The organism is Nocardiopsis sp. CNZ308 (genome assembly GCF_004217075.1).
In genome coordinates, this window is record NZ_SHKJ01000001.1 from 5,342,744 (window position 1) to 5,804,116 (window position 461,373).

Sequence of the window (461,373 nt, forward strand, 5' to 3'; positions counted from 1 at the left end):
CGGTGTCCTCGCACAGCAGGGACACGAACCAGCGCCCGGCCGCATCCCGGGACACCGTCACCGTGGACGGCCTTGCTCCTTCAGGCAGGGGGCGCGACCACACGATGGCCAGGGGTTCGGCCATCTTGGCCAGGGTCAGGTGGCCGTCACGGTAGCGGAACGCGCTCGCGGTGTACTCCGCCGAGGCACGCGACGTCTTCTTGGACTTGAACCGCGGATACTTCGCGCGCCGGTCGAAGAAGTTGCGAAAGGCGGTGTGCAGGTGGCGCAGCGTCTGCTGAAGGGGGACGCAGGAGACCTCGGTGAGGAAGGACAGCTCGTCCGTCTTCTTCCAAGCGGTCAGCATGGCCGAGGTGTGGGAGTAGCCCACCCGTTCCCGGCGCTGGTGCCAGGCGGTGCTGCGTTCGGCCAGGGCGCGGTTGTAGACCAGGCGCACGCACCCGAACGTGCGCGACAGCTCAGCCGCCTGCGCATCACTCGGGTAGAAGCGGTACCGAAACGCCCGCTTCACGCTCTTGTTGGTCATGGCACACACCGTAGCGACCGCTGTGCGGTCGCGTGAGGCGAATCCGACAGAAAGTCACGAGAAGGGAGAGGGCGCGTCCTCCCCGCCCTGAAGGACGGGGTATCCACGCCCAACAAACAGATGACGACGTGGACGAGCGAGGAGCTCGCCAGGATCACGGACGCGGAGGAGCTGCGGCTCGCGCCCCTGCGCGTCGACGGCCGGCCGGACAGCCGCGGGCGCGTCTGGGTCGTGCGTGACGGCGACGACCTCTACGTCCGCTCGCTGAGCGGACGCGTCTCCGACTGGTACCGGAGCACCCGGGTGCGCCCCAAGGGCCGCGTCCGGGTCGGCCGGGTCGCCAGGAACGTGGTCTTCGTCGACGCCGACCCCGGCCTCAACGACCGGATCGACGCCGCCTACCGCGCCAAGTACGGCCACTACGCCACCAGCCGCCTCAGGGCCATCACCAGCCCCGAGGCGGCAGCCACGACCCTCCGTCTCGTGCCCTACCCCGACTGCCGCCGGTCCGGCTCCCGACGGCACGCGGGTTGCTGAGGGCCGCGTCCGGGTGCGGCGCCCCCGCCCTGTGCACAACCGGTCCGCCTCGGGCGCGGCGTGGGATGATGGCGTCCATGGCCGACAGGGACGCACAGGAACAGCGGTTGCGCGACATCGCCGCCATCCGCCGTGTCCGCGACAGGATCGACCGCGAGTACGCCCAGCCCCTCAACGTCGAGGCACTGGCCCGCGGGGCGCACATGTCGGCCGGACACCTGAGCAGGGAGTTCCGCCGCGTCTACGGTGAGTCGCCGTACTCGTACCTGATGACCCGGCGGATCGAGCGGGCGATGACGCTGCTGCGGCGCGGGGACCTCAGCGTCACCGAGGTCTGCTTCGCGGTGGGCTCGTCCTCGCTGGGCACGTTCAGCACGAGGTTCACCGAGCTGGTCGGCGTGCCGCCGAGCGTCTACCGCCGCGACCACTCGCGTGCGGCGGCGGGTATCCCGCCCTGCCTGGCCAAACAGGTGACCAGACCGGTCAGGAATCAAGAAGCGCGCTCCCCGTAGCCGGACCTAGCGTTGGGGGCATGGACATCACCATTCACCACGCCTTCCTGCCGCACACCGACGCCGAGGCCGCCCTGGGCTTCTACCGCGACCTCCTCGGGTTCGAGGTCCGCAACGACGTCGGCTACGAGGACATGCGCTGGATCACCGTCGGGCCGGTCGGACGGCCCGCGACCTCCATCGTGCTGCACCCGCCCGCCGTCGACCCCGGCGTCACCGAGGACGAGCGCCGCACCGTCCTGGAGCTGATGGCCAAGGGCACCTACACCGCGATCACCCTGGCCACCGACGACCTCGACGGCCTCTTCCAACGCCTGGAGGCCGCCGGGGCGGACGTGGTCCAGGAACCCATCGACCAGGACTACGGGGTCCGCGACTGCGCCTTCCGCGACCCGTCCGGCAACCTCGTGCGCGTCAACCAGACCGTCTGAACGGGGGTCTGGACGGGCCTCCGTACGACCCTGCGGCCCGACCTTCGGCCCGCCCACCGGTCGAGGCCGCTCCGATCGGGACCGGTCCCAATCGGAGCGGCCCCGGCCGGAGGTCAGTGCGACCGCTTCCGGGCCCGCCTCACCTCGCGGTCCACGGCCCAGGCGTCGGCGACCGGGCCGAGGTGGCCCAGTTTGTCGGGGTTGATCACCCCGCGCACGTTCTGGACCCGCCCGTCGAGCACATCCAGGACCAGCGCCTGGAGGACCCGGCCGTCCCGGTCGCGCAGGAGCGCGCCGGGCTGGCCGTTGACCTCGTGCGGCTCCAACGACACGCCGATCCCCAGCAGCTCGGGGAAGACCGTGCCCAGCAGACGGGCCACCCTCGCCGCGCCCGTGACGGCCCTGGCCAGCTGCGGGGCCCGGCCGCCGCCGTCCCCGACCAACTGCGCGTCGGCGGCCAGCAGGTCCCGCAGCCCGTCCACGTCACCGTTCTCCAGCGCGTCGAAGAAGCGCGTCGCCAGCTCCCGCTGCTCGCGACGGTCCGCCGCGAACCGAGGCCGCCCGGTCGCCATGTGCCGCCGCGCCCGCACGAGCAGCTGTCGGCACGCCGCCTCCGAACGCCCCACCGCCGCGGCGACCTCGTCGAACCCGAAGGCGAACACCTCCCGCAGCAGGAACACCGCCCGCTCCAGCGGGCTGAGCCGCTCCAACAGCAGCAGCGCCGCCATCGACACCGAGTCGGCCAGCTCCACCGACCGCGCCGGGTCCTGGTAGGGGTCGCTCAGCAGCGGCTCGGGGAACCACGGGCCGACGTACTCCTCCCGCCGCACGCGCGCCGAACGCAGCACGTCGATCGAGATCCGGGTCACCGCGGCCGACAGGAAGGCCTTGGTCGACGCGGGGCGGGTCGTCGAGCGGTCGAAGCGCAGCCACGTCTCCTGCACCGCGTCCTCGGCCTCGCTCACGCTGCCCAGGATCCGGTAGGAGATCGAGAACAGCAGCGGCCGCAGCTCCTCGAAGTCCTCCACCTTGCCCACGCCGACCCGCCCCTCTCCCAAGCCCTTCCGCCCGGCCGTACTCCCCGGTACGGTCGGCGCTGGGCCCGGGGCCGGAACCCGAAGTCCGCAGCCGCCGGGCCCCGTGCCAGAACCTAGTGGAACTGCCCGGGCTCGTAGCTTCCGGCGGGCTGCCGGGTGATGACGTTGAGCCGGTTCACGGCGTTCATGAACGCGACCAGCATGACCAGGGCGGTGAGCTGCTCCTGGTCGTGGTGCTCGGCGGCGCGCTCCCACACCTCGTCGCTGACCCCGCCCGCTGCGTCCGCGACCCGGGTGCCCTCCTCCGCCAGCTCCAGCGCGGCGCGCTCGGCGTCGGTGAAGACCGTGGCCTCCCGCCACGCCGCGACCAGGTTCAGCCGCACGCCGGTCTCACCGTCAGCGGCGGCGTCCTTGGTGTGCATGTCCAGGCAGGCGGCGCAGCCGTTGATCTGGCTCACGCGCAGCGCCACCAGTTCCCGCGTCGCGTCCGGCAGCGCCGAGTTCCTGAGCGCCCTGCCCACGGACATGAAGGGCTTGACGGCCTTGCCCGCGGTCGGGCTGGTGAAGTAGTCGAGTCTTGCGTCCATGGGGTACTCCTTCGCGTTCGTCGTCGGTTACACCCCCTGAGACGAGATGGCCCGTCGCCCTGTGACACGGTGGGTTGTGACACGGGTCTCCCGCTGTTTCGGGGTTTGGCCGACGTGCCCCCTGGGATGGGACGGCCCGTCGCCCCGTGACCCGGGCGGTCGTGGCCCGGGTCCCTTACCGCTCCGGGGTTTGGCCGACGTGACCCCCGGGGCGGGACGGCCCGTCACCCCGCCACCTGGACGCGCGTGACCCGGGCCCTCCCGCCCGGGAGCCGGACGATGTGCTTCCGGGCGGACCGCGCGACCGGTTCCGACCCCTCCCCCGCGGGGGCGGACGGTCAGCCGCCGTTGGACTGGCGGATCCCCTCGGCGAGCGCGTCGAAGGAGTAGACGAACCCGCCGTCGTCCCCGCTGACGGTCATGTAGGCGTCGGTCGTCCCCGGCGCGATGGCCACGTTGGTGGCCGAGTACAGCCCCTCGGCGGCGTCGTCGGGGACGCCGACCGTCGCCAGGTGCTCACCGAGCGGGCTGTACACGAAGATGCGCGGCTGGCCGTGGACGGCCTGGTAGAGGTTGCCGTCGGCGTCCACCGCGATGGAGTCGATCCGGCTCGTGCCGCCGTCGAAGTACAGGGCGGCGTGGGAGGTCTCCACCTCGGTGCCGTCCTCGTTCAGCGCGTAGTGGTCGACGCGGTTGGCGCCGTACTGGCCGACCCACAGCCCCGAGAAGTCCGCGGTGAACGAGATGCCGTTGGGCGCGGGCAGATCCTGGGCCAGGACGGTCGCCTCCGCGGTGTCGCGGTCGACGCGCACGACCCTGCCCCGGGCCTCCCACGCCGGGCCGTCGAACCCGGCCGAGTCGCTGACGTACATGTTCCCGGCCTCGTCGAAGGCCAGGTCGTCCGGGTTCATCGGCGCTCCGTCGACCTCCCCGGAGAAGAACGTGGTGTGGTCCTCGCCCTCGGGGGTGATGCTGTCGATCCTGCCTCCGGCGAAGTCGGTCAGGTAGAGCCGGTCGTCGTGCGGACTGAACTGCGCCGAGGTGTAGGCGCCGGTCTCGTCGGTGAACACCGGGGACACCTCCCGGGTCCCGGTGTCCACCCGGAGCACCTTGGGCTCCCCGGCGGGGGCGGTGACGTCCACGACGAGCAGGCGCCCGTCGGCGTCGAAGGTCGGACCTTCGAGCAGGGTCATCCCCGTCTCCTCGTGGACGGAGGTCACCTGGACCAGGAGGTCGGCGGTGCGCTCGGTTCCGCCGTCCTGGCCGTCCTCGCCGGTGGCGGCGGGGGAGGCGCATCCGGCCGCCGCACCGGTCAGGGCCAGTGCGGCGAGTGCGCGGGCGGCCACCGTTCGTCGCGGCCTGGGGCAGTGCTGTTCCATACGGTTCCCTCGGGGTCTGGGATCAGGTGTCTGGGGTCCGGGAGCGTGTTCGGCGCACGTCCGCCCCGCCGCGCGGCGAGGCGGACATGCGCCGAACACGCCCCGGAGGGTGGGCGCCCAGGAAGGGGCGCCCACGGAGGCGTCCCGGCCGGGGCGGCCGGGCCGGCTAGGACCGCGCGTCCAGGACCTCGTGCATGCGGCTCTCGCGCCAGTCGGCCAGCAGCCGGTGGAAGGCCACGGGGCCGGGGCTGTAGGAGAACCCGCCGTGCACGCCCGCGCCCTCGCGGTTGTAGTAGCCGGGCGTGCACTCGGCCTGGAACGCCGAGTTGTCGTGCGCGCTCTCCCGGACGGTCCGCCCCCACGCGTCGGCGGCCTCCTGGGAGGGCTCGACCACCGGGGCTCCGGTCTTGCGGGCCTCGGCGACGACGGCGGCGATGTGCTCGGCCTGCTCCAGCAGGATGTGCGCGAAGTTGACCGAGTTGGCGTTCTGGAGCGCGCCCAGGTGGAACAGGTTCGGGAACCCGTTGCTGTAGAAGCCGTGCAGCGTGCTGGGCCCGCGGCTCCAGGAGCCCAGCAGATCGCGCCCGCCGCGCCCGCGCACCGGCAGCGTTCCCGACATCACCCCGGACACGCCCACGTCGAACCCGGTGGCGAAGACGACGCAGTCCACGGGGTACTCGGCGTCCCCGACCACGATCGCGTCCTCGGTCATGCGGGTGACGCCGCCGTGGTCGGCGGTGTCCACCAGGGTGACGTCGGGCCGGTTGAAGGTCTGGAGGTAGTGGTCGCTGAAGCAGGGCCGCTTGCACATGTAGCGGTACCAGGGTTTGAGCAGCTCGGCCGTGGCCGGGTCGTCCACGACCTCGTCCACGCGCGCCCGGATCTGGTTCATCTTGCGGGCGTCCACGAGTTCGTCGATCCGCTCGCGCTCCTCGGCCGGGACGCTGGTGTCCAGTGCGCCGGAGATCATCTTGCGCTGGAGCCGGGCGGTGGAGGTCCAGCCGTCGCGGGTCAGGTCGGTCTCGACCCGCTCGCCGGAGACGATCGCCAGGAAGTTCTCCATGCGCTCGCGCTGCCAGCCGGGCTTGAGGGAGGCCGCCCACTCCGGGTCGGTGGGGCGGTTGTCGCGCACGTCCACCGAGGAGGGGGTGCGCTGGAACACGTACAGGTGCCGCGCGTCGCGGCCCAGGTGCGGGATGACCTGCACGCCGGTCGCGCCGGTGCCCACGACCGCGACCCTCTTGTCGGCGAGGCCGGTGAGGCCGCCGTTCTGGTCGCCGCCGGTGTAGCCGTAGTCCCAGCGACTCGTGTGGAAGGTGTGGCCCCTGAAGGTGTCGATCCCCGGGATGCCCGGCAGCTTGGGCTGGGTGAGCGTGCCTGAGGAGGTGATGACGAACCGCGCGCGCATCCGGTCACCGCGGTCGGTCTCCACCACCCACTCGTCAGCGTCCTCGTCCCAGGTCAGCGCGGTGGCGCGAGTGTGGAACAGCGCGTCGCGGTACAGCCCGAAGGTCTCGGCGATGGCCACGGCGTGGCGGCGGATCTCCTCGCCGGGGGCGTAGCGCCACTTCGGAACGTAGCCGACCTCCTCCAGCAGGGGCATGTAGGAGTAGGACTCGATGTCGCAGTGGATGCCCGGGTAGCGGTTCCAGTACCAGGTTCCGCCGAAGTCGCCCGCCTCGTCCATCATCCGGATCGACTCCACGCTCGCCTGGCGCAGCCTCGCGCCGGTGGTCAGACCGCCGAAGCCGCCGCCGATCACGAGCACCTCCACGGTGTCGGTCAGCGGTTCGCGTTCGGTCCAGGGGGTGTAGGGGTCCTTGGCGTAGTAGCCGAACTCGCCCGCGGCCGAGCGGTACTGGCCGGTGCCGTCGGGGCGGACGCGGCGGTCGCGCTCGCGGGCGTACCTGGCCCGCAGCGCGTCGAGGTCGATCTCCTCGGTGCGGTCGTCGGTGTCGGCGGTCGTGTCGGAGGCTGTGCCCATGTGCCGTCCTCACTTCGTTGCCGTCGCATCGCGACGCGGACGCGGCGCCGGGCTCGCGCGGGGGATGGCCGTGGTGCTCACGGGAGCGTGGAACGGGATCCGGGCGGCTGCCATCCCGATGCGGCGGCGGTGTCGTTGAACCGTGCGCCAAAAGCTTAGCATCAGGCTAAGTATTTGGGGCCGGGGGGCGCCCGTCGCGGCGCTCTATCATGGCGGCTATGCGGCAACAGGCGACCGAACAGGGCGAACACGAACGCGAACGCATCGTGCGCGAGATCCAGGCCCTGAACGGGATGATGGAGGAGACCGTGATGGCCGCCCTCCTGCAGAACCTGCTGTCGATGGACCTCACCATCCAGCAGCTCAGGGTGCTCATGGTCCTGGTCACCACCAAGGAGGGCGCGACGGGCAGGGGGCTGTCGGAGTCGTTCGGCGTCTCCATGGCGTCAATGTCGGGCGTGCTCGACCGGCTCGTGGCCCACGGCGTAGCCGAGCGCTCGGCCGACCCCGACGACCAGCGCGTCCGCCGCCTCCGCGCCACACCCCTGGGCGCCTCGGTCGTGCGGCGGCTGATGGTGGCGCGGCCCTTTCGCGACGACATCCTCATGGGCCTGCCCATGGAGGACCTGCGCGCCCTCGAACAGGGGTTTCGCGCGGTGAGCAAGGAGATCTCCCGGCTGGGCGCAACGGACTGACCCCGCCCGCCGGGTGAGCCGGTCACCGGGCGGCCCCATGTCCGGGGCGACTGGGGACAGGGGCGCGCCCCGCCCGTTCGGGGCGGGGCGGGAGGGTTACCGGCCCGACCGGGCGGACAGCCGTGGCGAGACCATGCGTCCGACCGCGCGCAGCAGGGCCCGGAACTCGGCCCCGTTCGGGCGCACGCCCAGACCGGCGTACATGAGCGCGTTCCCGTACTCGGCCATGAGGACGATCCGGCCGTCCTCGACGTCGAACCGCGTCACGTAGGTGTTGCGGTAGGGCCGGCCCGTGCGCGCGACGACCATGTCGCCGACGCCGTGGAAGAAGAGCTGGCGGCCGTCGGGCGAGACGCGCCACGCCTGGTCGCGCCACCGCAGCGGGGCGAACTTGTCGAACAGCGCGCCCGTGTAGGCCAGGACCTCGCTCCTGCCCTTGACGTCCGCGACGCACAGGCCCCGTGTGCGCCCCTCGATGATGTCCGTGACGCCCTCGGGGGTCGTGGCGCCCCGGGCGTGCATGAACAGCTGCCGCGCGTCCTCGGCCAGGGTCCGGGCCACGGCGTCGATGTCCTTGGCCTCGACGGCGCGGATGAACTCCCGGGCGACGGCGAGTCCGGCGTGGGTGGCGTGGGCGGCGGGGGTCAGCTTCTGGTCGTGCATGAGGGTCTCCGATCGTCGTGTTCCGCCGCGCGCTCCGGGCGGACCCGGCCCGCCCGGTGCGGTGTGCTCTCGATGATCCGGGGCGCCGGGCGGGGGAGGAAGACCGCGTCGAGGGTGGTACCGGCAGGACCAGGCTCGCCCGACGGCACGGGGCGCGGGGCGGGGACAATGGGGGGTATGTCGAGCAGCGATCGGACCGAGTTCGGGGAGTACCTGCGGCGGCGCAGGGCCGCGATGAGCCCTCCGGAGCCCCGGGGCGGTGTGCGGGTGTCCCGTCGGCGGGTTCCGGGGCTTCGCCGCCAGGAGGTCTCCGACATCGCGGGTATCTCGGTGGAGTACTACACGCGCCTGGAACAGGGCCGGGCGCCCCGCCCCTCACGTGAGATCCTCTCCTCGCTGGCCCGGGCGTTCGGGCTCTCGGACGCCGAACGCGACCACCTCTTCCGGCTGGGGGGCGAGCCCCCGCCCGAACCGGCCTCCCCCTCCTCGGTCATCCGCCCCGGGCTGCTGCGTCTGCTGCGCGGCCTGGACGAGACGATGCCGGTCACCGTGCACGACGGGCGGCTCGACCTCCTCGCCCGCAACAAGGCCGCGCAGGAGCTGCTGGGGTCCCTGACCGGCGGCGGTCCGTTCGAGCGCAACATCGCCTACCAGGCCTTCACGACCGACGTGCTCGCGCAGCTGCTCGGGGGCGAGGGCGCGGACCGGTTCCTGCGGGTGGCGGCCGCCGAACTCCGGACGGCGCTGAGCCGGTACCCCGGCGACGCCTACCTCCGCGCCCTGCTCGCCGAGCTCACCGCGACCAGCCAGAGCTTTCGCGACCACTGGGAGGAGGGGGAGGTCGGCGTTTCGAGGTCCGCGGTCAAACAGATGCGCCACCCGACCCAGGGGTGGTCCCGCTTCGAGATCGAGGTGCTCCACGACCCCGAGCGGGACCACTGGATCATGCTCTACACGCCTCACGGCGAGGAGTAGCCCTCCGCGCCGTGAGGGGCGTCAGTCCCTGGGCGCGACGGCGTGGTCGAACCCCAGTTCCCGGAGGGCGGTACGCAGCCGCTCGGCCGAGCGGTCGAGGACGCTGTGGTCCGTCTCGGTCTCGACGCCGCTGAGGTCGAAGTCGGACATGCCCCAGACGGGGGCCACGTGGACGTGCATGTGCGGCACCTCGAAGCCCGCGACGAGCAGCCCGGCGCGGGGCGCGTTCCAGGCGGCGCGAACGCCCTGGCCGACGGCCTGGGCCACTTCCATGCACCTGGTCAGAAGGGCGGGGTCGGCATCGGTCCAGTGGTCGACCTCCGTTCGGGGGACGACCAGGGTGTGGCCCGGCCGGAGCGGGGCGATGGACAGGAAGGCCACGACCTCGGGGTCCTTCCACACGAAGTGTCCGGGGAGGTCACCGGCGATGATCTTGGAGAAGAGGGTCGGCAAGGGTGGAAGGCCTTTCCAGCACGGGTGGGAACAGACGGTTCCTCACAGTGTGGGGGTCAGGACCCGGTGGGGCGTCCGGAGCCGGCGGGCGGTGCGGGGGCGGCCTGCCGCCACCGACCCCGGACAGCTCCACGGTTCCGACCCATCTGAACTGGCGTTTCCTCATCTCGGTGTCGGCGGTCAACCGGGCCGAAGATGCCGTGGACGCGTTGGGACCCGGCGGTTGGACCTCTCTACCGCGTGGTCCGATCACCGGCGTGTCGCGTACTCGCCTCCCGGGAGAGGGCCAGCGCGGCGACACCGGCTGCTGTGAGCATGAGCCCCGCGAGCAGCACGAGCACGGTTGTGTGGGAACGACTGCCCACAGCACCGACCAGGGATCCGATCCCGGTGACGCCGAGTGCCGAGCCGAGCTGAACGACGAGCAGGACGGCCGTGGTGCCGCTCCCGACCGTCGCTTCCGGGAGTACGCGGTAAACGCTGGCGAAAGTCGGGGCGGAAACCGCTCCGAACGACAGGCCGGTAAGGCACAGGAGGAGCGTGCACACCAACGCGGGGGAGGGCAGGAGTTGCGCGCAGGCCGCCAGGAGAGCCAGGGAACCCGCTGAACAGGCCGCTGCGGTGGTGACGATCCTTCGGGATCCGACGCGGTCCGAGAGCGCTCCGGCGACGCTCATCGACACCAGCATCCCCGTTCCGAAGGCCGCCAGCGGCACCGCCTGGGTGAGCCCGCTGAGACTCCATGACCGTGCGGCCAGCAGGGGCACGAGAGTGAGTATGGAGAACAGCAGCACGCCACCCATACCCATGATCGCGGCGGCTCCGGAGAAGCGACGGTCGGTGAAGAGCCGCGGGTCGATGATCGGCGCGGGTACGCGCAGAGAACGCCGGACGTAGGCGGTCAGCAGCAGTGCGCCCAGCACACCCGCGGTGAGCGTTGACCATGGCGTTCCAGCGGAGAGCCGACCGATGGCGAACAGGCTTGCGGTGAAGCCGAGACCGAGCAGGGCCAGGCCGGCAAGGTCGAACCGGTGGGCCTGAGCTGCCCCTGCGGCTGATGGGTCGGTGCCGGGGGACGTTCTCCGCTGACCCAGGGAAAGAGCCAGGAGTACGCCAGCCAGGAGTATGGGCGGTACGGCGAAGAGGAAGACGCTGCGCCAACCCGCGGCGGACAACAGGGCGGCGCCGATGACGGGTCCGACCGCCGGGGCGAGGTTGATCACCATGGACATCAGCCCCATGACCGCGCCGATGCGTCTGCGGTCGGTGATCTGCGAGATCAAGGCCAGGCAGGCGGGCTCCAGGACTCCGCCGCCGAGCCCCTGCACGGCGCGTGCCGCGATGAGCTGTTCGAACGTCACCGCCGATCCGCTTCCCAGCGCACCCGCCGCGAAAACCGCGAGGCCCACCAGCAGTACCGGGAGGCCGCCGAATCGGTCCACGGCCCACCCGGCGAAGGGGAGCGCCAGTCCTGCCGTCAACAAGAAGACCGTCGTGACCCACACGATCGAACTCATGGAGGTCCCGAGAGCCTCCGCCAGGGCGGTGAGCGCCATCGACGTGACCGAACTGACCAGTACCGAGACGAAGCCGATGACCGCCAGCGCGGCGACCGCCAGGGGGAGAAAACGCGCGGAGACGCTTGTCGGCATCATCGGTCCGTTCCGTGCCAGACGGCGACCAGCGCAGTGACCCCCGGGAGGGCGAGGAGGCAGAGCAGGGTCAGGCCCAACCACAGGGGAACGATCCGGTCGTATGCTCCACCTTCGGCCCCGGCGCTGAGGATGAGCACTCCCATGCCGACCGTGAACAGGGCCGTGACCACTCCGCGTTCCCACCATCCACGCCGAACCGCCGCCAGGGTGAAGAGCCATCCCAAGAGCCCTGTCGCGCCGACGATCACCAGGTAGAGGATGATCGCTGTCCGTTCGGCGGCTATCTCGGCGGCGTCCCACTGGGGGTAGGCGGCCAGTACGTGTCGCTCCACCGACCCGAGGAGCCACAGGTCCAGGACCGGCAGCAGGATGCACACCACCTGCAAACCGGCGCCGATCCGCAACGCCTGTGTGAGGTTCCCACCGCCCCCGTTGCGGGGGCCCTGCTTCTCGGCTGACATGGCGCATCACCTCTCTTACGGTGTATGAGACGGTTTGATGCTACTCTTACGGCGTAAGAGAGGTCAATCGAGGGATGGCATGAGCCGAACGCGCGTCCAGGGCAAGCACGCCGGTCTGAGCCGGCGCCAGGTACTGCGAACCGCCGTGGGACTGGTCGACGCCGAAGGAGTCGCCGCGCTGTCCATGCGGCGGCTGGCGCGTGAGCTCGGCGTGGAGGCGATGACCCTCTACCACCACGTGCGCAACAAGGAGGCGCTGGAAGACGCCATCGTCGAACACGTCCTCGCCGAGTCGATCCGTGAACCCGAGGCTTCAGACTCGTGGCAGGAGGCGATCACCGGTTATGCGCTCGATTTGCACCGAGGCCTGCTCGCCCATCCGGGGGTGGCCACCCTCTTCGCCACCCGCCCTGCCCTGACCAGCCGGAACCTTCGCGAACTCGAAGGCCTCCTGTGTATCCTCACCACGGCGGGTTTCTCCGCTGGGACCGCCCTGACCATCGTGCACGTGACGGCCTCGTCCGTGCTCGGACAACACCTGACCAAGCAGGACGAGAACTCCGGCGACCCTGTTCCCGGAAGTGCCGACCTGCCCTTGGTGAACAAGGCCCTCGAAGCAGGGTTGCCCGGTGTCGACGCCCGGATGAGGTTCACCCTGACCGCACTCGTCACCGGTTATGAGAGTCTTCTGTGAAAGTCGCGGGGTTCCCGGCGCATCGCACGTTGCCGTCCTCCACTCGCTGATCAGGTCCCGGAACGGGGCGCACCTCCGAACAGGGCGGGACGGGCGGATCCTGTGGTGGGTGTTCACCGGTTCGTGCGCGGGCTCCTGGTGCCGGTGTGACCTACGCGACTGGCCGCGCGGATACACCCGGGGGTATGGTGGGGGCACGGGCGGAAGGAGACCAGATGAAGCCTGAAATGGTGGGCGACGCCATCACGCGACTCAAGCGCGCGCAGGGCCAGCTCTCCGGTGTCATCTCGATGATGGAGGCGGGGGAGGACTGCGCCGCCGTCCTCCAGCAGCTGGCCGCGGTCTCCCGGGCCCTGGACCGGGCGGGGTTCAAGATCGTCGCGAGCGGCATGCGGCACTGCAACACCGCACGCGAGCGGGGCGAGGAGCCCGAGCTCACCGAGGAGGAGCTGGAGAAGCTGTTCCTGGCCCTGGCCTGAGGGTTCGTGGGCGCCGACCGGGTGTCGGGCGCTCGCGCGCCGCCTTTCGCGCGGAGTCCCCCTCCGGCCTCGACCGGAGCGTCTCCATGACTTCTGGATACTCCCCCCAGTATGTGGGGGCGATATCGGGTAGTCCGTGTTCCCGCGCGTCCGGAGTCCCGGTCCGTCCACTGGATACCCCCGGGTGTATCCAGATCCACTCCCACACCACCGAAGGAAGGAAACACATGAGTGACCACGGCATCGACGTGCGCGCCGTGCGCGTACTGCTCGAAACCGACCCCCGCGCCCTGATCGTCGACGTGCGCACCCCCGCCGAATACGAGGGCTCACACATCCCGGGGGCCGTCAACCTGCCGCTGGAGCAGGTGGACGCCCACCTGGAGCGCATCGTCGCCGGCGCGGGCGGCCGCCTCGTCCTGGTCTGCCGCTCCGGCAAGCGGGCCGGGCGGTGCCGGAACACGTTGGCGGGGGCGGGCCTGGGCGACACGGTCGTGCTGGAGGGCGGCATGAACGCCTGGGAGGCGCAGGGGGCGCCCCTGGAGCGCGGCCGCGAGAGATGGGCGCTGGAACGCCAGGTCCGACTGGTGGCAGGCGGCATCGTCCTGGGCTCGGTGCTCGCCTCCCTGATGTGGTTCCCGGCGGTGGCGGTCGCCGGTGTCGTCGGTGCGGGGCTGGTCTTCGCCGCCGTCACCGACACCTGCGCCATGGGCATGGCCCTGTCCCGCCTTCCCTACAACCGGCCGAGCGAGGAGGTCGACATCGAGGACTCCCTGGCCCGCATCGGCGCTGGTCGATGAGCGCACGTGAACAGGGCCGCCTTCTGCCCTCTGGATACTCCCCCCAGTATCTGACCAGGGCTGACACACCACACAGCACCCACCGGACAAGGAGCAGAACATGCTGCTGGAACGCCTCTACGACGACGACCTCGCCCAGGCCGGCTACTTCGTCGGCTGTCAGGCCAGCGGAGAGGCCGTCGTGGTCGACGCCCGCCGCGACATCGACGACTACCTCGGACTGGCCCGCGCACACGGCATACGCATCGTCGCCGTGACCGAGACCCACATCCACGCCGACTACCTCTCCGGCACCCGCGAACTCGCCGCGGCCACCGGCGCCACCGCGTACGTCTCCGGCGAGGGCGGCCGGGACTGGCAGTACGGGTTCGACGCCGAACGGCTGCTCGACGGTGACGCCATCACCGTCGGCAACATCACGGTCCGCGCGAGCCACACCCCCGGGCACACGCCCGAGCACCTCTCCTTCCTGGTGACGGACGGGGCGTTCAGCCGCGACCCCGGCTACCTGCTCTCGGGTGACTTCGTCTTCGCCGGCGACCTGGGCCGTCCCGACCTGCTCGACGAGGCCGCCGGGGGGAGCGGCACCCGGTTCGAGGGCGCCCGCCAGCTCTTCGAGAGCCTGCGCCGGGTGTTCCTGAACCTGCCGGACCACGTCCAGGTCCTTCCCGGACACGGGGCGGGCAGCGCCTGCGGCAAGGCCCTCGGCGCTCTTCCGGCCACCACGGTCGGATACGAGCGGCTCAACGCCTGGTGGGGTCCCTACCTGCGCGCCGACGACATGGAGGGCTTCGTCGCGGAACTGCTCGACGGACAGCCCGACGCCCACGCCTACTTCGCGCGGATGAAGCGCCAGAACAGGGAGGGGCCCCGGGTCCTGGGCCGCCTCGCCCCGCCGCCCGCGCTCTCCGACGAGGAGGTCGGCAGGTCCCTGCACGAGGGCGGGAGCGTCCTCGTCGACACCCGGCCCCACGTCGAGGTCCACCGGGGCACCGTGGCGGGGGCGCTGAACATCCCGGGCCCGGACAAGGCCGCGACCTTCGGGGCCTGGGCCCACGACCCCGAGTCCGAAACCCGCCCCCTGGTGCTGCTCGCCGAGGACGGGGACACCGCCCGCCGGGTGCGCGACCACCTGTTGCGGGTCGGCATCGACCGCGTGTCCGGTTACACGACCAGCACAGAGGGCCTGCCGAGGACCGTGCCGCCGCGCGTCACCCCCGAGGAACTCGAACAGGCCGGTGCCGCGCTCCTGCTGGACGTGCGCACCAGGGGCGAGCACGCCGAGGGGCACATCCCCGGTTCGCAGCAGCTCAGCGCGGGCCGTGTGCTGTGGAACCTCGACGCGCTGCCGACCGACGGCACCATCGTGAGCTACTGCCAGTCGGGCGCCCGCAGTTCCGTGGCGGCCTCGGCTCTGCGCCGAGCGGGATACGACGTCGTCGAACTCGATCGGGGTTACGGCGCCTGGGAGGACTGGAAGCGGGACCGGGACGCGCCGGTGCGCGCTGGTGCCGACTGAGGCACACGGCGGGGCCGCGCTCCCGCCGCCCCCCGCAGCGGAGCGCGCGTGGGCGGGAGCCGCCCCCGCGCCGTCCGGACGGCCCCCGCGTCGTCCGGACCGCCCCCGCCCCATCATCCCCGAGCCATCGGCCGCCCGCACCCGCGGCGGCGAGCCACGGAAGCGGAGTCAACATGGAGTTTCAGATCGTCCTCGCCCTGGGCCTCGCCGCGGTGGTGGGGCTCGCGCTCGGACTGCTCGGCGGAGGCGGTTCCATCCTGATGGTGCCGCTGCTGACCTACGTCGCGGGCATGGACCCCAAGGAGGCCATCGCCGCGTCCCTGTTCGTCGTGGGCGTCACCTCGCTCGTCGGCGCGCTCGCGCACGCACGTGCGGGAAACGTGCGCTGGCGTACCGGGCTGGTGTTCGGAGCCGCCGGGATGGCGGGGGCCTTCGTGGGCGGCGTGGTCGGGGCGCACGTCCCGGGCGCCCTGTTGATGACCGCCTTCGCCCTCATGATGGTCGCGACCGCCCTGGCCATGCTCCGGGGCGGGAGCGCGACCCCCGGCCGGGGGCCGGCCGCCGTGGCGCCGCCGCTGGGACGCGTCGTCCTGGACGGGGTGGTGATCGGCGCGGTCACCGGGCTGGTCGGCGCCGGAGGAGGGTTCCTCGTCGTGCCCGCCCTGGTGCTGCTGGGCGGACTGGCCATGCCGGCCGCCGTGGGCACCTCCCTGCTCGTGATCGGCATGAAGTCCTTCGCCGGACTCACCGGTTACCTGACCGCCGTGAGCCCGGACTGGGCCCTGCTCGGCGCGGTCAGCGCGCTCGCGGTGGCCGGTTCACTCGTCGGGGTGCGCCTGACCTCCCGCGTGCCCGAAGCCGCCCTGCGCAAGGGGTCCGGCGGCTTCGTGCTGCTCACGGGGGTGTTCGTGCTGATCCAGGGGCTCTTCGACCCCCTCGGCGCGGTCCTGGTCGCCGTGGCGGCGGGTCTGGCGGCCCTGGCCCTGGTGTGCCGCCTGGTCGGTGACCGCTGTCCTCTGGTCCCCCTCCTCCGGCCGCGCGCGGGATGACCGAGGCGGATACGCCCGGTTCGGTCCGGAGGAGGCCCTTTTCCGGCCGCGCGGGGCGACCCCGCCCTCCGCCGGAGGCGCGGTGGCACCGTGCGGAGGCGGACGGCCGCGCGGTTGGCGGCGGCCCCGGCGGGCGGGGCCCCGCTGCCCGCGAGGGCCGGTCCCGTCCGGGCGCGACGGGGTGTGCGACGACTCGGGCGTCGGCCCGCCGGAGCGGACCGGCGCCCGGGGCCGTCGGGTTCGGAGCCGGGGCGCCCGCGCGGGCGCGGTCGGCTCAGAAGCGGTCGACCAGGAGCTGTCCGTCGGCGGCGCGCTGGCCGCTCAGGCCGCTGCCGTAGTTGGCCTCCACCCGCGAGCGCTCGGAGGCGTTGGGGTAACGGCTGGTGCAGTTCACGCCGCCGGTGGAGCCCGACATCAGCGACGAGCACGGGCCGGGCTTGACGTCGGGCAGGCCCAGGCTGTGGCCGAGTTCGTGCGCGGCGATGCGCACCGCGTCGTAGCCCTGGGCGGTGCCCTGGCGGCCCATCCAGACGGTGACCTGTCCGCCCGGGCGCACCGGGCCCAGGTGGGCGCGGGGCCAGCCGTCGTCGGCGACGATCCGGATCTCGGCGCGCCGTCCGGCCGAGGCCGGTTCCAGGCGCACGTTGCTGACGCTGGAGTTCCACACGTTCACGGCCGAGGCGACGGCGGAGGTGTACTCCGCGGCCCGGCTGGCGTCGTAGTACAGGACGGTCTGGCGCAGCGGCTGGCTCTGCTCCGCGGGCGCGGCGGTGGCCGGCGCGGTGCCCACCAGTGTCAGCGCGAGGGCGCTCAGGGCGATCAGGACGGGCAAGAGGACGCGTCTCAGCATGGGGGTCTCCCGGGGGTGAGGGTGCTGATGTTGCTTGGTGACCCGGTGGGGTCGGGTCGATGCTATGTGTAGCGGTGTGCCGCCACAAGATGTGCGGAGCGCCTAATTGAGGCACCGCGTACCGGTCCGGGGCCCCTGGGCGAGAGGGCGCCGTTCTGTCGCAGACCTCCGATAAAACGGAGGAATCCGTACGCCACGACCACCGCGAGGTACCCCCTGATGGACCGTCCCGCCCTGCCCCTGCCGCCCGCCGACGACGCGTCGCACGTGCCCGGGATGCTGCTCCTGCGCACCGACCACGACGACGAGGCCTGGGAGGACGTGCTCTCCCGGATGGGCGAGCTGCCCGGTCTGGTGGCGCCCGCCCCCGGCCAGCAGGTCCCCGCGGCGTCGGAGGCCCCCGTTCCCCGGCGCCTGGTCGTGGTGGACGACCCCGCCTGGCGGGGCGCCACCCCCGAGGAGGTGGGTGAGGCCCTGGACCGGGACGGGGCGTGGGTCCCGGACGTGGTCCTGCTCGCCAACGACAGGACCGCGGCCAACGCCGGTCCGCGCCCGCTGCTGGCGTTCCGCGGCACCGGCGGGGAGGTGTTCCGGATCACGCCCCGCCAGGCGGCCCTGACCTACCTGGTGATGCACTGCCAGGACCTGGACACGGTCCTGGACGACTTCGAGGAGTGGGCCCCGGCCGAACCCGAGTGGGAGACCGAGGAGGACGAGACGGTGGAGGACTGGGAGGCCGGTCTCCCCGACCCCGTGGGCGCCCACCTGGAGGCCCTGGACGTCCCGCCCCGCTACGAGCCCCCGGCCCGGCCCCTGCCCCCGCTCACCCACGTCAACGACGGCCTGCTCGTGCGCACCGACTTCACCGACGAGGCCGCCTGGACCGCGCTCCTGGACACCGTGTACCGTCCGGGGCCGGGCTACGGGAATCCGATCGACGACTTCGGTGACTACGTCGGGGTCGTGGACGACCCGGTGTTCGAGGGCGCCACCCCCGAGCAGCTGATGTCGCTGGTACGCGCCGATCCGGAGGACTCCGAGGAGGGCGTCGCGGACGCCCTGCTGGTGGCGGACCGGGCCGCCATGAGCGATCCGGAGCACCGGCTCCTGGTCGTCCCGCTGGAGGAGCACGTGGGGCGCACCTTCCGGCTCGTCCCCGAGAAGGCCGGGATCATGCTGGTCAACCTGGCCATCGCCAACCAGGACGTCGAGGACTACATGGACGTGGAGGAGAGGGCCCGCATGCACGGGTGGTGGTGACCCGTGAAGGCGGGGCTCCGCCCGGCCGGGCACGGAAGGGCGGAGCCGGAGCGGCCGTGGTGCGCGCGGGCCGCCGCGCGGTAGTTTGCGGATATGGATGAGAGCGGGAACCACCGTGCCGACGAGGGCGACGCCGAGGTGCTGCGCGCCGTGGGCGCGCGGCTGCGGCGCCTGCGCAACCGCGCGCGGCTGACCCTCGCCGAGCTGTCGGAGCGCACCGGGGTCACCCCGAGCACGCTGTCGCGCCTGGAGACCGGGCGGGTGCAGCCGACCCTGGGCCAGCTGCTCCCGCTCTCGCGCGTGTACCGGGTGCCCATCGACGAACTGGTGGACGCGCCCAGGGTGGGCGATCCGCGGGTGCACCTGCACCCGGTACGCCGCTTCGGCCTGACGTTCGTCCCGCTCACCCGGCGCGCGGGCGGGGTCCAGGCGTACAAGGTCCTCTACCCGCCCGCGCGGACGCTGCCGCCGCCCGAGCCGCGCACACACGAAGGACACGAGTGGTTCTACGTGCTCTCGGGAACCATCCGGCTGGTCCTCGGCACCGAGCAGGACCTGCTGCTGGGCGCGGGGGAGGCGGCCGAGTTCGACACCCGGACCCCGCACTGGATCGGCAACCCCGCCGAGCACGAACCGGCGGAGACCATCGCGATCTTCGGCACCCAGGGCGAACGCGTCCACCTGCACGGGACCTGAGGGGGCGCTCGCGCGGAGCGGCCGGGCACCCGCTCGCGGCGGCTCCGCGACCGGCACGCCGGAGGCGCGGCCGCCGGGGGAGAGGACCGGGACCACCGGGGGCGCGCCGCGCGCACGTGCTTTTGCAGTTCTGCACGAGAGCTGGCCCGGCGGCCCCGGCGGCGCGAACACTGGCGTCCATGGAGACAGACAAGGACACCTCGCCCAGCCGGGAGTTCTGGGAACCCCACTACCGGGGTGAGGACCCCTCGACGCCGCCGCCCGGCCCCAACGCGGCCTTCGCCCGCCTCGCCGGGGAACTGGCCCTGGTGCCACCGCCGGAACCGGAGCGCGGGGCGGACGCGCGCCGCGCCCTCGAACTCGCCTGCGGCCGGGGCGGGGACGCCCTGTGGCTGGCGGGCCGGGGATGGGACGTCACGGCCGTCGACGTCGCGGAACACGCCCTGGCCGTGCTGGCCGAGCGGGCCCGCCGGGCCGGGGTGGAGGACCGCCTCACCACGCGGCGCCACGACCTGGCGCTGTCGGTGCCCGACGCCGGACCGTGGGACCTGGTCTACGCGAACTACTTCCACACGCCGGTGGACATCGACCGTGACGCCGTGCTGCGCCGGGTCTCGCGGTCGGTGGGCGGGGGCGGGCTGCTGGTCGTGATCGACCACGCGTCCAGTGCGCCCTGGTCCTGGGAACAGCGCGACGACTTCCCCGCCCCCGAGGAGCTGTGGCGGTCGCTGGACCTGGGCGCGGACTGGACCGGCCTCGTGTGCGAGCGGCGTTCGCGGCTGGCCCACGGCCCCGACGGCCGCAGCGCACGGGTGAGCGACAACGTGGTGGTGGCCCGGCGCCGCACGGGGGCGACGCCGAAGGGTTCCACGAGGACGGCCGAGACACCCTCGCGCCGACGCGACCAGCCCCCGCCCAGGACGGGGTCCGCGGAGAAGGAGGTCCTCACGGGGTTCCTGGCCTACCTGCGCGAGAGCGTCCTCACCAAGCTGGACGGCGCGCCGGAGCAGCACGTGCGCACTCCGGGCGTCGCGTCCGGCACGAACCTGCTCGGCCTGGTCAAGCACCTGGCCCACGTCGAGCGCGCCCTCTTCCTCGGCGAGGAGGTCAGCGACTGGCAGGCCACGTTCCACGCCGACACCGGCGAGACCACGGCGGGCGTTCTGGAGGGATACCGCGCGGCCGTGGCCGCCGCCGACCGTGCCATAGCCGACTGCGACGACCTCGGCGGGCCCGCGCACGCGGGGCGCCGGAACGGATCCGCCCCGTCGATGCGGTGGGCGCTCGTGCACATGATCGAGGAGACCGGCCGCCACGCCGGGCACCTGGACATCCTCCGTGAACTGGTGGACGGCAGGACCGGCCGCTGAACGCCGCCGCGACGTCCCCCGCGCCCCTCCCGCCGCCTCAAGGGCGGGCCGGGGCGGCGGGGGCGTCAGCGGTCCCCGGCCGCGGGGGAGGGGTCCGCGGTGACCGCGCCGGGGCGCCACAGGCCCGCCGCCGCCAGGGCGCACGCGCCCGTGAGCACCCCGGCGCCGCCCAGCACCAGGACCGGTTCCAGGCCCCCGGCCCACCCGGCCAGCGGGTAGGTGAGCAGGAAGCAGGCGTGGGAGAGCGAGAACTGGGCGGCGAATACCCCCGCCAGCGCGCCCTCGGGAGCGGCCTCGCGCAGCAGTCGCCCCGTGGGCGCGGACACCAGCGCGCACCCCGCGCCCAGCACCGCCCACCCCGCGCCGAGCACCAGCGGTCCCGGCGCCAGGGCCCAGCCCAGCGCCAGGGCCGCCGCTCCCGCCGTGAGGACGCCGGGACCGGTGAGCATGAGCGCGCGCGTGCCGAACCGCTCCACCAGAGCCCCCAGCGCCAGCGCCACCGCCATGGAACCGCCGCCGAAGCAGGCCAGCACCAGCGCCACGGCGGTGTCGCCGCCGCCCAGGTGGGAGCGGACGAGGACGACGGTGTCGACCAGGACCAGGGCGGTGACCACGGCCACCGCCGTGTTCAACGCCGTCAGCGCCAGCAGGCGCCGGTCGGTGCCGAAGGCCCGCCAGCTCGCCGCGGCCCGGCGCGGACTCCGCGACCCGGGGGTCGGGGCGGGCAGGGCGGTGGTGGCCACCAGGGCGGCGGAGACGGCGAAGCCGAGCGCGGTCAGCGCGAACAGGCCGTCGAAGGGCACCGCGAGCAGCACGAGAGCGGCCAGCAGCGGCGAGGCCAGCGCCTCCAGGTCGTAGGCCAGCCGGGACAGGGCCAGCGCCGAGGTGTAGCCGCGGTCGTCCACCAGTTCGGGTATGACCGCCTGGAAGGTGGGGGTGAAGGTCGCCGAGGCGCACTGGAGCACGGCGATGAGCGCGTACACCTGCCAGACCTGGTCCACGAACGGCAGACAGGCCACCGCCAGGGCGCGCACCGCGTCCGAGCCCACCAGCACCGCCTTGCGCGGGGTCCGGGCCAGGGCCGCGGTCAGCAACGGCCCCGCGCCCACGTAGGCGAGCATCTTGACGGTCAGGGCGGTGGCCACCACCTGCCCCGCCCGGCCCGGAGCCAGCTCGTAGGCCAGCAGCGCCAGGGCGACCGTGGCCAGCCCGGTGCCCGCCAGCGCCGCGACCTGGGCGTAGAACAACCTGCGGTAGGACGCGAAGTCCGTCAGCACCCGCCACACCACGACCACCACCCGGAGAAGGGAGAACACGACCAGGCGCACCATATGTGTGCGCAAGTACGCACATGATGTCATATGTCGCGGGGTCCTCCCTCCTCCGGGCCCTAGACTGCGCACATGCGCACCAGCGACGAGCAGGCCGTCCCCAGCCGCGTGCACCCGGCTCCGCCCGAACCCGAGCGGCTCGCCGTGGCCGCGAGCGTGTTCGCCCTGCTGGCCGACCCCACCCGACTGCACCTGCTGTGGACCCTGGCCGGGGGAGAGGCGGACGTGGGCCAGCTGACCGAGGCCTGCGGAGCGTCGCGCACCGCGGTCTCCCAGCACCTGGCCAAACTGCGCCTGGCCGGTCTGGTGGAATTCCGCAAGGAGTCCCGGCACGCCATCTACCAGCTGCGCGACGGCCATCTGCGCCGCCTGGTGCTGGAGGCGCTCAACCACGCCGACCACGTCGTCACGGGCGAACCCTTCCACGACTGACGCCGCGCCAGTCAGCGGACACCGCACGGCGCGCACGGCGCGAACGGGCCGCGCGCCCGCCCGGAGCGGGGCCGGAGGGCAGGGCCCGGCCCGGTGGGCCGCCCCGGGGCGGCCGCGCCGCCGCGGGGCCGAGACGGCCGCGAGGTCCGCGCGCCGACCCGGGGGAAGCCCGACGAGCGGTTCGCGCCTGTCGGAGTCCTGCTCGCAGGAGGCGCGTCCGGGCCAGGGGCCCGCCGTCAGGACCCGTGGCGGTCCCCCCTATCCCGTGGCCGCCGAAGGCCCCGGCGGCACCACCGCTACAGTTCCTGGCATGGACCGGCACACCTCCACGCGGCGACAGCGCACCCTCGCGGTGCCGCTGGTCGCGCTGGTGCTCATGTGCTTCATGTGCGCGCTGTGCCACAGCACGGGCCCGGTCGCCCAGGCCGTTCCCGCTGCCACGGCCGCCGCGTCCACCGCTGCCACGGCCGACTGTCCGGAGCGGTCCCGGGAGGCCGCCGCGGTCACCGACGCGGCCCCGGCCCCGGCCCCGCAGACCGCGCACGCGTGCGAGGTGACCGAGGGACACGGACTGCCCACCGCGCCGCCCCTGTTCCTCGTCGCGCTCGGCGTCGCCCTGGTCCTCGCGCTTCTGCTGGCCCCGCGGCCGGGACCGGCCCCGCGCCCCGTCAGCCGCCCGCCCCTGGCACCCCACGGGTACGGGCTGCTGACCCTGCTCTGCGTCCAACGGGTCTAGGACACGGTCACCCGCCCCCTCCCCGCGCCCCGCGCGAGGGGCCCCAGCCGCGCCCCGCGCGGCCCCTCCCCATGACCGTCTCCCCGGGCGCGCTCCGCCGCGCCCCGCACCCCAGGACACCCACATGAGCAAGAACCTCGGCATCACCCTCGGCCTGATCATGGTCGCCGTCATCGGACTGGGCCTCCTCATCGCCCTCGACGACCGGGGCGGCACCGCCCCCGCGGCCCCGGACGGCTCCGCCGACCCGCAGGCCGCACCCACCGCACCGGCCGGGCTCCTGGTCCGCGAGGACAGCCGCCACCTCGACCGGGTGGAGGAGGCACCGGTGACGGTCGTGGAGTTCCTCGACTTCGAGTGCGAGGCCTGCCGCGCCCAGTTCCCCGTCATGGAACGGATCCGCGAGGACTACGACGGGCGGATCAACACGGTCATCCGCTACTTCCCCATGCCCGGGCACACCAACGCCGAGCCCGCCGCCGCGGCCGTGGAGGCCGCCGCCCAGCAGGGCGCGCTGGAACAGATGTACGTCCGGATGTACGAGACCCAGGCCGAATGGGGCGAGTCCCGGGACACCAAGGCCGAGGTGTTCGTCGGCTTCGCCGAGGACCTGGGCCTGGACACGGAGGAGTTCGTCCGGGCCGTGGAGGACCCCGCCACGCTGGAGCGCGTGCGGTCCGACTTCCGGGACGGCGTCGCCCTGGGCGTGCGGGGCACCCCGACCATCTTCGTCAACGGCCGCCCCACCCCGAGCATGCCCAGCTACGAGACGCTCTCGGCGATGATCGACCGGGAGCTGGAGGGTTGAGCGCCCCGACCGCGCCCCGCCGCGCCGCGGCGTCCCCGCCCGGGGCCGCCACACCCGTCATCAGCCGGGCCCTGCCCTGGCTGCTCACCCTGGGCGGCGGCGCCGGGCTGCTCGCGGCCCTGGCCCTGCTGGTGGAGAAGATCCGGGTGCTGGCCGACCCCGGGCACGTGCCCGCGTGCAGCCTCGACCCGGTGCTCTCCTGCGGCACCGTCATGGCCGCCCCGCAGGCCGAGGTCCTCGGCGTGCCCAACCCGGTCATCGGCGTGGTCTGCTTCGCCGTGGTCACCACCGTCGGCGCGGCGCTGGCCGCCGGGGCGCGCCTGGACCGCTGGTTCTGGCTCGGGCTCCAGGCGGGCGTGGTGTTCGGCGCCGTCTTCGTGCACTGGCTGATCTTCCAGAGCCTGTACCGCATCGGCGCGCTGTGCCCGTACTGCGTGGTCGTGTGGGCGGTGACGGTCCCGCTCTTCTGGTACGTCACCCTGCACAACGTGCGCTCCGCGCACCTGCCCGCGCCGGCGTGGGCAGCCGGACCCCTGGACCTGCTGGCCCGCAACCACACCGTCGTGCTCACCGTGTGGGCGCTGGCGGTCGTCGGCGCCGTCGCCCAGGCGTTCTGGACCTACTGGTCCACGCTGCTGTGAACCCGTCCTCCCCTGCGGGCCGCCACGCGCGTCGGCGGATCGGCGCCGACGCGCGTGGCGCAACCCGTGACGGAGCGTGCGCGAAACGTAGGTTGGGTCCATGCGCGTACTGGTCACGGGTGGTGCCGGGTTCATCGGATCGAGGGTCGCGGAGGAACTCCGCCTGGCCGGGCACGAGGCGGTCACCCTCGACGCCTACCTGCCCCAGGCCCACACCGGGAGGGACACCGAGCACAGAACCGTGGACGTCGTGGGCGACGTCCGGGACGGCGAGATCGTCGAACGCGCCCTGCGGGGCGTGGACGCGGTCTGCCACCAGGCGGCGATGGTGGGGCTGGGCTCCGCGGACTTCCTGGACGCCCCCGACTACGTCCGCTGCAACGACCTGGGCACGGCGGTCCTGCTGGCCGCCATGGCCGGGACCGGCGTCCGCGACATCGTCATGGCCGGTTCGATGGTCGTCTACGGGGAGGGGCGCTACACGTGCCCCGAGCACGGCGACGTCCGTCCCGGCCCGAGGGCGGAGGCGGACCTGCGGGCGGGGGTGTTCGATCCGCCGTGCCCCCGGTGCGCGGCCCCGCTCGTGCCCGGTCTGGTGGGGGAGGACGCGCCGAGCGACCCGCGCAACGTCTACGCCACCACGAAGCTGGCGCAGGAGCACCTGTGCGCGGCGTGGGCCCGGTCCGTCGGCGGACGCGCGGTGTCGCTGCGCTACCACAACGTGTACGGGCCGGGGATGCCGCGCGACACCCCGTACGCGGGCGTGGCCTCCTTCTTCCGCTCGGCGCTGGCCCGGGGCGAGGCGCCCCGCGTGTTCGAGGACGGCCGCCAGCGGCGCGACTTCGTGCACGTGGGCGACGTGGCGCGGGCCAACGTGGCGGCCCTGGAGGCCGTCGCGGGCAGGGCCCCGGGTGAGCTGTCCGCCTTCAACACCGGCAGCGGGACCCCGCACACCATCGGCGAGATGGCCCGGGCGCTGGCGGACGCGCACGGCGGTCCCGAACCCGTGGTCACCGGCGAGTACCGGCTCGGCGACGTCCGGCACATCACCGCCTCCTCCGACCGGCTGAGGCGGGAGCTGTCCTGGCGGCCCAGGGTCGGCTTCGCCGAGGGGATGGCCGAGTTCGCCCGCGCCGAACTGCGAGGTTCGACCGGTTCGGCGGCGCCGGAGGCCGAGGCGTCCGCGTGTCGCGACCGCCTTTCCCGGCCTGTGTCCACCTGACTTCGTAGCGTAACCAGAGTGAGTACAGAACCACACGAGTACGGCCAGGACGAACCGGCGCAGGCGCCGCCCGACACGGCGGGCGGCGACCCGCCGCCACCGGTCGACGTGGTGCTGCCCTGTCTGGACGAGGCGTCCGCCCTGCCCTGGGTCGTCGAACGCGTCCCACCGGGGTGGCGGGCGATCGTCGTGGACAACGGGTCCACGGACGGCTCGGCGGGCATCGCCGCGGAGCTGGGGGCCCTCGTCGTCTCCGAACCGCGCAGGGGGTTCGGCGCGGCGTGCCACGCGGGCCTGTCCGCCGCGACCGCCGAGTTCGTCTGCTTCTGCGACTGCGACGCCTCCCTGGACCCCGCCCTGCTCCCGGAGATGGTCGAACGGGTGCGGGTCGGCGGGGCGGACCTGGTCCTGGGCAGGCGGCGCCCCGTCCGCCGGGGGGTCTGGCCGGCGCACGCCAGGATCGGCAACGCCGTCGTCGCGCGGATGCTGCGCTCGCGGACCGGGGTGCGGGTGCGCGACATCGGTCCGATGCGCGCCGCCCGCAGGGTGGACCTGCTCAAACTGGGGATGACCGACCGGCGCTCGGGCTACCCGCTGGAGACGGTCGTGCGCGCCGCCGACGCCGGGTGGCGGGTCGACGAGGTGGACGTCCCCTACCTGCCCAGGTCGGGGGCCTCCAAGGTGACGGGGACGTGGCGCGGCACGTGGACCGCCGTGCGCGACATGACGGCGGTGCTGCGCGAGCCGCCGGGCCCGGAGGGAGTGCGCGCGAGGGGAGGGCGGCCATGACCCGGGCCGGTGACCCCGACCTCCCCTCAGGGGGGACCACCCTGATGGTGATCGCCAAGGAACCCGTCCCCGGACGGGTCAAGACACGGCTGACCCCCGAGTACTCGCCGAGGGAGGCCGCCGCGGTCGCCGAGGCCGCCCTGGCCGACACCCTGCACACGGTGCGCTCCCTCCCCGCCAGCAGAAGGCTCCTGGTGCTGGCGGGGCGGCCCGGACCCTGGCTCCCGCCGGGGTTCGAGGTGGTCCCGCAGTCGGGCGGCGGGCTCGACGAACGGCTCGCGCACGCGTTCGCCCGGTGCTCGGGCCCCTCCCTGCTGATCGGTATGGACACCCCCCAGGTGAGCGGGGAACTCCTGGGGCCCGCCCTGGCCCCGGACGCCTGGGAGCGCGCCGACGCGTGGTTCGGCCCGAGCGAGGACGGGGGCTTCTGGGCGCTCGGCCTGGCCGACCCCGACCCCCGCCTGCTGCGCGGCGTCCCGATGTCCACGCGGCACACCGGGCGGTTCCAGCGAGCGCGACTGGTCGGGGCCGGGCTGCGCGTGCGCGACTTGGACGTGCTCACGGACGTGGACACGCCCCGCGACGCCGCGCTGGTGGCCTCGCTCGTCCCCGGCAGCCGCTTCGGCAGGGCGGTCGAACTCGCCAGAGCGGGGTGTCGGCGGTGAGCGCGACCGAGACCGGGATCGACACGAGGCCGGCCCCGTGGCTGTGCGACCCCTACTCGCGGGCGCTCGCCGACGGCCGCGGTCCCCTCTTCCTGCGACGGCCCGACGGGTGGATGCTGCGCCTGGACGTCGAACGCTGGTGCGGGGGGACCGACGCCGCGGACGAGAGCGTGCTGGAGCGCTGCGAGGGCGACACGCTGGACGCCGGGTGCGGCCCCGGGCGCATGGTGGTCGCGCTCGCCGCCCGGGGCCGCCGGGCGCTGGGCGTGGACATGAACCCCGTGGCCGTGTCGCGCGCGGTCGAGGCGGGCGGCCGGGCGGTGTGCGCCTCGGTGTTCGACCCCCTGCCCGGCGAGGGGGCCTGGCGTACCGCGCTGCTGGTGGACGGCAACATCGGTATCGGCGGAGCCCCCGGGGACCTGCTCGCCCGCATGCGGGAGGTCGTGCTGCCCGGCGGCCTGCTCATCGTCGAGACGGCAGCCCACGAGGTCCACGAGTGCGTGACGGTGCAGGTCACCGACGGCCGGGGTGAACCGGGCTCCCCGTTCCCGTGGGCGCGGATCGGGCCCCGCGCCCTGCGGTGGTGCGCGCGGGAGAGCGGGTGGGAGTGGTCGGAGGCCTGGCAGGTGCGGGGGCGCCGGTTCGCGGCGCTGCGCGCGCCGCGGGACAACCCGGCGCCGGGGCGCGCCCGCCCCGCGGTGACGGCGTGACGCGGCCCGGACTCCACCAGTGCGACGCCCGGGGCGCGGTCGGCGCCTCCCGGACGGGACTGCGCGCCGACCTGTCCGCGGCGGCCCTGGCCGCGCTCCTCTTCACGGCGGCCGCCGTCCTCGGCACCCGCATCGAGCGCGCCCACGGCGTCCTGCACGTGGACTGGCCGCCGCTGTACGCGTCCTGGTTCCCGCACACGGGGCCCGGTACGGTCCCCGCCCTGGCCCTGGCCGTTGTGGTGGCGGCCTGCGGTCCCGCGGCGGCGCGGGCCCTGCCCTGGCGCGCCCTGGTGTGGGCGGTCTGGGCCTCGTCCGTGCTCTGGACCACCGCGCTCGCGCTGGTCGACGGCTGGCGGCGCGGGATCGTCAGCCGCATGCTGTCGCCCCACGAGTACCTGTCCTCGGTGGACCGCTTCCAGGACGTGGGCGCGGCGCTGAGCACGTTCACCCGGCACATCCTCATCGGGCAGCCCGACAACTGGCCCACGCACGTGGCCGGACACCCCCCGGGCGCCGTCCTGACCTTCGTCGCGCTGGACCGGATCGGCCTGGGCGGCGGGGCGTGGGCCGGGATGTGGTGCGTCGTGGTCGGCGGCTCGGCCGCCGCCGCGGTCCTGGTCGCGATGCGCGCGCTCGGCGCGGAGTCGGCGGCGCGCCGGGCGGCCCCGTTCCTCGTGCTGCTGCCCGCCGCGGTGTGGGTGGGCACGTCGGCGGACGGGTACTTCGCGGCGGTCACCGCGTGGGGCCTGGCCCTGCTCGCCGTGGCCGCGGCGCCCGACGCGCGTGCGCCGCGCGCCACCGCGCTGGCGGCCGGTCTGCTCCTGGGGTGGTCGGTGTACCTGTCCTACGGGCTCGTCCTCATCGGAATCCCGGCCGTGGCGGTGCTCCTGTGCGCGCGGACCGCGCGCCCCCTGCCCTACGCGCTGCTGGGCGCCCTGGCCGTCGCCGCGGCCTTCACGGCGGCCGGTTTCCGGTGGTGGGAGGGCTACCACCTGCTCGTGGAGCGCTACTACCAGGGGTTCGCGTCGGTGCGGCCCTACGGCTACTGGGTCTGGGCGAACCTGGCCGTGGCGTGCCTGACGACCGGGCTCGCGACGGCGGCGGGCCTGCGCCGGGCCCTGGCGCGCCTGCCCGGGGCGGTGCGCGGCCTGCGCCGGGCGCCGTCCCGGGAGGACGCCACGACGGCCCTGCTGGTGGCCGCCGCCCTCGGCGCGGTCGTGGCCGCGACCCTGTCGGGGATGAGCAAGGGCGAGACCGAACGCATCTGGCTGCCGTTCGTGCTGTGGCTCGTCCCGGCCGCCGCCCTCCTGCCGGACCGCCACCACCGGGCCTGGCTGGCCGCCCAGGCGGCCACGGCGCTCGCGGTCAACCACCTGCTGCTCACCGGTTGGTGAACCGGGGCGCTCCGCGGGGCCGGTGCCCGAAGCCTCCGGCGTCCTCGCGGGCACCGGCGAAGGAATCCGTCCGTGGCGCGCCGGGGGAGTCCGCGGGCGGGGCCGGCCGTGGGTCGGCGCGCGGTGGGCGCGCGCCGGGTGCGACCGGACGTGGGGGACGCCGAGGGGCGGGACGGGCGGTGCCGTCCCGCCCCTGACGCTCAGGAGTGGCGACCGTCCCCGACCGTGTGCTCAGGCGGTGTCCTGGAGCCGGTCGAGGGTCTGGGTCCGCGACCGCTGGGTCTGGCCGTCGAGCCCCAGCCCGGAGGCCCCGGACGCCCCGCAGGAGACGTCCCGCTCCGGGAACTCGCCGTCGACCAGGTAGCTCGTGGCCACGTCCCAGGCACAGGGGTTGTCGCCGTAGACGTAGGCGCCGTGACCGCTGCCGTCGACGCTCACCAGGCGGGAGCGCTGACCGAACCTCTCGTCCAGCAGCACGCCGCCCAGGTGCGGCGTGGCCGGGTCACGCAGGTTCTGCATGACGAGGACGTTGGCCGGGCCCTCCCCGGTGATCTCCACGGCGGGCTCGGACGGGGCGTCGTTCCAGTAGGCGCAGGGCATGACGTTGGCGGTGGCCGCGCCGTACATCGGGTACCCCTCCCGGTCCTCGGCCACGCCCTGCTGGTACGCGGTCAGGTCCTCGGGCCACTCGACGTCGTTGCAGGTCGTCGCGAGGAACACCGACCAGGCGTTGTCGGAGGGCCACAGCTCGCCCGTCGCCGGCCCGGCGCCGCCGACCGGCGTGCCGCCGAGCCCGCTCTCCTCCATGTGCCGCCGCACCGCCTCCTCGTCCGCGAGGCGCACCGACTGCCACAGCTGCGCCGTCCGCCCGTAGCTGCGCTCGTTGTACAGCCCCACGAAGACGGCCAGCCGGAAGACGTGGCCGTTGACACCGGCCACCGGGCCCTCCTCGTCGAGCCGCTCGGCGGTCTCGAAGTAGGTCTCCCGCACCTGTTCGGGAGAGCCGCCCAGGCCGTAGCTGCCGTCGCGCTCCGCCGCCCACGCGGCGAAGTCGGGGAAGGTCTCCTCGAAGCCCAGGGCGAACCTGCGCATGCCGTCGTAGTCGAGGAAGGTGTCGCCGATGTTGCTGTCGAGCACGATCCGGTCTGTGCTCTCGGGGAACATCGAGGCGTAGGCCGCGCCCAGCGCCGACCCGTAGGACAGCCCGAAGAAGCTGGCCTCCTCCTCACCGAGCGCCGCCCGGATCCGGTCCAGGTCGCGGGCCGTGTTCGCCGTCGAGATGTGGCGCATCAGCCCGTTCTCGTCGCTGCGGGCGCACTGGTCGGCGACCCCCTCGGCGACCGCGGCCTGTTCGGTGACCGCCGCCTCGTCCACGGCGTAGGGCGGGATGTTGCCGAAGTACTCCTGGTCGGTGGTGAAGCCGCAGCTCACCGCCGAGGAGTGCCCGACCCCGCGGGTGTCCATGCCGATCAGGTCGTAGCTGTTCAGGACGCTGGCGGGCATGCCCAGGGAGGCCAGGTCCGCGGGCATCGACAGCCCGGACCCGCCCGGGCCGCCGGGGTTGAGCAGCAGCACGCCGCGCCTCTGGTCCGGGTCCGTGCTGGCCAGCCGCGACACCATGATCCCGATCTCGGCGCCCTCGGGGTCGTCGTAGTCCACGGGCACCGGCACGGTGGCGCACTCCAGCGGGTGCGTCCCGGCCGGGACGTCCTCGGGGCAGGCGCCCCACTCCAGTGCCGTCGTCGGCGCCCCGCCCCGTTCGTCGGCCGCGGCCGACACCGGGGCGACCAGCGAACCGGTCAGCGAACCGGCCAGCGAACCGGCCAGACATACCGCCACCATCGGGGGCAGGCTTCGGCCCGCGCTCCGCCTTCGTCCCATGTCCCCATCCTCCTGGATCTCGATTTCACCGGCGCTCCGGCGGGCACGGCGTTCCGCCGTCCGTCGCGGAAGGGCCGTGACCGCCGTCACCGGAGGCACGTCTCCAGCCTGCTGTCACTCCGACGAGTCCACCAGTGACACCGTGTCATGGGATGACGGTGAGAACCTCACGGGAAAACCGTGACAGGCACACGTCGTTCGCGGGTGGTGTCGGCGTGCGACGCGGATCCGGACGCCGCGCGGGGCACGGACCAGCGGAGGCCGTCGGTGCTGTCGGCGACCCGCGGTTCGAAGTCGGGCTGCTCGCCCGGACCCACCTCGTGGGGAACCGCCAGGAACCACATGCGGTGGCCGTACCCAGCGGGCTCAGCTGGTGACGTGCCGGTCGAGCCAGTCCATGAGGGGGCCGGTGGCCCGCCAGTCGGCGCGCACGGTGTCCAGGAGCTTCGCGGACAGCGGCACGTCCGACCGCTCCACGTTGTGCTCGGCCCCCAGTGAGCGGTGGCGCAGCAGGTGCACGCGCGGGTGGTCGCCGCTGTACCCGCGTGGGTGGGTCTTGAGGGTGTCGCCGACGATGTCGAAGCCCCGGGCCGTCAGCTCGTCGACGATCCGCGCCAGCCGAGGGCCCTGGCGCTCGTCGTCGACGCCGTCGCGGTAGCGCTCCACCTGCGCGCCCGACATCGCGTGGTAGCCCGCGCCCACCGAGAGCCCCTCCAGGCCGAGCTGGAGGTAGTAGCCGACCGGCCCCTGGGACTGGCTGACCAGGCCCACGTGGGTCTTGTACGGGCTCTTGTCGTGGGAGAAGCGCACGTCGCGGTTGGGGCGGCCCACCTTGATCGGGCCGAAGTCCTCCTCCAGCGCCTCGGCCAGGGCGCGCGCGGGCTCGCGCACCGCGCGCACGTACACCTCGTGGTGGCCGTGGAAGTAGTCCTTGGAGTTGTCCCGGGCCAGGCCGTCGAAGAACGCGAAGGTCTCCTCGGTGAAGCCGGTGAAGTCCATCCCTCTCCTCGTGCTGTGGCGGACGCGCGCCCGCCGTCCTACCCCGGCGGCGCCTCCCCGAACCCGGCCACCGCCCGCAGGGCCTGTCAGGGGCGGTCTCCGAGGCCGCCTGGAGCGGGTGTGGCGCGCGACGTTGTGCCGGGCTCGGAAGTGACGGCGAACGAGGGTGGGGAACAAGGGACGATGCGGAGCGAAAGCCCGCCTTCTGTATCGAAGCCGATGTCAGAGGGCCGGGGGAGAGGGAGGGCTGGCCGGGGCTTTACGGGGTCCCGAACGGTGGGACGCTGGACGCTGTCGGAAGAGCACTGTGTTCTGGAGGGAATCGATGAGATACGTCAAGGTCGCATGGATCCATGAGTCTTCCAGCGAGCCGGTGCTCTATTTTAGCGAGCTTGACGAGGACGGATACGAAACCCGCAAGGTTCAGGTCTATCGAGACGGGAGGGCCGAGTGGGCGGATGAAGATTCTGAGAACGCGGCCGTCGGACTTGCGGAAATACCGTTCCCCCCTGTCGAAGAGATTTCCATCAGGGGAGAACTCGCTGCCGAGGAGATCGATTCTGAGGAGTTTGGCCGCGCTTGGAGCGAAGCCCGTTCGATTTCTTGACGTTCAGCCGGATCCCGCGGGTCGGTGCGTGATGGCGGGTGAGTGATGGTGCTCTCGCCCGCCCTGCAGCTTGCCTGGTTTGCGCCTGCGGGGTCCGCGGTGGGGGAGGCTCGGAGGGATTCCCGCCACCCAGGGCCGTAATGCCTGGCTGTCGTCGGTGTGGACGCCCGAAACCGCCACGGGCAGGGGAAGACCCGCCCGGCAGGTGATCAGGTGGGTCTCCGACCCTTTCTGGCCTCGATCGACGGGATTGGGGCCCGTCAGGTCCCCCGTTGAGGGCCCGCATGTTCACCGAGTCGATCGCGCACCGCGACCAGCCCGGCTCGCCGCGAGCGCCGAACTCATCCGACATGAGCCGGTGGAGCTTGGCCCACACCCGCCCCGGGTCCAGTCGGTGAAACGCAGGTGCGTGGTGGGTTCCGAAGGAAGGCGAAGGCTCTATCGATCTTGCGACGCAGAGGCAAAGAAGCGGGTCGATTAAAATGAATTATCCTCTACCCTTTTGGGGCGCGATAACGTGAAGATCAGAGTCGACCAAGTCACCCACGCCCACGGGTGGTTCGGTGCTCCCGTATTCGAGCGCTTCAGCTTGGACATCCCCGAAGGCCGCACGGTCCTGCTCGGTCCGAACGGGGCAGGCAAGAGCACGCTCATGGCGCTGCTCGCCTCGGCCGCCCTCCCCCGCCGAGGGCGGATCCACATCGGAGACCACCGCACCGACCGTCGACGCGACCTCACCCCCTTGCGCCGTGCCGTGGGCTGGATGCCGCAGACCATCCTCACGGTGACCGGACTGACCGTACGCGAACAGGTCGCCTACCACGCCTGGGCCAAGGGTGAGAACCGCGCCGACGCCTGGGAATCGGCGCTGCGCGCCCTGCGTGCGGTGAACATGACCGAGCTCGCCGACAGGTCCGCCAGGAAGCTCTCCGGCGGACAGCTGCGCCGGGTGGGGCTGGCCCAGAGCATCGTGCACCGACCGAGCGTGCTGCTTTTGGACGAGCCCACCGCGGGACTCGACCCGGCCCAGCGCAACGCCTTCCGCCGCCTCCTCGCCGACCTGGACACCGGCGGGACCGTCCTGGTCTCGACCCACCAGACCGGGGATCTGTCCGACCTGTTCGCGTCGGTGATCGTTCTCGCCGACGGCCGGACCGGTTACCACGGGCCCACCAGCGACTTCCTGGCCCTGGCACCGCAGGAGGACAATCCGGAGCGCCGAGCCGAAGCCGCCTACAGCACCGTTCTGGAGCAGCGATGAGCAAGCGCAAGCTGTGGCTCACCAGCCCCGCGACCTGGCTGGCCCTCCCGCTGCTGGTGATGGTCGGGGTCCTCAACCTCGAGGACGGCCTGACCTTCGCGACCCGTGGCTACTGGGAGGCCGCCACCGCCAAGGCTTCCGAGCCGGTCGCCTACGTCGGCATCGTCGTCGCGCTCTCGGCCACCTGGGAGGCCTCACGTCTGCGTTCGGGCGGAGTGCTCGCCGTGGCCGCTCGACGTCCCCTCCCTGTCATCGCCTCCAGCCTGGTGCCCACCCTGGTCGTCGGGCTCGCGGCCACGCTGCTCTCCCACGGGATGCTCGCCACCCTGGCCGTGGGAGCTCCAGGAGGCCCCTCCTGGCACATCATCGCCGTGAACCTCCTCGCCCTGCTGGGCATCCTCGGTTGGGGCCTCTTCCTCGGGTTCGTGCTCCCACCCCGGTTCTCCCTGGCGGTGTGTCTGGCGAGCACCTACTTCTGGTACCTGCTCATCCCCGCCCACTGGGCCTTCCCGTTGTGGCTGCGCTACCTGTCAGGCGGAGTGCTGGGGGCTCCGTCGGTCTGGGAGGTCAGTGACCCCCGCGCCCATCTGGCCGCCGCTCTCACCGCGGTCGGCCTGTTCACCGTCGGAGCCGTCGCGGCCCTGGCCCGCGACCGGCGCAGAGTCCTGGTGGCCGCCGCACTGGTCCTGCCGCTCACACTGGCCGGGGCGAGCATGACCGTGCGCCCCCTGGACGCCTTCCCCGTGGTCGCCCGCCAGGGCATCACCTGCGATGACGAACCCGTGGACGGGCTCACCCTGTGTCTGTGGCCGGAGCTGGAAGAGGACCGCGCCGAACTCGTGCCCGTCATCGCGGACACGCACCGGACCTTCACCGAGGCCGGACTCGACCTGCCCGACACCGTCTCGGCCGGGCGCGGGCCCCCCGAGCATGCCCTCTGGTTGCCTCTGGAGCCGCGCGCCGACGCGCAGGAGACCGTCCCCCAGGCGTTCGTGACCACGCTCATGCCCTCCGCGCTGCCGGAGTCCTGCCCACCCAGACGTTCACCCGACCTGACCTTGGACACCGTCCACGCCTGGCTGCTGGTCACCAGTGGACTCGTCGACGCCCGCGAACTGCGCCCCTCGCTGAACACCGAGGTCGCCGCCCACCTGGACCGGCTCCTGGAACTGCCTGCGCCCGCGCAGGGAGAGTGGTACAAGGCCAACCGGCCGGTCCTGGAGACGTGTTCGGCCGATCCCGACACCCTCGATCCCACCGGCTTCACACCGCAGGAACAACGGTGATCTGGTGGTGCCGGGCCCGGTGGCTTCCGGCCGCTTTGACCCTGGTCGTGGTGGCCTGGATCGCGGCCCTGCTCTCCGCGGAGCAGATCGTGCCCTTCCCCACCCTGGTGGGTCCCCGTGCCCCCGTTCCGGCCCCCTACCTGATCTGCGCCATGGGACTGGTCGGGCTCGTCTACGGACTCGACCGTTCCCGTTCGGCGCTGGAGAGCACGGCAGCGCGCTCGATCGCTCTGCGCGACGCGGCGCTGGTGGGATCGGTGGCGCTCGCGTGCACGGTGACCGGGGGCGCCGCGGCCGCTCTGGGGGTGCCGGTCGCGGCCGGCTCCGCCCGGGTGATGGTCGCCGCGCTCGGCGCCTACCTGGTGGTGCGCGTGGTGGTGCGCCCGGATCTGGCCGCGTTGGCTCCCCTGGGCCTGCTCACCTGCACCATCGTGGTGTGGGACTCCTCGACCGGGCCGGGCCCCTGGCTGATGGCCGCACCCGAGGACTTCAGCGCGTGGGTACTGAGCGCGGTGCTCTTCATGGCGGGGGTGTTCCTGGTGCTGCGCCCCCCGCGCAGGCGCTTCGTCCGGCTCGGATATTGACGCTCCGGCATCCGTCCGTGCGGTGCCCAAGCGACATGGACGGACCCAGGCGCCATCGTGGGGCGGTGTGGTCGGAAACCGGCCCGGCGACGCCCGGACAGGTGGCCGGGAGGTCCTCGCGTCGGCGGGTCCGGCGCACCGGTCGCCTCCAGCGTTTGTCTTCGGCCAGGGCGTGTTCGGCGGTGACGCGCTCTGAGGAGTGTGCGTGGCGGTGACGCTTCCACCGTTCGTGGAACCCAGGCAGACCACGTTTGGAGGAAGGATCGTTCTCCCCGACTCGCGGGCGGGGGCGGCGGGCGTCCCTGCGCCTGGCCACGACCGTCCCGGCCCCGGAGGAGGGGCTGCACCTGCTGGAGTACCGTCCCGCGGGGTGAGGCTCTCCGCGCTCTCCCGGGGGTCAGGCGTCGGCCCTGGCGGGGGCGCGGCGGATCAGCGCGCTGAGCAGGAGACCGAACCCGGCGGCCGCAGCGGCGGTGGCCGGGACCAGGCCGGGGCTCATGGCGACCGCCGCGCCGCCGAGCACTCCGCCCAGGGCCGCCCCGACGTACACCGAACTGCTGTGCACCGCCATGGCCTGTGAGGCGGCGCGTGTACCCGCCCGGTCGAGCATGAGTGTCTGCAGGCTCGGTGGAACCGCCCACGCGGCGGCTGACCAGACCATGAGCAGGGGCACCACCGCCCACACGGGCACCGGGGCCGCCAGCCACAGCAGGGCCATGGCGGACATCGTCAGGCAGAAGAGCACGACGGCGCACAGGAAGGCGCGGAAGGGCCCGAGGCGGTCCACCAGGCGGCCCGACGCCTGTGTGCCGAGCAGGCCACCGACGCCGGAGCACACCAGCAGCACCGCCAGCAGGGCGGGGGTGACGCCGGAGAGTCCGGAGAGGACGACCGCGATGTAGGTCTGGAAGGCGAGGTTTCCGGCCACGGTCAGGACGGTGATCGCCAGGACGACGGCCACGGTCCGGTCGACCAGCGGGCGGACGAGGTCCGCCAGGGCTCGGGGTTCCTCGTCGGTACCGTCCGAACCGGCGGGCAGGGCGCGGGCGGCGAGGGCGAGGGAGGCCAGTCCCAGGAGCCCGCCGAACACGAAGGTCGCCTGCCAGCCCAGCAGGGCGCCGATCCACGTCCCGAGGGGGACGCCGATCAGGACGGCGCCGGTCAGGCCCGTCATGACGGTGGCCAGGTAGCGGCCCCTGTGCTCGGGCGGGGCCTGTGTGCTCGCGATCGCCAGGGAGGCGGGCAGGACCACCGCAGCGGCCAGCGCCGCCACGACCCGCAGGGCCACGAGCGGGAGGTAGCCGTCGACGAGGGGGACGGCGACGTTGGCGGCCGTGAACACGGCCAGGGCCCAGAACAGGGCCCGCCTGCGGGAGAGCCGGGCGAACACGACCGCCCACAGGGGTGCGGTGAGCGCGTAGACGAGGGAGTAGACGGTGACGAGCTGCCCGGCCGCGGCCTCCGACACGTCCACGTCGGAGGCGATCGACGGGAGCACGCCGATGATGATGAAGTCGTCCGTCTGGACCGCGAAGGCGGCCAGTGCCAGGGCGAGGAGCCACAGGGGAGGCCGTTGGAAACCACTCATGGGATAACGGTAACAAGTGTTTCCCTTATCCGTGTGCCACAGTGGCCTTCCGGAGGTGGGGCACCATGCCACGGATCGCGGACCCGCGCCGTCGCCGGGACGTCGTCGACGCGGTGATCGGCCAGCTCTCCCGCACGGGCATCGGCAACTTCTCGCTGCGTGCCCTGGCCGAGGGGCTCGGGCAGAGCACCCGTGTGCTCACCCACCACTTCGCGGACAAGGACGCGCTCGTCGCCGCCGTGCTGGACCGGCTGGACGAGCAGCAGCACGAGGCCCTGCGCGCCACCCCGGGCTGGGAGGACCCCTCCGTGCCGGTCGGCGCCATCGTCCGCTCCACGTGGGAGCGCAACCTCGGCTCCGGTGAGGTGGCCACGACCCGCCTGATCCGCGAGATCGAGGGCCTGGCCGCCAGCGGCAGGCTCCCGCGCCCGGTGCCGGGTTTCGCCCGCAGGCGCGCGGAGTTCGTCGCGGCGTGCCTGGCCGCGCGCGGCCTGGAGCCGAAGGCGGCCCTCGTGCACGCCACCGTGCTCAACGCCGCCTTCGCCGGACTGGAGACCGACTTCCTCATGACCGGTGACCGGGAGCGGACCGAGGCCGCCCTGGAGGACCTGTGCGCCTGGATCGACTCCCGCGTGGCCGGAGCACGACCCGGCGGGTGAGGCGGAGGGCCCGGCGCCCGGCGGATCACGGGGCGCCCCCGGCCCGCGCACCCCTCCCCGCGGCCAGGGGCCCGCCCGCGCCCTCCCGTGGCTCCCGGAGGGCCGGTCGGTCGAAACCAGAGCATACTGAGATCCTGTTCACATCCAGTGCGCGGCGCCCCCGTCTGGCCTGCGTGAAGCAGCAGCTGGTACGGTGGCAGCCGCTGTGATCAAGCAAGACGTGAGGGGAGGTGCCGTGATGTCCCGGACATCGGCCACGGTGCCCCTGCCGCGTCGTCACACGCCCGTCCTCCTGGAAGGCGCGCACTTCCGCGCCCTGGACGTCTACGCACGCGTCGGCCGTTCGCGCTTCGCCGAACGGCACAAGCTGCCCGTGCGTAACCCTCGCCCCCTGGGCACCAACGGCTACTCCACCGCGTGGGGTACCAACGCCCACGGCGAACTCAGCTCCTGCCCGCCCGGACGCAGCTGACTCCTCCGCCTCCGTCGAGGCGTTTCCTCTTTTCCGCATGACGGCCGCCCCATGTCCGCGCGCCGTCGGAGTCCGGCCTGCCCAAGGCACCGGTCTCTGACACCAAGCGCCCGCGGTCCTCTTCGGGTACCGGTCTGCCCAAGGCACCGGTATCCGACGACAGCGCCCGCGGTCCGTTCCGGGTCCCGTCCTGCGTGAGGCACCTTTCGCGTGCCCTCTTCCACCTTTTTTCGCTGAACGCCGACCGTGTCGCGCCCTGGTGCGCCACGGCCGTTCCCGGCGTGTGTCCGCATGCCCGGGGACCGGCGCGCAACCGTGAAAGGACAGCGGCGTGCTGCTGCTCCTCCTTGCCGTACTCACCGTCACCACCCTGCTCGTCCCGCTGATGGGACGCCCACTGGGACGCGCCGCGGGGTGGCCCATCGCCCTGGTGCTGGCCCTGGCGGCCCTGTGGGTCGGGGCCCAGGGGCCCTCCCTGTGGAACCACGACCGGGTCCTGGAGGCGTCCCTGCCCTGGATGCCCGCCCTCGGCGTGGGCCTGCACCTGCGCATGGACGGCCTGGCCTGGCTGTTCTGCGTACTCGTGCTCGGCGTGGGCGCGCTGGTCATGGCCTACTCCACCCGCTACTTCCCGCCCGGGCGCAGGACGGGCTTCTACGTCCTGATGAGCGCCTTCGCCCTGTCCATGACCGGTCTGGTCCTGGCCGACGACGTGGTCCTGCTCTTCGTCTTCTGGGAGCTGACCACGATCTGCTCCTTCTACCTGATCGGCCTGTCCGGACCGGGCGCCTCACGACCGGCCGTGCGCACGTTCCTGCTCACCGCCATGGGCGGCCTGGCACTGCTGACCGCGGTGGTGCTGCTGTGGGTGCGCACCGGCACCACCCGCCTCAGCGCGATCCTGGGCGACCCGTCCTGGACCCAGGACACCGCCTTCACCAGCACCGTGGCGGTGCTGGTCGTCATCGCGGTGTTCACCAAGTCGGCCCAGTTCCCCTTCCACTACTGGCTGCCCGACGCCATGGCCGCGAGCACCCCGGTGAGCGCCTACCTGCACGCGGCGGCGATGGTCAAGGCCGGCGTCTACCTGGCGATGCGCTTCTCCCCGGCCTTCACGGACACACCGCTGTGGGGCACCACCCTGGTCGTCGCCGGTCTGACCACCGCCGTGATCGGTGCCGTGATGGCCCTGCGACGGCACGACCTGAAGGAACTCACCGCCTACTCCACGGTCAGCCAACTCGGCTTCCTCGTCGCCGTCATCGGTGTGGGGACCCCGCAGGCGCTCGTCGCCGCCGTCGTGCACACCGCGGCCCACGCCCTGTTCAAGTCGGCGCTGTTCATGTCGGTGGGCGTGATCGACCACCAGACGGGAACCCGGGACCTGCGCGAACTCGGCGGTCTGCGCCGGACGATGCCCGTCACCGCTGCGGTGAGCGCGCTCGCCGCCCTGTCCATGGCCGGGGTCCCCCCTCTCCTGGGGTTCGTCAGCAAGGAGAACCTCTTCGAGGCGCTCCTCCAGACACCGGGGCCCGCCTGGGCCGGTCCGGTCGCCGGGGCCGTCGCGGTCGCCGCGGCGTCGTTGACCTTCGCCTACGCCTTCCGGTTCGTGTACCTGGCCTTCGGCGGGAGCGGCAGGCGCCATCCGGATCGGGAACCGCCCCGGGAGGCGGGCGCGCTCCTCCTGGCCGCCCCCGTGGTCACCGCGGCGGCGGGCCTGGTCCTGGGGCTGGGAGCCACGGCGCTGAACCCGGCCGTCTCCTGGGCCGCGGGGGACGCGGCCCTGGCTCCCGCGGACTCCCACCTGGCGCTGTGGCACGGACTCAACCCCGCCCTGGGGATGTCGGCCGCCGCCCTGCTCCTGGGCGCCCTCCTGACCTGGGCCTCCGGCTCCGGGGAGAAACTCGCCGGGCGCCGGTTCCTCCCCGTCCGGGGCACAGGCGTCTTCGAACGCGTGCACGCGGCGGTCATCGCCCTGGGAACGCGCGTGGGCGACCTGACCCGCACCGACGCGCCCACCCGTCACCTGGCCGTGCCGTTCGTCATGCTCATCGCGCTCGCCGCCGTGGTCTTCGCTCTCGGACTGGACTACGGGCCGCCGCCCGCTCCCACCTCACGCGCGCTGGACTGGCTCCTGGTGGCGTTGGTGGCGGTCGCGGTGCTCACCTCGGTGGTGACCCGCTCGCGGATGGCCGCCCTGGCCCTGGTCGGGGTCGCCGGGTTCGCCACCGCGCTGTGGTTCGTCTTCCTCGGCGCCGTCGACGTGGCGCTGACCCAGTTGCTGGTGGAGACCCTGACAGTGGTCGTGGCGGTACTGGTGCTGCGCCGGCTCCCCCGCGAGTTCCACCGGGTCCGCCGCTCACGCGCCGCCCTCACCGCGGCGATCGCCCTGGCCGCGGGAACCGTGGCGGGACTGGGCGCCTACCTGCTCACCGGCCGCAGGGAGCTCTCCGGGGTCAGCGACTACCTGCTCTCCCACGCGCGCGAGGACACCGGCGGCACCAACGTGGTCAACACGATCCTGGTCGACTACCGGGCCCTGGACACACTGGGCGAGCTCACCGTCCTGGGGGTGGCCGGTCTGATCATCATCGCCGTCCTGAGTTCGTCCGGTCTCACCGCGAACGGCGAGGCCTCCTCCCGCGTGTCCGGGACCAACCCGGTCTGGGACGCCGACGACAACACCGTGATCATGCGCACCGTGGCGCGCTGGCTGATCCCGCTGCTGGTGCTGTGGTCGCTCTACCTCCTGCTGCGGGGCCACAACGCCCCGGGCGGGGGCTTCATCGCCGGACTGGTCGGCGGTTCGGCCTTCGCCCTGGCCTACCTGACCGCGCCCAGCGCCTCGGCGGCCCGCATCCGCCTGGCCTATCCGGCCTTCATCGCCGCGGGCGTCCTCACCGCCGCGGTCACCGGTCTGCTCGGCTACGCCGACGGGTCCTTCCTGAGGCCCCTGCACGCCGACATCCCCCTGCCCTGGGGCGGTCACTACCACTTCACCAGCGCGCTCGTCTTCGACGTGGGCGTCTACCTGGCCGTGGTCGGCGTGCTGCTGACCGCGCTCAACCAGCTGGGGCTGCCCCGGAGCGGGCGCGAGAGCCCCCCGGAGCCCGACGAGCACCGCACACACGAGCCCGTCCAGCACGGTCCGGCCACCGGAGGTACCCGATGACCCTGGCCATCACGATCGGCGTCCTGACCGCCGGAGCCGTCTACCTGATCCTGCAACGCGGCATGGTCCGCGTCGTCCTGGGCTTCGTCCTGCTCAGCCACGGGGTCAACCTCCTGCTGATGTCGGCGGGCGGCGCCTTCCGCCGAGGAGAACCCCTGCTGGGACGGGACACCGGCGCGGCCATGGCCGACCCCCTGCCGCAGGCGTTCGTGCTCACGGCGATCGTCATCGCCTTCTCCATCACCATCTACATGCTCGCCCTCGCCGCGACCGGTGAGAGCGACGACACCGAGGACGCCTCATGATCCCCGTTCTCCTGCCCGTGCTGGTCGCGGTCCCCGTCCTGGGCGCCGCGCTGCTGGTCCTGCCCCTCGCACGCGGGGTGGTCCGCGCCCTGTTCCTGGGAACCAGCGCCTTCGCGCTCGCCGCCGGCGCCGTACTGCTCTGGTGCACGCGGGAGGGACAGGTACACGCCCACCAGGTGGGTCTGTGGCCCGCCGGGGTGTCCATCCCCTTCGTCGCCGACACCTTCAGCGCGCTGATGGTCACCACCACCGCCCTGCTGGTGCTGGTGTGCTCGGCCTTCGCCGTGGCCACCGGCGAGGCCGACCGGCGCTTCTTCCCGTCCCTGGTGCTGGTGCTGTCCGCCGGGGTGTACGGGGCGCTGCTCACGGGCGACCTGTTCAACCTCTTCGTGTTCGTCGAGGTGATGCTGCTGCCCTCCTACGGGCTGATGGCCATCGCCGGGACCCTGCGCGGTCTGCGGGGCGGACGGACCTACGTCGCGGTCAACCTGCTGACCTCGACCGTGTTCCTGGCCGGTGTCGCCCTGGTCTACGGCACCGCCGGAACCGTGCAGCTCGGCGAGCTCGCGGGCGCCGCCCAGGAGTCGCCCGCGGTCGCGGTCGCCATGGGCGTGGTGCTGCTGGCGATGTCGGTCAAGGCCGCCGTCGTGCCGGTGCACGGCTGGCTGGCGCGCACCTACACCGCGCCCTCCCCGGCGGTGACCGCCCTGTTCTCCGGCCTGCACACCAAGGTCGCCATCTACGCGATCTACCGCCTCTACGCGGTGGTCTTCGGCGGCGAGTCCTCGCTGCTGTGGGTGGGCCTGGTGCTGTTCGGCGCGACCATGCTGATCGGGGTCCTGGGCGCGGTGGGGGAGGGCACCACCCGCTCGATCCTGGTCTTCCACATGGTCAGCCAGATCGGCTACATCCTCCTCGGCGTCGCCCTGTTCACCGAACTGGGACTGATGGCGGGCATCTTCTACCTCATCCACCACATGGTGGTGAAGGCGTCCCTGTTCCTGTCCACCGGCGCGATCGAGCACGTCCACGGCACCGGCAGGCTCGACCGGCTGGGAGGCATGGCCCGCCGGGAACCGCTGCTGGCCCTGGCCTTCCTGGGCGCGGCCCTGTCCCTGGCCGGACTGCCGCCCTTCTCCGGGTTCGTCGCCAAGCTCACCCTGGTCGCCGCCGCCTTCGGCGACGGCCAGTGGGTGGTCGCCGCCGTCGCCGTCGCCGTCAGCCTCATCACCCTGATGTCGATGCTCAAGATCTGGGGCTCGGTGTTCTGGGGCCCCGACCCGGGCCCGGGCTCCGGTCCCGAACCCGGGGGCGGACGGTCGGCGGAGGGGGCCGGGACGGTCACCGCGCCCCCGGCCGCCACGAGGATCCGCGCGGGCCTGGTGCTGCCCGCGGTGGCGTTGACCGGCGTCACCCTGTGCGTCGGCCTGGGCGGCCAGGTCCTGCTCGACCTGAGCGCCCAGGCCGCGGCCCATCTGCTGGACACCTCCACCTACGTCGAGGCGGTGACGAACCGATGACCCCTCTCCTGCTCAGGGCCCTGCGGATCGCGTGGTTCCCGTTCTTCTACGGCTCCCGGGTGGTGACCTCCACGCTCCGGGTCGCCTGGGACATCCTCACCCCGGGCAGCGCGTCCGTGCCCGCCCTGATCGAGGTCCCGTTGCGCTGTCGTACCGATCTGGAGATCACGGCCGTCGCCAACATGGTCTCCCTGACCCCCGGAACGGTGACCGTGGCCACCCGCACCGACCCGCCCGCCCTGTGGGTGCACGGCATGTACACCGCTGACGAGCGGGCCTTCCTCGACGACATCCACCAGATGGAGGACTACCTGTTGGGTCTGACACGCGCCGGACGGACGAAGGCCGCGCCCCGCGGGGAGGAGACCCGATGAACCCCGTCGACATCGCGCTGCTGCTGCTCGGCGCGTCCATGGTCCTGGCCGCGTACCGGATCCTCTCGGGCCCCGACCGGGCGGACAGGGCCGCCGGGGCCGACGTGGTCCTCTTCGGCTTCGTCGGCCTCGTGGTCGTCCTCGGCCTTCGCGTCGACTCCGCCCTGGTGGTCGACATCGTGCTCGTGTGCGCCCTCGTGGGGTTCCTCTCCGCCCTGTCCCTGGCCCGACTGATCTCCGGAGGCAAACGATGACCCCGTTCGAGACGCTCGCCGTGGCCTGCGTGATCGCCGGCGCGTCCGTGTTCGCCGTGGGAGCCCTCGGCCTGGTGCGCCTGCGCGACTTCTACGCCCGCCTGCACGGGGTGTCGGTCTCGGCCGGGTTGGGGACGGCCCTGCTCCTGCTCGGTCTGCTGCTGTGGTTCCCCTCGGTGGAGAACGCGCTCAAGATCGGCCTGGCGCTGCTCGTGCAGCTGGCCACCGCGGCGGTCGGCGGCAACGCCCTGGCCCGGGCGGGCTACCTGGCGGGAACACCCCTTTCCCCCGCCACCCGGCACGACGCCCTCGCTGACGCGGACACGGACCGTTCGGAGGAGGGCTGACCCTGCTTCGTGCCGGTGGCCCGTCACCACGGCCACCGGCACGAGGAGGTGGTGACTATGGATGACATGTTCGTCGGTGGAGCGCGGACCGCGTTCCAGCTCCTGGCCCTGCTGGCCACCGTGCTCAGCGCCCTCCTGCTCGCCCGGGTGCTGCGCACGCGCGCACGGTCCACGAGGATGCGCCGCTCCCGGACGCCTCCGCTACGGGACCTGCCCAGCTCCGGCACCCCGGTCCTGGTCGACGGGAACGCCGTGCCGGGGTCCTCGGGACCACTGGTGGCCCCCTACTCCGGGACCAGGTGCGTGTGGTACCGGACCGAGGTGTGGGACCACCGCCCCGGCGAGGGCTCGCGCCACGATCGCCTTCGCGTGAGCCTGGTCCACGCGGAGCAGAGCGAGGCGCCCTTCCTGATCGAGGACAGGACGGGGAGCGCGTGGTGCCACCCCCGCGGAGCCGTCACGGACAAGGTCCCCCTCACCCATGACTCCTTCGTGGTCGACCCCTTGGCGGAGGGCGCTCTCGGCAGGGCGGAGACGAGGTGGGAACTCCGACCCGAGCACGCGCATTCGAGCACCGGCCGCTCCTACCGGGAGTGGGCCATCGCGCCGGGGACCCGTCTGCTGGTCAACGGGACCGCGTACGAGTGGAACGAGGAGACCCTCGTCGCGAGCTCCTCCGACGGATACCTGCTGCTCTCGACGCGCACCGCCCCGCAGGTGTACGACGCCCACCTGACGAGGCAGGTCCTGGCCGGAGCCGCCTTCCTCGGATCTCTCGCGGCCACCCTGTGGCTCCTGTGATCCGACGACCGCGGACGCGATCACGCCGAAACTCCTCCGCGGCCGGCGCCGCCGGACTGCGGACACCGCAGGGCCCGGTCTTCCCCGAGAACCGCGCCGGCCTCTCCCCGCACCACCGGATGGGCTTTCGCGCGGTGGGCGGGCGCGTACCGATCGCGGCCCCGCCGGGCGGTCGGACGGCGCCCCCTCAGCGGCCCCGCCACCGGGGAGGGCGTTTCTCGGTGAACGCCCGGGGCCCCTCCCGCGCGTCCTCGCTGCGCGCGCGCCGCTCCTCCCAGAAGAAGCGGCTGCCGAACGCCTGCTCCACGGACAGGTGGGACGAGCGGGCGACGGCCTCCTTGATGGCCCGCACCGACAGGGGCGCGCTGCGCAGGAGGTCGTCCACCCAGCCCCGGACACACGCGTCCAGCTCCTCGTGCGGGACGACGTCGTTCACCAGGCCCAGGTCCGCCGCGCGTCGCGCCGACATCCGCCGTCCCGTCAGCAGGTGGCCCATGGCGATCCGGGCGGGGATCTGCCTGGTGAGCCGGAAGACGCCGCCCGCCCCGGGGACCAGGCCCAGCCGTGCCTCCGGCAGGGCGAACGTCGAGCGCTCGGAGGCGACGATGACGTCACACGCCAGGGCCAGCTCGAACCCGCCCCCCAGGGCGTACCCGTCCACGCGGGCGATGACGGGCTTGGTGAACGCGTGGCGTTCGGTCAGCCGGGGCCAGCCCGGAGCCCCCCGGCTGCCGAAGGTGGTCCCCTCGGCGCCACCGGAGTCCAGCGCCGCCCGTTCCCTCAGGTCCTGGCCCACGGAGAACGCGCGGTCGCCGGCCCCGGTCAGGACCACCGCCCAGACGTCGTCGTCGGCCTCCACGTCGTCCCAGACCTCGGCGAGTTCCTCGTGGGTCCGCAGGTCCATGGCGTTCAGGACGTGGGGGCGGTCGATGGTCACGCGGGCGACACGGTCCTCCTTCACGTACCGGACCCGTGGCGGGGCGGTCTCCTGTTCCGCGGACATGCTCCTCCGTAGGCTGGCGGGCGGTCCGACCCGGCGCGGCGGGCCCTCCGGCCCTATCTCAGGCGCGCGCCGTGGTGAAGCGGCCGGTCTTGGTGATGACGTCCTCGCTGTACAGGCGCAGCGACTGCTGGAGCGCGAACTCGGACATGTAGGCGCGGAAGGGCTCCGACGGGTTCTCCGCCAGCTGGAGCATGCGCCTGTTCGTGACGACGGCCGGGCTGTCCATGCGTTCGGCCGCCTCCTCCACGGCGGCGTCCAGCAGGGCCGGGTCGACCACGTGGTCGAAGAGCGCGGCCGCCTGCGGCTCGGTGGCCCAGATCCGCCGGCCCCAGAGGATGACCTCCCGGGAGAGCCGGGTGCCGCCGACGCGTCCGAGCCGGAGGTTGGCCACACCGGGAACGATGCCCTCCTGCGCAGCCGGGAGGCTGAAGTAGGCGTCCTCACCGGCGATCACCCTGTCGAAGACCAGCAGCAGCTGGGCCCCGCCGCCGATGGCGAAGGCGTCGACCGCGGCCACCCACGGCTTGTGGACCGTCGGAGCCCGCCACGAGTCCGGTTCCTCGACGGCCAGGCCCCGGACGATCTTGTTGATGTAGCCGAGCTCCCGCCGGAGCAGGAAGTCCACGAGGGAGATCCGTCCGGCGTGCAGTTCCTTGAGGTTGATCCCCGCGCTGAACACGCGCCTGCCCCGGTGGCGAGGGTGCTCCATCGGGCCGCCCCGCAGTACGCCGACTCCCACGTCGGGGTCGAGCAGCACCAGGTCCACCGCGGTCTCCATGGAGTCCACCTGGTCGTTGTCCTCGGCGTTGAGCCGGTCCGCGCCGCACATGGTCACGTGCGCGGCGGAGCCGATCCTTTCGAGTCGGACGGAGCCGAGGTCCGCGACGCCGGTCCTGCGGTACTCGGGGTACAGGGCCCGCGCTCGGCCGGTGGGGCGGAGCATCGAGTCGACGAGGTGACGCCCCGACGCCTCGGAGCCCAGGACGGCCCGGAAGAAGATCCCCTGGTCGATCTCCAGGCCCTCCTTGCGGGCTTGGAGCCGGGCGGACTCGGCGGCCATCTGATCGGGGGTCGGGACCAGGCCGGGGAACCGGGTCGCGGCGTCCGTGACCAGTTCGCGCAGGCGCGGGCGCCGCCGGAGGCCGTCGGTGAGGTCCCGGTAGACGCTGTCCACGTGCGCGCCGAGGAACCGGGAGCGGACGGCACGGAGGGTGTCCTTGGCCCGGGAGACGACCTGGTGCTCCTCGGGCGTGCGCCGCGCGGGTTCGGCGGCCGCGGCGAGCACCTCGTCCAGACGCAGCGCGGCGTCGCCGAGGACGCCGGCCGCCGTCGGCAGGTCGTGGGGGAGCGCTGTGGCGTCGACCTTGGCCAGAGCGTCCGCCGCCGTGAGCAGGGCGTTCATCGTTGAGGGCTCCGAAGTGGGGGGAGGGGACCGGACGGTGCTCAGAGGCACCAGTTGATCTGGGCGGGAACATCCGGAAGCGGGGACGCCGTCTCCTTCGGGCCGGTTCCGGCCTCGGAGCACAGGCGGTACAGGCCGAGCTGGTGGGCCCTGAGGCCGGCCTTGAAGCGGGACGAGGCCCCGAGCGCGGACATGACGCCCGCCACGTGGCGGCGGTAGGTACGGACGGACACGCCCATGCAGCGGGCCGCGGACTCGTCCTTCATCCCGGAGCACAGGTAGTACATCGCCCGTGCCTGGTTGTCGTTGTCGAGGATGCCGAGGGCGTCCCGCAGGCTGGAGAAGCCCACCGCGCGGTCCCAGAGGGCGCACTGGTAGCGGATCATCCAGTCGATCATCCCCGGGGAGCGCACGACGCGCAGTTTGGTCGCGTCGTCGGCCCGGTCGGACTCGACGAAGCCGACACGCGAGCCGATCACCAGCATGGTGGGGAAACCGTCGGGGGCCACGCGGACGCGCACGCCCCGGTCGGAGAGGAGCGCGATCGCCCGCCGGTTCCCTCCTTCCAGGAGGTCCGAGTGGGTGGCCGTCATCTTGAGGTCGACCCTGCGGGAGGGGCCCGCGGATTCGGTGATCCTGGTGACGGCGGAGGCACCGAGGATCGAGGCCGAAACGGTCGTCATCCGAACCTCGGGGAGGGGGTCCCCGAGCAGTTCCACCTCTTCCCAGAAGCGGGCCGTGAGGTCGCGGGCGTCGACGTCCTCGTCCCCGCCGTCCAGGGCAGGAGCCAGGTTCATCCTCCAGTGGGCACCAGGGTTTTCGAGAGGGTCGTTCGGGGGACTGGGGGATTCGGCGCCCTCCTCGAGAGAAACGTCGATGCAGGGTTCCCGAATAGCCGGTTCATTCATTTTTGAAAGATGTCTCGCTGGGGGTTCGCGATATAGTGAAGTGAACATATTGATTGTTACAGTGCGGCCTGTTTCCATCAATGTCTTGGCCAGTTGTGGACATGGTGACAACGCCGACCGCTTTGCGGGCGGCCGCCGGGAGGCGGGTACCACGGGTCGCGTGCGCCGGTCTTCGCAAAGCCGCTGCGGGACCGGGACCGAAGCGGCGCGGCATGGTCACCCGTGACCTCCCCTTCCTCCGCCGCGCCGCTCCCGACCGGCGGGCCCTGGGCCCATCCCGCCCCCGCTCACCGCGCACGGCCGGCGGCGGGAAAACGGGCGAACAGCCCGGAGGAGACGCCCTGGCCCGCCGCCGAGGCGCTCGCCAGCCCGCGCGGAGCGCGGGCCCCGCCGCCCGGGTCGCCGAAAATGACTGGACGGCCGCCATCCGAATAGCCGCCAGCGCCGAATGGATGGAGTTTTGGGCGGATTTTCGTTCAACAATGCAGGACGTTTCGGTACCGCGTTCCGGAATTCGGCCGGGCGCCTTCCCCCGCGTGAGGGGCGCCCAGCCGGATGCGCGTCACACGCGTGCCGGTTCCTCCGACGGGGTCCGGTCCCGCAGACGCCTCAGCTCGCGGTCACAGGCCGACAGGTGGCGGCCCAGGGCGTCCTCGTAGGCCGTCGAGGACGCCTCCATCGCCAGGCGGCGACGGATCGCGAACTCCGGCCCGGACCGGGTGGCGACCGACGCCAACAGGGACTCCACCCCCGCGTCCGCCGGGTCGAGCACCTCGTCGACCAAACCCAGCCCACGGGCCTCCTCCGCCGGGAACGGAAGACCCAACAGCGCGCAACGGCGGGCCGCTCCGTGCCCGGCCTGCTGGCGCAGGCGGTACAGGACCATGCCGGGCCACGCGGTCTCCTCCGTTTGGGGGAAGCGCAGGCTCGACCCGGGCGCCATGATCCTGAGGTCGCTGGAGAGGAGGAGTTCGGCCGCGACCCCGCCGCAGTCCGCCTCGACGATCGCCACGGTGGCGATACCCACCCGCTCCAGACGGCGCAGTGCCCGCTCCCACTTGTTCACCGTGTGCACGGTGACCTCGTCGGACACGGGAAGGCCCGCGGGGACCCCCCGGAGGCGAAGCGTTCCGACGATCCCGGGGCCCGCGTCCTCACACGCGTCCGCGAACGCGTTCACCTCGGCCACGAGCGCGGCGGACAACGGAAGCGAGCCGTCGATCCGCAGGTTCGGCGCGTTGCCGTCGTTGGACGTACTGGTCACTGTGTCTCCTCTGTTCGAAGGGGTCGTCACCACTGGCACAGCGCTGCCTCGATCGTCGATCCGGGACCCATGGTCATGAGGACGCCGTGGTCGCCGGGGGAGGCGACGCCCTCCTCCAGGAGCTGCTGGTACGAGAACAGGAAGGAGCCGCTGGACAGGTTGCCGTAGTCGCGGAGCACGCTCGTCGTGTGCCGGACGTCGTACCTGGTCAGGCCGAGGTTGACCATGACCGAATCGATGACCTTCTTGCCGCCGGAGTGCACCGTCCAGTGCCGGATGTCGCTGCGGCGCAACCCGGTGCCGCCCAGCAGGCGGTCGATGATGATGTTGGCGTGGGCCCCCACGACGTAGGGCACCTCGGGGTCCAGGAAGAAACTGAACCGGCCCTGCTCGGAGTCCCAGTCGTAGCGCATGGCGGGAAGGGCGTCCACGATGATCTGGCTGGAGAACTTCAGCAGTCGCGGACCGGTGGGCTCCGGACGGTCCACGGTGTCGCCGGAGACCACGGCGATCGCGGCCGAACCGTCTCCGAAGAGGCTGTTCACCACGGACGTGCGCATCGTCCCGTCGAACACGTAGGCGGCGGAGCAGGCCTCGATGCACACCATGACGGCGAGCTTCCCGGGGTGGGCCCGCGCCCACCCGGCGACGGCGTTGAGCGCGTTCAGCCCCGCGTTGCAGCCCATCCCGACGACGTCCAGACGGCTGGCGCTGGAGGGGATGCCCAGCTCACGGATGAGCAGGGCGCTGAACCCCGGGGTGAGGAAGCCGGTCGTGGTGACACAGCACAGGTAGCCGATGTCGGACAGGTCGGCCCCCGCCCTCTTCAGGCACTCCTGGAGGGCGCGGGCGCCCATGTCGATACCCTGCCGCCTGTGCTTGTCCAGCAGCTCTCCCTGGACCTCCATGACCCGTCCGCCGTCCGGCCCCTCCGGGGGGAGGGTGAGGTGGCGCCGGTCGATGGCGCTGTTGCGGAAGACCGAGCGGATCCTCGGATCCCGGATGTCGAAGATCTCCAGGAGTTCGTCCTGGGAGTAGGAGGTGGGCGGGACCGCCGTTCCGACACCGACGATCGCCGCGGGGGTTCCGCCGCGGTCAGCGGCTGCGGGAGCCCGGCTCTCCGGAGCGGTTGCGAGATGTGCGTTCACACGGGAATCCATTTCTTGTGGATACGGACCTGGGCGTGATGGGCGGGTGGTCGTCAGCGGTTCGGGGTGCCGTCCAGCCGGTCCACCTCGGGAAGGAGAGAGGAGACGAGGGGGCCCACCGCCCCGGCGGACCGGGGCGAGAGCAGGGCGAAGTGGTCGACCGAGGTGGCACGGACACGCACGTCCGCACCGAGGAGGCCCGCCCAGCCGTGCGCGGCGGGGGGTTCGTCCCCCTCCTGGCGCGCCTCCACGAAGGCGGTCGGCACGTCCGTCCCCGCCGAACGGTGCGCGGCCATCGCCGCCACGTTGTGGCGCGCGATCTGGAAGAGGCGCTCCAGGACGGGGTCGTCCAGAATCGAGAGAGCGCTCCCCCTCGCTTCCAGGGCCGCGCGTACGTCCGGGATCCGCGGCCGGTCGTCCGCGGGACCGATCGGCACCACGAGGCCGTCGAACGCGGCCGAGCACACGTCCTCGGGGGAGGGGTCGGGGTCGGTCCGGTCGGCGCCGCCGACGTGGGCGTCCAGGAGGATCAGCTGGTCGGGGGCCTCCCCGGCCTCGGTCAGCTCGCGCGCCGCCTGCTGGGCCACGGTGCCGCCGAAGGACCAGCCCAGCAGCACGCGGTGACGGGAGGAGGAGAGTTCGCGGATCCGTTCCGCGTGGTGCGAGGCGAGTTCCGCCACCGTGAGGGGAAGGGCCTCGTCCGTCTCCAGGCGCGGGTCGTGGAGGATGTGGACGGGGCGATCCGAAGGCAGGTGCCCCAGCAGACTGGAGTAGCACCAGCCCAGGCCGTTGACGGGTGGGAAGAGGAAGAGCGGGGGCAGGCCGCCGTCGCCGTGGTAGGTCGTCACCCCACCGATGCCGTGGGGGCGGCCGTCGCGCTGGAAGAGGCCGTCCGGCAGCAGCCGTTCGGCCAGGCCGGCCACCGTGGGGGCCTCGAAGAGTGCTCGTACTCCCGCGTGCACGCCCAGGACCGAGCGGACCCGGCCCATCAACCGGGTCGCCGACAACGAATGCCCGCCCAGAGCGAAGAAATCGTCGTCGATCCCGACCCGCTCCACCCCGAGCACCTGGGCGAAGAGTCCGCACAGAACCTCCTCGCGCGGGTTGCGCGGAGTGCGGCCCGTTCCCGAGACCACCTCCGGGGCGGGGAGCGCGGTTCGGTCGACCTTGCCGTTGACGGTCAACGGCAGCGCGTCGAGTTCCACCACGGCCCAGGGCACCATGTACTCCGGCACCACCCGACCCAGATCACGACGCACCCGGTCGGAATCGATCGTCCTGCCCGGTTCGGGGACCACATAGGCCACCAAACGTTTGTCGCCGTCCGCGCTCTGATGCACCGACGCGACCGCGTCCGCCACCCCGTTCAGGGCCGTGGTGGCGGCCTCGATCTCACCGAGTTCGATACGAAAGCCCCGTACCTTGACCTGGTCGTCGGAGCGGCCCACGAACACCAGCTCGCCCTGAGGGGTCCAGCGGACCAGGTCCCCGGTGCGGTACATCCGCTCACCAGGGGCGAAGGGGCAGGCCACGAACCGCGAAGCGGTCACAGAGGGCTGGTTGACGTACCCCCGGGCCAGACCCGCACCACAGATGTAGAGCTCGCCCACCACCCCGGCCGGGACCAGGGACAACCCCTCATCCAGAACGAACACCTCGGTACTGGCGACCGGTCCACCGATGGTCACGGGACCGTCCTGCCCCAGCGGCCGCAGGGGGGCCGACACCGTCGCACACACGGTGCTCTCCGTCGGCCCGTAGGCGTTGTGCATGCTGCGACCCGGCGCCCACAGATCGACCAGGCGCTGAGGGCACGCCTCCCCGCCGACGACCAGTCGGCGCAGTGAGGGAAGGCCGTTCTCGGGCATCGTCGCGAGCACCGCGACGGGCACGGTCAGGGAGGTCACACGCTGCTCCGCGATGAACTCCGAGAGTTCGAACCCGGTCAGGCCCTCGTCGGGGATGACCAGAGTGGCGCCCTGGCAGAGCGGCGCGTAGATCTCCTGGACGGAGACGTCGAAGGCGGGCGAGATGCACAGGGCGACCCGGTCGCCCTCGCGCAGGGGGTTGCAGGAGATGAGCCGGTCGATTCCGGTGTGGGTGACGGCCACCCCCTTGGGCACACCGGTCGATCCCGAGGTGTGGATGACATAGGCGGTGTTGGCCAACCTCAACGCAGACACACGATCGCGGTCGCTCAAAGGCCCGCACGCATACCCGCCCAGGTCCAACTCCTGGAGGAGGACGGACTCGATCCCCTCGGGCGGCACGGCGGCGGTCCCATCGACCAGCGCCAGACGGGCCCCGGTCCCGGACACGATGTGCCGCTGACGCGCGGGCGGATAGTCCGGATCCACGGGTACGTACACACCACCCGCCTTCATCACCGCGAGCAGGCCCACCACCAGCCCCACACCCCGGCCCATCGACACCACCACGGGCACTTCCGGACCCACCCCGCGCGCCACCAACCACCGCGCCACACGATTGGACCGCGCGTCCAGTTCCGCGTACGTCAACCGCTGCGTACCGGACTCGACCGCGACCGCCTGGGGGGAGCGCGCCGCCTGGGAGCGGAAGGAGTCCGTGATGGTGTCCGGTGTGTGCGCGGTGGTCGGGCCCGTGCCCCAGGTGCGTAGCTGGTCGTGTTCGTCTGCTCCCAGGATGTGCAGGTCGCGGACCGCTACCCCTGGATCCGCGCACACCTGCTCCACCACCCGCACCAGGCGCTCAGCAAGAAGACGAGCGGTGGCCTGGTCGAACAGGTCACGGGCATAGACCACGCTCACCCGCAGCCCGCCCGCAGCGTCCACCCCGAACCCGAAGAACAGATCGAACTTGGCCGCCACCTCCGCGACCTGCACCGACACACCCTCCACCCCGGGCAGCTCCACACCCGAGTACCCGCCGTCCTCCTCCCAGGCCACCGACACCTGGAACAGGGGATGGCGGGACAGCGACCGCGAGGGGCGCAGCGCTTCCACCACCCGCTCGAAGGGAACCTGGGCGTGATCGAAGGCCGCCAGATCCGCCTCCCGCACCCGCCCCAGCAACTCCGTGAAAGACGGGTCGCCGCTCAGGTCGGTGCGTAGCGCCACGGTGTTGACGAAGAACCCGACCAGGTCCTCCAACGCCGGATCCTCACGCCCCTCCACCACCGTGCCCAACACCAGGTCGGTGCCCGCACCCAACCGGCTCAACACAGCGGCCACCGCCGCTTGGGCGACCATGAACACCGTGGCGCCGCTGGCCCGGGCGAGGGCGCGCACCCGCCCCGCCGCCCCTTGGGGGGCGGTCACGCTGACCTGTCCTCCCTGGTAGGAGGAGACGGCCGGGCGGGGCCGGTCGGTGGGCAGCACCAGCTCTTCCGGGGCTCCGGCCAGGTGCTGGCGCCAGAACTCGACCTGTTCCCGGGTCAGGTCGGTGGGTTCATCGTCGCCGCCCCACAACTCGTGCTGCCACAGCGCGTAGTCCACGTACTGCACCGGCAGCTCCTCCCACCGGGGGGTCTGCCCAGCACATCGGGCTTGGTAGGCCTGTCCCAGGTCCCGGGAGAGCGGACCCATCGAGGCGCCGTCTCCCGCGATGTGATGCACCACCAACACCAACACCCATTCCTGGTCAGCATTCGTCTCAGGTAGCACCCGCACCAGGTGGGCGTGCACGGGGATGTCGTGTTCCAGGTCGAACAGGTGAGCCGCGTGATCGGCCACCACCCCACCCACCTGATCAGGGGCGCACTCACTGACCCCCAACTCCACCTGCCCCCCGGTGTCGGCCTCCAGCACCCGCTGCACCGGCTCGCCCCCGACTTCGGCGAACACCGTCCGCAACACCTCGTGCCGACCCACCACGTCATTGAGCGCCGCACCCAACGCACCCACATCCACCGGCCCCCGCACACGCGTCACCACCGGAATGTTGTACGTGGCCGAAGCACCCTCCAACCGCGACAGGAACCACAACCGGCGCTGAGCAAACGACAACGGCACCACACCAGGCCGCCGCCCCACACGCGACAACCCCACCACCCCGCCTGAGCCCTCCACCCCCTCCAAGCGGGGCAACAACCCCGCCACCGTGGGAGCCTCGAAGAGTGCTCGTACTCCCGCGCGCACGCCCAGGACCGAGCGGACCCGACCCATCAACCGGGTCGCCGACAACGAATGCCCACCCAAAGCGAAGAAGTCATCATCGATCCCGACCCGCTCCACCCCCAACACCTGGGCGAAGAGCCCGCACAGGACCTCTTCGCGCGGGTTGCGCGGAGTACGCCCCTGGCCTGCGGTGATGTGGGGTGCGGGCAGCGCGGTTCGGTCGACCTTGCCGTTGACGGTCAACGGCAGTGCGTCGAGTTCCACCACGGCCCAGGGCACCATGTACTCCGGCACCACCCGACCCAGATCACGGCGCACCCGCTCGGAATCGATCGTCCTGCCCGGTTCGGGGACCACATAGGCCACCAGGCGCTTGTCACCATCCGCGCTCTGATGCACCGACGCGACCGCGTCAAGCACCCCGTCCAGGGCCGTGGTGGCGGCTTCGATCTCACCGAGTTCGATGCGAAAGCCCCGTACCTTGACCTGGTCGTCGGAGCGGCCCACGAACACCAGCTCGCCCTGAGGGGTCCAGCGGACCAGGTCCCCGGTGCGATACATCCGCTCACCGGGTGCGAAAGGGCAGGCCACGAACCGTGAAGCGGTCACAGAGGGCTGGTTGACGTACCCCCGGGCCAGACCCGCACCACAGATGTAGAGCTCACCCACCACACCAGCCGGGACCAGGGACAACCCCTCATCCAGAACGAACAGCCGAGTACCCGCAACCGGACCACCCATCGACGGGACGTCCCGCTCGGTGATCCGGGCGCTGGTCGCGTTGACGGTCGTCTCCGTCGGGCCGTAGTAGTTGTAGCCCGACGTCTCCGACCGGGCCAGCCTGTTCCACAGCGATTCGCCTATCGCTTCGCCACCGGTCGACACGATGGCGGGGCAGTGCCGGGGATCGTCCAACAGGCCCGCGTTCACCAGGTACTGGGCGAGCGTCGGCGTCGTGTTCAGGAAGTCGATGCGCTGCTCGACGACGTAGTCCTTGAGCAGGTCGGCGTCATGCCGGACCTCATCGCTGATCAGGTGCAGTTCGTGACCGGCGAGCATGCCCGCGATCTCGTCCCAGCAGGCGTCGAAGGAGAAGGGCGCGATGAGGGCCAGCCGCATCCGGCTCTTGCCCGCGGACCGGCACTCCGGTGCGAGGAGCCCGTCCCGGATCGATCCCAGGTGGGCCCGGAGGGATCGGTGCTCCACGATCACGCCCTTGGGAACTCCGGTCGAGCCGGACGTGTGGATCACGTAGGCCGGATGTTCTGGAGCGGGGCGGTACTCGGGCCCGGGGTCGTCGGTGGACTGGAGGTCGATCTCCGCGCGGACCTCCTGGCTGCCCAGGACGAGTCCGGGTACGCCGAGCTCCCGTCCTTGGTTCCAGGCACCGGTGGTCACGATCAGCGAGGGGCGGCTGTTCGCGAGGATGAGGGCGGTCCGGTCCGCTGGGGAGTCGGGTTCGACCGGAACGAAGGCGCCGCCCGCCTTGAGCACGGCCAGCATGGAGACCAGCAGGTCACAGGTGCGGGGTAGCGCCAGAACCACCCGGCTCTCAGCCCCCACGCCTCGCCGACGGAGCACGGCCGCGAGTCGGTTCGCGCGCGTGTTCAACGTCCTGAAGTCGAGTTCTCCGTCCTGCGCGACCAGGGCGATCTCGTCGGGGGCCGTCTCCACCTGGGTGCGGAAGACGTCGAGGACCGTCTCCAGGGGGGCCGCGGCGGCGGGCTCGGCCGTCCCCCAGGCCTGGAGAAGGGTCTTCCGCTCCCCCGGGGCCAGGGAATCGAACCGGCTCACCGCGGTATCCGGATTCGCGCACACCTGTTCCAGCATCCGCACCAGGCGCTCACCTAACAGCCGGGCCGTCTCCTGGTCGAAGAGGTCCTTCGTGTAGCCGACGTTCACGCTGAGCTGGAGCCCGCTCCCGTCGAGGGCCTCCGCCTCCTCGAAGCCGAATTCGAGGTCGAAGTGCACGGCATCGCTCTGTACACGGTGAGCTGTGCTCACGAGGCCGGGCAGCGACATCATGTCCGCGCCGCCACTGGTGTACGACACGAACGCCTGGAACAGGGGATGGCGGGACAGCGACCGCGAGGGGCGCAGGGCTTCCACCACCCGCTCGAAGGGAACCTGGGCGTGATCGAAGGCCGCCAGATCCGCCTCCCGCACCCGCCCCAGCAACTCCGTGAAAGACGGGTCGCCGCTCAGGTCGGTGCGTAGCGCCACGGTGTTGACGAAGAACCCGACCAGGTCCTCCAACGCCGGATCCTCACGCCCCTCCACCACCGTGCCCAACACCAGGTCGGTGCCCGCACCCAACCGGCTCAACACAGCGGCCACCGTGGCTTGGGCGACCATGAACACCGTCGCGCCGCTGGCCCGGGCAAGGGCGCGCACCCGCTCTGCCGCCCCTTCGGGGGCGGCCACGCTGACCTGTCCTCCCTGGTAGGAGGACACCGCCGGGCGGGGCCGGTCGGTGGGCAGCACCAGCTCTTCCGGGGCTCCGGCCAGGTGCTGGCGCCAGAACTCGACCTGTTCCCGGGTCAGGTCGGTGGGTTCATCGTCGCCGCCCCACAACTCGTGCTGCCACAACGCGTAGTCCACGTACTGCACCGGCAGCTCCTCCCACCGGGGGGTCTGCCCAGCACATCGGGCCTGGTAGGCCTGTCCCAGGTCCCGGGAGAGCGGACCCATCGAGGCCCCGTCCCCCGCGATGTGGTGCACCACCAACACCAACACCCACTCCTGAACAGCACCCGCCGCAGACCCCTGGTCAGAACCTGGACCGGCCTCCTGGTCAGCATTCGTCTCAGGTAGCACCCGCACCAGGTGGGCGTGCACGGGGATGTCGTGTTCCAGGTCGAACAGGTGAGCCGCGTGGTCGGCCACCACCCCACCCACCTGATCAGGGGCGCACTCGCTCACCCCCAACCCCACCCGGGCCGAGCCCGGCTCCAGCACCCGCTGCACCGGCTCGCCGTCCACCTCGGCGAACACCGTCCGCAACACCTCGTGCCGACCCACCACGTCATTGAGCGCCGCACCCAACGCACCCACATCCACCGGCCCCCGCACACGCGTCACCACCGGAATGTTGTACGTCGCCGAAGCGCCCTCCAACCGCGACAGGAACCACAACCGACGCTGGGCAAACGACAACGGGTACACGGATCGGCCTCTCTGAAAGGAGTGTGGGCGTGGGGAGACACGGAAAAGGTCAGAACTGCGGAGTGGGTCACGGACGCCCGCGGGTCATCTCCCCCGCCGTGTGCGGGCAGCGGGAATTCAGCCGCCGACGTGGTCGGTGACGAACGAGGCGAAACGTTCGACACCGAGCGCGATCCTGTCCTGGGTGAGATGGCTGAAGGAGAGCCTGATCTCGTTCCGTGGAATTCCGTCGCCGTGGAAGTGGTGCATGGGGGTCCACAGCACACCGTGTTTTCGCGCGCAGACGCCGAGGGCCTCGTCACTCGCGGGAAAGGGGACCTCCAGGGTCAGGAAGAACCCTCCCGACGGGGTGTTCCAACTGACGCCGTGGCCCTCCCCTTCGGGAAACCTCCGGGACATCTCCTGGAGGAGGCGGGACAGGTTGCCCTGGTAGACGTTCCTCTCCCGGCTGTTCGCCGAACGGAGGCTGAATCCGTTCATGATCAGCTTTCCCCCCATCACCGCCTGAGTGATCGGGGAGGTGTTGATGTTGAGCATTCCCTTGGCCTTGGCCAGGTGGTCGGCGAAAAGGGTGTCCGATGATTCGTGTGCCGACACGCGCTGGTCGGCGACGACGTATCCGACCCTCGCTCCCGGGATACCGGACTTGGCGAAGGAACCGAGATAGACCACGGACCGCGACGTGTCCAGGGACTTCAGGGTGGGGGCGCCGCTCTCCTCGGGGCCGAAGACGCCGTAGGGGTTGTCCTCGATGAGGAGGATCCCCTGTTCCTCGGCGCTCTCCAGCAGGCTCCGCCGGGCGGCCACCGACAGACTGCGCCCGGTGGGGTTGGCGAAGTCCGGGATCACGTAGCAGGCGCGGGGGTTGAGCCCTTCCCGGCGTGCCTCCTCCGCGGCTTCGGTGAGGCTCTCACCGTCGATCCCCGAAGCCGGTTCCCGGACCGGGCGGACCCCCATCTCCACCAGGCGCGCCGCCGCGTCGAGCCCCGAGTAGTTCGGCCGCACCGCGAGCACCACGTCCGACGGGTCCCCGCGCAGGGCGCGCAGCACCAGGAAGAGGGCCTCCTGGCAGCCGGAGGTGACGACGACGGCACGGGGGTCCACCCGCATGCCCTCGTCCGTCTCCAGGTTGCGGCAGATGAGGTCGTTGACGATCCCCCTGGCACTGCCGTACTGGAGCAGCGTGCGGCGGACCTGCTCCTCGCTCTGCCCCCGCTCCTCGGTGAGGTGGACGCGGAACGCGTCCAGGTAGTGGTGGACGGCGTCGAGGTCGAAGAAGCCCTCGAACGGCTGCCCCGCGGCGAACGAGATGGCGTCGGGGTAGACGTTCCCGATCTCGTTCAGGAAATTCATCGACTCCGTGGTCGGCGAGTCAAGTGATGCGTGCATGTCGGAGAGCGCCAGGTCCACTTCGTATCCCCACCGTTCGGTCTTTTCCTGTTCCAGGTGATGCTGCGTGGACCCGTTTTCTCAGTTCTTCTCGTCCGAGAGCATGGCGTCGACCAGGCTTTTGGGACGCATGTCGGTCCAGTTCTCCTCGATGTAGGAGAGGCATTCGGATCGCGGGGAGCTCGGGACCCGGACTTCCCACCCTTCGGGGACGTCGGCGAAGGCGGGCCAGAGGGAATGCTGGCCTTCTTCGTTGACGAGAACCAGGAAAGAGAGGTCCTCGTTGTCAAAGGGGTTGCCCATGGCGCTCTCCGGGGTGTGGTGGATGGTGAACGAGCCTTGCTTTGACGGCTTCGTGACGATTTGCCGGTGTCTAAGGAAGCGTAGGTAGACCCTCTCCGGAAGGACAAGGAGGGTATCGGGAAACTCCATGTCAGGAACCTGCCACGGCTTCCTCCGGGCTTCGATCAAGGTTTGACCTGCGAAAACGAAGGGGCGCTCGGAAAGAGCGCCGGGTTGTCCGGTTGATGACAGGGAAAAAGCGCACTCGTGGAATATGCTTCGGACTGGCAAGCGGGTGACCAGCTGTTTTTCCTATGGCGGGTGCCCCGGCGGGAGGCGATCGGGAGCAGGGGAACCGCGTGGAAGACGAAGGACGAAAGGGAGCCGGGGCGCCGACCGTGGACGTTCCGCTACGGCGGAACCGCAGGTTCCAGCTCCTGTGGGTGGGGTCGGCGTTCTCGTTCTTCGGACTGGAGGTCTCCGAACTCGTCTACCCGCTGGTCGTCCTGGCCCTGACCGGTTCCCCCGCCTGGGCGGGCGCCTTCGGCGGCGTGCAGATGGTCGCCACGCTCCTCGCGGCCCTGCCCGCGGGGGAGCTCTGCGACAGGTACGACCGGCGCGCGCTCCTGCTCCTGGCGGAGGGCACCCGGGCGGCCGCCACGCTGAGCGTGGTGGCGGCGCTCCTGTTCGCGACGCTCACCCTGCCCCACCTGCTGGTCGTCGCGGCACTCCTCGGCCTGGTCACACCGCTGGGCGGCTCGGCGCGCATGCTCCTGGTCCGCGCCGTGGTGCCTAGGGAACAGCTCACCTCGGCCCTCACCCAGGAGGAGGTGCGCAGCAACGGCGCGGCCATGGCGGGCCCCCCGCTGGGCGGATTCCTGTACGCGGTGAGCATGGCGACGCCCTTCGTGTTCACCACGATCACCTTCGCCCTCTCCGTCGTGTGCGTACTGTTCGTCCGCCCGGTCCCACCCCGGCCCGGGGGCTCCGAGGAGGACGCCGACGGATCGGCCTGGACCCGGATGCTGTCGGGCCTCAGGACGATGGCGGCCGCCACCGAGCTGCGCCGGGTCCTGCTCTTCACCGTCCTGATGAACGCGGTGAGCGCGCCCTTCCTCCTGATCTCGGTGGTGGTCCTGGAGGAACAGGGCGCGTCCTCCACGGTGATCGGTTTCGCCATGATGGGCCTGGCGGCGGGCGGCCTGGTCGGCGCCTTCCTGGTCAAGCCCCTGCACCGGCTGCTGCCCCCCGGCGGGGTCATGCTCGCGGTGGGCGGCAGCACCGTCCTCCTCATCGCGCTCTTCGCCGTCCCGTGGGGCCCCTGGTGGCTGGCCGCCCTCCTGTTCCTGCTCACCGTCGGCGTCCCGGCGATGCGGATCCTGGTCGACCTGCTGATCTTCCGTCAGGTGTCCGACGAGATCAGGGGAAGGGTGATCGCGGCGGCGATGACCCTCTACGGGGTGGGAGGCGCCGTCGGCATGGCCGGGGCCGGTCTGCTCCTGGAGTTCCTGCGGCCCGGCCACGCGGTCCTCACCCTGGCCGCCGTACTCGCCGTGTGCGTGCTCCTCGCCTTCGCCCACCGGGGCTTCCGGACCATGGCGTGGCCCGTGGAGTCCGCTGACGGCGACGGTTCCCCGGAGAGGTCCACCAGCGAGGCCGACCCCAACTGACCAGGACACCAGCGGAGAAACGATCGGGGACTCATGATGGCGACCAACAGTGCGGTGAGCGGCGCGGAGGCGGAGACCTTCCTCGCGGGCCTTCTCGAACGCCAGGCCAGGAACCAGCCGGACGCGACCGGCCTCGTGCATGCGGGCCGCGCCCACACCTACGCCGACCTCAACGCCAGGGCCAACCGGCTCGCGCGTGCGCTCATCGACGCCGGGGTGGGACCGGAGACGCGCGTGGCGGTGTCGATGCGGCGCTGTCCGGGCGCGATCGTCGCCCTCTTCGCCGTGCTCAAGGCGGGCGGCGTCTACCTTCCGATCGACGCCACCCACCCCCGCGAGCGCATCGGATACGTCCTGGCCGACAGCGCCCCGAAGGTCGCCGTCACCGATGACCGGGGCGCCGACGCCCTCGCCCGCCACGGTGCGCCGATGACGTTCCTGCGCCTGGGGGAGGACGGCGACACCGGCGGACACCCCGCCGACCACGACGTCCGCGACGAGGAGCGCCGGTCGCCGCTGCGCCCCGACAACCTCGCGTACATCATGTACACCTCCGGCTCCACGGGCAGACCCAAGGGCGTGCAGATCTCCCAGTCCAGCCTGGGTCTGTACAGCCGCCACTACAGCCGGTTCTTCGACGAGGCGGGCGCCGGACGGCGCCTGCGCATCGCCCACACCGCCGCGCTGACCTTCGACGTCGGCTGGAACTCCGTCATCGGACTGGCCGCGGGCCACGAGATGCACCTCTACGCGGAGGAGGACTACCGGGACGTCGACCGCTTCGTGCGGATCATGAGCCGACACCGACTCGACTGCGTCGTGTTCACCGCGTCCTACTGGGGGGCGCTGGTGCGGTCCGCGGAGTGGGGCAGGGGGGATCACGCGCCCCGGGTGCTGCTCTCCTGCGGGGAGGCGTTCCCGAACGCCCTCTGGCAGCGGCTCCGAGGGATCGAGGGAACCCGCGTGATGAACACCTACGGGCCGACCGAGGCCACCGTGGAGGCGGTGGCCACCGACACCGACGCCACCCCCCGCCCCACGCTGGGCGCACCGATCCCGGACACGGGCGTCCACGTCCTGGACGACGCGCTCGCGCCCGCGCCGGCCGGGTCTCCCGGCGAGCTCTACATCACCGGCGCCCGCCTCGCCCGCGGGTACCTCAACCGGCCAGGGCTGACCGCCGAGCGGTTCGTCGCCTCGCCGTTCGCCCCGGGAGAGCGCATGTACCGGACGGGTGACGTCGTCCGGCGGAACGACGACGGCGATCTGGAGTTCCTCGGGCGCGTCGACGACCAGGTGAAGATCCGCGGCTTCCGTGTCGAGCCGGGGGAGGTCGAGGCGGTGCTCGCCTCCCACCCCGCCGTCTCCCGGGCCGCGGTCGTGGTGCGGGAGGACCGGGACGGGGCGCGCGGTCTCGTCGGCTACTTCGTCGTGGACGGCGGCGGCGTGGACGAGGCCGAACTGCGCCGGCACCTGGGCAGGACACTGCCGGACTACATGGTGCCCTCCGCCCTGCTGAGGGTGGACGAGATGCCGCTCAACGCCAACGGCAAGCTCGACAGGGGAGCGCTCCCGGAGCCGACGAGGAGCGCGGAGCGCGCACCGGACCGGGCGGACACGGTCGAGGAGGTCCTCCTCCACATCCTTCGCGAGGTGCTGGAGGAACCCGGGCTCGGGCCCGGGGACCTCTTCACCGAACGCGGAGGCGACAGCATCCGGGCGTTCCGCGTGGTCACCCGGGCCCGGGACTCCGGAGTCGTGGTCTCCACGACCGACGTCCTCAGGCACCAGTCCGCGACGGCGATCGCCGGGGCGGCCACCGTGGACGCCGAGGCCGGGGCCGGGGCCGGGCCGACCAGGCGTGTCCCGGACCGCGAGGTCAGCGAACTCCAGAAGGAACTCGGCCTGTGAACCCGCACCCGCGGCCCTGACGAAGAGACCGTCCGTCCCAGCCGCCCGGACGCGGTGAGAAACCCACCCCCCACTCCCCACCCCCCACCCTGAGGTTGGTACCCATGGCCAAGCCCGCCGTCGAAGACATCGTCGCGCTCCTCCCGGCGCAGCAGGGGATCCTCTTCCACTCCCTCTACGACGAGGCCGACCGGTCGCAGTACACGCAGCAGGTGGCCGTAGACATGGACGGGCGCCTGGACGCGGAGCGGCTGCGCCGCGCGGCCCAGCGGCTCGTGGACCGGCACGCCGCCCTGCGCACGAGCTTCCACCAGAGGCGCGACGGGGAGACCGTCCAGGCCGTCAGGGAGACCGTCCCGGTCGCATGGGCCGAACACGTGGTGGAGGGGGAGGAATTCGACGAGGAGTGCCGGGAGACCGTCGAGAAGGACCGGCGCATCGCGTTCGACCTGGAGCAGGCACCGCTGGTCCGCTTCCTGCTCTTCTCCACCTCGGGGGGAGACGCCTGGCGCCTGGTCCTGAACCAGCACCACATCGTCGTCGACGGGTGGTCCACCGATGTGCTCCTCAACGACCTGTTCACCCTCTACCAGGAGGGCCCGGACGCGCCCTCGCTGTCACCGGCGGCCCGCTTCTCCGACTACGCGCGGTGGTTCTCCACGCAGGAGAGGGAGGAGAGCACCCGGCTGTGGCGTGAGGAACTCAGCGGGGTCGAGGGGCCCACGCACCTGGACCTTCCCGGGGGAGAGGGCGGGCCCGCGGCCTCCGACTCCGGACGGGTGAGGTTCGAGGTCGACGCGAAGGTGTCGGCCGCCGTCGAGTCCCTGTGCGCGGAGCACCGGGTGACGGTCAGTACGTTCGTCCACGCGGCGCTGTCCGTTCTGCTGGCCAGGCTCATGGGGAGGTCGCAGGTGGTCTTCGGCGCCACCAGCCATGGGCGCGACCCCCGCTTCGACGGTGTGGAGGGCATGGCGGGGCAGTTCGTGACGACGATGCCGGTCCGGGTGGACCTCACCGGCGCCACCACGTTCGGTGAGCTGCTCGGGGCCCTGCACCGCAGGCACCTGCGGCTGCTCGGCCACGAGGACCTCGGGCTCTTCGCCGCCCAGGAGGCGGCCGGGATCTCCGGTGAGCTGTTCAACGTGATGGTGACGTCCGAGCAGTACGCGGGGGCGTTCCGGGACGACGCGGTCGACGGGCTGAGCGTCACGCGGCCGGAGGTGACGAACGCTTCCCACTACCCGCTGGTCCTCGCCTACCGGACCGAACCGGCCTTCGGGTTCGACCTGAACTTCCGGACCGACTCCTTCGACGAGGGCACGGTGCGGCTGGTGGGTGAGCGTTTCCTGCGGGTGGTGGAGCAGGTGTGCGCCGATCCAGGATCGGCGGTCGGCGCGCTTGAGGTCCTGGTCCCGGGGGAGGGGGCCCGGTTGCGCACCTGGGGGGCGGGCCCGGCGACCCCGGTCGTCGAGGGCACGGTGGTGGACTCCTTCCGCTCCCAGGCGGAGCGTTCCCCGCAGGCGGTGGCGGTCGAGTCCGGTGCGCAGCGGTTGACGTACGCGGAGTTGGACGCGCGGTCGGATGTTTTCGCTGGTGTGTTGCGTGGGGCTGGTGTGGGTCGTGAGGTGTGTGTGCCGGTGGTGATGGGCCGGTCGGTGGATGTGGTGGTGGCTTTCCTGGGTGTGCTCAAGGCGGGTGGTGCGTATATGCCGTTGCACTCGGGGTTGCCGGTGGGCCGGGTGCGTGAGTTGGTGGGCGGGTCGGGGTCGCCGGTGGTGGTGGTCGATTCCGGGTTCGTTCGAGATGAAGCCTGGCCCTGGGGGGAGGGCGAGGGACCCCAGCTGGTGGTCTGCGACCACACGGGGTTGGCGGCTCCCGCGGTGACGGGTACGGACGTCGGTGGTGTGCGGCCTGGTCAGTTGGCGTATGTGATGTTCACGTCGGGGACCACGGGGGCTCCGAAGGGGATCGCGGTCACCCATCAGGGTGTGGTGGATCTGGCCATGGACACCTGTTGGGGTGTGGGCGCTTCCAGCAGGGTGTTGTTCCATGCTCCGCATGCTTTTGACGCGTCCACCTACGAGATCTGGGCCGCGTTGTTGTCGGGTGGGCGTGTGGTGGTGGCTCCCGCGGGTGAAGTCGACGCCGAAGCGCTCTCCCGGATCGTCCCCGCGCACGGGGTGACGCATCTGAGTCTGACCGCGGGCATGTTCCGGGTGGTGGCTGAGGAGTCGGTGGAGTCCTTGGCGGGGTTGGTGGAGGTCACCACCGGGGGTGATGTGGTCTCGGCGTCCGGTGTGGGGCGGGTGGTCGAGGCCTTCCCGGAGATGGTGGTGCGTACGACCTATGGTCCGACCGAGGTGACGTTGTGCGCCACGCAGGTGCCCTGGCGGGGTGGGGTGCGTCCGGGTGAGGTGGTCCCGTTGGGTGCGGGGTTGGACAACACGTCGGTGTTCGTTCTGGATGAGGGGTTGTCCCTGGTCCCGGCCGGGGTGGTGGGCGAGCTCTACATCTGTGGTGCGGGTCTGGCCCGGGGGTATGTCAACCAGCCCTCTGTGACCGCTTCACGGTTCGTGGCCTGTCCTTTCGCACCCGGTGAGCGGATGTATCGCACCGGGGACCTGGTCCGCTGGACCCCTCAGGGGGAGCTGGTGTTCGTGGGCCGCTCCGACGACCAGGTCAAGGTACGGGGCTTTCGCATCGAACTCGGTGAGATCGAGGCCGCCACCACGGCCCTGGACGGGGTGCTTGACGCTGTGGCGTCGGTGCATCAGAGCGCGGATGGTGACAAGCGCCTGGTGGCTTATGTGGTCCCCGAACCCGGGTGTGAGGTGGACCCTGAGCGGGTGCGTCGTGATCTGGGTCGGGTGGTGCCGGAGTACATGGTGCCCTGGGCCGTGGTGGCACTCGACGCACTGCCGTTGACGGTCAACGGCAAGGTCGATCGTTCCGCGCTGCCCGCACCCCACATCACCGCAGGCCAGGGGCGTACTCCGCGCAACCCGCGCGAGGAGGTCCTGTGCGGGCTCTTCGCCCAGGTGCTCGGGGTGGAGCGGGTCGGGATCGACGATGACTTCTTCGCTTTGGGTGGGCATTCGTTGTCGGCGACCCGGTTGATGGGTCGGGTCCGCTCGGTCCTGGGCGTGCGCGCGGGGGTGCGGGTGTTGTTTGAGGCTCCTACGGTGGCGGGGTTGTTGCCCCGGTTGGAGGAGTCCGGAGGTTCGGGTGGGTCGGGGGGTTCAGGTGGGTTGGTGGGGTTGTCGCGTGTGGGGCGGCGGCCTGGTGTGGTGCCGTTGTCGTTTGCTCAGCGTCGGTTGTGGTTCCTGTCGCGGTTGGAGGGTGCTTCGGCGACGTACAACATTCCGGTGGTGACGCGTGTGCGGGGGCCGGTGGATGTGGGTGCGTTGGGTGCGGCGCTCAATGACGTGGTGGGTCGGCACGAGGTGTTGCGGACGGTGTTCGCCGAAGTCGGGGGCGAGCCGGTGCAGCGGGTGCTGGAGGCCGACACCGGGGGGCAGGTGGAGTTGGGGGTCAGTGAGTGCGCCCCTGATCGGGTGGGTGGGGTGGTTGCCGATCACGCGGCTCACCTGTTCGACCTGGAACACGACATTCCCGTGCACGCCCATCTGGTGCGGGTGCTACCTGAGACGAATGCTGACCAGGAGACCGGTCCAGGTTCTGTTCAGGAGGCCGGTCCAGGTTCTGACCAGGGGTCTGCGGCGGGTGCTGTTCAGGAGTGGGTGTTGGTGTTGGTGGTGCACCACATCGCGGGAGACGGGGCTTCGATGGGTCCGCTCTCCCGGGATCTGGGACAGGCCTACCAGGCCCGGTGCGCTGGGCAGACCCCCCGGTGGGAGGAGCTGCCGGTGCAGTACGTGGACTACGCGTTGTGGCAGCACGAGTTGTGGGGCGGCGACGATGAGCCCACCGACCTGGCCCGGGAACAGGTCGGGTTCTGGCGTCAGCACCTGGCCGGGGCCCCGGAGGAGCTGGTGCTGCCCACCGACCGGCCCCGCCCGGCGGTCTCCTCCTACCAGGGAGGGCAGGTCAGCGTGGCCGCCCCCGAAGGGGCGGCGGGGCGGGTGCGCGCCCTTGCCCGGGCCAGCGGAGCGACGGTGTTCATGGTCGCCCAGGCGGCGGTGGCCGCTGTGTTGAGCCGGTTGGGTGCGGGCACCGACCTGGTGTTGGGCACGGTGGTGGAGGGGCGTGAGGATCCGGCGTTGGAGGACCTGGTGGGGTTCTTCGTCAACACGGTGGCGCTGCGCACCGATCTGAGCGGCGACCCGTCTTTTACGGAGTTGGTGGGGCGGGTGCGGGAGGCGGATCTGGCGGCTTTCGATCACGCCCAGGTTCCCTTCGAGCGGGTGGTGGAAGCCCTGCGCCCCTCGCGGTCGCTGTCCCGCCATCCCCTGTTCCAGGTGTCGGTGGCCTGGGAGGAGGACGGGGGGTACTCGGGTGTGGAGCTGCCCGGGGTGGAGGGTGTGTCGGTGCGGGTCGCGGAGGTGGCGGCCAAGTTCGATCTGTTCTTCGGGTTCGGGGTGGATGCTGCGGGCGGGTTGCGGGTGAGCGTGGTCTATGCCCGTGACCTGTTCGACCAGGCCAGCGCTCGTCTTTTGGGTGAGCGCCTGGTGCGGGTGGTGGAGCAGGTGTGCGCGGATCCGGGGGTAGCGGTCCGCGACCTGCACATCCTGGGAGCTGAAGAGAGACACCAGATCCTCGCCGAGTTCAACAACGCGCCGGGTATCGAGCCGCGAACCTTCCCCGCTCTCTTCGAGGAATGGGTCGCCCGCACTCCGCACGCTCCCGCGTTGGAAGGCGAGTCCCAGCGGTTGACGTATGCGGAACTGGACGCGCGGTCCAATCGTGTGGCGCGGTGGTTGGTGGCGCGTGGGGTGGGTCCGGAAGTGCCCGTGGTGGTGTCGATGGGCCGGGGTGTGGGGCTGGTGGTGGGCCTGCTCGCGGTGATGAAGGCGGGTGGTGTGTACGTACCCGTGGATCCGGACTATCCGCCCGCGCGTCAGCGGCACATCGTGTCTGGGACCGGGGCCCGTCTGGCGCTGGTCGATGGGACCGCCGCCGTGCCGCCCGAGGGGATCGAGTCCGTCCTCCTCCAGGAGTTGGACCTGGAGGGGTATGCGTGCGGGCCTTTGAGCGACCGCGATCGTGTGTCTGCGTTGAGGTTGGCCAACACCGCCTATGTCATCCACACCTCGGGATCGACCGGTGTGCCCAAGGGGGTGGCCGTCACCCACACCGGAATCGACCGGCTGGTCAAACGCCACTCGATCGATCTGTCGGCAGGGCCGGGGAGCCGGATCATGCAGACCGCGTCGATCGGGTTCGACGGGTCCGTGTGGGAGATCGCGATGGGGCTGCTCACCGGTGGCTGTGTGGTGGTCGGTCGGCCGGAAGACCTGCTGGACGCCAAGGGAGTGACGGGCGAGGCCGGGCGGATCACCCACCTGACGGTGACCCCCTCGATGCTCGCCGCGCTCCCCGACGACGGTCTGCCTCCGGGCGCGGTGGTGGTGACCGCGAGCGAAGCGGTCACCGAGCATGTCGTCCAGCGGTGGGCACGTGACCACAGGCTGATCAATTCCTACGGTCCGACAGAAACGACGGTTTGTGCGAGTGGTACGGAGCTGCGGCCGGGTGAGCCGGTGACTATTGGTGGTCCGGTTGCGGGTACTCGGCTGTTCGTTCTAGACGAGGGGTTGTCCCTGGTCCCGGCCGGGGTGGTGGGCGAGCTCTACATCTGTGGTGCGGGTCTGGCCCGGGGGTATGTCAACCAGCCCTCTGTGACCGCTTCACGGTTCGTGGCCTGTCCTTTCGCACCCGGTGAGCGGATGTATCGCACCGGGGACCTGGTCCGCTGGACCCCTCAGGGCGAGCTGGTGTTCGTGGGCCGCTCCGACGACCAGGTCAAGGTACGGGGCTTTCGTATCGAACTCGGTGAGATCGAGGCCGCCACCACGGCCCTGGACGGGGTGCTTGACGCTGTGGCGTCGGTGCACCAGAGCGCGGACGGCGACAAGCGTTTGGTGGTCTACGTGGTCCCCGAACCGGGCAGGACGATCGATTCCGACCGGGTGCGTCGTGATCTGGGTCGGGTGGTGCCGGAGTACATGGTGCCCTGGGCCGTGGTGGAACTCGACGCGCTGCCGTTGACGGTCAACGGCAAGGTCGACCGATCCGCGCTCCCCGCCCCGGAGGTGGTCTCGGGAACGGGCCGCGCTCCGCGCAACCCGCGCGAGGAGGTCCTGTGCGGACTCTTCGCCCAGGTGCTGGGTGTGGAGCGGGTCGGGATCGACGATGACTTCTTCGCTTTGGGTGGGCATTCGTTGTCGGCGACCCGGTTGATGGGTCGGGTCCGCTCGGTCCTGGGCGTGCGCGCGGGAGTACGAGCACTCTTCGAGGCTCCCACGGTGGCGGGGTTGCTGCCCCGGTTGGAGGGGGCGGAGGGCTCAGGTGGGGCGGTGGGGTTGTCGCGTGTGGGGCGGCGGCCTGGTGTGGTGCCGTTGTCGTTTGCTCAGCGCCGGTTGTGGTTCCTGTCGCGGTTGGAGGGCGCTTCGGCCACGTACAACATTCCGGTGGTGACGCGTGTGCGGGGGCCGGTGGATGTGGGTGCGTTGGGTGCGGCGCTCAATGACGTGGTGGGTCGGCACGAGGTGTTGCGGACGGTGTTCGCCGAGGTGGACGGCGAGCCGGTGCAGCGGGTGTTGGAGCCGGGCTCGGCCCGGGTGGGGTTGGGGGTGAGTGAGTGCGCCCCTGACCGGGTGGCTGCGGTGGTGGCCGATCACGCGGCTCACCTGTTCGACCTGGAACACGACATTCCCGTGCACGCCCATCTGGTGCATGTGGTTCCGGGCTCCGATGGGTGTGGGGAGGAGAACGCCGTCCACGGGGCAGACCCGGCCGGAGCCTTCGTGGATGCCGCGTCCTCTAAGGACACCGCGTCCTCTAGGGGTGCCGGGGTCGAGTGTGTGGCCGATGTCGGTGAGTGGGTGTTGGTGTTGGTGGTGCATCACATCGCGGGGGACGGGGCCTCGATGGGTCCGTTCTCCCGGGATCTGGGACAGGCCTACCAGGCCCGGTGTAGCGGTCAGGTCCCCCGGTGGGAGGAGCTGCCGGTGCAGTACGTGGACTACGCGCTGTGGCAGCACGAGTTGTGGGGCGGCGACGATGAACCCACCGACCTGGCCCGGGAACAGGTCGGGTTCTGGCGCCAGCACCTGGCCGGAGCCCCGGAAGAGCTGGTGCTGCCCACCGACCGGCCCCGCCCGGCCGTCTCCTCCTACCAGGGAGGGCAGGTCAGCGTGGCCGCCCCCGAAGGGGCGGCGGGGCGGGTGCGCGCCCTTGCCCGGGCCAGTGGCGCGACGGTGTTCATGGTCGCCCAGGCGGCGGTGGCCGCTGTGTTGAGCCGGTTGGGTGCGGGCACCGACCTGGTGTTGGGCACGGTGGTGGAGGGGCGTGAGGATCCGGCGTTGGAGGACCTGGTCGGGTTCTTCGTCAACACGGTGGCGCTGCGCACCGACCTGAGCGGTGATCCGTCTTTTACGGAGTTGGTGGGGCGGGTGCGGGAGGCGGATCTGGCGGCTTTCGATCACGCCCAGGTTCCCTTCGAGCGGGTGGTGGAAGCGCTGCGCCCCTCGCGGTCGCTGTCCCGCCATCCCCTGTTCCAGGTGTCGGTGGCCTGGGAGGAGGACGGCGGGTACTCGGGTGTGGAGCTGCCCGGGGTGGAGGGTGTGTCGGTGCAGGTCGCGGAGGTGGCGGCCAAGTTCGATCTGTTCTTCGGGTTCGGGGTGGATGCTGCGGGCGGGCTGCGGGTGAGCGTGGTCTATGCCCGTGACCTGTTCGACCAGGCCAGCGCTCGTCTTTTGGGTGAGCGCCTGGTGCGGGTGGTGGAGCAGGTGTGCGCGGATCCGGGGGTGGCGGTCCGCGACCTGCACATCCTGGGAGCAGACGAACACGACCAGCTACGCACCTGGGGCACGGGCCCGACCACCGCGCACACACCGGACACCATCATCGACTCCTTCCACTCCCAGGCGGCGCGATCCCCTCAGACGGTGGCGGTCGAGTCCGGTACGCAGCGGTTGACGTATGCGGAGTTGGACGCGCGGTCGGATGTTTTCGCTGGTGTGTTGCGTGGGGCTGGTGTGGGTCGTGAGGTGTGTGTGCCGGTGGTGATGGGCCGGTCGGTGGATGTGGTGGTGGCTTTCCTGGGTGTGCTCAAGGCGGGTGGTGCGTATATGCCGTTGCACTCGGGGTTGCCGGTGGGCCGGGTGCGTGAGTTGGTGGGCGGGTCGGGGTCGCCGGTGGTGGTGGTCGATTCCGGGTTCGTTCGAGATGAGGCCTGGCCCTGGGGGGAGGGCGAGGGACCCCAGCTGGTGGTCTGCGACCACACCGCACCTGTTCCGGAGGTGTTGAAGGCGGACTCTGGCCTCGGGGACGGAGACCGTGCCTTCCCCGATCAGTTGGCGTATGTGATGTTCACGTCGGGGACCACGGGGGCTCCGAAGGGGATCGCGGTCACCCATCAGGGTGTGGTGGATCTGGCCATGGACACCTGTTGGGGTGTGGGCGCTTCCAGCAGGGTGTTGTTCCATGCTCCGCATGCTTTTGACGCGTCCACCTACGAGATCTGGGCCGCGTTGTTGTCGGGTGGATGTGTGGTGGTGGCTCCCGCGGGTGAGGTGGACGCCGAGGCGCTCTCCCGGATCGTCCCCGTGCACGGGGTGACGCATCTGAGTCTGACCGCGGGCATGTTCCGGGTGGTGGCTGAGGAGTCGGTGGAGTCCTTGGCGGGGTTGGTGGAGGTCACCACCGGGGGTGATGTGGTCTCGGCGTCTGGTGTGGGGCGGGTGGTCGAGACTTTCCCGGAGATGGTGGTGCGTACGACCTATGGTCCGACCGAGGTGACGTTGTGCGCCACGCAGGTGCCCTGGCGGGGCGGGGTGCGCCCGGGTGAGGTGGTCCCGTTGGGTGCGGGGCTGGACAACACGTCGGTGTTCGTTGTGGACGAGGGGTTGTCCCTGGTCCCGGCCGGGGTGGTGGGTGAGCTCTACATCTGTGGTGCGGGTCTGGCTCGGGGGTATGTCAACCAGCCTTCTGTGACCGCTTCGCGGTTCGTGGCCTGCCCTTTCGCACCCGGTGAGCGGATGTATCGCACCGGGGACCTGGTCCGCTGGACCCCTCAGGGCGAGCTGGTGTTCGTGGGCCGCTCCGACGACCAGGTCAAGGTACGGGGCTTTCGCATCGAACTCGGTGAGATCGAAGCCGCCACCACGGCCCTGGACGGGGTGCTTGACGCGGTCGCGTCGGTGCATCAGAGCGCGGATGGTGACAAGCGCCTGGTGGCCTATGTGGTCCCCGAACCGGGCAGGACGATCGATTCCGAGCGGGTGCGCCGTGATCTGGGTCGGGTGGTGCCGGAGTACATGGTGCCCTGGGCCGTGGTGGAACTCGACGCACTGCCGTTGACCGTCAACGGCAAGGTCGATCGTTCCGCGCTGCCTGCACCCCACATCACCGCAGGCCAGGGGCGTACTCCGCGCAACCCGCGCGAGGAAGTTCTGTGCGGACTCTTCGCCCAGGTGCTCGGGGTGGAGCGGGTCGGGATCGACGACGATTTCTTCGCTTTGGGTGGGCATTCGTTGTCGGCGACCCGGTTGATGGGCCGGGTCCGCTCGGTCCTGGGCGTGCGCGCGGGAGTACGAGCACTCTTCGAGGCTCCCACGGTGGCGGGGTTGCTTCCCCTGCTGGACGAATCCGGGCCCGAGCAGCCCAGCCTGCTGAAGAAGCGCCGATAGGGAAAGGGCGATCCTCCTCCGGGAGAAGCGTTCTCGGAATGCCGTTTCTCTCCTGCTCATGTGTGAACGGCTGTGCATTTCACTGTATTTTCCATGGACAATGGGAGTGGAATTTGAAAACTCTGCCGACCCTGGTCAAGGGCGACGAGCTACTTCTCGACGATTCACTCGAAGATGTCTACGAGGCTTCTCGGGACATCTCGAAGTACCTGTTGATGCACTACGGATCCCTGGAGGACGTCTTCGGGGAGCGCGACCATCCCCTGGCCATGGCGCACGGGTACCCGCAGCGCCTGTCACGGGTGCTCCAGCTCGCCGCCTCGCGGACGGAGACGAGGGTCCTTCGAGCCCTGGACGTCGGATGCAGCGTGGGAGGGGTCTCCCACGCGCTGAGCGGCTGGGTCGAGGAAAAGGTGCTCGGACTCGACGTGAGCGCACGCTCGATCGGTGTGGCCTCCTCGTTGACCCTGCACGGCGGGGGGACCTTCGGCGTCATCCAACAGGGCCCGTTCAGCCAGGAGGTCACCTTCCGGGTCCGGGACGAATCGGAGCGCTGCGAGGTGGGTTTCCAGGTCGGCGACGCCTGCGACCTGGACGGCCTGGGCTCCTTCGACGTGGTGGTCCTGTCCAACGTCCTGGACCGGGTGCCGGACCCCGGCGGCTGCCTGGACCAGTTCCTCACCGAGGGAGGCCCGTTGAGCAGCGGCGGCCTGCTCGTGGTCGCCTGCCCCTGGTCCTGGTATCCGGAGTTCAGCAAGCCGGAGAAGTGGTTCGGATCCCCCGACGGCTCGATGTCCAGCGAGGACCACCTCAAGGAGAGGCTGAAGGCCGGGTTCTCCCTGGTGCACGAGGGGGACGAGCCCGCCGTGCTGCGCCAGAACCCCCGGGAGTACGACTACTTCAACGCGCACGTGACGGTCTGGAAGAAGTTCTGAACGGTGCCCCGACGTCGGACGGCACCCTGAACACGGGTCGTCGGGAACCGTTCCCGGCGGCCCGCGGGCGGCCCGCGGATTCCGTCGGTCGGCGGAATTCCACACCGTTGTGAAAAAACGGTGTGCGGAGCGGCCGCTCGCAGATCCGTCCGGTTTCCCGTCCGCGTCAGCCGTTGCCGTGCTGGTCTTTCGGGGGGAAGCGCCGGACCGCGGTGATCTGTTCGGCCATGCGGCGGAGGGCGAGCAGGAGGGGTTCGGCCAGCGCCGTGCCCAGCACCACGTACCGAACCGCCTCTTCGGGGTCGTCGACCGGAATGTCGGAGACCTCGGCCGCCGCGATGGTCTCCACGGCCCTGATGTACGCGGTCATGACGTTCGGGGAGATCTCGAACCCGGCCTGGCGCAGGGTGTCGAGGGACCTCGCGACGTCCTCAAGGGACTCGCGCTCGCACATCCCCGGCTGCCATCCGAGCCGTTCGGCCAGCCGCTCGGCGTCGGCGAGGTCGATCTCGCCCTCGCTCCGGGGTAGGACCGCGGCGTGTGCGGCACCGATCAGATCGGACACGTTCTCCGGCGGGTCGTCCAGGGTGGCGATGACCTTCCGTGCTCCGGCCACGCTCACTCCGGCGTCGATCAGCGCACGAACGACCCTGAGGCGGTGGAGGTGGACGCCCCCGTAGGCGGCCCGGGTCGCCGACGTTCGCACCCCCTCCGGTAGCAGGCCCTCTCGCAGGTAGTACTTGATCGTCGACACGGGCACACCGGACTTCGCCGACAGTTCCGCCATGAGCATCGTGGCACCCCCTTGCTTTGGAGAGTACCGCTATCTATGATTCGATAGTGTCACTATCTAGCAGGGGGAGCGGCAATGGCCAAGGTTGTCCCAGGACGGGTCACGCACCAGTACGCCGGGGAGCTGGTGGTGTTCCACATCGGCGCGACGTTCAACCACTGGTGGCGGCCGGACCTGTGGTTCTCCGTCGAGTCCGCCATGCGGCGGATGCTGCGCGAACTCTCCGAGGACCCGGACTCCGGCATGCTCGGCTACGACATGCTGTTCAACCACCGCGGGCCGTACATCGTGCAGTACTGGTCCTCGGTCGACAAGCTCTACGACTACGCCTCCGACCGGTCGTTGAGCCACCGGCCGGCGTGGACGGAGTTCAACGCCATGGTGAGGAGGAACCCCGACGCGATCGGGATCTGGCACGAGACCTTCGTCGTCGAGCGGGCCGAGAGCATGTACGTCGGGACCCCTCCCATGGGGCTGCCGGGGGCCACCGGGATCCGGCCCGTGGAGAAGCGGCACCACCGGGCCCGCGCGCGCTTGGCGGACGGGGCCACCGTGGCGGCGGAGAATCCGGTGGAATGACGCTCGGCCACCCGAGCCGGTCGGGAGCGGCGGCGGGGCTGAACCAGTCTGACGTCCCACCTCGAACCCGTGACCGGGTGACATCCCGGTCACGGGCTTCGTCGATCCCCTGGTCACGAACACCCGCCGACCCGACCCCGCAGCAGGTCCCCGAACCCGGCCACCGCCCGCAGGGCCTGGCGGGGGTTGAGCCGGGGGTCGCATGCCGAGCGGTACCGCCGGGGCCCCCGCGCGCGCAGGTCGGACAGCTCCGCGCACTCCAGCACGTCGTCGGGGGTGATCTCCAGGTGCAACCCCGCCGGGGGGACCCGGTGCGAGCGCAGCACGCGGACGAAGCCCTCGATCTCCGACAGGACGTTCTCGACCAGGCGCAGCTTGCGGCCGTCCGCCCAGCGCTGGGTGTTGGCGTGCAGCGGGTCGCACAGCCACAGGGCGGGCGCGCCCCGCCGCAGCGTCTCGGACACCAGGTCCGGCAGGTGCCGACGCACCCGCGACGCGCCCAGGCGCACGATGAAGGCCAGGTGGCCGGGGGCGCCCTCGGGGTTGAGCGCGCGGCTGAGCCGGACCGCGTCCTCGGGGGTGGCACCGGGGCCGAGCTTGACCCCGACGGGGTTGGCCAGGCGTGCGGCGAAGGCCACGTGCGGCCCGTCCGGGTCGCGGGTGCGGTCGCCGATCCAGAGGGTGTGCGCGGAGCAGGAGCGGCGTCCGCGGACCAGGGGCTCCTCGTAGTCCAGGAGCAGGGCCTCGTGCGAGGTGAACACCCGGGGCTCCCCGGCTGCGCGCACCGTCTCCAGCACCTGCCGGGAGTGGTGGAGGGCGCGCAGCATCCGGAGCGGATCGGCGGCGCGGGCCCGCGGGTCGGGGGCGTCGTCGTTGACGGCGTCGCCCCGGTAGCTGGGCAGCACGGTGCCGTCCGCCGCCTCCTCCCAGGGGGAGGAGCGGGGTTTGGCGTACTGGCCCGCGATGCGTCCGACGGTGACGACCTCGGCGCCGCCGCGTCGGCCCAGGAGAGCGGTGAGGTCGCGCAGCTGGGCCAACCGCTCCGCCGTGCGCGACGGCGTGGCCTCGGCGAAGCGCTCGGCGCACTCCCCGGCCTGGAGGACGACCGCGTCGCCGCGTGCGGCGCGGGCGTAGCGTTCGCCGAGGTCGCGGACCTCCTCCTCGGTGACCAGGGCGGGAGCCAGCGCGAGGGAGCGGCGCACACGGTCCAGGAGGCCGGGGTCGGTTCCGGCGGGGAAGGCCGGGTCCGCCACCCCGGCGCTCACCGGGCCCCCCGGTCCGCGGCGTCCGCCAGGCCGCGGCGCAGCCATTCCTTGTCCACCTTGCCGACCCTGGTCAGCGGAAGCTCCGTCACGTTCTCGATCCGGTCGGGGACCTTGAAGGCGGCCAGCCCCAGCGAGCGCAGGTGCCGGGAGACCTCCTCGGAGGAGGGCGGCGGCCCCGAGCAGACGAGGAAGGCGCAGGAGGCCTCGCCCAGGAGGGGGTCGGGCACGGCCACGACCGCGCAGGAGCGGACCGACGGAAGGGCGGTGAGGGCGTCCTCGACCTCGGCCGCGGCGATCTTGTCGCCCGCCCGGTTGATGACGTCCTTGGTCCTGCCCTCCACGACCAGGTGGCCGTAGCTGGTCAGGCGGGCCAGGTCGCCGGTGCGCAGGAAGCCGTCCGGGGTGAAGGCGGCGGCGTTGGCCTCCTCCGCCCGGTAGTAGCCCCGGATCGTGTAGGGGCCGCGGACCTGGAGGCGTCCGGTGGTGCACGCGGGCAGGGGGCGGTCGTCCTCGTCCACCACGCGCACCTCGTCGGCCGGTGACAGGGGGCGGCCCTGCGTGGTGGTGCGCATGCCGAAGGAGTCGTCGGGACCGGACTGGCTGAGGATGCCCTCGCCCATGCCGAAGGACTGCTGGACGCGGCACCCCAGGGCGAGTTCGGTCTCGGCGACGTCGTCGGCCGAGGCCCTGCTGCCGCCGACCTGGACCAGCCGCAGGGTGGAGAGGTCGCGGTGGGTGAGGTCCGCGGCCTCCGTCCACAGCGCGGCCAGGGAGGGCACCAGCGCGGTGACGGTGACGCCCTCCTCCTCGACCAGGGCGAAGGCGTCCTCGGCGTCCGCGCTGTCGCTGAGCACGACCGTGGCGCCGCGGGAGAGGGCGCCGAGCACCCCGGGACACCCGAGGGCGTAGTTGTGCGAGGCGGGCAGGACGCACAGGTAGACGTCGTCGGGGGTGAGCCCGGCGTTGTCGGAGGTGATGCGGACGTTGTAGGCGTAGTCGTCGTGGGTCCGCGGGATGAGCTTGGACCGGCCGGTGGTGCCGCCCGAGAGCAGGAAGAGGGCGACCTCCCCCGGGTCGGTCGCGGCCGCCGGAGCCGGCGGGCCGGTCACGTCGGCCAGGCGGGTGAAGGGGCCCGGGCCCCCGTCGACGACGACGTCCAGGCCGCCTCCGGAGTCCGCCCGCACCCGCGCGGCCTCCTCCCGGTGGTCGTGGCCGCGGTGCCGGTCCGGGACGAGGTGGGCGACCGCCTCCGAGACCCGGCACAGCTCCAGCAGTTCGGCGCGGCGGTGGGAGGTGAGCGCCAGGACGGGGATGGCGCCGATCCTCAGCAGCGCGCACAGCGCGGTCACGAACTCGGCGGTGTTGGGCAGCTGCACCAGGACCCGGTCGCCGCCGCCCAGTCCGCGCTCCCGCAGGCCCCCGGCCGTGCGGGCGACCCGCTCGTGCAGCTCCCGGTAGGTCCAGCGCCGGGAGCCGCAGACCAGCGCGGTGCGCTCCGGGTGCGCGGAGCACCAGGTGTCGAAGAGTTCGGCCAGGGACCGGCCGAGCCAGTACCCCTCCCGCCGGTACCGTCGGGCGAACTCCTCCGGCCAGGGGACGCATCCCTTGAGCACGGCGGTCTCCTTCCTCGGGGCCGGTGCGTCCGGCCCCGCCGGGTCGTCAGGGGGATATCCACTCGGTGGTCCAGGGGGCCCCGGCCCCCGGGCGCCGGTAGAGCACGCGGTCGTGGACCTCGTCGCTGCGGCCCTGCCAGAACTCGACGCTGTCAGGGACCAGGCGCAGTCCGCCCCAGAATTCGGGGCGCGGGACCTCCTGGCCCTCGAAGCGCCCGGCCACCTCGGTCAGGCGCTCGTGGACGGACCCGCGTCCGGCCCGGGGGCTGCGCTGGTCGGTGGACCAGGCGAGCACCTGCACCGGCCGGGGCAGGGAGGCGAACCGGTCGTCGGAGTCCAGGGGGGACAGGCGCTCCACCACTCCGCCGACGCGCACCTGCCTGGCCAGCTCCAGCCAGCCGAAGCACAGCTCCGCCCGGGGGTGGACGGCCAGGTCCGTGCTCTTGCGGCTGGTGTAGGAGGTGAAGAGGACGAAGCCGTGGTCCACGTGGGCGAGGTCGATCCAGCGGGCGGAGGGCCGGTGCCGGTCGTCGGTGGTGGCCAGGACCGCCGCCGCCGGGTCGTGGGGGTCCGTGGCGCGCCAGTCGTCGTGCCAGGCGGAGAACAGGTCCAGGGGCGAGTCGGGCAGCGCGTCGGCGTCCAGACCGGTCCGCCGCAGAGCAGCGCGCCGCTGGGCGATGGCCGTGTCCGTCATGGCTTCCTTTCCGGGGGCGCCGAACGGGTTTTTCGAGGCGGCCCGTTCCTACATGTCGCTTATATATGGACTTGTTCCACAGTAAAGCATATTATGGTGTGCGCCGGAAGTGTTCGACGGAAAAGGAGGAGCGCCATGCGCGGCCCCGGAAGAACGGTGGACCTGCTCAGGGAGAGGCACGCGGCCATTGAGGAACCCGTCGAATTCGAACTGCTCGGGCGCCGCTGGCACGCGCTCCCGGGGGTCTACGCGCCCCACCTGACCACCTCCGCGGCGCTGTACTCCGCCTGGGTCCCCTTCCCGGTCAACGGGGCGTTCTGCGAGGTCGGATGCGGTACGGGCTACCTCTCGGTGCTGGCCGCGCTCAGCGGGTGCGCCACCGTCACGGCCACGGACATCAGCCCGGAGGCCGCGGAGAACACCCGGATGAACGCACGCGAACACGGCGTGGAAAACAGGGTGCACGTCTACCGCGGCGACATGTTCGAATCCGTTCCCGAAGGCGTTCTCCACGACGTCGTCTTCTGGAACTCCAATTTCCTCAGCGCCGCCCCGGAGGGTGGTGTGAAAAACGGTTTCGACCGTTCCCTGTTCGATCCCGAATACGCCTCGCACCGCGCTTTCATGCAGAACGCGGAGAGGGTGCTGGCCCCCTCGGGCCGCCTCCTGCTGGGGTTCACCGACCTCGGTGACGCCGACCTGCTGGAGTCGGTGGCCGCCGACTGCGGCTGGCGCACGGTCCCGCTGCGGCGGCACCTGGGCCGTTACCCCGAGGGTTCGGTCCTCTTCGAGCTGCGCGAACTGGTCCGGCTCTGATCCGCCTCCTCACGTGTGGGCCCGGGCCGGTCAGGCCCGGTGTCGCAGGGACCTCAGGGCCAGGGGCACCAGCAGGGCCGTGGCCGCGGCGAACCACAGGGCGCTGACCAACAGGGGGGCGGCCACCGGCCCGCCCGCCGACAGCCCCATCAGGACCTCGTGGGTGCTCGACATCGGGTTGAGCCGGATGACCGGCTGGGCGGCCGGCGGGAACGCCTCCAGCGGGACCAGCCCCGACGACAGCAGGAGCAGCAGGGTGATGGGCGAGGTGAGCGCGCCCGACACCGCCTGCTCGCTCCGGGCGCGCAGCGCCACCACCAGCGCCAGCCACAGGAACATCCAGGCGAAGGCCATGACCACGCCGAAGAAGGCGAGCGCGGCCCAGAACCCGGCGGTGAGGCGGAACCCGAACAGGTACGCCGCGGCCACCGTCACCACCGCCACGGTCAGCAGCCGTGCCAGGTCGCCCAGAAGCCGCCCGACCAGCAGCGCCGGACGCGCCACCGGCATGGTGTACAGCCGGTCGAGGAACCCGGTGCGCACGTCGGCGTGGTACCCGACCCCGGTGCCGACACAGGCGTAGGCCGTGCCGAACAGCACGATGGCCGGAGCCAGCCGCGCGACGTAGGACTCTCCCGTGGCACCCGAGACGACCTCGCCGAAGATCACCAGGAGGGTGACGAGCAGGATGAGGGGGAACCCGAAGGCGTCCCCGAGCAGTTGCGGGCTGCGCAGGAACCTGCGCAGTCCCCGGCCCGCGAGCAGGGCGCTGTCGTAGAGCACGGTCACACCGCCTTCCGGAAGGAGCGGACGGCCGCCCACGAGAAGACGGCGCCCAGCACGGCCGTCCACACCAGGGCGGGCGCCACGGCCCCGGCCACGCCCTCGCCGGTGGCGAGCGCGCGCAGCGCGTCGATGACCACCGAGACCGGCGAGGCGGCGATGACCGGTTCGAGCCAGCCGGGGAAGGCCTCGGCCGGTACGAACGCCGTGGACAGCATCAGCAGGGGCAGGTAGACGAGGTTGAGGACGGCCGACACCGACTCGGGGTCGCGTGAGGCCAGCCCGACGGCGCTGGTCCCCGCGGTCAGCACCAGCCCGAACAGCACCGCGAGCGCGACGAAGCCGAGCGCGGCGGGCGCCCCGCCCCCGAACCGGAAACCGGCGACGAACCCGCACAGCAGGATGACCGCCACGGAGACCAGGGCCCAGACGGTGTCCGCCAGGAAGCGTCCGACCAGCAGGGCGCCCCGGTTGACCGGCATGGAGCGGTAGCGGGCGATGAGGCCGTCGCGCCGGTCGGCGGCGAGCATCGGCGCCGCGCTGTTGGCCACCGAGAACATCCACTGCACGATGATCGCGGGCGGCAGGAACTGGGCGTAGTCGACGCCCTGCTGCCCGAGCAGCCTGCCGAAGAGCAGCAGGAAGCCGAAGACGAAGACGGCCGGGAACACCCCCAGGGTCACCAGGGTGCCCGCGTCGGCCCGGGCGCGGATGTTGCGCCCGGCCGTGGCCGCCCCCTGGGCCAGGAGGTTGCCCAGTCCCCGCTCCGTCGCGGCCGAGGTCGGTGGAGCGCTCACCGCGATCCCTCCCCGGTTCCGCCGGCGGGCGCCTCCGCGTCCCGTGCCGAGCCGCCGGCGGACGCCCCCGCTCCCTCGGGCGGGTTCCCGGTCAGGTGGAGGAAGACCTCGTCCAGGGTGGGTCTGCGCAGGCTGAGCACCTCGGGTTCGATCCCCGCCCCGTCCAGGGCGCGGGCCAGGCGGGCCACCGTGCCCGCGTCCGGCGCCGGGACGATCAGCGCGCCGTCCGCCTCCTGGACCCCGGCCGCCTCCGAGCGCAGCAGCTCCCGGGCGCGCCCGCGGTCCTCCGGGGGGACCCGCACCTCGCACACCGATCCGCCGACCCGCGCCTTGAGCTGCTCCGGGGAGCCCTCGGCGACGAGTTCTCCCCGGTCCACGACCACGACGCGGTCGGCGAGCCGGTCCGCCTCCTCCAGGTACTGGGTGGTGAGCAGGACGGTGGTGCCCGCGTCGCGGCGCTCGCGCACCACGTTCCACAGGTCGCCGCGCGTGCGGGGGTCGAGGCCGGTGGTGGGCTCGTCCAGGACCAGGACCGGCCGTTCCACGATGAGGCTGGCGGCCAGGTCCAGGCGCCGCCGCATCCCGCCCGAGTAGGAGCCCACGGAGGCGTCCGCGGCGTCGGACAGGCCGAACCGGTCGAGCAGCTCCCCGACCCTGGCCTTGGCCCTGGCCCGGGGCAGCCGCAGCAGCCGGGCGAAGAGCATCAGGTTGGCCCGGCCGGTCAGGACCTCGTCGACCGCGGCGAACTGGCCGGTGAGGGCGAGGGAGGAGCGCACCCCGGCGGGGTCGGTGCGCACGTCGTGTCCGTCGACGACCGCCGTCCCGCGGTCCGGGACGAGCAGCGTGGAGAGGCAGTGGACGAGCGTGGTCTTTCCGGCGCCGTTGGGTCCGAGGAGCGCGGTCACCGTTCCGGGGGGCACGTCGAAGGTGACCCCGTCGAGTGCGGTCACCTTTCCGAACGTCTTTCCGAGTTCCTCGACCCGTATTCCCTGAACACCCACGCGGTGGTCGCCTCCTTGCGTTCTCTGGTGAACCCGTCACGCCCTTTTCCCCCGAGGCGGGGGCTGCCATGATGCCACAGCCGACGCCTCGCGAAGAAAGGACCGGGAAAGGCGGATCGCCGCCGGGACGGCGACCCGCCGCGGACGGCGCCGATCAGGACGAGACGGGCGTCTGCTGGTGGAACAGCAGCCGCCAGGCCCCGTCCCTGCGGGCGTAGACGCTGGTCATGTACAGGCGGTAGACCATGTCGCGGCCGGTGACCTCCGCGGTGGCCCGGTAGGTCAGGACCGCGCTGTCGTCGGTGATGCGCACCAATTTCGGATTTTCCAGGGTGAATCCGACGAACGGGCTGTCATTGGCCTCGATCTCCTCCACGAGGTCCTGTCCGGTTCCGACGCCGTCGTGTTCGACGACGACGGTGTCGTCGGTGACCATTTCTCGGTAGAAGTCCGCGTTCGCGCTGGAGATCGCCTCCCATCCGCGGTGCTCCAGGTCGAACAGTTCCTTGAGCAGGGCGTCGGCTGTGTTGTCGGACATCGTTCTCTCTTTCCTTTTCTCGGCGTTCTCGTCGCGGTCCTCAGGGCGTGGAGGGCCAGGGGTCGTCGGCCGGGGCCAGGCCCACCTGCGCGAGCAGCGCCCCGACGACGTCCCCCGGCCGGTCGATGAGGTAGAAGTGCCCGCCGGGGAACTCCGCCGAGCGGAACTCCCCGTGGGTGACCGAGGCCCAGTCCCGCGCCTCCTCCGCGGTCACCTCCGGGTCCTCGGTGCCCCGGACGGCCAGGACCGGCGTGGCCAGCGGCGGCCCGGGGCGCGGGCCGTACCCCTCGATGAGCGCGTAGTCGGCCCGGATGGAGGGCAGGACCAGGTCGCGCACCTGCTCGTCGCCGAACAGCGCCGGGTCGGTGCCGCCGAGCCTGCGCACGTCCTCCAGCACGGCGGCCTCCCCTCCGGCGGAGACGGCGGTGTCGCGCTGCGTCCGGGGCGAGGGACGGCCGGACACGACCAGGGACCCCAGCGCGCGACCGGTGCGCGCCTCCAGCGCACGCGCGACCTCGTAGGCGACGGCGGCCCCCATGCTGTGCCCGAAGAGCACCAGGTCGGGACCCGCGGCCGGGGCCAGCGCCTCGGCCAGCGGCCCTACCAGCCCGTCCATGTCGCGGGCCGGGGGATGGGCGATGCGGTCCTGGCGCCCGGGGTACTGCACGGCGTGCAGCACGGCCCGGTCCGGCACCAGCCTGGCCCAGGGGCGGAAGAAGCCGGCGGTCCCGCCGGCGTGCGGGAAGCACACCACCGAGACGGCGCCGGGCGCGGCCGGAGCGCTCAGACGGCGCAGACCGGCCGCGGTCGCCTCAGGTACGGACACGGCGGTGCTCCTCCTCGTCCTCGGACGGCACGCGTGCGCGCAGCTCCTCCAGGGAGAGCGGCACCGGTTCGGGTTCGTGCAGCGGCTCCGGCCGGCCCAAGGGGGCGGAGGCCTCCTGCCAGACCCGGGACAGGGTCAGGTGGTACTGCCCGCGGCGCAGGGCGTCCTCGGCGGTGTCGGCCGCCCGGCTCAGCTCCGCCAGCCCCAGCGCGGCGGCCCGCGGCCAGAGCCCGGTGAGGATCTCCCGGTACCCGGGCGCCGAGGCGGGTCCCCACGGCTGGACGCTGGGCAGGTCCAGGTGCGCGGCCTCGGCGTCGCCGTAGTCGGCCAGCTCCCGGCCGGAGCGGGGGAAGTGCGGCCGGGGGCTCCACAGGACCGGGCCGTGGGCGTTGGCGAGCAGCAGGTGGCCGCCGTCGGCCCCCGCGGTCACGCGCAGGAGGACGTGGGCGTGGTTGTCGGGGTCGGCGGGGTTGAGCTGGTTCTGCACCCGCAGGGTCACCGGGACCCCGCCGACCGCGCCCTCGACCGTGCGGAACGGCCCGCCCGCCCCGGTGGCGTCCGCGCCGGTCGCGGCGGCGAAGGACCAGGGCCGCCACCGGCCCACGGCCGCGCCGACGACGTCCAGGGCGTGGTAGAGCACCTGGAGGCCGCAGACGACCTCGACGTAGCGCAGCGGCTGGAGCGAACGCAGCGCGCGCACGCCGTCCAGGAAGCGGCGCACCGGGGCGACCCGGTCGTAGTGGGTGCTGACGCGGTAGGCCGCCCCGCCCTCGCGGGCCGCGCCCAGGGTGGCCGCGAGTTCGTCGTGGTGCAGCGGGCCCTCCTGGATCACGTGCACCCCCCGGCGCAGCAGGGCGCGGGCCAGCTCGCTGCCGGGTCCGCCGTTGACTCCGGCGTAGACGGCGACACAGGCGAAGCGCACGCTCGCGGGCAGGTCGTCGACGGAGGTGTACAGGGGGACCCCGGCCGCGCGGGCGCACTCCGCCGACCTCCGGCTCCCCCGGGCCAGGACCCCGGCCGGGCGCAGGTCGGGGTGGTCGCGCAGGGCGGCGAGGTAGACGCGGCCGAAGCCGGTCCCGCACACGACGGTCTCGCCGCGCCCGTCTTCGGTGCCCGTCACAGGACCCCCTCCTCGACTCCAGAGTGCGCGTCATCGTCGTCGGCGAGGCGCAGGAACGCGACGCCGGGCGCGTCCCGCAGGCCGTCGAGGACCCCGGCGGTCGGCAGCGCCTCGCCCGCCCAGTGCGTTCCGCCCGCCGCCCCGCCCCCGGCCGCGAACCGCACCGCCAGGGCCGCGGCCTCGGCGCTCAGGGCCGGACCCGCGCCGGTGAGCGCGAGGACCCGGGTGCGCTCACGGCCGTCGGTCCGGCCCCTGGCCCGCAGCACCAGCGCCTGGTACTGGGTGCGGCCGAACACCTCCAGGCCGGAGGCGCGCACGAGCAGGTCCGCCAGGGCGTCGGGGTCGGTGACGCCCCGGCCCCGCGTCCCGGCGAGCGCGTCGGTGGTGCGCGTCCCCTCGAAGACGTGCCACCAGTCCAGGCGCTCCAGGGACAGGGCGCGTGCCAGGCGCTCGGCCTCGGGGCTCAGGAAGGGGTGCAGGGACACGGGCCGGGGCAGGAAGGGCAGCCGCGCGTCCGCCTCGGGCCGCAGGGCGCCCGCGACACGGCGGCCGCCGCGCCAGGCCGCCAGCGAGCGGTCCGCGCCGGAGGCCAGCCCCGCGACGTAGTCGCGCGCGGCCGCCGGGGTGAAGCGCTCCAGACCGCCGGAGTGGACCGTCATGTCCGTCACCCGGTCGAAGCCTTCGGCCAGCACGCGGGGCAGCAGCGTGCTCAGCCCCGGCAGCAGGCCCGCCCCCAGCAGGGCGCAGCGGCCCGGTGCCGGGGCGGGGGCCCCCGGTCCCGCGGGGGAGAGGTGGTCGCGTCCGTCGTCCCCCACCGACACGTAGTGGGCGCCGGCCGCGGCCGCGGCCCGCAGGACCCGGTCCCCCAGGAGAGCGGAGGGGCCCGCGCAGTTGACCACCACGTCGTGGGAGGCGCAGAACTCCGCCAGCCCCGCGGGGTCCTCGGCGTCGACCACGCGCACGGCCGCCCCGGGGGGAGGGCCGGACAGGCGGCCGGGGTCGCGCACGCCCGCCGTCAGGCGCGTCCCGGTACCGGCCAGCCGCGCCAGCAGCGCGGAACCGACCGCCCCCGCGCCGCCGAGTACGCCCACGCGGGTCATCGCGGCCCCTTCCGTCCCGTGCCGTGCGGCGCGCGTCGGCCCGCCGCGAGGAGGAGCCGCGCGGTCGTGTCCACGTGCGGCTCGCGCAGACAGGAGAAGTGGTCCCCGGGCACGTCCTGCACCGTCAGCTCGCCCAGGCACAGGTCCCGCCAGAACCGCGTCATATCCTGGCGCAACCAGGGCAGGAACCTGGTGTCGGAGGCCTCCCGCAGGAACACGGCGTCGCCCGCGTAGGGCTGGGGCCGGTGCGCCGCCACCGCGGCCATGCTGTGGCGGTACACGGGGTACAGCGCCGCGACGTCCTCGCCCGCGAGCCCCGGACCCACCGCTTCGGCCATCGTCTGGAAACGGGCCCCGGCCCCCTTGTCCGCGAGGGCCCGGAACGCCCGCGCCGCGTCGGCCAGGCCCTCCTCCTCGGGGAGCCGGGCCAGCGCGCCCTCGGGCACCCGTCCCGGCGTTCGCGCCAGGACGGCGTCGAAGGCCCGGGCGAGCACCGCGTCGTCGGGGTAGCCCAGCTTGGCGGTGTCGGCGCCCAGGACGCGGGCGAAGACGAACTCCAGGACGAGCTCGTCGCGGACCTCGTGGGGCAGCCGGTAGCTGCTGATGATGCTCAGGCTGGCCACGTCGGCCCCGGCCTCGGTGAGGTTGCGCGCGACCTCGGTCGCCAGCAGCCCGCCCATGCAGTAGCCGACCACGTGGAAGCGGTCCCCCTCGCGGAGCAGGGACTCGGCGTAGTCGGCGGCCAACCGGTCGATGTGCCCCTCCGGCGGGTCGTCGCCGATCCGGCCGCCGTCCAGCGCGATCCCCAGGAGCGGGCCGTCCGCGGCCAGCAGGGGCGACAGCGACCGGTAGGGGTTGAGCGTGCCCGTGCCGTCGTGGACCAGGACGCGGGTGGCCTCCGCGTCGGATCCGCCCGTGCCCACCAGCGAGAACCCGGGGGAGCGGCGGCCGGACCCGGCGGGCGCGGCCGTCCCGGCGTCCTCCCCCAGGGCCGCGGCGAACCCGGAGACGGTGGGGTGGTTGAGCAGGGTCCGCAGGACGGTGTCGTAGTAGTGGGACCCCACCTCGGGGACGCTCTCGCGCATCCGCCCGGCGACCTGGGCGATGAGCAGGGAATCCCCGCCCAACTGGTAGAAGTCCTCGTTGCGGCCCACACGGGAGACCGGCAGCAGGTCGAGCCAGACCCGCGCGATCCGCTCCTCCAGGCCTTCGCGGGGCTCCTCGGCGGCGTCTCCGCCGCCGCCGGAGGCCCCGGGCAGAGCCCCCGCGAGGCGTTCGGCGTCGACCTTGCCGTTGGAGGTCAGCGGCAGGGAGTCCAGCACGGTCACGCTCGCGGGCACCATGTGGGCGGGCAGCGCGGCGGCCAGTCGCGCGCCCAGTTCGGCGGGGCGCGGGTGCGCCCGGTCGCTCTTGTACACGGCGGTGAAGACGTGCTGGCCCAGGGAGTCGGCGGGGTCGTCCGGACCGGGCAGCACCGCCGTGGCGTCCGCGCCCGACTCCGTGAGCAGCCCGCTCCACTGCGCGACGGACAGGAAGGTCTGGTCGGTGCCCCGGCGCTCGTCCCGGTAGTCCCACTCCCGAGGGTCGTCCTCGGGCATCATGAACTCCATCGAGGTCATGATCTGGAGGTTCTCCCGCGTGGTCTCGATGAACACGAGCCGACCCCCGGGAGCGAGCAGGCCCGCGAGGCGCTCCAGCACCTGTCCGGCGTCGCGCGAGTTGTGCAGCACGTTGGCGGCGACCACGACGTCGTGGCTGTTGGGCGCCAGGCCCTGCTCCTGCGGCTCCCGGTTGATGTCGAACAGTCCGTAGTCCACCCACGGCAGGTCGCCGTGGCGGGCCCTGGCCTCGTTGAGGAAGAACTGGGAGACGTCGGTGAAGGTGTACCTGACGTGGGCGTCGGCCAGGCGCGGGATCAGCTCGCTGCTGGTGCCGCCCACGCCCGCGCCGACCTCCAGCACCCGGCAGGGCCGGTCGGGGCCGAAGGCCGAGGCCGCGCCGACCACGCTCTCCACGGCGGCGGCGTTGACGTAGCGGCTGATGACGTTGTCGCGGTAGGCGGCGTGGGAGACGTCCACGCGTCCCTCGGGGAACAGCAGGGGCAGCGGGTCGGTGTCGTCGCGCAGCAGTTCGGGCAGCCGCAGCAGGCTCTGGCGGAAGTAGTCCAGGAGCAGCCGGGGGTAGGCGTCCTCGCGCTGGAGCCGCATCGCGTGCGCCCAGGCGCGGTCCCGCGCTCCGGGGTCGAACGGGAGGCTCGCGCTGAGCAGGTCGCCCTCCCTGCGCAGCAGCCCGTCCCGTTCGAGCGCCAGCAGCCAGCGGCGCAGCAGCCGGTGGTGGCGGGGCGCGGCGGCGGTGGCGTCCGCGATCTCGTCCAGCGTGTGCCCGCGCCCGGGGTCGGCGAGGACCCCCTGGGACGCCAGGGCGTGCAGCATGCCCTGGCGGCAGGCGTCGTCCAGCCGGGACATGAACGCGGCGGTCTCCTCCGGGTCGACGTCGCCGACGGCCGCGGAGGCGCGGGCGTGCGCCCGCGCGCGTTCGGCGCCGAGGTCGGGGCGGGCCGCGCCGGGCAGCGGGGCGGGCTGGACGAAGGCGGCGAGCCTGCGGGTCAGAGGGCTGTCCCCGACGGGGAGCACGACGGCCGCGCCGACCTCCGGCGCCTCCGTGAGGGCGGCCTCGACCTCCCCGGGCTCGATGCGGTGGCCGCGCACCTTCACCTGGCGGTCGCTCCTGCCCAGGAACTCGATCGTGCCGTCGCCGCGGTAGCGGCCCAGGTCGCCGGTGCGGTAGAGGCGCTCCCCGCTCCCGGGGCGGGTCACGAACCTGTCCGCGGTCCGTTCCGGGTCGCCCAGGTAGCCCGACGCCAGTCCCGCCCCGCCGATGTACAGTTCGCCCGGCACGTGGTCGGGGCGGTCGCGCAGGGCGTGGTCGAGGACGTGGAAGGTCTGATTGGCCAGCGGCGTCCCGTAGGGGATGGAGGCCCAGGCGGGGTCGACCTCGTCGACGGGGAAGGCGATGGACCACACGGCCGCCTCGGTGGCCCCGCCGAGGGAGACCACCCGCAGGCCGGGCGCCCGGCGGCGGATCCGGTCGGGCAGGGCGACGGGGATCCAGTCCCCGCTGAGCATCGCCAGCCGCAGGCTGCCGACGTCCCGGCCGCCTCCGGAGGCGAGGTGGTCCTCCAGCATCTGCATCTGGGCGGGCACGGAGTTCCAGACGGTGACACCGTGGCGCTCGACCAGCTCGGCCCAGTGGGAGGGGTCCCCCCGCCGGTCGGCGTCGGGCAGGACGAGGCAGGCCCCGGCACCGAGGAGCCCGAAGACGTCGAAGACCGACAGGTCGAAGCCGAGGGAGGCCAGGGCGATCCCGCGGTCGTCGGCCGTGACGCCGAAGCGCTCGCGCACGTCGTGCAGCGTGTTGAGGGCGGCCCGGTGCGAGACCATCACGCCCTTGGGCCTTCCGGTGGAGCCCGAGGTGTAGATGACGTAGGCCAGGTCGTCCGGGCCCGCGCCGGTCGGGTCCGGCACGTCCGGCGGCTCCGGGGCGGCGTCCGGACCGTCCTCGTCCACGGTCAGGACCCGGGCACCGGTACCGGCCGCGGCTCCGTCGGCCGTCCACGGCTGGGCCAGGACGAGGCCCGCCCCGGCGTCGCCCAGCAGGAGCCCGCGGCGGGCCGCGGGCTGCCGGGCGTCCACGGGAAGGTAGGCGCCTCCGGCCAGGAGGACGGCGAGGACGGCCACGACCTCTTCCCAGCCCTTGTCCATGACCACGGCGACGACGTCCCCGCGGCGCAGCCCCTCCCGCCGCAGCCGGTCGGCCAGGCGGACGGCCCGGGACAGGACCTCGCCGTGGGTGAGGACGCGTGTTCCGCACACCAGGGCCGGGCGTTCGGGGTGGGTCCGGGCGGCGGCGACGGCGTCCTCGTGCAGCAGCCCCTCGGGCAGGGGAGCGGCGGTGTCGTTGGCGGCGCGCCTGGTCCGGGCCTGGTCCGCGGGCAGCGCCACCGGCGCGGCCTCGTCCCAGGCCGCTCCCTCGGCCAGACGGCCCAGGAGACCGTCGAAGGCGGCGAACATGGCCTCCACGACACCTTCGCGCAGCACTCCCCGGCGCACGTCCCACCGCGCCGACAGGCGGCCCTCCTCGGCGACGGCCTGGGCGTCGATCCACACCTGGGGGGTCTGGCTGCGCCCGTAGGCCGGGGCACCGAGGGAGCCCGGTTCCCGCTGCTCCGCCTCCTCCATCCCGACGGTGCTGGTGAAGACGACCGGCATGAGGGAGGCGCCGGGCCCGCGCGTGCGGGCCGTCTCGCGGATGACCTCGACACCGCTGAAGGAGCGGTGTTCGAGGTCGGTCAGGAGCTGCTCCTGCGCGGCGCGGGCGCGCCCGGTGAAGGAACCGGCGGAGTCGGTGTGCAGCTCCAGCAGGTTCACGGAGGTGAAGTCGCCGACCAGGCGGTCCACGTCGGGGTGGTGGGCGTTGCGGTTGAGCAGGGTGAGGTTGAGGCAGAAGGCCGGTGCGGCGCTCCAGGCCCCGACGACCTCGGAGAACGCCGCGAGGACGGCGGTGGACGGGGTGATGCCGCGCGCCCGGGCCTGTTCCTGGAGGCCCCGCCAGGCGTCGGGGTCCAGCCCGGTCTCCCACCGGTCGAACCGGCCCGGCGCGCTGCGGGCGGCCCCGGGCAGCACGGGGAGCTCCGGCCCCGGGGGGAGGCTCTCCACGCGCCGCGCCCAGTAGGCGCGGTCGCGTTCGTACACGGGCCCCTCGCGCAGGCGGTGCTCGGCCAGCAGGTGGTCGCGGAAGGTGATGCCGAGCTCCGGCAGTTCGGCCTCCGGATCGCGGTGCAGGAGGTCGAGTTCGCGCACCAGGACGCGCACGCTGGCGTAGTCGGCGGTGAGGAAGTCGATGGAGACGTGCAGGAGGTCGCCGTCGTCGGCCCGGGTGACGCGCACGTCGAACATCGGCCACGTGCCCGGCTCGTAGACGCGGTGGTCCATCTGCTCCCGCACGCGCAGGCGGCGCGCGCGCACCTCCTGCGGAGGCTGCCCGCGCAGGTCCTCCACGGCCACGGTGTACTCGGGGACCTCGGGCCGCACCCGCTGGTGGCCTTCGGGGTCCACGACGGCCCTGAGCATGTCGTGGCGGCGCACCAGCGCGTTCCACGCCCATTGGAGGCGGTCGGGGCGAAGGTCGCGCACGGGCATCTCGGCGTAGACCTGGCAGGGGGAGCCGCCGTAGTCGAACGCCCCTCCCCGGCCCAGGAGGTAGGAGGACTGGACGTCGGTCAGCGGGAAGGGGTCGTGGCGGCCCTCCGCGTCGTGGCGGACCGCGGCCGAGGCCTCCTGGAGACGGGCGATCAGCCCTTCCCTCCGCGCGCTCAGGCGCTCGCGCAGAGCCGGGTCCAGGACCCCCCGGGGCGCGCGGAAGCGCAGCCGTCCGTCCTCCACCCACAGGTGGACCCCGAGGTCGTGGAGCTCGGCGAGGAGCTGTGCGTGGCCTCCGTTGTCGGAAGTCATAGGGTTCCTTCCTCGAACTCGTGGTCGGTGGCGGACGGGCCGCGGTCCAGCAGGGCGGCCAGCCCCCGGACCGTGGGCGCCTCGAAGACGCGGCGCAGGGGCAGTTCGGCGCCGAAGCGGCGGCGCAGGGCCTCGGTCATGCGGGTGGCGAGGAGGCTGTCCCCGCCGAGCGCGACGAAGTCGTCGTCGCGGTTGACGGTGTCCAGGCCGAGCAGGTCGGCCCAGATGTCGGCCACCGCCCGTTCGGTCGGGCCCTCGGGCGGTGCGCCCGCGGCGGCGTCGTTCCCGGCCTGCTGTCCGGCCAGGGCCGTCAGGGCGGCCCGGTCGACCTTGCCGTTGGCGTTGAGCGGCATTCGGGGCACCGTCACCACGTGGGCGGGGACGGCGTGCTCGGGCAGCCGGTCGGCGAGGAAGTCCCGCAGCGAGTCCGGAGCCTCCTGGCCCTCCACGGCGGTCACGAACGCGACCAGGCGGGGTGAGGGCGCGGGGGAGACCACCACCGCGGCCGTGCCCACTCCCGGGTGGGCGCGCGCGGCGGCTTCGACCTCTCCGAGTTCGAGCCGGTGGCCCCGGATCTTGATCTGGTGGTCGTCGCGGCCCAGGAACTCCAGGCGGCCGTCGGGCCGGTACCGCCCCTGGTCGCCGGTGCGGTACCAGCGTGTGCCGTGTTCGTCGGTGACGAACCGGGCGGCCGTCGTCGCGGGGTCGCCCCGGTAGCCGAGGGCCACGCCCGCGCCGCCGATCCACAGCTCTCCGGGCACCCAGTCGGGGCGGTCCCGGCCGTCGGGCCCCACGACCCGGAAGCACTGGCCGGACAGGGGGCGGCCGTAGGGGATCGAGGGCCAGTCCGGGTCGGGTTCGGTGACCTCTTCGTAGTTGGACCAGATGGCGGCCTCGGTGGCCCCGCCCATCGCCACGAAACGACAGTCCGGGGCCGCCCGCGTGACCTGTCCGGGCAGGTCCAGGGGCACCCAGTCACCGGAGACCATGACCACGCGCAGTCCCGACAGGGACTCCGGTGCGCCGGTGGCCGCTTCCACGAGCATCTGGGCGAGCACGGGGACGGTGTTCCACACCGTCACGCCGTGTCGGCTGACGGCCCCGCACCAGGCGGCGGCGTCCCGGCGCTGTTCCTCGGTGGGCAGGACGATCGCGCCGCCGGCGCCGAGCAGGCCGAACACGTCGAAGACCGACAGGTCGAAGTCCAGTGCCGACACGGCGAGGACACGGTCCTCGGGGCCGATATCGAAGCGTGCGCACACGTCGGCCACGGTGTTCACCGCCGCCCGGTGGGCCACCTCCACCCCCTTCGGTTCGCCCGTCGAACCGGAGGTGAAGATCACGTAGGCGGACGTGTCCGCCCCGACCCGGGCCGGTCGTTTCCAGGGTTCCGCCGCCAGGGCGGGTTCCAGGTCGTCCAGGACCAGTGTGCAGTCGGCGCGGCGGAGCATGCGTTCGCGGCGCAGGGCGGGTTGGTCCACTCCCACGGGTACGTAGGCGCAGCCTGCGGCGAGGACGCCCAGGACCGCCGCGACCTGGTCGGGGCCCTTGGGCAGGCTCACCGCGACGGTGTCGCCGGGGCGGGCGCCCCGCTCGCTCAGGTGGGCGGCGGTGCGCAGGGCGCGTTCGGCGAGCTCAGCGTAGGTCCACCGGCCCCCGTCCCAGACCACGGCGACGCGGTCGGGTTCGCGTTCGGCCCAGGCGAAGAAACCGCCGTGCAACAGGTCCGAAGCCGGACGCACCGGGGTGTCGGCCGCGATCCGGTTCACCCGCTCACGCGTGAGGAGCTGCTCCGGCGGGGGAGTGTGCACCGGCCGCCGCGTCCAGTCGCCGTCCAGCAGCTGGCGCAGCACGCGGCCGTAGGCGTCGAACATCGCGTCCAGCACGCCCTCGGGGAACAGGCCCGACACCGCGTCCCACACCAGGGCCAGACCGCCGTCGCGCTCCACCACCTGGTGGTCCAGCCACACCTGCGGCGTCTGCGACACGCCCCAGACCGGTTCGGCGAAGGAGGGGCGTACGGCCGCGTCGCCCGTTCCGGTCGCGCCTATCGTGCTGGTGAAGACCACGGGCATCGACACGTCCAGGGAGCCCCGGTGGCGGGCCAGCTCGGAGAGGACCCACCGGGCGGTGACCTCGCTGTGGTCCAGGTCCTGGCCCATCCGGCGGTGCAGGCGCGTGACGCGCTCGGCCCAGCTGTCCCCCGGTTCGGGCTGGTAGCCCGCCAGGAGCAGGGAGGTGAAGTCGCCGACCAGGGACCCGACGTCGGGGTGGGCGTCGCGGCGGTCGAACAGGGTGAGGTTGATCGTCAGGTGCGGGTTCGCGCTCCAGGCGCCGAGCGTCTCGCAGAACGCCGTGGCCAGCACGGCCGAGGCGGTGACCCCGTGGGCCCGGGCCGCGGCGAGCAGGGCCTCCCGTTCGCGGGTGTCCAGCCACTGCTCGCGCCGCTCGAAGCGCGGGGCCCGCACGAGCGAGGGGTCGGTCGCCAGCGGCAGCTCCGGCGGACCGGGCAGGGCGCGGACCCGGGCGGCCCAGTGGCGTTCGGCGCGTTCCCGCCGCTCCGGGGACGGGTGCACGCCCAGCACGTAGTCGCGGAAGGTGAGCCCGAGCGGTGCCAGCCGGGCGTTCGGGTCGGCGTAGAGGCGGTCCAGTTCGCCCAGGAGGATCATCGCGCTGAGCGCGTCCACGGTGAGCGCGTCGATGCTCAGGCCCAGCCGGACCCTTCCACCGCCGTAGCGCACCGCGCGCAGGTCGAACAGCGGCCAGGTCAGCGGGTCGATGAGCTGGTGGGACATGGCCGCGCGCAGGTCCGCCAGGGCCTGACCGGCGTCCTCGTCGGAGGCGTCGGTGACCGGGACGGTGAACCGGGGCACCTCGGGGAGGACGCGTTGGCGTCCGTCCGGGGTGAGCACGGCCCGCAGCATGTCGTGACGCAGGACGAGCAGGTTCCAGGCCTCCTCCAGCCGTGCGAGGTCGATGTCGGCACCGTCGTACTCGGTGTAGAAGTGGCAGTCGACCCCGCCGAGCGCGAAGTCGTCTCCGCGGCCGATCCGGTACGCCTGCTGCACCGAGGTCAACGGGAACGGTTCGTGGCGCTCCTCGGGGCGTGCGACCGGAGCGCTGAAGCCCGCTTCACCGGTCCCGTCCCGCAGCCCCCGGGCGAACTCCCGCAGCGAACCGGCGGAGAACAGCAGGCCCAGGTCCGCTCCGCGCAGTCCCCGGTCGTTGAGGCGGACGATCATGCGGGTGGCGAGGAGGCTGTCCCCGCCGAGCGTGAAGAAGTTGTCGTCGCGGTTGACGGTGTCCAGGCCGAGCAGGTCGGCCCAGATGTCGGCCACCGCCCGTTCGGTCGGGCCCTCGGGCGGTGCGCCCGCGGCGGTTCGTCCGACCTGTTCTCCGGCCAGGGCCGTCAGGGCGGCCCGGTCGACCTTGCCGTTGGCGTTGAGCGGGATCCGGGGCACGGTCACCACGTGGGCGGGGACGGCGTGCTCGGGCAGCCGGTCGGCGAGGAAGTCCCGCAGAGCCTCCGGTGCCGTGCTTCCTGCGGCCACCGTCACGAACGCGACCAGACGGGGTGAGGGCGCGGGGGAGACCACCACCGCGGCCGAGGTGACGTGGGGATGGGCGCGCGCGGCGGCTTCGACCTCGCCCAACTCCAGCCGGTGGCCCCGGATCTTGATCTGGTGGTCGTCGCGGCCCAGGAACTCCAGGCGGCCGTCGGGCCGGTACCGCCCCTGGTCGCCGGTGCGGTACCAGCGCACTCCTCGCTCGTCGGTGACGAACCGGGCGGCCGTCGTCGCGGGGTCGCCCCGGTAGCCGAGGGCCACGCCCGCGCCGCCGATCCACAGCTCTCCGGGCACCCAGTCGGGGCGGTCCCGGCCGTCGGGCCCCACGACCCGGAAGCACTGGCCGGACAGGGGGCGGCCGTAGGGGATCGAGGGCCAGTCCGGGTCGGGTTCGGTGACCTCTTCGTAGTTGGACCAGATGGCGGCCTCGGTGGCCCCGCCCATCGCCACGAAACGGCAACCGGGGGCCAGGTCTTCGACGCTCCGGGGCAGGTCCAGGGGCACCCAGTCACCGGAGACCATGACCACGCGCAGTCCCGACAAGGACTCCGGGACACCGGTCGCCGCCTCCGTCAGCATCTGGGCGAGCACGGGGACGGTGTTCCACACCGTCACGCCGTGTCGGCTGACGGCCCCGCACCAGGCGGCGGCGTCCCGGCGCTGTTCCTCTTCGGGTACGACCACCGCGCCGCCGACGCCGAGCAGACCGAACACGTCGAAGACCGACAGGTCGAAGTCCAGTGCGGAGACCGCGAGGACACGGTCGTCGGGACCGATGCCGAAGCGGGCGCACACGTCGGCCACGGTGTTCACCGCCGCCCGGTGGGCCACCTCCACACCCTTGGGCTCACCCGTGGACCCCGAAGTGAAGATCACGTACGCCGACGCCTCCGGGGAGACCTCGGTCGGGCCGTCCCACGGCCGCGTCTTCGACACCGGTTCCAGGTCGTCCAGGACCAGTGCGCAGTCGGCGCGGCGGAGCATGCGTTCGCGGCGCAGGGCGGGCTGGTCCACTCCCACGGGTACGTAGGCGCAGCCTGCGGCGAGGACGCCCAGGACCGCCGCGACCTGGTCGGGGCCCTTGGGCAGGCTCACCGCGACGGTGGCGCCGGGGCGGGCGCCCCGCTCGCTCAGGTGGGCGGCGGTGCGCAGGGCGCGTTCGGCCAGTTCGGCATAGGTCCACCGGCCCCCGTCCCAGACCACGGCGACGCGGTCGGGTTCGCGTTCGGCCCAGGCGAAGAAACCGCCGTGCAACAGGCCCGCACCGGCGGCGACACCGTCCGTCAGCGGAGAGGCGGCCATGGCGGCCTCGTTGACCCGTCTCCTCGCCGCCAGGTGGTCCCGTGCCGGTACGGCGACCACCGGTGTCGACCAGTCGCCCGCCAGGACCTGTTCGAGTACGCGGCCGTAGGCGTCGAACATCGCGTCCAGCACGCCCTCGGGGAACAGGCCCGACACCGCGTCCCACACCAGGGCCAGACCGCCGTCGCGCTCCACCACCTGGTGGTCCAGCCACACCTGCGGCGTCTGGGAGATCATCCACCCCGTCTCGCCCAGAACCTCGCGGACCTGCGGTTCGATCAGCTCGCCCATGCCGACGGCGCTGGTGAACACCACGGGAGCGGGGGCGGGCGGCCCGCCCCGCCGGGTCAGGTCGCGCAGCACCTCCACACCGCTGTAGTCGGAGTGGGCGACGTGCTCGCGCAGACACGCCTGGGCGTCGGCCACCCGGTCGGCGAAGGAGGCGGTGCCGGTGAGGTCGAACGCCACCAGGACGAGGTTGGTGAAGTCGGCCACGATCCCCTCGACACCGGCCCCCGTCCCGTCCAGGGTCTCGCGGTCGAACAGGGGCAGGTTGAGCAGGAAGCGGGGTGCGGCGCTCCACGCGCCGACCACCTCGGCGAACGCGGCGGCCAGGACCATCGGCACCGTGGCCCCGTGCGCCCGGGCGAGTCCGGCCAGTCGTTCCCGGCGCTCGGGGCCGAGCCAGTGCTCGCGCCGCTCGAAACGCGGAACACCCGCCCGGGCGGGATCGGCCGCCAGCGGCAGCTGCGGCGGACCGGGCAGTTCGGGGACCCGCGACGCCCAGTAGTCGCGGTGCGCGTCACGGGAGGGGGCCCGGCGCCTCTCCCGCGCCGCGAGGTAGCTCGCGAAGTCCGTGCCGAGCGGGGGCAGCTCGTCCCGGGGGCTGCGGTAGAGCTCGGCGAGTTCGACGAGGGCGATGCGGATGCTCTGGACGTCGGTGGCCAGCAGTTCGAAGTTCAGGTGCAGCCGGTGCCCGCCGTCCGGCAGCAGGGAGAGGCATGCGGCGAGCACCTGCCCCGAGGCGATGTCCAGGAGGCGGTGGGAGAGGCGCTCCCTGCGCTCCTCCAAGCGCCGGTCGGCCTCCGCCTGGTCGAGGTGGCGCAGGTCGTCGGTCTCCAGCGGCTCCACGCCGGGCTCGGGGAGGACCCGTTGCCGGCCGTCGCCGGTGTAGGCCGTGCGCAGTGCGGGGTGCCGCTGGATCAGCGCGCGCAACGCCCTCTCCAGGCGCCGGGGGCGCAGCCCGCGGCCGTCGAGTTCGACGTAGAAGTGGCAGGCGACGCCGCCGAGGACCTGGTCGTCGCGGCGTCCGATCCAGTAGGCGTGCTGCACGGGCGTCAGGGGGAAGGGTTCCCCCTCGTCCGCGGCCGGTCCGGCTCCGTCCGGGGAGCCCGTGCCGGGCGAGAGCGCGAGCAGTTCGGCCCACGCGCGCACGGTGGGACGGGCGAAGAGGTCGGGGAACCGTACGCCGAACCCCTTCGCCCTCTGGTCGTTGGCGAACTGCATCGTGCGCAGGGAGTCGATGCCCAGACCGATGAGGTCGTCCTCGGGCCCGACCTCGGAGAGGGGGCGGCCCAGCAGCGCGGCCACCGTCTCGCGCACCTCCTCGACGTCCACCGCGCGGGAGGGAACGGGCGGCGCCGGCGCGCGGGCCCCGGGGGCGGGCGCGCCGGTCGCGGCGACCGGCAGGAAGTCCGCGTGGAGGGCCCTGTCCAGCGCGGAGTGCAGTATCCGCGCGGGCACCGGCGCCTCCGCGTCGTCGCGGTCCGCGACCGCGCCGCGGGGCAGCACGACCACACCGTCGGGGACGAACCCGTGGGCGTCGGCGGTGGCCGCGCGCACCCGGCGGGCGGCCGACCGGTGGTCGCCGCCGTGCCCGTCGTCCTCCACGAGGACGTACACGGGGCCGCCGTGGAAGGGCTGCAGGACACGGACCCGAGAGGGCGACAGGGAAATGCTTCTGCCGATCCCGGCCTCGATACTTCCAATTCCGTGCCGTTTACCCTGGACGAGGACACAAAGCGTGTCCGCGTCTCGTTCGCTGTTTAACACATCGCCAATCGTGCCAAGTGCGGAGTGGGGCTTCAACCCCCTAATCCGGTTACCCGGCGACCCCGAGAGAAAACACCGCCGTGCTTGGCCCTAACCATTCAGGGGCCTCGCGCCGGCCGCCCGTGCCTCCTGCCGGACGGGCTCCGGCCTGTGCCGACCGGCGGAGGAGCGCCCCTGCTCAGGGGGCTTTCAGCCGACACGGAGAACCCTTTTCCGTGTGCTTGGCCGGGGCGGCGCACACGGGCGCGGGACCGGCCGCGGATGTTTCCGTGCGCCGGTCCGCCCCGCGTGGGCCCCGCCGACCCCGGGCCGGGGTGGCCGTGAGCGGGTCAGCCCCTTCGCGCCGGTCCGTCATTGCGGACCGAATCCCTTGCGGAACAGGGAACCGTGGTGACGGCGCCGGGGTCCGCGTGCTGAGCCGCCGGAGCCGCGGCGGGCGCGTCCGCGGGTGCGATGACCTGCGCGGCGCCCCTGGGGGCGGGCGCCCGGCGGCGGTGCCGCGATTGGCCGGGCCGTTCCGACGGGGTGGGAGAAACCGCTTTCCTTTTCGTCACTCAGAGTAGGGAAAGCGGCCCAAAGAAGTGAAACGGAAGGGACAATCCCATAGTTCCGGACAAACGGCGGGCGAGAACCAAGGGAAGGCATGCCTAATTTATGCAAACCTTGGTAGCCATATGGGCACTTGCGCCTGAACAGAGTCTTCATATATTGAATTATGGTCGACCCAGAGTGCGCCAGGGAGGTGCCTGCGATCATTTCCTCATATAGAGAAAAACCTCCGGTCCCAGAGCCCGGTGAGATCGGGGGGCCCGAGGAGGCATTCGCGCTCGGAGACGAATACGTCGAGTGCCTCGGAAAGATCATCAACAGCCACGTGCGCAACGAGAGGGCCGGAGCGGCCGCGTTCGACGAACCCTCCATCGCGCACGCGCCCACCGCCAAGGACAAGTGGCTGGCCTGCCGGATGGCGATGGAGGAGTACGGCCACCACCTGCAGTTCAACAAGCTGGCCGCCGCGCTCTCCCTGGAGGACCCCTACACGCGTCCGCCTCTGACGGTGTTCGAGGAGGAGCTGTCCAGCTGGCCGGAGTACGTCCTGTCCAAGGCGCTGATCGACCTCGCCGAGATCGTCCTGATGGAGGACCTGTGCTCCTGCTCCTACCGGCCGCTGCGCGACCTGTGCGTCTCCCTGATGCCCGAGGAGCGGTTCCACGTGCGCTTCGGGCGGGACGGCTCGCGCAGGCTGGCCCGTGACCCCGCCCGACGCGGGGAGATGCAGCGCGTCGTGGACGGCATGGTCCCGGTCACGATGACCTTCTTCGGGCGCAGCGACTCGCCCAACAACGCACGGTTCCGCCGCTGGGGGATCAAGCGGCTGACCAACGACGAGTGCCGGCGGATCTTCTCCGAGCGCGCCCGGTCCATCGTCGAGGACGATCTGAACCTGGTCTTTCCCGAGGTGAAGCAGACATGGAACGGCTCTATGAACTGAACCGTCCCCCCGAGGACACCGAAGCCCTGCTGGGCGCGGGCGGCCCCCGGGTCGGTGCGCTGCTCCGCGGCCTGTGCGGGGGCGGGTCGGACCCCGTCGCCGGGAGGGCCCGGGCGGTCGGCCTGGCGGAGGCGCTGAGCCTGGCGGACCGGGTCGACCCCGCGTGGGTCGCCGGTGTGGAGGGACGCAGCGACCGCGCCCGGGACCGTCTGCTCGACGCCGGACGCGGCGCCGACCTGGAACTGGCCCTGCACATGACCATGCTCCTGTGCACGCCCTGCCTGGACCCCGCGGACGACGAGGACGTGGACGCCCACGCCGTCTCCGGAGCCCTGCTCTGGCTCGCCTGCCGACTGGTGGGGCCCGCCCTGTGCGGCGACCCCGACAGGGAGGGCCTGGAGTCCCTGTTGGCGGGCGGTTGGTGGCCGCTGGGCCGTGTGGACGGCGCGCTCGTGGCCACCGCCTACCGCGGCCCCGGGACGCGTGCGCTGTTCGCCGCGCCCGGGACCGGGGCCGCGCACACCCGGGCGCGCACGTGTTGAACCTCGCCCACGACCTGTCCCGCCTGTGCGGGGAGCGCGGATGGCGTGACCGCCCCGCCTGCCTGGAGGACGGCGCGGTCTGGACGCACGGCCAGGTGCACGCGACCGCCGCCCGCTGCGCCGCGGTCCTGGCCGGGCGCGGGGTCGGACCGGGCGACCACGTGCTGCTGGCCCTGCCGGACGGTGCGGCGTGGGTGGTGTCCTTCCTCGCCTGCGCGCGGATCGGGGCCGTGGCGGTCACGGTCAACCCCGACCTGTCCGGGCGCGAACACCGCTACATGGCCTCGGACTGCGCGCCCGTGCTCGTCCTGGCCGAGGAACACCTGCACGAGCGGTTCCCGGACGTGCCCGCGCTCACCGGCGCCGCCCTCCTGGCGGAGGGCGCGACCCGAGCCCCCGCCCCGCCCGCGCCGACGGGCCCGGACGCCCCGCTGTACGTGCAGTACACCTCCGGGACCACCGGACAGCCCAAGGGGGTGGTGCACCGGTGCGCCGACCCCGCCTCGTACATGGAACTGGTGGGGCGTCCCGTGGCGGACGTGGGGCCGGCGGACGTGACCCTGTCGGTGTCGAAGATGTTCTTCGCCTACGGCTTCGGCAACGCCTTCGTCTTCCCGCTGCTGTCGGGCTCGGTCGCGGTGTACACCGCGGGGCGGCCCGGGGCCGCCGAGGTCGCCGACCTGGTGTCGCGGCACGGTGTCACCCTGCTCTACGGGGTGCCCTCCTTCTACGCCAACCTGGTGCGCGAGGCCTCGCCCGCCGACCTCGCCAGCCTGCGCCTGGCCGTGTCGGCGGGGGAGCGGCTGGCACCCGACCTGGGGGAGCGGGCGCGCGGCCTGCTCGGAGTGCCCCTCCTGGAACAGCTGGGCTCGACCGAGGCCGGGCACGGCTTCTGCTCCAACACCGTCTCGCGCGACGTGCCCGGCACCGTGGGCCGCGTCCTGCCCGGGTTCCGCGTCCGGGTGCTGGACCGCGACGGCGCCCCCGTGGCCCCGGGCGGCACCGGTGAACTCCACGTCACGGGGCCCACCCTGATGAAGGGCTACCTCAACCTCCCCGAGGACACGCGGCGGACCCTGCCCGAGGACGGCTGGCTGCGCACCGGCGACCTGGTGACCGCGCTCCCGTCCGGGGACCTGGTGCACCGGGGCCGGACCGACGACCTGGAGATGGTCGGCGGCATCACCTTCTCTCCCGTGGAGGTGGAGGACCTGCTGCGGTCCGACCCCCGGGTGCGGGAGGCGGCGGTGACCAGCCTGCCCGACGAGCGGGGGGCCACCCGCCTGCACGCCTTCGTGGTCCCGGCCTCCTCAGCGGACTCCGCCGAGACGCTGGAGAGCGAACTCATCGACGGTCTGCGCGGACGGGTCGCCCCCTACAAGGTGCCCCGGAGCGTGCGCCTGGTGCCCGACCTGCCGAGGACGCCCACGGGCAAACTCCGCCGCTTCCAGCTCCGGGCCTCCCTGGCGGCCGCCTCCCGGCACGACCCCGCGCGGAGCGCCCCCGGCTCGCCGCCGGCGGGCCCCGCCCCACTCCCGTAAGCAGTGAGAACGGCTCGGAGAGCCATGCACACGTTGCTCATCGACAACTACGACTCCTACACCTACAACCTCTTCCAGCTGATAGCGGCCACGACCGGGGTCGAACCCGAGGTGTGCCGCAACGACGACCCGCGGCTCCTGGGCCCGGGGCCCGACACCGACGCCGTGGTGGTCTCACCCGGCCCGGGGCGCCCGGACCGGCCCTCCGACCTCGGGCACGCCGCCGCGTTCCTGTCCCGCACCCGCGCGCCCGTGCTCGGCGTGTGCCTGGGCCACCAGGCCCTCGGCTGGCTGGCGGGCAGCCCCGTCGTCCCCTCGCCCAGGCCCAGGCACGGCGCGGTCGAGCGCGTCCTGCACAACGGCCGCAACCTGTTCACCGGCCTCCCCCAGGGGTTCCCGGCGGTGCGCTACCACTCCCTGTGCCTGCCGGACGGGGTGAAGGAGCACCTCGACGTGGACGCCCGGACCGAGGACGGCGTCGTCATGGGCGTCAGCGACCCCCGGCGCGCGTGGTGGGGGGTGCAGTTCCACCCGGAGTCGGTCGCCACCGAGCACGGCGCCCGGCTGCTGGGGAACTTCTTCTCGCTGGCCCGCCCCACGGCGCGCGGCGGATCGGCGCTCGGGAAGGGGAGGACCGCCGACTCCGCGGTGCGCCGCGCGCCCTCCCCGGCGCCCCGCCCCCGGACGCCCTGGCTGCTGCGGTGGCGGCGGCTGGAGCGAGCGCCGGAGGCCGAGTACCTCTTCCGCCTCCTGTTCGCGGACCTGCCGTACGCCTACTGGCTCGACAGCAGCCGCCCGGTCGAGGGGTTCTCCCGCTTCTCCTTCCTCGGGGCGCCGTCGGGACCGGACGCGGAGGTCCTGACCTACGACGCCGGTGCGGGCCGCCTGCGCGTCGGCGACGGGGAGGGCGCCCCGAGGCGCACCGAGGAGGGGTCGGTCTTCGACCTGCTGGAGGCGCGCCTGTCCGCCGCGCGCGCCCCCTCCCCACGCGAGCTGCCCTTCGACTTCAACGGCGGTTACGTGGGCTACATGGGCTACGAGGCCAAGGCGGACTGCGGGTCCCCCAACCGCCACACCGCGCGCACCCCGGACGCGCTGTGGATGTCGGCCACCAGGACCGTGGCCGTCGACCACCGGGACGGCGCCACCTGGCTGCTGGCCTCCTGCCGCGACCTGCCCGCCTCGGTGGAGGCGGCCGACCAGTGGCTGGACAGCGTCCAGGCGCTGGCGGGGGGAGGCGTGCGGCGCTCCCGGTCCGCCCCCGCGGCCCCGGACCCGGTGGAGCCGACGCCGTTCCTGAGGCGTCGGCGCGCGGGGTACGTGGCGGACGTGCACTCCTGCCTGGAGGAGCTCAGGGCGGGGGAGAGCTACGAGATCTGCCTGACCAACGAGGTCAGCCTCCCCTGCTCGGGCGACCCGCTGGAGACCTACCTGCGGATGCGCCGGGCCAATCCGGCCCCCTACGGGGCCTTCCTCCGCGCGGGGCCCGCGAGCGTGCTGTGCTCGTCACCGGAGCGCTTCCTGCGGGTGGGCGAGGACGGCACCGCCGAGTCCAAGCCGATGAAGGGGACCGCGCCGCGCCACCCCGATCCGGCCGCCGACGCCCGGCTGCGCGCGTCCCTGGCGCGGGACCCCAAGACGCGCGCTGAGAACCTCATGATCGTGGACCTGGTCCGCAACGACCTGGGACGCGTGTGCGAGGTGGGCGGGGTGAGCGTCCCCCGCTACATGCAGGTCGAGTCCTACACCTCCGTGCACCAGCTCGTCAGCACGGTCGAGGGCAGGCTCAGGCCGGGGGTGGGGGCCGTCGGGGCGGCACGCGCCTGCTTCCCCGGCGGATCGATGACCGGCGCCCCCAAACTCCGCACGATGGAGATCATCGAACGCCTGGAGGGACGGGCCCGCGGAGTTTACTCGGGCTCGCTGGGGTACTTCGCCCTGAGCGGGGCGGCCGACCTGAACATCGTCATCCGCACGGCGGTGGTCGCCGACGGCCGGATGACGGTGGGAGCGGGGGGCGCCATCGTCCTGGACTCCGATCCCGAAGCCGAGTTCCAGGAGATGGTCCTCAAGGCCCGGGCCGGACTGTGCGGAACCCGGGCGGACGAGACCGGACCGGCCGGCTCCGACCCCGGGCCCTCCCCGCGGCCGTCGCGCGCGAGCCGCGACACCGCGCGGTGACGGCCAGCGTTCCCGCCCCCGCTCTCCCATCCGACCGGCCAAGCACGAGGAGCCGTTATGACCTCCACCCATGAGCACGTCGACCAGCTTCCCGTTCCCTGCGCCCCGGAGAACGGCCCGCCCCTGATCCCCCTGTGCGACCGCCAGCACGAGACCATGGTGGTCGGGCCCGACTCACCCGGTACCGAGGCCACCCTGCGCGCGCTGCGCTCCATGGACTGCACCGCGGGCGTCCTGGCCCACTTCGACTGTCCCGCCGAGGCCATCGCGCACCTGGGCCAGCGCGGATGGGACTTCGTCTTCCACGTCCGCCGGTCCGGCGCCGAGGACACGGCGGCCCTGCGCGAGGCCGCCCGGGGGGCACGGGGCAAACACCTGTCCGTGCTGTCGGCGTCCGACCGTTCGCCGGGGTGCCCGCTCAACGAGACCGGCACGGACGCCCTGGTCTCGGTGGACGAGCTGACCCCGGCCGACCTGCACTTCGCCTTCTGGCAGCTCGAACGGGGCCGCGTCTACCTTTCCCCCGGTCTGGTCGACCGGGCCGCCGCCCACGGGCGGCGCCTGCACGGCGTGCCGGGCCCGGCCACCCGCCTGACCGAACGCGAACGCCAGACGCTGGCCCTCATGGCGCGCGGGCTGGAGAACAAGGAGATCGCCGCCCAGCTGCGGATCTCCCTGCACGGGGCCAAACGCAACGTCGCGCAGGTCCTGACCAAGCTCGACTGCACCAACCGGACCATGGCCGTGGTCAAGGCGATGAGCGGGACGGCGTGCGGGCTCGACCACCTGGCGCGGGGGAACTGAGGCGACCCCGGGTCCCGTACCGGCACCGCCGCGGGCCCGGCCCGTCGAGGCGCGGCGGCACGGGCGGTACCGTCCCGGTCGCGGCCCGCCCCGGCGGCGTGCCCTTCCGGCACCGGCCGCCCCGGCCGTCAGTCGCCGTCCTGTTCGAGGTCGAAGCGCTCGCGCGCCCGCTCGATCTCGGGCGTGTGCGCCGAGATCCAGTCGAGCAGCACGTCCACCGGGTGCCGGAGCGTCTTGCCCAGCGGGGTGATCCGGTACTCGACGGCGACCGGCCGCGAGCCGACCACCGCGCGGTGCACGATGCCGTTGCGTTCGAGGCGGCGCAGGGTCGCGGTGAGCGACTTCTGGGTCACCGAGGGGATCGCGCGGCGCAGTTCGTTGAAGCGCGAGGGGCGCTCGCAGAGCACGTTGAGCACCTCCATCGACCACTTGTCCAGGATCTGGTTGAGGAGCTCGCGGTGCGGCGCGGTGACGCCGATGTCGTCGTGGGCTGCCTGCCCGGTATCCGTCATGACACCTGGTTTCGTTGAAGTTTCCTTTTGATACCAGGTATCAACATTAGGCCAAGTTGGTACCAGTCGTGAGGACACAGGCAATGGCCGTTCAGCGTTTCACCCCCGAGGGCATGATGCAGCCCACCCCGTACCACCACGTCGCGGTCGGCACCGGTACGCGCCACGTGCACGTCAGCGGACAGGTCGCCCGCCGCGCCGACGCGACCCCGGTGGCCCCGGGCGACCTCGCCGGGCAGGTGGCCCAGGCGCTGCGCAACACCGCCGCGGGCCTGACCGGGGCGGGGGCGACGTTCGACGACGTCCTGCGGCTGACCTTCTACGTCACGGCGTGGGAGCCCGGCAAGATCGACGCCTTCATGGCGGGGGTCGCCGAGGTGGCCGAGGAGATCGGTCTGCCGACACCGCTGCCGCCCTCGTCGCTCATCGGCGTGGACTACCTCTTCGAACCCGACGTGCTCGTCGAGGTCGAGGCGACGGCCCTCCTCGACTGACGGCCGTCACCGGGCGCGGCGGGCGGAGGACGTGACGTCCTCCGCCCGCCGGGTAGGAAGGGGGCGGACGCCGGTTCGCGGGCGCGGGGGAGGCGGGCCGCGAACGCGGCGGCCCCGCGCGCACGCGCCCTGTCGGGTCCGGTGGGGCGCTCCGACATGGATATTTGTCGTGCGACAACAAAAATTTGCCCTGCGGAGTTTGTTGTCGTTCGTGAGGGAACGCTAGTGGTTGCACCAGCGCCGCCCGCCGGGCCGCGGCACCCGAACCGCGGCCGCGAGCGGGTCAGCGCACCGGTGTCTGCCACGGCAGACAGACAGGAGCACACAGGACCAGAGCACCGGGGGTTTCCTCTTGTCCACCACGCTGAACAAGGACACCGTGTCGCAGGCCGACACCGACCACACGACCCTCGTCCCCAGGACGCGCACGTCCTCGCCGGGTAAGGAGATCCCGGCCGAGGAACTGCTCGCCGAACTCCACGGCCTGGACGACGACGACCCGCGCGCGGTCAGGCTGCGCGAGGAGGTCGTGGTCCGCTACCAGCCGCTGGTCAACAAGCTCGCCCGCCGCTACAACGGCCGCGGCGAACCGCTGGAGGACCTCAAGCAGACCGCCATGGTCGGGCTGGTCAAGGCCATCCGCGGCTACCGGCCCGACCGGGGCAAGCCCTTCATCTCCTACCTGATGCCCACGGTCACCGGTGAGATCAAGCGGCACTTCCGCGACCACACCTGGGCCATCCGCGTCCCCAGGCGCCACCAGGAGAACCGGATCAAGCTGCGCCAGGTCCTCAACACCTTCCAGCAGACCCACGCGCGCGTCCCCACCAACGCCGAGATCGCCAAGGAGATGGGGCTGGACGAGGAGGAGGTCGTCGAGCTCGTCCAGGCCTCGGAGTCCTACCGCTCCCTCTCGCTGGACGCCCCCGACTCCTCCGACTCCGACGGCCAGGAGGGCTCCCGCCTGGAGGACCACCTGGGCAGTGAGGACGAGGGCCTGGAGCGGGTCGTGCAGCGCGAGTCGCTCAAGCCCGCCCTGGCCCGCCTGCCCGAGCGCGAGCGCGAGATCCTCAAGCTGCGCTTCTTCGGCGACCACACCCAGACCGAGATCGCCGACCGCATGGGCTACTCCCAGATGCACGTCTCCCGGCTGCTGAAGAACACCCTGGAGCAGCTGCGCGAGGACGTGGGCGAGCGCGGCCCCGCCCGGGGCTGAAGAACCCCGCCCGCTGTCCGGAGGGCGCCACGGGGGCCGCCCTCCGGACAGCGGAACGACCCCGATCCGCCTCCTGGCCGGTGCGGCGCCGTGGAGGGCCGCCCTCAGCGGTCGCGGGCCCGAGGCGCTCAGCCCGTCGGCCGCGCCGCCCCGGCGTCCTGCTCGGCCGCCTCGTCCTCCGCCCCGGTCCGCCCGCCGCCGAACACCTCCTCGACGAGCCTGCGCGTCGTCTCCTGGAACGTCTGCGCCAGGGACAGCCCAGCGTCGTCCACATAGGTCAGCGAGGCGGTCAGGGTCCTGCCTCCGTCGGCCGTGGCGTACATCAGCGCCGCCGAGCCCGCGATGCCGCCGTTGTGGTGGAAGAGGGTGCCGCCGTCCGTCTCCTGGACGAACACCCCCAGGCCGTAGCCGACCTTCGCCTCCGGGGTGCGCATCTCGGCCAACAGCCCGGTCGGCAGGAGCCTGCCGCCCATCAGCGCGGAGAAGTACGTCCGCAGGTCCCGGGTGGTCGAGATCATGTCACCGCCGCTGGAGATCCAGGAGGGGTTCTGGCGGGTGACGTCCACCGTCCTCTCCCGGCCGTCCTCCTCGTAGCGGTAGTAGGCGTGGGCGTGCGGCTCGGGGACCTCCGTCTCGGTGGTCGGCACCACGGTGCCGGTCATTCCCAGCGGCCCCAGGAACAGCCGGTGCATCTCCTCGGCGAGCGAGCGGCCGGTGACCCGTTCGATCAGCAGCCTGGCCAGTACGTAGTTGGTGTTGGCGTAGCTCCAGTCCGTCCCCGGCTCGAACCGGGAGGGCTTGGACAGCGCCAGCCCCACCAGCTCCTGCGGCGGGTAGGTCCGGAACCGGTCCTCCACCCACTCCCGGCCCGCCCAGGCGACCCCCGGCTCGAACGTCCCGTCCTCGTAGAGCTCGCCGGTGTGGTTGAAGACCCCGCTGGTGTGCTGGAGCAGCATCCGTACCGTGATCCGCCCGTCCAGCCCGAACCCGGACAGGTGGTCGGCCACCCGGTCCTCCAGCCCGACCCTGCCCTCGGCCACCAGCATGAGCACCGTGGTCGCGACGAGGTTCTTGGTGGCGCTGCCGATCCGGAAGTGCCCGTCGACCGGCGGCGGCTCCGGCTCGCCCAGCCTGCGCGCCCCGGCGCTGCCGACCCACTCGCCGTGCTCGTCGTGCACGCGCAGCTGCATCCCGACGAAACCGGAGTCGACGATCTCCCGCATGGTCCTGTGCAGTTCCGGGCGGTCCTGCTCGGTGGAGGGGAGGGACATGGTGGTGTGCTCCTTCGAAGCGGTGACGCGGTGGGGGTGGGGAGGGGGTCGCCGTGGGAGGCGGCGGCGCGGATGCCGGGTTCGGCGGTGCCATCGTCCCTGAAAGCGGTTCGGTGCTCTTCCCTCCGGTGCGGCGCTGGTGCGGCTCGCTGTTTCTGACAATGGAAAAGCTACGTTGCGTTCAGGGTTATGGCAACGGAGAATTTGAGGGAAATCCACGGATACGCAGGTAGATGCGGGGAAATTATTGCAATGGTTCTGAAGCTAACGCAACGAAACTCGCCCCAGGTGTTGCAATGGATGGAAAACGAACGCTACGGCCGCCCGTCCCCGGCGATCACGCCCGAGGCGGTGCGCGACGGGCCCGATGCGTCGCGGCGGAGCGGTCCCGGACCCGCGGTGGCCGCCCCTTGCCGTCGGCGCGGGACGGCCGGGCCGGTGGGCGCGGTCAGAACCCGAGGCGCCGGGAGGGCGTGCGCCAGGAGCCGGTGAAGAACGCCGGCGACGTCTCCGGGTCCTCGAAGTTCCCGATGCGCTGCCCCTGGAGGAGCTGGAGCGCGGGGAACCTACCCTTCTCGAACAGGAGGATGTTCAGCGAACCGCCGTACTTGAACCACCCGATCTCCTCCCCCTTTTCCACGTCGACAGGGTCCTCACGAGTCACTTTGGCGAATTTCTGCCTGAACTCGACGGAGGCGATCGAGTTGAGGCCGACGGGGACCATTCCGACGAGACCGTCGCCGTTCCCACCCGTGGCGATGACGAGATAGCCCCGGCGGAAGTGCTCGAACATGCTGTAGTCGTACCCGTATCCGATGTTGCCCTTGTTGAGCATCTCGGGGAAATTGCGCATTCCGTAGTAGACGCCGCCGACGTCGTCGCGCGATTCCACCACGCGCCCCGCGACGGGGGAGTGGTACCGGTGGTACGACTTGGGCAGCAGCACGCAGGACACCGCCGTGCCGCCGACGAACCTGCTGGCGTAGTCGGACCCGTCGAGCAGCTGCCTGACGTTCATGGTGACCGTCTTGACCGGGATCCGCGTCTCCTCGGTCAGTTCGTCGACGATCATGTTGATGACGCAGTCGGCCGGAGCGACCACCACGGACTCGTCACCGGGCGCGTCGACCGGCCGTTTCCCCTGTTTGACCTCGCGGACGAAGAACTCGTTGAAGTTCCTGTAGCCGCCGGCCGGGACGACGTAGTCGTCCATCCTCGGCCCGAGTTCCCTCATCCACTCGTCCACCAGGCCGAGGGATGCCTCGGAGTCCATGTAGCGCCCCTGCAACTCCGTGAAGAGCGCGGTCATCCGGCACCCGGGGCCGGAGGTGACGAAGACCATGCCGTAGTCGTTCTCGTAGCTGATCCAGCTGAACTTCTCGATGTAGTCCAACCCGTTGGCGACACCCGGACGCCACCTCTCCCACTCGCGGAAGAAGTCGCACAGGTCGTTGACCGTCCTCCCGCGCCAGTCGTGGCGGACCTCCTCCGGCGCGTCTTCGGGGACCGGCCTCACGTGCCTGATCGCGGCGTCGTACATGGTGGCGAAGCCCTCGAAATCCTCCCTGTACCAATTCTCGATCAGTTCGACGAATTCGTCGATGTCCTGGATCTGGTCCTGCGGCAATGTTCCCCCTCTGTCGCGTCTGCCGGGCTTGCTCGGCTTCGGCGCGATGGTCGGCGATCAACCGTCGGGCGCGTTTCCGCCGGATGTGGAAAGCGGTCGAGCGGGAACGGTTCCCGTTCGAAGGACCGACCCTCGCCCGCGATGCGGTGCGTATGCGCGACATCGAGGATTCCCGGGGTTCGCGGGGCCGTAACCCCGGGGTGTCTTCCCGCCTTTCCCACGACGGGTTTGGTGATCGCTCTTCCTTTTTGCGGAGGCGAGGCGAGGGGTTTGTCTGTGTGCTTTCGGCTGGGCTCCGTCCGGGTTTCCCGCATGTCCGCGCAGGGGGTCTCCGCGCCGGGTGACGCGGTGCGCGGCGCCGCCGACCTGCTCGCCGGGCTGCGCGCCGCGCCCCCGCCACGGTGACCACGGCGGAGAGCGGGGAAGCCGGGCGCCCCGAGCCCGGGGGCGGTGGCCTCACACTCCGTCGCGCGCGGCCCGCGGGGCCGCGCCGCCGCGGGAGCGGGCGTGGTACGCCGCCGCGAGGCAGGCCGCGACCAGCAGGAGCGCGAAGCTGCCGACGAGGGCGGCCCGCAGGCCGAGGAGGGCGAGCAGGCCGCTCACGGCGATGACGCCGAGCGAGCTCGCCGTGCGCAGGAGCGCGAACATCTCCGCGCGGCGGTCGGGCGGCGCGAGTTCGTCCAGGGCGAGCGAGTAGAACGTGCCCAGCATCGGCAGGAAGAGGCCGATGACGGCCGCGCCGGTGAGCGTCAGGGAGAGGTGGCCGCCGACCAGGACCAGCCCCGAGCCAGCGGTGGTCGCCGCGAGGAAGGCGATGACCTGCCAGGGGGCGGGCGTGCGGTTGCGCACGCTGACCCAGACCCCGCCCGCGACCGAGCCCGCGCACAGCACGAGGGCGAACAGGAAGGCCCAACCCGGTTCGAGTCCGAAGGCCAGCGCGAAGGAGACCGCTCCGACCTCGACGGCCGCGACCGCCCCCGAGCTCGCGGTCGCGCAGAGCAGCCAGAGGAGCGCCGCGCGGGGTACCGGCGTCCGTACGCGGGGCGCCCCGCCCACCTGGGGCCCGCGGGCCCCGGGGACACGCGGCATCAGGAGCAGCGGGCCCACGCCCAGCGCGGTGACCGCCGCCATGGCCCAGACCGGCGAGACGGCGCCGAGCACCGAGGCGAGCACGGGCGACAGCGCGAAGCCGACCTCGTTCAGCGTCGCGGCCACGCCCAGGGCGCGGGGGAGTCCGGACGGTTCAACGAGGTGGTTGAGCAGGAGCCGCTGGTAGCCGTACGCGGCGCCGTTGACGGCTCCCGCGGCGGTGACCGCGGCGAGCAGGAACCCGAAGGGGGCCTGCACCGCCGCCAGCACGGTGACGGCGACGAGCGCGAGCGTCCGGACGGCGATGAGCGCGCGCAGGTAGCGGGCGCCGTTGAACCGGCGGCCCAGGCGTGACACGGGGACGGCGCCGAGCACCTGCGCGGCCGTCATGGCGAAGACCAGCCCCGCGCCGGACTCGGCCGTGCCCGTGATCGGGAGGGCCACCAGGGCGAAGGCGATGGGGGCGGCGGCCTGGGGTACGCCGAACATCCCGTACCCGACCTGCCAGCGCACGACGTCGAGCCGGGAGCGCGACGCGCCGGTGTCCCGCCCGGGCGGCCTCGCCTGGGTCCGTGCCATCATGGCCTCGCATCCTCGCGCCCGAGCGCGCTGGGGGTCGGCTCCGGGGCCGAACAACGCAGACGATGGGCATTATAGTGCTCACCGATGTGACCGTCGATGGAACTGCTGAGCGAGGACGTGTGGCCGAGCGGATACGACCGGAGGTGGTCGTCCTCGTGGGCAGGCGCATCCGCTCACTGCGGACGGACGCGGGGCTGAGCGTCGCGGGGCTCGCCGAGCTCAGCGGGGTCAGCCGGCGCATGCTCACCCAGATCGAACTCGGTCAGGCCAACCCCAGCCTCGCGACGGTGGACCGGATCGCCTCCGCGCTCGGGACGACGTTCCCGGCACTCGTCGGACTGCTCCCGGACCCCTCGCCCGACGGGGTCGAGGTCTGGTCGACCCCGAACGGGAGCTGGGCCTACCTTCTCAAGGCGACCGAGACGCCCCAGGTGTCGGTCGAGCTGTGGAAGTGGCACATCACCGGGGACGACGGCTACCGGGCGGCCCCGGCGGCGGACGCCTCCGACTCCATGGCGCACGTGCTGCGGGGCCGCCTCCGCGTCCGGTCGGGTTCGGCCGACCTGAGTGTGGGGGAGGCCGAGTCGGCGCGGATCGCGGGCGGCTCCGGGCACACGTTCGAGGCCGCCTCGGACGCGGTCGACTTCCTGTGGGTGGTGACGGTCCCCCGCACCGGCGGCTGACGGGCGGTGCCGCGGGAGCGGTCCGTGGGCCGACCGGGCGGTCCCGGCCCCCACCGCGACGGCGGGGGCCGGGACCGTCGACTCACAGGCCCTCGCCGAGGGCGGCGACGACCTCGCGGGGGTAACCGGCTGCGGCCAGGGGGGCGACCACGTCGCGGTCCAGGTCGGGCAGGTAGCCGAACAGCACGTCGGCCGGGCCCGCGATCTCCACCCCGCCCAACGCGGCGGGCAGCAGCAGCGTCCGGGCCCGGCCCAGCTCACCGCGCCAGCCGCCCGAACGCACCCGGACGGGCGCCCCGACGTTGGTGAGGACCTGCGCGGTGGCGAACGTGTGGCGCAGGGGCTCGGCGGTGCCCGCGTGCCAGCGTTCGAGCGCGAAGTGCGGTCCGGCGCAGCAGAACACCCGCTCCACGCCGTCGCCGACCCCGATCCTCAGCCCCGGGTGGAAGTCGGGCCTGTGCTCCGGCCGGACCTGGGCCATCAGCGCCTCCAGGTTCGCGCGCCACCGCTCGTCCGGGACCGGTGAGCCGTCCTCCATCTCCCAGCGCATCGCGTGCTGCTGGACGTCGGAGGTCTGCTCGATCTCGTAGACCAGGGTCCGGGGGCCGAAGCTGTGCACGGTGCCGCCCGGGACGTAGACCGTCTCGCCGGGCCGCACCGGCAGGCGGCGCAGCACGGCGTCGAAGTCCTGGTCGAGCAGTGCCCGGTGGAGCCGCTCCCCGGACACCCCGCTCCTGACCCCGCACAGCGCGGTGGCGCCGGGAGGCGCGTCGAGGATGTGCCAGGCCTCGGTCTTGCCGTTGGGCTGCCCCTCCAGCCGCCGGGCGGTGGCGTCGTCGGCGTGCAGGTGCACCGGCAGCGTCCCGGAGGCGTCGATGAACTTGGTCAGCACCGGGAAGACCTCCCCGGACCAGCCCTCGCCCATCAACCCCTCCGGCCACCGCGCGACGAGCTCGCGCAGGGACCGGCCCGCGAGGGGCCCGTCGAGTACCGTGCTGCCGTTCCCGTCGACGTCGCTGACCTCCCAGGTCTCCGCGACCGCCCAGTCGGGCAGCCCCTCCCGGCCCAGGCGGCGGGCGATGGCGTGGCCGCCGAACACCAGATGCCGGGCCGGAGCGCTCACCCTCAGCGGGTACCAGTCCACGGCCGTCCCCGTCACAGGACCGGCTTGCCGCCGGTGACCGCGACGCGGGCGCCGGAGACGTAACTGGACTCGTCCGACGCCAGCATCACGTACACCGGAGCCAGCTCCGACGGCTGTCCGGCGCGGCCCATCGGTACCTGGGAGCCGAAGCCCTCGACCTGCTCTGGCGGCATGGTCGAGGGGATCAGCGGGGTCCAGATCGGCCCCGGCGCCACGGAGTTGGCCCGGATGCCCCGGGGCGCCAGCATCTGGGCCAGCGTGGCGGCCATGTTGGCGATGCCCGCCTTGGTGGCGTTGTAGGGCAGCAGGGTGGGCGGCGGGGCGTCGGAGTTGACCGACGTGCTCGCGATGATCGAGGAGCCGGGCCGCATGTGCGGCACGGCGGCCTTGGCGAGGTGGAAGAACGCGCTGAGGTTGGTGGCCAGGGTGTGGTCCCACTCCTCGTCGGGGATCTCCTCCAGCGTCTCGTGGGTCATCTGGAAGGCGGCGTTGCTGACCAGGACGTCCACCCGGCCGAACTCCTCCACCGCCTTCGCGACGAGGGCGCGGCACTGGGCCGGGTCCGCCAGGTCCCCGGGGGCCAGGACGGCTTTGCGGCCCGCCTCGCGCACCCAGCGCTCGGTCTCCCGCGCGTCGTCGTGCTCGTCCAGGTAGCCGATGAGCACGTCGGCGCCCTCACGGGCGAAGGCGATGGCCACCGCCCGCCCGATGCCGCTGTCGGCGCCGGTGATGACGGCCGCCTTCCCGTCGAGCCGCCCCGACCCCCGGTAGGACTCCTCGCCGTGGTCGGGCCTGGGGTCCATGGCGTCGGTGCGGCCGGGCGGGGTCTGCTGCTGTGACGGCTGGGGCACGAGTTCCTCCCGTAGACGAAGTGACCACAAGGCTACGTTCCGTGCGCGCCGGTGGCGGGGAGGGGCGCGGCGTGGCCGCGCGTCCCGGGGGCGGCCCTCGGGAGAGTGGTCGGGCCCTCCGGGGGAGGGGTTTCCCCGGCGTCCTATCCTAGTACTAGAATGCGGAGTGTGGAGCTGACACCCGCCGAACTCACCGTCCTGGGCCTGGTCATCGAGCGCCCCCGGCACGGCTACGACCTGGAACAGGCCATCGAGCTGCGCGGCGTCCGCCAGTGGACGGACATCGGCTTCTCCTCGATCTACTACCTGCTCGCCAAACTGGAGAAGCGGGGCCTGGTCCGTGTCCCGCAGGCACCCGCCGCCGCGAAGTCGCGCCGGGTGTTCCACGCCACCGACGCCGGAAGGCGGGCGGCGCGCGACGGCGCGCTCGACCTCATCCGACAGCCGCGGCCGGTGGCGCACCCGCTGCTGGCGGGCGTCGCCAACCTGCCCCTGCTCTCCGAACGCGAGTACGCCGAGGCGCTGCGCGACCGGCTGGCCGGGGTGCGCGAGCGCATCGCCGCGGTCCGGGAGGCCGAGCGGGCGCAGGCGCCCTCCGCGCTCGCGGCGCGCGAGGTGTTCTCGTACTCACTGAGCCTCCTGGAGGCGGAAAGGTCGTGGCTCGCCAGCCGAGTCCAGGTGCCCGATGACGGACAAGACCGACTTCAAGAGAACCCTTGACGCCTACCGGGCGCGACGGGACCGGTTCCGGATCACCCGGGTGCCGGACCTGCGCTACCTCATGATCGACGGCCACGGTGACCCCAACACCTCACCGGCCTTCACCGAGGCGGTCGAGGCGCTCTACCCGGTGGCCTACAAGCTCAAGTTCGCCAGTAAGCGCGAACTCGGGCGCGACTACGTGGTCATGCCCCTGGAGGGCCTGTGGTGGGCCGAGGACATGGACGCCTTCACGGCGGCGCGCGACAAGTCGCGATGGGCCTGGACGATGATGATCATGGTCCCGGACTGGACCGACCAGGACATGTTCTCCGCCGCCGTGGAGCGTGTCGCGGCCGGGAAGAGGCCCGCGCGCCTGGACGACGTCCGCCTGGAGACGCTGTCCGAGGGCCTCTGCGTGCAGACGCTGCACGTCGGCTCCTTCGACGACGAGGCGGACGTGCTCCGGCGGATGCACCACGAGTTCGTCCCCGACAACGGGCTGCGCTTGGCCGGCAGGCACCACGAGGTCTACCTCAGCGACTTCCGCAGGGCCGCGCCGGACAAGCTGCGCACCATCCTGCGGCAACCGGTCGTCGCCGTCCCCGGGAGCGGGGCCGGGACCGCCGCCGCGGACGGGTGAGCGGCGCCGCCCGCCCCCGGTCCCCGGGTCGGCTCGCCGCCGCGCCCCGCGGTCCTCCTCCCGGACAGGGCGGATCCCGTGCGCCTCCCGGTGTCCTCGGCGGCCGGTAGGGTCCCGCCATGAGTTACGCGCTGACGACCTACGTGGTCGACCTCGACGTCCTGCACGGCTCCGTCGGGTCGAAGGACGACAAGTTGCGCCGCATGATCGGCGGCCGGTTCAGGCAGCACCTGGCCCACTTCGACTCCCAGTTCGACCACGTCGTCGACGCGGGCGGTCCCGCCATCCGCGACGCGATCCGCGCGGTCATCGAGGGAGGGCCCTTCGACGACCGGCACGGCACCATGTACGGCTACGCCTACAAGTGGATCTGCGAGTTCCACGGCCGCGCCCTGTTCAACAACGACTTCTCCCCGATGAGGTACGGGTGGCTGGAGACGGTCGACGCGGGCCTGAAGGCACTGGGCGTGACCGCGGTCGGCGTCGAGGAGTTCAGCTTCGGCGGCTTCCCCTCGCCGATCCCGGCGCCCGAAGACCTGCCGGGCTACGGCGAGTGGAGCCTCACCGAGTGTCAGAAGGCCCTCGAACAGTGGGAGGCCACCACCGACGAGGGCCGGGCCGCGCTCGACCCCGCCGTCCTGAGCGCCGCCGAGTCCTGCGTGGACTGGTGCCGGACCGCCGTCGCGGCGGGGAGGGGCGTGGCCGGTTTCTTCAGCTGACCGGCGGCCGGGCCCGCCCCCGCCGGGGGGTTCCCACGGGGCCGCGCCCCACACCGGGACCGGCCCCGTCGGCGCGGGGACGGTACGGGCCCGGGGAGTCCGGAGGCGCATGGCGCCCGGCTTCAGCGGAGCCCGCTCGGGTGCTCCCGCGCCTGGTCGCGCCCGGTCCCGTCGTCCTCCGAGGGGTCCGCGCGCTGGTCGGGGGCCGTGGGCAGGGGTTCGGGCCGGTCCGGGTCGGCTGGCCTGCCCCGCCCGGGCAGGAAGGCGGCGACGGCGAAGGCGGTGAGCGCGGCGAGGGCGCCCAGGCCCAGGAGCAGGGTGAAGGCCTCCCGGGCGGGGAGGACCTCCGCGCCCGCGGTCATGGTCACGTTGGCGATGACCACGCCCGCGACGGCGCTGGCCACCGAGGTGCCGATGGAGCGCATCAGGGTGTTGAGGCTGTTGGCCGCCGCGGTCTCGGTCCGGGGCACGGCCGCCATGACCAGGGCGGGCATGGCCCCGTAGGCCAGGCCCACGCCCGCGCCGATGACGGTGGAGGCGATCACGAGCTGCCAGACGGCGGACATGAACACCAGGCTCAGGCCGTAGCCGAGCGCGACCAGCAGGGCGCCGACCATCAGGGTCGTCTTGGGGCCCCTCGCCCGGGAGATACGCGCCGAGACCGGGGACATCGCCATCATCACCAGCCCGTTGGGCGCCATCACCAGACCCGCGACCAGGATCGTCTGTCCGAAGCCGTAGCCGGTGACCTCGGGCATCTGGAGCAGCTGCGGGACGACCAGGGACATGGCGAACATGGAGAAGCCGAACACCAGGGACGCGGTGTTGGTCAGCAGCACCTGGCGCCGCACGCTGACGCGCAGGTCGACCAGCGGGTGCGGCGTACGCAGCTCCCACCAGCCCCACACCAGGAGCACCGCGACCGCGACGGCGATCATGGCGGCGGGCACACCGCTGCCCCAGCCCCAGTCCGAGCCCTTGGAGACCGCGAGCAGCAGCAGGAGCAGCGCCACGGACAGGCCCACCGACCCGGGCAGGTCGAACCTGCCGCCCGCGCGCACCCCGGACGCGGGGACCAGGGTGCGCACCAGCACAGCGGCCCCGGCCGCGAGCCCGGCGGCGACCCAGAACAGCACGTGCCAGTCCGCCTCCTGCACCACGAGCGCGGCGGCGGGCAGCCCGAGCGCGCCGCCCACTCCGAGCGAGGCGCTCATCAGCGCGGTCGCCCCGCCGAGCCGTTCGGGGGGCAGCACGTCGCGCATGATGCTGATGCCCAGGGGGATGACCCCGGCCGCCAGGCCCTGGAGGGCGCGGCCGACGACCATCGGCACCAGGCTGTGGGCCAGGGCGCACAGCACCGATCCGGCCACCAGGACGGCGAGGCTGAACAGCAGCATGCGGCGCTTGCCGTACATGTCGCCCAGGCGGCCGACCGTCGGGGTGGCGACCGCGGCCGCGAGCAGCGTGGCGGTGATCGCCCACGCGGTGTCCCCGGGGGTGGCGCCCAGCAGGTCGGGCAGGAGGGGCACGAGCGGGATGACCAGGGTCTGCATGAGCGAGACGACGATCCCGCCGAAGGCCAGGACGGCGACGATCACGTTCGGCCGTAGGGGAGGGGCGGCGTCAGCGGGCGCTGCCGCTTCGCCAGGGGCATGGGTCATGGAGTGGTTCCCCGTTTCCGGACGTACGAAAGCGCCCACTTTTAAGTCAGGCGCATGACTTACGCTAACAGTACGTACCCCGACAGCGCCCCGCTGTCGGGCGCGGAGGTGAGGAGGGCCACAGTGGGCGGATCGTTCGGCGGCGGCGTCCGCGTTCCGGCCGGGAGCGCCCGTGCCGGACGCGCACGGTGCCGGAACCCGGAGCGGCCGGAGCCGGTGGGCGGCCGGAACCCGGGATCGGTACGGTGGTCCCTGTGAATGGCAGGGTGACGAGGTCGGACCGGGTCGCCGCGACGCGGGAGACGATCCTGGCGGCGGCGGAGCGGCTCTTCGCCGAGCACGGACTGGCCGGTGTCTCCAACCGGCAGATCAGCCAGGAGGCGGGGCAGGGGAACAACACCGCGGTCAGCTACCACTTCGGCTCCAGGGACGGCCTGGTGCGCGCGATCGTGCGCAGGCACAACGAGCAGATCGAGAAGCTGCGCCTGCGCATGGTGCTGAGGTTCGACGGGTCCGACCGGGTGAGGGACTGGATCGCCTGCATGGTGGAACCCCTGGCCCAGCACCTCGCCGACCTGGGCACACCCAGCTGGTACGGGAGGTTCAGCGCCCAGGCCGTCAGCGACCCCGCCTACCGTGGGACCGTGGCCGCCGAAGCCCTCAACTCCCCCTCCCTGGTCCGGGTGGGGGAGGAACTGCGCAGGTGCCTTCCCGACCTGCCGGCCGAGGTCCGCAGGGAACGCCAGGACATGGCGCGCCATCTCATGGTGTACATGATCGCCGAGCGCGAGCGCGCCCTGGCCGAGGGGGCCGACACCCCCAGGGACTCCTGGCACCGGGCCGCCGTCGGACTGACCGACGCCCTCACCGGCCTCTGGCTCGCCCCCGTCACCGGGTCCGGGGCGCGGGCCGTCGAGTAGACGCGTCCGCCCGACGCGGGGGACCGGGCGGAGCGCGGGCGGCGGGAGCCCTGGCGGCCCGTGGACGCCGCTTCCTGCCCGAGCTGGTGGACCTCATCATGACCTGCCGGATCCACCCGGGGGCCGTCTTCGACCTGACCCTTCCGCTCGGGGAGGTGGCCGAGGGGTGCAAGGCGATGGACGAGCGCCGCGCGGCCAAGGTGCTGCTCACCCTCTGACCCGTGCGCTCCCCACCGGTGCACGGCGGCGGAGCACCGCGGAGGTCCACCGGTGGGACACGCTCCCCGTCCCGGGCGCCGTGCCCCGCCCCGCGCGGGGGCCCGCCCCGGGGCGGGGAGCCCCGTCGTGGGGCGGGCGCTCCGGATGAGGTCGGGGTCTCCCATTGACCCAACATATCAACGAGCGTTAGTTTGTTGGTATGTCCTCCGACTCCTGTGAACTCCTCTGCCTCGACCTTCCCCAGGCCGAGGCGGTCCGCGCCCGCGTGCCCGCCGACGATGACGTCCGGCTCGCCGCCGATCGGGCCCGGGCCCTGGCCGACCCCACCCGGCTGCGCGTCGCCCGCGCGCTGGCGGTCGGCGACGAACTGTGCGTGTGCGATCTGGCCTGGGTCTGCTCCGCCTCGCAGAACCTCGTCTCCCACCACGTGCGCCAACTGCGCACCGCCGGGCTGGCCGCCTCCCGGCGCGAGGGCAAGCTCGTCATGTACCGCCTCACCGACGCGGGACACGCCCTGCTGGCACTGCTGCTGCCCGACTCCGCACCCGCCGTGAGAGAGGGCTGAACCGTGTCCGACCTGTGCTGCGGCGGCGACGGGGCGTCCGAGCCCCGCCGGGACCGCCCGACGCCGAACCTGACAGCCGCGCCCGCGTCCCGGGCCCCCGACTCGGTCACCTGCTCCTGCTGCTCGGGCGGCGACGCCCGCGGGCGCCCCCGCCCGGTCACCGCCGACGGTGTTCCCAACGACGGTCACGCCGGCGCCGGGGCGGCGTCCGACGCCGACGGCTGCGGCGACCCCACCTGCGGCGCCGGCGCCCCGGAGCCGGAGGAGACACCGGGCGCGTGGTGGGACTCGGCCACCGTCCGGTGGGCGGGCCTGGCCGGTGCCCTGTGGCTGTCCGGACTGGTCGGCGAGTGGCTCGCGCCGGTGCCGGTCCTGGCCACCGTGCTGTTCGCGGGAGCGATCGCGGCGGGCGGGCGGACCTTCGTCCCCGGCAGCCTGCGCGCCCTGCTCCGCGGCAGGCTGGGCGTGGGCACGCTGATGACCGTGGCCATGGCCGGAGCCGTCCTGCTCGGCGAGGTGGGCGAGGCCGCGATGCTCGCCTTCCTGTTCTCCCTGGCCGAGGCCCTGGAGGACCACGCCGTGGCCCGCACCCGCCACGGCCTGCGCGCCCTGCTCGACCTGGTCCCTCCCCGGGCCACCGTGCTGCGCGAGGGCCGCGAGACCACCGTGGACCCCGCCGACCTCGACGTCGGGGACCTGCTCCTGGTCCGGCCCGGCGAGCGCGTCGCCACCGACGGCGTCGTCCGCGCGGGCCGCTCCACCGTGGACACCTCCACCGTCACCGGCGAATCCGTCCCCGTCGAGGCCGTCGAGGGGACCGAGGTGTTCGCCGGGACCGTCAACGGGGGCGGAGCCCTGGAGGTCGAGGCCACCGCGCGGGTGGCCGACAACTCCCTGTCCCGGATCGTGCACGTCGTCGAACGCGAGCAGGCTCGCAAGGGCGCCGCCCAGCGCCTGGCCGCCCGGATCGCCCGGCCCCTGGTGCCCGGCATCCTCGTCGCCGCGGCCCTGATCGCTCTGGTCGGCTCCCTGTTCGGCGATCCTGGAGTGTGGATCGAGCGCGCCCTGGTGGTGCTGGTGGCCGCATCCCCGTGCGCCTTCGCCATCTCCGTGCCCGTCACCGTGGTCGCCGCCATCGGCGCCGCGAGCCGGTCGGGCGTGCTGGTCAAGGGCGGGGCCGCCCTGGAGGCGTTCGGAACGGTGCGGGTGGTCGCCCTGGACAAGACCGGAACCCTCACCCGCAACGCGCCCGCCGTGGTGGCCGTCGCGCCCGCGCACGGGCGCACCCGCGAGGAGGTCCTGGCCCTGGCCGCCGCGCTGGAGGCGCGCAGCGAACACCCGCTGGCCGCCGCGATCCTGGCCGCCCACCCCGACCCCGCACCCGCCCGGGACGTGGCGGCGGTGGCCGGAAACGGCCTGACCGGCACCTCGGCCGACGGCACGCCCCTGCGGCTCGGCCGCCCCGGCTACATCGACCCCGGGCCGCTGGCGCCGGAGGTGGCCCGACTCCAGGAGCAGGGCGCCACCACCGTCCTGGTCGAGGCCGACGGCCGCCTGGTCGGCGCCGTCGCGATCCGCGACGAGCTGCGTGGCGAGGCCGCCGAGGCGGTCGCCGCCCTGCACCGCATGGGCGTGCGCACCGTGATGCTCACCGGCGACAACGAGCGCACCGCCCGCGCCCTGGCGGCGCGGGTCGGCGTCGGCGAGGTCCACGCCGACCTGCGCCCCGAGGACAAGTCGGCCCTGGTCAGCGCTCTGCGCCGCCACGGGCCGGTGGCGATGGTGGGCGACGGCGTCAACGACGCCCCCGCCCTGGCCACCGCCGACACCGGGGTGGCCATGGGAGCCATGGGCACCGACGTGGCGATCGAGACCGCCGACATCGCCCTCATGGGCGAGGACCTGCGGGCGCTGCCCCGGGCCCTGGCCCACGCCCGCCGGGCCCGGCGGATCATGCTCCAGAGCCTGCTGCTGTCGGGGGCGATCCTGCTGGTCCTCATCCCGCTGTCCGCGTTCGGGGTGCTGGGTCTGGCGGCGGTCATCCTCATCCACGAGCTGGCCGAGGTCCTGGTCATCGCCAACGGGGTGCGCGCCGGGCGCCGCGCTCCGGTCACTGTCTCCCCTTCCGCCTCCTCGGACGCGGACGCCGCGCGGACACCGGAACACACGTGAGCGCCGCCGCCGCACCGGTTTCCCGCCGCCACCCTCCTGGCGGTGCTGCTGCCCGTCGCGCCCTACACGGTGTCGCTGTCGGCGGCGGCCGCGGTGCGCCTGGCCTGCCTGGGAGCGGTCGCGTCCGGGGTCCGCGCCGTGGGCCGCGACGCCGCCGCCACCGGCTCACCGGTCCGGGAACGGGAACCGGCGGGCCGGTCCTGGACGCGGGCCCCGCACCCGCCGTACCCGCTCAGGCGGACCGGCGCGTACGGGCCTGACCGGCAAGGCGGGCCGAGCCCCGGGTCCGGGTGGACCGGCGCCCGCGCCCCGCCCCGAAATCACGGTCTTCCCCGGCCTTCCTCGGTACGGTCGAACCCTCACGCCGAGCGCATCCGGAGGTCACGTGCAGCCCTTGTCCCTCGCCCAGATCGCCGCCGCCACCGGCGGACGGGTCACCGACGCCGATCCCGCGACCCAGGCGACCGGGGTCGCCTTCGACTCGCGCGGGGTCCGCCCCGGGGACCTGTTCGTCGCGCTGCCAGGGGAGGGCCGGGACGGGCACGACTTCGCCCCGGCCGCCGTCGGGGCCGGGGCGGTCGCGGTGCTCGCCGCCCGCCCGCTCGACCTGCCCGCCGTGGTGGTGGACGACCCGCTGACCGCCTTGGGGAGCTGGGCCCGCGCCCATGTCGAGGCGCTGGCGGATCTGGACGTGATCGCGCTGACCGGCTCCTCGGGGAAGACCTCCACCAAGGACCTCATCGCCCAAGTGCTCCAGCGCGCCGGAGCCACCGTCTTCACGCGGGGGTCGTTCAACAACGAGATCGGCCTCCCGCTCACCGCCCTGGAGGCCACCGCCGACACCCGCCACCTCGTGGTGGAGATGGGCGCACGCGGACAGGGGCACATCACCTACCTCACCGGCATCACCCCGCCACGGATCGGGGCGGTGCTCAACGTCGGCACCGCGCACGCCGGGGAGTTCGGCGGCCCGGACATGACCGCGAAGGCCAAGGGCGAGCTGGTCGAGGCGCTGCCCGCCGCGGCCGAGGGCGGGGTGGCGGTGCTCAACGCCGACGATCCGCGGGTGGCCGCGATGTCCGCGCGCACCAAGGCCGAGGTGGTCACCTTCGGCGTGGAGCACAGCGCTGACGTGTACGCCACCGATGTCACCCTCGACGGGCGGGGCAGGGCGTCGTTCACCCTGCACACCCCGACCGGGGCCGCCCCGGTGCGCCTCCAGGTGGTGGGGGAGCACCAGGTGCCCAACGCGCTCGCCGCCGCCGCCATCGCCGGTGCGGCGGGCATGGACGTCGACCAGATCGGTAGGGCGCTCACCGAGGCGGAGTCGTTGTCGGAGGGGCGGATGCGCGTCACCGAACGCCCCGACGGGGTGACGGTGGTCAACGACGCCTACAACGCCAACACCGACTCCACGAGCGCGGCGCTGCGCGCGCTGGCGCACCTGGGCCGGGGGAGCGGGGGACGCACGATCGCCCTGCTGGGGGAGATGCGCGAACTCGGGGACGGCTCGGAGCGGGAGCACCGCAGGGTCGGCGCGCTCGCCGCGTCGCTGGGCGTCGACGTGCTGGTCGCGGTGGGCCGGGCGGAGGCGCACGCGCTCGCGGACGAGTACGGGCCCGGCGGCCAGGTGGTCGCGGACAGGGCCGCGGCCGGGGAATGGCTGGAGCGGTACGACCTCCGGGCCGGGGACGTGGTGCTCGTCAAGGGTGCCAACGCCCTGAAGCTGGGGGAGCTCGCGGACGCGCTCGCGGCCCGGTAGGCGGGGGCCGCCGCGGGCGCCCCGCCCGGCGGGGCGCCCGCAGCCGTCGCCGCCCCGTCGGCGGAGCAGCGGTGACGCGACCCCGACGGAGGATGCGCCACAATCTCCGGATGACCGACGACCGCTTCATGCTGATCCACGACCCGGAACTCCAGGCCAGGGGCGAACGCGTCCTGGGCGCGGAGTTCCGGGCGATGAGCGAGAGGGTGCTGCGCGCCACGGAGCTGACCTCCCGCCTCAACGTCCTCCCGTTCGACGACGAGGAGGGGAAGGCGGCGCTGTTCGAGCAGATCCTGGGCCGTCCCCTCCCCGCACGGGTGACGATCTATCCGCCCTTCTACACCGACCACGGCCTGCGCCTGGACCTGGCCGAGCGCGTCTTCGTCAACCAGGGCTGCACGTTCCTCGACTACGCGGGCATCCGGTTGGGCGAGGGCGTGATGGTCGGCCCGAAGGCCACGTTCATCACGGTCGGCCACCCGGTGGACCCCGGCGAGCGGCGCCGGTTCCTCAGCGGTGCGCCCATCGACGTGGCGGAGAACGTGTGGATCGGCGCCGGTGCGACGATCCTGCCCGGCGTCAGCATCGGCCGCGACGCCGTCGTGGCCGCCGGGACGGTCGTGGCCGACGACGTTCCGGCCGCGAGCCTGGTCGCCGGGCCCAAGGGCACGGTGCGCCGACGCTGGTAGCGCCGGACCGCCGGGGCCCGAACCGGGTACTCGTCCGGACGGCCCCTCAGCCCGGACGCACGTTGCCCAGGAACCGCTCGACGGTGATCTCGATGACCACCCGGTCCGGGTTCTCCCGCGGCGTCTTGTAGCGCTCGCCGTAGCGGCGCACCGCCTCCGCGACCCGCTCGGGGTCGTCGGAGACCGTCGCGCGGCCCTCCACCGTGCACCAGGAGCGCCCCTCCACCTGCGACACCGACACCCGGGCGCCGGGATGGGCCGCGAGGTTGCGCGCCTTGTAGCTGCCGCCCGAGGAGATCACCCGCACCAGGCGCGCCTCGGCGTCGTAGGTCGCCCCCACCGGGACCTGGTGGATGGACCCGTCCGGGCGCGGTGAGGCCAGCGTGCACAGCCGCCGCTGCGCCCAGAACCGTGTGAACTCGTCCTCGTCCATCCCGCCCCCCTGGTCCGGTCGTCCCCAGCATCCCACCGCCCCGCCCCGGCCCTCCACCGGGGCGGGGACACCGGTGTGACCCGTGTGGCGTTGACGGTCGGCGCCCGGTGGCCGAAACCCGGGGACGGGCACCGAACCCGTCCCTGACGGGCGCCTGCTCCCCTCGTGCCGGTGGCCGACGAGCCGACACACCGCGGCCCGGGCGCCACCTGCGCGGAGACCGGAAAGCCTGGCAGCGCGGGCGTTTTCACGCCACAATCGGCGCCATGACACGTACGCGGTGGGTCCGGGCGGGTGTCGCGGCGACCCTGTTCCTGGGCGCGGCGGCCGTCCTCCTGTGGCTCGCCGACGGCCCCGACCCGCTCCGGGCGCGGGCCGCCGCCGGTGTCGGCGCCGGCGCCGTGCTGGCACTCGCCGTGACCGCGCTCGCCCGGACGGGGCGGGCCGCGCCGCGCCCGACGGCACCGGCGACCGGCGACGGCGCGGCCAACACCCTCACCGGGGGCGTGAGCGGCGGCACCGTGATCCAGGGGCGCACCCTCACCGTGCACCAGCCGAGGCACCACACGGTCATCGACACGCAGATCGTCCACGCGCCGGCCGCCGAACCCGACTGGCCCGTCGTCGTCGGGGTCCTGCCCAACGAGGCCGACCACTTCCAGGAGCGGGACCTGACCGGTCGGATGGACCACGCGGCCCGGGGCCGCCCCGGGGCCGTGCCGGGCCTGGTCCTGACGGGGATGGGCGGGGCGGGCAAGACCCAGCTGGCCGCCCACCACGCCCGCGCCCTCCTGGCGAAGGGGCGGGTCGACCTGGTGGTGTGGGTTCCCGCGGCCGAACGGTCCGCCATCACGCAGACCTACGCCGACGCCGCCCGCCGGGTCGTCTCCGGCCACGTGGACGAGGACCCCGAACGGGCGGCCCACCAGTTCCTCGCCTGGCTCCAGACCACCGACCGGCGCTGGCTGGTCGTGCTGGACAACCTCGACGTCCCCCGGCACGCGAGCGGTCTGTGGCCGCCCAGCGCCACCCCCGCCACTCCCGCCGCCGACGGACCGGGACCGCAGGGCCGCCTCGTGGTCACCACCCGCCGCACCGACACCGCACTGGCCGGTCGGGGCCGCACGTTCGTCGGCGTCGGCACCTACGCGCCGCCGGAGTCCCTCGCCTACCTGGCCACCGCGCTCCGCGACCTGCCCCGGACCCCCGGCGAAGCGGAGCTGAGGGCCCTGGCCGACGAACTGGGCCACCTGCCGCTCGCCCTGTCCCACGCAGCCGCCTACGTCCGCGACCGCAGGAGCGGCATGACCTGCGACTCCTACCGCGTCCTGCTCCGGGACCGGCGCCGCACCCTGGCGAGGGTGTTCCCGGAGAGGGAGAGCCTGCCCGACGACGGATCCCGGACGGTGGCCACCACCTGGGCGGTCTCCGTCGAGCACGCCGACACCCTGGCCCCCCAAGGGCTGGCGCGGCCGATGATGCGGCTGGTCAGCGTGCTGGACCCCACCGGCATCCCCGCCGCGGTCCTGACCTCGGAGCCCGTTCTGGACCACCTCCACCGCGCACGTCCCGAGGGTCCGCGGCCCACGGGCCAGGACGCCGACGACGCCCTGTCCGCGCTGGCCAGACTGCACCTGGTCACCCGCACGGGGTTCGGGCACGACGCCGTGGTGGGCGCGCACCGCCTCGTGCAGCGCGCCACCCGGGACCATCCCGCGACCGGAGCCGACCGCGACACCGTGCACACGGCCGCCGAGGCGCTCCTGTCGGTCTGGCCCGTGCGCGTGCACGCCAGTTCCCTGGGGCAGCGGCTGCGCGCCAACGCCGCCGCGCTGGACGAGCACGGCGGCGAGTGGCTGTGGGGGGACGGCGCGCACCGGGTGCTGTTCGCGCTCGGGCGCAGCTTCGGCCGCTCCGGCGCGCTCTCCCAGGCCGCGGCCCGGTTCGAGTCCCTGGTGGAGGCCGCCGACCTCCGGCTGGGCCCCGGGCACCCGGACTCGCTGGCGGCCCGCCACGAACTCGTCCTGTGGCGCGGCATGGCGGGTGAGGCCACCGACGCCGCCCGGGCCTTCCGGGACCTGGTCGAGGACATGACGCGGGTCCTGGGCGCCGACCACCCCCAGACCCTGGTCACCCGGGTCCAGGCGGCGCGGTGGCGCGGACGGGCGGGTGACTCCCGAGGCGCGTGCGAGGCGCTGGAGGACCTTCTGCCGGGCCTGCTGCGCCGCCTGGGCCCCGACCACCCCGAGGCGCTGGCCGCGCGCGGCCATCTGGCCTCCTCGAAGGGGCGGGCGGGTGACGTCGACGGCGCCATCGCGGACTTCGAGGCCCTTCTGCCCGACCAGCTGAGGATCCTGGGGCCCGGCCACCCCGACACCCTCAGCACCCGCGGCCAGATCTCCGCCTGGCGGGGCGCCAGGGGAGACCACGCGGGCGCGCTGGACGGGCTCGGCGAACTCCTGGCGGACCAGGTCCGGTATCTGGGCGCCGACCACCCCCACGTCCTCACCACCCGCCACATCCTGGCCCGTTTCCGCGGTGAGTCGGGCGATCCCCTGCGGGCGGCCGAGGCGATGGAGGCCCTTCTGCCCGACCAGCTGCGGATCCTGGGGCCCGACCACCCCAAGACCCGGGAGATCGGTGCCGATCTGGAGCTGTGGCGCCGGAGGGCACGGGTCGGCGGGGGAGGGTGACGCACTCAGTCGACGGCGCCGACAGCCGCGCGGCTCAGGCCTTGATCTCGCGGAACCGGGGGACGCCCGTGAGGAGTACGACCGCCTCCCACAGGCGCAGGGACTCCTCCCGGCCCGGCGGTTCGGCGAGGACGGGGCCGAAGACCGCCCGCGACGCCCCGTCGGCGCCGGCCAGGGCCAGGATGGGCGTTCCGACCTCACCGTGCACACGGCGCACGGCGTCGTGGTGGGAGGCGCGCAGGAAGGCGTCGTGCTCCTCGGAGAGACCGGCCCCGGCCAGGTCCTCGGGCAGCCCCGCCCGGCGCAGGGCGTCGGCGAGGCCGCCGGTCCACTCGCCCTCCGCGGCCTCCTCCCCGGTCCACGAAGCCTCGTGGAACCGGCCGAGCGCCTCGTGCCCGTGGCCGCTCTGCACCGCCGCGCACACGCGGGCGGGGATCCACAGGTAGCCCTCCGTGTCGCCCTCGGGGTCCTCGTCCCTGCCCTCGTTGAGCACCGACAGGCTCATCACCCGCCACCGGACCGTGACCGGGCGCTCCTGGGAGACCCCGCGCAGCCAGCGCGCGGTGACCCAGCTCAGCGGGCAGGACGGGTCGAACCAGAAGTCGACCGTCCAGGGCTCGTGGGTCATGGCGGGGCCTCCTCGTCGCGGCGTCACGGCCGCCCGAGCGTACTCTCCCTGGGCACCAGAGCGAACCCCGGGCGCACGCGGCGCGACTCGGCCGCGCCCTCCGCGCCGCCCTCCAGCCGGGCCAGCAGCGCGTCCACCGCGGCCCGCGCGATGGCCTGCTTGTGCGGCGCGATGGTGGTGAGGGCCGCCGTGCAGTAGCGGCCCTCCTCTATGTCGTCGAAGCCCACGACCGCGACGTCCTCGGGCACCCGCAGGCCGCGTTCGGTCAGCGTGCGCATGGCGCCGATCGCGATGAGGTCGTTGTAGCAGAAGACGGCGTCGGGCGCGGTCCCCGAGTCCAGGAGGCGGGCCATCGCCTGGGCGCCGTCCCGGCGCGTGTAGCCGTCGGTGCTGGCCACCAGGGCGTCGTCCGCCGCCGCCCCCGCCGCGCTGACGGTCTCGCGCCATCCGCGCAGGCGCAGGTGGGCGGGCTGGCGCGAGCGGCCGTGGCGGGCGCCGATGAAGGCGATGCGGCGGCGGCCCAGGTCGAGCAGGTGCTGGGTGGCGGTGCGGGCGGCGGCCACGTTGTCGATGGCGATGTGGTCGTAGGGCGCCTCGTACTCGCGCTCGCCCAACAGCACCAGGGGGGCGTCGTGCCCGCGCGCGAGCAGGTCCTCGTTCTCCAGCTCGATCGGGCTCAGGATCAGCCCGTCGATCAGCCGGGCGTGGAAGCCCTGCGCGAACAGCACCTCCTGGTCCCTGCGGCCGTAGGTGTGGTCGAGCAGGACGATGCGGTCGAGCCCGGCGGCGTAGTTGATCACGGCGTCGGCGAGTTCGGCGAAGTAGGGGTTGCCCAGCTCGGGCAGGGCCAGCGCGATGATGCCGGTGCGGCCCTTGCGCAGGTGGCGCGCGGTCAGGTTGGGCCGGTAGCCGAGTTCGTCGATGACCTGCTGCACGCGCTGGCGGGTGGCGGGTGTGACGTGGCGGTAGCCGTTGACCACGTTGGACACCGTCTTGACCGAGACGCCCGCATGTTCCGCGACGTCCTTCAGGCTGATGGCCACAGCGCCTCCTCCGCACACGGCGCACACGTGCACGACCGTGCGCGTCCCCGCCGACCCGGCGGCGTTCCCGCGCCGTGCGGCCCGCGTGGCCCGTCGGCCTGCCGCCGTCCCCGACCCGCCGACCGTCCGCCCACACGTGGCCCCGTGCGTTCTCCGGCGATTTTTCTATCGTTATACAGCACGCGGCGGCTGCCCGTGCGAGGCTCCCGTCCAGGAGGTCCGCCGTTCGTGTGCTCCGGAACCGCCCTGGTCAGGGTTTTTCCGAGCGGGTTTCCGGGTCCGCGCGGGCCGGTGTGACCGTGCTCTCATCATGGGGAACCGTTTTTCCCACGTTGCAAAGATCGCGGCACCGCCGCACACGGTCCCTCGCCCCGGGTCGCGGACTACGGGTCCAGTACCGCGTCCGCGGCCGTCCAGCGGGACGTCCAGCGGCGCGTCGAGTCCGCCCTCCCATCCTCACGGTGACGGCCGCATCCGTGCGGAATCTGCTGGAAGGGAGCTTCGGATGGGGAACTCGGAATGGGCCCGCGCGCCGATCGGGATGGACGCGGGGCGGTGGACCACCTGGGGCGGGTGCCGCCGGGTGCTGGCCGTGGCGTGCACGGTCGCCGACGCGCAGCGTTTGATGGACCCGGTGGCGACCGTGGCCTCCGACCCGCGCGTACAGGTGGTCTTCACGGTCGCGCCCGACCAGGTGTTCGGGGCCGGGCTCGCCGCCTGGCTGGCGCGGGCCGGGGTCGTGGTGGTGCCCTGGCAGCAGGCGGTCAACACCCGCTTCGACCTCGCCCTCGCGGCCAGCACCAGCCGTGTCCTGGACCGGATCCACGCGCCCGTGGTGCTGTTCGCGCACGGCGTCGGCTTCAACAAGCTCACCCCCGCCCACCTGGGCGGACAGGGCGCGCTCGCCCGCGCCACCTACGGCCTGGGACGCGAGGGCCTGGTCCGGGACGGCCGCCTGGTCGCGGAGCGGATCGCGCTCGCCCACGACGACGAGGCCCTGCGCCTGGCCTCCGCGTGCCCCGAGGCGGTCGGCGGCGCCCGCGTCGTGGGGGACGCCGCCGCGGACCGGATCCTGGCCTCGTTGGAGCGGCGCCCGTGGTGCCGGTCCCAGCTCGGGCTGGGCCCCGACGACGTGTGGGTGGTGGCGGCCTCCACCTGGGGGCCCTCGTCGCTGCTGGGGTCCCGGCGAACCCTGCTCGGACGCCTGGTCGTGGACGCGGTGTCCGCGTCCTGCCGGATCGGTCTGCTCGTGCACCCGAACGTGTGGGCCGCCCACGGCGACTGGCAGGTGCACCAGTGGCTGGGCCCGCTCATCGCCCAGGGGCTGGAGGTGGTGCCGGTGGACGCCGAATGGGCCAGCGCCCTGGCCGCCGCCGACGCGGTGGTGGGGGACCACGGCTCCACCACCGTCTACGCCACCCTGACCGGACGGCCCGTGCTGGTGGCCGACGACGGGCGGGCGGACGTGGACGCCGCCTCGCCCATGGGACAGGTCCTGCGCACCCTTCCGGCCGTGCGCGGGGACGCCCCGCTCGCGGGCCGGGCCCCGCGCTCCGTTGAGGCGGCCGAGCGGGAGGCGCTGCGCGCCGTGGCCGCGCGGATCACCTCCCACCCCGGCCGCTTCGCCCAGCGCACGCGCGCGGTGCTCTACGAGGTCCTGGGGTTGGACGAACCCGACATCCTGCCCGCCGCGCGCCCGCTCCGTCCGCTGGGCTGGGACATGCGCGGGTGGGCGGCGTGACCCCGGAGGCCTCCCCGGTACGGGCCCGGCACACAGCGGCCGCCGATCCCGGGGAGCACGCGTTCACCGCCGACCCGTCCCGGGGGCGCCTTCCCGTGCGCACGAGGACTTCCGCTCCGTCCCGGGAGCACGTCCTTGTGGTGCCGGGTGCCCCCGACCCGCTCTGGGGGGACCTCCCCGCCGGGTCGGACGCCCCTTGCGTCGCCGACCCGTGCAGCCCTTTCGGTCGACCGGACATCGCCGACGTCCTCCTGTGCCGCTGCGGGCACGCGTCCCCCTCGCCGAGGGAGGCGGGGCTCGCACTGCTGCGAGCCCACCCGGGCTGCCTGGTGGCAGCGGTGCACGGCCCCGACGGACGGGGAGTCCTGGCCACCCCGTGGGGGCTCGTCCTCGTCACACCGGTCACCTCCGCCGGAGGCGCCGCGCGCGGCGCGGACCGGTGGGGGACGGTCGCGGCCGCGGCCCTCGTGTACGCGTGGCTGGTCAGCGGTCGCGACCTGACAGCGCTCCCCGACACCGTGCTCAGGTCCGCACGGAACCCGTCCGTCCCCTCACCACCCGACACCGGCGCGGGCGGCGGCCCCGCTCCGGAGCCCGCCCCCCTCCGGGGAGGGCCGCCCGTCCACGAGGTGTACGTGCGCGCCGAACCCCGGTGAGGGGGTCATCCCAACGCCTCCAGGCGTCCCTCCACACGCAGTCTGACCGGGTCCGCGGGCGGCAGCAGCTCCACCGCCCCCTCGTAGGCCTCGCGGGCCCGGCCGGGCTCCCCTCGGCGTTCGGCGAGTTCTCCGATCGCCTCCAGGGCCTTGCCCTGGCCGGAGGCCGAGCCGCGCTCGCGCATCACCTCCAGCGCCCGTTCCAGTTCCCCGGAGGCGGACGCGAACTCCTCCATGGCGGCGAGGACGGTGCCCAGGACGATCCTGGTCCGGGCCTGGTTGTAGGCGTCCCCGTCCAGGAGGGGGAGGGCGCGCTCCAGGGCCAGGCGGGCCGGGCCGAGGTCCCCGAGGGCGTGGCGGGCCCGGCCGAGCATGAACAGGCTGATGGCCAGGTTGTGGGTGACCCCGGTCCGCTCGTCCGTCGCCACCGCCAGGGCGAGGTGGTCGGCGGCCTGCCCGGGGAGGTGGTTCTGGAAGGCCACGATGCCCCGGCGCTGCTGGGTCTGGGCCAGGCGTTCCAGGTCCTGATGGCGCCGCCAGACCCGTTCGGCGGCGTCCAGGTCGGCCATCGCCTCGTCGACACCGGCGAGGTGACTGTGCACCAGCGCGCGGTTGTTCAGCAGCCGCGCGACCGTCGTCTCCTCCAGGTCGGCCGAGGGCTCCCCGAGAACGGGCGCGGCGGCACGCAGCCACAACCGCGCCTGGCCGTGGTGCAGGAACAGCGACCACAGGCCGTCCAGCAGGCGCGGCACGTGCTCGTGCGCTCCCAGCCGCGGCGCCAGTTCGGCCAGGGCGGCGAGGTTGTCGCGCTCCCGGTTGAGCCAGGCCGTGGCCTGCGCGGCGTCGGTGAAGGGTGAGCCCGCCACCGCCCGGTTGCCCGCGTAGGGCCGCAGCACGGCGTCGGCCGAGACCGCCAGGTCGGCGAACCCGGACACCAGACGCGTCAGCGACCGGTGGCGGGCGCCGGACTCCTCCTCGGCCTCGGCCTTCTCCGCGGCGTGCAGGCGCAGCAGGTCGTGGAAGGAGAAGCGCTCGGCGCTGTGCTCGGTCAGCAGGTGGTGGCGGGCGAGGGCGGCCAGCCCCGCCTCGCACTCGGCCGCCGGGCGGCCGGTGAGGTGGGCGGCCAGTTCACCGGTGACGTCGGGGCCCGGGTGCCAGGCCAGTCGCCGGTAGAGCAGGGCGGGAAAGACCGGCAGGGAGGCGTAGGACAGGTCGAAGGCGTTGCGCACGGACACGTCCATACCCATTTCCCTGCTCGCGGTGTCCAGGTGGTCGAGCCGACGGGGAGCGGAGCGCAGGCGCCGCTCGGTGTCCCGCCAGGTCCGGCTGCGGGTGCCGTGGTCGACGGCGACCGTGCACACGGCCACCGGCAGCGCCGAACACAGGGAGACGACGCCGTGCATGGCCTTCCGGTCGGCCTCCCCGTCGGGGGAGCGGCCGCTGAGTTCGGAGAGCAGGGCCACCCCCTCGGCCCCCGTCATCGGCGGCAGGTCCACGAACTGCCCGCCGTCCAGGCGCAGTCCGGCCAGCCGCAGACGCGTGGTGACCACCACCGTGCCGAGGTCGCCCCCGGGCAGCAGGGCGCGGACCTGGGCGGCGGAGAGGGCGTCGTCCAACAGCAGCGACACGGGCGCGTGCGCGGTGGCCGACCTCCACCAGGCCGCGCGTGTGGCGAGGTCCGCCGGTGCCGTCCCGATCTGCACGCCCACGGCTCGGAGCAGCACGTCCAGCACGTCGTGGGGGTCGGCGGGCGGGCCGGGGGAGAAGCCGTGCAGGTCCACGAACAGCTGCCCGCCGCCGCCCAGTTCCGGGTGCGCGCGCAGGAACTCCGTCGCCAGCGCGGACTTGCCCACCCCCGCCGAGCCCGTGATCACCACCAGCGCGTGGCGGCCGCGGGCGTGGGCGCGCGACACGGCCGCCTCCATCGCCCGCATCGGGTGGGGCCGTTCCACGAAGACGGCGGGCGCGGCGGGGAGTTGGCGGGGGACGAGGTCGGACGCGGGGGCCAGGCGCAGGTTCACGTCCCCGTGGAGCGAGCCGACCTGGACGGCGGTTCCGCTGATGTCGCCGCGCACGGTGTTGGTCCGGGTGCCTGGGTCGGTGGTCGGGGAGGTGTGACCGGGGGAGTCCACGTGGTCTCCTAAAACACCTGTGACAAATGGTGTGTAAGGGGCTCCTGGTGAGCCGGGTTTCAGTCCTCTCCAACCAGTGTTGAATTTCTTTCTTCGAAGGGCAACTTGCTGATCGTTCGGGTTGGCTCTAGGAGAGGTTTGTGTCTTGCATATGCACGTGCTAATGCGTTCGCTTATGCAAGAATGCGAGGTCATGGCCAGTCGGGACACGGTTTGATGCAGTATGAGAGGCCCGCCGCTTTGGGCGGCGGGCCTCATATCTGATGTGGCTGGAAGGTTAGGTGGGCGTCGCCGCAGAGATGAGGGGGGCGCTCCAAATCACCACCCAGGTCGCCGCAGCCCAGATCGAAGCTTTGAGTACAGTAGGAGACATCATCGGGCGTTTTCCTTCTTGCTCTTGTATTGCTTCAGTCGCAATTGCTGAGAGCTGGTAGAGGGTCCGGTGAAAGGCGGGGCGTTTCAGTCCTAGCTGGACGCCCCGCCGCTTGCCGTGCTGCAAGCGCACAGAATGGTGAACAGCACCAAGCTGGCGCCAAGCGGGTCAAATCCTACTCATGACGGCAGGCCCGCGCGCAGAGAAAACCGTTCTGTTACCCGTTGCCCAGGTTTTCGAGCAGTGTTCGGGAGACCTGGGATTCGGAGGCCTGCAACGTATCGAAGATCGCCATAGCCTGCTGGAGGCACGTGCGAGCTTCGGGTGTATCGCCACGTGAGCTGAGATGCTGGCCCAGAGCGAGCAGGGCCGTGGCGTGTTCCTTGCGCAGACCGTGCTGTTGCGCCGTTGATGAGGCCTTCCGCAGACGGGTTTCCACCTCGGTGTGCCGCCCGGCAGCCTCTTCGATCCGAGCCAGCCCCAGCAGCGCCTCGGTCCTCGCCTGAGGAGTCACGAACCCGTCCATCGCAAGGCTACGTCGAAAGCAAAGATACGCCTGGTAGGGATGGCCTGCTGCGGCGTGTGCCGTGCCCAGGTTCGTCAGAACCGTGCTCTTGGTCCAGGGGTCTCCGAAAGACTCCAGGATGCCCAACGCCTCATGAAGACACGACGCGGCCTGCTCCGGTTGGCCGCGGTACAGTGAAAGTTCGCCCATGTTCGCCAAGGCGACGGCCGCTTTGCGTCTGTCACCGCGTTGGCGGGCCATGGTGAGGACAGCCTCGCACAGCTCCCAGGCCTGGTGCCGGTATCCCAGTTGCTCGAAGGCGCCCGCCAGATTGAGTTGGACGCTCATGAGCGACCCCGGGTCCGTCGAACGCTCCAGGACGGTGGAAGCGTCGCTGAAGTCGGCGATCGCCTCATGGGAAGCGCTCACCGCCAAGTGGAACAGCCCTCGCATCGAAAGGCAGAACACGATGCCGGGGCGATGTTGGAGCGCTTTGAAGTCCTCCAGCGCGTGTTGGAGGTCTGCCACACTTCCGTGGTAATCATTGCGCGCGTAGGTGACCAGCCCCTGTTGGGCCACAGCCCAGGCCTGCCCCACGGGGTCTGCGGCAGCCGACCACCGTTCATAGGCCATCCAGTTGTGCTCTGCGGCCTGGTCCACCTCTCCCACACGCAGAAGGACGCGTGCCAGGTCGAAGTGGGCCCTGGCCCGTTCGCGGTCCTCCCCGTGATCGCGCGCCCACTCCACCATGGCGGTGTGCAGGGTGACAGCTTCGTGCCAGGGGCCGTACACGTCCATGTAGCCACACACCACTCGCGCCAGTTGCAGAGCCGTATGGCCCACGCCGTGCCGGTCCGCCTCCGACAGCATGGTGAGCACGGTCGCCAGTTCGCGCCGGAACCAGGCCATGGCCCTCTCCTCCGGCCACGGTTCCCCGGTTGGGGGCGGCTCGTGGCCGTCGCGTCCGGGCCGGTGCGGGTGCAGGGCGTGGTCGGCTCGGCTGGTCAGCGACAGGTAGACCGCGTACATCCTCTGCTTCGCCGCGTGGGCCTGCTCCGGGGACAGGCCGTCATGCCCGCAATGGCGGGCGTGAACCTGGAGCAGGGAGTGCATTTCGAAGCGGTCAGGTTCCGGCTCGTTCAGCAGGTGGGCGCTCACCAGATCCATGAGGGCTTGGCGCGAGGCGCGCTCGTTGGGACCGACCAGTGCCGCCGCCACCCGCCCGTCCATGCTGCGGGTGGGATGCAGGCCGAGCAGGAGGAAAGCTTCCCTGGCCCTCGGATTTACGGAGCGCAAGGACACGTCGAAGATACGCGAGGGGTCTCGCCTCCCTACCCGGAAGGCGCTCAGTCCCGGGGAGGAAGGTGAGGGCAGCCGGTGCAGCAAGTCGCGTGGTGACCAGGACGGATGGAGCTGGGCCAGGTTCGCCACCAGCCCGACGGCCATCGGCAGCCTGCCGCACCGGTCGATGATCTCGGTGATGGTTTTGACCTCCTCCCCGTTCCATGGCCGGTCGAGGGCGGCGGTGAACATCTCGGCGCACTCCTCGTCGGAGGGAAGCCCGAGCGGCAGGTGGTCGGCGCCGTCGATCTCTGGCAGGTGGAAGCGGCTGGTGATCATGACCGCGCACCGGGTCCCGCTGGGGAGCAGCGGGAGGACCTGTTCGGCGCTGGCGGCGTCTTCGAGGCGCAGCAGCAGGCGCATCGACCGTGTGTGCTCGCGCCACAGAGCGACGCGTTCGGCCAGGCTCAGCACGGTGGGCGGCACCGGCACGCGCAGCAGGCGCATGAGTTCGGTGAGGGCCTCCTCCGCGCTCAGCGGAGCGGCCCGCTCGTCGTGCCCGCGCAGGTCCACCGACAGCCGGGCGTCGGGGTAGAGGTCCTTGACGCGGTGGGCCACGTGCAGGCTCAGCTGGCTCTTGCCCACCCCCGCCATCCCGCAGACGACCCACAGGTGCGCGAAACCGGACTCGGTCTCCCGCAGCCGTGAGCAGAGCAGGCGCGTCTGCGCGGTGCGCCCCCGGAAGTGCCGGGGCTCGCGCGCCAGGTTGTCGACGACCGTGCGGGGCTTCCCGGTCGCGGGTGGCGGGGTCTGCGGCCCACCGTCCCCATCCGGACCGGCGGTGGCCCGCAGCAGCAGTTCGAACCGCCGCCGCAGCGCCGGGGAGGGGTCCACGCCCAGCTCCTCCGACAGCCGCTCCCGCAACCGCTGGTAGGCCGCGAGGGCGTCGGCCGTCCGTCCCAGGGCGTGCAGCCCGTGCAGGAGGTGGCCGTGCAGGGACTCGTTGACGGGGTAGGCGACCAGAGCCGAGCCCAGGACCTCCACCGCCTCCGCGTGGTCGCCCTCGGCGATGGCCAGCGAGGCCCACACCGCCAGTGCGTCCTGGTGGGAGCGTTCCATGGACACGCGCAGCTGTTCGACCCAGCGGCCGCCCACACCGGGCAGCGCGGGCCCCTTCCACAGCGCCAGCGCCTCCTCCAGGGCCGCGCGCGCCTCGGCGGAACGGCCCGCCTGGTGCAGGGCGCGGGCGCGTGAGCGCAGGCTCCGGAAGCGCTCCCAGTCCAGCGCCTGGGCGGGGAGGCGCAGCAGGTAGCCCTCGGCGGTGTGGGTCAGGATGCCGCGGTCCAGCCCGGCCGCCTCGATCTTGCCCCGCAGGCGCGTGACGTAGGTGTGCAGTGTGCTGCGGTAGCCCTCCGGGGGAGAGCCGTTCCAGAGCCGGTCGGCCAGATCCCGAAGGGGCAGACGCCCCGGTCCCGTCAGTGCCAGGGCGGCGAGGAGCGCGCGCTCCTTGCCCGTGGTCGGGGTGACGTGGCGTCCGTCGCTGCTCAGATGGATGGAGCCCAGAACACAGAGTCTCACCGGCGGATCCTTGGGAAGTGCCCCCGTTTATTGCTCTTGCCTATATGTGTGCCCCGCTGGGATTGTTGAAACTTCTTTCTGTCCCTTTATAATGGTGCTCGATATTCTGCACGTGCATTTTCTGGTGAAAGTTCTTCGCGGCAATATCGAATGTTGTCGGAGGTGGCCTGTGGGGTTTCTGTGTGCCCGGATGGCGGTGGGTGTCCCTGTCTTCTTCTCGGGTAAGCGTGCTGGTGAGGGGGCTGGCGTGCGTCGCGGAATTGCTTCGCGAAGCCCGTTTTCGGGGGCCCGCAGGGGTGGCGGCGCCGCGAACCGGGGGATGACCGGACGTGTACCTCCGGTGCGCGCTTGGCTGAACCACCGCCCGCCCGCGGGGCTCCCCGGCCCCACCCTTCCCGTGCGGCGCTCCGGTGCCGCACCGCTGTTTCCGGGAACGCTGATTCCACGGCCGGACACGCTCCGTGCCCTCCCCGAACTCCCCCTCCCCGCGGGTGCCGTTCTCCGTGCGGCGGACAGAACGCCGGAGCGGTGGGCGGACCACGGCCGCGTCCCGTCCGCGCGGGTGCCGGTGTGGCCGTCCCCACCCCGGCTGGAGCGGGGGGCGTACCGGGACGGGTCCGGCGGCGGCTACGGTGCTGTTGGGCACAGGACGAGCGCCGCGCCGCTCCGTGTGGCCCTTTTCTTTGTCGGTAGCTTCTTGCGGCCCCGCTCCGGGGCATCCTCCGGGAGGAACTGGTGAACAGCGGCAACCCCCCTGCACGGGACATGCGCCTGATCGTGACCGGAGGAGGAACAGGCGGGCACACCTATCCGGCCCTCACCGCCGTCCGCGCGCTGCGTGACCGGCTGGCGGCGGCCGGGGTCGCCCTGAGCGTGCTGTGGGTGGGCACGGCGGACAGCCTGGAGTCCCGGGTCGCCGCCGCCAACGGAATCCCCTTCGAGTCGGTCGCGACCGGCAAGATCCGGCGCTCGAAGAACCCCCTCAAACTCGCCTCCCGGGCCAACATCAAGGACATGAGCAACGTCCCCCGGGGCGTCGCGCAGGCCCGCGCGCTGGTCTCGGACTTCGCCCCGGACGTGGTGCTGGCCACCGGCGGCTACGTGGCCGTGCCCGTGGGCCTGGCCGCGAAGATGTGCCGCCGCCCCCTCGTGGTGCACGAGCAGACGGTCCGGCTGGGCCTGGCCAACAAGGTCCTCGCCCGCGTCGCGGCCCGTGTGGCGGTGTCCTCACCGTCCACGACCGAGCTGCTCCCCGACTCCGCGCGCGACAGCGCGGTCATCACCGGCAACCCGGTGCGCCCCGAGGTGCTGACCGGGCAGGCCGACCGGGCGCCCAAGGCGCTCGGGTTCACCGGCTACGACTCCTCGCTGCCCACCGTCTACGTCACGGGCGGGGCGCAGGGCGCCGTGCAGATCAACGGCATGATCCGCGACATCCTGCCCTGGCTGCTCGCGCGCGCCAACGTCGTGCACCAGTGCGGACCGGCGAACCTGGAGGAGGCGCGCCGCAGCGCGGCCCAGCTCCCGCCCGGCCTCGCCGAGCGGTACCACCTGACGGACTTCGTCGGCCCCGAACTCCCCGACGTGCTGGCGCTGGCCGACGTGGTGGTCTCCCGCAGCGGCGCGGGGACGATCGCGGAGCTGACCGCGCTGGGCAAGGCCGCCGTGTTCGTTCCGCTGGCCTCGTCGGCGGGCGACGAGCAGCGCCACAACGCCCGCCACCTCCAGGAGTCGGGCGCGGCGGTGGCCCTGCTGGACCAGGTCGACGCCCAGGGGCTCCAGGCGGCGGTGGAACCGCTGCTGGCCGACCCGCGGCGGCGCGCGCAGATCGCGGAGCGGGCCCGCGAGCACGGGCGTCCCGACGCCGCCGACCGGCTGGTGGACGTCCTGCTGGCCGCGGCCCGGGGATAGCGGGCGCCGCCGGGACGGCGGGCGCCGACTCCGCTCCCGCCGGGGCCCGGACACGGTTCGCGGCGGTCCCGGTCCCGGCCGCCGGACCGTCGCCGCGCCCTGGGAGGACCGCGGTGAACGGCACCGGCCCCGTTCAGATCCAGCCGTGTTCGGCGGCGATGTGCGCGGCCTCGTGCCGGTTGGCGGCGTCGAGCTTGGCGACGGCGGCCGCGAGGTAGTTGCGCACCGTCCCCCGCGAGAGCGAGACGCGCCGGGCGATCTCCTCCACGGGCGCGCCGTCGCGGGCCAGGGCCAGCACGTCGGCCTCGCGCGGGCTGAGCGGGGAGTCGCCCGCGCTGATCGCCTCGGCCGCGAGTTCGGGATCGACGTAGCGGCCTCCGGCCGCGACCTTGCGCACGACCTCGGCGAAGGTGCGCGAGGACACGGTCTTGGGCAGGAAGCCGCTCACACCCGCCGCGAGCGCCGACTTCAGGTAGCCGGGGCGGCCGTGGGAGGTGACGATGACGCACCGGCATCCGGGCAGCTCGGTGGCGAGTCTGCGGGCGATCTCGATGCCGTCGGGGCCGGGCAGTTGCAGGTCGAGCAGGGCCACGTCCGGGCGGAGTTTGAGGGCCATGGCCAGCGCCTCGTCGCCGGAGGCCGCCTGGGCGACGACCTCGAAGTCCTCCTCCAGGCCGAGCAGTCCGGCGATGGCGTCGCGGATGAGGTGTTCGTCGTCGGCGACGAGGATGCGTGTCATCTGGGGGCGTCCTTCGGAAGCGGGAGCACGGCGTCGAGCAGGAACCAGTCTCCGTCACGGCGCGCCGTGACGTGCCCGCCGAGCGCGTGCAGGCGCTCGGACAGCGCGCGCAGCCCGGTGCCCTCGCCGTCCCGCGCGGACCGCGGGGGACCGGCTCCGTCGTTGGCGACGGTCAGGTGCACCTCCCCGTCCTCGTTCGCGGTCGCGAGGGTGACCTGGGTGGCCGAGGCGTGGCGCAGCAGGTTGGTGACGCCCTCGCGCACGACCCACGCCAGGGGCTCCGCGCACCGCTCGGGGACGGGATCCCCGGTCACCGTGCAGCGGATACCGGCGGACCTGAGCAGCGAACGGGCGCCCGAGACCTCGTCCTCCCAGGTCGTGCGCAGCTCGCCGCGCACGACGCGGCGGACCTCGGTGCCCGCCTCCTCGGCCAGTCCGCGGATCGCGGAGATCTCCGCCGCGGCCCGTTCGCCGTGGCCGCGCCGGACGAGTTCGGAGGCCAGTGAGCTCTTGACCGCGATCGCGGCCAGCGTGCGGCCGAACACGTCGTGCAGGTCGCGGGAGATGCGCAGGCGTTCGTTGGCCAGGGCGAGCGCGGCGCGGTCCTCGTGGGCCGCCTGGAGTTCGAGCAGCACCCGCAGCATCCACGCGCTGGACCAGCACAGCCACAGGACGGCGCTGATCATCAGCGCCCCGACCAGCAGGACCACGACGTCCCCGACCCCCACGAGCGCGGTGTTCAGCACCAGCGCCGCCGCGTGGAGCAGCAGCGCCCGGCGGGCGCGGAGGGCCGGTGCGAGGCTCGCGGCCGCCGAGGCGATCGCCGCCGCGACCGTCATGTCCATCGCGGGAAGGGGAAGCATCAGGGACACGGCGACGAACGCCGCCAGGACCAGCGCCCACCCGACGGCGGCGGTGACGGGGAACCCCCGCGCGTGCCCGACGACGGTGTCGATGCCCCACTTGGTGACGAGGACGTTCCCGCCGACCAGGAGCAGGCACAGCACGGCCGCCGCGACCAGAGCGGTCAGGGGCGCTCCGGTGAGCCGGTCGGCCTCCACCGCGCTCCGGAGGAGGGTTCCGACCGGAGTCGCGACGGCCAGGTAGACGGACCAGCGCACGTAGGTCTCGAACCTGCGCGCGCCGACCAGCGGCGGATTGCTCATGGACGTGATTCTCCCGTCACACCCGCGCCGGTCGCTGTCCGGACGGGGTCAGGGCCGGTCCCGTCCCGCGCGTGCGCCACCACACCACCGCCGCGACGGCCGCGACGCCGACGCAGAGCACGGCCACGGCGGCGGACCCGGTGCCCGCCGAACGGTCGAGCGCGGGGTTCGGATCGGCGTGCAGGACCGTGAGGACCAGGGCGGCGAGTGTGTTGTGCAGGGCGTGGACCGCGACCGCGATCTCGATGCCGCCGGTGCGCCAGGTGACGACGGCCAGGCTGACGGAGAGCGTGAGGCACCAGAGGTTGAACCACGGATCGGTCGAGATGTGGACGGCGGTGAACGCCAGACTGGAGACGAGGACGCCGAGGAACAGCGCCGTACGCGGGCCGCGCCCCCAGCTCCCGGCGACGCGGAACACGAGCCCGCGGAAACCGTACTCCTCGCCCGCCGCCTGGAGGGGCGTCAACAGGAGGTTGACGGCGAAGACCGTGAGGAGTGTGGCGGTGGACCAGTGGACCTCGCGCAGGGGCATGACGGCGGGGCCGATGAGGGAGAGGAACAGCCAGAGGGGGCCGATGAACAGGAGCGCCCGGCCCAGCAGGTCGAAGCGGAAGCTCGACAGCACCGAGTGCAGCGAAGGGCCGCGCACCCCGTAGAGCCACCGTTGGAGCATCATGCTCCACGGGATGAGCAGGGCGATCGACACGAGGTTCGCGGCGAGGAAGAGCGGCGTGTAGTCGGTGCCGCCGAAGGTCGGGTTGGTCCTGCCCATCAGGCTGTCGGCGAAGGCGGCGGCCACGGCCAGAACGATGTTGGAGGCGAACAGCCCGGCGACCAGGAGCGCGATCGCGAGGACGCCCCGGCCGATCCGGCGCCTGTCCCCGGCGAGTACGCGGTGGTACTCCACGCCCGGCGGGGCGGGCCGCGGACCGCGGCGGCGCGGGTGCGGCGCGGCCGGGCCGGAGGGCGTGCGAGCGGGCGCCTGCGCCCCGCCCTCATTCGTGGGTGCGGGGAAGAGGGCCTCCGTCTGCGGGAGGGGAGACCGGGGAGAGCGGCCGTCGTTGCTGTGCATGGTTCGACGCTAGTACGGAGTGTGATCGCCGCAGGGTGCCGCGGGTCACGAGTTCCCTCTGCGTTCCGCACGGGCCGGGCATGACATCTGTCATGCCCCGGACGCGGCGGGTTCGGCGCGGGCGCGCACCGGCCGTATGTCGGCGGGGGCGTCTAGCATCGGCGCCATGACCACTCCGTCCCAGCTGCGCAAGGCCGCGCTCGCCCTCCCGGAGGCCGAGGAGGGCACCCGCTCCGGCATGGTCGCGTTCTCGGTGCGCGGCAGGGTCTTCGCCTCGGTGACCGGGGACGGCCGGGTGCTGCTGCGCCTCCCGGACGCCGAGACCGAGGCCGCGGTGGCCGCGCACCCGACCGGGGAGCGGTGGGTGCGGGCGGGCACGCCCGTCGGTTTCGGCGTGCCCCTGGCCGACGTCAACGGCCAGGACCTCAACGCCCTGGTCCGGCGGGCCTGGTTGTCCCGCGCGCCCCGGCGGTTGGCCGCGTCGGCCGAGGCCGCCGCGTCCGCGGTCCCGGGTCAGGTGGGGGACCTGCCCCGGGCCATCGGCGCACCGGCGACCCGGGCGCTCGCGGGGGCCGGACTGACCACCCTGGAACAGGTCGCCGCGCTCACCGAGGCCGAGCTGGGCGCGCTGCACGGGGTCGGGCCCAAGGCGGTGCGGATCCTGCGCGAGGCCGTGGCCGAACGCGGGCCGTCCCCGCGCTGAGCGGCCCCGCGCCCTCGGGCGCGGGCGGGAGGGCGCGAGCCCCCGACACGGGTGGTGTTCCGGCGAACCGGAACGCCATGGGTCAGGCCGTTCCCCCGGACCGGTCCGGCAGCCCGGCGGCGCGCCGCAGGCGCGCGAACTCCCCGATGAGCGGCCCCAGCTGCCAGTGCGCGTTGCGGCCGCTGGGGTTGGGCAGCACCCACACCCGGGCGCCGCCGATCTCCGCGTCCTGGGGGCCCACCGCCGCGCGGCGTTCGGCGAAGGCCTCCCGGTAGGCGGTCACGCCCAGGACGGCCAGCCACCGGGGCCGCCACCGCAGGACCTTCTCCCGCAGTCTGCGCCCGCCCTCCACGTATTCCTCCCGGCTCAGCTCGTCCGCCTGGGCCGTGGTCCGCTCGACGACGTTGGTGATGCCCAGGCCCAGGGACAGGAGTTCGTCCTCCTCGTCGGGCCTGAACTGGCGCGGGGTGAAGCCGGACCCGTGCAGGGAGGGCCAGAAGCGCGTGCCCGGCTTGGCGAAGTGGTGCCCGACCGCTCCCGAGGTCAGACCGGGGTTGATCCCGCAGAAGAGCACGCGCAGGTCCTCGGCGATCACGTCCGGGACCAGCCTGTCCCGGGCCGCCTCCAGTTCCGCCTTGCTCGGGCCGGGCCGGCGCGGTGCGGAGCGTGCGCGCGCACGCGCGGCCCCGGCCTTCGCCCCGCCCTCGTCCGACGGGCCCTCGGCTCGTCCACTCCCGGAGTCCATGTGCCACCCTTCCGTGTGCGCTGTCGGTGACGCGGGCGACCGCGCCGCTGTCGCGGTCACCTTCCCGGGACCACTGTGCCCCAAGCACCGGAAGGGGTGAACGCGCTCCCCGGAAACGGTGCTAGGCCTCCACCGCGGGCAGCAGGCGCAGCACCAGCGGGGCCGAACGCGGTTCGGGCAGTTCGGCGCCGTCGAGGACGACCAGACCGGCCCCAGGCGGCACGGGAACCTCCGCCCCCTCCCCGGGAGGAACCCGGCGGAACCTGAACTCGGGTTCGCCGACCTCCTCGCGCATCGCCGCCTCGTCCTCGGGGCCGGGCTGCCGCGCCGTCGACCGGCTGGTCCGCCCCACCGCTTCCGGGGAGCCCGGGGCGGCGGCGCCACTCCCTTGCGGCCTGGGCAGCGGCGTCCCGGGCACCAGCCACAGCGTCTCGCCGGGCGTGCACAGCCCGGCGAGTAGGCCGGGCAGGGTGTCGCCGGTGCCGGTGAGCCGCAGCGACGCGCTGTGGCCGCCGACCAGCCGTTCCAGGGCGGCGGTCTGCCCGTCCGAGAGCGCGACCGCCTCCAGCAGTTCCGCGGCCTCCTCCACCGGCGTCGCCGCCGAGGTGCCGCGCCGCAGCGGCCACCGGGGGAAGACCGGCCGGGGCCAGACGTAGGGCAGGCCGCCGGGCGTGCCGGGGAACAGCGGTGCGTAGTGCGCCGGGTCCTTGTACACCAGTGCCGAGCGGTGCGACAGGTGCAGCTCGCCGTCCCCCAGCCACGGCGGGAGCATGTCGCGCTCCCACAGCTCCTCCTCCTCGGGGACGCGGCCCCCGGTGAAGGCCAGCAGCGAGGGCAGCACCGAGTCGGCGTACCCTCGGCGGCGCCACTCGCGGCACACCGCCACCCCGTAACCCACCAGCGCGGGCACGAAACCGCGCCACATCGCCACGGCGGGGTGGCGCTTCCACCCGTACTCGGGCCACACCAGGGCCCGCAGCACCTGCATGGTCTCCACCCGCTGCTTGCCCAGCCTGCGGTCGTCCAGCGCCCGCGCGCACTCGGCGAACCCGGGGTGGGGCAGGAAGGTCTGCATCGTCCCCCCGTCCGGCCCGCGGCGTTCTCGCCGGTCAGGCCTGTCGTGCGGTCCGCTACCCGTCCGCCGCCGGTGTTACCCCTGCCGCCGGTTCACCCCTCTTCGGTCGGTGCCCGTCCACAGCCTGTCCGCCGACGGTGCCGCTCTCCCACCGGTCTGGTCGCGACCGCCGGTCCGGCCGCGCCCCCGGGGCGTAGTCCCCCGGGGGCGCGGGAGGGGTCAGACCCCGAACGCGGCGGGGTAGCCGATGGTGCCGGTCGGGACGGGGCGGTCACCGTCCAGGGCCATGGCCATCATGGCCTCGTCGGGAACCTCGAAGGGCGCCCGGATACCGAAGCGGGAGGCCGGGGTGAAGCCGAACCGCGGGTAGTAGTCGGCGTGGCCCAGGACGAGGACGAGGTTCTCCCCCATGGCCCGGGCGGCGCCCAGGGCCGCGCGGATCGCGGCCGAACCGGCCCCGGTGCGCTGGGCGGAGGGCGCCACCGCGCACGGGGCCAGGGCGAGGGCGGGTTCGCCGTCGACGTGGCAGCGGCTGAGCAGCGCGTAGCCGACCGGAGCGCCCTCGGAGGTCGTGGCGACCATCGACAGGCCCTCGATCCACGCCCGGGGGTCGGCGCGCAGGGCGTCGACGATGTCGGCCTCGGCGCCGGTGGGGAAGGCCGCCAGGAGGATGTCGCGGATGGCGGGGACGTCGTCGGTGGTCTCGGGGCGGGTGGTCCAGGTGGTCATGGTTCCGTTCTCGGTGTCGTCGTCGGCGTTCTGGCGGGTGTTGTCGGTGTCCCTCACCGCTGGCGCCCCCGGAACCGGTAGGTGGCGCGCAGGTGCCGGGTGATGTCCTTCCTCGCGGCCTCGCGGTCGGCGCGCAGCCTCGCGTCGGTGCGGGAGGCGGCGTAGGCGTTCTCCCGGAGCAGCTGGTGGTAGCTGTCCAGCCTGCGGTGGGGGATCTCTCCCGCCTCGACGGCGGCCAGCACCGCGCAGCCCGGTTCGCCCGTGTGGGAGCAGTCGGTGAACCGGCACTCCTGTGCGAGGTGCTCGATCTCGGCGAAGGTCTGTTCCAGGCCGCCCCGGGCGTCGTGCAGGCCGATCGCCCGCAGGCCGGGAGTGTCCAGCAGCACGCCCCCGCCGGGCAGCGGGAGCAGCTCCCGCCAGGAAGTGGTGTGCCGTCCCTTGCCGTCCGCCTCGCGCACGGCGCCGGTGGCCAGCAGGTCCTGGCCCAGCAGCCGGTTGCCCAGGGTGGACTTGCCCGCCCCGGAGGGGCCGAGCAGCACGACGGTGCCGTTGAGGGCGGCGGTCAGGACGTCCAGGCCCTGTCCTGTCTCGGCGCTGGTGACGAGCACGTCCACACCGGCGGCCGCCTGTGACACCTGTTCCCGCGCCGAGGGCAGGTCCGCGCACGCGTCGGCCTTGGTCAGGACCACGACCGGTTGGGCGCCGCTCTCCCACGCCAGGGCGAGCATGCGTTCGGTGCGGCCGTGCTTGAGCGGTGCGGCCAGGGAGACCGTCACCACGACGGTGTCGACGTTGGCGGCCAGGAGCTGGCCGTGCGAGTTCCGTGAGGCCGAGGCGCGCACCAGGGTGGTGCGTCGCTCCAGGACCTCGTGCAGGAGCGGTGCGGCGCCGGTGAGGGGGCGCAGGGCCGCCCAGTCGCCGGTGCACGGTGCCGTCAGCGGATCGCTCCGGTCCGCGGCACCGGGGATGTCCGCGCGGACGGTTCCGGTGCCGGTGACGGCCTCGCACGAGCCGCGGTCGGCCCGGACGACGCGGGCCGGGATCAGTCCGTCGGCGCGATGGGGGGCGAAGGCGCGTTCGCGCGCCTGGTCCCAGCCGTAGTCCGCCAGGGAGTACGGCTGAGCATGATGCGAGAAGGATTGAGACAACGTAGAGACCCTAGGAAAGGGGCCCCGATGAGCACGGAGTGCCGCCTCCTATGAGCCGTCAGGGCTCCGACAGGGGGATCAGCGTCAGGTCAGACCGGGGCCCGGGACGTGAGGATGGTCCGACGGGCGCCGCGCAGGGCGGCGGCCTTCACCGCAGACATCAACTCACCTCCCACTTCTGGTCCCGCAGCCGACCGGGTTGTCTCTGCGCCGACGATGGTAGCACGGAGGCGGGAAGCCCTCGACCCCGTCTCGTCCCGGGTGTGGTCGCCGCGTTCGACCTCCGACGCCCACCGTTCGGCCGCGTGGCCGGGGCGCGGGCGGGGTCCGCAACCGGTGACCGCCGTGCCGGTCACGGGGAACGGTTGACGCACCGCGACGCGCGGTATACCGCTGGTAGGCGTTCGAGACCGGGAGGGTTGGTCGCATGGGTGGTGTCCACGGGTTTCCCGCAGGTCGGGTCCGCGCGACCCGGCCGGGGGGTGCGCCTCCGCCCGCGTTCGGTCCCGGGTCTGCCGTCTGCGGACCGCCCGCACCCGCGGCGGGGCCCATGCCCCCCGGGCCCGGGGCCGTCACCGGACCGCCCGCGTCCACGCCTCCCGGGCCCGCACCCCTCGTAGCCGAGGCTCGACCTGACACGCCCACCTGGGCCCGGGCGGGCGCCGCGTGATCGTCGTCGGCCTGTCCTCGGGAACCTCGGCCGACGGCATCGACGTCGCCGCCGCCCGCTTCGCCCTGGACGGGGACCTCGTCCTCCTGACCCCGCTGGGGCACCGCACCGAGCCCTACCCGGGCGACCTGCGGGAGGCGATCCGCGCCGCGCTCCCCCCTGCCCACACGACCATGGAGGCCGTCTGCCGGCTCGACACCCGCATCGGCCGGGCGTTCGCCGACGCGGCGCTGCGCGCGGTCGGCGAACTCGCCGGGGGACGGGCCGACCTGGTGGCCTCGCACGGCCAGACCCTGTTCCACTGGGCCGACGGCGCCACGGTCCACGGCACCCTCCAACTGGGCCAGCCCGCCTGGATCGCCGAGGCCACCGGCCTGCCCGTGGTCTCGGACCCGCGCACGGCCGACGTGGCCGCGGGCGGGCAGGGCGCGCCGCTGGCCAGCCTGCTCGACGCCCTCCTGCTCGGCGCGCGCCCCGAACCCACCGCCGCCCTCAACCTCGGCGGCATCGCCAACGCCACCGTCCTGCGGGGCGGGGAGGCGCCGCTGGCCTTCGACACCGGCCCCGGCAACGCCCTGCTCGACGCCGCCGCGCGCCGGGTGAGCGGCGGCCGCGCCGACTTCGACGCCGACGGGACCCTCGCCCGCTCCGGCCGTCCCGACCCCGCCCTGCTCGAGCACCTGCTCGCCGAGCCCTACTACCGTCTACCCCCGCCCAGGACCACCGGGCTGGAGCTGTTCGGCCCCGGCTACCTCGACGCGGCGCTGCGCGCCACCGGCACGCCCGACGACGGGGACCTGATGGCCACCCTGGTCGAACTCACCGCCGCCACCGTCGCCGACGCGCTGCGCCCCCACGGGGTGGTCGAGGTGCTCGCCTCGGGCGGCGGCACCCGCAACCCGGTCCTCATGGAACGCCTCGCCGACCGGCTCCGACCGGCGCGGCTGGCCGCGTTCGACGCCCTGGGGCTGGACAGCGACGCCAAGGAGGCCTACCTGTTCGCGCTGATCGGCTTCCTCACCTGGCACGGGCTCCCCGGTTCCCTGCCCTCCTGCACCGGCGCCCGCCGCGCGCCGGTGGCCGGACGCCTCACGCCGGGCGCCTCACCGCTCCGGCTCCCCGAACCCGCGGCCACCGTCCCCGCGCGCCTGCGCGTGGAGGCACGGGACCGGCGAACCCCCGCCCCCCACCACCCGGAGTAGCGCAGTGCAGACAATCGACCTCGTGGTCATCGCGGTGTACCTGCTGGGATCGGCCTGGCTCGGCCTCAGGCTCTCCGGCCGACAGCGCGACGTCAAGGACTACTTCATCGGCAACCGGCGGCTGCCCTGGTGGGCGGTGTGCCTGTCGGTGGTGGCCACCGAGACCAGCGCCCTGACCGTGATCAGCATCCCCGGCGTGGCCTACCTGGGCAACGTCACGTTCCTCCAGGTGGCGGTCGGCTACCTGATCGGGCGGGTGGTCGTGGCCTTCGTGCTGCTGCCCCGCTACTACCGGGGCGAGATGACCACGGCCTACGCCTACCTCGGCATCCGTTTCGGCCGCGGCATGCAGGGCACGGCCTCGGTCGCGTTCCTGTTCACGCGGCTGCTCGCGGACGGGGTGCGGCTGTTCGCGGCGGCCATCCCCGTCAAGATCATCCTGGACTCCTACGGGGTGGACCTGTCCTACTTCGCGATCATCGCGATGCTGGGCGTGGTCACGGTCCTGTACACCTTCGTCGGCGGCATCCGGGCCGTGGTCTGGGTGGACGTCCTCCAGATGGTGGTGTACGCGGTCGGCGGCGTCGCCGCCCTGGCGGTCATCGCGGGCAGCCTCGACGTGAACTTCCTGGCGGTGGCCGCCGACGCGGGCAAGACCCAGTTCCTCGACTTCACCTCGAACCCGGTCTCGGCCCCCTACGCGACGGTCACCGCGGTCCTGGGCGGTGCCCTGCTCTCCACCGCCTCCCACGGCGCCGACCAGATCATCGTGCAGCGGCTGCTGGGCTGCCGCAGCCTGCGCGACGCCCAGAAGGCCGTGATCGGCAGCGCCGTCGTGGTCTTCTTCCAGTTCGCCCTGTTCCTGACCGTGGGCCTGGCGCTGTACTCCCACTTCGAGGGCGCCTCGGTGGAGGAGATGGGCCTGGCCAACTCCGACGAGCTCTTCCCGACGTTCATCGTGGAGGGGCTGCCGGCCGGCCTGTCGGGCCTGCTGCTGGCGGGGATCCTGGCCGCGGCGATGAGCACCCTGTCGTCCTCGCTGTCGGCGCTGTCCTCCTCGACCATGGCCGACCTGTACGAGCGGTTCAGCAGGCGCACGCTCACCGACGCCCAGGGCCTGCGGCTGGGCAGGCTGTTCACCCTCGGCTGGGGGCTGGTCTTCATCGGGGCGGCGGCGATGTTCACCGGCACCGACAACCCGGTCGTGGAACTGGGCCTGTCCGTGGCCAGCCTGACCTACGGCGGTCTGCTGGGGGCGTTCTTCCTGGGACTGTGGGTGCGCAGGGCCCGCCAGATCGACGCGATCGTCTCCTTCGCTGTCGCGGTGGCGACCATGGTCTGGCTGTTCCTCTTCCAGCCCGACCTGGTCGGCTTCACCTGGTACACGGCGATCGGCACGACCATCGTGCTGGGCCTGGGCTACCTGCTGTCGCTGCGCCACCGCGACGCGGCGCCGCGGCCCGAGGAGGCGCCCGAGGGCTCCGGCGCCGCGACCGGCCGGACTCCCCGCGCGGAAGGGGAGCCCTCCCCGGCGGACGAGGGGGAGCGGTCCTGACCCGCGGTCCGGCTCCGGCCCGTGCCGAGGTCCCACCACACCGCCGGTCGGTGCGCCCGCCTCCGCGCACACGGAGGGGGCCGGTCCGGGACGATGCCCGGACCGGCCCCCGCGCACGCGACGCTCACCCGGCGTCGACGGTCTCCTCGCGCCGCGCCCCGCGCGAACGCGCGCGGGCGCGGACCCGCAGGAAGGCGACCAGGGCCACGGCGGCCACGAGGACCGCGTAGATCCCGATCGTGATCGGCCCCGCGAAGAGCACCCCCACGTCACCCTGGCCGATGGCCAGGGCCCGGCGCAGCTCGGTCTCGGCCAGCGGACCGAGGATGACCGCGATGAGCACCGGCGCCACCGGGATCTCGTACCGCCGCATCATGAACCCGAGCAGCCCCAGGGCGATGAGCAGCCACAGGTCGGTGATGGAGTAGGACGCGGCGTACACGCCCAGCGCCGCGAAACCGGTGATGCCCGCGTACAGGTAGCGCCTCGGGATCAGCAGCAGCTTGGCCCACAGCGGCGCGAAGGGCAGGTTGAGGATGAGCAGCATGACGCTGCCGACGAACAGGCTGGCCAGCAGGGCCCACACCAGGTCGGCGTTGCGCTCGAACAGCAGCGGACCGGGCTGCATCCCGTACTGCTGGAAGGCGGCCAGCATGATCGCGGCCGTGGCCGAGGTCGGCAGGCCCAGGCCCAGCAGCGCGCCCATGGCGGTTCCGGCGGTGGCGCTGGCGGCCGACTCGGGCGCGGCCACGCCCTCGATGGCGCCGTCGCCGAACTCGTCGGGCCGCTTGCCCCGGCGTGCCCGGAGCTGGGAGAGCTTGCGCTCGGTGCCGTAGGCCAGGAAGGTCGGGATCTCCGATCCGCCCGCCGGGATCGCGCCGAAGGGCAGGCCGAAACCCAGCCCGCGGATCCACGCCGGGACGGCGCGGCGCAGGTCACGACGGCTCAGCCAGGGGGTGCCGGTGCCGGTGATGAGCTTGTTGCCCGCGCCCCCCTCCCGGTGCACGCGTGAGACCACGTGCAGCACCTCGCCCAGCGCGAGCAGGCCCACGGTCACCGTGACCACGCTGATCCCCTCGAACAGCGAGGGGACGCCCAGGGTGAAGCGGGCCGCGCCGCTCTGGGCGTCGATGCCCACCATCGCGATGGCCAGGCCGATGGAGAGCGCGATGAGCCCGCGCACCATGGACTGGGCCACCACCGCCGAGGTGGCGACGAAGGCCAGGATCGCCAGCGCCAGGTACTCGGCCGGGCCGAAGCGCAGGGCCACGTCGATGATGACCTTCGAGAAGAAGGCGACCACCGTCGTGGCCACCACCGCGCCGGTGAACGCGCCGATGGCCGACGTGGCCAGGGCCTGGGAGGCCCGGCCCTTGAGCGCCATCTTGTGCCCCTCGATCGCGGTGGCGATCGCGGAGCTGTTGCCGGGCGTGTTCATCAGGATCGACGTGGTCGAGTCGCCGAACAGGCCGCCGTAGTACACGGCGGTGAACATGATGAAGGCCCCGGTGGGGTCCAGCTTGAACGTGACGGGCAGCAGCAGGGCCACGGCCATGGCCGAGCCCAGGCCGGGCAGCACGCCCACGGCGGTGCCCAGCAGGACGCCCACGAACGCCCACAGCAGGTTCTCGGGGGAGAGCGCGGCGGCGAACCCGCCGCCGAGCAGACTGAGTGTCTCCACTTACAGCACCCCTCCCAGGATTCCGGCGGGCAGGTTGAGGCCGAGCCCGCCGACGAAGGCGAGCTGGACCACGGACGAGTAGGCCAGCGCGACGGCGGCCTCGAACAGCGGGCGCCTGCCGCCGAAGGCCCAGGTCACGCCGAAGAACAGCAGCGCGCCGGACAGCAGCCAGCCCACCGGCTGCAACAGCAGGGCGAAGAGCACCACCGCGCCGAGCACGGTGCCCACGGCGCGCCAGTCGCTGTGGGCGGCGGGGGCGCCCGCGGCCGGGCCGCGCCCCTCGACCAGGTCGCCGACCACGCCCGCGTCGCCGCCGGCGTGGTCGGTGCCCTCCGGTTCGGGCGCCGCGGGGCGCAGTGCCACCTGGACGACCAGGGCCGCGCCCAGGACGAGCATCAGCACCGCGACGATCGCGGGGAAGAGCTGGGGGCCGGGGGAGGCCGAGTTGTCGGGCACGTGCATGGTGAGCGTCTGCACGCCCACGAACACGCCGATGCCGATGGTGAGCAGGCCGACGAAGATCTCGCTGCGCCCCCTCCACCAGGTGGGCCGATCCTCCCGCGCGCCGGGCCCGCCCGGGGCGGTGGGTGTTGTGCTGTGCTGGCTCATCTGTTTGTTGGACGTGGACACCTCGTCCTTCAGGACGGGGAGGAAACGCCCTCTCCTTTCTGTCACTTTCTGTTGGATTTCCCTCACCCGATCGCAGGGCGGTCGTTACGGTGTGTGCCATGACCAGCAAGAGCGTGAAGCGGGCGTTTCGGTACCGCTTCTATCCCACCGACGTGCAGGCGGCCGAGTTGTCGCGCACGTTCGGGTGCGTGCGCCTGGTCTACAACCGCGCCCTGGCCGAACGCACTGCCGCCTGGAACACCGAACAGCGGCGGCTCTCCTACACCGACTCCTCCGCTGCGCTGACCGCCTGGAAGAGGACCGAGGAGCTGTCCTTCCTCACCGAGGTCTCCTGCGTCCCGCTCCAGCAGACGCTGCGCCACCTGCACACCGCCTTTCGCAACTTCTTCGACAAGCGTGCGCGGTACCCGCGGTTCAAGTCCAAGAAGACGTCCCGGGCCTCGGCGGAGTACACCGCGAGCGCGTTCCGCTACCGCGACGGCCACCTGACCCTGGCCAAGATGGCCGAATCCCTGAACATCGTGTGGTCGCGGCCCCTGCCCGAAGGGGCACGGCCGTCCACGGTCACGGTCTCGCGTGACGCGGTCGGGCGCTGGTTCGTCTCGCTCCTGTGCGAGGACATCGTCGAGCAGGGTCCGGCTGGTCACGACGCAGTTGGCGTGGACATGGGCCTGACGTCGTTGGTGGTGTTGTCGACGGGGGAGAAGGTGGCCAACCCCCGCCACGAGCAACGCGACCGGACCAGGTTGGCCCGGGCACAGCGGGCCTTGTCGCGCAAACGACCGGGTTCGGCCAACCGGGACAGGGCCCGCCGCAAGGTGGCGCGGGTGCACGCCCGCATCACCGACCGGCGTCGGGATTTCCTGCACAAGCTCTCCACTCGACTGGTCCGCGAGAACCAAGTGGTCGTGATCGAGGACGTGACGGTGCGCAACCTGGTCAAGAACAGGAGGCTGTCCCGGGCGATCTCGGACGCGTCCTGGCGCGAGCTGCGCACCATGCTGGAGTACAAGTGCGCCTGGTACGGACGCGATCTGGTCGTGGTGGACCGGTTCTTTCCTTCCTCTAAGGCGTGCTCGACACCCGGATGCGGGTACCTCAATGCGTCGTTGCCGCTGCGTGTACGGACGTGGACGTGCCCCAGCTGTGGGGTGGTTCATGATCGGGATGTGAACGCGGCGCTCAATCTCGAAGCCGCCGGGCTGGCGGTCGTTGCCTGTGGAGCTGGTGTGAGACCTCAACGGGAGTCCTCCCGGACGGGGCGACCGGCGGTGAAGCAGGAAGGCCACGGGGCGACCCGTGACGAGGCGTTGGCCTCGAACCACCGGTAGGTGGTTCCGGATTCTCCTGCCTTCAGGCAGGAGAGGAAGTCAAGAGAGTCCCAGGTCCTCGGTGACGTCGGTGATGCGTTCGATCTCGGCCGCGAGGAACTCCTCGAACTCGGGGCCGCTCTGGAAGGTGTCGTCCCAGCGGTTGCGCTGGAGGGTGTCGCGCCACTCGTCGGTGCGCACCATCTCCTCCACGATCGCGGTGAGCTCCGCCCGCTCGGCCTCGGTGATGCCGGGCGGGGCCATGAACCCGCGCCAGTTGGGCAGCACCGCGTCCACGCCCTGCTCGGGCAGGGTCGGGGCGTCGATGCCCTCGACGCGCTCGTGGGCCGAGACCCCCAGGACGCGGATGTTGCCCGCCTCCACCTGGTCGCTGAACTCGTTGTAGCCCGAGACGCCGACGTCGAGGCTGCCCGAGAGCAGCGAGGTGAGCGCCTGCGCGCCGCCCGCGAAGGGGATGTAGTTGACGGCCTGGGGTTCGACGCCCTGCGACTGGGCGGCCAGCCCCGCCAGGAGGTGGTCGGTGCCGCCCAGGGAGCCGCCGCCGACCGCGACCGCGCCCGGGTCCTCCTGCCAGGCCTCGATGAGGTCGCCCATGCCCTCCATCGGGGAGTCGGCGGGGACCACGAAGACCTCGTAGTCGTCGGCGACGCGGGCGATGGGCACCACGTCCTCCAGGGTCTGGGCCGAGTCGTTGACGATGATGCCGCCGATCATGACGGTGCCCGTGGTCATCAGGGTCGTGGCGCTGCCCTCGCGGCGCACCGTCTGTGCCAGGCCGATGGTCCCTCCCGCGCCGGGGAGGTTGAGGACCTGGGTGTTGTCGACGATGTCGTTCACGCGCAGGGAGTGCTGCGTCTCGCGCGCCACCAGGTCCCAGCCGCCGCCGGGATCGGCGGGGACGACGATGTCGATCCTGGCGCGGGCCTCCGACGCGTTCGTGTCGGACAGCGCGGCGTTCGTCGCGGCGGCGCCCACCAGGAGCGCGGTGGCCACGGCCCCCGACGCGCGGAGGATCCGCTGTCTGTTCATCCTTCACTCCCTTTCGGCCCGCTGGTCCATCAGGTGGTCCAGCGGGACCGTTTCGTGGTCTGGGAAATCATGCGAGCCCTTGTGACCACTGTCAATGCCGATCCGAAACCTTTTGTTAACGAGTGTGTTGCGACGCACAGTCTCGGTGGGGCTTCTCTTTCGCCCAGGCCAGACCGCGTAACGGCGGTACGAGGGTTCTTCGGGGAGGGGCTGGCCCCGTGTCGAAGGGGTGCGCTACGCTGACGGCGCGATTCCACTTGATGGTCTTGACGAACCACCTAGTGGACCAAACGGAAGGGGGAGGGATGCCTGACGGCGACTCCGGCGGCACCGTGCGCAGCGTCGCGCGCGCCCTGGACCTGCTCGACCTGTTCGACGAGAGGAACCAGCGCTACTCCACACGGGAACTGGTGGAGCGCACCGGCCTGGCCAAGACCACGGTCCTGCGGCTGGTCGCGACCCTGGAGCAGCGCGGACTGCTGTGGACGGCGCCCGACGGCAAGGTCGGTGTCGGCCCCAGCCTCCTGCGCTGGTCGCGCCTGGCCCACGCCGTCTGGCAGGTGCCCGAGGCCGTCCGGTCCGTCATGCGCGAACTCGTCGCCGACACCGCCGAGACCGTCAACCTCTACGTCCGCGCCGACGCCACCCGCGTGTGCGTGGCCAAGGAGGAGGGCCCCCAACGGCTGCGCCACGTCGTCAACGTCGGCGACGAGATGGTCCTGTGGGGCGGGGGCGCCAGCAAGGTGCTGCTCATCGGCGCGGGGGAGTCCCTGCTGCTGCGCGTGGCCGCCGCCTCCCCGCACGGCCCCGGGCACGTCAGCCGCCTGCGCGAGGAGGTGGAGCTGGCCCGCGTCCGGGGGTTCGCCGTCAGCCACGGCGAACGCGAGCGGGGCGCCTCCGGCGTGGCCGCGCCCGTCTACGGCCCCACCGGCGGGGCGCCGGTCGCCGCGCTGGCCGTGGGCGGACCCACCGCCCGCTTCACCGACGCCGCCGTGGAGGGCTTCACCTCCGCGGTGGTCGAGGCCGCCCGCCGCATCACCGACATCGGGCTCGACCCCTCGGGAGGGACCGTGGGACCCGGAACACAGGAGAGACGTTGACCGACACCGACACCGACACAGGCTCCGGCTCCGAGACCGGGGAGGGGACCCTGCCGCTCGCGGGGGTGCGCGTCCTGGACATGACCAACGTCCTGGCCGGACCCTACGCCGGATACCAGCTGGCGCTCATGGGCGCCGACGTGGTCAAGGTCGAGGTCCCCGGATCCGGGGACCTGGCACGCCAGCTCGGCGCCTCGGCGGAGCTGAACGGACGCGGACTGGGCGCGTCGTTCCTGGCGCAGAACGCGGGCAAGCGCTCCCTGACCCTGGACCTGAAGACCCCCGGCGGCCGGGAGGCCATGACCCGCCTGGTGCGCCGCTCCGACGTGCTGCTGGAGAACTTCCGGCCGGGCGTGCTGGAGCGCCTGGGCTTCGGCTGGAAGGACCTGAGCGCGATCAACCCCCGCCTGGTCTACTGCGCGGTGTCCGGGTTCGGCTCCGACGGCCCCCTGAGCGGGCGCCCGGCCTACGACCAGATCATCCAGGGCCTGTCGGGGATGATGAGCACCACCGGCACGCCCGGCACCGGCCCCCTGCGCGCGGGCTTCCCCATCGCCGACGTCCTGGGCGGCCTCGCCGCCGCCTTCGCGATCAGCACCGCCCTGGTCGGGAGGGAGCGCACCGGCCGGGGGAGCAGCGTGGACGTGTCCATGCTGGAGACCGCGATCACCGCCATGGGCTGGGGGGTGTCCAACTACCTGTCCGCGGGTGTGGAGCCGGTCCCCATCGGCAACGAGAACGCCACGGCGGCCCCCTCGGGCACCTTCGCCACCGCCGACGGCGCGCTCAACATCGCCGCCAACAAGCAGGAGCAGTTCGAGGCGCTGTGCGCGGTCGTGGGCGCGCCCGAACTGGCGCGCGACCCCCGCTTCGCCCAGCGCGAGGACCGCAAGACCCACCGCGAGGCCCTGCGCGAGGCCCTGGAGGAACACCTGGGCACCCGGTCCGCCCTGGAGTGGGAGCGCGAGCTGGCCCGGGTCGGGGTCCCCGCCGCCCGCGTGCTGACCGTGGCCCAGGCGCTGGAACTGGACCAGGTGGCCCACCGGGGACTGGTGCACACGCTGCCCTTCCCCGGCGGGGAGGACCGCGAGCTGCGCGTGCTCGGCAGCGGCGTCCGCGTGGACGGCGCGCCCCTGGGCCCGCGCACGGCGCCGCCCCTGCTGGGCGAGCACACCGAGCAGGTGCTGCGCGAGGCGGGGTTCAGCGACCGGGAGATCGACGCACTGCGTGAGGAGAGGGCCGTTTGACTTCCTCTCCTGCCTGAAGGCAGGAGGATCCGCAACTGCCTACCGGTGGTTCGAGGCCAGGGCCTCGTCACGGGTCGCCCCGCGGCCTTCCTGTTCCATCGCCGGTCGCCCCGTCCGGGAGGACTCCCGTTGAGGTCTCACACCAGCTCCGCAGGCCAACACCGCCAGCCCGGCGGCTTGGGGATTGAGCGCCGCGTCCAGCGGTTCGGTCATCTTGGCCGGGGTCAGGCGGCCGTCGCGGTAGCCAGAGGCGGACCGGGTGTACTCCGCCGAGGCGCGGGACGCCTTCTTGGACGTGAACCGCGGGTACCGCGCACGCTTGCCGAAGAAGTTGCGAAAGGCGGTGTGCAGGTGGCGCAGTGTCTGCTGGAGCGGGACACAGGAGACCTCGGTGAGGAAGGACAGCTCCTGGGTCCTCTTCCAGGCGGTGAGCATGGCCGAGGCGCGGGAGTAGCCCATCCGCTCCCGGCGCTGGTGCCAGGCGGCGGTGCGTTCGGCCGGGGCGCGGTTGCGGACCAGGCGCACGCACCCGAACGCGCGCGGCAGCTCGGCCGCCCGCGCGTCGTTCGGAGAGAAGCGGTACCGGAACGCCCGCTTCACGCTCTCGCCGGTCACGGCACACCGCGTAGCGACCGCTCTGCGATCGCGTGAGGCGAATCCAACAGGAAGCGACAGGAAGGAGAGGGCGTGTCCTCCCCGCTCCGAAGGACGGAGTATCCACGCCCGACAAACAGATGAGCACGACCGACACACCGTCCATGACCCACGAGGAGATCGGCCGCTGGTGGCGGACCGGGCTGATCCGCATAGCCCCCGGCGAGATCGAACCGGGCGGCTACCCGGTGCAGGAGCTGATCGGGCGGGTCTCCTTCGTGGACACGGTCTGGCTCATGCTGCGCGGCGAGCTGCCCGACCCGCGCCGCTCCCGCCTGCTGGAGGCCGCCCTGGTCGCCGCCGTGGACCACGGCCCCCAGGCGCCCTCCATCGCCGCCGCCCGGATGGCGGCCAGCTGCGGGGTGGGCCTGAACAACGCCGTCGCCACCGGCGTCAACCTGCTCGGGGACGTGCACGGCGGCGCGGGACAGCAGTGCGTCGCCCTGCTGGAGGAGATGGCCGGGCGCGTCGCCGACGGGACCCCGGTGGCGCGGGTGGCCGAGGAGGTGGTCGCCGAGTACCGGGGGCGCGGCGCGTACGTGCCCGGCTTCGGCCACCGCTTCCACCCGCGCGACCCGCGCCGCGACCCGCTCCTGGGCCTGGTGCGCGAGGCGGTCGAGGAGGGGCTCGTTCCCGCCGGTCCGCTGGAGGCCGCCCTGGCGCTGGAGGAGGCGCTGGCCAAGGGGCGCGGACGCCCCGTGCCGATGAACATCGACGCCGCCACCGCGGTCGTCTACGCCTCGCTGGGCTTCCCCTCGGAGCTGGCCCGGGGGCTGTTCGTCCTCTCCCGCTCCGTGGGCATCCTCGCCCACGCCTGGGAGGAGCACCAGAGCGGGTCGCGCATCAAGGGGCCCCTGCCCAGGGCGGTGCTGGCGGGCTACGACGGACCCGCGACCCGCCACCTCGCCGCCGACGACCCGCGGCTCTCCCCGGACTCCGGCCGGGACTGACCGGCGGGTCCGCCCCCGAACGGCGGGCACCGGCTACCTCCGTCCGGTCCGGTGCCCGCTCCCACCCCGGCTCTCGCCACCGCTGGTTCGCCCCGGCCCCGCTGCCGTCACGGCGTTCCACCGGCGTGGACCACCATGACGGGGCAGGGGGAGCGGTGCAGTACCCCGTGGGCCGCCGAACCGAGGGCCAGGCGGGTCAGTCCGTGCTGGCCGCCCGCCCCGACCACGAGCAGCCGCGCCGCTCGCGCCGCTTCCGTCAGCGCCGTGACGGGACGGCCCTCCACCACCTCGGTGCGCACCTCCACCCCCGGGTGCCGGGCCCGCAGGGGCTCGACCGCGCGTTCCAGTGCGAGCTCATCGTCCGGACCGCTCCTCCGTGTCCGGGGCGAGGACGTGAGCATGGGGGGAAGGAACGGCGGCGGCGACTCCCGGACCCGTACGACGCGCAGCGGTCCGCCCCCGGCGGAGGCGGCCTCGAACGCCTCCGCCACGGCCCGCTCCGCGCCCGCCGACCCGTCGCTCCCCACCACCACCTCGGTGCTGTCGTCGGCCACGGCGTGCGGCCCCACCACGACCACGGGCACCGACGCCTGCGCGGCCACGCGGTAGGCCACCGACCCCACCCCCAGTCCCGAGAACCCGCCGCGCCCCCTGTGCCCGACGACCACCATGGCTGTTCCGGCCTCTCCCGCGCACGCCAGAAGCGCCCGGCCGGGGGAGTCCATCGCCACCTCCCGGTCCACGGCCACACCGGGGGCCGCGGCCGACGCGCGTTCCTCGGCCAGATCCAGGACGGTGCGCGCGCCCGCGCGGATCTCCTCCTCGGGCCAGACGAAGGCCGCGTCCGGCGACGGCGCGGGGAAGGCTGTGAGCGTCCGCAGGCGGCGGTGCCGCCGGGCGGCCTCCGCCGCGGCCCACTCCACCGCCCGCATGCTCGCCTCGGAACCATCCACCCCGACGAGGACCGACCGCTCCATGACAACCTCCACTGGTCTCGTAACCACCGCGTCACCCACCATCATCACCAGGGGGAGGCCCCGGAGCGGCCGCTCCCGGTTTCCGGGCGCGTCCCCCGGTCCGCCCCGGACCATCCCCGGGGGCGGGGCGGGTGTGCCGCGCACGACCGCGGGGCGGGCCCCTTGGAGGCCCGCCCCGCGGTGTCATGCCGTGGCGTCACGCTGTGTTCTCCGAAACCGTCGTCCTCCGCGCCCGGGTCAGATGCGGGGCCTGCGCCTCCGGGTCAGGGAGTTGATCCAGCGCAGGGCCTGCCCGCCGGGGCTCCGCCGGCCCGGGGTCGTCCGGCGCGCCGGACCCCGTAGCGGATCCGGGCCGCCGCGCCCCAGCGGACTTCCGCCGCGTCCCATGGGGCTGCCGCCCCGGGACCGGGACGCGGAGCGGGCGAACCGCTGGGCCATCGCCAGGGGGTCGCTGCCGCGTCCACCCGTGCGCCCACCCGCACGCGGGCGCCTGCCCGCTGCCGGGCGGGCCAGTCCGGTGCGCCGCATCAGCTGGTTCTTCGCCGTCCTCAGGGGGTTCCTCATGGCGGTTTCCTCCTCGTCTGTCGGTCCCGTGTCCCGGTCGGCCACCCCGCCGTCGGGCGGATGATGACGAACGGAGCACGTTCCTCGTTCCTGTCTGTTGCGCTACCCCGGAGTGTGATATTGATGCGTCTTTCCTCGATCGGGCTGGCGGAGTGACCCCGGCGGGGAAGCCCGTCGGCGTGTCTCCCGGGAGGGTCAGTACAGGTCAAAGGGGTTCTTGAACCTTCGGAGGGCTCACGCGCCCCCGGACGGATCCCGTCGCGTTTCGCGCGGCAGCACCGGTGTCAGGGCGGCCGCCACGAGCTGCACGGCCGCGAGCAGGCCGAAGACCGGGCCGTACGCCTCCCCTTCGGGCGCGTGTCCCGAGGCGGCCGTCGTCGTCAGCCAGGCCAGGCCCAGGGCGCCGCCCGTCTGCTTGGCCGCGTTCATCAGGCCCGAGACGGCCCCCGCGTCCCCGGGGGCGGCGCCCGAGGTCACGACGGCGGTCAGCGGAGTGGTGAACAGGCCGCCGCCCACGGACATGAGGACCGCGGGCCCCAGCACCGCCGCGGCGTAGGTCTGCTCGGTCACCGCCGCCGCCTGCCAGGCGAAGCCCGCCGCGGCGGTGAGGCAGCCGACCCCGATCAGCGTTCGCGCCCGCACGAACCCCATCAGCCACGGGGTGACCAGCCAGCCCACGGCCATGGTGACCAGGGTGTGCGGCAGGAAGCCCAGGCCGGTCAGCAGCGGACCGAAGCCCAGTTCGTCCTGCATGTAGAAGGTGAGGAAGTACCACATGGGCACCTGGAAGCAGGCTCCGGCCAGGAAGACCATGGCGTTGCCCGCCCAGACGGCGCGGCGGCGAAGGAGCCCCGGCGGCAGCAGGGGAGCGGGCGCCCGGGACTCCGCCGCGGCGAACAGCGCCAGGGAGAGGACGCCCGCGGCCAGCACCGCCGCCGCGGCCGGGTCCCCCCAGCCGTGCTCGGCCGTGCGGGTGAGGCCGTAGGTGAGCGCGACCGTCCCGCCGGTCGCGGTCACCGCCCCGGGCAGGTCGATCCGTCCGCCGCGGCCCTCTCCCGGGCTCCGGCCGCGCGGGTTCCGGCCAGGTGGCCCCGTGCTGCGCGGGTCGCGGTCGCGGCGCTCCCGGCCCAGGAGGCAGGGGGCCATGACCAGCGCCGCGATGCCGACGGGCACGTTGACCAGCAGGATCGCCCGCCAGGACAGCGCCTCGGTCAGCGCGCCGCCGAGGAGGTTGCCGACCGCTCCGCCCGCCACGCTCACCGCGGTCCAGGCGGCCAGCGCCCGCACGCGGGCCCGCCCCTCGGGGAAGGAGGCGGTCAGGATGGTCAGGGTCGCGGGGGCCAGTACCGCCGCGCCCACTCCCTGGAGCGCGCGGGCGGCGATCAGCAGGCCGGGGGAGGGGGCCGCCCCGCCCAGCAGGCTGGCCGCGCAGAACAGCGCGAGCCCGGCGGCGAACACCCGCCGGTGCCCGTACAGGTCGGCCAGCCGCCCGCCCAGCAGCAGGAGGCCGCCGAAGGCCAGGGTGTAGGCGTGGGCGACCCAGGGCAGCCCCGCCGCGGAGAACCCCAGGGAGGAGCGGATGGAGGGCAGGGCGACGTTGACCACCGACACGTCGAGCACCACCATGAGCTGCGCGGCGCACACCAGGGCGAGCAGCAGGCGTGCGGTCGTCTCCTCGGCCCGGGTTCGGGGCACGGGACCACCTCGTTCCAGCAAAGCAATGTGGTTACATTGGTTTGAACGGTAGTGCCGACAGGGTCACAAATCAATGTGTGTACATCGAAAAGGGGGTCGGATGAACGCACCGACGCGAGGACCGGGAGCCGAGCACGAACAGCGCCGCCGCCAGATCGCCGAAGCGGTCCTCGCCGTGGCGGCCGAACACGGCATGGCGGCCGTGTCCCAGACCAGCGTGGCGGCCCGCGCAGGGGTCTCACCCGGCCGCGTCCAGCACTACTTCCCCGCCAAGCACCAGATGATCGAGGCCGCCTTCGACCGGGGCAACGCCCTGAGCTCCGCGCGCATCGCCGCCAAGGCGGGCCCAGACGACGACCCGCGCCGTCTCTTGACGACCGTGCTCACCGAGCTGATCCCCTACGACGACGCCACACGCGCCCACATGCGCGTCCGCCAGGCCTTCACCGCGCTCGCCCTGTCCGACGAGGCCATCGCCCGGCGCATGCGCGAGGAGTACGCGCGCTTCCACGGCCAGGTCGCGGACCTGCTGCGCCGCGGTCAGGACGGGGGAGCGGTGCCCCGCGCACTGGACCCCGCGGAGCGTGCGGTCGCGCTCGTCGCCCTGGCCGAAGGGCTGGCCTACTACGTGCTCGTGGACGTCCACCCGGCCGGGGCGGCCCGGGAGCGGGTGCTCGCCGAGATCGCCGCCCTCCACACGCCCGGCCCCGGCGCGGAGGGCTGACCAACCCCCGGCCCCGCCGTCCCGGCCGCGAGCGCGAACACGGGTTCCGGCACTGCCGGGTGGTCGGGAAGGAGGCCGGACCTCGCGGCCGGGTCGAGGACGGGGTCCCGCGGCACACCGCGCCCCGGGCGGCTGACCTCATCGTGGTGATGGACGGTGGCCGGGTCGTGGAGACCGGTACCCACGACACGCTGAGCCGGGCCGACGGGCTCTACGCCGAGCTGTTCCGCCTCCAGGCCCGGTACTTCGTCTGACCGGATGCGCCGGACCCGGACCGACGTGTTCCCCCTCCTGGAGGAGAAGCGAAAATCGGTGGCCTTCGGCATGGAGATCAGGAAGACTGGGGCGCATGGTCTCGGTGTTGCAGAATGTGGCGATTGACTGTGCGGATGCCTACGAGCTGGCTCGGTTCTGGAGCAGCGTGACCGGCCGTCCGCTGCATCCGGAGGACGGGCCGGGTGAACGGGAGACCCAGGTGCTGCTGGCGGAGGGCCCGCTGCTGCACTTCAACCAGGTACCCGAGACCAAGATGAGCAAGAACCGGGTCCATCTGTGTCTGCGCCCTGAGACCTCGCGCGACCAGGAGGTGGACCGGCTGCTGGGTCTGGGCGCCACCTTCGTCGCAGACCACCGTAATCCCGACGGCTCAGGCTGGGTGATCCTCGCTGATCCCGAAGGCAACGCATTCTGCGTGCTGCGCAGTGATGCCGACCGGGCCGCCATGCATTCCTGACGCTCACGCGCTGACCTGGCCCGTTTCCCATGACAGCTGGTCGCATCCACCCGTTGACAGCTGCGACGAGAACGGTCGCGAGTCAAGGCCCACCTTCGATACGCGCCCCAGGCGTACTGGCCTGAGAGGTCGGTGCCACGCACGGGAGACGGCACCACTGACAACCTGTCCTTCATGGAACCCGCCGTGACAACGATCGCCGACTACGACCCGCGCTGGCCCGACATGGCGTCCACCGCCATCACGGAACTCCGGGACACGATTCCCGGACTGTTCACGCAGATCGAGCACATCGGGTCCACGTCCGTCCCGGGGCTCGCCGCGAAACCCGTCATCGACCTGATGGCGGCCACCGATTCCCTGCGGGAGGTCCGCGACCACGAGCCCGCCTTGGCCCGTCTCGGTTTCACCCCGCACGCGAACGGGATGAACGACCGGCTGCTCTATGTGCGCATACCCGGCGGGGTGCGCACGCACATCCTGCATGTCGTCACCCGGGCAAGCTGGTCGACCCGCAATCAGAGGATTCTCCGCGACTACCTGCGCTCCCACCCGCGGGAGGCAGCACGCTACGCGGAACTGAAGCGAAGGCTCGCCGCCACCACCGCTGCCCCGGGCGACTACACCGAAGCCAAGACCGCGTTCATCCAGGAAGTGACCGACCGCGCGCGGAGGGAGCGCGGTCTGCCGCCCGAACCCGTGTGGGAGAAGTGACGCCGTGGTGATCCGCGGTCGTCGCCGGTGACAGAGAGCTTGTGTCTCCACATGAGCGACGGGCTGTCCCCTCATCACGGGGTCAGCGTCGGAACCCGGAGATGGGAGCGGTGCGAGCACCACGATGCCCGGGGGCGACGGGGCGCCGAACTGTCGGAGGCTCGGGCCATAATCCCGGCGTCCGCCCACCACCGTGGGGGCGAGGCGAGAACCCGCCCCGAGGAGAGCCCGATGACGTCACCGACACCCCGCCCGCGCCACGGAACCCGCCGGTGAGCGGCCGCGCGGACCTGTGGCCGCTGATCCACCGGGAGCGGGCGGCGCTGGCCGACGACCTGTCGGAGCTGACCGAGGAGCAGTGGGCGACGCCGTCGCTGTGCGCGGGTCTGACCGTGCGCGAGGTGCTCGCGCACCTGACGTCGTCGGCGAGCCTCAATGGGCTGCGGTGGCTGGCCGGGGTCATCCGCTGCCGGTTCGACTTCGACGCCCAGGTCGCGATGCGCCTGGCGGAGCAGCTGGGGACCTCCGGCGCCGACACCCTCGCGCGCTTCCGGGGGATCGTGGAGAGCACGACCTCACCGCCCCTGCCCAAGCCCGCCCTCCTGGGGGAGGTGATCGTGCACGGCGAGGACGTCAGGCGGCCCCTGGGCATCGTCAGCGCCCGTCCGATCGCCGCGCTGACCCTCGTGGCGGACTACTACCGGGGCTCGGACCAGGTCGTCGTCGCCAAGAGCCGGATCCAGGGCTTGAACCTCCAGGCCACCGACGGCCCGTTCGCCTGCGGCGCCGGGCCGCTCGTCCGCGGGAGCACGCTCGCCCTGATCATGGCGATGACCGGCCGCTCCGCGCACCTGGACGAGCTCACCGGCGACGGTGTGGACATCCTGCGTGAACGCGCGGAGGGCTGACCCGCCGCGTCCGGGGAACGGGGGACCGAGGTCGCGCCGACCGGGCGTTCGCACGGCGAACGTCCGCGGTCTCCTCCAGGCGGACCGGACCGGCCATGAGGTGAGGGAGGTCCCGGCGTCTGTCCCGCGAACGCCACCGCCGTGCGGGCCGCTCCGGGACACGGCGTGTCCCGACTCGACATGCAAGTGAATACTTGCCTATCATGGTGGGCGTGGCAGACGACCTCTTCAAAGCCCTGGCCGACCCCACCCGACGCACCATCCTGGACGAGCTCACGGAGAAGTCCGGCCAGACACTGTTCGAGATCTGCTCGCGGCTGGCCATGAAGCACCAGCTCGGCATCTCGCGCCAGGCGGTCTCCCAGCACCTCGCCGTGCTGGAGGCCGCCGGGCTCGTCGAGACCAGGCGCGAGGGCCGCTACAAGTTCCACGACCTCAACACGGCCCCGCTGCGGCGGATCGCCGAGCGATGGCTTGCGCCAGACACGTCCGGACCGGAGGAGAGCAACCCGTGAAGATCCACCTGACCAGCATCTTCGTCAACGACCAGGCCGAGGCCGAGCGCTTCTACACCGAGGTCCTCGGCTTCGTGAAGAAGCACGACGTCCCGCTGGGGGAGAAGGACCGGTGGCTGACCGTCGTCTCGCCCGACGAGCCCGAGGGCACCGAACTGCTCCTGGAGCCCGCCGGCCACCCGGCGGTCGGCGCCTACCGCGACGCCCTGGTCAAGGACGGCATCCCGCTCGCCCAGTTCGCCGTCGCCGACGTGCACGCGGAGTACCAGCGCCTGCGCGGCCTCGGCGTCCGCTTCACCCAGGAACCCCTGGAGATGGGCCCGGTCACCACCGCCGTCCTCGACGACACCTGCGGCAACCTGATCCAGATCGCGTCCGAGCCGCGCTAGGCGGTCACCCGGGTCCGGACGCGGGGTCCGGCCGCACCCGGCGGCCGGACCCCTCCCGGACACACGGGCGGCGCGCCGGTCCGGGCTGCCCGGGCCGGACCGGGCCGCGCCCGGGCGCACGCGCGGGCGGATTCACCCCCTGGCGGCACGGGTAGGGGACCGGCGCACAACCGCTACTTCGTCCCGGGGGACACTCATGGCACACCTGACCGAACTGCACGGAACCGCGATGGGGGAGTTCGACCGGCGGGTCCGCGAGGTCAAGCTGACGGACTGGGCGCTGCCCACGCCGTGCGCCGACTGGGACGTGCACGACCTGGTCAACCACCTGACCACCGAGCAGCTGTGGGCGCCGCTCCTGCTGGGCGGAGCCCGGGTCGAGGAGGTCGGCGACCGCCTCGACGGCGACAACCTGGGCGAGGAGCCCATCACCACCTGGGAGGTCGCCTCCCGTGAGGCCCGCACCGCCTGGCTGGCGCCGTCCTCCCTGGAGGGCACGGTGCACCTGTCCTTCGGCGACGCGCCCGCCGAGCTCTACCTGTGGCAGATGACCTTCGACCTGACGGTGCACGCCTGGGACCTGGCGCGCGCCCTGGGCACCGACGACCGCCTCGACCCCGACCTGGTCAAGGAGGTCCACGCCTGGCTCAGCGACCAGGACCTGGGCCCGGGGCCGATGTTCGGCGCCCCCGTCGAGGTCGGACCCGACGCCAGCACACAGGACCGCCTGATCGCCCGCACCGGCAGGACCCCCTGACCCTCCGCGCGGCCCCGGACGGGCTCCGAGCCCGGTCGGGGCCGCTCCGCGCGTACACACCCCGCACCTGCTGCGCGACCTGACCGCCGTCAGGGACGGCCGTCCCGCCCCGCGCGCGGGTGCCGGGACGTTGGCGGTGCCGGCGCCCGCCCCGCACGCGCGGGCGCCGGGTGTTTATCCCCTCCCCCGCGGGTTACGCGCCAGAGTGGCGGCTCCCCGGACGCCCGCTTCCCGGCCCCCCGCGCCGTGTCGGCTTCCGGGAGCCCCACGACTGTCACAGACTGTGACGAGTCCCTGGCGCGGTGCGCCCGGCGGGCCGCGTGGACGGCGGCGCGCGGGACACCGACCCACACACGAGGAAGGGCACTGCCGGTGGAGGCCACGATCACACTGCACGTCGACGGGGAGAAACGCGAACTCACCGTCGACACACGCACCACCCTGCTGGACGCGCTGCGCGACCGGCTGGGCGTCACCTCGCCCAAGAAGGGCTGCGACCACGGCCAGTGCGGGGCCTGCACGGTCCTGCTGGAGGGCCGCCGCGTCGTGTCCTGCCTGACCTTCGCGGTCGCGCACGACGGCGCCAGCGTCACCACCGCCGCCGGACTCGCCGGGGAGGGGCGGCTGCACCCCGTCGCCCGCGCCTTCGTCGAGAACGACGGCTTCCAGTGCGGCTACTGCACGCCCGGCCAGGTCTGCTCGGCCGTGGGCATGCTGGAGGAGGCCGACGCCGACTGGCCCAGCCACGTCACCGAGGACATCCAAGCGCCGGTCAGCCTCGACGACGACGAGATCCGCGAGCGCATGAGCGGCAACCTGTGCCGCTGCGGCGCCTACGTCAACATCGTCGCCGCGATCCGGGAGGCCGCACGGTGAAACCCTTCCACTACACCCGCCCCGCCGGGGCCGCCGAGGCCGTCACCGCGGTCGCGGGCGACCCCGGGGCCTCCTACATCGGCGGGGGCACCAACCTGGTCGACCACATGAAGCTCGGCATCGCCGAGCCCACCTCCCTCGTGGACGTGCGCGACCTGCTCAGCCACCGGATCGAGGAACTGCCCGACGGCGGCCTGCGCGTGGGCGCCGCCGTGCCCAACAGCGACCTGGCCGCCCACCCCGGCGTCCGCCGCGCCTACCCCGTGCTCTCCCAGGCCCTGCTGGCGGGCGCCTCCGGCCAGCTGCGCAACGCCGCCACCACGGGCGGCAACCTCCTCCAGCGCACCCGGTGCGTGTACTTCCAGAACACCGCCATGCCCTGCAACAAGCGCGAACCCGGCACGGGCTGCTCGGCGATCGAGGGCTACGGCCGCTACAACGCCGTCCTGGGCGCCTCCGAGCACTGCGTGGCCACCCACCCCTCCGACATGGCGGTCGCCCTGACCGCCCTGGGCGCCCGGGTCCACGTGCTGGGCCCCGCCGGGGAGCGCACCGTGGACATGCCCGGCCTGCACCGCCTCCCGGGGGACCAACCCCGACGCGACACCGTCCTGGAACACGGCGACCTCATCACCGCCGTCGATCTGCCCCACCTGCCCCTGGCCGCCCGCTCGGCCTACCGCAAGGTCCGCGACCGCGCCTCCTACGCCTTCGCCCTGGTGTCGGTGGCCGCGGCGCTGCGCGTGGTGGACGGCACCGTCGAGGACGTGCGCGTGGCCTTCGGCGGCCTGGCGCACGCGCCCTGGCGCGCCAGCCGCGCCGAGGAGGCGCTGCGCGGGGGACCGGCCACCGAGGAGGCCTTCCGCGAGGCCGCCCGGGCCGAACTCGCCGACGCCGCCACCGGTCCGGACAACGCCTTCAAGGTCCCCATGGCCGTCAACACCCTGGCCGCGACCCTGCGCGGCCTGACCGCCGAGGAGGCACGATGACCGGGACGCTGGACGCGCGGGCCATGGGCCAGCCGCTGACCCGCCTGGAGGGCGCCGACAAGGTCACCGGACGGGCGCCCTACGCCTACGAGCACCCGCTCACCGACCCCCTGTACCTGCACCCGGTGCTGTCCACCGTCGCGCGCGGGCGCGTCACCGCGGTCGACGCCTCCGCCGCCGAGGCCCTGGCCGGGGTGCGCGCCGTCCTGACCCCGGACAACGCCGAACGCCTCGCCGACACCGAGGACCGCGAGTTCGCGGTGCTCCAGTCCCACGAGGTGTCCTTCCACGGCCAGTTCGTCGCCGCGGTCGTGGCCGACACCCCCGAGACCGCCCGCCAGGCGGCCGGACTCGTGGAGGTGGACTACGAGCGCTCCGCGCACGACGTGGTGCTCACCGCCGACCACCGGGACCTCTACCGGCCCGTGGGCGAGGACGACGAGGGCCCCGCCTCCGACACCGAACAGGGCGACCCCGACGCGGCCCTGGCCGCCGCCGAGGTCGTGGTCGACCAGACCTACAGCACGCCCACCGAGCACAACAACCCCATGGAGCCGCACACCACCACGGCCCTGTGGGAGGAGGCCACCGGCGACCTCACCCTCTACGACTCCACCCAGGGCGTGCACGTGGTCCGCGCGTCCGTGGCCGGGGTGTTCGGGCTCGACCCCGAACGGGTCCGGGTGGTCGCGCCCCACGTGGGCGGCGGCTTCGGCTCCAAGGGGGAGGCGCACGCGCACGACGTCCTGGCCGCGATGGCCGCCCGCGCCCTGCCCGGGCGGCCGGTCAAGTTCGCGCTGACCCGCCAGCAGATGTTCTGCCTGGTGGGCTACCGCACGCCCACCATCCAGCGGGTGCGCCTGGGCGCCGACCGCGACGGGCGCCTGTCCGCGGTCGTCCACGACTCCGTGGAGCAGACCGCCAGGATCAAGGAGTTCACCGAGAACAGCGCGATGTGCTCGCGGTGGATGTACGCCGCGCCCCACCGCCGCACCACCCACCGGATCGCGCCCCTGGACGTGCCGGTCAACTTTTGGATGCGCGCCCCCGGCGAGGCGCCGGGGATGTACGCGGCCGAGGCCGCCATGGACGAACTCGCCCAGGCCTGCGGCGTCGACCCCATCGAGCTGCGCGTGCGCAACGAGCCCGAGACCGACCCCCAGAGCGGTTCCCCGTGGTCGGACCGGCGCCTGGTGCGGTGCCTGCGCGAGGGCGCCGAGCGCTTCGGCTGGCACGGGCGCGACCCCCGGCCCGGGGTCCGCCGGGAGGGGGACTGGCTGGTGGGCACCGGCGTGGCCTCGGCGAGCTACCCGCACCTGTTCAACCCCGGTTCGGTGGCCCACGTCCGCTACGGCCGGGACGGCCGTTACGAGGTGTCCATCGGCGCGGTGGACATCGGCACCGGGGCCTGGACCGCGCTCACCCAGATCGCCGCCGACGCGCTGGGCCTGCCCGCCTCCGACATCCGGCTGCGCATCGGCGACACCGCCTTCCCGTCGGCGTCGGTCGCGGGCGGCTCCAGCGGGACCAGCTCCTGGGGGACGGCCGTCGTGGCCGCCGCCCGGGCCTTCCGCGACCGGCACGGGGACTCCCCGGCCCCGGGCGCGGAGGCCAGCGCCAGCGGGGCGGAGGACACCGTGGACGAGTCCTACTCGGTCTACTCCTTCGGGGCGCACTTCGCCGAGGCGCGGGTGAACGCGGACACGGGCGAGGTCCGGGTGCCGCGCATGTACGGCCTGTTCTCCATCGGCCGGGTGGTCAACCCGCGCACGGCGCGCTCGCAGTTCCTCGGCGGGATGGTCATGGGCCTGTCGATGGCGCTGCACGAGGAGAGCTTCCGGGACCCGCGGTACGGCCACATCGCCAACGGCGACTTCGCCGAGTACCACGTCCCCACCAACGCCGACGTGGGCGACCTGCGGGCGGAGTGGCTGGACGAGGAGGACCCCCGCGCCACCCCCATGGGGTCCCGGGGCGCGGGCGAGATCGGCATCGTCGGGTCCGCCGCGGCGGTGGCCAACGCCGTCCACCACGCCACGGGAATCAGGGTGCGGGACCTGCCGGTCACGGCGGACAAGCTCCTGCGGTGACGGCCGGTCGTGGTGCGCCCGCGCGGGCGCACCACGACCGGCCGCGCCCCGGCGGGGCCGCCAGGGGGGAGGCGCGTCTCACCGGGGTGGTCCGTCCGCGCTGTCCTCCCACGGCGGGCGGGCGCGACGGGTAGCGGACCACACGGCGGGCGCGGAACGCTACGGCAGGAGCGGCCCCGGCCGGGGAGCGGGCAGCGGCGAGGGGCGCACGCCGGTGTCCACACCGGGCGACCACAGCACCGACACCGGTTCGGGGTCGTCCACGCGCACACCCGCCCTCCGGAGCAGGTCGCCCTCGTAGGCCCAGTCGTGCGCGTGGAACAGCGGCCAGCGCGGGTGGGCCACCCGGATCCACCACGTGCGCCCCGCGCGCCGGGTGTGCAGGCCCCAGCGGGCGGTCACGAAGCGTTCCAGCGGTGACTCGTGCTCCACCGGCCCGCCCACGGTCGCCCGCCACCGCCCCCGGGCCCCGCCGGGCGGGAGGCGGCGGCGCACCGCGCCCGCGCGCACGCCGCCGCCCGCGTACAGGGACACGTCCGACCACATGTACGGCACGCCCACCAGGGCTCGGGCGGCCAGGACGTTGTGCGCGGAGCTGGCGTCCATGGACAGGAAGACCACGCCCCGGCGGCCGTACCCGTCCACCGAGTACAGGCGCACGTTGACCTCGCCGAACCCGCCCACGGGGATTCCGGCGGCCGTGGTGAAGGGCACGCGGAAGGCCACGAGCCCGACGTAGGTGGTCCCGTCCAGGACGTCGGGCCGGATGCGCTCGGGCAGCAGCGGCGCCACGCGTTCGGGAGGGACGGCCCAGTGCGCGAAGAGGACGTCGTACCAGCCCTGGTACAGCGGCGCGGACCCCGGCAGGGGCGGAGGATCCGGGTCCAGGGGCGGCAGCCGCCGCCGGTCCGCGCGCGCTGGCTCGTCCCGCACCGGGCCTCCCGCTCCGCAGGGGCGCCGACCGCGCCCGTGTCGTGGCAGAGCCTACGCCCGCCCCGCGTGGAGCGGGACGGGCGTGGCGGTTCCGGTTATTCGAGGGTGTCCTTGAGCTTGTCCACGAAGCCCTCGCCCTTGGTGGCCTTGGACGGGCCCTTGACCGAGCCCTCGCCGCTGGGACCGCCGTCGGTCCCGTACAGCGCGGGGTCCGGGGGCGGCGCGGAGGCCGGGCCGCCGAGCGGCTGGGGCTGGTCGAGGTAGCGCAGCTCGTGGCGGCCGTCCGGCGCGGGCCGGTGCGACCAGCCGCCGTTGGCGGCCGCCGTGCCGTCCGACAGGCCCCAGATCGTGTTGGCGTGCTCCTGGTTCTCCTCGTCGAAGAGCGCGTTGGGCGCGATCTCGCCCTCCATGCCGTCCTCCTGGAGTTCCTCGATCGCGGCCAGCCACATGTTCTGGTGGACGGTGTCGCGTGCCAGGTTGAACTGGAGCATGGCCTTGACGCCGGGGTCGTCGGTCATGTTGTACAGGCGCGCGGTCTGGAGCCTGCCCTGGGCCTCGGCCGCGGCGTTGGCGCGGAAGTCGGCCAGCAGGTTGCCGCTGGCCACGATGTACTTGCCGTTCCAGGGGGTGCCGCCGGAGTCGGCCGGTACGGCGCCGCCACCGGCGACGATGGCCTGCTGCGGGTTCATCCCGCCCACGACCGCGGCCACGGCCGGGTCCTTGACGGCCTTGGCCACGGTGGTGGCCGGGGCGCCCTCCAGCAGACGCGCCACCATCGTGGCGAGCATCTCGACGTGGCCGATCTCCTCGGTGGCCACGTCCATGATCAGGTCCTTGTACTTGCCCTCGACGCGGCAGTTCCATCCCTGGAACAGGTACTGCATGGTGACGGTCATCTCGCCGTAGGCGCCGCCGATGAGCTCCTGGAGCTTGGCCGCGTAGAGCGCGTCGGGGGCCTCGGGCTTGGCCTCGAACTGAAGGTGCTTGGTGTGCCGGAACATGTCCACCTCGTCACTGGGGGATGTGGCCGTCGCACTGCGTGCTTCCGACTCCGGCTACCCGGGGCCTCCGGCCGGTAACGGTGATTGGAGGGGATTTGGCCTTTCCGTGTATCCGCGCCTGCTCTCCGCGGCCGTCCGCGGCCGTCCGACCGGCGCCCCTTCCGGCGGCGGCTCGCCCGCGCCCGCCCGGGTTTGCCGTACAGGGAGGGGGTAGATGCCGGTCCGGAAAGCACAGCAGAAGAAAGAGGTGGGCATGCTGGAGGCGTTATCTCCCCCCTGGCCGTTGGGTTGGAGCGTCGCGGTCTTCGTCCTGGTCGCCGTGGTGACCGTGGTGGCCAGTGTTCGGATGACCTCCCTCGGCGACGTCCTGGCCGACCGCACCGGCTGGGGAGAGGCGGTCTTCGGCGCGGTCTTCTTCGGACTGGCCACGTCCCTGTCGGGGATCGTGATGACCGCGGTCAGCGCGGTCGGGGACCAGCCCGGACTGGCCTACAGCAACGCGGTCGGGGGCATCGCCGCGCAGACGCTGGCGCTGGCGGTGGCCGACTTCTTCTACCGGCGCGCCAACCTGGAGCACGCCGCCGCCTCCTCGGCGAACCTGCTCTTCTGCTGTCTGCTCATCGGCCTGCTGTCCGTGGTCGTGCTCACCGCGCTGGGCCCGGACGTGACGCTCCTGGGGGTGCACCCGGCCTCGGTCGGGATGATCGCCTTCTACGCGGGCGGGCTCTGGCTGATCAGGCAGGAGAACGAGCAGCCCATGTGGCAGGCCGTGCGCACCCGGGAGACCGTGGTGGACGTCCCCGACGATGACGGCACCGACGAGGAGGACGGCACCGGCACGGGCGTGCTGTGGGTGCGCTTCCTCGTGGTGGGCGCCGTGGTGGCCGTGGGCGGGTGGGCGCTCGCCGAGGCGGCGGGCGTGATCGTGGAGTCCACCGGGCTCAGCGCGGGACTGGTCGGCGCGGTGGCCATGGGCGCGGTGAACGCCATCCCCGAGACGGTCGCGGCGGTCGCCGCGGTCAGGCGGGGCGCGATGACCCTGGCGGTGTCCGCCATCATCGGCGGCAACAGCCTGGACGCGCTCAACGTGGCCGTGGGCGACGTCTTCTACCGCGGGGGTTCGCTGTACCACGCCGCCAGCGCCGACGAACTCTTCCTCAGCGTCGGCGCGCTGCTGATGACCGTGGTCCTGCTCGCCGGGCTCATCATCCGCCAGACGAAGGGCTGGGGCCGGATCGGCTTCGAGGGCGTGCTGCTGATCGTGCTCTACCTGGGAATCCTCGGCGTGCTCACGTTCTGACTCCGTCCGCGCCCCCCTGCGCGGGCTCCGGGCTCCGCTCTGAGCGGGGTCTTCCCCGAGGCGGGACCCCTGTCTGGAGGGGGCGGCTCCCGCGAGGCGGGGCGCGGTGCCCCCAGCGGATCCGCTCCCCCCGCGCGGGCCGCGGGCCTCCCCCTTCAGCCCACCCGGTGCAGCCGGACCCCGTCCAGGCGTCCGTCCTCGGCCACCAGCGTCATGTACGTGTGGTGGGGCTGCCTGCGCCGGTCGGTGGGGGAACCCGGGTTGAGCAGGCGCGGACCGGAGGGGGCCGTGGTGTCCCAGGGGATGTGGGAGTGCCCGAACACCAGCACGTCGCAGTCGGGGAAGCGCTCCTGGCAGCGCTTCTCGCGCCCGCGCGCGTCGCCGGTCTCGTGCACGACCGCGAAGCGCACCCCGCCGAGCGTGGCGCGGGCGACCTCGGGCAGCCGCTCGCGCAGGTCGGCGCCGTCGTTGTTGCCGTGGACGCCGACCAGGAGTTCGGCCCGCGCGTCGAGGCGTTCCAGGCTGGCCAGGTCGCACCAGTCCCCGGCGTGGACCACCGCGTCGGCCCGGTCGACCTCGCGCCACACCTGGTCGGGCAGGTCGCGGGCGCGGCGCGGGATGTGGGTGTCGGACACGATCAGTACGCGCATGCGCGCAAGCGTAGGCGACGCGGGCGTCGTCCGCGCGTCCGCGCGCGGGTCACTCGTCGGCGCCGAGGGAGTTGTACCCCTCGGCCCGCTCCTGGCCCGACAGCGCGTGGATGGAGTCCATGATCCGGTCGGTGATCTCCCGGCGCGCCTTGCCCGGGGCGAGGTGGTCGTAGCCGGTGGAGAAGTCCAGCGGTTCGCCGAAGCGGATGCTGTAGGGGCGCGGGCGCGGCATGGAGGCGCCGACCGGCTGCACGTCCTGGGTGCCCGCCACAGCCACCGGCACGACCGGGGCCTTGGACTCCATCGCCAGCAGGGCCACGCCGGTGCGGCCCCGGTACAGGCGCCCGTCCCGGGAGCGGGTGCCCTCGGGGTAGATCACGCAGGCCTCGCCCTCGTTCAGGCGCTCCAGCATCATCTCCAGGGACAGCATGGCCCCGCGCGCGTCGCGGCGCTGCACCGGCATGGCGCCCAGCGAGGAGAACACGGTCTTGGTCACGCGCCCCTTGATGCCGGTCCCCTCGAAGTAGTCGGACTTGGCCAGGAAGCGCACCCGGCGCTGGGTGACCGACAGCGGGATGATCACGCTGTCGATGAAGGACAGGTGGTTGCTGGCCAGCAGGACCGCTCCGTCGGCGGGGACGTTCTCACGGCCCTCGACGGTCGGACGGCACAGGGTACGGGCGAGTACCGATACCGTCTGCCGCAAAGCACCGTAGAACACGTGTTCTCCCTCACCAATGGTCGGATGACGGAGTCCAATGTAAGGCCGACCCGTGGGTAACAACGGGTCGGCCACGAGGAGAGTGTTCCAGGTCACCACGCCGGGAGGGCGGGCGGAACAGGCCCGTGACGTGCGGGTTCCCGCGGGTTCAGTCGGCGCGGCGCCACTCGGCGTTGGCCCCGCACACCACCAGGCACGGCCGCTCGCCGGGGACGCGCCCCGCCAGCCAGGCGGCGAAGGGCACGGCCGCGGCCGGTTCGGTGGCGATGCGGAACTCCTCCCAGAGCCGGTCCTGGGCGCGCAGGATCTCGGCGTCGCTCACCAGGGCCCGGGTCACCGGGTGGGCGCTCAGCACCTCGAAGGGGACCCGCCCCAGGGTGGCCGCGCCCAGCGCGGAGGAGGCCACCGAGTCCACGGGGGTCTGCACGGGGTGCCCGGCGGCCATCGCGGCGTGCATGCTCGCGCAGCCCTCGGGTTCGGCGCCCACGACCTCGCGCCCCTCCGCGCCCAGGCGCACCCCGGCCACCAGCCCGCCGCCGCCCACCGCGACGACGATGGTGTCGCACTCGGGCGCGTCGGCGGCGATCTCCAGCCCGATCGTGCCCTGGCCGGCCACGACGAGGGCGTCGTCGAAGGCGTGCAGGTAGCGCACGCCCTCGGCCTCGGCGCGGGTGCGGGCCGCCTCGGCGGCCACCGCGTAGTGCTCTCCCACCCTGACGACCTCGGCGCCGGTGGCGGTCAGCGGCGCCGCCTTGGCCTCGGGGATCGACTCGGGGACGTAGACCGTCGCGCGCACGCCCAGCAGGCGGGCCGCGGTGGCCACCCCCAGGCCGTGGTTGCCGCCGGAGGCGGTGATCACCCGGTCGGTGGCCTCCCCGCCCAGCAGGGCGTTGAGGGCGCCGCGCAGCTTGAACGCTCCGGTGCGCTGGAGGTGCTCCAGCTTGAGCGTCAGCGGACGCCCGTCCACCTCGGCGTGCATGACCGGGGTGCGGCGGGCATAGGGGGCGATGCGTTCGGCGGCGGCACGGACGTCGGTGGCCGTGGGCGCGGCGTGCGCGGTCGTGGTGCTCATACAGCCCACTGTGCCCCTACCGGCCATTAACTTAAAGTTGGGTCTGCTAAAGATCGTTAAGCGAAACTTTGTACCTGGCTTTGTGTGGAAGGAGGGCCGCCGTGCTGGACGCCAACCGGGTGCGGGTGCTCGTGGAGATCGCGCACGCGGGCTCGATCGCCGCGGCCGCCGAGCGCCTGTCCTTCACCCCGCCCGCCCTGTCCCAGCAGCTCACCAAACTGGAGCGCGAGGTCGGCTGCACCCTGGTCGAACGCGGCCGCACCGGGGCCACCCTCACCGAGGCGGGCCGGGTCCTGCTCGAACACGGCGAACGGGTGCTGGGGGAGCTGCGCGACGCCGAGGCCGCCGTGCGCGCCGTGGCGGGCGAGCCCCCCGACCGCCTGTCCCTGGGGGCCTTCGCCAGCGCGGGCAAGGTCCTGCTGCCCGCCACCCTGGCCGCCTTCGGGCGCCAGCACCCCCAGGTGAGGCTGTCGCTGTCCGACATCGAGCCCCCCGGCGGGTACGGCCTGGTCGCCTCCGGTGACCTGGACCTGCTCCTGACCCACCGCTACCCGGGCGTGCCCCTGCCGCGCTCCGGGGGCCTGCACCGCGAACGCGTCCTGGTGGACCCGCTGCTGGCGGTCGTGCCCGAGGGCCACGCCCTGGCCGACCGCGACGTGGCGCTGGCCGACCTGGCGGGTGAGGAGTGGATCTGCGGGGCCCCGGGCATCTACAACCGGATCAGCCTGGACACCGCCGCCGCTGCCGCCGGGGTGCGCCTGACCGTGGCCTACGAGACCCGCGACTACGAGGTGGCCCTGGCCCTGGTCGAGGCCGGGGTGGGGGTGGCACTGGTCCCGTTGAGCATCCTGCGCTCGGACCGCCGGGGCGGCTGGGTCAGCCGTCCGCTGCGCGGCACCCGCCTGGCCCGCGAGATCTACGCCGTGCACCGGCGCCGCCCGCCCGAGCCGGTCCCGGCGATGGTCGGACTCCTGCGCGGCGTCGCCTCCCGGGCGCTGGGCGGAGCAGGGGAGACGGGCGGGCCGGACGCGGGCGGGGCCCGTGGCGTCGGGGGCGCGGCCGGGACGGGCTCCGGCGGCTCTGGCATGGGCGGGGGAACGGGAGGCGGGGGTTCCGGCGGGTCTCACAGCGGCGGGGAACCCGGCGGGCTGGGCGCGTTCCAGCGGTAGAGCAGTGCCAGCAGCCGCACGGCGAAGCACAGCACCGCCCCCACCACGGCGATCCAGCCCCAGGTCAGGCCCGCCCAGTACGCGACGGCGACCAGGCCCGCGCCCAGCAGGGCGGGGACGGCGTACAGGCGGGAGTTGGCGCTCAGCACGGTCGGCACCCGGTTCAGCAGGACGTCGCGGATGGTGCCGCCGCCCACCCCGGTGACGACGCCGAGCAGGGTGGCCTGGAGGGGCCCGAAACCCAGCTCCAGGGCCTTGGTCGCCCCGATCACCGCGAACAGGCTCAGCCCTGCCGCGTCGAAGACGAGGATGGGCCGGTTCAGGTGGGTGAGCTGCCTGCTGAGGAAGAACGCGGCGGTCGCGCCGAGCAGCGCCGTGCAGATGTAGCGCCAGTCCTGGAAGGTCGCCGGGGTCACGCCGAGCAGCAGGTCGCGGATGACGCCGCCGCCCAGGGCGGTCACCACGCCCAGGGCCAGGACGCCGACGATGTCCAGGCGCGCGGTGCGGATGCCGGTCAGCGCCCCGTCGACGGCGAAGGCGAGGATGCCGACGAGGTCCAGGGCGAGGATCAGGGTCTGCGTGGACATGCGCGTGCGCCGGGGACGGCGGTTCCTTTCGGACGGGGCGGCGGCAGGGATGCCGATCGGCCATTCCACCACGTCCGGGACGCATGTGCCGCGCGTGGGTGCTGTGACGCGCCGCACCGGGCCGTTCCGCCGCCTCGGGCGGCCCGGACTGCGGCGCGCGCGGCCGCGACCGGGGCACCGTCCCTCCCGGCCCGGATCCGGCCGCGCGAACCCGGAGGATGACGGCGTGTCGGGACTTCCCCGGGGCACGGGCAGGCGACACCATCGGGGGTGACCGGGACCCGGGCGGAACGAGGACACATGCAACACATGGACGCGATCGTCATCGGAATGGGGCCGGGCGGTGAGACCGTCGCGAGTCGGCTGCTCGCCGCAGGCAAGCGCGTGGCGGTGGTCGAGCGCGAACTCATCGGCGGCGAGTGCGGCTACTGGGCCTGCATCCCCACCAAGGTGCTGCTGCGCCCGCCGGAGGTGCGCCAGGAGGCCGACGGCGCCGCCGGTGTCTCCCGCCCGGACCTGCGCTGGCCCGAACTGCGCGACTACCGGGACCAGATGATCCGCCACCTGGACGACTCCGCGCAGGTCCAGGGGTACCGGGACCAGGGAGCCCTGGTGCTGCGCGGCGAGGGGCGCGTCACCGGCCGCGACCCGTGGCGGGTGGCGGTGGGCGACACCGAACTCACCGCCGACCACGTCGTCGTGGCCACCGGTTCGGAGGCGGTGCGCCCGCCGATCGAGGGGCTGGACGACCTGGACCCCTCCGTGGTGTGGACCAACCGGGAGGCCACCACCCTCACCGACGTCCCCGGCCGGGCCGTCGTGGTCGGCGGCAGCGCCGTGGGGGTGGAGCTGGGCCAGTTCCTGGCCCGGATGGGCACGCGGGTCACCCTGGTCCAGCGCGGCCCGCGCCTGGTGGACCGCGAGGAACCCCGTCTGTGCGAGCTGATCAGCGACCAGTTCGACCGCGACGGCGTCACCGTGCACCTGAACACCCAGGTCTCCGCGGTGGCCCGGGACGGGGACGGGGTCCGCGCGTCCCTGGACAACGGCGAGCACGTGGAGGCGGACGTGATCGTGCTCGCCACCGGCCGCCGCCCCCGCGGCGGCGGCCTGGGACTGGAGGAGGTCGGGGTGGAGCTGGACCGCGCCAGCCTGCGCGTGGACGAGCGCTGCCGAGCCGCGCCGGGGCTGTGGGGGGTCGGCGACGCCACCGGCCGGGCCCTGTTCACGCACGTGGCCAAGTACCAGGGGCGCGTGGTCGCCGACAACATCCTGGGCAAGGGCCGGGCCGCCGACTACACCGGCGTGCCGCGCGTGATCTTCTCCTACCCCGAGATCGCCGGGGTGGGGCTCACCGAGGCCCAGGCGCGGGAACAGGGGATCGACACGGCCACCGCCGAGGCCGACCTGCCCCAGACCCTGGCCCGGCCCTGGACCTACGACACCGACCCGCGCGGCACCCTGGGCCTGGTCGCCGACCGCCGCCGCGGGGTGCTGGTGGGCGCGTGGGCGTTCTCCCCGATGGCCTCGGAGTGGATCCACACCGCGGCGCTGGCGATCCGCACCGGCCTGCCGGTCGCGGCGCTGCTGGACTCGATCCCGCAGTTCCCCACGTACAACGAGGCCTACCTCATCGCCCTGGAGAACCTGAAGATCTGAGACGGCGGTAGCGGCGCACCCGCCAGCGGTACCGGCGCGTACGGCGGCGGTACCGCTGCGTCCGGCGGAGAAGGTCAGGCCCTCCCCGCCAGGGCGGCCTCCTCCTCGGCCTCCACACCGCGGTTCCACTCGGCCTTGCTCGACTGCCAGCCGTCCTCGTCGCGGCCCAGGCGCCAGTAGCCCGACACCGACAGCTGCTCCTTGGGCAGGCCGTGCTCGACGCGCAGCAGGCGGCGCAGGTCGCGGACGAAGGCGGCCTCGCCGTGCACGAACGCGTGGACACGGCCCGCGGGGAAGTCGAGGGCGCGCACGGCGGGGACCAGGACCGAGCCCACGGCCTCGTCCCCCCGGTGCAGCCAGTGCACGCGGACGTTCGGGCCGCCCTCCAGCTTCAGCTCGTCCTCGGGGCCGCCGACCTCGACGAACACGTGGGCGGTGGCGTCCGGGGCCAGCGCCTCCACGGCGGTGGCGATGGCGGGCAGGGCGCTCTCGTCCCCGGCCAGCAGGTGCCAGTCGGCCCCGGGGTCGGGGGAGTAGGCGCCGCCGGGGCCCATCAGGCGCAGCCGGTCGCCCGGCCTGGCGCCCGCCGCCCACACCCCGGCCAGTCCGGTGCCGCCGTGGTGGACGAAGTCGAGGGTGAGCCGCCGGGCTTCGACATCCCAGTCGCGCACGGTGTAGGTGCGGGTGACCGGCCACTCCTCGCGGGGGCGCTCGGCGCGCACGCGCTCCAGGTCGAAGGGCTCGGGGTCGCCGGGCGCGGGCGGCGGGAAGAGCAGCTTGACGTAGCTGTCGGTGTGCCCGTCGGTGGAGAACGCGTCCAGGCCCTCCCCGCCCAGGACGACCCTGACCATGTGCGGGGTGATCTGCTCGACCGCCTCGACCCTTCCGGTGTGGACGGTCCTGGCCCGTCCCTGCCGCTGTGCCACGGCGCCCTCTTTCTTCCGGGGTGAGTTAGGTAAACCTAAGTAGGACTTACCGTAAGGCACAGTGACGCACCAGGGCAAAACCTGAGCCCCGGCGGCATCGGAACCGGGGCCGGAAGCGGACTTCCGGGAGTCCTCCGCGGTGGCCCGTGGGGACGGCTTGTGCGTCCCCTCCGCCGGGGTGCGCCTGGTTCGCTCCTTTCCAAGCGCCACACCAGGGGGCCGGTGCCAGGACCCGCCTCCGGGGCCGTCAACGGACCCGCTCCCGTGGAGGAACGGGCGCCCGCCTCGGGACGCCCCTGCCCGGCCACCGCCCTCAGGCGGCGTCGGGGCGGTCCTTCCCGGGGGCGCGGCCGACCACGGTGAACGCCGCGTGCAGCCGCCGGTCGTCCTCCGGCGCCCCCGCCCGCAGGGCCGCCAGCCAGGCCGCCGCGCCCGCCGTGCACCCGGCCGTGGCGACCTCAGCCCCCGACGCGCACAGCGCCAGCTTGCGGGTGAGCGCCGAGCGCACGGGCTCGGACCGCGAGAGCACCCCGCCCGCCAGCACCACCGGCAGCCTCTCCCCGGGCGAGCGCACCTGGTGCACCGAGTGCGCCAGGTGTCCCGCGGCGGCCTCCACGATCACCTCGGCCGCCGGATCGCCCTGCGCGTGGGCCTCGCTGACCAGGGGCGCCAGCGCGGCCAGCGTGACCGGGGCGGCCGTGGTCAGGACCCTGGCGAAGTTGCGGGCGTGCTCCTCGGGCAGGTGGTCCTCCCCCCGCGAGGGGCGCTGGCCCGGGATGACCTGCTTGGCCACCGCGCGCGCCAGCGGACTCAGCTCCCCACCCCGGGACAGCTGCCGCGCCGTCTCCCGGGCCGCCTGGTGCCCGATCCAGAACCCCGATCCCTCGTCGCCGATGAGCCACCCCATGCCGTCCGCCGAACGGGTCCGCCTGCGCTCCTCGACCCGGGTGGCGATCGCCCCGGTCCCCGCGATCAGCACCGTGCCGTCGGGCCCCGGGGTGCCCGAGGCGAAGGCCACCTCGTCGTCGCCGGTGAACGCCGTGTTCTCCGGCGCCAGTCCCGCCCCGGCCAGGGCCCGCTCCAGGCACGCGCGCACCTCGTCGTCGCGCAGCGCGGACACCCCCGCCAGGCCGACCACGCCGAAGGCCACGGCCCCGCGCGCCCGCGGCCCGGCCGCGTCGAGTGCTCCCGCCACCGCCTCGGCCAGCCGCTCGGCGGCCCGGTCCGCGCCGTGGGAGTTGGGGTTGGCGCCTTCGGCCCGGGCCTCGCCCAGCCGCTCTCCGGAGAGGGTGGCCACCAGCGCCCGGGTGGCGGTGCCCCCGGCGTCCACCCCCAGGACGAGTCTGCGCCGGTCGCCCGGCTGGTCGGATCGGGCCCGGGAAGAAGAAGAGGAGATCGTACGCGTCACAGGGGAGAGGTGCCCCGTGGCACCGCGTGTTACTCGTCCCGGCGGCCCGGTCCGCGCCGCGGACGCGGAGGAGGCGGTCCGCCGCAGCGGTCGGGCCCGGGGGAGCAGGCGTCCGCGCCGGGCACGCGCGGGAGGTGCGCGGCGCCGGGAAACCCACTGGCGCGTTCCCCGTGGCGGCTGAGAGGGTCGGTGCCATGACAGGCGCGCCACAGCACGACCCGAACGACCCCTCCCGCCGCGACGACGCCCCCGCGTGGACCGTGCGCGAGGGCACGGAGAAGGACCACCCCGAGGCCGTCAGGGTCTTCTGCGAGGCCCTCAACCTCCCCGCCCGGGAGATCCTGGACAACGAACGCGACCACCCCACCACCGAGCACGACCGCACCCTGCTCGCCGTGGACGGCGACCGCGTCGTCGGCACCGCCCTGTCCCACGGCTTCGAGATGACCATGCCCGGCGGGCCCCGCCGCGTCGCGGGCGTGAGCGGCGTGGGCGTGTGGCCCACGTACCGCCGCCGCGGCGTGCTCAGCGCGCTCATGCGCCGCCAGCTCGCCGAGGTCCGGGACCGGGACGAGAACCTCGCCGCGCTGTGGGCCTCCGAGGGCGGAATCTACGCCCGCTTCGGCTACGGCCTGGCCTTCCGCGAGACCAACGCGACCCTCCAGCGCGCCCACGCCCGCCTGCGCCCCGACGCGCCCCGCGACCCCTCCCTCACCCTCGAACTGGCCGAACCCGCCGAGGTCCGCCAGGAACTGGAGCGGGTGTACCGCGAGGCGCTGCCCCAGCGCGTGGGCCAGCTCGCCCGCAGCGCCCACTGGTGGAGCCTGATGCTCCAGGACAAGGAGGCCGACGGCTCCGGGCGGCTGCGCGCGGCCCTGGTGCGCGGCCCCGACGGGCCCCGCGGGTACGCGCTGTACCGCATCGTCAACCGCTGGGAGGACGGTCTTCCCTCGGCGCGGGTGGTGGTGCGCGAGCTGGCCTCCGTCTCCATCACCGCCCGGGTCGCCCTCTACGAACACCTCCTGGACCGCGACCTGACCAGCGAGGCGGTCTTCGAGAAACTGCCCGGGGACGACCCCCTCACCGTCCTGCTGGCCGACCCCCGGCGCCTGGTCCGGCGGGACTTCGACGCCCTGTGGGTGCGCCTGGTGGACCTGCCCGGCGCCCTGTCCGACCGCCCCTACGCCGCCCCGGTGGACACGGTGCTGGAGGTCGCCGACCGGTACGCCCCCTGGAACACCGGGCGCTGGCGCCTGGAGGCGGACACCGGCGGCGCCCGCGTGAGCCCGACCGACGCCGCCCCCGACCTCGGCCTGGACGCCTCCCACCTGGGCGCGGCCTACCTGGGCGGACGCGCGCTGAGCGCCTTCGCGGACGCGGGTCTGCTCACCGAGCACGTCCCCGGCGCGGCGGCCCGCCTGGACACCGCCCTGTACGCGCCGCGCGCGCCCTTCTGCGGTACCGACTTCTGAGGACCCGGCCCCGCGTACCGGCCCCGCGTACCGGTCACGGTGCGCGGGGCACGCGGTCCCGTACGTCCGCCATCGCGCGGGCAACGGTCGGCTCCATACGGCGGATACCCCCCGGGACCCCCAGTGGCACCAGACACCCCCGGGGGCTTTCAGCGGGCACCAGGTACCCCCGTGCCCCCAGGGACCCCAGTGCGGCACCAGGCCCCCCGGGAGCACCGGGACCCCCTGGTAGCATGACGGCCATGGAGCTCATCGAGGTCGACAGACTCTAGCCGCCGAACCGCCGGTGGCCTTCACCCGCGAGGGCGCGTACCGCGCCCCGGTGAACGACCTCGACCTCGTCGGGGGCGGTCCTTGCGCGTACGCCCCGCGGCGTCGCTGACCCGCTCCCTGATCTGGTCCCTTCCGGCACGTTCGTGACGCCGACCACCCATCGCGCCCCCGTGCGCGTGGTGACGTCCGCCCCGCCTTCGGGAGCGGAGACGATCGGCACCCCGTCCGCGTGCGCGCGGCGACGGCCAAGGAGCCGTCGACGCGTTGACGACTCCCGTCTCGTCCGCGTGCGCACGGCGACGCCGATCCGCCCGCCTCCTCGGCCCGCCACGGGTCGAACACGCACCCGCCCGGCACCGTCCCGTCGGCGTTCGCGTGTTCGCCCGCCATCGACCCCGCCCCGAGGCCCGACCACGGAGTCGCCCGCCGCCGGGGACAAGGAGAGCTCCACGCATGTCCACCAAGTCCGCCGTCACACTCACCGACCTCACCTTCGCCTGGCCGGACGGCACGGTCGCGATCGACCACGTGAGCGGCACCCTCACGACCGGGCGCACCGGGCTCGTCGGCCGCAACGGCGCGGGCAAGTCCACCCTGCTGCGCCTGATCGCCGGTCACCTGCGCCCCACCTCCGGACGCGTCGACGCGGTCGGCGACGTCGGCTACCTCCCGCAGACCCTGACCCTGGGCACGGAGGCGACGGTCGCCGAACTGCTCGGCATCGACGCCACCCTCGCCGCGCTCCGCGCGATCGAGGCGGGCGACGCCGACGAACGCCACTTCGACGCGGTCGGCGACGACTGGGACATCGAGGCGCGCGCCGACGAGGCCCTGCACGAGATCGGGTTCACCGCCGCCGACCTCGACCGCCGCGTCGCGCAGGTCTCCGGCGGTGAGGCGGTACTCATCGCCGTCACCGGCATGCGCCTGAGGCGCACCCCGATCACCCTGCTCGACGAGCCCACCAACAACCTCGACCGGCCCACGCGGGCCAGGCTCGCCGCGTTCGTCGACACCTGGCCCGGCACCCTCGTCGTCGTCAGCCACGACCTCGAACTGCTCGAACACATGGACAGCACCGCCGAACTCCACGCCGGGAGCCTCGACGTGTTCGGCGGCCCCTACAGCGCCTGGAAGGAGCACCTCGAACAGGAGCAGGCCGCCGCCGTCCAGGCGGCCCGGTCCGCGCAGCAGGCCCTCAAGGTCGAGAAGCGCCAGCGCGTGGAGGCCGAGACCAAGCTCGCCCGCCGCGAGCGCACGGCCAGGAAGACGCAGAAGGACGGTGGCATCCCCAAGATCCTCGCGGGCAACCGGGCCAGCAAGGCGCAGGCCTCGGCCGGGGCGATGCGCTCGACCCTCGACGACAAGGTCCAGGCCGCGCAGGCCGCGGTCGACGCCGCCGACGCGCGCGTACGCGAGGACGAGCACATCCGCCTCACGCTGCCCGATCCGGACGTGCCGCGCGGCCGCCGCCTGGCGGAGTTCCATGCCGAGGGGCGCACCGTCGTCGTCCAGGGGCCCGAACGCGTCGCCCTGGTCGGCCCCAACGGCGCAGGGAAGTCGACCCTGCTCCAACAGCTCATCCACGGCGGCGATCCGGTTCCGGGCCGCGCGCACGGCACGCTCCTCACCGACCGCGTGGGGTACCTGCCCCAGCGCCTGGACGGCCTGGACGACGCCGCGAGCGCGCTGGAGAACGTGCGGGCGGTCGCCCCCGGCACGCCGCCGGGCGAGGTCCGCAACCAGCTCGCCCGCCTGCTGCTGCGCGGGGACGGTGTGGACCGCCCCGTCGCCACGCTCTCCGGCGGCGAGCGGTTCCGCGTCTGCCTCGCCACGCTGCTCCTGGCGGAGCCGCCCGCGCAGCTGCTCGTCCTGGACGAGCCGACGAACAACCTCGACACCTCCAGCGTCGAGCAGCTCGCCGAGGCCCTCGACGCCTACCGCGGCGCGCTCCTGGTCGTCAGCCACGACCACGGGTTCCTGCGCAGGATCGGGATCGACACCGTCCTGGAGATCGACCGGGAGGGCGGCCTGCGCCAGCGCGCCGAACTGGGGGACTGACTCCCGCCGGTGCCCGCCGGTGAGGGGACCGGCGGGCACCGGCGGCGCTCCGGCCGTCTCCGCTGCGGACTACCCGTCGTCGCGGGTCCACCGCCCCATGGCGGGCCACTCCCTGTCGGGATCGTGCACGGGGGTGAACCCGCACCGGAGGAAGAACTCCACCCTGCCCTCGGCGCCCTCGCCCTCCTCGGGCAGCAGGAACACCCACTCGACCCCGGCCGCGCGGGCCCGGTCCACGAACCCCTCCAGCAGGCCCCTGCCGACCCCGCGCCGTCTCCACCCCGGGTCCACCACCACCGCCAGCACGTACCCGTGCGGCGGCGCGACCGGGCTCCCCGGCCCCTCGTAGACGCCGTCCAGCACACCCTCCACCCACCCCACCACCGCGCCGTCCGCGTCCGCGACGAGCACCACCATGTCCTCGGGCAGTAGCGAGGACGGGTAGCCCTTCTTGTCGAGGTGCGGCGCGGCGCGACCGATCAGGGCGGCGACACCCGGGCCGTCCCCGGGACGAGCGGAACGCAAAATCATGCCAGCACCGTAGCCCCCGGCCGCGATCGGCCACCAGTACGCACACCGGAGCTTCGGGCATCCGCCCGGACGTGACCGCTCCCGCCCCGCGCCGAAAAGGGGTGGCACGCCTCCCGGTGGAGTCCGTACGTTGTGGCTCTGGCCCTCCGGGCCCCGCGCCCGCGTGGCCGGGGCGTGCCGCCTGGGCCCCGTGTCCGGAACGTGCAAGTATCACCCTGAATATCCAGTATCGCCCTGAACATGAAATGGCCCCCGGGCTCGTCTCGCCTACGCCGCGATACGCCGATCCCCGGTTCGAAGAGTGGAGGACCGCACACTTGACTTCCTCCCCCTCCTGAGGGGAGGGGGATTCCGATACGCGCTGACGCGCGCATGGGCTTTACGGCCCGACCCTCGCAGGCCCGGTTTCCTGCTTCGTAGCCGACCGCGGAAGGGAGGCCCCTTGCCGTCTGACATCAGCTCCGCAGGCATCACCCAAGACCGCGTCTTGGGCTGCGACTCGACCAGCCGCAAGGGTGTTCTTGGCCGCGTTGACGTCCCGATCATGTCGGGTGCGGCAGGCAGGACACGCCCAAAACCGGGTGCCCAACGAAAGCGTGGCCAGCAGGTACCCGCACTCCGAACAGGTCTTGGAGGAGGGAAACCACCGGTCCGCCACGACCACGGTGCGTCCCGCACGCGCGGCCTTGTACTCCAACTGGCGGCGAAACTCGCCCAGCCCAGCGTCCAACACCGCCCGGTTGAGCCCGGCCTTTTGCCGTACCCGCCTGCCCGGGACCTGGACGGTACCGCGTGCGGAGGAAGTCATCCCTCGCACGTTGAGGTCCTCGATCGCGATCACATCGTGCTCGCGCACCAAACGCGTGGTGGTCTTGTGCAGGAAGTCCTGGCGGGCGTGGCGGACCTTGCGGTGCGCCGCAGCGACCTTGGCCCTGGCCTTGCGCCGGTTGGCCGACCCGAGCTGCTTGCGGGCCATCCGCCGCTGGTACCGGGCCAGATTCTTGGCTTTGCGTTCCAGGTGGCGGGGGTTGGCGATCTTCTCACCCGTGGACAGGGTGGCGAAGTCCTTCACCCCCAGGTCGACACCGACCTCGGAGGCGGCCTCAGGCGGGGGCGCGGGATCGTCGATGTCCACGGCGAAAGTCACATACCAGCGCCCGTCCGCCTCACGGGAGACGATGACCGTCGTGGGGTTGAGCGTGGACAGGTCGACGTCGTCGAACGACCACGCCAGGCGCAGGGGTGCGGTCTGCTTGGCCAGCGTCAGGTGCCCGTCACGCATCCGAAACGCCGACCGGGTGTAGTGGGCCGACTGTTTGGAGTCGCGGGACTTGAACCGGGGGTACTTGGCTCGACCCGCGAAGAAGTTCGCGAACGCGGTGTGCTGGTGGCGCAGCGTCTGCTGCAGGGGGACCGAGGACACCTCGGACAAAAATCCCAACTCCTGGGTTTTCTTCCACCCGGTGAGCGCGGCGTCGGTGGCCTTGTAGGAGGTCTTCTCGCCGCGCTGGTGGTAGGCGGTGTGGCGGTCGGCGAGGGTTGTGTTCCACACCAGGCGCACGCATCCGAACGTGCGGCCCAGTTGGGCCGCTTGTTCGGGGTCCGGGTAGGCCCGGCATTTGTACGCCGTCCGCATGCACGCAAGGTTACAGGAGGTAACTCTATGAGTAAGCCATGTTCCAGATTCCTCCCCGGTGTGAACGCCGGGGCATCCTCCGGGAGGGTCTGGTGAACGCCGGAGGGGACGCCACCCCGACCGAATGGATCGTACGGGGAACCGACCGCGACGAGTACTCCGAGGTGATGCGCGTCGTCGGCGAGGCGCTGCTGTCCTCGGACCCGCCCGAGGACCGCGAACCCTTCCTGCGCCCCCTCCTGGACGCCGAGGGCTACGACCGCGTCCTGGTCGCCGTGGACGGGGACGAGATCGTGGGCGCGGTCAACGACTTCGCCTTCGAGATGGCCCTGCCCGGCGGCCCGCGCCCGGTGGCCGGGGTGACCGGCGTGGGCGTGTGGCCCACGTACCGCCGCCGCGGCGTGCTCAGCGCGCTCATGCGCCGCCAGCTCGCCGACATCCACGCGCGCGGGGAGCGCTACGCCGCTCTGTGGGCCTCCGAGGGCGCCATCTACGGCCGGTTCGGCTACGGCCCGGCGGTCACCGAGATGGAGACCGCCGTCCGCCAGCCCCACGCCCGCCTGCGCGCCGACGCGCCCCGCGACCCCGCTCTGCGGGTCCGCCTGGCCGACCCCGGGCAGGTGCGCCCGGACCTGGAACGGGTCCACCGCGAGGTCGCCGCCGTGCAGGTCGGCCAGTTCCAGCGCGCCGCCCACTGGTGGGACCGGGTCCTGCGCGACCAGGCCCAGTTCCGCGAAGGCCGCGGCCCGCTGCGGGCCGCGGTGGTCAGCGGCCCCGACGGGCCGCTGGGCTACGCGCTCTACCGCACCCGCAACAGGTGGGAGCGCGACGGCTCGCGCGGAGAGGTGTACGTCAAGGAGATCACCGCCACGACCCCGGCCGCCTGGACCGCCCTGTACGACCACCTGTTCAACCGCGACCTGGTCACCGAGATCACCTTCGACTTCCTGGCCGTGGACGACCCGCTGCGCCACCTGCTCGTGGACAGCGGCCGGGCGGCGCCCACGCTCTACACCTCCCTGTGGGTGCGGCTGGTGGACGTGTCCGGGGCCCTGTCCGAACGTTCCTACGCCGCGCCGGTGGAGGCGGTCCTTGAGGTCGCCGACCGGTTCGCCCCCTGGAACGCCGGACGCTGGCACGTCAAGGCCGACACCGGAGGCGCCCGCGTGGAGGCCACGGACGCGGCCCCCGACGTCAGCCTGGACGTGTCGCACCTGGGCGCCGCCCACCTGGGCCAGACCACCCTGGACGGCTACCTGCGCGCCGGCCTGATCACCGAGCACACCCCGGGAACGGTGGAGCGCCTGGACGCGGCCCTGCGCCGCTCCCGCGCGCCCTTCTGCGGTCTGATCTTCTGATCCCCGGGGTTCAGCGGTCCGGCCCCGCCCACCGGCGGGGCCGGTCCCGTGCCCTCAGCCCTTCAGCGCCTTGACCAGCCGGTCCACGTCGGACTCGTCGTTGTACAGGTGGAAGGCCGCGCGCATCCGCCCGTTGCGGGCCGCCGTGACGATCCCCGCCCCGGCCACCCGCTCCACCGCGCCCTCGGGCACCGGGACCGACACGATCGCCGACCCGGCGGGCTCCATGTCCATGGCCTCGCGGAAGCGGTCGCCCAGGGCGGCATCGTGCTCGCGGATGACCTCCACGCCCACCTCCTCCACCAGGGACAGGGTCTCCTCCAGCCCGACCCACGCCCCCCACACCGGCGCCAGGTCCAGGCGCCGCGCTCCCTCGGCCAGCCGCAGCGGGCCGCCGTAGAGCGACTTCCAGGGCTCGTGCGCCCCGTACCAGTTCGCGGCCAGCGGGGAGAGTTCGGCCAGCGCCTCCTCGGTCCCGGTGAGCAGGGCCGAACCGCGCGGGCCCAGCAGCCACTTGTACGCGGCGCACACCGTGTAGTCGATCCGGTCCACGGGCAGCGGCAGCCACCCGGCGGCCTGGGTGGTGTCCAGCAGCAGCCGCGCCCCGTGGTCGGCGCAGGCCGTGATCAGGTCCTCCACCGGGGCGATCGCGCCGTCAGCGGACTGCACGGCCGAGACGGCCACCAGGTCGGTGTCCGGGCCCACCCGCGACGCCAGGTCGGCCAGGGGCACCTCGCGCACGCTGACCCCCGCGTCCGCCCTGGCCATGAAGGGGTGGACGACCGAGCTGAACTCGTCGGCCGCCGTCAGCACCCGCGCGCCCGGGGCCAGGCCGGCGGCGACCGTGCCCACGAACTGGGAGGCGTGGCTGCCGATGGCCACGCGGGCGGCGGGCACCCCGGTCAGGCGCGCGTAGGCGGAGCGGGCGCGCTCGATGCCCGCGTCCGCCTCGCCCGGCTGGAACCGGCCCGCGGCCACGTCGCGGTTGTGCTGCTCCAGGGCCCGCAGCGCCCGCCGGGGCGTCAGGCCGTGCGTGGCGGTGTTGAGGTAGGTGTTCTCGGCAGCGAACTCCTGCTGCGCGGCCCGCAGGCGGGCCCGTCCGGCTTCGTCCATGCCCCCGATGCTCACAGCGCGGCGGGGGCCGCTCAAGGTCCATTCCGGCCGCGAACGGACTGTCTTTGGCGGCGGGGGACCGCGCCGACGGGCACGGGGCGCTTGCTGTGTCCGACGGCGCCCGGAGCGGTCGGGGCGGACCGTGCGGCCCCTCTTCCAGCCCCCGGCGCCCTCAGATGCGGAACTTGGCCTCGGCCTCGGTGGAGCCCGCCATGAGCTTGTTGAGCAGGCGCACGAGTTCCTGGCGTTCGTCGGGTTCCAGGGCCTCGGCCCAGGCGCTCTCGCGCCGGTTGTGCGCCCGGAAACCGCCGAGGATCGCCCGGTACCCGGCCTCGGTGAGGCTGAGCTGGAGGGCGCGCCGGTCGTGGGCTGCGCGCTCGCGCACGATGAGCCCGTCCCGTTCGAGGGTGTTGAGCAGCGCGGACAGCGCGGCCCGGCTCATCCCCGAGATCTCGGCGGTGGTCTTGGCCTCCATGGGCCCGGCCAGCCACAGCGCGAAGATCACCCGGAACCCGGGCCAGGTGAGCCCGCGCGGGCGGTGCACGGACGACTCCAAGTCGTAGACGACCATGCTCGTCGCCCGGCTCAGGGTCAGGACCATCCGCATGGCGTCGGCGTTCACGGAGGGCAGTTCCTGCTCGGCCTTCCGCACCGCGTAGTCCACGAAGGACCAGAAGGTGAGTTCGGGGGCGGTGTCGTGGGTCACGTCGGTCAGCCTAGTGCCTGATCTCCCGCCGGGACCGGTCGCGGCCGGTCCCGCGCGTCCGTGCCGGTCGGGGAGCGCCCGCCTCCGCTCCCGGCACACGGCGGGCGGCCCGGCGCACGCGTCGGCACCGGTCGGAGCCGCCGCGCAGCTGAGTCCGCCCCGCCCGGGCCGCGCTCGCGAACCGCCAGGTGGGAGGTCGGCGGACACACCCGCCCCCGTCGTATCATGTGATCTGTATCACTCAGTAGCGGGCTCTGGGCCTCTTGGTCCTGTGGCGCGGAGCACGTTATGGTCAGGATCATCAAACCTTTGATCAATTGGGCGGCGGCAGCCGTCCGGAGCGAGTGAAGGGCCCCGACCATGGCAGCCAAGCCGTTCGCCTCATCCGCCGACACCGAGGCCAAGGAGCAGACCCTGGAGGTCCTGGCCGACGGCGTCTACGCCCTCACCGCCGAGGGCGACCCGAACGTGGGCGCCATCGAGGGCGAGGACTTCCTCGTGGCCTTCGAGGCCCTGGCCACGCCCGCCGCCGCGGGGGAGTGGCTCGCCAAGCTGCGCGAGCACACCGACAAGCCGATCCGCTACCTGGTGCTCTCGCACTACCACGCGGTCCGCGTCCTGGGCGCCAGCGCCTTCGACGCCGAGATCATCCTGACCCACGAGAAGACCCACGAACTCATCCGCGAGCGCGGCAAGGAGGACTGGGCCAGCGAGTTCGCCCGCATGCCGCGCCTGGCCAAGGACGCCGACTCCGTGCCCGGGCTGACCTGGCCCACCCAGACCTTCGCCGACCGCACCACCATCGACCTGGGCGGCGACCGGGGCGAGCTGGTCCTCCAGTACTTCGGCCGCGGCCACACCGAGGGCGACATCGTCGCCTGGCTGCCCAAGCAGAGGATCCTCTTCGCCGGGGACCTCGTCGAGGCCCAGGCCGCCCTCTACACCGGCGACGCCTTCCACCACGACTGGGCCGGGGCCACCCTGGACGGCGTCAAGGCCCTGGAGGCCGAGATGCTCGTCGGCGGGCGCGGCGCGGTCAGCCGCGGCCGCGAGGAGGTCGACGCCGCCATCGAGCAGACCCGCGGGTTCCTCGACGTCATGATCCGCGAGGTCGGCGCCGTCCACGGACGCGGCGGCACCCTCAAGGAGGCCTTCGAGGCCACCCACGCCGCCCTCGTCGGCGACTACGGCCACTGGCCCATCTTCGAGCACTGCCTGCCCTTCGACGTCTCCCGCCTGTGGGACGAGTTCTCCGGCATCGAGCGCCCGGTCATCTGGACCGCCGAGCGCGACCGCGAGGTCTGGGACCAGCTCCAGGGCTGACCCGCCGCCCCGCCCACCGATTCCCGACCCCTTCCACGCCCGTACGGGGCGTCCACGTCGAACGGAGCCACCAGATGCGACCCCCCGCTCCACGCACTCCCGCGGACACCGCCGCCGATCCCGTCCTGGTGCTCGGCGCGGGCCCGGTCGGCCAGACCGCGGCCCTGCTGCTGGCCCGGCGGGGCGTCCCCGTACTGCTCATGGACGCACGGCCCGAACGCGACGCCGTCGGCTCCAAGGCCATCTGCCAGCAGCGCGACGTGCTCGACGTCTGGGACTGGCTGGGCGCCGGACAGGTCGCGGAGGAGGGGCTGACCTGGGACACCGCCCGCACCTTCTACCGCGACAGCGAGCTGTTCAGCGTCCGCCTCCCCGACCCCGGCGCCTCGCCCCTGCCGCCGTTCGTCAACATCTCCCAGTCCCGCACCGAACAGGTCCTCGACGAGCGCCTGGCCGCCGCCGGGGTGCGCACCCTGTGGAACCACCGGGTCACCGGCCTCTCCCAGGACGAGCGCGGCGTCACCGTCGAGTGCCGCACCCCGGGCGGCCCCGTCCGCCTGCGCGGCTCCCACGCCCTGTCCTGCCTCGGCGCCCACGGCGGGGTGGTCCGCGAGGCCCTGGGCCTGTCCTTCGACGGCACCACCTTCGACGACCGCTTCCTCATCTGCGACATCCGCGCCGACCTGGCCGGATGGGAGCGCGAACGCCGCTTCTACTTCGACCCCGAGTGGAACCCCGGCCGCCAGGTGCTCATCCACCCCTGCCCCGACTCGGTGTACCGCATCGACTGGCAGGTGCCCTCCGACTTCGACCTCGACGCCGAGGAGGCCAGCGGCCGACTGGAGGCCCGCATCCGCCAGATCATCGGCGAGCGGCCCTACGAGATCGTCTGGCACTCGGTCTACCGGTTCCACACCCGCGTGGCCGAACGCATGCGCGCGGGCCGCGTCCTGCTGCTCGGAGACAACGCCCACCTGGTCGCCCCCTTCGGCGCCCGCGGCCTCAACTCCGGGGTCCAGGACGCCGAGAACGCCGCCTGGAAGCTCGCCTACGTCCTGGCCGGATGGGCGGGCGAGGAACTCCTGGAGAGCTACCACGCCGAGCGCCACGCCGCCGCCCTGGAGAACGCCGACGTCACCAGCGCCACCATGCGCTTCCTCGTCCCCCAGGACGAGGAGGAGCACCGCACCCGCCTGGCCGTGCTCGAAGCGGCCCTCACCGAGGAGGCGGCCCGCGCCCGGGTCGACTCCGGTCGCCTGGCCGAACCCTTCTGGTACACCGACTCGTCCCTGACCACCCCCTGCCCCGAACGGCCCTTCGGCGGCAGGCCCCCGCGCGGCCAGGCGCCCGCCCCCTGCCCCGGGGTGGTCCTGCCCGACGCCCCCGTGGACCTGCCCGGCGACGGCGCCCCCGCGCGCCTGCGCCCCCTGCTGCGCGAGGGCCTGACCCTGCTGGTGGGCGCCGCCCCCGAGGGCGCCGACCCCGACGCGTTCCTGGAGGGCGTGCGCGCCGCCGCGCGCGGGGCCACCCCGGCGCCCGTCACCGCCCTGTACCTGGACCGGATCGACACCACCGGCGCGCTGACCAGGGCGCTGGTACCCGAGCCGGGGCAGGTGTGGCTGGTGCGCCCCGACGCCCACGTCGCCGCCGTCGTCGCGGGCGCCGACCCCGAGGCCGTGCTCGCGGCCGTGCGCACCGCGCTGGGGTTCGCCCCGGTCCCGACGGTGCCCGCCCCGACGGACGGCGCGTCCGACACGAACGCGCCGAGCGGGGCGGACGCGCGATCCGACGCGAACGCGCCGCGCGGCGCGAGCGGCGAGCCCATCGCGGCCACCGCGACCGACCGGCCCGCCACCGCGACCGACCGGCCCGCCGCCGCGGACCGCCCCGGAGGCGCCGCCCCCGACCCGCGCGGCGACGAACCCGCCCCGACAGCCTGACCCGGACCCACTCCACACGGAAGGGACAACACCGCCATGGCCTACTACCGCCAGGTCGGCGAGGTGCCCCGCACCCGCCACACCCAGCACCGCACCCCCGAGGGCGGGCTGTACTACGAGGAGCTGATGGGGGAGGAGGGCTTCTCCGCCGACTCCTCGCTGCTCTACCACCGCGCCATCCCCTCGGCCATCGTCGACGCCGCCGAGTGGGAGGTCCCCGACCAGTCCCGCACACGCAACGCCCCGATGGTGCCGCGCCACCTCAAGCTGCACGAGCTGTTCTCCGACCAGGAGTGGAAGGCCGCCGACGTCGTCGAGTCGCGCCGCCTGGTCCTGGGCAACGACGACGTGCGCATCTCCTACGTGGTCGCCGGAGCGCCCTCGCAGCTGTACCGCAACGGCATCGGCGACGAGTGCGTGTACGTGGAGTCGGGCACTGCCCGCGTGGAGACCGTCTTCGGCCTGCTGGAGGTCGGCCAGGGCGACTACGTCGTCCTGCCGCGCGCCACCACCCACCGCTGGGTGCCCACCGGCGACCAGCCCCTGCGCGCCTACGTGGTGGAGGCCAACAGCCACATCGCCCCGCCCAAGCGCTACCTGTCCCGCTACGGGCAGTTCCTGGAGCACGCCCCCTACTGCGAACGCGACCTGCGCGGGCCCTCCGAGCCGCTGCTGGCCGAGGGCGAGAACGTCGACGTGCTCATCAAGCACCGCGGCGACGGCCCCGGGGGCATCTCCGGCACCCGCTACACCTACCCCACCCACCCCTTCGACGTCGTGGGCTGGGACGGGTGCCTGTACCCCTACGTCTTCAACGTCGCCGACTTCCAGCCCATCACCGGCCGCGTGCACCAGCCGCCGCCCGTGCACCAGGTGTTCGAGGGCCACAACTTCGTCATCTGCAACTTCGTGCCGCGCAAGGTGGACTACCACCCCGGCGCCATCCCGGTGCCCTACTACCACTCCAACGTCGACTCCGACGAGGTCATGTTCTACTGCGGGGGCGACTACGAGGCCCGCAAGGGCTCGGGGATCGGCCAGGGCTCCATCTCCCTGCACCCCGGCGGCCACTCCCACGGCCCCCAGCCCGGCGCCTACGAGCGCAGCATCGGCGCCGAGGCCTTCGACGAACTCGCCGTCATGGTCGACACCTTCCGCCCGCTCGACCTGGGAGAGGGCGGCCTGGCCAGCGACGACGGAACCTACGCCTGGACCTGGGCCGGGGGACGGAGGGAGCGCCGGTGAGCGCCGAGCTGTACCGCGGCCTGTTCGACGACGCCGCGCTCTTCCCGCCCGGCAACGCCCCCATGGGCGGGGCGCTGCCCGCCCACCGCGCCCACCGGGCCGGGCCGCGCGCCGAGTACGTCGGCCCGTTCCTGGTCTCCGACGCCCGCGTGGGCGAACTGCGCGCCGTCCTGGCGCGTGAGGAGCCGGGCCACGGCCCGCTCGCGGTCGTGGTCACCGTCCCCGGCGGCGCCGAGGGCGTCGGCCCCGCCGTGGCGGCCGCGACCGCCGACCCGGCGCTGCGCCTGGCCGGGGTGGAGGCCGCCGCCGCGCCCGGGACGGCCGCCGAGGTCGCCGCGCGGCTGACCGAGCACCTGCCCGAGGGGGCCGAGGGGTTCGTGGAGGTCTCCCGCCAGGGGGACGTGCCCGCCGAACTGCGGTCCCTGACGGGCACCGGCCACAGCGCCAAGTTCCGCACCGGGGGACTCACCGCCGAGGCCCATCCGAGCGAGGAGGAACTGGCCGAGTTCCTGCACGCGGCCGTGGAACTGGACCTGCCCTTCAAGTGCACGGCCGGACTCCACCACGCCGTCCGCCACACCACCGCCGAGGGCTTCGAACAGCACGGCTTCCTCAACGTGCTGCTGGCCACGGCCGCCCTGCTCGACGGAGCCTCCGAACGCGAGGTCGCCCTCGTGCTGGCCGACCGCGACGGCCCGCGCCTGGCGGCCCTGGCCGCCAAGCTCACCGACGAGGAGGCGCGGGAGGTGCGCGGCCGGTTCCGCTCCTTCGGGACGTGCAGCGTCACCGAACCCCTGGAGGACCTGGTCGTGCTCGGGGCGCTGCCCGCCTCCCGCGCACGCTGACCCGCCCGGTCCAGGGGCCTGCTCGCTCCAGGGGCCGGTCCGCCCCGAGGGCCCGTCCGCTTCGGGAGCCCGCCCGCTCCGAGGCCCGGCCGCTCGGAGAACCCGTCCATGTGAAGAGCCCCCCGCTTCGAGAAACCGTCCACTCCAAGAAAGCGAACGCCATGCCCGACAGCTGGCTCGACCTCGCCCCGGACGCGCAGTTCGGCCTGGCCACCCTGCCCTACGGCGTGTTCGGCACCGCCGACGACCCCGCGCCCCGCACGGGCGTGGCCATCGGTGACCACGTCCTGGACCTGGGGGCCGCGGCCCGCGCCCTGGACGCGCCCTTCGCCGACACCGTCGATCGACCCAGCCTGGACGCCCTGCTGGCCGCCGGACGGCCGGTGTGGGACCAGGTGCGCGCCGCGCTCACCGACTGGTTCACCGACCCCGCGCGTGCCGAGGCCGTGCGCCCGCACCTGGTGGACCGGGCCTCGGTGCGCATGCTGAGCCTGCCCTTCACCGTCGCCGACTACGTGGACTTCTACGCCTCCGAGCACCACGCCAGCAACGTCGGCCGCATGTTCCGGCCCGACCAGGAGCCCCTCACACCCAACTGGAAGCACCTGCCCATCGGCTACCACGGGCGTTCGGGCACCATCGTGGTCTCGGGGACCGACATCGTGCGCCCCACCGGCCAGCGCAAGCCGCCGAACGAGCCTGCGCCCGTCTTCGGGCCCTCCACGCGCCTGGACATCGAGGCCGAGGTGGGCTTCGTCGTCGGGACCGGAACCGAGATGGGCGAGCGCGTGGCGGTGGACGACTTCGCCGACCACGTCTTCGGGGTGTTCCTGCTCAACGACTGGTCCTCCCGCGACCTCCAGGCCTGGGAGTACGTTCCGCTGGGGCCGTTCCTGGGCAAGTCGTTCGCCACGTCCGTCTCGCCGTGGATCGTGCCGCTGGCCGCGCTGGAGTCCGCGCGCGTGGAGCAGCCCGCCCAGGACCCCGAGCCGCTGCCCTACCTCCAGGGGAGTGGACCCGGTGGCCTGGACCTGCGGCTGGAGGTGCGGCTCAACGGGCACCTGGTCTCCACGCCGCCGTTCTCGCAGATGTACTGGACGGCGGCGCAGCAGCTCGCGCACATGACCGTCAACGGGGCGTCCCTGCGCACCGGGGACGTGTACGCCTCCGGCACGGTCAGCGGACCCGAGCGCGGGCAGCGGGGCTGCCTGCTGGAGCTGACCTGGAGCGGGAAGGAGCCGCTGACCCTGCCGGACGGTACCGAGCGCACCTTCCTGGAGGACGGCGACGAGGTGACCATCACCGCCACCGCCCCGGGCCCGAATGGGTCTGTCGTCCACTTCGGTGAGGTGACCGGCAGGATCCTCCCCGCCCGCTGAGGTCTCGGAACGGCCCCGCGCACCCTCCCCGAGGGCGCGCGGAGCCGTTCCGCGCACGGACATCAGGCACCCAAGGCCTGTCGAACCGTAGGTTCCCAACGCTCTTGTCCTCAAGAGGCATCGCGACCCGGCGAGATGCGCTGGTGTCTCAACGAGGAGACTCTCCATCCGCCTCCTTGTTCTGTCCGGTGCTTCGTCCGCTGGAACTCCGGCTTTGTCTCACCCGGGCAGCACGTCGGCCGCGCCCCGCGACAGGCGAACCCACCTTCGCTTGCACTGTGGCGTCCTTGGCCGATCCGCCGAACGGGGGTGGGCAGGCAGGCCATCCCCGGCAAGGTCATGAGCGCCGACAAACGCGGGTTCAAGGTGTGCCCGGCCTACCTGCGCTCCGATGACACACTGGTCGTTCCACCCTGCTCCGGCTGACCCGATCCCTGAGACCTCATCACGCTGATCGGCGACCTGAGTCGAATCGGAATCGGTTTCCGTTCCCTGCACGAGGTGCTGGGCGTCAACACCCAGACGGGGCGTCTGGCCTTCTACGTCTCCGCCGCCTCGGCCGAGTCCATCCGCGGTCTCACCACGGAGGGCACCCGCGAAGGACTCGACACCACCCCCAGATGACCGGAAACGCCTGGGTCGATCCCCAGCGACGGGGGGCGTCATACCCACGCGTTGCTGGCACAGCCAGAGGACACGGTGTTCTCGATCGCCAACCCTCTCGGCGCGTCGAGGTCGGCGCTGTACGAACACGTCCCTGAACTGGACGGCAGTGTGGGACGACGGCCTGACGCCTACGAGGTTCGATACAGCAACAGCGCAATATTCTGAAGGCCATGAGCAGGTCGCCTACGGGGTCGGAGTCGAAATCGACCCCGCAGAGGCAGCTTCCTCGGACGTGCCGACCAGTAGTAATTTCGGCGTGGAAACCGAAGGAATGACGGAGGAAGGCGATGCATGCGTTCGCATCGAATTTACTCCTGACTATGCCACGGAGCCCGGAACGCGTGAAAACCACGTTCTCGTGAGTTGCTACGAAAAATACCGCGCCCTCGAAATCGAGACCCCGGATGCGCGTGACTGGGCCTACTACCGGTATGGGAATTTCACGACCGCTGAGCCGAGGTTCCCGGAGGTCGTGCCAGAGCCTCGGATCGTTGACTTTTCACTGCGGACGCAGCCCTGGGAAGGGAATGCGGACGAAGACGTGCGCAGGATGACTGGATTCGCGCCACAGACTCCGTCGAATGACTGCAACGTGGGAAACCAGCTCCAACTCACCGTGGGTCCGGCCTCGCTGACGTTCCCAACGCTTCAGTGTGATAACCTTCGCGTCGATATCAAGCCTAATGCTGGCGCATATGGTTTGATCTTCGATGGAAGCGAAACCGTGCAGATCGCAAACAGCTACGCGATGGCACTCGAGGCCACTGCTGCTGGACGTGAAGTGGTCATGAGTGACTATGCCTGGGCCGAGGTCAACTACGGTGGTGGAAGCGGTCCCATCTGGGAAGACGCCTACATCTGGACCGACGGCGGGTGGACTCCCTGGAATGACCTCTAAATTCCTGTGATTTAAAGCATGAAAACAGGGGCGCGGGATTCTGTTCCGCGCCCCTGCTTATCGCCCTCGGATAACGTTTACTGCGGCAGCTACAATCCCACACACGGCAAGGAAAAAGCCGACTCTTCCTTCTCTGATGACTATATGGACGGGGTGGCCCAGGTTGGGGCTGTAGGATAGTCTGAAAATGCCGACGTCATAATGCCCGCCGTAGCCGCTGTGTACTGAGATCCAGGCGAGGGCAAACCCGACGTTCAGCAAAACCAAACCCGCTAAGAGGCCAAATAGAAACCCGTAGATCAACCTTCTGCCGCCGAAATTGCTCACGCTATCACCTCACGGGGGTGCCGAGTTTATTCTAGGGTCATCATACATTGCAGCTCTTCAATTGTCACCTTCGCTCTAAACCACAGGTAACAGACTTGCAGTGCTCGCGGTGAAGAACCTTCATGATGCCTGGTTCCACTACTGAAGCGCACTCATCGGCGTCCAGTTCCTGGAGGGCTGTGTGGAGGGGGCGAACGTTTTCCTGGGCTGTGCATAAATTGATCAGTGCGAGGATATTCGCCTTGGTGGCGGCATCTCCCGGCTCGTCGCCGAGTTCCCCCCAACCCCGCGGACACCGATCTGTATGTGGGCATGGCGGTCATATTCTCCGTAACGGTGCTTCGAGTTGGCGCCCTTGCCTCCTGGTGTAGAAGGTCCCGCTACCTTTTGAGCTTCAGGTGGACTGTGAACTCCTCGGCCGGGGAGCGCCCGTGGCCGACGGCGGTGTCGAGCAGCGTCCTGCGGCCCTCCAGGACCTCGGCCCCGGCCAGGGTGAGGCGGCGTCGGCGCACGTACTCCGACAGCGGCATCCCCGCCAGCGCGGCGAACATCCGGCGCAGGTGCTGCTCGCAGGTCAGCGCGGTGTGCGCTGTCGCCGCTACGTCGACCGGGCGGCCGGGGTCCTCCTCGACGTGCTCCAGGGCCCTGTTCAGCCGGTCCCGCATCGCTTCCCCCTTCGTTCACCGGCGACGTTAACGAGCGCGAACGGTGCGGTTCCCGACAGTCGCCGTGTGCCTGCGATCAAGCCGGGACCCACCGACCCGGGGCCCGGGCGGTGTGACGCCCGGGCCCCGCACACGACGGGAGTGTCAGCGCCTCATGAGGGCGAAGACCCCCCAGCCGAGGTACTCACGTGTGCCGCGCGCGTAGCGGACGGGCTCGATGGAGAGCTCCTCCCGCACCTCGGCGGCCAGTTCGTCGTCCGGGTTCCGGTCGAGCCAGCGGCGCATGCTGAGCCATTGCGCCGCGGCGTACCGGTCCCAGCTGTCCTGGTCGGACAGCGTCATCTCCACGACGTCGTACCCCAGCTCCTGGAACCGCCCGATCAGGTCCGCAAGCTCCAGGAAGTCGGCGATGGCGGTGGCGTTGCAGTCCCGGGCGGTCTCCTCGTCCGGAGGAGTGGCCCGCCAGTACGGCTCGCCGACCAGCATCATGCCTCCGGGGCGGAGACTGCGTTCGAGCAGCTCGATCGTCCCGGCGACACCGCCGCCGATCCAGGTGGCGCCGACACAGGCGGCCAGATCGACCGGTTCGTCCGCGACATGGCCGGCGGCGTCACCGTGGACGAACTCGACCCGGTCCGCGACGCCCAGTTCGGCGGCGCGGGCCCGGGCCTGCTCGGTGAAGAGGGTGCTGATGTCCACCCCGGTGCCCGTGAAGCCCAGGTCGCGCGCCCAGGTGCACAGCATCTCGCCCGAGCCGCTGGCCAGGTCGAGCACCCGTGTGCCGGGGTCGAGGCGGAGCGATTCGCCCAGGGCGGCGAACTTGTCCGCGGTCAGCGGGTTGTGGATCCGGTGGCCGCTCTCGCGGATGGTGAAGATGCGGGGAAGGTCCATGACCAGATTCCTTTCCGTCATGCCTTGAAGTTCGGGGACTGCTCGATGGCGCGGCGCAGGCGTGCGCCCTGCCTGCCCTGCCGCTTCGTCTCGGCGCGCAGCCGCGCGTCGGTGCGGGCGGCCGCGTGGGCGTTCTCGCGTCGCAGCCGGTGGTAGCTCTCCAGGCGCCGCCGGGGAAGTCGGCCGTCCTCGACGGCGGACAGCGCGGCGCACCCCGGCTCACCGGTGTGGGCGCAGTCCGCGAAGCGGCAGTCCCGCGCCAGTGCGGAGATCTCGGCGAAGGCCTGGTCCAGGCCCTCGTCGGCGGCGGGCAGGCTCACGCCGCGCAGGCTCGGGGTGTCCAGCAGGATCCCGCCGTGGGGCAGCGCCAGCAGCTCGCGCCAGGCGGTGGTGCGCCGACCCCTGCCGCCGTCGCCGGTGCAGGGTCTCGGCCCGTCACCGGCGACCGTCGGGGAGACGATCACCGTGCGGAGGGCTCCGGCCTCGGTGACGACGTCGCACAGGCCGCGCTCGGCCCGCACCACGCGGCCCGGAACCAGCCCGTCAGCCCGTGAAGGCGCGAAGGAGCGCTCACGCTCCGCGTCCCAGCCGTAGTCGGCAGGAGTCAGGGCGCGTGTGGGAGGAGGGAGAGCAGGTGAATGTGAAGCGGATTGGCGAAACAATGTGGAGACCCTTGAAAGGGGGCCCCGCCGGACGGCAGGCGTGCCGGTGCTACTCCCGCAGGGGAGGACGGCAGGCGAAGGTCAGGACGAGGCCCGGGAAGTGAGGATGGTCCGGGCACCGCGCACAGCGGTGGTCTCCACAGCGACCATGCAACTCACCTCCTTGGATCTCCGCGCGAACTCGTTTTCGCTGGCCGAACACTACACCCGCAGTGGAATCGACGCAAAGCGGGCGGTACGTCGGAGACCGGTCCGTCGTGCTCACCGGCCTTACGTACCGCCGCACCCGCCCCGCACCGGCTCAGGGGGAGGTCGGGGGGTCGGGCTGGTTGAGGAGGGTGGCGATGTGTTCTTTGGGGTAGCGGCGTGCTCCGCCGGGGGTGCGGAAGGGTTTGAGGACGGTGTCCCATTGGCCTCGGTGGAGGCTGCGGGGGCGGATGTTGAAGAGGGCGGCGACTTCGCTGGGGGTGAGGACGTCGGGGCGTCCGTCGAGGAGGTAGCTGTAGTCGGGCATGAGGGCTTTCCGTGTCCGGTGTTGTGTGAGTGGTCGTTCGGGTGGCCCCGCCTCCCCGGGGAAGGAGGAGGCGGGGCTTCGGGCTGGTGTGCAGGGCACCGGCCCGTCCGCACCGGCCCGGGGGACAGGTGGGTGGTGCGGGGTCTGGAAGGGCTCGCCCGCCGGGGGAGCGGGTTACCAGGGGAAGACGGCGCGGACGGTGATCGCGCCGCAGGAGTGCTGTTTCCAGTCCCAGTAGGAGCACAGGGCTTCGACCAGGCGCAGTCCGTTGCCGCTGGGGCGCAGGGGTTCTGAGGTGGGTACGGCCGGGAAGGTGGGTTGTGCGCCGGGGCGGGGGCCGTTGTCGGTGACCCGGAGTTCAATGTGGCGCGGGGTGCGTTCGATCTCCACGCGGATGCTGCCGCCGGGAAGCCCGGACGCCGAGTGACGCAGGGTGTTGGTGACCAGTTCGGAGACGGCGATGCCGACGGGTTCGGCCAGGCTGGGGCGGGAGCGGGTGGCTTGGGTGGCCCAGCGGCGGGCGACCCTGACATGGCCGGGTTCGGGGCCGAGCAGAATGCCTGAGTTGGTGGCGGTTCCGCACAGTCGGTGTGGAAGTGGGAAGGGCGGAGCGGTAGACTTCATTCGTCTCACCTCGTGTCTTTGCGTGACAGGTGGGGCATTTGCCTCGGAGGTCGTTAGTGGCGACCTTCGGGGCTTTTTGTGTCTAGGCCTTGTCTTCGCGAGGCGGTCTCGTGCGTGGCTGCCCAGCGAAGGAAGGAGTCGGTAGGTTCCCGAGGCCTCAGCGATCCTCACCTGGGGGCCAGGTGCGTTGGTGTCGGCCTTTGGAAGCCACAGACTTACTTTCGTGAAGACACCCTGCCTGACCAGCGAAGAAGTCCTCTAGGGACGGGTCTGAATTGCATCCCTAATCATTCTTCTCGTGGGCGTCCGTGGTCGGTTGTGGTTACCTGTGGCTATGCCTCCCAAGATCACTGCTTCTCAGCAGGCCGCAATGAACCAGTTCGGCGCGACACTGCGGCAAATGAGAGAATTGGCTGATTTGTCCCAAGAGAAACTAGGTGTTCTCACTCGAACCTCAAAGCAGCAGGTGGGGGCTATCGAGCGCGGGGAACGGAGACCATCCAAGGAGTTCGCGAAGCTTGCAGATGCTGCCTTGGAAGGCCACGGTTCACTGCTCGGTCTGTGGCCAGGGGCGAGGCGTGCGCAGCCCTGGTGGCTCCAGGAGTTCGTGGTCATTGAGGAGAAAGCCCAGGTCATCCAGGAGTTTCAACCTCAGGCTGTGCCCGGGCTGCTTCAGACTGAGGACTACGCACGCCAGGTAGTGAGTGCAGCGTTCCCTCCGCTGGGGGCTGAGGAAAGCGAACAACTCTTGCAGTCGAGGATGGAGCGGCAGGCGATCCTTGACAGGCCGAAGCCACCCCTCGCCATGTTTGTCATCGAGGAAGGGGCACTGCGCCGCACGGTCGGTTCCCCGAGTCTCATGCAAGCACAGAGGGAAGTCCTTCTCCGCAGGGCTAGGCAGCCTCACATCGAGGTGCAGGTGGCTCCGTACCATCGCGGTGCGCATGGTGCCATGGACGGGGCGTTCATGGTGATGCGGATGTCGTTCGCGGAGTACCTGGTGTACGCAGAAGTTCCAGGCAAGGGCCAGATCATCACGGACGCCGAGGTCGTGGCAGACTGCCAACAGCGGTTCGGAGCGCTTCGTAGTCTGGCGCTCTCGCCCGCTGAAAGCATCGACTTCATCGCGTCGCTTTGAGGAGCAGGTAGTGAAGGAATGGCACAAGTCCAGCTACAGCGGGAATCAGGGGGCATGTGTGGAGGTGGCTGAAGGCGACAAGGTTCTGGTGAGGGACACGGAGAACCGTAACCTTGGGCACATCGAACTTACGCCGGACGCATGGGCCGCGTTGGTGAAGGCCCTCTAGAGCGCATCGCAGAGACGGCTCCCTGCCATCCCATCTGGCAGGGAGCTGTTTTTATGCTTGGTGACAGCGTTCTGGTTAATGAGGATTCTGTTCATGGAGTGGCTGAAGAGTGTGGAAGGCGTCCGGACTCCTGGAACGGAAGATCCGGTGAAGCGACACCAGCCCACGGGACGTCCGTCACGCCGAACACTCTGAGCATCGCAGTCAAAGACCCGTGAGAAGGGTGAACGTGCGCTCGGCTCTGGTTCCCCTCGTCATCTCAGGCCGTTACCGAGCACGCGAGCGCTGCGGAAGGTGCCGAGGATCCCCATCTGTGACGGGTCGTAGGGATGGGCCAGGTGGCCCGCCCGCGTAGCCGAGATCTCGGCCTCCGCTGCGGCGGACGCGCTCTCCTCCTTAGCGGCCAGACGCAACTGCAGTTGGGCGCGGGTGTGCTCGAACTTCGACCTGCGCGGGTCGTCGGGGTGGGCCACCGCCAGCGCGCGCTCGGTCAGGGCCAAGGCCTCGGTGATCCCGTCCGGGCCCTCAGCGCCTTGACCGAGGAACTCCGCCACCTGCACCAGCCGAACCGGCAGGTGCGGACTGTGGGCGTCGGTCATCTCCAGGGCCTCGCGGGCCAGGCCCAGGGCCCCGGCCAGTTCCGTGGGATCGGTGTCCGGATCCCGCGCGAACGCGGTCGCCCACCGGGCGCCCAGGGTCCCGGCGAGTTGCTGGCGGAACATCGCGGCGTCGGGGTCCCCGCTCCCGCCCAGGCGGATCGCCTCCTCCAGGTGGTGGCGGCTGCCCTCCGCGTCGGCCGGGTCGCCGCCGTCCATGTAACGCATACCCAGAGCCAGTCCCAGGACGTAGTGCGGCCAGGGGTCTGCCTCCTGGGCCTGTTCCAGGGCACGGGCCCTGTCCACCACCTCACCGAGGCCCCCGCGGGAGACGTTGGGCAGGAGAATCTCGTCGAGGATTTCGGCGCGAACACGATCGGGGTTGGACATCCTGTCCCCAGGGGGTCGTCGGGCACAAAGCGGCCATACTACCGGGTGACGAGGGTCACCCGGTATAGGGTGTTCCCGGCCCATCGGTGCGCGGAATGGAGACGGTGTGTCCACCCCCTCACAGCAACTCCCCCTCCTCAACCAGGCCGTGGCGACCTGGTTTCGCATGGAGGCCCTGATCGGCACACCCCTCGGGGAGCAGGCGTGGCGGGAACACTGGGAACTGGTGCTGCGGCTGCGCAGGTCCTACGTCCTCTTCTGCCTGGGTACCGGGCTGTTCAGCGCGGGAATCGCCGTCGTGTCGGTGACCCTGTTGGGCCTGGTGTGGCAGCAGGACGGAGATTTTCCCCTGTCTGTCCTGCCCTTCGTGTTCACCCCGGTGATCCTGGGGCCGATGTGGAAGCGCAGGACGGCAGCGACGGTCGCCCCGTTCCTGGGCCAACGCCGACACGTGTGGGCCCGCTGGCTGTTCGCACTGGTCTTCCCCGTCGTCCTCATCCTCGGAGTGTTCGTGCCCTGGAGCCCCGTGTGGGCGGTCCTGGCGGGGCTCCTGTGCGCCGCGCCCTGGTGGCTGAGCGCGACCCTGGAACAGCGGCGGCCCGCCCCGTCCTACCCGACCGCGTGGCTCGGACCCTGAGGCCGGACCCGAGCCAGACGTGGTTTCCGCGCCCCCGGCTCAGGGCACGTGGTGCCCTATGGCTGACAGCGACCCCCTCCAATCGCCGGTCCCCTCCCCCCGCAACCCGCGTCTGCGTGACCGCGTCCTCTCCGTGACACCGGTGCTGGTGGTGTTCGTCCTGGTCGCGGCCCTGGGGGTACGGTTCACCCAACCCGACATGGAGCAGTACCCCGACTATTCGGAACGGGTCCGGGCGGAGGTCGCCCACGTGCGGGTGATACCCGGATCCGGCCAAGCGGGGATGGGGGCGCAGGACACCTTGGTGCCGGAGGTCGTCTACTCGGTCCAGGGTGTGACCCACACCGCCGAAGTGTCCGGGAGGCTGCCCGAGGAACCGTCCGAGGGGGACGTGCTGACCATCGCCTACGACCCCAGTTCCCCTGGGGAGCCGGTGTCCCTGATCCTCGCGGCGGATCCCGCGCACAAGCGGCCACGGCTGTTCATCGCCTTGTTCCTCGGCTGGATCCTCTCGGTCGGTCTGGTGGCCCTCGGCGTCGTCGTCTGGCGCAACCCCTATGAGTGGATCACCGTTCCGGGACGGGGCGGGGGTTGAGCGCGGATCTGTTGGGTTTCGTGCCGGAGGGCTCCACACCGTCGGGTGTGGGGCCTCGGTCTTGGACTGCCGGAGTCGCGTCAGTTCGCACTCCCCGGCAGCGAACATGTGTGAGGCCCACGGGAACGAGCAATCGCACGACGCCCCGCACGCGCTGTGGTTGCGTGCCTCCCTGCCCAAGGAGGAGCCCGAGGCGGTCGTGGAGGTCACGGGGTCCGGCGACGGCTTCCGCGCGGTGCGTGACGGCAATTGTGCTCATCGACATCGTCGCGCCAGCGCGTGCGCTACAGCTGACGCCGACCGAGACGGAGCACCTGCTCGACCTGGCCAGACCCTCGCCACTGCGCCCCGCGCCCAGGATCCGGCCCGAGCGGCCCCGTCCCCGGGCGCTGGCGATGCTGGAGGCCATGTCCGACCAACCCGCGGTGCTCCTCGGGCGTGCCACCCCGTTCCACGGGACCAGGCAGGCGGGAGGCCTCCCGCGACGCCGTCGCCGCGGGAGGCCCTCACCTGTCGCGGACCCGGATCAGGGCTGGTCGCCGGTGTAGCGGTAGATGTTGTTGTTGGCGTTGACGCCCCAGACGGTGCCGTCGGCTGCGGCGCTGATGTCGGTCAGTCCTCCCGGGATGTTGATCCAGGGGTTGGCGTCGTCGTTGGTGTAGCGGTAGATGGCTCCGCTGGCGTTGACGCCCCAGACGTTGGTGCGGGATCCGGCTGAGATCCTGGTGAGTCCTCCGGAGATCTGTTTCCAGTGGGAGGTTCCCTGGTCGCCGGTGTAGCGGTAGATGTTGTTGTTGGCGTTGACGCCCCAGACGGTGCCGTCGGCTGCGGCGCTGATGTCGGTCAGTCCGCCGGGGATCCTGATCCAGGGGTTGGCGTCGTCGTTGGTGTAGCGGTAGATGGCTCCGCTGGCGTTGACGCCCCAGACGTTGGTGCGGGATCCGGCTGAGATCCTGGTGAGTCCTCCGGAGATCTGTTTCCAGTGGGAGGTTCCCTGGTCGCCGGTGTAGCGGTAGATGTTGTTGTTGGCGTTGACGCCCCAGACGGTGCCGTCGGCCGCCGCACTGATCTCGACCAGTCCGCCGGGGATGTTGTCCCAGGGGTTGGCGTCGTCGTTGGTGTAGCGGTAGATGGCTCCGCTGGCGTTGACGCCCCACACGTTGGTGCGGGAGCCCGTCGAGATCCTGGTCAGTCCTCCGGAGATCTGCTTCCAGTGCGCCATGTCAATCGTCTCCGTCCATTCGGGGTATTGCGCTGAACAATCAGGAAAACCTGTGGCACGGCCGGTCCAGGGGTGACCGGTGTACCCGTGGGGCGACGGTGGACGCGAAGAACTTCGACGGCTCGAACATCGGCCGCTCTCCCTTTCCTCTTCCAGAAAGGAATTCTCTGAACGGGGCTGGCGCGACGATGTTCCGCGACTTCTCAGTGGAGCCGTGGAATTCTCGCCTTCCTTGACCTCGCGCGTCGCTTCCGGTGAGATGCCCGAGGGTGAGGGGGTGCAACCCCTTTGGACCCGTTTCGGCCAATGTTCAGAAAATTATTCACACACAAAAAGATCCGTGATAAGGAGATGGCAAATGCACTATAGGTGAAAAAGTATAAGATTCCCGAAATGTGTTTCGGTGTGCCTGCGGGCGATCCGGGGGTGTGGAGTGGTCAGGGGCGGGTCGCAGGTCAGCCGACGTCGTTGCCCGTGTGGCCTGTCCCGGCAACGGCCTGAGCACTCATCGCGAAGCGGTTCCGATCAGGGTTCCCACATGGTCAGCCTCGGGAGCCGACTCCTCCCACACATGCACCTCACGGAACCCGTGGCCAACCAGAATCTCCTCCCACACCGCGGGTTCGTAGGCCCACCGGTACACCCACATCCGGCGGCCGTTGAACCCGCCTCCGTACATGCCCTGTATCCCGTATGACCCGGGGACCGCAGGAGCGTGGGAGAACACGAACCGGCCACCGGGTTCCAGGCGCTCGTGCACCAGCGGGAACAGCACGTCGGGATCGGTGAACCAGGCCGCGCCCCACACCGAGTAGACGGCGTTCCACCGCTGGCCGGTGCCCGCCAGGAACTCGACCACGTCCGCATGATGGAACTCCGCGCCCAGGTGTTCCCACTGATGGCGGGCGTGCTCCACCGCCACCGGTGACACGTCCACCCCTGCGGCCCTCACCCTCCGGGAGGCCAGCGCGGTGACGGTGTTGCCCCGCCCGGCCCCCAGCTCCAACGCGGAGGCGGGTTCCCCCAGCAGTTCGAGCCCGGGCCCGTGCCCCGGGTACCGGGTCCATCCCAGGGCGGTGGCCAACGCCTCCTCCGGATCCTCCGGTGTGACGCCCTGGGCGTAGCGGTCCCAGTAGCTCGGGACGTCCGTGGTCGGGTTGGCCATGGTCGTGGTCCTCGTGGCGCGGCGTGCAGGAACCGGACCAAGGTAGCCACGTCGCGGCCGGGCCAGCAGGGAAACGGCGAAAGAGACCGCCACCCGCGCAGGTGTCTACCTCGCCCGGGTTCGGAGCGGAACAGGCAGCGGCAGCCCGACTCGCAAGTACACGGGGCGCCCTGGAAGGCGAAGCCGCTGGGTGCCCGGGTCGGGGTTCGCGAAGTCGGGTGTTTCCGGCCGTTTCTGCGTCTTTCCGAGGCGATCCCATGCCATGATTTTTGGGGTTCGCTGATGGGAACCGCCGACTACTGATGGGGAAGACACGTGGCTGAGCGCCAGACCGGCACGGTGAAGTGGTTCAACGACGAGAAGGGGTACGGCTTCATCACCCCGGAGTCCGGGCCCGACCTTTTCGTTCATTTCAGGGCGATCGAGGGCACCGGCTTCAAGTCGTTGCAGGAAGGCCAGACGGTCAGCTTCGAAGCTGTCCAGGGCCAGAAGGGGATGCAGGCGGACAAGGTCCAGGTGGAAGGGTAAACAAGGCCCGCCTGAACTGAAGCGCGCGAAGCCCTCGCACCCGGTCTCCCGGGACGGGGGCTTCGTCGTGTGCGGCATGTGAAGCGCGGCCCAGGCGGCCCGCCGGTGCCGGTGGCGCGTCCGAGTGGCCCACCCGGCCGAGTCCGGAGCACGGCACCGGCCGGGGCGGGGCGACTGTCGGACCCGCGCGTCCAACGCTGGTGCTTTTCCAGGCCAATCGGAGAAAGCAGAGCAAAACCGCACTATGTGAATTAAGGCGCAAGGCAGACAGTTCAGGCTTCTGGCATGTGCGGCCTTGGGGGAAAATTACGCGAACTCGTGTTCGCTGCGCTAGCGTGTTCCCCGAAAAGGAAAATCCCGGTCGGTGCGCCAAACACCGAGCCGGGATTTGGCCGACGCCTGAGTAAACAAGTGTTCGGCCGTGCCACCTGCCTGCTTACACCAGGAAGGCGACTCGTCGCCCTCCTCAACCAAGAAACGAAGGCGACTCGTCGTGGAGTCTACCGCCCTCGCTCCCTGTGCCACCACCGAACGCCGTGATTCGGCCCGGTTTTTCGGACCGCGGCAACGCCCCCGCAGGGCAATGCACGGAATTGGTTTCATACCGGACATCTGGATCAATGAAGCCCGCGAAGCCGGACTCTTCCCCACATCCCGCGCTTTCATCGCCGCCACGGTCATCGCCCGCGCCGCCGACCTCGACGGCCGCTGGTGCTTCCTCTGCCTGGACACCCTGGTCAGTCGGTCCGGCCACCTGCTCAGCCTCTCCGTGGCCAAGCGCGCCATCGCGGACCTCATCGCCGCCGGGCTGGTCCGCAAACTCGACCCCAGCCAGACACGCGCCTTCTTCGCCGAGGATCTGAAACAGCGAACCCGCTCACCCGACCGTCTTCCCCTCGTCCTCGAACTGCTGATCCCCGCCGAGGACTTCCCCGACCGGGTGCGCGAGGAGATCAACGCGGTCCGCGCGACCCTGGGGGAGGAGCCCTTGGACGAGGCCACCCGCCCCCGGATCAGGAAGGCCGCGACGGTTCGGATCGACCTCGGCGACGGGTCGAATCGACCCGCACACCTGTATCCCATTCACCTCTCCTCCGACGAGCGCCCCGATTCCGTCCGGAGGAGCCCAACCACAGCAGGACAGCCCGAACCCGCGCGGCCGAGCACACACGGACGTCCCCCGCGCACACACCTTCCGCACGCCCAGCCTCAACAGGCCCAGCCCCAGCACGCACATCGTTCGCCCGGACATCCCCTGCTCCGGCGCGTCCCCGACGCCGCTCTGAACGCCCCGGCCACCGACCGGGCCGCCCTGACCCGCGCCCTGCTGCGCCTGCGCGACGCGGGCCTGACCGAACAGGAACTCACCGCCCTCCTGCGGGGCGCGGAGAGGCTGCGCCGCCCCTTCCCGGCCCTGATGCTGCGCCTGCGCGGCCCAGCCGAGGCCCGCGCCTTCCTCGCGGGCGTCCTGGGCCGGGGGATCACGCCCGCGACGCCCTGGCAGACGGGGATCCCCGCGCCCCGAAGGCCCGCCGACGGGCGCGGCCCCGACGACGGCGACCCCTTCGCCCGTCCGCCGGGGTTCGACGTGGACGCCCGGGGCACGGCGGTGCGCACCTGTCCCGAGCACCCCGGCGTTCGCAACGTTCCCGGCGGAGTCTGTCGTGCGTGCGGCGGCCCCTGCCGGTCGGTGCCGGGCGAACTCCCGCACCCACCGGCCCCGCCCGAGCCCGAGCCGCCTGGGCCGCACGGGCCGAATGGGGCGGGGGAGGCGATCCCCGGACTCGAACCGGCCCTCACCGAACGCATCCTGGCCTCGCTCATGACCGGTAGGCCGTCCGCCGCCGACGTCGGTCGGGGGAGGGAGCCGGGACCCGCGCGGCGGACAGAACCCGCCCACCCGCCCGCGCGTCAGGCCATCATCGACCGGATCCGCCGACAGCTCGCCGCCTGAGGCCCCAGCGGCGGGCACGGCCCAGCGGCGGACGCGCGGTCTGTCACCGGGTCCGGAGCGAGGCGAGGAACTCGTCGGTCCTCTGCACCTCGTCGCGGTCGTAGGTGCTGACGTTGGCGAGCACCTCGGAACCGCCGGTGCGGTGGAGGAGGTCGGTGAGCGCGTCCGCCACCTGCTCGGGAGTGCCCGCGATCGCGGAGTCCATCCAGCCGTGCACCTCCCTGCGCTTCCTCTCGCGGCTCGTCTCGCCCAGCAGCCGACGCACCTCCTCGACGGGTCGGAGCGCGCGGAACTCCCCGACCTCCCGCGAGTCCGCATACGCCCAGGCCTCGGGCAGCAGCAGGTCGCGAGCGCGCTCCTCGGTCTCCGCGACGGCGACGTCCACGTTGACGACCAGGTAGGGGGCGGGCGCGGTCGGGCTCGGACGGAAGTCCTCGAAGTACGCGGCGATCCTGTCCGGGTCACGAAGCACCGGCCCTCCGACCACCGCCGGAAGTCCCAGCTTTGCGGCGAGTGCCAGCCCGTCGCGGACGGCGAGCAGGAAGACCGGCGGAGGCGCGACGCCGGGCCTGGCGGTGATCTCGGCCCGCCCGTCCAGGTACTCGCGGACCCTTTCGACGTCGGCCGGGTACTCGCCCTCGCCCAGGGCGGTGCGCCCGAGCGCACGCCGGATCGGAGCGGTGAAGCCGAGCGAGCCACCCAGCCCCAGGTCGATCCTGCCGGGGAAGAGCGCCTCCAGGAGCAGCGCCTGCTCGGCGATCACCAGCGGGCTGTGGTTGGGGACCATGACCCCGCCCGTGCCCAGGCGGATGTCGCGCGTGCGGGCGCCGATGGCCGCGAGCAGCACGGTGGGGGCCGAACTGGCGATACCGGGTACCGCGTGGTGCTCGGCGGTCCAGAACCGGTGGAAGCCGAGTTCCTCCGCCCGCACGGCCCTCTCGACGGTCGTCGCGATCGTCTGCGCGTCGGACTCGCCGCCGCGCGTCCGTGAGCGGTCAAGCAGGGAGACCCGCATCGGTCCTCGCCTCCGTCCGTGTGGTGGGGCAGCGCATCTTCCTCCGCCCGGAGCGTACTCCCCGCGGGCGCGGGTGCGGCCCCGGGCGACGAACCGTCACCCGGGGCCGCACGTGCCAGCTGACGTCAGCCGGTGCCAGCCGTTGTCAGACCCGGGTCATGGTGGAGTCGTAGCCGCCCCCGCCGGGGTAGACCCATGCGCCGGTGACAGTGTCGCCGTCGGTGCTGAAGGTGCCCTCGTAGTAGGCGGGGCCGCCCTTCGCGCCGCCCCAGATGGTCAGCCTGTCGCCGACCAGCTCGTACGCGTAGTCCAGCGTGTTGCCGACCGAGTCGTAGAAGCGCGAGACCACGTCCGCGCCGACCGGTTCCCCGAAGGGGCGCAGGTTCCCGATCACCTCCATGCCGGTGACGGCCTGGCCGAACTGCGAGAGCTCGACGTGCTGGAGCAGGAAGAAACCGCCGGGCATCCACTCGTAGCGCACGGTTCCCTCGGCTCCGCCGGTGACCGCCCAGGTGCCGACCAGGCGGTCCAGGGCCCTGAGGTCGGCGCTCGGCTCGTAGGTCTGCGGCGTCCCGTGGTTCTCCGACGTCTCGTGGGTCTCGGTCATCTCGGACATCCCGTTCTCCTTGTGGGTCGTGGTGGGTGTTCGCCGTTACCTCGGAGGCGCGGGCCGGTCCTCGACATGCCTTTTGTGTGACTCAGCTCACTTCGCGATCGTGTCGAGAACCCGGAATCCGCCACGAGGTAGCGGCAGGAACCCACCAAGGAGGAACCCATGGCCACCACCGCCACCACCGCCGCGACCACCACCACTGCCCCCGCGGCCCGCCGCACGACCGCGCCCCTGCTCCTCGCCGGAGCCCTGGCCGGACCGGTCTTCTTCGCCTCCGCGACCGCGCAGACGCTCACCCGCGAGGGCTTCGACATCACCCGGCACCCGATCAGCCAGCTCTCCACCGGCGACCTCGGCTGGATCCAGATCGCCACGTTCGTGCTCGCCGGTCTGGGCGGTCTGGCGCTGGCCGTCGGCGTCGGGCGCACCCTCACCGAGGGGACCGGGCGCCGGGCGCTGCCCGTCCTCATCGGGGTCTTCGGCGCCGGGATGATCGCCGCCGGAGTGTTCACCATGGACCCCCAGTACGGCTTCCCCGCAGGGACCCCCGACGGCCCGGCCGCCCAGATGTCCTGGCACGGGATCGCCCACTCGGCCGCGGCGGCCGTCTCCTTCACCGCGCTGGCCGTCGCCGCCGTCGTCCTGGCCGTGCGGTGTGTCCGCCGCCGGGCCGTGCTGCCCGCCGTCGGCAACGGCGCCGCCGCGCTCGTCCTGCTGCTGCCCATGTCGCCGGAGCACATGAGTGTCCAGATCGCCGTCAACGGCCTGGTCGCCTTCACCTGGACGACCGTTCTGTCCCTGTCCCTGCGCCGCGCCGCCTGACCGACCCGTACTCTTTTGCCCGCACGTTCGACAGAAGGAACCGCCGTGAAGTACCTCCTGCTCAGCTACACCCCGGCCGCCGCCTGGGACGCCGCGACCGCCGACACCCCGTCCGAGGAGGCGTTGGCGGCGTTCGCCGCCTACCAGGAGTTCGAGCGGGAGCTGATCGAGACAGGCGAGTTCGTCAGCAGCGAGGGCCTCGGGCACCCGGCGGTCAGCACCACGGTCCGCAGGGCCGACGGCGGTGTGGTGGCGACCGACGGGCCCTTCGCGGAGCTGAAGGAGGTCCTGGCCAGCTTCGCCGTGATCGACGTGGCCAGCCAGGAACGGGCCGTGGAGATCGGTTCGCGCATCGTCGAGGCGCTGGGTGAGCCGATCGAGATCCGGCCGATCATGGGCGAGGACTTCACGGCGTGAACGACCGCGGCCGTGCGGAGCGGCGCCCGCCGGTGGCGGACGGCCGGTGTGACGGCGGGGAGCACATCCCCGGCGTGGACGCGGACATCGAGCACCTGCTGCGCACCGAGGCGCCGCAGGTGCTCGGCGCCCTGGTGCGGCGTTTCGGCCGCTTCGACGCCGCCGAGGACGCGGTGCAGGAGGCGCTGCTCGCCGCGAGCCGGGCCTGGCCCGCCGACGGCGTGCCGGAGAACCCGCGCAGCTGGCTGATCCGCGTCGGCTACCGGCGCCTGGTCGACCTCCTCCGCGCCGAACAGGCCAGACACCGGCGCGAACGGGAGGTCGGCGCCGCCGAACTGGCCATGCGGGAGCCGGACCGGCGGGCGGGCGCCGTGCGGGAGAGCGACGACAGCCTGGCCCTGTTCCTGCTGTGCTGCCACCCCGCGCTGAGCGCCGCCTCCCAGGTGGCGCTCACGCTGCGCGCCGTGGGCGGCCTGACCACCGCCGAGATCGCCCACGCCCACGGGACCTCGGAGAACACCATGGGCACGCGGATCAGCCGTGCCAAGCAGCGGCTGGCCCGCGCCGGAGCCCGCTTCACCCCGCCGACCGACGCCGACCGCGACAGCCGGATCACGGCGGTGGCGAAGGTGCTCTACCTGGTCTTCAACGAGGGCTACACGACCTCCGAGGGCGACCAGCTCGCCCGCGTCGATCTGACCGGCGAGGCCATCCGGCTGACGCGCATGCTCTACGACTCTCTGCCCGACGACGCGGAGGTCACCGGCCTGCTCGCGCTCATGCTGCTCACCGAGGCGCGCCGTCCCGCGCGCACCGGCGGCCGCGACGAGCTGGTGCCCCTGGACGAACAGGACCGGTCTCTGTGGGACGCCGACCTCGTCCGCGAAGGCACGGCGCTGATCGACGGCGTGTGGAACCGCGGTGAGGTCGGCCCCTACCAGTTGCAGGCGGCGGTCGCGGCCGTGCACGCGGCGGCCCCGGCGCCGGAGCGGACCGACTGGGTGCAGATCGCGGTGCTCTACCTGTGGCTCGAACGGCTCAGCCCCACCGCTCCCGTGCGGTTGAGCCGGGTGGTGGCGGTGGCCAAGGCGTACGGCCCGGCGCGGGGGCTGGCCCTGCTGGACGACCTCGACCGGCGCTTCGGGCTCGGCCGGGACCCCCTGACCCGGCAGCGCGAACGCGCGGTGCGCGCGCACCTGCTGGAGACGACCGGGGAGGGGGAGTGGGCGGCGGCGCTGTACCGGGAGGCGGCCTCCCTGACCGGCAACCGGGTGGAGCGGCGGTTCCTGCTGGACCGCGCCGACCGCCTCGGCTGAGGGGCGGGACCGCGACGCCGGTCGGCTCGGCTGGCCGCTGACGCTCCCGCCGGAGGGATCTCCAACCCCGGGGCGCGGCCCCAGCCCTGTGCTCACAGATGTTCCGCGCTCACGGGCAAGGTTTCGATCTACGTCGTAAAGGCGGTGGTTTGCGACATCCTTCCCAAACCCGACCCTTCGCAGCGCACAGCAAGAGATACGGGCGCGGCCACTGACGACGTGCTCCGGTGACAGCCCTCAGCCGGAGGGGTGCGGGCCCCGGCCGCGCCGGCGGCCGGGGCCCGCTTCCACGGCACCCTCAGGGGTTGGAGTACATCTGCACGACGACGCGGTCGAAGCGGCGCGCCTCCAGGTCCTGACGGGCGATGGTCCAGTACAGGATCCCCATCGGCACCCCGACCCACTGCGCGAGCAGGACCCAGTCCTCAGGGCTGGACCACTGTTCGCCCCCCTCCGGGAACGCCGAGGCGCGGGCCGGGTCCCCGTAGCCGTCGAAGTCCGCGGCGTAGCCGCCGATCTGCCACTCGCCGCCCCCGTCGGACTGCTCGGACCAGACCCTCTGCAACGTCTCCGCGCGGGGGTGCAGGGCGAGGGTCTCCTCCTCGACGGGGCAGGAGGGCAGTCCCACGCCGGGAACCAGCCGCAGGTCACCGGTGCGCCGCAGCTCCTCGTCCAGGTCCTCGGGGGAGTCGTACCCGTAGGGCTCGTAGCCCGGTGAGGACTCCCGCTCCTCCACCGGCGTCCCCGCAGGCACGTACACAGCCCCGCCCGGGATGACGAACTCGTCCAACTCGACGTTCGCGAACAGGAGCAGGTGGCCGTCGGGCGGCAGCGGGACGCCGGTGGCCTCCGGCGGGATCGCGGCCAGGTCGAGCGTCGCGATGAGCTGGTGGTCGTCGCGGTTGTCGGGGTCGTCGGCGTCCCACACCGTTCCCGGGGTGGGCGCGTCCGGCGGGAGCATCAGCGGAGTGCCGAGCCTGCCCACGACCGGGCCGCCGCCGTCGCGCGCCGTCCGCAGCTTCGGGCGGGCCAGCCCGAGCCACCGGTCCACGTCGTCCGCCGGAACCCCCTTGTCGAGCGCCTGCTCCCGGAACCTGTCCAGCCACCACAGCGCCGACGCGGGCAGGACCCTCACCGACGGGTGCAGCACCCCCACGCCGAACTCCCAGCCGGGCTCCGGCGCCACCACGCCCGGCTCGCCCAGCCCCGCGAGCCACTCCGCTGCGGACGACCGTGCCTCGGCGTCGGCGTCCGACAGCGCGGCCGCCGCTGCCGCCAGGGCGTCCGGGTGGTCACCGAGCACACGCCGGGCCGCCAGGCGGTGGCGGTTCGCGCCGAGCGCGAGCGAGGTCAGGCGCGGGACCAGGGCCTCAGGGGCGGTGGGGAAGCGTTCGAGGACGGTCAGGATCATCGTCGTCGTGTCCACGGCGGGCTGGTCCGGGTGCCGCCTCCCGTCACCGCCGTCGAGGTACTCGTCCGCGAGGTCCAGACGTTCGGCGAACAGGGGCCACCAGCGCTCGGCGTCCTCCGGGGTGAGGAAGGCGCCGATCTTGCGTCCGCGGGAGTCCGTGCGGGTGACCAGGAGCGAGGCGGTCCGCCGGTCCGCGTCGGACATCCCGGCGGCGCGGAACGCGTCCCGCAGGGCGCGGACGTCGGGCATCAGCGCCAGCCGCCCCTCGACGCCGTGCCAGGAGCGGTCCCCGTGGGCCCCGCCCCCGGCCCCCAGCGTCCGCAGTTCCTCCGCCAGGTCCGCGTCCTGCGGTGCGGCGACGGCGGGCACGGGGACGGCGGCCTCCGCGGTTCTCAGCGCCCGCACCCGGGAGGCGGCCCGGCGCAGCAGCCGCTCGCGCTCCGGGTTCCGCGGCCCGTCGCCGCCGTCGGCCAGGGCCTCCTCGATCGCCGCGACGCCGCCGTCCAGGTCGGCCAGACGGGCCAGGACGTCCGGCAGACGGTCCAGCGGCGCGGTCCGCAGGTGCCGTCGCAGCAGGTCCACCTGCCGGGGGCCGTCGATCCGGGCCAGGGCGGACAGCGCCTGCGCGCGGACGCCCGCGTCGGTGTCGACCGCCAGGTCGGCGGCGAGTTCCGCGTGCGCCTCCGGCCTGTGCGCGCACCGGTCCGCCACGTATCTGCGAGTGTTCGGACCGGACCCGGTGACGAGGTCCGCGAGCTCGTCGGCGTGCCGGGCGAGGAACGCGACGCCCGCGTCGCCCTCCAGGAGCCGGTGCCGGAGAAACGGCCAGTGGCGGGAGTCCGAGTACAGCAGCGCCGACAGGACGGCGTGCACGGGAGTGCGGCCGGGTGCGCCGCCCACCCGGGCGACCTCGGCGAGGGTGTGGGCGTCCCACCGCCGCTGGACGTCCTCGGCGTCGGCGCCCTTGGCAGCGCCGAGGACACGGAGCACGTCGTCGGCCAGCACGAGGAGCCACGACGGCTCCCCGGACGCCGGGGCGTCGCCCGAGGCCGCGTGCAGCACCTGTCCGAACCGGGCGAGCACGTCGGTCGGCGCGAGCCGGTAGAGCACCAGCCGTGCGGCCTCGGCGTCCCGGAGCGACCAGCCGGGATGCGCGTCGGCGACGGCCGCCAGCCGGTCGGCCGACCTGACCGCGTCCGGTTTGGCGACCATGTCGGCGCCGGTCGGCCGCTCCCGCAACGCCGCCAGGGCCTCCGGGCGGGTACCGCGCAGCACGTGCTCGACGACCGGTTCGTGGGCCTCCGACACCCGCAGCGGCGCGAGGCAGTTCCGCACCGCTTCCGCCACCCGGGCCGAGGTGTCCGTGCCGCCGCCCGGGACGGCCGTTCCTGATTCAGATTCGTACATGCCGGGAGACTAGGGGCAGGGGCCGACACACGCCTTCGCCGCCGCTCCTTCGGCCGGACGGTCCTCTCCGGCGCAGCCGCTCGGGGGCATCGCCGTCCCGCGCGCACCGGTGGTCACGACGGGCTGGTGCTTTCGGAGAAGGGTGCCGGTCGCTGTGGGGCGCCGACCCCGTCCGCCGATTCAGGCTCGGCCGGAACCCCCTCGAAGGGGCCAGGCGTCGATCACATACCTCTCCGTGCCGTCCACCTCCCGTACGGACCCGCCCCGCCCGCGGACTTCCCTGACCCGCTGCCTCACCGTGTCGCGTCCCCGGGATCTCACACTGACGTGCAGCTCACCGGAGACGGGGAGGCGCCATACGTCCGCGATGCCTCTCGTCCACTGGTCCACGCGGATCGTTCCCGAAGGGCATGAGAGCTCTGCTTCTTCGGGCTCCGACCATCCCCGGTGGACATTCTCACCAGGGGCGCCGTCCCAGACACGCATGCTGACGAGAATGCGGGCGAGGTCCTCCACGCAGTTGATGTAGACGTGTCCCCGGTCCACGCCGAGAAAGGTCAGTCCGGGAAGCCGCAGCGAAGGAGTGTATTCTATTTCGCGGTCGCCGTCGCGGAGGTCAATGATTTTGTGGTCGGTCGTGGCCAGAGTGGAGAAACGTGCCAACAACATCGCCATGACCTCCTGGAATCGGGAAACCGGGCCACCGGGTCCGGTAGGACTCTTCCAGGGTCCGTCATGGTGCGGACAGTCCGGTCGGAGAACGGTTCGGGCCCGCCGTGCCGACGGGCACGGGCTTCACGGGCGCTGAGACGCCCCCGACCGAGCGACCCCGAAGGCCTCCTGTGTCCGCCCTGTCACCATTTCCGTCCCCCGATCCCCTGCTTTCGATGGTGATGCTCGGCCTTTGACCTGTTCGCCCGTACCCGCGTCGTCCCGTCCGACACCGAGGTCGGTGATGACCGGTGATTTCATCCGCTCCGTTCCCCCGACCAGGCACGGGCGCCGTGAATGCGGATCGGCGCCCGTCGACCGCGCGAAGTGATCCGCCCCAAAACCGGGATTGCCGAAAGAAAGGCTGGTGCACAGGGTGCCCACCCCCGCGGCAGACGAAAAGGCGCGCCCTGGAAAGAGCACTCCGATGTCCTTGATCAGGGACCGGAGGGAATGGGTCTTCTTCGCCACCCTGTGGCGGTCACACCCGTGGCTCACCGCGACCTGGTGGGCGCTGATCCTGTTCCAGGGCGTTCTTCCGGCCGGTTTCGTCGTGGCGGTCGGCATGCTCGTCGGCGCCGTCGCCGACGGAGACCCCCTCCGGACACCGCTGCTCCTGGTCGGTGTCGTCTTCGTCCTCATGCAGCTCCTGACACCCCTGCACAACCAGATCGGCTCGCTCCTGGGAGAGCACGTCTCCGACCGTCTGCACGATCGCCTGCTCGTGGCCGCGCTCTCCCCCGAGGGCGTCGCGCACCTGGAGGACCGCGCGCACATGGACGAGCTGACCGCCGCCCGGGACTTCGACCTCGGGATGACCGGCCCGCCCCTGCACCTGTCCATGGGCATCATCGCGGGCGGTCTGGTCGAGGCGGTCGCGGGCCTGGCGCAGGCGGTGGTCCTGGCCGCCTACGCGTGGTGGGCGCCGCTCCTGGTGGGAGGGGCCTGGCTCTCCACCCACTGGCTGCTGCGCGAGAGCTCCCAGTGGGACCGCGACACGGGGGAGGTCCTGGACGCCCAGCGCCGTGCCGAGTACTCCTACCGGCTGGCGGTGGACTCTCCCGCCGCCAAGGAGATCCGGCTCTTCGGCCTGGCGAGCTGGCTGACCGACCGCTTCGCCTCGGACCGGCGGACCCTGGTCGAACTGCGCTGGCACGCCACCCGGCTGCGGCAGAAACCGATGCGCTGGGCAGTGGTGGTCCTCGCCGTCACCGGAGGGCTGTTCTTCTGGTCCCTGGGCCGCGACGCCGCCTCGGGCGCCGTCGACCCGGGCCAGGTGAGCACCTTCGCCTATGCGGCCGTCGGCGCGAGCGCACTGGCCTTCGGCGGCCTGAACTGGGCCCTGTCCCTGGCCGCCGACGGGGTCGCGTCGGTGATGCGCGTGGAGGCGGCGATGGCCACCACGGCCGCGTCCCGCTCGGTGGTGTCCGGACGCACCCCGGCGGAGGGCATGCCCGCCTCCGCGATCCGGTTCCGCGACGTGGTCTTCACCTATCCGGGCATGTCCACGCCCGTCCTGGACGGACTGGACCTCACCGTCGCGGCCGGGGAGTCGCTGGCCGTGGTCGGGGTCAACGGGGCGGGCAAGTCGACCCTGGTCAAGCTCCTGTGCCGCCTCTACGACCCGGTCTCGGGAACGATCGAGATCGACGGCACGGACCTGAGGGAGCTGGACCTGGAATCCTGGCGCCGCCGCCTCAGCGCGATCTTCCAGGACTTCATCCGCTACGAGCTCTCCCTCAAGGACAACGTGGCCTCCCCGGGAGCCACGCCGGAAGAGGTCCTCCAGGCCCTGACCACCGCGGGCGCCGCCGACCTGCGCGACCTCGACCAGATCCTCTCGCCGGGATACGAGAACGGCACCGACCTGTCCGGAGGCCAGTGGCAGCGCGTCGCCCTCGCCCGGGTCCTGTGCTCGGTGAGCCGGGGAGCCGGGGTGGTCGTCCTGGACGAACCCACCGCCCAGCTGGACGTGCGCGGCGAGGCCGAGGTCTTCGACCGCGTCCTGGAGGCCACCCGGGGGTGCACCACCATCCTCATCTCCCACCGCTTCTCCACGGTCCGCCGCGCCGACCGGATCTGCGTCCTCGATCAAGGCAGGGTCGTGGAACTCGGGAGCCACGACGAACTCATGGCCCTCGGGGGCACCTACAAACGACTCTTCGAACTCCAGGCCACCCGGTTCAACGAGGAGCCAACCGACGACCAGGACGGAGCCGACCGTGCCCGCTGACGACCACCCTCTGCCCTCGTCCTGGCGGGGCCTGGGCCGCACGCTCCGGTTGGGCTGGACGGCGTCCCCCGGGCTCATCGCCGTCGCGTTCGCCACGACGGTCGGCGCCGCCCTGCCCGACGTCCTGATCGCCGCGTCCCTGGCGCTGCTCGCGGACGCGGTGCTCTCCGGGAACCAGGCCGGGGTGATCACCGCCGCCGTGCTCCTGGGCGCGCTGGCGGTCATGAGCTGGCTGCTGCGCGTACTGAGCGAGAGGGCCAACCGCCGCTTCGCCGACCGCACCGCCGTGTTCATGGAAGCGCACGTGGTCCGGCTCCAGAGCCAGATCCCCTCCCTGGAACACCACGAACGCCCTTCCTACGTCAACCGCGTCCAGCTCCTCCGCGACCACGCCGACACCCTGAGCGAGGTCTACCAGTACCTGTTCCAGGCGGTCGGCGCCGTCCTACGCCTGATCCTGACCATCTCCCTGCTGATGACCGTCCACCCCCTGTTGGGCCTGCTGGGCCTGTTCGCCGTGCCCATCGCCCTGGTCTCCCACTGGCGGGGCGGTGCGGAGCACAAGCTGGAGGAGGAACTCGGACACCATGAACGCCTGGCCCGGCACTTCTTCCTGCTGGGCACCAACGCCTCCCCGGGACGTGAACTGCGTGCGGCCCGAGGCAGGGACCGGGTCCGCCGGGGACGCCACCGGGCGTGGGCCGCACGCCACCGTGCCATGTCCCGGGCCCGCTGGACGACCACCGCGTGGCAATCGGTCGCGCTCACCGTCTTCAGCGGCGCGTTCGTCTGCGCCGTCGCCGCGGTGGCGCTGAACGGCGGCTCGGCCGCACAGGTCGTCCTCCTGCTCACCGCCGGAAGCCGCCTGGCCCAGTACCTCGGCGAGACGCTCAGCCAGGTCCACTTCCTGCGCACCATCTGGCTGGAGGGAGGGCGCCGCCTGCTGTGGCTGGAGGAACTGTCCTCCACGGCGGCCCGACGGAGTCCGGCCCCCGCGCCGGAGCGGATGCGCACCGGCATCACCCTGGACCGGGTCTCCTTCGCCTACCCCGGGACCGAGCGGAAGGTGCTGGACGGGGTCACGCTCCACCTTCCGGCGGGGGCCGTGGTGGCCGTCGTCGGCGAGAACGGGGCGGGCAAGTCCACCCTGGTCAAGCTCCTGGCGAAGATGTACGAACCCGACTCCGGGAGGATCCTGGTCGACGGCGTCCCCCTGGCCGACGTGTCGGCCGACGCCTGGCGCCAGAGGCTCTCCGGCGCCTTCCAGGACTTCGCGCGCCTGGAGTACCCGCTGCGCCTGTCCATCGGCCTGGGCGACCTGCCCCGGGCCGGGGACGGACAGGCCGTGGACCGGGCGGTCGAACGCGCCGACGCCCGCGCCCTGGTCGAACGGCTCGACCGGGGACTGGACACCCAGCTCGGCAACACCTGGGCCGAGGGAGCCGAACTGTCCGAGGGGCAGTGGCAAAGGGTCGCGCTCGCCCGGGGCTACATGCGCGACCACCCCCTGCTGCTGCTCCTGGACGAGCCCGCCTCCGCCCTGGACGCCGAGACCGAGCACCTGCTGTTCGAGCGGTACGCCGAGCGCGCCCGAGCCCTCAGGGACCGCGACCGCGTCACCCTCCTGGTCTCGCACCGCTTCTCCACCGTGCGCATGGCCGACCTCATCGTCGTCATGGACGGGGCACGGGTCGTCGAGCAGGGCACCCACACCGAACTCATGGCGCTCGGCGGACGCTACGCCGAGCTGTACGGGATCCAGGCCCGCGCCTACCGGATCGAGAGGTGACCACCGCGGCACACGGCGGCGGGCGCGGGGCCCGGCGCGTCAGAGCAGCCCCTTGAGGTAGGGGCCCGTGCGGCTGTCCGGGGCCGCCGCGACCTGCGCGGGCGTGCCCCGCGCGACGATCCGGCCCCCCTGCGACCCGCCGCCCGGGCCCAGGTCGATGACGTGGTCGGCGGTGGCCACGACCCGCATGTCGTGCTCGGCCGCCACCACGGTGGCGCCCGCGCCGACCAGGTCGCGCAGGCGGCCGACGAGGACGTCGGTGTCGTGGGGGTGGAGACCGGTGGTGGGCTCGTCGAGCAGGTAGACCGTGCCGGTGACCCGGCGGCGCTGGAGTTCGGTGGCGAGTTTGATCCGCTGGGCCTCGCCGCCGGACAGCTCCGTCGCGGGCTGGCCCAAACGCAGGTAACCCAGGCCGACGACCCCGGCGGAGGTTCGTGTCGGTAGAGTTGCTGTTCCTGCCCACCACCTACACCCCCGTCCGACCTGCGGCGGCTCGCGCTACAACGACGACACCCTCCGGGTGGAGTAGCAGGGGTGCACGGTCGCGGACGTGCTCGCGATGTCGGTCGAGGCGGCGGCGGAATTCTTCACCGAGGAGCCGTCGGTGCGGCGCTCCCTGGAGACCGTTCCTGAACAGTGTCCAGGAGTGGGTCTTGGACCCATACCTGTGCCACTGGCGCGTCCCCAACGGTGTTGGACGCGCTGGTTCTCCGCGTTCTCGCTGTCCCCGTCCGGCGGCGTGCATCGTGTGCACGCGCCGTGACGGGTCGGCGGAGTTCCTCACGTCCAGAGCTATCCGGTGTGGCCTGGATGGTCCGATGCCCCACACCATCACCCTGGTGGTGTGGGGGCGGTGCCGTCCGTCGCCGGACCGGGTGGCCCTGGGCGCGCCTGCCGACCGCGATGCTGGCCGCATCGTGCCGGGAGACCTTCCTACGTTTGGTGGACAGGGGTTGTTGCCAGTGCTGGGCGCCCCACCGGGAGGTATAAGCCGGATCCACGGCGATCACCACCACCCCCAGGGTGTGGGCCATCGACACCAGCCGGGACCGCAGCCGAGCGGTGGGGAAACCACTGATCAGCTGCCGGAACTTCTTACGGCGCCCGTGCCTTTCCCGGGATTTCTCGCGGGTGAAGTCCAGGTCCTCCACGGCGATGGCTCGCACGCCGCTCGCGGTGGCCCAGCGCAGCAGCCGGGACAGGGCATGACGCACTTGTGCGTCCCGGTGGGAGGCGCTGCCGGACAACTCGAAGGCGAACCGGCGCGGGTTTCCGATCGGGTTGCCGTGGGTGTCCAACTGCCAGGCGGCGAGGTGGTCGGCGTTGGCGTCCACCCCTACCACCCCGCGGGCCAACGCCGCCTCCCAAGGCACCTGCGGGACAGGGGCGGGGGTCCAGGACGCGCTCACATACCACCGGCCCCGATCCGCATCCAGGTGGAGGCGGTAGGCCACCGCCCCGTCGGCCTCGACCCGGTCGGCCCACTCGGCACCCCGGTGGGCGAAGGCCACCCGGCAGGAGAGCACGTACCGACCGTGCGGGGCGTTGGCCAGGTCCGCCAGCGGGGCGGGCAACCTGATCGAGACCTGCCCGCCAGGGGTGATGCGGATCGTTTCGTTGCCGTAGCGCTTGCCGGACTCACCATCAGCGGACAGGAAGAAGCGGGCGGCCTCCCACCGGGACCGCCACTGGGCCCGGGTGAGCCCCGCCCGGTCCAGGTGGCGGCGGGTGTTCAGCAACCGTTTACCGCCACGCACCACATGCACCCGTCCGGCCTCCCAGTCGGCCACCGCCGCCGCGTACCGGTTCTCCAGAGCGGCCAGGCGTCGGGACTTGGCGTGCCACTCCTGGCGACAGGCGTATCCGCCCGGGACACCCTTGGTGCCCTTGGTTCCCAGGGGCTGTGAGAGCCGGTGGCGCAGGGTGTCGATCCCCGTTTGGAGGCGGTGTAGGTGGGCGAGTTGGCTGCGGCGGGCCAGCGCCCACTGCTCGTTGGAGGCCCTGGACAGGGCTCCGGCCCACCGCGACGAGGACTCAGGGGTCAGCTCCCGTTTGCGAGCGGCCCAGGAGTCCTTGCCGTGGCTGGTGCCGTCCGTGTATCGTGTGGCCAGGTCTGTGGAGGCGAGCGATCCCAGATGGACGCCCACGGCCCGCAGCACCGCCTCGTCCTCAGGAGTGAGGCCCTTGAGCCGGTCACGCACGCTCACCCCGGTCGGCGCGGAAGCCAGGAACGGGTCGGCGATTGATCGCAACCGCCGCGTGCCGGTACCCGCCATCTCGCCTCCTGACCCTGCCGGTTCCGTCGCTGTGTTCGATACGACCGTAGCCAGGACCGGGGGCGCTTGTCCGGAGAATCAGCGAACTCCTCGGACAGACTTTCTCCGGTGGTTCATTCACAGGGGTGGGGGCACACAGCCACACACCGCCTTCCGATAGCAACACGTGATCATTCCTGTGCCCTCGTGCGCGTTGGAATGGCTTCCCGATCCAACAGCTAACAACCTCTCGCCCTCGCAGTCCGGGCAGCGTCCCCCCACCACGTTGAAGGAGAACCGGCCGGTCCCGTAACCGAGCGAGCGGGCCTCCTCGGTGGCCGCGAACAGCTTGCGCACCGTGTCGAAGAGCCCGGTGTAGGTCGCCAGGTTGGAGCGCGGTGTCCGCCCGATGGGCTGCTGGCTGACCCACACCACCCGGCCGTGTCCGGCGGCCCTGCGCCGCCGGGCCTCACTGGCGGAGGAGGCGTACGCCTTGAGCACCAGCCTGCGCGCGCTGCTGTACCTGCCCTGGTAGGGCCGGTGGACACGCCCCGCCTCGCGGACCGGGTGGACGGTCACCACGGGCTGCTCCTCGGTGAACAGGATCCAGTCGCGCTCGTCCTGGGGCAGCTCCCGCCAGGGCCGGTGGATGTCGTATCCGAGGGTGTCGAGGATGTCGCGCAGGTTCTTGCCCTGCCAGGCCCCGGGCCAGGAGGCGACGGCCCCGTCGGCGATGCTCAGCCCGGGGTCGGGTACCAGCGACGCCTCGGTGACCTCGTGCTCGACCCCCTCTCCGTGGCACACGGGGCAGGCCCCGGCCGCGGTGTTGGGGGAGAAGGAGTCGGAGTCCAGGCGCGGCGCCCCGGGCGGGTAGACACCAGACCGGGAGAAGAGCATGCGCAGTGTGTTGGACAGCGTGGTGAGGGTGCCCACGGTGGAGCGGACCGAGGGCGCCGAGCGCGGCTGGGCGAGCGCCACGGCCGGCGGCATCCCGGTGATGTCGTCCACCTCCGGGGCCGGGAGCTGCTGGAGCAGGCGCCTGGCGTACGGCGCCACCGACTCCAGGTACCGGTGCTGGGACTCGGCGTAGAGGGTGCCGAAGGCCAGGGAGGACTTTCCCGAGCCGGAGACGCCGGTGAAGGCGACCAGGGCGTCGCGGGGCAGCTCCGTGTCCACGTTCCGGAGGTTGTGGATGCGGGCGCCGCGCACCCGGATGCGGTCGTCGTGGTTGTCCATGGGACAAGGATTACCCGGTCACGGGACCGGAGCGGACCCGCGGACCGCCCTGGCACGGCGGACCCCGGCGCGTACCGGCCCTCCTGCCGGGGGAGGGCCGGTACGGGGGCCCAGACCGCAACCGGCGGGTTCCCCGTCCGCCCGCCGTGGAAAGGGCGTTCCGCCGCGCGGGCGGCCGAGCCGTCCCGCCCCGCGTGAGGGCCGGAGCGGCTCGGGACCGGGGTCAGCGGCGTGCGGCCCACACGGTGCGTTCGGTGCGCACGGCCAGGTCGTCGCGGCGCAGGACGCTGTGCGGGCCGTCGGCGTCCAGGAGCCGGTCGAGCGCGGCGAGGTCCTCGGGGGAGAGCTCTCCGGCGACGGCGGTGCGGACGCGCCGCAGGACGCTGAGCGCGTAGCGGCCGATCGCCTCGCGGTGGGAGTCCCCGGTGTCCACGGAGATCGTGCGCTCGCCCTCGACCGTGAAACCGGCGGCGGTCAGCATCGGACCCCAGTCGGCGCCGCGGTGGGGCATGTGCTCGGCGTGGAAGCGGTCGGTCGCGGCGTGGACGCGCGCCTCCAGGCCGGGCCGGTCCTCGGGGGCGTCCTCGGGTAGGAAGCGGGGGAACCCGGCCAGCTCGACGACGGCGAAGAGGCCGCCGGGCGCGAGCGCGTCGTGGACGCTGCGCAGCGCGCGGTCGGGGCGGGCCATGTGGTGCATCGAGGCCGACGCCCACACCAGGTCCGGTGAGCCCAGGTCGGGCCAGTCGGGGGAGTCGAGGTCGGCCCGCACGGTGCGCACGCGCTCCTCGACGCCGCGGGCGCGCGCCTTGGCGTCCAGCCGCTGGAGGTGTCCGGCGGAGGTGTCGACGGCCGTGACGCGCGCGTCGGGGAAGCGGTCGAGGAGGGCGAAGGTGCCCGCGCCCGTGCCGCAGCCCAGGTCCACGATGTGACGCGGGTCCGTCCTCAACGGCAGCCACGCGGTGATGGAGGCGGTGTGCTCGGCGAGGACCTCGGCGTCCAGGTCGAGGACCTCCGCCTGGACGTCGGCGTCGTACTCCTGGTGGTCGTGTTCCCGGTGGTGGTCGTGCTGGGCGCCGTGGCCGTGGTCGTGGTCGTGCGGGTGCGTCTGGTTCATGGTCTCCACGGTAGGACGCCCATGCGCCCCGAGCATGAAGGTTCCCGGTTTGCGCAAGACAATGGCCGGATGTGCTGCCCGACGCGCAAGACGCGGTCCTCGCACGGTCGCCGCGGCCGCTCCTCAGGTGTCCTGGGCGCCTGGGCCGTCCTCCTCCCGCTGGTGGCCGCGGCGGGCGTCGCGGTCGAAGATGCCCAGGATCTCGCACGGTCCGCCCTCGGCGCCGATGGCGTGCGGCGTCATCGTGGGGAACTCGGCGGCCTGGTTGGTCTCGACGCGAAAGCGCCGGTGGCCGAGCATGAGCGTCGCGGTGCCGGACAGGACGACGAGCCATTCGCGTCCGGGGTGGGCGCGCATGCGGGCCGGGTTGTTGGGCGGCGGTTCGGTGATGCGCTGGCGCACCACGCTCATGCCGGGGTCGCCCTTGACGGGCCAGCGCATCCGGCCGCGGGCGCCGTCGATCATCGGGCTGATGACGACGTCGTCGTCGGCCGTCTCCACGAGCTGGTCCAGTGTGGTGTCCAGCGCTCGGGCGAGGGTGACCAGCTGGTCCAGGGCGAGGCGGCGCCGACCGTTCTCGATGCGGCTCAGCGAGGACTGGCTGAGGTGGGCGCGTCTGGCCAGTTCCTCCAGGGACCAGCCCTGCGCCACCCGCAGGGCGCGGATGCGCCTGCGCACGAGGCCGTCCAGCTCTCCGTCTTCTTGCGTCATGGGCATCATGGTATGCCTTTGGTGCAAAACCGAAGGCGGTGGCCGGTCCAGGAGCCGCTCCCGGAGGGGCGGTCGGGTCCTTCTCCCAGGCCCCTTCACCGTCATCGGCGACCCCGTGTGTAGCCCGTCGACCGGGCGGGGCCGTGGACCACTGGCCCCACGCTCTCTTCGCGCTGGCGCTGGGACATCCGGTCGAAGGGTTCGATCAGCCCGGGAGCCGCGCCCGAACCCGGGCGAGGCCCTTCTCAGCGAAGAAGGTCCGCGCGATGCCCGGAGTGGCGGGCCCGGCAGGACGCGCACCCGCGACCGTCGGACGGGGCGGGGGCGGCTTTCGGCACGCCGCCCCGCCCGGCCCGGTCCTGCTGGTGTCCGGCCCGGTCAGGGTGCCGGAACCGACCGCACGGTGCGGACCGCCCGTCTCTCCATGGCCCGCAGGAGGGCCGAGTTCGAGGAGACGACCCTCAGGCCCCGCGACCGGCGCAGCCGTTGCGCGGCGGTGAGACTGGCGAAGCCGCCGCCGGGAACGAGCACGGTCTCGATCCCCGGTTCCAGTCGCCGCAGCACCTGGTCCTCCAGCTCGGTCTGGTCCACGGCGAAGCGCGCCCCCCGGTCGAAGAGGTCGGGGCGTTCGATGCCGTTCCACTCGGATGGCAGCTCGAAACGGATGACCTGCCGCACCCGCACCGGCACGTAGGCGCGCACGGCCTCCACCGTGCGGTCACTGAACCACGGCGGGGCCACCACGGCGATTCCCTCACCACCGACCCCGGACAGCTCCTCCCGGATGGCCTGGCCCGCCGTGACGGTGGGAATCCCGCCGGACAGCCCCTCGACGTGTTCGGTGAAGGCGGCGTCGAAGGCCGTCCCCCCGAACACGCTGCTGCTGGTGAAGCAGTAGCCCAGCGCGTGCACGCCCAGGTCGCCCAGTTGGCGCACGGCGGTGTCCAGGCCGGTTCCGGAGAAGAGCTCCTCCAGCTCCAGGCCGGTGAACTCGGTGCCGAAGGGGCGCGGGGTCCAGAACCGCGCGGTGTGCACACTCGTGTCGGGCTCGGCCGAACGCCAGATCTCCGACTCGGGAACGGGGTCGTTGTGGATGACGAGTATGCCGAGCCTCGTCCTCATCGGCGGGCCTCCGCTGCTCGTTTCCCCTCCGGACGGCGCAGGAGCAGCGGGGAGATGAGCATGCCCGCGACGGCGAAGACGGCGGTGAGGACGAACGCCCACCGGAACTCCGTGGCCGTCGGGTCGGTGCCCAGGATGATCGTCAGCAGGGCCACCGTGACCGCCGCCGACAGGTACTGGGACGTGGTCATGAGCGCTCCGGCGGTGCTCTGGTGCCGGTCGGGCACGTCACGGGTGCCGATGACGAACATGGAGGTGTAGATGACGCCGTGGCCGAACCCGCTCAGCAGCAGACCGGGCACCAGGTGGGTGGCGTACGTGCCCGATCCCAGCATGGCGGCCAGCAGCGCCAGGCCGATGAAGCTGATCAGGAAGCCCGCCGTCATCGTCGTTCCCGCGCCGACGCGCTCCACCGCGCGGCCCGCGGCCATGTTCCCCAGGGTCACCATGACGGCCAGCGGCAGGAAGCCCAGCCCCGCCTGTAGCGGCGTGAAGCCCTCCAGCTCCTGGAGGAGCAGCGTGACCAGGTAGAACTCCGATCCCACACTGGCCATGTACAGATAGGTGGCCACCACGCCGGCTCCGAGGGACCGGGTACGGCGCAGCGACCGGTCCACCATCACGTTGTCGGACTTCATCTCGTTGGCGATGAAGGCCAGGCCCAGGACCACCGCCACCAGGCACGCGCCCCCGACGTACAGGCCCGAGGCCTCCGTGTCCGCCACCAGGGTCAGGCCGACGACCAGTGCCAGGAGCGCGCCGGTGCCCATCATCGAGGCGGAGAGGGGAACCCGGGCGCCCCTCTCCCTCTGGGAGGACGCGGCCAGCCACAGCAGCCCGCCCAGCGCGGCCAGCAGGGTCAGGGGGATGTTGATGAGGAACGTCCAGCGCCAGGAGACCTCGGTGAGGACCCCGCCCAGGATGGCGCCGACGGCGAGGCCCGAGGCGCCGATCGCGCCCCAGACCGACAGGGCCCGGGACCGGGCCGGACCGGCCGCGAAGGTCGCGCTGATGAGGCCGATGGTCGCCGGTTGCAGGAAGGCGGCTGACAGCCCCTGCACACCTCGGCTGACCAGGAGCGCGACGCCCTCCTGGGCGAACCCGCCCAGGGCGCTGGCCGCGCCGAAGACGACGACCGAGACGAGGAAGACGCGCTTGGCCCCGACACGGTCGCAGACGCGTCCTCCCACCAGCAGGAGGCCGGCGAACAGGAGGGCGTAGGCGCTGACGATCCACTGGAGGACGGATGACGACAGGCCCAGGTCGACGCCGACACTGGGCATGGCGACGTAGATGATCGAGTAGTCCAGCGCGATGAGGAACTGCGCCAGGCAGAGGACGGCGAGCGCGCCGATCGCCTGGGGACTCCCTGTGGATCTGAGAACCGTGTTCATCGAGTCACTTTCCTGGCAGTTTCCATGACCGGACCGTGCAGGCGCCCGGCGAGTTCGGTGACGGTGGTGGCGACGGAGTCGGCACCCGCCGAGAGTAGGGCTTCGGCGTCGGAGACCCCCCAGCCGACCCCGACCACCGCCATGCCGGCGCCGACCGCCATGGCGACGTCGTCGGGGGAGTCGCCCACGACCACACACTCCTGGGGCGCCAGCCCGAGGGCCTCCGCGGCCAACAGAGCCGGGTCCGGGGCGGGCTTCCCCCTGGGGGTCTGATCGTGCCCGACCACCACGTCCGGGTAGCCGTCCAGCCCGGTGGCCGCCAGCAGCTCGTGGGCGCTCCGGGTGATCTTGCTGGTGACCACCGCGATCCCGACCCCCTCCGCGGACAGCTCCGCCAACAGGTCCCGGATCCCCGGGAACACCAGGGACGAGGCGGCGGTCCGGCTGCGACGGGCGAAGGACTCCCGGAAGAGCGCCTTGGCCTCCTCCCACACCGCCTCGTCTCCCCCCGGGATGAGCCGGGGCAGGATCGCGTCGAGCGGTTTGCCGATCAGCGCGCGGGCGTCGGCGGGCAGCGGCACCGCGCCGTAGGGGGCGCACGCGTCGTGGAAGGCGGACAGGATCACCGAGGGCGAGTCCGCCAGGGTGCCGTCCAGGTCCAGGAGCACACCGCGTACGCGGCTCATGACCGCACCGCCGGACCCGCGGGTTCGGCGGAGCGGGTGGCGGCCTCCGCGACCGCGAGCCCGGCGGCCAGACGGGTCGTGGACTCCAGGACCGCGCGGTTGACCAGGGAGCTGCGTCCGTCGGTCGCCCTGGTGATGGCCGACAGGACGAACGGGGTGAGCGCGGGACCCGTCGCTCCGGCCGTGCGGGCCTCGTCCAGCGCGTCCTCCACCATCGTGTTGAGCAGGTCGGCGTCGATGCTCCACTCCTCCTCGATGGGGTGGGTGACCAGTACGGAGGAGTCGGAGACCGTCCCCCAGTGACGGTGCATGACCGCGGCCAGGTGCCCCAGGTCGTCGATCCGGCAGGGGACGGGCTGTCCCGTGCTGCGCGTGTAGTAGCCGGGGAAGTCGTCGGACCGGTACCCGATGACGGGAACACCCGCGGTTTCCAGGTACTCCAGGGTCAGGGCGGGGTCGAGCAGGGACTTCGCCCCCGCGCAGACGACCGCCACGGGCGAGCGCGCGAACTCGGTGAGGTCGGCGGAGACGTCGAAGGAGACCTCGGCGCCCCGGTGTACGCCTCCGATCCCCGCGACCGCGAACACCCTGATCCCCGCGGCGACCGTGCCGATGAGGCTGGAGGAGACCGTGGTGCCGCCGGTGCGGCCGCCGTGCAGGGCCACGGCCAGGTCGCGGGTACTGATCTTCTGGTCGTCCGGGGCCTTGGCCAGGCGCTCCAGCTCCGTGTCCGAGACCCCGACGCGCAGAACGCCGTCGATCACCGCGACACGGGCGGGGACGGCCCCCTCCTCACGCGCGCACCGGTCCACCGCCAGCGCGGTCTCCAGGTTGTTCGGGTAGGAGCCGCCGGCGACCACGGAGGTCTCCATGGCGACGACCGGTCCGCCGTCCTCGATCGCGGTACGCACCTCGTCGGAGACGACGACGCCCGACTGTCCGGTTCCGTTCACGTCCACTCCTCTCACTCTCCGCGCTCACGGCGGGCGTCGTCGGTCAGCGACCCTTCGGCGGTCACCAGGTCCGGTCCGACGAGCTTGGGATGGTTGGCGGCGATACCGCCGACCACGGTGTCATAGGGGAAGTCGTCGTACTCGCCGCGCCATCGGACGAACTCCATGTGGCGTCGGCCCCGGGTGTCGAAGGGGTGGTAGTAGCTGTCGTCGCGGCCGTTGAACTCCAGCGGCCGGATGCCGTAGAGGCGGCACAGCAGGGTGTTGAAGACGGGGGTCGCACGGATCCAGCTGCCGTCGATGCGCACCGACACCAGGGCGTGGAAGGTGAAGAGGTCGTCGCCCATGAGGTCCAGGAGGCGGGCGGAGGCCAGGTGGTTGCGCACGTCCCCGTAGACCAGACGCGTGGGGATGCCCACCGAGCGGGCGGCGGCCGCGTAGACGATGGACTTGTGGACGCAGAACCCCTGCCCGCGTCTGAGCACGCTGGACGCACGGACGCCCTCCCGGGTGAGGTCGGCGTCGTAGACCTCGTAGCGGACACCGTCGCGTACGGCGTCGTGCAGGCGTACGGCCATCTCCCGTGGGGAGGCGTCACGGTCCGGCAGCGCCCGGTCGACGAACTCCCGCACCTCGGGGCTCTGGTGGTCGAGGAAGTAGGTCGGTTCGGTCAGTGTGTGGGTCTCGGTCACGGCGGTCCTCCTGTCACAGGCCCAGGGCCTTGGCGATCTTCTGCCGTTGCACGGCGTTGGAGCCGGAGTAGATGGGGCCGCTGAGGGCGTCGCGGACCCCGATCTCCAATCCGGTGTCGGTGAGCACGCCCTCGCCGCCGAACAGTTCGACCGCCGCCTGGGCGGTACGGATGTTGGCCTCGCTCGTGAGGATCTTCGCCACCGCCGTCTCCGCGGTCGCCCTGTGTCCGGCGGAGACCGCCGCGCCCGCGGAGTACAGGGCCTGGCGGGCGCTCTGGACGGCTATGTGCATCTCCACGACGGTGTTGCGCACCCCCTGGAAGTCGGCCAGCGGCCGACCGAACTGGCGCCGGGTGCCGACCCGTTCCACGACCCGGTCCAGACGGTGGCGCATCTCGCCCACGTTGATGACGAACGCGATGAGGATCTCCCAGGTCATCACGCGGTCCAGGATCAGGAAGCCGGTACCCACGCCACCGATGACGTTGGCCCTGGGGACACGGCACCCCGTCAGGCGCAGTCGTCCGAAGGGGGACGTCCGCAGGGTCGTCTTGTCCAGCGGCGGACCGAAGTCCGCGCCGGGCGTCCCCCTCGGGACGAGTACGGCGCTCAGGCCGAGCGGACCGGGGGTGTCGGAGGTGCGGACGTAGACGACCGCCAGGTCGGCGACCGGGCCGTTGGTGACGTAGGTCTTCAGACCGTCCAGTTCGACGTGGTCGCCGTCGACGCGACCGGTGGCGGACATGGCCAGCACGTCCGACCCGGTCTCGGGCTCGGTGATGGCGTGGCAGCCGACGGAGGTCCCGGCGGCGACCGAAGGCAGGTGGCGAAGGCGCAGTTCGGGACTGGCGAAGGCGCTGAGCGCGAACCCGGTACTGGCGAGGTGGGTGGCCGCGCTGAAGTTCAGTCCGGAGTCGCGGACGGTGTAACCGAGGACCTCGACCGTGCGCATGAGGTCGGTGAGGGAGCAGGCGTGTCCGCCGACGTCCTCGGGCAGGCACGAACCGAACAGGCCCGTGCCCGCCAGCTCCTTCCACCCCTCCCGGGAGAAGACCGCGCCGCGGTCCCGTTCGAGGTGGCCCCGGTTGACGGCGGGCGCGGCGCGTTCGACGCGTTCGCGTATGCGGGCGCCCGCGGTGTCCCCGCCCTGCGGCGGTGCCTCTGTGGTGATCACCATGCTGTCCACATCCGGTCAGTAGGAGGAGAACTCGAGTGCGTCGAGGTCGTGCCGCTCATCGCCGCGGAGCGGGGGGTTGAACACGCTGACGAGTTCCAGGTCCTCGTGTTCGCTGGCGATGAGCAGGTGCGGGTCGTGCTGGTCCAGTGCGTAGAGGACCCCCGGGGAGAGGTCGATGCGCACACCGCCGTCCGCGCTCTCGACCAGCCCGCTGCCCGCGATGCAGTAGCAGGCCTCCAGGTGGTTCGCGTACTGGAGTCTGGAGACGGTCCCCGCCCGCACCACGGTGTGCGCGACGGTGAACCCCAGGTTGTCGTCCTCCACCAGCAGCCGGTCGCTGGTTCCGTTGCCCCAGTCGACGGTCTCGGTCTTCTCACGGGAGCGCTTGAGCATGTCGTTTCCTCTTTCCTGGTCTGCTGGAAGGCCCGCGGTGCGTGTCAGACCCGCTGGCTGGTGTGGGACCCGACGAAGTCCGCGATCGCGTCGATGGTGCGAAAGTCCGAGGGGGAGATCTCGATGTCGGTGACGGGGATGCCGAAGGAGGACTGGATCCACTCCACGAGTTCGAGGAGGGAGAGGCTGTCGACGACACCGTTGGCGAGGAGGTCGTAGTCGCCGGGGATGCCCTCTCCCGCCAGGTCCGGGGCGTGGGCGGTCACGATGCGGTCCTGGATCCGGTCCCGGATGTCGATGGTCATGTCGGCTGCCCTTCGAGGAGTCTTCGGATGGTGCTGTTCCGGTCGGTCTTTCCCGTGCCGGTGACGGGGAAGGGTTCCGTGGTGAGGAACGTCCGGCTGGGTACCGCTGTCGGGCTCAGGGCCGAGGAGACGGCCGAGCGCAGGGCGAGGTTGGTCACGGCGGCCCCCGGCTCGACGAGCACGGCCGCGAGGAGTTCCCTGTCCCCGGAGCCCTTGCCCCGTGCCGTGACCACGGCGTCGGCCACACCGTTCTGGTGGCGCAGCACGGCTTCGACCGCGTCCAGGGACAGGCGCACACCGCGCACCTTGACCTGGCGGTCGCTCCGTCCGGTCAGACGCAGTGTGCCGTCGGCGTCCGTGGTGACCAGGTCGCCCGTGCGGAACTCGCGCCGCCCCTCGACGGTGCGCCAGGCGTCGTTCGGGGCGTTGACGTACCCCAGCGCCTGGAAGGGCGTGGACACGACCAGTTCACCGGTGCCGTCCCCGTCGATGTCGTAGCGGACTCCGTCGAGGGGCTCGCCCAGCTCCCCGGCCGTCGCCCGGCGCAGGTCCACCATGAAGCTGTCGTTGGTCTCGGTGCTGCCGTAGACGCTCCACAGCTCGGCGCCGGGGAAGGCCGACTCCAGGTCGGACAGGGTCTCCAGGGGATAGAAGTCACCGGTGGAGACCACCGTGCGGACCCCCGGCGCGGGGACGCCGGCACGGGCGATGAGGGTGAGGACGACCGGCACGGCCTGGAGGAGGCTGACACCGTGCCTTCGGGCCGCCGCGGCCAGGGCCGCGCCGTTGGTGAGGTCCTCCTGGGGGGCGAAGACGACCTGCCCGCCCGCGGCCAGGACCGCCCACACGTCCAGGGTGGCGATGTCGAAGTTGATCGGCGAGAGGCTGAGGGAGACCGTGTCGGCCCCCAGGGCGAAGCGGGAGCGCGCCCAGCGGACGAAGCGGTCGATGCCGCCGGGGTCGTGGGCGACGATCTTGGGCCTGCCCGTCGAGCCGGAGGTGGTGGTCCACAGTCCGTGGGCGTCGCGCGACCGCAGGGGGCCGTCGGCGAAGGCGCGCAGGTCCTGGCCGATCCGGGCGGTGTACTCGGCACCCGCGTCGTGCGGGACCAGGAGCGCGGGACGCGGGAGGGTCTGGGCGGCCAGGGCCTCGACCACGGCCCGTCCGTCACGGCCGGCCCGCACGACGTGGACGTCGTCGGGGGAGAGCCCGGGCACGGCCGCGTTCACCGACGCGACCAGTTCCTCGTAGGTCGTGCTGCCATCGGCGAACCTCAACGCCACGGATTCGGGCCGATGGCGGGCGTGGTCTTGGATTGATGCCCATACGGCAGGAGTAGCCATGGTTTTCGGCTCCTCAATTGCGGGTCCAGGGGATGTGCGTCCACAAATGCACAGGACGCGTGGAACGGCCTGTTCAGGCCGGTCCGGGGTGGGGGTTCTGCCTGATTCGGGTGGCTGACACGAAGATTTCTCGGTCGTCCAGAGCAGAACATAGGCAACGCCGCCGAGGCTTGGCAATGCTCTTCAGAGAAAATCCCCGGCGCCCGGACCAGCGCACGGATAACCGCGGACCCCGGACAGGGGGTTTCTCATTTCCCGGGACCGTTGTTCGACCGTGCGTGGACGGGGGCTCGAGCGGTCCTCGAACGCGGTTCCGGCTCCCGCCCCGCACCCGGAGGCAGTCGCGGCGCTGCTCCTGGCGCGGCGGGCCGGGACGCCGGGGCCCCGCCGCGACCGCTCCGCGCGGCGCGGCCCGGGGCGGGGCGGTCCCGCGGCCGGGAGCGGCGCCTTCCAGCGCCGGGCGCGTAGCCCCGGAAGCGGGCGGGGGCCACGGGCGCAAGCGCGGCTCTGGCAGCTTTGTGCCATTGCAGGAGCATGCCAGTAGATCGTGCTGACATTCCCCGGCCGAGTGCCGATCATGGAACTCGGGCAGGCGGGACGGGAACGCTGATTTCCCGGTCCGCCTGGTCGCGGAGCGAATTCCATAAGTCATACAGATCACTGTCGTTGCTGTGGAAACACCCGGCACAGAGAAAAGGGAAGTGACCTTCATGGACAGGACCACGCGTTTCCTCTGGGCGGTCGGCGTCGCGATCGTCATCGCACTCGCCGGCGGCGGTTCCGCCCTCGCCCAGGACACCGCGGATCCCGTGGACGGCCCCGGGGGCGCCTCCAGCGGGAACGGCGCCGGCTGGCAGTGAACCCGGGCGGACGAGGGGGCGCCATCGCGGGGGGACCCCGGCTCCCGTTGTCGGAACATCGGTCGTAGGGAGAGATGACATGGCGGACTTCACGGTTCTCGGCGGGCTGGAGATCCTGAGGGAGGACCGGGCGTGCACGCCCAAGGCGCCGAAGGTGCTGCAGGTCCTGGCGCTGCTGCTGGTGCGGGCGAACCGTCCGCTGCCCATGGGCGCCCTGATCAGGGAACTGTGGCGGGACCACCCGCCCAAGAGCGCGGTGACGACCGTGCAGACGTACATCTACCAGCTCCGCAAGGTCATCGAGCGGGCGCAGCCCCCCGCTCACGAACCCGAGGTCCTCCTCACCCGCTCCTCCGGGTACCTGTTACGAGTCGACCCCGAGCGGTTGGACGCGATGGTGTTCCAGCGGCTGCTCGGCGAGGGGCGCCGCCTCCTGGAGGAGGGCCGACCCGACGAGGCCTCCAAGCGCCTGGGCGAGGCACTGGACCTGTGGTCCGGGCCGTGCCTGTCCCACGTCCCCCGCGGACCGCTGGTCGGCCCCTACGCGGTCCGGTTGGAGGAGCAGCGGCTGCACGCGCAGGAACTGCGCGTGCGGGCCGACGTCCTGCTGGGCCGTGACCGGGAGTCGATCGGTGAACTGCGGTCCCTGGTGATGGAGTATCCGCTGAACGAGTGGTTCCACAGCCAGCTCATCCGCGCCTTGAGCCGGGCCGGACGCCGCGACGAGGCGCTGACGGCCTACCGCTGGCTGCGGCTGGCCCTCGCCGAGGAACTCGGCCTGGAGCCCTCCCACGAACTGCAGAGCCTGCACCAGGAGGTGCTCGGCGCGAGTCCGGCGCCCCTGGCCCGTCGGCGGCGGCCGCACGCCCGGCGGGACGCGCCCGTCCCCCTCGCGGTGAAGTGAACCCCGTCGCCGGGCGGGCCGCTGCTCAGCCCACCTTCTCCCCTTCCGCGGCCCCGTCGAGGGAGGAGGTGTCGACCCAGCCCAGCGCGGTCGCCAGGACACCGGCCTGGAAACGGCTCCGGGCGCCCAGCCGTCGGCTGAGGTCCGCGGTGATCCGGCGTGCCGTGCGCACCGACACCCCGAGCCTGCGGGCGATGGTCTCGTCGGTGTTGCCCTCCGCCAGCAGGTTCACCACCGCCTGCTCCTGGGTGTTCAGACCGTGACGGCCGCGCGGGGCGCTGGAGCCCAGGGGGCTGGCCGCGTCCCATACGTACTCGTACAGGGCCAGCAGGGCCGTGACGGCGCCCGAACCGCGCAGGACCAGGGCACTGGCGGAGGAGTCGTCGGGATCGGCGGGGATCAGCGCGGTGGTGCGGTCGAAGAGGATCATCCTGGTGGGCAGGGTGGGTACCGTGCGTATCCGGGCGCCGAGCTCGGACAGCTGGGAGATGTGCCGGACCGTCCTGGGATCGTTCATCACGCTGTCGAGGTAGACGTCCCGGAGTTCGACCCCCCGTTCGAGCAGCATCCGGTCCAGGGGCAGGCTCGCCTCCAGGTTGTCCCGCGTCTGCGCGCCCCCGTCCGCGAACGTCCAGAACGAGTGGCGGCATTCGTGCGCGAACTCCTCGATCCGCAGCCGGATCGCGTCGATCCCGTGGAGCTGCTCGATGTCCGTGGCCGCGCGGATGCGGTGGCTCTCCTCGAACTCGGAGACCAGCTGGGTGATGGCCGAGCGGGTGGCGGCCAGCTGCTGCTGGCGTTCCAGCAGGTCGGCCTCCTGCTGCCACAGCAGCGATTGCAGGCCGAACTCGGGCCGTACCAGGACCAGTTTCTCGGACTGCTCCCACGAGCGCCGGACCAGGGACAGCCGGGCCAGTTCGTCGAGCGCCGACCGCACGCGTTCCACCGGCCAGTCCAGGAGGCGCCCGAGGTCGCTCACTCCGGCCCGGGGTTCGGCGAACATGGCGCGATAGACACTCACCGCGTCTTGACCGATTCCGATCGACCTGAACACGACCCTCCTCCAGCCGTTACCCGTCTGCCGGGCTCCTGGACCACACGGCACGACGAGCACACCGACGTATCGGAGCGAAGACGCGGTCCTCACGGGACTTCCGTGAAAATTATGGAGCCCGTGGGGCGTGCCCGCAAGAGTACTTCAGGGTCGTTTCGAAAAAGGGCCGAACCCTTGCGCGTTCCGGGTGTGCTAACGGTGCCCCAATGAACAGGCGGCGAATAACATGAGAATCATGTGCCTGCGGTTGGCTGTCCGGGATCCGTTTCCACTCCGGGGGATCCAGGAGGCGGTGTACGCCTGCTCCGGGCCCGATGACATGTTGGAACACCTCTATGTCGAAATGCGTGCCGACCAGGCGGAACTCGTCTTTTTCCTGCACGAGGACATCGGGGACCGCGCGACGGAGACCGTCCTGCGGCTGTGGAAGAACGCCGTGCGCGGTATCCCCTCGCTGGAGGCGTGGACAGTGCTGGAGACCGGCCCCGTCCACCCCTTCGACCCCGGTCTGTCCTGACCCGTTCCCACCGGGAACACGGCGCGGCGCCCCCGGTGCCCAGTCGCGGGCCGGGTTCGTCCGGAAGGACCGCGCACAGGTTTTCCCATGGGGGAACAGGGTCATCCGCTGAAGGGACCCATCACGTGGACGCGGCGGGCCGCAACGCCTGCGGGAACCCGTCGCCCGGTGCGCCCGGTTCCCGCCAACCGCGGGACTTCGTGCGAAGGAAACCGGGAAAAGAGAACCGCTGTGCCGCGCCCGAATCCAAAAGAACGGGAAAAGCTGGGCGAATCAGGGGGCGGCGGCACCAGCACTTCGCCGACTGGGCCGTCTTCCGCGCTCAGAGCAGCCCCCTGGAATTTCTCGGACCTCCTGGAACCGCGGGCGAGTTCGGCCCCGAGCGCAGGGGAGTCCGGTATTTCTCACGGGCCCCACGGTTTTCCGTTTCGTCCTCGCAACCGGCCGTTCCCGGCCGGCCGGGAGGAAAGCGAGGCCGCGTGGGGCCGGGAACCGCCGGCCCGGTCCCTCCGGGCGGACCCTACCCCGGGTGACCGGTCGTCGGGAGGGCGTTCTCGACCAGGTCGCGCAGTTGGGAGCGGGCGGTGACGCCCAACTTGGGGAAGCTGCGGTAGAGGTGCGAGCCGACCGTGCGCGGAGAGAGGAAGAGCTTCTCGCTGATCTCCCGGTTGGTCAGCCCGCGGGCGGCGAGCCTGATGATCTGCTGCTGTTGCGGGGAGAGCCGCGAGAGCGCGTCGGGGGCCGCGTCCGTGACGTCGAGGCCGGCGGCGCGCGACTCGGACCGGGCGCGCTCGATCCACGGGCGCGCGCCCAGGCGCCGGAAGGTCCGCAGAGCCTCGGTGAGCGGCCCCCGCGCCTCGGTGACGCGTCGACGGCGCCGCAACCATTCGGCCAGGTCCAGCAGGGTCTGGGCGCGCTCGAAGGGCCAGTACTCCAGCCGCGGATCGGCCAGGGCCGCCCGGAAGTGCGCCTCGGCGTCCTCGGGGTCCGCCAGGAGGGCACGGGCCCGGCTGATCAGCGCGCGCAGGCGGGGCGAGGCGCCGTCCGCGAGCGCGCGTGCGGAACGCTCGACGATCGCGGCGGCCTCCGCGCGCCGACCGCTGCGCGCGGCGGCGGCCGCCAGGTCCGCGAGGGCCGGGTAGGAGGCGTGGTAGTGCACCGGGGCGCCGTCCGCGGTGAAGACCGTGCGGAGTTGGTCGTACGCGTCCTCGTACCCGCCTTCCGCGACCGCCGCGGCACCGAGCGCGCGACGGGCGTAGACGGACACGGAGCGGCTCTCCACCGGATCGATCAGGGCGAACACGTCCGCGACCCGGGCCCGGGCCGCCGCCGTGTCCCCCTGGTAGGCCAGCACGACGGCCTCCACCGAGGCCGCGCACGCCACGGCGTGGTCGAGACCGGCCGTCGAACCGACGGCGGCGATGCGGGCGCAGACCTCGCGGGCCTGCCCCCACCGCCCCCGTTCCACGTAGCTCCAGGCGGCCGCGCCGCCCAGGCCCTCCGGCAGCGGCCCCTGCGACTTCCAGCGGTCGAACGCCTCGTCGAAGGCGCGGACGGCCTGCGGGGTCTCGTCCAGGAGCCACGCCATGACCGCGAGAGCGGTGAGCCGGTCGGGCTGACGCTCCGCCTCGCAGACCAACCGCGGAAGCAGGGAGAGGAGTTCGGCCCTGCCCTCGAAGGGGTCCGACACGGCCCTCACCCAGGCGCGCAGCCACGCGTGTGACGCGTCTTCGGGGAGCCGCTCCAGGACGGCCCGGATCCGGCGGCGTTGGGTGTCCTCTCCGGAGTAGAAGCGGACCACGGCGGCGTCGGCCAGCAGGCCCAGCGCGGTGGCGGGCCGCGAGGCCGCCGCCTGCCCGGCGGAACGGACCAGTCGGGAGAAGACCACGGTGTGGCGGACGGTCAGCACCGCCAGCCGTCCGACCTGCACGGTGAGGGAGGCCAGGAGCGATGGGTCTTCGGTGTGCGCGCGTGCCTCGGCGGCCAGTTCCTCGACCCAGGAGAGGTCGCCGGTGAACACGGCCGCCGTGGCCGCTTCGACCAGCAGCCTGGCCCTGTCCTCGCGCCGCGGCGCGAGTTCGGCGGCGCGTCGCAGGGCACTGGCCGCCGCCGCGTGGCCGCCGCGACGGCGGGCCCGGTCGGCGGTCCGCTCCAACTCCGCCGACACGGCCGCGTCGGGGCCCCGGCAGGCGGCGGCGAGGTGCCAGGCACGCCGATCCGGTGCGTCCCGCAGTATCCCGGCGAGTGCGAGGTGGGCCTCGCGCTGCGCGGCGGGGGACGCGGCGTGGTACGTGGCGGACCGGGCCAGAGGGTGGCGGAACCGGACGTCCCGACCGGTCCGCCGGACCAGCCCGGCCCGTTCGGCGGGCAGCCACGCGTCGTTCTCGGCGTGCGGCAGCCCGGCGGAGGCGACGATCGCGGAGTCGGCGCTGTCCATGGCGGCCAGGAGCAGCAGGGCCTGCCCGCTGGAGGCGGGAAGGTCGTGCAGACGGGCCGCGAAGACCCCCTCCAGGTGGTCGGTGAGCGGGAGCGGACCCGGGGAGGGCGGCGCGTCGTGCGCGGCGGACGCCCTCGTCAGTTCGGTCAGCGCCAGCGGGTTGCCGCCCGCCTGGTCGAGGATCCGCGCTCTGACCCGGCCGCTGGGGCTCCTCGCCTGCAGGTCCAGCAGCCGGTTGGCGGCGTCGTCGTCGAGCGCTCCCAGGGCGAGCGTCGGCAGGCGGCGGTCGAACCCCGGCAGGCGGTCGCCGGAGCGGACCCCGAACAGCATCGTCACCGGTTCGCCCTCCAGCCGTCTGGCGGCGAAGGACAGCACGTCCAGGGAAGCACGGTCGAACCACTGCGCGTCGTCGAGCACCACGAGCACGGGACGCCGGTCGCCCAGGGCCGAGAACAGGCTCAGGACGGCGACCCCGATGAGCATGGGGTCGGGATCCGCTGTGGTCGATCCCGCGCCGAAGGCGTCGCGCACCGCCGTGCGCTGCCTCTCCGGCAGCGCGTCCACCCGGGCCGAGACCGGCCTCAGCAACTGGTGCAGCGCGGAGAACGCCAGGCCCGACTCCGACTCGCTCCCCTCGGCGCGCAGGACGCGGGCGCCGCCCGCTTCGGCTCGGCGCGCCGCGGAGCCCAGCAGCGTGCTCTTGCCCGTGCCCGGGTCGCCGACCAGTACTAGGACCCGGTCGGTCGACGTCGGGTCCACCGCGCGGAAGAGGCGCGCCAACTCCGTGTCCCGGCCGACGATCGGTTCCGCCGGATCCGGGTCCGGCCCCGTGACCGCACCGGGGCCGCCTGTGTGCTCACCCACGGGGTCTCCAGGAGTCGTGGCTCCCCGGTCGGAGCCGCTTTGCCTTGGCCCACCCAGGCTACAAGCGGCGGAGCCGGTGCCGGGGCGAGCGCGCAGGTGCAGTCACGTGACGGATACCGCGTGCGCCGAGGCCGCCCGTAGGGTCCAAGAAAGCATCCGAATTACCGAGGAACCCTCATGGAACAAATGCAACTCGGCAATGTCACGATCACCCGGGTATGGGAGTACTACGGTTCCGTGGAAATGACGCCCGACACCTTCTTCCCGGAGGTGTCCAAGGAGGTCTGGGACGACGGCGCCCCCTTGCTGAGCCCGTATTTCGTGGATTTCGAGACCAACACGGTGAACTCGGCCATCCAGACCTGGGTGCTGCGCAGCGAGGGAAAGACCATTCTCGTCGACACCGGTGTGGGCAATCACAAGGAACGCCCGTACGCGCCCGTCTGGAGCCGTCTCGAAACCGACTTCCTGGCCAATCTCGCCCGCGCCGGAGTCGCGCCAGAGGACGTGGACATCGTGGTCAACACACACCTGCACATCGACCATGTGGGCTGGAACACCTACCTGGACGGCCGGAACTGGGTTCCCACCTTCCCCAACGCCACGTACCTGATGCCCAAGGACGACTTCGACTTCTGGAACCCCGCGAACGGCCACGAGCCGCGGTTGGGCCGCGGCAACCAGAACGTCTTCGAGGACAGCGTGGCCCCCGTGCACGAGGCCGGTCAGACGCTGCTGTGGGAGACCGGCCACCAGATCGACGCCGACCTGCGCCTGGACGCGGCTCCCGGGCACACCCCCGGCTCCTCCGTGCTGACCCTGGCCTCGGGAACGGACCGGGCCGTGTTCGTCGGCGACCTGCTGCACAACCCGGTGCAGATCCTCGAACCGGACGCCAACAGCTGCTTCTGCGAGGACCCCGCGGGCGCCCGCGCCACCCGCCGCGAGGTCCTGGGCAGGGCGGCCGACGACAACGCGCTCGTGATCCCCGCGCACCTGGGCGGCCACGGCGCCGCCGAAGTGGTGCGCGACGGGAGCACGTTCGCCATCAAGGGCTGGGCGCCCTTCGCCCCGTACACCCAGCAGGGCTGAGGCCAGCGGAAAGGCATGCCTGTGAACCACCACCCCGACCCCGTCGTCACCACCGCGCGGGGAGCGGTCCGCGGCCGACGCCGGAACGGCGTCACCGCCTTCCTGAACATCCCGTACGCCGCCGCTCCCCGCGGCGCCGACCGGTTCGCGCCGCCGCGGCCGCACGAGCCCTGGGACGGCGTACGGGACGCCACCGTGCCCGGCCCCAACGCGCCGCAGTCCGAACGCGCGCTCGGCGGCGTGGACATGTCCCCCTACTTCGGCGACGGTTGGAGCCGCGGAGACGACTACCTCACCGTCAACGTCTGGGCGCCCGAGACAGCGGACGGAGGCCTGCCCGTCATGGTGTTCGTCCACGGCGGGGGATTCGTCGCCGGCTCCACACGTTCCGCGATGTACGACGGCAGCGGCTTCGCCCGTGACGGCGTCGTCCTCGTCACCCTGAACTACCGGCTCGGTATCGCCGGGTTCCTCGACCTCCCCGGAGCGCCCGCCAACCGCGGCCTGCTCGATGTCGTCGCCGCGCTGCGCTGGGTCCGCGACAACGCCGCCGCCTTCGGCGGTGACCCGCGCCGGGTCACCCTCTTCGGCCAGTCGGCCGGAGCGACCATCGTCGGCGCCGTCCTCGCCGCCCCCGAGGCCGCGGGCCTCTTCCGGCGGGCCATCGTCCAGAGCGGCAGCGGACTGGGGGCGTTCACGACCGAGCAGGCCGCCCGCGTCACCGGCGCCGCGGCCGAAGTCCTGGGCGTGCGGCCCCATGTCGACGCCTTCGCGCGGATCTCCGACGTCCGCCTGGTCGAGGCCGCCTCCCGGCTCCCCGGCATCGACCTGCGGACCGGGACGCACCACGACCCGCTGATCGGACTCAGCCCCTTCAGCCTGGTCCTCGACACGCAGCCCGCCGCGTCCGTCGCCGCCGGGCTCGGCGCGGACGTCGACCTGCTCATCGGGACCAACACCGAGGAGGGGAACCTCTACCTGGCCCCCGTGGGCGCCTACTCCACCTCGACCGCGTCCGACGTCGACGCGGCCGCGGCGCGCTCGCACCCGGATCCGGCGCGGCTCGTCCAGACGTACCGGAGGGCACGCCCCCAGGCGTCCTTCGGTGAGCTGCGGTCCGCCGTCATGGGCGACGCGCTGTTCGGCGCGGGCAGCTGGGCCCTGGCCGGCGCCCATGCCTCCCACACCGCGTCCGCCACCTTCGCCTACGAGTTCGCGTGGCGTTCCGACGCCCTGGACGGAGAACTCGGCGCGGCCCACGCGGTCGAGCTGCCCTTCGTCTTCGACCTCGCGCACCTGCCGCGTTTGCGCGGACCGGCCGGTCTGCTGGGGCGCGGCGAGCCCCCCGCGGACCTGGCCGCCCGCGTCCACGGGACCTGGATCCGGTTCGCCGGGACCGGCGATCCCGGCTGGGACCCCTACGACCACGAGCGCCGGGCCACGATGCGCATCGACACCGAGTGGACCCGGGTCGAGGACCCCAGGGGCCGGGAACGGCGGGCCTGGGGGACGTCGTGACACTCCGGCCGGAAGGAGGACGGCCGACCCCTTCGCCGAGCGGGTCCGCCGGGGTGTCCGTTCGGGCGCGCGGACGGGGCGGGCGGTGCTGACGGGGCCGGTCCCGTCGTCGGCCGGGGCGGACCGGAGCGGGGCGGCGCCGTGGGCCCTCGCCCCGCTACGGGCGCGGTGAGGGCTCGGGGGCCGCGAGGCGCAGCTGGAGACGGGTGAGCTTGTCGTGGTCGAGGGTGCCCGGCTCCGCGCTGAGCATGACCACGCGCAGGTCGGTGCCCGGCACGGCCAGGGTCTGGCAGTCCAGGTCGAGCACGCCGAGTTCACCGTGGTCCACCCGCTTGCGCAGCGTCGCACGCGGCCGCACGTCGTGCCGCCGCCACTGCTCCGCGAACCCGGGGTCGCGCTCGGCGAACTCGTCCACCAGCCGCCGCAGCGCGGAGTCGTGCGGGCGGCGGGCCAGCGCCTCGCGCGCCTGGGCCGCCGCCTGCGCCGCGAACCCGCCCGCCGACTCCGCGGGAGCCGAGCACACCGTTCCGCCCAGGCGCATGGACAGCCGCAGCACGTTGCGCTCGGCCGGGGCCAGCGCGCCGAAGTCCGTGATCAGTGCGGACGCCAGGCCGTTCCAGGCCAGGACGTCGTGGCGGGCGTCGCAGACGTAGGCGGCGACCGGGCCGAGCCGCTCCAGCAGGGCGAGCACCCCCGAGGGGACCTGTCCGTCGGGGCCGGGCCGTGCGGGCGGCGCGTGCCCCGCGAGCCGGGACAGGTGCGCCCGCTCCGCCTCCGACAACTCCAGGGCCCGCCCGATCGCGTCGATGACCTGCGGTGACGGACGCGGCGCCCGGGCCTGCTCCAGCCGCTCGTAGTAGTTCACCGAGACCCCGGCCAGGTCGGCGACCTCCTCGCGCCGCAGTCCCGGCGTGCGCCGCGCGCGCCCGCCCACGGCTTCGGGGAGGCCGACGTCGGCCGGGCGCAGGGCTTCGCGGCGGGCGCGCAGGAATCCGCCGAGTTCTCGTCTGTCCACGCCCCCAGCCTGCCACGCGCGCGGTCGGCCAACCACGGACCACCGGTCCGGGGACGACGCGGCCGTTCCCCCGCGCGGCGCGCCCCGCCAGTGTTGCGGACGACGGACCGGACGACGCGGAGCGGACAGAGCGGGCGCGGACGGGCCGAACACCCGAAGGGACCGAAGACATGAGCATCCTCGTCACCGGCGGCACGGGCAACACCGGCCGCCCCCTCACCGAGACGCTGCGGGCCCGAGGCGCGCACGTGCGCGTTGCCAGCCGCAGGCCGGGCCCCGACGGCGTGCCCTTCGACTGGGCGGACCCCGAAACGCACGCCCGGGCACTCGACGGCGCGCGGGCCCTGTACCTGGTGCCGCCGCCGATGACCCTGGACCCCATGCCGGCGGCCGGGCCGTTCCTGGCGGCGGCCCGGACCGCCGGGGTGCGGCGCGTGGTGCTGCTCGGTTCGCTGGCGCGACTGCCCGGGACCCCGGGCGTCGTGGAGCTGGCCGAGGCCGTGCGGTCGTTCCCGGAGTGGGCGGTGCTGCGGCCGTCGGGGTTCATGCAGAACTTCACCGGGGCGCACCCGGTGGCCGCGGGTATCCGCGAGCGCGGTGAGATCCGCTCGGCGACCGGTGAGGGAAAGCTGGGGTGGATCGACGCCGCCGACATCGCGGCCGTCGCCGCGGAGGTGCTCCTGGCGCCGGGGCCGGTGGCCGATGAGCACGTGCTCACCGGCCCGGAGTCGTTCGGATACACGCGGGCGGCGGCGGTCATCGCCGCGGCCACCGGTCGGCCGGTGCGCCACACGCACGCCCCGGCGGACGAACTGGTCCGGCGCAACCTGGACGCGGGCATGCCCGAGCCCTTCGCCTCGGCGCTGGTCCGGGTGGACGCCGACGTCGCCGGGGGCAGCGAGGACCGCGTCACGGACACGGTCCACCGTCTGACCGGCCGCCCGCCCCGCGCCTTCGCCGACTTCGTCCGCGCCCGCCCGCGGGAGTGGTCCGCCACGTGATCGGCCGGGCGGTCCCGCCCGCTGGTCGGCGGTGCGGGGCCGTCGCCCGTTCCCGGCTCCGTCCCGGCCCTGTCCCGGCACGCGGACCGGCGCCCCGGGCTCCCCCTCGTCCGCCGGGGTGAGGCAAGGCCATCGCGCACGGGCGCCCTGGTGTACGTTGTCCGAGGTGGCCGTGGCCGGTGCGGGAGCTGCTCCGCACGTCGCACGGACACGTGAGTTTCCGGCCTGTCGGCCCTTCGCGAGCGTAGCGGACACGCACCGGGTGTGCCCGACTCCCGGTCGGGGCGTGTGTGAGCGGGCCCGCGAGACAAGGAGCCGTTGTGGGCGATGGTTCTGGTACTTACAGCGATTCGGCCGGTGTGTCAGGACGACACCGGCTCCTCTCGGAGGCGCTGGACCGCCTGAGCGCGGGCGTGTACGCCGTCGACGAGAGGGAGCGGATCGTCGCGGTCAACGCCACCGCCCTGCGTCTGCTGGACCGTTCGGCGGACGAGGTGCTCGGCCAGGACGTCCAGTCGTTGCACCGGGACGCCCGGGGGCAGGCGGTCGTCAAGGAGGCAAGCGACGCCTCCCACGGGAGGCTTTCCGGTCCCTCCTCCCGGGCGGGAGAGTCCTGGTTCCAGCGCGGCGACGGCACGCTCCTCCCCGTGTCGTGGTCCGCCGTCCCCTGTGGGCCCGACGGTTCCCAGGTCACGGAGCTGGTCTTCTTCCAGGCCGTCGAGCGGGACGAGGAGGACCCCGCGCGGCCCGTCCTCCCCCGCCGGACACTGTCGGAGACGGAGCGGCTGGCCCTGCTGGCCGACACCACCGCACACCTGATCAACAACGTCGACGTGGAGAAGTCCCTGCTCCGGGTGGTGGAGTTGATGCTTCCACGACTCGCGGACTGGGCGATCATCGACCTGATCACCGAAGGCGACGAGGTGTCCCGCTCCCTGGTGGTCCAGGCGGACCAGGGCAGGACCACGGTGCGCGAGGACCTCCAGGGGCCGATGCCTCCGGTGCCCGAAACCTCCAGCATGCCCCTGTCCAAGGCCCTGCGAGGCGCCGCCTCCACGCTCGTCAACCGTGAGATCTACTCCGGTCCGCCCGACACGGGTATCGCGGTGGAGCAGCGCAGGCTGTTCGAGGCGACGGGCATCAACACCGCGGCCATCGCTCCCATCCGCGGGCCCCGGGAGGTGCTGGGCGCCCTGACCCTGGGGCGCACGGGCTCGCAACACCCCTTCACCCGGAACGACCTCGCCCTTCTGGAGGACATCGCACGACGCATCGGCCTGGCCCTGGAGAACGCGCGCCACCACCAGCGCCAGCGTCAGGTCGCCGAGACCATGCAGCGCTACCTGCTACCCCAGCTCCCCCAGCTGAAGGGGGTGGAGATGACCGCCCGGTACCTGCCCGCCCCGGACGTGTCGCACGTGGGCGGTGACTGGTACGACGCCTTCCCCCTGCCCCGCGGCGACACGGCCCTGGTCATCGGCGACGTCGTCGGCCACGACCTGGAGGCGGCGGCCGGCATGGCCCAGCTCCGCAACATGCTCCGGGCCTACACCTGGGCCCAGGAGCAGTCCCCCCACCGCACGCTCGAACGCATGGACCAGGCCCTGGAGCACATCAGCGACGTCTACATGGCGACCCTCGTCCTGGCCCATCTGACGGTCGACGAGGCCGGACGGTGGGAACTGCTGTGGGCGAGCGCCGGCCACCCCCCGCCCCTGCTCATCCACCATGACGGCATCACCCACTACCTGGAGGAGGGGAGCGGGGTCCTGCTCGGCACGGGGATGGCGCGGCCGCGCGCCGACGCGCGCGTCGCCCTGCCGCCCGGGTCCACGCTCGTGTTCTACACGGACGGCCTGATCGAAGCCCGGGGGCAGTCACTGGACACGGGCCTGGCACGCATGCGCCAGCACGCGGCCTCCCTCGCGCACCGACCCCTGAACTCCTTCGCCGACCAGCTGCTGGAGCGCGCACGGCCGAGCGCCAACGACGACGACGCCGCCCTGCTCGTCATCCGTATTCCGGAGGACGCGACCGGCGGGTGAGGCCGACGGCCGCCCGCGGGCTCCCTTCCTCCAGGCGGTGACGCCGGAGCCCGTCCGGGGGTGCGCGTCCGCGGCCCGTAAGCGCCCGGCCCGCCGGAGAGGTCCGCCACCGGTGATAGGTAGACTGGTCTACCTAGTCCGATACCGGAGGTGCGTCATGGCGAACGCCGAGGAGGCCCGGCCGCGTGCGGGGTCAGCCCGGGAGAGGTTGCTCGGCGCGGCGGCGCGGCTGTTCTACGCCCACGGCATGACCGCCACCGGCATCGACGCGGTCACCGCCGAGGCCGGTGTGGCCAAGATGAGCCTGTACAACAACTTCTCCTCCAAGGAGGAGCTGACGCTGGCCTACCTCCAGGAGCGGCACCGGGAGTGGCTCGACCTGTACCGGCGCCGCCTGGAGGAGGCCCGCACCCCCCGGGAGGGGGTCCTGGCGGTGTTCGACGCCTACGTCGACCACGCCTCGGCCGCCTACGAGCACGGCTTCCGCGGCTGCGGGCTGCTCAACGCCGCGGCCGAGCTCCCCGCGGGCGCGCCGGGCAGGGCGCGGGTGCGCGAGCACAAGGAGCAGGTCGAGGCGCTCGTGGCCGGACACCTGGAGCAGATCACCGACCCCGACACGGCGGCGCGTACCGCCCGGCACTGCTCGTTCCTGCTGGAGGGCTCCATGGCCCGGGCCGGACTGGAGGGCGCGCCGGACCGGCTCCTGGAGGCACGCGCGATCGCCGCGGCCCTGGTGGACGCGCTGTGAACCGCCACAGGACGCTGGGCATCGCGGCCATCACGGTCACCTCCGTCCTGTGGGGCACGACCGGCACCGCCGCCACCTTCGCCCCGCAGGCCGGGCCCCTGGCCATCGGCTCGGCCGCACTGGGGATCGGCGGCCTGCTCCAGGCGCTGATCGCCCTGCCCGCGCTGGCGGCGGCCCGCTCCCGGCTGCGGGACAACCTGCCCCTGGTGGCGGTGGGAGCCCTGGCCGTGGGCGTCTACCCCCTGGCGTTCTACGGCTCGATGCACCTGGCGGGGGTGGCGGTGGGCACGGTGGTGTCCCTGGCGTCGGCACCGCTGGCCTCCGGCCTGTTGGAGCTGGCGGTCCAGCGCACACCGCTGAGCCGGTGGTGGATGCTGGCCGCGGCGGTGGGCACCGTCGGCGGCGTGCTGCTGTGCGTGTCGAAGATGGCCGGACCCGCCGCCTCGCCCGGCGGGACCGCGGCCGGTGTCGCGCTCGGACTGGTGGCGGGCCTCACCTACGCCGCGTTCTCCTGGGCGGCGCACACCCTCATGGGGCGCGGCATCGACCGTGCGGCGTCCATGGGGGCGGTCTTCGGTTGCGGCGGCGTGCTATTGATGCCGGTGCTCGTGCTCACCGGCGCCCCCCTCGTGGCCTCCGCGCAGGCCTTCACGGTGGCCGCCTACATGGCGCTGGTGCCCATGTTCCTGGGCTACCTCTTCTTCGGCTTCGGCCTGACCCGGGTCTCGGCGAGCACGGCCACGACGGTCACGTTGAGCGAACCCGCGGTCGCGGCGCTCCTGGCGGTCCTGGTCGTCGGGGAGACGCTGACCGGCACGGGGTGGTTCGGGCTGGGGCTCATCGCCCTGGTCCCGGTCATGCTCGCCCTGGCACCGGCCTCCAGCACGGGAACGCCGCCCGTGGAACCGGCCCGTGCGGCGGGCACACCCGTGGACGCGGACCGCGAACCGGCCTGAGCGCCGGGCCGCGGGGCCTCACGGCGCCAGGGAGGCGATACCGCCGGTCTCCAGGGCGACCCAGACCGTTCCGTCCGCGGTGACCGTGACGCCATGGGGCTCGCGGGAGGGCGTGGGCAGGTCGAACAGGTCGATGTCGCCCTCCTCGGTGATGTGCCCGACGCGGTTCGCTCCCCACTCGGTGAACCAGCAGCCGCCTTCGGGGTCCGCGGTGATGGCGTGGGGGCGTGAGTCGCGCCGGGGGAGGGGGAACTCCCGGATGCGTCCGTCCGTGGTGAGGCGGCCGATCTGACCCGCGGCGATCTCCACGAACCACAGGGCGCCGTCCGGACCCGCGGTGATACCGACAGGACCCGCCTGGCCGGTCGGGAGGGGGAGGAGGGTGACGTCCCCGCCGACGGTGACGCGGCCGACGGCGTTGGCCTGGTTGAGGGTGAAGTACAGGGCTTCGTCGGGCCCGCAGGCGATGAACGACGGGAACCCTCCCCGCGTCGGCACGGAGAACTCGGTGACCTCCCCGTCGGTGGTGATGCGGCCGACACGGTTGGCGTTCATCTGTTTGTTGGGCGTGGATACCCCGTCCTTCAGGGCGGGGAGGACACGCCCTCTCCTTTCCGTGACTTTGTGTTGGATTCTGCTCACCCGATCGCAGGGTGGTCGCTACGGTGTGTGGCATGACCAGGAAGAGCGTGAAGCGGGCGTTTCGGTACCGCTTCTACCCGAGCGATGCGCAGGCGGCTGAGCTGTCGCGCACGTTCGGGTGCGTGCGCCTGGTCTACAACCGCGCCCTGGCCGAACGCAGCATCGCCTGGCACCAGCGCCGCGAACGGATGGGCTACTCCCACACCTCGGCCATGCTCACCGCCTGGAAGAGGACCGAGGAGCTGTCCTTCCTCACCGAGGTCTCTTCCGTTCCGCTCCAGCAGACGCTGCGCCACCTGCACACCGCCTTTGGGAACTTCTTCGACCGCCGCGCGAAGTATCCGCGGTTCAAGTCGAAGAAGACGTCGCGGGTCTCGGCGGAGTACACCCAGTCGGCCTTTCGCTACTGCGACGGACAGTTGTCCCTGGCCAAGATGGCCGAACCCCTGGACGTGGTGTGGTCGCGGCCCCTGCCAAAAGGGGCTCGACCGTCCACGGTGACGGTGTTGCGGGACGCGGCCGGGCGCTGGTTCGTCTCGCTGCTGTGCGAGGACACCATCACGTCGGCCCCGGCCACTCGCGACGCGGTCGGCGTCGACGTCGGGATCACCTCGGTGGTGACCTTGTCGACCGGGGAGAAGGTGGCCAACCCCCGCCACGAGCGACGCGACCGGGCCAGGCTGGCCAAGGCGCAGCGGGCGCTGGCCCGTAAGGCCAAGGGCAGCGTGAACCGGGACCGGGCGCGTCGCAGGGTGGCGCGGGCGTGCGCCCGTATCACCGACCGGCGTCGGGATTTCCTGCACAAGCTCTCCACTCGACTCGTCCGCGAGAACCAAGTGGTCGTGATCGAGGACCTGGCCGTGCGCAACCTGGTCAGGAACCGCAGACTCGCCCGGGCGATCTCGGATGTGGCTTGGCGTGAGCTGCGCACCATGTTGGAGTACAAGTGCGCCTGGTACGGGCGGGATCTGGTCGTGGTGGACCGGTTCTTCCCCTCCTCCAGGGCGTGCTCGACCCCCGGATGCGGGCACATCCAGGCGTCGTTGCCGCTGCGTGTACGGGAGTGGACGTGCCCCCGGTGCGGGGTGGCCCATGACCGTGATGTGAACGCGGCGCTCAATCTCGAAGCCGCCGGGCTGGCGGTTGTTGCCTGTGGAGCTGGTGTGAGACCTCAACGGGAGTCCTCCCGGACGGGGCGACCGGCGGTGAAGCAGGAAGGCCACGGGGCGACCCGTGACGAGGCGTTGGCCTCGAACCACCGGTAGGTGGTTCCGGATTCTCCTGCCTTCAGGCAGGAGAGGAAGTCAACTCGGTGAACCACAGCGCCCCGTCGGGCCCGGTCGTGATGCCGAAGGGCTGGGCGCCAGGGGTCGGCAGCGCGAAGGAGTCGGCCCTCCCGTCGGCGGTGATGCGGCCGATCCTGTCGTCCTTGGCACGGGTGAACCAGAGCGCGCGGTCGGGGCCCGTGGTGATGAGGGAGGGCGCGCACGCGGTGGAGTCCAGCGGGTACACGGTCGCGGAGCCGTCCGGTGTCATACGGGCGATCCGGCCGTGGTGGACGAGCGTGGCCCACAGCGAACCGTCGGCCCCGGCGGTGATGCCGTACGGGCCGGAGCCCTGCGCGGCCACGGGATACTCGCGTACGGAACGCTGCTGGAAGCGGTGTGTCACGGGTCTTCTCCGGTTATGCGGTGGATCGGGCACGCACGACGTCCCAGATGACGCGGGCGAGTTCCTCCGGGCGGGCCATGGGCACGTTGTGGTGTGCGCGCATCTCCACGAGTGCGCGTTCCGGGCGTGCGGCGACGACGGCCCGCACCTCGTCGCGGCGCGCGGCGTAGAAGCCCCGGTCGGGAAGCACGACCGTGAGCGGGCAGGTGAGGCGGTCGTAGACGTCCACGCTGGGGTAGACGGCCGCGTCCGGCGCGGGGGCGCTGACCACCGCGATCTGCTCGGGGGTCGGGCGCCGCAGCCAGGCGTGCCGTTGCTCGGTGAAGGAGCGCTCCAGCACGCCGCGCACCAGGCCGGGGCGGCAGCCCCTGTTCAGCTCGTCCCCGGGGGCCTCCCGCACACCGCGCTCGATGTACTCGCGCGCCTGTTCCGGGGTGGCGGACCACCCGTAGCCGAACCGGGCGCGCAACCGCTCCCTCGCCTCGGGCGTGGTCCACCGTTCCTGGTTCGCCACGGCCTCCTCCCGGGTGTCCAGGACGAGCCCGTCGACGACGCACACCGCGGCGGGGCGGACCAGCCCGCTGGCGGCCACGGCGGTGACGGCGTAACCGCCCAGCGAGTGCCCGACCAGGACGGGGCTCTCCCAGCCGAGGGCCCGAACGGCACCGGCGAGGTCGCGCCAGTACTGTTCCGCGTCGTGGGAGTCGGCCCCGGTCCGGCCGTGTCCGCGCAGGTCGACGGCGACGACGCGGCAGCGGTCGGTCAGATGGGCCGCCACGTCCGTCCAGGCGGCCGCGTTGTGCCCGCTGCCGTGAACGAGGAGGACCGGGGCGCCCGCGCCGCCGAAGTCCAGCGCGGCCAGGGCCTCGTGGCCGAGGTCGAGTGTGGTCTCTCGGGTCTGCACCGGATCATCCTGGGCCTGGTGCGTCCCCGCCGCAACCGTATTTCCCGTGTCGCGGTGCGAACGGCTGGCTGCGGGGCGCTGGCGGGCGGGCGAGAGCGCCTCCAGCGGAGCCGCCGAGACTACGGGCGGGCGGAACGCACTGTTATGTTGTCGATCGCGAATCCGACTTTCCTCCCCTCCCGGGCCCTGGAGTCGGGCACGAGTGCGGTGAGGAACGAGGGCTGCAGGTGAAGAACGAGTCTCGGGTCACCAGCCGAATCCGTCCGGAGACGGTGAGCTGGGTCGGTTTGGGGCTGGTCAGCGGCGGAATCCTGCTCGCGGCCGTCGACATGGTGCGATTTCCTCTCATGGAAGAGGAGTTGACGACTCCCGACGGCGGCCTCTGGTGGTTGGCGGCCGTGCTCCTCGGTGCGATCGTGCTCTGCGTCGTGTTGCGACGCGACACATGGGAACACCAAGCCGGACCAGCCACACGCCTCGACCGGACCCGCACGGTGCTCCTTCTGGCCGTGAGCGTGTCGTTGCTGTACGTGTCCTACGCCGCCTTCTCGCCGACGGCGTTCTCATGGACAGCGGAGAACCCGCGGTTCTACTCTCCCGATGCGGCCGGAGTCTCCCTGTGGACGGCGACCCTGACGATCACCCTCGGCGCGATGCTGATGGCGGCCACAGCCCACCAGCCGAGGCTTCGGCCCCTGCCCGGTTCCGTGCCGCCCATGGCCGGAGGACTGGTCCTGGTGCTGCTGTTGGAGTTCGGGCTGGGTGCCGCGACCCTGTACCAGCCGACGGAGCACACGGTCGCCGACGCCTTCCCGGACACACCCGCCCCGGTGCCGGGCGACGTCAGCGAGGTCGGCTGGGAGTGGGAGGTACCGCAGGACGTGTCCGTGCGGGGCGTGGAGCCCGGACCGTTCGGCCCGCTCCTGACGCTCGGGGACGGTGTCGTCGCCCTGGACGGCTCCTCCGGCGAGGTGCTGTGGAGCTACCGGCACCCCTACGACAGTCGGGTGCGCGTTGTGGTCTCCGACGGTGGAACGCGGGCGCTCGTCACCCGACAGCCTGCCGCGGACCGATCGGGTGATCATCACGTCACCGAGATCGACACCGTCACCGGAGGGATCCTTCGCGAGTTCACCGTGCCTCCGCTGCTTGAGGAAGGCGAGGGCGCGGACGAGGAGACCCGCGTCGACTTCCTCGCGGGCACGTCCGAGGTGAGCCTGTACTCCTGGCAGGACACCGATGAGGGACCGAGGGTCCGTGTGCACGCGGTGGACTCCAACGAAGAGCTGTGGTTCCCCACCGTTCCGGAGTCGCGGGACCGCACCTGCGTGAACTTCGGAGGCTGGCAGAGCGGCGAGAACCTCCTGCTGCACGAGGACCAGGTCCTCATCACGTACTCGTGCGCGGACGAGGACCGGCTCGACGAGGACACCACGCTTCGGGATCTGACCTTCGACAACCGTGAACCGCTGACCGGTGTCGTCGCCGCCTTCGACGCCCGTACGGGTGAGGAGAACTGGGTCCGTGAATGGGACGACACGAACACGGAACTCAGTATCTCCGTGGACCGGTTCGTCCCGGGCACGGACTCCCACCCCGTGGTCGTGGCGCAGGGCCGCTACCGGACCGACGTCCCCCGGGCGCTGGATCCGCGTGACGGTTCGGACGCCCTGGGGCTTCCTCCGGAATTGATGGACTCGGAGACCGTCATGAGCGACGACTTCGAGCAACTCGTGCGAGTCGGCTCCGAGAGCGCGGTCCTCCTCTCCCTCGGCCCCGCGGACCAGGGGAACGGTGACGAACACGAGCCCTTTCTGTTCCACCGTGTCTCCGCTTCCGGCGAGATCACCGCCACGGCCGAGATGCCGTTCAGTACGGTCTTCCTCGATCAACTGCCCGAAGCCATCGCTCTGGGGGAGGCCGTGATCATTCCGCGCCTGGAGTACGAGGAGACGGGCACGCAGGAGACCATCCCCGCCGTGGTCGTCATCCCCTACGACGCCGGACCGGACGCCGTACGCACCATCCGGTTCGACGAACCGGAGTTCGCCTCGGAACCCGGCACGCACGGCGCCCGTACCGGTGACCACCGGGCGATCCCCGTCCCCGGGGCGGTCGTGGCCTACGTCCAGGGCACCGAGACCACGATCGTCCGCGGGCTGGTGGGCTGAAGCGGACAGCTGCCACCCTCGGGATGACCGCGTCCCCGGACTGCCCGGGTCAGCAGTGCTCATCTCGACAGCCATCAGCACGCTCAGCCGGATGCTCGCAGCAGATCAGGACGCGGGCGGCCACACGCTCTCGTGGGCGGACGTCCCCACAGGCGCCGTTCAGGCCAGGCCCAGCTGTCCGACCACACGGGCCACCCGCCCCCGTTCGGCGGCGGGCAGCCCCAGGATCGGGCGGGGCAGGCAGCGCGGGGCCACCAGCCCCAGGTGTTCGGCGATCGCGGCGACCACGCGCAGGCTGCCGTGGGAGGCGAACAGCTCCCACAGCGGACGCAGCCGTTCCGACTCCGCCACGGCCCCCTCGGCGTCACCGCTCAGGGCGGCGCGGACCAGGGGCAGGGCGGCGGTCGGCAGGGTTCCGCCCACCACGGAGAACCAGGCCCGGCAGCCCGCGTTGAGCCCCGTCGCGGCGACGCCGTCACCGGAGACCCCGATGGTCACGTGGTCGGGCACGGCCGCGCGGACCGCCGCCACACGTTCGCGGGCGGCCACCGGGTCCGCGGGCACCGGCGGGATCTTGACCGCGGCCACGGCGGGCAGCGCGGCGACGCGCGCGTACAGTTCGGTCGAGAAGGTGAAGCGCGTCGTGCCGGGGTTGTCGTAGACCACCAGGGGCACCGACAGCTCGGCGGTGACCTCCTCGTAGAGCGCGAACACGTCCTCGTCGGTGAGCGGCTGGTAGCTCACCGGAGCCAACAGCACGGCGGACGCGCCGGCCTGCTGGGCGTCCTGGGCCAGGGCCCGCACGTGGGAGGTGCGCAGCGCGCCGATACCGACGACCACCGGTGTGCCGTCCGCGTGCCGTACCGCCGTCCGGGCCGCGCGGCGGCGCTCCTCCCGGTCCAGGTAGGCGTAGGAGCCGGTCGATCCCAGCGCGCCGATGGAGTCCACGCCCGCCTCCGCCAGGCGGGTGACCAGCCCCGCGTAGGCCCGCTCGTCGAAGCGGTCGTCGTCCAACGGGGTCAGCGGAAAGGCGCTCAGGCCGGTGAACATGCTTTCTCCCTCATGTGTGCGGCGCCCGGACAGGGCACGGGGCCCTCGGCCCGCCCCGGTGCCTCGCCCCGCCCCTGCTGTTCGCAGAGGGCTCGGCGTCGGCGAACGCCACCCGTACGGTCGCGCTACCGGGACCGCTGCTGCGCCTTCCACGCCCGGTGGAGTCCACGCCGGCGCTCGTACTCCCTCTTCGCGCGGTGCTGCGGATCGGTCTCCGGGGTCAGGGACGCCGGGCCCATGACGTGCAGGAGCGCGTAGTTGATACGGAACCCCGTCCTGTACAGCAGCGAGAACGAGTCCTTCCCGCGCGGCTTGTCCATGGCCCTCCACCTCACTGTTTCCGGGGATCGCGGACGCGCGCCGCGAGAGAGCGGGGGAGTCCATCGCGGTGGAATCCGCGGCCTTCCCCGCTCAGCAGCGTATCCGCCCGGTTTCCACCGCTGCGTCCGGCCCGTCCCGTACGGGCACGGCCCCGAACGGCTTCGCGGCACCCGAACCGCGGTCCGGGTCGCGCGGAGGCGGTCGTCCCGCTCTCGTCGCCTGTGGGGTGGGCCCCTGACCAGGGCTGGCGCACATCGGCCGAGGTCAACCTCTGTTGACCGGTGGTGGCGGCCGTCATACCGTGGGAGCGCGCGGTCGGCCGAACCGGCGCCGCCCCCTTCTGTGAAAGGCACCCACATGGCCACCATCCTGGTCACCGGCGCGTCGGACGGACTCGGCCGAGCCCTGGCCGAGGACCTCGCGGGGGCAGGGCACCGGCTCCTGCTCCACGGCCGCGACACCGGACGGCTCGCACAGGTCGCCGCGGACACCGGCGGCGAGGTCTACCGCGCCGACCTCTCCTCCCTCGCCGGGGCCAAGCGGCTCGCCGCCGAGGTCGCCGCCCGCCACGACCGGCTCGACGTGCTCGTCAACAACGCCGCGGTGGGCTTCCGGATCGACGGCGCCGAGCGCACGACCTCGGCCGACGGCCACGAGTTGCGCCTGGCGGTCAACTACCTGGCGCCGGTGCTGCTCACGAGGGAGCTGTTGCCGCTGTTGCGCCGGTCCGCTCCCTCACGGGTGGTCAACATCGCCTCCCGGGGACAGCAGGAGTTGGACCTGGAGGATCCGCAGTTCGAACGCGGCTTCACCGAACCCGCTGCCTACCGCCGGTCCAAGCTGGCCCTCATCAGCCACACCCTGGACCTGGCCGAGGAACTGGTCGGCAGCGGGGTCACGGTCAACTCCCTGCACCCGGGGACCTACATGGAGACCTCCCTGACCAGGGCCGCGGGCGTGGAGTTCCACGACCCCCTAGAGAAGGGGGTGGCCGCCACCCGCCGTCTGGTGGAGGCGCCCGAGTTGGAGCGGGTCAGCGGACGCCACTTCGACGACGGTGTGGAGACGCCGCCCTCCGTCCCCGCCGCCCTCGACCCCGGGTACCGTCGTCGTCTCGCCGAACTGACGAACGGACTGCTGGAGAAGTCCGGCGTCTGACCGGCGGGGCGGGGCGGGCCGGCCCCCGCCGTCGGCTGAACGGGGCACTCGGCCCCGCAGAGCCCGGCCTTCTCCGTGGTGAGGGTCCGCGGGTCTCAGGCGCGGCCGACGCGGTACGTCAGATGCGTCGCGTAGGGCGTGACGACGGCGTCCTGCTGTGTGAGCGGGGGCCTGCTCCGTGACATGGTCGAACAGTCGCGTACCCGCTCCCACGAGGACGGGTGGCAGGTGGACTCGGAGTTCGTGGAACGCCCCCATGGCCAGCGCCTGCCCCGCGACGTCGGCTCCTTCCATGATGACGACCTCCTTGTTCCCAGCAGCCTTCGACGCCTGGGAGACGGCGGAAGCGGTGCCGTCGGTCACGAAGGTGAAGCCGACGGTGTGGCGTCTCCGGCGCGGAGCCCGATGGGCGACGGCGGAGTCGGGCGGCGTCTGGGACCGGTCCTGTTCGTAGCCGTATCCGCGATCGCCCTTTCATCCGTGGGAGCCGTCGACGAAGTCGAAGGTCCTGCGTCCCCTGGTCACCGTCACCACCGGGCACCCCACTCGGGGACGAGGCGTCGTACTGCGCGGGTGCTGGACGTGTGCTCGCGGTGTGTGGTCGGGTGGGCGACCGGCGACCGGCGACCGGCGACCGGCGACCGGCGACCGGCGACCGGGGGACGGTGCCCACCTTCCTACTGGTCGGTACAGCCCGTGAATACCGTGGAACTGTCCGCGCTGCCCGTCCGTTATCCTCGTGCTCTCCCCCGTGTCCCGGGCGAGGACGCCCCTCGGTCAGCGCCTCGGCCGGCCGTAGACGATCAGGGCGCCGACCGAGCCCGGGACCCCGGAAGCGTTCGCAAACTCATGAGGACGATGAGGGACGATGCCCGCACATCACCCGTTTCCCCTTGGATCGCCTTGGACACAGCACGTGCGAGGCGGTGTGGCTCCGACCGGCTCCCGGCCCGGCGAACCCGCAGCGCGACCGGACCTCGACAGGGGGCCCGCACCGTCACCCGGTACGGAGGAGCGCGACCCCGTACTCCCCGTCGGCAGGGGCGGTAGCGGTGCGCTCCGGGGAAACGGCGAACGGGTGCTCCTGGTAGGCCGCTCCGAAGACGTGGAGGAGGTCCTGCGTCCAACGCTCGCCTTGGCGGGTTATGAGGTGGAGACCGCTGGCACGGGGGCCGCGGCCGTGGACCGCATGGACCACGGCCGCCACCATCTGGCCATAGTCGACACCGCGATGCCCGAGCTGCGGCGCATTCCGCGCAGACGGTTGAGGAACGGCCGCACCCCGGTCCTCTTCCTGGCCACCGGCGAGTTCCTGGCGATGCTGCTGCCCGAGGTCGGCCGGAGCGGAGAGGACTACCTCACCCGCCCCTTCCAGATCACCGACCTCCTGGCCCGGGTACGTCTGCTGCTCAGTGGACAGAGCGTGGGCTGCTCTGATCCGACACTGCGCTACGGCGACCTGGTCCTGGACGACGACACCTGCCATGCCCGGCTCGCCGACAGCGAACTCGACCTCACCCCAGCCGAGTACCGGCTGCTGCGTTACATGGTGGTCAACGCCGGCAGGGTGCTCTCCAAAGAACGCATCGCCGACCACGTGTGGGGGGAGATCCGGGGGGACAACGCGATCGAGCGGCTCGTCTCACGCCTGCGGCGCAAGGTGGAGTGCCGGAGCCCGGGGCTGATCAGGACCCAGCGGGGGTTCGGATACGTGCTCGAAACCCCCGCCGGTGAAGGTCCCACCGGCACCGGAAGGACGAACGGGGACAGCGGTTCGCCTATGACGTGAGTCACGTCAGGTTCCCGTCAGGTCGGTGTCCGTAACGCGTCAGCAAGCGCTGGTTGCATCCAGGCAGTCGTTCCCCGAACGACGCCCACCGGATACACCAGACGAAGGAGACGCATGGCTGACACCGCCGCCCCGCAGGGCAGCGATTCCACGCGACCGGTACCGGAGTACCCGCAATCCCGTGACGGACGGTGCCCGTTCCACCCGGCCGACACGATCCGGAAGCTGACTGTCGAGGACCCCGTGTCCAAGGTCAGGATCTGGGACGGGAGCACGCCCTGGCTCGTCACCCGGCACGCTGACCAGCGAGCCCTGCTCACGGACCCTCGCCTGAGCATCAACGAGAAGCTGCCCAACTACCCGCACATGACCCAGGGCCGTGCCGAGGTCGCCCCGTATCTGCCGGACTTGATCACCAACACCGACGCCCCGGAGCACACCAGGCTGCGCCGCACGGTCAACGCGCCCTTCACCGTCAAACGGGTCGAGGCGATGCGCCCCGCCATCCAGAAGCTCGTCGACGACCTCATCGACCGTATGCTCGCCGGGCCCAAGCCCGCGGACCTGGTGACCCGGCTCGGCCTTCCGGTCCCGACACTGGTGATCAGCGAAATGCTCGGGGTTCCCTACTCCGATCACGACTTCTTCCAGCGCTGCAGCAACATCGCGGTCAGCCACACCGCGACCCCCGAGGAGACCAGGGAGGCCAACGGGGCGCTCGCCGAATACCTGGGCGAACTGATCGACCGCAAGACCGCGGATCCGGCCGAGGACGTGCTGTCGGAGATGGCGGGCCGGGTGACGGCCGGGGAGATGACGCGTCAGGAGGCCGTGATCATGGGATCGGCCATCCTCATCGCCGGGCACGAGACGAGCGCCAGCATGATCTCCCTGGGCACGCTCGCGCTCCTCCAGAATCCGGAGCAACTCCGGCTGCTCCAGACCACCGAGGACCCCAAGGTCGTCGCCAAGGCGGTCGAGGAACTGCTCCGGTACCTGACGATCGTGCACACCGGGGTCCGCCGCATCGCGGTGGAGGACATCGAGGTGGGGGACCAGGTCATCCGGGCGGGCGACGGGGTGATCTTCGACGTCGCCGCGGCCAACTGGGACGCCGAGGAGTTCCCCGAGCCGGAGAAGCTCGACCTGGGCAGGGCCGCACGCCAGCACCACGCCTTCGGCTACGGCGCCCACCAGTGCCTGGGGCAGACCCTCGCCCGCGTCGAACTCCAGGTCGTCTTCAGCACCCTGTACCGGCGGATTCCCACCCTGCGGCTGGCCGTGCCGTTCGAGGAGGTCGAGTTCGCCTTCGAGGGAGTGGCCTACGGCCTGCGCTCCCTCCCCGTCACCTGGTGACATCCCAGAACATCCCGGAACAAGAAGGCAGGTCTTCCATGCGAGTGGAACTGGACGAACCCAAGTGCGTGGCCTCGGGGCAGTGCGTGGTCGCGGCTCCCGACGTCTTCGACCAGAGGGACGAGGACGGGGTGGCGATCGTGTTGGACCAGACCCCTCCCAAGGAACTCTACGACGAGGTCAGCGAAGCCGTGGCGATCTGCCCGGCGGCGGCCCTGCGGTTGGTGGAGGAGTGAACCGCGTCGTCGTGGTCGGTGCCTGCGCCGCGGGTCTGGCGGCGGCGGAGACCCTGCGCCGAGAGGGCTTTTCCGGAGCGGTCACGCTGATCGGCGACGAACCCTACGCCCCCTACGACCGGCCGCCCCTGTCGAAGCAGATCCTGTCCCGGCAATGGCAGCCCGACCGCCTGCGCCTGCGTTCGGACCAGGACCTGGCCGGCCTCGACGCCGACCTGAGGCTCGACAAGGCGGCGGTCGGACTCGACCCGACCGGGCGCACCGTCGAGCTGGCGACCGGCGAGTCGGTTCCCTACGACGGGCTGGTCATCGCCACAGGGGTGCGCCCCCGACACCTGCCGGGAAACGGCGCCCACGTACTGCGGACCCTGGATGACGCCCTGGCACTCAGGTCCCGGCTGACCCCGGGGCGCCGCCTGGCCGTGGTCGGCGCCGGTTTTCTCGGCGCCGAGGTGGCGGCGGTGGCCCGAAGGCTCGGCTGCGAGGTCACCCTTGTGGAACCGGCACCGGTCCCACTGGCCCACGCCGTCGGTGAGGCGGTGGGGAGCGTACTCTCCTCCGCCCACGTGGAGCAGGGGGTGAACCTGCGCACCGGGGTCGGTGTGGAAAAGATCGTGGACGGGGGTGTGCGCCTGGTCGGCGGCGAGGTGGTCGAGGCCGACGAGGTCCTCACCGCCGTCGGCTCGGTGCCCAACACGGAGTGGCTGGAGGGAAGCGGCCTGGCTCTGGACGACGGCGTGCTCTGCGACGAGTACTGCTCCGCCGCACCAGGGGTGTACGCGGCGGGGGACGTCGCCCGGTGGCACAACCCCCTCTTCGGGACCTCCATGCGGGTGGAGCACCGCACCCACGCGGCCGAGCAGGGCATGGCCGCCGCCAGGAACCTGCTGCGCGGCGCGCAGGGGCGCCCCTTCGCCCCGGTGCCCTATTTCTGGTCCGACCAGTACGACATGAAGATCCAGGCCTACGGCTACCTGCGCGGACACGACGAGGTCCGGGTCGTCGAAGGGGACCTGGAACGGCGTCGCTTCATCGCCGCCTACCGCACCGGGGACCGCCTCGCTGGGGTTCTCGCGGTCGGGACCACACCCAAGGCACTGCGCCCCTGGCGGCAGGCGATCGCCAAGGGGGTTTCCTGGAACGAGGCGGTGGCCGCCTCACCTACCGAACCGAAGGATGAGCAGGTGTTCGATGTCGCGAACCGATGACGGACACGAGGTCGTGGTGGTGACCGGGGCCGGCGGCATGGGCGAAGCCGTCGCGCGCCGCCTGGGCAACGGCAGGAAGCTGCTGATCGCCGACCACTCCGAGGAACAGCTCGATCGCGTGGCCGACGCACTGCAGGCCGCCGGCTACGACGTGGGCGCGGTGCCCACCGACGTGTCGGACCGCTCCTCGGTGGACGCCCTGGCGCGGACGGCGGCCGAGAGCGGCAGGATCGTCTCGGTCGTCCACACCGCGGGAGTCTCCCCGGCCACCTCCACGGCCCGCAGGATCCTGGAGGTCGACCTGCTGGGCACCGCCCACGTGATCGACGCGTTCGCGCCGGTGGCGTCGCGGGGAACGTCTCTGGTGTGCGTGTCCAGCATGGCCGGGCACTACGCGTCACTGAGCCGGGATGACGAGCGGGAACTGGCGACGGCCGCCACCGAGGAGCTGCTCGGACTCAAGGCCCTCTCCCAGGTGGGCGAGGACGCGACGGCCGCCTACATCGTGTCCAAACGCGCCAACCACGTCCGGGTCCAGGCGGCGGCCCCGGCCTGGAACCGGCGCGGCGCCAGGGTGAACACGGTGAGTCCGGGCGTCATCGCCACCCCGATGTCGAAGTCGGAGGGCGAATCCGCCTCCGGAGACCACATGAGGGAGATGCTGCGGGCGTGCGGCATCGACCGGAAGGGCACCCCGGGAGAGATCGCCGAGGCGGTGGCGTTCCTGGCCGGGCCCGACTCCCGCTACGTCACGGGGACGGACCTCCTCGTGGACGGCGGGCAGGCGGCCTGGATCCGCTGGCACAGGCCCGCGGACTGACCGTCTCGTCCGTTTCCTGCCGCGACCGGTGGTGGGCGCCCCGGCCCGGGGCGCCCACCACCGACGACGCGGGTCGGTGCCGCGGGCCTAGGAGGTGGTCGGCGAGGCCTCGCCGGTGTCCGCGTCGTAGCCGTCGGCCCACTCCCCGGTCTCGAAGTCGAAGCCGACCGGCTCACCCTCCTCGTTGGTGCGCTGGTACCACTCCGTGTAGCTCTCGTCGGTGGAGTCGATACCCGCCCCGGCTCCGTCCCCGGGCCGTGATTCCACGACCTTCAGGGAGAAGTCGTCGCCGTAGCGGTCCACCCCCTCGGTCACGGCGTTGTCCATCGCCGTGTCGATGTAGTGCATGCGCAGGGTGAGGGGATCGGTGCGCAGTTCCCTGAACCACGCGACGACGGCGAGGACCAGCACGAGCGCGAAGGGCACCGCCGTGACGATCACCAGCTGTTGCAGGCCCGTCAACGCCGTCGCGTCGCCCAGGAGCAGCATCACGATCGCGATCCCCGACATGACCAGGCCCCAGAAGACGACCACCCACAGCCGCGGGTTCTGGTCCCCCCGCGTGGTGAGCATGCCCATCACGACCGACGCGGAGTCGGCGGCGGTGATGAAGAAGATCGCGAGCACCACGATCACGACGAAGGGCAGCCATTCGACGTACGGCAGGTTGTCGATGAGGGCGAAGAGCACCTCGGGCGCGGGCATGCCCTCGGTGAGGCCGGGTGCGCCCTCCCGGTACATCCAGATGGAGGTGCCGCCCATCACCCCGTAGGCGACGAAGAGCAGCGAGGACGGGATGATGATCGTGCCGAGGGTGAACTGGCGGATGGTGCGTCCCCGGGAGATGCGTGCGAGGAAGATGCCCACGAAGGGCGACCAGGAGATCCACCACGCCCAGTAGTAGACGGTCCACAGCGACTGGAACTCCTGTGTCTCAGGACCCCACGAGAGCGATCGGCCCATCATGTCGAACAGGGAGCCGAAGTACTCCATGACCGCCGAGGGGAGCAGGTTCAGGAGGAACAGTGTGGGGCCGAGGAAGAGGAAGACCGCGACGATGCCGATCGTGAGCACGATGTTCACGTTCGACAGGAGCCGGATGCCCCGAGCGACGCCCGAGACGGCCGAGATGACGAAGCCGACGGTCAGGACCGCGATGATGACGACCAGGGTGTTGTTCGTGAGGTCCCCGGCGCCCGACACGATGCTGACGCCGGAGCCGATCTGCATCGCCGCGATACCGAGGGCGGCGGCGGTGCCGAAGAGCGTGGCGATGATCGCGAAGATGTCGACGAGCTTTCCGGCGAAACCCTCGGTGAGCCGTCGGCCGAACAGGGCGCGGAAGATCGAGGACATGAGCAGGGGGCGGCCGCGGCGGTACGCGGCGTAGGCGACGGCCCCGCCGACCAGCGCGTAGACGGCCCACGCGTGGAAGCCCCAGTGGTAGTACATCTGGGCGAGCGCCGTGTGCATGGCCTCGACCGACTCCGGCTCGTTGGTCAGCGGAGGCGGTGAGATGAAGTAGCCGAGCGGCTCCGACGGCCCCCAGAACAGGACCGCCACACCCAGCCCGGCGGCGAAAAGCATCGCCGTCCAGGAGAACGTGCTGAACTCGGGCCGCTCGCCGTCCTTGCCCAGCGGGATCCTCCCGTAGGGCGAGAACGCTATGCCCACGGTGGAGACGAGCACGACGATGGCCACGACGTTGAACATCCAGCCGAGGTTGTCGGTCGACCAGTAGAAGGCCGTCTCGGCGACCGCGGCGACGTTTTCCGGCGACCAGACGCCCCAGACGACGAAGGCGACCGTCAGCGAACCGGCGATCGCGAAGACGAGCCAGTCGACCCGGTAACGGCGGCGCTGATCGTCGATCGAAATGCCCGGGACGAGGACCGGGTGCGTGTCGTGGGGATACGTGGGGTGCTGGTAGTCCAGGCTTCCGAGCGCGGTGTGGCCTGTCCGGCCCCGGGGGGCCGAGACCCGCTCCCTGCCTTTCTCGTCCTTGCGTTCTTTCCCGTGCGGGCTCGTCTGCTCTTTGTCTTTATATGGTTTTTCGGACATGGCTAACACAGCCTCACGAATGTTCGAGCGGGGGTGCGGACCGTACCTGGAGAGGCACGTATGCACGCCGGAAAGGTTGATGAAAAGGGTGGGAAAACCGGCGACCGTGTCGCCTGGTCCCGGCGTGACTAGCAGCCGCTGCCGTCGGGCGCGCTACAGCGGGGCAGGAATGCGTCTCCGCGTACACGCCGGTGTCGGAAAGCTCCGATCACCGTTTGCCGCGATGCCGATCGGATCTCCCGGAGGGCTCCTGGCCGGGGCTCGCCGCGCCTGACCACGAGCTGTTTCCGGCGCTCACCGTGTCGGTCGGGTCGCGAGGCGGCCGGGTCGCCAGGCGTGGTTCGGGCCGTAGGTCCTCTTGTGAGCCCGCGCCCGGGTCGGCCTTGCACCAGCGATGCGAATTTTGACATAAGCGATGACGATAACTGTGCCGTGCGTAGTTGTCAACCAGAAGTGTGGCGTTTTGGCGCGACAGTCGGGTTTCGCGGCCGCGGTTGAAATTCATCGTCCTTGATTTCTCCTGTGTTTCCCGCCCTCCGGTTCGGACGCGACCACACCCCCTCCTCCGGATTCGGCTCCCGGGCGTAATCCAGGAGCCGGAGCACCGTCAGCCGCTCCCGCCGGGACATTGCCCGGCGCACCCTCGATTCGACATGACGGCGCTCGTTGCTCCACATGGGTGCGATCGGCCCTTGGAGCGAGGGTCCTCACCTTTTCCGGGGTGGGGAGGAGTGCGGCGGAGACCGCGGTGTGCGCCGGGATCGGCTCCCGGCACTCCTCACCTGTCTCGGGGGCGAAGACACTGAAAAGGCTGCTTCCCTCAACCGCCTGAGCGCAGAAAAGGCGGGTTCAGAAGAGCGGCGGCTCCTTTTCGATAGAGAGCTGCCGGTCGGCCGGCGGCCTGGAGTCTTTGATCTCCTGTCGGCTCCACGAACCCTTTGGCCTTGGTGGCCCTGCGCCGAAAGTTGCTGGGGTCCAGGGAGCGCCCCCACACGACCTCGTAGACGTTGCGCAGTTCGGGAAGAGTGAAGGGTTCGGGACAGAAGGCCGTCGCCACGGTGGTGTACTCGAGTGTCCTTCGGGTGCGCTCCACCGCGTCCTCGACGATGCGCGCGTGGTCGAAGGCCAGTGATCCGGGCTTGTCGAGAAGGTCGGAGACCGGGGCCCAGTAGGCGTGCGCGGCGTCGGTGCCGCCCACGGGCGCGGGCAGGTTCGGGCCCAAGGCGAGGTAGGCGATGGTGACGACCCGGCCCCGAGGGTCCCTGCCGGGATCTCCATAGGCACCGAGCTGTTCCAGGTGCAGCGGCGCGCCGTCGATGGCGGTCTCCTCCAGCAGTTCCCGGTGTGCGCCCTCGTCGAGGGTCTCGTCGGAGCGCACCCGTCCACCGGGCAGCGCTGCGCGTCCGAGGAAGGGCTCCGCCCCGCGCTCCACGAGCAGCACCATGAGCCTGTCGTCCCTGATGGTGAAGATGGCAAGGTCGACGGTCACCAGTGACAGCTCAACGCCCACGGACCTCTTCAGTCGTTCGTCTGCTGCGGCATCTTTAAAGGTCATCTTGACTTTAACCCCGTCTCCTGCTTATGGTCACTATGACCATTATCCCTCCAGGGTAGGTAGGCGTATGACCACGCTCCATGCGGCTCCGGGCCAGGCAACCCCTACGCGAGCATCCAGCGACGCCACACGCCACCTGTGCGCCGGTGTCTACGTCAATGAGAAGTTCCGGGATCTCGTCATCGGGAAGGTCTCCACCGCGTCCCTTCGCCGGGTCGCCCCCTCCTACGGCTTCGACCTCGTCCCCCTGGTGCGGCACGCCTGGCGAGCGGCGCTCCTGGCCGCGGTCCCCCGAGCGATGATCCTCGCCGCCGCGCTGGCGCCACTGGCCTGGGAGCTGACCGCGACATCGACGATCGTCGTGTGTGGCCTTCTTCTCCTGCTGCTCCTGCGGAAGGCGCTGCGCCTGTCGGCCCAGGTGGCCAGTGAGGAGAAGTTCTTCTTGCATAGAAGGCGCAAACGAGGCGCGCGACGCCGTCGACTCTCTTTGGAAGGGTGGCGCTGGAAGAAGGAAACCCTACAGCTCAAGCGCACCGCGGTGTGCGCCCTCGTTCTCGCCGTAATCGGACTTGTCGGTTTCGGTGTGTCCCCGGACCAGGGAGAACTGGCGCTGCGCCTGATGGGGTTGGTCGTGGCCACCACGTTCGTGACCGGCGTGGTCCGCCAGCTGCACGTCAACCATGTCCAGAAGGCATCCCGGCTCCGACCGAACAGGCTTTCCCGCCGTGAACGGGCCATCGATGAGCAACAGCAGCACGACTGCGCCGTTTACCGGCGTCCTCGCCACAGCGGGGAGGAGACCGACGAACAGGATCCACTCTCCCTGTTCGGTGAGGAGTCGCCGTTCGTCGGGGCGGGAGAAGCCGTCTACCAGTGGGATCCACCCATGAACGTGCAACTGTTGCGGCCCAGCGAGGACGAGAACGAGCCCCTGCGCAGACGTGAGCACGCGACTCCACCGTTTCGCGCGCACGAGCTGGTGGAGCGCCTCCGCCGTGAAGTCAACGAACTCCGCACGGACGAACCGCATGTCCGTCTCCCGGTCGAGGTCCGGGATCGCGTCTATGCGGCGGAAAGCGACGTCTCAAAGGACCGTTCCCTGCTCGATCCGGCTGGGATCGACGCTGAGCGCATGCGCGGTCTCATCGACGGCGAGGACACCAGCGGGCTGCACTTCATCGAGGTGAGTGTGCCCAGCCACGGTTGTGAACTGGTCACCACCGTGTTCCTGCACGTCAGACTCCAGGGCCGCACACTGACCCTGTTCTGCGTGGCCTGTGCGCTGACCCGCAACCCACGTGAGTTCCAGCGCTCGGAGGAGTACGGCCAGAGCGGAAAAAGAGCCGCTGTGGCAGCGGGAGGCCAGGCGCTCCTACGCCTTCCTCATGAGGTCTCTGCCTGTTGGCGCATACTTCGCTACGCCTACTACCTGGCCAAGACGTTGGTCCTTGGACCGGACGGGACACGGCGCCCGCTGCGCAACATCGAGATCGGCAGCCAGGTCAGCGCTCGCGAAGAGTACGCCCAGGAGTGGCGCCAGGTCCAGTTCGACCAGTCCCAGGTTCTCAGCCACATGAAGACCGTCGAAGAACGGCTGCTCAACGCGATCAGCGATTTCCTGCACGAGAACAACGTCGACAACTCCGAGTTCGACAAACGCGCCAAGAAGCTGGTGCAGAACAGCTTCAACATCGGCAGCAACACCACCATCCTCGGCAGCGCCGTGGGCCCCGGAGCGCACTCGGCCAACACCGCCGGATACACCGGCAACGCCCCCATCCCCTCGAACGACGGAGGACAGCAGTGAAGTACGGAGACTTCCACCTGGGCGACAACGCACAGATCAGCCACAGCGCCGTCGGACCCGGTGCCCGCTCAAGCAACACCATCCCTCCCGGTCCGGCGTACTCGCCGGTCGCTGACGCCGCGGCAGCGAAGGGTCGACCGAGCTGTGACGTCGGGATCGTCACGATTCTCGGCAAGGAGATGCAGGCGGTCATCGATCAGTTCGACCTGAGCACCGAGGAGAAGCTCGACGGGCTGTTCTTCGCCACGGGGGAAGCCACCACCGAGAGCGGTACCGTCACGGTGGTAGCCACCCAGACCCACAGCCCTGGTCAGCGGTCCGTCATGTCCGCGCTGGAGCACCTGCGCCGCCACTTCTCTCCTCGCTTGTGGATCCTCGTCGGCATCGGGGGAGGACTGCACCCCGAGCACGCCCGGATCGGCAACGTCATCGTCTCCACCCGAGTCGTCTACTACGAATCTCGCAAGATCCAGGCCGGCGGTCGGGTGCAGCCACGGGGTGAGGAGCGTCAGGCCCCCGCCCGGGTCGGGCACGCGGTGAACCGCTACTTCACCGACCGCGGCGAGCCCGCGATGATCCGCGGTCAGGCCAAGGGGCACCGGAAGCGGACCTTCGAGGTCCTACCGGGGCTGATCGGTTCAGGGGAGGCCGTCATCGCCGACCGGGACTCGGATATCCGCAGGTTCCTGACCGGCTACAACGACAAGGTCCTGGCCGTGGACATGGAGTCCGGCGGGTTGAGCCAGTACTGGCAGGAGAACTCCGTGGGTGGAGCCCCCAACCCGGACTGGGTCGTGGTCAGGGGCATCTCCGACAACGCAGACCAGGAAAAGAACGACGACGGCCATGATCTGGCCGCCCGCAACGCCGCTCACGTCGTCCGGGACCTCCTGCCCTACCTGTGCTGAACCGCGAAGAGGACGATGTTTTTCCACCCCGTGACGATGGGACTCCCCATGACCGCATTCCTTCTCGGCGTGTTGAGCTCCCTGCTGGCGACCGTTCTCGTCGTCGTCGCGGGGTGGTTTCGTTCCGGTCGGCCCCGTTGGTGGCTGGTTGGGCTGCTGTCCCGGCTCACCGGAACCGGGATCACGCGTCTGTACCGACAACAGCGTTTCGCTGAAGCGGACCTTGCCCGCGACATCACACGGGCCAAATGGGTGAAGGTGCTGGCAGGGAGGGGAAACGTACTCACCCGGGATGCCTTCGCCCCGTTGTGGTCGGGGAACTCGTGCACGGTCCAGGTCCTGTTGCCCGACCCCGAGAGCGATCAGCAGTCCTGGTTGTCCAGGAGGGGAGAGGAGCTGGGCCGGACCGACCTCGGTATCAGCCCACCGATGCTCGCGGCGCAGGTGCGGGCCAACACCGCCTACTTGGAGCGGATCCGACTCCACAATCCCGCCGTGGACTTGCGGCTGTTCGACTTGCCGAACACTTTCCGGGTGATCGCGACGGACCAGGGCGCGTACCTCACCTTCTACAGCCGGCACGGGCACGGCCGACACTCCCTCTGTCTGCGTCTGAGCCCCTCAGGCGCGCTGTACGACGCGGCCCTCGGACTGTTCGAATTCTCCTGGGCGAACAGCTCGCCCAGGCAGGGTCCGGAAAGCGGCGGGTGAGAGCCGTGCCGGGGGTATCGCGCCCCACCTGTCTCGCGCGGAGGCTGATGGCAACAGCGGTGCGTGCCGGGCCCGCCTTCCGCCATTCGGCCCGTGACCTGGGCTTCGGGCGGGACTACGGCCTGCGCGTCACCAAATCGGGAGCCCACTCGTCGTCCAGGACCGAGTGGACGATCCGTGTTGTCGCCTGGCAACTGTTGTCGTCGGGGCCGGTTTCGGCTACCGAGCCCAGTAGGGCTCATGGACAGCATCGGGCGAAGGCAGCGCTCCGCTTCCGGGCCAGCGTGGAGTTCACCTACAACGACCGCGGCGACCTGCTCCAGAGCGTGCGCACCGACTCCAGCGGAACCGAGACCACCAGCTACGACTACGACCCGGTCGGCAACCTGACCGCGTTCACCGAACACGGCAAGACCGCGACCTACACCTACGACGCCGCGTTCCGGTTGACCTCACTGACCGACCACACCGGTGCCGAGACCACCTTCGACCACGACGAGAACAACCAGCGCACCAACATCGCCCACCCCGACGGGGCCAGCGAGGACCGCGCCTACGACGACTCCCGGCGCCTGACCGCGATCACCACCACCGGTGCGGCCGACCAGACGTTGCTGGAGGCCTCCTACTCCTGGACGACCAGCGAGGGCCAGGACAGCGACCAGTTGCAGTCACGCACCATCGACGGTGAGATCGAGGAATTCACCTACGACGGTCTGGACCGCCTGGCCAGCAACGGCGAGACCGACTACGCCTACGACGACGCCGGAAACCTGACCAGCGCAGGCGGGGAGGACCTGGTCTACAACGACGCCGACCAGGTCACCGATGCTCGCGGTGTGGACGGGGGCCACGACGAGGCCGGAAACACGACCTCCCGAGGCGGCCGGGTGCTGGAGTACAGCCTCACCAACCAGTTCCTCCAGGCGGACGAGGACGCGGACCTGGCCACCAGCATCAGCTACGACACCACACCAACCAGACCCAGATGCGCGGCATCACCGACGTACACGAGGGCGAGCGGATCGACCGGCAGCTGTCCGACACCGCGCTGGGCGTCACCAACATCGCCGCCGAGGGTGAGCGCGCCAGTTTCGTGCGCGTTGCCAACGGCGAGCTGATCTCGATGGTGGCCTGGGACGGCGAGGAGCGGTTCCACTTCACCACCGACCACCAGAACACGGTGCTCGCGATCACCGCCGAGGGCTCCGAAGCCGAGAGTCCGGACGCGGTGTATGACTACACGCCCTTCGGTGAGCGGTCCATGGAAGCCTCCGGCCAGAGCGGGGCTGCGTCGCTGAACCCGTTCGGGTTCACGGGCGCCTACCAGTTCCAGGACGGCACGGTGCATCCGGGATACCGGTTCTATGACACGAACACGCTCAACTTCACCCAGCCGGATCCGTCCCGGCAGGAGATGAACAACTACGCCTACGGCCTGGGCGACCCGATCAACAACACCGACCCCACCGGGTTGATGACCAACGTCGGGTCGGCGGCAACGGCAGGGGCGACTGTTGGGGGACTGGCAGCGGCTGCCGTGTTCGGAGCTGGCTGCATGGCAACGGTTGCCTGTGGGGCGGCCTTGGTAGTGACCTCGGCCTTCTGGGCGGCTGGGGGTGGTGCCGCCGGTGCCGCAGTTGCGGGTGGAACCGACCAGCGAGTCGCAAACGGTATGTGGTCTGGCCTCGCTTCGGGTGCCGCGGGGCCGTTCTTCGGCAGGTACGGCAACCTGTGGTCGTCTGTCCAGTTCACCACAGGAAGTTGACGTGTGTGCGGTCGGCCGCAGATTCTACTTTTATGCGGCCGACCACCATGGGATGGTTCGTAGTGAGCGTCATAGTTCCTGTGATTCGGGGTATGGCGCACAGGAGGTCCCAGTGTAACGATAGGTTGCTTGGAGGGCAGTACCAGAAAATTAAATGAAGAAGAAATATGGAAAGGCAAACGTGCAATGGTCAACCCTTCTCCCGGAAGCCCCACGAAAAAGCATATTCTGACCATGGTTTGCTTCGGGTGTTCTTTGTGGCGGTTTTCCTCGTTCTTGCGCTTCAAAGATACCTCGCCCAAGACCATGCTTCCGCGATCGCGATCATCCTTGTCAGTGTGATCCTCAGTGCGGTATATATTATTTGGCCTCTGGTGAAGGTCCGGCGTGGGGACTACGCAGACTCCCCTGAGTCCACTGATTAGTTTCAGGCGTTCCTTCGGGGAGAAGGCGGATGCCCACTGCTGGGACGAATGGATGCGCGCATGCAACAAGAGAGGTCAAGGTTCGGTCGTATGATGACGGCGCTCGCTACCAGCCCGTTTCTCACGCCGAAAGCTGCTGGCGAGCGCCTGACCGAGAACTCCTCTGTCAAAGACGTGCGAACCATGGCTGTGATCCCCTTGATGGCTGTACCTCCACTCGCCGCGCTTGGACTGATGTCTATCTACTGGAGAGGCGGCATCGCAGGCGGAGTCCTGAGTGTCGTCCTTATTGTATTCTGCGTTCTCTTGATGTCCGCTCCAAAGTGGTATCTCCTTTTCGAAATGAAGAGAAGGCGGAGATGATGGCTGGGGCTTGGAGGGTTCCTGCCTTCAGGATCGGCATGGCGAATCCTGGGCGGTCGCCCAAGGAGTCGCATGCCTCGTCCTCGTGGGACAGACGAGACAAGGGGCACTGGCTAAGCCAGAGACGCGAACGGAGGGGCGCGTGTTCCATCGGTCATCACCTGATTTCATCGAACGATTGGCCAGGGCCAAGTTTCTCTTGCCACTGGGGTACAAGGAGTTCCCGGGAAACCCCACCAGTCACGACTGGCGAACGCTTATCATCGGCCTGGGCTTGGTTCCGTTGATGATGCTTGCGGTGGCTGTGTGGACCGGGCTGTCCGGCCAGGAGGAGTCGGCGATCGGATTCACCGTCATGGCTGCCGTCTTCTCTGTTCTCTGGATACTTCCAAAAGTCCTTCTCTGGTTGCGTGTGCGCAACCGCGGCCAAGGGAAATAAAGTGTCAAGTAGATAAAAAATCCTGCCTCCGCTCTGGCGCAAACCCGGATATTCCTTTGGGGCGCCAGGGGAAGCGGTTGTACGGTTTTCTGGCGCCATTTTGTTTTCTTTGTCTTTCTGGTGGGCGTTGAATCAGCCTCCATGGTCGGGTAATGGATAGCGTATTGGGATTGGCTGTATCCGAATTATCGTGTCTTCGTTAAGGAATGCAATGAGGAAAGTTCTTCCTTCTGCTGTTGCGGCCTCCACCGCGGCCGCTTGTGCCGTGCTGATCCTCCCCTTGGCCGTCAGCGTCGCGCATGCTGCAACCGCTCTTCCCAACGATGTGGACGGCGACGGCTGCGCCGACGTGGTCGTCAGAGCCCAGGACCAGGTCGTGGTCCTGTCGGGCCGCGCCGACCTGAGCCAGGCCGACGACCCGTCGGTGAGCGCGTTCCTGGCCACTCCCAGCCCCGGGGACACCGTCCAGGCACTGGAATCCGCCGACATCGACGGCGACGGACATCTGGACCTGGTGGTCTCCAGCTCCCGCCAGGGCGAGGACGAGGCGGGGGACGTGTCGGTGTTCTCGGGTTCGGCCGATGGCCTGACCACCCGACCGCTCAACGAGCCCCTCACCCTGGAGGACTCCACCGCGGTGATCGCGGCCGGAGACGTCAACGGTGACGGCTACGCCGACATCGTGCTGGGCGACACCACCGTGGAAACCGCAGACGGCGGCGCTGACGCGGGCGGAGTAGGCGTGCTCTACGGCGGCCCCGACTGGCTGGACGGGCGCGAGCAGTCCCTCACCCAGGACTCCCCGGACGTGGCGGGCGTCTCCGAGGCCGGGGATGAGATGGGTGCGGAGGTGACGTTGATCGACGTGAACGGTGACGGGTACCGGGACCTGGTGGCCGGGGTGCCGAGGGAGAACGCCGGCAACGGCGCCGTCACCCTGCTCTACGCCACCGCCGACGGCCTCACCGGACAGGGCTCGCTGACCTTCGGCGGGGCCACCCTGGGCCTGGACGGGACCGAGGCTGAGTTCGGTCGGGGGCTGTCCCGGTAGGTGTCCATCGTCGATGTGCGGTGGGCCGTGGTCCCGAACAAGGGGACCGACCCACCGCGCCGGTCGAGGTGGTGCCAGGGGTACGCAAACACGCCTTTGCCAGGACCCCCATGTCACGGGACAGTAAAGTGCTCCGCGAGGTAGGTGCTCACCCGTACTGGACCTCGCCCTGCGGAGCACACGGGGAGCATGTCAGGCCCCGGTCCGGGCCCGGCGCCTCGTCTGAACTGGGGTTTTGTGGCGCACCCGGCAGGATTCGAACCTGCGACCATCGGATGAGAAGTTCGCTGGGTACGTGCCACTACGTGTCGCTACGTACCGTTCCGTCCCCCGCTATCCGATCAGCCGTGCTGTCGGGTGCTGTGTGGTGACGCCCAGTGTCGCCCCAGTCCGGAACTGCGGAGCACGAACGGAGCACACACCGGCGGCTGGCGGTGTCCGATGGCACCTCACGAGGTCCTTGTGTATCTTGCCTTGAACCGGAAGCGATCAGGCCCTGGTGTGCCGGGGGCGGGTCTGTCGTCCCCTGGCATACACCAAAGCCTCTATCAAAACCGGCGCGGGGCAGTCCGCAGCCCAAGCGCCGGACCGGGGGCTGGAATCCGGCTCATGGGGCGTGGGCGTTCCAGTACGAGCTTCCCCCGACCAGTCAGGGTGGGCGCCGCCAAGCCCGACGGGTCGGCCTGACCTCCCAGGAGGAAGCCCGTCAAGGGCTGGAGCGCGTCAAGGCATTGATTGCCTTGTCGGAGAAGGATCCCACGGTTGAAGTGCAAATCGCTGACCTGGTCCAGGCGGCGTTGAAGCAGCGCCGCCCACTCCCGGACCTGGAGGAGGTGCGTAGGCGGGTGGCGATGGCGGTGGATGTGCGCACCGAACCACCCACCGTTGAGGTGTGGTTGGGGGAGTGGTTGGAGGGCAAGCCCGATCTGGCCGTGGGAACCCGGGCTTCCTATGCCGGGCACATCCGCACCTACCTCGTCCCGCACCTGGGTCGACTGCGGGTGGACAAGCTCCAGGCCCGCCACGTCGAAGCGATGTTCGCGGCTATCGAGGAGACCAACGCCCACATCCTGGAGTGCCGCGAGTCCGACGACCCCCAGGTGCGGGCCTCGGTGCGCGGTCGGCGGGTGATCTCGCTGTCCACCAAACATCGCATCCGCGCGACTCTGCGGAGTGCGTTGTCCGAAGGCGTCAGGCGTCCGGATCTGCCGGTGTCGGTGAACATCGCCTCGCATGTGCGGTTGCCCTCGTGTCCGAGGAAGCGTCCGTTGGTGTGGACTCCGGATCGGGTGCGCCAGTGGAAGAAGGACGGCACGGTGCCAGGGGAGGTGATGGTCTGGACCCCCGAGCAGACGCGTACGTTCCTGGTGCACGCGAGGAAGTACCCGTGGCTGCACCCGATGTTCCACCTGATCGCGGTCAAAGGCCTACGGCGAGGAGAAGCGGTCGGCTTGCCCTGGGCCAACACCCGACTGACGGACGGGCAGATCGACATCCGTGTTCAGGTGGTCCAGTTGGCGTGGGAGACGATCACCTCCACCCCGAAGAGCGCGGCGGGGCAGCGCACCATCACCCTGGACGCCGACACCATCAAGGTGTTGCGGGCCTGGAGGAGGTTCCAGAGCGAGGCCCGCCTCAAGGCCGGTACGGGTTGGGTGGACAGTGGCTTGGCCTTCACCAAAGAGAACGGTTCGGGGTGGCATCCGGGTCAGGTCAGTGACTGGTTCCTGCGCATCGCCAGGGCCGCCGGGTTGCCACCGATCACGTTGCACGGGCTCCGCCACGGAGCGGCCTCACTGGCGCTCGCGGCAGGAACGGACGTGAAGATCGTGTCCAGCGAGCTGGGGCACGCGACCACGCACTTCACCCAGGACACCTACCAGTCGGTGTTCCCGGACGTGGCCAAGGCGGCGGCCGAGGCCACCGCCGCGCTGCTGCGTGGCCCGGCTCCGGTGAGGGTCGGGTAGCCGAACCGGCGAGCACACCAGGAGCCACACGGAACCACCGACCCCAGGCCAGCGCACGGGTTCACCCCGACTGGCCTGGGGTTTCCTCGCGCTCAGGGCCGGTAACCGATCGGATCAAAGGTCCCCTGGTCCAGGACGTACTCTCGAGGAGACGTGCCGCCGGGGACAGACACCTGGCGAGCCGACTGCGGCCGTGGCCGGGTCAGGGGGTGTCGACGAGGCCGGTGAGCACCCGGCGCACCATCCGTTCGAACAGCACGTGTGCGTCCTGGGGTGCTTCTACTGCGGATCTGTGCGCCAACGCGGCGGTGATGAGCGGGTGCCGCTCCTCAGTCGCGGCGGCGGCCAGGTGGGACGCGTGCGCGTGTCGGGGGTCGGTGGCCGGGTTCCGGCGGCTGAGTTCGGTTCGGGCGAACAGGGCCACCAACCCGTTCACCAATCCGATGGTTTCCAACTGGGCGGTGTAGGACAGCGAAGTCGGGGCCAGTGCACGCAGCGTGCACTCCAGGTAGTCCATGCCCCGAGGCCCGAGGACGGGTTCCGTGGGCAGGTCGAGCAGCCACGGATGGGACAGGTACACCTGCTTCGCTCGGCCTGCGAGCGCGGCGAGGTCCTCGACCGGATCCCCGCTCAGCGGGTCGCCGAGCTCGATCTCCCCAGTGACGGCATCCGCCATCAGATCGAGCAGGTCGCCCCTGGTAGAGACGTAGCGGTACAGCGAGGCCGGACCGGTGCCCAGCCGCTCGGCCACTTGCCGCATGGATACCGCGGCGAGCCCTCCCCCGTCCGCCAGTTCAATCGCGGCGGCAGTGATCTGCGCCCGGTCGCGCAAGGGCGCGGGGCCGCGTGTCCCCCGTTCTGGGCGGTTCCACACAGTCCTCGGTTCCTCGGCCACCGGCCCCCCTTTCCATGTTGGGACGTGTCGCCTATCCTAATACTGAGAACAGTGATCGCAGTATTGGAAGGAGTGGGAGAGTGGACCGACGGCAGTGGGCTCCGACCAGGTGGGCGCGCAACGGTGACGTTCGGCTGGCCTTCGACACGTTCACCGGGGTGGACAACGGGGAGCCGCTCCTGCTCATCATGGGCCTGGGCGTCAGCCGACAGTGGTGGCCGGACGGCCTGTGCCAGGCCCTGGCAGATCAGCGTTTCGTGGTGGCCCGCTACGACCAGCGCGACGCCGGCGAATCTACGCACCTGCCGCCGTCGAGGACCCGCCTGCCCGTCACCGCTCTGTTAGGCAGACGGGGCGCGGCCTACACGGCCGAGGACATGGCCGACGATGCCGTCGCTGTGCTGGACGAACTCGGGTGGGACTCAGCGCACCTGTTCGGAATGTCCCTTGGTGGGGCCGTGGCCCAGCGCATCGCGGTTCGGCATCCGGACCGTGTCCGCACTCTGACCTCCATGTCGGCGGTGCCCGGAGACACGGCGGGGCTGCGCACCCTGCGTTACATCAACCTCCCGGCCCTCGCTCGCCTCAGTCGGATGCGTTTCCCCGACACCAGGGAGGGCGCCGTCCGGGCCGCCTTCGCTATCAGCCGGTTCTGCGCATCGCCCGGTTACCCCTTCGACGAGAATGAGGAGAGTGCGAGGGCCGAACGCCTCGCCGACGCTGGTGCCCGCGACACCCAGGCGCAGAGCCGTCAGATCGGGGCCCAGTGGCACGGCTCGGCGATCAGCACGATCACGGCTCCCACCCTGGTGCTGCACGGCCAGGGCGACCCTCTAATCCGACCGCGCGCGGCCACCGCGATCGCCGCCAGTATCCCCGGCGCGCGCCTGGTCGCGCTGCCGGGTGTCGGGCACGAGATCCCCGCAGCGATGTGGCACACCGTCGCCGCAGAGATACGCACACTTGCGAATAACGCGACGGACCCGGCCGGGCCGCGATCGCCCGAGACCCTTTGAGGTGCTGGTAGCCAACACCCAGGAGGAACTGAATCTCCCCGGGTGGGTCCGAGTGGTGTGTCCTGCGGGGCTGTGCGGCGCCACAGGGCCGCATCGGCGGTGGGGTCGTTGGGTCACGGGACGGCAAAGTGCTCCGCGAGGTGGCCCCCACCTGTACTGGACCTTGTACTGGGGAGCACACATGGAGGATGTCAGGCCCCGGTTCAGACCCGGCGCCTCGTCCGTTCGACTCGCGCACCCCGTCTGACCTGGGGTTTTGTGGCGCACTCGGCAGGATTCGAACCTGCGACCATCGGATTAGAAGTCCGGTGACATCGTGCCTCTACGTGCCACAGAGTGACGTTTCTTCCCTATCCATCCGATCACCGCTGCCGTTTCGTGTCAAGAGATGCCGCCCGGTGCCGTGCTAGTACGGGACGGCGGAGCATAATCGGAGCACACACCGGCCCCTGGCGGCGTCCGATGGCACCTCGCGAGGACCTCGGTCGTCCTTCAGTATTCTCGGGCCAGCGGCTCCGAGACGGGGTGGGTGTGTCCTCTATCGGCCATCGCGCTTGCGAAGTCGGTGGGTGCGCGATGATGGTCGCCCCTCGTACTTCTTTTGGGAAGGTGCAGGCCGATGCCCTCCACTCCGTTGTTCTCCACCTACCGTCAGGGCGAAAACCGCGTCACCTCCTCCATGCTGGCCGTCTTCGAGCGCGTCGGCCTGTCCGTGACCGAGACGATCCTGGCCCGGGCCTCGGGTGAGTCCACTCTGGAGACGGTCGTCTTCACCAACCAGCACTCCACCGGCAAGGGCACAGTCCCCGACGCGCGGATTGCCGCGGACTTCACCTACCTGTTCGAGGTCAAGACCACCCGCAACGCCATCCAGGACCCTGAACAGCTCACCGGCCACCTGCAGTTCTTGGACGAGGAGTCAGGAAAGAAGACGTCGAAGCGGTTCCTATTCGTGCTCACCCCCGACCCGGTCCGCCCCCAAATTGTCGAGGAGCTGGCGGACATGCGGGTGGTGTGGTTCAACTTCGCCGCTTTGCACGACGCCATCACCGAGGTCCTGGACGACGCCCTTTCCGCCCCTTCTGAGCGCGATCGGTTCCTGCTGCGCGAACTCCAGGCACTGTTCGAGGCTGAAGGACTGATCACCCATGACGACGTGGTGGTCGTCGCGGCCGGGATCGCCCACGGCGAGTACCTGGAGAGCTCGGCCTACATCTGCCAGCCTGACCGCTTCTTCCGACCCGGGCTGACCCACCTGGGCTTCTACGCCGGCGGAGCCATCCAACCGCAGATCGCCCGCGTCCACGCCCGGGAGAGCCGGGTGCTGTTCACCTACGCCGAGGCCGACCGCCGCAAGACCCAGGGAGGAAACGAAGCTCGGATCGGGGAGATCATCAGGTGGGCCCTGGACACCGAGGTCCGGGAGGAGGGGGAGGAGTACATGGTGTTCCTGCTCTCCGGGCCGGAGGATGCCGACACGGTGCGGTTGAGCGCCCCGCTCGTCAACGACAAGGTCGCCTCCAGCGGTCGTCCATGGGCCTGGACCATGAGCCAGGGTTACACCTCCCTGGTGGCCCTGACCAGGCCCGGGGTGTCCAGGACCAGCGACCTGAAACAGGCCTGAACACCTTGGCTTCGGAGCGATGGCGGCCGAATAGAGCGGTGCTCACCGGTGCCCTCCCCGACCTTACGGGCCTTCCTGTGGGTTTCGGGCAAAGGTTCCCTTACTGAATCGATCCTCGTAAAGATCAAACTTTTTTTGCAGCCATGCGCATGCCTGTAAAGTTTGCTCCAAGTGAGGTCGGTAGATAGTTGGTTGAATTTCTGCAAGTCTCTGGTGGATGCGTGCGGCCCAGTCCATGCAGGTAAGGGCCTCGTCATACTGTCCAAGGCTCTTTAAATGAAATGCCTGATTCTTGAGAGATGTGGCAAGGTTGGGAAGATGGGTGTCGGGATTTTTCTTGCAGAGTTCTTCATAATGATGGACGGCGTGAGAGATTGTCTTAGCTGCCTCTTCGTGGCGCCCTACTTCGCCGAGGCGGTTTGCTTGGTTGTTGAGGGATGTTGCAAGGTCACTGAGGAAAATATCGGGTTTGTGGTAAGCGAGTTCGCGGCGGATGTCAACAGCCATGGTGATTGCTTCAAGAGCCTCCTCATGGCGCCTTAGATCAGCAAGGCGGTTGGCTTGGTTGGTGAGGGATGTGGCAAGGTCGTTCAGGAAGGCATCGGGGTTGTGGCGGGCGAGTTCGCGGCGGATGTCAACGGCCATGGTGATTGCTTCAAGAGCCTCCTCGTGATACCCCATGTCGCTCATGGCGACAGACTGGTTGTTGAGGGACATAGCGAGGTCGGAAAGGTTAGGGCTGGGCTCTCTCTTGGCAAGTGTTCGGTAGTGACCAACGGCCTGCGTGATGGCATCTAATGCTTGTTGATATTTTCCCATCTCGCCCAGGATCTTAGACTGGTTATTGAGAGACAAGGCGAGATTGGGTAGGTGGGCATGAGGGAGTTTCTCGGAAAGAGCTTGGTAGCGCTCGACGGCTTCGTTGATGACCTGCAGGGCTGCTTCTTGTTTTCCGACGTCGATCAAGCGAATGGATAGGTTGTTTAGAGATCTGGCGAGGCCGACAAAGTCCTCGTTGGGGTTGAGTTCTTCCTCCATGCGATAATTTTTTACTAGCTGGTTGTTGAGGTGTACGGCCCATCCCGCGAGGCAATTGCTGAAAACGGGGAGGGAGTCTTGTAGGCGCTCAAGAGTTCTTGTATCGGTTTTGGGATGTGCGGTGATCTGGTCGAGCGCCTCTACGAGAGGTGAGGGATCTTCGGACTGTGTGGCTACAGCGATGGTGGCTGGGCCGAGCGCAAGCGGGTGGCGTGCGCACAGTCTGGTCAGGTGCCCTCCCACGGCGGTCAGGGCGGGGTGCGTGGCCGCGCGGGCATACAGGGTCACCAGGTGTTCGGCTTCCGCGTCGGCGATGGTGTCCAGATGGGGATCGAACAGGTCCGGGTCGCTCTGCAGGCGCTGGCCGAGGAAGTACTCCAACAGCCGGTCAGGTTGCAGGCAGCCCCATACCCCTCTTCCGTCAGTGGGATACAGGCCGGTGATCCATTGGCGGATCTGATTTCTGCGGGCGGTGGTCTGTCCTTCCATTACCGTGGCCTTCCGCAGGAGGCGATCCGCTTCCTCTTTGTCAGCGGGGGTGAGGGTGAAGGCCAGAGCTAGCACGTCGCGCAGTGGTTGCGCGAGGTCGGTGTCGCCCAGGCCGTGGGTGGTGGCGGTGTGGTTCCAGTATCGGTACTCGTGGGCCAGCACCCGCCCCTCCACCGCGCTGTCGGCGGTGATGGCCTCGGCGGGTTGGGTGGCGTCCAGCAGGTCGGCCAGGGCGCGCATGTGCACGCTCAGCACGGTGTCCCACTCAGGACCCGACAGGTCCGGATCGGCCAGGCCGGACACGACCTGAGCCCAGTCGGCCGGGCGCTGTGTGTTTGCTGTGGTCAGGGCGTCAGCGAGGTGGTGCAGAGCGATACGGTACTCCCGGGCGCGCTCGGTGGGGCGGTGCGCCAGTGGTGGCAGAGGGAGTTGTTGGGTGATGTCGGCCAGCAGGTGGCCGGTATCGGTATTGACCTGCTCCCACCAATCGCCCAGCGTGCGCACCAACAGCAGCAGTCGAACGGGGGCATGGCCCGGAGGCCGGTCGCACAGCCGGAGCAGGTGAACCAATTGCCTGGTACGGGTCTCGGCGTAGTCCATCACCACCAACAACGGGACGGTGGAGTCCTTGACCGGGGCAAGTTCTTCGGCGGTGGTCTCGCCCCTGAGCCACAGAGTGGCCCACCGGCGCCCATCGGTGTCGGGGTCGGTGAGGCGCGCGGTGAGTTCGTGGGCCAGGCGGGTCTTTCCCTGCCCGCCGGGCCCGTGCACGACCACCGCCGAGAGCTCCTCTTCGCCTCTGCACCACGCGGACAGGTTGTCCATCACCGGTTCGCGGTCGTGGAAGTCCACCACCCGGCGATGGGCCTCCAACAGCGAAGCGGGGGAGGGGCGCCGGTGCGTGCGCGGGGTGTGGGCCAGGTGGGTGAGCTCGACCGGCTCCAACACCAAAGGCACGCCGTGTTCGGCCAGCACCGCCCGGAACTCCGGGTCGTGGTGCAGGACGTAGGCCGGCACGACCTCCAGGGCGGCGTGGTCGCGGTGTTCGAGGTCGGCGGCCACCACCCCGAGCAGTAGTTCACCATCGCCGCAGCGCAGGACCGCTCCAGACAGGCCCGCCCACTGCGAGCGCCGCACCCCCTCCCTCTGCTGTTGCTCGACCTCGTGCGAGTACCAGCGGGGCGGGTGAGCGCTCAGGTCCATCACGTGCCGGTGGTTGACGAAGTGGTTGCCCGGGGCCACCACGCCGACCAACTGCGCGGTCTCCGCAGCCCGGCCGGGGCGTTGGACCAGGTCGGGAAACCCCCACACCTCACACGGGGTGCCGGGGGTGGTGGTGACCAGGCGCCCCCACCGGGTGCTCACCGCACGCTCGACCCAGCCGGGGTCGGTGATATGGACCAGGGCGGCGTCATCGCGCCCCTTCGGGGTGCCGCGCCAGAGGACCTGGCCGGTGTGGGGTTGGTGGTCGGTGGCGGTGTGCACGTGTACCTGGCCACCAACCTCGGGTACGGCGTGGGCGCTGGTCAGCACCAGGCGCGGGGCGATCACGAACCCTGACCCGCTGCCGTGGGGGGAAGTGAGGCGGGTGATGCGCTCGGCGGTGTCCAACGTTTACTCCGGTCACTGGCTCGGAACCGATACCTCAGAGGGGATAGATGCGGAGCCTTAGCGGGTGAAGGCCACGGGAGTCGTATCGCCGCCGGTGTCCTGGCGGGTGCTGTTGATGGACACGTCCCCACCGGGGTGAGTGGCGTTGTGCGGGGTGAGGGTGAAGGCGACCTTGTGGGTTTTGGTGCGCCCGGCCCCGGCTTCGGCGCTGCCGGTGGCGATCCAGGCCGAGAACCCGGCTTTGGCCTTGGCGTCGGCGCGGAACTGGACTTCGAAGTCCATCTGGATGGGTCCGACCTTGAAGGTGATGTCGGGGCTGTGGGCTTCGGCCTCCTCGACGGCCTTGGTCAGGTCCTCGCGCAAGGTTCGGACGGCGTCGGTCAGGCGAAGTTCCACGCTGCTCTCCTTTAAGGACAGGGGGTGAAGGGTGTGCGGTCCTACGATTGCAGAACCCGGGCTGTGGCGCGGTGTGTGGACAGGGTTGGCCGTATCCGGCCAGGCTTCGCCCCAGGGTTGGCGTTGGTGCCGGATGTAGATGAGTGCCGGGGTCGCCTCCCGGCACTCGTGCGAACCTGGAATCCGCCGAAGGTGATACTAGGGCCGGCCGGCTTCGTGTGGCTGGAGGCGACAGAGCGGACGGCGTGGCTGGTGGTGCGCGATTCCGGCAAGTCGCATCAGCGGGGCGGGCCGAAGAGTGAAGGGGAGGCTGGTCCCATCTCGGTTCTACCCCGGCCCCATCAGCGCGACGGCTCCTCTGAGACGAGGTCGCACACTCCGTTCGAACTGGGGTTTTGTGGTGCACCCGGCAGGATTCGAACCTGCAACCATCGGATTAGAAGGCTTCGTCATCGGCAGTCGTCTCGCCTGAGGCCAGAGCAGCAACAAGAGCCGAGGTGGGTGGGGCGTCCTCGATACGTTCTGGTTCGACTGCTTCGTGGTAGGCAACGAATCGGGCACCTTCAGGTTGGAGGCGATTGAAGTAGTAGCAGCCGCTGTTCGATCCGAACGCTGCCGGGTGCATCACGATCAGCGGGGCGAGAGGGAGTGCGCTGCCAGCTTCGCGTGAGAGGAGGTACAGCCCGTCTTCCTCCATTGCCACGTTGATCGGCATCTGTTCCTGCCTGAAGGGAGCGTTAGGACCCATAGCCAGGTCCACATCATGGTGAAATACCTTGCTTCTTATTCGTGCGGCCCCAGCGCGTACGAGTGGAAAGTCCTGCCAGCCAGCGCCGATCAGGTTGCGCAGGGTATGGATGTGACCGGTCAAGATGTCGAGCTGCTCCTTGAGCGACTCGGCGGTTGTCGTACCTGAGTGACCGCTCCAGGCATTACGCCGTTGGATCACTTCTCCGAACAGGTTCGTGAGATCGGTGCTGAGGAGGGTGTCCAGGAAATCTGGTGGTGCGTCGGCAAAGGCTGCTCGTGCTCGCGCCTGCTCGTCGGTGTCGGTTCCGTTCAGTGCGGTGCGAAATATTTTGTTGAGCCGTTGCAGGATGATGTGCCAGACGCCTAGGCTGGCCCGCTTTGGACTGAGACTTGCGTCGCGGAATTGCTTGGCGAGTACGGGAAGTTCCTGCTCAAATCGTGAACGGTCTTGGAGTAGGGCTGACACGCTGACGATGGCGTGGAATTGGATGGTGGCTTCCCAGAAGTGGAACATCTGGTTGCGGCGAGCGTACAGGTTGTTGCCTTTAGACTCGTATGTCCAGAGAGCGCTGGCTATGGGGAAGGGCAGGGTGGCGGCCCATTGAGCGAGATCTGCCGACGGAATGAGACTGCTGGCTTCGTGGTAGATGTCGGATCGCTTCTTGGGATCGTTCCAGAGCTCCCGGTGCGAGTCGACCAGGTGACGACGGGCTGCGACCAGCGCCCGTTCCGCGCGAGCCATTTCCCGCTGGACGGGGAGGTCCGGCAGGGCGACGAGGAGATCGTCGGCCATGCGCCAGGCCTGATTGAGGTTGACGGCGCGAGGGCTGACGTAACTGTCGCCGCCGGATCCGATGGCTGCCGAGCGTAGGCGTCGACCGAGAGGGGAATTGAGCCACCCCGCCAAGTATTCGGCGTCCGTGTGCGTGTTTCTGGGCCGGATCACGAGCACCCGGTTGTTGGGAGCGACTTCGCCAGGGTCACCAGTCACCGCGTCCAAGTGCGGTTCGATGGGGACGATGAGAGCCTGCTCCCCGGTGACGGCCGACAGCATGGCAGCGCGTTCGGCGGCCTTAGCTGAGGGGATGTAGCAGAGGTGCTCGGTGAGCTCGGTGAGACGGGCGGTCTTCCAGCCGAGTTGGGTGAGGGCTCGCAGCGCACGCGGGGTTCGGTCGGCGGTGAAGACGCGGTCCACGTCGAACCGTGTGAGTGGCGGTTTGGCTACGTCCGTCACGGTCGGTGGCACGGTCGCGTACCGAGTGTCGCGCCAGGCTTCAGTGGTGGAGATCGCCGACAGGAGCATGGTCAGACGCGGTACATCGCCCGGTTCGCGTCTGTTGGTGACCGCGGTGGCGTGGTGGGCGACGCTGACCTGTCGGAAGGTCAGATCCTTTGTTGCGGCCATTCGGCTGTAGGCCGTCGGCTTTGAATGCCTGAGGCTGCGGGACAGTTCGTCGAGAGCTGCCTCGCTGATTGTGCGGCGTTCGAGTCGACGGGCGTCCCCGTCCTGGTAGAAGCCGCGAAGGTCGATGAACTGCACCTTGTGTCGACGTGCTGCGGACTTGCGGTTGGAGAAGACCAGGCCGCACAGCCGCCTTCTGGTACTGGTACTGAGACCTTCGGGCAGTACGATCACGGCCTCTAGGAGATCCTGGTCGAGCAGCCAGGCACGGATAGCGCTGCCGCCGGCGTCATACAGTGGTTCGGTAGCGGTGAACATGATGCCTCGGCCGCCGCCATCCGCCGGATCCCGGAGCTTGCTGACCAGGATCTGGGCGAACAGGAGCGAGGCATTCTCGGGCTGTGGAAGCCCGGCGGGGTAGCGGCCTTCCGGTCGGTCAGCCTCGGCTGTGCATCCCTCGTAGCTGTTTCGCCAAGACAGGTTGTAGGGAATTTCGGCCACCGTGTAGTCGAATCGGCGGTCAGGGAAGGCGTCCTGGGTGAGCGAATCAGCCTGGCTGAACCTGGAGTCGGTGCCTAGGAAGAAGGCATGCGCACGGGCATGTTGGACGCTCGCTGCGTTGATGTCCTGACCGTTGACGGTGACAGCCGTTCCGGTCTGCTCGGCCAGCGCCTGTGCCGCGTCCAGCGCCAGTGTGGCGGAACCGCACGCCGGATCGTAGAGATGCGCCGCCTCCAGGCGGCTCTCATGTGGGTACACGGTCAGGGCGGTACTGGCAACCTCGACGAGTGAGGCCGACGTGGTGAACTCGCCACGATGGTCCGAGGTCAGGTAGGGGCGGAGGAGGAGACGGGCGTAGTGACGCAGCTGGGTCGGCGTGTAACTGCTCAGTGCCTGTTGCTCACCGTCCAGCAACGAGTCCAACTCAGGGGTTCTGCGTCGCGCGGTCCTTGCGGCACGCTGTAGATCTTCGAGTCTTGGTGCAGGCAGGCCTGCGGTCCGGGCTCGCCATTCGACGGCGTTCCACAGCAGCACATCGGCCATCTGGCCGGCATCCATGTGTCCTCGGAGGGAGTCCAGGAGATGCCACAGGCGCTGGTCAATCGTCCGTCGCTCGTTCGTCATGTGGAGCCCCCCGGGGGTGGTCGGGTGTGTCCCCAGCTGACCGGGGTCTGCCCGCTGATCGTGAATGCCAGTATTCAGCATGAGGGGACCAACTTACTACTGATCTTTGATATGCGGGTTGACGCACCAGCGGGCTGGGAAACCCTGCTCATGGCGCTTCTCCTTTCTTCCCCCGTACTCCTGCCGAGCAGCAGAAGCGACGCTTGGTCGCCGCGGAGCTGTTCGCCCAGGGTGAGCTGTCCCGAGCCGCGATCGCTCGCCTGCTCGGCGTGAGCCGACAAGCCGTCCATAAGTGGCACCAGATCTGGAAGAACCAGGGCCCCGACGCATTTGCGGCCCGCTCTCGCGGCTCCTAGCCCTTCCGGGGCCCGGTCCAGGAGCGCGCCCAGGACGCCCAGGATACTGAGCAGAGTGAAGCATTCAGTTATCCGTCCTGCGTTTGCTGGGTTGATGGTGAATGTAGGAGATTGATTGGCGAGTGTAGTATTGCCCTTGCCGATGTACCGGTAGACAAGTGGACGTTTCCTCCGAGGAGTGGACATCTCCGACACTGAAAAGCACGAAGAGGAGTCCACACCATGGCCATGAAGCACTACCCGCCCGAGTGCAAGACCGACGCCGTCGCCCTGTACCGGTCCCGGCCCGGTGCGACGATCGCGCAGATCGCCGCTGAGCTCGGCATCAACCGCGAGACCCTGCGCAGCTGGATCCGCAAAGACGACGACGCACACCCCACCCAGCCAGCCGCTCCCGCCAAGCCCGCCCGTCCCGGCACGACTCCAGCCGCCCGAGAGAGCATGGAAGTCGAGAACTAGTGGCTACGCGCCCAGGTCACCGAGCTCAGGACCGAGCACGAGATCCTGCGCAAGGCAGCCGCCTATTTCGCCGGGGAGATGAAACCGTGAGCCGCTTCGGTTTCATCGACGACCACGCGCTCGCCTACGGCGTCAAGCGGCTGTGCGCGGTGCTGAACCTGGTCCGCTCCTCCTACTACGCCTGGAAGAAGAGCCCAGGCCCAACGCGCGCAGCGGGCAGCCCGCGACGCGCAGCTGACCGAGAAGATCCGCGCCATGGGGTGGCGACGTTGACGTTAGCGGCGGGGGTGGAGTTGAAGGTGGTGCAGGCGATGTTGGGGCACGCGAGCATCGTGTTGACCGCGGACACCTATGCCAGTGTCCTCCCGGAGGTGGTGAGGGAGGCGGCGGAGCGGATGGCATGACTGGTGTTGCGTGACGTTGGGAGGACTGGTCGGCATACGGGAAAGCGGCGTGGTCGACGGGGCCTGGTGTTGGTCCCACCTGGGTCCCACCGGCAGGACGGCCCCCTCAGGTTCTCACCAAACAAGACTGTGGAGTGGGGTTTTGTGGCGCACTCGGCAGGATTCGAACCTGCGACCATCGGATTAGAAGTGGCAACACCGGAACCGTGCTCCAGGCCGACTCATCCGCCACGGCCAGATCGCCTACCAGGTGGCTTGAGAGGTCTCCGACCGCTGGGAAACCGCCCACCAGTATGAGCAGCTCTGGGATGATAAGCTCCCGCGTCGCACCAGATCGCCAAGGAGACGAATGGGTCTGCACATTTCGCGGATCGAGATACGCAACTTCCGTAACTTCCAGCACTTGGTCATCGATGACTTCCCCGCCCACGCGGTGATCGTCGGCGAAAACGGTGTCGGTAAGTCGAACCTGCTGGAAGCGATCCGCCTGGTCCTCGACCCATCTCTGTCTGACGCACGGCGCATGCTGCGCGAGGAGGACATCTGGGAAGGACATTCCTCAGGTCTGGCGGGTGGAGCAGAAGTGACCATCGTGGTCGAGCTACGCGGCTTCGACGACGACGCTGATGCGAAGAGCGTCTTGTCCAGCGCCGCGGTGGGCTTCGATCCCTACGTAGCTCGGCTGACCTACCGCTTCACCCCGCGCACAGAGGTAGCAACCGGCGACGGTTCCCAGGTACAGCCGACCAGCCGACCGCTGACTGCGAAGGACTACGATGTTGTCGTCTTCGCTGGGGAGCGCGAGACCAACGACGTACGCGCCATCCGTCGTGAAGTGGCCCTGCGTGTCTTGCCAGCCCTGCGCGATGCTGAGTCAGACCTGCACAACTGGCGGCGCAACCCCATGCGGGACCTCCTCGAACGGCTTCCCCTGGACCCGGTGAACTTGGAAGACACCGCCTCCGCGATCACCACCGCTGTCAACCAACTCACCAAGGACGGTAACGTCGCCAAGCTGGAGGGGCACCTCACGGACCGGCTGGGAGCCATGTTCGGGCCCCGCTTGGCTGTCCAGCCCACCCTGGGCTTTGCTTCCTCCCAGCCGGACGAACTGATCCGCGCTGTACGGCTGTTCTTCGACGAGGCCCGCCGCAGAAGCATCTCCGACACTAGCCTGGGCAGCGCCAACGTCATCTACCTCGGCCTGCTGCTGGAAGCCCTCAGCCAGCAGCGACTCGACGAAGAATTCATTGCCACCCTGATCGCCATAGAAGAGCCCGAGGCCCACCTTCACGTCACACTCCAGCGGCACCTCTTCCGGTATCTGCTGCGCACTGGGCCGTCACTCGTCCTCACCACCCACAGCCCGCACATCGCCGCTGTCGCCCCGGTCCGCTCCTTCATCGTGCTGCGAGCAACCGAGAGCGGCACGACTGGAGCCACCACAGCTGCCCTCCCCGTTAGCAACGAGGAGGCCGCGGACTTGGAGCGCTATCTTGACGTCAGCCGCGCCGAGGTCCTCTTTGCCTCTGCCGTTGTGCTGGTCGAAGGGTTGGCCGAGCTATATATCCTCCCGGCCCTGGCCGAAGCCGCCGGATTCGACCTCGACGCTTACGGCACCGTGGTGGCCAGTGTCCACGGCACTGACTTCAAGCCCTACCGGGCGCTCCTCGGCTCAAAGGGCCTCAACACCCCCCACGTGGTCATTACCGATGGAGACGCCGCCCGCGACAAGCGCGACCGTCGCGAAGCTGGCCTCAAGCGAGGTGCGAACCTCCATCCCGAGAGTGACCGCTGCACAGCCCTTCTAGAGCAGATTGATGCCCTGCCGGAACCTCAGGAAGCCAGCTACCAGACGGCCCGTGGACCTCTCGCCTCGGAGCTCCAGAACATTGACGTCTTCGTCGGCGCCCAGACCCTGGAGACCGACCTGTGCCCCATGTTCGGCGAGGAGATCATTGAGGCCTTCAAAGAGCTGAACGACAACACCGGCGCGATCGACGACGTGAGACGCGGGGTCGCCAATGAGCTGAAGGCGGTCATTGACCCCGACGTTCGGAAGAAGATGCTCAAGCGGCTCGGCGCCCTTGGTAAGGGCCGCTTCGCACAGCGCCTCGCCGCGCACATCACCCGGGTCGACCTGAGCGCCCGGATCCGGTCCAAAGCACAGATCACAGAGGATGCCCCGCTGGGCGAGCGAGCTCTGCACCGCCTGGGCGCGGCTTCCTACCTCTTCCTAGCCATGGAACGCATCAGCCATGCGACCCGTGGAACCTCACTGCTCACCGGCCAAGTGGTGCCACACGTCAACGGGCAGGGCAGCGATGCAGATCAGTGAAACCCTGCTCGCGGAGCTCAACAGTCTGCACCCCAGCCAGAGGACTGCCGTTCTCCACGACAGCAACGTCGTTCTGCGGGCTGGTCCCGGAAGCGGGAAGACGCGCACTCTCATCGCCCGGATCGCCTACGTGCTCCAGACACAGATCTCGGCCTTCCGTGGCGTAGCTTGCATCACCTATACCAACGCGGCAGCTGAAGAGATCCGCCGCCGTGTCCTCAGCAGTGGCGTGCGCGCCGAGGAGCGGATCACCTGCGCCACCGTTCACGCCTTCTGCCTAAACGAGATTCTGCGGGCCTTCGCACACTTAACCGGGCAGTCTGCACCCCAGGCCGGACAGGTCCTCAACAAGGCGGCTACCGAGGCACTCCTGCAGCGCTGCTTCGACCAAGTCGGCATCGTCGAGGTCCCAGCCCAATATCGCATGCCCCAGAGCACCCGGATTCGCCGGGCCCTGGCCTGTAACGAGAACCTGGACAGCTTCGACCCACGGGAAGTCCAAGCGGCACTCCTCTACGAGGAACAACTCATCCTCCGCGGCGAAATCGATTTCGAGGCCATGGTCGCGCAGGCCGTACGTACCGTCCGGGAACACGAGCACGTCCGCGACCTTCTGCGGGCCCGGTTCCCCCACCTCATCGTCGACGAGTATCAGGATCTCGGCGGAGTCCTCCACGAACTCGTCGTCGCCCTGCGCGATCTGGCTGGCATCACCGTTTTCGCAGTCGGGGACACCGACCAGACCGTCTACGGATTCACTGGAGCCGACGCCAAGTACCTGACCGAACTAGCCGCTCGACCTGACTTCCACGATCTGGAGCTTGAAGTTAACTACCGCAGCGGCCAGGACATCATCACCGCCGCCGAAGCTGCCCTCGGGCTTCCCCGAGGGCGCCTCGCACGCGAGGGCGCACCACCAGGCGACGTCAACTTCCAACAAGTCGAAGGAGGTCTCGAGGACCACGCACGGCTGGCATGCGATCTCGTCGAGGAAGCGCAGAACAGGCACATCAGCCCCGAACGGATCGCCATCCTCTACCCCGCACGCGGTCCCCTTCTCGACGCCGTGCACAGCGAACTCACCCGACGTGAGCTGGACTTCCGGCACGAAGGCGCCGACAAGCTGCCAGCCGGAAGCCTCTCCCGCTTCGTCCAGAGGTGCGCAAGCCGCGCCGTCACCAACTACCAAATTCACACCGCACCGGGAGACCAACGCGCTGACATGCTGCGCCGCGCGCAAGCACCGTCCCTCGCGGCCCTGACCCGCTCCGTCACCACGCTGCGAACCGAGGCCCAGCTCGCCCCGCCGCACTCGCGACTCCATATACCCCGCGCTCTGCAACTGTGCCTCGATCCCGAGGTACTGTACCCCGCCGACGCCCCGGCCATCGACTGGCTAGAGCAGCTGCGCGTTGGCCTGGCCCTCGACGAGGTAGCCGCAGACCACCCTGACCAGGACAACACGAGCTGTCTCGACACCTTGGCCGACCTGTGTAGGTCCAAGGGCCTCCTACTTCAGGATCTGGCACGTGGCGAGGAAGTCATCGGGAAGGTCCTACTGGCTACCTACCACGCAGCCAAGGGCCGCGAGTTCGACACCGTGATTCTCCCGGGCCTCCTCAACGGCATCGTTCCGCGTGACATCCCAGACCGAGGGAAGTGGCGCAAACCTACGGGGACGGAGCTTGCGGAACAGAGACGTGCATTCTACGTCGCCCTCACCCGTGCCGAGTCGACGGTGACCATGATTATTGGCTCCGGGTTCCTAACCAAAAGCGGATACTGGATTTCCCGTGGGCCCTCAGAATTTGTGATCGAGATGGTGCAGCGACTCTCTCTAGAAGAACAGGCATGACTGGACTGTCTCGTTTCGGGTGTGGTTGAGATCTTGGTGTGTGCAGGGACCGCCTCCCAGTACTCCCGCGCAGCAAGGCGGCTGTTGAAGGCGATGCTGGGTCTGGTCGGTATTTGTGTCGCCGGAGGTGGCACGGTAGGTGACTGAGCGGACGGCCTGGCTGGTGATGAGGGATGTCGGGAGGACCCAGCGGCACGGGCGGGGACAGGGCGTGAGCAGGGAGTTGGTCCTATCTCGGACTCATCCCGGTGCCATCAGTGCGATGGCTCTCCAAAGATAAGGGACCTAGTTTGAACTGGGGTTTTGTGGCGCACTCGGCAGGATTCGAACCTGCGGCCGTCGGATTAGAAGGGCCTTCCCTCATGCCCGATGCGTCCACTACTCGGGGCATTCGGCACTAGATGCTCACGGATCAGTGGCTTCATCCTTGAGGCGGAACATCTGTAGAGCCCGGGATCACGGTGCTTTGTTGACAGCATCGGCAGCATCACATGACCCGGCACCAGACTCGCCGCAGGGTGCACCGCCGACGGCAGCAGACCGGGGAGACAGTCTATGTCGTCCAGCCTGGACACCCATCAGCCCACACCAGCTGAAGTACCCGTCTACCTGCGCGGACGCTGGGCAGTGGAAAACTCTAGCCACCACATCCGCGACACCACGTTCGTTGAGGACACCTCCACGGTCCGCACCGGCGGTGCTTCCCAGACGATGGCCGCGATACGCAATCTGATCATCGCATTCCTCAAGACCATGGGGACGGACAACACCGCCAAGACCACCCACGCTACCCCAATGGGCTCTGCCCTTCTGCGGGATCAGCCAACCCGACCACCCGGGAACTTGAACAAGTCCTGCTGGAGTGTCAGTGGTCGCCGATACCCTGGAACCCGGATCCACCCCACCTAGCCGCGCCGCGTGCGCAGGAGACGAGAGATGGCCCCCACTACCAAAGAAGGACAGCGAGCTGAGCTGCACAAGACGATCTGGCGGATCGCGAACGACCTGCGTGGCAGCGTCGACGGTTGGGACTTCAAGTCCTATGTGCTCGGCATGCTCTTCTATCGGTTCATCTCCGAGAACCTGACGGCGTACATCAACATCGGTGAGCGAGACGCGGGCGACGAGTCGTTCGACTACACGAAGCTCCTCGACGAGCAGGCCGAGGTGGGGAGTGCCGAGACGATCGCCGAAAAGGGCTTCTACATCTTGCCGTCAGAGCTGTTCGTCAACGTGCGCGAGCGTGCGCCACGTGACCCGAACTTGAATGAGACGCTGGAGCGCGTTTTCAAGAATATTGAGGGGTCGGCGGTTGGCGCAGAGAGTGAGGACGACCTTAAGGGACTCTTCGACGACCTGGACGTCAACAGTTCCAAGCTTGGAAGCACGGTAGCCAAGCGCAACGAGAAGCTGGTCAAGCTCCTCGATGCAATCGGTGACCTGCCACTCGGCAACTTCGAAGACAACTCGATCGACCTGTTTGGTGACGCTTATGAGTACCTGATGCAGATGTATGCCTCGCAGGCCGGCAAGTCCGGTGGCGAGTACTACACGCCACAGGAGGTCTCCGAGCTACTCGCTCGTATCACCGTGGTCGGTAAGACACAGGTGAACAAGGTGTATGACCCGGCTGTCGGCTCGGGTTCGTTGCTGCTGAAGTTCGCCAAGGTGCTTGGCAAGAACAACATCCGTCAAGGCTTCTATGGTCAGGAGGCCAACCTGACCACATACAACCTCGCGCGGATCAACATGTTCCTGCACGACATCAACTACGAGAAGTTCAACCTCGCCCACGGCGACACCCTCATCGACCCGCAGCACTGGGACGACGAGCCGTTTGATGCGATCGTCTCCAACCCGCCGTACTCCATCAGGTGGGAGGGAGACGCCAACCCGCTGCTGATCAACGATGAGCGGTTCGCGCCTGCGGGGGTGCTCGCGCCCAAGGCGAAGGCCGACCTCGCCTTCACGATGCATATGCTGTCGTGGCTCGCTGTCGACGGCACGGCCGCGATCGTCGAGTTCCCGGGCGTGCTCTACCGCGGCGGCGCGGAGAAGAAGATCCGCAAGTACCTGATCGATAACAACTACGTCGACGCCGTCATCCAGCTCCCGTCAGACCTGTTCTTCGGCACTACGATCGCGACGTGCATCATCGTGCTGAAGAAGTCCAAGCGTGATAACTCCGTACTGTTCATTGATGCGTCGAGTGAATTCAAGCGCGTCGGCAATAAGAACAAGCTGCTCGAAGCGAACCAGAGCGCGATCCTCGAGGCCTACACCTCACGAGAAGACGCCGACCACGTCACCACGCTCGTCTCAAACGAGGACATCGCCGCAAACGATTACAACATCGCCGTATCCTCTTACGTTGATACCAAGGATACTCGCGAGGTCGTCGATATCACTGAGCTCAACGCCGAGATAGTGCGTATCGTCGCCCGCCAGGCGGAGCTCCGCACCGCGATCGATGCGATCGTTGCGGACCTGGAGGGCTAAAAGTGAACCGGATCGATAAGCTGATCAAGGAACTGCGCCCGAACGGGGTCGAGTTCAAGGCGCTTGGTGAGGTTGGGGAATTTATCCGTGGCAACGGCCTCCAGAAGAAGGACTTGCTCGACGAGGGCGTTCCCGCAGTTCACTATGGACAAATCCATACGCACTATAGTGTTTGGGCCACGCAGACGAAATCCTTCGCCTCCGAAGAGGTTGCAGCTAAGCTTCGTCGGGCAAAAACAGGAGACCTTCTCATAGCGACGACGAGCGAGGACGATGATGCAGTAGCAAAGGCGACCGCTTGGCTTGGCGACACGGATGTCGTGCTCAGCGGTGACGCGTACATCTACCGTCATGATCTGGACCCGCGGTACGTCTCGTATTTCTTTCAAACCGAGCAGTTCCAGAACCAGAAGCGCCGCTATGTCTCTGGCACGAAGGTGCGGCGAATCTCGGGTGCATCTCTCGCGAAGATCGAAGTCCCTGTGCCGCCGATCGAGGTGCAGCGCGAGGTCGTGAGGATCCTAGGGGCTGTTTGGGAACCCTCGCGGGAGCGGGTGAAAGCACCAAAGCAGTAACAACGGGCATGTCGCCCAGCACACGAACGAAGCCTCCGGTAGACGGGTCAACGACCAAGAAGACAAGTCCGCCGGAGGCTTCGTGCCGACCCTACCCGGACCCGGGCGCGGTGACCTCACCGACGCCCAGTGGGCCCTACTCGAACCCCTGCTGCCCGCCTCCTCAACGGGCCGCCCGCCCCAACGCTGCAAGCGCACCCTGATCAACGGCATCCGCTGGCGGGTGCGGGTCGGCGCTCCCTGGCGCGATCTACCCGAACGCTACGGCCCCTGGCAGACGGTCTACGACCTGTTCCGCCGCTGGAGCCTGGACGGCACCTGGGCGCAGATCCTGGCCTCTTTGCAGTCGATCGCCGACGCGGCGGGCCTGATCACCTGGCAGGTCAACGTCGACTCCACCATCGTGCGCGCCCACCAGCACGCCGCCGGGGCCGCGAAAAAGGGGAGCAAGAAGATCACGGAACGGATGAGCCCGCCGACCACGCCCTGGGACGCTCACGCGGCGGGTGGACCACCAAAATCCATCTGGCCTGCGAACAGGCTCAAAAGCCCGTGTCCGTGGTGATCACCGCCGGTCAGCGTGGAGACGCTCCCCAGTTCGAGCCCGTCATGGGCCGTATCCGCGTCGTGGGGCGGGGGCGCAGTGGTCCGGCGCGCACCCGGCCGGTACGGGTGCGCGCCGATAAGGCCTACAGCTCGAAGAAGATCCGCTCCTACCTGCGCGCACGCAAGATCAAGGCGACGATCCCAGAGCCTGCCGACCGGGTTCGCAATCGCGAACGCAAGGGACGGCGCGGGGGACGTCCTCCCGCTTTCGACAAGGCCGACTATCGGGCCCGTCACGCGGTGGAGTGCGGGATCAACCGGCTCAAACGCAATCGGGCGGTGGCCACGCGCTATGACAAGCTCGCGCTTCGCTACGAGGCCACCGTCCAGATCGCGGTCATCAACGAATGGCTCTGACTTACCAAACAGGCCCTAGACGAGTACAGCGACTTTGAGCATGAACTGTCGGTTCAGCTGGAGGCGGAGCTTAAGGCGCGGCACCAGCAATACGAGCACTATCGTGATGCGCTCCTGGACTTCCCCGAGGCCCGACGGCTTCCGATGGGTGAGGTTGGCCAGTTCATTCGTGGTCGACGCTTCACGAAAAAGGACGTCGTTCCGTCTGGGATCCCCAGTATCCATTATGGAGAGATCTACACGCACTACGGAGTGTCTGCCGTCTCGGCCATGAATCACGTACGCAACGACCTGGCATCCAGCCTTCGTTATGCCCGCACTGGTGACGTTGTGATAGCAGCTGTGGGGGAGACCGTGGAGGACGTTGGAAAGGCTGTCGCTTGGCTCGGCGACGAAGATGTCGCAATCCACGACGATACGTTCCTTTTCCGCAGTGACCTGCATCCCAAATACGTGTCGTACCTCGTGCAGACGGCAGGCTTCAACTCACAGAAGACGAATCACGTCGCTCGCGGCAAGGTGAAGCGACTGTCGAGTGCGGGGCTCGCGAGGATCGAGGTTCCGGTACCCGACTTGGCGGAGCAGGAGCGTGTGGTCGCGATCCTCGATAAGTTCGATGCTCTCGTAAATAACCTCGGCAGGGCTCTTCCTGCCGAGCTGGCCGCTCGCCGCATGCAGTACGAGCACTACCGCGACCAACTCCTGACCTTCAAGGAAGTTGTAGCATGACGGGCACGACACCTCACAAGTACGACCCGATCTCCGTCAGCGCCGAGAGCACTGTCGTCGCCGAGTACATCCCGGACACGAAGCAAGAATCGGCCTACCAGTCTGAGGCAGACCTCGAGCGCGAGATGATCCGCCTTTTGCGTTCGCAGGCGTACGAGTATCTTCCGATCACTTCTGAGGCTGAGCTGGTCGCCAACCTGCGCTCTCAGTTGGAGGTGCTCAATGGCATCTCTTTCAGTGATGAAGAATGGCGACAGTTCTTCAATGAGAAGATCGCTGGCAGGAACGATGGTATTGTCGAGAAGACCGTGCGCATCCAGGAGGATCACGTCCAGATCCTGAAGCGCGATGACGGGTCAACGAAGAACATCACGCTGCTGGATAAGCAGAATATCCACAACAATCGCCTGCAGGTAATCAACCAGTACGAGATCGACCACGGCGAGGGTGGCGCGAACTACGCCAACCGTTACGACGTGACGGTTCTCGTTAATGGCTTGCCGATGGTGCACATCGAACTGAAGCGTCGCGGTGTGGACATCCGCGAGGCCTTCAATCAGATCGACCGCTACCAGCGCGATAGCTTTTGGGCTGGCTCCGGCCTCTTCGAATACGTTCAGATGTTCGTGATCAGCAACGGCACGCTGACGAAATACTACTCCAATAGCACCCGCAACGCGCGAGTGAGTGAGGGTACGAAGGCGCGTAAGCGCAGACGGCAGACTTCGAACAGCTTTGAGTTCACCTCGTGGTGGGCAGACGCGCAGAACAAGCCGATCCAGGAACTGACGGCGTTTGTGAAGACGTTCTTCGCCAAACACACGGTTCTCAACATCCTCACCCGCTACTGCGTTTTAACGGCGGACCGGCTGTTGCTTGTAATGCGTCCGTATCAGATCGTCGCAACTGAGCGAATCCTGCGGAAGATCGACATCGCGACCAACTGTAAAACTCTTGGTACCGTCGATGCTGGCGGCTATGTGTGGCACACGACTGGGTCGGGTAAGACACTGACGTCGTTCAAGACAGCACAGCTTGCTTCGAAGATACCAAGTGTCGACAAGGTGTTGTTCGTCGTGGACCGTAAGGACCTCGACTACCAGACGATGCGGGAGTACGACAGGTTCGAGAAGGGGGCTGCGAACTCCAACGCCTCGACCGCGGTGCTGAAGCGTCAGTTGGAGGATCCGCATGCGCGGATCATCATCACGACGATCCAGAAGCTGTCGACGTTCATCAAGGCGAACAAGGGCCACGAGATATACTCGGGCCACGTGGTGATCATTTTTGACGAGTGCCACCGCTCCCAGTTCGGCGACATGCACACGGATATCACCCGGGCGTTCAAGCGCTACAATCTGCTCGGTTTCACGGGCACCCCGATCTTTGCTGCGAACTCCGGCAGTGGTGGTAATCCGCAGCTCAAAACGACCGAGCAGGCCTTCGGTGACAAGCTGCACACCTACACAATCGTGGACGCGATCACGGACAAGAACGTCCTGCCGTTTCGCATCGACTACATCAACACAGTCAAGGTCGGTAATCCCGACGACAAGCAGGTGTCGGCGATTGACGCTGAGAAAGCGCTGCTCGATCCTCGTCGAATTAGCGAGATCGTGAAATACACGTTGGAGCACTTCGACCAGAAGACCAAACGTGCCTCGAGTTACCAGCACGCGGTTGTGATGAACGTCGGTGACGTGGTACGTGACCGACGAAAGGTCGAAGAGCTTCGTGAGAAGAAGCGTGTGCGTGGCTTCAACGCGCTCTTCGCGACGGCATCTATCGAGGCAGCTCAACGGTACTACCAGCAGTTCAAAGTACAGCAGGAGACGCTCACATCTGACCGCCGGATTAAGGTCGGCGTAATTTACTCCTACGGTGCCAACGGCGCCAGTGACGACGGTATCCTCGACGACGAGGCGTTCGATACCGACGGTTTGAGCGGTGACGCTCGGACGTTCCTTGAAGGCGCGATTCAGGACTACAACGAGCTCTTCGGTACAAGCTACGACACCAGTGCGGACAAGTTCCAAAACTATTACAAGGACCTGACGCAGCGGATGAAGAACCGCGAGATCGACCTGGTCATCGTGGTCAACATGTTCCTGACGGGCTTCGACGCCACCACGCTGAACACTCTGTTCGTTGACAAGAACCTGCGCGCCCACGGCCTGATTCAGGCGTACTCTCGCACGAACCGCATCCTCAATTCGGTCAAGACCTACGGCAACATCGTCGCCTTCCGAGATCTCGAGGACCAAACGAACGCTGCGCTGGAGTTGTTTGGTAACAAGGACGCCCGAGGCACCGTACTGCTCAAGCCGTACCAGGATTACTACGGCGAGTACGCCAATAAGGTCGCCGAGCTGCTGCGGGACTTCCCGCTGGGTCAGCAGATTGTTGGAGAATCTGCGCAGAAGGAATTTATCAAGCTGTTCGGTGTCATCCTTCGCCTCCAGAACATCCTTGTCTCATTTGATGACTTCATCGGCCAGAATCTGCTCACCGAGCGGCAGGACCAGGACTACCGCAGCGTCTACCTCGACCTGCACGCCGAATTTCGCAAGGGCAGGGACGCGGATAAGGAAGTGATCAACGACGACGTTGTCTTCGAGATCGAGCTGATCCGCCAGGTCGAGATCAATGTCGACTACATCCTGATGCTCGTCGAGAAGTACCGTGCTGAGCGCGGCGACGGTGACGACAAGGAGATCCGAGCCGAGATCACTCGGGCTGTCGACGCCAGCCCGACACTGCGCAACAAACGTGACTTGGTCGAGAGTTTCGTTGACTCAGTGTCAGTGAACGGAGGCGTGGACGAACAGTGGTGCGCGTTTGTCGCTGAAAAGCGCGAATCGGAGTTGGAAGCGATCATTGCTGAGCAGAAGCTTCGGCCCGAGGCAACGCGCGCGTTCATCGACGCAGCTTTTCGTGATGGCCGTCTTCGCACGACCGGCACGGCGATAACGAAAATTCTTCCGCCTGTATCGCGCTTCTCAACAGGTGGTGGACATGGCGAGAAGAAACAACGTGTCATCGAACTACTCAGTGTATTCTTCGACCGGTTCTTTGGGTTGAGCTCCAGGGATCGTTCAAGTTCCTGATGTGTCTGGTTCGTAGCGGATTCCGAAGAAGGGCAGTGCGGTTTTGTTTGTCAGTGCTGGTTCTGGCTCGGTTTTTGTGGAGCGGTTGCACAAAGTAACAATCATCAGTGATTTCCAGAAACCCTCCGCGCTGATCGTGTTCCCTCGGCAGGGTTGAATCCCATGAATGTGGCCTGCTCTTGGAGCGCTTGGGCACTGTTCCCTAAAGCCATTGACATCACGGTCACCAACGTGGAGACCACGGAGAACGGGATGTCCATCGAGGCGGGAACCGCGGGTGAGGGTGCTTGCTGCCCGGGCTGCTCCCAGTGGTCGCAACGGGTGCACGGCTCCTACTGGCGTCACCCGCCGACCTACCCGCCGCCGGATCACCGGGGCGCCTTCGCTTTCGGGTCCGCCGGTTCCTGTGTCCGAACCCCGGATGCGGTCGGTGGATCTTCGTTGAACAGGTGCCAGGCCTGACCCGCCAACTGGCATGAACCGGCTTTAGTGGAGCCGTGTTTTCGGACACACCCGGCACGAGACAGTAGGTGGCATTCTCCTGCTTGTGGTAATAGCCGGTGAACAGCAGGGCGTTGACATAGCCAGACCCCCTTTCAGCTACAGGGACCGCCTGTCATGTAAAAACCGAGCGATTCTCGATTTTTCGGCCCGCTTCTCTGATCGCAGTGTGCAGCTCGTGGAACAGAGGCCCAGGGAGGGTTCGTCTGTCAAGGCCGGAGGACTCGAGCACAGGGATCAAGCTGTCCATCTGCTCAGATGAAAGCTTTCCTTCCCATGCGGTGAGCAGGTCCCGGGCCGCGTACCCGTCCTGTGCACGGACGATGGCGACGACCAGTTGCGAAGTGAGCTCGGAGGCATTCTCCTGGAAACGTCCGAGAAGATCCGTCGCAACGATCCCGAGCCGTGTTGTGAACACGACTCGGCCGTTGTCGACGTTACGGACACGGTCTATAGCCGTTTCGGCGTCGGCGGTCGTGACCTCGGCGGATTCCTTGCGACACCACAGGACCAGGACCGCCTGGACGGCCCTCTCCCACGGTTCCCGGACCTCGCTGCCCTCGGCTATGGCCAGCGCAGTTCCAAGGCTTCCTCCGGTGAGCGCGGCGATGATGGCGACCTGACGGCCGTCGAAGAGGCGATCGCCGATCCCGCCGTGTCGCTGGGCGTGCTCGGCAGCCTCTCGCCACCGCCCTTCAGTAACCAGGGCGCGCATCCCGTCTCCCAGGTAGACCGTCCACAGCCAGCGGTGTAACTCCCCCCGGTCCTCGTCGGATGCGACGATCCGGTCCAGAGGGAGCTCGTGGTCGTCGATCACGGTGGCTGTGGCCATGCGTACCCCTTCGCGCAGGGAGGTGAGCATCGCGAAGGCTTCTGTGCCGTCGCCCGCACGGATACGGAGCCGGGCCAGGTTGACCACCGGTTCCAGAGCGCGTTGGGCCATGGTGGCGTTCAACGGCAGATGCGTCAGATACGCGTGTGCGTGCTCCCAGCACCAGTCGCGGGCCAGCTCGGGCAGTCCGACATCGGAGGCGAGCAGCGCCGCGCCGTTGTAGACCTGCGCAGCGGCGGCCAGCGCCTCCTCACCCGAACCGGAATGCGCGGTCCGTCCCACCGCGGCGAGGCGTTCCACGCGCGCGTTCAGGCTGTCCGCAGGCGGGCGCGGCCGAGGGATGAGCGGGAACCAGTGCGCGAACCTCATGCTGGCTCTCCCCAGGAGACCACCAGGGTGGAGTGGGCCCGCGCCAGCACCCGTCGGGTCGCGGTGGAGGATTCCGGGACGGGGCTGTAGTGCAGGGCGAAGGAGAGTTCCTCGGCGCGGTGGGGCTCCCAGGCCCGGATGTGCTCGGCCATCTGCTCGGCCAGCTTCTGCTCGGCCAGCTTCTGCCCGGCCGGGGCATGGCCGATGACACCGACCTCGTGGCGCCCCGGCTGGCCTTGCACCGGGCGCATCGTCAGGTACGCCAGCCCCCGCTCGCCCGCGGGGACGCTGGCCATGTCACCCCAAGGCAAACCGGGCGAGACCAGGCCGCTGGCCACGGCTTGCGGTTGCACCGGCATACGCGAGACGCGGTTGTCCAGACGGGTGGCCAGCCACAACCACATCGGGTCCAGGGGCTGACCCTTGCCAAAGTCCACCCCCGTCCAGGTGGTGGTGCAGGGCTCGGCGAGCACATGGTCCACCTGCTCGGGTGCGATGCTCTGGTCCTGGTTGGTCTGGAGCAGGACCGTCCCGTCGGAGTCCAGGGCCAGGATGCGGCGCGGGTCGTCACCCACGCCTCCGCCACGCAGGGGCATGAACGTGCACAGCTGACTGTCCACGGATACCCAGTGGTCGCCGCGAGCTTCGAAGACGATGGAGCGGGAGACGTCTCCGGCGATGCGCACCGGAGCGATGAGCCTGCCACCAGGGGCGAGCTGGTCCACCCAGGCGCGGGGCACGTCGTGACAGCCCACCGTGGCGATGATCCGGTCGAACGGCGCGCCGTTCGGATGACCGAGCGCGCCGTCGCCCAGAACCACGGTGACATTGGCGGCGCCGTTCTCCTTCAACCGGGCACGCGCGCCCTCGACAAGGTCCTGGTCGACGTCGATGGTGGTGACCGACCCGGCCGGCCCGACCAGGCGACCGATGAGAGCCGCGTTGTACCCAGTGCCCGCGCCCAGCTCCAGTACGCGCATACCCGGTCCCAGGGCGGCCTGTTCCAGCATGGTCGCGACGACTCCGGGCTGGGAGCCGCAGCTGATGGAGACGCCGTTGTCGTCGTGCTTGATGTGCACGGGGGCGTTGGTGTAGGCCTCCTCCAGGGTGGCGTTGGGGACGAAGGCGTGGCGCGGCACCGCGCGGAACGCTTCCTCCACCGCCGGGGTGGTGAGGACACCGTTCTCCCGTAGCTGCCGGATGAGTTCCTCGCGTAGGACCTGGGCGGACTCGGGTGTGGCGCGGTGGGTGGTGTCGGTCATGGCGGCCTTTCTGGCGGTGGTGGACAGGATGTGCTGGTCCCGGTAGGGCAGGCCCCACCGGTTGAAGGCGAAGATCAGATGGTGGGCGCACACCGTGCGCAGGCCCCGGCTCAACCTGCCCTGGGTGGCGAGGTCGGCCAGGGTGGCTCCGGCCGCGGTGAACACCTGCGCCCAGTCGCTGGTGTGGCGCAGCGGCCCCGAAACGGCAAGAGGACGCGGGTTGAGAGTCATGAGGGTGCGCGCCGAGGAGACCAGTTTCTCCTCCACGCTGAAGGGCTGGGGGAGGGCGCGCAGGGCGGTGACCTTGGCCCAGACGTCGGCCTGCTCGAACCAGTCCAGCCGTGCACCGCGTAGGAAGGCGCTCCCCAGGAGGAGGGCGAGTTCACGACGGCCGAGCTCCGTGCCGGACGTCGCGCTGCGGCGCCCCAGGTAGGCGAGGAGGTGTCGGCTGTCCTTGCAGAACACGGCGTGGGCCAACGCCATCCCCGCCGATCCGCCGAAAGCCCCGGTCTCGGGCTCGTGTATGCCGTGCACCCACCGGGCCACGGCTCCCTCACGGTGTAGGCGCTCCAGTTCGGTGTCAAGGAACTGCCGGGCCGGGCAGCCTCCGGTGTAGCGCAGCCGCCAGTGGGGCCTCTTGCGAACGAACCACCACGTCGGCACGAGCCCTTCCCGGCGTGCCTGTTCGAGGATCGGGCTCAGGCTGTGAACGACCAGGTCTTCGGCGGCGGTCCAGTCGGCCCACTGGACGAGGATCTGCGGCTGCTCGTTACCCATCAGCGTGGTGCTCCTGGTGGTCGAGAAGGAGAAAGACCGCCCAACCCATGTCGGGTGAGGGGGTGTGCAGCGTGTGCAAGGCGGTGGCGATACCGGCGGCCCCCTCCAACAGGCCGATTCCGGTTCCGGCGAGCAGGCCGTTCGCCACCGCGGCGGTATCGCTGTCCGAGAGCGCGGCGCACAGCCCCGGGGCGTTGCCCAGCGCGGTGGCGTGGGCGAGCACCGCCAGACCGGAGCGGCCATGGCACAGCGAAGAGCCCAGCTCCATGGGCTCCTCGGTGAAGACGCGGGCAAGGGTGCTCTGCGCGGCGGCGTAGCGCCGCTGGTCTCCCAGGGCATCAGCCGCGAGCAGCTGCGCGCGGGCCACACCGGCGGCGCCGTAGCACCACGAAGGTCTTTGCGGGCCGACCAGGCTGCGGGTCCCGTCGAGCTGTGCGCGGGTGACCCAGTACGGCCACCACGCCCCGGCCGGAGACGACCGTTGCCATGCATCAAGCCAGGCCAGGATGCGCTCGATGGCTTCCACGTGTCCGTCCGCCTCGATTCCGCGCCGCAGAGCGGCTGCCAGGAGAGTCAGGGGACCGGTGATGCCGTGGGCCATGCCGGTGTTGGCGTGTCCGCCAGGGAAAGCGGCGTCGACCCTTCCTCCTGGGCCGACCGGACTCCACCAGCCGGGGAGCGTACGGCCGTGGACGATGACCGGCTCGGTCAACCGCACCAGATAGGCCAGCAGGTCCAGGAGGAGCGGACCTTGCGGGTCGCGGGCCAGGAGCAGGGCGCCCAGCCCGGTCAGGCCTCGAATGGTGTCGAACTCCGAGAGCAGCGGAAGCCCACCGGCGTCCATCCGCGCGTGCGCCCACTCCAATCGGGAGAGCACGATCCGTTCCACGGCCCTGTCCAGCCGGGCGAGCTCACCCTCATACCCCGGGTGGACCGTCGCCGCCCGGTGCAGGACGAACATCATCGCAGGCGCGCCGTAGTACAAATGCGCGCTGGGAGAGGAGTCCACGCCCTCGACGACCGCACACTCCAGCCACCGCCGGACACGGTCCCACGATCCGTGACCGGTGCGGGCGCGTTCGATGTGCAACAGCGCCAACCCGGCCGCGCCATGCGCCAGCGACTGGGGCCACCACCGCTCTCCGGCTAGCGCACGGCCCTGTTCGGGTGTGGCCAGGCGGTCGGCCACCAGTCCCGCTATCTCCGTCGCTTCGGCGGTCGTGGTGTTCACGCGGCCTCCTTCCGGCAGAGCTGAACGAGAACCTCGGTCGGCCGCCCCTCGCACCATCCGGACGAGCACGGGTCAGGCGCTTCGGTGAGAACCGTGCCGCCTTCCTTGTCCACCTGGGCACGCAGCAGGAACAGGTGCGCCGGTTCGGCAAGGTCCAGGCGCAGCCGCTGGTCGCCCTTGCCCAGGTCCACCACGCCGGGCAGGTTGCGGCGCTCAGCCCAGACCACCCACTCTCGCCGCCACCGCGGCCACGACGCGGTACGCGGGGGAAGGTCGGCGGCCCTGACACGCCAGCGGGCGTTGGCCAGGACCACGTTGCCCGAGCGCACACGGGGCAGGAACGGCAGCGAGGAGGCCGCGCCCCAGTCGAACCCGGTAACCACCGCGCGTCCGGAGCGGGGGATTTCGGCCAGGAACCGTGCCAGCGGCGGGGCGTAACGCAGGTTCAGCGCGTGCGGCACGACAGGCTCAACCCTGCACGCCAGGGCGCGTGAGAACAGGAAGAGACCGTCGTCACCGCACCCGACCGCGAGATCGTCCACACCCAGCTGTCCAGGCCCCGGACCGGGGTACTCACCCACGCTGACCAGGTGATCGAGAAGCCTCCCCGAGCGGAGCAGATGGGCGCTGCGGGCCCGCAGCGCCGGGAACGACAACTGCACCGGCACCGCCCCGGCGGAGGTGGTGCGCGAGACGGCTTCGCGCAGGTCGTCCCGGACACCGGCCAGAGCGGTGAAGCGGCCCGCCATGGTGGCCGCGCTGCGGGAGGCGCCCAGCACCGCGACGCGGAACCGGCCGCTGTCCAGCGCGGCTCGTGAGGGCGACTCCACGCGCAGGTTCAGTTCCGTGTGCCCAGGAGGCGGCGCAGACTGCCGACTGGCCAGCTCATCCAGGAACGCGTCTGCGCTGATCTCCCACCGACCGTCCAGGGCGGCGGTTTGGGCCTGCTCCAGCAGCCAACGGTCGCGGCTGGTGAGGGGCTCGGCGCGGCCTTCGACGTCGCCGGTGGCGTACCCGACGGGGAAGCCCAGCCCGGTCTGGGGGTGCACGACCTCGCGGATGGGCACGAGCGCGTCGCCGTACCGGTCGGCGAACCGTTCCCGGTACGTGCGCCACGCAGGCAGCCCGTCCGGGTGAGGGGACAGGACGGTCAACATGTACGCGGCCTGCTCCGCCGCGCGCGTCACCGCCATGGGCAGAGCTAGGTCGGCGTCCACTCGCACGTCCACCCCCAATGGTTGGAGCCAGGACACGCGCGCGACCGCCTCCTCGGCCTCCTTCCGCGCGCAGGGACCGTCACCGCGGTTGTGCTCCTCCACCGCCGTGCGCGCCCCATTGAGAAGCGACACCAGCGGCCGGACTTCGGGCAGAGCGCAGCTGTTGCTCTGAGCGAGGGAAGAGACGAGGCAAGCAAGGGGGTCGGTCGCGCTGGACGCCGGAGCCAGAGAGGTGAGCAGTGCCCGCACCTGGACCAGCCGGGCGAGCATGGCGTCAGTGCTCACGGAAGGTTCATCGGGATACTCAGCGGCCAGCTTGGCCCGGAGCGTCGACCACGGCACGGGTTGATGTGCTGATTCCAGGACCAGGCGTACGGCGCTGCTGATGCGGATCTCAACCTGCTCCGTGTCCGACCCGGGCGTACCCGGGTCGGGGCGCGCGTACTGGGGCACGACGAGGTGCCCACGCTCTTCGACCACGGTGTTGTTGACCACCACCAGCAGGTACTCACGCACCGCAGGCAGGGCCTCCAACGTGCCGACGACCTCGGCTACCCATACCCCGCCAGGGGAGGCCACCTTTTGGTGAGCGCCACCCCACGCCACTCGTGAGCGTTCAGTGAAGGTCGCGGCGGTCGCGCCGGCGAACAACCCGAAGGGAGTAGCGCGGCTGTGGGCCCGCAGCACGTAGCGCAGAACGGCAGCGGTTACCTTCCGGGCCCGGCGTACCCTCGCCGCGGCCGGATCCTGGACGAGCAGAGCCTCCATACCGACCGCCAGGTCAGGCGAGGCGTGCCGGATCGCCTCGGCCAGACCCGGGTGCTTCCGCACGCGGCGCAGCCATTCCAGCCACGGGCGCGGGTCACTGCCGCTCAGATCCGGTACACCGTTCGTCGGTAGGTCGTCGAGCAGGCTCGCCCGCACCAGCGGTCGGCCGACCACACGCCAACCCACGTGCTGCTCCTCGCCGGAAGCCATATCCCCTCCTCCCTAGGAGTGCTGGTCGGCACCGGTTCCAGGCCGGTGCCGACCGTGCGAATCAATTCGGGGTACTGACGCACGCGTCCGGACAGCTGGAGCCGCAGCCGTCGTCACTGGCGGGAAACGGCTGTGTGGAGGGGACCGATGCGATGAGGCGAAGGTCCAGGGTCAGCGGCTCGGGCGGTTCGGTGTTGACGGGCTCGGTCAGGTGCACGGGCTCTCCTGTGGGTGCTGGTGGCGATGAACGGACCAAGGATCCGGCGTAGCCGGGAAAGCGTCGTTCAGGCCGAGGCGCTCGTGGTGCAGGCGTTGGGACAGCTGGAGCCGCAGCCGTCGTCGGTGAGGTTGATCAGCTGGGCCAGGGAGTCGCTGTTCTCGATCAGTCGAATGTCGAGGGCGAAGGGAGATTCCGGGCCGGGGTTGTCCTGCGTGTTCTGCACAGGTCTTTCCTTTCTCATGGGGGCCTGTGAGCACAGCTCAGATTAGGGACCCGCACAAGACAGGTGAAGGAGTTTCCCGCCAGGGAATAAATTCGTTCCCCGCGGTGCCGGTTATGCCCGGTTGCGGTATTCCTGGGCGAGGTCGCGCAGGAATGACCTGGTGTTTTCGCCTTCGAGCGCGTGTTCGTGGAAGAAGGCGAATATCTCCATGCTGTAGGAGATATCCTTCGGGTCGCGCAGGGCGAGCTTGCCCGTGAACACCTCGACGGTCACCAGGCGGTCGTCGTAGACAGTGAACCCGTTGAGGGGGCCGCTGGGCACAGGGGGATCGGCGGGCACGATGCGGATGTCCACGCTGGGCAGCTCGCTGAGCGAGGCGATCCGGTCCATCTGCACCGCCATCGCCTCCGGGCGGCACAGCGGCCAGCGCAGCGCGGCCTCGGTCAGGACGAACACGAAGCGCTTGCCCTCGTCGTAGAGCACCGTCTGGCGCTCCAGGCGCCGAGCGAGCGCCGTCTCCCAGCTCGCACCGCGGTTCACCAGCGTGTGCGACAGGGTCTGGCGCGCGTAGTCCGGGGTCTGCAAAAGCCCGGTGATCATGCAGGGCAGGAAGAAGCGGATGGTGGACGCCGAGGCCTCGATCGCGGCCAGGTCCCGCTGCGTCTCCCCGAGTCCGCGCTGGAGCGCGGTACGAAACCCCTGGTAGTCGATGTTGGCCACACGGGCCAGCTCCAGCAGGCGCGCCGTCTCCTCCTCCCCGGGCGGGACGTCGAGCGCACGCAGGATGCGCTCGACGTCCAGCGCGGAGGGCAGCACTCGGCCGTTCTCGATCTTGCTGACCTTGGCCTGGCTCATCCCACTGCGGATGGCGAGCCGCGCGCCGGTCAGCCCCGAGGCGCGGCGGAGGCTGCGAAGGGCCTCCGCCAGCTCGCTGCGCGGCTGTTGGGCATGGTCGGGCTCAAGCGTCAATCAGTTGGCCTTGTAGTACTCGGTGAAGGGGACGGCGTGCTCCAGGGCCAGGTTCTTGTAGGCGACGTAGGGGGCGGGGTCGGCCCCCTCCAGGAGTTCCCGGCCTCTCTGGGTTCCGTCGGCAGCGTAGTGCATGAGCACCACATGGGTGTCGTCGAAGAGCCAGAAGTCCTGGCGGGGCAGGCCGGGGTCGGGGGTGGTGGCGAAGTCGAGGATGTTGACCTCTTCGCCGGCCTGGACGCTGAAGGCGTATCCCCACTCGAACTGGAACCGCAGGTGGTCGCCGACAGGGCTGGTCAGGGTGTGGACCCGTCGGATCCGGCGCCCGGACTCGATGTGGTTGCGCACGCGGAGCAGGTAGCTGTCGGTGTGCAGTTCCTCGGCTGGGCGGGTCTGCCCGGCCAGGAACTGGCGCAGTTCCTCTTCCTCCTCGGGCACGGTGTAGCTGGGCAGGGTCTCCAGGCGGAATGCCTCGTGTTGGAAGGAGTCGAAGAACTCCCGCCAGGCGTCACCTTCCAAGTGCACGGGCGGCCTCCTCGATCAGGTGTGTGGGGATCTCGACCGCGGCCTCTCCGGGGGAGGGGGTGAGGCCGGTGGTGTCGGTCAGGAGCGCGCCCTGCACGACGACGGTCCCGTTGTCGGTGGAGTAGATTCCCGGGCAGTCATCCCGGTTGCAGTCGCCGGAGAGCTTCTCGAACTTCATGGCATGGCCCTTTCCGAAAGGGTCGAAACGGAATTTACAGTAGAGAGGTGCTCGGGCCCGGTCAATCTCTGGCCGGATATTCCTGCCTGGGAATAAATCCGGGCTGTGCGGACGGTTGCGCGCTGTTTGTGTGGAGCGGTGATTCGGTGGAAGCCGGGGGCGCAGTTGGTTATGCCGCCTTCCAGCGGAAGACTGCTCCGTCTCTGAGCCCGAGGCGTGTGCGGGTACACCACGGCCGCCTCGTGGACGGTCACCTCCGGCAGTGGCTCGTCGGCTTTGTCGTACCTGATCCGGGCTCCCCACGAGGATGCGCGGACCGGCTCGTGGCGGCTCTACGGGGTGGGGGCGGGTTCGTCCGGTTGGTTGAGGAGGGTGGCGATGTGTTCTTTGGGGTAGCGGCGTGCTCCGCCGGGGGTGCGGAAGGGTTTGAGGACGTTGTCCCATTGGCCTCGGTGGAGGCTGCGGGGTCGGATGTTGAAGAGTTGGGCGACTTCGCTGGGTGTGAGGACGTCGGGGCGGCCGTCGAGGAGGTAGCTGTAGTCGGGCATGAGGGGCTTTCCGTTGGTGTCCGGTGGGGTCGATGAGGGCGCGCACCGCCAGGGGTTCGCCCGCGTTTCCCGTCCAAGGCCAGGCGCACCAGCTCCGCGATGGTGAGGTGGCGTGCTACGTCGTGAGTGACGCGGGTCAGATGGGCGGTCTCGGCCAGCGGGTCCGCCCGGGTTCGGATCACGGTCAGGTCGTGGGGCGCGGATGCGGGCACAGGTCTCCTTGTTCCTGATCATGGAGGGGCGTAGACGTTGTGGCCGCGGTCGCGGGGAGGGCCACGGGGCCCTCACCGCACGCGGTCATGAGGACCGCTCGAGGAAGGCGCGGACCTCCCCGAGGTCGTAGAGAATCGTGGTGTCTGTGTCGAGCGAGGTGAGGGTGTATACCGCCCCGAGCATGCGCCGTTCGCGGGTCAGGACGAGTCCTCGCTGCGCGGCCTGCCATCGGACCTCTTCGAAGGCGGTACGAATCTGGTGGGGCCGGTCGGAGGTGCCGGGGCGGCGCGGAGGGCGTGACGACCTGTTCTTCATGGGTTCGTGCGCTGTGGTGGGATGGACAACTTCATGCTCTTTCGAGGTCTCGGGATGAGGCGGGGGCACCGGCTTCCCGGCTCCGATGCCCCGCGTATCCGGTGGTATGTCACCGGGGAAGCTGCCCTGTGCCCTGGGTGGGGCGGCGTTGTGGTGTGGGGCCCGGACCCGAGGTGTCTGGTTTCCTGGGGCCCGGGTGGGTGCGGCGCGGAAACCCCTGACCGGACGGTGGGGTGCGTCATCGCCGGACCAGCTCAGGGCGGCTGGGGCGCCGTCATCGGAGCAGCTCCGCGAAAACGCCGCGCCCGGTGGCCAGGCGCCCCCACGAGGAGGCGAGCGCGTCGACCAAGAGCAGGCCGCGGCCGTGCTCGTCCAACAGCCCGGGGCTGGCGGGGTGGAGAGGGTGTGTGTTCTCGAAGGGGCCGCCGTCCCGGACTTCGATGCGAATCCGGTCAATGTAGATGAGGGCCCTGACCGCGAACTGTCCGTCAGCGGTTCCGCTGCGGGTGTGCTCGATGGCGTTGGTCGCCAGCTCGGAAAGCACGAGGGTGATGTCCTCGGGTGGTTTTATGCCCTGGTCGGTGAACCGCTCGTCCAACCAGGCACGAGCAGCTTTGACGGAGACGGCGGTCCCGGGAAAGCTGGCCCGACCCCTCCAGACGAGAGCCTGGTCGTGTGTGAGGGCGAGCATCAGCACCCCCTCGCGGTGCTGGGCATCGACTCCGCATGGAGCCTCAGGCGTGCGGTCGGAATGTCGAGGCCATACACGGTGTGAGGGTTACGGCGGGCTTTCCTACAAGGAGGGGCCGTCTCAAACCAGCGCGTACTGGTCCCGTGTGCTGTGGCGTCGGTATGCTCCTGCATGTCTCACCTCAGGTCATTTCAGGTCAGGTGGGGCGTCACGCCCTGGAGCCGCCGTTACCCGGCACCAGGGCGTTTTCTGTTGTGGATGTCCGCGACGCGCATCCCTCCACGAGAGATCGGAGCGAGGCCTTCCGCTTCACTCCTCGTGCAGCCAGACGAAAGGGTGCGACCGGTACTGGCCACAGAGGTCTGCAAAAATCTCCGCACGCCAGCGACATGGGCCGTTACGGTGAGACAACCATCTCCACGCCCTCATCGGTACGGGTGCGTGGCCACGGACCCTGCCAAAGCTGCCAAAGGTATTTCGGAGTGCGGAATGCGCGGCCCCAACCTGAAACTGAAGGCTGTGATCGCTGAGCTCGGGTGGTCACAGCAACAAGTCGCCGCCCGATTCGTTCGGGTAGCCAAGGAGATGGGGCACTCTGACCTGCTGAGTGTGGGCCGTTCCACCGTCTCCATGTGGGTCACGGGCACGCAGCCACAGGGACACGCTCCAGACGTGTTGTGCGAGACGCTCTCCCGAGGGCTGCTGCGTCCCCTGCGTCTGGAGGAGATCGGGCTGGCTCGTTCCTCCGCTCCGTCTGTCCAGAACCCTTGGGAGGCGGATACCCTGGCCGCGCTGGCCGAGCTTGGGAGCGACGTGCACAGAAGGCAATTCATCGGCACTGCCGTGTACTCAGTCACCGGGCTTGCTCTGCCGGGGTCCTCCTGGTGGAGTGAGAGCGTGGATCGTGCCCGATCCCGTCCGCTCAGCCGTGGAACAGTCACGCAAGGAGACGTTGAGGCGATCCGGGACGCGACCCGCCTCTTTCAACGCCTGGACCAGCAGCGCGGCGGAGGCTACGGGGCTTCGACCGCCAGCGTGTTCCTGACCGAAGAGGTCCTCCCGGCTCTGCGCAAGCAGGCACCCGAACGGATTCGCAGCGAGTTGTACACCGCCGCCAGCGAACTGGTGTACGTCCTCGGTTGGTCCTCCTTCGACGCCAACCGACACGGCACGGCGCAGCGTTTCTTGCAGCTTTCGGTCAAGCTCGCCGCCGAGGCCGGGGACCGGGCCCTGGCCGGTCACGTACTGCGGGCACTGGCACACCAGGCCATGGACCTCGGGCACTTCCCGCAGGCCGCGAGTCTGACAGCCGCCTCCATGGACGGCGCCTGCTACCGTGCCGCTGGCCCTCGCGAGCGGGCTCTCCTCGGTGTGGTGCACGCCCGCAGCCTCGCCTGCGTGGGTGACCACAAGGCATCAGCGCGTGCCCTCCTTCAAGCCGAGGACGACCTGTCGGACGCCACGGAAGGGCAGGACGAACCGGGCCGCATCTGGTTCTTCGCCCAGGCCAGTCTCGCGCACGAAACCGCCCGTACCCTCTACACGATGGGCGACCTCGGTTCTGCGGAGCGCGAGTTCAAGCGCAGTGTGCGGCTGCGCCCCGCCGAGTTCTCCCGAACCCACGCCGTGACCCTTGGCTACCTCGGTGAGATCCAAGCGGCCCGTGGGGAGATCGAAGCGGCCTGCTCCACGTGGACACAGGCGCTGGACACGATGGAGGGAGTGCGGTCGGGACGGGCCAAGAACACCGTGCAGACGATGCGCACGGTACTCGGCACCGTGCGTGGGCGCGGGATCCAAGCGGTACGCGAAGTCGACAACAGGGCCGCTGAGATCCTACGTGTAACCTGATCCGGCTCTTCCCCTCAGTCCCGGAGGACCGCTCGTGGAGATCACGCTCACCCCTATCGCGACCGTCGTCGGCGAGCGCAGCGAAGTTGCTGACGACTACTGGGGAGGGGTGCGGTCGATCATCCGGCTCAACGAAGACCTGCCGGTAAGCACCCTCCAGGGGTTGGAAGAGTTCTCCCACATCGAGGTCGTCTGGCATTTCAGCCGAGGGTCGGAAGCCGACATCCACCTCGGATCGCGGCACCCCCGAGGGAACGCGGCCTGGCCGGAGACTGGAACGTTCGTGCACCGCAACCACCGGCGCCCTGCGCGGATCGCTGTCTCCCATCCGCGGCTGCTCCGGGTCGAGGGCCAGGATCTGCACGTGGAGGACCTGGACGCTGTGGACGGTACTCCCGTTCTCGACATCGCACCATGGTTTGTCGAGTTCGGCCCCAGGGGTGAGGTGAGTCAGCCCCGTTGGCCTGGAGAAATGCTCAGTAACTATTGGGAAGCACCCAAATCCTGAAATTAAGTACTGGCTTTATGGTAAGCCATGCATGGGGTGGGAAGAAGCGTACTCAACTGCCCTCCGTTTTGAGAGTGGCCCCGGCCGAGTTCTGCGGTCGAGCGTGTCCTGAAAAAATTCTTCCCCTCTGGTCATCCTGCTGGCGAGTGCGGCCCTGACATGGTGCTCACTGCTTGCTCACTCTGCCATGTGTGCAGGTGGGGGCGGGTTCATATGAGGTTCACCGCTGGTGCTGCGAGGGCCTCGCGAGTGCGTGGCTCGCGCCCCCTTGACTGATTCTTTACCCTCGTGACCACGAATTGAGCGCCCGCTGAGTGGTTCCCGAATGCGCGGTGAACCCGTTGTGAACCCTGCCTGAGAACACCACCGTGTTCCATGCGGATGTCATTTCTCGCTCGTATCCGAGGGGGCATCCGTGGTTTTTGCACCGTCACCGCTGGCAGTCGTCGAAACCGGCTTCGTCCGCCTGTCACCCACCCACCTGACCCTGCGGGGGACCGACGTCCACCCCTGGCTCCAGAACCGCATCTACTCCCTGTACGAGCTGCGCGATGTCCTGATGGATGAGGGCACTCCGCACGAGGTGCGCGACGCGGTCTGGCGGCACACCATCCGCGCCGCCCGCCTGTCCCAGGACTGGATGGTCGGAGCGCTCGGGCTGTGCCTGCCCGTTCTGCGGTCCACGGCTGGGAGGGCTTGCCGGGGTCTGAGCGCGGACGGGGTGGACGTGGTGGAGTCCGCGATCGTGTGCGAGGTGGTCCACCGGGTCCGCACCATCAACCTGAACTACGCCCGGCTGGTGTGGTACCTGACCCGGCCCGCGCACCGCGTCGCGCTCTCGGCGCGCAGGCACGAGCGGCAGGCGCCGATCCCAACCGAGGACTCGGGGCGCCAGGAGGACCTCGATTCGGGGGTTCAGGCCAGTCCGGACCTGTTGCTGGTGTCCGCGGTGCGGGTGGGCGTCCTCTCGCGGGCGGAGGCGTGCTTGATCGCCCGGACCAGGTTGGAGAACGTCCCTTTGGCCGAGGTCGCGGAGCAGGCCGAGGTGCCCTACAAGACGTTGGCCAAGCGCCGTGAGCGTGCCGAAGCCCGGCTGGTAGCGGCGGTGCACGCGGGTGAGGTGGTGGTCGCTGACGCCCTCGTCCGTCTCGAAGTTCCGCACGTGCGCGAGCGTGCGGCTCTGCGGCTGTTGACGGCTGTGCCGACTCCTGGGAAGTCGTTGTCGCATTCGCCTCTGCCGGTGGCTTCTTAGGGGACCAGATACGGGCACTGGGCCCCGGCGCACAGCACCGGGTGTCCGGTGCCCGGCCGGGAGCCGAGGACGTCGAGGGGGAACAGGTGACAGCAGCTTCAGGGGCGGGACAGCACGTGGTTCGGTGGGCGGTAGTGCTCTTTGCCGCCGCCGGGGCGGCCGTGTGGTGGGTGGTGGCGGGCGACGACGCGGCGTGGGTGTGGGCGGCCGAGGCCACCGCGGAGTCGGCTGAGGAGGAGACCACCGAGCTGCGCCAGGTCGTGAACCGCATCCGCATGGTCATCATCGCCCTCGCGTCAGCGTTGGGAACGTTGTTCTTGACGATCGCGGCGGTGCGGTGGCTGGCCGCCAACGGTGAGGTCGGCGCCATCGACGGCGCCAAGCGCGCCCTGACCGGAACGGCGGTCGGCTACGGCATCGCGATCCTGGCCACGGTGCTCATGGACATCGTGGAGTGGATCGTCAGCGTGGGCGGGGCCAGCGAGTGAGCCCCGCCCCGTGGGGACGGGGTCCGGCCAGCCCGGAACCGACCCCTTCCGACGATCCGCTCCCGGAACCCGAAGACCCCGGGGCCCAACCCGAACCCGAGCCAGAGCCGGAGGAGGTACCGGCTCCGGAACCGGAGATCACCGACGACCCGCTCCCACCCCCGCAGGATGAGCGTGAGGACGAGCCGCCGCTGCGGGAGCCGTCCGAGGTGCCGGTGGAGGTGGACGCCGACGAGGACGTCTTCGACTGCGGCCTGGTCGATCCGGGCTGTCACGTGTCGAACTGGTTCGCTGACTTCGTCGTCAGTGGTCTGAACCCGGCCCTGGGGTGGCTGGCCGAGAAGGCCTTCCACACCCCGGAGCCGACCGAGGGCATGCAGGCCCTGCACGGCGGCATCCTGGCCACCAGCAACACGCTCTTCGTACTGCTCATCGTGGCGGGCGGGATCGTGGCCATGGGTTACCAGACGGTGCAGAGCCGCTACTCGGCCGCCGACATCCTGCCCCGGGCGGTGTTCGCCTTCGTGGCCTCGAACTTCTCGCTGTGGGCGGCCCGGGAGATGATCCGGGCCTCCAACCAGATCTCCGCGGCCATCGGGGCCCGCGGCATCGACGCACACGAGGCCGCGGAGAACCTGCGCGACCGCATGGAGGTGATCCTGGAGGAGGCGCTGGTCTTCACCATCCTGCTCCTGGTGGTCGTGGTGGTGCTGCTGGTGGTGTGGATGGTCACCGAGGCGGTGCGCATCTGCATGGCCATCGTGTTGACCATCGCCGCGCCGCTGCTGCTGATCTTCCACGCCCTGCCGCAGACCAACCGGATCGCGGAGCTGTGGTGGAAGTCCATGGCGGGCCTGTGCGCGATCCCGATCGCCCAGTCGATCGTGTTCATCGCCATGGCCAGGCTGTTCTTCGAGGGGCAGATGACGATCTTCGGATCGCTGCGCCAGACCGCCGCTGCGCCGGAGCCGGATCCCGGTCTGGTTCTGGACACCGGGATCGGGCCCGAAACGACCGTGGTGCTGGCCAGTAGTGTGCTCGCCGCGCCCAGCGACGCCGACGCGGGTGACGCGGGTTGGCTGATGAACATCATGCTGCTCCTGGTCCTGCTGTACGTGCAGATCCGGATCGGCTCCTGGGTGATGAAGCTGGTCTGGCAGCCCAACCCGGGCACCTCGCCTATCGCCGCGATCTTGAAGAACATCGCGTGGATGATGGCGTTTCGCTCGGTCAGCAGCATGCGCCTGCCGTCCGCTCCGGCGTCGTCGCTGAAGTGGCAGTTCTTCTCACCGCGCACACCCGGCCGCAAGCTGCCCCGCTACACGCCCAAACCCGCCGCTGGAATGCAGCAGCCACAACTTCAGGCGTGGTGGTACCGGCCCTACCACCCGCCCCGCTACCCGGCCGGAGCCGTGCCCGCCGCACCCGGCGGAGCCCTGCCCGGCCCCGGCGGCGCAGGTCACCCACCCGCAGGTGGGGGCCACCCCGGCTACGGCCCGCACGGCTTCGGTCCCGCTGGCGGTCCTCTACCCGGCCCCACCGGTGCTTGGCCCGGCTCCTCCGGTGGCCCGCCGTGGCCGGGAGGCCGTGCCCGAGGACCGCTCGCCCTACCCGGGCAGCGCGCCCTGCCTCCGATCCCGCCACCGCGCCCGGCACCGCCCGCAGCGGTGCGCCGCGAACTGGAGGTGGGCCACATGCCCGGCTCGCCCAGGACCGGACAGCAGGTCCTCTTTCCCCGACCGGATCGGCCACCGGGCCGATCGGCGCCCTCCGCGCCGCCCGAGCGCCGGTGGCGCCAGGGGGTCCTGCCGACCCCGCCGCCGGTACGCGTTCCCGACCGCCGCGCCGTGCAACGTCTGGGCCTGCCGGACCCGGCGCCCCGGCCCTCGGCGGGGCTGCGCCACCTGCCCGGCATGCCGCCGCTGGCCTGGGGCAAGCCGCCGCACGTCAAGGGTCAGCGGGCGCTCTTTCCCAACCCCAAGCGCGTGTGGAAGCAGTACGGACTCTTCCCGCGCCCCGACCGCGACACCAAGTGATCCCCGAGTGAGGAAGGAAACCGTGTGACCACCGACGAGGCGTCCGCGTGGAGGGGACGCATCCCCGCTGACATCGACCGGCCCGAACCGGTCCTGTTCAACCTGACCGCACGCCAGTGCCTGATCATCGCCCCGGTTCTGGCGGGGGCGTGGGGCGCCTACCTGCTCCTGCGGGAGGCGGTGCCGCTGTGGCTGTTCGTGATGGCCTTGGCCCCCGTCCTGGGCACGGCCATCGCCCTGGCCCTGGGGGAGCGCGACGGCCGGGGCCTGGAGCAGGTCGCGGCCAGCGCCCTGGCCTGGGCGCGCGCACCCAAGCACCTGGTCCCCGCACCTTCAGGACACGTCCCCGCGCTGCCCCGGTGGGCGCCCCGGCTGCGGCGCGGCCCACGGCTGGCACCGCTGCGGCTTCCGGCCTCAGCGATCTCTCCGCAAGGAGCGGTCGACCTGGACGGCCGGTGCGCGGTCATGATCGCCTGCACCACCCTGCCCTTCCAGCTCGCCTCGGGACGTGAACAGGACCAGGTGCTGGCTGCCTTCGCCGGAGTGCTGGACGCCCTGGTCGAACCGGTACAGATCCTCGTCCAGCGGCGCAGCGCCGACCTGGGCGAGTTCACCGCGATGCTGCGCGACAACGCGACCCGCTTGCCGCACCCGGCGCTGGCCGAGGCCGCCACGGCGCACGCCGACTTCCTAGACGAGCTGACCGCCACACACGAGCTGTCCCACCAGCAGGTGCTGGTGGTGGTGACCGCGGCCGGTGCCGCCCGCCGTGCGGGTCCTGCTCTGCTGCGCAGGGCCGCCGACACCGCGGACCGCCTGGCCGCCCTGGGTATTCGCACCCAGGTCCTGGACGCAGACGAAGCCGCAGATGCCCTGCGGGCATCGATGACCGCCCCGGAAACTCGCCTCACCGACTCCGACCCGGACGCCTACGAGCCCCTGGGCGTCGACGACCGAGCAGAGATCGACCACCCCGCACACACTGGCACCACCGAGCAGAAGGAGCACTGATGGTTTTGCGCAACCTGCGGGCACGGCCCGGATCGCCCGAGCTGGGCGGGCCAGCGCTGCGCCTGGGGCCACGTCATGTGGAGGTCGAAGGCGGGGTGTGCCAGACCCTCATCGTCACCGGGTACCCGCGCGAGGTCGCCGCCGGATGGGCTGAGCCCCTGCTGACCTATCCCGGGCAGCTCGACATCTCCTTCCATCTGGAGCCGGTGCCCGCTCCCACCGCCGCCGCACGGCTGCGCAAGCGCCGGACCCGTCTGGAGTCGGCTCAGCGCACCAGCACCTCCCAGGGACGGGTGCAGGACCCGCATCAGGTGACGGCGGCCATGGACGCCGCCGAGATCGCTGACCGCATCGCCACCGGCCAGGGCCGCCTGTTCCGGGTGGCGGTCTACGTCACCGTGCACGCCCCCGACCTGGAGGCCCTGGAAGCTGAGCTCCAACAGGTGCGTGCGCTGTGCTCGTCCCTGCTGGTGGACGCGGTCCCGGCCACGTTCCGTCCGTTGCAGGGGTGGGTCTCCACGCTGCCGCTGGGCACCGACGCGCTGGGGATGGGTCGGTCGATGGACACCGACGCCGCAGCGACCCTGCTGCCGTTCACCTCACCCGAGCTGGTCGCTGACCTGGGCGAGACCACGGTCGTCTACGGCACTAACCCCTACTCGTCGGGGCTGGTGGCCTGGGACCGGTTCTGCGGCGGCCTGGACAACCACAACGCAGTAATCCTGGCCCGTTCTGGGGCGGGTAAGTCCTACCTGGCCAAGCTCGAAGTCTTGCGGTCGCTGCTGGTCGGGGTGGAGGTCGCGGTCATCGACCCCGAGGGCGAGTACCTGCGCCTGGCCGAGGAGGTCGGCGGCACCGTTGTGCGCCTGGGCACCGAGGAGGGGCGGCTGAACCCCTTCACTCTCCCTGAATTCGAGGCGGATGAGGGGGGCCAGGCGTTCACGTCGCGGGCGCTGTTCCTGCACACTCTGGTCACCGCGATGGTCGGCCAGATGTCCGCGACCGAGAAGAGTGTGCTGGACCGGGCGATCATCACCGCCTACGCCGGGGCCGGGATCACGCGCGACCCCGCCACCTGGGCCGGGCCCGCGCCGGTACTCGCCGACCTGGCCGCCGCGTTGGAGGACACCGCGACCGATCCCGGCACGGGGGAGGAGCCCGCTCGCGCCGCCCAGCAGCTGGCGGGCCGCCTGGAGCCCTTCGTCCGCGGATCGCACGCGACCCTGTTCGAGGGGTCCTCCACCGATCGCGTGGGCGGGCACCTGACCGTGGTCTCGCTCAAGGAGCTGCCCGACGAGGTCCGCTCTGTGGGGGTCTTGATTGCGTTGGACGCGATCTGGCGTCACGTCACCGCGGGAACACCGGCCCGGCCCCGCATGGTCGTGGTCGACGAGGCGTGGCTGCTGCTTCAGGACCCGTCCGCGGCCCGCTACCTCGCCCGGCTGGCCAAAGCCGGACGCAGGCACTGGGCCGGGCTCACCCTCATCACCCAGGACGTGGGCGACGTGCTCGGCACCGAGCTGGGGCGGGTGGTCATCGCCAACGCCGCCACCCAGGTCCTGCTCAAGCAGGCCCCGCAGAACCTGGACCAGGTGGCCGAGGCGTTCCACCTCTCCTTGGGGGAGGCCCACCTGGTCGGTACCGCGCCCCGGGGCTCGGCACTGCTGGTCGCCGGACACCAAAGGGTCGGCTTCCACCCGATCGCCTCACCGGCTGAACACCGGCTGATCACCTCCGACCCGGCGGAACTCGCCGCCCAGCGGGCGGAGGCCTTCGAGGAGGACGAGCAGCAGGACGAAGCCCCCGGTGCCGATATGGACGGATGCGACATCGAGGAGCTGGTGTGATGGCCGACTTCCTGTTGAGCGGCGGGTTCTTCCTGCTGCTCGCGACCATTCCGCTGGCCGGAGCAGTGGTATGTGCGGCCCTGGCCGGAACGCGCCTGGCCCGCCACCGCTACCTGTCGGCGGACGCGCGGGTGGTGGAGATCCTGCCTCCACCCCACGCGAGCCTGGAGAACGCGACCGCGTTTTGGAACCACACCCTGGGACTTCTCAAACCGCGCTGGTCGCGGTGGCTGCTCCAACCCCACCTGGCACTGGAGGTCGTCGCCTCAGCGGCCGGGATCCGTTTCCAGGTGTGGGTGCCAGGCGCGGTACCGCCGGGGACGGTGGAGCGTGCCATCTGCGCGGCCTGGCCCGGCGCCACCACCTCCACCCGCCATCTCGCCCCCGATGAATCGCCGCTTCCCGCAGGGACCTACACCACCGGAGGCTTTCTCCGGCTGGGTCGCGCCGAAGCGTTCCCGCTGCGAACCAAGTTCGACGACGACCCGGCCCGACCGCTGCTGGGGGCGATGGAGGACCTGGTCGAGGGTGAACACGCCCTGGTACGGATCACCGCCCGACCGGCCACGGGCTGGCGGGCCGCGCGGGCCCGCCGAGCGGCGGCCCGCCTGCACGGCCACACCGGGATGGCGACATACCTCGTCGACGCCCTGGACCCCACCGCTCACGGCACCGCCCGCAGCCGACCACCGATCCTTCCCGGGACGGGGGACGACGTGCGCGCGATTTTGACCAAGGCGTCCTCACCCCGGCTGGCGTGCGCTATCACCTACATCCTGGCCACCACACACGACAGTGACCAGGCCAAGCAGCGCCTGCGGGGACGGGCACACGGGATCGCCTCGGCGTTCGCCGCGTTCACCTCCGGAACCAACCACCTGGATCGTCGCTTCATGTTCCGGCCCGCCTGGTGGCTGGCCCACCGGTTCCTGGGGTACGGGTTCCTGCTCTCCACCGCCGAGCTGGCCGGGATCGCGCACCTGCCCACCGACACCACCGTCCCCGGCCTGATCCGGGCCGGGGCACGACCGGCGGCACCGTCCCCGGCGGTTGCGCGCGGGGGCGAGAACACCCGGGTGGTCGGTGACAGCGACGCCGGCACCCGCCGCCCGGTCGCCTTGGGCGTGGTCGAAGCACGCCAGCACACCCACGTCCTGGGCAAGACCGGTTCGGGCAAGTCCACCCTGCTGGCCAACCTCGTCCTTCAGGACGCCGAGGCCGGTCGGGCGGGGCTGGTGATCGACCCGCGCGGGGACCTGGTCACCGATGTCCTGGCCCGCCTGCCCGAGGACGCGGTGGACCGGGTGGTGCTCTTCGACCCCGACGACCAGGCACCGCCGCCCCGGTTGAACCTGCTCCAGGGCGGCGACCCCGATTTCACCAGCGACACCGTGGTGGGCATCTTCCGCAGGATCTACGCCGAGTACTGGGGGCCCAGGACCGACGACATCCTGCGGGCGGCCACACTCACCCTGACCCGCGCAGGCGACCCGAACCTGACGCTGGGCGATGTCCCGCGCCTGCTGGCCGACGACACGCTACGAGCCGAGACCCTGGCCAAGGTCACTGCCCGCACTGGCGAGGACGAGGCCCTGGAGGACTTCTGGGATTGGTACTCCGGGCTGACGGTGTCGGCCCGAAGCGCGGTGACCGGGCCGGTGCTCAACAAGCTCCGGACCGCGCTGCTGCGCAAGTGGGTGCGCCAGGTGGTGGCCTCAGGCCCGTCCACGGTGGACCTGCCGACCCTGTTCGACACCGGCTACCTGGTCCTGCTCCGGCTGCCCAAGGGACGCCTGGGCGAGGACACCAGCTCGCTGATCGGCAGCTTCGCCCTCGCGGCGACCTGGCAAGCGGTGACCGCCCGCATCCACACCCCCGAGCACCAGCGCAAAGACCTGTGCGCGTACGTGGACGAGTGCCAGAACTTTCTCAACCTTCCGGGCTCGCTGGAGGACATGCTGGCCGAGGCCCGCGGCTACCGGCTCGGGTTGACCCTGGCCCACCAGGAACTGGGCCAGCTCCCCGCCGACCTGCGCAAGGCGGTCTCGGCCAACGCGCGCACGAAGGTGTACTTCTCCGCCTCGCCCGACGACGCGGTGAGCCTGCAACAGCACACCCTGCCCGTGCTGGGGGCCTATGACTTGACCCATCTGGGCGCTTACCAGGCCGTGGTCCGCCCTCTGGTGGGTGCCAAGGAGCAGGGAGCGGCCACGGTGCGCACCCGCCCGCTGCCGCCCGGGATCGCGGGCCGGGCCACTCAGGCCAGGGAGGCGGCGCGGTGCCACGGGGCGAAGGACGGGGCACCTCCCTCCGAGGTCCGAGGAGAGCAGGGGAGGACCGCATGACCGCCTCTGGACGAGTGGGGCACGGCCCCGAGCGCACCGAGTACGCGAGCGCTCTGGTGTGGCTGGCTCGCCGGGTGACGCCCAGGGACCGGGAGATCCTCGGCGGGTTGTACGACCACCACGTCATGACCACCCACCACATCCACAGGCTCTACTTCCCGGACTCTGAGCCCCGCCGCGCGCGCAGGAGGCTGCTCATGCTCCACCAGTACGGGCTCCTGGACCGGTTCCGTCCCTTCTTTGCCCAGGCGCGGGTGCCCGACCACTGGGTACTCACCCAGACCGGCGCCGCGCTGGTCGCCGAGAACCGCGGCATGGATGCCAAAGAGCTGGGATTCCGGCAGGACCGGGTACTGGCCCGCGCACACTCGGGGCGGCTCGGGCACATACTCGGCCTGGTCGAGTGCCTCACCCTGACCACCGAGTCGGCCCGGAGCACTTCCGAAGCGCGCCTGGTGCGCTGGGACAACGAGCGCGAGTGCGCGCGCCGATGGGGCCGCCACATCCGTCCCGACGCCTACATGTGCTGGCACCAGGACGGGCTCGCACTGGACGCGTTCTGGGAGTACGACACCGGCAGCGAGCCGCTGACGAAGGTGCAGCGCAAGATGAGGGGATACGCGCGCCTGGCGAGGGAGAGCCGACTGCCGTCGATCGTGCTGTTCGCGGTCCACTCCGACCAGCGGGAGGACAACCTCGCCGCGAAGCTGGCCGGTGACGTCTCCGACCGGGTGGGCGTGTACGTCACCACCCACGCCCGACTGGGGGCACTGGGCCCTGCTGCGGCGGTGTGGCGGACCGCGGACTCCCCGGACCGGCTGCGGCCGGTGGACATCGCTTCACGCCACACGGTCCGGGCCGGGGGAGAGGGGTGATCCGGATCGCGGTCGGCGCGGGCGCGTTCCTGCTGCTGGTGCCGGTGTTCGTCGGCGCGATGGCGGCCAGCGAGCAGGGGCTCTCCGGGGTCCCCCGCGAGGTGGAGGGAATACCCGCTGCGGTGCTGTCCGCCTACGTCCAGGCCGCCGTGCGCCTGGAATCGAAGCACCGGGAGTGCCGGGGGATGACCTGGCCGGTGCTGGCCGGGATCGGGAGGGTCGAGTCCAACCACGCGGCTGGGAGGCAGATCTCCTCCTCGGGGGCTGTGGACCCGCCGATCATCGGTCCGCGTCTGGACGGCGGCGGGGCCGGGGGCAACACCTCACCCCACCGGGACAGTGAGGGAGGGGAATGGGACGGGGACGCCGAGTTCGACCGTGCGGTGGGGCTGATGCAGTTCATCCCCGCCACGTGGGCCTCCCATGGCCTCGACGCGTCCGGTGACGGTGTCGCTGACCCGCACAATGTCTTCGACGCGGCCTGGAGCGCGGCGGTCTACCTGTGCGTCAGCAACCCGGAGGTAGGCGGGGTCGACTTCACTGATGAGGACGACCTGGAGAAGGCGCTGCTGCGCTACAACCACTCGGAGTCCTATGCGGAAGAGGTACGGCAGCACATCGGGCACTACGCCGGGATCGCCGCCCAGACCGAGCACGTCCTCGCCGTGGGCTCCGGAGCGTCCAGCGAGCAGGGCCGGGCAGCGGCGGAGTGGGCGCTGGCCCAGATCGGCAAGCCCTACCTGTGGGGTGGAACGGGGCCGCACGCCTTCGACTGCTCAGGGCTGACGATGCAGGCGTGGGCAGCGGCGGGGGTGTCGATCCCGCGGGTGACCACCGACCAGGTCGAGTTCGGTGCCCGTGTCGGGCTCGATGAGCTCCAACCGGGCGACCTGCTCTTCTACGACACCGGAACCGGTGCGTCCCCCTCACACGTGACCATGTACGTCGGAGACGGGCAGATGGTCAACGCGCCCCGGTCGGGGCAGTCGATCCGCGTCGAGCCGGTCGGCGGCGACTACTACAGCAGCCGGTTCGTGGCGGCCGTCCGTCCCGGCTGACCGGCGCTGAAACGCCCGCTCGGGCACGGGCGCTCGCCGGGTAGGGGATCGGGCCGCTCCGCCGGGCATCGCGGGCACACGGGCCGCTGGGGCGCTGTCACCCGGCGGCCCTTTTTCCGTTCCCATGACTTTTCCGAGCCGAACGGGTTGAAACTTCTCGCGAGTATGGGGAAACATCGCGAACGCGTTCAGTCCGGGTGAACGCAGTCGCTCCTTTTGCCCTGTTTGATTTGCATGCCTGAAATGGTGGTCTTTGTCATGTCTGAATTCGTCATGAACGAAACCCCAAGCGAGGCGGAGGTGGAGGGACTCGTCTCCACGTAGCAGAGCTGGTCGGACAGCGTCGGTTCGGACGAGGAAGCGCAGCTTCGAGGACGTACGGCTTCGAAGCCAATGACACCCGTCCCGATTCAGTCGCTGTCGGCACAGAACCAGAAAAATCCATAAGAGAAAAGAAGGCGCCCCGGGCGGTGCGGGAACACCGACCGGGGCGTGATCCACCACCTGAAGTAGCAGGAGGAAGATCAGTGAGCCATGGTACGGGCCGACACCGAAGGCGTCGACGGGGATGGGCCGAAAGCGTGCGGTGGGCAGTGGGTGCAGTCCTCGCCGCCGTCATCGGAGCAGGGCCTCCCCGGGGAGGAGCCAGCGGACAGGCGGCGTCGCCTCCATCTCTGAAGTCGCAGGGTCCGTCGGCGGCGACGCGTCGGGAACCCGAGTGGATCAGGTACTACGACGAGGCGAGGCGGAGCCGAGAAGTCGGCGCGTTCGACCTCCTCACAGGCACCGGGCAAGTGGAGCGGAACCGTGCGGCGCAGCGGCTGCCGGAACTGGGGTGGTGCGTGGACGACGAGGGGATACGCGCGGTACGCCCTTACCTGGTCGCACACGAGCAACGGCAGCGAAGGGCTCCCGGACGCGTTCCTCCTCGGGAGCCGCAGGGGACGGACGTTCTGGCCGCAGGAGGTCCAGAGGCCGCCGGGGAATGGGATGAGCTGACGTCCCTGGTACGCCAGTGGAAGGCGCAGAGGGAGCGGGTGCCGGTGGCCTGACCTCAGAAAAAGGGTGCGGGGCTGTCTCCTCAGGGAGGCAGCCTTTCGTGTTTCCGCAGGTAGAACGTGCGACATCGAAACCCGGTGGTTCTCTTCACAGTTTTCATCACTGTGAGTACTCGGCGCGCGGTTGTGTTGTCACTCTGAGTATGGCTAGTGTCACCTTTCGAAAGCACGGCATGGAGTCGTGCCCGGTGTGGAAACGGCGGTGAGGGTATGCGTACGCCTGTGGCGCGCTGGATGGCTGTCGCAGCGTCGGCGGTGCTGACAGGATGCGCGGCCCAGGGGAGCGGCCCGGCGGAGACTCCGGCACGCACACCTCCGGTTGTGGCCGCGCCCGCCAGCCCGTCGCCCGAGGAGATGGCGCTCGACGCCTACCACGGTATGTGGAACGTGGTGGTCGAGGGCTCGCACGAGGGAGCGGTGGGCCACCCGGACTTGGACGAGTACGCCACGGGACAGGCGCTCGAACTCACCACGGCCATGTTGCGCGGCGTACACGCCACGGGGGAGCCCCGGATGAACCCGGAGGCAGCGGAGGAGCCCGGGAATCCGCCTTCGGTGTCCATCGAGGACTGCATCGACGACTCGGGGTGGACCGTCCCCGAGGAGGCGACGGATTCCGAGGACAGGAGCGGGCGGAGGTCGGTTACCGCGACCGCCGTCTCCCACGGAGAGCGCTGGCTGGTCGAGGAGCTCTGGCTCGAGGACTACGGGTCGTGTTGACGCGCGGACCCCGACGCCCCTGGCGCGTGTGTCTGGTCGGTGCACTGACCGCGGTAGCCGCTGCTTCCGTACCGGGAGAAGCGGCAGCCGACGGCTTCTTCGCCACGACCGACTGCTCAGGCGGGGAGTGCCGGGTGGGCGCGAGTTCTCCGCCCGCGCCTTCCAGCTCGGGCGGGCGGAGCGCCCCGAAGAACGAGGCCAGGGGAACGGACAAGGCCGAGGAGCCGTGTGTGTTCACCAGCGCCGAGTTCCTGGAGTCCGGCAAGGAGGGGCCTCTGCCGCTTCCCCAGGGGATGGCCAGGTGTGAGGGGGCGGCAGTCGGCGGGGACGCGTCGGGGATTTTCTCCCCCGAGATGCTGGCCGAGCAGGCGCGCGCGGTCATGCGTCTGCCTGAGCCCGTGATCGGCACCGCTCCAGCACCGGACAAACCCCGGTTCGTGAACCTGCCCACCTGGCTGCGGGTCGATGGGGAGGACTGGAGCCCGGTGTCGGTCACCGCGTCGGTCAGCGCCGGGTCGGTGACCGTGGTCGCGGCTCCGGAGCGCGTGGTGTGGGACACCGGGGACGGCCACGAGGTGGTGTGCGCCGGGCCGGGCACAGTCTTCTCCCGCGCCACCGCAGGGGAGGGCGGGTCGCCGGACTGCGGCCACACCTACACCGCCCTGCCGCCGGGCGGGGCCGGGTCAGCGGTGGACGTGACGGCGGTGTGGGAGTGGGGGGTGTCTTGGTCCACCACCGACGGGCGGGGCGGCGCTCTGGAGGACCTGACGACCTCCTCCTCCGTCTCGGTGCCCGTGAGTGAGATCCACTCGGTGGTCACCCACACCCGCTGACAGTACGGAACAGGCGTGGAAGAGGGAGGAGGAGGGATGGTCGCACTCGCGAAACCCCAGCAAACCCATCAGAAAAGTTCGGAACCCCCGGTCGGAGGTGGTTCCGGGGAATGGGAGTCGGTGCGGTTGGCGGCGGCCTCGCGCCGCCGGTGGAAGTGGGGGTTGCTGGCCGGGGCGCTGATCACAGCGGGAGGTGTGGCAGGGGCCTGGGCTGGGCTGGCCGGAGAGGGGACGCGCACGGTCGCGGTCCTCACCTCCGATCTTCCCGCCGGACACCTGATCACGACCGCGGACGTGGCCTCGGTGGACCTGGCTGAGGCTGAAGGGCTCCGGCTGCTCACCCCTGAGGTAGCCGAGGGAATGGTGCTGACACGGCCGGTGCCCGCTGGATCCCCGCTGGTGGCGGGTTCGGTCTCCGACAGTGCCCTGTGGCCGGAACCGAGGCAGGCGGTGGTCGCGGTGCCCGTGATCGCCGCCCCGGCCGACCTGGCGGAGGGAACGACCGTGGACCTGGTCACCCTGGCCGCGCCCGGGGAGGAGACCGGGGACGACGGCGCGGAAGACCTCTCCGGTGTAGTGACGGGGCTGGTCCACCGTGTGGCCGCGGCCGAGGACAGTTTCGGGGGAGGCCAGCAGGTGGTTGAGGTGGTCCTGCCCCGGGACGAGGCCGCGAGCTTCTCCCGGGCAGCGGCAGGCCAGGAGGTCCAGATCGCGGTGGTGAACCCGCATGAGAACGCCCACGCGGAAGAAGGTGCGGAATGATCGTCGCGGTGTGCTCCCTGAGCGGGGCTCCGGGGGTGACGAGCCTGGCCACCGCGCTCGCGGCCTGCTGGCCCTCGACTCCCCTGACAGTGCCGGTGCTGGTCGAAGCCGACGCTTCCGGCGGGGACATCGCCTCCTGGCACGGTATCGGCCTCAACGGTGATGTGGGCCTGGTGTCGTTGGCCGCCGCCTCCCGCGCCTCGGTTCCGGCTCCGGCCTCCGCCGAGGCCTGGGCGCAGGCCGGTGTGCGGGACGCGGTCTCGGCCGGTGTGCCGCTGCTGCGCCACGCGGTGGAGCTTCCCGGAGGGCTCCGGGCGGTGCCCGCTCCCGCCGATCCGCTGGAGGCGGGGCGCGCGGTGGACGCGCTCGCCCGCAGTCCCCACCTGTTGAAGTCGGGGAGGGCGACCGTGGTCGACGTGGGGCGTGCGGTGCCGGGGTCCGCGGGGGCGGCCCTGCTCCGCCACGCCGACGCGGCCGTGGTCCTCACCGAACCGGGGGACGTGGGCAGTGCGACCCGCCTGCGGGTGTGCGCCCCGGTGCTGGCCTCACTGCGACGGGAGGGGGTGCGGGTGGGGCTGGCCGTCGCCGGTGCCTGCCCGCACGCCGACAGCGAGGTGTCCCGGGTCGCCTCAGCACTGCCCGTGTGGGCGCGCGTCCCCCACGACACGGTGGGGGCCGCGCTGGTGCGGGGAGAGCACCGCCCGCCCACCCGCCTGCGGGACCGGATGGCCGCGTGGCGCTCCCAGCACCGGGACCCCGACGGCCTGGAGTGGATGCCATTGATCAGGGCCGCCAAGGCACTGGCGGAGCTGTGCGACGACTTCTCCGGCATCGGTATGGCGTCCGGAGCGCGGAACGCGGTGGAGGTGAGCGCGGCATGACGGCGGCTCCCGAACTCCCGCGCCCGGTTCTCGCACCCGACAGCGGCAACGGCGAAGACTCCCTGCGCAGCACGGCGGTGGTCCTGACGGACCGGATCACCGAACAGCTCGCCACCCGCCCCCACGAGGCCGCGGACGCTGAGTACGTGGGGCGGCTCGTGGACGCACTCCTGGAGGAGCGCGCCCGCACGGCCCTGGTCCGAGGGCAGGGAGCACTCGCTCCGCACGAGGAGGTACGGCTGCGCCAGCTCGTGCTGGACCACGTCCTGGGCCTGGGGCCTCTGGAGGAGCTGCTGGCCGAGCCGGGGGTGCAGAACATCCATATCACCGGGAACGACGAAGCCGTGGTCGACTTCGGCGGAGGGCGGCGGGAGCGCCGTCCGGCCGTGGTGGACGCGGACACCGACCTCGTGGCGCTGGTGCAGCGGGCCGCTGTCCGCGCACCGGGCGGGGAGCGCCGTTTCGACACGGCCGCGCCGATCCTGTCCATGGAGCTGCCGAGCGGGGAGAGGCTGTCAGCGGTCATGTCGGGGGTCGCGGCCCGCCCGACCGTGACCATCCGCCGCCACCCCGCCGAGTACCTCACCCTGGGGAACCTGGCCAGGTCGGGGATGGTCGACCAGAACGCCCGCGACCTGCTGGTCGCTGCGGTGAGGTCGCGCCTGAACGTCATCGTCTCGGGAGCCACGAACGCGGGCAAGACCACCCTGCTCCGCGCCCTGCTGGGCACGGTGGAGGCCGAGCGGATCATCACCGTCGAGGACTCCCTCGAACTGGGGCTGCACCGCCACCTGCGGGGCGCCGACGTGGTCGCGTTGCAGGGCCGTCCGGCCAACATCGAGGGCCTGGGCGAGGTGACCCTGGCGGAGCTGGTGCGCGCGGCGCTGCGGATGTGCCCGGACCGGGTGATCGTCGGGGAAACCCGGGGCCCGGAGACGATCGCACTGCTGAACGCCATGAGCATGGGCACGGACGGGTCGATGTCCACCATCCACGCCTCATCCAGCCAGCAGGTGTTCGCCAAACTGGCCGCGTACTGCGCCCAGTCCCCGGAGCGGTTGAGCGCCTCGGCGACCGCGCTGCTGACCGGGGCGGCGGTGCACCTGGTGGTGCACATCGACACCGCCCGGACCGGGGAACGGGTGGTCACCAGCATCCGGGAGATCGCCGGGTCCGAAGGGGAACAGGTCGTCTCGAACGAGCTGTACACCCGGGAGACCGACCAGCCCGCCGGAGCGCTCGTGTGCGCCCCGAGCGGTGTGGTCGGCCAGCGCCTGGCCCGTGCCGGGTACGCGGTGCGGGGGTGGGTTTGATGCCGGACTGGATCGTGGCCGCACTCGCCCTCGGCGGAACGCTGGTGGGGGCGGGGATCTCCTGCGCCGCCTACACGGTCAGCCTTATCCCCAGGCCTGCGGTCCCCGCCGGACCCTCTCAGTGCCGTTGGACGACGCCCCTGCGCCAGCGCGGGACCTGGCTGCGCGTGGCCGGTGCCGCGGGCGCGGGTGCGGTGATCGGACTGGTGACGGGGTGGCCCGTGGGTGCGGCGCTCGCCGCAGCGGCCGGGTGGTGGATGCCCGCCCTGCTCGGGCCCGACACTGCCCACCGCACCGAAGCCGACCTGGCCGAGGCATTGGCCTCCTGGGCCGAGCAGCTCAGGGACATGATCACGGGTGCCTCCGGGTTGCACCAGGCCGTCACCGCGACCGTGTCCGTCGCCCCGGTGCCGATCCGCGACCAGGTCGCCGCCCTGGAGGCGCGGCTGCGCGCCGGACAGCCCTTGGAGCAGGCAGCGCAGGCTTTCGCGTGTGAGACCGACTCCGACCTGGCGGACCTGATCGCGATCACCCTGTCCATGGGCTCCTCACGCCAGAGCGGGGACGTCGCCGGAACGCTCTCACGTCTGGCGGAGGCCGCCCGGGACAGGGCGACCACGGTGGCGCGGGTCTCGGCGTCCCGGGCCAGGGTCCGCTCCTCGGTGCGCATCATCGCCGCCGCCACGACTCTCATGCTGGTGGGGATGGCCGCGTTCAACCCCGCGTTCCTCGAACCACTCGGCACGCTCTCCGGGCAGCTCGTCCTCGGAGTCGTGGGGAGCCTGTGGGCGGTCTCGTTCTTCTGGCTGGCCCGCCTTGCGTCGCCGCACCAGCGACCGCGCCCCTTCGCCCCCGTTCCGGCGGGAGCAGGTCCAGCGGTCGGCGGTGCCCGGTGAGCGCCGTGGTGCTGGGTGCGGCCGGAAGCCTCTTGGGAGCCGGGGCGTGCGCTGCCGCCTACGCCCTGCGCCGCCCCAGCCTGACCGAGCGCCTCACACCGCGCCCCGCACCGGCTTCCCGACCCGCCTTCGAGGGCGGACGGGCGCAACGGGCAGGCCGCCGAGCAGGGCACCTGTTGGCCCGTGCCGGTATCCCGGGCCCGGCCACGGCCTGCACGCTGACGGCGGCGGGTACGCCGTTGGAGGCCTACCGGGCGGAGAAGGCCGCCGCGACCGGCATCGGGATCCTGCTGGCAACGGTGCTGGCCACCGTGGGCAGCGCGCTCTTTCCCAGCCCTGCGGCGGCGTGGCTGCTCGCCGTCCTGGTCGCAGGAGGCTGCTTTCTGGCCCCGGACCTGGCCGCACGAAGCGCCGCAACCGAGCACCGCGCCGAGCTGCGCGCGGCCACCTCCGCACTGGCGGACCTGGTGGTGATGGGGCTGGCGGCCGGAGCGGGAACCACCAGCGCGCTCACCACAGCCCTGCACCAAGGCAGAGGGCGTACCCCGGAGCGGCTCCGCAACGCGGTGCACACCGCGACCCTGCGGCACAGGCCCCCGTGGGAGGGGCTCGAAGCCCTCGCCGAGGAGACCGGGGTGCGGGAGCTCGCCGAGCTGGCCGCGTCGCTGCGGTTGGGCGGCACGTCGGGAGCACGTACCCGCACGTCCGTGGCGGCCAAGGCCACCTCGCTGAGAGCCCGCAGGCTAGCCGAGGCCGAGGCCGCCGCGCACGCGGCCACCGAGCGCATGACCCTGCCCACCATGGGCCTGGTGGCCGGGTTCCTGCTGTTGATCTGTTTCGTCGCCCTCGCCCACGTGACCGCGGGATTCTGACTGAGGAGGTCTTCATGAAGGGGTTTCTCCGGCACGCCCGGAATCGTGTACGCACCTGGACCGCTCCACCACGGAAAGCGACCGCCGACGCCGGGTCGGCGACCACGGACTGGATCCTGGTCATCATGGTGTCCATCACCATCGCCACCGTGGTCGGGGGGATCCTCGTCGGGGAGTTCACCACGGCGGCCGAGTCCATCGACCTGGGCGTGAACCGGTGAACACGCCTGTCCGGCGCCGTCCCGGTCCGAGGCCTTCCGGGAGCGACCAGGGCAGCGCCGAGCCGCTGTTCATCCTGCCGCTGGTGTTCGTGATGCTGTTGGGCGTGGTCCAGACAGGGCTGTGGGCGCACGCCCAGCACCGCGCCCAGGCCATCGCCTCCCAAACCCTGGCCGCAGCCCGCGCCTACGACGGTTCGGCGGCATCGGCGTACGAGCAGGCCGGACAGGCACGGGAGCAGCTGGGCGGCGGGATGCTCCGTCAGACGGAGGTCGACGTGCGTCGGGGAGCAGCCCAGGCGCGGGTGAGGGTGGAGGCGCGGACGGTGAGCCTTCTCCCGGGCGTCACCCTGCCCGTGGTCTCGGAGGTGTCCGGGCCCGTCGAACGCCTCGCGCCATGAGCGCACCGCTGCGGAAGCACTGCCGACGCGACGACCGGGGGAGCGCGTCGGTGGAGCTGATCCTGCTCGTTCCGGTCCTCGTCGTGGCTCTGGTGCTGATGGTGGTCGCCGGACGCCAGGTCTCCGCCGCGCTGATCACCCAGGACGCCGCCGCAGCGGCGGCGCGGGCGGCCTCCCTGCAACGCGGCTCCTCCGCCGCCCGCATCCAGGCCCACCAGGCAGCCGAGCGGGAGCTGGCCGACCGGGGCGTGGTCTGCTCCCCGTTCGCCGCCGTGGTGGACGCCTCCGGGTTCGAGCCGGGCGGGACGGTCGGGGTGAGGGTGGCGTGCACGGTCACTGTCATCGACCTGGGCGGATTCGGAGGCCAGCGCACCCTGACCGCCACCGCGCTCTCCCCGGTCGACCCCTACCGAGGGCAGGAGCCATGACCCGAGTACGCCGAAGGACCTGTCAGCACCGGGACGACGGACACGCCTCGGTGTTCCTCATCATGCTCGTCCCCGTCGTCATGGCGGTGTTCGCGCTGGTCTGGGAGGCCGGGCAGATGCTGGTCGCCAAGTCCGAACTCCTAGCCGCGGCCCACTCGGCCGCACGGGCGGGAACCCACCAGCTCGACACGGTCGCGACCGTCGACGAGGGCGCACCGGTCCTGGACAACGACGGCGCCCGCCGGGCCGCTGCCGACCACCTGCGATCGGTGGGCATGGGCGGCCGGGTGGCGGTCGAGCAGGACCGGGTGGTCGTACTGGCCCGCACCGCCTACACCCCGGTCCTGCTGCCGATCGCAGAGCGCACGATCGAGGCCGAGGCGACGGCCACCGCGCTCCGGCCCTCGGCGGGCTGACGCTCCGCGAGGCAGTGGGCTCCCCTTCCCCGAAGCAGGTCCGACGCGAAGGAAAGCGAAGAGATATGCCGCGAAGTCCCTGGTCCATGGTGGGCGAAGCGCTGGTCACGGTGGTGCTGCTGGTGGGACCGGCCGTGCTGGCATCCTCGCTGGGCTGGCCGCTGGACGAGCACACCGACTGGACGTGGCTGTGGCAGTACCTGCGCGGAGGCAGAGTCCCCGACGAGGCCGTGATCGCCGCACTGGCGGTGGCCCTGTGGGGGATGTGGGCAGCCCACCTGGCCGTGGTCGCCCTCGACGTGATCGCCCTGCTGCGCGGCCTGGTTCCACGGGTTGGGCTGGTGCGGCTGGTGTGGGTGCTGGTCGCCGGGGGCGCCACGGCGACCAGCACCCACACAGCGGCTGTCGCGTCGCAGACGGACGTCCCGGTCCAGGTTCCGGTGCAGTCGGAGAACGCCGCCGACGCGCAGGGCACGGACGCACCGCGTGAGCAACAGGACGGCCGGAACGACGTGGTCGACCGCGCGCGTAACCTCGCCTACTTCGGGTTCGACTCGGCTGCCCTCACTCCTGAGATGAAGCGGTCGCTGGAGTCCACGGTCAGCCTCATCAGCGACTTCGGTCTTCCCGGAGCTCCGGTGACGGTCACCGGACACACCGATCCGGTCGGCGACCCCGACTACAACCTGGCCCTGTCCGAGCGCCGGGCCCGGGAAGTCGCCGATTACCTTGCCCAGCACCTGGGGGAGGAAGTCGAGTTCCGGGTCCAAGGTGTGGGGTCCGCCCAGCCTCCTCCCGCTCTCCGGGCGCCCTACGGGGAGCACCGGCGCGTCGAGATCGCCTACACGCTGCAACCTCCCGCTGCCGCCAGCGAGCCAGCACCGACCGCACCAGCCCAACCGGAGGAGGCCACCGGGGCTGCGGAGGAACCGGAGCCGGAGCAGGTGCGGCTGGACGTGACCACTGCCAGCGAGCAGGAGACCGGGCCGGACCCCGTCCTGGTCGGTGCCGTGGCCGGAGCAGCCGGATTGGGAGCGGGGTACGCGGCAGGGCGGCGGCGCGCTGGCGGTGGCCGCGCACGGACCTCGGCGTCCGTGCCGGAAGCCGACGTGGCCCCGGCTGTTGAGAATCCGGAAGACCCGGTTGCGGAAGACCTGCTGCGAGAGGACCCGGAAGGGCTGGCCAACGGCGTCATCGACCAGGACGGCTACGTGCTCGTGGCGAACACGGTCCGGGTGGACGGCCGTGACGGGCTCTCCTTCGCCGGAACCTACGCAGCCGGGGCCCTCCGTGCCGCGGTCTCCGACCACAGCAGCACGGGGCAGGTGATCGCCACCCGGGCGCTTCTGGCCGCCTTGGGCGGAACGGACACGGCGTTCCGCAAAGTACAGGAGGTCGCCGACCTGCACGGTGCGCGGATCGCGTTGGAGCCCGTGCTGCTCACCGCCGCTCGCCATGCCGCTGAAGAGGACGAAGCGGCGGAAGGCGCTGAGCAGGACGTGGCTCTTCCACCGGTACTGGTGGTGTGTGAGGCCAGCGACCTGGGCCAGGGGCAGGGCCTGCGGGAGGCGAGGGCCGCGGTTCCCGGTGCGGTGGTGTTCCTGCTCGGAGACCGCGTCGACCAGACACAGGCGGGAACAGGCCTCTGCTGCGAGGACCTCGACCGGGTGCGGGTGGTGACCGCTGGTGCCGAGGCAGTCCGCAACGGTGTGTGCCTGCGCTACCGGTACCCGGCGAAGGCGCCGCAGAAAGACCACGAGGACGCCTCTGTCTCCGGTCAGAGTGGAGACCTCCCGAAGGAAAACGAACCGGCCACCCCTGTCCTCGCGCCACCCGGATCACCTCGCTCCGAGCGAACGCGCCCCCGAGTGGAGCTGTGCCTGTTTTCCGAGCAGCTCGCAGTCGAGGTGGAGGGACAGGAGGTGCCGGGCCTGCGCACGGTGGGCCGTACCCTCCTCGCCTACCTGGCCCTGCACCCCCACGGGGCGAGCGGGGAGGAGATCGTTCAGACGTGCTTCGGCGCCATGGACTCGCCCCAGGCCGTTTCCGCGCGCAAGAACGCGATCGCCAGCATACGCTCATCCCTGCGGGCTGCTATTGAGGATCCCGACCACCACGTCATCGTGCACAGTAACGGCCGTTACGCCCTCGACCCCGATCTTTTCTCAGTGGATCTGTGGTCATTCTCGCGAGTATGCAAAGAAGCGCGAGGGCTATCTGGAGAGCCTCGGATCGACCTGCTTCGCGAAGCTGTCAAAGCACATCCGGAGAAGCTCCTCAGTGAGATGGAAGAGGTGTGGGTGGAGCCCACGCGGAAATCCTGTATCCGGGTAGTGGTGGAATCTCTTCTGGAGATCGCGGATGAGACCCGAAGCGAAGATGAGAAGGTGGATCTCCTGGAGCGTTCTTGTATCTTCGATGAATTCAATGAACCGCTTTACCGGCGCGTCATGGAAATGCACGTATCCCGTGGTCGTCCTGAGATAGCACACCAGGTCTATCGGTCGCTGAAAGACAAGCTCTCCCTCGTCGGCGAAAAGCCCTCAGTCGTCAGCAAGGCGATCGTCGAAGGTGTGAGCAGAGCGGAGCGGTAGGGGTGCAGGTGAGGGCTGTGCGTCCGGTTCCCATCTACAAGCCGCAGGGGCCGCAGGGGCAGTGAACCTGAACTGAACCCTGGCCAACGCCCTGGCCACTGCCCTGGCCAACGGGTGGGCCACTCTTGGGTGGCCCACGACCGTGGCGTTATCAGTGCAGGTCAAAGCCCCTCTGGGTGGGCCAATGGCCGTCCAGACTTATACCCAGTGGGTAGTCATCTTCACGTAGGGGGCGGCGCGCCCCCTTCTCCTGCTCGGCGGGGGCGGCCTACTGGCCGCCCCCGCCCCTCTGCGTACTCCTACTCCTCCCTCCGCCCTCCTCCCCTCCCTCACAGTCCCCAGCCGTCGCTTTCTTTTCCTTACTCCATCAACCATGGAAAGCGTCTGTTGTCCCCCTGATGATCGCCCAGTTCGGCGCCGGGGATAAAAAACATGATCGCCCAGATCGCTCCCGAACATGCCCGCGCCCCCTACGCGCGCGTGCGCGGATCCTCTCCAGGGGCTCGCGTCGAAAAGTTTCCCCGGAGAAACCCGCGACACGAGTTGACAGCCCCCCGCCAGCCAAGTTCCTATGGGCGTGCTCCCCGGGGCGGAACAACGGTTCCGGGGCGGGCGGGAAAAATTTCCCGCGACACGAGTTGACAAACCCGTGTCACCCAAGGTCACCTTGGCATCCGCCCCGAAACGGGTACCGTTTGCGGGGCGGGCGGAAAAAGGTTCGCGACACGAGTTGACGAACACCGGTCAACCAAGTGAACCTCGGACCGCACACGACAAACACCCGAGAATTCAAGGGGGTTGAGGAATGCGCACCATGCGCGCAATGACGGTAATCGCGGGGCGAGTATTCGCCCGGCCGAGGCCGCCCACGCAGGCCGACATCGCCAATAGGGCGCGTGCCCAACGGGCGAGGCGGGTGGCCGGTGACTACGAGGCGGCGATCGCCCGGGAACTGGCCGCACGGGGACGCGCGGTGCACCTGCACCGCACCGAGGGCGAGAGCCCCGCTGCCCGGCGGGCAGCGGACGACCACGCCCGAGCGGTTCGGTACCGCGCCGAAGTCGGAGCCCTGTTGTTCAAGCTCCACGCCCACCGCGCGGTTCCGGTCACCGGGGCCTGATGAGGCCGGTCTGGGGGTTGCCGCCTCCAGACCGGCCACACCGCAACACCCGCGCCCACCGACAGGTGTGGAGCCAGGACGGCTGGGCGCGGGCCCAACACCACCAACGGAATGGAGTGTGCTGTGAGCACGAGTATGCCCCAAAGCGCGCGGATCCTCATCACCCGCGATCACATCAAGGACCTGCGCGACCACGGCCCTGGCATGTGCCTGACCTGGGACGAGAGCGACCACCAGGTAGGGGTGGCCAGTCCGCACCAGGCGACCATGCCCACCCAGATGATCATCACCAGTTACCAGGGGCTGCGGGAGTTGGCCGAGGACCTCTCCCAGGAGGGGCACGCGGCCACCGACGAGGACCTCGCCCGGGACCTGACCGACATCGCCAGCGACTGGCGGGCTGACTGGCCCGGAATCCGGACGATGAACCTCCAGGTGCAAGACCTGCGCAAGCACCTGGCGGACGAGTGCGCCTACCTGGCCGCAGCCCCGGTCTTCAGGCTTCCCACCAGCGGACTGCCCCAGATGACGGACTACTACCGCCTCGAGGGAAGTACCCACCTCGCGACCGTCACGGTCAGTTTCGGCTTCACCGAACCGACCAGGGTCACCGCCAGCGACCCGGGCGACGGTACCCGGCCGGTCGCCGACCTGACCCTGGGCACCGGTGGCACGCTCACCCACGCTGCGACCAGTCGCCTGATCGCCTCCACGGTGATCTGCGCCCTGAACCAGGACCGCTAGCGCCTACCCGGGGCCGCCCCGTCACCGGGGCGGGGTGGCCCCACCACCCGACACCTCTGCGCCGAGCGCTGTGTTCGGCATGCCTTGAAAGGGGCTCCGTAATGTCTGTCATTCCTACGATGCGCGACCGGTTCTGTGACGGGGAGGTCGAGGTCACGGTCGACATGCTCCGCGACCTGCACCGCACCGGACCGGGCGGCATGATCATCGCCAACCTCCGCCAGACGCTCTACCGGGTCACCCATGCCCGCCACCTGTACACCGAGGCCCGGAGCCTAGTGCCCATCTACGGACACGGCGACCTCCTCCACGACCTGGTCTGCTACGGCGAGGACTGGGAGGAGCTGGCGGACGCGGCCACCGACCACACCTGGGACCAGATCGACCACTGGACTGAGTTCTCCATGCGCATGAACCCCTTGTTCCGCCGCCTGCGCGGGAGCATGACCCTGCACCGCATGGACCTCAACCGCCGCCCGCGCTACGGCCACACCCTGGACGGCGCGAGGCGGGTCGAGGACACCTATGTTCTGCGCAGCGACCCGCGCGTCACTTTCACCGCCTGCTATGTCCAGCGCCACCAGGACAGCCTCCTGGTGTCCCTGGACATGCACGCCGAGGGCCACTTCGTGACCTCCTGGGCCCAGCGGGTGACCCGCACCGCGCCGCCCCGGTTCGTGAGCGAGGCGCCCCTGCGGGCTCAGCTGCACCTGGACCTGCGCCCCTAGCCCACGCCTTCAGGCCGTCCTGTCACCGGGGCGGGGCGGCCCCACCGCACGACACCTTTGCGCCGAGCGCTGTGTTCGGCGCGCCCAAGAGTAGGGACTTAACGTGTTCAAGGACGTGCCTAACGTGACGATCGCTGACTGGTTCGCCTCCGCCGAGATCACCGCGCGCATGCTGCGCACCCTGGACAGGATCGGCCCCGGCGGGGTGATCATCGCCGACCTGTACCGGCGCGACTACTACGCCACCCACTCGCGCACCCTCGACCCCGCCAGCCAGACCTCCTTCATCGTGTACGGCTACTACGACCTGGCGTTCGACCTGCGGGTTTACACCCGCCAGTGCGGGGACCGGGCCTGGGAGGAGCTGGTTCCGGCGGTCGACTGCACCGTCTGGGAGTGCATGGACGAGACCCTCAAGGACGTCACCGGAACCGGGTTTGTCGTCACCCGGATGCGCCAGGCCATGCAGCGCTACGGGTTCGACCTGACCGGCGCCCCGTACTACTACGACCGGTACGCCAGCCCCGGCGACTACGACAGCCCCAGGACTCGGATGGTGCAGGACTTCTACACCGACCGGACCAACCCGACCATCACGGTCACCATCAAGAGCCCGGCCGACGAGAAGGCCAGGGAGTTGTCCCTGATCACGATCAGCGACGGTGACCGGCACGTCACCGGCTGGCCCACGAGCATGCGCACCCAGTTCAGGACGGGCCCCAACGCCCACCGCACCCGCGAGGCCATCGAGGCCTATCTGCGCCGCACCCGCACCTGACCGCCACCTCACCGGGCCGCCCCGTCACCGGGGCGGGGCGGCCCCACCACCCAGTACCTCTGCGCCGAGCGCTGTGTTCGGCGCGCCTACCCGAAGGGACTCTCCGTGCCCGTATACCGCCCTATGCGTGAGCGGCTCGCCGACCAGCACCTCACCGACAAGCTCCTGCAGGCCCTAGCCCGCACCGGACCCGGTGGGCTCATCACCTTCAGCACCTACTCGGGCCAGTACTACCTGACCGGTGCCGAGTGGCTCCTGGCCACCAACCGGGAAACGATCGTCTACGGCTACGGCGACCTCCTGCACGACCTGGAATGGGCATGCATGCTGCCCTCCGGCCGCGCCTGGCCCGCGCTCGTCGCCGCAGCCGACCACATCGCCCACGCCTGCCTGGAATGGGAGCCCTGGGAACCCGCCCGACCGCGCCGCCGCACCGCACTGGACTGGCTGCGCGTAGGCATGCGCCGCAACGGATTCGCCCTGCTGCGCCGCCCGCTCTACACCGACACCGGCGAACTGCGTCGCCTCGATGACACCTACCTGGACACCGTCCACCCCGACGTCACGGTCACGGTCGCCACCCCCTACCCCGATGCGGCCGAGGAGGAGTCAGCGACCTTCACCTGGTTCACCCACCAGGGGTGCTTCATCACCGGTTGGCACACCCCTGCCCGGGACCAGCGCCACCTTCCCGGCCAGATCCGCGACCGCATCACCGCGCACCTGGCCGAGCACGCCTGACCCGTACCCGACCGGGCTGCCCCGTCACCGGGGCGGGGCGGCCCCCACCCACACCACCGCTCTACGAAGGGATCCGTCTGCCATGACCACCACCGCTTCGGCTCCGCGCCGTTCCGCTACCCGTACCCGCGACCTCGTCCTGGCCGCTCTGGCCGAGGCCACCGCACCCGTCACCGTCACCGAGCTGGCCGAGCGGGCGGGGGTGGGCAAGTCCACCCTGGGCAAGCACCTGCCCGCCTTGGAGAAGGACGGTTTGGCGGTGCGCACCCCGGGCGGACGCGACGGACGTCGTCGCCTGCCCGACACCTGGCAGGCCGCCACCACCGCCCCGGACACGGAAACCGGGGAGGACACCTCGGCCCAGGCGGACGAGCACACCGAGGAGGAGCCTGACACCGCCTCCGTTTCCGCGGAGCCCGACACCGCACCGGACGCCGCCGCGGAGGAGACCCTCGAGGTGGACGTTCCCACCTCGGCGACACAGGAGGCCTCTCCCCAGACGGGCTCCGAGCAGGCCCCGGCGGACGAGGCGACCGCGACCGAGGACCAGAGCCCGACCACCACACACGTTTCGGTGCCGCCCGCTGGACCCCGGCCGGACCCTGCCGTTCGAGGCACGGCCACGGCGACCGCTACCCGTGTCGGGGTCACCGTTGCGGAAGGCCTCAACCCTGTCAGCGGCAGCACACGACTCGCACCGGGCGAGCTGAAACTGATGGTCAAGGCCATCTTGGACGCGGACCCGGGCGAGGAGTTCACCGCGACCGAGATCAGCCACCTTCTCCAGGGCCGCTCCATCGGGGCCATCCAGAACAACCTCGCCCGCCTGGCCAAGGAGGAGCGCGCAGTACAGACCTGCGACCGACCCCGCCGCTACCGCTCCGCCAAGCACCCCGCCTGACCCGCTACCCGGGGTGCGGGCCACTGAACAGCCCGCACCCCCACCTTCCACATACCCTAGGGGAGTATTAATGTTTGACGTTGCCTGGACCGTGTTCGACCTCGGCTGCCTGGAGTGGAAGTACGCCCTGACCCTGACCGGGCTGTGCGTGACCGTCACCCTGATCGGGATCGTCAACCGCACCAGCCGCCTGCTGGGCACCTACTACGTCAACGGGGACTGGCCCGGGATGGTCCACCACGACGAGCGAGGCCCGGGAACCATCTGCGGACCGTGCGGCCACCACCTCGCCGCCCACGACCGCACCACCGGCCGGTGCTGCCACGGCACCCCGCTGGACCACCTCGCGATGATCATCGCCCTGCCCATGCCCCTACTGCTGCGGGACATGCTGCAGCAGGCGGGCTGCCCCTGCCGCCTGAAGGGCAAGCGAACCTGACCCAGACCGCGCCAACCGGGTGAAGGCCCCGGACCCGCACCAGCCCCGCGCTGGTGCGGGTCCCGGGCCTTCAACACGCTCCGACTTACCCCAGTTTTTTCAAGGCCGGTGTCGCATCCGCGATGGGGACGTCTTCTTAGGGGTTCATCAGGGCGAGAACAACGAAGGGGGCTCCTGATGACCCACACCCTCAACAACACCGGGGCGGGCAGGCCGCCGCTGGCGGTCTGGCTGTGCGCGCCGACCGCGCACCAGCCACCTCCCCCCGGCGGGGACCTGGTGCCGGTGCCGCGCCGGTTGGCCCGCCGCCTGGTGGCCGAGTACACCCGCCCCGGCGCGGTGGTCGCGGACCTGACCGGCACCAGCCTGGTTGCCGAACAGGCCGCAGCCGCAGGGCGCTCCTACGAGGTGGCCTCGCCCACCTCGTTGCACCGACCGGCGCACGGGGACAGGGAGGTGGCCTGGGCCGACCTGACGACCTTCACGGTTTCCGTTACCGACGAGGACCGGCAGACGCGCGAACGGCGGCTGCGGGCACGGATGCTGTTCGCCGCGACCATCACCCGCCCCGGAGGGATCATCGCCGCCATCACCGCCGTGGGACACACCCCGCACGGCGAGGTGGTCGACCCCGCGCCGGGGCTGGTGCGGGCCGCCTCCTGCGCGGGGCTGGTCTACCTACAGCACGTCATCGCGATCACCGCGCCGCTCTGCCAGGCCGGACTCGGCGCGACCATCCCGGTGCGGGGTGAGGGTTTCGACCCCGACGAGGAAGAGGTCGACACGGGGTTGCCGGCCTCGGTGGCCGACGCGGCGGCCTCCATCACCTCACCCGCGCACCTGAACGTGTCGGTGTTCCGCCTGCCGAAGAAGGGCCACACCGTGACCGCGGACGCCCCCGGGGAGGTGGACGCATGACGCAGAAGCATCAGGAGGAGTTGTTCGACGAAGGCTCCCCGCACGGACACCTCGCCCAAGCCAGCAACCAGCGGGACGGCGCGGGGTGGTCGGTGTGGCTGACCGGCCAGCAGCAGGCCCGCCAACAGCGCGGTACCCGCTACTCGCGCCTGTCGGTGGAGCACCCAGCCAAGATGCTCCCGGCCATCGCACGCCACGCCATCGGCACCTACACCCGACCAGGCGAGGTGGTTCTGGACCCGATGTGCGGGATCGGTACCAGCCTGGTCGAAGCCGTTCACCTGGGGCGCAACGCCGTCGGCGTAGAGCTGGAGCCCAAGTGGGCCTCCATCGCGAGATTGAACCTGGAGGCCGCCACGGCCCGGGGAGCCCTTGGTTACGGCGAGGTGCACACCGGTGAAGCCGCCCGCACCTTGGCCACCTTCGCCGATGACGCCCTGGTCGGGAAGGTGCGGTTGGTGCTGACCTCGCCTCCGTACGGGTCCATGACCCACGGACAGGTCCGTTCCCGGAGGGACGGCGCCGAAGCGGTGGAGAAGCACGCCCACGTCTACTCCCGCGACCGTGACCGGCGCGCGGACAACCTCGCTTACCAGCGCCCGCACGTGTTGGCGAGCTCCTTCTCCCGGATTATGGCCGCCTGCAGGCCCTTGTTGGCCCCGGGCGGGGTGGTCGTGGTGACCACCCGCCCCTACCGCAAAGACGGCCGCCTAATCGACTTCCCCGGCCAGGTCGCCGACGCCGCACGGCGGGCCGGGCTGGTGCAGATCGACCGGTGCGCGGCGCTGCTGTGCGCCCTCAAGGGCGGGGAGGTGGTCTCGCGGACCTCGTTCTTCCAGCTCATCGAGACCAAACGCCTGCGCAAAGAGGGCAGGCCGGTGCACGTGATCCAGCACGAGGACGCCCTGGTGTTCACCAACCCCGCCCCGGCCGCAGGAGAGGGGAGCGCTGCGGCATGAGGCCACCCACCCCTGACCCTGTTGTCGTTACCACCACTCGCTGCGAAAGGACACCTGGCCCCGTGGGCTTCTCTGACACCGCGTCTGCGGACCTACGCAGGCGCATCATCGACGACATCCGCGCCCTGGCCAACCTCCTGGAGGCGAACCCCGATCTGCCCGTGGGGCCGCAGACCCGGGTGGAGGTCGTCTACTTCCCGCACACCGACACCGACGACGAGGCCTTCGGCGAGGTGGCCGACGTCGCCGCCCTGCTGGGCCGGATTCCGGCCTGGGAGGGCGAGCACTACGTGGTCGAACACGCCCATGGCGCGGGACGCTACCGAGCGGTGGCTATCCCCGAACACACCCGGGCCGCCTACCGGGCCTGGCTGACCTATACCGGCCACGTGCGCCCCGACTGACCAGCGACCCGCTGGGGTGGGGCCGACGTGGGGCGCTGTGGTGCCCCACGTCGGCCCCACCGCCCCGGTTCGGCCCCGGTATCCCAGCCGGGTCCCGGGTGGCCGACAGTGGCCGTCTGCGGGCCTGAACAGTGAAAACGGCATATCACCCGAAACGGATGGGCGAATAAATGGGGAGCGTGAATCCGGTGGTGGACCCGGCGAATCCGCTTGCACTACTCGGCGAGGTCGAGCGTGGATGCGTGGTGCCCCGCCATATGCGGGGCCGCGCACCGTATTCGCGCAGTTCACAGGTGGGGGAGAAGTGGGACGGGTGGATGTGAAACTTTCCCTTCGGCTTGATGAGGTGGGGTCGTTGCCGGTGGCGCTGGACGTGGTCACGGCCGGGCGAATGCTCGGCCTGGGCCGCACCACCGCTTATCGGCTTCTGCGCCAGGGCACCTTTCCGGTGCCCGCGCATCGGACGGGCAAGGCTTGGGTGGTTCCCACCGCCGGAGTCCTGGTCCATCTCGGCCTGGACCACCTGGCCTTCCCTTCACGGAACGAGTGTGGGTGCGGTGCGCGCAGTGACCACACGGAAGGTGGGAAGTAGATGGCTTCTCATGATGGGTCGGTGTTCAAACGATGCGGATGCCGCGACCAGATGACCGGCAAGCTCTTGGGAGCGAAGTGCGCGAAGCTGCGCCGAGACGAAGGCGGGTGGAACCCCCGACACGGGGAGTGGGGCTTCCAGTTGGAGCTGCCCCGCACTACCGAGGGCAGGCGCCGTCAGGCCAGGCGCACCGGGCTCGCTTCCCAGGACGAGGCGCAGAAGGCGATCGACCACCTCAAAGCCCTCATCGGCCTGGCCGACGAAGAACCAGACGTTGAGGTTCAGGTCGCCGACCTCATCCAGGCCGCCCTACGGGGCCGCCACCGCCTCCCCGAAATCGAGGAGGTCAAGCGGCGCATCGGCGCCGGAGTGCGCATCCGGGAAACGGTGCCCACCGTCGCGGCATGGCTGACCGAGTGGCTGACGGGCAAACCGGACCTGGCCCAGAAGACTCGCCTGTCCTACGACGGACACATCCGCCGGTATCTGGTCCCGCATCTGGGGCAGACCCGCCTGGACAAACTCACCTCCTGGCAGGTCGAGGAGATGTTCGCGGCCATCGAGGAGACCAACACCCACATTCTGGAGTGCCGTGAGTCCCTTGAGGCGAAGGTGCGGAACTCGGTGAGGGGACAGCGGGTGATCTCACTGACCACCAAGCACCGCATCCGCGCCACGCTGCGCAGCGCCCTGTCCGAGGCGGTGCGCCGCCCGGACCTGCCGGTGTCGGTCAACATCGCCTCCCACGTGCGCCTTCCGTCCTGCCCGCGCACGAAGCCGCTGGTGTGGACAGCCGACCGGGTACGCCAGTGGCAGGTGGACGGGGTGGTTCCCGGTGAGGTGATGGTGTGGACCCCGGAGCAGACCATCACCTTCCTGGCCCACGCCAAGAAGTACACCTGGCTGTTCCCGCTCTTCCACCTCATCGCCGTCAAAGGCCTGCGCCGAGGAGAGGCGGTCGGGCTCCCGTGGGCCAACACCCGGCTCACCGACGGGCAGGTGGACATCCGCACCCAGGTGGTGACCCTGGGCTGGAAAACAGCCACGACCACGCCCAAGAGCGCGGCAGGCCAGCGCACCATCACCCTGGACAAGGACACCGTGAAGGTGCTGCGCTCATGGAAGAAGTTCCAAACCGAGGCCCGACTCCAAGCAGGAAAGACCTGGAACGGCACAGGGCTGGTATTCACCCAGCCCGACGGGACGGGCTGGCACCCGGGGCAGGTAACCCGATGGTTCAACCGGATCGCCAAGGCGGCGGGGCTGCCGCCGATCCACCTGCACGGGCTGCGCCACGGCGCAGCCTCGCTCGCGCTCGCCGCCGGAGCGGACGTGAAGGTGGTCTCCGGCGAGCTCGGGCACGCGACCACCCACTTCACGCAGGACACCTACCAGACCGTGTTCCCCGAGGTCGCGCGGGCAGCGGCTGAGGCCACCGCCGCGATGCTCAGGCCCGTACGCGCATAACGGTGTCGTAGTCGAACCGGCGAGCACACCAGGAGCCGCACAGCACCACCGACCCCAGGCCTGTCCACGGGTTCACCCCGACTGGCCTGGGGTTTCCTCGCGCTCGGGGCCGGTAACCGATCGGATCAAAGGTCCGATGGTGTACGAGTGGGGAAGCTTATCCTGTGCGGACGCCTGGAGTCAGCTATCGTTTATCGCTGGCAATGAGATTCAACTATCGGCATTTTGGGAAGAGCATTTGGGGTGGTTCTTTTATGAACCCTCTTCTTGCTGGGTGTGTATTTGGGTGGAGATTATGCGATTTGTGAGGTCGACAGTGGACAGGTACCACCAAAAAATCCAATCCAAAAATGCCTCGTTATAATTTCCGAGTTGATCGGCCCTCTGGTGTCGCAAGTTGAATCTGTTGGCGATCTGGAATAGTGCTCCTTCGTCCTCCTTGCTGATGTCGTCACGAATTAACTTGCGCCGCTCCTCGAGAACCCCAGCCAGTGCAACAATTGCTGATCTTTTACTCTCGGGCGAGGTGCTCCTGCTGCGAAAAAATGAAACGGCATGTGCCACGGTTCCCTTTGTTCCTTGTGGAGATTCGGTCAGTGCTCGCCGAACGAGGTCACTCCGAGGTTCATCGGTAGTTGCGACGAGCCTCCCGACGTCTTCTCCTTCAGAGGCGAGTTCATATTCTATGCTGGCGGACCTGAGGATTTGATTAATTTTCCATCGATACAAAAGCCTTGCGGGTGCGGAGTGGAATTCTGAGTAATGCCAACCGCACTCGTCCCATGAGTGAAAACTTCGATGCCGTGGCCGACTGACTAGGTCGTGAAAGACCTCAAGGAGGCCGTAGAATGTATCTGTGTCCCATGAGTTGGGAGATAGCGGCCAGAGCGATGCAATTCCGAGGCGTTCTTCAATCACCTCCGCGCGAATTGGTAGGGGTTGGTTGTCATCAACGCACTCTTGGCCAAAGGCTTCGGTTAGGTAGCCGTTAGCGTTAAAGTCAGAAATTACACGAACGAACTCTTTGCGCGCATCCTTGGGTTCAGGTTTGATGTCAGTAGTTCGTGCTTGTCGCTGGGGCCAATATGGCCTTGGCTGTGATGAGTGTGATAGCTCATTTGCTCGATCAATTAGCTCTGCTATCCATTCTTTCTGGAACTTTGATGCTTCCCATGTTCCAGAATTTCGATCGCCAAATATATTCCTGGCGTCCTCGAAATCTGATACTGCAGTACTTCCTGATAGGGCCTCAGTAAGCAACCAAACGACTCGGTCTTCCCAGCGAGCTCCTTGCGACCGTGCTACTCGACTGCCCTCGGCCACGAAGAGCTCTGTTGGCCATATCAGTTCATAGTTACTTAGATCCAGCGCCATGCTGACTATCATGACGTACGTGGTGCACTCTTCGCCACGTACCTGATGGTGGCGATGCTGACTGCCAGGGGCTTCTTGGTATAAGCATCAGGGGCCTGCAGAAGTGTGAGCTCGGCTCGGTCTGGTTGCGAGAGTCGAACATGCAGATGGTCTGAGCTCTTATAGTCCATCTCACTCAGGACGCCTCCCCGCCTGCGTTGCTGAAAGCAATAAAATGAATACAAGAAGTAGTTGCCATGTTGCTGCGGGATGGGGCGCCTGCGTTAGGGCGTGTGGGTGGCTGCCACCCCCGGATGGCCTCCTGGGGTAGGCGGGGTGTTGGGGGCGCACGTGGCAAGATTCGAATCTGCAACCATGGATGAGAAGGGGATCGTGCCGTTGGCTCGATGCTGTGACGCCACCGTGCTGTGGTCTGCACCTTGACGAAAAGAGCTGACTCCAGTGAGCGGGAACGTCCAGGGAGCGAACAGAGTCCGGATCGACAACGTGCCGTGATGATCGGAAAGGGAGGCGCCGTGTCGTGGGTCAGCCGGATCACTGACGTCCTCGAGTGGCAGCCAAGGGAGGTTGGCATCGCGTGGGAGGTGGTCGAGGCGCGCCTCGGGGCGGCGCTTCCCGCCGACTACAAGGAGCTCTGCTGGTGTTTCGGCGCGGGGGAGTTCAGTGGGTATGTGCATGTGTACGGTGCGCCGGGTGGTGCCGACTCGCAGGTGGCGGATCGGCTGGCGTCGTTGTGGCGGACGCTGGAGACACATCCGATCATGCGCAACGTCTTCGAGCCCTACGGTGTCTACCGTCCGGGTGGACAGGGCCTGATCCCCTGGGCCACGTCGGTGACAGCCGTTGAGTTCTACTGGGCCGCTGACGACGAGGTGTCGCCGGAGGACTGGCCGGTGGTAGCGAGGACCGAGATCAGTCCTTTGCAGCGATTGCCGATGTCCGCCTCGGAGTGCCTCTTCCGCGTCCTGACCGACGTCACCTTCGAGGAGTTCACCATCGCCGACCAAGTAGAACGTCCGTACTTCACGCCGTACGCGGCGTAGTCATGGGCATCGACCAGGCCTGTGCGCTGCGATTCTTCCCGGCCGAGGCTGGGTCTTCCACTGGGTACGTGACTGGTTGGCAGCTCAGCTCTCGCGAGGTTGGACGCCAACAGGGTGGGTGAGTATCAAATGGCCGCAGGGCCGTCTGGGGTCAAGAACAACGGGCGATCCTGGTCCGGCTCGGCACTGTCCGGTCGTACGGGGCCGGGAAGGTCCTGATCGTGGGGGGAACGTCAGTGCGCAGGCTCGGTCTTTTCCTGCTCTGCCCACCCATCTGATTGTGGTTCGTCGAGTTTGGTGGGGTAAGGGTTTTGGGGGAAACGGCCGTATCCGGCGGGTGGGCGGCCACAGGGGCGTAGACCCGGGATCACGTGTGGTGGGGCGGCTGTGGGGCGCTGGCGGGCGGACGCGGGGCAGCCCCGACCGGCCCCGCAGGGTCACGGGATGGCAAAGTGCTCCGCGAGGTGGGTGCCCACCTGTACTGGACCTTGCACTGGGGAGCACACGGGGAGCATTTCAGGCCCCGAACCAGACCCGACGCCTCGCCTGTTCGACTCGCGCACCCCGTCTGACCTGGGGTTTTGTGGCGCACCCGGCAGGATTCGAACCTGCGACCATCGGATTAGAAGTTCGCTGGTTTCGTGTCGCCACGTGTCGCTCTGTGCCGTTTTATGCCACCCCATCTGATCCGCTGTGTCGTTTGGGGCCGTGTGGTGCCGCCTCGTGCCCTGTCAGTACGGAACTGCGGAGCATAAACGGAGCACACACCGGCCCCTGGTTGCGTCCGATGGCACCTCACGAGGTCCCCACGAGCAGGGAGCCACCTTCCGTCACAGGAGGGAAGGGCGCCTACGTTCTCGGTTTGTCCTTCGGCCGGTAGGAGGTGGTGATCCATACCCCTGCCAGCAGGGTCACCCCGGCCACGATCAACGCGATCGCCCACGACCCCACCGGTGCCATGGCCGTGTTGCACACACCGGCCAGCATGTTGGGCGGCTCCTCCCCCAAGGCGAACCACCCGTAGTGGGCTCCGTCGCCGCCGGATGGGGCCCACCAGCCCGCCCCGCACGGTCCGCCAGGGACCAGCCCGAGGGTCCCGCCACCGGCGATCAGGGCGGCGGCTACGGTACGGACGATCTGGACGGGGGACATGGATCTCCTCAATCCTCAATGCAGGGGTTTTCACGTTCGACGTCCCCACGCGCTCCTCGGTTGCCACCATGTACGTCGATCTCAGGTGTCTCGTGCTGAGTGTGATGGAGGCTCTAGCGTGTGCCGGGATCGCCTCCCGGCACTCGGCCTGTGACCTGGGCTTTGGGTGAGACCTATGGCTTGCGCGTCACCGGGTTCGGTGTCCACTCGTCGTCCAGGATCGAGTGGACGATGGAGTCGCGCCAGGCGTCCCGGGTCCACAGGTGCCGCCGGATCCGTCCCTCCTCCACCATCCCCGCATGGAGCATGACGCGCTCGGAGGCCTGGTTCTCCGGAGAGCGGGCGCCCCATATCCGCTTGAGCCCCAGATCGTCGAAGCCGAGCCGGAGCAGGAGCTGGACGAGTTCACTACCGAACCCCCGCCCCCACAGGTCCGGACGCAGGGCGAAACCGATCTGCGCGCTGTGGGGGCGCTCGTCCACGGCCAGGCGCGCGGCGCCGACAAGCTCCTCCTGCCGCGCGACAGCGAGCATGTAGACGCCCCTGCCCTCCCGCTCGGCGTCGGTGAGCGCGGCCTCCACGATGGCCGCGCACTGCTGCCTGGTGCGCGGTGTGAAGGACAGGTGCCGCACCGCCTCCGCGTCTCCGTAGACCCGGAGCAGGTCCTCGACGTCGGTGGGGCGCAGTTCCCGAAGGCTGAGCCTGGCACTGGAGAGTTCGACTGGGTGCATGTCCGGCAGGCTAGCGCCCCGAGGTCAGCGCCGAGGCGGGAGTGCGGCTGTAGGCCTCGATCTCCTGGCGGAGCCGGGCTACGGCCCTGCTTCCGGTGTAGCCCGGGCCGCGTAGGGCGCCGTGCACGCGCATGACGCTGTTCACCACGCCGGACACCCGCTTTGTGGCGGGCAGGCCCAGGACCGGTTCAAGGGCCTGCGTGGCACCCTCGATCTCTCCCAGGCAGACCCGGGCATAGCTGAGGTCGGCGCGTGCCCCGGCCTCGTCCTGGTAGGCCCAGTCGTCCGACCCTTCCGCGGCGGCGGTCTCGTAGAGACCCACGGCCTCCTGCGCGACCTGCTGGGCCTGTTCCTCACGCCCAGGAATCCAGATCTGCGTCTCGGCTCCGTAGTAGAGCTGGCGGCAGTGCGCGAAGCGCATCAGACCGCCGAGCTCGTCCAAGTCGTCGCCGCGCAGTCCTTCGCGCAGGGCCGTGGCCGCCTGGAGGTCGTCGAGCGCGCGCTCCGCGCTGCCCAGCGAGGCCCACGTGCGGGCGCTTTGGGACATCAGCCAGATGGCGGCCGTGCCGGTGCGCTCGGTGGCCAGATCGCGAGCCAGTTCCGCGTACCGGGCGGCTTCGGTAGGCCACCCCGCCCAGTAGGCCATCAGGCTCTGCTGGGCGCGCACCCGGACGCGCAGCCCGTCGTGATCGGCGTTGTCGGCACAGATGAACGCGGTCCGGGCCTGCTTCATCGCGGCGTGCGGATCACCGAGGTCATGACTGGCCTTGGCGAGCATGATGCTCAACAGGCCGCTCAGAAGGTACAGGTCCCTGGTCTGGTTGGGACGCTGCCGCCCCTCCAACAACATGAACGCCACGTCCTGGGCCTCGACCAGGTCTCCCAGAACCTCGTGGAGGGGAGCACGGGGATAGGCCTTCGCCAGCCTGGATACCTCCGCGAAGAGCTCCTGGATGGTCTCCACTCCCACGTTCGTCCCCTCCGCCATCGCTCCGAACCTCATCGCGCGTTTCGCGGCCATCTCGATCTGCCTTTCTGGCGGTAGCGTTCTGGTTTCTTCGCTGACGGAGAAATATGCCTGTTCCGTGCTCTTCTGGGTTGTTTCAGTGGGAGTGAGATGGTTTCCGATCCTTTTGAGGACATTGCGCTCGTGCTCGCTCAGCTTGTCGAACCCCTCGGGGGACAGCAGTCTCCGTGGGGAGGTGCCGTAGAGCGTCGCCAGAGCGATGACCTGTGTCGCCTGTGGTGCTCGCCCGCCCACCTCGGGCCAGAGCTCCAAGCGGCTGAGTCCCGCCTGGTCCAGCGGCAACCCGCCAGCGGAACCGCGATACCGCTCGGTCGCCTCGGCCTGGCTCCACCCGCGCATGTGGCGATAAGCGGCCAACGGCGAGCACCCGCAGCGGATACGGATTTCGTCGGCGATCTCATCGTTCGTGCGATCCTGCTCGCGCATTTGCTCGCGCAGTTTCCGGAGCTGGGCTTTCGTCCACTTCATGCAGCTCTCCTCAGGCGTCGGTATCCAGATTGCCCGAAACCGCTAAGCCTGCAACCGGCACTTCGTCGCGCGCACTCACCGGTCTGACATGGAAACGCGCTTCCCATCGGGAAAACGCCAGTTCAGGGGCGTCGCGGGTGGCATAGAAACCATGTCCGTACACCCCGTGACCTGTGGTTGCTCTCAGTGTTCGATGGGAGGTGCAGGCAGGGAGCACCCCAGGACTCGTGCGGTACGGGTCAGAAGATCGAGGCGCGGATGACGACCGCAACACGGATGAACACCATGAACGCACCCATACAGGACGGCTGCGCGGATGCCGAGGTGACACCGGCGCTGCCCCACCGGGTGCCCGGGTACTCCACGATGCCCCGATTGGGCGAAATCCACCGCCGTCACGCCGCCAGATTCGGGCACACACCGCCGCAGGTCCGTGAGGCCCGCCGCTGGGCGAGGACGGTCACCGGTCTCTCGCAGGAGGAAGCCGACGTCATCGAACTGGTGCTCTCCGAACTGGTGACCAACGCTCTGAGGCACACGGCATCGGGCCAGAACGGCCACTTCACGGTCACGATCGCCTACCTCGACAGTGATGTGATCCGCCTCGCCGTCGAGGACGCCGGCCCCCGGCATGGTGCGGTCCCTTCCGTTCCCCGCGTGAGTCCGATGGATCCCGGCCTGGAGAACGGGCGTGGCCTCGCCTTGGTGGAGCGGCTCAGCCGCCGTTGGGGATTCCTGGGCGTCCAGGGGTCACCCCTCACGGTGTGGGCCGCCATCTCGCGATCGGCGCTGCGGTGAGAGCGACAAGCGGTGGGCCGAACACCTGCCGGTGACAACAAGACACCCCCTGCCCCACAGCTCTGGACGGCGGCCCTGGTACGGCCGCGGCTCAGTCCAACACCCCTTCCACAAAGAACCCTGAGAGAGGAACCACTCCATGTCCGTCAAGCTGGCCCCGACGAGCCTGAGCATCCCCGGCCACAACTTCGACCCCCGCTGGAACCGCGTCGCAGGAATGTCGGTCGAGGACGACACGGTCACCATCGACCCCGAGGCGTACTTCTTCCGCCTGGAGTCCGACACCTGGACCGTCATCGACTGGGACAAGGTCGCCGCCGAACTCCTTCCCGTCGAGGAGACCTCGGAGTCGGCCATCGAACAGATCGCCCTGGACTACATCGCCCGCAACTCCCGCACCACCCACGACCCGGCCGAGGTCCTGCACATCGCCTGGCAGGTCTACAGCCACCTCTTCCGCGAGGAACATCTGACCTCGCTGGGCATCGACGGGGTCACCGCGGACCACCTGCGGATGCTCGCGGAGGTCTCCACCTTCACCGCCCTGAACAAGGTCGAGGACGACGGCCACATCAGTGTCGTCGGCCCCACCTGGTTCTTCGCCGACACCGCACAGGTCGTCTACGACCTGGACGAGCCCACCACCGAGCTCCTGGACGAGGTCTTCCACGGCGCCTGGTTCAACGAGTACCGGCGCATCGAGGGAGTCAAGGCCCACGCCGCCCTGGGCGGGCGCCTGGTGCACGGTTGCCAGTCCGCCCCCGACCGCAGGGGCGGAGTCGTGGCCCCCTACGGCACTGACATGAAGCGCTTCCGCGACGAGTTGGACGCCTTCCGGGACACCTGGCTCACCACGGTCCGCTCCTACAGCGACCGCTCCTGACCATCTCTGACCTCCAGGGGCTCTCCGTTCGTTCGCGGAGAGCCCCTCCTCGACACGAGGAGCCACACGTGTACCAACCCGACATCGACCGGATGCGCGACGAGGTACTCGCCGCCGCCGACATGGTCGACAAACTCGCCGAAGCCAAGCCACTGCACAGCTGGGAACTCTCACACGTGGAGCGCCTGACCCTGACGGACGGGTCCACCGTCGTCTTCAAGTGCGCCACCGAACCCTTCACACACGAACACGAAGCACTCACCAGCGCCCGGCAGGCGGGCGTCAGCGTTCCCCACCTCATCGCATCCCTGCGCTCGGGCACCACCCTGGCGATGCTGATGGAGGACCTGGGCGAACCCGACCGAGAGGCCACGAACCGCGACGGCGTCGCGGCGGCGGTCCAACTCCACAGCGCGGCGGCCCCGCCCCACCTTCCACTGGCCGACAGCACATGGCTGGCCTCGCTCCCGCGCAGGGCGATGCGCACCCTGGACCTGCTGAACGCCCAGGGGCGCTGGTCCGACGCCGACGACATCATGCAGACACTGCGCGATATCGATCGAGCCGCCTGCGCACGAGCCGAGGGCACCACGACCGCGCCCTACGGATGGGTCCACTCGGAGTTCCACCCCGAGAGCCTGCACATCCGCGACGGACGCGTCCGTCTCTACGACCTGGCCCGAGCCTTCCACGGTCCGGGCCTGCTCGACCTCGCCTCCTGGCACGGGACAGTGGAGCCCCCCGACCCCGACCGGACCCGGGCGTTCCTGGAGTCCTACGTCGAGGCGGGAGGCAGCGCCGGAGTGCTCACCCGACGCGCAGGCCTGCCGCCACAGGACTGGGCGCTCGGCTGGCACCGGGTGTGGGCCCTGGAGTGGTTCCTCGCCCAGTCCCTGGTCTGGATCGGTGACACCGCCGCCGATCCCGCCTACACGAACGTGGTGCGGCGCCACACCCACGACGCGGCCCGTCTCCTCGATGTCTGAGCCTTGGAGGGTGAACCCATGGCAGCCGTTCCCCCGTACCTGCTGATCGACGTCGACGGAGTCCTCAACCCGTTCCCCGGCCCGGGCGGTTCCGTGCCACCGGAGTACCTTCCCCACCGTGTCGACTTCAGGGGGCACCGAGGTGTGCCGATCTGGCTCAACCCGGACCACGGTGCGACGGTCAACGCACTGTGTTCCACAGGCCTCGTCCAACCGTGCTGGGCGACGAGCTGGGGAGACGAGGCGAACCTTCTGATCGCGCCACGCGTGGGCATGCCCCACTTCCCGCACGTCGATCTGGGCACGCCCGACATCTCGACCCCGCACCCGCGCGGCTACCTCTGGAAACGCGCCCCGGTAGTCGACTGGCTCGGGAACGCGCCCATCGCCTGGATCGACGACGACTTCGCGCCACCGGACTACGACTGGGCCGCGGAGCGAACCCGGCGGGGCGCACCCACTCTGCTGATCCAGCCGGACCCGTATGCGGGGCTGGGCCGCCACCATATAGCGGCCATCCGGCTCTGGGCAGCCTCCCTCACGCAGGCCCACGACACCGCTGGGAACCACCATGAGCGTCCCCTTGAAGACCCACGAGATCCAGCTGCTCGAGGCACCCAGTGGAGTGCGTGTCCCGATCGACCGTGAACTCGTCCCGCTCGTCCTCCGCCTGTGGTCCCTCGGCATGAACACCAGGGCCAGTTGCCAGAACTTCGGCGAATCCCTGAAGGGCTCGGGGCCGGGGATGCCTCCGGGAGACCCGCGGTGGAGCGCCTTCTACACCGACCGGGTGTGGCTCAAACTGCGACCCGCCCCCGCCGAACACCTGATCACCCTCCTCGGAGCGGATCGGGACATCTGCATCGCAATGAACGAGTGGGGAAGAGCGGAGTCCTGGCTCTGCGTACGCCCCGTCGTGCCGGACGTCTACGGCGGACCGGCACGCACCAGGGACACGCACCTCTTCTTCCCCCGGGAACACCTCGACCACGTGCTCGAGGTACTCGGCAGGCCGGAGTCTGTCCCGTTTCGGCCATATGCCGTCAGGAGCATGTGAGTCGGGCTCCGGCTTCTGCGAATATCCGGGACCGAATGTCCTATTTATCCGAACTATCGGCCTTGGATGGAACGGCGGGGTGGTTTTTCTGGCGCAACGGGTTGAAAAACTTCGCGAGTCCAAGCGAACATCAACCACCCCTGGGAAGCGATGCGCTTTTCCAGGGGCGGATCTCTGCGTATTTTCGCGCGGTTCAATTGGGAAGCGCAGTTTCAGAGGCGTACGCCTCCGGGGCCATTGACACCCATGCCGCAACCGCACGCGGAGGGAAAAGACCGCGGCCATGAGGTCGCTGGCAAGAGAAAAGGGTGCCCCGAGCCGGTGCTGAGAACACCGGTCCGGGGCGTGATTCCCACCTGATGACAGCAGGAGGAGATCGTGGAGAAGCATAGCGGGCGGCACCGCAAGCGCCGCCAGGGCTGGGCGGAGCGCCTGTGCTGGATGCTCGGAGCGCTGCTGGCGCTCGTGTTCTGCAGCCCACTCGGCCGGGGCGCGGACCCGGCGTCCCCCACCATGACGAAACCACTGCCGCCCAAAGGTGTCGGTGCGGGCCCGGCAGGCATTCCGGAGCCTTCTCGTCGGGCCTCAGGTGGCCCTGAGGTTCTCCGGCCTCGCCAGAGCCGTTCCGGCGGTGGCACGATCGCTGTGCCCCGCCCGCGCGAACCCCGTCCTGAGGAGCGGGGGTGGTGTGTGGATGATGACGGGGTGCGTGGGGTTCGCCCGTATGTGTTCAAGGTCCCGCAGGCGCAGGGCAACACGTGTGGCCCTGGAGCAGGACCGCTGTCATCCGGCGCTGATGAGAGCGGAGAGTTCGCCGAGCTGGCCTCTGCGGTGCGTATCTGGCTGGATATGAGGGCTTAGTTTCGCGGCTGGCAAGAGGCTGTGGTGGGGCGTCCTGGAAGCGCAGGGCGCCCTCTTCTCGTGGAGAGTGTGGTCAAGGTGGCCTCACTCGCGCAGCCTGTCCGTTAGTGCGGGAGAGAGTGTTCCATCCCCGCGTCATGCCGGGCGGGGGCCGTTGGAGGGCCTGTGACTCCGCCGGTGACGGGGCCTTTCCGGGGGCCTGTGACTCCGCCTGTGCCTCCGCCCGTGGGTGGGCCGCTGTGATCGGCCCGCCTCGCGCGCGTTATCAGTGCAGGTGGGAGCCGCTGCGGGTGGGCCGTTGGGAAGCCAGACTTATACCCAGTGGGTAGTCCCCTTCACGTAGGCGGGCGGCCCCGCCCCGACAAGCGGGGGCGGAACCGCCCGCCTACGTCTACCGTGGCCCTCGCCCACCTGTGCCTGCCCCCACCCCTCCGCTGTGTCCCTTCCCTGATCGCCTCGTCTACCCTCTCTTCCTCTAGAGCCAGACCAGGGGCGTGCAAGTCCGCTCACCTGCCACGCGCGGACTTCTCCTGGTTGAGAAGCCATGGAAAAAGGATCTTCTCCTCTCGGGTGACATTCGCGTTCTCTTTCCATGGAGAGTTGATCTGGTGTAGTCGAGGTGGGCGGAGTGCTCTCGCCTGCCGAGTTGTAAAGTGCGGGTTGCTGCTCCTGCGAGAAGTGCATGCGCGCTTTTCCTCCGACTTCCTTGGAAGCGTGAAGGTGGGGTGCGAACCTCCACTGAACCCGAAGTGAACCCCTGGCCAGCGCATGGGCCACCGACTGGGCCAACGGGTGGGCCACTCTTAACTGGCCCACCCCTACTCGTGCTGCTGCGCAGGTCAACGCCACTGTGGGTGGGCCAACGGCCGTCCAGACTTATACCCAAGTGGGTAGTTCTCGTCACGTAGGCGGGCGGGGTGCCCTCGCTCACGGGCGAGCGCGCCCGCCCCGCCCGCCTCCACGAGCGCTCTGCTCGCGCAGTATCCCTTCTTTCTTCGCCTCTTTCTCAGCGAAAGTCTTTCGCCTTCATCGTGAGAGATAAAGCTGATCCCTTATTCCTGTGTAGAGCCCAAAATCGACCAGCTCCGGGCGCTGCATCGCATCGTTCCCTGTTGACTCCTGCCACGTGCTTTTTTGTTGTCTCACGTCGTGTTTCGCGCGGCCTCGTCTGCCAGCGGTACGCGGTGGCGGAGGCCCAGCCGCGTGAGGTTCTGAGGTTGGGTGTCGCATCTTCATCGGGTGCGTCTTCATAGGGGTTCATCAGGGCGAAAAGGCCCACGGCAACGAGGAGAGAGGCGGAGGCGCGATGGCGAGGAGAAGCGTCGCTCGGGAACGGGGTGGTTCGCGGCGGGTTCCAGGCCCATGGGGTGGCCCCGGGACGCGGGCGGGCGGTGTGGGGCTGTCAGCGCCCCCACGTCGGCCCCACCGCGGGGCAGGGTCCCAGGCGTCCTGGGGCGGGGCGGTCGGCGCGGACGGGTCGTGTGGCGGGCTCGGTGGGCCCCGCGTCGTTGACCCCTGGAACGGCCCTGATCAGGGCGGTGGCCGGAACGGGGCGCTGCCGGGCGTATCGGATGGGCGGGCGGGGGCGTGTGCCCATCGGACGACGTTCCTGCTGAATCCGCTTGACCACCTCTACGAGGTCGAGCGTGGATGCGTGGTGCCCCGCCACACGCGGGGCCGTACGCCGTATCCGCACAGCTCAGAGGTGGTAGCGAAGTGGGTCGTGTGGGCGTGAGTACTCCGGTCATGGCGGCCGAGGTCGGTTTGCTGTCGGTGGTTGGCGGGTGTGGTGTGCGTGGTGAGCGAGACGAAGGTGAGGCCGTGTATGGCCGCGCGTGAGGGGTCCACGTTCAAGCGGTGCGGATGCCGCGACGAGAGCACCGGTAGGGCGTTGGGGGTCAGGTGTCCGCAGCTCAAACGCCGGACCGGGGGCTGGAACCCGGCCCATGGGGCGTGGGCGTTCCAGTACGAACTTCCCCCGACCAGTCAGGGTGGGCGCCGCCAAGCCCGCCGCGTCGGATTGACCTCTCAGGAGCAGGCCCGGAAAGGACTGGAACACGTTAAGGCGCTCATCGCCTTGGCGGAGAAGGACCCCACGGTCGAGATACAGATCGCTGACCTGGTCCAGGCGGCGTTGAAGCAGCGCCGCCCGTTGCCGGACCTGGAGGAGGTGCGCAAGCGGGTGGCGATGGCGGTGGACGTGCGCACCGAACCACCCACCCTCGCCGCGTGGTTGGGGGAGTGGTTGGCGGGCAAGCCCGATCTGGCCGCGGGAACCCGGGCCTCCTACGCCGGGCACATTCGCACCTACCTCGTCCCGCACCTGGGCCAACTCAGGCTGGACAAGCTCCAAGCCCGCCACGTCGAGACCATGTTCGCGGCTATCGAGGAGACCAACGCTCACATCCTGGAGTGCCGTGAGTCCGACGATGTGAAGGTGCGGGCCTCGGTCAGGGGGCGCCGGGTGATCTCGCTGTCCACCAAGCACCGCATCCGCGCCACCTTGCGCAGTGCGTTGTCCGAAGCCGTCAGGCGTCCGGACCTGCCGGTGTCGGTGAACATCGCCTCGCACGTACGCCTGCCCTCCTGTCCCAGGAAGCGTCCGCTGGTGTGGACACCCGACCGGGTGCGCCACTGGGCCAAAGACGGGACCGTGCCGGGGGAGGTCATGGTGTGGACCCCGGAGCAGACCCGCGCCTTCCTGGTGCACGCGAGGAGGTATCCGTGGCTGTATCCGATGTTCCACCTGATCGCGGTCAAAGGCCTACGCCGAGGAGAAGCAGTCGGCTTGCCCTGGGCTAACATACGGCTGACGGACGGGCAGATCGACATCCGCGTCCAGGTGGTCCAGTTGGCGTGGGAGACGATCACCTCCACCCCGAAGAGCGCGGCGGGCCAGCGCACCATCACTCTGGACACCGACACCATCAAGGTGCTGCGGGCCTGGAAGCGGTTCCAGAACGAAGCGCGCCTCAAGGCCGGAGCGGCGTGGACGGACACTGGCCTGGCCTTCACTAAGGAGAACGGTTCGGGGTGGCATCCGGGGCAGGTCAGTGACTGGTTCCTGCGCGTCGCCAGGGCAGCGGGGTTGCCGCCGATCACGTTGCACGGGCTGCGCCACGGGGCCGCCTCGCTGGCGTTGGCGGCCGGGACGGACGTGAAAGTCGTGTCCAGCGAGTTGGGGCACGCGACCACGCACTTCACCCAGGACACTTACCAGTCGGTGTTCCCGGATGTAGCGAAGGCGGCGGCCGAGGCCACCGCCGCGCTGCTGCGAGGCCCGGCTCCGGTGAGGGCCGGGTAGCCGAACCGGCGAGCACACCAGGAGCAACACGGCACCACCGACCCCAGGCCAGTGCACGGGTTCACCCCGATTGGCCTGGGGTTTTCTCGCGTCCGGGACCAGTAACCGATCGGATCAAAGGTTTGATGGGTAAGTAGGTGTAACCGGCGTGTCGTACCGACAGAACGCGCACGTTCAGTCAAATCCATTATTTCGCAGATAGGGATCATTCATCCCCTTGGATGGAAGGATTCATGTATTATCCTATTTTATTTAAATTATTTGTTGTCTGGCGGCCCAGACTACTGCCTCGATAGGCGTGTTGACGTCCAGCTTGTCGCAGATATTGCGAACTCTCCTTCGAAGTGTTCGTGCGTCCAGGTTTAGGCGCCTTGCGGCAACTTCTGTGGTAACTCCAGTTGCAATTTCTTTCAGTAGGGCTATCTCTTTTTGATCAAGAGTGCTGTTTGGAATTATTGCGGTGCTTTGAATATTATATGAGGCGCCTATGTGGGGACTGGTGGTTCCAGTCATATCGTTAGCTATGCTGTGGTGATCACCTATCTGCTGATACAGAGCACGGGACCGATTTTGCTCCTTGATGGCTTCCTCAGGTCGTCCTAGGGTGCTCAGATGGGTGGCTTGGTTCTTGAGGGATGCGGCGAGGTCGGGCAGGAAGGCGTCGGGGCGTTGATCGGCCAGAGTGCGATAGTGGCCGACAGCTTCGGTGATGGCCTCCAATGCCTCCTCCACTCGCCCCAGATCCCCCAACCGAATGGACTGGTTGTTCAAGGATGCGGCGAGGTCGGGCAGGAAGGCGTCGGGGCGTTGATCGGCCAGGATGCGGCGGATCTGGACAGCTTCGGTGATGGCCTCCAATGCCTCCTCCACTCGCCCCAGATCCCCCAACCGAATGGACTGGTTGTTCAAGGATGCGGCGAGGTCGGGCAGGAAGGCGTCGGGGCGTTGATCGGCCAGGATGCGGCGGATCTGGACAGCTTCGGTGATGGCCTCCAATGCCTCCTCCACCCGCCCCACACCAGCCAGATCGACGGACTGGTTGTTCAAGGATGCGGCGAGGTCGGGCAGGAAGGCGTCGGGGCGCTGATCGGCCAGAGTGCGATAGTGGCCGACAGCTTCGGTGATGGCCGTGACCGCCTGAGGATCGCGCTGCTCGCCGAGGGGCGGGGACTGATCCTGCGGCCAGAACCACACCCTCGGGATGGCGGACATGGGGATCATCCAGCCAATATGGCCGCCGACCACTGCCTCGGTGACGATGCCCAACAAGCCGTTGCCATTCGCCGGGCGGACTCCACTGCCGCTGAACCCGGGACCGAAGAAGAAACCGGAGTCGGTGTTGATTTGAATGAACCCAGGGCGGCCGCCGTCACCAATCAGATGGCCGGTGATCCAGCGGTCTCCTCGGTCTTGGGGGAAGCCGACAAGCCGCACATGCTCCCCCGCTCGGTGGGGAGAGGCGATGACAGCGGGAGCGATTGAGGCCGGGCGGTCGAGCCGGAGCACAGCCACGTCCCATGGGCTTTCATCCTCCCACCACCAGCCGTCTTCGACGACCGTGGCAATGGCTGTCCATCCATTGCCACCCCGTGGAGCGTCTACAAGCACTTGGCTTCCGGGGCCCGCGTTCTTGATGGCCCTTCGGAGAACATGAGCACAGGTGACCACGTGGTCAGGAGAAACCAGGACCGCGGCCCCAAGCACGGTCGCTTCATCCCGGCTTACGATTCTCAGTTGCCAGTCAGGGGAGCTGGCGTATATGCCCAAATTGGACAATCTCGCGGATTGGTTATTTTGGTCGCCTGAAAAATGGTGCTTTTGTTCCGGTGGGCCGGGTTGAATATTATTGTTGCTTGACTGCGAGTGAGTTTCTGCATCTTCGTTATTATGGGTCGGAACTTTGGTCCAAGGCAAAGATTCCCTGGAGATCCAGTGCATACCTTCTGGAGAAGGTACAGCAGCGGTGAACTTCTCGCCACTGAATGCCCTCCTATTGGGCATGTAGTCCGAGACGCGATCGATGACTTCACCGGCTTCGTCCAGACGCAGGGTTCGGACTAGGCGTTCTCGGATACCGGGCAGGAAGTCGAAGGTCGGGTTTGTCTCGTCTTCTATGTGCGGTCCGGGTGTGCGCTGGATTAGGCCGCTGAATACGACCTCGGCTAGGTCTGAGAGAGGACTTTGCGGCAGCATCTCGGACTGAACAATGCGCATGATCGATAGGTTCAGCGGGACCTTCGCTAGATAGGAAGCTAGTCGGAAAACCCTTGGTGTCGCGTTTGCTCTGAACTCCTCAAACTTGTCGTAAGGGTCCTGGGTATGGTTGCTGTGCTCCGTTTTGCGGTCCTCGCTAGGGAAGAAGGTGGCAACACCATCGAAGCACGAAGTACTGGAGATGGCTTGTGCCCAGGGAGTCAACCACTGTGGAGATATCTCCAGAACAGGGATTGGCATGGCGTCCTTCGCGCGGGCAGTTGGCTGGAGTCTGTGTTCCTCATACCGCAGCTGGGTGTTGGAACTACCGGCGCAGGAAGTACTAAAACGTACGGGTGTAGGTGCTAGTGCGGTCCGATTCCATAGCCTCTCGGGCAATGTTTGCAGAATCGCTGTGGGTCCGTTCGCTCCCCATAAACGGATTGTTTCTTGGAGAGTTGGCGTGTGCCAGGCTGTGGAGACTCCATCGGAGATTACCAATGTCACTGTCCGTCCGGTCGAGTCAACGGAGGTGGCAGGGGAACGCAACGCCTGGATTGGGGTAGACGTGCTTGTCCCTAGTCCCGGGCGGCCGTCCTCCCTGGGACGCAGGTGATGGAGAGCTACTTTGCGGAAGATGCCAAGCTGTTCGAGGAAGGCGCGCAGCTCGCGAGCAAGCGGCCACCAGAGCACGGCACTTTCCCCATAACCATCGAGTATGAGGTTGACGCTGAGCCAACGTTCTCTGCCCGGACGGAAGGCGGGTGTCCAGTAACCGTAGTCGGCGATGCGCGCTGCGGTGGCCTCCTCATCGACCACCGTGGCTAGAGACGAATCTACATATCTCTTCAGGGGACGCAGAGCACGGATCAGCTGACGTTTTTGCATTAGGGAAGTCTCACCCTGAACGCGGACGTAGGATGCGCGTTCCTTGAATCCCTCAGGTTGGGAGGTCCCTTGTGGTTCAGGAAGATAGAGTTCTTTGGTGGGCTGCTGCGTCTCATGAAGGGAGGGCGGAGAAACGGGATGAGGCTGGGATTGTTTCATCCCTGGCGAATTGTTGGTTGAGTGCGCAGTTACTTTCGGTGTCACCCGCCCCTTGAGCTTCTTAGCGAACCACAGCAGTTCCGCAACTTCACGGGCGGTCGGTTCCGGGCCTGAAGGGTTGATGGCGGCGAGTACGGCACGGACCTGGCCGAGCCTTTCGGCTCGGGCCCTGTCGACTTCAGCAGACCTGTTCATTTGGAGGTGCCTGTATTCAAGTGCTGAAACACCATGTCGGTGATTCGATCGAGATTGGGTGCTTCTTCTCCCTGGGTGCGTTGTAGTAGATAGACGGCGTTAAGGAGTTGGTCAGTCGCCAGGTCGCCGGTATGCGCGTGTTCCAGAAAACGCTCGATGACTTCGTCTGCCTCATCAGCCACTGTGGAGAGATGCGCTCGAACGATCTCCCGTAGCCGCTGGTCGTCGCGTGTGGTGGGCAAATGCAATCGTACACAGCGCCTTAGGAAAGCCGGTGGAAACTCGCGCTCACCATTACTGGTCAAAACCACGAAGGGGAAGCTGTGGCAGCGTACCAAGCCGTTGGTGATGGTGACAGGTGCTCCAGCGTCGGAAGGCCGTACCTTGACTTGGGAACTCTTCTCGTTTGCCCGGTTCGCGATGCGTGACAGCTCTGGGATCTCGAACATGCCTTCTTCGAATACGTCGAGCAGGTCGTTGGGGAGGTCGATGTCACTTTTGTCGATCTCATCGATGAGCAGGACTCGAGGCAGTTCGTAAGGGGCGAGCGCGGTACCAAGCGGGCCCAGGCGAACGAAGTGGCTAACGTCAGTCCGGGCGGTCCTGCCCTCATCACGGGCCAGGCTAGCCTCCTCCAGACGACCCAGAGAATCATAGTGGTATAGGCCGTCTTTTAGGGCTGTTTTGCTGTTGACTGGCCACCGGAGGACGGGACCGAGTCGTAGTTCCCTGGCGACCGCGTAGGCGAGAGTGGACTTCCCACCCCCTGGGTCACCGGTGATCAGTAGGGGCCGTCGCAGGTACAGCGCTGTGTTGACCGCCTCTATGATGTGGTCGTTGGTCTGGTAGGCGTCGAAGTGGGGGAGCCAGCGCCCGTCGGTGTCATCCCGGTTGAAGCTAAGGGGCTCACCACCACAGTCAAAGGCGCGCCACGGTGGCGGATCGGGTAGCAGGGAGATGCCATCGTGGGGTTCGTTGACGCCCCGGTAGATACGCCACTCATTCATCCGTGCGGTCCTTCCTTAGGGTATTCCAGGGGTGACTGCTGGATTTGCCTGTCGGGGTCGTCCCACATCACGACGATGTTCTTTCCGACGTGCTGGATGTCTGAATTTGTCTGGGCTGCTAGGCGTAGGTCGAGCACTCGCTGGGGAACCTCGTCCCTGCTCGTACCGTTCAGTTCCTTGCGCACACGCGACAGGAAGTGCCCCTCCTGGCAGGGGTTCTCACAGGGGACACGGCAGTGGTTGGCGTGGTTTTTGACACTGCTTCCCCGCTCCCACAGCATCACAGGTACTCCGGATGTAAGTGCTGCCAAGTAAGCGTTCGTGGTTGGAGCTGTGCATGGGGACCCATTCAGGACCAGAGCAGAGATCTTCGGCGCACGAGCCAACGATGCAGCCAGTGCAGCCTTGCTCTGTTCACCCTGCCCACAGACGCAGACGAGGTCTTCGCTGAGGCTCCCCTGCTCTAACTGCTGCCACCGCTTTCTCCAAGTGTTATGCAGGGTGCGCAGTTCAAGACGCTCCAAGGGGCGTACGACTAAGCAAATCTGTGTGCCGAGCGGTTGATCCAGCAGTTCGTGTTCCCAAAGCCGCCAGTTGGAGGAGTCCTCATCCAAGGCTTCCTGAGGAAGGATGAGTTCAAGCATTATCTCTTCCGAAAAGCCCCCGAGTAGGTCAATCTGGGAGGGTAAAGACTGTTTGAGGAGATCGAAGGACTGAGAGAGGGTGAAAGGCCCGAGCTCCTCATTGGCCGTAACGATGCTTCCGGGAGACAGATAACGCCATACCTGGACTCGGTAGAATTCACGATTCTCTGGGGTGGGGCGGATCCTAGCGATCACAGAGGGGCGAAAACTTTTCTGAACCTCTGCCACACCAACCCTGCCGGGTGGATTTGCTCCCATTCGTCCGGTGATAAGGAGGGCTTGGTCGCTTAAACGACGAGGGATTCCGTTGAGGGAGGAATCATTTGCTTCAGCCTGACGGGATAGCCGGACGAGGTAGTTGAGTCCAGGAGGGGGGCCATCCTCTGGGGAAGGCAGACCGATCAGGTCGGTGAAGACATCGCGGCGGTGCAGCAGTGGATATTCGGTAAGCGAAGTGCCGGGCTCAGTCACCGCGGTGAACATTCCCTCATGATGCTCATGGTCCCCTGGCAAGTCGGCGAGCAGGCCGAGGACCTTGCGCTCCTCATCGGGGCGGAATGACCCCTGTTCCTTCGCCTCCTTGCCGGAGATCTCATGGAGTTGGTCGACCAGTTGACCCCAGCGGGAGTCGGTTGCATGGAAGCGGTCGTGTGCACGGATCAGGGAAACATAGACCTCGGGGTTGAGCATGCGCAGGGCGTCCACGGGCGTGGCAATTCCGCCTGGCTTAGGGATGCCGTCGGAAGCCTTGACCACTCCGCAAATACGTCCCGTGTCGTCATTCATCACCGGCCCACCGGACATACCTTGGTGGATCACATCTTCTGCCAGCCGGATCATCCGTCCGCCATCGGAGATGCTGGTTCTGCCTCCACACGAGAGAGTGATGAGGTGTTCCTGGTATTTTCTGAATGATGAGGGTGCCTCATTGGCGGACCCAACAGCTTGAGCGGTGGGGTAAGCGTCAGTGAACCCGGCTGCTGTGAGGGGCCTTCGCTTACGAGGGAAGATTCGGTCGAGCCAGACACAGGGGTGCTCGGGGGGCGCGTCGGTAATTTGGAGGACGGCCAGATCCGGGTAGGGCCACAATCTCGCCGACAGCCGACGCGATTGCTGTTGTGGGATGGCTGAGGAAGCGAGCAGACTAGCCACGTACTCTTGTCCTTGCCATATGACGTTGACTTGACAGGAGTCGGTCACGGCGACGTGCGCACAGGTCACCACCCAGCCGGGAGCGACGAAAAATCCCGCTCCCGACTCTCGGCCATGTACCTCCACACGGCACTCTTCCATGAGCTCATGAAGATATTCGATGACGTCAGATGGGTGCATGGGGGACTGCCCGATCTTGTGGGAAGCTGGGCTTGAACTACTTCTGTTCCTCAGAGGAAGACGGGTTGGTGCTATCCGAACTGCTTCCTGTCCACTTCAGAGTAATCTTGAAGGCAGCTTTGCCGCTCCCCCCGACCAGTGCAGCGACGATTCCTGTCTTCCCTGCAGCGAGTTCCAGTCCGAACTCGACGCTGACTTCCTCGGGGCGTACGGAGGCCAGTGCTGAGAGCACGTTGGTTGCGATAGCTTGGACGGTTTCCTGGAATCCTTCGAGCCTCTCCAGGATCTCGTTGGTAAAGCCTGTGTCAGTAGCTCCTTCTGGTTCCTCGACCGTCACGGGAATGATCTGGCCGTTCGGGAGTTCCATCTTGATGAGTTGTGACACGGCGCTCCGTTCGGTTTTCCTGTTGCAAGCCATCTTAGTGATGCATGATGCCTTGTTGGGGGAGTCTGCGGATCATCCTGGCAGCGTGTAACTGAGTCTTCCCCAGCTTGTCAAGGTCACGCCCTCTGCGGTCGGGACGGATGTGAAGGTGGTGTCCACCGAACTCGGGTACGAAACCACCACTTCACGCAGGACACATACCAATTGATGTTCCCGGATGTAGCTAAGGCGGAAGCGACCGCGACTTTGTTGTGCGGCATGGTGCCTGTGTCGGGGCGTGCGGATGGCTGTACGCCCGGTAGCCCCCTGGGTGGCGTTGGGCCGCATGTGGCCATGTCCGCCCGTCCGGCCGGGTCGGTAGGCGGACGCGGGGCCCGTCAGGATCACGGAACGGCAAAGTGCTCCGCGAGGTGGGGCCCACGATGTACTGGACCCTGCACTGCGGAGCACACATGGAGGATGTCAGGCCCCGATCCGGGCCGCGCGCCTCGCCTGTTCGACTCGCACACCCCGTCTGACCTGGGGTTTTGTGGCGCACCCGGCAGGATTCGAACCTGCGACCATCGGATTAGAAGTCCGGTGGTCTGCCCATCGAGCTAGAGGCCCGCCACATCTTCGTCTGGGCCGCATACCCGTGCAGCACTGTTGCCATCCCTGGTGGCGTATAGGCGGGACCGTCTCGATTCCTCGGCATGCGAACGGAGCCAACACGGCCCCGGATGCGGTCGGCTGACCCCGTGGCGGGCGGGATGAGTACCGGGAGCGCGGCATACGGTACGGCGGCGCCACCCGTATCGCGCCCTCTCAGAAGCGGCTGCCGGGACTGGCCACGCTCACCGGGCCGGAGAACCCGCGTGCCGCGTGCCGTCGGCCCTCCTCCCACATGCCGGGGTCGGCGAAGTGGGTGAGGACCAGGTGGCCGACACCGGCCTCGGCGGCCAGGTCCCCGGCCATCGCGGCGGTGAGGTGGCCGTGGCCGGTCAGGGCCTGGTCGTCGGCCTCCAGGTAGGTCGCCTCGCACACGAACAGGTCGGCCCCCTCGGCCGCGCGCACGACGGCCTCGCAGTAGCCCGTGTCGGAGGAGAAGGAGACCACCCCGCCGTCGGGGCCCTCGAACCGCAGGGCCGCCGAGGGAACGCTGTGGTGGGCGCGGAAGGAGCGGAAGGAGGTTCCCGCCACCTCGTAGCGGGTCGTCCCGTCCATGGCCATCTCCCTGGGCTCGAAGGACTGGGCGATGGGGCTGTTCATCGTGGGCAGCGTCGGGATGCCGAAGACCGCGTCGAAGGCGGCCAGGCGCTCGGCCTCCCCCGCCGGGTAGTACAGGGGGACGCGCGGCAGGACCTCGGGAAAGGTCCACCGGTAGGCCCAGGCCATGAGGTCCAGGCTGTGGTCGGCGTGCAGGTGCGTCACCACGATCCCGCGCAGCCGGTCGAGCCCGTAGCGCGCGCAGTAGGCCAGCAGGGACCCCGGCCCGGCGTCGACCAACAGGACGCCGTCGTCGGTGTGCAGCAGGTAGCAGGAGGCGGGGCCCTCCGCGGTGGGCGCCGTGGCGTTGGATCCGAGGATTTCGAGTTCGAGCATGGGTTCCTCCGTCGTGGGGTGGTCCGGTGGCCTGAGAAGCGGGGCCGGGACGCTGGTCTCAACGGGCGGTGCCCTTCGCGGGCGGGGCCGGAGAGCTGGCCTCAGCGGGCGGTGCCGAAGCGGTGCCCTCAGGGACCGGGACCGGGGCGCTGGCCTCTCAGGGGACGGCGACCGGAGCGTTTGGTCTCAGGTGGCGGGGACGAGCAGGGCGGCGCGGCCGGGAACGACCGCCAGCGACACGGAACCGCCGATCCGGGCGTCGGGCGGGACCCGCACGCCGAACACGTGGCTGTGCGCGTCGACCGTGAGGCGGACGGCGTCGCCGACGAACTCGGCGTGCGTGACCCGCGCGGTCACGGCGCGGGCGTCGTCGCGGTCGGTGACGGTGAGGCTGTCGTCGCGCAGGAGCAGGCGGGTGCGGCCGTGCCGGGTCGGCCCGGTCCGCAGGTCGGCCGCGGGGATCCTCCACCGGCCGCCGAGCACCGCGGCCTCGCCCTGGGAGGGTTCGGCGTCCAGCAGGACCGCGTTGGCCAGGAAGTCCGCGACGAAGGCGTCGGCGGGGTCCTCCCAGAGTTCCCGGGGCGTTCCGAACTGCACCAGGGAGCCCTCGCGCATCAGGGCGATCCGCGACCCCAGGGACAGGGCCTCGCGCTGGTCGTGCGTGACGATCAGCGTGGCGCACCCCGAGGAGGAGAGCATGGCGGACAGCTCCCTGCGCAGGCCGCCCCGCAACTGCGGGTCCAGCGCCGCCAGGGGTTCGTCCAGGAGCAGGACGTCCGGTTCGACGGCCAGGGCCCGGGCCAGGGCCACGCGCTGGCGCTGGCCGCCGGAGAGCTGGTCGGGCCGCCGCCCCGCGAGTTCGGTGAGCTGGGTCAGCTCCAGCATCTCGGCGACCCGGCGGCGCCTGCGGTCGGCCGGCATCCGCCGGGCGCGCAGACCGTAGGCGATGTTGCCCGCCACGCTCAGGTGCGGGAACACCGCGTAGTTCTGCGGGACCAGGCCCACGCCCCGGCGGGCCGGGTCCAGGTGCGTGATGTCGCGTCCGCCGAGGCCGATGCCTCCTCCGGCGACCGGGGTGAGCCCCGCCACCGCGCGCAGGGTGCTGCTCTTGCCGCAGCCGGAGGGGCCCACGACGGCCACGGTCTCGTCGGGCAGCACCTCCATCGACACCCCCCGGACGGCCTCGGTGTCGCCGTAGCGGATGGTCAGGTCGGACACGGTGAGGCCGGACGCGCGGGCGGCGTCGTCGGGCGTGGGAGCGGCGGGGTCGGACGCGCGGGTCCCGGATTCACGGAGATCGGTCACGGAGTGCTCCTCAGGGCGTGCCGCCGGGCCAGCACGATGGCCGTCAGCACCGGGGCGACGAAGGCGATGAAGATGATCGACTGCGCGGACGCGGGTTCGAGCCTCTGGGTGGAGTAGGAGTCGAACAGGGCGAACGGCACGGTGGGCGTGGCGGGCGGGTTGACGAAGAAGGAGATGTTGAACTCGCCGAAGGACAGGGCGAAGACCATCGTCATCGCCTGGGTGAGGGCGATGAGGCAGCTGGGGACGGTGACCGTGGCCAGCACCCTGGCCGGTCCGGCCCCCAGACTGCGGGCGACCTGCTCGTTGAGGCGCAGGTCGTCGTCGGCCAGGGCGGGTACGAGGGCGGCCAGGGTGAAGGGCAGCGTGAACACCACGTGGCCCATGACCAGCAGCAGCCCGCTGGGGCGCAGCGCCGCGTAGGCGCTCACCAGGGCGACGCTCAACGCGATGCCCGGCACGGCCAGGGGCACGTTGACCAGGTATCCCGTCAGCCGGGTCAGCGGCGAGGGGTGGCGGGCCACCCACCAGGCCAGCGGACCGCCCAGAGCGAGGTTGAGCGCCACCACCAGCGCCGCCACGGCCAGGCTGCGGCCGATGACGGGGGACAGCGGGGGCCAGGCGTACGCGAACCAGTCCAGCGTGAACCCGCCGCCCCAGGGCCCCTGGGAGAAGTCGACGCTGGTGGCGACCACCAGGGTCGCCAGGATCGGGACGAGGACGAAGGCGCAGACGGCCCAGGTGACGACGCGGTTCACGAGGCCACCGCCCGTCCGACCAGGCGGCCCAGGCCGCGGCCGAGGACCAGCGCGGCGACGGCCATGGCCGCCAGCAGCACCGCCAGGGTGGAGGAGGCGGCCAGGCGGTAGCCGGTGGTCAGTTCGTTGGCGACGTTGAGCGGGAGCAGGCGGATCCCCTCCGAGAGCGTGGCGACCGTGCCGTACCCGCCCAGGGCGATCGCCGCCGCGGTGCCCCCGGTCTCGATGAGCGCGGGCAGCAGCAGGGGCAGGGTGACCGTGAACAGCACCCGCGCCCTGGAGGCGCCCAGGGTGCGGGCGCTCTCGTTGAGCGAGGGAGCCAGCCCCGCCGCGGCGGCGCGCAGCGGCCCCAGGACCCGGGGCAGCGAGAAGTAGACGTAGGCCACGAGCAGGCCGGGCAGGGTGTAGGCCAGCCCCGCGAAGCCCTCCCACAGCGGCGCGAGCAGCCCGGTCCTGCCGTTGAGCACGATCGCGAAGAACCCGATGATGATGCCGGGCAGGGCGATCGGCAGGGTGAGCAGGGCGTCGGTGGCGGCCCCGCCGCCCCCGGCGCGGTCCTGCCGCGCCTGGTGCAGGACGACGGGGACGGCGATCACGAGCGTGGCCAGGACCGCCACCCCGGCGACCAGCGCCGACGCGGCCAGGGACTCGCGCACGGCCGCCGAGGCCAGGGCGTCGGCGTAGTGCTCCAGGGTGGGGCCCCCGTCGGCCGGGGCCTGCCCCAGACCCAGGGAGTTGGCCACCAGCACCACGACCGGGTAGGCGCTGAACAGGCAGACGAGGGCGAGCGCCGGGAGCGCCGCGGACCACGGGGGCGGTGTGCCGCGGCGCACGCGCGCGGTACCGGGGGACACTAGAAGCCGACCTCGCTCTGGTACAGGTCGATGAACTCCTGCTGCCGCTCGCCCTGTTCGAGGTAGTCGATGGTGATCGCGCGCTCGTAGTCGGACTCGGGCAGGACCTGGTCGGCGAGCTCCTCGGGCATCTGGCCGACCACCGGGCGCATGTAGCCGTCCGCGAAGAGGCCCTGCCCCTGCTCGGAGAAGTAGAAGTCCAGCAGCTCCCTGCCGTTGTCGGCGTTGGGGGCGCCCTCGACCAGACCGACGATGTAGGGGATCTGCAGCGAGCCCTCCTCAGGGATGACGACGCTGACGTTGGCACCCTCGTCGCGGAGCTTGTAGCCGTTGAAGTCGGTGTCGATGAGGATGGGGATCTCGCCCTGGGCGACCTTGGCGGTGGCGGTCTGGGCGGAGGTGGAGGCGCCGTTCTCCTTCAGCTCGGCCAGGTAGTCCAGGCCCGGCCGCCAGTCGGACAGGTCGCCGCCGAGCGCGTGGTTGACCGCCGTCGCGGCGGAGTAGCCCACGGCCGCCTGGGTGGGGTCGAGGTAGCCGACCTTGCCCTCGTAGGCGGGGTCGAGGAGGTCCTCCCAGCTGCTCGGCACGGGTGCGCCGTCCAGGTGGTCCTCGTTGACGATGAAGGCGATGGTGCCGGTGTGGACGGCGGTCCAGTGCCCGTCGGGGTCGCGCAGGTCCTCGGGGACCTCCTCCGCGCCCTCGGGCACGTAGGACTGCAGGACCCCGGCTTCCACGAGCTGTCCGGCGAAGGCGATGCCGGTGTAGGCGACGTCGGCGACGGGCGCGCCCTTCTCGGCCTGGAGCGCGGCCAGGGCCTGCCCGGAGTTCTTCGGGTCGTTGGGGGCCTGGATGCCGGTCTGCTCGGTGAAGGCGGCCAGGACCTCGCCGTAGTTGCCCCACTCGGCGGGCGAGTTGTAGGTGATGACGGTGCCGCCGTCGCCGGTGGCCGCGGCCGGGGGCAGGTCGGCGTTGCCGCAGGCGGTCAGGGCGAGGACGGAGGTGATCGCGGCGGCGCTCAGGACGCCGCGTCCGTGGGTGAGGGTCATGGGGACTCCGGGGTCGGGGTCGGCGCGGTGCCCGCCGGACACCGCTGTGCGGAAGTGCGTGATTAAACGATTAATCAGTGCGGTGACCTGTTGTTTCGCAAACGGTGACCGTGGGCCGAACACCGGTGGAACAGCGTCCCGCGCCCTCGACCCGCCGGTGCCCGGCCGGAGCGGGCGCACGGTACTTTCGAGTCCACGGTCACAGTCCCCCGAGGAGAGCCATGCCCGAACCGACCAAGCGCGCGACCCTGCGGGACGTCGCGGCCGCGGCGGGCGTCTCGGTCGCCCAGGCCAGCTTCGCCCTCAACGGCACCGGCCGCGTGGCCGCCGCGACCGCCGAGCGGGTCCGCCGGGTCGCCGCGGAACTGGACTACCAGGCCGACGGCCGGGCCCGGGCGCTGCGCACCGGTCGGCGCTCCGCCTACGGCGTGGTGATCCGCAACATGCGCAACCCCTTCTTCCTGGACGTGCTGCGCGGCATGGAGACCGTCGCGCACCGCGAGGGGGCGCTCCTGCTGATCATGAGCTCGGACTACGACCAGGAGCGGGAGAGCGCCGCGCTGCGCAGGCTCGCCGCCGAGGCGGTCGCGGGGATCGCCATCGCGCCCATCGGGCGGCGCGACCGCCTCCTGGAGTGGATGGACCGCCACTCCCACGTCCCGGTGGTGGCCTTCAACTGCACACCGGAGCCGGATCGGGAGGGCACCGCCAGCCGCCTGTCCACGGTCGGCCCCGACGACGAGGAGGCCGTCGCCCGGGCCGTGGCGCACCTGGCGGAGCGGGGCCACCGCGAGGCCACGCTGCTGATGGCCCCCGAGCACCTGGCCGCCGACTGGGGGCGTGAGGAGGCCTTCCAGCGCCACTGCGCCGAGCACGGGGTGGCCGGTTCGGTGGCACGCGGGCCCCTGGACTACGAGGCGGTGGCCCGCAGGTCCGCGCGGATGATGGCGCTCCCCGGGCACCGCGCCCTGGTCGTCAACTCCGACCACCTGAGCGCCGCCGTCTACGACGCCGCCCGCTCCCTGGGCCTGCGCGTGGGGCGCGACGTCAGCGTGGTGGGCCACGACGACCTGCCCACCTCGGCCCTGCTGGACCCCGGCCTGACCACGATCGCCGTGGAGCGCGAGGCGTTGGGGGAGCGGATCATGGACCTGCTCGTGGAGGGCCCCGGCACCGCCGTGCGGCTGCCCGTGCGCCTGGTGGAGCGGGGGTCGGTCGCGGTCCTGGCGTGAGGCCGCAGCCCGCTCCCTCCCCGCCGTCGCGGACCGCCGACCGCCTCTCGTCCCCGCCGTCCGTGCCCTCCCGCCGTCGTGGACCGTCCCCCGGGTGGTGACCCCGTCCGCGGTCTGCCCGGCCGAACGGTCGCTTCCGAGGCGGCGGAACTTCCGAAGCACTCCTGGCCGGGGCTGACAGCATGGCCGACGCGGCGCTGACGGCCATGGCGCACTGCCCTGGAAGGACCGTGTCAGCCGGGAGGAGGACGGCTGTTCGCCGTGTTCAGGGTGTTCGTCGGGTGTTCGCCAGGGTGTTCGGCTAAGCGTGCGAACAGGGTGGATGGCGCTGACAGGGCAGGTCAGGGCCGGTTTCGGGTGTTCGTTCTGACGCCCCGACTTAGAGCGTTTCTGCGTCTGCTGTCTGCGCGGGGGAGGGGCGGGTGCGGAAGGCCCCCGCAGTTGGAGCGCCCCGTCCGACCGACGCGGCCGATCCCTTCCGAAGGCGAGGTCCACGTCGTCGGACGCACGCGACGCGAAGCGGCTTCCCGCGCCGGTCCGCGCTCCTGCGGCACAGTGGAGGAAGCGGACACCGCGAAATCCGTCGGAAAAAGTCGCCGCGGGATGTCGAGAACCCGCGCGCGGCTCCGTCCCCGGAGTGAACACGGCCCACGACGGGCCGCACCGCACCCGGCCCCCAGGGGCCACGAGAGCGACCCACGGAGGACATCATGGCCAAGTACCTGCTGCTCAAGCACTACCGCGGCGCACCGGCAGCGGTCAACGACGTGCCCATGGACCAGTGGACGCCGGAGGAGGTCTCGGCCCACGTGCGCTACATGCAGGACTTCGCCGACCGGCTGGAGGGCACCGGCGAGTTCGTCGACGGCCAGGCGCTCTCCCCGGAGGGCGCGTTCGTCCGCTACGACGGCGAGGGACGGCCGCCGGTCACCGACGGCCCGTTCGCCGAGACCAAGGACCTGATCGCCGGCTGGATGGTGATCGACGTCGAGACCTACGAGCGGGCCGTCGAACTGGCCGGAGAACTGTCGGCCGCGCCCGGGGCGGGCGGGAAGCCGATCCACGAGTGGCTGGAGGTGCGCCCGTTCCTGACCGCGCCCCCGACCATCACGGAGTGACCCGACATGGATGAGGCCCTGTTGCGGACCCTCACCCCCACCGTGATCGCCATCCTCGGCCGCCGCGGAGCGGACTTCGCCGCGGCCGAGGACGCCGTACAGGAAGCCCTGGTCGAGGCCGTGCGCGTGTGGCCGGACCACCCGCCGCACGATCCCCGGGGCTGGCTGGTCACGGTGGCCTGGCGCAAGTTTCTCGACGCAGCCCGCGCCGACACCTCCCGACGGCACCGGGAGGTACGCGTCGAGGCCGAACCCGCGCCCGGCCCGGGCGGGGCGGTGGACGACACCCTCCAGCTGTACTTCCTGTGCGCACACCCGTCCCTGACACCGGCCTCGGCCGTCGCGCTCACACTGCGCGCGGTCGGCGGCCTGACCACGCGCCAGATCGCGCGCGCCTACCTCGTGCCGGAGGCGACCATGGCCCAGCGCATCAGCAGGGCCAAGCGGACCGTCGCGGGCGTCCGGTTCGACCAGCCCGGCGACGTGGCCACGGTGCTGCGCGTGCTCTACCTGGTCTTCAACGAGGGCTACTCCGGAGACGTCGACCTCGCCGCCGAGGCGATCCGGCTCACCCGCCAGCTGGCGGCCGCGATCGACCACGAGGAGGTCGCGGGACTGCTCGCGCTCATGCTGCTGCACCACGCCCGGCGCCCGGCGCGGACCGGTCCCGACGGCGGACTCGTGCCCCTCGCCGAGCAGGACCGGGACCTGTGGGACACCCGCATGATCGCCGAGGGCGTCGGCGTGCTCCAGGCGGCCCTGGCCCGCGACCGCCTGGGCGAGTTCCAGGCCCAGGCCGCGATCGCCGCCCTCCACGCCGACGCCCGGACGGCCGAGGAGACCGACTGGACGCAGATCGTCGAGTGGTACGACGAACTGGTGCGCCTCACCGACAGCCCCGTGGTCCGCCTCAACCGGGCCGTCGCGGTCGGTGAGGCCGACGGCCCGCGGGCGGGTCTGGCCGCCCTGGCGGAGTTGGACCCCTCCGTGCCCCGTCACAGTGCCGCCGCCGCGTACCTGCACGAGCGCGACGGCGACCCGGCCACCGCGGCGCGGCTCTACGCCGAGGCCGCCCGGTCGGCGCCCAACCTGCCCGAACGCGACCACCTCACGCGGCAGGCGGCACGGCTCAACGCGCGGCTGCGCGGTCGAGCGTCCCCCTAGGACGGCGACCCGGCCACCGACCGGGCGGGGGAGGTCCGCCCGCCCCGCCGGTCGGCCGACCGGCGGGGTGCCGTGCGAAGACGGTGGTCAGTCCAGGAGCCGTTTCCGGAGGGCGGCCAGGCCCTCCTCCGCGACCCCCGCCGCCAGCAGGTAGGCGTGCGCGTCCAGGCCGCGCAGGGCGTCCAGGACGGTGTCGCGCAGGGTCAGGCCGCGCTCGGACAGCACGGCCTCGATCACGGGGCCCTGGTCCGGTTGCCCCATCGCGGCGAAGAGCGGGACGAGCTCGGTCGTGGACAGCTCGTAGTCGTCGGCGATCGCCTCGGCTCCGACGTCGGCCAGGGCGAGCAGCAGCAGGGCGACCAGTCCGGTGCGGTCGCGTCCGGCTCCGCAGTGGAACAGGACGCCGCCGGGCCCGGACCGGGCCAGGGCGGTGACCACCGCGGCGCAGCGTTCGGCCTTGCGGTCGAGGAAGGGGCGGTAGTAGAGCGGGCTCCCGTTCAACCGTCGGCGGTTGACCTCCTGCCAGAACCCGATGTCCTCGACATGGTCCAGGGCCACCTCCAGACGCGTCATCCCCGCCGGGAGGGGAGTCGGGGCCGCCTCCGCGGGGAAGGCGGCGGACCCGCCCCGGCTGGTCAGGCCCTCACCCGGAGCCGGACGGATCTCGTCGGGGTTGCGCAGGTCCACGACGGTGCGCACACCCGCCTCGTAGGCGGCCCGCCAGCCCCTGTCGGTGACGAAGCGCGGGTCGGCGGAGCGGATGAAGGCGCCCCGGCGGACGCCGCGTCCGTCCCGGCTCGGCAGGCCGCCGAGGTCGCGGGTGTTGAAGAAGCCCTCCCAGGTGATCCTTCTGCTGTCGCTCATGGATCACAGGGATACCCGAGGTGTCGGTGAGGAGCACGTCACCCGGTGTCATGCGGCCCACCGGCGGCGGGCCCTCTTCCCTGGAAGGAGCCGACTTCGCCGCGCCCGTGGCCGGATGGGGCCACACCCCTTCGCGGCGGTCCCGAGGCGGCGTACCGTGATGACCCCCGCACCCCCGGAGGCGCCGGTGGACGGCAAAGGCGTGCTCGCACTGCTTGTGGGCCTCGTGGCAGGCATGTTCCTCGTGGCCTTCGTCGGAATGGGGCTCCTGAGGCGGGTGATGGACGGCGACGACTCCGCGTTCACCCCCCTCGTCCTGTTCGTGGTGGGGACCGCAGTGGCGCTGATCTCCCTCAACGCCTGGCTGGAATCGCCGAAAGGCGGCGGCGAGTCCGGGGGAGGGGGCGGCGGTGGAGGTGACGGCGGTGACGGAGGCGACGGGGGAGGCGATTGACGCCTTGCCGGGCGGTGGTCAGGCGGTCGGTGAGGAGGCCCCCGAGGCCGCGATGTGGTCCGCGAGCTGTTCGGCGGCGCTGCGGGGCTCGCGGCCGAGCAGCTCGGTCAGCAGCGGGTGGTGTCCCGCGAAGTACCCGTCGCGGGCGGCCCGCGACATCATGAGCGTCAGCCCGACCACGTGTTCCGGCACGCCGCTCGCGACCTGCTCGGCGCTCCAGCGCTCGTCGTCCACGACGACGCGTTCGATGTCGTGGCCGGTGAGTTCGGAGGCGATCCGGGCGAAGTCGCCGAGGGTGACGGACTCGGGCGGTGTGAGGGTGACGGGTCCGTCGAAGGAGCGCTCACCGGTGAGGATGACCGCCGTGGCCTCGGCCAGGTCGGCGCGGTCGGCCCAGGGGAGGGGGCCGTCTGCCGGTTTGGCGATCACCCCGGTCCGCTGCCACGGGCCGAGCAGGTGGTCGAGGCTGCCGAAGAACCCGTAGCGCAGCGCGGTCCAGGCGGTTCCCGACCCGGCGAGGACCGCCTCGGTGGCGGCGTGCAGGCGCGCCGGGAGGTAGGGGCTGTCGGCGGCGGCGCCGTGCTGGCTGGTGTAGAGGATCCGCCGGGCGCCGGCCGTGACGGCCGCCTCGATCGCGACGCGGTGCTGGCCGACCACGTCGGCCTCCGCGTCGCTGGAGGAGACCAGGAGCACCTGGTCGGCGCCCTCGAAGGAGTCGCGCAGCGCGGCCGGGTCGTCGTAGGAGCCCTGTCGCACACGCACCCCGCGGTCGGCGAGGTGCCGCGCCCTGGCGACGTCGCGCGCGCTGACGCCGATCCGGTCGGCCGGGACGCGCCTGAGGAGGTGTTCGACGGTGGCTCCGTTGAGTGCGCCGGTGGCGCCGGTGACGACGATCATGCTCGTGGTCCTTTCCACGTGTGTCCGTGCCCGGCCAGGTGGGCGGGTCGCGGCGGTGACGGGGTCCCGAGGCCCCGGTGGGACGCGCGTACGGCGGTCCCGGGCCCGGGCGGAAGCGGCACGGGTCCGGTGGTCGGCCGCCCGAGCTTAAGTTGACCAGGACGGTCAACTTGGCTCGCGCCGATGACACTAGGTAAACTGACCACATGAGTCAAGTTGTTGTGTCGGCGGTGGGGGACGGTGGGCGGCCATGACCGGTGCGGCGTCTTCGGGGCCCCGCCTGCGGGCGGACGCCAAACGCAACGCCGAGCAGATCCGCAGGGCCGCGATCGACGCCTTCCGGGGGCGGGGCCTGACCGTGCCGCTGGAGGAGGTCGCCCGGGCGGCCGGGGTGAGCAAGGCCACGATCTTCAACCGGTTCGGCGGCAGGGTCGGCCTCATCGAGGCCGTCGTCGAGGAGGTGGTCGCGGCCGAGCTGTACGCCGCCATCGACCGCACCCGGGCCCTGGACGACGCCGGGGAGCGGATCGCCCACTACGTCACCGCGATGCGCGACCTCCTGTACCGCCAGCCCGCTGCGGTCGACCTCCTGTTGCAGGCGTATCCGCACTCGCGGCGGCTCCTGGAGATCTGCCGGGCCGCGGGGGAGATCAACGGAGAGCTGGTCGCGGCGGGCCGGGCCTGCGGCGCGCTGCGTCCCGAGTTCGAGGCGGACGACCTCCACGCGCTCGTCGTGGACACCGCGCTCGCCCTCAAGCACGGGACCCGCCCGCCGCGGGAGGACTACGACCGCCGCACCGCCTTCCTCCTCGACGGGACCCGCGGGCGCTAGGAGCCCGCCCGGCCCCGAGGGCGGGCGGGAGCGCGAACGCCCCGGTGCGCGACCTCGCGCGCCGGGGCGATATTACGAATCTACAGCGTAAAGAAGGTGGCTCTCGAAAACCTCCATCCCCTCCACACCCACCCAAGGTCCAGGCCGCCACAACCCGGCCCCACCGCCCTCACACCGGACCGGCGAAGGCCTGGCCGTCCTCGGGCAGCACCTGGCCCCCGTCGACCACGATGGTCTGCCCGGTGATGAAGGAGGCGCCGGGACCGGCCAGGAACAGGCAGGCCGCGGCGATGTCCTCGACCTCGCCGATCCGTCCCAGCGGGATCGCCGCGCGCATGCGCTCCAGGTAGTCCGGACCCATCTCCTCCAGGCCCTCGGTGCGCACGTTCCCCGGCAGCACCGCGTTGACGGTGATGCCCCGGGGCGCGAGCTCCAGGGCGGCGCTGCGCATGAACCCCAGCTGGGCGGCCTTGGTGGCGCCGTAGTGGGACCAGCCCGCGTACCCGGTCAGCGGTCCGGTGATGGAGGAGGTGATCACCACCCGCCCCCTTCCGGAGGCGGTCAGGGCCTCCACCGTGGCCCGCACCGTCAGCACGGTGCCCTTGATGTTGGTGTCCACGACCCGGTCGAGTTCGTCGGGGTCCATCGACACCAGCGGGGACGAGGGGAAGATCCCGGCGTTGGCGCAGACCACGTCCAGGCCGCCGGTGCGCCGCACGGCCTGCTCCACGACGCGTTCGCAGTCGTCGGCCCTGGCCACGTCGCCGACCACCCACTCCGCCCCCGGGACGCCCCGGGCGGCCTCGCGCGTCCTGGCCTCGTCGCGGCCGACGATCACCACCCGGTCCCCGGCCTCGGCGAACCCTCGGGCGATACCGAGCCCGATGCCCCGGGTCCCGCCGGTCACCAGAACTGATCTGTCCACGGTCGTCTCCTGCGCTTTGGTCGGTCACTGCTCCGTCCCGCCCAGGATTCCGTACGGGGGCGCGCTCTCACCCGGCTTCTCCGGTGAACGGGCGGGGGCCGCGTGCCGGGCGCGGCGGCGCGAGGGAGTCGGTGATCCGCACCTCGGTGGGCAGCCTGCGCCCCCGGGGGCGGGCCCCCGCGGGCCCGTCGACCAGTTCGATCAGCGCCGAGACCGCCGCGCGGCCCAGCTCGTCCGCCGGGGCCAGCACCGCCGAGATCGGCGGCCCCGGCAGGTCGGCCAGGGCGATGTCGTCGGCCGCGGCCACACTGATGTCCTCGGGCACCCGCACCCCCATACGGCCGAACTCGAACATGGCTCCCAGCAGCAACAGGCTGTTGTAGACCAGCATCGCCGTGCAGCCCGAGTCCACGATCTCCCGCGCCGCCGCGGCCCCCTCGGCGAAGGCCGGTCGTACGGGCCCGAAGACCCGCACCCGCAGCCGGGACCGGGCGGCGTGCTCCACCAGCTCCTCGCGCCTGCGCCGGTCCATCCACGAACTGGGCGGCCCCGCCAGGTAGGCGACGTCGCGGTGCCCCAGCTCCACCAGACGGTCGTAGACGGTGCCCAGGCCGCCGGGGGTGTCCACGGTGAACGAGGTCAGTCCGGGCACGCGGCGGTTGATCACCACCAGCGGCTTGCGCCGGTGCGCCTCCTTCAGGTCGGCGGCCGAGCCCACCGGTGACTGGAGGGCGAAACCGTCCACCTGGCTCTCCAGCTCGCCGAGCACCTCGGCCTCGCGGGCCGCGTCGCCCCCGGTGACGGCGATGATCACCCGGCGCCCGCTCCTGCCCGCCAGCTCCTGCGCGGCGGTGGCGGTGGTGGAGTAGAAGGGGTTGTCCAGGTCGGGGACGAGCAGGGCGAAGAAACCGCTGCGGCCCGTGGTCAGCGCCCGCGCGGCCGGGTTGGCCCGAAAACCCAGTCTCTCCGCGGCGGCGCGAACCCTGACCAGGGTGGGCTCGGAGACCATGGACGGCCGCGACAGGGCCCGCGAAACGGTGGACGCCGACACACCGGCCTCCCTGGCCACGTCGTCCAGACTCGCCATTGCAGCTCCTCACGCCCGGTGGTGCCCCCTGTCACACTCGCGACCCGGGGGTTGGCTCATGTCCCCGTCACAGGCTACGGTGTGCAAGCGCTTGTGCAAGCGCTTGCAGATGTTTTTGCAGATGAAGTGCTGTTCAGATCAGGCATCGTGCAGGCGAATCCTCGCGTAGACAAGGCACCGCGCAGCTCAGGCACCGTGCCGAACCCAGACCGTCCCCTCGACAGCGACCGGGAGTGGAATTGCCCCGCCCGTCACCCACCGTCGGCGCCGACGCGGCCGCTCCGCGCCGCGGCCGCCTCCCACGACCACCCGTCACGGTCCTGCTGGTCCCGGGGCTGGCCGTGGTCCTGTTCGCCTTCTGCTACCCGGTCGTGGCCACCCTGGCCTGGCCGCCCGACGGCGACCCCGCCACGGTCGCGCGCGAGACGGGCGGCCTGCTCACCGACCCCTACCTGCTGCCCGTGGTCGCGCGCACCGTCCGCGTCGCCGTGGTGACCACCGCGCTGTGCCTGCTCATGGGCTTCCCGGTGGCCTACCTCATCTCCCGGGCCCCCGGCCGCTGGCCCGGACGCCTCCTGGCCCTGGCGATCTTCCCGCTGCTGCTCAACACCGTCGTGCGCACCTACGGCTGGATCATGGTCCTGGGCGGCAACGGCCTCATCAGCGGCATCAGCGAGGCCCTGGGCATGGGCCGGGTCCAGCTGCTCTACACCGAGACCGCCATCGTGCTCGGCCTGGTCCAGCTCTTCCTGCCGCTGATGATCCTGTCCTCCTACTCCAGCCTCGCCCAGCAGGACCACCGCCTGGAGGACGCCGCCCGCGGCCTGGGCGCCTCGCCCGGCCGGGCCTTTCGCACCGTGGTCTTCCCGCTCGCCCTGCCCGGCGTGCTCGTGGGCTGCACGCTGGTCTTCGCGGGCGCCGTCACCGCCTTCACCACGCCCCAGCTGCTCGGCGGGCCGCGCGAACGCCTCCTGTCCACCCTGCTCTACAGCCGGGTCAACGTCAGCCTCGACTGGCCCTCCGCCAGCGCCGTCGCCCTGGTGATGACGGTGCTGGTGCTGGCGGTCAGCGCGCTGTCCGGCCGGCTCGGCAAGATCGGGAGCACCACCTCATGATCCTGAGACGTCCCTTCCTGTCGCTGCTCGCGGCGGCGGCCTTCGTCCTCATGCTCGGCCCCGTGGTGATCCTGGTCGGGGTCGCCTTCACCGCCGGGAGCACCCTGGCCTTCCCGCCCGAGGGACTGTCCCTGCGCTGGTTCGCCGCCGCCCTGGACTACGGGCCCTTCATCGACTCCTTCGGCACCAGCGTCGCCGTGGCGCTGGCCTCCACCGCGATCGCCCTGCTCCTGGGCGTTCCGGCGACCCTGGCGCTGCACCGGGGCGACCCGCGCGGGCGCAGGGTGATGGAGAACCTCTTCTTCGCCCCGATCGTGGTCCCCGAACTCGTCCTGAGCCTGGCCCTGTTCCAGCAGCTCATGGTGGGCATGCGCGTCACCGCGCTGGGCGCGCTGATCGTCGGGCACACCGTCCTGCTGCTGCCCTACACCGTCCGCGTGGTGGGCGCCTCGCTGTCGCTGGCCGACGCGCGCCTGGAGGAGGCCGCACGGGGGCTGGGGGCCGGGCCGGTGCGGGCCTTCTTCACCGTGACCCTGCCGGTCATGGCGCCGGGCATCCTGTCCGCCACGATCCTCGCCTTCATCACCTCCCTGAACAACGTTCCCCTGTCCCTGCTGCTCACCGGCCCGGGCGTAGCGACGCTGCCGGTGGAGATGCTCAACTACGTCCAGTCCTCGTTCGACCCGGTGGTCGCGGCGGTCAGCGTGCTGCTCCTGGTGCTCAGCGTCGCGGTCGCCTTCGCCACCGAACGCATGGTCGGTTTCACGAAGGTCTTCGGCCGCTAACCGGGAAGAAGGACACCACATGACACCCGTCGTCGAACTCGACCGCGTCACCCACCGCTTCGGCGGACGCAAGGGCAAGGACGGCCCCGCCGCCGTCGCCGACCTGGACCTGGCCGTGCAGCGCGGCAGGTTCACCACGCTGCTGGGCCCCAGCGGCTGCGGCAAGACCACCACCCTGCGCATGATCGCCGGGTTCCTCCAGCCCACCTCCGGCAGGATCCTGCTGGAGGGCCAGGACGCCACCCGCACCCCGCCGGAGAAGCGCAACATCGGCATGGTCTTCCAGTCCTACGCGCTCTTCCCGCACATGACCCTGCGCGACAACGTCGGCTACGGGCTGCGCACCCGCAGGATCGCCGCCCAGGAGGTGGCCAGACGCGCGGGCGAGGCGCTGGACCTGGTGGGCCTGGCGCACCTGGCCGACCGCAAGCCCGCCGAGCTGTCCGGCGGCCAGCAGCAGCGGGTGGCCCTGGCCCGCGCCGTGGCCATCCGCCCCTCGGTGCTGCTGCTGGACGAGCCGCTGTCCAACCTCGACGCCCAGCTGCGCGTGCAGATGCGCCGCGAACTGCTGCGGGTCCAGCGCGAGACCGGGCTGACCGCCGTCCTGGTCACCCACGACCAGGACGAGGCGCTGGAGCTGTCCGACACCATGGTCATCCTCAACGAGGGGCGCCTGGAGCAGCAGGGCGCGCCCCGGGAGGTCTTCCCTGCGCCCGCCAACCGCTTCGTCGCCGAGTTCCTGGGCTACGACAACTTCCCGCGGGTGCCCGGGCACGGAGTCGTCACCATCCGGCCCGAGCACGTGCGCCTGCTGCCCGCCGGAACCCGCGAGGGCGAGGGCGAGACCGGCCTGGACGGCACCGTCGGCGAGGTCACCTTCCAGGGCAGCAACTGCCTGGTCGAGGCCCGCATCGACGGCGTGGAGGGGCCCGGGGCGGTCCTGCGTTCCCTGCACCCGGCCGACGACCTGCGCTCCGGCGACCCCGTGCGTATCGCCCTGCCCCACCGCCACCTGGTGGAACTCGCCGAGGAGACCGGATGAGCCGCACCGCACGACCGCGCCGCACGCTCGCCGCGCTCGCCGGGACGGCGGCGCTGGCCCTGGTGAGCGCCTCGTGCGCACCGGTGCGCGAGGACGACCCCGACACGCTGGTGGTGAGCACCTTCGCCTTCGCCACCGAGGAGTTCACCGAGGTGGTGGCCGACCCCTTCGAGGCCGAGACCGGGATCCGGGTGGTCCTGGACACCGGCAACAACGCCGGGCGGCTCACCAAGCTCAGGATCAACGCCGAGACGCCCGACACCGACGTCGTGCTCATCTCCGACTACTACGCCCAGATCGGCAAGGACATGGGGCTGTTCGCCCCCGTCGACCCCGCCGACGTCCCCAACCTCGACGCCATCCAGCCCTGGGCGGTGGACCCGGACGGGTACGGACCCGCCTACACCTTCCAGCTCCTGGGCCTGCTCTACCGCACCGACCTGGTCGAGGAGGCCCCCGACTCCTGGGACGACCTGTGGGCCGAGCCCGAGGGAGGGTACGTGCTGCCCGACATCTCGGTCTCGGCCGGCCCGATGTTCGTCCTGGCCGCGGGCGAGCACTTCGGCTCGGGCCCCTCCGACCCCGACGCCGGCTTCGAGGCGATGGGCCGGATCGGCTCGGACGCGCTCCAGTTCTACACCGGCTCCACCGAGCTCACCAGCCTGCTCGAACGCGGTGAGATCGCCATGGCGCCCGGCCTGGACAACTTCGCCATGGGCTCGGTGGAGGCCGGGCAGCCGATCGGCTTCGCCGCGCCCGAACAGGGCCGGGTGATGACCGCCAACACCGTCCAGGTGGTCGACGGGGCGCCCAACGAGGCCGGGGCCCTGGCCTTCGTCGACTTCCTGCTGCGCCCCGAGATCCAGGAGGGGATGGCCGCGGCCCTCTACGACAAGCCCGTGGCGCTGGATGCCGACCCCACCCCGCTCATGGAGCGGGTGTCGGGACAGGCCGCCTCCTCCCCGTCCGACAGCGGCTACCACCAGGGCGACCTGGCCCTCATCGCGCAGGAGCGCTCCACCTGGCTGGACCGCTTCACCGAGGAGGTGGCGCGGTGAGCGTGCCCGTCGTGATCGACTGCGACCCCGGCGTCGACGACGCCCTGGCCCTGCTGCTCGCGCTGGCCTCCCCGGAGCTGGAGGTGCGGGGGGTGACCACGGTGGCCGGGAACGCCTCCCTCGCCGACGTGGACCGCAACGCCGCGCACGTGCTGGACCTGGCCGCGGCCCCGGCCGACCTGCCGCTGGTGTCGGGGCTGGCCGGGCCGATCGCGCGGACCGCGCGCCTGCGCGACGAGCCCATGCACGGGGTCGGCGGCCTGGGCGGGCTGGTCCCCGCCTCGCCGCCCCGGGCGTTCGGCCCCGGCCACGCGGTCGACTGGCTGGCGGAGCAGGCCCTGCGCTCGCCGGGGGAGCTGACCCTGGTGGCGATCGGCCCGCTGTCCAACGTGGCCGCCCTGCTCGCCCGCCACCCGCAGGCCGGACCGGCGCTGCGCGAGATCGTCGTCATGGGCGGCGCCGCCTTCGCCCAGGGCAACATCACCCCGGCCGCGGAGTTCAACTTCCACGCCGACCCCGAGGCCGCCCGGTACGTCCTGGAGTCGGGCCTGCCGGTGCGGATCGTGGGCCTGGACGTCACCCGCGCCGCCCTGTACCCGCTGCGCGAGGCCGAGGAGCTTGCGGCGCTGCCCGGCACCGCCGGGATCGCCGGAGCACTGCTGCGCGACTACGCCCTGCGCTACCGGGACCGCTTCGGCGTCGCCGCCGTGCCGGTGCACGACGCGCTGGCGGTGGCCGCCGTCGCCCACCCCGGGCTGCTGGGCTGGGAGGAGGGCACCGCCTCGGTGGAGTGCGCCGGAGAACTCACCCGAGGCGCCCTCGTGGCCGACCTGCGCACCCCCGGCCGCGCACGGCACGTGCGCGTGGCCCGCACCGTGGACGCCGACGGGTTCGCCGCCCGCCTCACCGAGGGCATCGCCAGCTACGCCGCAGAACCGAACGACAGCGCGCGGACGCCGTGAACCGCGACCGCGCACCGGAAGGGGAACCGACTCCGATGCTCACCGCAGACCTGCTCATCCGCGGCGGAGACGTCGTCTCCGTCCACACCGGCCAGGTGTGGCGGGCCGACGTCGCCGTGGTCGGCGACGCGATCCGCGCGGTGCTGCCGCCGGGCACCCCGGTCGAGGCCCGCGAGACCCTCGACGCCGACGGGCTCGTGGTCGCGCCCGGGTACGTGGACGCGCACATGCACATCGAGAGCTCGCTGCTGGCCCCGGCCGAGTTCGCCCGGGTCACGCTCGCGCGCGGCACCACGACCGTGCTCGCCGACGCCCACGAGATCGTCAACGTCGCCGGGCGCGAGGGGCAGGCGTGGATGATCGGGCAGGGCGAGGCCACCGGGCAGACCATGCGCTGGGCGGTCCCCTCGTGCGTGCCCGCGCTCGACGGGTTCGAGACGGCCGGGGCCCGCCTGGACGCCGACGACGTCGCCGAGATGCTGGACTGGGAGGGGGTCACCACCCTCGGCGAGGTGATGGACTACCGCGCGGTGGTCTCCGGCGACCCCAGGATGGGCGCCATCATCGCCGCGGCCCGCAGCCGGGGCGTGCGCCTGGACGGGCACTGCCCCAACCTGTCCGGCGCCGAGCTGGGCGAGTACCTGTGGGCCGGGATCGACTCCGACCACTGCAAGAACACCGCCGAGGTGGCGGTGGAGAAGGCCCGCCTGGGCATGCTGCTGATGCTCCAGGAGAAGTGCCTGACCCCCGAGGTCGTGCGGGCCCTGCTGGACCTGCCGCACCTGCCCGACTTCTGCCTGGTCACCGACGACATCGTCGTGGACGCGATCGTGAGCACCGGCCACCTGGACCGGGTGGGGGCGGTGGCCCTCGAACGCGGACTGCCCCCGCTGGCGGTGCTGCGGGCGCTCACGCTCCAGCCCGCGCGCAGGCTCGGCCTCGACGACCGGGGGACCGTCACCCCGGGCAAGCGCGCCGACCTGGTCCTGCTGCGCTCGCTCACCGAGCTGACCCCCGTGGTCGCGATCGCGGGCGGCGCGGTCGTGGGCCGCGACGGCGCCCCGCTCACCGGCCCCGGACCCGCGCCGCAACACCCGTTCGGCGGCACGGTGCGCATCGGCGCGCCCGACGCGCGGGCGGCCCGCTGGCGGGTGGACCTGCCCGACGGCGACCACGCCTTCCGGGCGCTGCGGGTGAACCCGGTGGACACCTACACCGAGCCGGACGAGGTCGTGCTGCCGGTGCGCGGGGGAGTGGTGCACTGGCAGGGCAGGACCGCGGTGGTGGCGGTCTTCGAGCGCCACACCGGGGCGGGCGGGGTGGCGTTCGCCCCGGTCACCGGGCAGGAACTGGGTGCGGGGGCCTTCGCCACCACCTACGCCCACGACAGCCACAACCTCACGGTCGTGGCCACGGGCGAGGAGGCGCTGCGCGAGGCCGCCGCGCGGGTGGTGTCCTGGGGCGGCGGCATGAGCCTGGTCCGCGAGGGCGGCGCGGGCACCGGGATCGCCCTGCCCATCGGCGGGGTCATGTCGGAGCGGCCCGCCGACGAGGTGGCCCGGGCCACCCGGGAGCTGCGCGCGGAGCTGGCGGCGTGGGGCTGGGACAACCGCAACGCCTTCATGAGCCTGTCCACCCTGACCCTGGCGGTGTCCCCGAGCGTGAAGATCACCGACCGGGGCCTGGTGCGCGTGGTCGAGCGCGCCTGGGAACCGGCGACGGTGGGCTGACCCGTTGCGCGAGGCGGAGCCGCGTACCCTCCCCGGGCGCGCGGCTCCGCGGGCGATCGCGGGTCCGCCACCGCGGCGGGAGCCGAACCGGTCCGGCGGGCCCGTCCGCCGGGGCTGTGCCCGAGCGGACAGAATATAAATCTACGACGTATAGGTGGGCTTTCCGGTGACAACCAATCCCGGACAGACCGGGTACTGACGAACCAACGATCGCAACCAGACTCATCCAAAGGAACCCGCACCGGGCCGCCGTCATCGCCCGGGATGCGGTGGGGCCCCGGGCGATGACAGGAACCCGGCGCCCCGGGGAAGGCCGCCCGGGAGCCGGACGGGTCCGCGTCCTCAGCCGGTGCGGGTGTTCGGGGCCTCTCCGGTCAGGTGGGAGGGACGGGTCCCTCCGGAACCTCCGCCTCAGCCTTCCGCCTCCCGGTGGCCCAGGGCGCGCAGCAGGTAGGGCAGGAGCCGGTCGGCGATGTCGTGGCCCGGGGAGGCGCCGGGCGCGGGCGGCACCAGGAACGTGTGGCTGACCATCGGGCCGATCACCATCTCCGCCACCACCAGCGGGTCCTCCACCGGCGGGATCTCCCCGCGCGCGACGGCGCGTTCCACCACCGCCAGCACCCTCTCCTGGAGCGGCACCACGAAGTCGCCGAAGAGCGCGTCGGCGAGCGCCTGGTTGTGCGCGGCCTCGCCCAGCACCGCGCGCAGCAGCCTCCCGGAGGACCCCTCCAGGGCCGCGGCCTTGTCGTGCAGGAGCCGGGACAGGTCCGAGCGCAGCGCGCCGGTGTCGAGGTCGGGCCCCAGGTTCTCCGCCCAGTCCCGGGCGGCTCCCAGGACCAGGTCCTCCTTGGAGCGCCAGCGCCGGTAGAGGGTGGCGGTGGAGACACCGGCCCGCCGGGCGACGGCGGCCGTGGTCAGGCCGCCGTACCCGTGCAGTTCGAGCTCGGCGAGGGTGGCGTCCATCAGCGCGCGGTCCCGGGACGCGTCGCGCGGTCGGCCCCGGTGGGGGGCGCGTGAGGCGTCGGGCAGATGGTCGGTGGTCATGCCCGAATCCTATGCGAGCGGGGTCTAGGGAAACGAAAGCGTTTCGTTTAGTATCGCTCCATGACCGACACCCAAGGCGCCCCCGCCGCCGAGGCCGCCCCCCGGCCCCCCGCCGAGCCGCTCACCCTGACCACCGAGATCCCGCCGGTGGTCGCCCGCCTGCGCGCCGCCTTCGCCTCCGGCCGCACCAAGCCCGTCGCCTGGCGCCGCGCCCAGCTGCGCGCCCTGCGCCGCATGCTCACCGAGGAGCGCGCCGCGTTCGAACGCGCGCTCAGGGCCGACCTCGGCAAGAGCCCCATCGAGGCCCACACCACCGAGATCGGCTTCGTGGTCAACGAGATCGACCACACCCTCAGGCACCTGGCCTCCTGGCTGCGCCCGCAGCGGGTGCCGGTGCCCGTCGCCCTGGCCCCGGCCAAGGCCCGCCGCGTGCGCGAGCCGCTGGGCACCGTGCTGATCATCGCCCCGTGGAACTACCCGGTGAACCTGTCCCTGGCGCCCCTGGTCGGCGCCCTCGCCGCGGGCAACGCCGCCCTGGTCAAGCCCAGCGAACTGGCCCCGGCCACCTCCGCCGCCCTGGCCGAGCTGCTGCCCCGCTACCTGGACACCGAGGCGGTCGCGGTCGTGGAGGGCGGCATCCCCGAGAGCACCGCCCTGCTGGAGGAGCGCTTCGACCACATCTTCTACACCGGCAACGGCGCCGTGGCCCGCATCGTCATGGCCGCCGCCGCCAAGCACCTGACCCCCGTCACCCTGGAGCTGGGCGGCAAGAGCCCGGCCATCGTCGAACCCGGGGTGGACCTGGCCACCACCGCCCGCCGCCTGGCCTGGGGCAAGTTCACCAACACCGGTCAGACCTGCGTGGCACCCGACTACGTGCTCGCCGTCGGCGACACCGCCGAACCGCTCCAGCGCGAGCTGACCGCCGCCATCACCGAGATGTTCGGCGAGGACCCCTCACGCAGCGCCGACTACGGGCGCATCGTCAACGAGCGCCACTTCGCCCGGATCACCGCCCTGCTGGGCAGCGGCACCGTGGTCACCGGCGGACAGCACGACATCGACCGCCTCTACGTCGCCCCCACCGTCCTGGGGGACGTGGACCCCGACTCCCCGGTGATGTCGGAGGAGATCTTCGGCCCCGTCCTGCCGGTCCTGCGGGTCCCCGACCTGGACGCGGCCATCGCCTTCGTCAACGCACGCGACAAGCCGCTGGCGCTGTACGGCTTCACCGACTCCGAGGAGACCAAGCGCCGCCTGACCACCGAGACCTCCTCGGGCGGCCTGGCCTTCGGGCTGCCGATCGCCCACCTGGCCGTTCCCGACCTGCCCTTCGGCGGCGTGGGGGACAGCGGCATGGGCGCCTACCACTCCGCGGCCTCCCTGGACACCTTCTCGCACACCAAGTCGGTGCTGGACAAGTCGCTGTTCATGGACACCATGCGCGTCGCCTACGCGCCCGTCACCGAGCTCAAGCAGAAGCTGCTGCGCCGGCTCCTGTGAGCGGGAGGGCGGGGTGGGCCGCGCCCTCCCCGCCCGTGCTGGTCAGTGCCTCGGGGCGGCCTCCTCGCGCCCGGCGTCCAGGGCCCGCCCCGCCACGTGCGGGTGGTGCAGGTCGAACGCGGGACGCTCGGAACGGATCCGCGGCAGCGAGGTGAAGTTGTGCCGCGGCGGCGGGCAGGACGTGGCCCACTCCAGCGAGCAGCCGTAGCCCCACGGGTCGTCCACTCCCACCTGGGGGGCCCTGCGTGCGGTGACGAAGACGTTCCAGAAGAAGATCAGCGTCGAGGCCGCCAGCACGAACGAGGAGACCGAGGAGATCTGGTTGAGCTCGGTGAAGCCGTCACTGGGCAGGTAGTCGGCGTAGCGGCGCGGGAAGCCCGCCGCTCCCAGCCAGTGCTGCACCAGGAACGTGCCGTGGAAGCCCAGGAAGAGCAGCCAGAAGTGGAACTTGCCCAGACCCTCGTGGAGCATCGTCCCGGTGAACTTGGGCCACCAGAAGTAGAAGCCCGCGAACATCGCGAACACCACCGTGCCGAACACCACGTAGTGGAAGTGGGCCACCACGAAGTAGGAGTCGGTGACGTGGAAGTCGATCGGCGGGGAGGCCAGCAGCACACCGGTCAGACCGCCGAACAGGAAGGTCACCAGGAACCCGATCGAGAACAGCATCGGCGTCTCGAAGGTGATCTGGCCCCGCCACATCGTGCCGATCCAGTTGAAGAACTTCACGCCGGTCGGGACCGCGATGAGGAAGCTCATGAACGAGAAGAACGGCAGCAGCACCGCGCCCGTGGGGAACATGTGGTGCGCCCACACCGTCACCGACAGGCCCGTGATGGCGATGGTCGCCGCCACCAGCCCCTTGTAGCCGAAGATCGGCTTGCGGCTGAACACCGGCAGGATCTCGGTCACGATGCCGAAGAACGGCAGCGCGATGATGTACACCTCGGGGTGGCCGAAGAACCAGAACAGGTGCTGCCACAGGATGGCCCCGCCGTGCTCGGCGTGGAAGACCTGCGTGCCGACGATGCGGTCCGCGCCCAGCGCGATCAGGGCCGCCGTCAGCACGGGGAACGCGATGAGCACCAGCACGCTGGTCAGGATGATGTTCCAGGTGAAGATCGGCATGCGGAACATCGTCATGCCCGGCGCGCGCATGCACAGGGCGGTCGTGATGAAGTTGACCGCGCCCAGGATGGTGCCCAGACCCGACACCACCAGCCCCATGATCCACAGATTGCCCCCCACCCCCGGTGAGTGGACCTCGTTCGACAGGGGCGTGTAGGCGAACCAGCCGAAGCTGGCCGCGCCGCCCGGGGTGAGGAACCCGGCCGAGACGATCAGCCCGCCGAACAGGAACAGGTAGTAGCCGAACAGGTTCATCCTCGGGAACGCCACGTCGGGCGCGCCGATCTGCAACGGCATGATCACGTTGCCGAACCCGACGAACAGCGGGGTCGCGAAGAGCAGCAGCATGATCGTGCCGTGCATGGTGAACAGCTGGTTGTACTCCTCGTTGGACATGATCTGCATGCCCGGAAAGAACAGTTCGGCGCGGATGAGCACCGCCAGGATCCCGCCGAAGACGAAGAAGGCGAAGGCGGTGATGATGTACATGTACCCGATGACCTTGTGGTCGGTCGAGGTCAGCCAGCTCACGATGATCGACCCCTTGGGGGCCTTCACGGAGGAGGACTCCTCTGCCTCGGTTTTCGCTGGTGCCACTGCTCGTGCCTCCGTGCGGAAGATGGGTGCGTGCGAATGGGAAAAACGAGGCTTTTCCTTTTGGGGGTGATTCGGGAAGGGAATGTCCCAGGCCTCGGAAACGCAACCTAGCCCATCGGGTCCGCCGGTGCCGGTAATCGCCACCAGTGTTTTCTTCGCCGGACGGAGAATGTCCTCTTTGTTTGCGAAGAGGGGGCGGGTCCGCCCCCGCGCCAGCGCCATTCCGGCTCTCCGGACGGGTTCTTTCGGTCGCGGCGCCGCGGACGCCCGTGCGAGGCCCCGCGGGCACACCGTCCCCCGCCGCCTTCCGGTCCCCGGCCCGCGCCCTCTACCCGGCAGGGGCCCGGCCGCCGCGCGGGCGCGGGGCCTAGGAGAGCCGCGCGTCGGTGTACACGTCGCCCGACTCCATGCCCTGGTAGCCGAAGATGTCGGTGACCGTCACGAAGTGGTAGCCCTGCCGGTGCAGCCCCGCCAGCACGTCCGGGATCGCCCGCACGGAGGTCTCGTGGATGTCGTGGAAGAGCACCACGCTCCCCGGCACGGTGTTGTCCAGCGCCGCCGCACTGACGTCCTCGGTGTCGCGGCTCCTCCAGTCCAGCGTGTCCACGTCCCACAGGACCAGGGGCTGTTCCACCGTCTTGCGCACCGTCCCGTTCAGCGACCCGTAGGGCGGCCGGATGGTCGGCGGTTCCACCCCGGTGACCTCGCGCACGGCCGCGTTGGTGCGTTCGATGTCCTTGCGGATCTCGTCGGCCGACATCTTCGCCAGGTCGTCGTGCTTCCAGGTGTGGTTGCCCAGCTCGTGGCCCTCCTCGGCCATGCGCTCCACCGGTGCGGGGAAGTCGTCCACGAGCGAACCCAGCACGTAGAACGTGGCGTGGGCGTCGTACTCGGCCAGGCTGTCCAGCAACCGGTCGGTGTGCTCGCCCGGCCCGTCGTCGAAGGTCAGCGCCACGCACTTGAGGCGCTGGCAGTCCAGGGTGTGCCCCTGGGCGCTCAGGCCGCCCTCGTCCTGCGAGAGGCCGTCGCCCAGACCGTCCCCGTGCAGGGCCGCCTCCCGGGCCCGGTAGCCCAGCTCGGACAACAGCCCCTCCACGTCGGCGGCCTCCACCGGAACCAGCACCTCGCCGACCCGGCCCGCGCTGGGCACCGCGTCGGGGTCCATGCGCACGGCCAGGCCGCCCGCTGTGCTGAAGGCCAGGTCGCCCAGCGGCGAGCCCGCCCAGCGCTCGGCGGCCTTCCGGGCCTGGCCGGGCTCGGACAGGTCGAGCGGCTCGGCCGTCGCGTCCGCCTCCCCGCCCGGTCCCCCGGCCGCCTCCCCGTCGGCCGTCCCGTCCCGCCCGTCAGCGGACGCGCCGCCCTCCGGCGCGGTCCGCTCGCCCGAGGCGACCTCGCCGACCAGCCCGGGCAGCTGGTGCTCGGGCAGGTCGTACCCCTCCTCCAGGACGTCGGCCAGGACCAGGTGGGCCTGCTCGATCGCCTCCTCGTCCCGGAACAGCGAGGTCCAGGGCAGCACCGCCCCGCTGTCCGCGTCGTACCACAGGGTGTCGGCCTCGAAGGTCTCGTCCCCGCCCGCGGAGGCGGTCGCGGTCAGCCGCGCGCCCACCACCTCCGGGGAGGCGGCGAGGATGGCCGTGTCCTGGTGCAGCTCGGGGGATCCCCCCTCCGGCAGGTCCTCCAGGAAGGCGGTCTGGCGCTCGGCCATGGCGGTACGCGCCTCCACCGTCAGCGGGTGGTCGTCGCCCAACAGCGGGTAGCGGTAGCTCACCACGCTGTCGTCGGTGGTCACCGATACGGTGCTGGCCTCCATCCCCGCCAGGTCGTCGGGCGAGGAGCGGACCGGTTCGGCGTAGGGAAGCTCCTGTTCCACGGCACGGCAGCCGGGGACCAGGAGCAGACCCACGGCGGCGCTGACGGAGAGTTTGCGTCGTAGTGAGGTGACAGCCACGAGGGGGACCATATCCGAGCCGCTCACCTCAGCGTGAATCGCCTCGCAGGCGTCCGCGTACTCAGCGTGTCCGGCGCGCGGTCACGCTCCGTTCACCCGACCCGCCTCCGGTAGCCCCCTCGGCGCCTCCGGGAGGGCCGGGGAGGAGGATCGCGCCGCCAGGTCCCCGGTGGGCCGGCGGCCCGGCGCCGGGCCCGTTTCCGGGGCCTCGCGGCCCTGTACCGGCACTGTCCGAAACCCGGTGCGGGCACGGGGCGCCGGTCCTCGGCGGGTCCGCGTTCCGGCCATACTGATCCCGAAGGGGCGTACACCGTGTTCCCCCGCGAATCCGGACGCCGGTGACACGCCCTCCTCCGTCGGAGCGCCCGCTCCGTCCACCCCTGAAAGGCACCCATGAGTTACGGTCCCGGAACCGGCGGCTACTTTCCCCCGAGCGGGGGGAGCGGTGGCCACCAGCCCCCTCCCGGAGGAGGCGGAGGGTATCCGCCGCCCGGAGGCGGCCTCCCCCCGCCCCCCGGAGGCTGGTACGGCGGCCCCGGTTTCCAGCCGCCGCCTCCGCCCGCGAGCCAGGGCTCGGCCATCGGCGCGCTCATCGCCAACATCTTCGGCCTGTGCCTGTGCTGGATGCTGTCGATCGTCGGCGTCATCCTGGCCATCGTCGCGCTGACCATGACCACCACCAACCCCGAGTCGGCCAGGACCTGCACCATCATCTCCTGGGTGCTCTTCGGAGTCGGGACCGCACTGTACGCCGTCCTGTTCTTCGTCTACGGGGCGGCGGGGCTCATGAGCGTCTTCGCCACGAACTCGGCCTACTGAAGCGGGCGGGGGAGGGGAGGGGGTCAGCCCCGCCCCGCCTCCTCCCGTGGCCCGGCCGCGTCGGCGGCCACGGCCGCCACGATCCGCCGGACCTGCGCCAGGACCTCGGCGTTCTCCCGCGGGGAGGCCACCTTGGGCAGGTGCACGTGCCCGGCCGCGATCCGCCGCCCCGCCCGGTCCCGCAGCAGCGTGTTGCGGTAGGCGATCTCGTTGGACAGGTAGTCCCCACCGCCCCCGCGGCGCGCCGCCGACCCCTCCGTGGGGCCGTCCGGGCGCACCACCACCCCGCGCCCGTCCGGCGCGGCCTCGGCCACCTCGGTGTTGACCACCACCGGGTAGGGGTCCTCCCGCACGGCCGCCAGGATCCGTTCGTGGGGCAGCGAGGAGAGCGTCCACTCCGGGACGCCGGGGCCCGGCACCGGTGCCCGGCCGGTGCGCGACACCCGCAGGTTGTCCTCGCCTCCGCCGCGCCAGACGCCGTTCCACACCTCCAGGTCGAAGCGGCCCGGCCGCCCGCGGCTGAGCGTGACCACCGCGTCCGCGCGCCGGTGCTGCCCGGCCAGCGCCTCCTCCACCAGCCCGGCGTCGAAGTCCGCCCAGCGCACCGGGAACACCGCGGTGCGCACCACGGCCGTGCGCCCGCCCACGGGGAACGTCCACCCGTTCAGGTCCAGCGCCGCCGCGCCGGAGGGGTTGGAGCACGCCGGGTCCTCGTCCAGGCGGAAGGGGTCGAAGCCGGTCACGACCACCCGCACCCACCGGTCGCCCGGCGGGAAGTCGAGGTCGGCGATGCCGCGCGAGCAAGTCTCCAGCAGGTGCAGCAGGTCGGCGCGGTCGGCGTCGGAGACGGCGAAGTCCGGCCGCCAGGAGCGCAGCCGGGCCGAGAGCACCAGCCGCGCCCAGTACAGGGGGCGGTCGTCGGCGCCGTCGCGGGCGGCCTCCGTCCACAGCCGGGAGGCGTGCGCGGCGACCGCCTCCCGTGCCCGGGCGAGGTCGGCGCTCGCCCGCAGATCGGCGCTGAACAGGGGCTCGGCCGCGCCGAAACCGGAGCGGGTCAGGATCAGGCGGGGCTCGGGGAGACCGGCGCGGTCCTCTTCGGGAGTGGTGTGGTGGTGCACGGGGGTCGCTGTCCGTCTCAGGGGCGTCGGGAGGGCCGCCGGGGGAGGGGCCAGCCGAGTCTAACGCCGCCCGCGACCGCCCCGGGGACAGCGCGTCCGGCGCGTCCGGCCGACGAGACACGGGGGCTGGACCGGCGGGGTCGGACTTGGCAGGGTGTGAGGTGACCGCCCGTTCCTCTCAACGGAGAGAGCAGCACATGCCGATTTCCGCCCTCCCCACCACCGCCTCCCTCGCCGACCGCGCGCGGGCCGCCCTGGACCGGTGCCGCGTCGCCGCGCCCCAGGAACCGGCCGGGGCCGGCGGCGCGGCGAGGTCGCCCATCACCGGCCAGGAGCTCTTCGCCCTGGCCCACGAGTCCGCCGCCGACGTCGAACAGGCCGTCGCCGAGGCCCGGGAGGCCTTCGCCGCCTGGCGCGACACCCCCGCCCCGGTGCGCGGGCAGCTCGTCCACAGGCTCGGCGAGCTGCTGCGCGAACACAAGGCCGACCTGGCCGAGCTGGTGACCATCGAGGCGGGCAAGATCCGCTCCGAGGCCCTGGGCGAGGTTCAGGAGATGATCGACATCTGCGACCTGGCCGTGGGCATGTCCCGGCAGCTGTACGGGCGCACCATGCCCTCCGAGCGGCCCGGCCACCGGCTCATGGAGACCTGGCACCCGCTGGGCGTGGTCGGCGTGATCACCGCCTTCAACTTCCCGGTGGCGGTGTGGTCGTGGAACACGTGCGTGGCCCTGGTGTGCGGTGACACCGTGGTCTGGAAGCCCTCGGAGCTGACCCCGCTCACCGCGCTGGCCTGCCACGGCCTGCTCATGCGCGCGGCGCGGGAGGTCGGCGCGCCCTCCCGGGGCCTGCACCGGGTCGTGCTGGGCGGCCGCGAGATCGGCCGGGCCCTGGCCGACGACCCCCGGGTGGCCCTGCTGTCGGCCACCGGCTCGACCGCCATGGGCCGCGAGGTGGCGCCCCGGGTGGCCGCCCGCATGGGCCGCTACCTGCTGGAGCTGGGCGGCAACAACGCGGCCGTGGTCGCCCCCTCCGCCGACCTGGACCTGGTGGTGCGCGGCAGCGTCTTCTCCGCGGCGGGCACCGCGGGCCAGCGCTGCACGACGCTGCGCCGCCTCATCGTGCACGAGGACGTGGCCGAGGAGGTCACCCGGCGGATCGTGGACGCCTACAAGCAGCTGCGCGACCGCGTCGGCGACCCCTTCGCGGAGTCGACGCTGGTGGGTCCGCTGGTGGGCGAGCGCGGGTACGCCGCGATGCGCTCGGCGCTGGAGCGCGCCGCGGCCGAGGGCGGCCAGGTGCTGGTCGGCGGCGCCCGGGTCCTGGAGGAGGAGGCCGCCGACGCCTACTACGTCGAGCCCGCGGTGGTGCGCATGCCCGGCCAGACCGCCGTCGTGCGCGAGGAGACCTTCGCGCCGATCCTGTACGTGATGCCCTACCGCACGCTGGAGGAGGCGGTGGAGCTGCACAACGGCGTGCCCCAGGGGCTGTCGTCGTCGATCTTCACCCAGGACCAGTCCGAGGCCGAGCGGTTCCTGTCCGCGGCCGGTTCGGACTGCGGGATCGTCAACGTCAACATCGGCACCTCCGGAGCGGAGATCGGCGGCGCCTTCGGTGGGGAGAAGGACACCGGCGGCGGCCGCGAGTCGGGTTCGGACTCCTGGAAGGCCTACATGCGCCGGGCGACCAACACGGTCAACTACGGCGGCGAGCTGCCGCTGGCCCAGGGCGTGAGCTTCCTCTGAGAGGCCCGGTGCCCGCGCCCGGCCGGGCGCGGGCACCCGCGACACGCCAAAAAAAGTTGCGCACGATCATGTTGCGTGCAACTTAATTCTGTTACGGTGGTGCCCACCGAACGGTTCCGCGCGCGCAGGAGGGAACACCGTGGCCGACGAGCAAGGGGAGAACCCCCTCGCCCTGGACAACCAGCTGTGCTTCTCCCTCTACGCGGCCTCCCGGGCCATGACCGGCCTCTACCGGGAACTGCTGGGCGACCTGGAACTGACCTACCCCCAGTACCTGGTCATGCTCGTGCTCTGGGAGCGCGGAACGCTCACCGTCAAGGAGCTCAGCCGGGCCCTGCACCTGGACTCGGGCACGCTCTCGCCGCTGCTGCGCCGCCTGGAGTGCGCCGGGCTCCTGACCCGCGAACGCAGTTCCACCGACGAGCGCGTCGTCGAGGTCGCGGCCACCCCGAAGGGCGACGCGCTGCGCGCACGCGCCGAGGAGGTCCCCGAACGGGTCATGTGCTCGGCCGGACTGCCCCGGGAGCGGGCCCGGGAGCTGCAGGAGGCGCTCGGCCTGCTCACACGTTCGGTGGAGACCGCCTCCCGCAGGCGCGACCCGTGCTGAACGGGGCCACGGGCCCCACCCGGACCACCATCGAACCCACCCACCACGAAGGAGAGAGGCAAACATGGCCTACGACGTGATGTACACCGCCAACGCCACCGTCACCGGAGAGGGCCGCAAGGGCACCGCTCGCACCGACGACCGCCGCCTGGAGGTCGACCTGTCCGTGCCCAAGGGCATGGGCGGCGACGACGGCCCCGGCACCAACCCCGAGCAGCTCTTCGCGGTCGGCTACGGCGCCTGCTTCCACGGCGCCCTCAAGGCCGTCGCCCGCAAGGAGAAGGTCAACGTCGACAACTCCACCATCGACGCCCAGGTCAGCCTGGGCAAGGCCGACGACGGCATGACCCTGGCGGTGGCGATCACCGTCACCATCCCGGGCGTGGACCAGGCCAAGGCCGAGGAGCTGGTCGAGGGCGCGCACCAGATGTGCCCCTACTCCCGCGCCACCCGCGGCAACATCGAGGTGACCCTGACGGCCAGGACCGCCTAGCGACACCTGCGCGGAGCCCCCCGAGGACATCCTCGGGGGGCTCCGCCCCGTCTGTGCGCCGCCAGCCGCCGACCCGCACGCGACACTTCCTCCCCCCTCGGCGTGTCCGCGGCCGAGAACGACCGCTGTGATGCCTGTTGCGCATAGCCGGCCCCGAGGGACAGGCGTCCGGCGGTCCTCGACCCGACCGAAGCCCCGAAGCCACGAAGAGGGAAGGACCGGACGTCCTCTGTCCCGACCCGCGGCCCAGCGGAGGCCGGGCCCCCGGCCGGTGAGCGCGCCTAGGAGGTCTACCTCGACCACCACCGGCGCACGCACCCCGGGCAGGGGCCCGTGGGCGAGCGCGCCTTCTGGCGCCAGCACGTGGACAGGGGCGACACCGACCCGGGGTCGCGCTGCCGCTGAACACGCGCACACACGAGGGGCCGGGAGGGGGATCCCCCTTCCCGGCCCCTCACGGCCTCACGGCCCCGCTCAGGCGGCCGTGTCCAGCAGCAGCAGGCGGTCCAGGATGTCCTGGAGGGTGACCAGGCCGATCACCTCGCCGTCCGACTCCACCAGGGACAGGTGGCTGCGGCTCTCCCGCATGATGCCCATCGCCGCGTACATCGGCGTCTCCGCGGCCAGGGTGAGCACCGGCCGCATCAGGTCGGCCGCGGTGGTCCCCTCCGGACCCGTCAGCGCCTCGCGCACGTGCAGCACGCCCACGGGCTCGGTGCCGTCCATCACCACCAGGCGCAGGTGCGTGGACTCCCGCGACACCTGCTTGATGTCGTCCACCGTCGAGTTCGGGGACACCGACGCGATCTCCTCGCGCGGCGTCACGATCTCGCTCAGCGGGCGGGAGTTGACCTCCAGCGCCGTGGCCAGCTGGGCGCGGCGCTCGGGGTCGAGCGCACCGGCCTTGGCCGAGTGCTCCACCAGCTCGCGCACGTCGTCGGGACCGTGCCCGGACGACATCTCGTCCACCGCCTCCACGCCCAGCCGGTGCAGGCACCAGTTGGCCATGCCGTTGAGCATCAGCAGCAGCGGACGGGTGAACCACATGAACGCCCGCATCGGCACGGCCAGCATGATCGCCGACTTCTCCGGGTGCGAGATCGCCCAGGACTTGGGCGCCATCTCACCCACCACCAGGTGCAGGAAGGTCACCACGATCAGCGACAGCACGAACGAGACCACGTAGCCCACCGCCGCCGGCAGGCCGCCGAACAGCGGCTCCAGCATGTGGTGGACGGCGGGCTTGGAGATCGCGCCCAGCGCCAGGGCGCACAGGGTGATCCCCAGCTGCGAACCGGCCAGCAGCAGCGACAGGTCGCGGGCGCTCTTGACCGCGGCCCGTGCCGAGAAGCTGGACTCGGCGGCCTCCTCCAACCGGTAGCGGCGCGCCGCCACCAGGGCGAACTCGATCGCCACGAAGAAGGCGCTCAGCGCGATGATCACCGCGGTCAGCGTGAGCGCCACCCACACGTTCATGTCACTCATGCCGACGCCTCCTGCGACTCGTTGCCCTGGACCTCGTGCAGACGCAGCTCCACGGTGTGCGGAACGTGCCTCTGCACCGCGCTGACGACCATGGTCAGCCCCATGTCGGGGTCCTCGTCGTGCGCGCTGGGCGGTCGGGGCAGGGCGATGGAGACCCTGTCACCGGCCTCGGGGAGCCGGTGCAGCTCGTGCACCACCAGACCGCCCAGGGTCTCGTAGTCCCCCTCGGGCAGGTCGTGGCCGAGCAGCCGCTCGACCTCGTCGATGTGCAGAGCGCCCGGGACCAGGTAGGAGCCCTCGCCCTCCAGGTAGGAGGGGGAGTCCTCCGCGGGGCTGTGCTCGTCGGCGATCTCGCCGACCAGCTCCTCGGCCAGGTCCTCGGTCGTGATGACCCCGGCCAGGCCGCCGTACTCGTCCACCACGCAGGCGAACTCCTCGCCCGCCTCACGGAGCTGGCTCAGCGCGGAGGGCAGCGGCAGCGACGCGGGAAGCATCACGGTGCGCCGCGCCACCTCGCTGACCTTGGTGTTGGCCAGGTCCCGGTCGCCCAGCGCGAGCACGTCGCGCAGGCAGATGACGCCGACGATGTCGTCCACGCCGTCACCCAGCACCGGGAAGCGCGAGTGGTCGGAGGCCATCAGCTCCACGACCCGGCTGACCGGGTCGCCCTCCTCCACCGTGGCCACCTCCGGACGCGGGATCATCGCGTGCCCGGCGGTGCGCTCGTGGAAGTCCAGGGTGCGGTCCAGCAGGGTGGACAGCTCCGGCGGCAGGTCGCCGCTGGCCTTGGACTCGGCGATGATGCTCTCCAGGTCGCGCGCGGTCGCCGCGTGCTGGACGTCCTCGACCGGTTCGATCCGCACCGCCTTGAGCAGCAGGATCGCCGCCTGGTCGAACAGCCAGATGACCGGGCCGAAGATCTTCAGGTAGATCCCCGTGGACAGCGCCAGCCAGCGCGCGACCGGCTCGGGCCGGGCGATGGCCAGGTTCTTGGGGAAGAGCTCTCCGAAGACCATCTGCACGACGGTGGAGAAGAGCAGGGCCAGGACGGTGCCGATGGCCACGCCCGTCCCCGTGGGGATTCCGGCGAGGCCGAGCAGCTCACCGACGCCCTCGCCGATCATGGGCTCGGCCACGTAACCCACCAGCAGGGCGGTCACGGTGATGCCCAGCTGGGCACCGGAGAGCATGAAGGACGTCCGGTTGGTGATGCCCAGGGCCCTCTGGGCCCCGGCGTCCCCGGCCGCCGCCTTCGCCCGCAGTCGCGAGCGGTCCACGGCCATGTAACCGAACTCCTGGGCGACGAAGTAACCCGTCGCCACGGTGATCAGGAAGACCACCACGATCCCGAAGGCGATACTGAGGATGGTGCTCATCATCGGGCACGCACCGCCTGGTTCCGCTTCGGGCTCGGACTCCTACGAGGGTGCGCACCCTTCGTAGAAGGGGGCTCGTCGTCTGTGTCACAGCGTCCGTTCAGGACGCTGCCGGTACTTCGGGACGGGTCCACTGTTCCTCTCTCTGCGCTTTGGCGCTTTGTGGTGATATGTGACTACCAGGGATAAAGACGATCGGCCTGGGGCGGTTGTTCCCCGGCGGCGGATGTTCCGGAGCGGTCAGCTCCCGGCGGGGGCGTCGGCCTCCCCGCCGAGCCCGGCCCACTCCCGGCGGCGGGCCTCGGAGAGCGCGATCGCGGTGGCCACGGCCACGTTGAGCGATCCCACCCGTCCGATCTGGGGAACGTAGGTGACGGCGTCCGCGCCCGCCAGCAGGGCGGGGGAGCAGCCGTGGTCCTCGGCGCCCACGGCCAGGCACACGTCCGGCTCCAGGGGAGCCGCGTGCAGCGGGAGCGCGCCGGAGGCCAGCTCGACCGCGACCACCCGGTACCCGTCCGCGCGTGCGGCGGCCAGGGCGTCGGCGGTGGAGGCCATCCGGGTGTGCTCGACCTTGGCGGCGGTGCCCAGGGCGGTCTTGCCGACCTTGGGGTCGTCGGGGTCGGCGCTGTTGCCGGTCAACCAGAGCTGGTCGACACCGAAGGTCGCAGCCGTGCGCAGGATCGAGCCCAGGTTGTAGGGCTGGGTGACCGATTCGACGAGAAGGGCGAGTCGCCCCTCGGTGCGCCTGCGCCACTGGCGGTTCAGGCGTTTGACGTCCGTGGGACGCAACTGCGTGCTCAACTGCGGTGTTTTCCTCGGCGGGTGTTCCCGGGCTGGTCCCGGAGGCCATCTGTTCGCCACAGAGTACAGGTCACCGTGCGTGGGCGCACGCATGACCTGTGACACACCACGGCAAAAGCCGCGTCAAGCCACGGAACGGCGCACCGCGAGCACCCGGAAACCCGCCCGGGAGGCCACCCGTTCGGCGGGCAGGCCCTGCCCGTCCAGCCACTTCTGCAACGAGTCCGAGCCCAGGTGGCGCTGGACCACGAGGTGGGCGACGCCCTCGGGGGTGAGACGCCCCAGCCACGTGCGCAGCATGGAGTGCAGCACGCCCTTGCCCACCCGGATGGGCGGGTTGGACCACACCGCGTCGAAGGGGCCCAGCAGGTCCTCGGCGGCCACGTCCTCCCCCGTCGAGCCCTGCTCCACCGACAGCCCGCCCTCGGGCCCCACCACCGCGAACCGCGCGTTGCCCAGCCCGTGCTCGGCGGCGTTGCGCCGCGCCAGCCCCACGGCCCGCGCGTTGACGTCCACGCCCAGCACCCGCGCCCCGGGCGCGCGCGAGGCCATCGTCAGGGCGATGGGCCCGTAGCCGCAGCCCAGGTCGAGCAGGCGCCCGCCCTCGGGCGGCGCCGGGACCGACTCCAGCAGCACCCGCGTGCCGAGGTCCACCTTGTCGGGGGAGAACACGCCCCGGTCGGTGCGCAGCCGCAGGTGCAGGTCCGGCAGGACCAGGTCGGCGGTGGAGGGGCGGCTGGCGGCGCCCGGATCGGAGTCGAAGTAGTGCTGAGCCACGCCGTGACGCTACCAGGGGCGGCCCCGACCACGGCACACGGCAAAAACCTCCCAGCCCCACGCCAACAAAGGCCCAACCCCCGCGCCGTGGGGCGCCGGGATGCCGAAGATGGAGGTATCCGACGTTTGCGGGGGAACCCATGCGAGCACACGTAGGGGACCAGCTGGTGGTCGAGAGCCCGCGCGCCGACGCCCACCGCAGGACGGGCGTCGTCACCGGCATCGGGGGGTCCGACGGGGAGCCCCCCTACCGGGTCCACTGGGCCGGCGCCGAACAGGGCCACGACGACCTGGTCTACCCGGGTCCGGACGCGCACATCGAACACCCGCCCGGCTGCACGGGCGCCAACGCAGAGGGGGCCGATGCCATGCAGACGACCAAGCGCTGGAACGTCGACGTCGTCGTCGCCGAGGAGAACGAGGGCGACAGCGCGCGCACCTGGGCCGAGGTCGGCCTGGTCGCCGACGACGGGACGGCGCTGCGGGGACACGGGATGGCCCGCAAGCACCCCACGGACCTGGACGTCCCCGAGATCGGTGAGGAGCTCGCGGTCTCGCGCGCCCTGTCCGACCTCTCGCGCCAGCTCCGTCAGGTCGCGGCGGAGGACATCACCGACAACACCGGAACGCCCTGGCGCCCCACCTGAACCGGTGGCGGCCCCGCGGCCGACCGCGGGGGACGGGAGCGGGCGCGGGCCCGGACCGGCGAGGCCGGTCCGGGCCCGCCGCGCTGCGCCGGGACGGCCCGCGCCACCGCGTGGACACCGCACGGACCGATACCGGCCACCTTCGTCATGGCCGGACTGCTCCCGGTGGTCACCGGGATCGGGCACACTCGGAAGTCGGACACGACCGCCGCCCCGGCGGCGCAGCCGAGCCCCGGCCCCCGAAGCGCCGGGACCCCGCGTCGTGTCCGGTCAGGACACGACGGGGGAGGGTGCGCCAGCCGGGCACACGAGGTCCGCCGTCACGTCCCGAGGTACCGCTGTGCTTTACCGGAGGCGTCCGGGGAAGGGAGCGTTGCCGCCCGGCGCGAGCCGGGAGTACTCACGCAAGGGAGACCCCGTTGACCACCTCCTCCTCCGGCCCCCAGGCCAGACCCGCCCGCGTCCTGGGCACCGTCGACGCCGTCGCCATCGGCGCGGGCGCGATGCTCGGCGCCGGGGTGTTCACCGTCTTCGCCCCGGCCGCGCTCGGCGCGGGCGCCTGGCTGCCCGTGGCCATCCTCATCGCGGGGATCGTCGCCTACTGCAACGCCGTCTCCTCTGCCAGGCTCGCCGCCCGCCACCCCGAGTCCGGCGGCGCCTACGTCTACGGCCGCGAGCGCCTGGGCGAGCTGTGGGGCTACCTGGCGGGCTGGTCCTTCGTGGTCGGCAAGACCGCGTCCTGCGCGGCCATGGCGCTGACCTTCGGCGCCTACCTCCTCCCCGGCTGGGAGAAGGCCCTGGCGGCGGCCACCGTGGTCGCGCTCACCGCGCTCAACTACCGCGGGATCCAGCGCTCCACGATGGTCATCAAGATCCTGCTGGTCGCGGTCCTGGCTGTCCTGACCGCCGTGTGCGCGGCCATGCTCCTCAGCGGGCGCCTGGCCGCCGTCGCCCAGGTGGAGGGCCTGGGGCCCTGGCCCGGCTCCTTCGGTGTGCTCGGCGCGGCCGGGATGATCTTCTTCGCCTTCGCCGGGTACGCCAGGGTGGCCACTCTGGGCGGCGAGGTCCGCGACCCCCAGACCACGATCCCCCGCGCGGTCAACGTCTCCCTGGGCGGCGTGCTGGTGCTCTACCTCGTCATCGGCACCGGACTGCTGATCGTGCTGGGCCGCGAACGCCTGTCCACCACCGACACCCCGATGGTCGACGCCGTCCGGGTGGCCGGGTTCGACTGGCTGGCCCCCGTGGTGGTCGCGGGCGCGGCCGTGGCCAGCCTGGGCGCCCTGCTCTCCCTCATCCTCGGGGTCTCGCGCACCACCGCCGCGATGGCCGCCGACGGACACCTGCCCCGCTCCCTGGCCTCGGTCCACGAGCGCCACGGGGTGCCCCACCGCGCCGAACTGCTGGTCGGCGCGGTCGTCATCGCCCTGGTCCTGGTCACCGACCTGCGCGGCGCGATCGCCTTCTCCGCCTTCGGGGTGCTGGTCTACTACGCCATCACCAACGCCTCGGCGCTGCGCCTGGGCCCCGACGAGCCCCGTCCGCCGCTGCTGGTGCCGCTGACCGGGCTGGGCGGCTGCGTCGTGCTGGCGTGCAGCCTGCCGCTGCCCACGGTCATCACCGGCATGGCGGTCCTGGCGGTGGGAGCCGGGCTGTGGTGGCTGCGCGAGCGCTTCGACCTGCGCTTCTAGGGCCTGTTTGGTAAGTCAGAGCCATTCGTTGATGACCGCGATCTGGACGGTGGCCTCGTAGCGAAGCGCGAGCTTGTCATAGCGCGTGGCCACCGCCCGATTGCGTTTGAGCCGGTTGATCCCGCACTCCACCGCGTGACGGGCCCGATAGTCGGCCTTGTCGAAAGCGGGAGGACGTCCCCCGCGCCGTCCCTTGCGTTCGCGATTGCGAACCCGGTCGGCAGGCTCTGGGATCGTCGCCTTGATCTTGCGTGCGCGCAGGTAGGAGCGGATCTTCTTCGAGCTGTAGGCCTTATCGGCGCGCACCCGTACCGGCCGGGTGCGCGCCGGACCACTGCGCCCCCGCCCCACGACGCGGATACGGCCCATGACGGGCTCGAACTGGGGAGCGTCTCCACGCTGACCGGCGGTGATCACCACGGACACGGGCTTTTGAGCCTGTTCGCAGGCCAGATGGATTTTGGTGGTCCACCCGCCGCGTGAGCGTCCCAGGGCGTGGTCGGCGGGCTCATCCGTTCCGTGATCTTCTTGCTCCCCTTTTTCGCGGCCCCGGCGGCGTGCTGGTGGGCGCGCACGATGGTGGAGTCGACGTTGACCTGCCAGGTGATCAGGCCCGCCGCGTCGGCGATCGACTGCAAAGAGGCCAGGATCTGCGCCCAGGTGCCGTCCAGGCTCCAGCGGCGGAACAGGTCGTAGACCGTCTGCCAGGGGCCGTAGCGTTCGGGTAGATCGCGCCAGGGAGCGCCGACCCGCACCCGCCAGCGGATGCCGTTGATCAGGGTGCGCTTGCAGCGTTGGGGCGGGCGGCCCGTTGAGGAGGCGGGCAGCAGGGGTTCGAGTAGGGCCCACTGGGCGTCGGTGAGGTCACCGCGCCCGGGTCCGGGTAGGGTCGGCACGAAGCCTCCGGCGGACTTGTCTTCTTGGTCGTTGACCCGTCTACCGGAGGCTTCGTTCGTGTGCTGGGCGACATGCCCGTTGTTACTGCTTTGGTGCTTTCACCCGCTCCCGCGAGGGTTCCCAAACAGCCCCTAGGAGTGCGGGCGGGGAACACGCCGGTCCGGGCGGGTGGAGCGCGGGTTCCTCCGCGGTGACGTCACCGCGTTCGGCGACGACACGTGCCGCCGCTCCGGTCGCGGCCGGAGCGCTGGCGCGGCCGGAGCGGACCTGACCCGCGCTCTCGCGGGCGCTCAGCCCCGCGGACGGGCCGCCGTGGTGTGGTCAGCCATGAGAGGGCTCCTGCGGGGTGACCAGGCGGCGTACGGCGTCGGTGACGACGGTGCGCCGCTGCGCGTCGGTGACGAGGCGGCTGACGTCCTCGTTGTGGTGCTGCCACATGTTGGCCAGCGTCAGTACCAGGGCGAGGATCTCACCGGCCGGTCTGTCGGATCTGACGGTGCCGCTCCGCTGCGCCGCCTCGATGGCCGCGATCTTCTCGTCCATGGAGCGGGCGACGGTCTCGGAGACCGGTCGTTCCGCGCGTTCGAGCGCGTACCACGTGAGGAACCGCATGACCTGCGGGTGCCGTGCCGCGGCGTCGTGCAGGCGGCCGGCGTATCCGGGCAGGTCGTCGGCGTCGATGGGCACGGCGCCCACCGTCCGCTCGACGATCGCCTCGTGGACGGCCTCGAACAGGCCCTCCTTGCCGGCGAAGAACGAGTACACGAGGCCGGGGCTGATGCCGGCGCGTTTGGCGAGCCGGTCCACCCGGGCGCCGGCCACACCGTACTCGGCGAACTCGGCCAGGGCCGCCTCCATCAACTGCTGCCGTTTGCGGTCGGGATCGCGCGTTGCCATGCCCCCATCCTCCCTTAATGAACGTTCATTTGACAAACCCGGCCCGCGTGGGCATGCTGAGCGTGATAAATGAACATTCATTTAAGAGGTGTGTGATGACCGCGCAGCACTGGACCCCCGCCGACATCCCGTCGCTCGACGGCCGGACCGCTCTGATCACCGGCGCCAACAGCGGCATCGGCTACCGCACCGCCCGGGTCCTGGCCCAGCGCGGCGCCCGGATCCTGCTCGCCGGGCGCCGTCCGGACGCACTGGCCGAAGCCGCCGCCCGTCTGCGCGCCGACGTGCCCGGCGCGCGTCTGGAGACCGTGGAGCTCGACCTCGGCGACCTGGCCGCGATCCGCGACGCGGCGGCCCCGCTCGCCGCCGAAGAGACGATCGACATCCTCGTCAACAACGCCGGCGTCATGAACGTCCCCGAACGCCGCACCACCCGCGACGGCCTCGAACTGACCGTCGGCACGAACCACCTCGGCCACTTCGCGTTGACCGCCCGCCTGATGCCCGCCCTGGCGCGTTCGGCGGCCGCGCGGATCGTCACGGTCAGCGCCATCGCCGCCGCCTGGCGCTCAGGCGACCTCACCGACCTGATGAGCGAACAGCGCTACCGCCCGATGGGCGCGTACGCCAAGTCCAAGCGCGCCAACATCGTCTTCACCCGGGAACTCGCCCGCCGCCTCGACGGCAGCGCGCACCGCGCTCTGGCCGTGCACCCGGGTTCGGCCGTCACCAACCTGCAGCGCCACACGTCCACGGGGCGGGCGGGGCGGCTGTTCGTCGCCCTGGCCGCGCGCACCCTCATGGGTTCGGCCGAGGGCGCCGCCTGGCCCTCCCTGTACGGGGCGACCCACGCCGAGGCCGCCAGCGGAGCCTTCCTCGGTCCCGCCGGACGGGACCAGACCTCCGGGACTCCCAAGCCGACCCCGCTGCCCGCCGGGGCCGACAGCCCTGAGCAGGGTTCCCGGCTGTGGCGTGAGAGCGAACGGCTGACCGGGGTCACGTTCCCGGCCCCGCGGACCTGACCCCCGCGCCTTCCACAGGGGACTCACGGAGATCACGGGCAAGTCCCCCGTTCACCGATGCGGCCGCCCACGACCCTTCCTTCCGGAAAGCCCCGAAGCGCTCCTGGACCGCCCCTCGACCACGGAGGAAGCCGAGGAACCGGGAACCCCCGTCCGGGCGGCTCCCCGCGCTCGACGGCGCCGCCGCTCTCGCGGCGCACTCCGACTGGCGGCCGGGGCCTCATCCGCGTTCGCGCAGGTACGCCTCCAGCTCGGCGGCCCCGGCCAGCATCGCCCGCCCGCGCGCGGACAGCCGGGCACGCCAGTCGCGCAGCGCGCCCTCCAACGGCTCCAGCCCGCCGGCCGAACGCACCTGGGCGATCAGCGGGGCGATCTGCTCCAGCAGGTAACCGCCCCGCCTGAGCTGGTGGACCAGCAGGGCGTCGCGCACGTCGGCCTCGCCGTAGACGCGGTACCCGGTCCGCGGGTCGCGGCGGGGACGCACCAGCCCGGCGCGCTCCCAGGCGCGCAGCGTCGCGGGCCGGACGCCGAGCCTGCCCGCCAGCGGTCCGACGAACATGGCGCCGGGCTCCGCCGCCCCGGCCGTTCCGGGCTCCTTGGCCGGTCGTGAGGGCGGAGCCGCCCCGGCCCGCCCACCGGAGCTGGTCCGCCCGCCGGATGCGGTCCGGTCGGCGGACCGGGTCCGCCCGCCGGTCCCCAGGCCGCGCAGCGCTTCCTCCACGGCCCGCAGGGTCCGCCGGTCGTCCAGGAGCTGGGTGTGGCCCTCGTCGATGAGGCGCAGCGCCTCATCCGCGCGGTCCCCGTTCACCGCCCGCATGATCGAGGCCGCCCCCTGGTGGCCGTGGCCGGGTACCAGGGCCACGAACGCGCTCAGGGCCCGCGCGTGCAGCGGGGTGTAGGTGCGGTAGCCGTGGCGCGTGCGGTCGGCCGCCGGAAGGATCCCGTCCTCCTCGTAGTTCCTGACCGCCTGCGTGGACAGGCCGTGCCCGCGCGCCAGGTCGATCGGCCTGAGCCGATCACCGCTTTGAAAGTTCTTAGCCATATCACCGCCGCTGTACCGAAAAAGTCTCAACCGTTACTTCAACGATACCGTTGAAGGTATGGACACTGGCACCAAGATCACCGCACACACCTTCGAGGCCGCCGCCGTCATGGGGCTGCTCCCGTCCCGGCCGCGGCTGCTCGCCCTGGGCGAGCCCACCCACGGGGAGGACGCCCTGCTGGAGCTGCGCAACGGGCTTTTCCGCCAGCTCGTCGAGCAGGAGGGATACCGGACGATCGCCGTCGAGAGCGACTGCCTGGCGGGCCTGGCCGTGGACGCGTACGTCACCTCGGGCACGGGCACCCTCGACGAGGCCATGGAGCACGGGTTCAGCCACGGGTTCGGCGCGTCGGAGGCCAACCGCGAACTCGTACGCTGGATGCGCGCCCGCAACGACGGCAGGCCCGCCGCCGAACAGGTGCGCTTCGCCGGTTTCGACGGCCCGCTGGAGATCACCGGCGCCCAGAGCCCCCGGCGGGCCCTGACCGCGCTCCACGACTACCTCGCGCGCTGGGTGGAGGCGGACCAGATCCCGTGCGACGCGCGGACGCTGGACCGCCTGATCGGCGACGACGCGCGGTGGACCAACCCCGACGCGATGCTGGACCCGGCCGAGTCCGTGGGGCGCTCGGAGGAGGTCCGGGAGCTGCGCATGCTCGCCGACGACCTGGCGGCGCTGCTCGACGCGCACACGCCGCGCCTGGTCTCGGCGACCTCGCGCGAGGACTGGGACCGGGCGCGCCTGTACGGGCGCACCGCCACCGGCCTGCTGCGCTACCACTTCTGGATGGCCGACACCTCCTCGCGCCGCATGACGCGGCTGGAGGACGTGGGGATGACGGTCGACACCTCACCGAGCCGGATGAGGCGGCTGCTGGGCCTGCGCGACCAGATGATGGCCGACAACCTCTTCGCCCTCGCCGAGCGGGGCCCGGTGCTGGTCCACGCCCACAACTCCCACCTCCAGCGCGGCATGAGCACGATGCGGATGGGCGGGCCGCCGCTGGACTGGTGGGGCGCCGGGGCGATCGTGGGCGCCCGCCTGGGGCGGGAGTACGCCTTCCTGGCCACGGCCCTGGGCACGATCCGGCACCGGGGCGTGGACACCCCGCCCACGGACACCGTCGAGGGACTCCTGCACGCCCTCGGGGAGGAGTGCTGCGTGGTCGACGCGCCCCGGCTGGCCGCGGACCTGGACGGCGCGCGCCCCGCACCCCGTGTGTCCCCCTGGTTCGGCTACGCCCCGCTCGACCCGGCCCGTCTGGCCGACAGCGACGGGATCGTGTTCGTCAGGGACCTCCGGCAGGGCTGAAGGTCCGCCCGGAGGGGGCGCCGGTGCGACGCAGGAGGCTCCGATCCGGGGCGGTCCTGTCCGAGTACCGCAGGGGAGCCGGTGCCCGGCCGCAGGCTCAGGCCGTGCCGGAGAGGCCCAGGTAGGCCAGACCGCGCCGGGCCGTGGTGGACAGCCGCAGCCCGGCGACCTCACCGGGGGCGAACCAGCGCGCGTCGGCGGTCGAGCCGCTCTCCTCCAGTACCCGGGCCGGACCCGGGTCGCGGACCAGGACGCGGAAGAACGCCCACACCGCGTAGATGTCGTGGCCGCCGGAGCCCTCACGGCGGTGGCTGGACACGGTGACCAGCTCCCCGACCAGGCCGTCCTGGCCGGTCTCCTCGACCACCTCGCGGCGCAGCGCGGCCCGCACGTCCTCGCCCGCGTCCACGCCGCCGCCCGGCAGGTGCCAGGTCCCGGCGCCGGGGAACCCCTCGGCGATCAGGCTCAGCAGCACGTTGCCGCCGGGGTCGGTGACGATCCCGTAGGAGGCGAACCGGCGCAGCGGCGTCAGCCCGTTCCCGGGCGCGGCCTCCTCCGCGGCCAGTTCGGCGGGGGAGGGCCGCAGACCGGCGCCCGCGGCCGAGGGCCAGGAGGCCTCCGCTCCGGCCCCGGCGAACACCACCCGGTCGATGTGCAGCGGGGCGCCGCCGGGCGCGGACGCCAGCTCGGTGAGCACGTCCAGCGCGCGCAGGGGAGCGTCCGGGGCCAGACCGCCCAGGCCGCGGACCACGTCCGCGGGGTCCTGGCCGAACAGCACGCGAGCCCCGAGTACCGCGGGCGCACCGGCGGTGACCAGGTGCGCGGTGACGCGCCGCCCCGGAGCGCCCGGGGAGGCGGCGGTCACAGCGATCCGGCGGCGGGGGCCGCGCTGGGCAGGCCCACCAGACGCAGCAGTTCGTCCAGGTTGGCGATGGTGGTCACCGACTCGAACCGCTGGTGGCCCCGGCGGTCGATCATGACCGGGCGCATGCTCGCGGCGGCGGCGCCCACGCCGTCGGCCTGGATCTGGTCCCCCACGTGCCAGCACGCGGTGGGGTCCACGCCCAGGCGCTGGGCGGCGGTGTGGAAGATGCGCGGGTCCGGCTTGCCCGTTCCGACCGTGTCGGTGCACACCACGGCGTGGAAGTAGGGGGCCAGCTCCAGGGACTGGAGCTTGGCGTGCTGGAGGGACTCGATGCCGTTGGTCACCACGGCCAGGCGGTATCCGGCCGAGGCCAGCGCGTTCAGCGCCGGGATCGCGTCGGGGAAGACCTGCCACGCCGAGCGGTGGGCCTCCAGGTAGATCCGGTACAACTCGTCGCAGTGCTGGTCGGCGAGGTCGGAGTGACCGGCCTGGACGGCCAGGGCCCGGATCCGCTCGCGGCGCTGCTGCTCCAGGCTCAGGCGTCCGCGCAGGTAGGAACCGAAGGAGATCTCGGTCTGCACGTCCCACAGACTGCGGGCTGCTCCGAAGTCCGGGTGGCCGAGCCGGTCCATGACCGCGCGGAGCCCCGTGGACGACGCGGCGAGATCGTCGATCAGGGTGTCGTCCAGGTCAAAGCAGATCGCCGTCGGCACTGCGGGTGTGTTCGGCATCGTTCCTCATGTGATGGGCAGGACAAAACATGCCCACGCTAACCCGTGGACATAACAGGAACGGTGTAAACCCCACCTAAAGGGATGTGGCCCACGTCACCCGGGGCCCGTGCGGGAAGGGGCCCGTAGACCCCCTCCCGTTCACGGGAGCCGCTGGAACCACAGGAGTGACGTCACGGCGGTGGCCATCGCCAGGACGATCGCCGCCAGCACGAAACGTGTGACGATTTCCTCGTGCACCAGCTCGGTGCCCAGCGACGAGCCGATGTCCTCGTAGACCTCGTCCAGCTCCGTCTCGCTCTCCGCCTCGTAGAAGTGCCCCCCGGTGTCCGAGGCCAGACCGCGCAGCGCCTCCTTGTCGATGTCGGCGGGCACCTGGTAGCCGTCGATCTCGATCATCGCCGCGCCCGTGCCGAACGCGATCGTGGAGACCGGGACCTCCTGCTCCGCCGCCATCGCCACGGCCTGCGAGATGTCGCGGCCGCTGGTGTTCTCCCCGTCCGAGAGCAGCACGATCGCCGACGGCGGCGGGTCCACGTCGGCGTCCTCGTCGAAACTGCTGATCGACTCCAGCGAGGCGAACACCCCCTCGCCGATCGCCGTGCCCGGACCCAGCTGGAGGTTCTCGATCGAGCCGATCACCGCCTGGTGGTCATGGGTGGGGGAGGAGACCACCGTCGCCGTCGAGGAGAAGGCCACCAGGCCCACGTTGAACCGGTCCGGCAGCGTCTCCACGAACCCCTGGGCCGACTTCTTGGCCGCCTCCAGCCGGTTGGGGTCGATGTCGTCGGCCGCCATCGACAGCGACACGTCCACCGCCACCATGATCGTCGCCCGCTCACGCGGCTGCTGCACCGGCATCGCCGGCAGCGCCATCGAGGCGATCAGCACCCCGATCGTCACCGTGAACAGCACCGCCGGCACGTGCCTGCGCACGTCCGGGCGGTGCGGCGCCACCTGGTCCAGCAGCGCAAGGTTGGTGAAGCGCATCGTGTACTCGCGCCGCCGGGTCTGCGCGAACACGTACGCGGCGACCAGTACGACGACGAGGAGCAGCCACCACAGCCTCTGGGGCTCCAGGAAGGTCATGACTCAATCCCCCGTGCCTCGGCTCTGTCCCGCGGGTCCGCGCCCGCGCCCTCGTTCGGTCCCTCGGTGGGGCCCGCCGCGCTCACCGGGGCGTTCCCGGAGTGTGGCGGGCCAGGTGGTGCGCGGTACGCCTCTGGTGGATAACGAAGCGTGCCGTATCCAGTACCCAGTCCCGGTCCGTCCGTAGCATCAGGTGGTGCACCCCGCACCGGCGCAGCGCGTCGCGCACCGCGCGGCGCTGCCCCTCGGCCGCCTGGCGGTAGCGCTCGCGCACCGCCCGCGTCAGCCGCACGTCGCGCACCCTGCCCGTGCCCGGATCGCGCAGCGTCACGTCGCCCACCTCGGGCACGTCCAGCTCGCGCGGATCGACCACCTCCACCACCAGCACCTGGTGGCGCACGGCCATCTGGCGCAGGGGGCGCTCCCAGGTCACCTCGCCGCCGAAGGCGGGGGTGTCCAGGAAGTCGGAGATCACCACCCGCAGGCCGCGCCTGCGGCGCACCCGCACCAGGTCGCCGATGGCGTCGGCCAGGGTCGCCCGGTGCGGCGAGGGCTCGCGCTCGTCACCGGTCGGCGCCGCGGCCACCGTGGCCAGCAGCGCCAGCAGGGCCTCCTTGCCCGAACGCGCGGGCCAGCGCCGGATCGTGCCCCGGTGCAGGAAGTGGGCGCCGAAGCGGTCGCCCACCCGCTGGGTGAGGAGGTTGGCCGCGACCATCGCCCCGACCGCCACCTCGTGCTTGGAGCGCAGGCCCGTGCCGAAGTCCATGCTCGGCGACAGGTCCAGCAGGGTCCAGCTCTCCAGCTCGCGGTCGGCGACCAGGTCGCGCACGTGCGGGGTGTCGGTGCGCGCGGTCACCGACCAGTCCATGAGCCGCACGTCGTCCTCGCCCGGCTGGTACAGGCGCGCCTCGGCCGCCTCCGAGCCGGGCCCCAGGCGCAGTCCGAGGTGCTCGCCGTGCAGCAGCCCCTCCAGGCGGTGCACGATGCGCAGGTCCAGACGGCGCAGCGCGGCGCGCAGCCGGGGATCGGTACCGATGGCGGGTGCGTTCACCGGCTCACCTCGCGGAGGCGAAGGAGGCGGTCTCCCCGCTGGGCGGCTCGTCCCAGATCACCCGCGGCGCCAGCACGGTCGACAGGATGCGGTCCACCACCTGTTCGGCGGTGATCCCGTCGGCCAGGGCGTCGAAGGTCAGCACCAGGCGGTGGGCGATGACGTCGTGGGCGAGCACCCGCACGTCGTCGGGGAGCACGTAGTCGCGCCCGCGCAGCAGGGCCAGGGCCCGCGCGGCCGAGACCAGGCCCAGGGTGGCGCGGGGGCTGGCCCCCATCTCCAGCACCTGGCGCAGGTCCGGCATCTGGTGGTTCTCCGGCTCGCGCGTGGCCATGACCAGCCGCACCACGTAGTCGGCGATGAGCTGGTGGACGTGGACGCGCTGGGCGTCGGACTGCAGCTCGCTCAGGGTGACGGGGTCGAGCACCTGGTGCGCGGTGGGCGGGGTGGTGGACATCCGGCGCAGGATCTCCATCTCCTCGTGCGCGCGCGGATGGCGGACGTTGACCTTCATCAGGAACCGGTCGCGCTGGGCCTCGGGCAGCGGGTACACGCCCTCGGACTCCACCGGGTTCTGTGTGGCGATGACGATGAACGGGGAGGGGAGCGGGTGGGTGGTCCCGCCGAGGGACACCTGCCGCTCGGCCATGACCTCCAGCAGGGCCGACTGCACCTTGGCCGGGGCCCGGTTGATCTCGTCGGCGAGCACGAAGTTGGCGAAGACCGGCCCCAGCTCCACGTCGAACTGCTCGGTGGAGGGATGGTAGATGCGCGTGCCGACGATGTCGGAGGGCACCAGGTCCGGGGTGAACTGCACACGGGCGAACGAACCCCCGGTGACCTTGGCCAGGGTGGACACCGCCAGGGTCTTGGCGATTCCGGGCACGCCCTCGATCAGGCAGTGCCCTCCCGCGACCAGGGCGATCAGGGAGCGCTCCACCATGCGCTCCTGGCCCACGATCACCCTGGACACCTCGTGCAGCGCGGCGCGCAGCAGCCGGGTCGGTTCACCCGGAGTGCTGTCCGGGCCCGCGGAGGGCGCTGAGCCGTTTCCGCTCTCTGCCATGTGCCGCCTTCCTAGCAGGGAGCCCCGACGCGGGGGCACCGGATAGGTTGTGGATCACTCACCTGTGGTGACACTACCCGTTTCGCGGGCACCAGTCCGGTACACAACGCGGCGAAGCGGACGGCCGGAGTGGAGGGCAAGGGGGATGACATGGCGGTTCCCACGATGGGGCTGAACGAGGGTGATCCACGTCAACTGGGCGGTTACCGCCTGCTGGGGCGGGTGCGCGACTCCTCCCTCGGCGTGGTCTACCTGGGCAGGGACGGGTCCGGGAACCAGGTGAGCGTCGCCGTGCTCGACTCCGGTGCCGCGGGTGACGGCGGCGCGCGCGAGCGGTTCGCCGAGGCGGTGCGCCGCAGCCCCGACGTGGTCGCGGCACGCACGCAAGGGCGCTCGGCGCTGTGGGTGGCCCTCGCCCACGACGGGACGGGCGCGGCGGCGGAGGACTTCCTCAAGGTGGCGGCGCGCTCGGGCCGGGCGGCCGCGCGCGGTCCGGTGGTGATGCCGCACTGGGCGGGTTCGCGCGGCCCCGTCTCGGTGCGGTGGGCGCCCTGGGCCGGGCGCAGGGACAGCGCCGTGGCGGCGGGGGAGAGCAACTGGTGGCTGATCGGCGGACTGGGCCTGGCGCTGGTGCTCCTCCTGCTGCTGGTGTCGCTGCTGTACTGGTGGATGCTCCAGTTCCCGCCGCCGGAGATGCCCAGTCCGGCGCAGCCCCCCGAGGCGCAGGAGAGCCCGGAGAGCCCGCAGGGGCCGGGGACGCTCCCGGGGGAGGGCGACGGTGAGGACGGGGGAGGGGAGCCGACGCCGGTCATGCCCACGCCGGGGGAGGGCGAGGGCGAGTGGGGCGACAGCCCCGAGGACAACCTCTAGCGGGGGGCGTGCGGCTCGGAAAACGCGTGGGGGGTCCGGTTCCGGCGCCGGGCCCCTTCCTTGTTCCCATTAAAAATCTACGTCGTACAGGTGGCGGTTCTTTTCTTCAAAAAGAGAAAAAGCAAGAGATCGCGCGGCTACGCCGCACCCTCCTCACAGGTCTCCCTCCTGGAAGCAGTTCGGCGTGTCGCGGCGGACGGGGACGCCGCCTAGAACGTGTTCAGCGTCCTTTAGTGGCGACGGCGGGAGGCGGTTCCGGTGCGGTGGAGGGGAGGCGGGCCGCGGCCCTGTGCGTCCGGCTCAGCGGCGGGCCCGTCCAGGCGGCGGTGCGCGAGCGCTCCGTGCGCTGCCTATGCTGGTCCGCGTGCTGAGAAAGGTGGTCGCGACGCGGTACGTGCTGCCGCTGCGCGAAGGAGGTTCGCTCCCGGGGTTGGTCGAGGCCGACGACCTGGGGATGTACGTGGTCAAGTTCCTCGGGGCGGGGCAGGGGCGCAAGACGCTCGTGGCCGAGGTCGTCGCGGGGGAGCTGGGCCGCGCCCTGGGGCTGCCCGTTCCGGAGCTGGTCACGGCGGAGTTCGACGCGGTGATCGGCCGCAGCGAGCCCGATCCCGAGGTGCAGGAGCTGCTCAAGGCCAGCGGCGGGCTCAACCTGGGGATGGACTTCCTCCCCGGTTCGCTGGGCTTCGATCCGCTGACCTTCGAGGTGGACCGGGGGTTCGCCGGGCGGGTGCTGTGGTTCGACGCCCTGACCGGCAACGTGGACCGGTCCTGGCGCAACCCGAACATGCTGCTGTGGCACGGGCGCCCCTACCTGATCGACCACGGTGCGACGCTGATCTTCCACCACAACTGGGCCAACGCCGAGCGGTTCGTGCACCGCCCCTACGACGCCTCCGACCACGTGCTGTCGGGTGCGTCGCCGGACCTGGCCGCCGCGGACGCGGACCTGGCGCCCCTGGTGGACGAGGGTCTGCTGCGCCGTGTGGTGGAGCTGGTGCCGGACGAGTGGCTGGTGGACGAGCCCGGGTTCGACGGTCCCGGGGATGTGCGTGCGGCGTATGTGCGGTACTTGCTGGCCCGGGTGGCCGAGCGTTCCTGGCTGCCGGAGGTGACGGGATGAGCGCCCCGAGGCGTTACAGCGACGCGGTGACGACCGGTCGTGTGGGTGAGCGGCGTGAGCGTGCGGTGTTCGAGTACGCGCTGCTGCGGGTGGTGCCGCGGTTGGAGCGCGGTGAGTGCGTGAACGCCGGGGTGATCGTGTACTGCCAGGAGCGGGGGTTCCTGGGGGCTCGTTCGGCGTTGGACGAGCGGCGGTTGCTGGCGGTGGACGCTGAGGCGGACGTGGCGGGTGTGCGGCGTGCGCTGGAGGCGGTGGAGGTGATGTGCCGTGGTGGCGCGGGGGCGGGTGCGGCCGGTCGTGAGCGCCCCGGTCAGCGGTTCCGGTGGTTGACGGCTCCGCGGAGCACGATCGTGCAGCCGGGGCCGATCCACGGTGGTCTGACGGAGGACCCGGAGGGTGAGGTCGTGCGGTTGCTGGACCGGCTCGTAAGGTAACCGTTCGGGTCGTAACGGACATCACAGGCGTTCTGGGGGATAAAGAGGAGGCGATCCGCGGGGTCGGGATGTTGGGATGGAAGTGTCCGTCGTCGGCGGGGTTCTTCCTTCCGGCGCTTTTCCCGTTCCTGAACTGGAGTGCCTGTGCAGTCCCCGAACTCCCCCTCCGCGGTCCCTGACCGGGAGGCGGTCGAGAGGTCCTCTTCCCCTGTCCCGGTTTCTTCATCCGCCCCCGCGCCGGAGGCGGGTGAACGCTGGACGCCCTCGCGCAAGTCGGTGGCGCTGCTGGTGCTGGTGCTGGGTGTGCTGACGGCGACCGGGCCGTTGGCGACCGACATGTACCTTCCGGCCTTCCCCCAGATCACGCGGGATCTGGGGACGAGTGAGGCGCAGATCCAGCTGACGCTGACGGCGATGATGCTGGGCCTGGCCGTGGGCCAGCTGGTGATCGGGCCGTTGAGTGACGCCGTGGGTCGTCGTGGTCCGCTGTTGGTGGGCGTGGCCCTGTTCACGGTGACGTCGGTGCTGTGCGTGTTCGTGCCGGACGTGACGTTGTTCATCGCGCTGCGGTTCGTGCAGGGTGTGGCCGGTGCCGCGGGTGCGGTGATCGGTCGTGCGGTGGTGCGTGACCTGTTCGCGGGTGATGACGCGGTGCGGTTCTTCTCGCGTCTGGCGCTGGTGATGATGCTGGCTCCGCTGTTGGCCCCGTTGGCGGGTGCGCAGTTGCTGCTGGTGGGTCCGTGGCAGTTGAGTTTTTGGGTGCTGGCGGTGATGTCGGCGCTGAGCTTTGTGCTGGTGTTGGTGTGGTTGCCGGAGAGTCTGCCGGTGCAGGACCGTCGTCGGCAGGGTCCGCGTCAGTTGGTGGCGACGGTGGGTGGTCTGCTGCGTCAGCCGCGTTTTGTGGGTCCGGTGCTGACGATGGGGCTCAGTTTCGGGATGTTGTTCACGTACGTGTCGGCGTTCTCGTTCGTGTCGCAGACGGAGTTCGGTGTCTCGCCGCAGTTGTACGCGGGGCTGTTCGCGGTGAACGCGCTGGGGATGATGGCGGGTACGCAGTTGAACGGTTTCCTGGTGGGTCGTGTGGAGACGCTGCGGCGGCTGGGGATGGGTCTGGTGTTGGCTCTTGCCTCGGTGGGTGTGCTGGCGGTGCTGGCGGTGCTGGGTGTGGCCCAGTTGTGGATGGTCGTGGCGTTGCTCGCGCTGATGATGCTCAGTGTCGGGTTCATCATGCCGAACGCGACGGTGACGGCTCTGGACGGGCAGCCGGCGGCGGTGGCGGGTACGGCTTCGGCGTTGATGGGTGCGTTGCAGTTCGCGTTGGGCGGTGGTGTGGCGTCGCTGGCGGGGCTGACGGAGACGGGTGAGCCGTCGTTGGTGAGTATGGCGGTGGTGATGGTGTCGGTGGCGGTGCTGTCGTTGCTGGCGTATGTGTGGTCGGTGCGCACGAAGGTGCGGTGAGTTTTTTCGGTGGTGTGGGCCCGGGTGCTGTGGGTGGGGTGTGCCGGGGCCCCGGGGGTGCCGTGTCGGGTGGGTTGTGGCCGTGGTGTGTGCTGGGGCGTTGCGGGTCTGCGTTCCGGGTTGCCGTGTGGTGGGGAAATGGGCACAGTAGGTCGCAATCCCCCGATTGAGGTGGGCCTGTCTGGCCTGTCTTCCGACGCGGCAAGAGGATGAGTGGGTATGGGCGGTCCGAGTGTCACTCCTGGTATGTGGGCCCGGGGTCTTTCCGGGCTGAGCGACCTGGTGTACGGGGTGGCCACGGAGGAGGCCCATGCGGAGGTGTTCTCCGTGCGCGGTGAGCGCGGCCGGTGGGAGCGGGTGAAGGCCGGTGGGTTCGCCACGGAGGTGACGGCGGTCGCCAAGGGTTTGGTGGCGGCCGGTGTGGGTGAGGGCGACCGGATCGTGGTGGTGTCGGGGTCGCATCAGGACTGGGTGCGGTTGGCGTTCGCCGTGTGGTCGGTGCGTGCGGTGTTGGTGCCGTTGCCGGAGTCGGTGTCGGCGGAGCGTTTGGCGCATGTGGTGCGGCAGACGCGTCCGGCGGCTGCGGTGGTGCAGGGTGAGCGGTTGTTGCGCACGGTGTCGGGTTTGCAGCGTGAGTTGCCGGACCTGGGTCGGGTGTGGCGGATGGACGCGGGTCTGGCGGGTGTGGTGTCGCTGGGTGCGTACATGGACGCGTCGTCGGTGCGGTTTCGTCGGGACGGGGCGGTGGCCGAGGATGTGGCGGTGGTGCTGTATCCGGTGAGCACGGTGTCGCGGTTGACGCGGGGTGTGGTGTTGTCGCACGGGGCGTTGTTGTCGGCTGCGGCGGATGTGGTGGACCGGATGTGGCCGCGGTTGTCGGAGTTGCCTGAGGGTCGGGCGAGCACGTTGTTGGATCTGCCGTTGTCGCAGATCTCGGGGTTGGCTTCGTTGGTGGCGTGCATGGTGGGGCGTGTGCGTGTGGGGTTGGCGGGGCCCACGGGGTTGATGCGGCAGGTGGAGGCGTTCAAGCCGACGGTGCTGGTGTGTTCGGCCCGGGTGTTGCAGGACGTCTTCGATGTGGAGCGGGGGAGTGCGCGTTCGACGGGGTGGGACTCGTTGGGCACGTTCAACGCGGCGGTGGAGTCGGCGGTGCAGTTCGACCGGTCGCCGCGCAGGAGTGCGTGGCAGCGGTTGTCGCGGTCGATGTATGACTGGCAGTTCTCGCGGGTGCGGGAGTTGTTCGGTGGCCGGGTGCATCTGGCGGTGTGCTGGGGTGGTGGGCTGTCGGACCGGTTGGACTCCTTCTTCGGTGGTGTGGGGATTCCGGTGGTCCAGGCCTTCGGTACGGCCGAGGCGGCGGGTGTGTTCACGGCCGGTGCTGTGGGGGACCGGGTCCCGGGGACGGTGGGGCGTGCCCTGGAGGGTCGTGAGGTGTGGGTGTCGCGTGAGGGCGAGATCCATGTGCGCGGCGGTGCGGTGTTCTCGGGGTACTGGGGTGAGGGTGAGGCCTCGCGGAGTGCGTTTCGTGAGGGGTGGTTGGCGACGGGGTACGCGGGTGAGGTGGACGCGGACGGGGTCGTGAGTGTGGCGGGCCGGTTGCGGGTGCAGGCGGCGACGGAGGAGTTGGCGGGGCGGTTCGTGGCGCGCGGGGCGGATGAGGCGCCCGCGTTGGAGGGCCGTGTGCTGCAGGAGCCTGAGGGGCGTGCGCTGGAGGGTCGTCCGGTGCAGGAGCGGCGGCGTGACTCCGAGGAGGGTGTGCGTCGGCGGGATGCGCGCGCGTTGGAGGGCCGCGCGTTGGAGGCTTCGGTGGAGCAGGAGCCCGGTGCGGCCTCGGGTGAGGGTTCGGGGGAGATGCTGGCGGTGACGGCGGCGTTCGCCGCGGTGGATCCGGCTGGGGGCGGGGAGCCCGCCGGGGTGGAGTCGCAGGACCAGCGTGTGGAGCGGGGGGACGCGGAGCTGGTGGCGGAGTTCGAGGCGCGGTTGCGTGCTCATCCGTTGATCAGCCAGGTGTTGGTGATCGTGGAGGGGCGGCCGTTCGCGAGTGCGTTGGTGACGTTGGTGCGTGACCAGTTGGAGTACTGGCGGTTGGTGAACGGTCGGCCGTTGGCGATGGCGCCGGAGGAGATCGCGGGGGACCGTGAGCTGCTGCGTGAGGTGCAGGGGTTGGTGTACGAGGCCAATCGGAGTGTGCCTCGCCATTTGGCGGTGCGGTCGTTTCATGTGTTGGCGGAGGAGTTCACGGTGCAGTCGGGGTTGGTGCACGCGTCGGGGGAGTTGCGGCGTGAGGCCGTGTTGCGGGCCTTCGCGGAGGAGATCGACGGGTTGTACCGGGTGCGTCGTGAGCAGCAGTAGGGGGTTGTAGGCGGCGGTGTCGGTGGCCGCGGTCCGGGCCGGGTGGTCTGGGCCGCGGCCTTTGGTGTGTGTATGGCGGTGAGTGCGGTCGCGCCGGTGTGTCCGTGGAGCGTTTGGGCCGGGGGCGGGTGCGGTGGGCGCCGTGCTGTTGGGGCGGTGCCCGGTGTTGGGTGCTGTGGGTGCCCAGGTGTGGTCCGGCCGGGTGGGTGTTGGGCGCCGAACCGGTGTGGGCGGGGTGGTTACTGGCCGTTGAGGAAGGCCAGGACGGCCAGGACGCGGCGGCTGTCGTCGGAGGAGGGCGGCAGGTCGAGTTTGGTGAAGATGTTGTTGATGTGCTTGCTGACGGCTTTTTCGGTGATGTAGAGGCGTGCGGCGATGGCGGAGTTGGAGCGTCCTTCGGCCATTTCGGACAGGACTTCGCGTTCGCGGGGGGTGAGTTGGGCGAGGGGGCCGCTCTGGTCCTGGCGGGCGAGGAGTTGGGAGATGACGGCGGGGTCCATGGCGGTGCCGCCGTCGGCGACGCGGCGGACGGCTTCGATGAACTGGCCGATGTCGAAGACGCGGTCCTTGAGGAGGTAGCCGACGCCGCCGGTGTCGTCGGAGAGCAGTTCGCGGGCGTAGAGCTGTTCGACGTGCTGGGAGAGCACGAGGATGGGCAGGCCGGGGATCTGGGTGCGGGCGGCGATGGCGGCCTGGAGGCCTTCGTCGGTGAAGGTGGGGGGTAGGCGGACGTCGACGACGGCGACGTCGGGTTTGTGTTCGGTGAGGGCGGTGTGCAGGTCGGGGCCGTTGTCGACGGCGGCGACGACGGTGAAGTCGTGTGCCTGGAGGAGTCGGATCAGGCCGTCTCTGAGGAGGGCAAGGTCTTCGGCGATGACAACACGCACGGGATCTCCAGGGTCACGATGGTGGGGCCGCCCGGTGGGCTGGTGATGTTCATCGTGCCATCAAAGGCGTCCAGGCGTCTGCGGATGCCGGCCAGGCCGCTGCCGGGGGCGGGGTCCGCGCCGCCGGTGCCGTTGTCGGTGACGGTGATGACCAGGCGGTTGCGGCCGTGGTTGATGTGGATCCAGGCGTGGGTGGCGTGGGCGTGTTTGGCGGTGTTGGTGAGGAGTTCGGCGATGGCGAAGTAGGCGGCGGACTCCACGGGGTCGGCGGGGCGGCCGCGGAGGTCGATGGTGACGGTGATGGGCAGGTGGTGGGTGAGGGCGAGGGCGTGGACGGCGCCGTCGAGGCCGCGTTCGACGAGGACGGGTGGGTGGATGCCGCGGACGAGGTCGCGGAGTTCGGTGAGGGCGTGGCGGGTGGTTTCGCGGGCTTCGGTGAGCATGGCGCGGGCGGTTTCGGGGTCTTTGTCGACGATTTGTTCGGCCATGCCGAGGTTCATGCCCAGGGCGACGAGGCGGGCTTGGGCGCCGTCGTGGAGGTCGCGTTCGATGCGGCGGATCTCGGAGGCCTGGGTGTCGATGGTGTGGGCGCGGCTGGTGGCCAGGTGGGCGACGCGGGCGGTGAGTCGGGATTTTTCCGAGGGGGAGAGGAGGAGGCGGTTGAAGCGTAGGTAGGTGTCGGCGGCCAGGGGGATGAGGAGCCAGCCCAGGGTGATGAGGGCCAGGGCGGGGATGAGGATGATGAGTTGGTTGAGGGTGGTGGTGGGGGTGTAGGTGTCGTAGAGGGTGGGGCCGGTGAGGTTGAGGGCGAAGAGGAGTTGTTCGATGCCGTGGGCGATGAGGGTGAGGGGGATGGCGACGAGGAGGAAGCTGGCGGCTCCGGAGATGAGCCAGAGCAGGTCTCTCCAGGTGGCGGGGTCGGTGATGATGGCGGTGCCGCGGCGGGTGATTCCGGTGGGGGGGATGGGGCGGTAGGCGGAGACGATGGGGCGGTGTAGGGGGCGGGTGGTGGGGGTGGGGAGGCCTGGGGTGGTGGTGCGGCCTCGGGGGGGTTTGCTGTTTTTGATGAGTAGGTGGCTGAGGGTGCGGCGTTGGCTGTCGGCGAGGGTGCGCAGGAGGAGGGCGGTGAGGATGACGAAGGGGAGGCCGACCCAGGTGAGGGTGAGTACGGCCGAGAGCAGGACGAGGGGGAGCAGGAGGAGGGCGGCGATGTTCTGGGAGAGCAGGAGGAAGAGGTAGGCCAGGGTGGTGAGGCGGCCTGCGCGGTGGTGGGGTGCGGTGGCCATGGGTGGTCTCTTCCGTTCCTGCGTGTGCGTGTGCTGGTGTCTATTGTGTCCTGTTCGCGGGTGTGGGTGCGGTGGTGAGGGCTCCCCTGTCGGGTGTGGTGGCGTGGGGTGGGAGCGCACGTGAGGGAGGGCCTCCGCGGTGCGCGGGGGCCCTCCTGGCGGGTGTGGGGGCGGGTCAGGGCCAGCGCATGTCGGTGGCGGGGCCCAGGTCGCTGACGCGGGTGCTGCTGTGGGCGTCCAGGGCCTTCTTGAGTTGGTCCCAGGACTGCTGGGGGGTGTTGTCGGTGTTGTTGCAGGTGCGCTGTTGGCAGGCGGTGTACTGGGACATGGCTCCGGCGAAGCGCAGGGGGTCGTTGGCGTTGGTGTGGCCCCAGCGGCTGATGTTGGCCCACTGGTCGGCCTGGATACCGTCGGTGCGGTAGATCTGGGGGATGACGTGGACGCGGGGGTTGCCTCCGCCGGCCATGTGGTGGACGTCGGCCAGGCGCCAGCCGTTGGCGCAGTTTCCCGAGCCGGTGGTGGGGCAGGAGTCGGCGGAGTTGGCGGCGTAGAGCGGTGTGGTGGTGGCCTGGGTGTAGGCGGCGAGCCAGTCGCGGGCCCAGGCGGGGGTGGACCAGGAGGGTTCGGCGTCCAGGGCGGCGGTGATGGTGACGGCCTCGGTGGTGGAGGCGTCCTTGACGGTGGTGACCAGGTCGGCCCAGCGCTGTCCGGCGTGGGTGCCGGTGACGCCGCCGTCGTCCTTGTTGTTGACGCCCAGGGCCAGGTGGGCGGTGGCCTGGTCGGTGCGGCACTCGGTGAAGCCCTGGGCCCAGTGGTGGGCGTAGGCGGCGGCCTTGCTGTAGGCGGAGCGGGGTGTGGTGGAGTTTCCCGCCCTGCCGGGTTCTCGGAGGGTGTCGTTCTTTTCTTGTGTGCCGAAGAAGAGGATGCGCGGGCCTGTGGCGCCGGTGCGTCCTTCGGTGCATCCGGCCTCGTGGGCCTGGGTGGAGGTGGCGTCGGTGAGGGGGACGTAGCGGCTGGTGGTGTGGCCGGGGTAGGCGGTGGTGGTCGCGGTGGTGGCGTGGGCGGGTGCGCCCAGGGTGGTCAGGGCGGCGGCGAGCGCGGTGGTGGCGAGCATGCGTGCGGTGGAAGCCATGGGGTCATTGTGTGGGATAGTGATCGGTTGTGCACGCATCGTGATATGGGTGGCGTGTTCGGGGTTTGGGGTGGTGCGGCGGGTGCGGGTTCGGGTTTTTGGCGCAACTCGCCGCCGACGATTTCCCGTGGGTTGCCACGACCTGTGATGATCAGGAGTGTGTGGCGTGAACTGATCCTGGAGATGTATCCCGAGGCCGATCTGAGCGATCCGGCCGATGAGGTGACCCTGGCCGAGGTGGAGAAGCACCTGATGCTGCCCCTGCCCTTCGAGCTGGCCTCGTTGCTGCGTGAGACCGACGGGGTGACCAACGAGTACGGGGACGCGGTGGTGTGGAGTGCGCGGCGTTTGGTGGAGGACAACCTGGCGATGCGCCAGGAGCCGGACTATCTGGAGCTGTACGCGCCCTTCGACGAGATGATCTTCTTCGGTGATTCCGACATGGGGCCGCAGTTCGCCTACGTGCACACCGACTACGGTCCGGGGATCGTGGTGTGGGACCATGAGAGTGACCGGCGACGCCTGGTGGTGGTGTCGTTGCGCGACTACCTGGCGCGGTGTCTGATCCAGGGCAACTCCTGGTTTCGTTGAAGTGTGGTGAGAGTAGGACCATGTCGGAGCATGGCGGGGTTGGCGTCGTCGTTCAGGGCCGGGAGGTCGCGGATTTTCCCGCGTGGGCTCCGGAGGCGGCGCGCGGCCGGGTGCGGCGGATCACCGTGACGGGTGAGGAGGTGCTGCACCGGCGTGGTGTGGATGTGGCGCCGCGGATGTGGGGTTCGGCGGAGTTGGCCGGGCTCATCGACGACATGTTCGTGACGATGTACGCGGCCGAGGGTGTGGGGTTGGCGGGCAGCCAGGTGGGTGTGGACCTGCGGGTGTTCGTCTATGACTGCCCTGATGATGACGGTGTGCGTCATGTGGGGCATGTGGTCAACCCGGTGTTGGACGAGCGTGACCCCGATGACGCGGTGGTGGTGGAGTCGGAGGGGTGTTTGTCGGTTCCGGGGCCGCACGCGGATCTGGGGCGGGCCGAGCACGCCACGGTGCGGGGAGTGGACCGGGACGGCAATCCCGTGGTCGTCAGCGGTAGCGGGTACTTCGCCCGGTGTTTGCAGCACGAGACCGATCACACGTTGGGGCGGTTGTACGTGGACCGGTTGAGTGTGCGTGAGCGCAAGCGGGTGCTGAAGAAGATGAACGAGATGGCCAACGACGTGTTCGCGCGTCGTGAGGAGCGGGCCGAGGAGCTGGCGCGGGAGCTGGCTGGCTGAGCGGGGCTGTGTGCGGGGGTGTTCCGGGTGCGGAACGCCCCCTTTTTTGTGGGGCGGGGTGGTTGGTTGGGGTGGCCGTGGGGGGTCCTTTGGCTGGGTTGGCGGGCCGAAGTGGCGGGTGTGGGGGCTCCATTGGGGGTGATTGGCTCCTTTTATGGCCCCGTTGGCGGGGGTTGTGGCCTTTTCGTGACCGTGGGGGGCGGTAGATTGCCCGGCATGCGTAACGGGGACGAGGTCGGCCAGGAGCCGACGCAGCGGGTGGTCATCTACACCGACGGGGCGTGCAGCGGCAACCCCGGTCCGGGCGGGTGGGGGGTGTGGCTGCGCTACGGCGGCCACGAGAAGGAGCTGTACGGGGGCGAGGCGCAGACCACCAACAACCGGATGGAGCTGATGGCGGCGATCCGGGCGCTGGAGAGCCTGCGCCAGCCGCTGCCGGTGCTGGTGCACACCGACTCCTCCTACGTGCGCAACGGGATCACCTCGTGGCTGCACGGGTGGAAGCGGCGGGGCTGGCGCACGGCCGACAAGAAGCCGGTCAAGAACGTGGACCTGTGGCAGCGCCTGGACGAGGTCGCCTCGCGCTATGAGGTGGAGTGGCGCTGGGTGCGCGGGCACAGCGGGGACGAGGGCAACGAGCGCGCTGACGCGTTGGCGCGGCGCGGACGCGACGAGGCCGCCGGGGTGTAGGGGCGGTACGGCAGGCGGCGGACACGGGGTGTTCGCCGCCTGTGTCGTGTGTTCAGCCTGTTTCGCGCGCCAGGGCGTTGACCATCAGGCGGCGCGGGCCGGGTCCGGCGGAGGCCAGGGTGTCGTCGGGGTTGGACAGGGTGCAGGTGTCCAGGGACAGGCAGCCGCAGCCGATGCAGTTGGTCAGGTCGTCGCGCAGGCGGATGAGTTGGCTTATGCGGGCGTCGAGTTCGGTGCGCCACTGCTGGGACAGGCGGGCCCAGTCGTCACGGGTGGGGGTGCGGTTGTCGGGCAGGGTGTCCAGGGCCTGGCGGATGCGTGCCAGGGGCATGCCCACGCGTTGGGAGATGCGGATGAAGGAGACCCGGCGCAGGGTGTCGCGGCGGTAGCGGCGCTGGTTGCCGGCGGTGCGGCGGCTGTGGATCAGGCCCTGGCGTTCGTAGAAGTGCAGGGCTGAGACGGCGACTCCGGCGCGTTCGGCGACCTGGCCGACGGTGAGTTCCTTGACGATGGGTGCCACGTGCTCATCCTAGGGCGTGGCCGGTGGTGCGGTGGGTGCCGGTGAGGGCGTAGAGGCGTGCGTAGGCGCCGCCGCGGACCAGGAGTTGGTGGTGGGTGCCGGTTTCGGTGACGCGTCCCTTGTACAGGAGCAGGATGCGGTCGGCGGTGCGGGCCAGGGTGGGTTGGCGGGTGAGGGTGAGCAGGCCGGTGTCGGGGGTGGCGGGCGGGTGGGCGTGGTCGTGGGCGGGCGGGTCGGTGAGCACGAGCAGGCGGGTGTTGGTGCGTTGGGCGTAGAGGGCGCGGGCCTGGTGGACGCGGGGGAGCAGGGCGGGGGGTAGGGCGTCCAGGGGTGTGTGCAGGCGGTGTGCTTCCAGGCGGGTGTGGGTCAGGGCGTGGGCCAGGTGGGGGTCGTCGGCTTCGGGGGTGCTCTGGCCGGTGATGGTGTGGGCCAGGGTGGGGCGGGGGGTGAGGATGTGGGCGCGGGTGTGGGTGGCCAGGCGTCCGTGGGTGGGGGTGGTCTGGCCGGTGAGCAGGCGGGTCAGGGCGGTGGTGGCCTCGGGGGTCAGGCCCACCAGGGCCACGTGTTCGCCGGGGTGCAGGGTCAGGTCGAGGTGGTCCAGGTGGCGGGTGCGGTCGTGGGTGAGGGACACGTCGTGGAACTCCACCAGGGGTGGCAGGGGGGTGGCGCTGGGGTGGGTGGTGCGGCTGAGCTTGCCTCGGTGGGAGATCCTCACGGGTGTCCGTTCGTGTGGTGTGGTCGTCACCAGCCTGGGATTGGCCTGCGCGGGTGAGAGTTCTCGTGATCTGTTCGTGTCCTTGGTCTCGCTGGGTGGAACGGCTGGTGGGGCTGGTTGGTTCCCGGTGGTGGCAGGAAGGGCGGGGCGGGTGTGAGGGGCTGTCTGCGGCTCCGGGGTGAGCGCGGTCACGGGGCGGCGGGTGCGGGGGCGGGGTAGGAACACCGCACCTGGTTCCCCCGAGGTGAAGGAGTGTGCGGCCGTGGAGCATGTCGCCGCCGTGGACGCGTCCGTGGACAGCATCGTGAGGCAGTACCGGGGTTTCGCGCAGAGCTACGCCCAGGGCGCGGCTCCGGCGTACGCGCGTATCGCCCGGGCCCTGGCCGGGGACGAGCGGGTGCTGGAGCTGGTCGCCTCCCTGCCCGCGGGCAACAAGCGCCAGCCCAACCTGTTGCTGGGGGCGGTGCGGTTCCTGGGCGGGCCGGTGGGGGAGTGGACGGATTTTCGGGCCTGGCTCCTGGAGCACTGGGAGCAGGTGCGGGCGGTGGTGCTGGAGCGCTACACCCAGACCAACGAGGTGCGCCGGTGCGCCACCCTGCTTCCTGTGCTGGCCGGTCTGGAGGGGCCGTTGGCGCTGGTGGAGGTGGGGGCGTCGGCGGGGTTGTGCCTGTACCCGGACCGGTACCGCTACTCCTTCGACGGCGGGGCGCCGATCGGTGCGGCCCGCGGTGCGGTGCTGTTGGAGTGTGCGACCTCGGGGCCGGTTCCGGTGCCCGAGCGGATGCCGAGGGTGGTGTGGCGGGCGGGGATCGACCTGAACCCGTTGGACGTGCGCCGCGAGGAGGACGTGCGGTGGCTGGAGGCGCTGATCTGGCCGGGGCCGTATGAGGCCGAGCGGCGGGAGCGGTTGCGGGCGGCGGCGCGGGTGGTGGCGGCCGAGCCTCCGGTGTTGGTGGCCGGTGACCTGGTGCGGGAGTTGGAGGCGGTGGCGGCGCGGGTGCCGGCGGGGGCGCGGTTGGTGGTGATGCACAGCGCGGTGCTGGCCTACCTGGACGAGGCGTCGCGGGACGCGTTCGTGGAGGTCGTGCGGGGGTTGGAGGGGCACTGGGTGTCGAACGAGGGTGCGGCGGTGCTGCCCGCGTTGGAGGGTCCGCGTCCGGAGGTGGGCACCGATTTCGCGTTGGCGTTGGACGGGCGTGTGGTGGCCTTCGCCGGTGAGCACGGTCAGCGGTTGACCTGGGCGGGGTGAGGCGGCGGCGCGGGCGGTCGCCTCCACTGGGCCGGAGGCGGTCACTCGCGGCAGCGGCTGCGTGCGGGTCCGGGCGCCGGTGGAGGCGGGCCGGTGGGTGGCCCCGTCCCCGGGTGTCCGGGGGCGGGGCCGCGGTATTCACCAGGGGTGGGGGTGGGCGTCGACCTCGGCGATGAGCTGGGCCTTGCGCTGGGGGGTGAGGAAGGAGGCGGTGAAGGAGTTGCGGGCCAGTTGGCGCAGCTGCTCGGCGTCCAGGCCCAGGTGGGTGTGCAGGGCCTGGTAGTTGTCGTGGACGTAGCCGCCGAAGTAGGAGGGGTCGTCGGAGTTGACGGTCACCAGCAGTCCGGCCTCCATCAGGGCGGGCAGGGGGTGCTGGGCCAGATCGGGCACGGCGCGCAGGCGCACGTTGGAGAGCGGGCACACGGTCAGCGGGGTCTGGGTGGCGGCCAGGTGGGCGACCAGGCCAGGGTCCTCCAGGCAGCGGATGCCGTGGTCGATGCGTTCGGCGCCCAGGAGGTTGAGGGCCTGCCAGACGTAGGAGGCGGGGCCCTCCTCCCCGGCGTGGGCGACGCGGCGCAGGCCCAGGTCGCGGGCGGCGGCGAAGACCTCGGTGAACTTCTCGGGCGGGTGGCCGACCTCGGCCGAGTCCAGGCCGACGGCGCTGATGTGTTCCAGGTGGGGGCGGGCCTGGTGGAGGGTGTCCAGGGCTTCGTTGGCGGGGCGGTCGCGCAGGAAGCACAGGATCAGGCTGGTGCTGATGTTGTGGGTGTGTTCGCTGGTGTTCAGGGCGGCCATGAGGCCGTTGACGACCGTGTCCAGGCTGATGCCGCGGCCGGTGTGGGCCTGGGGGTCGAAGAAGATCTCGGCGTGGCGTACGCCCTGGGCGGCGGCGCGGTCGAGGTAGGCGGTGGCCAGGTCGGTGAAGTCGGCTTCGGTGCGCAGGACGTCCATGAGGGCGTAGTACAGGTCCAGGAAGGACTGCAGGTCGGTGAAGGAGTAGGCGCGGCGCAGGGAGTCGACGTCGGGGTGGGGCGGGGTCAGGCCGTTGCGGCGGGCCAGGGCGAAGGCCAGTTCGGGTTCCAGGGTGCCTTCGATGTGGACGTGGAGTTCGGCCTTGGGGATGGGCATGGTGGTGCTCGTGCCTTCGCGGTCGGGGTTGTGTGTTGGCCATTGTGGCTGATGGGTGGGGGTACCCCGGCCGGATCGGTGTGGGTCGTGGAGCACATGCGGGGGCCCGGCCGCGCGGGGTGCGCGGCCGGGCCTGGCGGGTGTGCGGGGTTACCCGCGGCCGGGGCGGTCGTCGTGGCCGGGGGTCCAGTTCAGGGCGCTGGCGCGTTCCATGAACTCCTCCACGGTCAGGTCGCCGCGGGCGAAGCGGTCGGCCAGGGTGCGGCGGGCCTCCTCCTCGGGTGGGGCGGGGTGCGGCGCCCAGGGCGGGCGGTGGCCGCGTCGGGCCAGGGCGAAGGCCAGTGCGCCGAGCAGGACGAGGGTGAGCAGAAGGAACATCAGGGCTCCGGGAAGGACGAAGGCGGGTGGTCCCTGCCCCCAGTGGGGGTGGGCGGCCAGGGTGGTCGCCGCGGTGATGGTGTTCATGGGTTCACTGTCCTCGGGGCGGGGGGTCGCGGTCGTCCCCCCGGGGGCGGCACCTGTGCTGCGTCCGGGTGCGTAGGGCGCCTACGCCTGTGGTGCCACGACAGGCGGGGGCGGGCGGCCTAGGGTCGTGGTGTGAGTGGTGACAGGCGGGTGCGCCGGGTGGTCGTGGACCTGGTGCTGGGTGTGGTGCTGGGCGCGGTGGCGGTGGGGTTCGTGCGCGGCCAGGTGGTGTGGCAGCGGCGCGGCGGGGGTGGGCACGGCCCCTGGCGGGGTGGGCCTCCTCCGGGGTGGGACGTGGACTGGGGTGCGGTGGTGGTGCCCTGGTCGGTGTGGGTGGGTGTGGGGGTGTTGGTGTGTGCGGTGGCGGTGCGTCGTGTGTGGCCGGTGGCGGCGTTGGTGGTGGCCGCTGTGGGTGCGGCGGTGTTCGTGGGGGCGGGCCACCCGGTGGGGCCGGTGCTGGTGTTGCCCGGGTTGGTGGTGTTCTCGGCCGCGATCCGGTTGGGGGCGGGGGTGTTCTTGGCGTGGACGGCGCCGTTGGTGGTGGCGGTGGGGTTGCTCTCGCGGGTGCGTGAGCCCTGGTGGGGGCTGGTTGACGGGGGTGCGCTGGTGGGGGTGGTGTTCGCGGTGGGGGCGATGGCCTTTCCCGCGGGCGGTGGGGTGTTCGTGCGTGCGCGGCGTGAGGCGCGTCGGCGCGAGCGTCAGGAGGAGGTGGACCGGCACCGCTACGAGGAGCGGTTGCGTATCGCCCGGGAGGTGCACGATCTGGTGGGGCACAGCCTGTCGGTGATCAGCATGCAGGCGTCGGTGGCCCTGCACGTGGTGGATCGTCGGCCCGAGCAGGCGTCGGTGGCGCTGGCGGCGATCCGGGACAGCAGCCGGTCGGCCCTGGAGGAGTTGCGGGGCACGCTGGCGGTGTTTCGGGGCGGGGCCGAGGTGGCGGGTCGGGGTCCGTTGCCGGGGTTGGGGCGTGTGGAGGCGTTGGTGGGGGAGTTGCGCGGGGCGGGTCGCCGGGTGGAGGTGGTGTGGGAGGGGGAGGCGGTGCGGGTGCCCGCGGCGGTGGACCACGCGGCGTTTCGGATCGTGCAGGAGGCGTTGACGAACGTGGTGCGCCATGGCGGTGAGGGCGCGTCGGCGCGGGTGCGGGTGGTGTACGGGGAGCAGGAGGTGCGGGTGTGGGTGGTTGATGAGGGAGTGGGTGTGGTGGGGCCGGTGCGTGAGGGGTCGGGGATCGCGGGGATGCGTGAGCGCGCGCGTGCGGTGGGCGGGTCGGTGACGGTGGGCTCTGGTGAGGGTGGCGGGTTCGTGGTGGGGGCGTCGCTGCCGTTGGGGGGTGAGCGGTGAGCGTGCGGGTGGTGGTGGCCGATGACCAGGCGCTGGTGCGGATGGGGTTGCGGGTGCTGCTGGAGGGGGAGGCGGACCTGGAGTTGGTGGGTGAGGCCGGTGATGGTGGGCAGGCGGTGGAGCTGGTGCGTCGGCTGCGTCCGGATGTGGTGTTGATGGACGTGCGGATGCCGGTGGTGGACGGGTTGGAGGCGCTGCGGCGGATCGCGGGCGAGGAGGCGCTGGCGCACACCCGGGTGGTGGTGTTGACGACGTTCGAACTGGACGAGTACGTGTTCGAGGCGTTGCGTGCGGGGGCGTCGGGGTTCTTGATCAAGGACAGCGACCCGCAGGAGATGTTGGCCGCGGTGCGGGCGGCGGCGCGGGGCGAGGCGTTGTTGTCGCCGTCGGTGACGCGGCGGGTGGTGGCGGCGTTCGTCTCGCGTGAGCCGGGCGGGGGTCGGGTGCCGCGGTTGGAGGTGTTGACCGAGCGGGAGCGTGAGGTGGTGGGGCTGGTGGGTGAGGGGTTGAGCAACGAGGAGATCGCGGCCCGGTTGGTGGTCTCCCCGGCGACGGCGCGCACGCACGTGAGCCGGGCGATGGTCAAGCTCGGGGCGCGGGACCGGGCGCAGCTGGTGGTGTTCGCTTTCCGGGCCGGGCTGGTGCGTTGAGGGGGTTGGCCGGGTAGGTTCGGCGGCGACGGTGTGGGGTGCGTGGGAGGGGCGGGTTGGATGGGCGTGGACGTGGCTGCGGTGCGGGCGGACACCTCCGGGGTGGGGCAGGCGGCGCATCTGGACAACGCGGGGTCGTCGTTGCCGCCGGACGTGGTGGTGGAGGCGGTGGTGGATCACCTGCGCCTGGAGGCGCGGGTGGGGGGTTACGCGGCGGCCGAGCTGGCGCAGGCGCGGGTGGAGGGGTTCTACACCGCCGTGGCGCGGCTGGTGGGTGCGCGCCCCCAGGAGATCGCGTTCACCGAGAGTGCGACGCGGGCGTGGGAGTTGGCGTTCGGGTCGGTGGTCTTCGCCGAGGGGGACCGGGTGCTGACCACGGCCAGTGAGTACCCCAGTAACGCGTTGGGGATGGTCAAGGCGGCCCGTGAGCGGGGTGTGCGGGTGCAGGTGGTGCCCGACGACGCCGACGGGGTGATGGACGTGGGGGCGTTGGAGCGGGAGTTGGCGCGGGGCGGGGTGCGGGTGGTGGCGATCAACCACATGCCCACGCACAACGGGCTGGTCAACCCGGCCGAGCGGATCGGGGCGCTGTGCCGCAGGTTCGGGGTGTTGTTCGTGTTGGACGCGTGCCAGTCGGCGGGCCAGTGGGATCTGGACGTGGAGCGGCTGGGGTGTGACGTGTTGGCGGTGACGGGGCGCAAGTTCCTGCGCGGGCCTCGGGGGACGGGGTTCGTGTACGTGCGGTCGGGGGCGGACCTGGGGGAGCCGCCGGTGGTGGACGTGACGTCGGCGCATTGGGAGGGGCGGGGGTACCGGGTGCGTGAGGACGCGCGCCGGTTGGAGAGTTTCGAGCGCAACGTGGCCGGTCAGATCGGGTTGGGTGTGGCCGTGGACTACGCGTTGGCGGTGGGGTTGGAGTCGATCCGGGAGCGGGTGGGGGTGCTGGCCGAGCAGGCCCGGGACCGGTTGGGGCGTCTGGAGGGGGTGCGGGTGCTGGACCGGGGGAGGGTGCGGTCGGGGATCGTGACGTTCGCGGTGCAGGGTGTGGCGGCCGAGGGGGTGCGTGCGGCGCTGGGGGAGGCCGGGGTGCGGGTGAGCGTGTCGCGGTTGTGGAACCAGGTGTGGGAGCCCGGTGTGGGGGTGGACGAGGCGGTGCGTGCCTCGGTGCACTACTTCAACACCGAGGCCGAGGTGGAGGCGTTGGCGGACGCGGTCAAGGGGTTGTAGGCGCGCCGGGGTCGCGTGCCGACCGCGTTCGGGGCTACGGTCTTCGCCGGGCGCGGGTCGGTGTGGCGGGCCGGGTGGCAGATGTCCTGGTTGTGGGCGCCGGGCGGAGGACGCCCACCGCGTGGTGGGGTGGGTCCGCGCCCGGGTGTTGACGGTGCCCTTGGGGCAGGGGCCACACTCGCATCCCATGAGCACCCCACAGCCCTGCGAGGGGCTTTCCCGGGGGGAGTTCGCCCGTGCGAGCGGGCTCTCCCCCAAGGCGTTGCGGTTGTACGAGCGCTCGCTTCTGCTGGTGCCCCACCGGGTGGAGGCGGGCGGGCACCGCGTCTACTCTTCCCGCCCAGGTGGAGCGGGCCCGGCGCATCCGTCTGCTGCGTCAGATGGACATGCCCCTGGCGGTGGTGGCCGAGGTGATGGCCCACGACGGCGGGCAGGCCCTGGAGCGGGCCGAGGCGTGGTGGCGGGCCCAGGAGGAGGCGCTGCGTTCGCGGCGCGCGGCCCTGGCCGAGCTGCGCCTGTCCTGGGGCGGGGCGGCCGAGCGGGCCCCGGAGCCGGTGTGGCGGGTGCGCGGTGAACACGTGGCGGCGGTCAAGGTGGCGGCGGTGCGGGCCCGCACCGACCAGCAGAACCTGGTGGCGACCCTGCACGCGCGGTCGCAGGCGCTGCGCCGCCTGCTGGTGGGGCAGGGCGCGCGCCCCGGTCCCGGGTTCTGGGTCATCTACCACGGTGCGGTGACCCCGGACGGGTCCGCGCCGATCGAGGTGGCGGTGCCCTTCACCGGGCACGCCGAACCCGAGGGGGAGACGGTGATCCGGGTGGAGGCCGCCCACGTGCGCGCGGTGTGCGAGGTCAGGCGCGGCGACTGCTTCTATCCGCGGATCATGGGCGCCTACCGGGCGGTGGAGCGGTGGATGCTCCAGCGCGGCGCGCACGCGGCGGGGCCGCTGCGTGAGGTGTATGGGGCCTCCTGGGACGAGGTGGACCAGGACGCGGTGTTCGTGCTGGTGGCGCGGCCGATGAGAGGGGCGGGACGCGGATGAGCGCGGTGGAGGTGGACCGGTGGGCGGCGCACACCCCCTACAGCGACCCGGGCGGGCACGCGGGGGTGCTGGCGGGTCTGCCGGGGGACGTGGCGGGGCTGGGCCGGGTGCTGCGCGGGGTGTTGACCCACTACCGCGCTGGCGGTCAGGTGTTCACCGGGGCGCGGTTGGCCGAGATCGACCACCGGTGGGTGGAGGCGATGCTGGCCACCGACCAGGCCCGCTGTCCGGGCCCGTGGACGCGGCCCAGGGCGCGGCCGCTGGTGGGGTGCTGTCGTGACTTCGCGCTGGTGACGGTGGCGGCGCTGCGGGAGCGGGGGGTGGCGGCGCGCACCCGGGTGGGGTTCGCCTCCTACCTGCACGAGGGGTTGGGGACCGACCACGTGGTGAGCGAGTACTGGGACGGTGGTCGGTGGGTGTGGGCGGACACCCAGTTGGACCCGGCGGGTCCGTGGCCGGTGGATGTCCTGGACCTGCCGCGCGCGCCCGCCGCGCGGGGCGCGGCCTTCGCCAGCGCGGCGCAGGTGTGGCTGGCCCACCGGGCGGGGGAGGTGGACGCCGACCGCTACGGGGTGCACCCGGACCTGCCGTGGCGGGGTGCGGGGTTCGTGCGCTCCTACGTGCTGTTGGAGTTGGCGCACCGTCAGGGCGAGGAGGTGTTGTTGTGGGACACCTGGGAGGCCATGGAGGCTGAGGATGACGGTGTGTTCGATGAGGTGGCGCGGTTGCTGGTGGCCGCGGACGGCGGGGACGGGGCCGCTGAGCGGGAGTTGGCGTGCCGGTACGCCCGTGGGGGGCGGTTGAACCCGGGCGGTCGGGTGCTGTGCGCGTCGCCGTCGGGGTTCGTGGGGTGGGTGGATCTGGAGCGTTGGGTGGTCGAGCCCGGGTGAGCGGGCGCGGGCTGTCTTCCCGGGTGCGGGAACGCCGGGGTTCACCCCGGCGGGAGGGCCAGCAGGGTCAGCGGTGCCAGGAGGAGCATGAGGCATCCTCCGGTCGCGGGTGTGGTGGCTCGGGGTGCGGTGGCCTCCATGTCCGCGATCATGTGCTGTTGGGCCGGACATCCCGGGGTCACGACGTCCTCCGGGCTGAACACGCGGCAGGGCAGTCCCGTCATGAACTCGGCGTCGTACTGGCGCCCGCACAGGGAGCAGCGGGGGTCGTTCGGCTTCACTGTCGTGGTCCCTCTGGTCGGAGTTCGGGGCCGTGTCGCGCGGCCCCGTCGTCGGCCCTGGGGTCGTGGCCGACCGGTGCGGCCGTACGGCACGGCTTCACGTTCCTCTCGGACAGGGCGGTGCCGGGGCGGCCCCGGCCGTTCGTGTGATCGCGGCCCTCGTCGTCCGTGCGGCGGGTTGTGCCGGTCGCTCCGGGCAGGGCCGCGGTTCTCCCCGGCCGGGGGTTGGGCCCGTCGCCGTGTCGGAGGCCGGGGTGTACACGGGCGAACGCGTGCCAGGCGGGGTGTTTCAGTCGCGGACGGTCACGGGGGTGTGCTCGCGTACGGCGGGGGTGGGCTTGCCGGTGAGCGCCCCCGCCAGCAGGCGGCTCGCCCCGGGCAGGCCGGCCAGGCGCAGGGCCAGGCGGCGCAGGAGCAGTTGGGCGCGGGTGGGGGGCAGGAACCAGCGGGCGGTGCGGCGGGCGGCGCGCTGGCGCTGTTGGACCTCGGGGCGCCACTGGTGCTCGTAGCGGCTCAGCCCTTCCTGGACGGTGGGGGCCGAGGCCAGGTGTTCGGCCAGGACGAACGCGCCGCCCACCGCCAGGGAGGCGCCCTGGCCCGCGAGCAGGGAGACCGCGCCGCAGGCGTCGCCGAGCAGGACGGTGCGTCCCCGGCTCCAGTGGGGCACCACGCTCTGGGAGACCTGGTCGTAGTAGACGTGTTCGGGGTCGGGGCAGTGCTGGAGGGCGCGGGGCACCAGCCAGCCCAGGTCGGCGTGGGTGCGGCGCAGTTCGGCGCGCGGGTCGGCGGGCCGGTCGGGGGTGGGGCTGCGGTGCACGGTGAAGGCGGCCACGCGGCCGTCGCGCAGCCCGTACAGGCCCATCTGGGCGCCGGTGGTGTCGGTGAGGTAGAAGCCGCCGTCGGTCCGGGCGTGGATGTCGGGGTCGGTGAAGACGAAGGCGGCGGTGTGGAAGCCCAGGTAGCGCAGGTGGTCGGTCGCGGAGCCGAAGACCCGGTCGCGCACGGTGGAGTGGATGCCGTCGGCGCCCACGAGCAGGTCGCCGGTCAGGGTGTGGCCGTCTGCGAGGGTGACCTGGACGGTGTCGCCGTGGTCTTGGACGCGGTCCAGGGCCGCGTCGTAGCGCACCAGCACGTCGGGGGGCAGGGTTTCGCGCAGGGCGCGTTCGAGGTCGGGGCGCATGAGGGAGACCACGCCCAGGTGGGAGAACTGTTGGATGCCCAGCGTGGCGCGGGGGGTGCCGTGGCGGTCGACGAAGGTGGCGTGGTCGATGTCGTAGCCGAGTTCGCGCAGGCGGGGCAGCAGGCCCATGAGTTCGGCGGCCCGGTAGCCGGGGCCGAAGAAGTCGATCATGTAGCCCTGGGTGCGGGGGCCGGGCGCCTGTTCGAGGACGGTGACCTGCCAGCCGTGGGTGTGCAGGCGGTGGGCCGCGGCCAGTCCGGCGATTCCGGCTCCGCAGACGATCGCTCTCATGGGTGTGCTCCTGGGGTGTGGTGGGTGAGCAGGCGGCGCAGGACGGGTTCGATCTCGGTGGAGGTCAGGTCCGGGGTGAGTGCGCGGTGCAGCAGGACGCCGTCCAGGGTCGCGGCCAGGACGGTGGCGGTCTGGCGGGGTTGGGGGACGCCGGCGTGGGTGAGCCAGTCGGTCAGGTGGCGGCGCATCAGGTCCAGGACGCCGGTGACGGCCTGGCGCAGGTGGGGGTCGCGGGTGGCGGCCAGGTAGGTCTCGGTGACCAGGTGGGAGGCGGGGTCGTCGCCGGGGTAGCGGTCCAGCTCGCGCAGGATCAGCGCGAGTCCCTGGTGGGGTGTGGTGGTGGGGCCCAGCAGGTGGACGGCCTCCTCGACGATGGCGGTGATGGCCTGGGTGGCGGCCTGGGTGAGCAGGGCCTGGAGGGAGGGGAAGTGGTAGTGGACCAGGCCGGGGCCCACGCCCGCGCGGTCGGCGAGTGTGCGGGTGCTGACCGCTGACCAGCCGCGTTCGCCGATGAGTTCGGCCGCTGCCCGGAGCAGGCGGCCTTTGACGTCCTCGCCGCGTGGTGCCATGTGCGTCCCGCTTCTTGGTCGATTGCCTTGGGCGAACGTATTGGTCACTCGCCCAATTCCGAGAATGGCACAGCGCCCGTCCCCGGGGCAAGCCGCGGGGGCGGGCGCGCACGAAAAAAAGGGGGTGTGAGGTCCCCCGTGGTCCTCACACCCCCTGTGCGTCCTGCCGGGTCAGGCGGTGGCGCCGCCCTGGCCCAGGAGGATCTTGCGCGGCTGGGCCTTGGTCGCGACCGGGACGCGCAGGGTCAGGACGCCGTCGGTGTGGTCGGCCTCGATGTGCTCGGTGTCCAGGTCCTGTCCCAGGCGCAGGCGGCGGGTGACGGCGCCGGTGGGGCGCTCGCCGACCAGGACGCGGCCCTCCTCGGCCCGCTCGGGGCGCTGGGCGCGGACGGTGAGCACCGAGCCCTCCACCTCCAGGTCGATGCCGTCGGAGGGCACGCCCGGCAGGTCGATCCGGACCACGAGGGCGTCCTGGGTGCGCACCGCGTCCATGGCGGCGTTGCGCGGGGCGGGAGCGGTGGAGGCGGTGACGTCGAAGGGGATGGTGCGGGTGAGAAGCATGGAAGAACCCCCGAAAAACCTCGGCTTGATGCTGATGGACTCAAGTTTATTGACGACTTCGGGCGCGTCAAGGCGGTGTGGGGCACCCCACACGAGGACGCCCCAGGCCCCGTGCGCGTCGGGGTCTGGGGCGTGGAACGCGTGGTCAGCGGGTTCGGGCCAGGGTGATGATCTCGGGGCTGGACGCGGTCAGGGGCGAGCGGTCCCAGTCCCCGAACCGCTCGACGGCCCGCAGCCCGGACCGCTCCAGCAGGAGGTCCAGGTGGTCGGCCCCCACGAAGCGCAGGGTGCTCACGGTGCGCAAGGGGACGGGGGAGTCGGAGCGGGTGGTGGTGCTGGTGAAGGTCACCAGTCCTTCGGGTGTGGGCGCGGCGGCGTCGTGGACGTCGCTCACGCGCACACCGTCGGCGGTGGTGACCTGGTGCGGGTGGGCGGGGGTCCACCCGCACCAGGCGCGCGCGGCCGGGTTGCGGGTCTCGAAGGCCACCAGGCCGCCCGGGGCCAGGGCACGGCGCATCGCCCGCAGTGCGGCGCTGACCTCCTCGTCGGCGCGCAGTTCCTGGAAGGCGTGGCCGGTCATGGTGACCAGGTCGAACCCCTCGTTCCAGGTGCGGGTGGACAGGTCACCGCGCACCCAGGAGACGGCGTCGGTGCGCTCGCGGGCCACCTCCAGCATGGCCCGCGCCGGGTCCAGACCCACCAGGTGTCCGGTGTGGCCGCGGGTGCGGGCGCGGTGGAGCAGGCGGCCGGTGCCGCACCCCGCGTCCAGTACGCGCGGGGCGGCCATGACCAGGTCCAGGTAGAAGTCGTCGCCGGGCCCCCACGGGCTGAGGAGGTCGTAGAGGGCGGCGACGTCGGGGGAGTCGTAGGGGTTGTGGGTCATCGCGCCAGTGTGGCAGCGGCGCCGGGGGGCGACCACCGCTCTCCCGCCCGCCCCGACCCGCGCGGGAGGCGGCCACAGCAGGCGGGGTCGCCCGCCCTGGGGGTGGACCAAGTACGCCGGAAAGCGGCGATGGGCTGGTCAGCGGGCAGGTCGAGGCCCGGGAGCCGAAGGGCGTTTCCGGTCCGGGTTCATCCTCGGCCGGAGCCGGGCACCCGCACGTGCGCGCACCGGCCCGTGTCCGCGTCCACCTGCCACCCGGCGGCGCGCAGCGCGTCCGCGTAGGCGCCGACCCGCGCGGTGAACCACCCCCCGTCCTCCCGCTGCGAGCGTCGGGCCTCGCCGTGGTACACGTACAGGAGCCGCCCGCGCGGCTCCACGTAGAAGCCCCTGGGCTCCCCCGCCGCCGTCCAGTCCATGGGCGCGTGCCCGGCCGCCCGCAACACGGCCACCGCCCGGAGCACCTCGGGAGGCGAGCCCTCCCACGCCGGTGTCCCCTGTCCGCCCCACCACTCCCTGCCCGCCGTCTCCACGGGCGCGGCCTCGCCCCGTGCGCGCCGCGCCAAGGCCGCGTCCAGCCCGGCACGGGAGGCCAGGACCCCGCGCTGGATGCCGTACTCGTTCCCGGAGCGGTACGGCAGCCCCTGGGACTCGCGCTCCTCCAGGTAGTCCAGGTGCTCGCGCAGCGCGGCCAGACCCGCCTGCGTGACGCGGAAGGCGTAGCCGCGGCTGGGGGGATCGCAGGGGGCGAGGAGCCCGGCGTCGATCAGCCACTCCCGGCGCCGCCGATCGCCCACGGAGGTGCGGTAGGCGAGGATGTGCGGTCTGGCGCCCAGGTCGTAGAGGTCGACGAAGCGGGCCGGGGTGAGACGACCGGGCATGGGGGTCTCCCTGGTGTCGGGGTCGGTGGTGGGGCGTCCGCCCGGGTGCGGCGGAGGCGTTCACCGCCACCTTGGCCGGTCCCTCCGACAGTTCGCACCCCCTCCCGGTCCGCCCGGGAGGCCGGGGTCGTGCGGCCACGGTCACAGGGTGTCCCGTGGAGCGCGGCACGGGGTGCCAGCGTGCGGACCGGCCTTCCGGGAAGGGCGCATCGGCTTCGTCGGGGAGGCCTCCCGCGGCCGTCCCCGGCAGTGTTGGTCCGGGGAGGCGCACACGGCCCGGTGCGCGGCGGCGGGCGCGGCCGTCTGCCGCCTAGCGGGACCGCGTACGGGCGCCGAGCTGCTCGGCCAGCCGCGCGAGTTCGGCCGCCTCTGCGGGCGAGGTGTTGCTGAGTCCGCTGTGCACGGCCGTGGGGCTTCGCAGGAAGCGCCGCAGCGCGGCCACGAGCAGGCCTTCCGGCAGGGTGTGCAGCGCGGCCAGCCCTCGGGGTACCGGTGGCGCGGGCAGGGCGGTCAGGCTCCGCCGCATGAGGCGCAGCATGGCGCGGACCGCGTCCGGGTCCTGGGACAGCGCCACCGGGCCGCCCGCCGTGTGCACCGCCTGCCCGAGCGGCACCCCGAACGCGGCGTGCGTCGTGAGCCAGGCGTCCATCCTCGGCTCGATCCTGGAGTTGATCCCGGCGGTGCGGAACGTCCGCACGATGCGTTCGAGCCGCGGGGTGGTACGGCCGTCGGGCTCGCCGATCGGCGTCGCGACCCGGCGGGTGAGGAAACCAGGCGCGCGGTAGCGGACCACGTCGCCGTCCATCGTGCCGCCGGCCGTGCCGAAGCCGAGCAGCACCCGCTCGTGCCCGATCACCGCGCCCAGCGGTTCCGGGCCGCCCGCCCAGTTGTGCAGGAACAGCACGTCGCCGTCGAGGTCGGCGAGCGACTCCAGCACCGCGTCCACCTGGTGGGCCCGGACCAGGACGGCGGTCAGGTCGTACCCGCCGTCCGGCTGCTCGACCACCGCGACCGGTACCCGTCGGACGGTCCGGCCGTCCTCCTCGGCGAGCTGCACGCCGTGTCGGCGCAGGGCGGCCAGGCGCCCGCCCCGGGCGAGGAGGGCGACGTCGTGCCCGGCCTCATGCAGGCGGGCTGCGAACACGCTGCCGAGGACCCCGGCACCGTACACGAGTATTCTCATGGCCACCTTTTTCGTACGTTCGTTTAAATCATACGTTCGTTTGAATCAGATGTCTGTAGTGTACGCAGGCATGGCACCACCTGACACCCGCACCCAGATCCTCGACGCGGCCGAGCGCCTCTTCGCCGAGCGCGGCTACCGCGGCACCTCGGTCCGCGCGATCACCGACCTCGCCGGAGCGAACCTGGCCGCCGTCGGGTACCACTTCGGGTCGAAGGCGGAACTCATGTCCGCGGTCGCCCGCCGGGTGGTCGAGCCCATCAACGCCGCGCAGTGCGCCGGGCTCGACCGGCTCCTCGCCGAGACCGCGGACCCCGGGGTCACCGAGCTGGTGGAGGCGTTCGCGGGGCCGTTGTTCGACGGGATGCCGGCCGGGGACGAGGGCGGCGCCCGCCGGTCCCGGCTGATCGTGATGATCCTCAGCGACCCGGCCGAGGAGGTGCGCAGCTGGGCCGGTGCGGGTCAGGACACGGTCCGCGAGCGCTACCTGGCCGCCTTCGCGCGCGCGCTGCCCGGCCTCTCCCCGGAGGAGCTGTGGTTCCGGATGCGGGGTGTCCTCGCCGTGACGGCCGTGGACCGTGTCGAGGTCCACCAGCGGCCCGCCCCGGACTGCCCGTCCCCGGAAGCGGGCGAGGCGGCCCGGCGCTGGGCGGTCACGTTCCTGGCCGCGGCGATGAGCGCACCGCCGACGGGGGCCTGAGGGGTCGGGACGGCCGTGGCCGGAGGGGCGGTGGCGCAGGTCGTGGTCGGCGGGGTACGGTGCGCCCCTCCCCGCTGGTCAGGGGGTGTCGGCGACTGCCATGAGTTGCAGGATGTCCCCGGCGACGACGGCCAGTGGGCCCTGGAGGTGCTGCGACCGCGCGTCCGGGAACCCCGGGCGGGCCGGGACCGAGGCCCGCTCCGCCGCCCTCCCACGCCGGAGAGAACGGCGGACCGCGACGGAGGCGGGCGGCCCCGCGCCGATGGGACGCCTGGGTGTGCGCTCGAAGGCGCGCCCGCCGGGGCGCGCCCGCCGTGCTAGGGCTGGAGCAGGGCCTTGGCGGCGCGCTCGGCGTCGTCGAGGGTGTTGTACAGGTGGAAGGACAGGCGGGTGCGTCCCCCGCGTTCGGTGGTCACCACGCCGGCCCGGGCCAGGCGCTCGGAGGCGCCGGGCAGGTCGACGCTGGTGATGGCCGAGCGCGCGGGCTCCTGCCCCAGCAGGGCGCGGAAGTGGTCGGCCAGGGCGGTGTTGTGCGCGCGCACCCTCTCCAGGCCCGCCTCCAGCAGGACCCGGCTGGAGGCGGCGGCCGTCACGGCCGCGAACCAGTTGGGCGAGGTGTCGAAGGCGCGCGCGGTCGGCGCCAGGTCCATCCGGGCGGCGTACATGGCCGAGGCGGTGTCGCGGGCGGCGGCCGGACCTGCGTTGTTGGGGCGCAGCCGCTCACGCAGGCCGGGGGACAGGTAGGCCAGGGCCAGGCCGCGCGGGGCCATGAGCCACTTGTAGGCGGAGGCGATCAGGGCGTCGAAGACGGTGGCGTCCAGGGGCGTCCACCCGGCGGCCTGGGTGGCGTCGGCCACGACCAGGGCGCCGTGGGCGCGGGCGGCCGCGACGATGTCGCCGGTGGGGGCCAGGCGCCCGTTCGCCGACTGCACCGGGCTGAAGGCGACCAGGTGCGTGCGCGCGTCCACCGCCTGGGCCAGGCGCTCCAGGGGGACGGCCTCCACGGTGACGCCGCGGTCGGCCTGGGCGTGCCAGGGGAAGACGATCGAGGCGAAGTCCCCCTCGGGGACCAGGACGCGGGCGCCGTCGGGCAGGCTGGCGGCGATGGTTCCGGCGATCTGGGCGGTGCTGGCGCCCAGGGTGAGGTCGTCGGCGGGCGCGCCCACCAGGGCGGCGAGGTTGACGCGGGCCTGTTCGAGTTCGCGCCCCCAGGCCGCGGGGTCCCCGGTGGCGGTGTGCCAGGAGTGCACGGCGTCGGCCAGGGCCTGGTGGGCGGGCCGGGGCGGGATGCCGTACTGGGCGGTGTTGAGCCAGACGGTGTCGGTGTTCCACAGGTCGGTGATGGTGTCGTCCATGGGCACCGAGTGTGTCAGGCGGTGGCGGCCGGGGCGAGGCGGAGGCCGTGCTCGGCGCCACCGCCGACTGCTGAACGGCAGCCGAGCGTCGCTCACGCCCCAGGTCACAGCTCTCGGCTCCGGTGCGGCGCACGTTCAGTCACCGCCGCCTCCCTCGCCCCCGTCACCGCTGACGTCGCCATAGCCGTCGTAACCGGAGTCGCCGCGGGAGCCGTCGTAGCCGGAGCCGGAGTCGCCGCGAGGAGTGCTCCGGTGTCCCTCACCCGTCAAGAACCCGATCACCCCGATGAACGCCGCGACGATGAGCGCCAGGACCCCCACGATCTCCACGAGCTCCAGCACGGCCAAGATCATGAGCAGGGCCGCGAACATGCTCAAGTACGCGGCGCACACGGCGACCATCAGGAGGTGGAAGTTGCGCCCGTGGTGGTGGAGGTCGTCGGAGAAGGCGGTGATCACGAGGCACAAGGCGCACACGAGCACACCCGCGGCCAAGACCAGCAACCCGAACCCCATGCCGGGGTGCCCCGGCAGCGCGTGCTTGAGCAAGGCCAGGGTCATCCCCACGTTGCCGCAGGCAGCCCACATCGCGAAGACCACGAACTTGCCGTTGCGGTCCTGGTGGTGGTCCTCGTCGTAGGAGCCGACAACGTTCCAAAGGAACCCGGCGCACGCGAGCGCGAGCCCTCCTGCGACCAGCAACATCGACAGCATGGCGGTCCTCCGCGGCGTGATGGTGGATCGGCTCCTATCTGATCCCGCGGCTGCCGGGGTCAAGGGCTCGGCCGGAGCCGTCCACAAGACCCTCGCAGACGCCAAGGACCCGTACGCCGCTCCGCGAACACCTGGACCAGAACGGCCGGTGGCGGCAAGCCGCGCCTCGACGGCCCGCTGACGCCACTGGGGCGACGGTCTCGTGGAACACGCGGGGGCGCTCCTTCTTCGGGGCGTCGAACCCGGACAGGGTGGTCAGGGTGAACACCGGCGCCGACGGGCCTTGCGTGTCGGCGTGCACGGCGGAGGGCTTGACGTCGCAGGTCACCGGCTCTGATCAGCGGGAAGCCGCGCCGTTGCCCCTTTCCGGCTTGCCTTGTTCGCCCCCTGTCGGCGCGGGGCTCAGGCGCGGTCGATGGGGGCCAGGACGCGGGAGAGCAGGTCGGCCAGCTGGGCGCGTTCGGCGCCGGTCAGGGGGCGCAGGAGGTCGGCCTCGCGGTCGAGCTGTCCGGCGAAGAGGGTGTCGGCCAGGGCCTGTCCGCGTTCGGTGAGGCGGACCTGGACCTCGCGGCGGTCGCGTTCGAGGGGGGTGCGGGTGATGAGACGGGCGGCCTCCAGGCGGGTGAGGCGTTTGGTGGTGGCGGCGCCCGAGGAGATGGTCTCGCGGGTGAGCTGGCGGGGGCGCAGTCCGTGGGGGGAGCGGCGCAGGGCGGCCAGGACCTCGAACTCGGGGCGCGTGACCTCGGCGTCGGCGAGTCCGTCCTCGGTGACGTTGTTCATCAGGGCGGCCAGGCGAAGGACGCGGCCCATGGCGGCCATGCTGGTCAGGTCCAGGTCGGGGCGCAGGCGCGCCCAGCTGTCGAGGAAGCGGGAGACGGCGTCGCTCATGGTGTCCTTCGCGTGTGCGGCGGGGCCGGTCGCCGGGTGCGGGCGGGCGTGCCCGTGGGCGGGGTGCCGGGCGGAAGTGGGCGGTCTCTCCCCTTGCGGGGGTTCGTGCGGCCCGCAGAACATCCTAAGATAATTTACTTGTGAATTACTTTTATCGCCCGTGGGGTGCGCTACGCCGCACCCTCACCACCCGCGGGGCCTTCGCGCCCAGGCCCGTGCGCGGCAACATCGCCGTCACCGCGCTGCGCGCCGGAGTGTGCGTGGCCCTGCCCCTGCTGGCGCTGCACGCCGCGGGACGCGTCGACCTGGCCCCCTACGCCGCCATGGGCTGCTTCACCGCCCTGTACGCGCGCGACGACACCTACGCCCGCCGCGCCCGGATCCTGGCCGTGGTCGGCGCGACCCTGACCCTGGCCGTGGCCCTGGGCGCGCTGGTCTCGGCCGTGCTCCCCCACCCCCTGGCCGCCATCACGGTCGTGGCCCTGGTCGCCGGAGGGGCCAAGTACCTCTCCGACGCCCTGGAGTTCGGCGCCCCGGCCGGGCTGATGTTCGTCTTCGCCGCCGGGGTGGCCGCCTACAACCCCCAGCCCCTGACCGCGCTGCCGGTGGTGGTGGCCACCACCGCGACCGCGGCCGCCCTGTGCTGGACCCTGGCCCTGGTCGGCGCCCTGGCCCACCCCACCGCGCCCGAACGCCTGGCGGTCGCCCGTGCCCTGCACGCACTCGCCCGCCACCTGCGCCACCCCGCACCCGCCGCCCGCACCGGGGCCGAGACCGCCCTCCACCACGCCTGGCACGTCCTGTTGTCCTGCCCCGGCCGCACCCCGACCCGCCAGGCACTGGAGGTCCTCACCGCCCGCGCCGAAACCCTGCTCACCGGAACCGGAGACCGCGTCACCGACGCCCGCGCCGCCGCCGAGATGAGCGAACTGGCCCGCCGCCTGCGCACCGAACGCGCCGTCGAACCCCTGGTCGGCGCCGACGAGCACGCCGCCCTGTTCCAGGCCGCCGCGCACCTGCGCCGCCACCACACACCCGAGCCCGGGGCGGGCGAGCGGCTGCGCGCCGCACTGCGCGCGCCCTCGCCCACCCCGGTGTCGGTGGTGCGCATCGCCTTGGCCTGTCTGCTGGCCGGGGCCCTGGCCTGGGCGCTGGGCATGGGACACGGCTACTGGGCGGCCGTCTCGGCCGGATCGGTCCTGCAGGCCGTCAACGTCACCACCACCTGGCACCGCACCCTGCAACGCGGGGCGGGCACGGTCGTGGGCGTGGTGCTGGCCGCCGTGCTCTTCGGCCTGGACTACTCCCCGCTGGGCGTCATCGCTTTGGTGGTGGCGTGCCAGATGGCGGCCGAACTGGTGGTGACCACCAACTACTCCTACGCCATCGTGTTCGTCACCCCCCTCACCCTGGCCCTGTCGGGCCTGGCCGACGCAGACCCGGGCGCGGACGGGCTGGCGGCCGAGCGGCTGTGGGCCACCCTGCTGGGCGCCGCGGTCGGGCTCCTGGTGTGCGCGGCGGTCGCCAACCGCCGCGCCGGGGACCACCTGCGCCAGGCCCTGGCCGCGTGCGAGCACGAACTCGCCCGGGCGCGGGAGTGCGCGGGCGCCGACGCGGTCGCGCGCCGACGCCTGGCGCGCAGCCTGGTGGCGCTGCGCGCCTCCCACGCCCTGGCCGCGGGGGAGCCGTGGCTGGCCGGGGCGTGCGCGCGGGAGGTCCAGGACGTGGAACGCCGCGCCCGCGCCCTGCTGGACGGGACCGCCCCGCCCGGCCGAGCGGTCGGCGCCCTTACGGAGTGAGACGCGGGCCCAGACCCACGGCAGGTCGAGGCCGCCGGCGGTTGCCCGCGCGGGCCGGGAACGCCGTCGACCACCGCGGTCCACGCCGTGAGCCGGGGACCACACGAGGTCGCGGTGCTCAGCCGAGCGTGGCGGCCCGCACCCCCAGGAGTTCGTACCAGGCCCGCTCACCCAGCTCGGTGATCCGCAGCGCCCTGCCCGAACCCACGCGCGCGCACCACCCCGCCTCCAGCGCGTGGCGGCACAGCGCCGCCCCGGCCGTTCCGGCCAGGTGCGGCAGGCGTTCGGTCCAGTCCAGGCACGAGCGCACCAGCGGACGCCTTCCCCCGCGCGCCAGCGGTATCCGCTGCTCGGCGAACCAGGCCACCCCGGCCTCGGTGAGCGCGAACCCGGTGTCCTGGGTCAGCAGCCCCCGCTCCGTCATGGCCCGGGTGACGGCGCAGCCCAGCCCTCCGGCCAGGTGGTCGTAGCAGGTGCGCGCCCGCGCCAGGGCCCGGTCGGCGTGCACGGCGCGCAGGGTGCGCGGGCGCTGGTGGGCCGGGCCCGGATCGGCGTGCGCGGCCAGGGCCTCCACCAGGTGCGCCACCGCCTCGTCGGCCAGGCGCACGTAGCGGTGGCGGCCCTGGCGTTCCTGGGCGAGCAGACCGCCCTCGACCAGCCGGGTCAGGTGCTCGCTGACGGTGGAGGCGCCCACACCGGTGTGGCGGGCCAGCTCCCCGGCGGTCCAGGCGCGCCCGTCCAGCAGCGCCAGGCACACCCCGGCGCGGGTGGGGTCGGCCAGCAGGGCGGACAGGGCGGCCAGGCGGGCGGCATCGGGAGCGTGCATACCTCCAGGATGCGCCGTACACGGTGCGGCGGCGACCGAAACGTGGCGCGCGACCGGTTCGTCCGAACCCGCAGGCCGGAAAAGGGGCGGCGCCCCCACCCGCGGGTAGGTAGGGGGGAGAGGTCACGCCCATGGACACCGGGCCCACAGGAGTGGCACATCCGACCCGGCCCCGCGACGAAGCCTCACGAGCGGTCGCGCACCGCCGTACCCGAACGCAGCGACCCCGTCGCCTCCAGGAGGAACTCCGTGAGCACCACCTCGATCACCACCACCGTCAAGCTCTCCATCAGCCAGCCCGACGCCGAGGACGTCAAGGTGTTCTGGCGCCGGGACCACCCCGACCTCCTGGCCCTGGCCCTGGTCGACGTGGCGCCCGGCGTGACCCTGCACCTGCATGACGACAGCGGGGACCGCCCCTACCTGGACAAGCTGATCCAGACCCTGACCCAGGTACGCGACCGGATGTCGGAGAGGTCCGACGAGCAGGACACCTGACCGCCGCGCCCGGGTGGGGCGCGGCGGCGGTTCACCCGGGGCCAGGCGCACACGGGGGGCCAGGCGGTCAACGGGTGCCCGTCACCACGGTGGCCTCCCACTCCGGGCAGGAGACCACCTCACAGGTCAGACCGCCTCGGACGAAGGCCTCCCGCGCCGCCGGAACCTGCTCCTGACCCACCTCCACCAGCACCCGGCCGCCCGGAGCCAGCCACCGACCGGCCCCGGCGGCCACACGGCGCAGCAGGTCCAGCCCGTCCGGGCCCCCGTCCAGGGACCGCCGGTCCTCGTACAAGCGCGCCTCGGCGGGCAGCAGCGCGATCCGGTCGGTGGGGACGTAGGGCACGTTGGCGACCAGCACCTGGACGCGGCCGCGCAGGTCCGGGGGCAGGGCGTCGTACAGGTCGCCCCGGTGCACCCGGTGCCCGGGCAGGTTGCGCCGGGCGCAGGCCACGCTGGCGGCGTCGATGTCGGCGGCGTGCAGGGTGATGTCGGCGCGGGTGTGCGCCAGGACCGCGCCCAGGGCCCCCGAACCGCAGCACAGGTCCACGGCCACGGCGCCGGGGGTGAGCAGGGCGCGGGCCTGGCGGGCCAGGAACTCGGTGCGGGGGCGGGGCACGAACACGCCCTCGTCCACGCGCACGCGCAGCCCGCAGAACAGGGCCCAGCCCAGGACGTGTTCGAGGGGCAGACCGGCGCAGCGGCGCCGGACCATCCGGTCCTGTTCGTCGGGGGTGCGCGCGGCGGAGGCGATCAGGCCCGCCTCCTGCTCGGCGAAGACGCAGCCCGCCCCGCGCAGACGGGCGACGAGGGCGGGGGAGACCGGGGACGGCGAAGATGCCACGAGAGCCTTTCGACGAACTGTCGGGCGCTCCGGCTACGACGCGGGTACGTGACCTCGCGGTGGGAACGCCCCTCCTGCGACAGCGGAGATCGTCCTCACCCCCTCGGTTGTGCGCTTCGGTGCCCGGGAACTCTACCCCACCGGGCCCGGCTCAGGAGTCCCGGGGCGGCACCGGCAGGCGTTGCAGGTCCTGGGCGAGCGTGAGGGGCCCGTCGAACTCGGCGGCGGCCTCGGCCAGGAAGCGGGCGTCGTCGCGGTCCTCGTAGCGTTCGGAGATGTGGGTGAGCACCAGCGTGCGCGCTCCGGCGCGCGCGGCCACGCGCCCGGCCTGGCGGGCGGTCAGGTGGCCGTAGGCGCGGGCCAGGTGCTCCTCGGTGTCCAGGTAGGTCGACTCGATCACCAGCATGTCGGCTCCGCGCGCGAGTTCGACCGCCTCCTCGCACTCGGCGGTGTCCATCACGAACGCCATGACCTGGCCCCGGCGCGGCCGCGCGCAGTCGGCCAGCTCCACGCGGCGCCCCTGGGCGGTGGTGACCGACCCCCGCCGCTGGAGTTCGCCGACCATGGGGCCGCGCACGCCGTGGGCGGCCAGCCGCTCGGGCAGCATCCGCCAGCCGTCCGGTTCGGCCAGCCGGTAGCCGTAGGCGGTGGTCGAGTGGCGCAGCGGCAGCGCGGTGACGCGCAGGTCCGGCTCGCCCAGCAGGCAGGAACCGGTGCCGCCGACCGGCTGGGGGAGTACGACGTCGGTGTCGTGGAAGGCGGTGGCGTGGCGCAGCCGCCGCCAGTAGCTCTGGCCGTCGGCGGGGTAGGCCACGCGCACGGTGTGGGGCACCCGGTCGCGGGCGATGCGCTGGATGGTGCCGGGCAGGCCCAGGCAGTGGTCGCCGTGGAAGTGGGTGACGCAGACACGGGTGATGTCGGTGGCGGCCAGGCCCGCCAGGCGCATCTGGCGCTGGGTGCCCTCGCCGGGGTCGAACAGGACGCCGTGGGTGTCCCACCGCAGGAAGTAGCCGTTGTGGTTGCGGCGGCGGGTGGGCACCGCGCTGGAGGTGCCCAGGACCACGAGTTCGCGTACGGACATGGGAGGGATCCTGCCACAGCGCGGGGCGGGATCCCTGTCAGGAGGCGGGCGGGCCCGCGAGCGGGTGCCGGTTCTCGTCACGGGGGCGGGGGACATCGAAACGAGAACCCGCGCCGAGGGCTCAAGGCGGCCCTCCCCGCCTCGGGGGGAGGGGCGATGGACCGCGCGCGGTGAGAGTACAGCACTGGCTGTACCCACCGCGTTTTCCACCCCTGCTCAGCGGCCCCTGGAGGCGCCGCCAACGAAACTCCGGGCTCCCCCGCCCTCTATGTAGCAACACATGTAGTAACACCTTATAAGGTTCACTTATCGGAGGTGAGAACATGGGGGTGTCTGAGCCTTCGTTACGTGTGCAGATTGTCTTTACGTTAATTAATAACGTAACTAACGAAACGTTATTAAGCTCCACCGGAGAGCGGCCCTGCCAGGGCTCTGCCCTCCGGCGCACCCGGCGGCCGTCGGTGGCGGCCACGACCCGGGGAACGGCCCTGTTCGGGGTCGAGGACCAGCGCCGTGACGCCGCTGGCGGCCTCGGGGCGTGAGGACCCCCCTCGGGGCGGATCCGAGGGAGACCGGCAATCGAGTAGTCGGTGTTCTCCTCCGTCCGATGACCAGAGGCGCTGACCTGGTGCGGTTGGACGAACCCCCTCGACCCCGCGTGGCTCGGCGCCGTCTGTAACGACACGGACGCCGCTGCCTGCTCATCGGACAAGGACCCGACCGGCACCCTGGGGCCTCCATCGGGTCCGTGGCGTCAAGACCCGCGAAGGCTCTGGCAACGTTCACAGCCGGTCAAACCGAAACTCATCAGGGCAAACGCTTAGCGCACGATCCTGTTCCGTTGTTCCTCGCACCCCGTCTCCTCCCCGACGCCGCCTCCGGTGTCCGCGGCGTTGCCCTCGGTCTCGGTCAGCGTCCGGGAGGTCACGTACTGGGGCAGGGCGTTGACGTGCTTGCCGGGGTCGCCCCTGTCCCGTGCGGGGCGCGGCGCCGCGCCCCGCACGGGAGGGAGGTCAGGCCTCTCCGTTGAGCATGGCGGCGGTCAGGACGCCGCCGGCGACGCCCCAGCCGCCGTCGGCGACCTCGTCGACCAGCACGACGGTGGTGGGACGGGCCCGCTCACCGTAGATCTCCACGTACAGGTCGGTGGTGCGCTCGACGAGCTTCTTCTTGTCCTCGGTGGTGATGGTGCCCGCAGGGACCTTGAAGTTGGCGAAAGGCATGGGTGTTCCTCCTTGGATGGGTTCTCCCGTGATGCGGAAGCATGTGTCCGAGAACGTGTGGCCACGGAGCCGTTCTCGGTTGGTGTGGGCGGTGGCAGACGCCGACGCGGGAGTCGGCGGTTCGTCGGTGCCGAGCCGTTGGCGGGACCGCGCCCGGATCCGGGCGCGCATGAGCGACTCCACCTCGCCGCCGTCGCGGCTGGGGTCGATGCGTGCGTCAACGGTTGCGTCGGCACGGGAGAAGCGGTCGGTGCTGCCCGGTCGGGCGCCGGGGACGACGGGGTACGGCGTTCGACCGCGGCGTCACACCATGCCCCCGTTGGCCCGAAGGACCTGGCCGTTCACCCAGTGCCCTGCCGGACTGGCGAGGAAGGCGACCACCTGGGCGATGTCCTGCGGGGTGCCCAGCCGCTCCAGGGGCGCCGCCTTGGCGAGCTGGTCGACCTGCTCGGGCGTCTTGCCTTCGAGGAACATGTCCGTGGCCGTGGGGCCCGGGGCGACGGTGTTCACGGTGATGTCCTGCCCGCGCAGCTCACGGGCGAGGACCAGCGTGATCGACTCGACGGCCGCCTTGCTCGCCGCATACGCACCGTAGGCAGGGAAGCTCGTGCCGACCACGGAGGTCGAGAAGCCCACGAAGGAACCGCCCGCGCGCAGTCGTCGGGCGGCCTGCTGGGCGACGACGAAAGCGCCACGGATGTTGGTGCGGTGCACGGCGTCGAGCACCGCCAGGTCGAGGTCGGCGATGGGCGACAGAGCGAGTCGGCCGGCGCAGTTCACCACGACGTCCACCTCGCCGAACACCTGCTCAGCCCGGTCGAACAGCTCGGCGACCGCGTGCTCGTCCGCCACGTCCGCCCGCGCCGAGACCGCCCGCCCGCCGGCGGCGGTGATCGCCGCCACCACCTCCTCGGCGGCAGCCGCGTCGCGGGCGTAGTTCACCACGACGGCGAGGCCGTCCTGGGCGAGTCTGAGGGAGACCGCCCGACCGATGCCGCGTGATCCGCCGGTAACGACGGCGACACGCATGTCCGGCGAAGGGGTGCTCGTGGTGTGGTCCGTAGTCATGTCCTCCACGGTGCACGCCGCCGACCGGCGGAACCAGGGGATCCCATCCCCTGGGTCGGCGGCCCGGCCGGACGCAGAATGGACGGCATGGGTTCTGTGAGATACACCGAGCTGGGAGCTTTCCTGCGCTCGCGGCGTGAACGCATCCGTCCAGCCGATGTGGGACTTCCCCACGGGCTCCGCCGCCGGGTGCCCGGGCTGCGCCGCGAGGAGGTCGCCCAGCTCGCAGGCGCGTCGGTGGACTACTACAACGAACTCGAACGCGGCGCCGGATCCCAGCCCTCCGAGCAGATGGTCGCCGCGCTGGCGAGGGCTCTGCGCCTGACCGCTGACGAGCGCGACTACCTCTACCACCTGGCCGACCGCCCGGTGCCCGCGCGCGGCGGACCGGCCTCGCACGTTCACCCCGGCATGCTCGACCTGCTCATCCGTCTGAGGTCGACACCCGCACAGGTCATCACCGACCTGCACGTCACCCTCGTACAGAACCCGCTGGCGATAGCGCTGCTCGGGGACCACTCCGGCTTCCGCGGCGCTCGGGCCAGCTTCGTCCACCGGTGGTTCACCGACCCCGGTGCCCGGCGGATGTATCCCGAAGCCGACCACGAGGGCCAGTCGCGGGCCTTCGTCGCCGACCTGCGGGCAGCCGCCGCCAGACGAGACGCCAAGGACACCGAAGCCCGCTCGATGATCAGATCGCTGACCGACGTCTCCCCCGAATTCGCCGCCCTGTGGGCCGAACACGACGTGGCGTTCCGGCGCGAGGACCGCAAACGCCTCAACCACCCCGTGCTCGGCCTGATCGAGGTCAACTGCCTCCACCTGTTCAGCGAGGACGGCCGACAGCGGCTGCTCTGGTTCACCCCCGCGGTCGGCACCGACAGCGCCGATCTCCTTGACCTGCTCGCCGTTCTCGGCACCCAGGAAGTCACCGGACCGGCGCTCTGAGGACCTCCCGGCCGCGGTGCCGGCTGCCGGCGCGATCCCGGCGCCGTGTAGCGCCCCTCACCGTCCGGGTTGGAGGCGGGAAAACGGACGGCTTCGTCATACGCGTACCGGCGGTGGGCATGAGCGGACCCGTGAATTACTGTTGCCTGCCATGGCGCACCCCCCGATCGGCCTCACCGCGGAGTTGGTCCGAGGCCTGCTGCTCGAACAGCACCCCGACCTCGCCGACCGTCCCCTGCACTCGGGATCGCGGGGGTGGGGCAACCAGATGTGGCGGCTGGGCGACGACCTCGCCGTCCGGCTGCCCTGGTCATCGCGCTCCACCAACGCGCTGATGCACGGAGAGCTCCCCTGGCTGCCCAGGCTCGCCCCGCGCCTTCCCCTGCCGGTCCCGGTCCCGCTGCGGCTGGGCGTGCCCAGCCCCCGGTTCGAACGGCCCTGGACCGTCACCACCTGGGTACCGGGCACACCCGCCGACCTCGCCCCCGCCACCAACGCCGCCCGTGCGGCCGAGGACCTGGCCGCCTTCCTGACGGCTCTGCACCAGCCCGCCCCCGACAACGCCCCCACCAGCCGCAAGGGCGGGCCCCTGGCCGCCTGCGCCGGGCAGTTCCGCGAGCAGTTCGCCTCGGCCACCGAAACGGGACTGGTCGAGGACCCGGACGCCGTCCGCGCGATCTGGAGGAACGCCGTCGCCGCACCCGCGTGGCAGGGACCCGCGCTGTGGCTGCACGGCGACCTGCACCCGGCCAACGTCCTGACCGCGGACGGCACCTTCTGCGGCGTGGTCGACTTCGGAGACCTGTCCACGGGCGACCCGGCCTGCGACCTGGCCGCCGCCTGGATCCTGCTGCCGGACGGCGCCGTCAAGCACTTCTACCGCGCCTACCGGCCGACCCCGGACGCCGCGACCCTGCGCCGGGCCCGCGGGTGGGCCGTGCTGTGCGCCCTGGGCGGCCTCCTCGTCGGCGAGGCCGGGGTCCGCGGACGCGAGGGCGGCCACGCCAGCTGGGGATCGCCCGCACACGCCGCGCTACGGCGCCTCACCAGGGGATGAACAGGGCCCCTGCGGGGAGGAAGGTGTGCGCCGGGCGGGTGCTCGGCCCGGCGCACACCCCTCCACGCGGGGTCAGCCGTTGTAGGGGGCCGCCACGTCCAGGACCCAGACGACGCCGAAGCGGTCCTTGAGCATCCCGTAGAGCGGCGCCCACTGGGAGGGCTCCAGCGGCTGCACGACGGTCGAGCCGACGGACAGCTTCTCCCAGAAGCCGGTGATCTCGTCGGCGCTGTCATCGCGCACGGAGACGAAGACGGCGTTCTCGCCCTGGTCCCACGGCATCGCCGAGGGCACGTCGTAGGCCATGACGCGGAACCCGTTGTCCGCGACCACCTGGCCCCAGACCACCCAGTCCGCCTCGTCCGGGTTGGTCACGTTGCCCGCGTCCTCGTAGGTGACGGCGACGACGTCCCCGCCGAAGACGGAGTGGTAGAAGTCGAGCGCCGCGCGGGCGTCGCCGCGCAGGTTCAGGTGGGTCGTGGTCGTGATGGACATGCTGGCTCCCTGGTCGTGTGGGTGTGGACGTGCGCCGAGCGGGTCCGTGGCACGAGCGGTCGGTCCCGCGTGACCATGGCGTCCGCTCGGCCCGGGGCCGGGCGGACGCCACCGCTCCCCTTGGCGGCGGGCACCTGGTGACCGCCGCCGATGGGTCGTGACCTGCGATGACCGCTCCTGTTCCGGTCCCGTCGGCGTCTGCGGTCTCACATTGGCAGGGGTAGGGGCCAGGGTGTGTCCTCTACTTCCAGCAGGATGGTTCCCATGGTGATGAAGACCTCCGCCCGCCTGCTGGCGCTGCTCTCCGTGCTCCAGACCCGCCGGGACTGGTCGGGTCAGGACCTGGCCGACCGGCTGGAGGTCAGTGCGCGCACGGTCCGCCGTGACGTGGACCGTCTGCGCGAACTCGGCTACCCGATCACGACCTTCAAGGGGCCCGACGGCGGGTACCGGCTCGACGCGGGGTCGCGGATGCCCCCGCTGCTGTTCGACGACGAGCAGGCCGTCGCGCTGGCCGTGGCGCTCCAGGCGGCCACGGCGACCGGCGCCGGGGTCGGGGAGGCCGCGGCGCGCGCCCTCGACACCGTTCGACAGGTCATGCCCGCACGCCTGCGCCAGCGGATCGACGCGGTCCGGGTCGCCGTGGTCGCGCCGCCCGCCGCCCCGCAGGCGCGGGCCGACGGCGCACTGCTCACGGCGATCAGCGCCGCCGTGCACGCCCGCGAGGAACTGCGCCTGGACTACGCCCCCGCCTTCCGGTCCGCCTCCTCCCGGGACGAGGCCGCCGTGAGCCCCCGCCGGGTCCAGCCCCACCACCTGGTCACCTGGGCGGGGCGCTGGTACCTCCTGGCCTGGGACGTCGAGCGCGAGGACTGGCGGACCCTGCGGGTGGACCGCATCGCGCTGCGCAGTCCCAACGGCCCCCGGTTCACCCCGCGGGAGGTGCCCGGGGGTGATGTGGCGGCCTTCCTCGTCAGTAGGTTCCGGGGCGCGGACGGATCGGTCGACTGGCCCTGCCGAGGTGAGGTGATCCTCGACCTGCCCGCCGCCGCCGTCGCTCCCTTCGCGCACGACGGGCTGGTCGAGGAGGTGGGTCCCGAGCGCTGCCGGCTGGTCCTCGGCTCCTGGTCGTGGGTCGGCCTGGCCTCGGCCGTCGGCCGCTTCGACGCCGACTTCGAGGTCGTCGGACCGCCCGAGTTCGAGGACGCCCTCGCGCGGCTGGCCCGCCGTTACGCGGGCGGCGGCCGTCAGGCCCGCGCCCCCGAGCGCTGACCGCGCCGGAGGACGGGACGCCGCGGTCCGGGGCACGGGCGGACCCGGCCTCGGAAGGGTGGGAGCGGCGGGGGTGCGAAGCCCCGGCCGGGAGGCCTCCGGTGCGCGGGATCGGGCGTACAGAAGGGGATGCGGCGCCCATAATGGTGGTTCGTGATCATAGACAAGGCGATTTACCACGACGGCGGGCGCCAGGAGATCGAGGGCGACATCAGCGACGCCTTCGACGAGGCCCGCCGCGAGCGGGGCGACTGCTTCGTGTGGATCGGGCTCCACGAACCCACCGCGGAGGAGTTCGGCCTCATCGAGGAGGAGCTCACCCTCCACCCCCTGGCCGTGGAGGACGCGCTCACCGCCCACCAGCGCCCCAAGCTGGAACACTACGACGACACCCTGTTCGCCGTGGTCAAGACGCTCGCCTACCACGAGGAGACCTCCGACGTCGAGGTCGGCGAGGCGATGCTGTTCATCGGCGAGGACTTCGTGGTCAGTGTCCGCCACGGCGCCGCCAACCCGCTCGACCGCGTCCGCAGGCGTCTGGAGGCCGATCCCACCCTGCTGGCCATGGGCCCCGCCGCCGTGCTCTACGGGGTGTGCGACGAGATCGTCGACCACTACGGCGCGGTGGTGCACAAGATCGAGTCCGACATCATCGAGCTGGAGCGCGCGGTCTTCCGTCCCCGCGGCTCGGACGTGACCGAGGACATCTACCACCTCAAACGCGAGGTGCTGGAGTTCCGCAGCGCGGAGAGCCCGCTCATCCCGGTGCTGGAGGAGGTCGCCAAGGGGCGCGTCCAGCGCTTCGAGGAGACCCGGGAGTACTTCCGCGACGTCCTGGACCACCTGCTGCGGGTGGACGACCAGGTCGACGACCACAACGAGCTGCTCACCAGCGCGCTCACCGCCCACCTGGCCCTGCTGGGCAAGCAGCAGAACGAGGACGTCCGCAAGATCTCCTCCTGGGCGGCCGTCATCGCGATCCCCACCATGATCGCCGGGTTCTACGGCATGAACTTCGACCACATGCCCGAACTGCACTGGCTGTTCGGATACCCCCTCATCATGGGCGTGATGGTCGGCGCCTCCGGCCTGGCCTACCACCGGCTGCGCAAGAACGGCTGGTTGTAGGCGCCCCGGGCCGAAAGGGCACGGCTTCCTCTCCGGTCCCCGGCGCGGTCCGCGAACGCGGATCCCCTCCCTTCGCCGCACAGGCTTCTCCCTGATGCCTGCCACCTCTTGCCTAAAGTCTTTAGGAAGAAGTACAGTCGTTCATGGCGAAGAGGGGAGAGGCTATGGCACGCGCGGGACTGACCACCGAACGCCTCACCGAGGCGGGAGCGGAACTGGCCGACGAGGTCGGCTTCGAGCGGGTGACCGTCTCGGAGCTGGCCCGGCGCTTCGACGTCAAGGTCGCCAGCCTGTACTCACACCTGCGCAACTCCCAGGACCTGAGAACACGGATCGCCCTGCTCGCACTGGAGGAACTCGCCGACCGGGCCGCCGACGCCCTGGCCGGACGGGCGGGCAAGGACGCCCTGACCGCCCTGGCCAACGTCTACCGCGACTACGCCCGCGAGCATCCGGGCCGCTACGCCGCGACCCAGCTCAGACTCGACCCGCAGACGGCCGCCGCCAGCGCCGGTGTCCGGCACGCACAGATGACGCGGGCGATCCTGCGCGGCTACGACCTGCCCGAGCCGGACCAGACCCACGCGGTCCGCCTGCTGGGCAGCGTCTTCCACGGCTACGTGACCCTGGAACTGGGCGGAGGGTTCAGCCACAGCGCCCCCGACACCCAGGAGACCTGGACACGGACCCTGGACGCCCTCGACGCCCTGCTGCGCAACTGGCCCGCGCCCTGACCACGGCCCCCGAGCCCTCCCGACGGCGCCGAGCCGCGCCCGCCGACCCACCGGACCTCACGACGGCCCCGACCACCAGGTTGACACCATGAACACCCAGCACCACTGGACCACCACGCCCCTCACCGCGGACCTCCTGCGCGGCGCCCTCGACCTGGAGCGCACCGAGCGCGGCGTGCTGCCGCACCGGCTGCCCGCGCGGGCCCGCGCCCAGTGCGGGGACCCGCAGCTGCTCATGGCCGAGTCCCAGCCCTCCGGGGTACGGCTGGCCCTGCGCACCCGGGCCACCGCCGTCGAACTCGACACGCTGCCCACCAAACGCGCCTACACGGGTGCCCCGCCGCGCCCGGACGGCGTGTACGACCTGCTCGTGGACGGTCGCCTCGTCGACCAGGCCACCGCGACCGGCGGCGACACCCTGACCGTCGACATGGCCACCGGCTCCGCCGAGCACCGGCCCGGACCGGTGGCCACCGTGCGCTTCACCGGCCTGCCCGACCGCGTCAAGGACGTGGAGATCTGGCTGCCGCACAACGAGACCACCGAACTCGTCGCCCTGCGCACCGACGCGGCCGTCGAACCCGCACCCGACCGGGGGCGCAGGGTGTGGCTGCACCACGGCAGCTCCATCAGCCACGGCTCCAACGCCGCCAGCCCCACCACCGTCTGGCCCGCGCTGGCCGCCTCCCTCGGCGGTGTGGAACTGGTCAACCTCGGTCTGGGCGGCAGCGCCCTGCTCGACCCGTTCACCGCCCGCGCCATGCGCGACACCCCCGCCGACCTGATCAGCCTCAAGATCGGCATCAACCTGGTCAACGCCGACCTGATGCGCCTGCGCGCCTTCGGTCCCGCGGTGCACGGCTTCCTGGACACCCTCCGGGAGGGGCACCCCAGCACACCGCTGCTGGTCGTCTCGCCGATCCTGTGCCCCATCCACGAGGACACACCCGGCCCGTGCGCCTTCGACCCGGAGTCCCTGCGCGCCGGGGAACTGCGGTTCCGGGCCACCGGCGACCCCGGCGAGCGCGCCGCCGGAAAGCTGACGCTCACCGTCATCCGCGAGGAGCTGTCACGTGTCGTGCGCCAACGCGCGGCCGAGGACCCGAACCTGCACTACCTCGACGGCCGCGAACTCTACGGTGAGGCGGACAACGCCGAGCTGCCGCTGCCCGACGACCTGCATCCGGACGCCGCCGCGCACCGGCGCATCGGTGAGCGCTTCGCCGAGCGCGCCTTCGGGGCGGGCGGCCCGTTCCACGGCCACGGATCCTGAGAGGCCCGACCGGCCCGTCCCTCCCTCGCGGGTCAGGCCGGGCCGGAGCGCGCGGACACCAGCTCCTGGGCCTCGCGCA

397 protein-coding genes and 12 pseudogenes (2 of these 409 only partly in view) are annotated in these 461,373 nt (G+C 71.3%); 225 read left to right on the forward strand and 184 right to left on the reverse strand.

Annotated elements, in window-relative coordinates:
• On the reverse strand, positions 1–526 hold the 5' portion of the coding sequence (locus EV372_RS22870; RefSeq protein ID WP_197044296.1) for an RNA-guided endonuclease InsQ/TnpB family protein. It extends 707 nt beyond the left edge of the window; 526 of the gene's 1,233 nt are visible here — the first part of the coding sequence; its start codon is at positions 524–526; its stop codon lies beyond the left edge, outside the window.
• A 120-nt stretch (positions 527–646) separates the two neighbouring features.
• Between EV372_RS22870 and EV372_RS22875 the strand changes: the two genes are divergently transcribed.
• The 3 genes from EV372_RS22875 (at position 647) to EV372_RS22885 (ending at position 2,006) form a co-directional block, all read left to right on the forward strand.
• Complete coding sequence (locus EV372_RS22875; RefSeq protein ID WP_094802463.1) at positions 647–1,063, forward strand: DUF2255 family protein; 417 nt, start codon at positions 647–649, stop codon at positions 1,061–1,063.
• A 77-nt stretch (positions 1,064–1,140) separates the two neighbouring features.
• Positions 1,141–1,575, forward strand: a complete 435-nt coding sequence (locus EV372_RS22880; RefSeq protein ID WP_019611341.1) for a helix-turn-helix transcriptional regulator — start codon at positions 1,141–1,143, stop codon at positions 1,573–1,575.
• 20 nt (positions 1,576–1,595) lie between these two features.
• Positions 1,596–2,006, forward strand: coding sequence for a VOC family protein (locus EV372_RS22885; RefSeq protein WP_019611340.1), 411 nt, complete (start codon positions 1,596–1,598; stop codon positions 2,004–2,006).
• A 113-nt stretch (positions 2,007–2,119) separates the two neighbouring features.
• On the opposite strand, the gene EV372_RS22890 is transcribed toward EV372_RS22885, so the two are convergent.
• From EV372_RS22890 to EV372_RS22905, 4 genes are all read right to left on the reverse strand, one after another.
• Positions 2,120–3,043 carry an RNA polymerase sigma-70 factor gene (locus tag EV372_RS22890; protein WP_130397705.1) on the reverse strand — a complete coding sequence of 308 codons (924 nt, stop codon included), beginning with the start codon at positions 3,041–3,043 and terminating at the stop codon, positions 2,120–2,122.
• 113 nt (positions 3,044–3,156) lie between these two features.
• Positions 3,157–3,630, reverse strand: a complete 474-nt coding sequence (locus EV372_RS22895; RefSeq protein WP_130397706.1) for a carboxymuconolactone decarboxylase family protein — start codon at positions 3,628–3,630, stop codon at positions 3,157–3,159.
• Positions 3,631–3,968: 338 nt separating this feature from the next.
• On the reverse strand, positions 3,969–5,009 hold the full coding sequence (locus EV372_RS22900) for an SMP-30/gluconolactonase/LRE family protein (protein ID WP_130397707.1): 1,041 nt from the start codon (positions 5,007–5,009) through the stop codon (positions 3,969–3,971).
• Between the two features lie 166 nt (positions 5,010–5,175).
• Positions 5,176–6,993, reverse strand: a complete 1,818-nt coding sequence (locus EV372_RS22905; RefSeq protein WP_130397708.1) for a flavin-containing monooxygenase — start codon at positions 6,991–6,993, stop codon at positions 5,176–5,178.
• Between the two features lie 218 nt (positions 6,994–7,211).
• Here EV372_RS22905 and EV372_RS22910 point away from each other — a divergent pair, with 218 nt between their 5' ends.
• Positions 7,212–7,688: a MarR family winged helix-turn-helix transcriptional regulator gene (locus EV372_RS22910; RefSeq protein WP_019611337.1), complete on the forward strand. Its 477-nt coding sequence runs from the start codon at positions 7,212–7,214 to the stop codon at positions 7,686–7,688.
• A 96-nt stretch (positions 7,689–7,784) separates the two neighbouring features.
• On the opposite strand, the gene EV372_RS22915 is transcribed toward EV372_RS22910, so the two are convergent.
• Positions 7,785–8,351 (reverse strand): nuclear transport factor 2 family protein, encoded by a 567-nt coding sequence (locus EV372_RS22915; RefSeq protein WP_130397709.1) that lies wholly within the window; start codon positions 8,349–8,351, stop codon positions 7,785–7,787.
• Between the two features lie 177 nt (positions 8,352–8,528).
• Here EV372_RS22915 and EV372_RS22920 point away from each other — a divergent pair, with 177 nt between their 5' ends.
• Positions 8,529–9,326: a helix-turn-helix transcriptional regulator gene (locus EV372_RS22920; RefSeq protein WP_019611335.1), complete on the forward strand. Its 798-nt coding sequence runs from the start codon at positions 8,529–8,531 to the stop codon at positions 9,324–9,326.
• A 21-nt stretch (positions 9,327–9,347) separates the two neighbouring features.
• Here the strand turns inward: EV372_RS22920 and EV372_RS22925 are convergent, their stop codons facing one another.
• From EV372_RS22925 to EV372_RS22935, 3 genes are all read right to left on the reverse strand, one after another.
• Positions 9,348–9,779, reverse strand: a complete 432-nt coding sequence (locus EV372_RS22925; RefSeq protein ID WP_019611334.1) for an HIT family protein — start codon at positions 9,777–9,779, stop codon at positions 9,348–9,350.
• 233 nt (positions 9,780–10,012) lie between these two features.
• A complete protein-coding gene (locus EV372_RS22930; RefSeq protein WP_130397710.1) occupies positions 10,013–11,434 on the reverse strand; it encodes an MFS transporter in 1,422 nt (473 codons plus the stop codon).
• The gene (locus tag EV372_RS22935) at positions 11,431–11,895 is read right to left on the reverse strand and encodes a hypothetical protein (protein ID WP_130397711.1); all 465 of its coding nucleotides are present in this window, start codon (positions 11,893–11,895) and stop codon (positions 11,431–11,433) included. Before EV372_RS22935 ends, EV372_RS22930 begins: the two co-directional genes overlap by 4 nt.
• Before the next feature lie 79 nt (positions 11,896–11,974).
• On the opposite strand from EV372_RS22935, the gene EV372_RS22940 reads away from it, so the two are divergent.
• From EV372_RS22940 to EV372_RS22960, 5 genes are all read left to right on the forward strand, one after another.
• On the forward strand, positions 11,975–12,589 hold the full coding sequence (locus tag EV372_RS22940) for a TetR/AcrR family transcriptional regulator C-terminal domain-containing protein (protein ID WP_130397712.1): 615 nt from the start codon (positions 11,975–11,977) through the stop codon (positions 12,587–12,589).
• Positions 12,590–12,816: 227 nt separating this feature from the next.
• A complete protein-coding gene (locus EV372_RS22945; protein ID WP_019611331.1) occupies positions 12,817–13,068 on the forward strand; it encodes a metal-sensitive transcriptional regulator in 252 nt (83 codons plus the stop codon).
• 227 nt (positions 13,069–13,295) lie between these two features.
• Positions 13,296–13,868, forward strand: a complete 573-nt coding sequence (locus EV372_RS22950) for a rhodanese-like domain-containing protein (protein ID WP_130397713.1) — start codon at positions 13,296–13,298, stop codon at positions 13,866–13,868.
• A gap of 100 nt (positions 13,869–13,968) precedes the next feature.
• Positions 13,969–15,387 (forward strand): MBL fold metallo-hydrolase, encoded by a 1,419-nt coding sequence (locus EV372_RS22955; RefSeq protein ID WP_130397714.1) that lies wholly within the window; start codon positions 13,969–13,971, stop codon positions 15,385–15,387.
• Between the two features lie 173 nt (positions 15,388–15,560).
• Entirely contained in the window at positions 15,561–16,436 is an 876-nt protein-coding gene (locus EV372_RS22960) for a sulfite exporter TauE/SafE family protein (RefSeq protein ID WP_130397715.1), read from the forward strand.
• Between the two features lie 274 nt (positions 16,437–16,710).
• Here the strand turns inward: EV372_RS22960 and EV372_RS22965 are convergent, their stop codons facing one another.
• Positions 16,711–17,286, reverse strand: coding sequence for a snapalysin family zinc-dependent metalloprotease (locus tag EV372_RS22965; RefSeq protein ID WP_019611327.1), 576 nt, complete (start codon positions 17,284–17,286; stop codon positions 16,711–16,713).
• 219 nt (positions 17,287–17,505) lie between these two features.
• Between EV372_RS22965 and EV372_RS22970 the strand changes: the two genes are divergently transcribed.
• The 3 genes from EV372_RS22970 to EV372_RS22980 all read left to right on the forward strand — a co-directional run bounded on the left by EV372_RS22970 (position 17,506) and on the right by EV372_RS22980 (position 20,612).
• Entirely contained in the window at positions 17,506–18,546 is a 1,041-nt protein-coding gene (locus EV372_RS22970; protein WP_130397716.1) for a DUF6924 domain-containing protein, read from the forward strand.
• A 93-nt stretch (positions 18,547–18,639) separates the two neighbouring features.
• On the forward strand, positions 18,640–19,242 hold the full coding sequence (locus EV372_RS22975) for a helix-turn-helix domain-containing protein (RefSeq protein WP_130397717.1): 603 nt from the start codon (positions 18,640–18,642) through the stop codon (positions 19,240–19,242).
• Positions 19,243–19,421: 179 nt separating this feature from the next.
• Positions 19,422–20,612 carry a mycothiol transferase gene (locus EV372_RS22980; protein WP_130397718.1) on the forward strand — a complete coding sequence of 397 codons (1,191 nt, stop codon included), beginning with the start codon at positions 19,422–19,424 and terminating at the stop codon, positions 20,610–20,612.
• Positions 20,613–20,677: 65 nt separating this feature from the next.
• Here the strand turns inward: EV372_RS22980 and EV372_RS22985 are convergent, their stop codons facing one another.
• Positions 20,678–21,955 (reverse strand): MFS transporter, encoded by a 1,278-nt coding sequence (locus EV372_RS22985; protein WP_253793025.1) that lies wholly within the window; start codon positions 21,953–21,955, stop codon positions 20,678–20,680.
• A 60-nt stretch (positions 21,956–22,015) separates the two neighbouring features.
• Between EV372_RS22985 and EV372_RS22990 the strand changes: the two genes are divergently transcribed.
• The 9 genes from EV372_RS22990 (at position 22,016) to EV372_RS23030 (ending at position 29,340) form a co-directional block, all read left to right on the forward strand.
• A complete protein-coding gene (locus EV372_RS22990) occupies positions 22,016–22,375 on the forward strand; it encodes an ArsR/SmtB family transcription factor (RefSeq protein WP_013152750.1) in 360 nt (119 codons plus the stop codon).
• Positions 22,376–22,685: 310 nt separating this feature from the next.
• The gene (locus EV372_RS22995; protein ID WP_130397720.1) at positions 22,686–23,111 is read left to right on the forward strand and encodes a hypothetical protein; all 426 of its coding nucleotides are present in this window, start codon (positions 22,686–22,688) and stop codon (positions 23,109–23,111) included.
• A gap of 124 nt (positions 23,112–23,235) precedes the next feature.
• On the forward strand, positions 23,236–23,919 hold the full coding sequence (locus EV372_RS23000; RefSeq protein WP_130397721.1) for a DsbA family protein: 684 nt from the start codon (positions 23,236–23,238) through the stop codon (positions 23,917–23,919).
• Complete coding sequence (locus tag EV372_RS23005) at positions 23,916–24,560, forward strand: vitamin K epoxide reductase family protein (RefSeq protein WP_130397722.1); 645 nt, start codon at positions 23,916–23,918, stop codon at positions 24,558–24,560. Before EV372_RS23000 ends, EV372_RS23005 begins: the two co-directional genes overlap by 4 nt.
• Before the next feature lie 100 nt (positions 24,561–24,660).
• The gene (locus EV372_RS23010) at positions 24,661–25,782 is read left to right on the forward strand and encodes an NAD-dependent epimerase/dehydratase family protein (RefSeq protein WP_130397723.1); all 1,122 of its coding nucleotides are present in this window, start codon (positions 24,661–24,663) and stop codon (positions 25,780–25,782) included.
• An 18-nt stretch (positions 25,783–25,800) separates the two neighbouring features.
• Positions 25,801–26,571 carry a glycosyltransferase family 2 protein gene (locus tag EV372_RS23015; protein ID WP_130397724.1) on the forward strand — a complete coding sequence of 257 codons (771 nt, stop codon included), beginning with the start codon at positions 25,801–25,803 and terminating at the stop codon, positions 26,569–26,571.
• Entirely contained in the window at positions 26,568–27,236 is a 669-nt protein-coding gene (locus tag EV372_RS23020; RefSeq protein WP_130397725.1) for a TIGR04282 family arsenosugar biosynthesis glycosyltransferase, read from the forward strand. Before EV372_RS23015 ends, EV372_RS23020 begins: the two co-directional genes overlap by 4 nt.
• Positions 27,233–27,946 carry a class I SAM-dependent methyltransferase gene (locus EV372_RS23025; protein ID WP_253793035.1) on the forward strand — a complete coding sequence of 238 codons (714 nt, stop codon included), beginning with the start codon at positions 27,233–27,235 and terminating at the stop codon, positions 27,944–27,946. The genes EV372_RS23020 and EV372_RS23025 overlap by 4 nt, the downstream gene beginning before the upstream one ends.
• Positions 27,943–29,340: a hypothetical protein gene (locus tag EV372_RS23030; RefSeq protein WP_130397727.1), complete on the forward strand. Its 1,398-nt coding sequence runs from the start codon at positions 27,943–27,945 to the stop codon at positions 29,338–29,340. Before EV372_RS23025 ends, EV372_RS23030 begins: the two co-directional genes overlap by 4 nt.
• A gap of 231 nt (positions 29,341–29,571) precedes the next feature.
• On the opposite strand, the gene EV372_RS23035 is transcribed toward EV372_RS23030, so the two are convergent.
• Complete coding sequence (locus EV372_RS23035) at positions 29,572–31,182, reverse strand: alpha/beta hydrolase (RefSeq protein ID WP_130397728.1); 1,611 nt, start codon at positions 31,180–31,182, stop codon at positions 29,572–29,574.
• Positions 31,183–31,587: 405 nt separating this feature from the next.
• Positions 31,588–32,220, reverse strand: coding sequence for a DUF2461 domain-containing protein (locus EV372_RS23040; RefSeq protein WP_130397729.1), 633 nt, complete (start codon positions 32,218–32,220; stop codon positions 31,588–31,590).
• A 325-nt stretch (positions 32,221–32,545) separates the two neighbouring features.
• On the opposite strand from EV372_RS23040, the gene EV372_RS23045 reads away from it, so the two are divergent.
• A complete protein-coding gene (locus tag EV372_RS23045; protein WP_130397730.1) occupies positions 32,546–32,827 on the forward strand; it encodes a DUF6881 domain-containing protein in 282 nt (93 codons plus the stop codon).
• 6 nt (positions 32,828–32,833) lie between these two features.
• On the opposite strand, the pseudogene EV372_RS29525 reads toward EV372_RS23045, so the two are convergent.
• Positions 32,834–33,253, reverse strand: a pseudogene (locus EV372_RS29525) (IS5/IS1182 family transposase); the annotation flags it as partial.
• A 163-nt stretch (positions 33,254–33,416) separates the two neighbouring features.
• On the opposite strand from EV372_RS29525, the gene EV372_RS23050 reads away from it, so the two are divergent.
• From EV372_RS23050 to EV372_RS23060, 3 genes are read left to right on the forward strand one after another with little or no spacing between them, the layout of a single operon-like run.
• The gene (locus tag EV372_RS23050; RefSeq protein WP_253793039.1) at positions 33,417–34,088 is read left to right on the forward strand and encodes an ATP-binding cassette domain-containing protein; all 672 of its coding nucleotides are present in this window, start codon (positions 33,417–33,419) and stop codon (positions 34,086–34,088) included.
• A complete protein-coding gene (locus EV372_RS23055; RefSeq protein ID WP_130397732.1) occupies positions 34,085–35,374 on the forward strand; it encodes a DUF7224 domain-containing protein in 1,290 nt (429 codons plus the stop codon). The genes EV372_RS23050 and EV372_RS23055 overlap by 4 nt, the downstream gene beginning before the upstream one ends.
• The gene (locus EV372_RS23060) at positions 35,371–35,958 is read left to right on the forward strand and encodes a hypothetical protein (RefSeq protein WP_130397733.1); all 588 of its coding nucleotides are present in this window, start codon (positions 35,371–35,373) and stop codon (positions 35,956–35,958) included. Before EV372_RS23055 ends, EV372_RS23060 begins: the two co-directional genes overlap by 4 nt.
• A 397-nt stretch (positions 35,959–36,355) precedes the next feature.
• Here the strand turns inward: EV372_RS23060 and EV372_RS23065 are convergent, their stop codons facing one another.
• The gene (locus EV372_RS23065; RefSeq protein ID WP_130397734.1) at positions 36,356–37,546 is read right to left on the reverse strand and encodes an MFS transporter; all 1,191 of its coding nucleotides are present in this window, start codon (positions 37,544–37,546) and stop codon (positions 36,356–36,358) included.
• 65 nt (positions 37,547–37,611) lie between these two features.
• Between EV372_RS23065 and EV372_RS23070 the strand changes: the two genes are divergently transcribed.
• The 9 genes from EV372_RS23070 (at position 37,612) to EV372_RS23110 (ending at position 45,450) form a co-directional block, all read left to right on the forward strand.
• Positions 37,612–38,205, forward strand: coding sequence for a TetR/AcrR family transcriptional regulator (locus tag EV372_RS23070; RefSeq protein ID WP_130397735.1), 594 nt, complete (start codon positions 37,612–37,614; stop codon positions 38,203–38,205).
• 238 nt (positions 38,206–38,443) lie between these two features.
• Entirely contained in the window at positions 38,444–38,677 is a 234-nt protein-coding gene (locus EV372_RS23075; protein ID WP_130397736.1) for a hypothetical protein, read from the forward strand.
• Positions 38,678–39,008: 331 nt separating this feature from the next.
• Positions 39,009–41,849: a DUF4040 family protein gene (locus EV372_RS23080; RefSeq protein ID WP_130397737.1), complete on the forward strand. Its 2,841-nt coding sequence runs from the start codon at positions 39,009–39,011 to the stop codon at positions 41,847–41,849.
• A complete protein-coding gene (locus tag EV372_RS23085) occupies positions 41,846–42,154 on the forward strand; it encodes a sodium:proton antiporter (protein WP_013152765.1) in 309 nt (102 codons plus the stop codon). Before EV372_RS23080 ends, EV372_RS23085 begins: the two co-directional genes overlap by 4 nt.
• Complete coding sequence (locus tag EV372_RS23090) at positions 42,151–43,674, forward strand: monovalent cation/H+ antiporter subunit D family protein (protein ID WP_130397738.1); 1,524 nt, start codon at positions 42,151–42,153, stop codon at positions 43,672–43,674. Before EV372_RS23085 ends, EV372_RS23090 begins: the two co-directional genes overlap by 4 nt.
• The gene (locus EV372_RS23095; protein ID WP_130397739.1) at positions 43,671–44,048 is read left to right on the forward strand and encodes a Na+/H+ antiporter subunit E; all 378 of its coding nucleotides are present in this window, start codon (positions 43,671–43,673) and stop codon (positions 44,046–44,048) included. The genes EV372_RS23090 and EV372_RS23095 overlap by 4 nt, the downstream gene beginning before the upstream one ends.
• Positions 44,045–44,302, forward strand: a complete 258-nt coding sequence (locus EV372_RS23100) for an MrpF/PhaF family protein (protein ID WP_013152768.1) — start codon at positions 44,045–44,047, stop codon at positions 44,300–44,302. The genes EV372_RS23095 and EV372_RS23100 overlap by 4 nt, the downstream gene beginning before the upstream one ends.
• Entirely contained in the window at positions 44,299–44,649 is a 351-nt protein-coding gene (gene mnhG, locus EV372_RS23105) for a monovalent cation/H(+) antiporter subunit G (protein WP_130397740.1), read from the forward strand. Before EV372_RS23100 ends, mnhG begins: the two co-directional genes overlap by 4 nt.
• A gap of 57 nt (positions 44,650–44,706) precedes the next feature.
• Positions 44,707–45,450, forward strand: coding sequence for a GIDE domain-containing protein (locus tag EV372_RS23110; protein ID WP_130399067.1), 744 nt, complete (start codon positions 44,707–44,709; stop codon positions 45,448–45,450).
• Positions 45,451–45,637: 187 nt separating this feature from the next.
• On the opposite strand, the gene dpgD is transcribed toward EV372_RS23110, so the two are convergent.
• The 8 genes from dpgD to EV372_RS23150 all read right to left on the reverse strand — a co-directional run bounded on the left by dpgD (position 45,638) and on the right by EV372_RS23150 (position 60,129).
• A complete protein-coding gene (gene dpgD, locus EV372_RS23115; RefSeq protein WP_130397741.1) occupies positions 45,638–46,453 on the reverse strand; it encodes an enoyl-CoA-hydratase DpgD in 816 nt (271 codons plus the stop codon).
• A 58-nt stretch (positions 46,454–46,511) separates the two neighbouring features.
• Positions 46,512–47,855: a (3,5-dihydroxyphenyl)acetyl-CoA 1,2-dioxygenase DpgC gene (gene dpgC / locus EV372_RS23120; protein WP_130397742.1), complete on the reverse strand. Its 1,344-nt coding sequence runs from the start codon at positions 47,853–47,855 to the stop codon at positions 46,512–46,514.
• Positions 47,856–47,896: 41 nt separating this feature from the next.
• A complete protein-coding gene (locus EV372_RS23125; RefSeq protein WP_130397743.1) occupies positions 47,897–48,652 on the reverse strand; it encodes a helix-turn-helix domain-containing protein in 756 nt (251 codons plus the stop codon).
• Between the two features lie 673 nt (positions 48,653–49,325).
• Positions 49,326–50,027 carry an enoyl-CoA-hydratase DpgB gene (gene dpgB / locus EV372_RS23130; protein ID WP_130397744.1) on the reverse strand — a complete coding sequence of 234 codons (702 nt, stop codon included), beginning with the start codon at positions 50,025–50,027 and terminating at the stop codon, positions 49,326–49,328.
• A 26-nt stretch (positions 50,028–50,053) separates the two neighbouring features.
• Complete coding sequence (gene dpgA, locus EV372_RS23135) at positions 50,054–51,175, reverse strand: 3,5-dihydroxyphenylacetyl-CoA synthase DpgA (RefSeq protein WP_486484028.1); 1,122 nt, start codon at positions 51,173–51,175, stop codon at positions 50,054–50,056.
• Positions 51,176–51,228: 53 nt separating this feature from the next.
• On the reverse strand, positions 51,229–58,437 hold the full coding sequence (locus EV372_RS23140) for a non-ribosomal peptide synthetase (protein WP_130397746.1): 7,209 nt from the start codon (positions 58,435–58,437) through the stop codon (positions 51,229–51,231).
• Between the two features lie 117 nt (positions 58,438–58,554).
• A complete protein-coding gene (locus EV372_RS23145) occupies positions 58,555–59,790 on the reverse strand; it encodes an aminotransferase-like domain-containing protein (RefSeq protein WP_197044297.1) in 1,236 nt (411 codons plus the stop codon).
• Between the two features lie 117 nt (positions 59,791–59,907).
• Positions 59,908–60,129 carry an MbtH family protein gene (locus tag EV372_RS23150; protein WP_013152778.1) on the reverse strand — a complete coding sequence of 74 codons (222 nt, stop codon included), beginning with the start codon at positions 60,127–60,129 and terminating at the stop codon, positions 59,908–59,910.
• 377 nt (positions 60,130–60,506) lie between these two features.
• On the opposite strand from EV372_RS23150, the gene EV372_RS23155 reads away from it, so the two are divergent.
• The 4 genes from EV372_RS23155 (at position 60,507) to EV372_RS23170 (ending at position 74,436) form a co-directional block, all read left to right on the forward strand.
• Positions 60,507–61,778, forward strand: a complete 1,272-nt coding sequence (locus EV372_RS23155) for an MFS transporter (RefSeq protein WP_486484029.1) — start codon at positions 60,507–60,509, stop codon at positions 61,776–61,778.
• Positions 61,779–61,814: 36 nt separating this feature from the next.
• Positions 61,815–63,689 carry a non-ribosomal peptide synthetase gene (locus EV372_RS23160; RefSeq protein ID WP_253793060.1) on the forward strand — a complete coding sequence of 625 codons (1,875 nt, stop codon included), beginning with the start codon at positions 61,815–61,817 and terminating at the stop codon, positions 63,687–63,689.
• Between the two features lie 104 nt (positions 63,690–63,793).
• The gene (locus tag EV372_RS23165) at positions 63,794–73,501 is read left to right on the forward strand and encodes a non-ribosomal peptide synthetase (RefSeq protein ID WP_130397750.1); all 9,708 of its coding nucleotides are present in this window, start codon (positions 63,794–63,796) and stop codon (positions 73,499–73,501) included.
• Positions 73,502–73,614: 113 nt separating this feature from the next.
• Entirely contained in the window at positions 73,615–74,436 is an 822-nt protein-coding gene (locus EV372_RS23170; RefSeq protein WP_253793064.1) for a methyltransferase domain-containing protein, read from the forward strand.
• Positions 74,437–74,602: 166 nt separating this feature from the next.
• Here EV372_RS23170 and EV372_RS23175 read toward each other — a convergent pair whose 3' ends face one another.
• On the reverse strand, positions 74,603–75,229 hold the full coding sequence (locus EV372_RS23175; RefSeq protein ID WP_130397751.1) for a MerR family transcriptional regulator: 627 nt from the start codon (positions 75,227–75,229) through the stop codon (positions 74,603–74,605).
• Between the two features lie 75 nt (positions 75,230–75,304).
• Here EV372_RS23175 and EV372_RS23180 point away from each other — a divergent pair, with 75 nt between their 5' ends.
• A complete protein-coding gene (locus tag EV372_RS23180) occupies positions 75,305–75,808 on the forward strand; it encodes a DUF4188 domain-containing protein (RefSeq protein WP_130397752.1) in 504 nt (167 codons plus the stop codon).
• Between the two features lie 113 nt (positions 75,809–75,921).
• On the opposite strand, the gene EV372_RS23185 is transcribed toward EV372_RS23180, so the two are convergent.
• Genes EV372_RS23185 through EV372_RS23195 form a run of 3 tightly spaced genes read right to left on the reverse strand, consistent with a single transcriptional unit; the run spans position 75,922 to position 79,380 of the window.
• A complete protein-coding gene (locus EV372_RS23185) occupies positions 75,922–77,073 on the reverse strand; it encodes a 3-deoxy-7-phosphoheptulonate synthase (protein WP_130397753.1) in 1,152 nt (383 codons plus the stop codon).
• On the reverse strand, positions 77,070–78,686 hold the full coding sequence (locus EV372_RS23190; protein WP_130397754.1) for an AMP-binding protein: 1,617 nt from the start codon (positions 78,684–78,686) through the stop codon (positions 77,070–77,072). The genes EV372_RS23185 and EV372_RS23190 overlap by 4 nt, the downstream gene beginning before the upstream one ends.
• A 46-nt stretch (positions 78,687–78,732) precedes the next feature.
• Complete coding sequence (locus EV372_RS23195; RefSeq protein ID WP_130397755.1) at positions 78,733–79,380, reverse strand: pyridoxine/pyridoxamine 5'-phosphate oxidase; 648 nt, start codon at positions 79,378–79,380, stop codon at positions 78,733–78,735.
• Positions 79,381–79,515: 135 nt separating this feature from the next.
• Between EV372_RS23195 and EV372_RS23200 the strand changes: the two genes are divergently transcribed.
• Positions 79,516–80,196 carry a methyltransferase domain-containing protein gene (locus tag EV372_RS23200; protein ID WP_130397756.1) on the forward strand — a complete coding sequence of 227 codons (681 nt, stop codon included), beginning with the start codon at positions 79,516–79,518 and terminating at the stop codon, positions 80,194–80,196.
• Between the two features lie 30 nt (positions 80,197–80,226).
• On the opposite strand, the gene EV372_RS23205 is transcribed toward EV372_RS23200, so the two are convergent.
• The 9 genes from EV372_RS23205 to EV372_RS23245 form a co-directional block, all read right to left on the reverse strand.
• Positions 80,227–80,979, reverse strand: a complete 753-nt coding sequence (locus EV372_RS23205) for an ABC transporter permease (RefSeq protein ID WP_486484030.1) — start codon at positions 80,977–80,979, stop codon at positions 80,227–80,229.
• Positions 80,980–80,981: 2 nt separating this feature from the next.
• Positions 80,982–81,776 (reverse strand): ABC transporter permease, encoded by a 795-nt coding sequence (locus tag EV372_RS23210; protein ID WP_130397758.1) that lies wholly within the window; start codon positions 81,774–81,776, stop codon positions 80,982–80,984.
• Positions 81,773–82,726: an ATP-binding cassette domain-containing protein gene (locus EV372_RS23215; protein WP_130397759.1), complete on the reverse strand. Its 954-nt coding sequence runs from the start codon at positions 82,724–82,726 to the stop codon at positions 81,773–81,775. The genes EV372_RS23210 and EV372_RS23215 overlap by 4 nt, the downstream gene beginning before the upstream one ends.
• A gap of 205 nt (positions 82,727–82,931) precedes the next feature.
• Positions 82,932–83,315 carry a nuclear transport factor 2 family protein gene (locus EV372_RS23220; protein ID WP_019607590.1) on the reverse strand — a complete coding sequence of 128 codons (384 nt, stop codon included), beginning with the start codon at positions 83,313–83,315 and terminating at the stop codon, positions 82,932–82,934.
• A gap of 40 nt (positions 83,316–83,355) precedes the next feature.
• A complete protein-coding gene (locus tag EV372_RS23225) occupies positions 83,356–84,141 on the reverse strand; it encodes an alpha/beta fold hydrolase (protein ID WP_130397760.1) in 786 nt (261 codons plus the stop codon).
• Positions 84,128–85,261, reverse strand: a complete 1,134-nt coding sequence (locus tag EV372_RS23230; protein ID WP_130397761.1) for a Gfo/Idh/MocA family oxidoreductase — start codon at positions 85,259–85,261, stop codon at positions 84,128–84,130. The genes EV372_RS23225 and EV372_RS23230 overlap by 14 nt, the downstream gene beginning before the upstream one ends.
• The gene (locus EV372_RS23235; RefSeq protein ID WP_130397762.1) at positions 85,258–86,361 is read right to left on the reverse strand and encodes an NAD(P)H-binding protein; all 1,104 of its coding nucleotides are present in this window, start codon (positions 86,359–86,361) and stop codon (positions 85,258–85,260) included. The genes EV372_RS23230 and EV372_RS23235 overlap by 4 nt, the downstream gene beginning before the upstream one ends.
• A complete protein-coding gene (locus EV372_RS23240) occupies positions 86,358–91,871 on the reverse strand; it encodes a non-ribosomal peptide synthetase (protein ID WP_130397763.1) in 5,514 nt (1,837 codons plus the stop codon). The genes EV372_RS23235 and EV372_RS23240 overlap by 4 nt, the downstream gene beginning before the upstream one ends.
• Positions 91,868–98,641, reverse strand: coding sequence for a non-ribosomal peptide synthetase (locus EV372_RS23245; RefSeq protein ID WP_130397764.1), 6,774 nt, complete (start codon positions 98,639–98,641; stop codon positions 91,868–91,870). Before EV372_RS23245 ends, EV372_RS23240 begins: the two co-directional genes overlap by 4 nt.
• Positions 98,642–99,665: 1,024 nt before the next feature.
• Here EV372_RS23245 and EV372_RS23250 point away from each other — a divergent pair.
• Genes EV372_RS23250 through EV372_RS23270 form a run of 5 tightly spaced genes read left to right on the forward strand, consistent with a single transcriptional unit; the run spans position 99,666 to position 105,351 of the window.
• A complete protein-coding gene (locus EV372_RS23250) occupies positions 99,666–100,283 on the forward strand; it encodes a Phenylacetic acid catabolic protein (RefSeq protein WP_019607584.1) in 618 nt (205 codons plus the stop codon).
• The gene (locus EV372_RS23255) at positions 100,262–100,825 is read left to right on the forward strand and encodes a hypothetical protein (protein WP_130397765.1); all 564 of its coding nucleotides are present in this window, start codon (positions 100,262–100,264) and stop codon (positions 100,823–100,825) included. The genes EV372_RS23250 and EV372_RS23255 overlap by 22 nt, the downstream gene beginning before the upstream one ends.
• Positions 100,819–102,366: an AMP-binding protein gene (locus EV372_RS23260; protein WP_486484031.1), complete on the forward strand. Its 1,548-nt coding sequence runs from the start codon at positions 100,819–100,821 to the stop codon at positions 102,364–102,366. The genes EV372_RS23255 and EV372_RS23260 overlap by 7 nt, the downstream gene beginning before the upstream one ends.
• Before the next feature lie 24 nt (positions 102,367–102,390).
• Positions 102,391–104,547, forward strand: coding sequence for an aminodeoxychorismate synthase component I (gene pabB, locus EV372_RS23265; protein ID WP_130397766.1), 2,157 nt, complete (start codon positions 102,391–102,393; stop codon positions 104,545–104,547).
• A gap of 57 nt (positions 104,548–104,604) precedes the next feature.
• Positions 104,605–105,351, forward strand: a complete 747-nt coding sequence (locus tag EV372_RS23270; RefSeq protein WP_130397767.1) for a helix-turn-helix transcriptional regulator — start codon at positions 104,605–104,607, stop codon at positions 105,349–105,351.
• Positions 105,352–105,479: 128 nt separating this feature from the next.
• Here EV372_RS23270 and EV372_RS23275 read toward each other — a convergent pair whose 3' ends face one another.
• Complete coding sequence (locus EV372_RS23275) at positions 105,480–105,863, reverse strand: winged helix-turn-helix transcriptional regulator (RefSeq protein WP_130397768.1); 384 nt, start codon at positions 105,861–105,863, stop codon at positions 105,480–105,482.
• Between the two features lie 83 nt (positions 105,864–105,946).
• Here EV372_RS23275 and EV372_RS23280 point away from each other — a divergent pair, with 83 nt between their 5' ends.
• Positions 105,947–106,357: a RidA family protein gene (locus tag EV372_RS23280; RefSeq protein ID WP_130397769.1), complete on the forward strand. Its 411-nt coding sequence runs from the start codon at positions 105,947–105,949 to the stop codon at positions 106,355–106,357.
• A 352-nt stretch (positions 106,358–106,709) separates the two neighbouring features.
• Positions 106,710–107,573 carry a SigB/SigF/SigG family RNA polymerase sigma factor gene (locus EV372_RS23285; RefSeq protein ID WP_071621969.1) on the forward strand — a complete coding sequence of 288 codons (864 nt, stop codon included), beginning with the start codon at positions 106,710–106,712 and terminating at the stop codon, positions 107,571–107,573.
• A 128-nt stretch (positions 107,574–107,701) separates the two neighbouring features.
• Here the strand turns inward: EV372_RS23285 and EV372_RS23290 are convergent, their stop codons facing one another.
• The 3 genes from EV372_RS23290 to EV372_RS23300 all read right to left on the reverse strand — a co-directional run bounded on the left by EV372_RS23290 (position 107,702) and on the right by EV372_RS23300 (position 112,142).
• On the reverse strand, positions 107,702–108,844 hold the full coding sequence (locus EV372_RS23290; RefSeq protein WP_130397770.1) for a serine hydrolase domain-containing protein: 1,143 nt from the start codon (positions 108,842–108,844) through the stop codon (positions 107,702–107,704).
• 448 nt (positions 108,845–109,292) lie between these two features.
• Complete coding sequence (locus EV372_RS23295) at positions 109,293–110,471, reverse strand: phosphatidylserine decarboxylase (RefSeq protein ID WP_130397771.1); 1,179 nt, start codon at positions 110,469–110,471, stop codon at positions 109,293–109,295.
• A 456-nt stretch (positions 110,472–110,927) separates the two neighbouring features.
• Positions 110,928–112,142 (reverse strand): MFS transporter, encoded by a 1,215-nt coding sequence (locus tag EV372_RS23300; RefSeq protein WP_486484032.1) that lies wholly within the window; start codon positions 112,140–112,142, stop codon positions 110,928–110,930.
• An 86-nt stretch (positions 112,143–112,228) separates the two neighbouring features.
• Between EV372_RS23300 and EV372_RS23305 the strand changes: the two genes are divergently transcribed.
• Complete coding sequence (locus EV372_RS23305; protein ID WP_253793097.1) at positions 112,229–112,825, forward strand: helix-turn-helix domain-containing protein; 597 nt, start codon at positions 112,229–112,231, stop codon at positions 112,823–112,825.
• An 82-nt stretch (positions 112,826–112,907) separates the two neighbouring features.
• On the opposite strand, the gene EV372_RS23310 is transcribed toward EV372_RS23305, so the two are convergent.
• Both EV372_RS23310 and EV372_RS23315 read right to left on the reverse strand, forming a co-directional pair.
• A complete protein-coding gene (locus EV372_RS23310; protein ID WP_486484033.1) occupies positions 112,908–113,984 on the reverse strand; it encodes a class I mannose-6-phosphate isomerase in 1,077 nt (358 codons plus the stop codon).
• Entirely contained in the window at positions 113,981–114,820 is an 840-nt protein-coding gene (locus EV372_RS23315; protein ID WP_197044298.1) for an SDR family oxidoreductase, read from the reverse strand. The genes EV372_RS23310 and EV372_RS23315 overlap by 4 nt, the downstream gene beginning before the upstream one ends.
• Positions 114,821–114,979: 159 nt before the next feature.
• On the opposite strand from EV372_RS23315, the gene EV372_RS23320 reads away from it, so the two are divergent.
• The 3 genes from EV372_RS23320 (at position 114,980) to EV372_RS23330 (ending at position 116,881) form a co-directional block, all read left to right on the forward strand.
• Positions 114,980–115,540: a PadR family transcriptional regulator gene (locus tag EV372_RS23320; protein WP_130397772.1), complete on the forward strand. Its 561-nt coding sequence runs from the start codon at positions 114,980–114,982 to the stop codon at positions 115,538–115,540.
• Positions 115,506–116,162 carry a GyrI-like domain-containing protein gene (locus EV372_RS23325; protein WP_130397773.1) on the forward strand — a complete coding sequence of 219 codons (657 nt, stop codon included), beginning with the start codon at positions 115,506–115,508 and terminating at the stop codon, positions 116,160–116,162. Before EV372_RS23320 ends, EV372_RS23325 begins: the two co-directional genes overlap by 35 nt.
• A gap of 119 nt (positions 116,163–116,281) precedes the next feature.
• Positions 116,282–116,881, forward strand: coding sequence for a DUF7691 family protein (locus EV372_RS23330; protein WP_130397774.1), 600 nt, complete (start codon positions 116,282–116,284; stop codon positions 116,879–116,881).
• Positions 116,882–117,003: 122 nt separating this feature from the next.
• Here the strand turns inward: EV372_RS23330 and EV372_RS23335 are convergent, their stop codons facing one another.
• The gene (locus EV372_RS23335; protein ID WP_165436024.1) at positions 117,004–118,542 is read right to left on the reverse strand and encodes an MFS transporter; all 1,539 of its coding nucleotides are present in this window, start codon (positions 118,540–118,542) and stop codon (positions 117,004–117,006) included.
• A 266-nt stretch (positions 118,543–118,808) separates the two neighbouring features.
• Here EV372_RS23335 and EV372_RS23340 point away from each other — a divergent pair, with 266 nt between their 5' ends.
• The 6 genes and pseudogenes from EV372_RS23340 (at position 118,809) to EV372_RS23365 (ending at position 124,869) form a co-directional block, all read left to right on the forward strand.
• Positions 118,809–119,462: a TetR/AcrR family transcriptional regulator gene (locus EV372_RS23340; protein WP_197044458.1), complete on the forward strand. Its 654-nt coding sequence runs from the start codon at positions 118,809–118,811 to the stop codon at positions 119,460–119,462.
• A gap of 65 nt (positions 119,463–119,527) precedes the next feature.
• Positions 119,528–119,680: pseudogene (locus EV372_RS23345) on the forward strand (IMP dehydrogenase); the annotation flags it as partial.
• 200 nt (positions 119,681–119,880) lie between these two features.
• Positions 119,881–120,246, forward strand: a complete 366-nt coding sequence (locus EV372_RS23350; protein WP_130397777.1) for an ArsR/SmtB family transcription factor — start codon at positions 119,881–119,883, stop codon at positions 120,244–120,246.
• A gap of 3 nt (positions 120,247–120,249) precedes the next feature.
• Positions 120,250–122,418 carry a heavy metal translocating P-type ATPase gene (locus EV372_RS23355; protein ID WP_130397778.1) on the forward strand — a complete coding sequence of 723 codons (2,169 nt, stop codon included), beginning with the start codon at positions 120,250–120,252 and terminating at the stop codon, positions 122,416–122,418.
• A 385-nt stretch (positions 122,419–122,803) separates the two neighbouring features.
• Complete coding sequence (locus EV372_RS23360; protein WP_130397779.1) at positions 122,804–124,180, forward strand: UDP-N-acetylmuramoyl-tripeptide--D-alanyl-D-alanine ligase; 1,377 nt, start codon at positions 122,804–122,806, stop codon at positions 124,178–124,180.
• 110 nt (positions 124,181–124,290) lie between these two features.
• Positions 124,291–124,869 carry a DapH/DapD/GlmU-related protein gene (locus tag EV372_RS23365; protein WP_130397780.1) on the forward strand — a complete coding sequence of 193 codons (579 nt, stop codon included), beginning with the start codon at positions 124,291–124,293 and terminating at the stop codon, positions 124,867–124,869.
• A 46-nt stretch (positions 124,870–124,915) separates the two neighbouring features.
• Here EV372_RS23365 and EV372_RS23370 read toward each other — a convergent pair whose 3' ends face one another.
• On the reverse strand, positions 124,916–125,302 hold the full coding sequence (locus EV372_RS23370; protein ID WP_130397781.1) for a pyridoxamine 5'-phosphate oxidase family protein: 387 nt from the start codon (positions 125,300–125,302) through the stop codon (positions 124,916–124,918).
• A gap of 266 nt (positions 125,303–125,568) precedes the next feature.
• Here EV372_RS23370 and EV372_RS23375 point away from each other — a divergent pair, with 266 nt between their 5' ends.
• Positions 125,569–127,995, forward strand: a complete 2,427-nt coding sequence (locus EV372_RS23375; protein ID WP_130397782.1) for a tetratricopeptide repeat protein — start codon at positions 125,569–125,571, stop codon at positions 127,993–127,995.
• Positions 127,996–128,029: 34 nt separating this feature from the next.
• Here the strand turns inward: EV372_RS23375 and EV372_RS23380 are convergent, their stop codons facing one another.
• Positions 128,030–128,623: a mycothiol-dependent nitroreductase Rv2466c family protein gene (locus EV372_RS23380; RefSeq protein ID WP_130397783.1), complete on the reverse strand. Its 594-nt coding sequence runs from the start codon at positions 128,621–128,623 to the stop codon at positions 128,030–128,032.
• Between the two features lie 23 nt (positions 128,624–128,646).
• Complete coding sequence (locus tag EV372_RS23385; protein ID WP_130397784.1) at positions 128,647–129,666, reverse strand: LacI family DNA-binding transcriptional regulator; 1,020 nt, start codon at positions 129,664–129,666, stop codon at positions 128,647–128,649.
• 505 nt (positions 129,667–130,171) lie between these two features.
• On the opposite strand from EV372_RS23385, the gene EV372_RS23390 reads away from it, so the two are divergent.
• Positions 130,172–131,407, forward strand: coding sequence for a hypothetical protein (locus EV372_RS23390; protein ID WP_130397785.1), 1,236 nt, complete (start codon positions 130,172–130,174; stop codon positions 131,405–131,407).
• 329 nt (positions 131,408–131,736) lie between these two features.
• The gene (locus EV372_RS29530) at positions 131,737–132,063 is read left to right on the forward strand and encodes a hypothetical protein (RefSeq protein ID WP_253793118.1); all 327 of its coding nucleotides are present in this window, start codon (positions 131,737–131,739) and stop codon (positions 132,061–132,063) included.
• Between the two features lie 5 nt (positions 132,064–132,068).
• Here the strand turns inward: EV372_RS29530 and EV372_RS23400 are convergent, their stop codons facing one another.
• Together EV372_RS23400 and EV372_RS23405 are read right to left on the reverse strand one after the other, a co-directional pair.
• Positions 132,069–134,195, reverse strand: a complete 2,127-nt coding sequence (locus EV372_RS23400) for a tetratricopeptide repeat protein (protein WP_130397787.1) — start codon at positions 134,193–134,195, stop codon at positions 132,069–132,071.
• 590 nt (positions 134,196–134,785) lie between these two features.
• A complete protein-coding gene (locus EV372_RS23405; protein ID WP_130397788.1) occupies positions 134,786–137,932 on the reverse strand; it encodes a BTAD domain-containing putative transcriptional regulator in 3,147 nt (1,048 codons plus the stop codon).
• A gap of 765 nt (positions 137,933–138,697) precedes the next feature.
• Here EV372_RS23405 and EV372_RS23410 point away from each other — a divergent pair.
• Positions 138,698–139,843, forward strand: a complete 1,146-nt coding sequence (locus EV372_RS23410; RefSeq protein ID WP_486484136.1) for a UDP-N-acetylglucosamine--N-acetylmuramyl-(pentapeptide) pyrophosphoryl-undecaprenol N-acetylglucosamine transferase — start codon at positions 138,698–138,700, stop codon at positions 139,841–139,843.
• A gap of 133 nt (positions 139,844–139,976) precedes the next feature.
• On the opposite strand, the gene EV372_RS23415 is transcribed toward EV372_RS23410, so the two are convergent.
• The 3 genes from EV372_RS23415 to EV372_RS23425 are packed head-to-tail and all read right to left on the reverse strand — an operon-like array spanning position 139,977 to position 142,823.
• The gene (locus EV372_RS23415; RefSeq protein ID WP_130397790.1) at positions 139,977–140,582 is read right to left on the reverse strand and encodes a response regulator transcription factor; all 606 of its coding nucleotides are present in this window, start codon (positions 140,580–140,582) and stop codon (positions 139,977–139,979) included.
• Positions 140,579–141,748 (reverse strand): histidine kinase, encoded by a 1,170-nt coding sequence (locus EV372_RS23420; protein ID WP_130397791.1) that lies wholly within the window; start codon positions 141,746–141,748, stop codon positions 140,579–140,581. The genes EV372_RS23415 and EV372_RS23420 overlap by 4 nt, the downstream gene beginning before the upstream one ends.
• A gap of 16 nt (positions 141,749–141,764) precedes the next feature.
• Positions 141,765–142,823 (reverse strand): type II CAAX endopeptidase family protein, encoded by a 1,059-nt coding sequence (locus EV372_RS23425; RefSeq protein WP_130397792.1) that lies wholly within the window; start codon positions 142,821–142,823, stop codon positions 141,765–141,767.
• Between the two features lie 166 nt (positions 142,824–142,989).
• On the opposite strand from EV372_RS23425, the gene EV372_RS23430 reads away from it, so the two are divergent.
• Positions 142,990–143,526 carry an MmcQ/YjbR family DNA-binding protein gene (locus EV372_RS23430; protein WP_130397793.1) on the forward strand — a complete coding sequence of 179 codons (537 nt, stop codon included), beginning with the start codon at positions 142,990–142,992 and terminating at the stop codon, positions 143,524–143,526.
• Between the two features lie 82 nt (positions 143,527–143,608).
• Here EV372_RS23430 and mug read toward each other — a convergent pair whose 3' ends face one another.
• The 4 genes from mug to rsgA all read right to left on the reverse strand — a co-directional run bounded on the left by mug (position 143,609) and on the right by rsgA (position 147,223).
• On the reverse strand, positions 143,609–144,154 hold the full coding sequence (gene mug / locus EV372_RS23435; protein ID WP_130399074.1) for a G/U mismatch-specific DNA glycosylase: 546 nt from the start codon (positions 144,152–144,154) through the stop codon (positions 143,609–143,611).
• Between the two features lie 238 nt (positions 144,155–144,392).
• Positions 144,393–145,346 carry an MSMEG_6728 family protein gene (locus EV372_RS23440; protein ID WP_130397794.1) on the reverse strand — a complete coding sequence of 318 codons (954 nt, stop codon included), beginning with the start codon at positions 145,344–145,346 and terminating at the stop codon, positions 144,393–144,395.
• Positions 145,347–145,565: 219 nt separating this feature from the next.
• A complete protein-coding gene (locus EV372_RS23445) occupies positions 145,566–146,075 on the reverse strand; it encodes a GNAT family N-acetyltransferase (RefSeq protein WP_130399075.1) in 510 nt (169 codons plus the stop codon).
• Between the two features lie 53 nt (positions 146,076–146,128).
• Positions 146,129–147,223 carry a ribosome small subunit-dependent GTPase A gene (gene rsgA, locus EV372_RS23450; protein ID WP_130397795.1) on the reverse strand — a complete coding sequence of 365 codons (1,095 nt, stop codon included), beginning with the start codon at positions 147,221–147,223 and terminating at the stop codon, positions 146,129–146,131.
• 666 nt (positions 147,224–147,889) lie between these two features.
• Between rsgA and EV372_RS23455 the strand changes: the two genes are divergently transcribed.
• Together EV372_RS23455 and EV372_RS23460 are read left to right on the forward strand one after the other, a co-directional pair.
• Positions 147,890–149,095: an anhydro-N-acetylmuramic acid kinase gene (locus EV372_RS23455; RefSeq protein WP_130397796.1), complete on the forward strand. Its 1,206-nt coding sequence runs from the start codon at positions 147,890–147,892 to the stop codon at positions 149,093–149,095.
• Between the two features lie 4 nt (positions 149,096–149,099).
• Complete coding sequence (locus EV372_RS23460) at positions 149,100–150,650, forward strand: sodium:solute symporter (protein ID WP_130397797.1); 1,551 nt, start codon at positions 149,100–149,102, stop codon at positions 150,648–150,650.
• 124 nt (positions 150,651–150,774) lie between these two features.
• Here EV372_RS23460 and EV372_RS23465 read toward each other — a convergent pair whose 3' ends face one another.
• Both EV372_RS23465 and EV372_RS23470 read right to left on the reverse strand, forming a co-directional pair.
• Positions 150,775–152,331 (reverse strand): tripartite tricarboxylate transporter permease, encoded by a 1,557-nt coding sequence (locus EV372_RS23465; protein WP_130397798.1) that lies wholly within the window; start codon positions 152,329–152,331, stop codon positions 150,775–150,777.
• Positions 152,332–152,940, reverse strand: a complete 609-nt coding sequence (locus EV372_RS23470) for a tripartite tricarboxylate transporter TctB family protein (protein ID WP_130397799.1) — start codon at positions 152,938–152,940, stop codon at positions 152,332–152,334.
• A gap of 119 nt (positions 152,941–153,059) precedes the next feature.
• Here EV372_RS23470 and EV372_RS23475 point away from each other — a divergent pair, with 119 nt between their 5' ends.
• Entirely contained in the window at positions 153,060–154,292 is a 1,233-nt protein-coding gene (locus EV372_RS23475) for an RNA-guided endonuclease InsQ/TnpB family protein (protein ID WP_197044299.1), read from the forward strand.
• Between the two features lie 39 nt (positions 154,293–154,331).
• Here the strand turns inward: EV372_RS23475 and EV372_RS23480 are convergent, their stop codons facing one another.
• The gene (locus tag EV372_RS23480) at positions 154,332–155,321 is read right to left on the reverse strand and encodes a Bug family tripartite tricarboxylate transporter substrate binding protein (protein ID WP_130397800.1); all 990 of its coding nucleotides are present in this window, start codon (positions 155,319–155,321) and stop codon (positions 154,332–154,334) included.
• A 305-nt stretch (positions 155,322–155,626) separates the two neighbouring features.
• Here EV372_RS23480 and EV372_RS23485 point away from each other — a divergent pair, with 305 nt between their 5' ends.
• Together EV372_RS23485 and EV372_RS23490 are read left to right on the forward strand one after the other, a co-directional pair.
• Positions 155,627–156,421 carry an IclR family transcriptional regulator gene (locus tag EV372_RS23485; RefSeq protein ID WP_130397801.1) on the forward strand — a complete coding sequence of 265 codons (795 nt, stop codon included), beginning with the start codon at positions 155,627–155,629 and terminating at the stop codon, positions 156,419–156,421.
• Positions 156,418–157,668 carry a CoA transferase gene (locus tag EV372_RS23490; RefSeq protein ID WP_130397802.1) on the forward strand — a complete coding sequence of 417 codons (1,251 nt, stop codon included), beginning with the start codon at positions 156,418–156,420 and terminating at the stop codon, positions 157,666–157,668. The genes EV372_RS23485 and EV372_RS23490 overlap by 4 nt, the downstream gene beginning before the upstream one ends.
• Positions 157,669–157,863: 195 nt before the next feature.
• Here the strand turns inward: EV372_RS23490 and EV372_RS23495 are convergent.
• Positions 157,864–158,268 (reverse strand): annotated as a pseudogene (locus EV372_RS23495) (helix-turn-helix domain-containing protein); the annotation flags it as partial.
• A 134-nt stretch (positions 158,269–158,402) separates the two neighbouring features.
• Between EV372_RS23495 and EV372_RS23500 the strand changes: the two are divergent.
• Positions 158,403–159,272 carry a citryl-CoA lyase gene (locus EV372_RS23500; protein ID WP_130397804.1) on the forward strand — a complete coding sequence of 290 codons (870 nt, stop codon included), beginning with the start codon at positions 158,403–158,405 and terminating at the stop codon, positions 159,270–159,272.
• A gap of 107 nt (positions 159,273–159,379) precedes the next feature.
• Here the strand turns inward: EV372_RS23500 and EV372_RS23505 are convergent, their stop codons facing one another.
• The 3 genes from EV372_RS23505 to EV372_RS23515 form a co-directional block, all read right to left on the reverse strand.
• Positions 159,380–160,249, reverse strand: coding sequence for a universal stress protein (locus EV372_RS23505; RefSeq protein ID WP_130397805.1), 870 nt, complete (start codon positions 160,247–160,249; stop codon positions 159,380–159,382).
• 237 nt (positions 160,250–160,486) lie between these two features.
• On the reverse strand, positions 160,487–160,813 hold the full coding sequence (locus EV372_RS23510) for a hypothetical protein (protein WP_130397806.1): 327 nt from the start codon (positions 160,811–160,813) through the stop codon (positions 160,487–160,489).
• A gap of 234 nt (positions 160,814–161,047) precedes the next feature.
• Positions 161,048–162,508, reverse strand: coding sequence for an MFS transporter (locus EV372_RS23515; RefSeq protein WP_130397807.1), 1,461 nt, complete (start codon positions 162,506–162,508; stop codon positions 161,048–161,050).
• Between the two features lie 100 nt (positions 162,509–162,608).
• Here EV372_RS23515 and EV372_RS23520 point away from each other — a divergent pair, with 100 nt between their 5' ends.
• The 11 genes from EV372_RS23520 to EV372_RS23570 all read left to right on the forward strand — a co-directional run bounded on the left by EV372_RS23520 (position 162,609) and on the right by EV372_RS23570 (position 171,203).
• Positions 162,609–163,232 carry a TetR/AcrR family transcriptional regulator gene (locus EV372_RS23520; RefSeq protein ID WP_130397808.1) on the forward strand — a complete coding sequence of 208 codons (624 nt, stop codon included), beginning with the start codon at positions 162,609–162,611 and terminating at the stop codon, positions 163,230–163,232.
• Positions 163,233–163,291: 59 nt separating this feature from the next.
• Positions 163,292–163,486 carry an ABC transporter ATP-binding protein gene (locus EV372_RS23525; protein ID WP_130397809.1) on the forward strand — a complete coding sequence of 65 codons (195 nt, stop codon included), beginning with the start codon at positions 163,292–163,294 and terminating at the stop codon, positions 163,484–163,486.
• 95 nt (positions 163,487–163,581) lie between these two features.
• Positions 163,582–163,965: a VOC family protein gene (locus tag EV372_RS23530; RefSeq protein WP_130397810.1), complete on the forward strand. Its 384-nt coding sequence runs from the start codon at positions 163,582–163,584 to the stop codon at positions 163,963–163,965.
• 186 nt (positions 163,966–164,151) lie between these two features.
• On the forward strand, positions 164,152–164,679 hold the full coding sequence (locus EV372_RS23535) for a GrpB family protein (protein WP_197044300.1): 528 nt from the start codon (positions 164,152–164,154) through the stop codon (positions 164,677–164,679).
• Between the two features lie 272 nt (positions 164,680–164,951).
• Positions 164,952–165,587 carry a maleylpyruvate isomerase family mycothiol-dependent enzyme gene (locus EV372_RS23540; RefSeq protein ID WP_130397812.1) on the forward strand — a complete coding sequence of 212 codons (636 nt, stop codon included), beginning with the start codon at positions 164,952–164,954 and terminating at the stop codon, positions 165,585–165,587.
• A 203-nt stretch (positions 165,588–165,790) separates the two neighbouring features.
• On the forward strand, positions 165,791–166,102 hold the full coding sequence (locus EV372_RS23545) for an ArsR/SmtB family transcription factor (protein WP_130397813.1): 312 nt from the start codon (positions 165,791–165,793) through the stop codon (positions 166,100–166,102).
• On the forward strand, positions 166,099–166,491 hold the full coding sequence (locus tag EV372_RS23550) for a VOC family protein (protein ID WP_130397814.1): 393 nt from the start codon (positions 166,099–166,101) through the stop codon (positions 166,489–166,491). Before EV372_RS23545 ends, EV372_RS23550 begins: the two co-directional genes overlap by 4 nt.
• A 196-nt stretch (positions 166,492–166,687) precedes the next feature.
• Positions 166,688–167,248 carry a TIGR03086 family metal-binding protein gene (locus EV372_RS23555; protein ID WP_130397815.1) on the forward strand — a complete coding sequence of 187 codons (561 nt, stop codon included), beginning with the start codon at positions 166,688–166,690 and terminating at the stop codon, positions 167,246–167,248.
• Positions 167,249–167,620: 372 nt separating this feature from the next.
• Entirely contained in the window at positions 167,621–168,124 is a 504-nt protein-coding gene (locus tag EV372_RS23560) for a 2Fe-2S iron-sulfur cluster-binding protein (protein WP_130397816.1), read from the forward strand.
• Positions 168,121–169,113, forward strand: coding sequence for an FAD binding domain-containing protein (locus EV372_RS23565; RefSeq protein WP_130397817.1), 993 nt, complete (start codon positions 168,121–168,123; stop codon positions 169,111–169,113). Before EV372_RS23560 ends, EV372_RS23565 begins: the two co-directional genes overlap by 4 nt.
• Entirely contained in the window at positions 169,110–171,203 is a 2,094-nt protein-coding gene (locus tag EV372_RS23570; protein ID WP_130397818.1) for a xanthine dehydrogenase family protein molybdopterin-binding subunit, read from the forward strand. The genes EV372_RS23565 and EV372_RS23570 overlap by 4 nt, the downstream gene beginning before the upstream one ends.
• A 159-nt stretch (positions 171,204–171,362) precedes the next feature.
• On the opposite strand, the gene EV372_RS23575 is transcribed toward EV372_RS23570, so the two are convergent.
• On the reverse strand, positions 171,363–172,136 hold the full coding sequence (locus EV372_RS23575; protein WP_130397819.1) for a YqjF family protein: 774 nt from the start codon (positions 172,134–172,136) through the stop codon (positions 171,363–171,365).
• 95 nt (positions 172,137–172,231) lie between these two features.
• Positions 172,232–173,137 (reverse strand): manganese catalase, encoded by a 906-nt coding sequence (locus tag EV372_RS23580; protein WP_013152883.1) that lies wholly within the window; start codon positions 173,135–173,137, stop codon positions 172,232–172,234.
• Between the two features lie 214 nt (positions 173,138–173,351).
• Between EV372_RS23580 and EV372_RS23585 the strand changes: the two genes are divergently transcribed.
• A complete protein-coding gene (locus EV372_RS23585; protein ID WP_197044301.1) occupies positions 173,352–174,437 on the forward strand; it encodes a sodium:calcium antiporter in 1,086 nt (361 codons plus the stop codon).
• Between the two features lie 155 nt (positions 174,438–174,592).
• On the opposite strand, the gene EV372_RS23590 is transcribed toward EV372_RS23585, so the two are convergent.
• The 3 genes from EV372_RS23590 to EV372_RS23600 all read right to left on the reverse strand — a co-directional run bounded on the left by EV372_RS23590 (position 174,593) and on the right by EV372_RS23600 (position 176,880).
• Positions 174,593–175,087, reverse strand: a complete 495-nt coding sequence (locus EV372_RS23590) for a metallophosphoesterase family protein (protein WP_130397820.1) — start codon at positions 175,085–175,087, stop codon at positions 174,593–174,595.
• Positions 175,088–175,136: 49 nt separating this feature from the next.
• Positions 175,137–175,808: a lysophospholipid acyltransferase family protein gene (locus EV372_RS23595; RefSeq protein WP_130397821.1), complete on the reverse strand. Its 672-nt coding sequence runs from the start codon at positions 175,806–175,808 to the stop codon at positions 175,137–175,139.
• A 148-nt stretch (positions 175,809–175,956) separates the two neighbouring features.
• Positions 175,957–176,880 (reverse strand): threonine/serine dehydratase, encoded by a 924-nt coding sequence (locus EV372_RS23600; RefSeq protein WP_130397822.1) that lies wholly within the window; start codon positions 176,878–176,880, stop codon positions 175,957–175,959.
• A gap of 101 nt (positions 176,881–176,981) precedes the next feature.
• Here EV372_RS23600 and EV372_RS23605 point away from each other — a divergent pair, with 101 nt between their 5' ends.
• Entirely contained in the window at positions 176,982–178,049 is a 1,068-nt protein-coding gene (locus tag EV372_RS23605; RefSeq protein WP_130397823.1) for a LysR family transcriptional regulator, read from the forward strand.
• Here EV372_RS23605 and EV372_RS23610 read toward each other — a convergent pair.
• Positions 178,004–178,636, reverse strand: coding sequence for a trimeric intracellular cation channel family protein (locus EV372_RS23610; RefSeq protein WP_013152889.1), 633 nt, complete (start codon positions 178,634–178,636; stop codon positions 178,004–178,006). The genes EV372_RS23605 and EV372_RS23610 overlap by 46 nt on opposite strands.
• Before the next feature lie 300 nt (positions 178,637–178,936).
• On the opposite strand from EV372_RS23610, the gene EV372_RS23615 reads away from it, so the two are divergent.
• Positions 178,937–180,295 (forward strand): dihydrolipoyl dehydrogenase family protein, encoded by a 1,359-nt coding sequence (locus EV372_RS23615; protein ID WP_130397824.1) that lies wholly within the window; start codon positions 178,937–178,939, stop codon positions 180,293–180,295.
• 74 nt (positions 180,296–180,369) lie between these two features.
• Here EV372_RS23615 and EV372_RS23620 read toward each other — a convergent pair whose 3' ends face one another.
• Together EV372_RS23620 and EV372_RS23625 are read right to left on the reverse strand one after the other, a co-directional pair.
• Positions 180,370–181,221 (reverse strand): siderophore-interacting protein, encoded by an 852-nt coding sequence (locus tag EV372_RS23620; RefSeq protein WP_130397825.1) that lies wholly within the window; start codon positions 181,219–181,221, stop codon positions 180,370–180,372.
• A 313-nt stretch (positions 181,222–181,534) separates the two neighbouring features.
• A complete protein-coding gene (locus EV372_RS23625; protein ID WP_130399078.1) occupies positions 181,535–182,551 on the reverse strand; it encodes an N-acetylglucosamine kinase in 1,017 nt (338 codons plus the stop codon).
• Between the two features lie 272 nt (positions 182,552–182,823).
• Between EV372_RS23625 and EV372_RS23630 the strand changes: the two genes are divergently transcribed.
• Positions 182,824–184,101 carry a GNAT family N-acetyltransferase gene (locus EV372_RS23630; RefSeq protein WP_130397826.1) on the forward strand — a complete coding sequence of 426 codons (1,278 nt, stop codon included), beginning with the start codon at positions 182,824–182,826 and terminating at the stop codon, positions 184,099–184,101.
• Between the two features lie 726 nt (positions 184,102–184,827).
• On the forward strand, positions 184,828–186,435 hold the full coding sequence (locus tag EV372_RS23635; RefSeq protein WP_130397827.1) for an ABC-F family ATP-binding cassette domain-containing protein: 1,608 nt from the start codon (positions 184,828–184,830) through the stop codon (positions 186,433–186,435).
• Between the two features lie 69 nt (positions 186,436–186,504).
• On the opposite strand, the gene EV372_RS23640 is transcribed toward EV372_RS23635, so the two are convergent.
• Together EV372_RS23640 and EV372_RS23645 are read right to left on the reverse strand one after the other, a co-directional pair.
• Positions 186,505–186,966: a GNAT family N-acetyltransferase gene (locus tag EV372_RS23640; RefSeq protein ID WP_130397828.1), complete on the reverse strand. Its 462-nt coding sequence runs from the start codon at positions 186,964–186,966 to the stop codon at positions 186,505–186,507.
• A gap of 379 nt (positions 186,967–187,345) precedes the next feature.
• Complete coding sequence (locus tag EV372_RS23645; RefSeq protein ID WP_130397829.1) at positions 187,346–188,602, reverse strand: RNA-guided endonuclease InsQ/TnpB family protein; 1,257 nt, start codon at positions 188,600–188,602, stop codon at positions 187,346–187,348.
• Positions 188,603–188,694: 92 nt separating this feature from the next.
• Between EV372_RS23645 and EV372_RS23650 the strand changes: the two genes are divergently transcribed.
• On the forward strand, positions 188,695–189,960 hold the full coding sequence (locus tag EV372_RS23650; RefSeq protein ID WP_130399079.1) for a GNAT family N-acetyltransferase: 1,266 nt from the start codon (positions 188,695–188,697) through the stop codon (positions 189,958–189,960).
• Between the two features lie 54 nt (positions 189,961–190,014).
• Here EV372_RS23650 and EV372_RS23655 read toward each other — a convergent pair whose 3' ends face one another.
• Together EV372_RS23655 and EV372_RS23660 are read right to left on the reverse strand one after the other, a co-directional pair.
• Positions 190,015–191,073, reverse strand: coding sequence for an aminotransferase class V-fold PLP-dependent enzyme (locus EV372_RS23655; protein WP_130397830.1), 1,059 nt, complete (start codon positions 191,071–191,073; stop codon positions 190,015–190,017).
• Positions 191,074–191,245: 172 nt separating this feature from the next.
• Positions 191,246–191,779, reverse strand: a complete 534-nt coding sequence (locus tag EV372_RS23660; protein ID WP_019607486.1) for a MarR family winged helix-turn-helix transcriptional regulator — start codon at positions 191,777–191,779, stop codon at positions 191,246–191,248.
• A 360-nt stretch (positions 191,780–192,139) separates the two neighbouring features.
• Between EV372_RS23660 and EV372_RS23665 the strand changes: the two genes are divergently transcribed.
• The 7 genes from EV372_RS23665 (at position 192,140) to EV372_RS23695 (ending at position 200,075) form a co-directional block, all read left to right on the forward strand.
• On the forward strand, positions 192,140–193,102 hold the full coding sequence (locus EV372_RS23665; protein ID WP_019607485.1) for an MBL fold metallo-hydrolase: 963 nt from the start codon (positions 192,140–192,142) through the stop codon (positions 193,100–193,102).
• 74 nt (positions 193,103–193,176) lie between these two features.
• Positions 193,177–195,042, forward strand: coding sequence for an FAD-dependent monooxygenase (locus EV372_RS23670; protein ID WP_130397831.1), 1,866 nt, complete (start codon positions 193,177–193,179; stop codon positions 195,040–195,042).
• 36 nt (positions 195,043–195,078) lie between these two features.
• On the forward strand, positions 195,079–196,287 hold the full coding sequence (locus tag EV372_RS23675) for a cupin domain-containing protein (protein WP_130397832.1): 1,209 nt from the start codon (positions 195,079–195,081) through the stop codon (positions 196,285–196,287).
• Positions 196,284–197,132: a hypothetical protein gene (locus tag EV372_RS23680; protein WP_130397833.1), complete on the forward strand. Its 849-nt coding sequence runs from the start codon at positions 196,284–196,286 to the stop codon at positions 197,130–197,132. The genes EV372_RS23675 and EV372_RS23680 overlap by 4 nt, the downstream gene beginning before the upstream one ends.
• A 161-nt stretch (positions 197,133–197,293) precedes the next feature.
• Positions 197,294–198,511, forward strand: a complete 1,218-nt coding sequence (fahA, locus tag EV372_RS23685) for a fumarylacetoacetase (protein WP_130397834.1) — start codon at positions 197,294–197,296, stop codon at positions 198,509–198,511.
• A gap of 501 nt (positions 198,512–199,012) precedes the next feature.
• Positions 199,013–199,135: a hypothetical protein gene (locus tag EV372_RS29535; RefSeq protein ID WP_486484034.1), complete on the forward strand. Its 123-nt coding sequence runs from the start codon at positions 199,013–199,015 to the stop codon at positions 199,133–199,135.
• 148 nt (positions 199,136–199,283) lie between these two features.
• Positions 199,284–200,075, forward strand: a complete 792-nt coding sequence (locus EV372_RS23695; protein WP_130397835.1) for a hypothetical protein — start codon at positions 199,284–199,286, stop codon at positions 200,073–200,075.
• A gap of 734 nt (positions 200,076–200,809) precedes the next feature.
• Here EV372_RS23695 and EV372_RS23700 read toward each other — a convergent pair.
• The 5 genes and pseudogenes from EV372_RS23700 to EV372_RS23720 form a co-directional block, all read right to left on the reverse strand.
• Positions 200,810–201,067, reverse strand: a pseudogene (locus EV372_RS23700) (AraC family transcriptional regulator); the annotation flags it as partial.
• A 144-nt stretch (positions 201,068–201,211) separates the two neighbouring features.
• Positions 201,212–201,958: a class I SAM-dependent methyltransferase gene (locus tag EV372_RS23705; protein WP_130397836.1), complete on the reverse strand. Its 747-nt coding sequence runs from the start codon at positions 201,956–201,958 to the stop codon at positions 201,212–201,214.
• A 17-nt stretch (positions 201,959–201,975) separates the two neighbouring features.
• The gene (locus EV372_RS23710) at positions 201,976–202,482 is read right to left on the reverse strand and encodes a ribosome small subunit-dependent GTPase A (RefSeq protein ID WP_197044302.1); all 507 of its coding nucleotides are present in this window, start codon (positions 202,480–202,482) and stop codon (positions 201,976–201,978) included.
• 439 nt (positions 202,483–202,921) lie between these two features.
• Complete coding sequence (locus tag EV372_RS23715; RefSeq protein ID WP_130397837.1) at positions 202,922–203,134, reverse strand: hypothetical protein; 213 nt, start codon at positions 203,132–203,134, stop codon at positions 202,922–202,924.
• 174 nt (positions 203,135–203,308) lie between these two features.
• Complete coding sequence (locus EV372_RS23720; RefSeq protein ID WP_130397838.1) at positions 203,309–203,758, reverse strand: ATP-binding protein; 450 nt, start codon at positions 203,756–203,758, stop codon at positions 203,309–203,311.
• Between the two features lie 334 nt (positions 203,759–204,092).
• On the opposite strand from EV372_RS23720, the gene EV372_RS23725 reads away from it, so the two are divergent.
• Positions 204,093–204,896, forward strand: coding sequence for a helix-turn-helix domain-containing protein (locus EV372_RS23725; protein WP_253793188.1), 804 nt, complete (start codon positions 204,093–204,095; stop codon positions 204,894–204,896).
• A gap of 10 nt (positions 204,897–204,906) precedes the next feature.
• The gene (locus EV372_RS23730; RefSeq protein WP_130397839.1) at positions 204,907–205,065 is read left to right on the forward strand and encodes a DUF397 domain-containing protein; all 159 of its coding nucleotides are present in this window, start codon (positions 204,907–204,909) and stop codon (positions 205,063–205,065) included.
• A 254-nt stretch (positions 205,066–205,319) separates the two neighbouring features.
• On the opposite strand, the gene EV372_RS23735 is transcribed toward EV372_RS23730, so the two are convergent.
• On the reverse strand, positions 205,320–206,051 hold the full coding sequence (locus EV372_RS23735) for a hypothetical protein (RefSeq protein WP_130397840.1): 732 nt from the start codon (positions 206,049–206,051) through the stop codon (positions 205,320–205,322).
• Positions 206,052–206,157: 106 nt separating this feature from the next.
• Here EV372_RS23735 and EV372_RS23740 point away from each other — a divergent pair, with 106 nt between their 5' ends.
• Both EV372_RS23740 and EV372_RS23745 read left to right on the forward strand, forming a co-directional pair.
• Positions 206,158–206,688, forward strand: a complete 531-nt coding sequence (locus EV372_RS23740) for a hypothetical protein (RefSeq protein ID WP_130397841.1) — start codon at positions 206,158–206,160, stop codon at positions 206,686–206,688.
• Between the two features lie 58 nt (positions 206,689–206,746).
• Positions 206,747–207,283: a DUF3592 domain-containing protein gene (locus EV372_RS23745; RefSeq protein ID WP_130397842.1), complete on the forward strand. Its 537-nt coding sequence runs from the start codon at positions 206,747–206,749 to the stop codon at positions 207,281–207,283.
• Between the two features lie 526 nt (positions 207,284–207,809).
• Here the strand turns inward: EV372_RS23745 and EV372_RS23755 are convergent.
• Both EV372_RS23755 and EV372_RS23760 read right to left on the reverse strand, forming a co-directional pair.
• A complete protein-coding gene (locus tag EV372_RS23755; protein WP_130397843.1) occupies positions 207,810–208,505 on the reverse strand; it encodes a tectonin domain-containing protein in 696 nt (231 codons plus the stop codon).
• Between the two features lie 505 nt (positions 208,506–209,010).
• Positions 209,011–209,670: a class I SAM-dependent methyltransferase gene (locus EV372_RS23760; protein WP_130397844.1), complete on the reverse strand. Its 660-nt coding sequence runs from the start codon at positions 209,668–209,670 to the stop codon at positions 209,011–209,013.
• A 315-nt stretch (positions 209,671–209,985) separates the two neighbouring features.
• On the opposite strand from EV372_RS23760, the gene EV372_RS23765 reads away from it, so the two are divergent.
• Both EV372_RS23765 and EV372_RS23770 read left to right on the forward strand, forming a co-directional pair.
• Positions 209,986–210,198 carry a cold-shock protein gene (locus EV372_RS23765; RefSeq protein ID WP_013152914.1) on the forward strand — a complete coding sequence of 71 codons (213 nt, stop codon included), beginning with the start codon at positions 209,986–209,988 and terminating at the stop codon, positions 210,196–210,198.
• Between the two features lie 583 nt (positions 210,199–210,781).
• The gene (locus tag EV372_RS23770; RefSeq protein ID WP_130397845.1) at positions 210,782–212,152 is read left to right on the forward strand and encodes a hypothetical protein; all 1,371 of its coding nucleotides are present in this window, start codon (positions 210,782–210,784) and stop codon (positions 212,150–212,152) included.
• 43 nt (positions 212,153–212,195) lie between these two features.
• Here EV372_RS23770 and EV372_RS23775 read toward each other — a convergent pair whose 3' ends face one another.
• A complete protein-coding gene (locus EV372_RS23775) occupies positions 212,196–213,167 on the reverse strand; it encodes an MsnO8 family LLM class oxidoreductase (protein ID WP_130397846.1) in 972 nt (323 codons plus the stop codon).
• A 145-nt stretch (positions 213,168–213,312) separates the two neighbouring features.
• Positions 213,313–213,783, reverse strand: coding sequence for a P-loop NTPase family protein (locus EV372_RS23780; RefSeq protein WP_130397847.1), 471 nt, complete (start codon positions 213,781–213,783; stop codon positions 213,313–213,315).
• A gap of 159 nt (positions 213,784–213,942) precedes the next feature.
• Here EV372_RS23780 and EV372_RS23785 point away from each other — a divergent pair, with 159 nt between their 5' ends.
• Genes EV372_RS23785 through EV372_RS23795 form a run of 3 tightly spaced genes read left to right on the forward strand, consistent with a single transcriptional unit; the run spans position 213,943 to position 216,335 of the window.
• Positions 213,943–214,602 carry a DUF998 domain-containing protein gene (locus tag EV372_RS23785; RefSeq protein WP_130397848.1) on the forward strand — a complete coding sequence of 220 codons (660 nt, stop codon included), beginning with the start codon at positions 213,943–213,945 and terminating at the stop codon, positions 214,600–214,602.
• Positions 214,603–214,647: 45 nt separating this feature from the next.
• Positions 214,648–215,019, forward strand: coding sequence for a YciI family protein (locus tag EV372_RS23790; RefSeq protein ID WP_130397849.1), 372 nt, complete (start codon positions 214,648–214,650; stop codon positions 215,017–215,019).
• On the forward strand, positions 215,016–216,335 hold the full coding sequence (locus EV372_RS23795; RefSeq protein ID WP_130397850.1) for a sigma-70 family RNA polymerase sigma factor: 1,320 nt from the start codon (positions 215,016–215,018) through the stop codon (positions 216,333–216,335). The genes EV372_RS23790 and EV372_RS23795 overlap by 4 nt, the downstream gene beginning before the upstream one ends.
• Before the next feature lie 298 nt (positions 216,336–216,633).
• On the opposite strand, the gene EV372_RS23800 is transcribed toward EV372_RS23795, so the two are convergent.
• Entirely contained in the window at positions 216,634–219,153 is a 2,520-nt protein-coding gene (locus tag EV372_RS23800) for a DUF1963 domain-containing protein (protein WP_130397851.1), read from the reverse strand.
• Positions 219,154–219,333: 180 nt separating this feature from the next.
• Positions 219,334–219,828: a hypothetical protein gene (locus EV372_RS23805; protein ID WP_130397852.1), complete on the reverse strand. Its 495-nt coding sequence runs from the start codon at positions 219,826–219,828 to the stop codon at positions 219,334–219,336.
• A 463-nt stretch (positions 219,829–220,291) separates the two neighbouring features.
• On the opposite strand from EV372_RS23805, the gene EV372_RS23810 reads away from it, so the two are divergent.
• Both EV372_RS23810 and EV372_RS23815 read left to right on the forward strand, forming a co-directional pair.
• The gene (locus tag EV372_RS23810) at positions 220,292–222,097 is read left to right on the forward strand and encodes an ABC transporter ATP-binding protein (RefSeq protein WP_130397853.1); all 1,806 of its coding nucleotides are present in this window, start codon (positions 220,292–220,294) and stop codon (positions 222,095–222,097) included.
• A complete protein-coding gene (locus EV372_RS23815; protein ID WP_130397854.1) occupies positions 222,087–223,886 on the forward strand; it encodes an ABC transporter ATP-binding protein in 1,800 nt (599 codons plus the stop codon). The genes EV372_RS23810 and EV372_RS23815 overlap by 11 nt, the downstream gene beginning before the upstream one ends.
• 39 nt (positions 223,887–223,925) lie before the next feature.
• Here the strand turns inward: EV372_RS23815 and EV372_RS23820 are convergent.
• The 14 genes and pseudogenes from EV372_RS23820 to EV372_RS23890 all read right to left on the reverse strand — a co-directional run.
• A pseudogene (locus EV372_RS23820) lies at positions 223,926–224,303 on the reverse strand (AAA family ATPase); the annotation flags it as partial.
• Positions 224,304–224,473: 170 nt separating this feature from the next.
• Positions 224,474–226,162: an IS200/IS605 family accessory protein TnpB-related protein gene (locus EV372_RS23830; RefSeq protein WP_130397855.1), complete on the reverse strand. Its 1,689-nt coding sequence runs from the start codon at positions 226,160–226,162 to the stop codon at positions 224,474–224,476.
• 213 nt (positions 226,163–226,375) lie between these two features.
• Positions 226,376–227,377 (reverse strand): annotated as a pseudogene (locus EV372_RS23835) (ABC transporter); the annotation flags it as partial.
• Between the two features lie 223 nt (positions 227,378–227,600).
• Complete coding sequence (locus EV372_RS23840) at positions 227,601–228,491, reverse strand: methyltransferase domain-containing protein (RefSeq protein ID WP_486484035.1); 891 nt, start codon at positions 228,489–228,491, stop codon at positions 227,601–227,603.
• A gap of 123 nt (positions 228,492–228,614) precedes the next feature.
• The gene (locus tag EV372_RS23845; RefSeq protein ID WP_197044303.1) at positions 228,615–229,202 is read right to left on the reverse strand and encodes a helix-turn-helix transcriptional regulator; all 588 of its coding nucleotides are present in this window, start codon (positions 229,200–229,202) and stop codon (positions 228,615–228,617) included.
• Positions 229,203–229,580: 378 nt separating this feature from the next.
• Positions 229,581–230,324 (reverse strand): aspartate racemase/maleate isomerase family protein, encoded by a 744-nt coding sequence (locus EV372_RS23850; protein ID WP_130397858.1) that lies wholly within the window; start codon positions 230,322–230,324, stop codon positions 229,581–229,583.
• Positions 230,321–231,718, reverse strand: a complete 1,398-nt coding sequence (locus EV372_RS23855; RefSeq protein WP_130397859.1) for an MFS transporter — start codon at positions 231,716–231,718, stop codon at positions 230,321–230,323. Before EV372_RS23855 ends, EV372_RS23850 begins: the two co-directional genes overlap by 4 nt.
• Positions 231,715–232,404: an HAD family hydrolase gene (locus EV372_RS23860; protein ID WP_130397860.1), complete on the reverse strand. Its 690-nt coding sequence runs from the start codon at positions 232,402–232,404 to the stop codon at positions 231,715–231,717. The genes EV372_RS23855 and EV372_RS23860 overlap by 4 nt, the downstream gene beginning before the upstream one ends.
• Positions 232,401–233,357, reverse strand: coding sequence for a pseudouridine-5'-phosphate glycosidase (locus EV372_RS23865; protein ID WP_253793231.1), 957 nt, complete (start codon positions 233,355–233,357; stop codon positions 232,401–232,403). The genes EV372_RS23860 and EV372_RS23865 overlap by 4 nt, the downstream gene beginning before the upstream one ends.
• Positions 233,358–233,368: 11 nt before the next feature.
• Positions 233,369–234,049: a transglutaminase-like domain-containing protein gene (locus EV372_RS23870; RefSeq protein ID WP_130397862.1), complete on the reverse strand. Its 681-nt coding sequence runs from the start codon at positions 234,047–234,049 to the stop codon at positions 233,369–233,371.
• A gap of 13 nt (positions 234,050–234,062) precedes the next feature.
• Positions 234,063–235,226: an acyl-CoA dehydrogenase family protein gene (locus EV372_RS23875; protein WP_130397863.1), complete on the reverse strand. Its 1,164-nt coding sequence runs from the start codon at positions 235,224–235,226 to the stop codon at positions 234,063–234,065.
• A gap of 15 nt (positions 235,227–235,241) precedes the next feature.
• Positions 235,242–235,619, reverse strand: a complete 378-nt coding sequence (locus EV372_RS23880; RefSeq protein WP_130397864.1) for an ectoine synthase — start codon at positions 235,617–235,619, stop codon at positions 235,242–235,244.
• Positions 235,620–235,663: 44 nt separating this feature from the next.
• Positions 235,664–235,924, reverse strand: a complete 261-nt coding sequence (locus tag EV372_RS23885) for a phosphopantetheine-binding protein (protein WP_130397865.1) — start codon at positions 235,922–235,924, stop codon at positions 235,664–235,666.
• Positions 235,921–237,207 (reverse strand): AMP-binding protein, encoded by a 1,287-nt coding sequence (locus EV372_RS23890; RefSeq protein ID WP_130397866.1) that lies wholly within the window; start codon positions 237,205–237,207, stop codon positions 235,921–235,923. The genes EV372_RS23885 and EV372_RS23890 overlap by 4 nt, the downstream gene beginning before the upstream one ends.
• A gap of 770 nt (positions 237,208–237,977) precedes the next feature.
• Between EV372_RS23890 and EV372_RS29160 the strand changes: the two genes are divergently transcribed.
• Positions 237,978–238,127, forward strand: a complete 150-nt coding sequence (locus tag EV372_RS29160) for a hypothetical protein (protein ID WP_156095250.1) — start codon at positions 237,978–237,980, stop codon at positions 238,125–238,127.
• A 79-nt stretch (positions 238,128–238,206) separates the two neighbouring features.
• A complete protein-coding gene (locus tag EV372_RS23895; RefSeq protein ID WP_486484036.1) occupies positions 238,207–239,031 on the forward strand; it encodes an AfsR/SARP family transcriptional regulator in 825 nt (274 codons plus the stop codon).
• A 25-nt stretch (positions 239,032–239,056) separates the two neighbouring features.
• Here the strand turns inward: EV372_RS23895 and EV372_RS23900 are convergent, their stop codons facing one another.
• Positions 239,057–240,052: a helix-turn-helix transcriptional regulator gene (locus tag EV372_RS23900; protein ID WP_486484402.1), complete on the reverse strand. Its 996-nt coding sequence runs from the start codon at positions 240,050–240,052 to the stop codon at positions 239,057–239,059.
• 376 nt (positions 240,053–240,428) lie between these two features.
• Between EV372_RS23900 and EV372_RS29540 the strand changes: the two genes are divergently transcribed.
• The gene (locus tag EV372_RS29540; protein WP_486484037.1) at positions 240,429–240,602 is read left to right on the forward strand and encodes a hypothetical protein; all 174 of its coding nucleotides are present in this window, start codon (positions 240,429–240,431) and stop codon (positions 240,600–240,602) included.
• A gap of 520 nt (positions 240,603–241,122) precedes the next feature.
• Here the strand turns inward: EV372_RS29540 and EV372_RS23910 are convergent.
• Positions 241,123–243,903, reverse strand: a complete 2,781-nt coding sequence (locus tag EV372_RS23910) for a helix-turn-helix transcriptional regulator (protein WP_130397869.1) — start codon at positions 243,901–243,903, stop codon at positions 241,123–241,125.
• 186 nt (positions 243,904–244,089) lie between these two features.
• On the opposite strand from EV372_RS23910, the gene EV372_RS23915 reads away from it, so the two are divergent.
• Together EV372_RS23915 and EV372_RS23920 are read left to right on the forward strand one after the other, a co-directional pair.
• Positions 244,090–244,995: an MBL fold metallo-hydrolase gene (locus EV372_RS23915; RefSeq protein WP_197044460.1), complete on the forward strand. Its 906-nt coding sequence runs from the start codon at positions 244,090–244,092 to the stop codon at positions 244,993–244,995.
• A 15-nt stretch (positions 244,996–245,010) separates the two neighbouring features.
• Complete coding sequence (locus EV372_RS23920; protein WP_197044304.1) at positions 245,011–246,513, forward strand: carboxylesterase family protein; 1,503 nt, start codon at positions 245,011–245,013, stop codon at positions 246,511–246,513.
• A 157-nt stretch (positions 246,514–246,670) separates the two neighbouring features.
• Here EV372_RS23920 and EV372_RS23925 read toward each other — a convergent pair whose 3' ends face one another.
• A complete protein-coding gene (locus EV372_RS23925) occupies positions 246,671–247,528 on the reverse strand; it encodes a helix-turn-helix transcriptional regulator (RefSeq protein WP_130397871.1) in 858 nt (285 codons plus the stop codon).
• Between the two features lie 170 nt (positions 247,529–247,698).
• Here EV372_RS23925 and EV372_RS23930 point away from each other — a divergent pair, with 170 nt between their 5' ends.
• The 4 genes from EV372_RS23930 (at position 247,699) to EV372_RS23945 (ending at position 252,278) form a co-directional block, all read left to right on the forward strand.
• Positions 247,699–248,529 (forward strand): Rossmann-fold NAD(P)-binding domain-containing protein, encoded by an 831-nt coding sequence (locus EV372_RS23930; RefSeq protein ID WP_130397872.1) that lies wholly within the window; start codon positions 247,699–247,701, stop codon positions 248,527–248,529.
• Between the two features lie 359 nt (positions 248,530–248,888).
• On the forward strand, positions 248,889–250,574 hold the full coding sequence (locus EV372_RS23935) for a SpoIIE family protein phosphatase (protein WP_486484038.1): 1,686 nt from the start codon (positions 248,889–248,891) through the stop codon (positions 250,572–250,574).
• A gap of 157 nt (positions 250,575–250,731) precedes the next feature.
• Entirely contained in the window at positions 250,732–251,322 is a 591-nt protein-coding gene (locus EV372_RS23940; protein ID WP_130397874.1) for a TetR/AcrR family transcriptional regulator, read from the forward strand.
• Positions 251,319–252,278, forward strand: coding sequence for a DMT family transporter (locus tag EV372_RS23945; RefSeq protein ID WP_130397875.1), 960 nt, complete (start codon positions 251,319–251,321; stop codon positions 252,276–252,278). Before EV372_RS23940 ends, EV372_RS23945 begins: the two co-directional genes overlap by 4 nt.
• 18 nt (positions 252,279–252,296) lie before the next feature.
• Here the strand turns inward: EV372_RS23945 and EV372_RS23950 are convergent, their stop codons facing one another.
• Complete coding sequence (locus tag EV372_RS23950; protein ID WP_486484039.1) at positions 252,297–252,833, reverse strand: Vgb family protein; 537 nt, start codon at positions 252,831–252,833, stop codon at positions 252,297–252,299.
• Positions 252,834–252,952: 119 nt separating this feature from the next.
• Between EV372_RS23950 and EV372_RS23955 the strand changes: the two genes are divergently transcribed.
• Positions 252,953–254,185, forward strand: a complete 1,233-nt coding sequence (locus EV372_RS23955; RefSeq protein ID WP_197044305.1) for an RNA-guided endonuclease InsQ/TnpB family protein — start codon at positions 252,953–252,955, stop codon at positions 254,183–254,185.
• 22 nt (positions 254,186–254,207) lie between these two features.
• Here EV372_RS23955 and EV372_RS23960 read toward each other — a convergent pair whose 3' ends face one another.
• Positions 254,208–254,591, reverse strand: a complete 384-nt coding sequence (locus EV372_RS23960) for a Vgb family protein (protein WP_253793265.1) — start codon at positions 254,589–254,591, stop codon at positions 254,208–254,210.
• Between the two features lie 13 nt (positions 254,592–254,604).
• Entirely contained in the window at positions 254,605–255,495 is an 891-nt protein-coding gene (locus tag EV372_RS23965) for an alpha/beta fold hydrolase (protein WP_130397876.1), read from the reverse strand.
• Between the two features lie 227 nt (positions 255,496–255,722).
• On the opposite strand from EV372_RS23965, the gene EV372_RS23970 reads away from it, so the two are divergent.
• Positions 255,723–257,666, forward strand: a complete 1,944-nt coding sequence (locus EV372_RS23970) for an ABC transporter ATP-binding protein (protein ID WP_130397877.1) — start codon at positions 255,723–255,725, stop codon at positions 257,664–257,666.
• A 159-nt stretch (positions 257,667–257,825) separates the two neighbouring features.
• Here EV372_RS23970 and EV372_RS23975 read toward each other — a convergent pair whose 3' ends face one another.
• Together EV372_RS23975 and EV372_RS23980 are read right to left on the reverse strand one after the other, a co-directional pair.
• Positions 257,826–258,716, reverse strand: a complete 891-nt coding sequence (locus tag EV372_RS23975; RefSeq protein ID WP_130397878.1) for a dihydrodipicolinate synthase family protein — start codon at positions 258,714–258,716, stop codon at positions 257,826–257,828.
• Between the two features lie 125 nt (positions 258,717–258,841).
• Entirely contained in the window at positions 258,842–259,036 is a 195-nt protein-coding gene (locus tag EV372_RS23980; RefSeq protein ID WP_130397879.1) for a hypothetical protein, read from the reverse strand.
• A 358-nt stretch (positions 259,037–259,394) separates the two neighbouring features.
• On the opposite strand from EV372_RS23980, the gene EV372_RS23985 reads away from it, so the two are divergent.
• The gene (locus EV372_RS23985; protein ID WP_130397880.1) at positions 259,395–260,195 is read left to right on the forward strand and encodes an SDR family NAD(P)-dependent oxidoreductase; all 801 of its coding nucleotides are present in this window, start codon (positions 259,395–259,397) and stop codon (positions 260,193–260,195) included.
• 180 nt (positions 260,196–260,375) lie between these two features.
• Here EV372_RS23985 and EV372_RS29545 read toward each other — a convergent pair.
• Positions 260,376–260,558: pseudogene (locus EV372_RS29545) on the reverse strand (dihydrofolate reductase family protein); the annotation flags it as partial.
• A gap of 772 nt (positions 260,559–261,330) precedes the next feature.
• Between EV372_RS29545 and EV372_RS24000 the strand changes: the two are divergent.
• The 5 genes from EV372_RS24000 (at position 261,331) to EV372_RS24020 (ending at position 265,604) form a co-directional block, all read left to right on the forward strand.
• Entirely contained in the window at positions 261,331–261,984 is a 654-nt protein-coding gene (locus EV372_RS24000; RefSeq protein WP_197044306.1) for a response regulator transcription factor, read from the forward strand.
• A 243-nt stretch (positions 261,985–262,227) separates the two neighbouring features.
• Positions 262,228–263,340, forward strand: coding sequence for a cytochrome P450 (locus EV372_RS24005; protein ID WP_486484040.1), 1,113 nt, complete (start codon positions 262,228–262,230; stop codon positions 263,338–263,340).
• 38 nt (positions 263,341–263,378) lie between these two features.
• Positions 263,379–263,576: a ferredoxin gene (locus EV372_RS24010; RefSeq protein WP_130397884.1), complete on the forward strand. Its 198-nt coding sequence runs from the start codon at positions 263,379–263,381 to the stop codon at positions 263,574–263,576.
• Entirely contained in the window at positions 263,573–264,784 is a 1,212-nt protein-coding gene (locus EV372_RS24015) for an FAD-dependent oxidoreductase (protein WP_130397885.1), read from the forward strand. Before EV372_RS24010 ends, EV372_RS24015 begins: the two co-directional genes overlap by 4 nt.
• The gene (locus tag EV372_RS24020) at positions 264,768–265,604 is read left to right on the forward strand and encodes an SDR family oxidoreductase (RefSeq protein ID WP_130397886.1); all 837 of its coding nucleotides are present in this window, start codon (positions 264,768–264,770) and stop codon (positions 265,602–265,604) included. The genes EV372_RS24015 and EV372_RS24020 overlap by 17 nt, the downstream gene beginning before the upstream one ends.
• An 87-nt stretch (positions 265,605–265,691) precedes the next feature.
• Here EV372_RS24020 and EV372_RS24025 read toward each other — a convergent pair whose 3' ends face one another.
• On the reverse strand, positions 265,692–267,665 hold the full coding sequence (locus EV372_RS24025) for a BCCT family transporter (protein ID WP_130397887.1): 1,974 nt from the start codon (positions 267,663–267,665) through the stop codon (positions 265,692–265,694).
• Between the two features lie 820 nt (positions 267,666–268,485).
• Positions 268,486–269,220: an NUDIX hydrolase gene (locus EV372_RS24030; protein WP_130397888.1), complete on the reverse strand. Its 735-nt coding sequence runs from the start codon at positions 269,218–269,220 to the stop codon at positions 268,486–268,488.
• Between the two features lie 67 nt (positions 269,221–269,287).
• Here EV372_RS24030 and EV372_RS24035 point away from each other — a divergent pair, with 67 nt between their 5' ends.
• The 8 genes and pseudogenes from EV372_RS24035 to EV372_RS24070 all read left to right on the forward strand — a co-directional run.
• Complete coding sequence (locus tag EV372_RS24035) at positions 269,288–271,027, forward strand: hypothetical protein (RefSeq protein ID WP_486484041.1); 1,740 nt, start codon at positions 269,288–269,290, stop codon at positions 271,025–271,027.
• Positions 271,024–271,935, forward strand: coding sequence for a 5'-methylthioadenosine/S-adenosylhomocysteine nucleosidase (locus tag EV372_RS24040; protein ID WP_130397889.1), 912 nt, complete (start codon positions 271,024–271,026; stop codon positions 271,933–271,935). The genes EV372_RS24035 and EV372_RS24040 overlap by 4 nt, the downstream gene beginning before the upstream one ends.
• A gap of 48 nt (positions 271,936–271,983) precedes the next feature.
• On the forward strand, positions 271,984–272,646 hold the full coding sequence (locus EV372_RS24045) for a hypothetical protein (RefSeq protein ID WP_130397890.1): 663 nt from the start codon (positions 271,984–271,986) through the stop codon (positions 272,644–272,646).
• A gap of 284 nt (positions 272,647–272,930) precedes the next feature.
• On the forward strand, positions 272,931–273,767 hold the full coding sequence (locus EV372_RS29550) for a hypothetical protein (RefSeq protein WP_486484042.1): 837 nt from the start codon (positions 272,931–272,933) through the stop codon (positions 273,765–273,767).
• A gap of 143 nt (positions 273,768–273,910) precedes the next feature.
• Positions 273,911–274,414 (forward strand): RHS repeat-associated core domain-containing protein, encoded by a 504-nt coding sequence (locus EV372_RS29555; RefSeq protein ID WP_486484137.1) that lies wholly within the window; start codon positions 273,911–273,913, stop codon positions 274,412–274,414.
• 930 nt (positions 274,415–275,344) lie between these two features.
• On the forward strand, positions 275,345–275,641 hold the full coding sequence (locus EV372_RS24055) for a hypothetical protein (protein ID WP_130397891.1): 297 nt from the start codon (positions 275,345–275,347) through the stop codon (positions 275,639–275,641).
• Between the two features lie 265 nt (positions 275,642–275,906).
• The gene (locus tag EV372_RS24060) at positions 275,907–276,692 is read left to right on the forward strand and encodes an FG-GAP repeat domain-containing protein (RefSeq protein ID WP_165436025.1); all 786 of its coding nucleotides are present in this window, start codon (positions 275,907–275,909) and stop codon (positions 276,690–276,692) included.
• Positions 276,693–277,261: 569 nt separating this feature from the next.
• Positions 277,262–278,659 (forward strand): annotated as a pseudogene (locus EV372_RS24070) (tyrosine-type recombinase/integrase); the annotation flags it as partial.
• Between the two features lie 202 nt (positions 278,660–278,861).
• On the opposite strand, the gene EV372_RS24075 reads toward EV372_RS24070, so the two are convergent.
• Entirely contained in the window at positions 278,862–279,554 is a 693-nt protein-coding gene (locus tag EV372_RS24075) for a TetR/AcrR family transcriptional regulator C-terminal domain-containing protein (protein ID WP_130397893.1), read from the reverse strand.
• A gap of 80 nt (positions 279,555–279,634) precedes the next feature.
• Between EV372_RS24075 and EV372_RS24080 the strand changes: the two genes are divergently transcribed.
• Both EV372_RS24080 and EV372_RS24090 read left to right on the forward strand, forming a co-directional pair.
• The gene (locus EV372_RS24080; protein ID WP_130397894.1) at positions 279,635–280,570 is read left to right on the forward strand and encodes an alpha/beta fold hydrolase; all 936 of its coding nucleotides are present in this window, start codon (positions 279,635–279,637) and stop codon (positions 280,568–280,570) included.
• Positions 280,571–281,189: 619 nt separating this feature from the next.
• Positions 281,190–282,194 (forward strand): hypothetical protein, encoded by a 1,005-nt coding sequence (locus tag EV372_RS24090; RefSeq protein ID WP_130397895.1) that lies wholly within the window; start codon positions 281,190–281,192, stop codon positions 282,192–282,194.
• Positions 282,195–282,257: 63 nt separating this feature from the next.
• Here EV372_RS24090 and EV372_RS24095 read toward each other — a convergent pair whose 3' ends face one another.
• From EV372_RS24095 to EV372_RS24105, 3 genes are all read right to left on the reverse strand, one after another.
• Positions 282,258–285,272 carry a tetratricopeptide repeat protein gene (locus EV372_RS24095; RefSeq protein ID WP_165436026.1) on the reverse strand — a complete coding sequence of 1,005 codons (3,015 nt, stop codon included), beginning with the start codon at positions 285,270–285,272 and terminating at the stop codon, positions 282,258–282,260.
• A 117-nt stretch (positions 285,273–285,389) separates the two neighbouring features.
• On the reverse strand, positions 285,390–285,728 hold the full coding sequence (locus tag EV372_RS24100; protein WP_130397897.1) for a trypco2 family protein: 339 nt from the start codon (positions 285,726–285,728) through the stop codon (positions 285,390–285,392).
• Positions 285,729–286,164: 436 nt separating this feature from the next.
• Positions 286,165–289,005, reverse strand: coding sequence for an N-6 DNA methylase (locus EV372_RS24105; RefSeq protein ID WP_165436027.1), 2,841 nt, complete (start codon positions 289,003–289,005; stop codon positions 286,165–286,167).
• Between the two features lie 203 nt (positions 289,006–289,208).
• Between EV372_RS24105 and EV372_RS24110 the strand changes: the two genes are divergently transcribed.
• From EV372_RS24110 to EV372_RS24155, 10 genes are all read left to right on the forward strand, one after another.
• Positions 289,209–289,361, forward strand: a complete 153-nt coding sequence (locus EV372_RS24110) for a helix-turn-helix domain-containing protein (RefSeq protein ID WP_165436028.1) — start codon at positions 289,209–289,211, stop codon at positions 289,359–289,361.
• Between the two features lie 228 nt (positions 289,362–289,589).
• Positions 289,590–289,820 carry a transposase gene (locus EV372_RS24115; RefSeq protein ID WP_486484403.1) on the forward strand — a complete coding sequence of 77 codons (231 nt, stop codon included), beginning with the start codon at positions 289,590–289,592 and terminating at the stop codon, positions 289,818–289,820.
• A gap of 86 nt (positions 289,821–289,906) precedes the next feature.
• Positions 289,907–290,224 carry a hypothetical protein gene (locus tag EV372_RS29560; protein ID WP_486484043.1) on the forward strand — a complete coding sequence of 106 codons (318 nt, stop codon included), beginning with the start codon at positions 289,907–289,909 and terminating at the stop codon, positions 290,222–290,224.
• 349 nt (positions 290,225–290,573) lie between these two features.
• Positions 290,574–292,562: an AAA family ATPase gene (locus EV372_RS24125; protein WP_130397900.1), complete on the forward strand. Its 1,989-nt coding sequence runs from the start codon at positions 290,574–290,576 to the stop codon at positions 292,560–292,562.
• Complete coding sequence (locus EV372_RS24130) at positions 292,549–294,417, forward strand: ATP-dependent helicase (RefSeq protein ID WP_165436029.1); 1,869 nt, start codon at positions 292,549–292,551, stop codon at positions 294,415–294,417. The genes EV372_RS24125 and EV372_RS24130 overlap by 14 nt, the downstream gene beginning before the upstream one ends.
• 936 nt (positions 294,418–295,353) lie before the next feature.
• The gene (locus EV372_RS24135; RefSeq protein ID WP_130397902.1) at positions 295,354–296,916 is read left to right on the forward strand and encodes a type I restriction-modification system subunit M; all 1,563 of its coding nucleotides are present in this window, start codon (positions 295,354–295,356) and stop codon (positions 296,914–296,916) included.
• Positions 296,917–296,918: 2 nt separating this feature from the next.
• Positions 296,919–297,491, forward strand: a complete 573-nt coding sequence (locus tag EV372_RS24140) for a restriction endonuclease subunit S (RefSeq protein WP_197044307.1) — start codon at positions 296,919–296,921, stop codon at positions 297,489–297,491.
• A gap of 82 nt (positions 297,492–297,573) precedes the next feature.
• A protein-coding gene (locus EV372_RS24145; protein WP_486483996.1) for an IS5 family transposase occupies positions 297,574–298,454 on the forward strand; the annotation gives its coding sequence in 2 pieces (ribosomal slippage) (positions 297,574–297,945 and positions 297,948–298,454; 879 coding nt in all).
• A 270-nt stretch (positions 298,455–298,724) separates the two neighbouring features.
• Positions 298,725–299,183 carry a restriction endonuclease subunit S gene (locus tag EV372_RS24150; RefSeq protein WP_486484044.1) on the forward strand — a complete coding sequence of 153 codons (459 nt, stop codon included), beginning with the start codon at positions 298,725–298,727 and terminating at the stop codon, positions 299,181–299,183.
• Entirely contained in the window at positions 299,180–302,290 is a 3,111-nt protein-coding gene (locus EV372_RS24155; RefSeq protein ID WP_130397904.1) for a type I restriction endonuclease subunit R, read from the forward strand. Before EV372_RS24150 ends, EV372_RS24155 begins: the two co-directional genes overlap by 4 nt.
• A 616-nt stretch (positions 302,291–302,906) precedes the next feature.
• Here the strand turns inward: EV372_RS24155 and EV372_RS24160 are convergent.
• From EV372_RS24160 to EV372_RS24210, 11 genes are all read right to left on the reverse strand, one after another.
• On the reverse strand, positions 302,907–303,992 hold the full coding sequence (locus EV372_RS24160) for a hypothetical protein (protein WP_130397905.1): 1,086 nt from the start codon (positions 303,990–303,992) through the stop codon (positions 302,907–302,909).
• Positions 303,989–306,031 (reverse strand): methyltransferase, FxLD system, encoded by a 2,043-nt coding sequence (gene fxlM, locus EV372_RS24165; RefSeq protein WP_130397906.1) that lies wholly within the window; start codon positions 306,029–306,031, stop codon positions 303,989–303,991. The genes EV372_RS24160 and fxlM overlap by 4 nt, the downstream gene beginning before the upstream one ends.
• Entirely contained in the window at positions 306,024–307,262 is a 1,239-nt protein-coding gene (locus EV372_RS24170) for a lanthionine synthetase C family protein (RefSeq protein ID WP_486484045.1), read from the reverse strand. Before EV372_RS24170 ends, fxlM begins: the two co-directional genes overlap by 8 nt.
• Positions 307,259–309,457, reverse strand: a complete 2,199-nt coding sequence (locus EV372_RS24175) for a lantibiotic dehydratase family protein (protein WP_130397908.1) — start codon at positions 309,455–309,457, stop codon at positions 307,259–307,261. Before EV372_RS24175 ends, EV372_RS24170 begins: the two co-directional genes overlap by 4 nt.
• 61 nt (positions 309,458–309,518) lie before the next feature.
• A complete protein-coding gene (locus EV372_RS24180; protein WP_165436030.1) occupies positions 309,519–309,674 on the reverse strand; it encodes an FxLD family lanthipeptide in 156 nt (51 codons plus the stop codon).
• Between the two features lie 67 nt (positions 309,675–309,741).
• Positions 309,742–309,900 carry an FxLD family lanthipeptide gene (locus tag EV372_RS24185; RefSeq protein ID WP_130397910.1) on the reverse strand — a complete coding sequence of 53 codons (159 nt, stop codon included), beginning with the start codon at positions 309,898–309,900 and terminating at the stop codon, positions 309,742–309,744.
• A gap of 111 nt (positions 309,901–310,011) precedes the next feature.
• Entirely contained in the window at positions 310,012–310,869 is an 858-nt protein-coding gene (locus tag EV372_RS24190; protein ID WP_130397911.1) for a Scr1 family TA system antitoxin-like transcriptional regulator, read from the reverse strand.
• Positions 310,870–311,394, reverse strand: a complete 525-nt coding sequence (locus tag EV372_RS24195; RefSeq protein ID WP_130397912.1) for a DUF6879 family protein — start codon at positions 311,392–311,394, stop codon at positions 310,870–310,872.
• Positions 311,378–311,572, reverse strand: coding sequence for a hypothetical protein (locus EV372_RS24200; protein ID WP_047867932.1), 195 nt, complete (start codon positions 311,570–311,572; stop codon positions 311,378–311,380). The genes EV372_RS24195 and EV372_RS24200 overlap by 17 nt, the downstream gene beginning before the upstream one ends.
• A gap of 332 nt (positions 311,573–311,904) precedes the next feature.
• Positions 311,905–312,120 (reverse strand): helix-turn-helix domain-containing protein, encoded by a 216-nt coding sequence (locus tag EV372_RS24205; RefSeq protein ID WP_130397913.1) that lies wholly within the window; start codon positions 312,118–312,120, stop codon positions 311,905–311,907.
• A gap of 802 nt (positions 312,121–312,922) precedes the next feature.
• Complete coding sequence (locus EV372_RS24210; RefSeq protein WP_130397914.1) at positions 312,923–313,339, reverse strand: ATP-binding protein; 417 nt, start codon at positions 313,337–313,339, stop codon at positions 312,923–312,925.
• A gap of 519 nt (positions 313,340–313,858) precedes the next feature.
• On the opposite strand from EV372_RS24210, the gene EV372_RS24215 reads away from it, so the two are divergent.
• The 34 genes from EV372_RS24215 (at position 313,859) to EV372_RS24400 (ending at position 350,210) form a co-directional block, all read left to right on the forward strand.
• Positions 313,859–315,190, forward strand: a complete 1,332-nt coding sequence (locus tag EV372_RS24215) for an NsdA family TPR-like regulatory protein (RefSeq protein WP_130397915.1) — start codon at positions 313,859–313,861, stop codon at positions 315,188–315,190.
• Positions 315,191–315,224: 34 nt separating this feature from the next.
• Positions 315,225–315,698: an SAM-dependent methyltransferase gene (locus EV372_RS24220; protein WP_130397916.1), complete on the forward strand. Its 474-nt coding sequence runs from the start codon at positions 315,225–315,227 to the stop codon at positions 315,696–315,698.
• A 415-nt stretch (positions 315,699–316,113) separates the two neighbouring features.
• Positions 316,114–316,950: a sigma-70 family RNA polymerase sigma factor gene (locus EV372_RS24225; RefSeq protein ID WP_130397917.1), complete on the forward strand. Its 837-nt coding sequence runs from the start codon at positions 316,114–316,116 to the stop codon at positions 316,948–316,950.
• Positions 316,951–317,036: 86 nt separating this feature from the next.
• On the forward strand, positions 317,037–317,438 hold the full coding sequence (locus EV372_RS24230; RefSeq protein WP_486484404.1) for a hypothetical protein: 402 nt from the start codon (positions 317,037–317,039) through the stop codon (positions 317,436–317,438).
• A gap of 221 nt (positions 317,439–317,659) precedes the next feature.
• Positions 317,660–319,474, forward strand: coding sequence for a YML083C domain-containing protein (locus tag EV372_RS24240; RefSeq protein WP_130397918.1), 1,815 nt, complete (start codon positions 317,660–317,662; stop codon positions 319,472–319,474).
• Positions 319,475–319,498: 24 nt separating this feature from the next.
• Positions 319,499–320,485, forward strand: a complete 987-nt coding sequence (locus tag EV372_RS24245; RefSeq protein ID WP_130397919.1) for a PrgI family protein — start codon at positions 319,499–319,501, stop codon at positions 320,483–320,485.
• Positions 320,485–322,332: a TraG/VirB4 family ATPase gene (locus EV372_RS24250; protein WP_130397920.1), complete on the forward strand. Its 1,848-nt coding sequence runs from the start codon at positions 320,485–320,487 to the stop codon at positions 322,330–322,332. The genes EV372_RS24245 and EV372_RS24250 overlap by 1 nt, the downstream gene beginning before the upstream one ends.
• The gene (locus EV372_RS24255; protein ID WP_130397921.1) at positions 322,332–324,677 is read left to right on the forward strand and encodes a DUF8128 domain-containing protein; all 2,346 of its coding nucleotides are present in this window, start codon (positions 322,332–322,334) and stop codon (positions 324,675–324,677) included. The genes EV372_RS24250 and EV372_RS24255 overlap by 1 nt, the downstream gene beginning before the upstream one ends.
• Positions 324,674–325,552, forward strand: a complete 879-nt coding sequence (locus tag EV372_RS24260; protein ID WP_130397922.1) for a replication-relaxation family protein — start codon at positions 324,674–324,676, stop codon at positions 325,550–325,552. Before EV372_RS24255 ends, EV372_RS24260 begins: the two co-directional genes overlap by 4 nt.
• Entirely contained in the window at positions 325,549–326,610 is a 1,062-nt protein-coding gene (locus EV372_RS24265) for a C40 family peptidase (protein WP_486484047.1), read from the forward strand. Before EV372_RS24260 ends, EV372_RS24265 begins: the two co-directional genes overlap by 4 nt.
• 1,379 nt (positions 326,611–327,989) lie before the next feature.
• Entirely contained in the window at positions 327,990–328,388 is a 399-nt protein-coding gene (locus tag EV372_RS24275; protein WP_486484048.1) for a hypothetical protein, read from the forward strand.
• Positions 328,389–328,618: 230 nt separating this feature from the next.
• Complete coding sequence (locus tag EV372_RS24280; RefSeq protein WP_486484049.1) at positions 328,619–329,221, forward strand: hypothetical protein; 603 nt, start codon at positions 328,619–328,621, stop codon at positions 329,219–329,221.
• Positions 329,222–329,416: 195 nt separating this feature from the next.
• A complete protein-coding gene (locus EV372_RS24285; RefSeq protein ID WP_486484050.1) occupies positions 329,417–329,983 on the forward strand; it encodes an SAF domain-containing protein in 567 nt (188 codons plus the stop codon).
• Positions 329,980–330,864, forward strand: a complete 885-nt coding sequence (locus tag EV372_RS24290; RefSeq protein ID WP_130397925.1) for a hypothetical protein — start codon at positions 329,980–329,982, stop codon at positions 330,862–330,864. The genes EV372_RS24285 and EV372_RS24290 overlap by 4 nt, the downstream gene beginning before the upstream one ends.
• Positions 330,861–332,177: an ATPase, T2SS/T4P/T4SS family gene (locus EV372_RS24295; RefSeq protein ID WP_130397926.1), complete on the forward strand. Its 1,317-nt coding sequence runs from the start codon at positions 330,861–330,863 to the stop codon at positions 332,175–332,177. The genes EV372_RS24290 and EV372_RS24295 overlap by 4 nt, the downstream gene beginning before the upstream one ends.
• The gene (locus tag EV372_RS24300; RefSeq protein WP_130397927.1) at positions 332,177–333,073 is read left to right on the forward strand and encodes a type II secretion system F family protein; all 897 of its coding nucleotides are present in this window, start codon (positions 332,177–332,179) and stop codon (positions 333,071–333,073) included. The genes EV372_RS24295 and EV372_RS24300 overlap by 1 nt, the downstream gene beginning before the upstream one ends.
• A 176-nt stretch (positions 333,074–333,249) precedes the next feature.
• Positions 333,250–333,945, forward strand: a complete 696-nt coding sequence (locus tag EV372_RS24305) for a type II secretion system F family protein (RefSeq protein ID WP_486484051.1) — start codon at positions 333,250–333,252, stop codon at positions 333,943–333,945.
• Between the two features lie 14 nt (positions 333,946–333,959).
• Positions 333,960–334,166 carry a hypothetical protein gene (locus tag EV372_RS24310; RefSeq protein WP_047867921.1) on the forward strand — a complete coding sequence of 69 codons (207 nt, stop codon included), beginning with the start codon at positions 333,960–333,962 and terminating at the stop codon, positions 334,164–334,166.
• Positions 334,163–334,564 carry a TadE family protein gene (locus EV372_RS24315; protein ID WP_486484052.1) on the forward strand — a complete coding sequence of 134 codons (402 nt, stop codon included), beginning with the start codon at positions 334,163–334,165 and terminating at the stop codon, positions 334,562–334,564. The genes EV372_RS24310 and EV372_RS24315 overlap by 4 nt, the downstream gene beginning before the upstream one ends.
• Positions 334,561–334,992: a TadE/TadG family type IV pilus assembly protein gene (locus tag EV372_RS24320; protein WP_486484053.1), complete on the forward strand. Its 432-nt coding sequence runs from the start codon at positions 334,561–334,563 to the stop codon at positions 334,990–334,992. The genes EV372_RS24315 and EV372_RS24320 overlap by 4 nt, the downstream gene beginning before the upstream one ends.
• Positions 334,989–335,408, forward strand: a complete 420-nt coding sequence (locus EV372_RS24325) for a pilus assembly protein TadG-related protein (RefSeq protein ID WP_130397928.1) — start codon at positions 334,989–334,991, stop codon at positions 335,406–335,408. The genes EV372_RS24320 and EV372_RS24325 overlap by 4 nt, the downstream gene beginning before the upstream one ends.
• Positions 335,409–335,494: 86 nt before the next feature.
• Complete coding sequence (locus tag EV372_RS24330) at positions 335,495–338,002, forward strand: OmpA family protein (RefSeq protein ID WP_165436032.1); 2,508 nt, start codon at positions 335,495–335,497, stop codon at positions 338,000–338,002.
• Positions 338,003–338,825: 823 nt separating this feature from the next.
• Positions 338,826–339,122 (forward strand): hypothetical protein, encoded by a 297-nt coding sequence (locus EV372_RS24335; RefSeq protein ID WP_130397930.1) that lies wholly within the window; start codon positions 338,826–338,828, stop codon positions 339,120–339,122.
• A gap of 123 nt (positions 339,123–339,245) precedes the next feature.
• Positions 339,246–339,866, forward strand: coding sequence for a hypothetical protein (locus EV372_RS24340; RefSeq protein ID WP_378633205.1), 621 nt, complete (start codon positions 339,246–339,248; stop codon positions 339,864–339,866).
• A 101-nt stretch (positions 339,867–339,967) separates the two neighbouring features.
• Positions 339,968–340,594 (forward strand): hypothetical protein, encoded by a 627-nt coding sequence (locus EV372_RS24345; RefSeq protein ID WP_130397931.1) that lies wholly within the window; start codon positions 339,968–339,970, stop codon positions 340,592–340,594.
• A 124-nt stretch (positions 340,595–340,718) separates the two neighbouring features.
• Positions 340,719–341,372: a hypothetical protein gene (locus tag EV372_RS24350; protein WP_486484054.1), complete on the forward strand. Its 654-nt coding sequence runs from the start codon at positions 340,719–340,721 to the stop codon at positions 341,370–341,372.
• 105 nt (positions 341,373–341,477) lie between these two features.
• On the forward strand, positions 341,478–342,113 hold the full coding sequence (locus tag EV372_RS24355) for a hypothetical protein (RefSeq protein ID WP_130397933.1): 636 nt from the start codon (positions 341,478–341,480) through the stop codon (positions 342,111–342,113).
• An 82-nt stretch (positions 342,114–342,195) separates the two neighbouring features.
• Positions 342,196–343,014, forward strand: coding sequence for a MarR family transcriptional regulator (locus EV372_RS24360; protein WP_130397934.1), 819 nt, complete (start codon positions 342,196–342,198; stop codon positions 343,012–343,014).
• Between the two features lie 70 nt (positions 343,015–343,084).
• Entirely contained in the window at positions 343,085–343,453 is a 369-nt protein-coding gene (locus EV372_RS24365) for a hypothetical protein (RefSeq protein WP_130397935.1), read from the forward strand.
• Positions 343,454–343,630: 177 nt separating this feature from the next.
• Entirely contained in the window at positions 343,631–344,371 is a 741-nt protein-coding gene (locus tag EV372_RS24370; protein WP_130397936.1) for a hypothetical protein, read from the forward strand.
• Entirely contained in the window at positions 344,368–345,330 is a 963-nt protein-coding gene (locus tag EV372_RS24375; protein WP_130397937.1) for a DNA methyltransferase, read from the forward strand. Before EV372_RS24370 ends, EV372_RS24375 begins: the two co-directional genes overlap by 4 nt.
• Positions 345,331–345,392: 62 nt before the next feature.
• Positions 345,393–345,734, forward strand: a complete 342-nt coding sequence (locus EV372_RS24380) for a hypothetical protein (protein ID WP_130397938.1) — start codon at positions 345,393–345,395, stop codon at positions 345,732–345,734.
• Positions 345,735–346,326: 592 nt separating this feature from the next.
• Positions 346,327–347,793, forward strand: a complete 1,467-nt coding sequence (locus EV372_RS24390; protein ID WP_130397939.1) for a site-specific integrase — start codon at positions 346,327–346,329, stop codon at positions 347,791–347,793.
• 1,889 nt (positions 347,794–349,682) lie between these two features.
• The gene (locus EV372_RS24400; protein WP_130397941.1) at positions 349,683–350,210 is read left to right on the forward strand and encodes an SMI1/KNR4 family protein; all 528 of its coding nucleotides are present in this window, start codon (positions 349,683–349,685) and stop codon (positions 350,208–350,210) included.
• An 849-nt stretch (positions 350,211–351,059) separates the two neighbouring features.
• On the opposite strand, the gene EV372_RS24405 is transcribed toward EV372_RS24400, so the two are convergent.
• From EV372_RS24405 to EV372_RS24415, 3 genes are all read right to left on the reverse strand, one after another.
• Entirely contained in the window at positions 351,060–351,362 is a 303-nt protein-coding gene (locus EV372_RS24405; protein ID WP_130397942.1) for a hypothetical protein, read from the reverse strand.
• 173 nt (positions 351,363–351,535) lie between these two features.
• Positions 351,536–352,093: a GNAT family N-acetyltransferase gene (locus tag EV372_RS24410; RefSeq protein WP_130397943.1), complete on the reverse strand. Its 558-nt coding sequence runs from the start codon at positions 352,091–352,093 to the stop codon at positions 351,536–351,538.
• Positions 352,094–352,103: 10 nt separating this feature from the next.
• Complete coding sequence (locus EV372_RS24415; RefSeq protein WP_486484055.1) at positions 352,104–353,588, reverse strand: hypothetical protein; 1,485 nt, start codon at positions 353,586–353,588, stop codon at positions 352,104–352,106.
• 276 nt (positions 353,589–353,864) lie between these two features.
• Here EV372_RS24415 and EV372_RS24420 point away from each other — a divergent pair, with 276 nt between their 5' ends.
• The 5 genes from EV372_RS24420 to EV372_RS24445 all read left to right on the forward strand — a co-directional run bounded on the left by EV372_RS24420 (position 353,865) and on the right by EV372_RS24445 (position 361,477).
• Entirely contained in the window at positions 353,865–354,386 is a 522-nt protein-coding gene (locus EV372_RS24420) for an ATP-binding protein (RefSeq protein WP_232532358.1), read from the forward strand.
• Between the two features lie 139 nt (positions 354,387–354,525).
• Entirely contained in the window at positions 354,526–355,269 is a 744-nt protein-coding gene (locus EV372_RS24425; RefSeq protein WP_094804302.1) for a hypothetical protein, read from the forward strand.
• Positions 355,270–355,337: 68 nt separating this feature from the next.
• Positions 355,338–356,255 (forward strand): protein kinase family protein, encoded by a 918-nt coding sequence (locus EV372_RS24430; RefSeq protein WP_197044309.1) that lies wholly within the window; start codon positions 355,338–355,340, stop codon positions 356,253–356,255.
• Positions 356,256–356,826: 571 nt separating this feature from the next.
• The gene (locus tag EV372_RS24440) at positions 356,827–357,312 is read left to right on the forward strand and encodes a hypothetical protein (RefSeq protein WP_156095251.1); all 486 of its coding nucleotides are present in this window, start codon (positions 356,827–356,829) and stop codon (positions 357,310–357,312) included.
• 2,686 nt (positions 357,313–359,998) lie between these two features.
• Entirely contained in the window at positions 359,999–361,477 is a 1,479-nt protein-coding gene (locus EV372_RS24445; RefSeq protein WP_094804296.1) for a tyrosine-type recombinase/integrase, read from the forward strand.
• 252 nt (positions 361,478–361,729) lie between these two features.
• Here EV372_RS24445 and EV372_RS29565 read toward each other — a convergent pair.
• The 10 genes and pseudogenes from EV372_RS29565 to EV372_RS24495 all read right to left on the reverse strand — a co-directional run.
• Positions 361,730–361,903, reverse strand: a pseudogene (locus EV372_RS29565) (LuxR C-terminal-related transcriptional regulator); the annotation flags it as partial.
• A gap of 861 nt (positions 361,904–362,764) precedes the next feature.
• Positions 362,765–364,912, reverse strand: a pseudogene (locus tag EV372_RS24450) (SAV_2336 N-terminal domain-related protein); the annotation flags it as partial.
• On the reverse strand, positions 364,909–365,919 hold the full coding sequence (locus EV372_RS24455; RefSeq protein ID WP_130397947.1) for an AAA family ATPase: 1,011 nt from the start codon (positions 365,917–365,919) through the stop codon (positions 364,909–364,911). The pseudogene EV372_RS24450 and the gene EV372_RS24455, both read right to left, overlap by 4 nt.
• Positions 365,916–367,895, reverse strand: a complete 1,980-nt coding sequence (locus EV372_RS24460) for a S1 family peptidase (protein WP_130397948.1) — start codon at positions 367,893–367,895, stop codon at positions 365,916–365,918. The genes EV372_RS24455 and EV372_RS24460 overlap by 4 nt, the downstream gene beginning before the upstream one ends.
• A gap of 37 nt (positions 367,896–367,932) precedes the next feature.
• The gene (locus EV372_RS24465) at positions 367,933–368,280 is read right to left on the reverse strand and encodes a CU044_2847 family protein (protein WP_130397949.1); all 348 of its coding nucleotides are present in this window, start codon (positions 368,278–368,280) and stop codon (positions 367,933–367,935) included.
• Positions 368,281–369,084: 804 nt separating this feature from the next.
• Positions 369,085–369,861, reverse strand: coding sequence for an MBL fold metallo-hydrolase (locus EV372_RS24475; RefSeq protein WP_130397950.1), 777 nt, complete (start codon positions 369,859–369,861; stop codon positions 369,085–369,087).
• 186 nt (positions 369,862–370,047) lie between these two features.
• Positions 370,048–371,166, reverse strand: coding sequence for an ABC transporter ATP-binding protein (locus EV372_RS24480; RefSeq protein WP_130397951.1), 1,119 nt, complete (start codon positions 371,164–371,166; stop codon positions 370,048–370,050).
• Positions 371,163–371,924 (reverse strand): ABC transporter permease subunit, encoded by a 762-nt coding sequence (locus EV372_RS24485; RefSeq protein ID WP_130397952.1) that lies wholly within the window; start codon positions 371,922–371,924, stop codon positions 371,163–371,165. Before EV372_RS24485 ends, EV372_RS24480 begins: the two co-directional genes overlap by 4 nt.
• Positions 371,921–372,778, reverse strand: coding sequence for an ABC transporter permease subunit (locus tag EV372_RS24490; RefSeq protein ID WP_130397953.1), 858 nt, complete (start codon positions 372,776–372,778; stop codon positions 371,921–371,923). Before EV372_RS24490 ends, EV372_RS24485 begins: the two co-directional genes overlap by 4 nt.
• Positions 372,778–373,824 (reverse strand): ABC transporter substrate-binding protein, encoded by a 1,047-nt coding sequence (locus EV372_RS24495; protein WP_130397954.1) that lies wholly within the window; start codon positions 373,822–373,824, stop codon positions 372,778–372,780. The genes EV372_RS24490 and EV372_RS24495 overlap by 1 nt, the downstream gene beginning before the upstream one ends.
• A gap of 221 nt (positions 373,825–374,045) precedes the next feature.
• Between EV372_RS24495 and EV372_RS24500 the strand changes: the two genes are divergently transcribed.
• From EV372_RS24500 to EV372_RS24510, 3 genes are all read left to right on the forward strand, one after another.
• On the forward strand, positions 374,046–375,056 hold the full coding sequence (locus EV372_RS24500) for a LacI family DNA-binding transcriptional regulator (protein WP_130397955.1): 1,011 nt from the start codon (positions 374,046–374,048) through the stop codon (positions 375,054–375,056).
• Between the two features lie 710 nt (positions 375,057–375,766).
• Positions 375,767–376,174, forward strand: coding sequence for a YciI family protein (locus EV372_RS24505; protein ID WP_130397956.1), 408 nt, complete (start codon positions 375,767–375,769; stop codon positions 376,172–376,174).
• 6 nt (positions 376,175–376,180) lie between these two features.
• Positions 376,181–377,338 (forward strand): DUF6596 domain-containing protein, encoded by a 1,158-nt coding sequence (locus EV372_RS24510; protein ID WP_130397957.1) that lies wholly within the window; start codon positions 376,181–376,183, stop codon positions 377,336–377,338.
• Positions 377,339–377,425: 87 nt separating this feature from the next.
• Here EV372_RS24510 and EV372_RS24515 read toward each other — a convergent pair whose 3' ends face one another.
• On the reverse strand, positions 377,426–378,202 hold the full coding sequence (locus EV372_RS24515) for a tyrosine-protein phosphatase (protein ID WP_130397958.1): 777 nt from the start codon (positions 378,200–378,202) through the stop codon (positions 377,426–377,428).
• 202 nt (positions 378,203–378,404) lie between these two features.
• On the opposite strand from EV372_RS24515, the gene EV372_RS24520 reads away from it, so the two are divergent.
• On the forward strand, positions 378,405–378,656 hold the full coding sequence (locus EV372_RS24520; RefSeq protein ID WP_130397959.1) for a hypothetical protein: 252 nt from the start codon (positions 378,405–378,407) through the stop codon (positions 378,654–378,656).
• Between the two features lie 18 nt (positions 378,657–378,674).
• On the opposite strand, the gene EV372_RS24525 is transcribed toward EV372_RS24520, so the two are convergent.
• The gene (locus EV372_RS24525; protein WP_130397960.1) at positions 378,675–379,553 is read right to left on the reverse strand and encodes an NmrA family NAD(P)-binding protein; all 879 of its coding nucleotides are present in this window, start codon (positions 379,551–379,553) and stop codon (positions 378,675–378,677) included.
• A 250-nt stretch (positions 379,554–379,803) separates the two neighbouring features.
• Between EV372_RS24525 and EV372_RS24530 the strand changes: the two genes are divergently transcribed.
• Complete coding sequence (locus EV372_RS24530) at positions 379,804–380,385, forward strand: TetR/AcrR family transcriptional regulator (RefSeq protein WP_130397961.1); 582 nt, start codon at positions 379,804–379,806, stop codon at positions 380,383–380,385.
• 169 nt (positions 380,386–380,554) lie between these two features.
• On the opposite strand, the gene fabG is transcribed toward EV372_RS24530, so the two are convergent.
• Together fabG and EV372_RS24540 are read right to left on the reverse strand one after the other, a co-directional pair.
• On the reverse strand, positions 380,555–381,310 hold the full coding sequence (gene fabG / locus EV372_RS24535) for a 3-oxoacyl-ACP reductase FabG (RefSeq protein ID WP_130397962.1): 756 nt from the start codon (positions 381,308–381,310) through the stop codon (positions 380,555–380,557).
• 67 nt (positions 381,311–381,377) lie between these two features.
• Positions 381,378–382,397, reverse strand: a complete 1,020-nt coding sequence (locus tag EV372_RS24540; protein WP_130397963.1) for a LacI family DNA-binding transcriptional regulator — start codon at positions 382,395–382,397, stop codon at positions 381,378–381,380.
• A gap of 233 nt (positions 382,398–382,630) precedes the next feature.
• Between EV372_RS24540 and EV372_RS24545 the strand changes: the two genes are divergently transcribed.
• The 6 genes from EV372_RS24545 to EV372_RS24570 are packed head-to-tail and all read left to right on the forward strand — an operon-like array spanning position 382,631 to position 389,089.
• Positions 382,631–383,512: an ABC transporter permease gene (locus EV372_RS24545; protein ID WP_232051660.1), complete on the forward strand. Its 882-nt coding sequence runs from the start codon at positions 382,631–382,633 to the stop codon at positions 383,510–383,512.
• The gene (locus EV372_RS24550; RefSeq protein WP_130397964.1) at positions 383,509–384,297 is read left to right on the forward strand and encodes an ABC transporter permease; all 789 of its coding nucleotides are present in this window, start codon (positions 383,509–383,511) and stop codon (positions 384,295–384,297) included. The genes EV372_RS24545 and EV372_RS24550 overlap by 4 nt, the downstream gene beginning before the upstream one ends.
• A 19-nt stretch (positions 384,298–384,316) precedes the next feature.
• Positions 384,317–385,339, forward strand: a complete 1,023-nt coding sequence (locus EV372_RS24555) for an ABC transporter ATP-binding protein (protein WP_130397965.1) — start codon at positions 384,317–384,319, stop codon at positions 385,337–385,339.
• The gene (locus EV372_RS24560; RefSeq protein ID WP_130397966.1) at positions 385,336–386,397 is read left to right on the forward strand and encodes an ABC transporter substrate-binding protein; all 1,062 of its coding nucleotides are present in this window, start codon (positions 385,336–385,338) and stop codon (positions 386,395–386,397) included. The genes EV372_RS24555 and EV372_RS24560 overlap by 4 nt, the downstream gene beginning before the upstream one ends.
• Positions 386,394–387,359, forward strand: coding sequence for a nucleoside hydrolase (locus EV372_RS24565; protein ID WP_130397967.1), 966 nt, complete (start codon positions 386,394–386,396; stop codon positions 387,357–387,359). Before EV372_RS24560 ends, EV372_RS24565 begins: the two co-directional genes overlap by 4 nt.
• Positions 387,360–387,394: 35 nt before the next feature.
• Positions 387,395–389,089: an adenine deaminase C-terminal domain-containing protein gene (locus EV372_RS24570; protein WP_130397968.1), complete on the forward strand. Its 1,695-nt coding sequence runs from the start codon at positions 387,395–387,397 to the stop codon at positions 389,087–389,089.
• A gap of 411 nt (positions 389,090–389,500) precedes the next feature.
• Here EV372_RS24570 and EV372_RS24575 read toward each other — a convergent pair whose 3' ends face one another.
• Positions 389,501–390,133: a TetR/AcrR family transcriptional regulator gene (locus EV372_RS24575; protein ID WP_130397969.1), complete on the reverse strand. Its 633-nt coding sequence runs from the start codon at positions 390,131–390,133 to the stop codon at positions 389,501–389,503.
• Positions 390,134–390,193: 60 nt separating this feature from the next.
• Here EV372_RS24575 and EV372_RS24580 point away from each other — a divergent pair, with 60 nt between their 5' ends.
• Entirely contained in the window at positions 390,194–391,636 is a 1,443-nt protein-coding gene (locus EV372_RS24580) for an aldehyde dehydrogenase family protein (protein WP_130397970.1), read from the forward strand.
• Between the two features lie 42 nt (positions 391,637–391,678).
• Here EV372_RS24580 and ctaD read toward each other — a convergent pair whose 3' ends face one another.
• Positions 391,679–393,322 carry an aa3-type cytochrome oxidase subunit I gene (gene ctaD, locus EV372_RS24585; RefSeq protein WP_486484056.1) on the reverse strand — a complete coding sequence of 548 codons (1,644 nt, stop codon included), beginning with the start codon at positions 393,320–393,322 and terminating at the stop codon, positions 391,679–391,681.
• 406 nt (positions 393,323–393,728) lie between these two features.
• Positions 393,729–395,321, reverse strand: coding sequence for a polysaccharide deacetylase family protein (locus tag EV372_RS24590; protein WP_130397972.1), 1,593 nt, complete (start codon positions 395,319–395,321; stop codon positions 393,729–393,731).
• A 381-nt stretch (positions 395,322–395,702) separates the two neighbouring features.
• Between EV372_RS24590 and EV372_RS29270 the strand changes: the two genes are divergently transcribed.
• Positions 395,703–396,128, forward strand: coding sequence for a hypothetical protein (locus tag EV372_RS29270; RefSeq protein WP_197044310.1), 426 nt, complete (start codon positions 395,703–395,705; stop codon positions 396,126–396,128).
• A 23-nt stretch (positions 396,129–396,151) separates the two neighbouring features.
• Here the strand turns inward: EV372_RS29270 and EV372_RS24600 are convergent, their stop codons facing one another.
• Positions 396,152–397,246: a C15 family peptidase gene (locus tag EV372_RS24600; protein WP_130397973.1), complete on the reverse strand. Its 1,095-nt coding sequence runs from the start codon at positions 397,244–397,246 to the stop codon at positions 396,152–396,154.
• A 197-nt stretch (positions 397,247–397,443) separates the two neighbouring features.
• Here EV372_RS24600 and amaB point away from each other — a divergent pair, with 197 nt between their 5' ends.
• The 4 genes and pseudogenes from amaB to EV372_RS24620 all read left to right on the forward strand — a co-directional run.
• On the forward strand, positions 397,444–398,991 hold the full coding sequence (gene amaB / locus EV372_RS24605; protein WP_130397974.1) for an L-piperidine-6-carboxylate dehydrogenase: 1,548 nt from the start codon (positions 397,444–397,446) through the stop codon (positions 398,989–398,991).
• A gap of 139 nt (positions 398,992–399,130) precedes the next feature.
• Complete coding sequence (locus tag EV372_RS24610) at positions 399,131–399,598, forward strand: MarR family winged helix-turn-helix transcriptional regulator (protein ID WP_130397975.1); 468 nt, start codon at positions 399,131–399,133, stop codon at positions 399,596–399,598.
• A 64-nt stretch (positions 399,599–399,662) separates the two neighbouring features.
• Positions 399,663–400,091, forward strand: coding sequence for an organic hydroperoxide resistance protein (locus EV372_RS24615; RefSeq protein ID WP_130397976.1), 429 nt, complete (start codon positions 399,663–399,665; stop codon positions 400,089–400,091).
• 297 nt (positions 400,092–400,388) lie between these two features.
• Positions 400,389–400,496: pseudogene (locus tag EV372_RS24620) on the forward strand (CstA-like transporter-associated (seleno)protein); the annotation flags it as partial.
• 69 nt (positions 400,497–400,565) lie between these two features.
• Here EV372_RS24620 and EV372_RS24625 read toward each other — a convergent pair.
• From EV372_RS24625 to EV372_RS24640, 4 genes are all read right to left on the reverse strand, one after another.
• Positions 400,566–401,576, reverse strand: coding sequence for a hemolysin family protein (locus tag EV372_RS24625; protein ID WP_130397977.1), 1,011 nt, complete (start codon positions 401,574–401,576; stop codon positions 400,566–400,568).
• The gene (locus EV372_RS24630) at positions 401,573–402,955 is read right to left on the reverse strand and encodes a hemolysin family protein (RefSeq protein WP_130397978.1); all 1,383 of its coding nucleotides are present in this window, start codon (positions 402,953–402,955) and stop codon (positions 401,573–401,575) included. The genes EV372_RS24625 and EV372_RS24630 overlap by 4 nt, the downstream gene beginning before the upstream one ends.
• 237 nt (positions 402,956–403,192) lie before the next feature.
• On the reverse strand, positions 403,193–403,753 hold the full coding sequence (locus tag EV372_RS24635) for a TrmH family RNA methyltransferase (protein ID WP_051104316.1): 561 nt from the start codon (positions 403,751–403,753) through the stop codon (positions 403,193–403,195).
• A 123-nt stretch (positions 403,754–403,876) separates the two neighbouring features.
• Positions 403,877–404,530: a methyltransferase gene (locus tag EV372_RS24640; protein WP_130397979.1), complete on the reverse strand. Its 654-nt coding sequence runs from the start codon at positions 404,528–404,530 to the stop codon at positions 403,877–403,879.
• 140 nt (positions 404,531–404,670) lie between these two features.
• Between EV372_RS24640 and EV372_RS24645 the strand changes: the two genes are divergently transcribed.
• Together EV372_RS24645 and EV372_RS24650 are read left to right on the forward strand one after the other, a co-directional pair.
• Positions 404,671–405,177 (forward strand): dsRBD fold-containing protein, encoded by a 507-nt coding sequence (locus EV372_RS24645; protein ID WP_081642916.1) that lies wholly within the window; start codon positions 404,671–404,673, stop codon positions 405,175–405,177.
• 419 nt (positions 405,178–405,596) lie between these two features.
• Positions 405,597–406,868: an APC family permease gene (locus EV372_RS24650; protein ID WP_130397980.1), complete on the forward strand. Its 1,272-nt coding sequence runs from the start codon at positions 405,597–405,599 to the stop codon at positions 406,866–406,868.
• Positions 406,869–406,883: 15 nt separating this feature from the next.
• Here EV372_RS24650 and EV372_RS24655 read toward each other — a convergent pair.
• Both EV372_RS24655 and EV372_RS24660 read right to left on the reverse strand, forming a co-directional pair.
• Positions 406,884–407,764, reverse strand: a protein-coding gene (locus EV372_RS24655) for an IS5 family transposase (protein WP_486483996.1) whose coding sequence is annotated in 2 segments (ribosomal slippage) — positions 406,884–407,390 and positions 407,393–407,764 — 879 coding nt in all. Because the reading frame shifts where the segments join, the coding sequence is not laid out codon by codon here.
• 322 nt (positions 407,765–408,086) lie between these two features.
• Complete coding sequence (locus tag EV372_RS24660; protein WP_130397981.1) at positions 408,087–408,662, reverse strand: TetR/AcrR family transcriptional regulator; 576 nt, start codon at positions 408,660–408,662, stop codon at positions 408,087–408,089.
• A 95-nt stretch (positions 408,663–408,757) separates the two neighbouring features.
• On the opposite strand from EV372_RS24660, the gene EV372_RS24665 reads away from it, so the two are divergent.
• Positions 408,758–409,684, forward strand: coding sequence for an oxidoreductase (locus EV372_RS24665; protein ID WP_130397982.1), 927 nt, complete (start codon positions 408,758–408,760; stop codon positions 409,682–409,684).
• A 220-nt stretch (positions 409,685–409,904) separates the two neighbouring features.
• Here the strand turns inward: EV372_RS24665 and EV372_RS24670 are convergent, their stop codons facing one another.
• Complete coding sequence (locus EV372_RS24670; protein WP_130397983.1) at positions 409,905–410,726, reverse strand: TioE family transcriptional regulator; 822 nt, start codon at positions 410,724–410,726, stop codon at positions 409,905–409,907.
• A gap of 58 nt (positions 410,727–410,784) precedes the next feature.
• Here EV372_RS24670 and EV372_RS24675 point away from each other — a divergent pair, with 58 nt between their 5' ends.
• The gene (locus EV372_RS24675; protein WP_130397984.1) at positions 410,785–412,038 is read left to right on the forward strand and encodes an erythromycin esterase family protein; all 1,254 of its coding nucleotides are present in this window, start codon (positions 410,785–410,787) and stop codon (positions 412,036–412,038) included.
• Positions 412,039–412,135: 97 nt separating this feature from the next.
• Here EV372_RS24675 and EV372_RS24680 read toward each other — a convergent pair whose 3' ends face one another.
• The 5 genes from EV372_RS24680 to EV372_RS24700 all read right to left on the reverse strand — a co-directional run bounded on the left by EV372_RS24680 (position 412,136) and on the right by EV372_RS24700 (position 416,840).
• Positions 412,136–412,903, reverse strand: a complete 768-nt coding sequence (locus tag EV372_RS24680; RefSeq protein WP_130397985.1) for an NUDIX domain-containing protein — start codon at positions 412,901–412,903, stop codon at positions 412,136–412,138.
• Positions 412,900–413,634: an HAD family hydrolase gene (locus tag EV372_RS24685; protein ID WP_130397986.1), complete on the reverse strand. Its 735-nt coding sequence runs from the start codon at positions 413,632–413,634 to the stop codon at positions 412,900–412,902. The genes EV372_RS24680 and EV372_RS24685 overlap by 4 nt, the downstream gene beginning before the upstream one ends.
• 141 nt (positions 413,635–413,775) lie before the next feature.
• Positions 413,776–414,723, reverse strand: coding sequence for a VWA domain-containing protein (locus EV372_RS24690; RefSeq protein WP_130397987.1), 948 nt, complete (start codon positions 414,721–414,723; stop codon positions 413,776–413,778).
• An 82-nt stretch (positions 414,724–414,805) separates the two neighbouring features.
• Positions 414,806–415,774 carry a DUF58 domain-containing protein gene (locus EV372_RS24695; protein ID WP_130397988.1) on the reverse strand — a complete coding sequence of 323 codons (969 nt, stop codon included), beginning with the start codon at positions 415,772–415,774 and terminating at the stop codon, positions 414,806–414,808.
• A gap of 4 nt (positions 415,775–415,778) precedes the next feature.
• Positions 415,779–416,840, reverse strand: coding sequence for an AAA family ATPase (locus EV372_RS24700; RefSeq protein WP_061080975.1), 1,062 nt, complete (start codon positions 416,838–416,840; stop codon positions 415,779–415,781).
• Between the two features lie 150 nt (positions 416,841–416,990).
• On the opposite strand from EV372_RS24700, the gene EV372_RS24705 reads away from it, so the two are divergent.
• The 5 genes from EV372_RS24705 (at position 416,991) to EV372_RS24725 (ending at position 423,074) form a co-directional block, all read left to right on the forward strand.
• Positions 416,991–417,710, forward strand: coding sequence for a protein kinase family protein (locus EV372_RS24705; protein WP_130397989.1), 720 nt, complete (start codon positions 416,991–416,993; stop codon positions 417,708–417,710).
• Between the two features lie 352 nt (positions 417,711–418,062).
• On the forward strand, positions 418,063–418,830 hold the full coding sequence (locus tag EV372_RS24710) for a HipA family kinase (protein WP_130397990.1): 768 nt from the start codon (positions 418,063–418,065) through the stop codon (positions 418,828–418,830).
• Positions 418,827–419,264 carry a DUF3037 domain-containing protein gene (locus tag EV372_RS24715; RefSeq protein ID WP_013152991.1) on the forward strand — a complete coding sequence of 146 codons (438 nt, stop codon included), beginning with the start codon at positions 418,827–418,829 and terminating at the stop codon, positions 419,262–419,264. Before EV372_RS24710 ends, EV372_RS24715 begins: the two co-directional genes overlap by 4 nt.
• Positions 419,265–419,408: 144 nt before the next feature.
• The gene (locus EV372_RS24720; protein WP_130397991.1) at positions 419,409–420,722 is read left to right on the forward strand and encodes a multidrug effflux MFS transporter; all 1,314 of its coding nucleotides are present in this window, start codon (positions 419,409–419,411) and stop codon (positions 420,720–420,722) included.
• Positions 420,723–420,968: 246 nt separating this feature from the next.
• The gene (locus EV372_RS24725; RefSeq protein WP_130399102.1) at positions 420,969–423,074 is read left to right on the forward strand and encodes an AMP-binding protein; all 2,106 of its coding nucleotides are present in this window, start codon (positions 420,969–420,971) and stop codon (positions 423,072–423,074) included.
• 239 nt (positions 423,075–423,313) lie between these two features.
• Here the strand turns inward: EV372_RS24725 and EV372_RS24730 are convergent, their stop codons facing one another.
• From EV372_RS24730 to EV372_RS24740, 3 genes are all read right to left on the reverse strand, one after another.
• Positions 423,314–423,961, reverse strand: coding sequence for a LuxR C-terminal-related transcriptional regulator (locus EV372_RS24730; RefSeq protein WP_013152994.1), 648 nt, complete (start codon positions 423,959–423,961; stop codon positions 423,314–423,316).
• The gene (locus EV372_RS24735) at positions 423,913–425,247 is read right to left on the reverse strand and encodes a sensor histidine kinase (RefSeq protein WP_130397992.1); all 1,335 of its coding nucleotides are present in this window, start codon (positions 425,245–425,247) and stop codon (positions 423,913–423,915) included. The genes EV372_RS24730 and EV372_RS24735 overlap by 49 nt, the downstream gene beginning before the upstream one ends.
• Positions 425,248–425,422: 175 nt before the next feature.
• Positions 425,423–426,361 carry a hypothetical protein gene (locus tag EV372_RS24740; protein WP_130399103.1) on the reverse strand — a complete coding sequence of 313 codons (939 nt, stop codon included), beginning with the start codon at positions 426,359–426,361 and terminating at the stop codon, positions 425,423–425,425.
• A 165-nt stretch (positions 426,362–426,526) separates the two neighbouring features.
• On the opposite strand from EV372_RS24740, the gene EV372_RS24745 reads away from it, so the two are divergent.
• The 3 genes from EV372_RS24745 (at position 426,527) to rnhA (ending at position 428,340) form a co-directional block, all read left to right on the forward strand.
• Positions 426,527–426,970 (forward strand): SMI1/KNR4 family protein, encoded by a 444-nt coding sequence (locus tag EV372_RS24745; protein WP_130397993.1) that lies wholly within the window; start codon positions 426,527–426,529, stop codon positions 426,968–426,970.
• A 20-nt stretch (positions 426,971–426,990) separates the two neighbouring features.
• A complete protein-coding gene (def, locus tag EV372_RS24750; RefSeq protein WP_130397994.1) occupies positions 426,991–427,650 on the forward strand; it encodes a peptide deformylase in 660 nt (219 codons plus the stop codon).
• Between the two features lie 216 nt (positions 427,651–427,866).
• Entirely contained in the window at positions 427,867–428,340 is a 474-nt protein-coding gene (gene rnhA / locus EV372_RS24755) for a ribonuclease HI (protein WP_019607377.1), read from the forward strand.
• Between the two features lie 52 nt (positions 428,341–428,392).
• Here the strand turns inward: rnhA and soxR are convergent, their stop codons facing one another.
• Together soxR and EV372_RS24765 are read right to left on the reverse strand one after the other, a co-directional pair.
• Complete coding sequence (soxR, locus tag EV372_RS24760; protein WP_130397995.1) at positions 428,393–428,860, reverse strand: redox-sensitive transcriptional activator SoxR; 468 nt, start codon at positions 428,858–428,860, stop codon at positions 428,393–428,395.
• A gap of 4 nt (positions 428,861–428,864) precedes the next feature.
• Entirely contained in the window at positions 428,865–429,575 is a 711-nt protein-coding gene (locus EV372_RS24765) for an ABC transporter ATP-binding protein (RefSeq protein WP_130397996.1), read from the reverse strand.
• 262 nt (positions 429,576–429,837) lie between these two features.
• Here EV372_RS24765 and EV372_RS24770 point away from each other — a divergent pair, with 262 nt between their 5' ends.
• Positions 429,838–430,824 carry a DUF2332 domain-containing protein gene (locus EV372_RS24770; RefSeq protein ID WP_130397997.1) on the forward strand — a complete coding sequence of 329 codons (987 nt, stop codon included), beginning with the start codon at positions 429,838–429,840 and terminating at the stop codon, positions 430,822–430,824.
• 138 nt (positions 430,825–430,962) lie between these two features.
• Here EV372_RS24770 and EV372_RS24775 read toward each other — a convergent pair whose 3' ends face one another.
• Both EV372_RS24775 and EV372_RS24780 read right to left on the reverse strand, forming a co-directional pair.
• Positions 430,963–431,952, reverse strand: a complete 990-nt coding sequence (locus tag EV372_RS24775; protein WP_130397998.1) for an adenosine deaminase — start codon at positions 431,950–431,952, stop codon at positions 430,963–430,965.
• 150 nt (positions 431,953–432,102) lie between these two features.
• Entirely contained in the window at positions 432,103–432,417 is a 315-nt protein-coding gene (locus EV372_RS24780; RefSeq protein ID WP_130397999.1) for an SHOCT domain-containing protein, read from the reverse strand.
• Between the two features lie 150 nt (positions 432,418–432,567).
• Between EV372_RS24780 and EV372_RS24785 the strand changes: the two genes are divergently transcribed.
• From EV372_RS24785 to EV372_RS24805, 6 genes and pseudogenes are all read left to right on the forward strand, one after another.
• Positions 432,568–433,758, forward strand: coding sequence for a histidine kinase (locus EV372_RS24785; RefSeq protein WP_130399104.1), 1,191 nt, complete (start codon positions 432,568–432,570; stop codon positions 433,756–433,758).
• A complete protein-coding gene (locus EV372_RS24790) occupies positions 433,755–434,408 on the forward strand; it encodes a response regulator (protein ID WP_013153006.1) in 654 nt (217 codons plus the stop codon). The genes EV372_RS24785 and EV372_RS24790 overlap by 4 nt, the downstream gene beginning before the upstream one ends.
• Positions 434,409–434,468: 60 nt before the next feature.
• The gene (locus EV372_RS24795) at positions 434,469–435,635 is read left to right on the forward strand and encodes an aminotransferase class V-fold PLP-dependent enzyme (protein ID WP_130398000.1); all 1,167 of its coding nucleotides are present in this window, start codon (positions 434,469–434,471) and stop codon (positions 435,633–435,635) included.
• Positions 435,636–435,822: 187 nt separating this feature from the next.
• Positions 435,823–435,918, forward strand: a pseudogene (locus EV372_RS29570) (MerR family transcriptional regulator); the annotation flags it as partial.
• A 97-nt stretch (positions 435,919–436,015) separates the two neighbouring features.
• Positions 436,016–436,675, forward strand: a complete 660-nt coding sequence (locus EV372_RS24800) for a GyrI-like domain-containing protein (RefSeq protein ID WP_486484405.1) — start codon at positions 436,016–436,018, stop codon at positions 436,673–436,675.
• The gene (locus EV372_RS24805) at positions 436,672–437,565 is read left to right on the forward strand and encodes a transglutaminase-like domain-containing protein (RefSeq protein WP_130398001.1); all 894 of its coding nucleotides are present in this window, start codon (positions 436,672–436,674) and stop codon (positions 437,563–437,565) included. The genes EV372_RS24800 and EV372_RS24805 overlap by 4 nt, the downstream gene beginning before the upstream one ends.
• Before the next feature lie 41 nt (positions 437,566–437,606).
• Here EV372_RS24805 and EV372_RS24810 read toward each other — a convergent pair whose 3' ends face one another.
• From EV372_RS24810 to EV372_RS24840, 7 genes are all read right to left on the reverse strand, one after another.
• Positions 437,607–437,846, reverse strand: a complete 240-nt coding sequence (locus EV372_RS24810; protein ID WP_130398002.1) for a hypothetical protein — start codon at positions 437,844–437,846, stop codon at positions 437,607–437,609.
• Positions 437,847–438,135: 289 nt separating this feature from the next.
• Positions 438,136–439,317: an FAD-dependent oxidoreductase gene (locus EV372_RS24815; RefSeq protein ID WP_130398003.1), complete on the reverse strand. Its 1,182-nt coding sequence runs from the start codon at positions 439,315–439,317 to the stop codon at positions 438,136–438,138.
• Entirely contained in the window at positions 439,314–439,886 is a 573-nt protein-coding gene (locus EV372_RS24820; RefSeq protein WP_130398004.1) for a TetR/AcrR family transcriptional regulator, read from the reverse strand. Before EV372_RS24820 ends, EV372_RS24815 begins: the two co-directional genes overlap by 4 nt.
• Positions 439,887–440,057: 171 nt before the next feature.
• The gene (locus tag EV372_RS24825; RefSeq protein ID WP_130398005.1) at positions 440,058–440,447 is read right to left on the reverse strand and encodes an Hsp20/alpha crystallin family protein; all 390 of its coding nucleotides are present in this window, start codon (positions 440,445–440,447) and stop codon (positions 440,058–440,060) included.
• Positions 440,448–440,592: 145 nt separating this feature from the next.
• Positions 440,593–441,330 carry a class I SAM-dependent methyltransferase gene (locus tag EV372_RS24830; RefSeq protein WP_130398006.1) on the reverse strand — a complete coding sequence of 246 codons (738 nt, stop codon included), beginning with the start codon at positions 441,328–441,330 and terminating at the stop codon, positions 440,593–440,595.
• Positions 441,331–441,518: 188 nt separating this feature from the next.
• Entirely contained in the window at positions 441,519–442,208 is a 690-nt protein-coding gene (locus tag EV372_RS24835; RefSeq protein WP_130398007.1) for a hypothetical protein, read from the reverse strand.
• A gap of 310 nt (positions 442,209–442,518) precedes the next feature.
• Entirely contained in the window at positions 442,519–443,391 is an 873-nt protein-coding gene (locus tag EV372_RS24840; protein ID WP_130398008.1) for a 2-dehydropantoate 2-reductase N-terminal domain-containing protein, read from the reverse strand.
• 70 nt (positions 443,392–443,461) lie between these two features.
• Between EV372_RS24840 and EV372_RS24845 the strand changes: the two genes are divergently transcribed.
• Positions 443,462–444,091: a TetR family transcriptional regulator gene (locus tag EV372_RS24845; RefSeq protein ID WP_130398009.1), complete on the forward strand. Its 630-nt coding sequence runs from the start codon at positions 443,462–443,464 to the stop codon at positions 444,089–444,091.
• 317 nt (positions 444,092–444,408) lie between these two features.
• Here the strand turns inward: EV372_RS24845 and EV372_RS24850 are convergent, their stop codons facing one another.
• From EV372_RS24850 to EV372_RS24860, 3 genes are all read right to left on the reverse strand, one after another.
• Complete coding sequence (locus tag EV372_RS24850; RefSeq protein WP_130398010.1) at positions 444,409–445,446, reverse strand: aminotransferase class V-fold PLP-dependent enzyme; 1,038 nt, start codon at positions 445,444–445,446, stop codon at positions 444,409–444,411.
• A gap of 135 nt (positions 445,447–445,581) precedes the next feature.
• The gene (locus EV372_RS24855; protein ID WP_130398011.1) at positions 445,582–446,160 is read right to left on the reverse strand and encodes a hypothetical protein; all 579 of its coding nucleotides are present in this window, start codon (positions 446,158–446,160) and stop codon (positions 445,582–445,584) included.
• Between the two features lie 402 nt (positions 446,161–446,562).
• The gene (locus EV372_RS24860) at positions 446,563–447,048 is read right to left on the reverse strand and encodes a MarR family transcriptional regulator (RefSeq protein WP_130398012.1); all 486 of its coding nucleotides are present in this window, start codon (positions 447,046–447,048) and stop codon (positions 446,563–446,565) included.
• Between the two features lie 140 nt (positions 447,049–447,188).
• Here EV372_RS24860 and EV372_RS24865 point away from each other — a divergent pair, with 140 nt between their 5' ends.
• Positions 447,189–448,847 carry an FUSC family protein gene (locus EV372_RS24865; protein ID WP_486484057.1) on the forward strand — a complete coding sequence of 553 codons (1,659 nt, stop codon included), beginning with the start codon at positions 447,189–447,191 and terminating at the stop codon, positions 448,845–448,847.
• 118 nt (positions 448,848–448,965) lie between these two features.
• On the opposite strand, the gene EV372_RS24870 is transcribed toward EV372_RS24865, so the two are convergent.
• Positions 448,966–449,673: an ArsR/SmtB family transcription factor gene (locus tag EV372_RS24870; protein ID WP_130398013.1), complete on the reverse strand. Its 708-nt coding sequence runs from the start codon at positions 449,671–449,673 to the stop codon at positions 448,966–448,968.
• Between the two features lie 249 nt (positions 449,674–449,922).
• Here EV372_RS24870 and EV372_RS24875 point away from each other — a divergent pair, with 249 nt between their 5' ends.
• Positions 449,923–450,171 carry a hypothetical protein gene (locus EV372_RS24875; RefSeq protein ID WP_130398014.1) on the forward strand — a complete coding sequence of 83 codons (249 nt, stop codon included), beginning with the start codon at positions 449,923–449,925 and terminating at the stop codon, positions 450,169–450,171.
• Between the two features lie 67 nt (positions 450,172–450,238).
• Here the strand turns inward: EV372_RS24875 and EV372_RS24880 are convergent, their stop codons facing one another.
• The 5 genes from EV372_RS24880 to EV372_RS24900 all read right to left on the reverse strand — a co-directional run bounded on the left by EV372_RS24880 (position 450,239) and on the right by EV372_RS24900 (position 454,387).
• Positions 450,239–451,015, reverse strand: coding sequence for a putative protein N(5)-glutamine methyltransferase (locus EV372_RS24880; RefSeq protein WP_130398015.1), 777 nt, complete (start codon positions 451,013–451,015; stop codon positions 450,239–450,241).
• 151 nt (positions 451,016–451,166) lie between these two features.
• Entirely contained in the window at positions 451,167–452,096 is a 930-nt protein-coding gene (locus tag EV372_RS24885; protein ID WP_130398016.1) for a ribonuclease Z, read from the reverse strand.
• Positions 452,097–452,916: 820 nt separating this feature from the next.
• The gene (locus tag EV372_RS24890; protein ID WP_130398017.1) at positions 452,917–453,099 is read right to left on the reverse strand and encodes a hypothetical protein; all 183 of its coding nucleotides are present in this window, start codon (positions 453,097–453,099) and stop codon (positions 452,917–452,919) included.
• A 10-nt stretch (positions 453,100–453,109) separates the two neighbouring features.
• A complete protein-coding gene (locus EV372_RS24895) occupies positions 453,110–453,319 on the reverse strand; it encodes a 4-oxalocrotonate tautomerase family protein (RefSeq protein ID WP_130398018.1) in 210 nt (69 codons plus the stop codon).
• A 303-nt stretch (positions 453,320–453,622) separates the two neighbouring features.
• Positions 453,623–454,387: an SDR family oxidoreductase gene (locus EV372_RS24900; protein ID WP_130398019.1), complete on the reverse strand. Its 765-nt coding sequence runs from the start codon at positions 454,385–454,387 to the stop codon at positions 453,623–453,625.
• A gap of 87 nt (positions 454,388–454,474) precedes the next feature.
• On the opposite strand from EV372_RS24900, the gene EV372_RS24905 reads away from it, so the two are divergent.
• Positions 454,475–455,335: a helix-turn-helix transcriptional regulator gene (locus tag EV372_RS24905; protein WP_253793391.1), complete on the forward strand. Its 861-nt coding sequence runs from the start codon at positions 454,475–454,477 to the stop codon at positions 455,333–455,335.
• Positions 455,336–455,486: 151 nt separating this feature from the next.
• A complete protein-coding gene (locus EV372_RS24910; RefSeq protein ID WP_130398020.1) occupies positions 455,487–456,392 on the forward strand; it encodes an aminoglycoside phosphotransferase family protein in 906 nt (301 codons plus the stop codon).
• A 72-nt stretch (positions 456,393–456,464) separates the two neighbouring features.
• On the opposite strand, the gene EV372_RS24915 is transcribed toward EV372_RS24910, so the two are convergent.
• Positions 456,465–456,887 carry a VOC family protein gene (locus EV372_RS24915; RefSeq protein ID WP_130398021.1) on the reverse strand — a complete coding sequence of 141 codons (423 nt, stop codon included), beginning with the start codon at positions 456,885–456,887 and terminating at the stop codon, positions 456,465–456,467.
• 264 nt (positions 456,888–457,151) lie between these two features.
• On the opposite strand from EV372_RS24915, the gene EV372_RS24920 reads away from it, so the two are divergent.
• The 4 genes from EV372_RS24920 to EV372_RS24935 all read left to right on the forward strand — a co-directional run bounded on the left by EV372_RS24920 (position 457,152) and on the right by EV372_RS24935 (position 461,294).
• Positions 457,152–458,159 carry a helix-turn-helix transcriptional regulator gene (locus EV372_RS24920; protein ID WP_197044312.1) on the forward strand — a complete coding sequence of 336 codons (1,008 nt, stop codon included), beginning with the start codon at positions 457,152–457,154 and terminating at the stop codon, positions 458,157–458,159.
• Positions 458,160–458,312: 153 nt separating this feature from the next.
• Complete coding sequence (corA, locus tag EV372_RS24925) at positions 458,313–459,287, forward strand: magnesium/cobalt transporter CorA (protein WP_130398022.1); 975 nt, start codon at positions 458,313–458,315, stop codon at positions 459,285–459,287.
• Positions 459,288–459,451: 164 nt separating this feature from the next.
• A complete protein-coding gene (locus EV372_RS24930; protein ID WP_130398023.1) occupies positions 459,452–460,021 on the forward strand; it encodes a TetR/AcrR family transcriptional regulator in 570 nt (189 codons plus the stop codon).
• Positions 460,022–460,109: 88 nt separating this feature from the next.
• Positions 460,110–461,294 carry a GDSL-type esterase/lipase family protein gene (locus tag EV372_RS24935; protein ID WP_130398024.1) on the forward strand — a complete coding sequence of 395 codons (1,185 nt, stop codon included), beginning with the start codon at positions 460,110–460,112 and terminating at the stop codon, positions 461,292–461,294.
• A 32-nt stretch (positions 461,295–461,326) separates the two neighbouring features.
• Here the strand turns inward: EV372_RS24935 and EV372_RS24940 are convergent, their stop codons facing one another.
• Positions 461,327–461,373 carry the final stretch of a Mut7-C RNAse domain-containing protein gene (locus EV372_RS24940; protein ID WP_130398025.1) on the reverse strand. It continues 679 nt past the right edge of the window, so the window shows 47 of its 726 coding nt (coding positions 680–726); the start codon falls outside the window, past its right edge; the stop codon is at positions 461,327–461,329.

Coding starts and splice junctions, on each gene's coding strand:
- EV372_RS22875 (WP_094802463.1), top strand. CDS start 647: ATGACGACGTGGACGAGCGAGGAGCTCGCCAGGATCACGGACGCGGAG.
- EV372_RS22880 (WP_019611341.1), top strand. CDS start 1,141: ATGGCCGACAGGGACGCACAGGAACAGCGGTTGCGCGACATCGCCGCC.
- EV372_RS22885 (WP_019611340.1), top strand. CDS start 1,596: ATGGACATCACCATTCACCACGCCTTCCTGCCGCACACCGACGCCGAG.
- EV372_RS22895 (WP_130397706.1), bottom strand. CDS start 3,630: ATGGACGCAAGACTCGACTACTTCACCAGCCCGACCGCGGGCAAGGCC.
- EV372_RS22900 (WP_130397707.1), bottom strand. CDS start 5,009: ATGGAACAGCACTGCCCCAGGCCGCGACGAACGGTGGCCGCCCGCGCA.
- EV372_RS22905 (WP_130397708.1), bottom strand. CDS start 6,993: ATGGGCACAGCCTCCGACACGACCGCCGACACCGACGACCGCACCGAG.
- EV372_RS22910 (WP_019611337.1), top strand. CDS start 7,212: ATGCGGCAACAGGCGACCGAACAGGGCGAACACGAACGCGAACGCATC.
- EV372_RS22915 (WP_130397709.1), bottom strand. CDS start 8,351: ATGCACGACCAGAAGCTGACCCCCGCCGCCCACGCCACCCACGCCGGA.
- EV372_RS22920 (WP_019611335.1), top strand. CDS start 8,529: ATGTCGAGCAGCGATCGGACCGAGTTCGGGGAGTACCTGCGGCGGCGC.
- EV372_RS22930 (WP_130397710.1), bottom strand. CDS start 11,434: ATGATGCCGACAAGCGTCTCCGCGCGTTTTCTCCCCCTGGCGGTCGCC.
- EV372_RS22935 (WP_130397711.1), bottom strand. CDS start 11,895: ATGTCAGCCGAGAAGCAGGGCCCCCGCAACGGGGGCGGTGGGAACCTC.
- EV372_RS22940 (WP_130397712.1), top strand. CDS start 11,975: ATGAGCCGAACGCGCGTCCAGGGCAAGCACGCCGGTCTGAGCCGGCGC.
- EV372_RS22945 (WP_019611331.1), top strand. CDS start 12,817: ATGGTGGGCGACGCCATCACGCGACTCAAGCGCGCGCAGGGCCAGCTC.
- EV372_RS22950 (WP_130397713.1), top strand. CDS start 13,296: ATGAGTGACCACGGCATCGACGTGCGCGCCGTGCGCGTACTGCTCGAA.
- EV372_RS22955 (WP_130397714.1), top strand. CDS start 13,969: ATGCTGCTGGAACGCCTCTACGACGACGACCTCGCCCAGGCCGGCTAC.
- EV372_RS22960 (WP_130397715.1), top strand. CDS start 15,561: ATGGAGTTTCAGATCGTCCTCGCCCTGGGCCTCGCCGCGGTGGTGGGG.
- EV372_RS22965 (WP_019611327.1), bottom strand. CDS start 17,286: ATGCTGAGACGCGTCCTCTTGCCCGTCCTGATCGCCCTGAGCGCCCTC.
- EV372_RS22970 (WP_130397716.1), top strand. CDS start 17,506: ATGGACCGTCCCGCCCTGCCCCTGCCGCCCGCCGACGACGCGTCGCAC.
- EV372_RS22975 (WP_130397717.1), top strand. CDS start 18,640: ATGGATGAGAGCGGGAACCACCGTGCCGACGAGGGCGACGCCGAGGTG.
- EV372_RS22980 (WP_130397718.1), top strand. CDS start 19,422: ATGGAGACAGACAAGGACACCTCGCCCAGCCGGGAGTTCTGGGAACCC.
- EV372_RS22990 (WP_013152750.1), top strand. CDS start 22,016: ATGCGCACCAGCGACGAGCAGGCCGTCCCCAGCCGCGTGCACCCGGCT.
- EV372_RS22995 (WP_130397720.1), top strand. CDS start 22,686: ATGGACCGGCACACCTCCACGCGGCGACAGCGCACCCTCGCGGTGCCG.
- EV372_RS23000 (WP_130397721.1), top strand. CDS start 23,236: ATGAGCAAGAACCTCGGCATCACCCTCGGCCTGATCATGGTCGCCGTC.
- EV372_RS23010 (WP_130397723.1), top strand. CDS start 24,661: ATGCGCGTACTGGTCACGGGTGGTGCCGGGTTCATCGGATCGAGGGTC.
- EV372_RS23020 (WP_130397725.1), top strand. CDS start 26,568: ATGACCCGGGCCGGTGACCCCGACCTCCCCTCAGGGGGGACCACCCTG.
- EV372_RS23035 (WP_130397728.1), bottom strand. CDS start 31,182: ATGGTGGCGGTATGTCTGGCCGGTTCGCTGGCCGGTTCGCTGACCGGT.
- EV372_RS23040 (WP_130397729.1), bottom strand. CDS start 32,220: ATGGACTTCACCGGCTTCACCGAGGAGACCTTCGCGTTCTTCGACGGC.
- EV372_RS23045 (WP_130397730.1), top strand. CDS start 32,546: ATGAGATACGTCAAGGTCGCATGGATCCATGAGTCTTCCAGCGAGCCG.
- EV372_RS23055 (WP_130397732.1), top strand. CDS start 34,085: ATGAGCAAGCGCAAGCTGTGGCTCACCAGCCCCGCGACCTGGCTGGCC.
- EV372_RS23065 (WP_130397734.1), bottom strand. CDS start 37,546: ATGAGTGGTTTCCAACGGCCTCCCCTGTGGCTCCTCGCCCTGGCACTG.
- EV372_RS23070 (WP_130397735.1), top strand. CDS start 37,612: ATGCCACGGATCGCGGACCCGCGCCGTCGCCGGGACGTCGTCGACGCG.
- EV372_RS23075 (WP_130397736.1), top strand. CDS start 38,444: ATGTCCCGGACATCGGCCACGGTGCCCCTGCCGCGTCGTCACACGCCC.
- EV372_RS23085 (WP_013152765.1), top strand. CDS start 41,846: ATGACCCTGGCCATCACGATCGGCGTCCTGACCGCCGGAGCCGTCTAC.
- EV372_RS23090 (WP_130397738.1), top strand. CDS start 42,151: ATGATCCCCGTTCTCCTGCCCGTGCTGGTCGCGGTCCCCGTCCTGGGC.
- EV372_RS23095 (WP_130397739.1), top strand. CDS start 43,671: ATGACCCCTCTCCTGCTCAGGGCCCTGCGGATCGCGTGGTTCCCGTTC.
- EV372_RS23100 (WP_013152768.1), top strand. CDS start 44,045: ATGAACCCCGTCGACATCGCGCTGCTGCTGCTCGGCGCGTCCATGGTC.
- mnhG (WP_130397740.1), top strand. CDS start 44,299: ATGACCCCGTTCGAGACGCTCGCCGTGGCCTGCGTGATCGCCGGCGCG.
- EV372_RS23110 (WP_130399067.1), top strand. CDS start 44,707: ATGGATGACATGTTCGTCGGTGGAGCGCGGACCGCGTTCCAGCTCCTG.
- dpgD (WP_130397741.1), bottom strand. CDS start 46,453: ATGTCCGCGGAACAGGAGACCGCCCCGCCACGGGTCCGGTACGTGAAG.
- dpgC (WP_130397742.1), bottom strand. CDS start 47,855: ATGAACGCCCTGCTCACGGCGGCGGACGCTCTGGCCAAGGTCGACGCC.
- EV372_RS23125 (WP_130397743.1), bottom strand. CDS start 48,652: ATGAACCTGGCTCCTGCCCTGGACGGCGGGGACGAGGACGTCGACGCC.
- EV372_RS23145 (WP_197044297.1), bottom strand. CDS start 59,790: ATGAATTTCCTGAACGAGATCGGGAACGTCTACCCCGACGCCATCTCG.
- EV372_RS23150 (WP_013152778.1), bottom strand. CDS start 60,129: ATGGGCAACCCCTTTGACAACGAGGACCTCTCTTTCCTGGTTCTCGTC.
- EV372_RS23160 (WP_253793060.1), top strand. CDS start 61,815: ATGGCGACCAACAGTGCGGTGAGCGGCGCGGAGGCGGAGACCTTCCTC.
- EV372_RS23165 (WP_130397750.1), top strand. CDS start 63,794: ATGGCCAAGCCCGCCGTCGAAGACATCGTCGCGCTCCTCCCGGCGCAG.
- EV372_RS23175 (WP_130397751.1), bottom strand. CDS start 75,229: ATGCTCATGGCGGAACTGTCGGCGAAGTCCGGTGTGCCCGTGTCGACG.
- EV372_RS23180 (WP_130397752.1), top strand. CDS start 75,305: ATGGCCAAGGTTGTCCCAGGACGGGTCACGCACCAGTACGCCGGGGAG.
- EV372_RS23195 (WP_130397755.1), bottom strand. CDS start 79,380: ATGACGGACACGGCCATCGCCCAGCGGCGCGCTGCTCTGCGGCGGACC.
- EV372_RS23200 (WP_130397756.1), top strand. CDS start 79,516: ATGCGCGGCCCCGGAAGAACGGTGGACCTGCTCAGGGAGAGGCACGCG.
- EV372_RS23220 (WP_019607590.1), bottom strand. CDS start 83,315: ATGTCCGACAACACAGCCGACGCCCTGCTCAAGGAACTGTTCGACCTG.
- EV372_RS23235 (WP_130397762.1), bottom strand. CDS start 86,361: ATGACCCGCGTGGGCGTACTCGGCGGCGCGGGGGCGGTCGGTTCCGCG.
- EV372_RS23240 (WP_130397763.1), bottom strand. CDS start 91,871: ATGACTTCCGACAACGGAGGCCACGCACAGCTCCTCGCCGAGCTCCAC.
- EV372_RS23255 (WP_130397765.1), top strand. CDS start 100,262: ATGGAACGGCTCTATGAACTGAACCGTCCCCCCGAGGACACCGAAGCC.
- pabB (WP_130397766.1), top strand. CDS start 102,391: ATGCACACGTTGCTCATCGACAACTACGACTCCTACACCTACAACCTC.
- EV372_RS23270 (WP_130397767.1), top strand. CDS start 104,605: ATGACCTCCACCCATGAGCACGTCGACCAGCTTCCCGTTCCCTGCGCC.
- EV372_RS23275 (WP_130397768.1), bottom strand. CDS start 105,863: ATGACGGATACCGGGCAGGCAGCCCACGACGACATCGGCGTCACCGCG.
- EV372_RS23280 (WP_130397769.1), top strand. CDS start 105,947: ATGGCCGTTCAGCGTTTCACCCCCGAGGGCATGATGCAGCCCACCCCG.
- EV372_RS23290 (WP_130397770.1), bottom strand. CDS start 108,844: ATGTCCCTCCCCTCCACCGAGCAGGACCGCCCGGAACTGCACAGGACC.
- EV372_RS23300 (WP_486484032.1), bottom strand. CDS start 112,142: ATGATGGCACGGACCCAGGCGAGGCCGCCCGGGCGGGACACCGGCGCG.
- EV372_RS23320 (WP_130397772.1), top strand. CDS start 114,980: ATGCGGAGTGTGGAGCTGACACCCGCCGAACTCACCGTCCTGGGCCTG.
- EV372_RS23325 (WP_130397773.1), top strand. CDS start 115,506: ATGACGGACAAGACCGACTTCAAGAGAACCCTTGACGCCTACCGGGCG.
- EV372_RS23330 (WP_130397774.1), top strand. CDS start 116,282: ATGAGTTACGCGCTGACGACCTACGTGGTCGACCTCGACGTCCTGCAC.
- EV372_RS23335 (WP_165436024.1), bottom strand. CDS start 118,542: ATGACCCATGCCCCTGGCGAAGCGGCAGCGCCCGCTGACGCCGCCCCT.
- EV372_RS23350 (WP_130397777.1), top strand. CDS start 119,881: ATGTCCTCCGACTCCTGTGAACTCCTCTGCCTCGACCTTCCCCAGGCC.
- EV372_RS23365 (WP_130397780.1), top strand. CDS start 124,291: ATGACCGACGACCGCTTCATGCTGATCCACGACCCGGAACTCCAGGCC.
- EV372_RS23370 (WP_130397781.1), bottom strand. CDS start 125,302: ATGGACGAGGACGAGTTCACACGGTTCTGGGCGCAGCGGCGGCTGTGC.
- EV372_RS23375 (WP_130397782.1), top strand. CDS start 125,569: ATGACACGTACGCGGTGGGTCCGGGCGGGTGTCGCGGCGACCCTGTTC.
- EV372_RS23380 (WP_130397783.1), bottom strand. CDS start 128,623: ATGACCCACGAGCCCTGGACGGTCGACTTCTGGTTCGACCCGTCCTGC.
- EV372_RS23390 (WP_130397785.1), top strand. CDS start 130,172: ATGGGGAACTCGGAATGGGCCCGCGCGCCGATCGGGATGGACGCGGGG.
- EV372_RS23410 (WP_486484136.1), top strand. CDS start 138,698: ATGCGCCTGATCGTGACCGGAGGAGGAACAGGCGGGCACACCTATCCG.
- EV372_RS23415 (WP_130397790.1), bottom strand. CDS start 140,582: ATGACACGCATCCTCGTCGCCGACGACGAACACCTCATCCGCGACGCC.
- EV372_RS23420 (WP_130397791.1), bottom strand. CDS start 141,748: ATGAGCAATCCGCCGCTGGTCGGCGCGCGCAGGTTCGAGACCTACGTG.
- EV372_RS23425 (WP_130397792.1), bottom strand. CDS start 142,823: ATGCACAGCAACGACGGCCGCTCTCCCCGGTCTCCCCTCCCGCAGACG.
- EV372_RS23430 (WP_130397793.1), top strand. CDS start 142,990: ATGACCACTCCGTCCCAGCTGCGCAAGGCCGCGCTCGCCCTCCCGGAG.
- EV372_RS23440 (WP_130397794.1), bottom strand. CDS start 145,346: ATGCAGACCTTCCTGCCCCACCCCGGGTTCGCCGAGTGCGCGCGGGCG.
- EV372_RS23445 (WP_130399075.1), bottom strand. CDS start 146,075: ATGACCACCTGGACCACCCGCCCCGAGACCACCGACGACGTCCCCGCC.
- EV372_RS23470 (WP_130397799.1), bottom strand. CDS start 152,940: ATGAGCCAGCACAGCACAACACCCACCGCCCCGGGCGGGCCCGGCGCG.
- EV372_RS23475 (WP_197044299.1), top strand. CDS start 153,060: ATGACCAGCAAGAGCGTGAAGCGGGCGTTTCGGTACCGCTTCTATCCC.
- EV372_RS23480 (WP_130397800.1), bottom strand. CDS start 155,321: ATGAACAGACAGCGGATCCTCCGCGCGTCGGGGGCCGTGGCCACCGCG.
- EV372_RS23485 (WP_130397801.1), top strand. CDS start 155,627: ATGCCTGACGGCGACTCCGGCGGCACCGTGCGCAGCGTCGCGCGCGCC.
- EV372_RS23500 (WP_130397804.1), top strand. CDS start 158,403: ATGAGCACGACCGACACACCGTCCATGACCCACGAGGAGATCGGCCGC.
- EV372_RS23505 (WP_130397805.1), bottom strand. CDS start 160,249: ATGGAGCGGTCGGTCCTCGTCGGGGTGGATGGTTCCGAGGCGAGCATG.
- EV372_RS23510 (WP_130397806.1), bottom strand. CDS start 160,813: ATGAGGAACCCCCTGAGGACGGCGAAGAACCAGCTGATGCGGCGCACC.
- EV372_RS23520 (WP_130397808.1), top strand. CDS start 162,609: ATGAACGCACCGACGCGAGGACCGGGAGCCGAGCACGAACAGCGCCGC.
- EV372_RS23530 (WP_130397810.1), top strand. CDS start 163,582: ATGGTCTCGGTGTTGCAGAATGTGGCGATTGACTGTGCGGATGCCTAC.
- EV372_RS23545 (WP_130397813.1), top strand. CDS start 165,791: ATGGTGGGCGTGGCAGACGACCTCTTCAAAGCCCTGGCCGACCCCACC.
- EV372_RS23555 (WP_130397815.1), top strand. CDS start 166,688: ATGGCACACCTGACCGAACTGCACGGAACCGCGATGGGGGAGTTCGAC.
- EV372_RS23570 (WP_130397818.1), top strand. CDS start 169,110: ATGACCGGGACGCTGGACGCGCGGGCCATGGGCCAGCCGCTGACCCGC.
- EV372_RS23580 (WP_013152883.1), bottom strand. CDS start 173,137: ATGTTCCGGCACACCAAGCACCTTCAGTTCGAGGCCAAGCCCGAGGCC.
- EV372_RS23585 (WP_197044301.1), top strand. CDS start 173,352: ATGCCGGTCCGGAAAGCACAGCAGAAGAAAGAGGTGGGCATGCTGGAG.
- EV372_RS23590 (WP_130397820.1), bottom strand. CDS start 175,087: ATGCGCGTACTGATCGTGTCCGACACCCACATCCCGCGCCGCGCCCGC.
- EV372_RS23600 (WP_130397822.1), bottom strand. CDS start 176,880: ATGAGCACCACGACCGCGCACGCCGCGCCCACGGCCACCGACGTCCGT.
- EV372_RS23610 (WP_013152889.1), bottom strand. CDS start 178,636: ATGTCCACGCAGACCCTGATCCTCGCCCTGGACCTCGTCGGCATCCTC.
- EV372_RS23615 (WP_130397824.1), top strand. CDS start 178,937: ATGCAACACATGGACGCGATCGTCATCGGAATGGGGCCGGGCGGTGAG.
- EV372_RS23630 (WP_130397826.1), top strand. CDS start 182,824: ATGACAGGCGCGCCACAGCACGACCCGAACGACCCCTCCCGCCGCGAC.
- EV372_RS23635 (WP_130397827.1), top strand. CDS start 184,828: ATGTCCACCAAGTCCGCCGTCACACTCACCGACCTCACCTTCGCCTGG.
- EV372_RS23640 (WP_130397828.1), bottom strand. CDS start 186,966: ATGATTTTGCGTTCCGCTCGTCCCGGGGACGGCCCGGGTGTCGCCGCC.
- EV372_RS23645 (WP_130397829.1), bottom strand. CDS start 188,602: ATGCGGACGGCGTACAAATGCCGGGCCTACCCGGACCCCGAACAAGCG.
- EV372_RS23655 (WP_130397830.1), bottom strand. CDS start 191,073: ATGGACGAAGCCGGACGGGCCCGCCTGCGGGCCGCGCAGCAGGAGTTC.
- EV372_RS23665 (WP_019607485.1), top strand. CDS start 192,140: ATGGCAGCCAAGCCGTTCGCCTCATCCGCCGACACCGAGGCCAAGGAG.
- EV372_RS23670 (WP_130397831.1), top strand. CDS start 193,177: ATGCGACCCCCCGCTCCACGCACTCCCGCGGACACCGCCGCCGATCCC.
- EV372_RS23675 (WP_130397832.1), top strand. CDS start 195,079: ATGGCCTACTACCGCCAGGTCGGCGAGGTGCCCCGCACCCGCCACACC.
- fahA (WP_130397834.1), top strand. CDS start 197,294: ATGCCCGACAGCTGGCTCGACCTCGCCCCGGACGCGCAGTTCGGCCTG.
- EV372_RS23705 (WP_130397836.1), bottom strand. CDS start 201,958: ATGGACCTTCCCCGCATCTTCACCATCCGCGAGAGCGGCCACCGGATC.
- EV372_RS23715 (WP_130397837.1), bottom strand. CDS start 203,134: ATGCCCGACTACAGCTACCTCCTCGACGGACGCCCCGACGTCCTCACC.
- EV372_RS23720 (WP_130397838.1), bottom strand. CDS start 203,758: ATGAAGTCTACCGCTCCGCCCTTCCCACTTCCACACCGACTGTGCGGA.
- EV372_RS23725 (WP_253793188.1), top strand. CDS start 204,093: ATGCCTCCCAAGATCACTGCTTCTCAGCAGGCCGCAATGAACCAGTTC.
- EV372_RS23735 (WP_130397840.1), bottom strand. CDS start 206,051: ATGTCCAACCCCGATCGTGTTCGCGCCGAAATCCTCGACGAGATTCTC.
- EV372_RS23745 (WP_130397842.1), top strand. CDS start 206,747: ATGGCTGACAGCGACCCCCTCCAATCGCCGGTCCCCTCCCCCCGCAAC.
- EV372_RS23755 (WP_130397843.1), bottom strand. CDS start 208,505: ATGGCGCACTGGAAGCAGATCTCCGGAGGACTGACCAGGATCTCGACG.
- EV372_RS23760 (WP_130397844.1), bottom strand. CDS start 209,670: ATGGCCAACCCGACCACGGACGTCCCGAGCTACTGGGACCGCTACGCC.
- EV372_RS23770 (WP_130397845.1), top strand. CDS start 210,782: ATGCACGGAATTGGTTTCATACCGGACATCTGGATCAATGAAGCCCGC.
- EV372_RS23775 (WP_130397846.1), bottom strand. CDS start 213,167: ATGCGGGTCTCCCTGCTTGACCGCTCACGGACGCGCGGCGGCGAGTCC.
- EV372_RS23780 (WP_130397847.1), bottom strand. CDS start 213,783: ATGTCCGAGATGACCGAGACCCACGAGACGTCGGAGAACCACGGGACG.
- EV372_RS23785 (WP_130397848.1), top strand. CDS start 213,943: ATGGCCACCACCGCCACCACCGCCGCGACCACCACCACTGCCCCCGCG.
- EV372_RS23800 (WP_130397851.1), bottom strand. CDS start 219,153: ATGTACGAATCTGAATCAGGAACGGCCGTCCCGGGCGGCGGCACGGAC.
- EV372_RS23805 (WP_130397852.1), bottom strand. CDS start 219,828: ATGGCGATGTTGTTGGCACGTTTCTCCACTCTGGCCACGACCGACCAC.
- EV372_RS23810 (WP_130397853.1), top strand. CDS start 220,292: ATGTCCTTGATCAGGGACCGGAGGGAATGGGTCTTCTTCGCCACCCTG.
- EV372_RS23830 (WP_130397855.1), bottom strand. CDS start 226,162: ATGGCGGGTACCGGCACGCGGCGGTTGCGATCAATCGCCGACCCGTTC.
- EV372_RS23840 (WP_486484035.1), bottom strand. CDS start 228,491: ATGAACCAGACGCACCCGCACGACCACGACCACGGCCACGGCGCCCAG.
- EV372_RS23845 (WP_197044303.1), bottom strand. CDS start 229,202: ATGACGCAAGAAGACGGAGAGCTGGACGGCCTCGTGCGCAGGCGCATC.
- EV372_RS23850 (WP_130397858.1), bottom strand. CDS start 230,324: ATGAGGACGAGGCTCGGCATACTCGTCATCCACAACGACCCCGTTCCC.
- EV372_RS23855 (WP_130397859.1), bottom strand. CDS start 231,718: ATGAACACGGTTCTCAGATCCACAGGGAGTCCCCAGGCGATCGGCGCG.
- EV372_RS23860 (WP_130397860.1), bottom strand. CDS start 232,404: ATGAGCCGCGTACGCGGTGTGCTCCTGGACCTGGACGGCACCCTGGCG.
- EV372_RS23875 (WP_130397863.1), bottom strand. CDS start 235,226: ATGGTGATCACCACAGAGGCACCGCCGCAGGGCGGGGACACCGCGGGC.
- EV372_RS23880 (WP_130397864.1), bottom strand. CDS start 235,619: ATGCTCAAGCGCTCCCGTGAGAAGACCGAGACCGTCGACTGGGGCAAC.
- EV372_RS23885 (WP_130397865.1), bottom strand. CDS start 235,924: ATGACCATCGACATCCGGGACCGGATCCAGGACCGCATCGTGACCGCC.
- EV372_RS29160 (WP_156095250.1), top strand. CDS start 237,978: ATGGACAGGACCACGCGTTTCCTCTGGGCGGTCGGCGTCGCGATCGTC.
- EV372_RS23895 (WP_486484036.1), top strand. CDS start 238,207: ATGGCGGACTTCACGGTTCTCGGCGGGCTGGAGATCCTGAGGGAGGAC.
- EV372_RS29540 (WP_486484037.1), top strand. CDS start 240,429: ATGCGTGCCGACCAGGCGGAACTCGTCTTTTTCCTGCACGAGGACATC.
- EV372_RS23915 (WP_197044460.1), top strand. CDS start 244,090: ATGCAACTCGGCAATGTCACGATCACCCGGGTATGGGAGTACTACGGT.
- EV372_RS23920 (WP_197044304.1), top strand. CDS start 245,011: ATGCCTGTGAACCACCACCCCGACCCCGTCGTCACCACCGCGCGGGGA.
- EV372_RS23930 (WP_130397872.1), top strand. CDS start 247,699: ATGAGCATCCTCGTCACCGGCGGCACGGGCAACACCGGCCGCCCCCTC.
- EV372_RS23940 (WP_130397874.1), top strand. CDS start 250,732: ATGGCGAACGCCGAGGAGGCCCGGCCGCGTGCGGGGTCAGCCCGGGAG.
- EV372_RS23950 (WP_486484039.1), bottom strand. CDS start 252,833: ATGAACGCCAACCGTGTCGGCCGCATCACCACCGACGGGGAGGTCACC.
- EV372_RS23955 (WP_197044305.1), top strand. CDS start 252,953: ATGACCAGGAAGAGCGTGAAGCGGGCGTTTCGGTACCGCTTCTACCCG.
- EV372_RS23975 (WP_130397878.1), bottom strand. CDS start 258,716: ATGTTCACCGGCCTGAGCGCCTTTCCGCTGACCCCGTTGGACGACGAC.
- EV372_RS23980 (WP_130397879.1), bottom strand. CDS start 259,036: ATGGACAAGCCGCGCGGGAAGGACTCGTTCTCGCTGCTGTACAGGACG.
- EV372_RS23985 (WP_130397880.1), top strand. CDS start 259,395: ATGGCCACCATCCTGGTCACCGGCGCGTCGGACGGACTCGGCCGAGCC.
- EV372_RS24010 (WP_130397884.1), top strand. CDS start 263,379: ATGCGAGTGGAACTGGACGAACCCAAGTGCGTGGCCTCGGGGCAGTGC.
- EV372_RS24020 (WP_130397886.1), top strand. CDS start 264,768: ATGTCGCGAACCGATGACGGACACGAGGTCGTGGTGGTGACCGGGGCC.
- EV372_RS24025 (WP_130397887.1), bottom strand. CDS start 267,665: ATGTCCGAAAAACCATATAAAGACAAAGAGCAGACGAGCCCGCACGGG.
- EV372_RS24030 (WP_130397888.1), bottom strand. CDS start 269,220: ATGACCTTTAAAGATGCCGCAGCAGACGAACGACTGAAGAGGTCCGTG.
- EV372_RS24035 (WP_486484041.1), top strand. CDS start 269,288: ATGACCACGCTCCATGCGGCTCCGGGCCAGGCAACCCCTACGCGAGCA.
- EV372_RS24045 (WP_130397890.1), top strand. CDS start 271,984: ATGACCGCATTCCTTCTCGGCGTGTTGAGCTCCCTGCTGGCGACCGTT.
- EV372_RS29555 (WP_486484137.1), top strand. CDS start 273,911: ATGGAAGCCTCCGGCCAGAGCGGGGCTGCGTCGCTGAACCCGTTCGGG.
- EV372_RS24090 (WP_130397895.1), top strand. CDS start 281,190: ATGCCCTCCACTCCGTTGTTCTCCACCTACCGTCAGGGCGAAAACCGC.
- EV372_RS24105 (WP_165436027.1), bottom strand. CDS start 289,005: ATGACGAACGAGCGACGGACGATTGACCAGCGCCTGTGGCATCTCCTG.
- EV372_RS24115 (WP_486484403.1), top strand. CDS start 289,590: ATGAAGCACTACCCGCCCGAGTGCAAGACCGACGCCGTCGCCCTGTAC.
- EV372_RS24125 (WP_130397900.1), top strand. CDS start 290,574: ATGGGTCTGCACATTTCGCGGATCGAGATACGCAACTTCCGTAACTTC.
- EV372_RS24130 (WP_165436029.1), top strand. CDS start 292,549: ATGCAGATCAGTGAAACCCTGCTCGCGGAGCTCAACAGTCTGCACCCC.
- EV372_RS24135 (WP_130397902.1), top strand. CDS start 295,354: ATGGCCCCCACTACCAAAGAAGGACAGCGAGCTGAGCTGCACAAGACG.
- EV372_RS24150 (WP_486484044.1), top strand. CDS start 298,725: ATGAATCACGTACGCAACGACCTGGCATCCAGCCTTCGTTATGCCCGC.
- EV372_RS24155 (WP_130397904.1), top strand. CDS start 299,180: ATGACGGGCACGACACCTCACAAGTACGACCCGATCTCCGTCAGCGCC.
- EV372_RS24160 (WP_130397905.1), bottom strand. CDS start 303,992: ATGAGGTTCGCGCACTGGTTCCCGCTCATCCCTCGGCCGCGCCCGCCT.
- fxlM (WP_130397906.1), bottom strand. CDS start 306,031: ATGGGTAACGAGCAGCCGCAGATCCTCGTCCAGTGGGCCGACTGGACC.
- EV372_RS24175 (WP_130397908.1), bottom strand. CDS start 309,457: ATGGCTTCCGGCGAGGAGCAGCACGTGGGTTGGCGTGTGGTCGGCCGA.
- EV372_RS24200 (WP_047867932.1), bottom strand. CDS start 311,572: ATGAAGTTCGAGAAGCTCTCCGGCGACTGCAACCGGGATGACTGCCCG.
- EV372_RS24205 (WP_130397913.1), bottom strand. CDS start 312,120: ATGCCCGACTACAGCTACCTCCTCGACGGCCGCCCCGACGTCCTCACA.
- EV372_RS24210 (WP_130397914.1), bottom strand. CDS start 313,339: ATGCTCGCCCTCACACACGACCAGGCTCTCGTCTGGAGGGGTCGGGCC.
- EV372_RS24250 (WP_130397920.1), top strand. CDS start 320,485: ATGGTTTTGCGCAACCTGCGGGCACGGCCCGGATCGCCCGAGCTGGGC.
- EV372_RS24255 (WP_130397921.1), top strand. CDS start 322,332: ATGGCCGACTTCCTGTTGAGCGGCGGGTTCTTCCTGCTGCTCGCGACC.
- EV372_RS24260 (WP_130397922.1), top strand. CDS start 324,674: ATGACCGCCTCTGGACGAGTGGGGCACGGCCCCGAGCGCACCGAGTAC.
- EV372_RS24290 (WP_130397925.1), top strand. CDS start 329,980: ATGATCGTCGCGGTGTGCTCCCTGAGCGGGGCTCCGGGGGTGACGAGC.
- EV372_RS24295 (WP_130397926.1), top strand. CDS start 330,861: ATGACGGCGGCTCCCGAACTCCCGCGCCCGGTTCTCGCACCCGACAGC.
- EV372_RS24300 (WP_130397927.1), top strand. CDS start 332,177: ATGCCGGACTGGATCGTGGCCGCACTCGCCCTCGGCGGAACGCTGGTG.
- EV372_RS24310 (WP_047867921.1), top strand. CDS start 333,960: ATGAAGGGGTTTCTCCGGCACGCCCGGAATCGTGTACGCACCTGGACC.
- EV372_RS24320 (WP_486484053.1), top strand. CDS start 334,561: ATGAGCGCACCGCTGCGGAAGCACTGCCGACGCGACGACCGGGGGAGC.
- EV372_RS24325 (WP_130397928.1), top strand. CDS start 334,989: ATGACCCGAGTACGCCGAAGGACCTGTCAGCACCGGGACGACGGACAC.
- EV372_RS24330 (WP_165436032.1), top strand. CDS start 335,495: ATGGTGGGCGAAGCGCTGGTCACGGTGGTGCTGCTGGTGGGACCGGCC.
- EV372_RS24335 (WP_130397930.1), top strand. CDS start 338,826: ATGACGGTAATCGCGGGGCGAGTATTCGCCCGGCCGAGGCCGCCCACG.
- EV372_RS24345 (WP_130397931.1), top strand. CDS start 339,968: ATGTCTGTCATTCCTACGATGCGCGACCGGTTCTGTGACGGGGAGGTC.
- EV372_RS24360 (WP_130397934.1), top strand. CDS start 342,196: ATGACCACCACCGCTTCGGCTCCGCGCCGTTCCGCTACCCGTACCCGC.
- EV372_RS24365 (WP_130397935.1), top strand. CDS start 343,085: ATGTTTGACGTTGCCTGGACCGTGTTCGACCTCGGCTGCCTGGAGTGG.
- EV372_RS24370 (WP_130397936.1), top strand. CDS start 343,631: ATGACCCACACCCTCAACAACACCGGGGCGGGCAGGCCGCCGCTGGCG.
- EV372_RS24375 (WP_130397937.1), top strand. CDS start 344,368: ATGACGCAGAAGCATCAGGAGGAGTTGTTCGACGAAGGCTCCCCGCAC.
- EV372_RS24390 (WP_130397939.1), top strand. CDS start 346,327: ATGGCTTCTCATGATGGGTCGGTGTTCAAACGATGCGGATGCCGCGAC.
- EV372_RS24405 (WP_130397942.1), bottom strand. CDS start 351,362: ATGTCCCCCGTCCAGATCGTCCGTACCGTAGCCGCCGCCCTGATCGCC.
- EV372_RS24410 (WP_130397943.1), bottom strand. CDS start 352,093: ATGCACCCAGTCGAACTCTCCAGTGCCAGGCTCAGCCTTCGGGAACTG.
- EV372_RS24415 (WP_486484055.1), bottom strand. CDS start 353,588: ATGAAGTGGACGAAAGCCCAGCTCCGGAAACTGCGCGAGCAAATGCGC.
- EV372_RS24420 (WP_232532358.1), top strand. CDS start 353,865: ATGAACACCATGAACGCACCCATACAGGACGGCTGCGCGGATGCCGAG.
- EV372_RS24425 (WP_094804302.1), top strand. CDS start 354,526: ATGTCCGTCAAGCTGGCCCCGACGAGCCTGAGCATCCCCGGCCACAAC.
- EV372_RS24440 (WP_156095251.1), top strand. CDS start 356,827: ATGAGCGTCCCCTTGAAGACCCACGAGATCCAGCTGCTCGAGGCACCC.
- EV372_RS24445 (WP_094804296.1), top strand. CDS start 359,999: ATGGCCGCGCGTGAGGGGTCCACGTTCAAGCGGTGCGGATGCCGCGAC.
- EV372_RS24455 (WP_130397947.1), bottom strand. CDS start 365,919: ATGAATGAGTGGCGTATCTACCGGGGCGTCAACGAACCCCACGATGGC.
- EV372_RS24460 (WP_130397948.1), bottom strand. CDS start 367,895: ATGCACCCATCTGACGTCATCGAATATCTTCATGAGCTCATGGAAGAG.
- EV372_RS24475 (WP_130397950.1), bottom strand. CDS start 369,861: ATGCTCGAACTCGAAATCCTCGGATCCAACGCCACGGCGCCCACCGCG.
- EV372_RS24495 (WP_130397954.1), bottom strand. CDS start 373,824: ATGACCCTCACCCACGGACGCGGCGTCCTGAGCGCCGCCGCGATCACC.
- EV372_RS24500 (WP_130397955.1), top strand. CDS start 374,046: ATGCCCGAACCGACCAAGCGCGCGACCCTGCGGGACGTCGCGGCCGCG.
- EV372_RS24505 (WP_130397956.1), top strand. CDS start 375,767: ATGGCCAAGTACCTGCTGCTCAAGCACTACCGCGGCGCACCGGCAGCG.
- EV372_RS24510 (WP_130397957.1), top strand. CDS start 376,181: ATGGATGAGGCCCTGTTGCGGACCCTCACCCCCACCGTGATCGCCATC.
- EV372_RS24515 (WP_130397958.1), bottom strand. CDS start 378,202: ATGAGCGACAGCAGAAGGATCACCTGGGAGGGCTTCTTCAACACCCGC.
- EV372_RS24525 (WP_130397960.1), bottom strand. CDS start 379,553: ATGATCGTCGTCACCGGCGCCACCGGCGCACTCAACGGAGCCACCGTC.
- EV372_RS24530 (WP_130397961.1), top strand. CDS start 379,804: ATGACCGGTGCGGCGTCTTCGGGGCCCCGCCTGCGGGCGGACGCCAAA.
- EV372_RS24540 (WP_130397963.1), bottom strand. CDS start 382,397: ATGGCGAGTCTGGACGACGTGGCCAGGGAGGCCGGTGTGTCGGCGTCC.
- EV372_RS24550 (WP_130397964.1), top strand. CDS start 383,509: ATGATCCTGAGACGTCCCTTCCTGTCGCTGCTCGCGGCGGCGGCCTTC.
- EV372_RS24555 (WP_130397965.1), top strand. CDS start 384,317: ATGACACCCGTCGTCGAACTCGACCGCGTCACCCACCGCTTCGGCGGA.
- EV372_RS24560 (WP_130397966.1), top strand. CDS start 385,336: ATGAGCCGCACCGCACGACCGCGCCGCACGCTCGCCGCGCTCGCCGGG.
- EV372_RS24570 (WP_130397968.1), top strand. CDS start 387,395: ATGCTCACCGCAGACCTGCTCATCCGCGGCGGAGACGTCGTCTCCGTC.
- EV372_RS24575 (WP_130397969.1), bottom strand. CDS start 390,133: ATGACCACCGACCATCTGCCCGACGCCTCACGCGCCCCCCACCGGGGC.
- EV372_RS24580 (WP_130397970.1), top strand. CDS start 390,194: ATGACCGACACCCAAGGCGCCCCCGCCGCCGAGGCCGCCCCCCGGCCC.
- EV372_RS24590 (WP_130397972.1), bottom strand. CDS start 395,321: ATGGTCCCCCTCGTGGCTGTCACCTCACTACGACGCAAACTCTCCGTC.
- EV372_RS29270 (WP_197044310.1), top strand. CDS start 395,703: ATGAGTTACGGTCCCGGAACCGGCGGCTACTTTCCCCCGAGCGGGGGG.
- amaB (WP_130397974.1), top strand. CDS start 397,444: ATGCCGATTTCCGCCCTCCCCACCACCGCCTCCCTCGCCGACCGCGCG.
- EV372_RS24615 (WP_130397976.1), top strand. CDS start 399,663: ATGGCCTACGACGTGATGTACACCGCCAACGCCACCGTCACCGGAGAG.
- EV372_RS24625 (WP_130397977.1), bottom strand. CDS start 401,576: ATGAGTGACATGAACGTGTGGGTGGCGCTCACGCTGACCGCGGTGATC.
- EV372_RS24630 (WP_130397978.1), bottom strand. CDS start 402,955: ATGATGAGCACCATCCTCAGTATCGCCTTCGGGATCGTGGTGGTCTTC.
- EV372_RS24645 (WP_081642916.1), top strand. CDS start 404,671: ATGCGAGCACACGTAGGGGACCAGCTGGTGGTCGAGAGCCCGCGCGCC.
- EV372_RS24660 (WP_130397981.1), bottom strand. CDS start 408,662: ATGGCAACGCGCGATCCCGACCGCAAACGGCAGCAGTTGATGGAGGCG.
- EV372_RS24665 (WP_130397982.1), top strand. CDS start 408,758: ATGACCGCGCAGCACTGGACCCCCGCCGACATCCCGTCGCTCGACGGC.
- EV372_RS24670 (WP_130397983.1), bottom strand. CDS start 410,726: ATGGCTAAGAACTTTCAAAGCGGTGATCGGCTCAGGCCGATCGACCTG.
- EV372_RS24675 (WP_130397984.1), top strand. CDS start 410,785: ATGGACACTGGCACCAAGATCACCGCACACACCTTCGAGGCCGCCGCC.
- EV372_RS24685 (WP_130397986.1), bottom strand. CDS start 413,634: ATGCCGAACACACCCGCAGTGCCGACGGCGATCTGCTTTGACCTGGAC.
- EV372_RS24690 (WP_130397987.1), bottom strand. CDS start 414,723: ATGACCTTCCTGGAGCCCCAGAGGCTGTGGTGGCTGCTCCTCGTCGTC.
- EV372_RS24700 (WP_061080975.1), bottom strand. CDS start 416,840: ATGGCAGAGAGCGGAAACGGCTCAGCGCCCTCCGCGGGCCCGGACAGC.
- EV372_RS24705 (WP_130397989.1), top strand. CDS start 416,991: ATGGCGGTTCCCACGATGGGGCTGAACGAGGGTGATCCACGTCAACTG.
- EV372_RS24710 (WP_130397990.1), top strand. CDS start 418,063: ATGCTGGTCCGCGTGCTGAGAAAGGTGGTCGCGACGCGGTACGTGCTG.
- EV372_RS24715 (WP_013152991.1), top strand. CDS start 418,827: ATGAGCGCCCCGAGGCGTTACAGCGACGCGGTGACGACCGGTCGTGTG.
- EV372_RS24725 (WP_130399102.1), top strand. CDS start 420,969: ATGTGGGCCCGGGGTCTTTCCGGGCTGAGCGACCTGGTGTACGGGGTG.
- EV372_RS24735 (WP_130397992.1), bottom strand. CDS start 425,247: ATGGCCACCGCACCCCACCACCGCGCAGGCCGCCTCACCACCCTGGCC.
- EV372_RS24740 (WP_130399103.1), bottom strand. CDS start 426,361: ATGCTCGCCACCACCGCGCTCGCCGCCGCCCTGACCACCCTGGGCGCA.
- EV372_RS24745 (WP_130397993.1), top strand. CDS start 426,527: ATGATCAGGAGTGTGTGGCGTGAACTGATCCTGGAGATGTATCCCGAG.
- def (WP_130397994.1), top strand. CDS start 426,991: ATGTCGGAGCATGGCGGGGTTGGCGTCGTCGTTCAGGGCCGGGAGGTC.
- rnhA (WP_019607377.1), top strand. CDS start 427,867: ATGCGTAACGGGGACGAGGTCGGCCAGGAGCCGACGCAGCGGGTGGTC.
- EV372_RS24775 (WP_130397998.1), bottom strand. CDS start 431,952: ATGCCCATCCCCAAGGCCGAACTCCACGTCCACATCGAAGGCACCCTG.
- EV372_RS24780 (WP_130397999.1), bottom strand. CDS start 432,417: ATGAACACCATCACCGCGGCGACCACCCTGGCCGCCCACCCCCACTGG.
- EV372_RS24795 (WP_130398000.1), top strand. CDS start 434,469: ATGGGCGTGGACGTGGCTGCGGTGCGGGCGGACACCTCCGGGGTGGGG.
- EV372_RS24800 (WP_486484405.1), top strand. CDS start 436,016: ATGGACATGCCCCTGGCGGTGGTGGCCGAGGTGATGGCCCACGACGGC.
- EV372_RS24805 (WP_130398001.1), top strand. CDS start 436,672: ATGAGCGCGGTGGAGGTGGACCGGTGGGCGGCGCACACCCCCTACAGC.
- EV372_RS24815 (WP_130398003.1), bottom strand. CDS start 439,317: ATGAGAGCGATCGTCTGCGGAGCCGGAATCGCCGGACTGGCCGCGGCC.
- EV372_RS24820 (WP_130398004.1), bottom strand. CDS start 439,886: ATGGCACCACGCGGCGAGGACGTCAAAGGCCGCCTGCTCCGGGCAGCG.
- EV372_RS24825 (WP_130398005.1), bottom strand. CDS start 440,447: ATGCTTCTCACCCGCACCATCCCCTTCGACGTCACCGCCTCCACCGCT.
- EV372_RS24830 (WP_130398006.1), bottom strand. CDS start 441,330: ATGACCCACAACCCCTACGACTCCCCCGACGTCGCCGCCCTCTACGAC.
- EV372_RS24835 (WP_130398007.1), bottom strand. CDS start 442,208: ATGCCCGGTCGTCTCACCCCGGCCCGCTTCGTCGACCTCTACGACCTG.
- EV372_RS24840 (WP_130398008.1), bottom strand. CDS start 443,391: ATGAGAATACTCGTGTACGGTGCCGGGGTCCTCGGCAGCGTGTTCGCA.
- EV372_RS24845 (WP_130398009.1), top strand. CDS start 443,462: ATGGCACCACCTGACACCCGCACCCAGATCCTCGACGCGGCCGAGCGC.
- EV372_RS24850 (WP_130398010.1), bottom strand. CDS start 445,446: ATGGACGACACCATCACCGACCTGTGGAACACCGACACCGTCTGGCTC.
- EV372_RS24855 (WP_130398011.1), bottom strand. CDS start 446,160: ATGCTGTCGATGTTGCTGGTCGCAGGAGGGCTCGCGCTCGCGTGCGCC.
- EV372_RS24860 (WP_130398012.1), bottom strand. CDS start 447,048: ATGAGCGACGCCGTCTCCCGCTTCCTCGACAGCTGGGCGCGCCTGCGC.
- EV372_RS24870 (WP_130398013.1), bottom strand. CDS start 449,673: ATGCACGCTCCCGATGCCGCCCGCCTGGCCGCCCTGTCCGCCCTGCTG.
- EV372_RS24885 (WP_130398016.1), bottom strand. CDS start 452,096: ATGTCCGTACGCGAACTCGTGGTCCTGGGCACCTCCAGCGCGGTGCCC.
- EV372_RS24895 (WP_130398018.1), bottom strand. CDS start 453,319: ATGCCTTTCGCCAACTTCAAGGTCCCTGCGGGCACCATCACCACCGAG.
- EV372_RS24900 (WP_130398019.1), bottom strand. CDS start 454,387: ATGACTACGGACCACACCACGAGCACCCCTTCGCCGGACATGCGTGTC.
- EV372_RS24905 (WP_253793391.1), top strand. CDS start 454,475: ATGGGTTCTGTGAGATACACCGAGCTGGGAGCTTTCCTGCGCTCGCGG.
- EV372_RS24910 (WP_130398020.1), top strand. CDS start 455,487: ATGGCGCACCCCCCGATCGGCCTCACCGCGGAGTTGGTCCGAGGCCTG.
- EV372_RS24915 (WP_130398021.1), bottom strand. CDS start 456,887: ATGTCCATCACGACCACGACCCACCTGAACCTGCGCGGCGACGCCCGC.
- EV372_RS24920 (WP_197044312.1), top strand. CDS start 457,152: ATGGTGATGAAGACCTCCGCCCGCCTGCTGGCGCTGCTCTCCGTGCTC.
- EV372_RS24930 (WP_130398023.1), top strand. CDS start 459,452: ATGGCACGCGCGGGACTGACCACCGAACGCCTCACCGAGGCGGGAGCG.
- EV372_RS24935 (WP_130398024.1), top strand. CDS start 460,110: ATGAACACCCAGCACCACTGGACCACCACGCCCCTCACCGCGGACCTC.